General features: G+C 42.3%; 354 protein-coding genes, 1 tRNA gene and 5 pseudogenes (2 of these 360 running past the window's edge). 202 read left to right on the top strand and 158 right to left on the bottom strand.

What is annotated here, in order from left to right; all coding sequences use genetic code 11:
- The 3 genes in view from DP114_RS25535 to DP114_RS25525 are tightly spaced (at most 21 nt apart) and all read right to left on the bottom strand, a layout consistent with a single transcriptional unit that may run on beyond the window.
- Positions 1-1,947: the 5' portion of a protein kinase domain-containing protein gene (locus tag DP114_RS25535; protein ID WP_171977451.1), read on the bottom strand. Its footprint begins 504 nt before the window's first position; only the first 1,947 of its 2,451 coding nucleotides appear in the window; it begins with the start codon at positions 1,945-1,947; its stop codon lies beyond the left edge, outside the window.
- A gap of 21 nt (positions 1,948-1,968) precedes the next feature.
- A complete protein-coding gene (locus tag DP114_RS25530; RefSeq protein WP_171977450.1) occupies positions 1,969-2,985 on the bottom strand; it encodes a DUF1822 family protein in 1,017 nt (338 codons plus the stop codon).
- Positions 2,982-3,776, bottom strand: coding sequence for a hypothetical protein (locus DP114_RS25525; protein ID WP_169267000.1), 795 nt, complete (start codon positions 3,774-3,776; stop codon positions 2,982-2,984). The genes DP114_RS25530 and DP114_RS25525 overlap by 4 nt, the downstream gene beginning before the upstream one ends.
- A gap of 110 nt (positions 3,777-3,886) precedes the next feature.
- Here DP114_RS25525 and DP114_RS25520 point away from each other — a divergent pair, with 110 nt between their 5' ends.
- Complete coding sequence (locus DP114_RS25520) at positions 3,887-4,078, top strand: hypothetical protein (RefSeq protein WP_169267001.1); 192 nt, start codon at positions 3,887-3,889, stop codon at positions 4,076-4,078.
- Here the strand turns inward: DP114_RS25520 and ilvC are convergent, their stop codons facing one another.
- From ilvC to DP114_RS25505, 3 genes are all read right to left on the bottom strand, one after another.
- A complete protein-coding gene (gene ilvC, locus DP114_RS25515; protein WP_169267002.1) occupies positions 4,079-5,071 on the bottom strand; it encodes a ketol-acid reductoisomerase in 993 nt (330 codons plus the stop codon).
- 80 nt (positions 5,072-5,151) lie between these two features.
- Entirely contained in the window at positions 5,152-5,775 is a 624-nt protein-coding gene (locus DP114_RS25510) for a hypothetical protein (RefSeq protein WP_171977449.1), read from the bottom strand.
- Positions 5,776-6,158: 383 nt separating this feature from the next.
- Positions 6,159-7,025, bottom strand: coding sequence for an aldo/keto reductase (locus tag DP114_RS25505; RefSeq protein WP_171977448.1), 867 nt, complete (start codon positions 7,023-7,025; stop codon positions 6,159-6,161).
- 106 nt (positions 7,026-7,131) lie between these two features.
- On the opposite strand from DP114_RS25505, the gene DP114_RS35840 reads away from it, so the two are divergent.
- The 3 genes from DP114_RS35840 (at position 7,132) to DP114_RS25495 (ending at position 10,030) form a co-directional block, all read left to right on the top strand.
- Positions 7,132-7,254: a hypothetical protein gene (locus tag DP114_RS35840; protein WP_256379412.1), complete on the top strand. Its 123-nt coding sequence runs from the start codon at positions 7,132-7,134 to the stop codon at positions 7,252-7,254.
- Positions 7,217-8,179 (top strand): DUF4349 domain-containing protein, encoded by a 963-nt coding sequence (locus DP114_RS25500; RefSeq protein WP_171977447.1) that lies wholly within the window; start codon positions 7,217-7,219, stop codon positions 8,177-8,179. The genes DP114_RS35840 and DP114_RS25500 overlap by 38 nt, the downstream gene beginning before the upstream one ends.
- Before the next feature lie 318 nt (positions 8,180-8,497).
- The gene (locus DP114_RS25495) at positions 8,498-10,030 is read left to right on the top strand and encodes a SagB/ThcOx family dehydrogenase (protein ID WP_171977446.1); all 1,533 of its coding nucleotides are present in this window, start codon (positions 8,498-8,500) and stop codon (positions 10,028-10,030) included.
- 601 nt (positions 10,031-10,631) lie between these two features.
- On the opposite strand, the gene DP114_RS25490 is transcribed toward DP114_RS25495, so the two are convergent.
- The 3 genes from DP114_RS25490 to DP114_RS25480 all read right to left on the bottom strand — a co-directional run bounded on the left by DP114_RS25490 (position 10,632) and on the right by DP114_RS25480 (position 13,001).
- Positions 10,632-10,946, bottom strand: a complete 315-nt coding sequence (locus tag DP114_RS25490) for a 2Fe-2S iron-sulfur cluster-binding protein (RefSeq protein WP_169268790.1) — start codon at positions 10,944-10,946, stop codon at positions 10,632-10,634.
- 38 nt (positions 10,947-10,984) lie between these two features.
- Positions 10,985-12,337, bottom strand: coding sequence for a selenium-binding family protein (locus tag DP114_RS25485; protein ID WP_169268789.1), 1,353 nt, complete (start codon positions 12,335-12,337; stop codon positions 10,985-10,987).
- Positions 12,338-12,398: 61 nt separating this feature from the next.
- On the bottom strand, positions 12,399-13,001 hold the full coding sequence (locus DP114_RS25480) for an NIL domain-containing protein (RefSeq protein ID WP_169268788.1): 603 nt from the start codon (positions 12,999-13,001) through the stop codon (positions 12,399-12,401).
- Positions 13,002-13,404: 403 nt separating this feature from the next.
- Here DP114_RS25480 and DP114_RS25475 point away from each other — a divergent pair, with 403 nt between their 5' ends.
- Both DP114_RS25475 and DP114_RS25470 read left to right on the top strand, forming a co-directional pair.
- A complete protein-coding gene (locus DP114_RS25475) occupies positions 13,405-14,766 on the top strand; it encodes a flavin-containing monooxygenase (protein WP_171977445.1) in 1,362 nt (453 codons plus the stop codon).
- A 252-nt stretch (positions 14,767-15,018) separates the two neighbouring features.
- Positions 15,019-15,351: a hypothetical protein gene (locus DP114_RS25470; protein WP_169268786.1), complete on the top strand. Its 333-nt coding sequence runs from the start codon at positions 15,019-15,021 to the stop codon at positions 15,349-15,351.
- A gap of 387 nt (positions 15,352-15,738) precedes the next feature.
- On the opposite strand, the gene trxA is transcribed toward DP114_RS25470, so the two are convergent.
- Complete coding sequence (trxA, locus tag DP114_RS25465; RefSeq protein ID WP_169268785.1) at positions 15,739-16,059, bottom strand: thioredoxin; 321 nt, start codon at positions 16,057-16,059, stop codon at positions 15,739-15,741.
- Positions 16,060-16,977: 918 nt separating this feature from the next.
- Between trxA and DP114_RS25460 the strand changes: the two genes are divergently transcribed.
- Entirely contained in the window at positions 16,978-17,937 is a 960-nt protein-coding gene (locus DP114_RS25460) for an orange carotenoid-binding protein (protein ID WP_169267955.1), read from the top strand.
- A 129-nt stretch (positions 17,938-18,066) separates the two neighbouring features.
- Positions 18,067-18,393 (top strand): hypothetical protein, encoded by a 327-nt coding sequence (locus DP114_RS25455; RefSeq protein ID WP_169267956.1) that lies wholly within the window; start codon positions 18,067-18,069, stop codon positions 18,391-18,393.
- Between the two features lie 247 nt (positions 18,394-18,640).
- Here the strand turns inward: DP114_RS25455 and DP114_RS25450 are convergent, their stop codons facing one another.
- A complete protein-coding gene (locus tag DP114_RS25450; RefSeq protein WP_169267957.1) occupies positions 18,641-20,698 on the bottom strand; it encodes an ABC1 kinase family protein in 2,058 nt (685 codons plus the stop codon).
- Positions 20,699-21,012: 314 nt separating this feature from the next.
- On the opposite strand from DP114_RS25450, the gene recN reads away from it, so the two are divergent.
- On the top strand, positions 21,013-22,761 hold the full coding sequence (recN, locus tag DP114_RS25445) for a DNA repair protein RecN (protein ID WP_171977444.1): 1,749 nt from the start codon (positions 21,013-21,015) through the stop codon (positions 22,759-22,761).
- 45 nt (positions 22,762-22,806) lie between these two features.
- Positions 22,807-23,712, top strand: coding sequence for a phosphotransferase family protein (locus DP114_RS25440; RefSeq protein ID WP_171977443.1), 906 nt, complete (start codon positions 22,807-22,809; stop codon positions 23,710-23,712).
- A 178-nt stretch (positions 23,713-23,890) separates the two neighbouring features.
- On the opposite strand, the gene DP114_RS25435 is transcribed toward DP114_RS25440, so the two are convergent.
- Positions 23,891-24,814: an ATP adenylyltransferase family protein gene (locus DP114_RS25435; protein WP_171978295.1), complete on the bottom strand. Its 924-nt coding sequence runs from the start codon at positions 24,812-24,814 to the stop codon at positions 23,891-23,893.
- Positions 24,815-24,844: 30 nt separating this feature from the next.
- Positions 24,845-25,747, bottom strand: coding sequence for an alpha/beta fold hydrolase (locus DP114_RS25430; protein WP_171977442.1), 903 nt, complete (start codon positions 25,745-25,747; stop codon positions 24,845-24,847).
- Between the two features lie 369 nt (positions 25,748-26,116).
- Between DP114_RS25430 and DP114_RS25425 the strand changes: the two genes are divergently transcribed.
- Together DP114_RS25425 and DP114_RS25420 are read left to right on the top strand one after the other, a co-directional pair.
- A complete protein-coding gene (locus DP114_RS25425; protein ID WP_171977441.1) occupies positions 26,117-27,598 on the top strand; it encodes a CIA30 family protein in 1,482 nt (493 codons plus the stop codon).
- A gap of 66 nt (positions 27,599-27,664) precedes the next feature.
- Complete coding sequence (locus DP114_RS25420) at positions 27,665-28,015, top strand: hypothetical protein (protein WP_171977440.1); 351 nt, start codon at positions 27,665-27,667, stop codon at positions 28,013-28,015.
- Positions 28,016-28,280: 265 nt separating this feature from the next.
- Here DP114_RS25420 and DP114_RS25415 read toward each other — a convergent pair whose 3' ends face one another.
- Positions 28,281-29,222 (bottom strand): leucine-rich repeat domain-containing protein, encoded by a 942-nt coding sequence (locus DP114_RS25415; RefSeq protein WP_171977439.1) that lies wholly within the window; start codon positions 29,220-29,222, stop codon positions 28,281-28,283.
- A gap of 115 nt (positions 29,223-29,337) precedes the next feature.
- On the opposite strand from DP114_RS25415, the gene DP114_RS25410 reads away from it, so the two are divergent.
- The 3 genes from DP114_RS25410 (at position 29,338) to DP114_RS25400 (ending at position 32,866) form a co-directional block, all read left to right on the top strand.
- Entirely contained in the window at positions 29,338-29,586 is a 249-nt protein-coding gene (locus tag DP114_RS25410) for a peptidoglycan-binding domain-containing protein (RefSeq protein ID WP_169267964.1), read from the top strand.
- A gap of 277 nt (positions 29,587-29,863) precedes the next feature.
- Complete coding sequence (locus tag DP114_RS25405) at positions 29,864-30,112, top strand: peptidoglycan-binding domain-containing protein (RefSeq protein WP_169267965.1); 249 nt, start codon at positions 29,864-29,866, stop codon at positions 30,110-30,112.
- Between the two features lie 282 nt (positions 30,113-30,394).
- The gene (locus tag DP114_RS25400; protein ID WP_171977438.1) at positions 30,395-32,866 is read left to right on the top strand and encodes an alkaline phosphatase D family protein; all 2,472 of its coding nucleotides are present in this window, start codon (positions 30,395-30,397) and stop codon (positions 32,864-32,866) included.
- Between the two features lie 24 nt (positions 32,867-32,890).
- Here the strand turns inward: DP114_RS25400 and DP114_RS25395 are convergent, their stop codons facing one another.
- Entirely contained in the window at positions 32,891-33,481 is a 591-nt protein-coding gene (locus DP114_RS25395; RefSeq protein WP_171977437.1) for an NUDIX hydrolase, read from the bottom strand.
- A 90-nt stretch (positions 33,482-33,571) separates the two neighbouring features.
- Positions 33,572-34,036 carry a DUF2141 domain-containing protein gene (locus DP114_RS25390; RefSeq protein WP_318284226.1) on the bottom strand — a complete coding sequence of 155 codons (465 nt, stop codon included), beginning with the start codon at positions 34,034-34,036 and terminating at the stop codon, positions 33,572-33,574.
- 503 nt (positions 34,037-34,539) lie between these two features.
- Here DP114_RS25390 and DP114_RS25385 point away from each other — a divergent pair.
- Positions 34,540-35,337 (top strand): nSTAND1 domain-containing NTPase, encoded by a 798-nt coding sequence (locus tag DP114_RS25385; protein WP_171977436.1) that lies wholly within the window; start codon positions 34,540-34,542, stop codon positions 35,335-35,337.
- The gene (locus tag DP114_RS35335) at positions 35,334-36,596 is read left to right on the top strand and encodes a tetratricopeptide repeat protein (protein ID WP_246162762.1); all 1,263 of its coding nucleotides are present in this window, start codon (positions 35,334-35,336) and stop codon (positions 36,594-36,596) included. The genes DP114_RS25385 and DP114_RS35335 overlap by 4 nt, the downstream gene beginning before the upstream one ends.
- 599 nt (positions 36,597-37,195) lie before the next feature.
- Here the strand turns inward: DP114_RS35335 and DP114_RS25375 are convergent.
- The 3 genes from DP114_RS25375 to acsF (DP114_RS25365) form a co-directional block, all read right to left on the bottom strand.
- Positions 37,196-38,101: an alpha/beta fold hydrolase gene (locus tag DP114_RS25375; RefSeq protein ID WP_169268932.1), complete on the bottom strand. Its 906-nt coding sequence runs from the start codon at positions 38,099-38,101 to the stop codon at positions 37,196-37,198.
- Positions 38,102-38,322: 221 nt separating this feature from the next.
- On the bottom strand, positions 38,323-39,342 hold the full coding sequence (locus DP114_RS25370) for an SDR family oxidoreductase (protein ID WP_171977435.1): 1,020 nt from the start codon (positions 39,340-39,342) through the stop codon (positions 38,323-38,325).
- A 557-nt stretch (positions 39,343-39,899) separates the two neighbouring features.
- The gene (gene acsF, locus DP114_RS25365; protein WP_171977434.1) at positions 39,900-40,976 is read right to left on the bottom strand and encodes a magnesium-protoporphyrin IX monomethyl ester (oxidative) cyclase; all 1,077 of its coding nucleotides are present in this window, start codon (positions 40,974-40,976) and stop codon (positions 39,900-39,902) included.
- 577 nt (positions 40,977-41,553) lie between these two features.
- Here acsF (DP114_RS25365) and DP114_RS25360 point away from each other — a divergent pair.
- Positions 41,554-42,267: a biliverdin-producing heme oxygenase gene (locus DP114_RS25360; protein ID WP_171977433.1), complete on the top strand. Its 714-nt coding sequence runs from the start codon at positions 41,554-41,556 to the stop codon at positions 42,265-42,267.
- Between the two features lie 265 nt (positions 42,268-42,532).
- Positions 42,533-43,915 (top strand): oxygen-independent coproporphyrinogen III oxidase, encoded by a 1,383-nt coding sequence (gene hemN, locus DP114_RS25355; protein ID WP_171977432.1) that lies wholly within the window; start codon positions 42,533-42,535, stop codon positions 43,913-43,915.
- A 164-nt stretch (positions 43,916-44,079) separates the two neighbouring features.
- On the opposite strand, the gene ovoA is transcribed toward hemN, so the two are convergent.
- Both ovoA and egtD read right to left on the bottom strand, forming a co-directional pair.
- Positions 44,080-45,414 carry a 5-histidylcysteine sulfoxide synthase gene (gene ovoA / locus DP114_RS25350; RefSeq protein ID WP_171977431.1) on the bottom strand — a complete coding sequence of 445 codons (1,335 nt, stop codon included), beginning with the start codon at positions 45,412-45,414 and terminating at the stop codon, positions 44,080-44,082.
- Between the two features lie 71 nt (positions 45,415-45,485).
- On the bottom strand, positions 45,486-46,460 hold the full coding sequence (gene egtD / locus DP114_RS25345; protein WP_171977430.1) for an L-histidine N(alpha)-methyltransferase: 975 nt from the start codon (positions 46,458-46,460) through the stop codon (positions 45,486-45,488).
- 1,078 nt (positions 46,461-47,538) lie between these two features.
- Between egtD and DP114_RS25340 the strand changes: the two genes are divergently transcribed.
- The gene (locus tag DP114_RS25340) at positions 47,539-48,852 is read left to right on the top strand and encodes a serine hydrolase (RefSeq protein ID WP_169268110.1); all 1,314 of its coding nucleotides are present in this window, start codon (positions 47,539-47,541) and stop codon (positions 48,850-48,852) included.
- A 448-nt stretch (positions 48,853-49,300) separates the two neighbouring features.
- Positions 49,301-51,229, top strand: coding sequence for an alpha-amylase family glycosyl hydrolase (locus DP114_RS25335; RefSeq protein ID WP_169268111.1), 1,929 nt, complete (start codon positions 49,301-49,303; stop codon positions 51,227-51,229).
- Positions 51,230-51,267: 38 nt separating this feature from the next.
- Here the strand turns inward: DP114_RS25335 and DP114_RS25330 are convergent, their stop codons facing one another.
- Positions 51,268-51,945 (bottom strand): helix-turn-helix transcriptional regulator, encoded by a 678-nt coding sequence (locus DP114_RS25330; RefSeq protein WP_171977429.1) that lies wholly within the window; start codon positions 51,943-51,945, stop codon positions 51,268-51,270.
- A 102-nt stretch (positions 51,946-52,047) separates the two neighbouring features.
- On the opposite strand from DP114_RS25330, the gene DP114_RS25325 reads away from it, so the two are divergent.
- From DP114_RS25325 to gatB, 3 genes are all read left to right on the top strand, one after another.
- Positions 52,048-52,704, top strand: coding sequence for a DUF3386 domain-containing protein (locus DP114_RS25325; protein WP_169268113.1), 657 nt, complete (start codon positions 52,048-52,050; stop codon positions 52,702-52,704).
- Positions 52,705-53,067: 363 nt separating this feature from the next.
- Positions 53,068-53,568, top strand: a complete 501-nt coding sequence (locus tag DP114_RS25320) for a HugZ family pyridoxamine 5'-phosphate oxidase (protein ID WP_169268114.1) — start codon at positions 53,068-53,070, stop codon at positions 53,566-53,568.
- Positions 53,569-53,715: 147 nt separating this feature from the next.
- A complete protein-coding gene (gene gatB, locus DP114_RS25315; protein WP_171977428.1) occupies positions 53,716-55,191 on the top strand; it encodes an Asp-tRNA(Asn)/Glu-tRNA(Gln) amidotransferase subunit GatB in 1,476 nt (491 codons plus the stop codon).
- A 214-nt stretch (positions 55,192-55,405) separates the two neighbouring features.
- Here gatB and DP114_RS25310 read toward each other — a convergent pair whose 3' ends face one another.
- Positions 55,406-56,137, bottom strand: a complete 732-nt coding sequence (locus DP114_RS25310; protein ID WP_246162760.1) for a hypothetical protein — start codon at positions 56,135-56,137, stop codon at positions 55,406-55,408.
- Positions 56,138-56,317: 180 nt separating this feature from the next.
- On the opposite strand from DP114_RS25310, the gene DP114_RS25305 reads away from it, so the two are divergent.
- On the top strand, positions 56,318-57,115 hold the full coding sequence (locus DP114_RS25305) for a DUF3891 family protein (protein WP_169268117.1): 798 nt from the start codon (positions 56,318-56,320) through the stop codon (positions 57,113-57,115).
- 66 nt (positions 57,116-57,181) lie between these two features.
- Here the strand turns inward: DP114_RS25305 and DP114_RS25300 are convergent, their stop codons facing one another.
- Positions 57,182-58,237 (bottom strand): glutathione S-transferase family protein, encoded by a 1,056-nt coding sequence (locus tag DP114_RS25300; RefSeq protein WP_171977427.1) that lies wholly within the window; start codon positions 58,235-58,237, stop codon positions 57,182-57,184.
- Between the two features lie 743 nt (positions 58,238-58,980).
- On the opposite strand from DP114_RS25300, the gene DP114_RS25295 reads away from it, so the two are divergent.
- The 3 genes from DP114_RS25295 to DP114_RS25285 are packed head-to-tail and all read left to right on the top strand — an operon-like array spanning position 58,981 to position 59,838.
- Positions 58,981-59,274 carry a COG3415 family protein gene (locus DP114_RS25295; protein ID WP_246162758.1) on the top strand — a complete coding sequence of 98 codons (294 nt, stop codon included), beginning with the start codon at positions 58,981-58,983 and terminating at the stop codon, positions 59,272-59,274.
- A 5-nt stretch (positions 59,275-59,279) separates the two neighbouring features.
- Positions 59,280-59,483, top strand: coding sequence for a transposase (locus DP114_RS36410; RefSeq protein WP_169268931.1), 204 nt, complete (start codon positions 59,280-59,282; stop codon positions 59,481-59,483).
- The gene (locus DP114_RS25285; RefSeq protein WP_169268930.1) at positions 59,464-59,838 is read left to right on the top strand and encodes a transposase; all 375 of its coding nucleotides are present in this window, start codon (positions 59,464-59,466) and stop codon (positions 59,836-59,838) included. Before DP114_RS36410 ends, DP114_RS25285 begins: the two co-directional genes overlap by 20 nt.
- Here DP114_RS25285 and DP114_RS25280 read toward each other — a convergent pair.
- The 4 genes from DP114_RS25280 to DP114_RS25270 all read right to left on the bottom strand — a co-directional run bounded on the left by DP114_RS25280 (position 59,827) and on the right by DP114_RS25270 (position 63,666).
- A complete protein-coding gene (locus DP114_RS25280; protein ID WP_171977426.1) occupies positions 59,827-61,629 on the bottom strand; it encodes an nSTAND1 domain-containing NTPase in 1,803 nt (600 codons plus the stop codon). The genes DP114_RS25285 and DP114_RS25280 overlap by 12 nt on opposite strands.
- Positions 61,630-61,991: 362 nt before the next feature.
- A complete protein-coding gene (locus DP114_RS25275) occupies positions 61,992-62,810 on the bottom strand; it encodes a DUF1822 family protein (RefSeq protein ID WP_246163397.1) in 819 nt (272 codons plus the stop codon).
- Entirely contained in the window at positions 62,804-62,932 is a 129-nt protein-coding gene (locus DP114_RS35835) for a hypothetical protein (protein ID WP_256379283.1), read from the bottom strand. The genes DP114_RS25275 and DP114_RS35835 overlap by 7 nt, the downstream gene beginning before the upstream one ends.
- A gap of 164 nt (positions 62,933-63,096) precedes the next feature.
- Entirely contained in the window at positions 63,097-63,666 is a 570-nt protein-coding gene (locus DP114_RS25270) for a hypothetical protein (protein WP_246162756.1), read from the bottom strand.
- A 523-nt stretch (positions 63,667-64,189) separates the two neighbouring features.
- Here DP114_RS25270 and miaB point away from each other — a divergent pair.
- The 5 genes from miaB (at position 64,190) to DP114_RS25245 (ending at position 69,026) form a co-directional block, all read left to right on the top strand.
- Entirely contained in the window at positions 64,190-65,545 is a 1,356-nt protein-coding gene (miaB, locus tag DP114_RS25265; protein WP_171977425.1) for a tRNA (N6-isopentenyl adenosine(37)-C2)-methylthiotransferase MiaB, read from the top strand.
- Between the two features lie 83 nt (positions 65,546-65,628).
- The gene (locus tag DP114_RS25260; RefSeq protein WP_171977424.1) at positions 65,629-66,084 is read left to right on the top strand and encodes a hypothetical protein; all 456 of its coding nucleotides are present in this window, start codon (positions 65,629-65,631) and stop codon (positions 66,082-66,084) included.
- Positions 66,085-66,166: 82 nt separating this feature from the next.
- A complete protein-coding gene (locus DP114_RS25255) occupies positions 66,167-67,009 on the top strand; it encodes a gamma-glutamyl-gamma-aminobutyrate hydrolase family protein (RefSeq protein WP_171977423.1) in 843 nt (280 codons plus the stop codon).
- Between the two features lie 79 nt (positions 67,010-67,088).
- Positions 67,089-68,201 carry a D-alanine--D-alanine ligase family protein gene (locus DP114_RS25250; RefSeq protein ID WP_171977422.1) on the top strand — a complete coding sequence of 371 codons (1,113 nt, stop codon included), beginning with the start codon at positions 67,089-67,091 and terminating at the stop codon, positions 68,199-68,201.
- Positions 68,202-68,363: 162 nt separating this feature from the next.
- The gene (locus DP114_RS25245) at positions 68,364-69,026 is read left to right on the top strand and encodes a hypothetical protein (RefSeq protein ID WP_169268565.1); all 663 of its coding nucleotides are present in this window, start codon (positions 68,364-68,366) and stop codon (positions 69,024-69,026) included.
- Positions 69,027-69,055: 29 nt separating this feature from the next.
- Here DP114_RS25245 and DP114_RS25240 read toward each other — a convergent pair whose 3' ends face one another.
- On the bottom strand, positions 69,056-69,286 hold the full coding sequence (locus tag DP114_RS25240; protein ID WP_246162755.1) for an SDR family oxidoreductase: 231 nt from the start codon (positions 69,284-69,286) through the stop codon (positions 69,056-69,058).
- Between the two features lie 240 nt (positions 69,287-69,526).
- Between DP114_RS25240 and DP114_RS25235 the strand changes: the two genes are divergently transcribed.
- The gene (locus tag DP114_RS25235) at positions 69,527-70,387 is read left to right on the top strand and encodes a hypothetical protein (RefSeq protein ID WP_172195299.1); all 861 of its coding nucleotides are present in this window, start codon (positions 69,527-69,529) and stop codon (positions 70,385-70,387) included.
- Positions 70,388-72,152: 1,765 nt separating this feature from the next.
- The gene (locus DP114_RS25230) at positions 72,153-73,646 is read left to right on the top strand and encodes a UDP-N-acetylmuramoyl-L-alanyl-D-glutamate--2,6-diaminopimelate ligase (RefSeq protein ID WP_171977420.1); all 1,494 of its coding nucleotides are present in this window, start codon (positions 72,153-72,155) and stop codon (positions 73,644-73,646) included.
- A 72-nt stretch (positions 73,647-73,718) separates the two neighbouring features.
- On the opposite strand, the gene DP114_RS25225 is transcribed toward DP114_RS25230, so the two are convergent.
- Entirely contained in the window at positions 73,719-74,936 is a 1,218-nt protein-coding gene (locus DP114_RS25225) for an FG-GAP repeat domain-containing protein (RefSeq protein WP_169268188.1), read from the bottom strand.
- 618 nt (positions 74,937-75,554) lie between these two features.
- Positions 75,555-76,790, bottom strand: coding sequence for an FG-GAP repeat domain-containing protein (locus DP114_RS25220; protein WP_169268189.1), 1,236 nt, complete (start codon positions 76,788-76,790; stop codon positions 75,555-75,557).
- A gap of 1,066 nt (positions 76,791-77,856) precedes the next feature.
- On the opposite strand from DP114_RS25220, the gene DP114_RS25215 reads away from it, so the two are divergent.
- Positions 77,857-82,560: an nSTAND1 domain-containing NTPase gene (locus tag DP114_RS25215; RefSeq protein ID WP_171977419.1), complete on the top strand. Its 4,704-nt coding sequence runs from the start codon at positions 77,857-77,859 to the stop codon at positions 82,558-82,560.
- A gap of 47 nt (positions 82,561-82,607) precedes the next feature.
- On the opposite strand, the gene DP114_RS25210 is transcribed toward DP114_RS25215, so the two are convergent.
- Positions 82,608-83,354 (bottom strand): hypothetical protein, encoded by a 747-nt coding sequence (locus DP114_RS25210; protein ID WP_169268191.1) that lies wholly within the window; start codon positions 83,352-83,354, stop codon positions 82,608-82,610.
- A gap of 412 nt (positions 83,355-83,766) precedes the next feature.
- Here DP114_RS25210 and DP114_RS25205 point away from each other — a divergent pair, with 412 nt between their 5' ends.
- From DP114_RS25205 to DP114_RS25195, 3 genes are all read left to right on the top strand, one after another.
- Positions 83,767-84,312, top strand: a complete 546-nt coding sequence (locus tag DP114_RS25205; RefSeq protein ID WP_169268192.1) for a hypothetical protein — start codon at positions 83,767-83,769, stop codon at positions 84,310-84,312.
- Between the two features lie 382 nt (positions 84,313-84,694).
- Positions 84,695-86,173 carry a hypothetical protein gene (locus tag DP114_RS25200; protein ID WP_169268193.1) on the top strand — a complete coding sequence of 493 codons (1,479 nt, stop codon included), beginning with the start codon at positions 84,695-84,697 and terminating at the stop codon, positions 86,171-86,173.
- 63 nt (positions 86,174-86,236) lie between these two features.
- Positions 86,237-87,358, top strand: a complete 1,122-nt coding sequence (locus DP114_RS25195) for a DUF1822 family protein (RefSeq protein WP_171977418.1) — start codon at positions 86,237-86,239, stop codon at positions 87,356-87,358.
- A gap of 203 nt (positions 87,359-87,561) precedes the next feature.
- Here DP114_RS25195 and DP114_RS25190 read toward each other — a convergent pair whose 3' ends face one another.
- From DP114_RS25190 to DP114_RS25170, 5 genes are all read right to left on the bottom strand, one after another.
- Positions 87,562-88,446, bottom strand: a complete 885-nt coding sequence (locus DP114_RS25190; RefSeq protein WP_169263553.1) for a UTP--glucose-1-phosphate uridylyltransferase — start codon at positions 88,444-88,446, stop codon at positions 87,562-87,564.
- A gap of 57 nt (positions 88,447-88,503) precedes the next feature.
- Positions 88,504-89,511: a sucrase ferredoxin gene (locus DP114_RS25185; protein WP_171977417.1), complete on the bottom strand. Its 1,008-nt coding sequence runs from the start codon at positions 89,509-89,511 to the stop codon at positions 88,504-88,506.
- Between the two features lie 51 nt (positions 89,512-89,562).
- Positions 89,563-90,861: an MFS transporter gene (locus tag DP114_RS25180; RefSeq protein WP_171977416.1), complete on the bottom strand. Its 1,299-nt coding sequence runs from the start codon at positions 90,859-90,861 to the stop codon at positions 89,563-89,565.
- A gap of 204 nt (positions 90,862-91,065) precedes the next feature.
- On the bottom strand, positions 91,066-92,211 hold the full coding sequence (locus DP114_RS25175; RefSeq protein ID WP_318284223.1) for a PepSY-associated TM helix domain-containing protein: 1,146 nt from the start codon (positions 92,209-92,211) through the stop codon (positions 91,066-91,068).
- 89 nt (positions 92,212-92,300) lie between these two features.
- A complete protein-coding gene (locus DP114_RS25170) occupies positions 92,301-95,069 on the bottom strand; it encodes a TonB-dependent siderophore receptor (protein ID WP_246162753.1) in 2,769 nt (922 codons plus the stop codon).
- Positions 95,070-96,052: 983 nt separating this feature from the next.
- Between DP114_RS25170 and DP114_RS25165 the strand changes: the two genes are divergently transcribed.
- From DP114_RS25165 to DP114_RS25085, 17 genes and pseudogenes are all read left to right on the top strand, one after another.
- Complete coding sequence (locus tag DP114_RS25165; RefSeq protein ID WP_171977415.1) at positions 96,053-99,559, top strand: condensation domain-containing protein; 3,507 nt, start codon at positions 96,053-96,055, stop codon at positions 99,557-99,559.
- Positions 99,560-99,620: 61 nt separating this feature from the next.
- The gene (locus tag DP114_RS25160) at positions 99,621-100,508 is read left to right on the top strand and encodes a hypothetical protein (RefSeq protein ID WP_211178299.1); all 888 of its coding nucleotides are present in this window, start codon (positions 99,621-99,623) and stop codon (positions 100,506-100,508) included.
- A 106-nt stretch (positions 100,509-100,614) separates the two neighbouring features.
- A complete protein-coding gene (locus DP114_RS25155) occupies positions 100,615-101,664 on the top strand; it encodes a TauD/TfdA family dioxygenase (RefSeq protein WP_169263549.1) in 1,050 nt (349 codons plus the stop codon).
- Positions 101,665-101,685: 21 nt separating this feature from the next.
- Positions 101,686-110,520: a non-ribosomal peptide synthetase gene (locus tag DP114_RS25150; protein WP_171977414.1), complete on the top strand. Its 8,835-nt coding sequence runs from the start codon at positions 101,686-101,688 to the stop codon at positions 110,518-110,520.
- 12 nt (positions 110,521-110,532) lie between these two features.
- Entirely contained in the window at positions 110,533-111,315 is a 783-nt protein-coding gene (locus DP114_RS25145; RefSeq protein WP_171977413.1) for a class I SAM-dependent DNA methyltransferase, read from the top strand.
- Between the two features lie 46 nt (positions 111,316-111,361).
- Positions 111,362-114,598: a non-ribosomal peptide synthetase gene (locus tag DP114_RS25140; protein WP_171977412.1), complete on the top strand. Its 3,237-nt coding sequence runs from the start codon at positions 111,362-111,364 to the stop codon at positions 114,596-114,598.
- Positions 114,599-114,684: 86 nt separating this feature from the next.
- Positions 114,685-117,447, top strand: a pseudogene (locus tag DP114_RS25135) (type I polyketide synthase); the annotation flags it as partial.
- A gap of 271 nt (positions 117,448-117,718) precedes the next feature.
- Complete coding sequence (locus tag DP114_RS25130) at positions 117,719-123,106, top strand: non-ribosomal peptide synthetase (RefSeq protein WP_171977410.1); 5,388 nt, start codon at positions 117,719-117,721, stop codon at positions 123,104-123,106.
- Positions 123,103-128,946 carry a type I polyketide synthase gene (locus tag DP114_RS25125; RefSeq protein WP_171977409.1) on the top strand — a complete coding sequence of 1,948 codons (5,844 nt, stop codon included), beginning with the start codon at positions 123,103-123,105 and terminating at the stop codon, positions 128,944-128,946. Before DP114_RS25130 ends, DP114_RS25125 begins: the two co-directional genes overlap by 4 nt.
- Before the next feature lie 19 nt (positions 128,947-128,965).
- Positions 128,966-129,934 carry a cupin-like domain-containing protein gene (locus DP114_RS25120; protein ID WP_169263542.1) on the top strand — a complete coding sequence of 323 codons (969 nt, stop codon included), beginning with the start codon at positions 128,966-128,968 and terminating at the stop codon, positions 129,932-129,934.
- Between the two features lie 283 nt (positions 129,935-130,217).
- On the top strand, positions 130,218-131,768 hold the full coding sequence (locus DP114_RS25115; protein ID WP_171977408.1) for a condensation domain-containing protein: 1,551 nt from the start codon (positions 130,218-130,220) through the stop codon (positions 131,766-131,768).
- Between the two features lie 19 nt (positions 131,769-131,787).
- Positions 131,788-132,816 carry a TauD/TfdA family dioxygenase gene (locus tag DP114_RS25110; protein WP_171977407.1) on the top strand — a complete coding sequence of 343 codons (1,029 nt, stop codon included), beginning with the start codon at positions 131,788-131,790 and terminating at the stop codon, positions 132,814-132,816.
- Between the two features lie 19 nt (positions 132,817-132,835).
- On the top strand, positions 132,836-137,293 hold the full coding sequence (locus DP114_RS25105; protein ID WP_171977406.1) for a non-ribosomal peptide synthetase: 4,458 nt from the start codon (positions 132,836-132,838) through the stop codon (positions 137,291-137,293).
- Positions 137,294-137,422: 129 nt separating this feature from the next.
- Positions 137,423-138,913, top strand: a complete 1,491-nt coding sequence (locus DP114_RS25100) for an aspartate aminotransferase family protein (RefSeq protein ID WP_169263538.1) — start codon at positions 137,423-137,425, stop codon at positions 138,911-138,913.
- Positions 138,914-138,957: 44 nt separating this feature from the next.
- Positions 138,958-139,227: a hypothetical protein gene (locus DP114_RS25095; protein WP_169263537.1), complete on the top strand. Its 270-nt coding sequence runs from the start codon at positions 138,958-138,960 to the stop codon at positions 139,225-139,227.
- Between the two features lie 74 nt (positions 139,228-139,301).
- Positions 139,302-139,595 (top strand): hypothetical protein, encoded by a 294-nt coding sequence (locus DP114_RS25090; protein WP_171977405.1) that lies wholly within the window; start codon positions 139,302-139,304, stop codon positions 139,593-139,595.
- A gap of 11 nt (positions 139,596-139,606) precedes the next feature.
- Positions 139,607-139,819 carry an MbtH family protein gene (locus DP114_RS25085; protein ID WP_169263535.1) on the top strand — a complete coding sequence of 71 codons (213 nt, stop codon included), beginning with the start codon at positions 139,607-139,609 and terminating at the stop codon, positions 139,817-139,819.
- A 509-nt stretch (positions 139,820-140,328) separates the two neighbouring features.
- Here DP114_RS25085 and DP114_RS25080 read toward each other — a convergent pair.
- On the bottom strand, positions 140,329-140,598 hold the full coding sequence (locus DP114_RS25080) for a glutaredoxin family protein (protein WP_171977404.1): 270 nt from the start codon (positions 140,596-140,598) through the stop codon (positions 140,329-140,331).
- Positions 140,599-140,743: 145 nt separating this feature from the next.
- Here DP114_RS25080 and DP114_RS25075 point away from each other — a divergent pair.
- Both DP114_RS25075 and DP114_RS25070 read left to right on the top strand, forming a co-directional pair.
- A pseudogene (locus DP114_RS25075) lies at positions 140,744-140,998 on the top strand (TOBE domain-containing protein); the annotation flags it as partial.
- A gap of 105 nt (positions 140,999-141,103) precedes the next feature.
- The gene (locus DP114_RS25070; protein ID WP_246162751.1) at positions 141,104-141,901 is read left to right on the top strand and encodes a YdcF family protein; all 798 of its coding nucleotides are present in this window, start codon (positions 141,104-141,106) and stop codon (positions 141,899-141,901) included.
- 108 nt (positions 141,902-142,009) lie between these two features.
- Here DP114_RS25070 and DP114_RS25065 read toward each other — a convergent pair whose 3' ends face one another.
- Positions 142,010-142,603: a KGK domain-containing protein gene (locus tag DP114_RS25065; RefSeq protein ID WP_172195297.1), complete on the bottom strand. Its 594-nt coding sequence runs from the start codon at positions 142,601-142,603 to the stop codon at positions 142,010-142,012.
- A gap of 1,351 nt (positions 142,604-143,954) precedes the next feature.
- Here DP114_RS25065 and dnaB point away from each other — a divergent pair.
- Positions 143,955-145,310, top strand: coding sequence for a replicative DNA helicase (gene dnaB, locus DP114_RS25060; protein ID WP_169263533.1), 1,356 nt, complete (start codon positions 143,955-143,957; stop codon positions 145,308-145,310).
- Positions 145,311-145,468: 158 nt separating this feature from the next.
- Here the strand turns inward: dnaB and DP114_RS25055 are convergent, their stop codons facing one another.
- Positions 145,469-145,993 (bottom strand): FKBP-type peptidyl-prolyl cis-trans isomerase, encoded by a 525-nt coding sequence (locus DP114_RS25055; RefSeq protein ID WP_169263532.1) that lies wholly within the window; start codon positions 145,991-145,993, stop codon positions 145,469-145,471.
- An 81-nt stretch (positions 145,994-146,074) separates the two neighbouring features.
- Positions 146,075-146,401: a phasin family protein gene (locus DP114_RS25050; protein ID WP_169263531.1), complete on the bottom strand. Its 327-nt coding sequence runs from the start codon at positions 146,399-146,401 to the stop codon at positions 146,075-146,077.
- A 707-nt stretch (positions 146,402-147,108) separates the two neighbouring features.
- Between DP114_RS25050 and DP114_RS35330 the strand changes: the two genes are divergently transcribed.
- The 8 genes from DP114_RS35330 to DP114_RS25015 all read left to right on the top strand — a co-directional run bounded on the left by DP114_RS35330 (position 147,109) and on the right by DP114_RS25015 (position 152,952).
- Positions 147,109-148,581 carry an NACHT domain-containing protein gene (locus tag DP114_RS35330; RefSeq protein WP_246162749.1) on the top strand — a complete coding sequence of 491 codons (1,473 nt, stop codon included), beginning with the start codon at positions 147,109-147,111 and terminating at the stop codon, positions 148,579-148,581.
- Entirely contained in the window at positions 148,572-149,390 is an 819-nt protein-coding gene (locus tag DP114_RS35325; protein ID WP_246162747.1) for a HEAT repeat domain-containing protein, read from the top strand. The genes DP114_RS35330 and DP114_RS35325 overlap by 10 nt, the downstream gene beginning before the upstream one ends.
- Positions 149,391-149,405: 15 nt before the next feature.
- Positions 149,406-149,624, top strand: a complete 219-nt coding sequence (locus tag DP114_RS25040; protein WP_171977402.1) for a hypothetical protein — start codon at positions 149,406-149,408, stop codon at positions 149,622-149,624.
- A 157-nt stretch (positions 149,625-149,781) separates the two neighbouring features.
- On the top strand, positions 149,782-150,006 hold the full coding sequence (locus DP114_RS25035; protein ID WP_169263529.1) for a type II toxin-antitoxin system HicB family antitoxin: 225 nt from the start codon (positions 149,782-149,784) through the stop codon (positions 150,004-150,006).
- A 32-nt stretch (positions 150,007-150,038) separates the two neighbouring features.
- Positions 150,039-150,293, top strand: a complete 255-nt coding sequence (locus DP114_RS25030; protein WP_169263528.1) for a hypothetical protein — start codon at positions 150,039-150,041, stop codon at positions 150,291-150,293.
- A gap of 9 nt (positions 150,294-150,302) precedes the next feature.
- Positions 150,303-150,746: an HNH endonuclease gene (locus DP114_RS25025; RefSeq protein ID WP_171977401.1), complete on the top strand. Its 444-nt coding sequence runs from the start codon at positions 150,303-150,305 to the stop codon at positions 150,744-150,746.
- A gap of 95 nt (positions 150,747-150,841) precedes the next feature.
- Positions 150,842-151,213 (top strand): zinc ribbon domain-containing protein, encoded by a 372-nt coding sequence (locus DP114_RS25020; RefSeq protein WP_169263526.1) that lies wholly within the window; start codon positions 150,842-150,844, stop codon positions 151,211-151,213.
- Between the two features lie 563 nt (positions 151,214-151,776).
- Positions 151,777-152,952, top strand: coding sequence for a pyridoxal phosphate-dependent aminotransferase (locus DP114_RS25015; protein WP_171977400.1), 1,176 nt, complete (start codon positions 151,777-151,779; stop codon positions 152,950-152,952).
- A 305-nt stretch (positions 152,953-153,257) separates the two neighbouring features.
- Here DP114_RS25015 and nblS read toward each other — a convergent pair whose 3' ends face one another.
- Both nblS and purD read right to left on the bottom strand, forming a co-directional pair.
- On the bottom strand, positions 153,258-155,177 hold the full coding sequence (gene nblS / locus DP114_RS25010) for a two-component system sensor histidine kinase NblS (protein ID WP_169268524.1): 1,920 nt from the start codon (positions 155,175-155,177) through the stop codon (positions 153,258-153,260).
- Positions 155,178-155,438: 261 nt separating this feature from the next.
- Positions 155,439-156,728, bottom strand: coding sequence for a phosphoribosylamine--glycine ligase (purD, locus tag DP114_RS25005; protein ID WP_171977399.1), 1,290 nt, complete (start codon positions 156,726-156,728; stop codon positions 155,439-155,441).
- Between the two features lie 206 nt (positions 156,729-156,934).
- Here purD and DP114_RS25000 point away from each other — a divergent pair, with 206 nt between their 5' ends.
- Positions 156,935-157,798, top strand: a complete 864-nt coding sequence (locus DP114_RS25000; protein ID WP_169268526.1) for a hypothetical protein — start codon at positions 156,935-156,937, stop codon at positions 157,796-157,798.
- A 192-nt stretch (positions 157,799-157,990) separates the two neighbouring features.
- On the opposite strand, the gene DP114_RS24995 is transcribed toward DP114_RS25000, so the two are convergent.
- Together DP114_RS24995 and DP114_RS24990 are read right to left on the bottom strand one after the other, a co-directional pair.
- Complete coding sequence (locus DP114_RS24995) at positions 157,991-158,521, bottom strand: hypothetical protein (RefSeq protein ID WP_169268527.1); 531 nt, start codon at positions 158,519-158,521, stop codon at positions 157,991-157,993.
- A 143-nt stretch (positions 158,522-158,664) separates the two neighbouring features.
- The gene (locus DP114_RS24990; protein WP_171977398.1) at positions 158,665-162,573 is read right to left on the bottom strand and encodes a DUF2339 domain-containing protein; all 3,909 of its coding nucleotides are present in this window, start codon (positions 162,571-162,573) and stop codon (positions 158,665-158,667) included.
- 647 nt (positions 162,574-163,220) lie between these two features.
- Between DP114_RS24990 and DP114_RS36515 the strand changes: the two genes are divergently transcribed.
- Positions 163,221-163,400 (top strand): IS1/IS1595 family N-terminal zinc-binding domain-containing protein, encoded by a 180-nt coding sequence (locus DP114_RS36515; RefSeq protein ID WP_417281514.1) that lies wholly within the window; start codon positions 163,221-163,223, stop codon positions 163,398-163,400.
- A gap of 37 nt (positions 163,401-163,437) precedes the next feature.
- Here DP114_RS36515 and DP114_RS36595 read toward each other — a convergent pair whose 3' ends face one another.
- From DP114_RS36595 to DP114_RS24960, 6 genes are all read right to left on the bottom strand, one after another.
- The gene (locus DP114_RS36595) at positions 163,438-163,995 is read right to left on the bottom strand and encodes an HPP family protein (protein WP_169264600.1); all 558 of its coding nucleotides are present in this window, start codon (positions 163,993-163,995) and stop codon (positions 163,438-163,440) included.
- Between the two features lie 690 nt (positions 163,996-164,685).
- On the bottom strand, positions 164,686-165,540 hold the full coding sequence (locus DP114_RS24980) for a DsbA family protein (protein WP_169264601.1): 855 nt from the start codon (positions 165,538-165,540) through the stop codon (positions 164,686-164,688).
- A gap of 62 nt (positions 165,541-165,602) precedes the next feature.
- A complete protein-coding gene (locus DP114_RS24975) occupies positions 165,603-167,039 on the bottom strand; it encodes a deoxyribodipyrimidine photo-lyase, 8-HDF type (protein WP_171977397.1) in 1,437 nt (478 codons plus the stop codon).
- A gap of 248 nt (positions 167,040-167,287) precedes the next feature.
- Positions 167,288-167,770 carry a hypothetical protein gene (locus DP114_RS24970; protein WP_169264603.1) on the bottom strand — a complete coding sequence of 161 codons (483 nt, stop codon included), beginning with the start codon at positions 167,768-167,770 and terminating at the stop codon, positions 167,288-167,290.
- Positions 167,760-168,716 carry a hypothetical protein gene (locus DP114_RS24965; RefSeq protein ID WP_171977396.1) on the bottom strand — a complete coding sequence of 319 codons (957 nt, stop codon included), beginning with the start codon at positions 168,714-168,716 and terminating at the stop codon, positions 167,760-167,762. Before DP114_RS24965 ends, DP114_RS24970 begins: the two co-directional genes overlap by 11 nt.
- 248 nt (positions 168,717-168,964) lie before the next feature.
- Entirely contained in the window at positions 168,965-169,258 is a 294-nt protein-coding gene (locus tag DP114_RS24960; protein ID WP_169264605.1) for a hypothetical protein, read from the bottom strand.
- Between the two features lie 250 nt (positions 169,259-169,508).
- On the opposite strand from DP114_RS24960, the gene DP114_RS24955 reads away from it, so the two are divergent.
- Positions 169,509-171,434: a GTPase family protein gene (locus tag DP114_RS24955; protein WP_171977395.1), complete on the top strand. Its 1,926-nt coding sequence runs from the start codon at positions 169,509-169,511 to the stop codon at positions 171,432-171,434.
- Positions 171,435-171,497: 63 nt separating this feature from the next.
- Here the strand turns inward: DP114_RS24955 and DP114_RS24950 are convergent, their stop codons facing one another.
- Positions 171,498-172,247 carry an amino acid ABC transporter ATP-binding protein gene (locus tag DP114_RS24950; protein WP_169264607.1) on the bottom strand — a complete coding sequence of 250 codons (750 nt, stop codon included), beginning with the start codon at positions 172,245-172,247 and terminating at the stop codon, positions 171,498-171,500.
- 312 nt (positions 172,248-172,559) lie between these two features.
- Here DP114_RS24950 and DP114_RS24945 point away from each other — a divergent pair, with 312 nt between their 5' ends.
- The 4 genes from DP114_RS24945 (at position 172,560) to DP114_RS24930 (ending at position 175,970) form a co-directional block, all read left to right on the top strand.
- Positions 172,560-173,102 carry an SDR family NAD(P)-dependent oxidoreductase gene (locus DP114_RS24945; protein WP_171977394.1) on the top strand — a complete coding sequence of 181 codons (543 nt, stop codon included), beginning with the start codon at positions 172,560-172,562 and terminating at the stop codon, positions 173,100-173,102.
- 79 nt (positions 173,103-173,181) lie between these two features.
- A complete protein-coding gene (locus DP114_RS24940) occupies positions 173,182-173,826 on the top strand; it encodes a Uma2 family endonuclease (RefSeq protein WP_169264609.1) in 645 nt (214 codons plus the stop codon).
- Positions 173,827-173,877: 51 nt separating this feature from the next.
- Positions 173,878-174,660 (top strand): class I SAM-dependent methyltransferase, encoded by a 783-nt coding sequence (locus tag DP114_RS24935; protein ID WP_169264610.1) that lies wholly within the window; start codon positions 173,878-173,880, stop codon positions 174,658-174,660.
- 356 nt (positions 174,661-175,016) lie between these two features.
- The gene (locus tag DP114_RS24930) at positions 175,017-175,970 is read left to right on the top strand and encodes a hypothetical protein (RefSeq protein WP_171977393.1); all 954 of its coding nucleotides are present in this window, start codon (positions 175,017-175,019) and stop codon (positions 175,968-175,970) included.
- 308 nt (positions 175,971-176,278) lie between these two features.
- On the opposite strand, the gene DP114_RS24925 is transcribed toward DP114_RS24930, so the two are convergent.
- Both DP114_RS24925 and patD read right to left on the bottom strand, forming a co-directional pair.
- Positions 176,279-177,958, bottom strand: a complete 1,680-nt coding sequence (locus tag DP114_RS24925) for a dipeptide ABC transporter ATP-binding protein (RefSeq protein ID WP_171977392.1) — start codon at positions 177,956-177,958, stop codon at positions 176,279-176,281.
- Between the two features lie 416 nt (positions 177,959-178,374).
- On the bottom strand, positions 178,375-178,725 hold the full coding sequence (gene patD, locus DP114_RS24920; protein WP_169264613.1) for a heterocyst frequency control protein PatD: 351 nt from the start codon (positions 178,723-178,725) through the stop codon (positions 178,375-178,377).
- A gap of 287 nt (positions 178,726-179,012) precedes the next feature.
- On the opposite strand from patD, the gene DP114_RS24915 reads away from it, so the two are divergent.
- Positions 179,013-181,289 carry a RelA/SpoT family protein gene (locus tag DP114_RS24915; protein ID WP_169264614.1) on the top strand — a complete coding sequence of 759 codons (2,277 nt, stop codon included), beginning with the start codon at positions 179,013-179,015 and terminating at the stop codon, positions 181,287-181,289.
- A 113-nt stretch (positions 181,290-181,402) separates the two neighbouring features.
- Here DP114_RS24915 and serS read toward each other — a convergent pair whose 3' ends face one another.
- The 3 genes from serS to DP114_RS24900 all read right to left on the bottom strand — a co-directional run bounded on the left by serS (position 181,403) and on the right by DP114_RS24900 (position 184,137).
- Positions 181,403-182,683 (bottom strand): serine--tRNA ligase, encoded by a 1,281-nt coding sequence (gene serS / locus DP114_RS24910; RefSeq protein WP_171977391.1) that lies wholly within the window; start codon positions 182,681-182,683, stop codon positions 181,403-181,405.
- 373 nt (positions 182,684-183,056) lie between these two features.
- Positions 183,057-183,350, bottom strand: a complete 294-nt coding sequence (locus tag DP114_RS24905) for a hypothetical protein (protein WP_169264616.1) — start codon at positions 183,348-183,350, stop codon at positions 183,057-183,059.
- 205 nt (positions 183,351-183,555) lie between these two features.
- The gene (locus DP114_RS24900) at positions 183,556-184,137 is read right to left on the bottom strand and encodes a DUF3611 family protein (RefSeq protein ID WP_169264617.1); all 582 of its coding nucleotides are present in this window, start codon (positions 184,135-184,137) and stop codon (positions 183,556-183,558) included.
- Between the two features lie 558 nt (positions 184,138-184,695).
- Here DP114_RS24900 and DP114_RS24895 point away from each other — a divergent pair.
- Positions 184,696-185,043: a PadR family transcriptional regulator gene (locus DP114_RS24895; RefSeq protein WP_169264618.1), complete on the top strand. Its 348-nt coding sequence runs from the start codon at positions 184,696-184,698 to the stop codon at positions 185,041-185,043.
- Positions 185,044-185,097: 54 nt separating this feature from the next.
- The gene (locus DP114_RS24890; protein WP_169264619.1) at positions 185,098-185,631 is read left to right on the top strand and encodes a cofactor assembly of complex C subunit B; all 534 of its coding nucleotides are present in this window, start codon (positions 185,098-185,100) and stop codon (positions 185,629-185,631) included.
- A gap of 1,103 nt (positions 185,632-186,734) precedes the next feature.
- Here DP114_RS24890 and DP114_RS24885 read toward each other — a convergent pair.
- Positions 186,735-187,052, bottom strand: a complete 318-nt coding sequence (locus tag DP114_RS24885; protein WP_048872001.1) for a DUF3155 domain-containing protein — start codon at positions 187,050-187,052, stop codon at positions 186,735-186,737.
- A gap of 276 nt (positions 187,053-187,328) precedes the next feature.
- Between DP114_RS24885 and DP114_RS24880 the strand changes: the two genes are divergently transcribed.
- Positions 187,329-188,765 carry a sensor histidine kinase gene (locus DP114_RS24880; protein ID WP_171977390.1) on the top strand — a complete coding sequence of 479 codons (1,437 nt, stop codon included), beginning with the start codon at positions 187,329-187,331 and terminating at the stop codon, positions 188,763-188,765.
- A gap of 7 nt (positions 188,766-188,772) precedes the next feature.
- Here DP114_RS24880 and DP114_RS24875 read toward each other — a convergent pair whose 3' ends face one another.
- The gene (locus tag DP114_RS24875) at positions 188,773-190,080 is read right to left on the bottom strand and encodes an S-layer homology domain-containing protein (protein ID WP_171977389.1); all 1,308 of its coding nucleotides are present in this window, start codon (positions 190,078-190,080) and stop codon (positions 188,773-188,775) included.
- Between the two features lie 329 nt (positions 190,081-190,409).
- On the opposite strand from DP114_RS24875, the gene DP114_RS24870 reads away from it, so the two are divergent.
- The gene (locus DP114_RS24870) at positions 190,410-190,673 is read left to right on the top strand and encodes a hypothetical protein (RefSeq protein ID WP_169264622.1); all 264 of its coding nucleotides are present in this window, start codon (positions 190,410-190,412) and stop codon (positions 190,671-190,673) included.
- Positions 190,674-190,973: 300 nt separating this feature from the next.
- On the opposite strand, the gene DP114_RS24865 is transcribed toward DP114_RS24870, so the two are convergent.
- Positions 190,974-191,663 carry a TraB/TrbI/VirB10 family type IV secretion system protein gene (locus DP114_RS24865; protein WP_169264623.1) on the bottom strand — a complete coding sequence of 230 codons (690 nt, stop codon included), beginning with the start codon at positions 191,661-191,663 and terminating at the stop codon, positions 190,974-190,976.
- A gap of 940 nt (positions 191,664-192,603) precedes the next feature.
- Here DP114_RS24865 and DP114_RS24860 point away from each other — a divergent pair.
- Together DP114_RS24860 and DP114_RS24855 are read left to right on the top strand one after the other, a co-directional pair.
- Positions 192,604-195,642: a peptidase domain-containing ABC transporter gene (locus tag DP114_RS24860; protein ID WP_169264624.1), complete on the top strand. Its 3,039-nt coding sequence runs from the start codon at positions 192,604-192,606 to the stop codon at positions 195,640-195,642.
- Between the two features lie 135 nt (positions 195,643-195,777).
- Positions 195,778-197,328, top strand: a complete 1,551-nt coding sequence (locus DP114_RS24855; RefSeq protein WP_169264625.1) for a biotin/lipoyl-containing protein — start codon at positions 195,778-195,780, stop codon at positions 197,326-197,328.
- Between the two features lie 445 nt (positions 197,329-197,773).
- Here the strand turns inward: DP114_RS24855 and DP114_RS24850 are convergent, their stop codons facing one another.
- From DP114_RS24850 to DP114_RS24825, 6 genes are all read right to left on the bottom strand, one after another.
- Positions 197,774-198,523 (bottom strand): calcium-binding protein, encoded by a 750-nt coding sequence (locus DP114_RS24850; protein WP_169264626.1) that lies wholly within the window; start codon positions 198,521-198,523, stop codon positions 197,774-197,776.
- Positions 198,524-198,799: 276 nt separating this feature from the next.
- Entirely contained in the window at positions 198,800-199,504 is a 705-nt protein-coding gene (locus DP114_RS24845; protein WP_171977388.1) for a peptidylprolyl isomerase, read from the bottom strand.
- Positions 199,505-199,816: 312 nt separating this feature from the next.
- Entirely contained in the window at positions 199,817-200,503 is a 687-nt protein-coding gene (locus DP114_RS24840) for a calcium-binding protein (protein WP_169264628.1), read from the bottom strand.
- A gap of 210 nt (positions 200,504-200,713) precedes the next feature.
- Positions 200,714-201,421, bottom strand: coding sequence for a peptidylprolyl isomerase (locus DP114_RS24835; RefSeq protein ID WP_169264629.1), 708 nt, complete (start codon positions 201,419-201,421; stop codon positions 200,714-200,716).
- A 207-nt stretch (positions 201,422-201,628) separates the two neighbouring features.
- A complete protein-coding gene (locus DP114_RS24830) occupies positions 201,629-202,402 on the bottom strand; it encodes a pre-peptidase C-terminal domain-containing protein (RefSeq protein WP_169264630.1) in 774 nt (257 codons plus the stop codon).
- A gap of 513 nt (positions 202,403-202,915) precedes the next feature.
- Positions 202,916-203,356, bottom strand: coding sequence for a hypothetical protein (locus DP114_RS24825; RefSeq protein WP_169264631.1), 441 nt, complete (start codon positions 203,354-203,356; stop codon positions 202,916-202,918).
- A gap of 285 nt (positions 203,357-203,641) precedes the next feature.
- Here DP114_RS24825 and DP114_RS24820 point away from each other — a divergent pair, with 285 nt between their 5' ends.
- From DP114_RS24820 to DP114_RS24800, 5 genes are all read left to right on the top strand, one after another.
- Entirely contained in the window at positions 203,642-204,616 is a 975-nt protein-coding gene (locus DP114_RS24820; protein WP_246162741.1) for a hypothetical protein, read from the top strand.
- Between the two features lie 547 nt (positions 204,617-205,163).
- On the top strand, positions 205,164-205,949 hold the full coding sequence (locus DP114_RS24815) for a hypothetical protein (RefSeq protein WP_169264632.1): 786 nt from the start codon (positions 205,164-205,166) through the stop codon (positions 205,947-205,949).
- The gene (locus DP114_RS24810) at positions 205,946-208,717 is read left to right on the top strand and encodes a beta strand repeat-containing protein (protein WP_169264633.1); all 2,772 of its coding nucleotides are present in this window, start codon (positions 205,946-205,948) and stop codon (positions 208,715-208,717) included. Before DP114_RS24815 ends, DP114_RS24810 begins: the two co-directional genes overlap by 4 nt.
- Positions 208,662-211,601: a CHAT domain-containing protein gene (locus DP114_RS24805; RefSeq protein ID WP_246162739.1), complete on the top strand. Its 2,940-nt coding sequence runs from the start codon at positions 208,662-208,664 to the stop codon at positions 211,599-211,601. The genes DP114_RS24810 and DP114_RS24805 overlap by 56 nt, the downstream gene beginning before the upstream one ends.
- A 59-nt stretch (positions 211,602-211,660) precedes the next feature.
- Positions 211,661-212,386 (top strand): Uma2 family endonuclease, encoded by a 726-nt coding sequence (locus tag DP114_RS24800; RefSeq protein ID WP_169264642.1) that lies wholly within the window; start codon positions 211,661-211,663, stop codon positions 212,384-212,386.
- 84 nt (positions 212,387-212,470) lie between these two features.
- Here DP114_RS24800 and DP114_RS24795 read toward each other — a convergent pair whose 3' ends face one another.
- The 6 genes from DP114_RS24795 to DP114_RS24770 form a co-directional block, all read right to left on the bottom strand.
- Positions 212,471-213,106 (bottom strand): hypothetical protein, encoded by a 636-nt coding sequence (locus DP114_RS24795; protein ID WP_169264634.1) that lies wholly within the window; start codon positions 213,104-213,106, stop codon positions 212,471-212,473.
- A gap of 132 nt (positions 213,107-213,238) precedes the next feature.
- Entirely contained in the window at positions 213,239-213,949 is a 711-nt protein-coding gene (locus DP114_RS24790) for a DUF928 domain-containing protein (protein ID WP_169264635.1), read from the bottom strand.
- Positions 213,950-214,060: 111 nt separating this feature from the next.
- Positions 214,061-216,370: a CHASE2 domain-containing protein gene (locus DP114_RS24785; RefSeq protein ID WP_169264636.1), complete on the bottom strand. Its 2,310-nt coding sequence runs from the start codon at positions 216,368-216,370 to the stop codon at positions 214,061-214,063.
- A gap of 37 nt (positions 216,371-216,407) precedes the next feature.
- On the bottom strand, positions 216,408-217,331 hold the full coding sequence (locus tag DP114_RS24780; protein ID WP_246162737.1) for a DUF1822 family protein: 924 nt from the start codon (positions 217,329-217,331) through the stop codon (positions 216,408-216,410).
- Between the two features lie 249 nt (positions 217,332-217,580).
- Positions 217,581-218,486 (bottom strand): hypothetical protein, encoded by a 906-nt coding sequence (locus DP114_RS24775; protein ID WP_169264637.1) that lies wholly within the window; start codon positions 218,484-218,486, stop codon positions 217,581-217,583.
- Positions 218,487-219,073: 587 nt separating this feature from the next.
- Positions 219,074-220,492 carry a tyrosinase family protein gene (locus DP114_RS24770; RefSeq protein WP_171977387.1) on the bottom strand — a complete coding sequence of 473 codons (1,419 nt, stop codon included), beginning with the start codon at positions 220,490-220,492 and terminating at the stop codon, positions 219,074-219,076.
- A gap of 619 nt (positions 220,493-221,111) precedes the next feature.
- On the opposite strand from DP114_RS24770, the gene sbcC reads away from it, so the two are divergent.
- From sbcC to DP114_RS24755, 3 genes are all read left to right on the top strand, one after another.
- Positions 221,112-224,138 (top strand): exonuclease subunit SbcC, encoded by a 3,027-nt coding sequence (gene sbcC, locus DP114_RS24765; protein WP_171977386.1) that lies wholly within the window; start codon positions 221,112-221,114, stop codon positions 224,136-224,138.
- A 222-nt stretch (positions 224,139-224,360) separates the two neighbouring features.
- Positions 224,361-224,651: a type II toxin-antitoxin system Phd/YefM family antitoxin gene (locus tag DP114_RS24760; protein WP_169266347.1), complete on the top strand. Its 291-nt coding sequence runs from the start codon at positions 224,361-224,363 to the stop codon at positions 224,649-224,651.
- Positions 224,635-224,967: a type II toxin-antitoxin system RelE/ParE family toxin gene (locus DP114_RS24755; protein WP_171977385.1), complete on the top strand. Its 333-nt coding sequence runs from the start codon at positions 224,635-224,637 to the stop codon at positions 224,965-224,967. The genes DP114_RS24760 and DP114_RS24755 overlap by 17 nt, the downstream gene beginning before the upstream one ends.
- Before the next feature lie 522 nt (positions 224,968-225,489).
- Here the strand turns inward: DP114_RS24755 and DP114_RS24750 are convergent.
- Entirely contained in the window at positions 225,490-226,935 is a 1,446-nt protein-coding gene (locus DP114_RS24750) for a hypothetical protein (RefSeq protein ID WP_216669935.1), read from the bottom strand.
- A 208-nt stretch (positions 226,936-227,143) separates the two neighbouring features.
- Between DP114_RS24750 and DP114_RS24745 the strand changes: the two genes are divergently transcribed.
- Together DP114_RS24745 and DP114_RS24740 are read left to right on the top strand one after the other, a co-directional pair.
- Positions 227,144-227,467: a DUF433 domain-containing protein gene (locus tag DP114_RS24745; protein WP_169266345.1), complete on the top strand. Its 324-nt coding sequence runs from the start codon at positions 227,144-227,146 to the stop codon at positions 227,465-227,467.
- Positions 227,467-227,808, top strand: a complete 342-nt coding sequence (locus DP114_RS24740; RefSeq protein WP_169266344.1) for a DUF5615 family PIN-like protein — start codon at positions 227,467-227,469, stop codon at positions 227,806-227,808. Before DP114_RS24745 ends, DP114_RS24740 begins: the two co-directional genes overlap by 1 nt.
- 239 nt (positions 227,809-228,047) lie before the next feature.
- Here DP114_RS24740 and DP114_RS24735 read toward each other — a convergent pair whose 3' ends face one another.
- The gene (locus tag DP114_RS24735; RefSeq protein ID WP_171977384.1) at positions 228,048-229,007 is read right to left on the bottom strand and encodes an SMP-30/gluconolactonase/LRE family protein; all 960 of its coding nucleotides are present in this window, start codon (positions 229,005-229,007) and stop codon (positions 228,048-228,050) included.
- A gap of 207 nt (positions 229,008-229,214) precedes the next feature.
- Positions 229,215-230,588 carry a guanitoxin biosynthesis MATE family efflux transporter GntT gene (gene gntT / locus DP114_RS24730; RefSeq protein WP_171977383.1) on the bottom strand — a complete coding sequence of 458 codons (1,374 nt, stop codon included), beginning with the start codon at positions 230,586-230,588 and terminating at the stop codon, positions 229,215-229,217.
- Between the two features lie 397 nt (positions 230,589-230,985).
- Between gntT and DP114_RS24725 the strand changes: the two genes are divergently transcribed.
- From DP114_RS24725 to rppB, 3 genes are all read left to right on the top strand, one after another.
- Positions 230,986-231,360 carry a transposase gene (locus tag DP114_RS24725; RefSeq protein WP_172195129.1) on the top strand — a complete coding sequence of 125 codons (375 nt, stop codon included), beginning with the start codon at positions 230,986-230,988 and terminating at the stop codon, positions 231,358-231,360.
- A gap of 99 nt (positions 231,361-231,459) precedes the next feature.
- Positions 231,460-232,161, top strand: a complete 702-nt coding sequence (gene rppA / locus DP114_RS24720) for a two-component system response regulator RppA (RefSeq protein ID WP_171977382.1) — start codon at positions 231,460-231,462, stop codon at positions 232,159-232,161.
- Entirely contained in the window at positions 232,151-233,536 is a 1,386-nt protein-coding gene (gene rppB, locus DP114_RS24715) for a two-component system sensor histidine kinase RppB (protein WP_171977381.1), read from the top strand. Before rppA ends, rppB begins: the two co-directional genes overlap by 11 nt.
- A 160-nt stretch (positions 233,537-233,696) precedes the next feature.
- Here rppB and DP114_RS24710 read toward each other — a convergent pair whose 3' ends face one another.
- Complete coding sequence (locus DP114_RS24710) at positions 233,697-236,483, bottom strand: heavy metal translocating P-type ATPase (protein WP_171977380.1); 2,787 nt, start codon at positions 236,481-236,483, stop codon at positions 233,697-233,699.
- Positions 236,484-236,616: 133 nt separating this feature from the next.
- Between DP114_RS24710 and DP114_RS24705 the strand changes: the two genes are divergently transcribed.
- The 4 genes from DP114_RS24705 (at position 236,617) to DP114_RS24695 (ending at position 239,460) form a co-directional block, all read left to right on the top strand.
- Complete coding sequence (locus DP114_RS24705; protein ID WP_169266338.1) at positions 236,617-237,030, top strand: ArsR/SmtB family transcription factor; 414 nt, start codon at positions 236,617-236,619, stop codon at positions 237,028-237,030.
- Positions 237,031-237,173: 143 nt separating this feature from the next.
- Positions 237,174-237,302 carry a hypothetical protein gene (locus DP114_RS35830; protein WP_256379282.1) on the top strand — a complete coding sequence of 43 codons (129 nt, stop codon included), beginning with the start codon at positions 237,174-237,176 and terminating at the stop codon, positions 237,300-237,302.
- 14 nt (positions 237,303-237,316) lie between these two features.
- Entirely contained in the window at positions 237,317-237,937 is a 621-nt protein-coding gene (locus tag DP114_RS24700) for a Uma2 family endonuclease (RefSeq protein WP_169266355.1), read from the top strand.
- Positions 237,938-238,086: 149 nt separating this feature from the next.
- Complete coding sequence (locus tag DP114_RS24695; protein ID WP_171977379.1) at positions 238,087-239,460, top strand: MFS transporter; 1,374 nt, start codon at positions 238,087-238,089, stop codon at positions 239,458-239,460.
- A 282-nt stretch (positions 239,461-239,742) separates the two neighbouring features.
- On the opposite strand, the gene DP114_RS35825 is transcribed toward DP114_RS24695, so the two are convergent.
- Both DP114_RS35825 and DP114_RS24690 read right to left on the bottom strand, forming a co-directional pair.
- Positions 239,743-239,865 (bottom strand): hypothetical protein, encoded by a 123-nt coding sequence (locus DP114_RS35825; RefSeq protein ID WP_256379281.1) that lies wholly within the window; start codon positions 239,863-239,865, stop codon positions 239,743-239,745.
- Positions 239,849-241,423 carry an alkaline phosphatase D family protein gene (locus DP114_RS24690; RefSeq protein ID WP_171977378.1) on the bottom strand — a complete coding sequence of 525 codons (1,575 nt, stop codon included), beginning with the start codon at positions 241,421-241,423 and terminating at the stop codon, positions 239,849-239,851. Before DP114_RS24690 ends, DP114_RS35825 begins: the two co-directional genes overlap by 17 nt.
- Before the next feature lie 306 nt (positions 241,424-241,729).
- On the opposite strand from DP114_RS24690, the gene DP114_RS24685 reads away from it, so the two are divergent.
- From DP114_RS24685 to DP114_RS24675, 3 genes and pseudogenes are all read left to right on the top strand, one after another.
- Positions 241,730-241,930, top strand: coding sequence for a hypothetical protein (locus tag DP114_RS24685; RefSeq protein ID WP_169266335.1), 201 nt, complete (start codon positions 241,730-241,732; stop codon positions 241,928-241,930).
- Positions 241,931-242,373: 443 nt separating this feature from the next.
- Positions 242,374-243,615, top strand: a complete 1,242-nt coding sequence (gene argJ, locus DP114_RS24680) for a bifunctional ornithine acetyltransferase/N-acetylglutamate synthase (RefSeq protein WP_171977377.1) — start codon at positions 242,374-242,376, stop codon at positions 243,613-243,615.
- 21 nt (positions 243,616-243,636) lie between these two features.
- Positions 243,637-243,816 (top strand): annotated as a pseudogene (locus tag DP114_RS24675) (GNAT family N-acetyltransferase); the annotation flags it as partial.
- Between the two features lie 50 nt (positions 243,817-243,866).
- Here the strand turns inward: DP114_RS24675 and DP114_RS24670 are convergent.
- Complete coding sequence (locus DP114_RS24670; protein WP_171977376.1) at positions 243,867-246,182, bottom strand: cytochrome-c peroxidase; 2,316 nt, start codon at positions 246,180-246,182, stop codon at positions 243,867-243,869.
- Between the two features lie 374 nt (positions 246,183-246,556).
- Between DP114_RS24670 and DP114_RS24665 the strand changes: the two are divergent.
- A pseudogene (locus DP114_RS24665) lies at positions 246,557-247,059 on the top strand (ComF family protein); the annotation flags it as partial.
- Between the two features lie 388 nt (positions 247,060-247,447).
- Here the strand turns inward: DP114_RS24665 and DP114_RS24660 are convergent.
- Both DP114_RS24660 and rocD read right to left on the bottom strand, forming a co-directional pair.
- On the bottom strand, positions 247,448-248,488 hold the full coding sequence (locus DP114_RS24660) for a 1,9-bis(guanidino)-5-aza-nonane synthase (protein ID WP_169266332.1): 1,041 nt from the start codon (positions 248,486-248,488) through the stop codon (positions 247,448-247,450).
- Positions 248,489-249,091: 603 nt separating this feature from the next.
- Positions 249,092-250,336, bottom strand: coding sequence for an ornithine--oxo-acid transaminase (rocD, locus tag DP114_RS24655; RefSeq protein WP_282453072.1), 1,245 nt, complete (start codon positions 250,334-250,336; stop codon positions 249,092-249,094).
- A gap of 951 nt (positions 250,337-251,287) precedes the next feature.
- Here rocD and DP114_RS24645 point away from each other — a divergent pair.
- The gene (locus tag DP114_RS24645) at positions 251,288-251,764 is read left to right on the top strand and encodes a GNAT family N-acetyltransferase (RefSeq protein ID WP_169266330.1); all 477 of its coding nucleotides are present in this window, start codon (positions 251,288-251,290) and stop codon (positions 251,762-251,764) included.
- A 531-nt stretch (positions 251,765-252,295) separates the two neighbouring features.
- Here the strand turns inward: DP114_RS24645 and DP114_RS24640 are convergent.
- The 4 genes from DP114_RS24640 to DP114_RS24625 form a co-directional block, all read right to left on the bottom strand.
- On the bottom strand, positions 252,296-255,304 hold the full coding sequence (locus tag DP114_RS24640; protein ID WP_171977375.1) for a two-partner secretion domain-containing protein: 3,009 nt from the start codon (positions 255,302-255,304) through the stop codon (positions 252,296-252,298).
- A gap of 780 nt (positions 255,305-256,084) precedes the next feature.
- Positions 256,085-260,608, bottom strand: a complete 4,524-nt coding sequence (locus tag DP114_RS24635; RefSeq protein WP_172195295.1) for a two-partner secretion domain-containing protein — start codon at positions 260,606-260,608, stop codon at positions 256,085-256,087.
- Between the two features lie 516 nt (positions 260,609-261,124).
- Positions 261,125-261,742 (bottom strand): NUDIX hydrolase, encoded by a 618-nt coding sequence (locus tag DP114_RS24630; protein WP_171977373.1) that lies wholly within the window; start codon positions 261,740-261,742, stop codon positions 261,125-261,127.
- A gap of 68 nt (positions 261,743-261,810) precedes the next feature.
- Positions 261,811-263,013 (bottom strand): phosphoglycerate kinase, encoded by a 1,203-nt coding sequence (locus DP114_RS24625; protein WP_169264501.1) that lies wholly within the window; start codon positions 263,011-263,013, stop codon positions 261,811-261,813.
- A gap of 90 nt (positions 263,014-263,103) precedes the next feature.
- On the opposite strand from DP114_RS24625, the gene DP114_RS24620 reads away from it, so the two are divergent.
- Entirely contained in the window at positions 263,104-263,511 is a 408-nt protein-coding gene (locus DP114_RS24620; protein ID WP_171977372.1) for a universal stress protein, read from the top strand.
- A gap of 99 nt (positions 263,512-263,610) precedes the next feature.
- Here DP114_RS24620 and DP114_RS24615 read toward each other — a convergent pair whose 3' ends face one another.
- The 7 genes from DP114_RS24615 to hemW all read right to left on the bottom strand — a co-directional run bounded on the left by DP114_RS24615 (position 263,611) and on the right by hemW (position 269,121).
- Complete coding sequence (locus DP114_RS24615) at positions 263,611-263,757, bottom strand: hypothetical protein (RefSeq protein WP_169264455.1); 147 nt, start codon at positions 263,755-263,757, stop codon at positions 263,611-263,613.
- A gap of 41 nt (positions 263,758-263,798) precedes the next feature.
- Positions 263,799-264,254 carry a type II toxin-antitoxin system VapC family toxin gene (locus tag DP114_RS24610; protein ID WP_169264499.1) on the bottom strand — a complete coding sequence of 152 codons (456 nt, stop codon included), beginning with the start codon at positions 264,252-264,254 and terminating at the stop codon, positions 263,799-263,801.
- Complete coding sequence (locus DP114_RS24605) at positions 264,251-264,511, bottom strand: hypothetical protein (protein WP_169264498.1); 261 nt, start codon at positions 264,509-264,511, stop codon at positions 264,251-264,253. Before DP114_RS24605 ends, DP114_RS24610 begins: the two co-directional genes overlap by 4 nt.
- Positions 264,512-264,560: 49 nt before the next feature.
- Positions 264,561-265,985 carry a hypothetical protein gene (locus DP114_RS24600; RefSeq protein ID WP_216669934.1) on the bottom strand — a complete coding sequence of 475 codons (1,425 nt, stop codon included), beginning with the start codon at positions 265,983-265,985 and terminating at the stop codon, positions 264,561-264,563.
- A 1-nt stretch (position 265,986) separates the two neighbouring features.
- The gene (locus DP114_RS24595; protein ID WP_171977371.1) at positions 265,987-266,373 is read right to left on the bottom strand and encodes a hypothetical protein; all 387 of its coding nucleotides are present in this window, start codon (positions 266,371-266,373) and stop codon (positions 265,987-265,989) included.
- A gap of 135 nt (positions 266,374-266,508) precedes the next feature.
- Positions 266,509-267,888: a tetratricopeptide repeat protein gene (locus tag DP114_RS24590; protein ID WP_171977370.1), complete on the bottom strand. Its 1,380-nt coding sequence runs from the start codon at positions 267,886-267,888 to the stop codon at positions 266,509-266,511.
- A 48-nt stretch (positions 267,889-267,936) separates the two neighbouring features.
- Entirely contained in the window at positions 267,937-269,121 is a 1,185-nt protein-coding gene (gene hemW / locus DP114_RS24585; RefSeq protein ID WP_171977369.1) for a radical SAM family heme chaperone HemW, read from the bottom strand.
- Between the two features lie 251 nt (positions 269,122-269,372).
- Between hemW and DP114_RS24580 the strand changes: the two genes are divergently transcribed.
- Both DP114_RS24580 and DP114_RS24575 read left to right on the top strand, forming a co-directional pair.
- A complete protein-coding gene (locus DP114_RS24580; RefSeq protein ID WP_169265925.1) occupies positions 269,373-270,449 on the top strand; it encodes a PIN/TRAM domain-containing protein in 1,077 nt (358 codons plus the stop codon).
- 5 nt (positions 270,450-270,454) lie between these two features.
- Complete coding sequence (locus DP114_RS24575) at positions 270,455-270,640, top strand: hypothetical protein (RefSeq protein ID WP_171977368.1); 186 nt, start codon at positions 270,455-270,457, stop codon at positions 270,638-270,640.
- A gap of 95 nt (positions 270,641-270,735) precedes the next feature.
- Here DP114_RS24575 and gloA2 read toward each other — a convergent pair whose 3' ends face one another.
- Together gloA2 and DP114_RS24565 are read right to left on the bottom strand one after the other, a co-directional pair.
- Positions 270,736-271,122 carry an SMU1112c/YaeR family gloxylase I-like metalloprotein gene (gene gloA2 / locus DP114_RS24570; protein ID WP_169265955.1) on the bottom strand — a complete coding sequence of 129 codons (387 nt, stop codon included), beginning with the start codon at positions 271,120-271,122 and terminating at the stop codon, positions 270,736-270,738.
- Positions 271,123-271,251: 129 nt separating this feature from the next.
- A complete protein-coding gene (locus DP114_RS24565; protein WP_169265927.1) occupies positions 271,252-272,499 on the bottom strand; it encodes a vWA domain-containing protein in 1,248 nt (415 codons plus the stop codon).
- Between the two features lie 274 nt (positions 272,500-272,773).
- Between DP114_RS24565 and DP114_RS24560 the strand changes: the two genes are divergently transcribed.
- The 4 genes from DP114_RS24560 to DP114_RS24545 all read left to right on the top strand — a co-directional run bounded on the left by DP114_RS24560 (position 272,774) and on the right by DP114_RS24545 (position 275,373).
- On the top strand, positions 272,774-273,472 hold the full coding sequence (locus tag DP114_RS24560) for an ATP-dependent Clp protease proteolytic subunit (protein ID WP_169265928.1): 699 nt from the start codon (positions 272,774-272,776) through the stop codon (positions 273,470-273,472).
- 32 nt (positions 273,473-273,504) lie between these two features.
- Positions 273,505-274,095, top strand: coding sequence for an ATP-dependent Clp protease proteolytic subunit (locus DP114_RS24555; RefSeq protein ID WP_169265929.1), 591 nt, complete (start codon positions 273,505-273,507; stop codon positions 274,093-274,095).
- A gap of 234 nt (positions 274,096-274,329) precedes the next feature.
- Positions 274,330-274,941: a J domain-containing protein gene (locus DP114_RS24550; protein WP_171977367.1), complete on the top strand. Its 612-nt coding sequence runs from the start codon at positions 274,330-274,332 to the stop codon at positions 274,939-274,941.
- A gap of 177 nt (positions 274,942-275,118) precedes the next feature.
- Positions 275,119-275,373 carry a MoaD/ThiS family protein gene (locus DP114_RS24545; RefSeq protein ID WP_169265931.1) on the top strand — a complete coding sequence of 85 codons (255 nt, stop codon included), beginning with the start codon at positions 275,119-275,121 and terminating at the stop codon, positions 275,371-275,373.
- 6 nt (positions 275,374-275,379) lie between these two features.
- On the opposite strand, the gene DP114_RS24540 is transcribed toward DP114_RS24545, so the two are convergent.
- From DP114_RS24540 to DP114_RS24510, 7 genes are all read right to left on the bottom strand, one after another.
- A complete protein-coding gene (locus DP114_RS24540) occupies positions 275,380-275,910 on the bottom strand; it encodes a hypothetical protein (RefSeq protein WP_171977366.1) in 531 nt (176 codons plus the stop codon).
- A gap of 169 nt (positions 275,911-276,079) precedes the next feature.
- Positions 276,080-276,340, bottom strand: a complete 261-nt coding sequence (locus DP114_RS24535; RefSeq protein ID WP_172195293.1) for a hypothetical protein — start codon at positions 276,338-276,340, stop codon at positions 276,080-276,082.
- Between the two features lie 73 nt (positions 276,341-276,413).
- Positions 276,414-276,662 carry a hypothetical protein gene (locus DP114_RS24530; protein ID WP_172195291.1) on the bottom strand — a complete coding sequence of 83 codons (249 nt, stop codon included), beginning with the start codon at positions 276,660-276,662 and terminating at the stop codon, positions 276,414-276,416.
- A gap of 73 nt (positions 276,663-276,735) precedes the next feature.
- Positions 276,736-276,984 carry a hypothetical protein gene (locus DP114_RS24525; protein ID WP_172195289.1) on the bottom strand — a complete coding sequence of 83 codons (249 nt, stop codon included), beginning with the start codon at positions 276,982-276,984 and terminating at the stop codon, positions 276,736-276,738.
- Between the two features lie 62 nt (positions 276,985-277,046).
- On the bottom strand, positions 277,047-277,295 hold the full coding sequence (locus tag DP114_RS24520; RefSeq protein WP_172195287.1) for a hypothetical protein: 249 nt from the start codon (positions 277,293-277,295) through the stop codon (positions 277,047-277,049).
- 73 nt (positions 277,296-277,368) lie between these two features.
- Positions 277,369-277,605: a hypothetical protein gene (locus DP114_RS24515; RefSeq protein ID WP_172195285.1), complete on the bottom strand. Its 237-nt coding sequence runs from the start codon at positions 277,603-277,605 to the stop codon at positions 277,369-277,371.
- 355 nt (positions 277,606-277,960) lie between these two features.
- Positions 277,961-278,518 (bottom strand): helix-turn-helix domain-containing protein, encoded by a 558-nt coding sequence (locus DP114_RS24510; RefSeq protein ID WP_169265934.1) that lies wholly within the window; start codon positions 278,516-278,518, stop codon positions 277,961-277,963.
- Between the two features lie 691 nt (positions 278,519-279,209).
- On the opposite strand from DP114_RS24510, the gene thrC reads away from it, so the two are divergent.
- From thrC to DP114_RS24495, 3 genes are all read left to right on the top strand, one after another.
- Positions 279,210-280,514 (top strand): threonine synthase, encoded by a 1,305-nt coding sequence (gene thrC, locus DP114_RS24505; RefSeq protein WP_171978290.1) that lies wholly within the window; start codon positions 279,210-279,212, stop codon positions 280,512-280,514.
- Positions 280,515-280,592: 78 nt separating this feature from the next.
- Complete coding sequence (locus tag DP114_RS24500; protein ID WP_169265935.1) at positions 280,593-280,868, top strand: MoaD/ThiS family protein; 276 nt, start codon at positions 280,593-280,595, stop codon at positions 280,866-280,868.
- A 220-nt stretch (positions 280,869-281,088) separates the two neighbouring features.
- Positions 281,089-281,829, top strand: coding sequence for a DUF2996 domain-containing protein (locus DP114_RS24495; protein ID WP_169265936.1), 741 nt, complete (start codon positions 281,089-281,091; stop codon positions 281,827-281,829).
- On the opposite strand, the gene DP114_RS24490 is transcribed toward DP114_RS24495, so the two are convergent.
- Positions 281,826-282,335 carry a TM2 domain-containing protein gene (locus DP114_RS24490; RefSeq protein ID WP_169265937.1) on the bottom strand — a complete coding sequence of 170 codons (510 nt, stop codon included), beginning with the start codon at positions 282,333-282,335 and terminating at the stop codon, positions 281,826-281,828. The two genes, DP114_RS24495 and DP114_RS24490, sit on opposite strands and share 4 nt — an antisense overlap.
- Positions 282,336-282,945: 610 nt before the next feature.
- Between DP114_RS24490 and acsF (DP114_RS24485) the strand changes: the two genes are divergently transcribed.
- Positions 282,946-284,022, top strand: coding sequence for a magnesium-protoporphyrin IX monomethyl ester (oxidative) cyclase (gene acsF, locus DP114_RS24485; RefSeq protein WP_171977363.1), 1,077 nt, complete (start codon positions 282,946-282,948; stop codon positions 284,020-284,022).
- Positions 284,023-284,102: 80 nt separating this feature from the next.
- On the top strand, positions 284,103-284,792 hold the full coding sequence (locus DP114_RS24480; protein ID WP_171977362.1) for a hypothetical protein: 690 nt from the start codon (positions 284,103-284,105) through the stop codon (positions 284,790-284,792).
- On the opposite strand, the gene DP114_RS24475 is transcribed toward DP114_RS24480, so the two are convergent.
- On the bottom strand, positions 284,763-285,377 hold the full coding sequence (locus DP114_RS24475; RefSeq protein ID WP_171977361.1) for a response regulator: 615 nt from the start codon (positions 285,375-285,377) through the stop codon (positions 284,763-284,765). The two genes, DP114_RS24480 and DP114_RS24475, sit on opposite strands and share 30 nt — an antisense overlap.
- 434 nt (positions 285,378-285,811) lie before the next feature.
- Here DP114_RS24475 and DP114_RS24470 point away from each other — a divergent pair, with 434 nt between their 5' ends.
- The gene (locus DP114_RS24470) at positions 285,812-286,126 is read left to right on the top strand and encodes a BMC domain-containing protein (protein ID WP_169153698.1); all 315 of its coding nucleotides are present in this window, start codon (positions 285,812-285,814) and stop codon (positions 286,124-286,126) included.
- Between the two features lie 13 nt (positions 286,127-286,139).
- Here DP114_RS24470 and DP114_RS24465 read toward each other — a convergent pair whose 3' ends face one another.
- Positions 286,140-287,183 (bottom strand): S66 peptidase family protein, encoded by a 1,044-nt coding sequence (locus DP114_RS24465; RefSeq protein WP_171977360.1) that lies wholly within the window; start codon positions 287,181-287,183, stop codon positions 286,140-286,142.
- Between the two features lie 439 nt (positions 287,184-287,622).
- On the opposite strand from DP114_RS24465, the gene DP114_RS24460 reads away from it, so the two are divergent.
- Entirely contained in the window at positions 287,623-288,018 is a 396-nt protein-coding gene (locus DP114_RS24460) for a hypothetical protein (protein WP_169265942.1), read from the top strand.
- Positions 288,019-288,031: 13 nt separating this feature from the next.
- Positions 288,032-288,340: an antibiotic biosynthesis monooxygenase family protein gene (locus DP114_RS24455; protein WP_169265943.1), complete on the top strand. Its 309-nt coding sequence runs from the start codon at positions 288,032-288,034 to the stop codon at positions 288,338-288,340.
- Between the two features lie 7 nt (positions 288,341-288,347).
- Here the strand turns inward: DP114_RS24455 and rd are convergent, their stop codons facing one another.
- From rd to DP114_RS24430, 5 genes are all read right to left on the bottom strand, one after another.
- Complete coding sequence (rd, locus tag DP114_RS24450; RefSeq protein WP_169265944.1) at positions 288,348-288,506, bottom strand: rubredoxin; 159 nt, start codon at positions 288,504-288,506, stop codon at positions 288,348-288,350.
- A 117-nt stretch (positions 288,507-288,623) separates the two neighbouring features.
- Positions 288,624-290,408: a M61 family metallopeptidase gene (locus DP114_RS24445; protein ID WP_171977359.1), complete on the bottom strand. Its 1,785-nt coding sequence runs from the start codon at positions 290,406-290,408 to the stop codon at positions 288,624-288,626.
- 744 nt (positions 290,409-291,152) lie between these two features.
- Positions 291,153-292,328, bottom strand: a complete 1,176-nt coding sequence (locus tag DP114_RS24440; protein WP_171977358.1) for a HetZ-related protein 2 — start codon at positions 292,326-292,328, stop codon at positions 291,153-291,155.
- A 673-nt stretch (positions 292,329-293,001) separates the two neighbouring features.
- The gene (locus tag DP114_RS24435; RefSeq protein WP_169265947.1) at positions 293,002-293,733 is read right to left on the bottom strand and encodes a TIGR04283 family arsenosugar biosynthesis glycosyltransferase; all 732 of its coding nucleotides are present in this window, start codon (positions 293,731-293,733) and stop codon (positions 293,002-293,004) included.
- A gap of 136 nt (positions 293,734-293,869) precedes the next feature.
- Positions 293,870-294,208 carry a carbon dioxide-concentrating mechanism protein CcmK gene (locus tag DP114_RS24430; RefSeq protein ID WP_169265948.1) on the bottom strand — a complete coding sequence of 113 codons (339 nt, stop codon included), beginning with the start codon at positions 294,206-294,208 and terminating at the stop codon, positions 293,870-293,872.
- Between the two features lie 869 nt (positions 294,209-295,077).
- Between DP114_RS24430 and DP114_RS24425 the strand changes: the two genes are divergently transcribed.
- The 3 genes from DP114_RS24425 (at position 295,078) to DP114_RS24415 (ending at position 299,679) form a co-directional block, all read left to right on the top strand.
- Positions 295,078-296,868: an ABC transporter ATP-binding protein gene (locus DP114_RS24425; RefSeq protein WP_171977357.1), complete on the top strand. Its 1,791-nt coding sequence runs from the start codon at positions 295,078-295,080 to the stop codon at positions 296,866-296,868.
- 100 nt (positions 296,869-296,968) lie between these two features.
- Positions 296,969-298,621, top strand: a complete 1,653-nt coding sequence (locus DP114_RS24420) for a glycosyltransferase (RefSeq protein WP_171977356.1) — start codon at positions 296,969-296,971, stop codon at positions 298,619-298,621.
- On the top strand, positions 298,618-299,679 hold the full coding sequence (locus DP114_RS24415) for a polysaccharide deacetylase family protein (protein WP_171977355.1): 1,062 nt from the start codon (positions 298,618-298,620) through the stop codon (positions 299,677-299,679). Before DP114_RS24420 ends, DP114_RS24415 begins: the two co-directional genes overlap by 4 nt.
- Before the next feature lie 102 nt (positions 299,680-299,781).
- On the opposite strand, the gene DP114_RS24410 is transcribed toward DP114_RS24415, so the two are convergent.
- Positions 299,782-301,092, bottom strand: coding sequence for an aminopeptidase P N-terminal domain-containing protein (locus DP114_RS24410; protein ID WP_171978289.1), 1,311 nt, complete (start codon positions 301,090-301,092; stop codon positions 299,782-299,784).
- A 425-nt stretch (positions 301,093-301,517) separates the two neighbouring features.
- Here DP114_RS24410 and DP114_RS24405 point away from each other — a divergent pair, with 425 nt between their 5' ends.
- The 5 genes from DP114_RS24405 (at position 301,518) to DP114_RS24385 (ending at position 309,042) form a co-directional block, all read left to right on the top strand.
- Positions 301,518-302,060, top strand: coding sequence for a carboxymuconolactone decarboxylase family protein (locus tag DP114_RS24405; protein ID WP_169265952.1), 543 nt, complete (start codon positions 301,518-301,520; stop codon positions 302,058-302,060).
- Positions 302,057-303,412, top strand: coding sequence for an adenylate/guanylate cyclase domain-containing protein (locus DP114_RS24400; protein ID WP_171977354.1), 1,356 nt, complete (start codon positions 302,057-302,059; stop codon positions 303,410-303,412). The genes DP114_RS24405 and DP114_RS24400 overlap by 4 nt, the downstream gene beginning before the upstream one ends.
- Positions 303,413-303,415: 3 nt before the next feature.
- Complete coding sequence (locus DP114_RS24395; RefSeq protein WP_169265953.1) at positions 303,416-304,039, top strand: DUF4231 domain-containing protein; 624 nt, start codon at positions 303,416-303,418, stop codon at positions 304,037-304,039.
- A gap of 474 nt (positions 304,040-304,513) precedes the next feature.
- The gene (locus tag DP114_RS24390; RefSeq protein WP_171977353.1) at positions 304,514-305,974 is read left to right on the top strand and encodes a TIR domain-containing protein; all 1,461 of its coding nucleotides are present in this window, start codon (positions 304,514-304,516) and stop codon (positions 305,972-305,974) included.
- Complete coding sequence (locus tag DP114_RS24385) at positions 305,974-309,042, top strand: WD40 repeat domain-containing protein (protein WP_171977352.1); 3,069 nt, start codon at positions 305,974-305,976, stop codon at positions 309,040-309,042. The genes DP114_RS24390 and DP114_RS24385 overlap by 1 nt, the downstream gene beginning before the upstream one ends.
- Before the next feature lie 21 nt (positions 309,043-309,063).
- Here DP114_RS24385 and DP114_RS24380 read toward each other — a convergent pair whose 3' ends face one another.
- The 3 genes from DP114_RS24380 to DP114_RS24370 form a co-directional block, all read right to left on the bottom strand.
- Positions 309,064-309,492 (bottom strand): type II toxin-antitoxin system VapC family toxin, encoded by a 429-nt coding sequence (locus tag DP114_RS24380; protein ID WP_171977351.1) that lies wholly within the window; start codon positions 309,490-309,492, stop codon positions 309,064-309,066.
- Entirely contained in the window at positions 309,482-309,694 is a 213-nt protein-coding gene (locus tag DP114_RS24375; RefSeq protein ID WP_171977350.1) for a hypothetical protein, read from the bottom strand. The genes DP114_RS24380 and DP114_RS24375 overlap by 11 nt, the downstream gene beginning before the upstream one ends.
- A gap of 437 nt (positions 309,695-310,131) precedes the next feature.
- Positions 310,132-311,223 carry a M28 family peptidase gene (locus DP114_RS24370; protein WP_171977349.1) on the bottom strand — a complete coding sequence of 364 codons (1,092 nt, stop codon included), beginning with the start codon at positions 311,221-311,223 and terminating at the stop codon, positions 310,132-310,134.
- Positions 311,224-311,492: 269 nt separating this feature from the next.
- Between DP114_RS24370 and DP114_RS24365 the strand changes: the two genes are divergently transcribed.
- Positions 311,493-312,716, top strand: a complete 1,224-nt coding sequence (locus DP114_RS24365) for an urease accessory protein UreH domain-containing protein (RefSeq protein WP_171977348.1) — start codon at positions 311,493-311,495, stop codon at positions 312,714-312,716.
- Entirely contained in the window at positions 312,694-313,374 is a 681-nt protein-coding gene (locus DP114_RS24360; RefSeq protein ID WP_246162735.1) for a hypothetical protein, read from the top strand. The genes DP114_RS24365 and DP114_RS24360 overlap by 23 nt, the downstream gene beginning before the upstream one ends.
- A 110-nt stretch (positions 313,375-313,484) precedes the next feature.
- Here the strand turns inward: DP114_RS24360 and galE are convergent, their stop codons facing one another.
- A complete protein-coding gene (galE, locus tag DP114_RS24355) occupies positions 313,485-314,483 on the bottom strand; it encodes a UDP-glucose 4-epimerase GalE (RefSeq protein ID WP_171977347.1) in 999 nt (332 codons plus the stop codon).
- A gap of 307 nt (positions 314,484-314,790) precedes the next feature.
- Here galE and fraI point away from each other — a divergent pair, with 307 nt between their 5' ends.
- From fraI to DP114_RS24340, 3 genes are all read left to right on the top strand, one after another.
- Complete coding sequence (fraI, locus tag DP114_RS24350) at positions 314,791-315,480, top strand: septal nanopore formation protein FraI (protein WP_169268443.1); 690 nt, start codon at positions 314,791-314,793, stop codon at positions 315,478-315,480.
- A 372-nt stretch (positions 315,481-315,852) separates the two neighbouring features.
- The gene (locus DP114_RS24345; RefSeq protein ID WP_171977346.1) at positions 315,853-317,604 is read left to right on the top strand and encodes an ABC transporter ATP-binding protein; all 1,752 of its coding nucleotides are present in this window, start codon (positions 315,853-315,855) and stop codon (positions 317,602-317,604) included.
- A gap of 692 nt (positions 317,605-318,296) precedes the next feature.
- Positions 318,297-318,977, top strand: a complete 681-nt coding sequence (locus DP114_RS24340; RefSeq protein WP_171977345.1) for a sugar transferase — start codon at positions 318,297-318,299, stop codon at positions 318,975-318,977.
- Between the two features lie 8 nt (positions 318,978-318,985).
- Here the strand turns inward: DP114_RS24340 and surE are convergent, their stop codons facing one another.
- Positions 318,986-319,666 (bottom strand): 5'/3'-nucleotidase SurE, encoded by a 681-nt coding sequence (gene surE / locus DP114_RS24335; protein ID WP_169268446.1) that lies wholly within the window; start codon positions 319,664-319,666, stop codon positions 318,986-318,988.
- A gap of 655 nt (positions 319,667-320,321) precedes the next feature.
- Between surE and DP114_RS24330 the strand changes: the two genes are divergently transcribed.
- The 3 genes from DP114_RS24330 (at position 320,322) to DP114_RS35310 (ending at position 324,598) form a co-directional block, all read left to right on the top strand.
- Positions 320,322-321,539 carry an acyltransferase family protein gene (locus tag DP114_RS24330; RefSeq protein ID WP_171977344.1) on the top strand — a complete coding sequence of 406 codons (1,218 nt, stop codon included), beginning with the start codon at positions 320,322-320,324 and terminating at the stop codon, positions 321,537-321,539.
- Positions 321,540-322,770: 1,231 nt separating this feature from the next.
- A complete protein-coding gene (locus DP114_RS24325) occupies positions 322,771-324,441 on the top strand; it encodes a right-handed parallel beta-helix repeat-containing protein (protein ID WP_246162733.1) in 1,671 nt (556 codons plus the stop codon).
- 10 nt (positions 324,442-324,451) lie between these two features.
- Positions 324,452-324,598, top strand: a complete 147-nt coding sequence (locus DP114_RS35310; RefSeq protein WP_246162731.1) for a choice-of-anchor Q domain-containing protein — start codon at positions 324,452-324,454, stop codon at positions 324,596-324,598.
- A gap of 334 nt (positions 324,599-324,932) precedes the next feature.
- On the opposite strand, the gene DP114_RS24320 is transcribed toward DP114_RS35310, so the two are convergent.
- Together DP114_RS24320 and DP114_RS24315 are read right to left on the bottom strand one after the other, a co-directional pair.
- Positions 324,933-325,160 carry a hypothetical protein gene (locus DP114_RS24320; protein WP_169267417.1) on the bottom strand — a complete coding sequence of 76 codons (228 nt, stop codon included), beginning with the start codon at positions 325,158-325,160 and terminating at the stop codon, positions 324,933-324,935.
- 322 nt (positions 325,161-325,482) lie between these two features.
- Positions 325,483-325,974 carry an orange carotenoid protein N-terminal domain-containing protein gene (locus DP114_RS24315; RefSeq protein ID WP_169267418.1) on the bottom strand — a complete coding sequence of 164 codons (492 nt, stop codon included), beginning with the start codon at positions 325,972-325,974 and terminating at the stop codon, positions 325,483-325,485.
- A gap of 262 nt (positions 325,975-326,236) precedes the next feature.
- Here DP114_RS24315 and DP114_RS24310 point away from each other — a divergent pair, with 262 nt between their 5' ends.
- Positions 326,237-326,467: a hypothetical protein gene (locus DP114_RS24310; protein WP_169267419.1), complete on the top strand. Its 231-nt coding sequence runs from the start codon at positions 326,237-326,239 to the stop codon at positions 326,465-326,467.
- Between the two features lie 179 nt (positions 326,468-326,646).
- Here DP114_RS24310 and DP114_RS24305 read toward each other — a convergent pair whose 3' ends face one another.
- Positions 326,647-327,063: a DUF6335 family protein gene (locus DP114_RS24305; protein ID WP_171977343.1), complete on the bottom strand. Its 417-nt coding sequence runs from the start codon at positions 327,061-327,063 to the stop codon at positions 326,647-326,649.
- A gap of 759 nt (positions 327,064-327,822) precedes the next feature.
- Here DP114_RS24305 and DP114_RS24300 point away from each other — a divergent pair.
- The 12 genes from DP114_RS24300 to DP114_RS24245 all read left to right on the top strand — a co-directional run bounded on the left by DP114_RS24300 (position 327,823) and on the right by DP114_RS24245 (position 339,923).
- Entirely contained in the window at positions 327,823-328,914 is a 1,092-nt protein-coding gene (locus DP114_RS24300; protein WP_169267421.1) for a DJ-1/PfpI/YhbO family deglycase/protease, read from the top strand.
- Positions 328,915-329,255: 341 nt separating this feature from the next.
- Entirely contained in the window at positions 329,256-329,960 is a 705-nt protein-coding gene (locus DP114_RS24295; protein WP_171977342.1) for an SRPBCC family protein, read from the top strand.
- A gap of 103 nt (positions 329,961-330,063) precedes the next feature.
- Positions 330,064-330,585, top strand: coding sequence for a hypothetical protein (locus DP114_RS24290; RefSeq protein ID WP_171977341.1), 522 nt, complete (start codon positions 330,064-330,066; stop codon positions 330,583-330,585).
- 76 nt (positions 330,586-330,661) lie between these two features.
- On the top strand, positions 330,662-331,831 hold the full coding sequence (locus DP114_RS24285; protein ID WP_169267424.1) for a zinc-dependent alcohol dehydrogenase: 1,170 nt from the start codon (positions 330,662-330,664) through the stop codon (positions 331,829-331,831).
- 60 nt (positions 331,832-331,891) lie between these two features.
- On the top strand, positions 331,892-333,076 hold the full coding sequence (locus DP114_RS24280; RefSeq protein ID WP_171977340.1) for a Gfo/Idh/MocA family protein: 1,185 nt from the start codon (positions 331,892-331,894) through the stop codon (positions 333,074-333,076).
- A gap of 112 nt (positions 333,077-333,188) precedes the next feature.
- Positions 333,189-333,530, top strand: coding sequence for a cupin domain-containing protein (locus tag DP114_RS24275; protein WP_171977339.1), 342 nt, complete (start codon positions 333,189-333,191; stop codon positions 333,528-333,530).
- Positions 333,531-333,911: 381 nt separating this feature from the next.
- On the top strand, positions 333,912-335,540 hold the full coding sequence (locus tag DP114_RS24270; protein ID WP_171977338.1) for a flavin monoamine oxidase family protein: 1,629 nt from the start codon (positions 333,912-333,914) through the stop codon (positions 335,538-335,540).
- 129 nt (positions 335,541-335,669) lie between these two features.
- Positions 335,670-336,311, top strand: a complete 642-nt coding sequence (locus DP114_RS24265) for a hypothetical protein (RefSeq protein ID WP_169267428.1) — start codon at positions 335,670-335,672, stop codon at positions 336,309-336,311.
- A gap of 3 nt (positions 336,312-336,314) precedes the next feature.
- Positions 336,315-337,001: a pentapeptide repeat-containing protein gene (locus DP114_RS24260; RefSeq protein ID WP_171977337.1), complete on the top strand. Its 687-nt coding sequence runs from the start codon at positions 336,315-336,317 to the stop codon at positions 336,999-337,001.
- A 74-nt stretch (positions 337,002-337,075) separates the two neighbouring features.
- Positions 337,076-337,441 carry a LysR substrate-binding domain-containing protein gene (locus tag DP114_RS24255; protein ID WP_211178650.1) on the top strand — a complete coding sequence of 122 codons (366 nt, stop codon included), beginning with the start codon at positions 337,076-337,078 and terminating at the stop codon, positions 337,439-337,441.
- 172 nt (positions 337,442-337,613) lie between these two features.
- Complete coding sequence (locus tag DP114_RS24250) at positions 337,614-338,054, top strand: hypothetical protein (RefSeq protein ID WP_169267430.1); 441 nt, start codon at positions 337,614-337,616, stop codon at positions 338,052-338,054.
- 51 nt (positions 338,055-338,105) lie between these two features.
- Positions 338,106-339,923, top strand: a complete 1,818-nt coding sequence (locus tag DP114_RS24245; protein ID WP_172195283.1) for a tetratricopeptide repeat protein — start codon at positions 338,106-338,108, stop codon at positions 339,921-339,923.
- Positions 339,924-340,398: 475 nt separating this feature from the next.
- On the opposite strand, the gene DP114_RS24240 is transcribed toward DP114_RS24245, so the two are convergent.
- Positions 340,399-340,950, bottom strand: a complete 552-nt coding sequence (locus tag DP114_RS24240; RefSeq protein ID WP_169268147.1) for a hypothetical protein — start codon at positions 340,948-340,950, stop codon at positions 340,399-340,401.
- 158 nt (positions 340,951-341,108) lie between these two features.
- Positions 341,109-341,232: pseudogene (locus DP114_RS36405) on the bottom strand (IS982 family transposase); the annotation flags it as partial.
- A 203-nt stretch (positions 341,233-341,435) separates the two neighbouring features.
- Here DP114_RS36405 and DP114_RS24235 point away from each other — a divergent pair.
- The 12 genes from DP114_RS24235 to DP114_RS24180 all read left to right on the top strand — a co-directional run bounded on the left by DP114_RS24235 (position 341,436) and on the right by DP114_RS24180 (position 358,826).
- On the top strand, positions 341,436-342,020 hold the full coding sequence (locus tag DP114_RS24235; RefSeq protein ID WP_171977335.1) for a CIA30 family protein: 585 nt from the start codon (positions 341,436-341,438) through the stop codon (positions 342,018-342,020).
- 351 nt (positions 342,021-342,371) lie between these two features.
- The gene (locus tag DP114_RS24230; RefSeq protein WP_171977334.1) at positions 342,372-344,597 is read left to right on the top strand and encodes an FdhF/YdeP family oxidoreductase; all 2,226 of its coding nucleotides are present in this window, start codon (positions 342,372-342,374) and stop codon (positions 344,595-344,597) included.
- A 206-nt stretch (positions 344,598-344,803) separates the two neighbouring features.
- Complete coding sequence (fdhD, locus tag DP114_RS24225) at positions 344,804-345,655, top strand: formate dehydrogenase accessory sulfurtransferase FdhD (protein WP_169268150.1); 852 nt, start codon at positions 344,804-344,806, stop codon at positions 345,653-345,655.
- 22 nt (positions 345,656-345,677) lie between these two features.
- Entirely contained in the window at positions 345,678-346,049 is a 372-nt protein-coding gene (locus DP114_RS24220; RefSeq protein WP_171977333.1) for a VOC family protein, read from the top strand.
- 427 nt (positions 346,050-346,476) lie between these two features.
- Positions 346,477-347,358, top strand: coding sequence for a ribosome biogenesis GTPase YlqF (gene ylqF / locus DP114_RS24215; RefSeq protein WP_171977332.1), 882 nt, complete (start codon positions 346,477-346,479; stop codon positions 347,356-347,358).
- Positions 347,359-347,536: 178 nt separating this feature from the next.
- Positions 347,537-349,141, top strand: a complete 1,605-nt coding sequence (locus tag DP114_RS24210) for an adenylate/guanylate cyclase domain-containing protein (protein WP_171977331.1) — start codon at positions 347,537-347,539, stop codon at positions 349,139-349,141.
- Between the two features lie 371 nt (positions 349,142-349,512).
- Complete coding sequence (locus DP114_RS24205; protein ID WP_171977330.1) at positions 349,513-350,880, top strand: NAD-dependent succinate-semialdehyde dehydrogenase; 1,368 nt, start codon at positions 349,513-349,515, stop codon at positions 350,878-350,880.
- 47 nt (positions 350,881-350,927) lie between these two features.
- Positions 350,928-352,571 carry an acetolactate synthase large subunit gene (locus tag DP114_RS24200; protein WP_169268155.1) on the top strand — a complete coding sequence of 548 codons (1,644 nt, stop codon included), beginning with the start codon at positions 350,928-350,930 and terminating at the stop codon, positions 352,569-352,571.
- 222 nt (positions 352,572-352,793) lie between these two features.
- The gene (locus DP114_RS35300) at positions 352,794-354,161 is read left to right on the top strand and encodes an ATP-binding protein (protein ID WP_246162727.1); all 1,368 of its coding nucleotides are present in this window, start codon (positions 352,794-352,796) and stop codon (positions 354,159-354,161) included.
- Between the two features lie 4 nt (positions 354,162-354,165).
- A complete protein-coding gene (locus DP114_RS24190; RefSeq protein ID WP_171977329.1) occupies positions 354,166-354,777 on the top strand; it encodes a hypothetical protein in 612 nt (203 codons plus the stop codon).
- A gap of 368 nt (positions 354,778-355,145) precedes the next feature.
- A complete protein-coding gene (locus DP114_RS24185) occupies positions 355,146-356,666 on the top strand; it encodes an AAA family ATPase (RefSeq protein ID WP_216669933.1) in 1,521 nt (506 codons plus the stop codon).
- Between the two features lie 300 nt (positions 356,667-356,966).
- Complete coding sequence (locus DP114_RS24180; protein WP_171977328.1) at positions 356,967-358,826, top strand: alkaline phosphatase family protein; 1,860 nt, start codon at positions 356,967-356,969, stop codon at positions 358,824-358,826.
- 84 nt (positions 358,827-358,910) lie between these two features.
- Here DP114_RS24180 and DP114_RS24175 read toward each other — a convergent pair whose 3' ends face one another.
- The 4 genes from DP114_RS24175 to DP114_RS24160 all read right to left on the bottom strand — a co-directional run bounded on the left by DP114_RS24175 (position 358,911) and on the right by DP114_RS24160 (position 362,248).
- A complete protein-coding gene (locus tag DP114_RS24175) occupies positions 358,911-359,171 on the bottom strand; it encodes a DUF7219 family protein (RefSeq protein ID WP_171977327.1) in 261 nt (86 codons plus the stop codon).
- 376 nt (positions 359,172-359,547) lie between these two features.
- Positions 359,548-361,317: a S8 family peptidase gene (locus DP114_RS24170; protein ID WP_171977326.1), complete on the bottom strand. Its 1,770-nt coding sequence runs from the start codon at positions 361,315-361,317 to the stop codon at positions 359,548-359,550.
- A 417-nt stretch (positions 361,318-361,734) separates the two neighbouring features.
- Complete coding sequence (locus tag DP114_RS24165; protein WP_169265534.1) at positions 361,735-361,980, bottom strand: hypothetical protein; 246 nt, start codon at positions 361,978-361,980, stop codon at positions 361,735-361,737.
- Between the two features lie 55 nt (positions 361,981-362,035).
- Complete coding sequence (locus DP114_RS24160) at positions 362,036-362,248, bottom strand: chlorophyll a/b-binding protein (RefSeq protein ID WP_169265535.1); 213 nt, start codon at positions 362,246-362,248, stop codon at positions 362,036-362,038.
- Between the two features lie 414 nt (positions 362,249-362,662).
- Here DP114_RS24160 and DP114_RS24155 point away from each other — a divergent pair, with 414 nt between their 5' ends.
- A complete protein-coding gene (locus DP114_RS24155; RefSeq protein WP_171977325.1) occupies positions 362,663-364,042 on the top strand; it encodes an endo-1,4-beta-xylanase in 1,380 nt (459 codons plus the stop codon).
- On the opposite strand, the gene DP114_RS35820 is transcribed toward DP114_RS24155, so the two are convergent.
- Positions 364,039-364,170, bottom strand: a complete 132-nt coding sequence (locus DP114_RS35820) for a hypothetical protein (RefSeq protein ID WP_256379280.1) — start codon at positions 364,168-364,170, stop codon at positions 364,039-364,041. The genes DP114_RS24155 and DP114_RS35820 overlap by 4 nt on opposite strands.
- Positions 364,171-364,185: 15 nt before the next feature.
- Between DP114_RS35820 and rsmA the strand changes: the two genes are divergently transcribed.
- The 8 genes from rsmA to DP114_RS24115 all read left to right on the top strand — a co-directional run bounded on the left by rsmA (position 364,186) and on the right by DP114_RS24115 (position 372,929).
- Positions 364,186-365,034, top strand: coding sequence for a 16S rRNA (adenine(1518)-N(6)/adenine(1519)-N(6))-dimethyltransferase RsmA (gene rsmA / locus DP114_RS24150; RefSeq protein ID WP_171977324.1), 849 nt, complete (start codon positions 364,186-364,188; stop codon positions 365,032-365,034).
- Between the two features lie 186 nt (positions 365,035-365,220).
- A complete protein-coding gene (ispE, locus tag DP114_RS24145) occupies positions 365,221-366,171 on the top strand; it encodes a 4-(cytidine 5'-diphospho)-2-C-methyl-D-erythritol kinase (RefSeq protein WP_171977323.1) in 951 nt (316 codons plus the stop codon).
- Between the two features lie 41 nt (positions 366,172-366,212).
- Positions 366,213-366,533, top strand: a complete 321-nt coding sequence (locus DP114_RS24140) for a DUF3082 domain-containing protein (protein ID WP_171977322.1) — start codon at positions 366,213-366,215, stop codon at positions 366,531-366,533.
- Between the two features lie 249 nt (positions 366,534-366,782).
- Complete coding sequence (locus DP114_RS24135) at positions 366,783-368,297, top strand: cryptochrome/photolyase family protein (protein WP_171977321.1); 1,515 nt, start codon at positions 366,783-366,785, stop codon at positions 368,295-368,297.
- A gap of 262 nt (positions 368,298-368,559) precedes the next feature.
- Positions 368,560-368,790, top strand: coding sequence for a hypothetical protein (locus DP114_RS24130; protein WP_169265541.1), 231 nt, complete (start codon positions 368,560-368,562; stop codon positions 368,788-368,790).
- 11 nt (positions 368,791-368,801) lie between these two features.
- The gene (locus tag DP114_RS24125; protein WP_171977320.1) at positions 368,802-370,097 is read left to right on the top strand and encodes a serine hydrolase; all 1,296 of its coding nucleotides are present in this window, start codon (positions 368,802-368,804) and stop codon (positions 370,095-370,097) included.
- Between the two features lie 107 nt (positions 370,098-370,204).
- The gene (locus tag DP114_RS24120) at positions 370,205-371,524 is read left to right on the top strand and encodes an APC family permease (protein ID WP_171977319.1); all 1,320 of its coding nucleotides are present in this window, start codon (positions 370,205-370,207) and stop codon (positions 371,522-371,524) included.
- Positions 371,525-371,633: 109 nt separating this feature from the next.
- Positions 371,634-372,929: a hypothetical protein gene (locus DP114_RS24115; RefSeq protein ID WP_246162725.1), complete on the top strand. Its 1,296-nt coding sequence runs from the start codon at positions 371,634-371,636 to the stop codon at positions 372,927-372,929.
- A gap of 68 nt (positions 372,930-372,997) precedes the next feature.
- Here the strand turns inward: DP114_RS24115 and DP114_RS24110 are convergent, their stop codons facing one another.
- On the bottom strand, positions 372,998-374,110 hold the full coding sequence (locus DP114_RS24110; RefSeq protein ID WP_171977318.1) for a serine hydrolase domain-containing protein: 1,113 nt from the start codon (positions 374,108-374,110) through the stop codon (positions 372,998-373,000).
- 159 nt (positions 374,111-374,269) lie between these two features.
- Positions 374,270-380,395 carry a WD40 domain-containing protein gene (locus tag DP114_RS24105; RefSeq protein WP_171977317.1) on the bottom strand — a complete coding sequence of 2,042 codons (6,126 nt, stop codon included), beginning with the start codon at positions 380,393-380,395 and terminating at the stop codon, positions 374,270-374,272.
- A 141-nt stretch (positions 380,396-380,536) separates the two neighbouring features.
- Between DP114_RS24105 and DP114_RS24100 the strand changes: the two genes are divergently transcribed.
- Positions 380,537-381,271, top strand: coding sequence for a hypothetical protein (locus tag DP114_RS24100; RefSeq protein WP_172195281.1), 735 nt, complete (start codon positions 380,537-380,539; stop codon positions 381,269-381,271).
- On the opposite strand, the gene DP114_RS24095 is transcribed toward DP114_RS24100, so the two are convergent.
- The gene (locus tag DP114_RS24095) at positions 381,268-382,575 is read right to left on the bottom strand and encodes a P-loop NTPase fold protein (RefSeq protein WP_171977315.1); all 1,308 of its coding nucleotides are present in this window, start codon (positions 382,573-382,575) and stop codon (positions 381,268-381,270) included. The genes DP114_RS24100 and DP114_RS24095 overlap by 4 nt on opposite strands.
- A 163-nt stretch (positions 382,576-382,738) precedes the next feature.
- Between DP114_RS24095 and DP114_RS24090 the strand changes: the two genes are divergently transcribed.
- The 8 genes from DP114_RS24090 (at position 382,739) to DP114_RS24055 (ending at position 394,309) form a co-directional block, all read left to right on the top strand.
- Positions 382,739-384,052 (top strand): ABC transporter substrate-binding protein, encoded by a 1,314-nt coding sequence (locus tag DP114_RS24090; RefSeq protein WP_171977314.1) that lies wholly within the window; start codon positions 382,739-382,741, stop codon positions 384,050-384,052.
- Between the two features lie 255 nt (positions 384,053-384,307).
- Positions 384,308-385,210: a carbohydrate ABC transporter permease gene (locus DP114_RS24085; protein WP_171977313.1), complete on the top strand. Its 903-nt coding sequence runs from the start codon at positions 384,308-384,310 to the stop codon at positions 385,208-385,210.
- Positions 385,211-385,416: 206 nt separating this feature from the next.
- Positions 385,417-386,301, top strand: a complete 885-nt coding sequence (locus tag DP114_RS24080) for a carbohydrate ABC transporter permease (RefSeq protein WP_171977312.1) — start codon at positions 385,417-385,419, stop codon at positions 386,299-386,301.
- A gap of 39 nt (positions 386,302-386,340) precedes the next feature.
- Entirely contained in the window at positions 386,341-387,414 is a 1,074-nt protein-coding gene (locus tag DP114_RS24075; RefSeq protein ID WP_171977311.1) for an ABC transporter ATP-binding protein, read from the top strand.
- A 753-nt stretch (positions 387,415-388,167) separates the two neighbouring features.
- Complete coding sequence (locus DP114_RS24070; RefSeq protein WP_169265550.1) at positions 388,168-388,779, top strand: helix-turn-helix domain-containing protein; 612 nt, start codon at positions 388,168-388,170, stop codon at positions 388,777-388,779.
- Between the two features lie 7 nt (positions 388,780-388,786).
- A complete protein-coding gene (locus DP114_RS24065; RefSeq protein ID WP_171977310.1) occupies positions 388,787-391,519 on the top strand; it encodes a peptidase domain-containing ABC transporter in 2,733 nt (910 codons plus the stop codon).
- Between the two features lie 321 nt (positions 391,520-391,840).
- Complete coding sequence (locus tag DP114_RS24060; protein ID WP_171977309.1) at positions 391,841-393,424, top strand: putative HlyD family type I secretion protein; 1,584 nt, start codon at positions 391,841-391,843, stop codon at positions 393,422-393,424.
- A gap of 159 nt (positions 393,425-393,583) precedes the next feature.
- A complete protein-coding gene (locus DP114_RS24055) occupies positions 393,584-394,309 on the top strand; it encodes a peptidylprolyl isomerase (protein WP_169265553.1) in 726 nt (241 codons plus the stop codon).
- Positions 394,310-394,474: 165 nt separating this feature from the next.
- Here DP114_RS24055 and DP114_RS24050 read toward each other — a convergent pair whose 3' ends face one another.
- From DP114_RS24050 to DP114_RS24020, 7 genes are all read right to left on the bottom strand, one after another.
- Entirely contained in the window at positions 394,475-394,681 is a 207-nt protein-coding gene (locus tag DP114_RS24050) for a hypothetical protein (RefSeq protein WP_169265554.1), read from the bottom strand.
- A 14-nt stretch (positions 394,682-394,695) separates the two neighbouring features.
- Positions 394,696-395,481 (bottom strand): peptidylprolyl isomerase, encoded by a 786-nt coding sequence (locus DP114_RS24045; RefSeq protein WP_171977308.1) that lies wholly within the window; start codon positions 395,479-395,481, stop codon positions 394,696-394,698.
- On the bottom strand, positions 395,478-396,521 hold the full coding sequence (locus DP114_RS24040; RefSeq protein WP_171977307.1) for an aldo/keto reductase: 1,044 nt from the start codon (positions 396,519-396,521) through the stop codon (positions 395,478-395,480). Before DP114_RS24040 ends, DP114_RS24045 begins: the two co-directional genes overlap by 4 nt.
- Positions 396,518-397,621 (bottom strand): T3SS effector HopA1 family protein, encoded by a 1,104-nt coding sequence (locus DP114_RS24035; protein ID WP_171977306.1) that lies wholly within the window; start codon positions 397,619-397,621, stop codon positions 396,518-396,520. Before DP114_RS24035 ends, DP114_RS24040 begins: the two co-directional genes overlap by 4 nt.
- A 26-nt stretch (positions 397,622-397,647) precedes the next feature.
- Positions 397,648-398,856 (bottom strand): phosphotransferase, encoded by a 1,209-nt coding sequence (locus tag DP114_RS24030; protein WP_171977305.1) that lies wholly within the window; start codon positions 398,854-398,856, stop codon positions 397,648-397,650.
- Between the two features lie 499 nt (positions 398,857-399,355).
- Complete coding sequence (locus tag DP114_RS24025) at positions 399,356-399,544, bottom strand: hypothetical protein (RefSeq protein WP_169265559.1); 189 nt, start codon at positions 399,542-399,544, stop codon at positions 399,356-399,358.
- 83 nt (positions 399,545-399,627) lie between these two features.
- A complete protein-coding gene (locus DP114_RS24020) occupies positions 399,628-399,849 on the bottom strand; it encodes a class IIb bacteriocin, lactobin A/cerein 7B family (protein ID WP_169265560.1) in 222 nt (73 codons plus the stop codon).
- 563 nt (positions 399,850-400,412) lie between these two features.
- On the opposite strand from DP114_RS24020, the gene glgA reads away from it, so the two are divergent.
- Both glgA and DP114_RS24010 read left to right on the top strand, forming a co-directional pair.
- Complete coding sequence (gene glgA, locus DP114_RS24015; protein WP_171977304.1) at positions 400,413-401,891, top strand: glycogen synthase GlgA; 1,479 nt, start codon at positions 400,413-400,415, stop codon at positions 401,889-401,891.
- A gap of 246 nt (positions 401,892-402,137) precedes the next feature.
- Positions 402,138-402,701, top strand: coding sequence for a Uma2 family endonuclease (locus tag DP114_RS24010; RefSeq protein ID WP_171977303.1), 564 nt, complete (start codon positions 402,138-402,140; stop codon positions 402,699-402,701).
- A gap of 162 nt (positions 402,702-402,863) precedes the next feature.
- On the opposite strand, the gene DP114_RS24005 is transcribed toward DP114_RS24010, so the two are convergent.
- Positions 402,864-403,841, bottom strand: a complete 978-nt coding sequence (locus DP114_RS24005; protein ID WP_171977302.1) for a 2-hydroxyacid dehydrogenase — start codon at positions 403,839-403,841, stop codon at positions 402,864-402,866.
- Between the two features lie 716 nt (positions 403,842-404,557).
- On the opposite strand from DP114_RS24005, the gene DP114_RS24000 reads away from it, so the two are divergent.
- The gene (locus tag DP114_RS24000; protein ID WP_171977301.1) at positions 404,558-406,177 is read left to right on the top strand and encodes a flavin monoamine oxidase family protein; all 1,620 of its coding nucleotides are present in this window, start codon (positions 404,558-404,560) and stop codon (positions 406,175-406,177) included.
- A gap of 112 nt (positions 406,178-406,289) precedes the next feature.
- Here DP114_RS24000 and DP114_RS36115 read toward each other — a convergent pair whose 3' ends face one another.
- From DP114_RS36115 to pds, 8 genes are all read right to left on the bottom strand, one after another.
- Positions 406,290-406,400, bottom strand: a complete 111-nt coding sequence (locus DP114_RS36115) for a hypothetical protein (protein WP_318284522.1) — start codon at positions 406,398-406,400, stop codon at positions 406,290-406,292.
- 240 nt (positions 406,401-406,640) lie between these two features.
- Entirely contained in the window at positions 406,641-407,174 is a 534-nt protein-coding gene (locus tag DP114_RS23990) for an organic hydroperoxide resistance protein (RefSeq protein ID WP_246162723.1), read from the bottom strand.
- Positions 407,175-407,222: 48 nt separating this feature from the next.
- Positions 407,223-407,885, bottom strand: coding sequence for a GNAT family N-acetyltransferase (locus tag DP114_RS23985; RefSeq protein WP_171977299.1), 663 nt, complete (start codon positions 407,883-407,885; stop codon positions 407,223-407,225).
- A gap of 97 nt (positions 407,886-407,982) precedes the next feature.
- Positions 407,983-408,846, bottom strand: coding sequence for a uroporphyrinogen-III synthase (locus tag DP114_RS23980; protein ID WP_171978286.1), 864 nt, complete (start codon positions 408,844-408,846; stop codon positions 407,983-407,985).
- Positions 408,847-408,977: 131 nt separating this feature from the next.
- Positions 408,978-410,300, bottom strand: coding sequence for an ABC transporter substrate-binding protein (locus DP114_RS23975; protein WP_169267324.1), 1,323 nt, complete (start codon positions 410,298-410,300; stop codon positions 408,978-408,980).
- 286 nt (positions 410,301-410,586) lie between these two features.
- A tRNA-Ser gene (locus DP114_RS23970) sits at positions 410,587-410,678 on the bottom strand.
- Between the two features lie 233 nt (positions 410,679-410,911).
- Entirely contained in the window at positions 410,912-411,844 is a 933-nt protein-coding gene (gene crtB / locus DP114_RS23965; protein WP_169267323.1) for a 15-cis-phytoene synthase CrtB, read from the bottom strand.
- A gap of 80 nt (positions 411,845-411,924) precedes the next feature.
- Positions 411,925-413,376 carry a 15-cis-phytoene desaturase gene (gene pds / locus DP114_RS23960; RefSeq protein WP_169267322.1) on the bottom strand — a complete coding sequence of 484 codons (1,452 nt, stop codon included), beginning with the start codon at positions 413,374-413,376 and terminating at the stop codon, positions 411,925-411,927.
- 725 nt (positions 413,377-414,101) lie between these two features.
- Here pds and DP114_RS23955 point away from each other — a divergent pair.
- Entirely contained in the window at positions 414,102-414,824 is a 723-nt protein-coding gene (locus DP114_RS23955; protein ID WP_169267321.1) for a hypothetical protein, read from the top strand.
- Positions 414,825-414,869: 45 nt separating this feature from the next.
- Here the strand turns inward: DP114_RS23955 and DP114_RS23950 are convergent, their stop codons facing one another.
- Both DP114_RS23950 and DP114_RS23945 read right to left on the bottom strand, forming a co-directional pair.
- Positions 414,870-415,709 carry an alpha/beta fold hydrolase gene (locus DP114_RS23950; protein WP_169267320.1) on the bottom strand — a complete coding sequence of 280 codons (840 nt, stop codon included), beginning with the start codon at positions 415,707-415,709 and terminating at the stop codon, positions 414,870-414,872.
- 309 nt (positions 415,710-416,018) lie between these two features.
- The gene (locus tag DP114_RS23945) at positions 416,019-418,175 is read right to left on the bottom strand and encodes a polyribonucleotide nucleotidyltransferase (RefSeq protein ID WP_169267319.1); all 2,157 of its coding nucleotides are present in this window, start codon (positions 418,173-418,175) and stop codon (positions 416,019-416,021) included.
- 918 nt (positions 418,176-419,093) lie between these two features.
- Between DP114_RS23945 and DP114_RS23940 the strand changes: the two genes are divergently transcribed.
- The 3 genes from DP114_RS23940 to DP114_RS23930 all read left to right on the top strand — a co-directional run bounded on the left by DP114_RS23940 (position 419,094) and on the right by DP114_RS23930 (position 423,742).
- On the top strand, positions 419,094-422,390 hold the full coding sequence (locus DP114_RS23940) for a DEAD/DEAH box helicase (protein WP_171977298.1): 3,297 nt from the start codon (positions 419,094-419,096) through the stop codon (positions 422,388-422,390).
- Positions 422,387-423,223, top strand: a complete 837-nt coding sequence (locus DP114_RS23935; protein ID WP_169267317.1) for an SWIM zinc finger family protein — start codon at positions 422,387-422,389, stop codon at positions 423,221-423,223. Before DP114_RS23940 ends, DP114_RS23935 begins: the two co-directional genes overlap by 4 nt.
- A gap of 219 nt (positions 423,224-423,442) precedes the next feature.
- Positions 423,443-423,742, top strand: coding sequence for a CU044_2847 family protein (locus DP114_RS23930; protein WP_169267316.1), 300 nt, complete (start codon positions 423,443-423,445; stop codon positions 423,740-423,742).
- 95 nt (positions 423,743-423,837) lie between these two features.
- Here DP114_RS23930 and DP114_RS23925 read toward each other — a convergent pair whose 3' ends face one another.
- Positions 423,838-424,719, bottom strand: a complete 882-nt coding sequence (locus DP114_RS23925; protein ID WP_171977297.1) for a phosphodiester glycosidase family protein — start codon at positions 424,717-424,719, stop codon at positions 423,838-423,840.
- Positions 424,720-424,791: 72 nt separating this feature from the next.
- Here DP114_RS23925 and DP114_RS23920 point away from each other — a divergent pair, with 72 nt between their 5' ends.
- From DP114_RS23920 to DP114_RS23910, 3 genes are all read left to right on the top strand, one after another.
- Positions 424,792-424,929, top strand: a complete 138-nt coding sequence (locus DP114_RS23920) for a hypothetical protein (RefSeq protein ID WP_169267314.1) — start codon at positions 424,792-424,794, stop codon at positions 424,927-424,929.
- 262 nt (positions 424,930-425,191) lie between these two features.
- Complete coding sequence (locus DP114_RS23915) at positions 425,192-426,535, top strand: serine/threonine-protein kinase (protein ID WP_172195279.1); 1,344 nt, start codon at positions 425,192-425,194, stop codon at positions 426,533-426,535.
- 195 nt (positions 426,536-426,730) lie between these two features.
- A complete protein-coding gene (locus DP114_RS23910) occupies positions 426,731-428,512 on the top strand; it encodes a protein kinase domain-containing protein (RefSeq protein ID WP_171977295.1) in 1,782 nt (593 codons plus the stop codon).
- 105 nt (positions 428,513-428,617) lie between these two features.
- Here DP114_RS23910 and DP114_RS23905 read toward each other — a convergent pair whose 3' ends face one another.
- Complete coding sequence (locus DP114_RS23905) at positions 428,618-430,324, bottom strand: IS66 family transposase (protein WP_246162721.1); 1,707 nt, start codon at positions 430,322-430,324, stop codon at positions 428,618-428,620.
- 196 nt (positions 430,325-430,520) lie between these two features.
- Here DP114_RS23905 and DP114_RS23895 point away from each other — a divergent pair, with 196 nt between their 5' ends.
- Both DP114_RS23895 and DP114_RS34520 read left to right on the top strand, forming a co-directional pair.
- Positions 430,521-431,273, top strand: a complete 753-nt coding sequence (locus DP114_RS23895; RefSeq protein ID WP_216669932.1) for a transposase — start codon at positions 430,521-430,523, stop codon at positions 431,271-431,273.
- The gene (locus DP114_RS34520; protein ID WP_211178817.1) at positions 431,270-431,566 is read left to right on the top strand and encodes a hypothetical protein; all 297 of its coding nucleotides are present in this window, start codon (positions 431,270-431,272) and stop codon (positions 431,564-431,566) included. The genes DP114_RS23895 and DP114_RS34520 overlap by 4 nt, the downstream gene beginning before the upstream one ends.
- Before the next feature lie 291 nt (positions 431,567-431,857).
- Here DP114_RS34520 and DP114_RS23890 read toward each other — a convergent pair whose 3' ends face one another.
- A complete protein-coding gene (locus DP114_RS23890; RefSeq protein ID WP_169268568.1) occupies positions 431,858-432,532 on the bottom strand; it encodes a phytochelatin synthase family protein in 675 nt (224 codons plus the stop codon).
- A 92-nt stretch (positions 432,533-432,624) separates the two neighbouring features.
- On the opposite strand from DP114_RS23890, the gene DP114_RS36400 reads away from it, so the two are divergent.
- The 3 genes from DP114_RS36400 to prmA all read left to right on the top strand — a co-directional run bounded on the left by DP114_RS36400 (position 432,625) and on the right by prmA (position 435,698).
- Positions 432,625-432,798, top strand: coding sequence for a hypothetical protein (locus DP114_RS36400; RefSeq protein ID WP_171977294.1), 174 nt, complete (start codon positions 432,625-432,627; stop codon positions 432,796-432,798).
- Positions 432,799-433,021: 223 nt separating this feature from the next.
- Positions 433,022-434,602, top strand: coding sequence for a phosphoglycerate dehydrogenase (gene serA, locus DP114_RS23885; protein ID WP_171977293.1), 1,581 nt, complete (start codon positions 433,022-433,024; stop codon positions 434,600-434,602).
- 175 nt (positions 434,603-434,777) lie between these two features.
- On the top strand, positions 434,778-435,698 hold the full coding sequence (gene prmA, locus DP114_RS23880; RefSeq protein ID WP_171977292.1) for a 50S ribosomal protein L11 methyltransferase: 921 nt from the start codon (positions 434,778-434,780) through the stop codon (positions 435,696-435,698).
- A 262-nt stretch (positions 435,699-435,960) separates the two neighbouring features.
- Here prmA and DP114_RS23875 read toward each other — a convergent pair whose 3' ends face one another.
- Positions 435,961-436,407 carry an SgcJ/EcaC family oxidoreductase gene (locus DP114_RS23875; RefSeq protein ID WP_169268571.1) on the bottom strand — a complete coding sequence of 149 codons (447 nt, stop codon included), beginning with the start codon at positions 436,405-436,407 and terminating at the stop codon, positions 435,961-435,963.
- The gene (locus DP114_RS23870) at positions 436,404-437,891 is read right to left on the bottom strand and encodes an FAD-dependent monooxygenase (protein WP_169268572.1); all 1,488 of its coding nucleotides are present in this window, start codon (positions 437,889-437,891) and stop codon (positions 436,404-436,406) included. The genes DP114_RS23875 and DP114_RS23870 overlap by 4 nt, the downstream gene beginning before the upstream one ends.
- Before the next feature lie 105 nt (positions 437,892-437,996).
- Between DP114_RS23870 and DP114_RS23865 the strand changes: the two genes are divergently transcribed.
- The 3 genes from DP114_RS23865 (at position 437,997) to DP114_RS23850 (ending at position 441,155) form a co-directional block, all read left to right on the top strand.
- Positions 437,997-438,641 (top strand): TetR/AcrR family transcriptional regulator, encoded by a 645-nt coding sequence (locus DP114_RS23865; RefSeq protein ID WP_169268573.1) that lies wholly within the window; start codon positions 437,997-437,999, stop codon positions 438,639-438,641.
- 279 nt (positions 438,642-438,920) lie between these two features.
- Positions 438,921-440,012, top strand: coding sequence for an RNA-guided endonuclease InsQ/TnpB family protein (locus DP114_RS23855; RefSeq protein WP_169268575.1), 1,092 nt, complete (start codon positions 438,921-438,923; stop codon positions 440,010-440,012).
- Positions 440,013-440,702: 690 nt separating this feature from the next.
- Positions 440,703-441,155: an Hsp20/alpha crystallin family protein gene (locus DP114_RS23850; protein ID WP_169268865.1), complete on the top strand. Its 453-nt coding sequence runs from the start codon at positions 440,703-440,705 to the stop codon at positions 441,153-441,155.
- 182 nt (positions 441,156-441,337) lie between these two features.
- Here the strand turns inward: DP114_RS23850 and DP114_RS23845 are convergent, their stop codons facing one another.
- From DP114_RS23845 to fabI, 6 genes are all read right to left on the bottom strand, one after another.
- Complete coding sequence (locus tag DP114_RS23845) at positions 441,338-442,993, bottom strand: alpha/beta hydrolase (protein ID WP_169268866.1); 1,656 nt, start codon at positions 442,991-442,993, stop codon at positions 441,338-441,340.
- Between the two features lie 129 nt (positions 442,994-443,122).
- A complete protein-coding gene (locus DP114_RS23840; RefSeq protein ID WP_169268864.1) occupies positions 443,123-444,709 on the bottom strand; it encodes an SLBB domain-containing protein in 1,587 nt (528 codons plus the stop codon).
- A 990-nt stretch (positions 444,710-445,699) separates the two neighbouring features.
- On the bottom strand, positions 445,700-446,692 hold the full coding sequence (locus DP114_RS23835; protein ID WP_171977291.1) for an ABC transporter ATP-binding protein: 993 nt from the start codon (positions 446,690-446,692) through the stop codon (positions 445,700-445,702).
- 493 nt (positions 446,693-447,185) lie between these two features.
- A complete protein-coding gene (locus tag DP114_RS35290) occupies positions 447,186-448,376 on the bottom strand; it encodes a fasciclin domain-containing protein (RefSeq protein ID WP_246162719.1) in 1,191 nt (396 codons plus the stop codon).
- A 201-nt stretch (positions 448,377-448,577) separates the two neighbouring features.
- Positions 448,578-449,246 (bottom strand): imidazoleglycerol-phosphate dehydratase HisB, encoded by a 669-nt coding sequence (hisB, locus tag DP114_RS23825; protein WP_169268427.1) that lies wholly within the window; start codon positions 449,244-449,246, stop codon positions 448,578-448,580.
- Between the two features lie 118 nt (positions 449,247-449,364).
- Complete coding sequence (gene fabI, locus DP114_RS23820) at positions 449,365-450,141, bottom strand: enoyl-ACP reductase FabI (protein WP_169268426.1); 777 nt, start codon at positions 450,139-450,141, stop codon at positions 449,365-449,367.
- A gap of 709 nt (positions 450,142-450,850) precedes the next feature.
- On the opposite strand from fabI, the gene ntcA reads away from it, so the two are divergent.
- From ntcA to DP114_RS23800, 3 genes are all read left to right on the top strand, one after another.
- Entirely contained in the window at positions 450,851-451,522 is a 672-nt protein-coding gene (ntcA, locus tag DP114_RS23815; protein ID WP_048867514.1) for a global nitrogen regulator NtcA, read from the top strand.
- Positions 451,523-452,204: 682 nt separating this feature from the next.
- Positions 452,205-453,698: a DUF3084 domain-containing protein gene (locus tag DP114_RS23805; protein ID WP_171977290.1), complete on the top strand. Its 1,494-nt coding sequence runs from the start codon at positions 452,205-452,207 to the stop codon at positions 453,696-453,698.
- Positions 453,699-454,097: 399 nt separating this feature from the next.
- Positions 454,098-454,550, top strand: a complete 453-nt coding sequence (locus DP114_RS23800) for a RuvC family protein (protein ID WP_169268424.1) — start codon at positions 454,098-454,100, stop codon at positions 454,548-454,550.
- Positions 454,551-454,598: 48 nt separating this feature from the next.
- On the opposite strand, the gene DP114_RS23795 is transcribed toward DP114_RS23800, so the two are convergent.
- Entirely contained in the window at positions 454,599-454,862 is a 264-nt protein-coding gene (locus tag DP114_RS23795; RefSeq protein WP_169268428.1) for a DUF3146 family protein, read from the bottom strand.
- Positions 454,863-455,266: 404 nt separating this feature from the next.
- Here DP114_RS23795 and DP114_RS23790 point away from each other — a divergent pair, with 404 nt between their 5' ends.
- From DP114_RS23790 to DP114_RS23775, 4 genes are all read left to right on the top strand, one after another.
- Positions 455,267-457,099 carry an ABC transporter ATP-binding protein gene (locus DP114_RS23790; RefSeq protein ID WP_171977289.1) on the top strand — a complete coding sequence of 611 codons (1,833 nt, stop codon included), beginning with the start codon at positions 455,267-455,269 and terminating at the stop codon, positions 457,097-457,099.
- A gap of 227 nt (positions 457,100-457,326) precedes the next feature.
- Complete coding sequence (locus DP114_RS23785; protein ID WP_171977288.1) at positions 457,327-458,898, top strand: metallophosphoesterase family protein; 1,572 nt, start codon at positions 457,327-457,329, stop codon at positions 458,896-458,898.
- Between the two features lie 284 nt (positions 458,899-459,182).
- Positions 459,183-459,938, top strand: a complete 756-nt coding sequence (locus tag DP114_RS23780) for a class I SAM-dependent methyltransferase (protein WP_171977287.1) — start codon at positions 459,183-459,185, stop codon at positions 459,936-459,938.
- Positions 459,939-460,434: 496 nt separating this feature from the next.
- On the top strand, positions 460,435-461,373 hold the 5' portion of the coding sequence (locus DP114_RS23775; protein ID WP_171977286.1) for a hydroxysqualene dehydroxylase. The gene runs 573 nt beyond the window's last position; 939 of the gene's 1,512 nt are visible here — the first part of the coding sequence; it begins with the start codon at positions 460,435-460,437; the stop codon falls past the right edge of the window.

Here is a 461,373-nt window from a genome sequence, read left to right as displayed (position 1 = left end):
TGTCTCATTGCTAATTTGTTTAACTGCACCAAAGTCAATCAGAACTAACTTGCTGTCATGTTTGCGTCTGATTAAGTTTGAGGGTTTAATATCACGATGAATCACACCCCGTTTATGAACAAACTCTAGTATTTCCAGTACGTCTCGCAAAAGGAAAATCACATAGGATTCACTCATCTGTTTGCCTAAAATAATTTCTCGCCTGAGATCCTCACCCTCAATAAATTCCTGAATTAAATAAAATTCTTGGTTTTCTTCAAAGTAAGCCAATAATTGAGGAATTCGGTCATCTCTTCCCAATATTTCTAAGACCTCTGCCTCTGTATGAAATAAGCGTCTGGCAATATGGTAATGATGATCTAGTTCCCTAAAACTAAGTTGGAGTTGCTTGACAACACATAAAGTACTGAGTCGGTCTATATCTTCAGCTAGATAACTTCGACCAAATCCTCCCTGTCCTAAAAGTTTGATGATTCTGTAGCGTCCTTTCAAAATACTTCCCAAATCTACGGAAGCGATCGCAGCATGACTTTGATTGATTCCCTCAGTTGACGAAGGTATTTGCGAAGGCAGGGCGAAATTAGTTATGTCTGTAGACGGTGCTTCTAAAGCTTCACCACAGTGGATGCAAAAACGGTTGCCGATTGAATTTTCATGCCCTTGACTACAGATACGCGAAAAACCTTGGTTTGCAGCTGGCTGTTGGCTGGGAGGCGGATTGGCGATGCTTCCAGAGGAACCCGTCTTTTGGATGATTACACTTGGCATCCATGATATCTGACTTTGATTTTCAGGTTGTGACGCTTCAGTTGTTGGATTTGCCTGAGTAGGTTCTACCCCAGTGGCAATTCGACGAAATTCGTTTCCAGTTAGTGATGGTTCGGCGGGGTTTTGAAAAACTGTTGGCAACCAAGTCACACCTGGATACTTTACCTCCAGATGATGTATTCTTTCCCTAGCTCGCCTGACTGCTAGATTAACAGATCTTTCGCCAACAAACGCTTCGAGAAAACGTTGCAAAAACTTCTGTGCTACCACATCTGGCACTGGTTCCCGCATCACAATGATTTGCGGAATATGTAAATCAGCTAATTCTCTGGCGATTCCCAACCCATCACAAGAGTTGAAAATCGCTAGCTGCAAACCCTCTTCAACAGCTTCTCTCAAAGCTGGTTTTAAATCACCAATAGTAATTGTCTCATCCGGATTGAGTTCGATTAGCCCCCTTGTCCCATTTTCTTCACTTGAACTATGACCAGCGAAAAAGAATAAATTTGGGGGTCGCCTCTCAATTTCCTCGTATAAATCCTCTAATTCTGGTTCTATTAAAGGAGTAAAATCGGTATCTGTGGATAAATGTTGTTTTAGCAACTCCAAGTCTGTATTAAGTTTAATTTCAGTGATATTTCCAACTCCTTCTCGCTTGCCAAAAACTGCTAAAATTATTGGTTTTTCTCTAGAAATTATTTTTTTTTGCCTTCGCACTGGCAGACTTAAAGCCACCTCAGATCTAAGATAGTGCTGAAAAAAATCATCCCACAAATGCCAAGGCAGCCGCTGTAAATCTGAGTTTTGAGTTTTAATTATGACCCGGATTTCCTCCGATTTATCATTCAGGTTTTGGTATAAAGTTCTTGATATAGACTGCATTTGTGGGGAATTGAGCCAGTCATTCAAACTGGATTTTAGGTTTCGACTGGCTGTTTTGATTTGTGGGATGGAAGTCGTAGATCCGGCAACGTGGATGCGAGAAGATCTTAAGTTGGATACTAGACTATTGTAAGGTAGTTGCCAATTTTTATACTGTTTAAGCAACTCTGGAGCGGGAGGCAGTTTGCCATTCGCTTCTGCAAAGCCGTATTGACCTTCTGTGGCAATTTCCAGAAAAACTGGAAACCCATTTTCAAAATCACCATCTACTATATTAAGGACAACTAACTTGCTCATTGCCGCTTCTTTTAGTGAGAATTAAATAACGAAATCCTTTGTGAAACTAGCCTCACCCAACACAATTTTTAACTTGAACTGTTCTCCTGGCCGACCACCAATCTTTAATTGAATCTTGTTATCAGCATTTTTAGCTTCAATTTGCAACAGAATGTTACCATTTGTATCAAGCACAATGCTTTGCAAACCTGGTGGCAAGATGTTAGTTCTAGTAGGATGTACTTGCAGAATAATTTCTCTTTCCTGAGCAACTTTTGACACGACAGCTATAACTAAGGCTAACTCTTCATCTGTTGCTAAAGTTCCTAATGAAATCTGTTGTGCCCGCACAATTCTTTGAGAAAGTTGAGCGCTTCTTGTCGCAAAAATCAGATAAGCTTTTTCTCTTCCAAAAACTTCTTCTACTGTCTGCCAGCTTGCATCTACGAGATTTTGCAGCCATTGGCTCAAATTTACAATCGCCAGATTTTGTGTAATATCTGTTGCTTGAATTTGTAAAAAATGTGTATTATCACTAACTTGAGAAGAAGTGTTAGCAAAGCTTGATTTCAGCGCAGCTACTTTTTCCAACTCGTCTAAAAGGTTCTCTAGTGGTTGGAGTTGAGAAACTTCTATTTCTTGTGGTAACAGTCCTGCTGCATTGGCTGGAGTAAACCCCAATATATGCACTTGGTCTAGATTTTCCTCAAATAAAACTGCAACTACGCCTATGCGGTCTTCGGTTACCTCTTTTGGTAAAAAAATAATTTTGTCATCAGTTAAAACGGGGCGGCACTCTAAAGAGCCGAACTCTGGTAAAACTAAATCAGCAACATCATGAAAACGTCTGCTCACAGGATGCCAACTATTGCCTTGGCTAATATCCGTAGCTATATCCATCAGTTGCAGGAAACTATGTACAGCGTACACAGCTAGAGTATTCAGATAAACTTGTTTCCCTTTCTGGGAGGTAGCTTGTTCAACCTCAAATTGCTTCGCATATTCATAGGCAATGCTTGGCAGTGGAACGCTGATTGAAAAGGTTTGTGTATTGTTCATGGTTCTTCTTCCCTTAGATATCCAAGGTTTTTAGTAATTTCTCGTATGAGAGGTTTGCATCTTCTGTGCCAATGACTAGTCACAGTTCCAGAAGGGATGTTCAAATCCTTGGCAATTTCATGCCACTTATCTGGAGGATCTTTTAAAAAACGCCTCTTAATTAATTCTTGACAATTGCAAAAATCTATGCAATCTGGATGACAGTTTTGTAACTTTCCTTGTGGATCTTGTTCAAGATAATCTCTGAGTTTACGGTCAAGTTCGTGGCTTTTTTCGCGATTTTCTTCTTCAATGACGCGAAGTATTCCACTCAGGCGAATAGTTCCATCGATAGCGCGATCGCTGACAATTTCGTTAAAAGTTTCGCCACCTTGTTCAGTGTTGATAAGATTATCTATTGATATCTCCCGTTTTGTTTGAGGAGAAAATAATTCTATAACCTTGTATTGCAAACCTAATTTTTTGTTAATCCATAGCGTTAAACTACCTGTGAGTGTTGGTAGTACAGGGTTAAATTCGGTGCAGAGGCGATCGCGCACCTGAATTAAAATGTCATGGAGGACATCAGGATATCTTTCATGTTCATAGCCACGCCGAGGTTTGGCGAGTCCTCGTAGCTGTTGAAGTCGCTTTAGTAGAGGGATAAAGGCTTTTCGCCTTTGAAAGCTACCAGCTTTTTGTTGGCAAAACTCTGAGATTAACTGGTAAAGTTGTATGTCTTCTGGACTACCGTCTAAAATTTGACGCAGTTCTTGCAGGAGTAGACATGTAGGTTCATCCTGATTTTCCATAGATGCAGGATCAAATTAAAGAACAAAGATATATCCTCAGTATTATCTAAAAAAGCACTCACGGTACCAATACTGCTTAGTTAAGAAAAATAGAGGGTATAGGTGCAAGCGTGAAAAATAGTACAAAAAGACGTTCCCAGGCAGAACCTGGGAACAAGTCTAAAACAAGTCTAAAACAAAAAATTATCTACTTCTTATCTGCGTTCATCCGCACGGCAGGTGCTAAGAAAGCGGGAAGCCGCCTTCGGCGTCTACAAGTCGGCGCAGCCGCCCAACGCACTGCCTCGTCCATCTACGGTTAATTACTTTTTCAACCAACTAAACATAGCGCGTAAATCTTTACCCACTTCTTCAACACGATGTTCAGCCTCTTGACGACGCATTGCAGTAAATCCAGGTTTACCAGATTGGTTTTCTAAAACAAATTCCCGTGCAAATTGACCAGATTGAATTTCTTGCAGAATTTTGCGCATTTCTGCCTTGGTTTGTTCATTCACAATCCGAGGCCCGCGAGTATAATCGCCATATTCAGCGGTATTGGAAATACTGTCGCGCATTTTAGCTAAACCGCCTTCCACAACCAAGTCAACAATCAATTTGACTTCGTGGAGACATTCAAAATAAGCTAACTCTGGTTGATAACCGGCTTCCACCAAAGTTTCAAAACCAGCTTTAATTAAAGCACTTAAACCACCGCACAGAACTGCTTGTTCACCAAACAAATCGGTTTCGGTTTCCTCGCGGAAAGTTGTTTCGAGAATACCAGCGCGGGTTCCACCGATACCTTTAGCATATGCCATTGCGCGATCGCGTGCCTGACCACTCGCATCCTGAAACACCGCAAACAAACAGGGTACACCCTCCCCTTGTTCATAAGTCCGGCGTACTAAATGTCCTGGTCCTTTTGGCGCAACCATCACCACATCTACGTTCTCAGGTGGGACAACTTGACCAAAATGAATATTAAAGCCGTGGGCAAATAACAAAACATTTCCTTCTTCCAGATTGGGTTCAATGTCGTTTTTATAAACCGTTTTTTGCACTTCATCTGGCAACAAAATCATAATGAAGTCAGCAGCCTTAACAGCATCGGCAACATTTTTCACGGTTAACCCAGCAGCTTCAGCTTTCGCCGCTGACTTACTACCCGGATATAGTCCGACAATCACGTTCAAACCACTATCTTTAAGATTAAGGGCGTGGGCGTGACCTTGGGAACCATAACCAATTATGGCTATGGTTTTTTGTGCCAAAAGGTCTAAATTTCCGTCTTCGTCATAGTACATCCGGGCCATAATAGCTTCTCCAGTCAGCAAGCGTCCTGATTGATTGCAAGTTTATAATCTTACCGCAAAACTTGACCAAAACTCCTAATTCATAAGCTAGCCAGCATCCATCCTAGTGCTAATCCAAAGGCTGCGGTTCCAGTCAAAACAGCCATAGCAGCATTGAAACTCTTTAAATATTTGTTTAACCTTGTGGCGGCTTTGTTGAAAATCACTACTAAATTGCAATACAAAACTAAACGGATAATCACTTGCCAACCGATTATCATCCACAGCAAGATTATCAAAATAACTGTTAAAGCTGGAGCTACAATTCCACGGGTACTTATTACATCAATCAATAGAAAAGCGAATAATAAAATATTTATACAATACATAATTATTGTAAACTCTGAAACCTTTGGCAAATGTAAAATACATAAACTAATAGCTAAAATAGAACGTGAAAAAACTACAAAAAGTATTAATCTCCAAGTAGTCTTGGAAAGACGCCTAGAAATAATAGAAGCTAAGGGAAAAATAGCAAAATAAATGACTGTAGGCACAGAAACAACAGAAGATTGTTTTATTAACCAGCCGTCAAAAGTACTGATACTAAAAAAAGCAATTACCCAACCCCACATTTTTGATGTCGGACGAGCGAAAATTTTGTCAAAGTATTTAAGGAAATTAAGGAAATTAATGTTGCCTCTCGTTGCTTTAAAAGGGAACATAGTTTTTTAATTAGATTTTGGTTAAATTTTTCACAAGTAAAATATTCTTCCGTCTTGAGCCAAGCATGTATAGCGAACTCATGCAGTTTTTAAAAGTGTTTTTTTACGTATAATACAGCACACGAGTTAATATCAATTGAGTAATACAATAGTTTTTATTAAAGATTTTTTCTTGAGGTAAAACGTTGTCAAGCAGATTATATTAGATTTTGGGAATCATAAAACATAACAATATTTGTAAAATTGAACAAAAAAATATCAGCTTATTTTATATAGCTGATATGATACAACTTTGTATTTTAGATTCAGGTAAGATACTCAGATTTTCTCCTGAAAATATTTTGTATTGGGTTACTATGACTAAGCAAAGCAAGGAAATGTTTTTAGATTTCGCGATCTATTCTTTGCACTTCGTCATCTGATAATTTCACATCAACAGCATGTACTGTGTCTTCAATGCTGGAAGTTTTGCTTGCGCCAGGAATAGGCAATATCGCAGGCGATTTAGCACGCAACCAAGCCAGGACAATATTATAGACTGATACGCCTTTTTCTTTGGCAAGTTTGGCGATCGCCCCAATATCTTCCAAGCCATCATGGCGACGCCTACCGCCATAAGGACTCCAAGGTAGAAATGTCAAACTCTCATGCTGACAATACTCCAATACGCCATCAAATTCTGGCTGACGTTGCCAAGGGTTGTATTGATTTTGCACGGAGACAATATCAACCACATCCCGTGCCCGTTTTATTTGTTCTACAGAAAAGTTGGAAACTCCCACGAACCGAATCATTCCCGCATCCACAGCTTCTTTGGCTGGTGCGAGGGATTCCTCTATGGTATAACTTTTATCTGGTGAGTGATATTGCCACAAATCAATCGGTTTTTTACCGCCCAAAGCCTCAAAGCTGATGCGGATGGTTTCGCGTAAATGCTGTGGGTTACCGTTGGGTGTCCAATTTCCATTTGGGCGCATTAAGCCGCCTTTGGTTGCGACAACAACATGACTCACATCGCCTTTGTAGGATTCTAAAGCTTGGTGAATCAATCGCTCACTGTGGTGCTTGTCGCTTTCATCTTTGCAGTAGGAGTCGGCTGTGTCAATGAACGTGATACCCAAATCCAGGGCACGATGGATAACATCAATTGACTGTGACTCTGGGGGACGACTGCTTATTGACATTGGCATAGCCCCTAAACCAATTGCACTTACAGAGATACTTGTTTTGCCTAGCTGTTTTGTTTCCATGTTTCTCGCTTTCGTTTCTGCGTTATGAATTGGATGATAACTTCGCATTAAGAGGCTAAGAAAAACTCTGTATTTTTACCTCTGGCACGAGAGGTAGAAGAAAATTATGGTTACACAAACTGCAACAATGCAAAAAATAGGTTTTTGGTTCAGCCATACTTGGAATAAGTTCATCCATCTGTGGGTAGATTATGAGTGGCTTGAGTCAAGTAATATTTTCGATACGTAAACCAACTCTTGTTCTAAGTGTAGTGGCGGGAGGGGTTATTCTAACAAGCTGTGCTTCTGTTCCTAGTGCTGAGTCTACAAACCAAGCGTTACCTAAAGCTCAAATAAACAACCAATTGGCTGATACAGCAGCACGATCAGCACTAACTGAGGTAAGTGAAACGACATCTACAACGGCTCAAGCTGCACAACTTACCCGTTCCCCTCAACAACTCATTAAAAAGGCACTTATAACTCTGATTGTTGATTCTGTGGATAAGAGTATCGATGCTGTCTCTCAAATTATCAGTCAACAGCAAGGGGACTTAATCAAGCTAGAAGAACAACAGCCCAAAAATGAATCTGCTCGTCATACAGCAACAATACAGTTGCGAATTCCTCAAAACCTACTGGAACCGACTTTAGAGAAACTGACAAAACTAGGATCTGTCCAAAGCCGCAACATCACGGCTGTTGATGTAGGTGATCAAATTGTAGATATTCAAGCGAGATTAAGCAATTTGCGGATAACAGAAAGCAACTTACAGAAAATTATGGATCGCGCTGGTTCAGTTAGGGATGTGCTGAGTGTTGCTAAAGAACTAAGCAACGTGCGACAGTCAATAGAGCAAATTGACGCTCAGTTGAAAAACTTACAAAATCAAGTTGCTTACTCTACCATCACATTGAACATAGAAGCAGCAGTATCTGGTAACGCCCCACAGCGTACTTTTGGTTCACAAATGCAGTCAGCCTGGAATAATTCCACTCACTCTTTGGCAGAATTTACTTTTGGTTTGGTGAAGATGGGTATTTGGTTAGCTGTTTATAGTCCCTATTTGTTGATTTTGGCTGCTGCTAGCTATGGTTTGACTCGTTGGCGACGGAATAATGCACAACGTTCAGTATCAATACCAGAATCTGGTCATTCTGATAGATTGGATTAGGGGTGTCAGAGTTTGCAAAAAGAAGCACTCGCGTTCAGCACTGCCCCCAAAGCAGGCAACTGGCGTTCTGACTCAAAAATTCTTCTTTTTGACTTCTCCATACCTTCCAGAAGATTTGTAAAGAAAAAATTAAAAATTTTGAATATTAAAATTTGGAATCTTACATTTTTAATCAAAAATTAAACAACCTCTACTGCTCGTCTCCTTACTCGTTTATTCTTTAATAACCTTCTGTTTGCTCATTATTTGTACTAATTAAGACTAAATGATGATCCGATAGAATGCAAAGATATGTAGCAGAAGCATATTTAAGCTCTTATGCCAGAACTACGTCAATCAATCGCTCAGCACTACCACGAACGAACTAAGTACGACCCGCAGACTATCGCCTCAAAGAGTAAGGGCTTAAACTGGTCTAAGCAACCAGTGCCGTTCAAAGAGTACAAAATTGGCTCTACTTTTGACCTCAGGCCCTACATCCAAGAGAAAGCAGAAGCTTTTGTTGACAAGCCTGATGCACAATGGTGGCATAGGTTGTCGCGGCTGCTGTTTTGCAGCTACGGATTGACAGCAAAAATGCCTTCTATGGGAAATACGGTATATTTGAGGGCTGCACCCAGTGCGGGTGGTTTGTATCCTGCGGAGATGTATGTTGTTTCTCGTGGCACTGCGTTGTTGCCGCCGGGAGTGTACAATTACCAGTGTCGAACTCACTCTTTGATCGCTTGTTGGGAAAGTGATGCTTGGCAAAAGCTGCAAGAAGCTTGTTTATGGCATCCGACTTTGCAAAAGACGCAGTTAGGAATTATTATTACTGCAGTTTTCTATCGTTCAGCTTGGCGATATGAAGATAGAGCTTACCGAAGAATTTTTTTGGATACAGGACACTTGTTAGGTAATATCGAGTTAGCTGGCGCTATGACTCAATATCGCCCTCACCTGATTGGTGGCTTTGTAGATGAAGCGGTGAATGAATTGCTCTACATCGATTCTCAACAGGAAGGTGCGATCGCCGTGATCCCCCTAGCAGACTTGCTGGATATCAAGCAAAACATACTCACAGGACCAACAGCTTTACCCTCTGCGACAGAAACGAACTATCCTGATATTCCCGATGGTAAACTCCTGAAATATTTTCATGACTGCACGCAAATTCCACCAGGAACAACCGGTAAACTCACTTCACCTGAAGTCAAACAAGAAAAATCTTTAGAGGATAAATATAACTTCCCTTTCTGTGAAAAAATCTCTACAGTTAGCCAACCTATCCAATGGGGAGAAAAACTCGATGGATTAGAAGTGACCATTCTCAAACGGCGTTCTACCCGTGCTTACAGTGGTGATGATTTAACATTTGATGAACTAAAAGCTTTACTCGATTTTTCTTACCAACCTCAACATTATGTTGACCAAGGTTTTGATCATTCGACTGATTACTTTGACCTAAATTTAATAGAAACATTTATTGCTGTTTCTGGGGTAGAAGGTGTTGAGGCAGGGTGTTACTATTATGCGCCCAAAGCACAACAATTGCGACAAATTCGTTTTAAAAACTTCAGAAAAGAGTTACACTTCCTTTGTTTGGGACAAGAGTTAGGACGGGATGCAGCAGCAGTCGTTTTTCATACAGCTGATTTAAAATCAGCAGTCGCTCAGTATGGCGATCGCGTTTACCGTTATCTGCACATGGATGCTGGTCATTTGGGACAAAGGCTAAATCTAGCTGCTATTCGCCTTGGTTTGGGTGTTAGTGGTATTGGTGGTTTCTTTGATGACAAAGTGAATGAAGTACTTGGTATTCCTGCGGATGAAGTCGTGTTATACATGACTACGTTAGGAAGACCGAGGTAATACCAATTTAAAATCACCGATAGCGTTTGCGCAGCGTCCCTCTTAGGGACTAGCGTGCCCGTAAGCGCAAAGCGCACACTGAGTCCCAAGGGGACACGCTACGCGAACGTGAACGCGCAGCGTGTCCGTAAGGACTTAGGGCATAGATTTGAGCGGAGGTTTCCTGCGCTCAAACTTCTCTCAAAATTCAAAATTCAATCCGGAAGAAAGCCGAGACGAAACTTGGGTTTGGGAGTGTGTATCTGTCGCATTCTTTTTTCAAATTGGTATTACTCCCTTCCCGGTTCAAGATTACCTAATCTTCTTCCTTTCTTGCTATGCGCCAAGGGCGCACGCTGCGCTAACGTGTCCTATGCGCTAAGGCGCACGCTGAGTCCCAAGGGGACACGCTACGCGAACGCGAACGCGTCTATGTCCTACGGACACGCTAGCCCCTAAGGGGGCGCTGCGCAAACGCTAACGTGGTTCATTTAATCGGTATTCTTTTGGCGGGAAGGGAGTAGTATAGCAGTTGCCAGGTAGATTAGGACATGAACTAATGAGAAAATACGGATACCACCAGACCATCAAGCCTGTTAAGCGTTAAGCGTTCCCTGCTTCTCTAACGACCACCTTTAAAAGGATTGATGTAAAGTTTGTTCTGGCACTCTACACCCACTTCAAATTTGCAATCTGAGCGAGGATAGGCAACGCAAAGTAGCACATAGCCTTGATCTGACTGTGCGGGTTTGAGGACAACTGTTCTAGAGTGATCCACCTGACCTTCAATCAAACGCGCCGCACAAGTGATACAAGCACCGTACCGACAACCCACAGGTAAGCGCAAACCTGCTTCTTCCACAGCATCTAATATGTACTGATTTTCTGCAACTTGGACAACTTGGTTGTCGCGATTAACAAGTTCAACTTTATACATATTTTCTGCGGCAGGCAAGATGCCTGCCATATGCTTTTTTATATCCAAATATCAGAGGTAGAATCGCCACCAGGATATCGCATCTCATGAGCACGAGATGGACCTGCGGGTTCTTTGCCAAAGTCAACGAAGAAATTCTCGTTAATTTTGAGACCTCCGTTTTCAGTATCGCAGTCTATCTGCAACAAATATGAACCAGCCTTGGCTATGTCAGGGTAAAACTGATTGTCCCAAGTGCTAAACAGAGAATTAGTCACATAAAGCCGTTTGCCATCAAGACTCAGTTGTAGCATCTGCGGTCCACCAGTCAGTTTATGACTTTGAATTTCGGCAGTTTTGCCCAATAAGCCACCGACCCAAACTTGACCTGTGAGTTTAGGATGGGAGGGGTCAGTGATATCATATTGGCGGATATCTCCGTGCAGCCAGTTGGAGAAATAGACGTAGCGATCGTCCATCGAAATCAGGATATCGGTAATCAATGATGGTACAGGAATGGGCCAGCCTTCCACTTCTACGGATGGTACATCAATCACTTTCTCAACTTGCCAATGACCGTTAGACTTGTGCCAATGCCAAACATTACTGCTGAGTGCAGCACCAACAAACCCGTGAGTGCTATCAGGGTTATGGTGAAAGCGCACTTCTAAGGGGATGAGTCCTTCTTGATCTAAGTCAAAACTTTGGATAATTTCGTGTTTCGACCAATCCCAAAAATGCAGTTGGTGACCATAATTTCCAGCGGCTACATCGTTGAGGTCAAACCCAGGATAGTAGGTTTTGGGTGCAGCCCACTCACTACTCACCATGATATTGTGACGCGGCTGATACCAAAAGTCGTAGTTGAAACGCATACCATCGGCTTTACGTTCCCAACGTCCAGCAATGTCAAAATTTTCATCCAGCAACAAAAAGCCACCTGGACCATTCCCTTCGCTATCACCCAACATGGAAATCATCACATGACCATCAGCTAGACAATGTACGGTATGAGGGGCTGTCAAATTGGTTTTTTCCTTGATTTCCTCCGGTTCAATAACTTTGTGAAGTTTCGGGGCTTTGATATCCGCTGTATCTACAATGTGAATTCTACTGGAACGTTGACCAGGAATCACCATAAAACGCCGAGATTTACTAGCATCGCCGTGACAAGAACTACAAGCATTCCAGCCAAAATGGTGGAGTTCATCGCCAACATAAGGCATTGGCAGGCGGTGAATCACTTGGGCGTATGTGGGAGAGTTGGGATCAACGTCTAGGGTTGCAAGATAATCTGGTTCAACAATACTTGAACCTGTGTAGAGTGCAACTGTATATAGTACCTTTTCACGTTCTGCTTTTGTTGCTGCTTCAGGAGAAGCGTAGCCGGGACCACAGCAAGCATGAGCCATCGTTTTATCTCTCCAATAGGTTGTGAAAAATCATGATACGCGGTTTAAATAATGTCAAGAATTACAACCAAATTTGTAAGCCTAATTCTTTTAAATATCTTAAGCCCAACACAATCTGCTGACGCCTACCCCAAACCTCTAAATCAAACCAACCGTCATTTTCTGGGTTGGTATCTAATACTGCTCCGGAAATGTTAACAGTTAATCCATAACAATAAACAAGCCCTGCAATAACTGGGTAAGACTGATAGTTTTGAGGAATACAAACTTGAAATTTAGCACGAGTAGTTTGTCCTTCTACGACATTGGAATCAGCTTTTTTGTCATTATCGTCAATGATGTCACTGAAATTGTGATTGTTACATAAAATCTTGCTCTTTTCCTGATTTTCTTGGGCAATGCTTTTGATATCTAACTGCACAATCTCTATATTTAGTTCTTGAAGATAGGCAAGACCTGCTTCTACTGCTCTTGAAACTCCTTGAATTTCTAGGTTAAACCAACCGTCATCTTTTGCATGAGCTTCTAAAAAAGCACATGTAATATTGATGATTAAATCGTAACGAGAAATCAATCGCGAGACAATTGGTTGACGATGGTAGTGCTGAGGAATCCTGATGTGGATCTGACTTAATGTAGAATTCAAAGTTGTGGATAATGTCATCTGCCTAATCCCTCAAAGTATCAGCAATTTTACTGAAGCTGATAGAAACTCAAGTTTTTCTATAGCTTTTACAATCTAAAAATCTATAGATCGATAAAGTAACCGTATTTTATCATAACTCTATTTTGCATCTATTGAGTAAATCTGACTATCCGTAACACCTGACGCCCGCCTTAGAGGGATTTCGTCCATTTCGTCCTATCTCAATCACTCTAAGACTTTTGGGTTTTCCACTCCTCACTAAACTAAGGTTGAAACATGATTGTTGATGAGTATGGGCATACAACAGCTTCTGCGAAAATCTGTCGTTCAATTAACTGAAAATAGCTGTAAGGTCGCCTATCATTGCTGGATTGTTTAACGCGCAAACTCTCCTTGTTTTCTTAATTCATGTAAAAAATCTATGGTCGATACTACTCACAAACATCTGATTATTGGGGCTGGTTTTGTCGGATTGGGTATGGCTGAGGCACTCAAGGGTGCTGGTATTCCTTACGATCAGGTCGATGCTAGTGATGACATCGGCGGAAATTGGTATCACGGTGTTTACGAAACCGCACATATCATCTCATCGCGCAAAATTACTCAATTTACTCATTTTCCCATGCCAGATGATTATCCCGACTTCCCCAGCGCTCAAAACATGCGGGATTATCTGAATGCTTTTGCCAATCATTTTGATTTACGTCAGCATATCGAACTCAATCGTAGCGTTAATTACGTGCGACCCATTGAAAACAATCTCTGGGAAGTCACTTTCACTGATGGCAAACAACGAATTTATAAAGGGGTGTTAGTGTGCAACGGGCATCACTGGTGCAAACGTTTTCCCGAATTAAAGGGAGAATTTAACGGAGAGATTATTCATTCCAAAGATTACAAACGACTCGAAATGCTTCGTGGCAAACGAGTTCTGGTTATCGGCAGCGGGAACTCAGCTTGTGACATTGCGGCAGAAGCAGCTCGGGTAGGAGCCAAGTGTGTCTTGAGTATGCGCGAATCGGTATGGTTCATCCCTAAGACATTTGCTGGAATTCCGTTCGTCGATCTATTGCAATGGTGGATGCCAGAATGGTTTCAGCGACTGACGGCATACGGGATAATGCGTTTGACGTTCGGCAAGCACGAAGAGTATGGTCTATCCAAACCGAACCATCAAGTTTTTGATAAACACCCCACTATAAACAATGAGGTGCCTTACTACATCAAACATGGTCGTATTATTCCCAAACCTACTGTGCGTCAGCTTAATGGTTGGGAAGTCGAGTTTATCGATGGCAGTTGTGAGGAATTTGACTTAATTGTTTGTGCAACCGGTTATGATGTTGCTTATTCCTTCTTACCTCAGGAACTTCAGCGCGTCGAAGGATCAGTCGTCAAATGTTATGGTGGAGCGTTTCCCGACGACTACAAGGGACTGTATTACATCGGATGGGGACAAGTTCGGGGAGGTGTTGGATCGGTGATTGCCGCTAGCAGTCCGTTGTTCATCCGTTGTCTCAAACTCCAGGATGAAATCAATGTGCCGATTGGTCTAGTTTTCAAAGAAATGGGGCAACAGCTGCCAACAACCCATCTGTCTGATCCACAAAAGACTTTTAGGGAACTAAAGCTGACTAACTTCTTATTTAACAGGATTGTCAAAAAAGCTCATCAGGTTGATGCCCAATATCCGATCTTTCGTAACACTCCACTCCTTCCCAATACTGTTCAGTTAACGGAGAAAGGGGTTAAGTGCGATTCGTTGGTAGCCGAATCCCAGTAATGCTTCGACTCAACCTGTATTATGGTAGGGGCAAGTGATCGCCAAAGCGATCGCTATTTGTCTTTGTCTTTATCTACACAAACCTAAACTGGGAAAATCGGTTTACGGAAACTGGGTTTCCCGAGTTACGGAGAATATGGCTATCCTACGGTAAAAGCGCATACGCACGTTTTTAAAATAGCATTGAGGCGAGCAAGCATCACGGTTCCAGGATACTATGCTACGTTGGAACAGAAATTATTGGATAAACATATGGCGCGTTTAGAACTCATTTCTCTTTACTGCGAAAAAACCGAAGATACACTTGGCAGTGATGAGGTTTACTTTGTCATTAACGGTAAGCAGGTTGGAGGCGTAAATAGCATCAAGGAAGCAGAAGGTAAAGACTTGAGAGATATTTCTAATATCATCTTTGATCGCACTGCTGAAATTAAACTGTATGACAAAGACACAGGTATCTTTAACAATGATGATCTTATTGGCAGCGTCACCGCTAGCAGCGGCCAAGCCGGGCAAGGAGAAATGACTGGTAAGTTTAATCGAGGTGGCGCAGATTATACCTTGACTTGGCGAATTGTGGCGTAGTTCAATTATCTGGGGAAATCCCCCCGGCCAGCTTTGCCCCTTAGGGGCTAGCGAGTGACTGGCTATATCAAAGCTTTGAAATTTGAATCAACAAAGCGTTGTGGAAAACCGCTACAAATACTACTGCGATAACGTTTGGGAGAGGTTGTATATTTTAAAACATACAACCTCTGGCACTTGCGTGAAATAACGCAAATCACCGTATGCTTAAAAAAGCCTGAGGGCTTTCCTGCTCCAGGTGACTTCTGAAATCCAAATTTTATTTCTGTTTTGTTAAAACAGAGGAAGAGAAATTCCCGCGTTAAACCTTTGGCTTAACGCAGAGCGTATCGCACATCCTCATATCTGCGTTAATTCGGCGACTTGCGCCCGGAGTAGCCGTTTAACCTAAAGGTATTTCTCTAGCGCTTGACTGAAGGTTTCATAGGAAGCCTTGCCAACCAGACGTTCTACCTCTTCGCCATCTTTAAAAATCAGCACGGCAGGAATACTCTTGATATTATATTTTTTGGCATTTTCTTTGTTGTGATCGAGATCGACCTTCACCACCTTGGCACGACCTTCATATTTTTCTGCTAATTCGTCGATGAAAGGACTAATCAACTTACATGGGCCACACCAAGAGGCTGTGTAATCAACTACCACAAGTCCCGAAGAGGTTAAAAGATTATCAAAGTCACTATCTTGGATATAAACAGCTTTAGTCATGAAAGTTTTTGAACCTAAATTATAAGTGTGGAATGTTTAAGTATGAGAATTTAATACAATGTCAATATATCATCAATTAGAGCCTGATAAGCTAATGTGGATTGCAGCATTCACCCACAGTCGCGTGTTTTCTCAACCGAAACACCAAAGATTTTGACAGTCCTGACATCATTAATGACCTGCGCTAATGGAATTGCCGGATGATACGCCCGGTAAGACCCTGGTCTTACACGTAGAAAAACAAGCACGAGCGTACTAGAACGAGTACCCTGCTTCGCCGACAGAGTGTCCGGAGGACACGCTACGCGAACAACAAAACAAAAGCTGGCTTGTTTTTCAGGGGCGGCACGTTTCGGGTTGTTGCTTCTTACCCGTAAGCGCAAGCGCACGAATCGAGCGTATCTCTTTCAGAGACGCTGAGTCGCAAAGCGACACGCTGCGCGAACGCGAACGCGTAAGCGTGTCCCTTTGGGACTTACAAAGCAGCGTCTGTGCAGGAGATACGCGCAAGCGTGTCCCTTTGGGACTTACAAAGTAGCGTCTGGTGGAGGAGATCATCTGCCGCTGACTTTGTGTCACCAATCCCTAACCGAACTATGGCAGCACTAACCCGATCATGGCTTGCTTTGGACCCAGAGGAATCAACTGTAAATGAAAACCTCTTTACCTTAATCTGTCAAGAAACCTATCATATATTAAGGAGAAGCACTTGGTTCAAAAAAGCATTGTTCACTCTCCGCGCCGATTTCTCAAGTATTACAGCTACCAACGAAACTAAGTTTTCGATTTTAATATTAAAGATTCTTTACAAAAATTAACATTTTGTGATAATTTAATGACTGGAGAGCAAAACTGTATCTCCAGAGACATATTGTTTGATCTTTAGTCAGTTACAAACTTAGCGAGGTACCCCTCAACATGGCAATTACTATCGATTCCGCCCGTGGTATTTTTCCCGGTACATTATCGGCTGATGCAGTACCGGCTTTGACTGCACGATTCAACCAACTCAGTGCCGAAGATCAACTGGCATGGACCTGGTTCGCTTTCCTGGAGATGGGCAAAACCGTCACAGTTGCAGCTCCCGGTGCAGCCAGAATGCAGTTTGCCGAACAAATCCTGAACCAAATCAAGCAAATGACCTTTGACGAGCAAAGTCAGGTTATGTGTGATCTGGCAAACCACGCAGATACACCTATTTGCCGCACCTATGCTACTTGGTCGCCTAATATTAAGCTAGGTTTTTGGAATCAGCTCGCGGAATGGATGGAGCAAGGCACTGTCGCGCCAATTCCGGCTGGCTATAAGCTTTCAGCCAATGCTACTGCCGTATTGGAAACCCTCAAAAACCTGGATCAAGGACAACAGATCACCGTCCTGCGAAACTCGGTTGTGGACATGGGGTTTGATGCAAGTAAACTAGGCGACTATGCCAGAATTTCTGAACCCGTGGTCGTGCCTAAAGAAAAGTCTCAGCGTACTAAAGTCACCATTGAAGGTCTGGACAACCCAACAGTGTTGAACTACATGGACAACTTGAATGCAAATGATTTTGATGAACTAATTAAGCTGTTCGTGGCGGACGGTGCTTTGCAACCTCCCTTTCAAAGACCGATCATTGGCAAAGATGCAATCCTGCGGTTCTTCCGAGAAGAGTGTCAGAACCTCAAGTTGGTGCCAGAGCGCGGTGTCGCTGAACCTGCAGACGATGGCTACACTCAAGTGAAAGTTACAGGCAAGGTTCAGACCCCCTGGTTTGGCGCAGCAGTGGGCATGAATATGGCTTGGCGGTTCTTGATCAATTCTGAAGGCAAGATCTTTTTCGTAGCCATTGACTTGTTAGCCTCTCCCAAAGAGCTTATGAATCTGGCGAGATAGGAAGACTCGCGCGCAGAGTAAATCACTAACTATTGTGGGGAGCGCTCTGTTAACCAAGAGCGCTCAATTACTCTAAGCAAACAAAACAATCCTAACCAACTAACTATCGCACAAATTTCAGATTGAGTTATGCAAGTGAGTGAAGCTGAATGGACTGACACTGAAAAAAATATAGCTCGAGCTGCCTTTGATCAAGCCTACAAGCGAGAAGTTGAGGCTTTGCTTAAACAAGTTCGAGAACAAGCAAGTACACTCGTGGAGTTGAGTGATCTCTGGCGGTTACACGATTTCTTGAGTGCTAGAAGGCATGAAGTCGAGGGTAAGTACGACTACCAATATCCTGTTCTGCTCTTTGTCTTTGCTGGATTGGTCAAGGAAGGCTGGCTCCATCTGAACGAACTGGAAGGGCTGGATAAAGAAAAGCTATCCAAGATAGCTGCTTTGGCACGGATATAGTCTAGTATAGTCACTCTTCTAAAGGGTTGTGGCGACCAGGCAGACACCGCATGCGAGTAGAATTGGAACCAAAATGTACGCGCTCCAAATAATTATTGTGATAACAATAAAATTTCTACCTTCTTTAATGCCTCATTATTACTGTTTTTTCAGGCAATGATTGCATTTTTCCTGTGATAAGATAGATTATCACAGGAATAGGCGACTTTAAGGGTGACGGCCTTCTATTTTAAAGTCATGGTAATTTTCACCTAGCAGGTAAAGATAACCTTTTAGGCTGAGGCAAATGACTATCTTGAACGCTATCCACTTCTGATGATGTCAACAATTGCCGAATCAACCTTGCTACAGCTTTTTGTGCCAACTGGTTGGCGAATTGTTGACTTAAACGCTGTACTGCTGGATTGAACAATAGCTGAGTAATTTGAGGTACGAGTTGTGTTGCGTCAAAACCACGAGTTTGTTGGAGAATATTCAAAATACGTTTGATATGCTCTAAGGTTTGTTCTTGTTCGACACTCGCACCAGGAGTTTCATTGACTGCTGTGATTCCAACTCTTTCGCGCAGTAAGTAAGTAAAGTTGTGCAAAACATTTTTTCTTAAAGCATCGACTCCTCTAACAATTTCGTCCACCAGTTTGTCTCGAATAAAAGCGCCGCGTTCAGAAGACAAAAAATCTAGTGCTTGATTTGTGACTAAGTTAAAGTCATAATCTTGACTATTACGAGCATTACGTAATAAATTTTCTAAACGATTCCAGCGAAATTTACCTTCTTTAAACAGCAAATCTTGCAAGGATGCTCTTAATTCTGGCGCTGGATCGGTTAACAGACGTTTAGAAACATAAGGATAAGCTTCGCTGAGGACTTTGAAGTTAGGATCAATATAGATAGCAATTCCTTCCAAGGTTACCAATGAACGAATAATCAAAGCGTAGTATGGTGGTACACGGAAAGGATATTCATACATCAAAGCTGAGAGGTCATCAGTGATGCTTTTGATGTTTAACTCAGCAACACTGGCTCCTTGAGCATCAGCAAATACGTTGGCAAAAGCTGGAATAATTGGTGTTAAATCTGTCTCTGGGGATAAAAAATCTAACTTGACATAGTCTTTTGCCAAGCCGTCAAAATCGCGGTTGACAACATGGACGATCGCCTCAATCAAACCATAACGCTGCTGTGGCTGAATCTCGCTCATCATCCCAAAGTCGAGATAAGCCAATTGCCCGTCAAATGTCGCGAGTAAATTACCTGGGTGAGGATCCGCGTGGAAAAATCCATGTTCCAGCAGCTGACGTAGCGAACACTGTACACCAACTTCTATCAAATAACGAGCATTTATACCTAAATTGCGAAGTTCTTCTGTCTCGGTTAATTTAACGCCATTAATCCACTCCATCGTCAAAACCCGACGATTGGTGTATTCCCAGTAAATTTTTGGCACATAGACATCTTTCATCTGACCATAAAGCTGGTAAAAACGCTCAGCGTTTTCTCCTTCGTGAATGTAGTCCATCTCTTCAAAGATGCGATCGCCTAATTCATCAAGAATACCAACAAGGTCACTCCGCACCCGTTTAAATTGTTTCTTCGCCCATGCAGCGAGTTTGCGTAAAAGATACAAATCAATGGTAATACTTTCTCTCAAGTCTGGACGTTGGACTTTAACAGCGACTTGTTCACCAGATTTTAGCTTAGCTTTATAAACTTGACCTAAGGAAGCAGCAGCAATTGGTTCACTAGAGAGTTCTACGTAAATCTCCTCGGGAGGTAATCCCAACTCTTCTTCAATAAAGCGATAAGCAATTTCGTTAGGAAAAGCTGGTAACTTGTCTTGCAATCGAGTCAGTTCTTCCAAATAGACGGGAGGAACCAAATCCGGTCGAGTGGATAAAGCTTGTCCAATTTTGATGTAAGCGGGTCCCAGCTTAGTCAACAATTCTCGCAACTTAACTGCTCGCCTTAGGTCATTTTTAACAACAACTCCCCGCTTGCTATCCCACCACAACCCCGTTGCAAAGCTCACAGTTGATGTCAAAACTGTGATAATCCGCCGGAAAACTTGCAGGGGTCTTTTTTGGTAATGCGCTGAAATCTCCTGGGGATTGTAACGTATTGCTTGCGACTCAGTTTTTCTCGTAACCACCACTTGGGTTTCGTCTAAAGTTGGTAAGCTAACAACTTCGACGATCGCACTATTTTCAGGTATTCGTTCAGCATTGGACACATTACCTGGGTTAGAGGTGCTTACGCGACTGTCTTCTGTAAATTGGGAAGTAGGGGGAGTTGTCTTAGCATTCATGTCGCATTACCATAGCATTTAATTTATTTTATTAATTATTGTAACTTTTTCTGGTCTCAATCTGTAATTTCTATTAAGAAACGGTGGAGAAAGAGAAATTTAGAGACTAGAACTTCTTCGCTACAATCTATTTTTCAATTCAAGAACTATATCCTCAGCACAATTTACACTTCATGAACTAAACTAAATTTGGTACACTTCAATTGGTCGTACTCGTCCGATGGTATGAGATATTCCTAACTGCTAACCGTTGATTTATAGTTTCCCATAAATGAATTGAATCCGGCGTCTGTCCTCATGGAGAATTTGACTTAATGTTGTCTGTATTGCGAATAGAAAATTTTGCCCTGATTGACCAATTAGAACTGGAATTTGGGACAGGACTTAATGTTTTGACAGGGGAAACCGGCGCGGGAAAGTCGATTATTTTAGATGCGATAGATGCAGTATTGGGTGGTAAAGTATCCAGTCGTGTGATTCGCAGTGGTACAACTCGGGCAATGGTAGAAGCGACATTTAGCTCTAACTTAGGATTAGCCGCCTGGTTGAGCGAACAAGAAATAGATTTAATCGAAGATAATTTTATAATTATTAGCCGAGAAATTGCAGCTACCTCAAGTAATATTCGCAGTCGATCGCGCGTTAATGGAGTGTTGGTTAATCGAGCGTTGATGTCCGGACTCAGAGAACGCTTGGTGGAAATCACCGCTCAAGGGCAAACTGTACAAGTGGGACAATCTGCTCAAGTCCGCGAGTGGTTGGATATGTACGGTGGCGATTCAGAGATCCAGCAGCGACAACTTGTCGCCTTGGGTTTTAGTGAGTATCAAAAAGCGCATATAGCCCTAGAAAAACGCCGGACATCAGAACGCGATCGCCTCCAACAACTCGACTTGCTAACATATCAAGTACAGGAACTCAAAACTGCAAATCTTACTGAAGCTGATGAATTAGAAAAGCTTTTGCAAGAGCGAGAACGCCTCAATCATGTCGTCGATTTACAACAAATGAGTTACAAAGTTTACCAAGCTTTGTACCAAAATGATGCTGAAACTCCAGCAGCAGCAGACTTGCTCGGAGACAGTGAAACGACATTGAGCGACATGGTAGAATACGATACCGAACTGCAACCGCTGTTGGATATGGTCAGAGATGCTCAAGCAACCTTGGCAGAAGTGGGACGACAAATTAATACCTACGGGGAAAATTTGGAAGCCGATCCGCAGCGCTTAGAGGAAGTAGAAGAGCGTATTCAGGAATTAAAGCAAATTTGTCGTAAGTACGGTTCGACTCTGACTGAGGCGATCGCTTATTACCAACGCATCCAAGAAGAGTTGGCTGAACTTAATAATAGCGACCAATCAATCGAAAGTCTGGAACAACAAGAAAATATTTGTTGGGAAAAGTTGACTGAAGCTTGTCAGAAGTTAACTCTGCTGCGGCGTACCACTGCGGCTGTTCTAGAAGCAGAACTGATCAGGGAACTCAAACCTTTGGCAATGGAAAAGGTACAGTTTCAAGTTGAGATTGTACCAACTTCCCCAACCGCAACGGGAGCAGATAAAATAACCTTTTTGTTTAGTCCGAACCCAGGAGAACCCCTGCAACCGTTAACACAAATTGCTTCCGGCGGTGAAATGAGCCGCTTTTTATTGGCGCTCAAAACTTGTTTTTCTCAAGCTGATGAGAATGCGACACTGGTGTTTGATGAAATTGACGTTGGGGTTTCTGGACGTGTCGCACAGTCTATTGCGGAAAAATTGCATCAGTTAGGTCAAAGCTCTCAAGTATTATGTGTGACACACCAGCCCTTAGTTGCAGCAATGGCAGACCGACATTTCCGAGTCGATAAGCAAGTTATCACCCTCGAACCAGGTGACAAAACAAACAACGGACATCCCGAACAGCGTACGGTTGTGCGAGTCACAAGCCTGGATAATTTAAACAAGCGTCGAGAAGAACTAGCACAGTTAGCTGGTGGGAAATCGGCCCAGGAGGCGATCGCATTTGCTGAGTCTTTGTTGACGCAAGCAGATCACCACCGTCGCGGGGAGTGGAAGTGATACAAACGGCTTTGGATTGACCGATAAATAGAAGATGAATTACGTATGACCTACAGTAAAGATGCTCACGAATGGCTTTCCCAATCGATCAGCATCCCTCACTGCCATTTCGATGTGGTGCAGATGAAAGGTTCAACCTCTTCTTCGGTTTTCCTGATTCACTGCTCACGTGACTTCAATCCTCAACGGTTTGTTTTGCGTGTACTTGACAATCAAGAATGGCTTGCGGAGGAATCTGACCTTGCTCATCACGAGGCGGCTGCGCTGGAAGAAGCACAGAAGACGGGTCTCCAAGTCCCGAAGCTCGTAGCTTACTCCACGAATGATGTAGGTTTCGGTGCGCCAGTAGTACTCATGTCGTATCTCGAAGGAAATGTCGAGCTTTGCCCTGCAAACTTTCAGCAATGGCTGAACGATCTTGCTAAACAACTGGCTTTGCTGCACCAGCACACAGCGAATAGCTTTCCGTGGCTATTTCACAGTTGGGTAGAAAAAGCGACTCTGGCACCACCGAAGTGGACTACGATTCCCCATGTTTGGGAACGTGCCATCGAATTGTTGCTTGGTTCAGAACCTGCCGAGCAGCCAGTTTTCATCCATCGTGACTACCACCCTGCCAATGTTCTGTGGCATGGGGGCACAGTGAGTGGCATTGTGGATTGGATCAATGCCTGCCAGGGACCAGCAGGGGTTGATGTGGCACATTGTAGAACCAATCTAGCTCTGATGTTTGGTTTTGCAGCGGCAGATCAATTTTTAGATGCATACACTGCAATTTCCGTTAAGTTCGATTATCACCCTTACTGGGATATAGATTCAATACTTGATATGAGCCTGCCGCAGCCAACTTTTTATAAGCCATGGCAGGACTTTGGTCTCAGTGTTATCGCTCCTGAATTGCTTAGACAGCGAATCGACGCTTACCTAGAAAGTGTGATTAGGCGCATATAAAGAACTAGTGCTTTTGATAATTCGCTGATCATTTTTCGATAGGAACGCGATCGCAGTGCTAGAGTGATTTCTCTGACTTAAAGCGGTCTAACTACTCCAGGACTTACGTAAAATACCTCTGAAACTCTTATTCCTCTGTGTCCTCTGCGTCCTCTGCGGTTCGTTATTTTGTGACTCCCTATTTTATTGCCACAGCGACCTTCTCTAATAGGGTCATAGGTCCAATATCTTTGATAATCTGCATTTGTTGCTCGTTTCGTACGAAAACCGAACCTGCAAATCCTAATGAGTTGACACAAATGGACTCAAAAGATTCATGCGATCGCGCTACAATCAACATCCATTCCCTTGTCGCCAGAAGATTGTAAGCACCAGATTGTCTTCCACTGTTTTCTAAGCCGACAGCGTGTAGTAGGGTGCGGTACTGCGAGAGTGTGACTTCAGCCGCTTTGAATGGAGACTGTACCGAAAGAGGATCTAGCCTTGTAAAGGCGTGTACAAAAGGAAGTTGTGGTATGGTGGCAACACAGTCTTGAAACTGAGCGGATGCCAACAGAGGTTCAATCGGTATCTGTAACTCGTTGGGTATGAGTGGAAGTGGAACCAGTTGCAAATGCTTGTGTCGCTGACTAGCACCTGCAATTTTGCCACCATTGTAAAAGACTAAACCATCAAACTCAGCTAGACACGCCCACATTGCAGCAAAATCTTGCACAGTGAGTAGAGTTTCCTGTTCCTCAAAAGCACGAGTGATGATCAGCAAGTGATTGTCAACAACGTTAAATTTGTTTAAGATACATACGTGTGTCTGAGAAATATCTGCAACAAACAAATCCTCCTCGTAAGGAAGAAAAGGATTAAATTCTTGAGTGGAGGAAGTTTGTGTTTGTCGTTTTTGCTTAACAGCATCTTTGCGAGCCAGGTTAGATAAAACTCGCACTAAGAAGCGAACACCATCTTGCTCTATGAACTCAAATTCTGTTGGTATTGTCAGCAACGCCCCACATTGTAGAGCGTATTCAGTCTGTTCTTGAACACGTTTCCACAAAGTGCCTGGTTTGAGTAAAATTTCTTCATGTATAGTTTGTTTGTCTTCTGGCATGATCAGCAAAGAAAGAGTGTTAAAAATCACTTAATTTATGTTATGAAGATCTAGAAACTCTTGCAACAAACCAATCACAATCTCAGGTCTTTCCAAATGGGGTAAGACTCCTGCATCTGGAATTGTATGAAAATCACGAATTGCATTGGTATTTAACTTCCTCAAACGCTGTCCTAGCTGAACACTAGTAAATTGTGCCTTTTCACCCCACAATATCACTGTAGGAATAGTCAGTTGTTGAATGTACAAACTCAAATCAAAGTAAACGTTACCCTGTAAAAATGCCAAGGCTGCAAACTTAGCATTAGGTTGTTTTGCAGAGGCTAAGAAAGCTTGTACCATTTCTGAAGAAACTCGTTCTGGTTTGGCAAACAAAAAACTTTGTAAAAAGTTGCGTACCGCCAGTTCATTTTGAGCGCCAACAGTATAAATGAAATCATCCAAGAGTGGTATGTTGATTAGTCCAAGTGGAAGTCTGCGTCCTGCACCTTGCCCAAAATCATCAAATCCAGAGGGACACACCAAAAACAGGGCTTGAAATAAAAAAGGGTGAGCGATCGCGAGGCGAATCATCAAAGCAGCCGTTAATGAAGACGCAATCACCGTTACTGGTGGACGACAAGTATGTCTAATAAACTCTGCAATACTCGTCAAATAATCGTTAATTTGGTAATCTCGCACAGGATGTGCAGATTCACCCCAACCAATTAAGTCCGGCGCTATAACCTCGTACCTAGCTGCAAAAGCAGGGTAAACTTTAGACCATTCATAAGCACAAGCCCCGCCACCAAAGTTATGGAGAAAAACTAGGGGGGATAAATTTTCTCTCTCAGCAATCAACCAAGGTGCAGTCGTTTGGGTGTAGTAAGTCATAAACCCCACAGAGGTATGAACGACTTTTTGTCCAAAGCCAGGAGGTTGAAACTGGAGCATAGTTTGCTACCCTCGTGAATATGTGTTTCTAGTGGCAAGTTAAAGCCTGGTGGCGTATAGGTCAAGGTTGTTGGCTACAAATCAAATAATTATGGCGTATCACTTTTGTGCTTGCCATTTTTTGCCTGTATACTCCCAATGCTTTCATCATATCAATATTGATGATTAATGTCATGAGTTATTACAGCCTTCCTAAATAGGATATGAACATCCTCCTCTTCTTCTCTTTCTTTTCTTTGCGTCCTTTGCGTCCTTTGCGGTTGGTTTTTTTGTTCACGACTTATCTAGGATTGCTGTAATTTTTCACCTGTCTATAGGACTACTATATAATGATGATTATGCAATGGAACAAGCCATAAGATATGAATCGTGACTAACAACAATCGCTCTCAATGGGATTTAGGCAGATTCATCCAAACCCTGACTTATTTTGAGGTCGTCCCTTTTGTCAACTGGGTACAGGATTTGATTCAAGGTCGTCTTAATAGTAGCCAAAATATACCTGATGGAGCAAAACAAGTGGGTGTGATATTAGTAGCAGGTGCAACGGGTGGAGTTGGTCAGCGAGTGGTCAAACGACTGCTGGATGCGGGTTATAAAGTACGTGCACTCGTGCGAGATATCGACAAAGCACGGTCAGTTCTTAGTGATCATGTTGAATTAGTTGTTGCAGATATTACTAAGCCAGAAACTTTAAATTCCCTAGTTATGGCTAATATCCAAGCGGTTATATCCTGTACAGCGGTACGTGTGCAACCAGTAGAAGGAGATACTCCAGAACGTGCCAAGTATTATCAAGGCATCAAATTTTATCAACCAGAAATTGTTGGTGACACCCCTGAAAACGTAGAATATCAAGGTGTGAAAAACTTGGTAGAAGCTGCTGCCAAATATCTGCCGAAAGCGGGGGAAAAACTATTCTTTGATTTCACAAAACCATCAACAGAATTAAAAAATATTTGGGGTGCGGTGGATGATGTTGTCATGGGTGGCGTGAGTCAAAGTCAAATTCAATTGGTGGAACAAACAGCTTTGTTTGCTGGAAATGTCTCAACTGCGAACTCAGGAGGCTTTGCTTCTGTAAGAACGAAAAATTTCGCCCCTCCCTTCAATCTCTCTGGTTACGAAGGTGTAGAATTGCGCTTAAAAGGTGATGGTAAGCGCTATAAATTCCTTATGCGTACAGAAGCGCAATGGGATGGTGTTGCCTACAGTTACTCTTTTAATACAGAAGCTAATACCTGGATGAATGTTCGCATTCCTTTTGCCCAGATGATTGCGGTATTTCGTGCCAAAACTGTCAAAGATTCACCGCAAATTGATCAAAGCAAAATTTGCTCTTTTCAACTGATGTTGAGCAAGTTTGAATATGATGGTGAGTTAAATCCTCAATTTTCTCCTGGTGGTTTTGCTTTGGAAGTGGAATCGATGAAAGCTTATGGTGGGGCAAATTTACCACAGTTTGTCTTAGTTAGTTCAGCGGGTGTGACTCGTCCTGGTCGTCCTGGAATCAATTTAGATGAAGAACCGCCAGCGGTCAAATTAAATGACCAGTTAGGAGGAATTTTAACATGGAAGTTGAAGGGAGAAGATAGTTTAAGAGAAAGCGGAATTCCTTACGCGATTATTAGACCATGTGCGCTGACTGAGGAAGTCGGGGGTAAGGAGTTTATTTTAGAGCAAGGTGACAATATCAAAGGAAAAATCAGCCGCGAGGATGTGGCTAAACTTTGTGTAGAAGCCCTACAACAAACGAAAGCGTCTAACGTCACATTTGAGGTGAAACAGGGAGAAAATACTGCTAGTTATATTGATTGGCAAAGGTTATTTTCTCAACTGCTACCAAACTGAGGGTAGAGTGTGTGAGGTAGTTCATGTAAGCAACTTTGGATAAGTTTTACAAGGGGTAGCAAAGTCATGAAACGTATTGGGCTGATGGCATTAGCCCTATTTTTGCCTATTCTACTTTGGGGCACAGTCTTTTCAAACACTGCCTTATCTCAGCAAATAGAATCTCGCTTCTATAACCTAGAAGCGGATTTTAATCGTTTGGTGTCGCGGGTTAATCGCATTGAGGCGCAGTTAAATCAAAGTGGGCGATCCTCGCCTTCTGGTAGCGCAACGATTACACCATCTCCACGTTCTGGAAGAACTGTGTCGCCGCAAGAACGAGAGAAGATGTTTGATAGACTAGCAACTCTGGTGATAGAACTCAAGCAGCAAGTCAATGCACTAGAAGGCCGAGTTGCTAAATTGGAGAAACGGTAGGTTGTTGTGGCGTTGGTACTTGGAATGGAAAATCAGATTGATAGACCAAATTCTTTATGCATGATACGAAGTTGCTATAGATAGTATTATTTAGGAGAAGTCGGATTTTCCTGGTTGTGTTCAATATAACGAAATGTAACAATATTATCTTTGGCAACTTCGTATGAGTCCAAAGTTTTACTTTGTGAACTACAATCACGCTCAGAGATAGGCATGAAGCCAACTGCGTGTTTCAGCATTGGTAGGTCAATAGGATTCAAATCATTCAACATTTTGTAAGATAGGCGAAAATTACCTGCGGTTCACCGTCTTGCCAATCATACTTACCCCAGCCTTTACGAACAATTTCAGGCGACAGATTTTGAATGGGGTTATTTTTTAGGACAAGCCATGTGAGATTAGTGAGTTGTGCGATCGCAGCCGGCACAATTGTGATTTCGTTGCCACCGAGGTTAAGCCTTGTGAGATTAGTGAGTTGTGCGATCGCGTCCGGCACAACGGCGATTTGGTTATAATCGAGGTCAAGTGTCGTGAGATTAGTGAGTTGTGTGATCACATCCGGCACAACGGCGATTTGGTTATAATCGAGGTCAAGCCTTGTGAGATTAGTGAGTTGTGCGATCGCGTCCGGCACAACGGCGATTTTGTTGCCAGCGAGGGAAATCCATGCCAGATTAATGAGTTGTGCGATCGCAGCCGGCACAATTGTGATTTGGTTGCCATCGAGGCGAAGCGTTGTGAGATTAGTAAGTTGTGTGATCGCGTCCGGCACAGTGGTGATTTGGTTGGCAAAGAGTTCAAGCATCGTGAGATTAGTAAGTTGTCCGATCGCCTCTGGAATCACTCTGATTTGGTTCTCGCAGAGGTCAAGCGTCGTGAGATTAGTAAGTTGTCTGATCGCCTCTGGAATCACTCTGATCTGGTTGTCCTGGAGGTGAAGCGTCGTGAGATTGGTCAGTCGGGCGATCGCGTCCGGCACAACGGAGATATCGCAGCTATTGATGCGAAGCGTGGTGAGATTGGTGAGTTGTGTGATCGCCTCTGGAATCACTGCGATGGGGTTAAAAGAGAGGTCAAGATATTCCAACTGAGTCAACCGCCCAATCTCTGGCGGGACTTCCGTGAGTTTCTTCCCCATTAGGTCAAGCGCTTCCCAGTTTTCAGTGTAGGCGCGATCAATAAGGGCAAGGATGGAGGGGGGAGTCATAGGAATTGAGAATAGGGGATTGACGAAGTCACAAGGGTGATTCTATTTTGGCAGAGGGGAAGGAAAGAACCTTCACCTTCAAAATAACTCTACCCAATTTTAATCCAGGAGAATTATGTCTACTCAAGCTCAACCTATTCTCAAAAAAGGCAGCCAAGGTCCAGAAGTCACCCGTCTGCAAAAGTTGCTGAATCAGGCTGATCGCAAAAAAAACTTTGGAAATCCTCCTCCTCTAAAAGAGGACGGAGAATTTGGAGATAATACTGAGACTGCTGTTAAGAACTTCCAAAAATTTTATGGATTAACTATTGATGGAGTTGTTGGTTCTAAAACCTGGGCGAAATTGACCGAAGCAGCAAGTTAGTGTCTTAGCTTTACGTCGGATTTAGAAGTTATTACCCCCGTCTGTTTGTTATCCCAAGCAGACGGGGGTTTTAGCTTTGAGATGATTTTCCTAAAATTAAATGTTCTCGGGTAATGATCAGTGAGACTATCTTGGAATGGAGAGTCAGGACGAGAAACTGGATTTTTTGGTGAAAACTGCATAAGTTGACTTTGCTACCAACTATTACTTTTGCAGGGGGGAAGGAAATGACTTTCTCCTTTAAAGCTACCTGAGTGAACCTCAACAAAGGAGAATTATGTCTACTCAAGCTCATCCTCAACTGCGACAAGGTAGTACAGGTGAACCAGTAAGACATTTGCAAAACTTGCTGAATCGAGTTGATCGTAAACGAAACTCTGGAAATCCTCCGCCTCTGAATGTTGACGGATATTTTGGATATAATACACAAACGGCTGTTAAGCTGTTCCAAAAATATTATGGACTGTCTATCGATGGGATTGCTGGTCCTAAAACCTGGGAGAAATTGGAGCAAGCAGTACGTTAGTGTTGTAGCTTTGTGATATCAAGCAGACGGGGATTTTAGCTTGACAGCGCTTTCAAAACCATAAACCACATGGTTAGGCAGAGTATTGCTGTGCCTTATTCACAAAAAGCATCTAATACTTAGAAGCGTTATAATGTAGTTGAAGAAATAGAGGGACGCTGGCAGATTATTGTAGAACTATTTCGTCGCGGGGTCTTACAATTGTAGAATGTTGTTTCTCTAAAAGTGACAAATTTTGGAGAACAAATATGCTCAAAGTGTAGTGTTGATGGCAGAAAATCCATGATATGGACACCTCTAAGAGAACGGATTAACAAACTGCCACTTGTTCTCGCTGGACCAATTCTACGACGCACTGAACCCAATGCTGTAACTGTATGGGTGGCTTTGAAAGAAAGCCGTAATGTTACTCTAGAAATATTCGATACGAAGAAAAAAAGACTTTTTAGTGGTAGTCAAAAAACGATAAAATGTGGTACTTCTGTGCACATAGTTGCTGTCACAGCTAAAACTTCATCAAATCTCTTACACGGGGAAAATTATCTTTACGATTTATACTTTGGTCATGGGGAAACGCTGAATCAGCCCGGTGTCTTAACTCCAGAAGGATCAATACAAGATATTATATATCCCCCATATGACTTGCCAAGTTTTGCACTTGTGCCAAGTCGTTTAAATGATGTGCGAATTATTCACGGTTCTTGTCGCAAGCCTCACGGTGAAAGTCTTGATGCACTTGCGTCAGTGGACAAAATGATTAGGGAAGCATTAGAACAAGATTCAAAAAAACGACCGCATCAACTCTTCCTCACAGGTGACCAAATTTATGTGGATGATGTGGCTGATGCTTTACTTTTCATGTTAATAGATGCTAGCCAGACACTTTTGGGATGGACAGAAATATTACCAGATGTGCAAAATTATCAAGAGTTGAATCCAGGAAAGCGTAATAATTTAGCAACACATACTGCTGGGTTGACGGCAAGTTTTAGCAAACTTAATAGAGTTTCCAATACTGCCAAAAGTCATTTATTCACCTTGGGTGAATTTTTGGCAATGTATTTATTTGTTTGGAGTGATGTCCTGTGGACGAAACCGGAAGATTTCCCAACATTTGAAGATGTTCATCCGAATGTACAAAAATCTGAAGTAAGTCGAACTTCGTTTACAGAAGACGTTGCCGATTTACAAGATTTTCAAGTAACAATTAAAGATATTAGGCGTGCTTTAGCAAATGTTCCCACATACATGATATTTGATGACCATGAAATTACAGATGACTGGTTTTTAAATATTGCGTGGTGCGATCGCACTCTTAATAAACCTCTCGGTCGGCGCGTACTCCAAAATGGTTTACTTGCTTGTGCTATCTGCCAAGCTTGGGGAAATACACCAGAACAATTTGAACAAGGAAAGCCAGGAGAAGCACTACTCAAAGCCACCGAAGCATGGTCAGCTTCCTTTAGCACAAACCCACAGCACGAACAAGAAATTGCTTTGCGTGTTGGTTTGCCATCCTTTGCAGATATTAAAACAAGTCAGCCAAGGCGAGGCATCCATCAAGAAGGTTCTTTAAAATGGCACTATACTGTAACGACTCCAGAATATGAAGTTTTAGTTCTGGATACGCGCACATGGCGAGAATTTCCAGGGAAGGACTTTGATTTTCCCGGACTTTTAAGTGCTGAAGGTTGCGATGAACAAATCTCAAAAGTTGTTCGCCCACAAAATACACGAGTGACTTTGGTGGTAGCGCCTAGCCCAGTTATTGGCTTACCGTTTTTAGAAACCTTACAAAAGACAGCTAAAACGATTGCAGAGAAGTTGGGTGCTGCGGCTTGGGGTTTTGATCCTGAAGCTTGGGGTTTAGAAGAAACAGCATTTGAAAGGTTGTTTTCCAGACTCGCACTACGAGCATTACCTGCACACCAAAGTCGTGTCATTATCTTATCTGGTGATGTTCATTATAGTTTTGCAGCTCGCTTGCAATACTCGGCAATACGTCCTTTCCAAAGTTCAAAAAATGTCAAGACTGAACTTGTTGTTGCCCAATTTACGAGTAGTTCGCTTAAGAATGAAGTCAAGGGGTTCGGTGGAAGCCACTCATTGCATACAAAAGGTTTTGTTCCTTTTAAGATTCTAAAATATTTCCCAACAGTAGAATTTTTAGGATGGGAAAATAAAGGAGGAAATTTTCTAGAAATTGGTGGTTTTTATACTCTTGTCGATCAAACCGTTCAACATCTTCCTTGGAGAGTCAAATGTAGTCCTGCTAAAGTGAATTTAGGGCTAGAACGCGATTGGTTTAGAGTCTTACAAATCACCAAACAACCTGAATGGTGGTACCGGATTGATTTTTTATCAGCGAAAGCAGAAGAAATTAATCAACCAAAAAACTACAATTCTCAGAAATTATATTCTGTAAAAGCACCTCTACCAGGACAAGACCGCAAGCAGCCTTTGGAACAATACCTCGCAATGGCAAGAAACCATCATCATTATATAGGTAAGAAAGCAAAAGGCAAAGAAGTTGTCGGATTAAATAATATTGGTGAAATCACTTTTGAGTTTGTCGATGGTAAAGAGATAGCTGTACAAACTCTTTGGTGGCGTTTGGAAAGTCATGAAAATGGCAAGCTTTTGGAACCTTTTCCGTTAACTAGATGTGAAGTATCGCTCGCGTTTGATAATCCAGATTATCCAATGAATGAGGTATTGAAGGAAGTTATATCAAATCCGGTAGCCTCTGAGTGAGCAAAAAACCAGAAACGATGTCATTTATTTTTTTAAAAGTCCCCAATACTGGTGTGCTGCTTCAGCGTCAATCTGATGATCGGCATGCCATTTATTGATAGAGGATATATCATAATACCCAACATTCGTTGTTTCATGGGACTCTTGCAACGTTCCACCAACAACTGTGCAATAAAACTGGAGATGGTAAGTGGTGTGGGGCTGTCCAAAATCTCCAGGCATACGGCAACCAAGACGAATCAACGAACCAACTTCCACAAGCAAACCAGTTTCTTCCTGCACCTCGCGCTTCATCGACTGCTGCGGCGTTTCTCGAACTTCAGCCCAACCACACGGCAAGCACCACGTACTATCGTCAGTTCGCTGAACCAACAACAACTCACCCTGATCGTTTAATATTGCAGCTGATACTCCTATTTTCGGCGTAATGTAGCCCAATTCTGCGCGAAATCGCTTTTCTACTTCTGAACTAGGGAGGGAAGACAGTGCTGAATATTGTGCCGAGGCAAGAGTGAGAAGTCGTTCGTAGCGATCGCGATCATAAATGTCTTTTGAATAGTTTAATCCAAGTTGTGCGATCGCTCGCAGTTCTTCTAGCAATTCGATAATACTCATGGATTAATTTTTAAAAATGATTTAGGATTGCTATACGTTAATTCCCAAGTCACCTCGAGTTAACCCAAACGGTGACTTGACTCGTAGACTTCAGCTTAAAAAGTTCAGCAATTGAATTTGAATATTGGTCTGTGGACCGGCAACTAGAACCGCACAATCGCCAAATTTGGGCGGACCTGTGAGAATTTTGGGGTTTTGAGAAAAGCCAAACTCTTCAGTGGGGATACCCAATGGATTGCGATTGAGGATGCCGTCGTTGTTGGCATCATGATAGGCGGCGATCGCATAATTTCCTGCTTTTAAGTTTTCAAATTTAACTGTCAGCGCAGCGTTTTCTAGTTTGACGCAACGGGCAGCCACTGCGCGATCGCTACTGCTGGGAAATCCTCGCCCACCAGAAAACAGGCTCAGACAAACTTGCCCACGCTGGTTTTTCAAGCCGTTAATGGTGACGGTGAGACTACTGTTAGATACTGCTTTTGCACTGGATAAAGATGTCAGAAATATGACATCTGTTAAAAGTAAAAAGCTCCAGAAAAAACGTTGCATCATCATAAAATTATGTGTAAAAAATAACAATTAGTTTACGCAATGCTTTTGTTAAAGCCAGCCCAATCCACTCAACACAATCGCAGTCGCAATTGAATTCTCTACATTTCTCAATAATCGGGAGGCAGAGCCTCCCAACCCTCGTTCCTGGGCTGCAGCCTGGGAACAAGATATCGAGGCTCTGCCTCGTTGTTGATACTGGTACAAGATCTGATTAAAACACACTTATGTGGTGACGCTGCTCACAACCACCACGAGAAATTAATACTTCTCGCCCCCCATTACAACAAATGGCTCAAAGGTGTAACGCAACGTGACTCAATCATTTTAAGCTATAAGTTTTTTACTTTTATTGCGGAATTTAGAACAGAAATTGTGTGGTAACAAGTAAATAGAAAACTGTTAGACACTGCATAAGTTAATTTCGGTTTCGCCTATAAAGAAGTGTTTATCCTGTAGTATCTTTGAGCATCTTTTTTACTTTTTATATAAATTAATACTAATATTATATGGTTTCTGAGCAACTGTCCTATGGTAACAATCCCGATGTCAAAACTATTTTAATTTTGGCAGCAAATCCGACAAGTACCTCAAGCCTACGACTGGACGAAGAGGTACGGGAAATTGATGAAGGATTACGACGCGCTAACAAACGAGAGGAATTCAAGTTAGAGCAAAAATGGGCAGTTCGCTCGCGTGACTTCTACCGAGCCATGTTAGATTGTCAGCCCCAGATTGTTCACTTCAGTGGGCATGGTGCTGGGCAAGATGGTATTGTTTTAGACGATGAGACGGGACAGCCAGCATTAATCTGTGCAGATGCGCTGGGGAGTATGTTCAAGCTATTTGCCACAAAGGGAGTGGAGTGTGTACTTCTCAATGCCTGCTATAGTGAGGTGCAAGCAAAAGCGATTAGCCAACACGTCAATTATGTGATTGGCATGAACCAAGCGGTTGGGGATAAAGCAGCAATAGCATTTTCTGTGGCATTTTATGATGCTCTAGCAGCAGGACAACAGGTGGAGTTTGCTTATGAATTAGGTTGCTCGATCTTAATAAAATATTTAGAGCAGCAAACTCCAGTTCTATTTAAAAAAGAGCAAATTAGTATCATCCCCAGCCAACCAGAAATAGACATTATTCCACCTAATCCCTATCAAGGATTAGCAGCATTTGGAGAAGAAGATGCAGCATTCTTTTTTGGAAGGGAAACATTTGTCAACGGTTTGGTAGAAGCAGTTAAAAAACAGCCCTACAGCAAAACCGCACACTCACTCATCAAGCATACCAAGAGATCGGGGGTGTGAAAAAAGCGCTAGCAAATCATGCCGAGCAAGTTTACCAAAAATTGAGTGAAACAAAACAAAAAGCTGCACAGCGCATCTTTGTGCAATTGGTGCGCCCAGGGGAAGGAACTGAGGATACTCGTCGCATCGCCACCCGCAAAGAAGTAGGAGATGAGAATTGGGGATTGGTGAGTGATTTAGCAGGATACACAGCCCGTTTGGTTGTCACCGGACATGATGAGAAATCTGGGGAAGATACAGTGGAGGTTGTCCATGAAGCCCTAATCCGCGAATGGCAAACGCTGCGCGAGTGGATGAAAAAAGACCGTTTGTTTCGAGCTTGGCAAGAGCGGTTAAGGGATATCATACATCAGTGGGAAGAGACAAAACGAGATGAAGGAGTATTGTTGCGTGGTGTGCCGCTGTCAGAAGCAGAAGAAAAATTGAAGCAACGTCGCGAAGAGCTAAGTTTATCAGAGCAAGATTTTATTCAACTTAGTATTGAAGTACGCGATCGCCAGCTTCGAGAAGAGAAAGCCCGTAAGCAAAGGGGAATTGCTGGTGTCTCAGCGGCAGCATTGACGATTATCACGACATTGGGGGGGACAACTTGGTATCAGTATAAACAAGCAGAAACTAACTCTGCTATAGCTAAATACTACTCACAAGCGTTTATTGAGGCTGCGGACGGAAACAAGAAAGGAGCATTAAACTCTTTTGACCAAGCTGTGAAACTAAATCCTAACTATGCTATTAACTACTTTGCCCGAGCGTTTGTCCGTGATGACTTGGGAGACAAAAAAGGCGCAATAGACGATTTAAACCAAGCGCTGCGCCTAGATCCTAACGATGCTACTGCCTACTACAACCGAGGGACTGCCCGTAGAAACTTGGGAGACAACAAAGGCGCATTAGACGATTACAACCAAGCGCTGCGCCTCAATCCTAACTATACTAACGCCTACTACAACCGAGGGAATGCCCGTGATGACTTGGGAGACAAAAAAGGCGCATTAGACGATTACAACCAAGCGCTGCGCCTCAATCCTAACACTGCTGACGCCTACTACAACCGAGCGCTTGTCCGTAGTAACTTGGGAGACAAAAAAGGCGCATTAGAAGATTACAACCAAGCCCTGCGCCTTAATCCTAACGATCCTGACGCCTACTACGGCCGAGGGCTTGTCCGTAGTGACTTGGGAGACAAAAAAGGCGCATTAGAAGATTACAACCAAGCCCTGCGCCTAAGGGGGGAGGGCGCGAAGAAGCAAAAAAAATAATCTTATTATGGCTTATCCTAATTATGGCAACAATTTTAAACTTAGTTATTAGGGCGCGTAATTTAACTGGGTAAGCTTTTTCTTCATTACAGTCAGCAACCCAGCCCTAAAGGGACTGAGCTTGCAAGAGAAATCTAGCAAGTTGTGCTGACCAGACCACCCTGAGCGTAGTCGAAGGGTAAACGTTATTTGAGTCACGACACCTCGGAATGCGTAGCCAGTTCCCCGCTCTGTCGCTTGTGATTAAACAGTTCTAAGGTCACTGGAACAGTGTTGCAAGCCCAACAAGCTCTTATAACAGGTCGAGGCTAACTTCACTCCCGAAAGGGAAGGCTCTACGGAGCAAAACCGTTATGCGTACAGGGGAGCCAGTACTGAAGGAGGGTTTCCCTCCGTAGGTATCTGGCGTTTGGTGATTTGAGATGGTAACTGCCCCATTGAAAGTACATTGCAAAAGTACACCGAGTTAACCAACCCCAAGGCGGTAATGGAATCAATACCGGGGTGAGGTTGTACGAAAATCGTGGGCAAGCATAAGGGTAAAATCTTGAATCACTCCGACGCAAGTGTAAATGATATTACAAAAAAGGAAAAGCTGTTCAAACAGATGACTCAAGTAAAGGTAAAAATTTCCTAATTAGCCCAATCGTGACAGCAGGAAGTTCCAATTGGGGGGTTAAGCCTACATCCTCTAAGTTATAAAAGATGCGGACTGCCTGAGGGTTCATGTCTGCAAGTCGGCGACCTATTTCTGGTCCTGTAAATTCTGACTTTTGCCCCCAAATCATGGCAGTAGGAATGGTCAATTGAGTTATATATTGAGATAAATCAAAAGATAAATCACCACGTACGAAAGCAAGAGCAGCATACTCTCCATTAAACTGTTGAGCAGATTGCAAATATGCTTCGACAATTTCAGGATAAACTCGTTCTGGACGAGCAAATTGACGTTCTTCCAAAAAGCTGCGAATGCCAAAACTGCTAGAAACCCCAGTCATGTAAAGCAATCGATCTACAACTGGGATGTTGACAATTTGAGCAGATAAACTCTTGCTGTAATCTTGTCCAAATTCAGCCAAACCTGCTGGTGTGGTCAAAATTAAAGATTTGAATAAATCGGGGCGAAGAATCGCAGCGCGAATCGTGAAAGCAGCAGTGAGTGAAGAGGCGATCGCACTAATCGGACCATTGCAAGTCCTCTCTATGAACTCAATAATAGTTTGAATGTAGTCATTAACACTATAACTTCGAGCCGGATGGTCAGAGCGTCCCCACCCAATCAAATCCGGCGCGACGATTCGATAATCCGCAGCAAAAGCTGGATAAACTTTAGACCACTCGTAAGCAGAAGAACCACCACCAAACGCGTGTAGGAAAACTAATGTTTTCTCGCTTGATTGCTCAACATTTGTATCAGACCACGGTTTTCCAACAGCAGTATAGTACACCATTCTTCCTAGCGTGGTCATCACATATTTCTCACCAAACCCAGGGGGTAAAAACATAGAAAGACCTCATGTGCTGCATTATCATTTCCATCGTGAAGACAGCAGCTAGGAAACGACATCATTCTAAAGTTGAATCTATAGCAGGGAACAGGGAATAGGGAACAGGGAACAGGGAACAGGGAACGGGAACAGACTTTCAAGTCTCTTGGGGAGCGTGTTTTCTCATTAGTTTGTGTCCTAATCTACCTGGCGACTGCTGTAATTTGATCCCGTGTAAATTAAACATCACTGCCTAGACGCCACACACCGAGTAACGCAGCAATAGCCAATCCAGCAACAGCAACCGCACCCCACTTCAGTGGTGGATTCATCTCCAACCAATCCGATAAAGTTGGTATTGCCAGATGGCTATAGTCTCCTTCAACTCGGTCGTATTCTGAGATAGTGGGTGTAAAAAGATTGTTTGGTCCTTCTTCTGACTTTGGTTCGTTGGTGTGTTGTCCCGGAATGCCGATAACCGCCAATATGGAATCGACAAGTTGTGGTGAAATACGCTGCAACACATCTAGTATCCTGCCAACATCCCCAACAATAAAATCACGAGTGGGGTGTTCGGCGGTATAAAGAATGGCATCTGCAACAACACTAGGCTGGTAATATGGCGGTATCCCCGTAGGTTTCACTCCTAGCTTAGTGCGAACCTTGTTATAGTAAGGTGTGTTAATTGTCGCAGGTAGTATTGACGTGACACTGATGGGCAATTTTTCGTGTTGCAACTCAACGCGCAGCGTTTCTAAAAAACCTTCCAAACCGTGCTTAGCAGCGCAGTAGGGACTTTGCAGTGGGAGACTGCGCCTACCCTGCATCGAGGAAATATGAATTAACGCCCCGCGTCCCTCTTTTTTCAGATGGGGCAATGCTACCATTGCACCGTACACCTGTCCCATCAAGTTGACATCAACGACGCGTTGAAACTCCTCTGGGGTGATTTTCTCGAAAGGAGAAAGCACACCTGTAGCAGCAAGATGAACCCAAGTATCTAGTCTTCCGTATTGTGCGACGGTTTTGTCGGCGATCGCCTTAACTTGTTCAAACTCACTGACATCTGCAATCACATATGTTGCTTCACCACCAAAGCGTTGGATTTCTTCTACCAAAGACTGTAATCCTGATTCGCTGCGTGCAGCAACCATAACCTTTGCACCACGTTTGGCAAACTTCAACGCTGTTTCTCTTCCTATACCACTGGAAGCCCCAACGATGGCGACAACCTGCTGATTAATTGGCTTTAACTGCATGATTTTTCATTCCGTATCCTCTCCTTATGTATTAAGCTTTGTGAAGCAAAGGTTCATCTTTCGCAGGTGTGAGTAATACCAAGTTCGGTTAATTACTTACAATAAAAAAACCTCACCCCGCCCTATGCCTAACGGCACGCTACGCTATCGGGCACCCCTCTCCGAGCTCCGGAGAGGGGATGGGGGTGAGGTTCTTGGTTTTTATAAGTGTTCATCCGGACATGATATAATCGCTTACTTCCAAAGGCTGGGTATTATACGGCTATTTTATATAAGCAAGTACAAAGCGAATGGTGCAGCAAACAAGTGAATGATCTACACTCAGTCCTTTAGCTCATATCTTGCACCAGTTGTGTTATTGCAATTTTTGTAAGGGAGCCAGTGCTGCAGGAGGGTTTCCCTCCGTAGGCATCTGGCGTTGGGCACTGCCTAGAGTTCGCTCAAAACCTTATTTTTACGTTGTGGGCAGTGCCCACCCTACGGTTATTGAAAATGGTGCAAGATCTCAGTTAGGACTGAGTGTAGGCGAATAGCACATCTTTATGTTTCTACAAAGTTCAGCAAACTGCTTGGCGAGATACTTCAGCATCAATAGGCTTGATAAAGTAAAGCCGTAACAAATGCCCGATGATTGAAAGTATCAAGGGTAACTTTTGAAAGAACTTGACAATCTTTGGACTATTGCTGATGTTAATCGTTGTCAGCTTGAGATTAATATCCGAACACTCTTCCAGCCGCCGGAAAAACTCTGGATGATCTGTATTCAGTATCACAGGAAATGCCCGTGCAGCGGTTTCATTCGTCTTTTCAATCACTTGGATATTGTATTGGTATGCATTGATGCCAATAGAGTGATAAAATGACGCCCTCTCCAGCACTGTTAAAGTATGAGTCGCGAACACAGACAGCAGGAAAAACCGCACCCACAAACGCGCTTTCCAGTTGTTCCAGAGTTGGGGTTGCGATCGCAACAGCGCCTTAAAGAAATCTCCATGTCGATTCTCATCCTGACACCAACTCTCGAAATAGCCAAACAAGGGATAGAATTTCAACTCTGGATGTTTCTCTAGGTGACGGAACATAATGATGTAGCGCCAGTAGCCAATTTTCTCAGACAGGTAAACTGCGTAGATAATCCACTCTGGTGGAAAAAAGGTGTAGGTACGATTCTTTGTCAGATAGCCCAAATCCAGTGAGAGATTAAAATCCGCCATTGCTTTATTGAGAAATCCCGCATGGCGTGCTTCATCCCGCGCCATAAAATTAAAAGCTTCCGCCAAAAGAGGATTTCGCTGTTTCAGTTTGCGCGATAACTCTTTAAACAGAAGAAACCCAGAAAACTCTGAAGTGCAAGAGCGTTCTAAAAAATCAATAAAAGCACGGCGTGTTTCCCCATCAATCATATCCCAACTCTGCTGAAACTCAGAATCACGCACGAAGTGATGGCGGTTATAATCAGCCCGCAGTTCATCCACAATAGCTCTCAACTGCGCTTCATCCGCTGAAATGTCCAACTGTGCTACAGCGTCAAAGTCAGTCGTGTAAAACCGGGGCGTTAACAATGTTTCCTGCACAGGCGCTTTCACACCTGGCTTTTGCAACTCAGGCGCAGGAGTTTGAAGAGACTTAGCCATGAGAATCGTTCAATCGATTTATCTTTTTAAAGCTATATAAGCATAAATTTTTCTTGAAATCTATCAAAAGTAAAATAATTTAAAAAATGATTTATAAATCGGAAAATCTAAATAAATTTAAACGGTTTCCTAGTTACACAACGATTTGATAGTTTAATGGTTAAAGTAGTCATCAATATGGTTTGGACCAACAAGCGAGCGTGATAGTGTCTCCTTCAGTTCTGCTCTAAGCCCAAGATAGCTATCTGTCCCTACTTCTTTTGTTAACTGTGAACTACTTTTATAATCAGTGAACAGTGAACTCAGATGTTGCACCTCTACGTGAGCACACCTTGAACTCAAGTTCAAGGCTAATAGCTTAAGTCCGTTAAAACGGACTAAAAGACTAACAAGAGTCCGTTTTAACGGACTTGAACTTTGAGCCAAGAAATTTATTTCTTGGCGGACGAAAATGATGGTGCAAGATCTCAGTAAACAGTTAAAGCCTTACACTGGGAATTCTGCGAAAATCCGAAACTTCAATAAATCAAACCCTTGTTTGGGTACGTATTTTATTTGGACGAGAACAATTTTAACGATGAGTAGCAATCTAGCCCAAAAACTTCGCTGCGGAACACAGCAGGCTCATGCAGCAATTGAAAATGTGGGATTTATGAAATGTTTTGTTAAAGGAGTTGTCGATAGAGACTGCTTTGCAAAATTTTTAGGTAACTTGTATTACATCTATACCGCACTAGAAGCAGCATTAGAACGTCACAAAGACAATTCTTTAATCAATGGTGTGTACTTTAAAGAACTCAATCGCAAAGCTCATTTGGAAAAAGACTTAGAATTTTATTATGGACAAGACTGGAGAAAAAAAATAACACCTTCAAAAGCTGCTCAGACTCACATCAGCCGCATTCATGAACTCTCTGCCAAGGAACCTGCGTTATTAATAGGTCATGCCTATACTCGCTACATGGGTGACTTGTCTGGTGGTCAAATGTTGCAAAAAGTTGCTCAGTCAGTCTTGAAGCTTTCCGGATATGAAGGCACATCTTTCTACAATTTTGACCAAATTCCAGACAAGAAAGCATTTAAGGACAAGTATCGTCAAACGTTAGATGAACTGCCAATAGACGATGCAACCGCCGACAAGATTGTTGCAGAAGCAAACAACGCGTTTGGACTCAATATGCAAATGGTTCAGGAGTTAGAACAAACCCTAATCCAAGCAATTGGTCAAACCATGTTCAATACCTTAAGTAATACTAATAACACTGGTAGTACCGAACTCAGTACAGCCTAGAAATTAGACCTGATGCAAAAGTCAATGTTTTGAAAATAAAACCACAGATAGACACAGATAATTTCTCTGCGTCTATCTGTGTTTATATGGAGTGATAAATAACCCTAAACTATTTTTTTGGAAAAAACAATCAAATCTAAATTTATAGATATGACTGCCTTGATCAAGGTGCATGAATAACGGATTTTTGAACGCGTATATTAGATGATTTATCTATGAGAATCTGACGCTATTCTATACGCTCATCTTATTGGAAGCTACCTCAATGGTTTATCAAATTCCTGGTGTAAAATTTGATTTCGATATCATCAAAAAGTACGATGCTCCTGTACCCAGATACACTAGCTATCCACCAGCAACACAATTAACAGAAGCATTCACCCCAAGCGACTTTCAAGCGGCGATCGCCACCTCAAATCAAAGAAAAACTCCCCTTTCTTTGTATTTCCACATACCCTTTTGCCAAAGTGCTTGTTACTTTTGCGGTTGTAACGTAGTCATTTCAAACAACAAGAATATTGCTCAACCATACGTGGAGTATCTAGTGCGTGACATCGAAAAAACAGCCAGCTTCATTGACCGAGATAGAAAAGTCGATCAGATTCACTGGGGTGGCGGAACCCCTAATTATTTAAGCCTTGAACAAGTAGAATTTTTATGGAAAAATATCAAGAAAAACTTCAGCCTGAGCCAGACAGCAGAAATTTCTATTGAGATTAATCCCCGCTATATCGATAAAAACTACATTTTCTTTTTGAAAGAAATTGGGTTTAACCGTATTAGTTTTGGTATCCAAGATTTTAATCGTCAAGTGCAAGTTGCAGTCAATCGCGTCCAGCCGGAGGAAATGCTGTTTGATGTGATGAGCGCAATTAAAGAAGCGAAGTTTGACAGCGTGAATGTAGACCTCATCTATGGTCTACCATATCAGACCGTCCAGACATTTCAACAGACGCTGAAAAAAACAATTGAATTAAACCCAGACAGGATTGCTGTTTTTAACTTTGCTTATGTCCCTTGGCTGAAAGCAGTCCAAAAAAACATACCAGTAGAAGCACTACCGCCAGCGCAGGAAAAGTTAGAAATTTTGAAGATGACAGTTGAGGAGTTGACGAATCACCAATATCTATTTATTGGGATGGATCATTTTGCCAAATCTAATGATGAATTAGCAATTGCACAGGGCGATCGCACTCTCAAACGCAACTTCCAAGGCTACACAACTCAAGGACAAGCAGAACTCTTTGGTTTTGGTGCCACATCCATCAGTATGCTAGAAGATACCTACGCCCAAAATCACAAGCAATTAAAGGATTACTATCAGGCAATTGACACAGATATTCTACCTATTAGTAAAGGTATCAAACTTACTTGGGATGATATTCTCAGACGCGATGTGATCATGAGCATCATGTGCCATTTTCAACTGTATAAGCAAGATATTGAAGACAAGTACCATATCGTTTTTGACGATTATTTCTCTCAGGAATTAGAAGTTTTGAAGAGTTTAGAAGCAGATGGATTGGTTAGGCTATCAAGAAACCACATTAGTGTCACAGAAATCGGTAGACTACTCATACGAAACATTGCTGTCATCTTTGATATGCACACAATCAAACAAGAGAAAAAGTTCTCTCGTGCAATTTAAAGACTTATACCAATTCTCCATGATAGCTTGCCCGTAAAGTGCCATAGATGCACTTTATATGAGACCTCTTGCAGAAGTTGGAAACTCTTAACTCTTAACAAAATCTTGTAACATCTCACTTTTGCAAGAAGTCTCATGTCTAAACTTACGATATTTTTGGATTTCTAAATGCCTTGAACAATCCTAAAACCTGCGTGTTGATAGAAATTGGGACGGAACCAGTTGCGGTAATATTTCAAAGCTTCTGTGCCGTTAGTTATCCAACATCCTCCTAACATCATGTGATGTTTTGTATCGAAAAATATAGCAGAATTATCTTCATAAAGATAATGAGGTTTATATCCGGAAAGTGGGTTTAAATTATCACTCAACCATTCCCAAACATTGCCCCGCAAATCGTACAGTCCAGAGTAACTTTTTGCTGTTTCTAACATCCCGACTGGATTCGGTGAGCCAAATTTTAAATTAAGATTGTAATTATCTACATCATCTTCTAACAAAGTATTACCGTAAGTAGCTAAATGGTACTCTGCTTCACTCATTAAACGAGTCTGATTGCCTTTCCAATGACAGTAAGCCATTGCTTCATAGTGATTGACTTCCACAGGCCAATCTAAAGGTAAGTCCATTTCATCAAACATGGCTCGATATTTATAGCTACCATTTTCATGTAGCCAAAATTTGGGATGTTGAATATTGTATTGAGTTTTCCAATTCCAAGATTCTTCATCCCAATAATCTTGATTTTCGTAGCCACCTGACTTAACAAAGTAGATAAATTCGGCGTTGGTAATTAGATATTTACTGGCTAAAAAAGGTGCAACTTCAACAGTGCGATCGCCATACTCAATATCCCATCCGTAGGTTGGATCATCATAGGCTTTGCCTATTTTCACGACTCCACCAGCAACCTCTATCATTTCATTCTGAGGAGTGTAACCATTAAAAGGGGCATATTTCCAGTTTTGGGGACGTTTGACTCTCTCTACAGACAATTGGCGAATTAACACCGAAGAGGTTTCAATGTGAATACGCTGGTGTTCTATCCCCATCATTAAAGCCCAAAGAGGATGATTTGGATGGATAGGATTCGTGATGGGTGTTTTCTTAATCAGTTCTGCAATCATTTCATAGGCTTGTTCTCGATATTGCCAAACCTCTGCAACTTGGGGCCATTCAAGATGAGCGATCGCTCTTATTAACTCCTGTGGTATTTCAGGATCAACCCCAATTTCAAAGATAATTTCATAGTCAGGATTGAGGTGTTTTTTTAACAAACCAACGCGAATTAATTTATTGATGTAAAAAACAGCCGAATGTCCCAGATAAAAAATCAGAGGATTTCTCAGAGGATCGGGATTGAGATAGAATGTATCTTCTCCAACCAGACTTTTCATCAGAATATCTTCCAGTTGCCAAGCATTCTCAAAGTAATTGAGGATAACTTGGTTATTGCAATTATCAAGCTTTGGAGGATAAACAGATTTAAGAGTATTCATGCTTTCACGAAATTGCTGTGGAAGTAGGACGCTAGGGATTTTTATCCGCTTTAAGTTTTCGGAAGGAAGATTTAAGCTTGGCAAAGAATTAACCCAAACCACTGATTGGGATCAGTCCAAATTTTCAGTGTTTTAAGTCCTTGTAACTCAAGTTCTTTTTGGATAGTTACTAAATCGAACTTGCGAGAAATTTCCGTGAGAATGCTTTCTCCAACTTCAAAGAAAACATTTAAATTTAGAGTTTCTAGGGACACCCAATGACTTTCAAGGCAATGAAGATACATTTCTATCTGAGTCTGTGCTTGATTATAAATAGCTTCATGGGTAAATAAATTCAAATCGAAATTACCCTGGAAACGCCAATTCAAATGGGAGAGCATATTCAAATTAAAAGCAGCCGTTACTCCTTGACTATCGTTATAAGCCGCTTCTAAAATATCCTTGGGTTTTTGTAAATCAATGCCAAGGAGAAAATAATCACCGGTTTTTAAAGTGCGGGCAATTTGCCTCAAAAATCTGTTGCACTCTTGTGCTGTAAAATTCCCTATTGAACTTCCCAGGAAAAAAATCATCCGTGATGGCACGCTAATCGATTCTACTTTTGCTAAGGCTTGTTCGTAAGTTCCTATTAAGCCCTCAATCGACAACTGGGCATATTTTTGTTGTAGCTGTAGCACGCTACTTTTGAGGATTCCCTCACTAACATCAACCGGTATATATTTACAGGAACGTGGGATTTTTTGGTAAGCATCTAATAAAAACCTGGTTTTGGTAGAACTGCCACTGCCTAATTCTACTAGTTCACAAGCACCTGTTATCTGAGCAATTTCATCGGCATGTTGACGCAAAATCCACGCTTCTGTTCGTGTTGGATAATATTCTGGTAATTCACATATTTGTTCAAATAATTCCGAGCCGCGATCATCGTAAAAATATTTGGGAGGTAAACTTTTTGGTGTTTGAGTTAATCCTTGAATGACATCTTTACCCTCATTGTTGAGAGCTTGATAATGATCATTAAGAATTTTCAAATATGTTGTTAACATTTTGTTAATGTCTTGATTTCTGGATATAGGGTTTAACCCATTACTATTGCAGATTTAGAATGTAATAGCAATACTTTTTATAAGAATAATTTTTCTCTATTTTCCTAATAATCAATAGAGTTAACGTAGTATATCGGAAGATTTTACTAACATAATATTGATGAAATCATTCAAAGCTGAGCCAATATAGTTCAGTTAAGAAGAATTGTAGGTTGGGTAGCGATCGCAAAATCCAAACTACTTTTGTGATTGTATCCAAAAATCACTTAAATGTCTTATATCATGAGTAGTATACAAATAGAAATATGATATAGTTTTTATCTCAAAAGAATGAGATTTTCATGATTTTATGCTGAAAAAATGCTGAATATTTGCGTTTTTATCCCGATTTTTGGTAATATGTTCATCTGACCTGGCACTTTTATTGAATTTGTGAATTTACTCCTACAAATAAGGAACTTTTAACTCTTAATAACCCAATTTATTAGTTATAAAAAAGCGCCTTGCTTGGGATCATCCTATCTTTGTCAATTTGTAGTACTGAGATCTGCACTAAAATATAAAAACATTACATATTTGGTATGCGGCAATAAAAAAAGATAAAAAAAGATAAAAATTTATCTCGTACAATTTAGAGAGTCTAGGACAACTTTTCATTCACTTGTTGATATGAATACCCTCAATCAAGACTTCTATCTCAACTCTTGAGAGATTTGTCATCGGGCAGGATGGTTTTTTTGTAAGGCTTTTTCGGAAGTTATTTTTTGAAGCGAGACACAACACATCCTCCTAGCATCAAGGTTGCCCTTGTTTATTTGATTTGTTGCGGATTACAAACAACTTCTCTATAGACTGATATAGCCAAATGAATGTTCCCAAGATTTTTTTTATGTGGAAAAACCGTTGTTAATTTCGGCGATAACACAAATAAGTCAGTTTTCTGTTACTAAAGTCACTTGCGGTCAAGCAACTAATTAGAAATAATTACAGTTTAATGTACTTTTTTTCCGGATAAGGGCATAAAAATCTGGAAAAATTGTCCATAACAATCCTACTATCGCTCACAAAAATCACACGGATGAGACTTAGTTTCCTGTTAGCTAGCGTCGTCAGTATTGTACTGTTATCTTCTCCAGTCAAAGCGGCTCGCTTGCAATCTTGGTATTTCGACCCCGTTCAAAATCAACTAGATATAACTACTGATTCTGGAGTACAACCAAAAGCTTTTTTAATCAATAACCCGATGAGACTTGTTATTGATTTGCCAGGAACAACAAATCTAAACGAGAATACAATCCGTAAAAATCTTGGCTCAGCAATTCGAGAGATTCGGCTTGGACAAGTAGACTCCGAGACAACCAGATTAGTTGTTGAATTAGCGCCTGGTTACACAGTTTCCCCAGAAAAATTATTGATTCAGGGAGATTCTTCCTCACATTGGATAGTAAAATTCTCCTCAATTGAGCGTGCAGCTATCGGTGATGCACAAGCGACAGTCGTAAATACCAGCGTTGGAGAAGAACAAATTCCCCTCCAAATCGGTGCTATTTCGACCTTTGCTGGAGTTGTCCCCTTGGGAAAGGAATTGTTGCAGCTCAGTTCTCCACTGAAAACACTGATGGCTCGCTACAGCTTTCTCTCACCAGGAATGTTTTTTCTAGATTTGGACACAGGCAACTATTTGGACTTCAATGGAGAGAAGGTATTTCCAGCTGCTAGCACCATTAAGTTTCCAATTCTAGTTGCTTTATTTCAGGAGGTTGATGCAGGTAGAGTCAAGCTGAATGAAACCTTAGTCGTGCGGCGTGACTTGAAGTCTGAAGCTGAAGGTTCTGGAGTCTTGCAGTTCAAACCTGTGGGAACCAAACTGAGTGTTTTAGATACTGCTACAAAGATGATTACTATAAGTGATAATACTGCCACCAATATGATTATTGACCGTTTAGGTGGTATGGCTAAGTTAAACGAGCGGTTTCGTAGTTGGGGATTGCAAAACACTGTGATTCGTCGTCAGTTAGGCGACTTTAAGGGGACTAACACAACCAGTCCCAAAGACTTAGTCAGACTCTCGGCGTTAGTTGCAAATAACAAGCTGCTTAGTAGTACAAGCCACTCCCAGGCTTTGGGAATCATGCGTCGCGTGGAAAACAAAAGATTGCTACCAGCTGGACTTGGTAAAGGTGCAGTCATTGCTCACAAAACAGGAACTCTTGGAGTTCTCCTTGGGGATGCAGGGATCATTGAGTTACCATCCGGTAAGCGATATTTAGCAGGCATTTTGGTGAAAAGACCTTTTGGTGATACAAGAGCCAGAGACTTTATTAGTCAAGTTTCTAAGCTCGTTTATGCCTATCTAGACCAACCGAAAGTAACTAGTAGTGTGTCTCAATAGAAGTTATTGACAAAAAGTTTGTGGGTATAAGAGAAATATTGTTCTCCCTTATACCTAGCCAAACTTATAGCCTCTACGGCGTTTCTACTGACTGGACTTGCCATACTTTGAACAACAGCTTAAACAGGTTGTTCTGAGATAGTCATTTGTTACAAGTTAAAATAAGATTTGTTTGTGTATAAATTATACTATTCTTTCAATAAAGAAGGTATCAAATTAACATTGATACTGCTTTTTCAGCTTCATAATGAGTGATGAGTGCAAAGATTAGGCTGGCGTATTGCTCTTCTAAATCTTACTATAGATATATTTATAAACTAGCTAGAGATAGATATTTTTTTCCAAAAAAAGACTAGATAATACCCTTATTTGTAGTGGCACATGATCCTTAAAAGTCTATTGGTCATGGGTCTGCAAACCTTATTTATGTAGGATTTTTCATTTTCATATGGTAAATACCCCTCCATCGCTGTTTTCAGAAGAGCAATACAAGGTAGAAGATGTAGAGGCAGAAGTCTCAGCCATTATAGAAACACCGCCATCAGAGACAGAAATTGATCTAGAATTTCTTTATACCAGAGATATTGAATTTCGTCAGGAAACGATTTACTTTGTTGTTGTGGATCGTTTTCATGATGGCGATCCAGAAAACAGCGAAGGTTCTAACTCAGAACTGTATGACCCAACCAAACAAGATTGGGGCAAGTACTGGGGTGGTGACTTGCAAGGTGTTATTGATAAGTTAGACTATCTCAAGAGCATGGGAGTGACTGCAATTTGGTTAACTCCTTTGTTTGAACAAGTTGAAGACTTGTTTGTTGGCAATGCAGCGATACATGGGTATTGGACAAAAGACTTTAAGCGGATTAATCCTCGCTTTATTGCAACAGATGAAAACCCTTCTTTAAACGAAACACAGGAAACAAGAAATACAACATTTGATAAATTACTTGATGAGCTGCACAAGCGCAAGATGAAGTTGGTGCTCGATATTGTTTGCAATCACAGTTCACCCGATTTCAGTGGAAGCAAAGGAGAATTGTATGATGATGGGGTCAAAATAGCTGACTTCAACGATGATGAGCAGCACTGGTATCATCACTATGGCGAAGTGCAAGACTGGGAAGATGAATGGCAAGTACAAAACTGTGAACTTTGTGGTCTTGCAACTTTTAACGAAAACAATATTGAATATCGCAATTATATCAAGTCAGCAATTAAGCAATGGCTAGACCGGGGTGTGGATGTACTGCGGGTGGACACTGTCAAACATATGCCCATCTGGTTTTGGCAGGAATTCACTGGTGATATGTACAATCACAAGCCAGATGTGTTCATTTTTGGTGAATGGATTTACAACCATCCCAATGATGAGCGTTCTGTTGACTATGCCAATAACTCTGGGATGACGCTTTTAGACTTTGGGCTGTGCGGAGCAATTCGGGAAGCGTTAGCACAAGGTGCGGATGCTGGATTTCAAGTCGTTCAAGACATATTTGATCAGGATTATCGCTACAACGGGGCGACAGAATTAATTACCTTCATTGACAACCACGATATGCCCCGTTTTCAATCGCTAAACCCAGATCCAGCGATGCTGAAAGTGGGAATTGTTCTGATTATGACGTGTCGTGGTATTCCTTGCATTTATTACGGTACAGAACAATATCTTCACGACGACACCAATGGTGGTAATGATCCCTACAACCGCCCAATGATGGAAAATTGGGATACCGATAGTGAAATTTATCGTAATATCAGGTTACTTTCTGGCTTACGGCGACTCAATCCAGCGATGTCGATGGGTAGCCAATGGAAAAAATATCTTACACCCGATGTTTACTGCTACGTACGTCGCTATCGTGAGTCCTTGTGCTTTGTAGCACTTAATAGAGGAGGAGAAGTCACGATACCAGAAGTGGAAACAGAACTGCCTGATGGAGAACACACTTGTATAATAACTCGCAATAAGTATGAAGTGAAAGACGGTAAAATTTATGACTTGCACCTTGAAGAGCGAGGCGCTATCGTCTTAAGCCGTGTTGGAGAACGGGTGAAAGGGGAAACCATTGTGCGAGTCCAACTCAATGGTGTACAGACTCTACCAGGTGAAACCATCGTTGTTATTGGAGATTGTCCTGAATTAGGCAACTGGGATATAAGCAAAGCATACCCCTTGGAGTATATTAACACGAACACTTGGTTTGCGGAGATACCCTTTAACGAAAGTGCTGGTAAGCTCATCAGCTATAAATATGCTCTGTGGCGAGAAGGGAAATCGCCTCTGCGCGAAAATCTGATGAATCGTCGCTGGGTGATTGCAAAAGAAGGTACTGTCAAATGGCGTGATACTTGGGCTTCTGGACCAGAATCGTAACAGTTAACAGTTAACAGTTAACAGTTATCAGTTATCAGTTAACTGATAACTGATACCATATCTTGTAGCTTGGCGACCATTTCAGCACGAGCGGAAACTTCCAACTTGCGGAACATGCGTTTGAGCGCTTGCTTCACAGAATTTTGTGTGATCCAAAGTTTTTCGCCAATTTCCCCATTGGTTAATCCCCGCGCTACCAACTCGGCAATTTCTAACTCTCGGGGAGTCAGACGACTGACTAACGGGGAAACAGATGTTTTTGGTTTTGCGCGTAAAGTTGCGAGTTTTGCGGAAACATGAAGGCATAAAGCACTCATGTCCGCGAGATCATTAACGTTAAAAGCAGGAGTCCCACTCGCACGAGCAAGATTAAGCGTTCCCACAAGACGACCATCACAGACAATTGGTCCACTCATCACGTGTTCATGATCATGGCGGGAGCAAAAATGCTTCCAGTCTCCTGTTGGTAACACCAATTGCTCGTGAGCTGGAGCATGACGTTCAACAACGTAGCGTCCAACCGGATTGCTTTCCATACACACACCAGGAACATCCTGAACATCAACGTCTGTTAGGAACGGCTCATCCAACAGATGGATCCCCCAATGCTGCACGCCAAAATACTCCGCCACTGTATCTATCAGAGCTAGTCGTAATTCTTGCTCATTGCTCACAGAAGCTATTTCCTGAAATACAGTTTGGAGAGACTTTTCCATAGGTGTACCCACTTGGGGTCTATGCGAAACTTAATAATTACTTCTATGCTAATAGCAGCAAAGGTAAAAAGCTAATATAACTGGTGATATATAGGAGAAACAATGACAGTAACACAAGTTTCTGCTCAAGAACTTTTTCGTGCTGCTTACGAAAACCGTTACACTTGGGAAACAAACTTCCCTGGCTACACCGCAGATGTAACTTATAAGCAAGACGAGCAGGTGTTTACAGGTAAAGTTCGTATCAACTCAAATCTCAAAGCGGAAGTTTTTGAGATAGAAGATGACCAGGCAAAGCAAGTGATTCACAATCAAGCATGGGAGATAGCGATTCACCGCGTTCGTCGCTCCTTTGAACAAACCCACGGCGAGAATACATTTCGCTATGGTCAGACTGACGAAACTGGTGCAATTGAAATTTTTCTAGGCGGAAAGTCTGAGGGCGATCACTATAAACTCCGCAATAATGAAGTGTGTCTCGTTCACCGTCATATCCACGGTGTTGTTGTGACGATTAACACTTTCAGCAGTCATGAGACCGGAGAAGGTTACCTGTCCCACCAATATGATTCTGTTTACCACGATCCAAAAACTGGTGAACAAAAGGGCGGAAGAAGCGAGTTTACAGATGAGTACGAAAAAGTTGGTGATTACTTTATTCTAAATCGCCGAGAAATTCGTACCCAGACAGCAGCACAACCATCTATTCAGGAAATTATCTTTTCTAACATTCAGTTGTTGGAACCTGTTGCTGCTTAAGTTTTTTGATAGGGCTAATATATGCAACCTGCATATATTAGCCTGTATTTTCATAGACTTATTTTTTTACCAAGTTACTTATAAGTTTTACTTGGGTTCCATATAAATAATCTAAATCTAATAACTATTTAGTTCTTCTTGTGTTTTTAACCTCTGTTGTCCGACAGATAACTGGTGCAGACAGAATCACAAAAGCAATCAAAGCCAAATTAGTAAACATTGCTAAACCCCTGTTATTTTTTAATCCCTTCTGGGTATAAGACTACAGATGGTTCCGGCGAAGTTCCAGAAAATTCTGCTATTTAGGACACTTTTCAAACCTTCATATAGAAACTACTTTTTTATCTATAGGTTGTATCATCTATGTCCCAATTTGAAACCGCCCTCGCCGCCTATCAAAGTTTCACAGACTCTTTCCAAAGTCTGATGATCAGCACCGTGAGTACTGATAACACTCCTAATGCGAGCTATGCTCCTTTTGTGATAGATAAAAGTAAAAATATTTACATTTATGTTAGTGGTCTTTCTACTCATACTCAAAATCTTCATGCTGTCCCCAAAGCAAGCGTATTATTTATTGATGATGAGTCTCAAACTAAACAAATTTTTGCCCGTCGCCGCCTCACCTTTGACTGTACAGCTACCTTAGTAGAACGTGAGACTGAGTTGTGGAAGCAAATTGTAGATAGCTTTGAAGCGCGTTTTGGAGAAATGATTCAGATATTGCGGGATTTATCAGACTTCCGGATTTTTCAACTGACACCAAGCAAAGGTCGCTTTGTCATCGGCTTTGGTGCTGCTTATGAAGTCGATCCGAATGACCTCAGCACCTTAACTCATGTTACTGGTGAAAGCAAAGGATAGCAAAGGAATAACAGCAACCAACCCAAATATCGTTTTGTAATTTGTGGTCGGTTTTCCTGTCAATAGGCATGAGGATTTAAACATTCAAAGCAAGTCGTAATAAAGCTAAAATAGTAGCCTAAAGAAGGATTCCCAATTTGTGATTTTATGACATCTGCTGCTCCAGTAAAAACTGAGTACGAGGCGATTATTGGTCTGGAAACCCATTGTCAACTCAGCACCAAAACCAAAATTTTCTCTTCTAGCTCTACGGCATTCGGTGCTGACCCCAATACTAACATTGACCCGGTTTGCATGGGTTTGCCTGGTGTCTTGCCCGTACTGAATGAAAAAGTCCTAGAATATGCTGTTAAAGCAGGTTTAGCGCTGAATTGTCAAATCGCCAAATATAGCAAATTTGATCGCAAGCAATATTTCTATCCTGACTTACCCAAAAATTACCAAATTTCTCAGTACGACTTACCCATTGCTGAACATGGCTGGTTAGAAGTTGAATTGGTAGACGCTGACGGTAACCCTGTTCGCAAAAAGATTGGTATCACGCGCCTGCATATGGAAGAAGATGCAGGGAAATTGGTACATGCGGGGAGCGATCGCCTTTCCGGTTCCACCTACTCTCTGGTAGATTACAATCGCGCTGGCATACCTTTAGTAGAAATTGTTTCGGAACCAGACTTGCGTTCTGGACAAGAAGCCGCTGAGTACGCCCAAGAGTTGCGTCGAATCTTACTTTACCTGGGCGTCAGCGACGGGAATATGCAAGAAGGTTCTCTGCGTTGTGATGTCAACATCTCCGTGCGTCCTGTTGGACAAAAGGAATTTGGCACGAAAGTAGAAATCAAAAACATGAACTCGTTCAACGCCATCCAACGGGCGATTGAATACGAAATTGAACGGCAAACTGCAGCAGTAGAAGCTGGCGAACGTATCATACAAGAAACTCGTCTGTGGGAAGAAGGTTCTCAACGTACAATTAGTATGCGGATTAAGGAAGGTTCTAGCGATTACCGCTACTTCCCCGAACCTGATTTAGCCCCCATCGAAGTTTCAGAAGAACAATTACAAGAGTGGCGCAGTCAACTTCCTGAACTCCCAGCACAAAAACGCCATCATTATGAAAGCGAGTTGGGGCTGACTGCTTATGATGCGCGAGTGTTGACAGAAGAACGTGCAACTGCTGAGTATTTTGAAGCGGTTATTGCTGCTGGGGGAAATCCCAAAGCTGCTGCGAACTGGATTACTCAGGATGTCGCCGCTTACCTCAACAAAAATAAACTCAAGATCACCGAGATAGGTTTGACGCCAGCTAACCTGGCTGATGTGATCACTCGGATTGAGAAAGGGAAAATTAGCAATGCGATCGCCAAAGAAAAACTACCAAACTTGCTGAGTGGGACTTCTCCTGAAGAACTGTTTAAAGGCAAAGAACTCATCACTGATCCCAGCGTACTGGAATCTATCATTGATGAAGTCATGGCTGCTAATCCCAAAGAACTAGAAAAGTACCGCAACGGTAACACCAACCTCAAAGGCTTCTTTGTGGGACAAGTTCTGAAAAAAACCAACAAACTCGCAGAACCCAAACTCACAAACCAATTGGTGGAACAAAAGCTGAACGGCTAAACTCTGTATAGACGTTGGGTTTAACGTCTCCATTTTTCCAGTAAGCCCCTGCTTAACAATTCTTTACAAAAAAAATCCTAAAAAATCAGGAAAAGGGGGTGACACCCCTCACCCTAAAAAGGCTATACTATGTTTAGTAGATGCACCCTGATGATCTGGAGAGCTACCCAAGTGGTTCTCCTTTTTTATTTCTTTATAAGGTGCGAAAGGCGAACTAACCACGAACGACTAGGCGATCGCCCATAACTTCAACATCTTTCACCTCCACTGGAAGTTTCTTCAATTCATTTGCAACTTGTTGGTTGAGGCGTTTTTCGTCAAGCCCAAAACGTTGATACATATCGGAGAGAGTCAAGCTGAGACTGCCCAACTTAACGCGGGTTGTCTCATCCAAGCTGATTTGTTTATTGTGCACCTTGGGTTTTCCTTCAACCTCTATATATACGGGGCGATATTTTAAGATGGGCACAGTTGATAACAGTTTGGAAATCGCAACTTGTTCCTGGGATGGTAACTCATTTAAGGGAATTGTTCTGAAATCTATCACAGCACCAGCAGAGATTTTGCCATCTTGAATTTGAGTATTTGTCTTAACAACTGCTTGAGCAAGCCGACTTTTATCACTCGTTTGAGCAATTCCTGAAAGAATCAGCGTATTAACTTCATTCGCATCTAGTTGGACTTCACGTTTGGCATTTGCCCCTTTAAGATGGTCAGAAATTTTACTCAATACTTGCTGTTGTGATGGTTGAATCTGGGTTTCGTTTTGCTCTGTTTTGGCAGGTAGACTTGCTGTTGTCGATGGATTTGAGTACCAAGTAGGTAGCTGAGTTGCTTGTTGCCAAAAGAAGAATAAAACAGCACTACTACCAGCGATCGCACAACACAACAGTAACAAAAGTCGCTTGAACATAACCAAATTCCAAGTCGATATTTTAAGTTTCATATTTTTTTATATACATCTTTCACACCTTTAGGTCTAGGTTCAAAAAGGTGTCTAAGCAAGCGTGAGAAGTATCTAATGGAAGATTTAAATAGCCCTGGTTACATTCATTTAACATAGGTTTTTTGTTTGGTGATTAGTTCACAATAAAGATATAAAACAATGCTCCCGTGGTTTTTATTTATGCTGCATCGTTTCACTAAACAGGGACTCATTTGCATTACTCAACCAAATCATGCTTGGCTTTCAAGTCAATTGGCACAAGTTTGGGGAAATGAAGACTTTGGTGACTTTGCTCCAAAAAAAGAAGTCTGTCTCGGTGCGGAACTACATGATATTGGTTGGCTGTTTTGGGAACAAGCACCGACGCTGAACCCGAAAACTGGCTACCCTCATAAATTTATGGAACTTCCAACGCGGGAGCATATAAATATCTGGTCTGGTGCTAGACAACTCGCACTTCCTCTGAGTAGGTATGTAGGACTCCTTGTCTCACTTCACGGAACAGGTTTGTATGAACGCTTTACAAGTTGGCAAAACTCAGCAACTTCCTCTCAAATTGTGCAGCAGTTTTTAGAGGGCGAATATGCCTTCCAAGAACAAATGATTGCTTTTCTCAAAAATGACCAATATTATGCACCACACACAAAACCAGAAGTTATTCAGCGCAATAGAAAGCTGATAGCTATATGGGATGCACTATCTATCATTTTATGTCAAGAATTAACTAATGGTAATGATGCACATGTTTCTCACGTACCAACAATTGACGGTGAAACCACTATCAAACTGACTTTAAAAGAAGTTAAAGACAACCATTATCAAGTCACAGTATCTCCTTGGCCTTTTAAATACAGTCAGGTAGAAGTTGTTTACGAGGGACGACTTTTACAGGAGACTTTTAGCGATGAAAAAGCGATGCGAGAAGCTTTGATGAGTGATTGTGCGGTGACTTTGAGCACGACTTTGCAACCAGACTAGAAAGCTTTTTATCAGTTATCAGTTATCAGTTATCAAGAGTAAGTACGGATTAGTTTTGGTAACTGTTCACTGTTTACTGTTTACTTTGTCGCGATTATGTGGTTCTTGAAGAAATTTTGGATCAGGACCAGATGGGATAATACCACCTGGATTGAGTGGGAACAAATTTCCGTAGTAGTCCCGCTTGACACTTTCTAAGTCGCAGGTGTCAGCAATACCTCTGATTTGATACAAGTCACGCAGGTAAGGTCCCAGGTTCTGATAATCCTGAATTCTTTTGCGGTTACACTTAAAAAGCGCGTAGTAAACAGTATCGAAGCGGAATAACGTTGTAAACAAACGGACGTCTGCCAGTGTGACAGTCTCGCCACAAAGGTATCGACTGCCACTCAATGCTGTGTCAATTTCATCTAGAGTGGTGAACAGTTCATGATAAACTTGATCATACGCTTCTTGTGTCTGGGCAAAGCCACAACGATACACGCCGTTATTTACACTGGCGTAAGTCCTTTCGTTCCATTGGTCAATCTTATCTTTGAGTTCCTGTGGGTAAAGATCTAGTGTGGGATTGTTTGCGAACTCGTTGAATTGTGAGTTCAGCATCACAATAATTTCTGCACTTTCGTTGTTAACAATCGTCTTTGTCTGGGAGTCCCACAACACTGGAACTGTAAAGCGTCCACCGTAACCAGGTTGTGCTAATTCATAAAGTTCGGCAAGCGTGCGACAACCTTCGTATTCCTGATTAAACACCCAACCTCCTTCAATTGGGGAGGGTGACACAATTGTCAGCGATATTGCTTGTTCAAGTCCTTTGAGCGATCGCACAACAAGAGTACGATGTGCCCACGGACAACCCAGCCCTGCTATGAGATTGTAACGCCCTGTTGCTGGTTGATACACATTCCCTTGGTCTGTCCCAACAGAGTTTCTAAATTCGCTGTTTGGTCGAATGTACTCGCCTGACTTGTTACGGGGAGCGAGTTTTGACATCATCAGATGCCAAATAGTCGTCCAGACGAACTTTCCTAGCTTAATGATGAGCTTTGGTGGAAGTGACTTCTTACCCTTTTTTGTTTTGGTTTGTTTGTCTGCGACTGGTGAAAGGGTTTGTTGTGACATAAGACTAAGCCGCGCGTTGTACAGTTCATAAATTTAATGGTAGCGCTACATTTTTCATGCTTAGTTTCAAGGTTACACACAAGTCATCAAATTACCCAGAATTCTGGAAAACCTCACCCTGCCCTGTCGGGCATCCCTCACGCCAGGTGCTACAACGGGGGGAACCCCAACGCCAGATACCTACGGAGGGTTTCCCGACCTAGGCAAGTCTGGCGGTTGACGAAAGGAAACCCAACACAAAACGTTTATTGTTGGGTTGCGCTACGCTTAACCCAACCTACGCCTACGCCTGTCGGGCATCCCAAAGAGTGCGATTTCACCAGAGGGAAAGATTTTAGCGAAGCGAAAAGTGAGGGTGGGGTCATCTGTCGCAAACATTTTTTGAATCGGTATTATATCAAGTTCGTCTAATTACTTGCAATAAAAAGACCTCACCAGGTGCCCCTAATCCCCAACGCCAGACGCATCAAGTCGGGAAACCCGCCTACGGTGCTGGCTCCTCCGTGGGAATCCCGAGTTCCCCTCTCCTTAATAAGGAGAGGGGTGCCCGGAGGGCGGGGTGAGGTTCTTCGTTTTTTACAGCGGTTTTCAATTGAGTAGACTACAAATTGGGTAAACTAGAGGAGTAGTAAAAATACTCACGATAATGCCTGCTCCCTACTCAAATGATCTACGCCAACGCGTAATTGATGCTTATACAGCGAAGGAAGGGTCACAACGACCACCTTGCAGACCGCTTTAAAGTGAGCTTATCGTTTGTCCAACGGTTGATTCGTCGCTATCAAAACATCGGACAAGTGACTCCAAAACCTCATGCAGGTGGAGCGATCGCTAAAATAAAAATTGAGAACTTGCCTGCTGTAGAGCAGTTAGTAAATGAACAACCGGATGCCCTACTGTCAGAATTATGTGAGCGTTTAGCCGAACGCAGTGGCATGAGTGTGAGTATATCAACCATGCACCGTGCAGTTCAACGGTTAGAATTGACCAATAAAAAAAAACTTTGTATGCCAGTGAGCAAGACAGTCCACGAATAAAACAGATGCGTTTTAATTATCGGGATTGGGTTTTAGCTGTTGACCCCCACAATTTAATATTTATAGACGAGTCAGGTCTCAACCTGGGAATGACTCGAAACTATGGTCGCGCACCACGTGGTGAACGCTTATACGACTCTTGCCCTAAGAATCGAGGACAAAATATATCATTAATCGGGGCACGCTCGTATGGACGGACTAATTGCTAGTATGAGTATTTCTGGTAGTGTCAACACAGACGTGTTTTTGACCTACGTTCAGGAGGTTCTTGTACCCCAGTTGTGGGTGGGAGCATTCGTCATCATGGATAATTTATCGCTGCATCACGCTCCGGTAATTCAAGATGCTATTGAATCAGTTGGCGCAAAAGTAGTCTTTTTACCTCCTTATTCACCTGATTTGTCTCCCATCGAATTGTGTTGGTCAAAAATCAAGCAATGTTTGCGGTCTTTCAAAGCTCGAACCAAAGAAGCGCTTAATCAAGTATTAAACCAAATTGTTACTGAGCAAATCTCATCTGATGATGCTTGGGGCTGGTTCGCTCACTGTGGTCTATTCATCTGAAAACCGCTGTATTATTGTGTTGGTTAAACCTTGTTCTAGCTGAAAGCCTAACTGAGTTGCGGGGAGTGCGATCGCTTGTTCCAACTCCTCCCGACTCATCCGCACAAGTAGTTCCGGTTGATAATCCTGCAACGCTTTGCCAAAAGGTTCGTAATCATCAAGCGCCTTGCTAAAAAAGTCCGCTCGCAAGGTAAGCACCAGAGTAAAAAACGGTGCATTGTTCACCGCTTGCAGCAATCCATCTAAAAAGATTTTGCGTTCCGATGCATCCGCGCAAAGAGTATAAATTTCCTCAAATTGATCGCCAACAAGCAACAGTCGGCGCTGGGAGTCGGGAGATAAAGTTTGGATGCGTTCGATAGTTGTTTGCAGAGTTGACGTATCTTTTCGCAGTTGGAGTTCTAGTTTAGCTTCGAGTAAGTGGCGATCGTCATCCTCCAAGTTAAACGCCGACACCAACGCCTTGGCTAACGACTCAAAAGGATTTTTCAAAGGACGAAACGAGAGAATCAGCCAACTATTAACAGTATCCCGACGCAACTGAGGAATTAAACCAGCAAACACCAGCGATGACTTCCCGCTTCCAGAAGCACCAACCACAGCAACTAACGGCTTGTTGTAAACTGCAGATACAAGCTGCAAAGTCGCCTTCTCTCTACCAAAAAAATACTCAGCGTTCGCTTCCCCAAAAGCCGCTAATCCTTGGTAGGGACAAAAAGAAATTATGCCCAAACTTTGCCAAGTCGGTGGAGTTTCCGTCTGATTTTGAACAATAACAGGCAACCAACTTGCACAAGGATATTTTTCCTCAAGTGAGCGTAATTGTTCTCGCGCATTTCTCACAGAAATATACAGAGACTTACCACCTGTAAAGTGTTGGAGAAAAAACTTCAAAAACTCCTGCGCTACTTTATCAGGTACAGGTTCCCGCATGACAATCACTTGGGGAATATTCAGTTGTTCTAATTCATAAGCAATACCCAAACCATCACAAGAATTGAACAACGCTACTTGCAATCGTCTTTCTATAGCTATTTGCAAAGCATCCCTCAATTCAGCCATTGTCAAACTATCATGACTGTTCAGCCAAATTCGTCCTTGTGTACGCTCAGTTCGAGAATGTCCAGAAAAAAACAGAATATCCCAACCGATATTATCTTGCAGATGCTGATTTAATTTCTCTCTTAATGGTTCTTTGAGTAAGACAATTTCCGCCTCACCGCAATATGTTTCAAGCTCTTGCTTATCAGCATCAACATTAATGTCCCTGCTGTCACCCAGAATAATCAAAATTCTAATCTTTTCTCTGTAAGTCCGGTTTCCACGTTCAGCTTGTGGCGAACTTAAAGCAATTTCCGCGCCTTGATATTTAGTTAATACATCCCACAAATGCCAGGGAAGTTTACGCAATTCTTGGCAATCAGTGCAAATAATCACCCTGATTTCAGATTCTGGCTCTAATTGTTCTAGACAACTTCTGATAGGAGTAAAAGCTGATGATTGTAACCAGGCGTTAAAACTATCAAGTAATTGTTGTGATTTCAGCTTACATTCTTCATTAAGAGCTTCGATATTTACGTTTTTACTCTTTTGATTTTTAATTCTTAATTGACCATACCGACTGCGATAGGTATCGTGCCATGTATTCAACAATTGGGTAATAGTATTATTTCCAGGTAACTTACCTGTGATTATTCGATGAGGTGTTTCTCCGTCATTAGCAATTTCTAAAGTTACATGAAATTCGGAATTAATCTTACCATCAAACTTGAGGAGCACTAATTTTTTCATAAGCAATGTAAAGTAATTTTTTGTTTGTAATACTAATTGTCTGTAACTCGGAACCTCACCCTGCCCTACCGGGCATCCCTCTCCTTAGTAAGGAGAGGGAAAGATTTTAGCGCAGCTAAAAGCGAGGGTGAGGTGAAAAGCCTACGGTGTAAACACAAGTCCTCGAATGACTCAAAATTCCCGCAAAACCTCACCCTGCGCTGTCGGGCATCCCTCTCCTTGCTAAGGAGAGGGAAAGATTTTAGCGCAGCTAAAAGCGAGGGTGAGGAGAAAAGCGAGAACAGTATGAGCGTTAAGCGTAGCTCTCCGTTTGCGTAGCGCCCCTCTTAGGGGCTAGGAATCGCCCCTACGCAATAGACTTATCACACAACGAACTCTTGTCTTACTTTTGACTCTCCTAAAATGACATCAATACTAAATTTCTCCCCAAATTGGGCGCTAAACTCGACTTCAATCCAATTATCATTCTGCCGAGAAGTCGTATCTAAAACTTCCTCTCCCTTATCGTCAATCACAGCCACTTTTAATCCTTCAGATATATACACATTTGCCCCAGGTATATACTCATCTTTGGGGAGAGACACTTGTATCAAAATGTTAACTTCATCTTGATTTTTTATTGCTGACTGATTTTCCGCTGCGATCGTCACAATCAAAGCAACAGATAAGCCATTTAACTCCAAGCCCAAATCAATTTTTTTCCCGCGTGTGATACTGAAACTTCTACACCCCATCCATTCAATTTGTTGAGGATGTAAAATTTCATCAATTGTTTGCCAGCCTTCTGTAACAACTCCTTTGATCCATTGGTGAAGACTAACTGTTGCTGCTTGTTCTTTATCTGTTAAATAATCGAGTAAATCGTCTACAGATTGCAACTGGCTAAGAGGAATTTTAGCTACAGCTTGAGTTGTAAAACCTAGAATCGTCGCTGATTTTAAAGATTCGCTCAACTGCACAGCTACATAGCCAATTCTATCTGTTCTAACCTCTGGTGGAATCTCCAAATATTCTGCATTTGATAAAACAGGACGACACTCTAATTTTCCAATATTTTTGACTTTCAAATCTGCCACATCTATTAAACTCTGCATCCAAGGATTGTAATTATCCTCTTCTTCTTGATTGGTTTCAAAACCCATACAGCGAAGATAATAATCGACTGCATATACAGCTAAAATATTGAGATAGACTTGTTTAGCTCTATAGGATTAGATATCCCTTTGCGGTGCTTTTCTGCTTTACCATGTGCCTCGAAACTTAGAGGTACTCTAAAAGATATTTGTTCAGCGTTAGCGTTCATAATTAATTATCCTTAATGTTGAAGTGCAAAGAGTGAATGATTGTGAACTACTGTAAATATTTACGAAAATAATCAATAATCTTACGCTTTTTTAGACTCCGCTGGTAAAGCTCAGAAAGTCTTGGTATTGGATGAGCTAATTTTTCAGATATATACTTCCACTCTTATGCATCTAATCTCATTAATAAAATTCGTTGTAAATTGGCATTTATGTCATTTACGATGTAAGTATTCTGTAAAATCCTTTCTGGATCATCTTTGATAAACTCTCTAACTAAACGATTTTCGCTATTTTCATGGGTTTGAGATATTTCTTTTTCTTGTAGCTCTTTGCGAACTCTAGACAATTGCCCTTTCGCCGAATTATCAAAACCAACTTCCAAACTATATAATTCATCCAGACAGAAGATTGCTTGTTGTCGTCTGGCTTGTCTGAGAATCTCAAAAAACCGTGAGTTCATTATTTGATTTACCCAAGCCATAACCGGATGTTGTGGATTGTAAGTCTGGATATTTTCGCAAATTTTCATCCAGGTTTTTCCTAGTGCTTCGTCATAAATATCTTGAAAATTAGGAAAATCTTTCCATGTTGGAAGTCTTGTTATTTTTCCGGAATCCTGAATTTTTTTGATTAACCGATTCAACGCTTTCCGTCGTTCACGACTCTTAGGCGGATGTAGTTGTGCTTCCTTTACTAACTGTCGCAGTTGATAATCTAAAACATCTTCATCCATCTAAACCTCCTGCTTAACTCCAAAAGTTCGGTAATTTGTTGTAACGTATCGAAACAATATACAATGACGCGATCAGAGTAACGTCTAAATGTCCCAGATATTACTCCCTTCGGTGGTCTAAGATTATCTGCAAGAATTTACTCTTCTCTCTGTGCTCTGGTGCGCCTCTGCGGTTCAAAAATAAGTATTCTTCCGGCGATTCGGGACTACTCTCTTCCTGGTACAAGATTACCTATCTTCTTTTTGATTTTCTTGGCGTTCTTGGCGTCTTGGCGGTTCGTTAAATTAGGTATTCTTCTGGCGATTCGGCAGTAAGAAGCTTGATCTATAAAGTATAATTTTTCTAAATGGATCATAATTTCACTCCCGTACCACTTCAAACCCTTCTACGAATGAGACGGGGAGTTTTTACGCAAAATTAAGAATAATATTGTATGTAGTACAAACCTACATTATTTCTAGCGACGAAAATCTATAATCTTCATTAGTGCAATTCGCGATCTCATTCCCTTTGTAAGTTACCATGACCACTTCATCCCGTCGCTATCACATCACCACCTTCGGTTGCCAAATGAACAAAGCCGACTCAGAACGTATGGCTGGCATCCTAGAAGACATGGGCTTTGAGTGGTCAGAAGACCCGAATCAAGCAGATTTAATTCTCTACAACACCTGTACAATTAGAGATAATGCCGAGCATAAAGTATATTCTTATCTTGGTAGACAAGCAAAGCGTAAGCATGAGCAACCAGACTTAACTATCGTTGTTTCAGGTTGCGTTGCGCAGCAGGAAGGCGAAGCACTGTTACGGCGTGTGCCAGAGTTAGACTTGGTGATGGGACCGCAACACACTAACCGTCTGCAAGATTTGCTACAACAAGTTTTTGACGGTAACCAAGTTGTCGCAACTGAACCCGTTCATATTATGGAAGATATCACCAAGCCGCGACGAGATAGCACCGTAACTGCTTGGGTAAATGTGATTTACGGCTGTAACGAACGCTGCACTTACTGTGTGGTTCCCAATGTACGCGGTGTTGAGCAATCCCGTACACCCGAAGCAATTCGCGCGGAAATTGAAGAAATCGGGCGGCTTGGTTATAAAGAAGTAACCTTACTCGGTCAAAATATTGATGCTTATGGGCGAGATTTGCCGGGAGTCACGCCGGAAGGTCGCCATTTGCACACTTTGACAGATTTACTTTACTATGTCCATGATGTGCCAGGAATTGAGCGGATTCGGTTTGCCACTTCTCATCCCCGTTATTTCACCGAACGCCTGATCAAAGCTTGCGCGGAATTACCCAAGGTGTGCGAACACTTCCACATTCCCTTCCAATCTGGAGATAACGAAGTTCTAAAGCGCATGAGTCGGGGTTACACTCATGAGAAATATCGCCGGATAATCGATACAATTCGGCGGTATATGCCAGATGCGTCGATTAGTGCTGATGCAATTGTCGGTTTTCCGGGTGAGACAGAACAACAGTTTGAAAATACTCTCAAATTGGTAGATGATATTGGTTTTGACTTGTTGAATACAGCAGCGTATTCTCCACGTCCAGGAACACCAGCCGCAATTTGGGATGAGCAATTGAGTGAAGAGATTAAGAGCGATCGCCTACAACAACTCAATCATCTTGTTGGTATCAAAGCAGCCGAGCGATCGCAACGTTACATGGGACGCACTGAAGAAGTCCTAGTCGAAGATCAAAACACCAAAGACAAAACCCAAGTTATGGGGCGTATCCGTGGAAACCGTCTCACGTTTTTCACTGGTGATATCAATAAACTTAAGGGCAAGTTGGTTCAAGTAAAAATTACCGAAGTTCGTGCTTTTAGCTTAACAGGTGAGGAGATTCCGGTTTTGGTTTGCTAGCTGTCAGCGTTAGAGAACCTGTAAGTCCTAATTACGTCGAAATATTCGGAACATGCATTTTTTATTTTAGTGAACAGGTAAGTATGCAGCAACTAACTTGGAGACAGTTAAAGTTTGTAATAGGAGTTCTTTTGGCTATAGGGATTACTCCAGTCCTAGCTCAAAATACACCACAAAACCCACCTGCACGCACGTATCAACCTGGCTATTGGCAACCGATCGCACGAGTCAATCCAAAAAGCCCATTTGCAGTTGTCCTAGTCAATCAAACAAAGTCTGCTTTGAAATACAATTTTCTTGATGGGCGTGCGGATAACGACTTATCTGTGGGAGCTAATACACAACTCAAAAATATTTCCCTACCAGTAAATATTGCCGTTTACGATCCTTCCCAAGAAGCTGCAACTCAAGACGCAAGCGGTTTGAGATATGAAACTTCTGTGACAAATAATGTTCTCACAGTCACAATTATGCCTGCTCAAACTACTGGTTATCATGTGATTAACATAGCTAAAAATGGAGCTATTTACAAATATTAGAGCGAACAAATAAAAATACAGCAACTTTGCCCGGATGTGCTACGCTATCTGAATTTGAGGCGTGATAGAGTCTGCAAAAACCATGAGTCAAGAATCCAAACCCCCACAGATTGGTATCACAACCTATGGTCGTCAGCAAGCAACTGCTGTGTCCCCACTCAATGCTTACTCAAATGCTGTACAAGCCGCAGGTGGTGTGCCAGTTTTATTGCCAGCAACAGAGGTTGAACCACAAAAACTCCTTGAGCCTCTTGATGGTCTTATTCTTTCTGGTGGTGGAGATATTGATCCAGTTTTTTACAATGGCTCGTTTCATCCTAAGATTTATTCGGTGGATTCACACAGAGATGTTTTTGAACTCCAGATAGCACGCTTTGCTCTAGATAACCACATACCAGTGTTAGGCATTTGCAGAGGATTGCAAATCTTGATTGTAGTATCTGGTGGTACTCTCATTCCTCATATACCAGATAAGTACGGTACATCCGTCTTGCATAGACAAGAACCAGAACCAGGACTGTGGCAATCTACAGAGCATATAATCAAAATCAATCCAAATAGCCGTCTGGCAAAGTTGATTCAAAAAACTCAAATATCTGTAGTTTCATTTCATCACCAAGCTGCACGTAAAATCCCACCTGGTTGGCATACTGTTGCATATGCATTGAAAGATGGAGTGATTGAAGCAATAGAACATGAACATCATCCTTGGGCAATAGGTGTTCAATGGCATCCAGAACTTTCTCCAAATGATCCCAATCATCAGCGAATTTTTCAGGGTTTTGTGCGAGCAACACTTTCTCGGAAGAATCTTAAAATTAGGGGTGTAAGGGCACTGTCCTCCCCTACACCCCTACACACGCCAGATACCTACGGAGGGAAACCCTCATCAAGTACTGGCTCCCCTATACCCCTACACCCTTAGTTCCGCTCAAGAAAAATAGAGCAACTTTGCCAAGTTGTGCTACGCTATCTGAATTTGAGGCGTGACAGAGGTATTTCCGATGACAAAGCTGCGGGTGGGATTGCTTTTTGGTGGTCGTTCGGGAGAACATGAAGTTTCTATAAGTTCAGCACGGGCGATCGCCAGAGCCTTGACGACAGAGCAAAATACTGGTAAATACGAAATCTTACCTTTCTACATCCACAAAGATGGACGTTGGCTAGCAGGGGATGTGCCGCAACAAGTTTTGGAATCCGGAACACCGCTGCAATTGCCAAGTACACCTAATGATCAATTATCAGTTGCCAAAAATCAAGTTCTGGGCCGTTGGCAATCTCCTTCCCAAGTTGCAGAAGTAGACGTTTGGTTTCCCATTCTCCACGGTCCCAACGGTGAAGATGGCACAATACAAGGGTTACTCACCTTAATGCAGGTTCCCTTTGTTGGTTCTGGAGTGTTGGGTTCGGCGGTGGGAATGGATAAAATTGCCATGAAAACAGCCTTTGCCCAAGCGGGATTGCCACAGGTAAAATACAAAGCGTTAAATCGAGCGCAAATTTGGTCGAATCCTTGTGTTTTCCCCAAACTGTGTGATGAGATTGAGGCGACTTTGGGTTATCCGTGCTTTGTCAAACCTGCTAATTTAGGTTCATCGGTCGGTATTGCCAAAGTGCGAACAAGACCAGAATTAGAAGCAGCATTAGATAACGCCGCCAGCTACGACCGAAGGATAATTGTTGAAGCTGGAGTTGTCGTACGAGAATTAGAGTGTGCGGTTTTAGGAAATGATAGTCCGAAAGCTTCAGTTATTGGTGAAATTACTTACGCAAGCGATTATTACGATTACGATACTAAATACACAGAAGGAAAAGCAGGTTTACTGATTCCAGCACCTGTACCGGAAGCTGTCACTCGTCAAATTCAGGAAATGGCAATGCGCGCATTTATTGCTGTTGACGCTGCTGGATTGGCAAGGGTAGATTTTTTCTACGTCGAAGCTACAGGAGAAGTTTTCATTAACGAAATCAACACATTACCAGGCTTTACAGCAACAAGTATGTACCCTTTACTTTGGGCGCATAGCGGTGTTTCTTTCCCCCAATTAGTTGATAGATTAATCCAACTGGCTCTCGAAAGACATTCTGGTTCCTCAACAACGCAAGAGGAAAACTGATTTTCCGCCCTCTCTAAAAAAGTATTAATAAGTACAAAAAGCGTAGAAACCAATATCAGATTAAGTCACTAGTATTTTAAAGAAACTATACTGAAACTATATAATTTTCTACGGATACATCCTGGTTAACCCTTCAGTATAATCTAAAACTGGAGGGTTAAAATGAGCAAAGCAACTATGGAAAATAGCCAGAGTGTACAGCAGCAGTCATCGCAATCAAAAGCACCTGTACCCAAGTCGGGGAAGAAAGTTCCACCAACGACAGGGAATAAAAATTTCCTGATAAATCTGCTTGTACATCATACTTGGCTATTGCCAGCAGGGTTGTTATTGATTTCTATAGGTAGTACTGCTGCTGCCTTGTACAGCTTGGGTCATGTGGGGCATATGCAACCAGAGGAAGCAGAAATCGCCCAAGCTGAAATTATCAAACCAATTAAAGCACCCTCCAAAGCAATCAATCCTACACCTTTATGGATGGTGGCTGCTATTGCTCTGAGTTGTGGTAGTGGTACCTTAATAATATTCCTACTGCTCAATCGTCGGGCACAGCCTCAAGAAGCCACAAATAACATTAACCGCCATCAAAAACGCTTAGCAAAACGTCGTCCAGTATCAAAACCCCGTCCCAAGAAGAACGTACCAGCTTTTGTGCCATCAATACCAAGGACGCCTGTTATTATAATGCCTCCTCGAACAGAAACTGTAGTCACAGTTTTACCACCAGAACAAAATATCTCGCCGAGTCAGGGTAAAGAATCTCTAGCAAATATGTTGGATATGCGCAAACATACTCCATTGTCAACCATTATACGTAAAGATTAATATAGCAGGGAATAGGGAATAGGGAACTCTTAACGCTTAACAGACTTAAAAGTCTCTTCTTCAGGTTTCCCCATTCGTTCCATTGGAATCATTGTTGTCAATTGTTGACTTGCAGTTTCAGCATCACCGTTTTCCTCTGTGATACGGGCCATCATATCTGTATTGATGATGCCAGGGTTGACAGCATTAATGCGGATAAGTAGAACCACCAAATTAAACATATAGCGGTTCGCAGTTTCGTCCAATACACACCTAACCACGCCAGATGCTTCCCGATAGCCGTAAGGCGTGGCCGTTCCCACTAGGGTAGCATCTGGCGTTGGGCACTGCCTAGAGTTCGCTCAAAACCTTATTTTTACGTTGTGGACAGTGCCCACCCTACGGTTATTGAGAATAGTGCAAGATCTCAGTTAAAACTGATCCAAACTCAGATCTTGCACCTTCCCCTGAGTACGCCTTGAACTAAAGTACCCTGCACCGAAGCCCTCCGGGTTCGCCAGTTGACGCCAGACGCATCAAGTCGGGAAACCCTTTCGGCAGTCGCTCATGGGGGAAACCACGGCAGGTGCTACAACGGGGCGGCACGTTATGTTCCTCCCCTTCCCCCCAAAAGCTGCCTTGGGAACCCCCCGCAGTCGCCACAACGGTCAAAGCTCGCCGCTTGGGTTGCTTCCCCCGGCAGACTTTGGGGGAACCCCAACGCCCTTCGGGTTCGCCAGTCGCCTAGGTCGGGAGACCCTCTCCGTTTGCGTAGCGCCCCCTATGCCTGCGGCACGGCTACGCCTATCGGGGCTAGTTGCCACAACGCGCTTAACCCGCGCAAGGCACAACTCTTGGCAGCGCTGGTCTCACCAGATACCTCTGTCGGGAAACACTCATCAAGTACTGGCTCCCTCCGGGTTCACCAGTCGCCTACGGCGGGAAACCCGCCTGCAGCGCTGGATTCACCGCAAGGCACAACTCTTGGCAGGACTGGCTCCCTCCGGGAACGCCCGTCGCCTACGGCGGTAAACCCGCTCCGTTTGCGTAGCGCCCCCTATGCCTGCGGCACGGCTACGCCTATCGGGGCTAGTTGCCACAACGCGCTTAACCCGACGCCCTTCGGGTTCGCCAGTCGCCTACGGCGGGAAACCCGCCTGCAGCGCTGGATTCACCGCAAGGCACAACTCTTGGCAGCGCTGGATTCACCGCAAGGCGCTGCTCTGGGCAACGCACTGCCTCCCCAAGACCGCGCTGCCTCACCCCGGCGCTTGCTCCTTTATGCCGGGGAACCCGTCCACCGGACTGGCTCACCGCCAAGGGCGTCTACAGGGCTGCATAGTCAAAGTCCGTTAAAACGGACTGGAATGTATATTCAGTAAGCTTTAGCTTACTTGAGTTTTAAGCCAAGAAATTTATTTCTTGGCGGACCCAAAAGCTGGTGCAAGATATGAGCAAACGCTTATCCAGTAAGCTTTAGCTTACTTGATCTCTGAGCCAAGAAATTTATTTCTTGGCGGACAAGAATTATGGTGCAAGATCTGAGTTGACCAAAAATACTTTACTGGAGTTTAGATTAAATTCTATTTCTTAGACTACAACCCTTGTATAGCAAGCATTTTAGATTTCGGAATCCTAAAGCAGTCATAAATTGGGAAAGGCTGTCTGGATAAGGCTTTGGCGGTTTGAGAGCTAAAATTAGTCTAAACTCTAATACTTTAGGTGTGTAATAAAACTCTAATTTTCAGACAACACATGAAATTATAAATTACTACGGATTAAGGGGTATGACCCATCATTTCTTTATAGAATCATAAGGGGTCTAACCCATCATTTATTCATACGAAATCAGGGGTCTAACCCCACACTAATTTGTGACATAAAGAAGCAGAAAAGTAGACTTGAGAGGCTTGTGAATGGCGAGTTTTGTACTTTACTCAAGTTAAGCTATACTCATAGTGATTCAGCCACAAAAGCTATGAACTATCTGGACTGATTACCAATTTCTGTTGTGTTAGGTAGTTTGCAAAAAAAATAAAAAAATTGCCAAAGTGGCAACCAAGCTATGAGTGAATCGATTAAATTAAAGAAGGTAAACGACTTCAAGGGTTTTGTTATCAGGGTGTATCACATACCATAAAGTGTGATACATCTTTCACAAAATTTACCCAAGAAACAGAAAGTATATCCTCAAATGATCTACTAACTAATTGTTGAGAGAAATCAATATGAATAATCAAGTTTACATTTACCGCGCCAGGAATATTCAGCCCGTACAGGCATTGTCCTTGACCTGCACATTAGCCCCCTAAATCACTGGCAGTGTCTGTACATATTCCTGTCTCTTCAGCGGTAAATGGTAAGTGGGAGCTTTAATGGCGTTTGGTATGCTTGCTCCCACTCTTTTTTTTCTTTACTTAACTTGAGTAATATGAAATAAAGAATTTTTCAAAGATAAAATCTAAAATTATGTTGTTATTGATGAGCTTTCAAAAAATAAAAAAACTGCCAAAGTGGCAACCAAGCTATGAGTAAATCGATTAAATTAAAGAAGGTAAACGACTTCAAGGGTGTTGTTATCAGGGTGTATCACATACCATAAAGTGTGATACACCTTCTACCAAAAATCACCAAATAAACAGAAAGTATATCACCAAATGATTTACTGACTAGTTGTTGAGAGAAATCAATATGAATAATCAAGTTTACATTTGCCGCACCAGGAATATTTAGCTCGTACAGGCATTGTCGTTAACCTGCACATTAGCCCCCTAAATCACTGGCAATGTCTGTACATATTCCTGTCTCTTCAGCGGTAAATGGTAAGTGGGAGCATTAATGGCGTTTGGTATGCCTGCTCCCACTTCTTTTTTTTATAGCAGATAAGCCAAGTACAGTTAATCGAAAAGTTTTTTCCAATTGATCCAATAAGGGAACAGCGATTATTGGGAACAGGAAATTCTGTTCCCCTTTTGTGAGAGTCTGTTACTTCCACAACTATCAAGTGGCAAGTTTTGGGTGGGGGTTTAAATTTTTACCTAAAAACCCCTGTTGCTTATTCCCAATTCAATTAACTCAAAGTATTTGTATAAATAGAAAACATAGTGCAAAATAAGCAAAATCAGAATGTGTGACGAGGTTCACAAAATGAAACTGCGGGAGTTACTAGCGACTGTAGATGATGTTGTGCAGTTACCACAACATCCAGCAATGGATGCCGAAATCAAGAATTTAAAGACAAATTCCCATGCTTGCGTTGCGGGAGATTTGTTTATTGGGATGCCTGGAACACGAGTTGATGGTGGTGACTTTTGGCAAAGTGCGATCGCCTCTGGTGCTGTAGCTGCAATTATTTCTCCTCAAGCAGCACAGAAACATCCACCGACACCATCTGCTTGTGTTGTCACTGCTGATGACATGACAAAAACCTGTGCCCAATTAGCAGCCACCTTCCACGACTATCCTGGGCAAAAACTCAAACTTGTAGGTGTGACGGGCACAAATGGTAAAACCACAATCACCCACCTGATTGAGTATTTTCTGCATCAAGCAAATCTGCCAACAGCTTTAATGGGCACTCTCTACACTCGTTGGCATGGTTTTGTCCAAACTGCTGCTTATACAACACCGTTTGCAGTCGAACTGCAACAGCAGCTAGCGACTGCTTTTGATGCTGGGAATGAGTACGGAGTGATGGAAGTGAGTTCCCACGCTTTGGCGCAGGGTCGAATTTTGGGTTGTCAGTTCGAGGTCGGGGTGTTTAGCAATCTTACCCAAGACCATCTGGACTTTCACCTTAATATGGAAGATTATTTTGCAGCAAAAGCACTGCTGTTTAGTCCTCAATATCTTAAGGGACGCGCAATCATTAACGCTGATGACTCCTACGGCAAGCGGTTAATAGCATCCTTGAAGCCAGAGAAAGTGTGGAGTTATAGTGTCAATGATTCTACAGCTGATTTGTGGATGAGTAACCTGAGTTACGAACCAAATGGTGTCAGTGGTACATTACACACACCAAAAGGTAAGGTTGCTTTTCGTTCACCGCTTGTTGGTCAATATAACCTAGAAAATTTACTGGCAGCAGTAGGAGCCGTTTTACACTTGGGATTAGATTTACAGTTAGTCGCATCTGTGATACCTGAGTTTCCCGGAGTTCCGGGACGGATGGAAAGAGTACAAATTCTTCCGGAGCAAGATATCAGCGTTATTGTGGATTATGCCCACACACCAGATAGTTTGGAGAATTTGCTCAAAGCAACGCGAGCGTTTATTCCAGGGAAAATGATTTGCGTGTTTGGGTGTGGAGGCGATCGCGATCGCACCAAACGCCCGAAAATGGGTAAAATCGCAGCTGAATTAGCAGATGTCGCTGTGGTGACATCCGACAATCCCCGTACTGAAGACCCACAAAGGATTTTGGACGATATTTTAGAAGGAATTCCAGAAACAGTAAAGCCGATAGTGATGGGCGATCGCGCAACCGCCATTCGTACTGCCATATTGCAAGCACAACCCGGAGACGGCGTTTTACTTGCCGGAAAAGGTCACGAAGACTACCAAATTCTTGGAACAGAAAAAATCCATTTTGACGACCGAGAACACGCACGAGAAGCCTTAGAAGAAAGGATGAAAAGATAAAAAAACATGCACGCAGATGATAACTCCATCATCTACGTGTATATTGTTTATAATCTGCATCACCACAAATTTCTAGAAAACAGACCACTCAACAGGAACAGTATCTGTAGAAGATCCAGAAACTGTTGTACCATTCATTTGCCAAATATTATTCTCACCAGTGTCGTATCTACGCCAGAAGACGTCACTCTTGCCATCACCATTGTAATCGCCAATGCTGGGTTGCCAAGCTGGATCAGTTGCGGGCAGAAAAGCTGCAGTCTCAACGGATGTGCCATCCATCAACCAAGCAGTGTTTTCACCAGTTTGAGCATTATGCCACAAGATGTCACTGTTGCCGTCACCGTTGAAATCACCAATACTAGATTTCCAGGAAGAATCTTTCTTGTCCAGAGAACCTGAACTGACGAAAATACCATTCATCAGCCAAACAGCATTTTCATCCGTTTGATTATTGTGCCAGAGCAAGTCGGTTTTACCATCGCCGTTAAAATCGCCAAGGCTATAATTCCAAGACGGATCTACTTTCGATAGAGAATACTCTGATGTGTCGGTACCATTTACAAACCAAATAGCATTCTCTCCCGTTGTTTGATCACGCCAAAAGATGTCGCTTTTGCCATTACCATCGAAATCAACAATACTGTAAGACAATTGTGAATCAGTTTTGGGCAAAAAAGCTGCAGTGGTTACTGTTGTGCCATCCATTAACCAAGTAGCATTTTCACCCGTTGCCTGATTGTGCCAGAAAATATCGCTTCTACCATCGCCATTAAAATCAGCAATGCTAGCAGTCCACGATGGATCGACTTTCTCCAAATTAACCGCAGAAGCTATTTTTGTGCCATCCATCAGCCAAATGGAGTTTTCACCCGTTTGATTATTGTGCCAAAAGATGTCAGTTTTGCCATCACGGTTGAAATCGGCATAAGCAAAGTCCCAAGATGAGTCTAGCTTCGGTAAGGATCCGGCTGTCGGCTTTGAGCCATCCATAAGCCAAACAGCAGTTTCACCTGTTTGAGAATTGCGCCAGAATCTGTCCGTTTTGCCATCACCGTTAAAATCGGCAACAATTCCCGTACTACTGAACAAACGATTAGGATTGGAATTTGTTTTTGTAGTGACAGCATCTACAGGCTGTATCGAATCTTCTAGCAGTGATGGCAAAGAAGAGCGTCCAATGCCTATAACAGAATTCAAACCATCCGTGTTTATAAAACTATCGGAGATTGGGAGAGATTGGAGTGCACTAGTACTTCTAGAAGAGTCCAAGGTCTCAGATGCAAACATAATGTTTGTTTATGACTAGTGTTCATTATTTTTTTAACTGTTTTTTTTGCATGTTTCTGTTAAGACATAACATCTGTTACTTTTGCTATTTGTGATCAAACTGTATTTGCCAATAACAAATATGTTGTTAATAAGACAGATGAGCGTAGTAGTTATCAATTGCGTGCAATATAGCCTCGAATTAAATAGCTATCATCGCCTACAGTGAGCATGCCAGAAAACCAGACATATTTATACAGAAGATGCATTCTACTACTTTTATAAAAAGCTGCTATCGCAGTCCTAATATCATGTCCGGATAAACACTTATAAAAAACGAATAACCTCACCCCCATCCCCTCTGGGCGAGTTCACCAGAGGGGTGCCCGATAGCGTAGCGTGCCGTTAGGCATAGGGCGGGGTGAGGTCTTTTTATTTTTTTATTGTAAGTAATTAGGCAACTTGATATAAATCATAAGTCCTACGGGCACGCACTCGCGTGTGTCAACAACAAGATTCCCGACTTCTTATAGAAGTCAGGAATCTGAACATTTCAGTTAAATCCCAAATAATTCCTCATTGATGACTCGCAAGAACAAATCAATTACGAATCACAAATTACGAATTCTACAAAAATTCTTAGGCAGTCTGCCACGCTTTGTCAATTGTCGGCAGAGCAGATTCAGTGGGGGTAGAACCATTCATCTGCCAAACCTTGTTCTCACCTGTTTCGTAATTGCGCCAGAAGATATCAGTCTTACCGTCACCATCAACATCGCTAATACTTGGTCTCCAAGCTGGACTTTGTGTCGGTAAAGCAGTGTCACTGGTAACATTTGCACCATCCATGATCCAAGTCTTGCTCTCACCTGTCTGCTGATTATACCAAAGCAGATCTGTCTTACCATTACCATCGAAATCACCAACACTGGATGTCCAACCTGCACTTTGTGTCGGCAAGGCAGTCTGAGAAACAACGTTTGAGCCATCCATCAGCCAGGTAGAGTTCTCACCTGTTTTATCATTACGCCAGAGGATGTCGGTTTTGCCATCACCATTGAAATCTGCAAGACTAGCCTGCCAATCTGTACCAAGCGTTGGCAATGCAGTTTTAGTAACGGTGGTACCATTAGTTATCCAAAGAGTGTTTTCACCTGTTGTTTGATCACGCCATAAGGTGTCAGTTTTACCATCACCGTTGAAATCACCAATAGTGCCTGCCCAGTTTGGATTAACCGCCTCCAAAGCAGACGAAGCCAGAACCTGTGTTCCATCCATCAGCCATACAGCATTTTCACCCGTTTTTGTATTGTGCCATCCGAGGTCGGTTTTGCCGTCACCATTGAACTCACCAGTACTGAAAGTCCAGTCTGTAGGGACATTCGCCACAGCTGCCTCAGAGGTAATATTTGTGCCATCCATCAGCCAAATGGTGTTATCACCCGTTTTGATATTGCGCCAGATGATGTCAGTTTTGCCGTCACCGTTGAAATCAGCAAATTTAGAGTCCCAATCTGAACTCATTGTTTTCAACGCACCCTGAGAGGCAACATTTGTACCATCCATCAGCCAGATAGCGGTTTCACCAGTTTGAGGGTTACGCCAAAGCTTGTCCTTCTTTCCATTACCATCAAAATCAGGAAAAATTGCTGCGCTTGTAAATATGGGATTAGGATTAGGATTAGCAATCTGCGGAAGGTTTATTGCTGTATCATAAGACTCTTGATCTGCATCTAATATAGATTGTGAAGAGCCACTCAGGCTCGAAGTATTTAAACCATCTTTCTCAAAATTATTTGTGGCTTGAATATTTAACGCCGTAGATTTTGTCGCTCCTAAGCTTGAAGAGTTTAAGGTATTTTGAGATTCCAACATGGTGTTTTTCTATCACTAGTGTTGATCAATGTTGTAACGCCTTTTTTTATTTCGTTTTGTCATGATTTAACAAAAATGATGTTTTAATTTTGTTTCTTTCATACTTTGTTTAATCCGTGGTCATTATAAGTAAAGATGACATTCAAACTGTTATTTAATAACATTTTCAAGATTTTATGAAACAGTTATTAGCGCTGAATTACGATTCATGGGTTTTTTCGGTACATACATTAATACAATTCAGTTAATAAAAATTATTTGTTGGACTGGGCAGAAGCGACACTGCATTGGAGGGTTTTGTTGTCTTCCCCTTATCCCCAAAGCCCTTTTCGTGCATCGAAACTGCTGTGAAGTAGTTCTTGAGAAAAAAAGCTTATCACCACCGTATTGGTACATACCTCAGCAATAAAGCCGAAACTCAACAAACTTAGATCTTGCACCTCGACGTGAGTACCCCTTGAACTTCAGTTCAGGGCTGCATAGGCAAAGTCCGTTAAAACGGACTGAATATAGATATCTAGTGAGCTAAAGCTTAGCTGAATTCAATAAAATTTAGCAACAATTAATAGCAGCGGATAAGTAAAAAATCAGGGTTGCATACTACCTTAGTAAAAGACAAGGATGAAAAAAGTCATAGTAATTTCTACAATTTATTAATCATTTTTTCTTTTTATTTTTTTCTATAGGACTCATATTTGATTTGTGACGAAACTAGGTCACTTTCTGTTAAGCGCGATGCGCTGCGCTGCCCTGAGTTTTGTCGTTTGCGTAGCGCCCCCTCCGGGGCTAGGGTCAAAGGGTCGAAGTGTTCCCTGTTAAGAGTTCCTTACCTCTACTTTGTCAATTCACCCTAGTGGGAACGGCCACGCCTTACGGCTATCGGGTGTGCGCAGAGCGCACGCCAGAAGGCGTTGCAAGAGCGTCTGGTGGAGGAGATACGCTCTTATCCTCTGTCGGGAAACCCTTATCAAGCACTGGTCTGACCAAATAAAACCGGATTTCTGTATAATTGATTTGTAGACAAACAATAGTAATGCTTTAAGTAAACTATTTAGGCTGGTTGTCTATGGAAATATGGGTAAACTTGGAGTTTGGTGACGGAAACTTTGAGCACGGTTTTGATAACCTCAATCTTGAGGTGACGATCGCAAACCCACAGCTTAACATCACACAACTAGAAGTTTACCCTGAGCGCAGCCGAAGGGTGCAATTACCCCCAAATGCCGACATTCCAGTTTTCTATCAACGTTGGAAAGAGCAATACTACTCGTTACTGAAGCATTCTAGAGGTGGTTTTAAAAAGAACCAAGTTACTCATATTTCCAATACAGATTGTTACGATTCTGCCCAGCGTTTATGTAATCACCTTCATCAGTGGCTTTACCCGATTCAATCAGAATTAAAACAAGCATTGTCACAACATCCCCAGCCAGAAATTCGTTTGGTTATCAACACACAGAAAATTGACTCACAGATAACCAAGGATATTTTACATCGACTGCCTTGGCAGGAATGGGATTTTTTGGCTCAAAATTTATCTTGTGAAGCGGCTGTTCGTTTTCACTCTTGTGTTGCAAGTCCTACGGCATCAAAAGAATTATCTACTTCTAGTAAAATTAGAAGACCCAGGATTATTAGTATTTTTGGAGATAGTAAAAATATTGATACTAGTGCCGATAAAGAGTTACTGCAAAAATTGCAAAAACGAGCAGCAGAACTCATAGTTCTTTCCGAACCAAACCGTTCCGATTTTAACGCGCTCTGGGAAGAAGCTTGTGATATCCTATTTTTCGCAGGTCATAGCGAAACAAAAAGTGATGGTCAAACAGGAATCATAAATATTAATCCCGATGATAGTTTAAGTTTGTCAGAAATCAAAAGAACACTGAAAGCAGCAATTAAGAAAGGTTTAAAATTAGCAATTTTCAATTCCTGCGATGGTTTAGGTTTAGCAAGTCAACTAGCAGATTTAAATCTTCCCTATATTATTGTCTGGCGGGAAGAAGTGCCAGATAAATTAGCACAAAAGTTTCTCAAATATTTTTTAAATTCTTTTGCAGAAGGTCAATCTTTATTTACTGCACTTAGGGAAGCTAGAGATAAACTCAAAGAACTTGCAGACGACAAAGATATTGCAAAGCAGCTACCGGGGGTAAGCTGGTTACCAATTATCTGTCAAAATACAACTGAACCGCCACCGAGTTGGGAAGATTTGGGAGGACTTTCTGGTGAACTTCCTGAATGTCCTTATCACGGTTTATCTGCGTTTGGAGAGAAAGATGCAGACTTCTTTTTTGGTAGGGATAAATTTATTGCAGATTTAGTGGAAGCAGTAAACAGCAAACCGCTAGTTCCTGTAGTTGGTGCTTCTGGGAGTGGAAAGTCTTCTGTAGTGTTTGCAGGGTTGATTCCCCATTTAAAAACTGTTGGGAATGTGGAGATAGTCAGTTTTCGTCCTGGGAAAAATCCGTTTGATTCTTTGGCGATCGCACTAAGCAAATATTGCCAATTCCTAGCACAACGACAACCAAAAGCATCAGGAGAAGCTAATAGCAGGTTAGCAGAACTAGAATTCGAGGTCAACTTGCGACATGATGAGACAGCATTATCCAATTTCCTCGAAAATATCATTCACTCCTCAGGGTATCAGCGTTTGGTGTTAGTGGCAGACCAGTTTGAAGAACTTTACACTCTTGCTGCCCAAGAAGAACGTTACAGTTTTTTGAATGTACTACTTTTGGCTGTCAAATCTGTTCCAGCATTTACGCTGGTGTTGACGCTGCGAGCAGATTTTTTGGGAATTGTGCTTGATTATCAACCAATGGGGAAGGCTTTGCAAGAATACACTCCATTGTTACTAACTCCAATGGACAAAAAGGAATTGCGAGATGCGATTGAAAAACCTGCTTTAAAAATGAAGGTGGAATTGGAGGAGGGGTTAACAAGTAAACTTATTAATAGTGTGGGCGAACACCCCGGTCGTTTACCTCTTTTGGAATTTGCTTTAACTCAGCTTTGGTCAAAACAGAAAAATTGGTATTTGACTCACAAGGCTTATGAAGAAATTGGCGGTTTAGAAAAAGGTTTAGCAAAACACGCTGATGAAGTTTTAAAAAACCTATCTGAGGAAGAGAAACAACAAGCGCAAAGAGTTTTTATTCAGTTAGTGCGTCCAGGGGAAGGGACGGAAGACACTAGGCGTGTGGCGACTCGCAACGAAGTGGGGAATGAAAATTGGGGTTTAGTTAAACGTTTGGCTGATGAACGTTTGCTGGTGACTGGGTGGGATGAAATTGAGAAGATAGAAACAGTAGAAATTGTTCATGAAGCATTAATTCGGGAATGGGGAACTCTGCGGGAGTGGATAGAAGCTAACCGTGAGTTTCGCATTTGGCAAGAAAGACTCAAGCAAGAAATGCGTGACTGGGAAAATAGCAATAAAAATCCAGAAGCTTTATTACAAGGAACGCGGCTAGCAGTCGCACAAGATTGGTACAAACAACGGGGAGATGAACTGACACCACGAGAGCTAGATTTGATCACTGGTAGCATGATACGGTGGGATAACGAGCAAAGCCAACATAGGCGCAGACGACAGCTAACTGTTTTTGGGCTTACTGGTGGTTTGGTGGTAACCTTAATGCTAGCTGGGGCTGCATGGTGGCAATGGCAGAATTCACGTTTGAACGAAATCAAAGCTATTAGTGTATCTAGTAAAGCACTTTTGACTTCAGGTCAAGATTTTGATGCCCTCATAGAAAGTTTGAAGGCATCCAGAAAACTGAATGAAACATCTTTTTTCCCAGCATTTTATAGACACCAGGAAAAAGCTGATATCCAAAAACAGATTGATATTTTCTTACAAGAGGCACTTTATAAAGTTACAGAACACAATCGACTGGAAAAGCATACAGATGAAGTGACAGACGTTAGTTTCAGTCCCGACGGTCAAAGAATTGCCACTGCCAGTAGGGATAAAACTGTTAAACTCTGGAGTTTGGATGGGACTCAGATACAAACTCTCAAAGGACATCAAGATTGGGTACGTAGCGTCAAGTTTAGCCCTACAGGAAAGATAATTGCCTCAGCTAGTTGGGATGGAACTGTCAAACTTTGGACAACAGAAGGAAAATTAATGACCACCCTTACGGGGCATAATACAAAAGTTTATAGTGTCAGTTTTAGTCCTGACGGAAAGACAATTGCTAGCGCTGATGCCAAGGGATATATCAAACTCTGGACAATTGAAGGTAAATTAATCAAAACCTTCAAGGGACATGATCAGCCTATCTTAAACCTGAGTTTCAGTCCTGATGGTAACACTCTTGCTACTACCAGTCAGGATAAAACAGTCAAACTCTGGAGCCGGGATGGAAAACTACTGCGAACCTTCGCTGGACATAAAGATTGGGTTTGGGGTGTGAGTTTCAGCCCTGATAGTCAAAAAATTGCTACCGCTAGTAGGGATGAAACTGTGAAACTCTGGAGCATTGAAGGAAAGGAAATAAAAACCCTAGATGCTCATAAAAATTCGGTCACTAGCGTGAGCTTTAGTCCTGATGGAAAGCAGATTGTTAGCGTCGATGCTGACCAAACTATTATCATCTGGAGTGAATCTGGCGAGAAACTCCAAACCCTAATGAGCGGACATAAAGATTGGATATGGAGTGTCAGTTTCAGTCCGGACGGAAAAACAATAGCCACTGCTAGCAAAGATGGAACTGTGAAACTTTGGCAAGTAAAAGGGAAGAAACATCAAATCCATCAGGCGCATAATGATGCGATTTTTTGCGTAAGTTTTATCCCTGATAGAAAAGAATATGCCACCGCTAGTAAGGACAAGACTGTCAAATTTTGGAAGCGCTCAGGTGAATTAATTAAAACCCTTAAATTAGATGACAGTAGCCATGATACATGGTTTACTCACATCAGTTTTAGCCCTAATAAACAAAGAATTGCTACCGCTACTCAAGATGGCACTGTCATACTTTGGAATCGTCAAGGAGAGAAAATAAAAACTTTCCAAGGGCACAATAAAAAATGGATTTGGCAAGTAAGTTTTAGTCCGGATGGCAAAATGATTGCTACCGCTGGTCATGATGGAACTGTCATACTTTGGAGCTTAGATGGCAATTTGCTCCACACCATTAAGGCACATAAAAAAGATAAAGATGAAGATGGAGAAGGGGCTAATAGCGTCAGTTTTAGTCCAGATGGCAAAATGATTGCTACCGCTGGTTGGGACAAAACTGTCAAACTTTGGACAACAGAAGGTAAACTAATCACAACTCTTACACATCATCAAGATGGAGTTCATAGTGTCAGTTTCAGTCCCAACGGCAAGATGATTGCTACTGCTAGTGAGGATAAAACTGTCAAACTTTGGACGCTTGAAGGTAAATTCATCAAATTAATCACAACTCTCAAAGGACATGAAGCTGGAGTCTTCCGTGTCAAATTTAGTCCAGATGGCAAAACAATTGCTACTGGTAGTTTAGATAAGACTGTTAAACTCTGGAGTCTTGACGGTAAAGAATTGAAAACTTACAAAGGACATAGTGATTCTGTCATGAGCATTAATTTCAGCCCCGATGGCAATCACCTTATTTCAGCCGACAAAGCCGGAAAAATTATTATCTGGAATTTGGGATTGGAGTCAAATCAACTATTGGCTGATGGTTGCAGTTGGGTGCACGATTATCTGAAAAACAATCCAAAAGTGAGTAAGAGCGATAGCACTTTATGCAAGGGTATTGGAATTCAAAAGTGAACGACTAAAAGCACAAAAGAATTCCAATGACGCTGACAGTGTTTCCCCTAATCAAAAGGGACTTGGTATCCGGCAAATTCCCTTAAGTAGGCGAGAATAGAAGTGCCATTTTCATCTGTAGAACCCTGGTTACTCAGCAGCAGCTTGGCAACTCCTCCTTCCCCACGCAGATGCGCCGCTGCAAGAATTCCGGATGCTGTGACGACTACTCCTCCTCGTTGTTGTCCGATAAATTCTTTTATGGAACGTCCATTGAGTTGATTTTTGATCAAGCCCCACTTGTATTGCATAGCTTCTTGAATAGCTATTTCTTGCACATTATTCTTATTATTAAGGAAATCTTGCTTGCTATTAATCCCATTTTTACCTCTCCATGTACCGCGCCAATAATTCCTGTCTACACCATTTGCTCCACCAATATAGGGATTAGGGGTGTCGTAATAGCCAAGATCTTTCAGTAAGGCTTCTCCGAATTGATACTTGCCTATAAAACCCAACTGGTTCTCAATGTTAGTAGGTGGATTTTGTTGTCCTGTTTCTCTTATTGCAAGTGCTGTCAAAAAGTCTTTGTAATTTCCCCTAACTCCAGAGTTCTGCTTTGTTTGGACAACAGCAGAATCTTTTTTGTTGAAGACACTGTTAGCGTAGCTAGATTCGGGTGTTAAAAATGATGTTGTTAAAAGTGAACACACCACTAGTCCGATAGCAGAAAGTTTGTTGATTGTTCGTGTGAATGATTTTGTTTTCAGCAATTGAGTCATGAAACTTTGTTGCAAATCAGGTTTGATGCTCATAGGAATTTTTTTTTGATGGTGTGATTTTCTTTTAAGCAGAAGGAGGAACTCAAGCTAATTGCTTGTTTTCCTGCTTCTACTTTTAAATAGGTTTAAGTCCAATCGACTTATACACTTGTGTGACCCAAATGGAAGTTTAGTCACATTTACTTATATCTTTAGGTGGATAACAAGCGATCGCACTTTATGTGACGGTATCGGCACTCAGAAACGTTAACCAACATCTTGCACCAGTCGCCCACTCTCGCCAACGGTTATAAATGTAGCTCTTTTATTTATTGAGAATTATATCAACTATTTCAACTAAGTGTATGGGTTGATTGAACCTGAACTTATTTAAAAGTGGAAGCAGAGAAAACAATTACTTTAAGTTTCTCTTTCTGCTCAACAAAAAAGTTTTGGAGTAATCATCATGATACAACTTTTGGCAAAGATGGGGTTGGGATTAGTTGGAGGTGTAGCCGCAGGTCCTCTAGGTGGGGCTGCTGGATACGTTTTAAGCGACTTTATTTTTGATGAAGAAAAAGAATATTTAGAGTCAGAAGAGTTGGTTAAAAAATATGCCGTTAAGTTTGTTATCTTGGCAGCTGGAGGTTCTATAGCTGGATTCGCAGGCGAAGCTCTGGGTCGTTCAGTTGGGGCTAGTCTTGATGGAATTAGTGAAATGTTTATACCAGGGGATATAAGCAACCAAGTAGCAGATTTGTTACTTAGCAATGAAACAGTAGCAAATTTGTTTAATGAGCTATGCAACTTAACAGCAAATTCTTGTTTATCTGAAGAAGCAAAGGCAGGTTTGATAACGACTTACTTTGATAAATTTGAGGCTATCATCTATTATCTCATCAATGATGAGATAATGGAAGAAATGGTTGGTAGAGAGATTGTAAAACCTCTAGCTAACAAATATGCTCAAAATTGGCTTGCAGAATTAAAATCAAATCTCGGATACGCTTAAAAGTTAATATAAGTACTAATATTTAGTATCTTTACCTAAATACCCAGAGTCAAAGCATATGTTCTTTTTTCCAGGAGCGCGATCGTGCTCCTCTTTGTTGGGTGCGTTCGCCCAAAATTTATGAGCTAGCAGTTTTCACATAAATGAACTACACCACTTTTAAGGATGCAAGGCATTGCACCTCTATGACTGTGGTCTATTTACCTGAAAATGCCTGTAAATTGGTATATCTACCTTCATCGGCTTCCCATTCCCCAAAACTGCATATCTTCCCAAAATCAAACCTATATAAATATAGCGCCCAGAAGATGAATCAAAAAATAGTCTCTGGTGCTGCTTCGCAATATCGTGTTTTACCAAGCGTTAAGTAATTTAAATTACTATGGCATCACCAACTAAATATTGGCAAATGCAGATACTTCCTATAGGGAAAGATGTTCATCTAAAACACCACAGAGAAATCTCTAAAGCTAAGGAGTTTTTGAAAACACAATTCCCTCACTTAAGCAACAAACCCACACTATCGACAGAAGAAAATAAACAAGTTCAAACAGTTTTGTGGAACATTTTTCGTTTAGATGACGACATCTATCAACGTGCGATCGCCGGACTTTGTCTACGCTGCTATGTTTCACACAGAATTCTCATCACCTGCAAAACCATCCCTCACATCTACAATGTCAGTGCAGAAAATCTTTTTAAGTACACCGATTTACTTCCCTTCGTTTTAAACGATGATGGTAAAGCACTGGTGATTTTAGATAGTGAGGGTAAAACTCAATATATCTTGAATAACCATGATGGCACGACTCGACCCATAGCAAAAGGCGGAAAATTTTTTAGCGTTGACATTTTGCGCAGCTTTAATCCCAACTTAGGCTCTAACGAAAGCTTAGATAATTGGATTCACAGACTCACCCGCCAGAATGAAGAAATTAAGTCATTTTTGTGGGAGTTTGGGTTAGCGACTCCTAGTGATTGGGGACTACTATGTAAATCTGTAACCCGTTCTTTGTCTGGGCTTCTTTCAACAGAAGACTATGAAATTGTAAAAGCTTTTAAAACAGTGTACCAACGAGACAGACTAAAAAAACGCCAAAAAGGGCGCTGTTCTGAACCAACACCAAGCCAACTGCAAGAAATGCTGTATTTGTTGCAGCAAAAAAATCTTATTATTTCTCAGAATACATTAATTTATCATCTCAAACATATAGCAGAAAGCTTACGTCAAGACTGGCTTTACAAAAAAACAGGTAGTACCAAAACTGTACCTATGGAAGTGTATGATAATTCAACCAATGATTATTTTCCCAATCCAGAATTACCTTATCATACAGACCGCGAGCCGGAGGACGTAGAATTTGAAAGATTACAAGAAATCTGTAAAGACTTGTTTGAACAGGTGTTATATGAAACAATAGGAGAGGTGATTCACCAGCGGATTGAAGATTTGAAAAAAAGTAAAGGTTACAAAAATTTTGCTCAACGATTACCGGAAGGCTTGCGACTTTATTACCAAGAGAGTATATCCTTAAGTGAAATTGGTAAACATTGGGGAATCGAATGGAGTAAAGCCAGACGTATTATGCAGTTAGAAAATTTTTTGGAAATTGTCCAGTATCGAACAGAGGAGATTTTTTTGGAGAAACTTTTACAATCGCTGAATCAATCTCAGTCAACAAGAATTTCTCAGGAACCTGAATCTCTAAAAAATATTGTTGCGGAAATTAGAGATTTTGCCTGGAATCAAACATTCAAACAGGCAAAAGCAGAATTACTTAGTGGGAAAAAACAAAGTAAAAATAGCTTATTCGCTAAACAAATCTGCGTTTACCTTAGTGATTCATCCTACGCAGCATAAACAAGATATATACTAACAAATATACATTGCTTTTTCATGAGATGATCAATGGGGAGATAAAAGATGAATATATCTGAAAAATCTATACTTACAACACAAAAGAGGAGAATAATATTTTCCCCAAAAGTTGTTTTGCTAGAACCAGATTTTTTTGAGGAAGCACAAGTCATCAGCGAGAATAATTTTAACCAATTCGGCGAGATTAGCCAATGGAAATTTTATTTAAACGCATTAGCACAACTCGGCTTTGAAAATTACCTAAAAGAACGAAATCCAAATCTCAAAATTAATCAAGACAGTGGTGAGAATCTAATTGATGATGTTTGTTATCTCAATATTGGTGAATTTCGCCTTTGCTTAATTATCATAGATAATCTGATTGATGATTTTGTCACTGTATCACAAAAAATTATCACTTCACCAAAAAGGGTTGCTCACTTCTATGTCTTGCTGGAAATTTTAGAAGAGGAAGAACAATTAAATATTCATGGTTTTTTGCGTTATGACGAACTCGTTAAATATTGGCAATCAATTAATTTGGAGGTAAAATCTAATAGTTATTATCAGTTACCGCTTTCTTGGTTTGATTCTGAAATAAACAATCTCTTGTTATACTCACGTTTCTTGTCACCAACTGCTATTCCTTTACCATCAGTAGTTGAAGTCAATAATACAGAGATACGAAATATAACTCAGCCTACAAGTATTTCTACTCAAACACTAGTTAACCTAACCAATTGGTGGCTTGAAGTTTTTGAAGAGGGTTGGCAATCTACCAAAAATATTCTGAAAACGCTTGATAATAACTATGTTTGGGGTTATGCAAGAAGTCACTCAATAAATGAACATTATTCTGGGGCGAAAAAATTAGATTTTGGACTACTACTAAATGGTCAAACTTTAGCTTTAGTTGTCAATCTAAAACGGTTGGAAAATAATGAAGTTGATGTGCTTGTACAGGTTATTCATTGCTATCAAAAACATCACAATGAGGAATATCTACCGCCTGGTTTGAAGCTGAGAGTGACTCTTAATCCCAACACATCTGAGTCAGAAAGTGAGGAAGTCACTGCAAGGGAAGCTGATAAAGTCATTCAGTTAGAATTTAGTGAAGCCCTAGGCAAACAATTTAAGGTTGAAGTCAGTTTCAACAATCTTGTGGTTACTGAGGACTTTTTGTTGTAAGTTTCATCATATCAAGTTCGGATGAACAGTTATAAAAAACGAAGAACCTCACCCCGCCCTATGCCTAACGGCACGCTACGCTATCCGGCACCCCTCTGGTGAACTCGCCCAGAGGGGCTGGGGGTGAGGTCGTTTTATCGTAACTAATTAGGCGAACTTGATATCACTGGTGTTTCGCCTAAAGTAGGCGAATCGCCAAATATCTAAATTCTAAAATCAATTATTGTCTGGCGATACGCATCTGGTAATCCCGTGTCAAAGCACTTTCCTTTGACAACATATCCTGTCATTCCCTCTTGTTGACGCACTCTATCCAGACAAGACGTTAACTGAAATTCTCCTCGTTCTCGAAAATTTTGATGAATATGTTCTTCCAAAAAGTCAAATATTTTCGGTGTCAGTACATACAACCCAAAGATACAGAGAAACTCATCATCTGCCATTCCTTCTACACGCAAATGTTGACGGGCATAATCAATAGAAGGTTTTTCATAAACTTGCGTGAGTGAAAGAAGGAAGTTAAACAAGTGCCAAGTTCCTGTCACACAGCCAGCTTTATGGATAATTTCTCCTGACATGATTGTCAAGCCGACAACGCTTTGATTGACTTGTCTGTAAACATCTAGAACTTGACTGGTACAGGATTTTTCTGCATCTGATGAGTAAACATGATCACCTAACATCAACAAAAATGGCTCATCTTTCACCCACTTTTTAGCACAAAAAACAGCATGACCGTAACCTTCTTGTTCTTCCTGCGTCAAAAGTGTGATTCTGCTGCCTAATTCTTGAAGATATTTGCTGTATTCTTGATTTTGGGGTGAAAGTTTGTCGAAAAGTTCTTTTTTAGGTGGACTTTTAAAAAACTCTGCAAAAACTTCTTTGTCTGGTGGTTGCACCACAATCCCAACTTCTTCGATTCCTGCGCTCATAGCTTCTTCAACAATTGCCAGAATCACAGGTTTTGCCCTGCCATCTTTATCGATAATGGGGAAAAGTTCTTTTTTTACGACTTTAGTTGCTGGAAACAACCGAGTCCCGAAACCAGCTGCTGGAATCACGGCTTTTCTTACTTTATTTTGTTGCATAAATCGTCAGTTTTAAAGATTGCATCTGTGGAAAATTATATTCAATTTGGCGCAGAGCTACTTCACTTTGACCAAACGACTGACACGATACTGCTTCACTTCTTCTAACGGTTGCTTATCCCCTGAATCCCAAGCTGTCATGACAGAACCGTTTACCTCGACTCTAGCTTCATAAGCACCCTTAATACTTCCATCTTCTGCCGAGAAATTAATGCGTACTTGGGCCCACTCTTCATCTGGTTCATCCATTGCCATAACTTGACCAGCTTTGTGATAATTGAGCCAGTTCCAACCCTCTTGCATCCAAATCTCACGTTCCACAATTTGCTCAAACTTTGATAAACCAGCCCAACCTCGGTAAAACGGGTATAACCCTGTGACAGAACCATTTCGCCAAACCAAGAGTTCCAATATTTCTGGCTGCAAATGACCCCAGTACTGTCCATAAGGCAAGTCAATGAGGGTAGGTGCGAACTGGTGTCCTCCGAAATGGCTGCATCGCCACACACGCAGTTTTCCACTAGAAGCAGTAGCAAATTCAGAGCGTAACTTGCTATAGATGGGATAACCAAACCTGGCACAGGCAACATCAACATTGCCATCAGTACAGACCATTAACTCACGAATGTGACTGGATTGTTGCTGATACTGCTCCCAATCAGGCAGCACAGTTGGCGACTGAAGTAATGTTTCCAATAACGCCATCACGAAAGAGCCAACTTCAGAATCAGGGATGAGAAACTCATACTTTTCAAACCTTGCAAAAAGCTTTGCAGCTCGGCGGTAATATAGTAGGCGAGTGTAACCAGGACAGGAGTATTCTTTATCTGGAACGAGCAACTGACCTCGAATCTTGATCCCATGCTCAGAAATCAGTTTTTCGATGAAAGCGATCGCTCTGGCGAGCACAGGATTTTCCTGCCAACGTTTTTCAGTCCAAGGGAGTCCCATCTCCATCGCCAGACAGTGTTCGTAAGTGGGTGCCGAGCCAATCGGATCTTCGCCATTAGCTTTAGAAACAATACAGCAGAAACGGCAATTACTTAAAGAATCTTGGGTAATCATGTTCACTTCCGAATCAAAGAATTCTAAGCTCGTTTGACACGCCGCCACCAACTACTCTGCACTGGTATCATGGTCTGGCAGGATGATTTCCACATCACGCAGTGTGCGGAAGGCGTATCCACTTAAACCAACAAGTAACAAACCGAGTGAAGAGAGAACATACAACACTGCCATGCCCGCGCCTTTTCCCGTGCCAAATATCCAACCCAAGATGGGTGCCAGACTTCCCCCTGACATCATTGCTGGTTCAAAAACGTAGTCAGCTAGTGGTCCAGCTATCAAGTATGCTACTGTTGAAGCAACCCGCTCAACTAGGGAGTGGGTAGATAAAACACGCCCCTGCACGTTAGGTCTTACCTTCCTGAGCCATATAGCCTCATCGGCACTGCCAAGTATTGGAAAATTGAGAGATGAACAGAATTTCGCAGGAAACCAAATCAACGGTACTCTCCCCAGACCAAACACTGTTTGGCTTAAGCCAGCACCCACCATACCCAGCAACACTCCATGTATTCGACGCTTGAAACCACCCCAAGTGCTGACGAGCAAGGCCCCAATAATGCCGCCCAACCCTGCTGCTGAAGCTACAATACCTAATACTTTGGCATCATTACCACTACGTGCCAAAATCAGGGGAGAGGAAAGTGAATTGCCAAGATTATAGGTAAACCAAAACAGCGACATCAATGCTAGCATGGCAAGCAGACTGGGGCGTGCAGTAATATAGTCCCAGCCAAAGTAAAGCTCCTGCTTCAGGTTTGTGTGACTTTGCGTTTCTGCTTGTGCAATAGTAGGTTGTGGGATACGTACTAGTACCAGTGTGCTGACAGCAATCACAAAAGTCGTGATATCGATAATTAAAATACCAGCAAGACCAATGACTACGTAGAGAACACCTGCCAATGCTGGTGCAATTATATCAGAGCTGGAATTTGCCAGGAAGGCAATGCTGCTAGCGCGACTATACTGCTGTTTGGGCACGATCATTGATACTGATGCCAAGTATGCTAGTTCTTGAATTTGCACAAATGTGCCCTGAACTGCTACAGCCAAGTATAAATGCCATAATTGTAAATTATGACTTGAGTAAAGTAGTAAGACAGTGATGGTCAACAACCCGCTGACCGTGTCGCCAAGGATCATTAAGTATTTACGGTTCCAGCGATCCACAATCACCCCAGCTATGGGAGTAATTAAGACTTGCGGCACTTGCGTAAATAAACCAAACAATGCTAGTGCTGTAGCTTGACCTGTGAGTTCCCACACCCAGAGAGTGAAGGCAAATGCGGTCATACTACTACCAATTATGGAAACAGCCTGACCGAGCCAGATAATAATGAAAGTACGCACTTATATAGTTTTGGATTATAGATTTGCAGTGGTCATACCAATTCAAAATTCGCTCATTCAAAATTCGTCTTGAAAAGTTTTGCGCCGGGAAACCTGGATATTATCGCTTTTTGCAAAATGAAGAAAGCCGAGACGAAACTTAGGTTTGGGAGTGTGTATCTGTCGCATTCTTTTTTCAAATTGGTATCAGTTATTAATTCTTTTTCATTGTTTGTGTGATAGTTCCTTTGCACTATCGCCTCTTTTAGGTTTAGCCCAATGTCGATACCACGACATCATAAAGCCAGTAATAAATAGAACTAACGGTGCAAGTCCGACAAACACGTAGAGAATGCGAGTAGGTAAGCCACCAAATGTACCATAGTGTAGGGGAATAAAGGAGTTGAGGACGCGCGAGCCTAACGGCAATTTGAAAGCATTATCAACCCGCAAAACCTCACCTGTATACTGGTCAAGATAAACATTACTATCACCATAATCTGAACTTTCCTGCGGCAGCTTCATGCGAATTTGTAGAGCATCTTCTGGTTTTCCAGGCAAGTAAATGCTTTTGGTCACAGCACTCGGTAAGGCAGCATTAGCAATTTTTAGTTGTTCTGTTAGTCCTAAGGTCGATTTACCAGGAATTGGTTTGGATACTGGTTCGGATGGTTCTGGAGTGAATGTCACGGCGTAGATAATCGGCGAAGTGAAGCTAAAGTTCCAACAAAAGCCCGTAAAGGCAGTTAGGAATATAAACACCACAGTGATCATCCCAACCACTTTGTGAATGTCAAAGTTTGCCCTTTGGGGATGAGCATTAAGCTTAATTTTGAAGCCTGCAATTAGCTTACGCCAACCGGGCCAAAGAATTAAACCTGTGATGCTCAGCATACACATTAAAAAGGCAGCAATTCCAACAATTATAGTTCCGGTTTCACCTGCCATCAGGCTGTAGTGCAGACTAAGCATCATACCGATTAGGGTGTGATCCGATATCCGCTCACCTATTATTTTCCCTGTATAAGGATTGAGAAAAACCTCTGTCCGGTGATCGTCAGTAGTTGACAACTGCCCAAGGTAGGGAGAAGAAGGAGTATCTGGCAAATAAATACGAAAAAGATGCAGATCACTTCGCGCGGCATATTTCGCCTGTATTGTATTCACCACATCCTCTGGGGATACTACCTGCACCTGTTGGGGAGTAATATGTCCATACTGTTGGGCGATCATAAAGTGGTCAAAATCTTGCTCGAATACTAACAGGCTACCTGTCAAGCCAATGAGAATTAGCAACAGCCCAACAAAAAAACCGATATATTGGTGCAGGGAAAAAACGATATCGCGTAGTTTTTTCCGGTTCATGTTCATGCTCGCCACTCCTTAGCTGGATTTTTTTACCCCCTTTAATCTTCTCGATGCATTGAGGGAAGAATTATCCTCCCTCCCCTTTACAATAATCAAAACTGCACAGAAATTGTTCCCAGCACAGTCAAAGGCGCACCAGGAAGCAGATAGTAGCCTTGAGAATCGTAATAGCGAGTATCAAAAAGATTCTTAAAGTTCAGCGCAACCCTCCAGTTATCGCGTTTGTAGAAAATGGTGGCATCAGCCCGCACATAGGAGGGGATTTTAAACGTATTGGGGAGTTCAGCTTCGCGATCGCCTGTATAAAATAATCCTCCACCAAATCCCAATCCTTTCCAATTACCGTCTTGAATTTCATAAGTTGTCCACAGACTAGCCCCACTACCGGGAGCATTTACCAGGGAGTCGCCCACTGGTAAGTTGTTATCTTTACTCACAAAAGCATCGTTGATAAAAGCAGAAGCAATCACATTCCAGCCTGGTAGAATCTGCCCAGAAATGTCAAATTCCAAACCGCGACTTTTCACTTCTCCAGCCGCAATAGAAAAGTCAGAGTTACCTGGAGTGGGATCGGTTGTAACGACATTTTCCTTGGTGATATCATAGGCGGCAAAGGTGGCAGATAACCTGTCTTTTATCAGTTCCGCTTTGACTCCCACTTCATACTGAGTACCGCGTTCTGGTGGCAGTTGAGTTCTATCTACCGTCCGCGAGGAACTGGGGTTAAACGAGCGGGTGTAGCTGGCGTAAATAGAAATCGGCTCAATCGGTTGATAAACAATGCCGACGCGAGGTGAAAAAGCCTCATCATACAACCGATCAACTGTAGCATCATCAATCGGGTCTCTACCTAAAGAATCCAGCTGTTGCACGCGATTTTTGCGGTGAATAAAGTCATACCTGCCGCCTACCAATAGCTTCAGATTTGGCAGCAATGTAACTTGATCTTGCAGATAAATGGCGATCGTATTGCGGTCATAACGATCCCGTTCTGCTGCTTCATCAAACTCTGGTGGGCGGGAAGCGCCATACACAGGATTAAATAAATCAATACTGGGAGTCAGTGAAGCAGTACTTCGCAGATAATCATAGCCACGGATATATTTATTCCACTCCAACCCTACAAGAAGTTGATGTTGGATGGAACCAGTATTGAAATTAGTGATGAGATCATTTTGCAGAGAATAGTTTTGGTAATACTCCGGACCAGCACCAAACCTTCGCTGCACAGTACGACCATCTACAATGCTATCCGGTTGAAACGCTGATTCCTCAGAATTACTAACCGTAAGAGAAAAGCCACTGCGGAACTGAATATTTTTACTAAAGCGGTGATTGACGTTAAGAAATACAGAGTTTGTCTCTTTGGAGTAACGATCATCTGGCTCTCCTAAGAAACGATTAACAGGAGCTTTAAAAACGATTGGATCGGCAGTAAGACCACGATAAAAGGTGCGATCAACTTTGAGGAATTCATACTCTAGCGTCAATGTTGTTGCATCACCAATTTTGTAGGTGAAAGCTGGTGCGATCGCGAATGTTTCCTGATGATTAAAATCGATAAAACTACCAAAGTTTTCGTATGCAGTATTCAGGCGGTACAGTAACGTTTTGTCTGAGTTCAGCGGTCCAGAAATATCAATGGAGGGACGATAAGTGCTAAAACTTCCGGCTGTAAATTCAGCAGAGTAGTAAGGCTCACGAAGTGGTTGTTTGGTAATGTAATTCACCACACCTCCCGGCTCAAACTGTCCATATAGCACCGAAGCTGGACCCTTGAGAACTTCGATCCGCTCAATGTTAGTCGGATTCACAAGGTCACTTTGAACAGCAAAACCGTTTCTCAAGTTGTCATAGGTTGTAAATCCCCGAATATTGAAATTATCCGAACCCCCAGCATAGCCCCCTTGTTGAGTCACGCCACTAACATTGCGTGTTGCATCGCCAATCCGGGTGATTTGCTGATCTTTGATGATTGTTTGCGGAATGGCTTGAATTGACTGAGGAATATCGCGTGGATTTGTGTCGGTTCGAGTGGCAGTTGTGGTATCGGAAACACGATAACTATCTTGCTGTCCTGTCACCACTAGTTCAATCGGTTCGTCACCAGAAGCTGATGGTTGACTTGGTTGGGTTTGATTCTCTGGTTGAGTTTGTGGCCCAGTTTGTGGCCCAGTTGGTTGCGTTTGCCCTTGTTGTTGTGCAATGGAAGCAGCAGTTGACACGCTGAAGATCAGACCTTCTTTTGGACTATCAAACAACTCCACCACTGGTGGACTCGCTTCACCTATCACCGTCACTCGGATAGTATTGGCATCAAAGTTAGTCACTGTAATCTCAGTTACACCCGCAATTGGTTTTTGTGAGCGGAATGTGAAGGGTCTGTCACCTGGTGCACGCAGTTGAGCATTGGGAATGTCAACGATGAAGCTATTACTATTAACTTGAGTGCGGTTCTGTAGTTGCAACGTAGCAGCTTTGGAAGTTTGTAAAACCAGTTCCAAACCTTTGGAGGTGGGATTTGCCTTCACGAAGGTGACTTGCACGACTGGTGAAGTAGGTGTTGCTTGTGGGGTTGGCGATTGCACCAGCATTTTGGCACTTTTAGCTGGACGTTCTATCTCACTGACTCGCCGAATGTCTGTTATCGGTTTAACCAACCCGGAATTGGTTGCTAGACGTGATTGTTGATTCTTTGCATCGCCAAGAGCGGTTCCTGAAGAAGCATCGCTTTTTTCACCAGATGCTGTGCTCTTGTCAACTGCAATTGATGATATTTCCTGGCTTCTTGTAGGAGCGCTAACCAACGCTACGATGGCGCTACTCAGCAACAGACTGGGAACAAGTTGCTTAAATTTCATACTTTTTCTCTGACTCCATCACGCCACGAAATCTCAAGTTAACGATGCTAGCTTCAGAATTTATTGAAATTCATTTGCATCCACAAAGCAAGCCTCATCAAACGACAACAAATAAAAATTTACATATAATATGTAAATGTGAAGTAGACTGTTGCTACTCATTAACACTAATTTCTTAATAAAATTTCATTATCTCACGCGAAGTCAGAGATAGCGATTTAGTTTTTCCGCTTGCGCCCAAAACGTGCCGTCCCTAAAAAATCGGCCAAGCTTGTTTGTGATTCCGTCAACCAGCAGGACTACTAGAGTTGGCAAGAGCCTACTCGATTTTTTTATGTGTAAGACTGCCTCAAGTCGATATTCAGAAAATCCTCAAGCTGCATGTTCATTTCTACATAGCGAGAATTCTTTGTATAGCAGTCGCCACGTAGATTAGGACACGAATTAATGAGAAAACAGGTTCAGCAAGAGACTTTCAAGTCTGTTAAGCGTTAAGCGTTCCCTGCTATATCAAATTGAGATAACATTTACCACTCAACACTTTTGGCTGAGTTGACATGACTTGACTTACGTAACATCGAATCATCAAGTCCGATGAATGAAATCTTGATAGTACCTAAATTTATTTTAGCATCTACCAAAAGTCAGAAAAATACAGTTCAAGAAATTATTATATTTTCTTATTTTTTGATAAGTATTCTCTATTAAACAAGTATTGCTAAAGACAATACTTTTCTTCTAGAGTAAAAGGTGCTAATTAAAAATAACTTGCAACTCATCTCAGCCAAGATTTGCATGACTGACCAAGTCATTGCAATGCATATTTGTATAAGACAGTTATTGAGGTTTATCCAAAAAGAATTATTGCCATGAAAAAAAGGCATGCATGAAGGCAGCATTCTAACTTACATAGAATGAAATTTGCCATTGGGCTTGCCTAATTCAACCATTGTTTATGTGCATCTGATTGCTTGAAACGAAAAATGACTGTAATTTTCAATAGATTTCCAAAAATTTCCCATCAATGTGCGACTGTCGTTGATATTGTGCGTTATCGCAGTTCAACACAACCGCACGCACAAGCGTTCACCTTCCTTGAAGATGGAGAAACTCAGGAATCAACGTTAACTTACTATGAGTTGGATCGACGCAGTCGGGCTATAGCATCTCAACTCCAAACCCTTGGTTTAACCGGGGAACGTGCTATATTGCTGTATCCACCAGGGCTAGATTACTTGAGTGCTTTTTTTGGTTGTCTCTACGCTGGTGTGGTAGCTGTTCCAGCTTATCCACCTCGCAATCAACGCAATACACCCAGAATTCAAGCAATCATAACAGATGCACAAGCAGCAATTATCCTGACGATAACAACGATTCTCCCTACTGTACAGTCTTTACTTGCAAAAGAAACAAACCAGAGTCATTTACGTTGGCTGACTACTGACAACCTGGCACAGGGTATAGAAAATTCTTGGCAACAGCCTGAAATCAATGCAGATACCCTCGCTTTCTTGCAATACACATCTGGTTCTACAGGCACACCCAAAGGTGTCATGCTGAGTCATGGCAATCTGCTGCACAATGCCGCCGTGACTTACCAACTCATGGAACATTCTCCCAGCAGTGTATTTGTCTCCTGGCTACCTGTTTACCATGATATGGGGTTGATTGGTGGGATTTTGCAACCTTTATATGGTGGGTTTGGTTGCATCCTAATGTCTCCAGCATCTTTTTTGCAACGTCCGTATCGATGGCTACAGACAATTTCTCGCTACAAAGGCACTACGAGTGGTGGTCCTAACTTTGCTTATGAGCAGTGTATTCAAAGGATTACCCAACAACAAAAAGAAACTCTCGACTTAAGTAGTTGGAGTGTTGCATTTAACGGTGCTGAACCAATCCGGCAGGAGACTTTAGACCAATTTGCCGCAACCTTTGCAGAGTGTGGTTTTCGTGGGTCAGCATTCTACCCTTGTTATGGTATGGCAGAAGCAACACTGATGGTTTCTGGTGGGATCAAGAAAGCTTTGCCTCCTTGCAAAACAGTTGCGAAATCTTCATTAGAGAAAAACCTAGTCGTTGAAGCAAATACCAATAGTGAAGATACCCAGACGTTTGTCAGTTGCGGTCAAAGTATTCCTCAACAGGAGATTGTCATTGTCAATCCCGAAACATTAACTCGTTGTTCATCAGATCAAGTAGGAGAAATCTGGGCATCTGGTCCTAGCGTCGGTCAGGGTTATTGGAATCGTCAAGAAGAAACAGAGCAGATATTTCACGCCTACCTAAAAGACACAGGATCTGAACCATTTCTACGCACTGGTGACTTGGGCTTTTTGCACAATGGAGAACTCTTCATTACAGGTCGAGCCAAAGATTTAATCATTATCCGTGGTCGCAACCTCTACCCACAAGACATAGAGTTAACAGCAGAACGCAGCCATTCGTCATTACGTTCAAGTAGTGGTGCAGCTTTCTCGGTAGAGGTAGAGAATGAAGAACGACTAGTCGTAGTTCAAGAGTTAGAGTTTCGTGCCAAACCTAATCTTGAGGAAGTCACAGCAGCAATTCGTCAGGCGGTTGTTGAAGAGCATGAAATACAAGTTTATGGAATATTACTAATAAAACCAGGTACTATCTCCAAAACCTCCAGTGGCAAAATTCAACGGCGTGCAACTCGCGCACAGTTTCTCGCAGGCGAATTGGAGATCATAAACAGCAGTATCCTGGATGATACAGATGAGTTGGGGAGCCAAACAAGTCTCAGCCGTGAGGCAATTCTTGCAACTCCACCAGAAAAACGTCCGCCACTGCTCATACCTTATCTTCAAACACAGATTGCTCGCGTACTAAAAGTTGCAGCATCCCAACTAAACTCAGAGGTACCGCTAAGTACTTTCGGACTCGACTCATTAATGGTCTTTGAACTCAAAAATCAGATTCAAGTAGACCTTGGAGTCACAATATCTATCGAGGATTTCTTCAAAGATGCCAGTGTCGTCCTGCTAGCAACACAAATACTGACTCAACTAACAACAAAAACAGCGTTAGAACCCAAACTGGAGCCTATTTCCCGAAATCAAGAACTACCTGTGTGCCTTGCTCAAGAACGCTTGTGGTTCCTTGACCAATTAGAACCTGGAAATCCCTTCTATAATGTTCCTATTGCTGTGCATTTAACTGGGGAGCTTAACCTGACAACCCTAGAACAAAGTCTTAACGAAGTCGTGCGGCGTCATGAGGCATTGCGAACAAGCTTTTCGGCAATACAAGGACGACCGATCCAAAAGATTGCCCCCACCTTAAAAATAACCTTGCCAGTCACAGATTTACCAGGAGTAAGTGTAGACTCAGCTTTGTCCATCGCTACTGAGTTTGCTCAACAGCCTTTCGACTTGTCCCAAGCACCATTACTGCGAGCTAAACTCCTACGTTTGACACAACAGGAGCATATGCTGCTGTTAGTCATGCACCACATTATTTCGGATGGTTGGTCTATTGGTATTCTTATTCAAGAACTGGCAGAGATTTACAAATCTTTTTCTAAAGGCTTACCCTCCCCACTACCTGAACTTACGATTCAATATGCAGATTTTGCTTATTGGCAGAAACAATGGTTGCAAGGAGAAGTACTCAACAATCAGGTTACTTACTGGAAGCAGCAATTAAGGGGTAGTTTACCTATACTGCAACTTCCTACTGACCGATCGCGACCAGCTATACAAACCTTCACTGGCAAAAAGGAATTTTTTGCATTTCCTAAGGCTTTAAGCGAGGCAGTCAACAACTTGAATCGACAAGAAAGTGTCACTCAGTTTATGACACTTCTGACAGTGTTCAAGATTTTGTTATACTGCTATTCAAACCAAGAGGAAATAATAGTAGGTTCGCCCGTTGTCGGTCGCACCAGAAGAGAAACAGAAAAACTCATTGGCTTTTTTCTCAACACATTGGTATTGCGTACCAACCTATCAGGCAATCCGACTTTCCGTGAATTGTTAGGGCGGGTGCGCGAAGTTGCTTTGGGAGCTTATGCTCATCAAGATTTGCCCTTTGAGAAGTTGGTGGAGGAATTGCAGCCGGAACGAAATTTAAGCCATAACCCGCTGTTTCAGGTAATGTTTATTCTTCAGAATGCTCCCATACCAACTATAGAACTTCCAGGGTTGACTCTGCGTCCGTTGGAAGCCGACAGCGGCACTTCAAAATTTGATTTGAAGCTAAGTATTTGGGAAAGTCTAGAAGGTTTTAATGGTTCATTGGAGTATAAAACGGACTTGTTCGAGGCCACAACTATTGCTCGAATGATAAGTCATTTAGAAATACTTTTACGCCATGTTGTTGAACAGCCTGACATTAGAATGAATGAGCTAGCCAAAGTACTCGCCAAAGCTGACAGAGAACAACAGATCATAAAAGAACAAGAACTAGAACACACTTCTGTGCAAAAACTCAAGCTGACAAAGCGTAAGGCAATTTATGGAGTCTGAAAAAATCTGAAAATATTTCATGCTTTATTATTATTATTTTCTTTAAATGAGGAGTTTATCAATGAAAATCAACAATTTCCCGCTGAAAATAATAGCATTTCTCGCTCCTTACAATTTAAGTAAAACAGCAGCTATTTATTCTCATGATGAATGGCCAAGACTTCGGTTTGCCCATCGCTATCAAAGTCATTTTGCCCCCTTAAAGTGGAAAAAACTAAAAATTCTTGCAATTGGTGTAGGAGGTTATGAAAATAAAAAATTAGGAGGAGAGGCTTTAAAAACGTGGAAAACCTATTTCCCAAACAGTATGGTTTATGGTCTTGATATAATAGACAAAAGGTATTTAGAAGAAGACCGTATTAAAATCTTTCATGGTGACCAAAATGATGAAAATTTCATTCAAGAAGTTTTAGCTGAAACTGGCGAGCTAGATATTATAATTGAAGATGGTAGTTCTGCAAATGAACATCATATCAACGCGTTCTATACTTTCTTTCCAGCACTTAAAGATGGTGGCATTTATGCAGCAGAAAATATCCACCACTCATATTGGCCAAGTCTTAAAGGTGAAAAGTGGTCAAACTTAGCCAAAGACAGTTTTGAGTTACAAAACTGGATAACTGTTGGTGGTAGCCTCGATCTAAATGATCCAACAACCGTGATGAATATGTTTAAAAGACTGGTTGATGGATTAAACTATCAGGAATTTTTAAATCCAGGATACAGTCCTTCCTACTTTGATGAGAACACTATTTCCATACAATTTTATCATAATTTGGTCATCTTATATAAAGGTAAAAACGATGAAAAAAGTAATTTTATCGAAAACAATACATTGCACCCTTTTGTTTTGGAGACACTGGGTGTCAAGTCATTAGAGGAATTAGATTTAGATTTTTCAAAAGCTAATAAGTCAATAAATGAAGACACCACCATTCAAGCAAAATAGTTACAGCAATAAACTAAGAAGTTTGCCTTCTGGGATTAGTGTGATTTGTCGCAAGATAAAAATCAGAAGATAATTCTGGAAGCTGCAATATTATAAGAGAGCAAGAATGAAGATTCCAGACTATCCAAAAATTAGCCTCAACCAAATAAGGTCAAAAAGACGGCAAGGCGTTAATCTCTCGGATGCAAAATTGATCAAAGCAAGACCTTTGTCGCTTGAGAAATCCTTACCTTTGCTGTTACAACCTATAGTAGAAGGAATTAATTTAGTAACTTGGGCCGCAAGTAATCAGGAGTTAATTGCAAAAAATTTACTGAAGCATGGCGGTATCCTGTTTCGTAACTTCCAAGTCACAGATGTGGTTGAGTTTGAAAAATTTATCCAGACAGTTTCTGGAGATTTGCTGGAATATCGCGATCGCTCTTCACCCCGCAGCCTAATTCAAGGCAATATTTATACTTCAACTGACTATCCAGCCAACCAAACTATCTTTTTACATAGCGAGAATTCCTACGCTGCCACATGGCCCCTAAAAATCTTCTTTTATTGCGTGACACCAGCTATTCAGGGAGGAGAAACACCCATTGCTGATACTCGAAAATTATATAAGCGGATTGATTCCAAGATTCGCGATCGCTTCATCGAAAAAGGAGTAATGTACGTCCGTAACTTTGGCGATGGTTTTGGCTTGACTTGGCAGACAGTGTTTCAAACAACCAATTCAGCAGAAGTAGAAACCTTCTGCCATCACAATGGCATTGAGTTTGAGTGGAAAGAGGGTAATCGCTTGAGAACCCGACAGGTGCGGCAGGCTGTTGCCACACATCCACAAACAGGTGAACAAGTATGGTTTAATCACGCAGCTTTTTTTCATGTGTCAACTTTGGAACCTACCATGCGTGAAACATTGTTAGCTGAATTTCCAGAATCAGACTTGCCACACAATACATATTATGGTGATGGTTCGCCAATTGAAGCAGCCGTATTAGATGAAATTCGTGGTGTATACCAACAAGAAACGGTTATTTTCCCTTGGCAAGCTGGAGATATTTTAATGCTGGATAATATGCTTGCTTCCCACGGACGGATGCCATTTGTGGGACAACGAAAAGTCGTAGTAGGAATGGCAGAACAATTGAGTAGTAAAGATATTTAGTGCCCAGTACGGAGAATGAGAATGATAGAGGAAATGCAGGGTTTTCGACTCTCACCCCAACAAAAACATCTGTGGCATTTACAGGAAAGTGACAACTTCCCTTATTGTTCACAGTGTGCTGTTTTGATAGAAGGGAATCTTGAGATCGACACTTTGAAAATAGCTTTAGAACAAGTTGTCAATCGGCATGAAATTCTCCGTACTAATTTTCATTGCTTGCCTGGTATGACTATACCTTTGCAAGTTATTGGAAATAACGACATAATTTGGAATGAAAACCACAACTTGAGCAGTTGTACACCCCAAGAACAAGAAGAATTTTTATCCGCCTTATTTGATCAGGTTCACAAACAGACGTTCAATTTAGTAGAAGGTTCTCCATTACACCTATCTTTAGTAACTCTGTCACCATCTAAGTATGTTTTGCTCATTAGCTTACCTGCACTTTGTGCAGATGCAGCAACGCTAAAAATTTTAGTGCAAGAAATCAGCCAGTCTTATGCAGCTTGCCTTCAAGGTAAAGAACTAGACGATGAACCATTACAATACGCAGATTTGGCTGAATGGCAAAACGAATTGTTAGAAGGGGCAGATACAGAAGTAGGTAGAGACTATTGGCGGAAACAGGATTTTTCGACGCTGATAAAATTAAACCTACCTTTTGAAAAACAATCTCTAGAGCAACTAGAATTTCAGCCTCACACGCAAAGTTTTACAATTAGCCCTGCTCTGTTAGAACAAATTGACACCCTGACTCAGCAATATAATATTTCAGTGGCTGAGTTTTTCTTAGCTTCCTGGCAGATCTTACTTGCGCGTCTTACCAAACAGCAAAATTTGAGTATCGGTGTGGCTTATGAGGGACGCAAATATCAGGAACTAGAGAAGAGTCTCGGATTATTTACTAAATACTTACCGTTAATTTTAAATATAGAATTTGAATCAAGTTTTATTGATATTTTACACAAAAATCATGCATGTGCAGAGCAGCTTTATAAGTTGCAAGATTACTTTACTTGGGAATCATTAGCACAATCGTATCCCAATACCTTAGGTTTTTTCCCATTTAGTTTTGATTTTGAAGAACTGCCAGGAAATCATCTAGCCGCTGATGTATCTTTTTCGATTGATAGACTGTCTACTTGCATTGAAAGATTCAAAGTAAAGCTTTCCTGTACTCGTCAGAATAATACGCTAAATATAGCATTTCACTATGACTCAAACTTATTTGATGTAGAAGATATCAAACGCTTAGTCGGACAATTTCAGACGTTGTTAGCTAGTGCGAGCGCTTATCCAGATTTACCAATCAGTCAGCTAGAGGTTCTCAGCGACAATGAAAGACAATTACTCGACGAGGTAAACAATACTAAGCGCGATTATCCTCACAATAAGTGCATTCACCAACTGTTTGAGGAACAGGCACGAAAAACCCCCAATAAAGTTGCTGTTATCTTTGAAGACCAACAACTGACTTACCACCAACTCAATCAACGGGCTAACAAAATAGCTCACTACCTGCAAAAGCAGGGGGTTGGATCAGAGGTGTTAGTGGGGCTGTGTGTAGAACGTTCACTTGACATGATAGTTGGACTTTTAGCCATCCTCAAAGCTGGTGGGGCGTATGTGCCACTAGATCCGGCATTACCGAAAGAAGGTTTGGCATTACGATTGCAGGATGCCCGAGTGTCATTAGTCATTAGTCATTCGTCATTGGTAAATAACTTTGAGCAAATAACAGTAATCTACCTGGATAGCGACTCGGAAATTATTGCTCAGGAAAATGAAGTTAATCTCAATACCAAGGTAACAAGTGGAAATCTAGTATATGCACTGTTTACCTCTGGCTCTACAGGCAGACCCAAAGGGGTTGCAATTGAGCACCGACAACTGCTCAATTATCTATATGCCATCATCGATACGTTAAACCTGCCAGCAGGTGCCAACTTTGGACTGGTTTCTACATTCGCTGCAGACTTAGGCAACACGGTTATCTTTCCTTGTCTGTGTACGGGGGGGTGTCTGCATGTGATCTCCTACGAACGTGCTACTGACCCAGCAGCTTTAGCAGAATACTGCCACAGACATCCGATTGACTGTCTCAAAATTGTTCCCTCTCACCTTGCTTCCCTCTTAACATCTTCTTCACCTAAGTCTATCCTGCCTAGAAAACGACTTATCCTGGGTGGTGAGGCTACCAGTTGGGAACTAATCGAGCAGATTCAAAGGTATGCACAAGATTGCCAAATCTTCAATCACTACGGTCCGACAGAAGCCACTGTAGGTGTACTTACTTATCTTGTAGAACTTAATGACGACCTTTCCTGCAATCAAAAATCCAAAACAGTTCCCCTGGGTCGCTCAATTCGTAACACGCAGGTCTATGTCCTAGAAGAGAACCTGCAGCCTGCTCCCATAGGAGTAAGTGGCGAAATATACATTGGTGGGACAACTCTCGCTAGATGCTATCTGAATCAGCCGGAACAGACAGCTGTTAAATTTATTCCCAATCCATTCAGTCAAGAAGAGGGAGCGCGGTTTTACAAAACCGGCGATCGGGCACGCTATTTGCCAGACGGCACGATTGAGTTTTTAGGTCGGATCGACCACCAAGTTAAAATTCGGGGCTTCCGCGTAGAATTAGGAGAAATTGAGGCAGTACTCAGTCTCCACCCAAATGTCCGCGAGGTTGTTGTCTTAGCAAGAGATTCAGAGTCTGGTCAGAACTATCTGGCAGCTTACGTCGTACCATCTCAAGAATCGCCTATCCTTATTAATGAACTGCGTAACTATATGCAGGCGAGGTTGCCTGAGTATATGGTGCCTTCAACCTTTGTCATGCTCAAGGCGCTACCGCTTACTCCCAACGGCAAAGTAGACCGTCAAGCCCTGCCAGAACCCAACCAAGTACGTTCTGAGTTAGAAACAAGTTTTACAAATCCTCGCACGCCAGTTGAGGAGGTCCTTGCTGGAATTTGGGCTAGAGTTCTTGGTACTGAGCACGTAGGTATCCACGATAACTTTTTTGACTTGGGAGGACACTCGTTACTAGCAACGCAAGTTGTTTCCCAAATACGCGAAGCCTTTCAAGTGGAGTTGCGCTTACGTAGTTTGTTTGAAACACCCACACTGGCGGGACTAGCTGAAGTGATTGAAACCGCAGTCAGGGCTGGACAAAAACTCGAACTTCCGCCAATTGAGCACGTTTCGCGGGAGGGCGAGTTGCCTTTGTCCTTTCCCCAGCAACGGTTGTGGTTCCTCGACCAGTTGGAACCAGGTAATCCTTTCTACAACATTTCCAGAGGTGTAATACTGAAAGGTTCGCTCAACGTGACAGCACTGGAGCAGAGCTTGAACGAAATTGTACGACGTCACGAGGTATTGCGAACAAATTTCAGGGATGTAGATGGACGTCCTGTCCAGGAAATTGCTTCGGTGCTGAATATAACGCTGCCGATTATAGATTTAGGGGAATTATCAGAAGAAGAACGAGTTGCTTCGGTTCGGCAGCTGGCTCGCTCACACGCCCAACAGCCCTTTGACTTGACCGAGGGTTCATTGCTACGAACTACCTTGTTGCGGTTGAAGGAAGAGGAACATGTGTTGGTGTTTACTATACACCATATTGTCGCCGACGGCTGGTCGGCAGGCGTGATTGTTCGCGAAGTAGCAGCACTCTACGAATCATTTTGTAGCGGTAAGCCCTCATCACTACCTGAACTGACTATTCAATATGCAGACTTTGCGATTTGGCAGCGACAGTGGTTGCAAACAGAGGTACAGTCATCCCAGATGGCTTATTGGAAACAACAATTAGGCGGTCACTTGCCTGTGCTGCAACTTCCTACCGACCGATCTCGACCAGCCATTCAAACCTTTAGGGGAAGAAAACAGCCGTGGCAAATTTCCAAAACTCTAACTGAGGCACTTAAGTCCCTTTCAAAAGGGGAAGCAGTGACTCTGTTTATGACAATGCTTGCGGCGTTTAAAGTATTGTTGTATCGCTACACAAATCAAGCAGATATTCTAATAGGCTCTCCAATTGCCAACCGGAATCGCAAAGAGATAGAAGGTCTAATAGGTTTTTTTGTCAATACCCTTGTACTGCGTACCGACCTTTCGGGAAATCCAAGCTTCAAAGAATTACTGCGACGGATTCGAGAGGTTACCTTGGATGCATATGCTTACCAAGATTTGCCCTTTGAGCAGCTTGTGGAACAGCTACAACCAGAGCGCAATTTAAGCTATACGCCACTGTTTCAGGTAATGTTTGTTTTGCAAAATGCCCCAATGGAGGAATTGACGCTTCCAGACTTGAGCTTGAGTCCAATGGAAGTAGAACCCGAAACAGCCATGTTTGATGTAACCGTGTTTTTGACGGAAACTGAACAAGGACTGATGGGCGTATTCGAGTATAATAGCGACTTATTTGATGCTGCGACTATTGAGCGAATCCAGGGGAATTTTCAGACACTACTCGAAGGAATTGTCGCCAATCCCGAACAACATCTTTCTGACTTGCCAATCTTGAGTGCAACACAACAGCAGCAACTGCTGGTAGATTGGAATCAAACATCGGCTGATTACCCCTCTATTTGTATTCATCAGTTATTTGAGGCTCAGGTAGAACAAACACCAGGTGCCGTAGCAGTAGTTTTTGAAGACGCGCTACGCGCGGCTTCTCGCAGAGTAGATCAACAACTGACTTATCAGGAATTGAATGTTCGTGCCAATCAGCTAGCACACTATTTGCAAACGTTAGGTGTGGGACCAGAGGTACTGGTGGGAATTTGTGTGGAGCGATCGCTCGATATGCTCATCGGACTATTGGGCATCCTCAAAGCCGGTGGCGCTTATGTGCCGCTTGATCCAGCGTATCCACGCGATCGCTTAGCATTCATGCTAGAAGATGCCAAAGTTTCAGTCCTGCTCACTCAAAAGAAGTTGGTAGCAGCTTTACCGGAACATAAAGCAAAGGTAGTATGCCTTGATACAGACTGGCAGGAGATTGACGAACAAAGCAATTGCCATTCTATCAACCAAGCAACTACTAAAGATTTAGCGTATGTGATTTACACCTCTGGCTCAACGGGTAAGCCTAAAGGAGTGCAAATTAGTCACGGTGCTTTAGTTAACTTCTTAAGTGCCATGCGTCAGAATTTGAAGTTGACTAAAGAAGATATTTTATTATCAGTCACTACATTGTCGTTTGATATCGCAGCACTGGAATTGTATTTACCGTTGATTGTAGGTGCTCGTTTGGTATTAGTGAGTCGTGAAATCGCTGTTGACGGAACCCAACTGCTAGAAGGGTTGACTTTGTTAAATACCACAATTATGCAAGCCACACCAGCAACCTGGCGACTATTGCTATCTGCTGGGTGGCAGGACAATCGGCAATTGAAAATCCTTTGCGGTGGTGAAGCTCTCGATAGCTCCCTTGCTAATCAGTTGCTCGAACGTGGTACGCAAGTATGGAATTTATACGGTCCGACCGAAACTACGATTTGGTCATCTGTCCGAATCATAGAAAGCAATCCAGACCAAAAAGAAAGAGGTGAAGTTATATCAATTGGGCGACCAATTGCCAACACGCAATTTTATATCCTTGATTCACACCAACAACTGGTTCCTGTAGGAGTTCCTGGGGAATTGCACATTGGCGGTGTCGGACTTGCTCGTGGTTATCTTAACCAACCAGAACTCACAGCACAGAAGTTTATCCCCAACCCCTTTGAAAATTCAAAATGGAATCGTCTGTACAAGACAGGAGACTTAGCCCGATATTTGCCGAATGGAGAGATCGAATACTTAGGTCGTATCGACAATCAAGTGAAGCTACGCGGTTTCCGCATTGAACTTGGAGAGATTGAAGCACTCCTTAGCCAACACCCAATGGTGCGCGAAAGTATAGTTGTAGCTTTTGAGGATGAACTTGCTTCTAAACGTTTGGTAGCCTACGTAGTTTTGCACCTAGAGCAGACTGTAACAGTTACTGAGCTACGTCACTTTTTGGAGTCAAAGCTCCCAAGTTATATGGTGCCATCAGCCTTTGTGATACTAGAGGCGCTGCCACTGACGCCCAACGGCAAAGTAGATCGCCGTGCCTTAAGAGCACTTGACACCACCAAATTCTATCTTAAAGAAGCTTTTGTCGCACCTCGCAATCCAGTTGAGGAAGTGGTAGCTGGAATTTGGATTCAAGTTCTTGGTATTGAACAGCTAGGTATTGACGACAATTTCTTTGAGTTAGGCGGACATTCTCTATTGGCTACCCAAGTCATCTCGCGGATCTGGAAAACTTTTGAAGTACAGCTATCGCTACGTCGCTTGTTTGAGTCACCAACAGTGGCTGGACTCGCAAAAGCTATACAACAAACAATAGAGGTGAAAGTAGGACAGCAGACTCCTCCTCTATTGCCTGTCTCGCGAGACGAAAATATACCATTGTCCTTTGCCCAGGAGAGATTGTGGTTGCTGGAGCAACTGCAACCAGGTAGTGCTACATACAACATACCAGTTGCCGTACAATTTGTTGGTCTGTTGAATGTAAATGCACTAGAGGAGAGCTTATGTGAAATTGTGCAGCGTCATGAAGTCTTGCGGACTACTTTCCCTGTGCTAGATGGACAACCATTTCAGGCGATCGCCTCAACCATAACCCTGAAACTCCCAATAGTGGACTTACGGGAGTTGCCACAAGCTGAACAGAAACCTCTTGTTCAACGACTGATTGACGAAGAATCCCAACGCACCTTTGACTTAGCCCAAGGTCCCTTACTGCGATGTACTATAGTGCGTGTTAGCGATCAGGAGCATATAGTATTGTTCACTATCCACCATATTGTCTCAGATGGCTGGACAATGGGTGTGTTCATTCGTGAATTAGCAGCACTTTATCAAGCCTTCTGTGCTGGAAAACCTTCTCCACTTCCAGAATTACCCATACAGTACGCAGATTTTGCCGTCTGGCAACGACAGCAGTTACAAGGAGAAACACTGGAAGCTCAACTCGCTTACTGGAAACAGCAATTAGGAAACAACCAGACTGTACTGCAATTACCCACAACTCGTCCGCGAACAGAAGTTAAAACCAACAAAGGCGCTACTCAATCTTTCCTCATTCCCTCTAACAGGTCTCAAGAACTCCAAGCACTCTCGCGCCAAGAGGGTGTCACCTTATTTATGACCCTGCTAGCAGGTTTTCAGATATTGCTACAACGCTACACCAGTCAAGATGATATCGTTGTTGGCACTGATGTTGCTAATCGTAATCGAGCAGAAATTGAGTTATTAATTGGCTTTTTTGTCAATCTGCTTGTCTTACGCACCGATCTGAGCGGAAACCCCACCTTTGGGGAGTTGCTTAAACGAGTACGCTCTATAACATTAGGAGCTTATGCTCATCAGGATTTACCCTTTGAAAAATTAGTAGAGGCTTTGCAACCTGAGCGGAATTTAAGCAACACGCCACCACTATTTCAGGTGTTGTTTGTCCTCCAGAACGCCCCAATACCACCTTTAGAATTGCCAGGACTGACATTAAGCCAGTTGGAAGTTGAAAACAAAGTGGCAAGGTTTGATTTAGCGTTATTTTTGACGGAAACAGAGCAAGGAATCTTAGGCAAGTGGCAGTATAATGCTGACCTTTTCGATACGCTCACTATAACTCGTATGGCAGGTCACTTCCAGACACTGCTTAATAGCATTATTTCCCAACCTGATGCACGGCTAAGCAATTTAGAAATGCTTACTGAAGAAGAAAGAAAACAACAAGTTATGCAAAAAAAGGAGCGCAAAGCCTTCAAGCGCGAAAAGTTTATCAGCATTGCCCCTAAGGCTGTCAGCCTATCACAAGAAAAATGGGTCGTAACTGATTATCTCCAACCAGGACAAACATTTCCTCTAGTCATTCAGCCTGCTGCTCGCGATATTGATTTAGTGGCTTGGGCTAAAACTAACCAGGAATTTATAGAGACAGAATTGTTGAAACATGGAGCGATTCTATTTCGAGGTTTTAATGTAGATTCTGTTTCAGAATTTGAAAGTGTTGCCCAGGCAATTTGTCCAGACTTATTCGGTGAGTATGGCGACTTACCTCGTGCTGGAGAAAGCGGTAAAGTTTATGGTTCTACTCCTTACCCACCTGATAAAGCTATCCTCTTCCATAATGAAAGCTCGCACTTACATCAATGGCCCCTAAAGATTTGGTTTTTCTGCGTGCAACCAGCACAAAAAGGTGGAGATACGCCAATTGTAGACTGTCGAAAAGCTTATCAACTCCTCACTCCAAAACTACGAGAACGATTAGCCCAAAAACAATTCATGTACGTTCGTAATTATACGAATGGTCTAGATGTAAGCTGGCAAGATTTCTTTCGCACTAATGACAAGTTTGAAGTAGAAAATTATTGCCGTAAAACTAATATTGATTTTGAATGGTATGATAATAATGGTTTAATTACTCGTCAAGTTCGTCCAGCCTTAGCAGTACATCCAAAAACTGGTGATCCTGTATTTTTCAATCAAATACAGTTGCACCACATAGCATATTTGGACGCAGAAGTTCGAGAATCTCTGTTGTCTACCTTTGGAGATAAAAAGCTACCGCGTAATGTTTATTACGGAGATGGTACTCCAATAGAAGACGAAGTTATTACAGAAATTAATGAAGTTTATCAGCAGTCACAGATTAGTTTTCCTTGGCAGCAGGGAGATATTTTGATGCTAGATAACATGTTGACTGCCCACGGACGGAATTCTTATTCCGGTTACCGCAAAATTGTGGTAGCAATGGGTGAAATGATTAAGGAAGCGCAATCAGTGAGTTCAGAAAAAGAGAAAATGTCAAAATAGGAGAGAAAATGAATGTCTTCCAAACAACGCAATAGTAATCATAATGCTATAGCTTCTATTTACGACTTGAAAGATCCACCAGACCGCCATGACATGGCATTAGATTGCATAAATAAATTGATACTAAAATATATTCCAGAAGGGGCACACATTTTTGATCTCGGTTGTGGTACGGGACAAATTGCACAACGGCTGCTGAAAAAAGGGTATCAAGTTACTGGGCTTGATAGCTCTGAAGGGATGCTTGAGGTTGCTCGCAAAAATGCACCAAATGCAAATTTAATCTTGGATGACGCACGCTTTTTCAAATTGCCGCCTACCTTCCATGCAGCTATTTCAACAGATGTTGTCCTTAACTATATACTCAGTATTGAGGAACTAGAAAATGCCTTACATAAAGTTTATGAAGCATTACTTGATAATGGTATATTTGGATGTGAAATGTATATAGAAGAATTGTGTCAATCAAGTTGGAATAAAAGTGATTCTGGCGGTGGAGTCAAAGATGCTCATGTCTGGGTTGATATTTGGAGCTATGATTCAGAAAACAAAGTAGGTAGAAAAGATACTACTATATTTGAATTTGTCAATGGAATGTGGCAACGTTTAGATAAGACATTTCTCTTAAAACTCTATTCTCTGGCAGATGTCCAGACCACTCTGGAAAAAGTAGGCTTTACGGAAGTTAGTATCTATGATGTTAAACAGGATTTGGGATTAGAGCAAACATTAGGTGAAAGAGTCTGCTTTGTTGGTCGTAAAAAACTTAGTGAGTCGTCATCTAGATCAACGTAGTTTAGACGGAACTTATGCTTACTTTGTAACAATATGGCATAAATAGATGCAAAATCATACTACTGAAAGCTTTCGGCTTTCCCCCCAACAAAAGCGCCTTTGGTCATTGCAGCAATGTAGTTTAGCTTATTGTGCTGAATGTGCTCTTTTGCTTGAAGGAAATCTCAAACCAGAGGTTTTAAAAACCGCCTTACAGGAAGTCATCAATCAACATGGAATTCTGCGTACAACCTTTCGCCGCTTAAATGGCATGAAGAATGCTGTTATGGTTGTAGCAAATAACAGCATTCTGTCATGGCGTGACATCAATCTAAGTGATTCGGAACCCAAGGAACTCTCAAACAAAATCGAGACTCTTTTCCAAGAAGCACGAAGCCAACATTTCGATCTTGAGCAAGAGCCATTGTTGTATGTATCTCTATTGAAGCTATCAGAAAATAAGTATATTTTACTGATTAACCTACCTTCTCTGTGTGCCGATACCTGGACACTCAAAAATCTGGTAGCTGAAATCAGCTATTCATATTCTGCTTGCTTGCAAAGTGAGGCAGTATCACAAGAAGTTGTGCAATACCTGCAATTTTCAGAATGGCAGAATCAATTACTCGAAGACGAAGATGCAGAGGCGGCTAATAAATACTGGCAAGAGCAAAATCTTCCTTCCCAAGCTACATTAAGACTGCCTTTTGAAAGCCAACCTTCAAAACAATCACAATTCCAGCCTGAGTGTTTGCGAGTGGCGATCGCTCCCGAACTAACAGCCAAAATTGAAACTTTAGCCCAAAAGTATAATACTTCCACTGCTGTCGTCTTACTAGCTTGCTGGCAAACGCTGATTTGGCGACTGACAGGACAGCCAGACATTGTTATCGGTATGGCTTGCGATCGCAGGGATTATGAAGAACTACAAAATTTACTAGGACTTGTTGCTACCTGGTTGCCAATTAAAAGCCACTTGACACCAGACTTACGCTTTAAAGAACTTTTAGAACTAGCTGAACAAACTATAGAGGCTGGTTCCGAATGGCAGGATTATTTCGTTCCAGAACCACTAGAAAATAATAATACACTAGCTTTTCCTATTGGTTTCGAGTTTGAGCAACTACCAGAACAACTCATTGCCGGTGGTGTTTCATTTTATATTGACAAATATTACACCTGTATTGAACCTTTTAAAGTAAAACTCACTTGTACTCAACGCGATAATTTGCTGATAGCAGAATTTTATTATGATGTCAACTACTTTTCATCTGAAACTATTGAGCGTTTAGCTGGACAGTTTAAAACTTTATTAAGCAGTGCAACTGCAAATCCAGAAAATAAAATCTCTCAATTAGAGATTCTCAGCAAGAGCGATCGCCAACAATTACTAGTTGAGTTTAACCAAACGCAGATTGATTACCCACAAGACAAATGTATCCACCAGCGATTTGAAGAACAAGCACAAAAAACACCTAATAACATTGCCGTTATATTTGAAGATCAGCAACTGACCTATGCAGAGCTTAATCGCAAAGCCAACAAAATAGCTCACCACTTGCAAACGCTTGGAGTAAAACCAGAAGTTTTAGTTGGGCTTTGCGTAGAGCGATCCTCTGAAATGATTATTGGACTTTTGGGCATCCTCAAAGCTGGTGGAGCATACCTACCGCTTGATCCAGGATTACCAAAGGAGAGTCTTGCCTTTCGATTACAGGATGCCCAAGTACCACTGCTATTGACACAACAGCGATTAGTGGATGCTCTACCAACAGATGCATCGCAGATCGTCTGCTTAGACACGGACTGGGATATTATTGCTCAGCACAGTGATGAGAATCCCACAAGTGTTGTAACAACTGAGAATTTGGTCTACGTATTGTTCACCTCTGGCTCGACTGGTACACCAAAAGGGGTGGCGATTGAACATCGACAACTGCTAAATTACCTCAACGGAATCATAGATAAGTTGAATCTATCAACAATAACCAACTTCGCTACTGTTTCCACCCTTGCAGCAGATTTGGGTAATACTGTTATCTTTTCTTCTCTTTGTAGTGGAGGGTGTCTGCATGTGTTGTCTGCCGAGTGTGCTACTGACTCAGCAGCCCTAGGAAAATACTGCCGCAAACATCCCATTGACTGTCTCAAAATTGTACCCTCCCACCTTGCTACTCTGCTTGCATCTGCACCATCCGAGTCCATTTTGCCCCGCGCCAGACTGATTCTTGGTGGTGAAGCAGCAAGTTGGGAACTAATTGAGCAAATTCAAGCTTCTGCACCAAACTGTCTTATCTTCAATCACTACGGTCCCACAGAAGCCACTGTGGGGGTTACTACTTTCGCCGTTGGGGATAAACAAGCTAACCATAGTTCACAAACAGTTCCACTTGGTCGTCCACTTGCTAACACGCAGATTTATTTGCTTGATCAGCAACTGCAACCTGTGCCTATTGGTGTCCCAGGTGAATTATACATCGGCGGTGCTTGTTTAGCTCGCGGCTATCTGAATCGGTCTGAGCTAACAGCACAACGGTTCATTCCCAATCCCTTTGCACAGACGGGATTGATTGCATCTAACTCAGGATCGCGCTTATATAAAACTGGTGATAAAGCACGCTACTTAAGCGACGGCAATATTGAGTTTCTTGGACGGGTCGATCATCAAGTCAAAGTTAGAGGTTTCCGTATTGAGCTAGGAGAAATAGAGAGCATACTATGTCAACACCCGGAAGTACAACAGGCTGCAGTTACAGCTTGGGAAAAAGAGTTGAGTAACCAGTACTTGGTAGGTTATATTGTTCCTAAGCACAAACAAACACTTAGTGTTAGTGAACTGTACAGATTCCTAAGACAGAAGCTGCCGGAATACATGGTGCCCTCAACTTTCGTGATGTTGAAGGCTCTACCACTTACGCCTAATGGAAAAGTCAACCGCAACGCGCTACCAGAACCAGACGATCATCGTCCAGAATTAGAAGCAACTTATGAACCACCTCGAACTCAAGTAGAGCAAACCATCGCTAATATTTGGCAGCAGATGCTTCATGTTGAAAAGGTGGGCATTCATGATAATTTCTTCGACCTTGGTGGTCATTCATTACTTCTTGTTCAAATTCATGCCAAATTGCGAGAAGTTTTAAATACTAATATATCAATAGTTAATTTGTTTGAATATCCAACTATAAACTCCCTGGCGAAATATTTAACACAAGAACAAACTGAAACATCTTCTTTTGAAGAAAGCGATAAACGAGCGCAAAGCCGCATTGCTTCAAGGCAGTCAAGAGCACAATCTCGGTAAAATTATCTAATTTAAATACATACTTTAGGATGAATACCTAAATAACCATCAGTGCAAATCATCAAGTTATCAAGAAGGAAATTGTAATGAATAGCCTAGAAACACAAAATCAAATAGGCGATTTAGATATAGCGGTTATCGGCATGTCTGGACGGTTTCCTAAAGCCAGGAATCTTGATGCTTTTTGGCATAATTTGCGCTCAGGGGTAGAATCAATTTCGTTTTTTTCAAATCAAGAACTGGAGTCAGTAGGGGTAGATCCATCTTTACTGAGTGACCCCAATTATGTTAAAGCAAACGCTGTACTGGAAGATATAGAATTATTCGATGCCTCATTCTTTGATTACTCTCCCAGAACAGCAGAAATAATGGATCCACAGCACCGCCTCTTTTTGGAAACTGCCTGGGAGGCTCTTGAAAATGCTGGCTATGATTCTAAAACCTATGAAGGTCGGATTAGTGTTTATGGTAGTGCCAGTATTAGCAGCTATTTTTTATTCAATCTTTTCTCTAATACCGAACTGCTAAAATTAGTCGGTCTTGACCAAATTAGGCATAACAATCGTACAGATAATTTGACTACACGAGTCGCTTATAAGTTAGATCTTAAGGGATCAGCTATCACTGTTCAAACTGGATGTTCTAGCTCATTAGTTGCCGTTCACTTAGCCTGTCAAAGCTTAATAGATCGTGAATGTGATATGGCTTTGGCTGGTGGAGTTTCTGTAACAGGATTACAAAAAGCTGGCTATTTGTATCAAGAGGGGGGAATTTTGTCTCCTGACGGACACTGTCGCGCCTTTGATGCTCAAGCAAAAGGGACTGTGGGCGGTGATGGTGTGGGCATAGTCGCTTTAAAGCGATTAGCAGATGCTCTGGCGGATGGAGATAATATTCATGCTGTTATTAAAGGTTCAGCTATTAATAATGATGGTTCTTCAAAAGTTGGTTATACAGCTCCGAGTATCGATGGTCAAGCAAAGGTGATTGCGGAAGCACTTGCGATCGCCCAAGTGGAACCTGAAACAATCAGCTATGTTGAAACTCATGGTACTGGGACTGTTTTAGGAGATCCTATTGAAGTTGCAGCCCTTACCAAATCTTTTCGCGCCAAAACTAAAAAGAAGGATTTCTGCGCTCTTGGTTCAGTAAAAACCAACATCGGACACCTAGATACTGCGGCTGGTGTTGCTGGTTTAATCAAAACCATTCTCGCACTAAAACACAAACAGATACCACCCAGCTTGCACTTTCAACAGCCTAATGCCCAGATTGATTTTGCCAACAGCCCCTTTTATGTTAACAGTACGCTCTCCCAATGGAAGACAAACGGAACACCACGCCGTGCTGGGGTCAGTTCCTTTGGGATTGGCGGAACCAATGCCCATGTGATTCTTGAGGAAACCCCGACAACAGAGCAGGGGAGGCAGCGCCCTGCGGGGGTTCCCCAACGCCAGACGCCTACGGAGGGAAACCCTCCTGCAGCGCTGGCTCCCGTTGAGGCGACTGCCGTGGAGCAGGGGATGAAATATCAGCTGTTAGTTCTTTCTGCCAAGACTAGTTCCGCATTAGATACTGCCACAACTAATCTAGTTCAACATTTAAAGCAGCACCCTAATATTAACTTGGCAGATGTCGCTTACACTCTTGGGGTAGGTCGTCGAGTGTTTGACCATCGCAGGATGGTGGTTTGTCAAGATATTGACGATACAGTTAAAATTTTAGAAACAAAAGACCCGCAACGAGTTTTTACTCATTTCACCGAACCTTGTGAGCAAGAAGTTGTGTTTATGTTTCCTGGTCAGGGGTCTCAGTATGTAGAGATGGGTCGAGAACTGTACCACACTGAGCCAATTTTTCAGGAACAAGTTGATTATTGCTGTAAAATACTTATACCTATTTTAGGGCTAGACTTACGCACTATTCTGTATCCAAGCGAAGAACAGCAAACAGTAGCAGCACAGCAGCTAACACAAACCCATATTACCCAACCGGCGCTGTTTGTGATTGAGTATGCTTTAGCACAATTGTGGATAGCGTGGGGAGTGCGTCCTTCTGCAATGATTGGTCATAGCATAGGAGAATATGTAGCAGCCTGCTTGGCTGGTGTTTTTTCTCTGGAACACGCTTTGGTCATAGTAACCAAGCGTGGACAACTGATGCAACAACAGCCCCCAGGTGCAATGCTTGCTGTACCCCTACCGGAGGCGGAAGTCATACCTCTGCTTGGTGAAAAACTCTCTGTAGCAGCGATTAACGCACCAGCACGCTGTGTGGTTTCAGGACCAATACCTGTGATTGATGATTTACAAAATCGTCTGACTGAACAAGGAGTTGACTGTCGTCGTCTGCATACTTCTCATGCCTTTCATTCTCAAATGATGGATCCCATCATTGATAAATACACACATCAATTACAAAAAGTCAAGTTTAATCCTCCAAAAATTCCCTTTTTATCTAACCTAACTGGCACCTGGATAACCGCAGCCCAGGCGACAGATCCTAGTTACTGGAGTAAGCACTTGCGCTCCCCAGTTCGCTTTGCCGAGGGCATTGCTGAGTTGTTCAAACAACCAAATCGGATTCTTTTAGAAGTTGGTCCTGGACATACTTTGAGTGCCTTATCGAAGCAACAGGCGCAGGGGAGGATGATACTTTCTTCACTACGTCATCCCCATGATCAACAATCGGATGTAACGTTTTTGCTAAACAGTTTAGGTCAACTCTGGCTCAGCGGAATACAGATAGATTGGTTTAGCTTTTACGCCAATCAAAGGCGTCATCGCCTACCTTTGCCAACATATCCATTTGAACGAGAAAAATTTTGGATTGAATCCTCGAAAGTTAATGAATTGAATCAATTGTATGAAAAAAACAATCAAAATCACAAACAACGAGAAGAGAAAACACAAGATTTATTAGTTGAATCTCAGAAAAATGCTTTTAGTGATATGCCTGTCATAAAAAAAGAAAGTATGACAGAATTTCAGATAGAAAAAATTATTAATAAACAAAATCAAATCATGTTACAACAGTTAAATATATTAGAGACATATATGTTGTAATTAACAAAAAAAATGATTTTTAACTAATTCGAGTATATTATTTCATAAATTATCTATGTTTGAAACGAAAGATATTATCAGTGAATACTCTCAGCATCAAAAAATTCTATCCAAGCTCAAAGATATTTTTGTTGAATTGCTGGGAGTCAAGATCTCAAAAATAGATATTCACACTCATTTTCTTGAAATGGGTCTTGATTCTCTGCTCCTGCTACAAATAAAGCGTGCTATTCAAGAACAGCTTGATATTAACGTTCCTTTTCGCTTACTGGTGGAAGATTTCTCAACAATTCATGCTTTAGCAAATCACATAGCTCAACAGCTACCTGCGGAAGAACTCATCACCAAGACGGAACCATCACTAACTGTCAAGGTTTCCAATACACACGAGTTTGAGCAAGAAAATAAGAAACCTGCGGGAGGTACAGTTCTCGAACAAGTCATAGCACAGCAGCTTGAGCTAATGTCTAAACAGCTTGAGCTATTGCAAAAAACTAACTCCTATGGGAAAGTTCTACCTTCAGCAACAGCTATCCAAGCTACGCCTTTTCAGACAAAGGAACAACAAACGACTCAAAGTTTAACTAATCATTTTGTAAACTTAGCCTCTACATCCATAAAGACAGAGTTTCAGCAACCACCCACAAATCAGACTATTGAATCACAACAGACTCAAACAAAAGCTCAGGAACCACCCACAAATCAGACTGTTGAATCACAACAGACTCAAACAGAAGCAATGGCTCTGTTGAGTCCTCACCAACAGAAACATTTGGATGATTTAATAGCACGGTTTGTTCAACGCACTCAAGAGTCTAAAAGACTCACCCAAGTTTATCGTTCTTACCATGCTAATGGCAGAGCAGTGAGTGGATTTGTTCCCTCCTTCAAAGAGATGTTGTATCCAATCCACGGACAGCGTGGAGAGGGAGCCAGACTCTGGGATGTTGATGGTAACGAATATGTGGACATTTCAATGGGGTTTGGTGCGCTTTTATTTGGTCATTCACCATCTTTTGTTATCCAAACCATCCAAGAGCAGATTCAGCAAGGCATATTACATGGTCCACAATCACGTCTTTGCGGTCACGTAGCTGAGTTAATTTGCGAACTGACGGGTGCAGAACGAGCAGCTTTTTGTAACGATGGCACGGAAGCAGTGATGGGAGCAATACGTCTAGCACGTGCTGCAACAGGACGTTCCAAGATTGCTTTATTTACTGGTTCTTATCACGGAATTTATGATGGGGTATTGGTTAGAGGAGTAACAAGCAATGAAGGAACGCTGCGTTCTATCCCTAAGGCTGTAGGTATTCCATCATACATTGCCGATGATGTCATAGTACTCGAATATGGAAAGCCTGAATCTCTGGAGATTTTAAAAGTTCATACCCACGAGCTGGCAGCAGTTCTGGTTGAGCCGATACAAAGCAGTCGGCCAGATTTGCAACCCAAAGAGTTTCTGCTCCAACTCAGACAACTGACTCAAGCAACAGGAACTGTATTAATTTTCGACGAAGTCATTACAGGCTTTCGGATGCACCCAGGTGGTATTCAGGGATTGTGGGATATTCAAGCAGATTTGACCACCTATGGTAAAGCCGTTGCTGCTGGTATGCCGATTGGGGTTATAGCTGGTAAGGCAGCTTTGATGGATGCACTTGACGGCGGTATGTGGAACTATGGAGATAAGTCTTATCCTCAAGCAGAAACCACCGCGTTCGCTGGTACCTTTTTCAAGCATCCTTTAGTCATGGCTACTGCCTGGGCTGCACTCAATCATATCAAAAATAGCGGCTCGAAACTACAGGAGGAGTTATCTGAAAAAACAAGGAAATTAGCCGATATTCTTAATAATTACTTTGAGCAAAGGCAAGTACCTATTCAAGTAGTCAATTTTGGTTCACTCTTCCGTTTTATTGCTTCAACTCCTCTCAAGTTTGGTAATTTATTTTTCTACTATCTGTTGGAAAAAGGAGTTTATGTCTGGGAAGGACGCACTCTTTATCTATCTACAGCCCATACCGATGAAGATATTGAACATGTCATTCGAGCGGTCAAAGAAAGCGTAGTAGAAATGCAAGAAGGGGAATTTTTACCGTCCTCCCCGAGTTCAACAATTGACACAGAGTCGAGAAAAGTTCCTTTAACAGAACCACAAAAGGAACTATGGTTTCTAGCACAGATGAGTAACGAAGCCTCCCGCGCTTATAACGAATCCAGAGCTATCCACCTGCGAGGATCTTTCCATTTTTCGGCACTACGTCAGGCTGTTCAGGGAATTATCAATCGTCATGAGGCGTTACGAACTACTTTTAGCCCACAAGGAGATTATCAACTTATTCATTCCTCTGTCATTATAGATATCTCTTTCAGCGACTTTTCTACTTTAGAGAAAAGTGAACGTGAAGCTCAACTATCGCAAATTTTCAAACAAGAAGCTCAACAAACTTTCAATCTTGAACAAGGTCCATTACTCTGTTTTCACATAGTAAAACTGGAGAAACAACATCATCTTCTAGTTATTACTAATCATCACATTGTTGCTGATGGTTGGTCGATCACTATCTTGCTACGAGAACTAGCTGCAATTTATTCCGCAGAGTGTCAGGGTATCGCTTACCAACTCCCACAACCAATGCAATTGAGTGAGTATGCTCAATGGCAAGCGCGGCTGCAACAGAGTCCAGAGATGGCAACAGCTGAAGCTTATTGGCTCAATAAATTTGCGAATTCAGTCCCAGTGTTGGAGTTGCCTACTGACCGTCCTCGACCATCAGTCAATACATACACTGGTGCTCGACAAAGTCTTACACTCGGTACATCCCTGTTTAAAAATCTAAAAAGCTTGAGTGTCCAACGTAAGACTACTCTGTTTACGACGCTCCTGGCTGGATATATTGCATTGCTACACCGATTAACTGGTCAAGATGACATAGTTGTTAGTATTGCTGCGGCAGGACAGTTGTCTGTGGGGAGTGAATACCTTGTTGGTCACTGTGTTAACCTATTGCCAGTGCGTACTCAGGTCTCTGGAAATCAAACATTTACGGATTTTTCTACCTCAGTCAAGAAGGTATTGTTGGAAGCCTATGAACATCAAATTTATCCTTTTATTAAGTTAATCAAAAATTTAAATTTACCACGGGATCCAAGCCGAGCGCCGTTACTTACGACAATATTTAATATGGACAAAGCTGGATCTGAGGTAGAGTCTTTAGATCACAAAGTTGAATCGGTGAAAAATCCTACCAGTTCCGCCAAGTATGATATTGCCTTTAATATTGTTGAGACAGGCAGTGACCTTCTAGTAGAGTGTGACTATAGTACTGACCTATTTGACTCCCAAACAATTCAACGCTGGATGGAGCATTTCGGGATATTGTTGGAAGGTATAGTCACCCATCCCGAACAGCGCCTCTCGGATTTACCACTGTTAACACAAGCGCAACAGCATCAATTACTGGTAGATTGGAATAACACACAGGTTGACTATCCTCAAAACCAATGCATCCATGAGTTATTTGAAGCTCAGGTAGAGCGATCACCCAACGCCATTGCTGTAGTTTTTGAAGACCAAGAGTTGACCTACCAGCAACTGAACCAGCGAGCTAATCAGCTAGCACACCACTTGCGTTCAGCGAAGCTGTCGCATAGCGATTCGCTTGGGGTAGGACCAGAGGTACTGGTGGGAATTTGCGTGGAGCGATCGCTCGAAATGGTCATCGGGCTGTTGGGAATCCTCAAAGCAGGTGGGGCATATGTACCACTAGACCCAAGCTATCCCAAGGAACGCTTGGCTTTCATGTTAGAAAATTCTCAACCAAGCGTGTTGTTAACACAACTGTACCTACTAGAGAATCTACCAACTCACAAGGCGAAAGTAGTTTGCTTAGACGGCGACTGGGAAGCAATTGCCCATCAGAAGATAGAAAACCCCGTCTGCAACATCACCCCTGATAACTTAGCTTACGTCATCTATACCTCTGGCTCTACGGGTAGACCAAAGGGAGCAATGAATACCCACCAGGGAATCTGCAATCGCTTACTTTGGATGCAGGACGCTTATCAATTAACAGCAGCAGATAGAGTTTTGCAGAAGACACCCTTCAGTTTCGATGTGTCAGTCTGGGAATTTTTCTGGCCGTTGTTGACGGGTGCGGTTTTAGTGGTAGCCAGACCAGAAGGACATCGAGACACTAACTATTTAGTGAATTTGATTGCACAGCAGCAAATATCTACTTTACATTTTGTACCTTCCATGCTGCAAGTGTTTTTAGAAGCAGAAAATCTTGAAACTTGTAAGTGTCTCAAGCGCGTGATGGCGAGTGGTGAGGTCTTGCCAGAACAACTTCAAAAACGCTTTTTTCATCGTCTTTCTGCACAATTGCACAATCTCTATGGTCCAACTGAAGCGGCAGTAGATGTCACTTATTGGGCGTGCGTGCACCAAAGCAATACCGAAGAGAATAGTGCCACCGATCACAAGATAGTTCCTATTGGTCATCCGATTGCCAATATCCAGATTTATTTGCTTGATCAGCATCTAAATTTTGTTCCTGTGGGCGTAACGGGTGAAGTGTATATCGGTGGCGTGGGAATAGGTAGGGGCTATCTGAACAGTCCTGAACTAAGTGCAGAAAAATTTATCCCCAACGCCTTTAGCAAACAACCGGGGACACGCCTGTACAAAACAGGAGATTTAGCACGCTATCTGCCCAATGGAGAGATAGAGTATATTGGTCGTATTGACCACCAGGTTAAAATCCGTGGTTTCCGCATTGAACTTGGAGAAATTGAAGCATTCATCAGCCAACACCCAGCAGTGCGAGAAACTGTAGTTGTTGTTTACTCAGATTCAGCAGATTCGCAACGACTAGTCGCTTATGTAGTTTCTCACTCAGAGCAAACACTGGTAATTTCTGAACTGCGCCGCTTTTTAGAGTCGAAGCTGCCAAACTACATGGTGCCAGCAACTTTTATTATGCTGGAGGCGCTGCCACTAACACCTAATGGTAAGGTGGATCGTAAGGTACTGCCAGTACCTGATTTAGCAAGTCCCGAATTAAAAGCGGTTTATCAGGCACCCCAAACTGAGCTAGAACAAACAATTGCTACTATTTGGCAAAAGGCTCTTAATATTGAAAACATAGGGATTCATGATAACTTCTTTGAACTCGGCGGTCATTCATTGCTTATGGTTAAGGTTCATAGCCAATTGCGTGAAACATTCAAAGCCGACGTATCAATCCTCGAAATGTTTAGATATCCAACCATAAGCTCCCTAGCAGAGTACTTAAGTGCATTAAAAAATCAAACAACATCATCTTCATATAAAACTGATATTAAAACTGAAAATATTGAAGCAGGTAAGGCTCAACAAAGGAAACGTCTTCAAAAATTAAAGTCAATCGTCAATAAGAAAGAGGTCAACGAGTCATGAATTATCCTATAGCATCTCCTACTATAAATGGCTCAGAAATAGCAATTATTGGCATGGCAGGACGTTTTCCTGGAGCCAAAAATGTTGAAGAATTTTGGCAAAACCTGCAAAGCGGTGTAGAATCTATTTCTTTCTTCAGCGATGAAGAACTATTGTCTTCAGGAATAGAAAAAGCTGTCCTGAGTGATCCTAACTATGTCAAAGCACGGGCTGTATTAGAAGATGTAGAATTATTTGACGCTTCCTTCTTTGGCTTTAATCCTAGAGAAGCAGAAGTTAGCGATCCACAACAACGTCTCTTTTTAGAGTCTGCTTGGCAAGCTATTGAAAATGCTGGCTACAATTCTGAAACTTACGAGAAATCGATTGGTGTTTACGCTGGAACCAGCATAAACAGCTATTTTTTCAACCTTTATTCAAATCAAAATCTTATAAATTCTGTTGATAGTTTCCAACTTTTGATTGGAAGTGATAAAGATTTTTTGACAACACGCGTTTCTTACAAACTTAACCTAACTGGACCAAGTTATACAGTTCAAACTGCCTGTTCAACGTCATTAGTTGCTGTTCACTTAGCTTGCCAAAGCTTACTCAATGGTGAATGTGATATGGCTTTGGCTGGTGGTGTTTCAATCTCTGCATCAAGAAAAGCTGGCTATTTTTATAAAGATGGGGCAATTGGATCTCCTGACGGACACTGTCGCGCCTTTGATGCTAAGGCACAGGGAACTGTTAGCGGCGAAGGTGTAGGTATTGTGGTTTTGAAGAGATTAGAAGATGCTCTAGCAGATGGAGATTCGATCCATGCTGTCATCAAAGGTTCTGCTATCAATAACGATGGATCTTTCAAGGTTAGCTACACAGCACCTCGTATAGATACTCAAGCCAAGGTGATTAGAACCGCTCAAGTTGTTGCCGAGGTTGAACCCGAAACGATTACTTATATTGAGGCTCACGGGACAGGGACATCCTTAGGAGACCCGATTGAAATTGCCGCACTGACACAAGCTTTTCGCAGTAGTACTGAGAAAAAGGGCTTTTGTGCAATTGGTTCAGTCAAAACAAACATTGGGCATTTGGACGCCGCCGCTGGAGTTACTGGTTTGATTAAAACAGTCCTAGCTCTCAAGCACCAAAAAATACCTCCCAGCTTACATTTTGAACAACCCAATCCCCAGATTGATTTTGCCAACAGTCCTTTTTACGTTAATACTATACTTTCCGAATGGAAAACAAACGGCACCCCCCGACGTGCAGGTGTTAGTTCCTTTGGGATTGGTGGGACGAATGCCCATGTGATTCTCGAAGAAGCCCCAGCTATTGAAACCTCTGCGACTTCTCGTCCTTGGCAGTTGTTACTGCTTTCAGCTAAGACGAGTACCGCTTTAGAAACTGCTACAACTAATCTAACGACTCACCTCCAGCAGCATCCTGATTTAAACCTCGCCGATGTTGCTTACACTCAGAGTGTTGGTCGTCGAGCTTTCGACCATCGCCGAATGGTGGTCTCCCAAGACATTAACGATGCAGTGAAGGCGCTTTCTATTATAGATCCACAACGAGTGTTCACTCATTACCAGCAGCCTTCCAATCGTCCTGTCGTTTTTATGTTTTCCGGTCAGGGAACACAGTACGTGAATATGGGTAGGGAACTCTACCAGAGTCAGCCAATCTTTACTCAAGCAGTTGATAACTGCTGTGAACTGCTCAAACCCCATCTAGGTCTTGATCTACGCCATGTACTGTATCCCAATGAAGCACAAAAAGATAGGGCAACAGAGCAACTACAACAAACTTTTGTAGCTCAGCCAGCGTTGTTTAGCATTGAGTACGCCCTAGCTCAGTTATGGATGGCATGGGGTGTACATCCCGAGACGATGATTGGTCACAGTATAGGGGAATACGTAGCTGCCACTTTAGCTGGAGTTTTCTCACTTGAAGACGCTTTAGCGCTAGTCGCAAAGCGAGGACGATTGATGCAGCAACTCTCCACTGGGGAAATGCTCTCTGTTCAACTTCCCGAACAAGAGGTACAACCTCTGTTGGGAACGGAAATGTCTTTAGCGGCAACCAATGGACCTGCATATTGTGTGGTTTCTGGTCCAACCGGGGCGATAGAACGATTGCATCAAAAGCTACAAGAAAAAGGTATTGGCTGTCGGAAGCTGCATACTTCCCATGCCTTTCATTCTCAAATGATGGAGCCAATTCTTGAGCCATTCTCTCATTCGTTACAAAAAGTCACACTAAATCCCCCTAAAATTCCATTTGTATCTAATGTAAGTGGCACTTGGATTACCGCAGCCGAAGCAACACATCCCAAATATTGGGTCAAGCATCTACGGCAAACTGTGCGCTTTAGCTCAGGGATAGCTGAGTTGATCAAGACACATGAGCGCATCCTGCTAGAAATCGGTCCAGGACGAACTCTGAGTACTTTTGCCAAGCAGCATCATGTGGATGACCTTGTGGTACTAACCTCGATCCGCCATCCGCAGGAACAACACTCAGATGTAGCATTTTTACTCAATACTTTGGGTCGGCTCTGGCTTTTTGGTGTGAAAGTAGATTGGTCTGGTTTTTATGCCAATGAGCAACGCCATCATATCCCCTTGCCAACCTACCCATTTGAGCGCCAGCGTTACTGGATTGAACGACAAAAACAAGAACTTTTAGGGGAATTGCAGCCAAGACCAACAGCAACCCAACTCTGGAAATATCTGGTAGAAGCTGGTAAGGTACAAGCTTGTGCTAGCATCACATCAATTGACGAACAAACTTATTTGGCAAATAAGCAGTCGTTGGATAATTTATGCACTGCCTACATCAACCTTGCCTTAAGCAATAATGGTGCTTTTAGCAATTCCAACGATCAGTACTCTTTAGAAGAATTGTTTGAACGATATCATATTATTCCTCGCTATCAGCAATTGCTGTGTCGCTGGCTGGATGTGCTGGTACAGCAAGGTCACCTACAGCAAAAGGACGATTTATATACAAACCTTGTACCCTGTTCAACAGACTATCTCAATGCTCTGGTAGAAGAAGTTAAAATCAGATGGGTAGATAGACCTCATATTTTAAATCTCGTCACCGAATGTGGCGAAAATCTGCCATCAGTGCTATGTGGTGAACAAGAACCGTTGGGGTTGTACTTTTCTGCCGCAGAAAAAACAGCAGGAAGTTCAAAACCAGAATTGTTTTTGGATACTTACTTTAAAGCAATTATACGAGCAAGCATGGAACAGGTGGTGAAATTATTGCCACCGGATGTAAACCTAAGAATTTTAGAAATCGGTGGTGGACAGGGTATTGTTACGACAGAATTGCTAACAGTGTTGCCGCCAAAACAAACAAAATATACTTTTACTGACGTCGGTGGCTGGTTCTTGAACCGCGCTCAAGAGAAATTTAGCGCATATCCATTTGTAGAATATCGTTTCCTAGACATTCAGAAACCTCCAACTGAGCAAGGGTACTCTAACCACAGCGTTGATGTAGTGGTAGCAGTCAATGTATTACACGTAACCCAGAACATGGGAGAAACCCTTGAGCATGTTCGCTCTTTGTTGGCTCCTGGAGGTTTTCTGCTACTTTGGGAGATAACTGAACCTCAATTAGAATTTGACATCACCGACGGTTTGCTTATGAATCCGGTAGAGGATAAAGGACGTAGCCGAGGTAATCCATTTTTGTCAAAGGAACAATGGCAGCAAGCACTACAAGAGCATGGGTTTGTTGAAGTGGCGGTTTTGTCAAACACTGAAGCTTTCGAGCATCATGTCTTCGTAGCTCAAGCTTCAGCATCGGCAGATTTCTCGGCACCTACAGCTTTTACCACGTTGGTTGAGCCAAAAGATGCTGACCAAATACGTCAAGTTTCATTAGACAAAAAGTCTGACATTGCCAATTGGTTCTACATCCCATCCTGGAAACGCTCTATGCCGCCGCAGCCTCTGAAATCTGCGGTTGAGACAACTCAGTCGGACTGCTGGTTAGTGTTTGTCGATGAGTGCGGCTTGGGTGAAACAATGGTGAAGCGACTGGCAAATTCTGGTCAGGATGTTATTACCGTCAAAGTCGGCGAGCAATTTAGTAGCCAAAAGGAATTGTCATATACCATCAACCCTCGACAACGGGATGACTACGACGCCCTACTTCAAGAACTTCGCGCACAGGGCAAGGTTCCAAAAACAATTGTTCATTTATGGAGTGTTACGCAGGATAGTCACGCCGAATCAGCAATTGAGTCTTTGGATAAGGCTGAAGCTTTGGGGTTTTACAGTCTGCTGTTTCTCGCCCAAGCACTTGGGGAAAATAATCAGACAGATTCGGTAGAAATTGGAATTGTCTCAAACAATATGCAGGAAGTGACAGGTTCAGAGGTGCTTTGCCCAGAAAAAGCATTAGTTCTCGGACCTGTTAAGGTAATTCCCCAAGAGTACCCGAATATAACCTGTCGCAGCATTGATGTGGTTATTCCCGCAAAACAAAGTCGGCAAGAGGATCAACTTATAGAAGCGCTGCAAGGGGAACTAATAACCCAAACATCTGACCAAGTTATAGCTTACCGTGGTACTCATCGCTGGGTGCAAGACTTTCAACCTGTCCGATTGGAAGGAGGTTCTTTTGAGAAAACCCGATTAAGAGAACAGGGACTATATCTGATCACAGGTGGATTAGGAGGCGTTGGTCTAGCGCTGGCAGAATATCTGGCACAAACAGTACAGGCAAAACTAGTATTGATAGGGCGATCGCCTTTTCCTGATCGAGACGAATGGTCACAATGGTTATCCACTCATGATCAGCACGATAGCGTCAGCCTTAAGATTCAGAAGTTGCAGGCACTTGAGGCGTTGGGTGCCCAGATTATGGTAGTCAGCGCCGATGTTGCCAATCTTGAACAAATGTCTGTAGTACTTAAACAAGTCAATCACCAATTTGGTCAGATCCACGGGGTGATCCATGCAGCTGGAGTTTACGGGGGAGGTATGATTCAATTAACAACAAAAGAAGCCGCAGCCAGTGCTTTAGCTCCAAAAGTGAGAGGAACACGAGTACTAGAAACTGTTTTCAAAGATACAGAACTGGACTTCTTTGTCATGTGTTCATCACTTTCTTCATTTCAGGGTACACCGGGGATGATGGATTATACGGCTGAAAATGCCTTCCTTGACGCCTTCGCTCACTACAGCGCTTCTCAAAATGGCACTTTTACTAAATCTATAAACTGGGACAGATGGAACAGCATAGGCATGGCAGCTGCCGTTGAAGCACGGCATAAGGAGATAACAGGGGAAGATCTGACGGCAGGAATGACCTATGAAGAAGGCATTGAGGCGTTTAGACGTATTCTGCACAATAGTACAGTACCTCAGCTAATAGTATCAACACAAGATTTTCTGACTAAGATTCAGCCGAAGAAATCTGTCAAGTCTTTGGAAGAGCAATTAGCGCTTGTGAGTCGAGCGAAATCAACTCACAAGCGCCCTAATCTGGCAAATGCTTATGTTGCTCCTCGTAACGAGGTGGAACGCACTCTAGTTGATATTTGGCAACAACTTTTAGGTATTGAACTCTTAGGCATTCATGACAACTTTTTTGAGTTGGGAGGAGACTCTTTGTTTGCCACTCAGCTTGTTTCTCAGCTATGTAAAACTTTCCAGATAGAACTGCCTTATAAAAATTTCTTCGATTCACCTACTGTAGCTGAACTGGCTGAGGTTATTGTACAAAAATTGGCTCAGCAGACTGATGACGAAGCACTGGCTCAAGCCTTAGCGGACATTGAGCAACTATCGGAGGATGAGGTACTTACAATACTTGCTTTGGAAAACTAAGTAATTGAATGGATTTGACATGACTATGCTTTCTTTCTCAAACATTATTGGGTTGAGTTTTGTCACAATTACGTTGATTGTTGTTACCAGCTTAGTCGTCTATCTGCTTAAGAGGATATGGCGCAAGAACAAATATAAGTTGGTATGGACGCCAATTTCTTGTGTTGAACGTCGCAGTAATCTCTCGTATGAGGAGTTTATACGGGAGTATGCATCTGTTGGCAAACCTGTCATCATCACTGACGCAATGAAAGATTGGAAAGCTACAACAAAGTGGACTGCAGATTTTTTTAGGTCAGAGTACGGTTCAAGCAATTTCCTTGTAACAGATGTTAGGAATCAGACTCGGGTGGACATGACTGTTGCTGAGTACTTGGAACGCATAAATACTGATAAAAACGAAAAATTTTTATACTTGCGAGACTTGAATCTTTCTTCTAATCCTAAACTTTATGAGGATTACAAAGTTCCTGTTTACTTTCGCGATTGGTTACAAAGGCTACCACAAAAGCTTGTCAAAAAATATTACTTGAATTTCTATAGTATCTATGTAGGAGCTAAAGATACATCGATAGGTCTTCACTTTGATTTCTTGGGTATGCCTGGATGGGTGGCACTCATTTCTGGGCGTAAACGATTTGTCTTATTTACACCAAATTTAATACCAGACGCAAAGGATATTTTATCTTATGGCGAAGATGAAAACTTTAACGGTAATTTAGAAAATTTTCCTCTTTATGCTAATGCTAACCCAGTAGAAGTCATACTAGAACCAGGAGAAATTATCTACATACCATCAAAGTGGTGGCATCATGTGAAAAACCTTGAAAATAGTGTCTCCTTAAACGGCAACATTATAAATGAGTATTGTTCAGAAATAGTTTACCAAGATGTTAGTAAAGAGTATCCAATAAAAGGTAGAATCTTACCATTGATTTTAGAATTTCCTTGGCTGGGCAGGTTTTTATTTACTACTGGTTTGTTATAGGGCGTTTCCTAAGCAACTGAGGTACACCTAAATCTTTTTTATCAGAGTTAATACCCTTAAAAACATACCTCACCAGGTTGGTAACCGCTAGAAGAAGGGGTAATTAGTAGCTGGAGATGAGTCATTAACTATTAGTGAAGTAATCACATTTCTTGTAAAATCCTAATTTACACTTCTTAGAAAGAGTTGCATTTAGTTTATCTCACCTACTTAGATATTTCAATAAATTGCGTGAATTCATCACTTGTCTCGCAAAAGCAGTTGATAAAGGGAGGAAGTTTAAATGAGTGATCTTTCCCAAAAAATTGCTGCTCTTTCCCCAGAGAAACTTAAGCTTCTTGCACAACGGCTAAGCAAGAAACAAGGGGACATAGTCTCACAAACACAAATAAAATGCCAAAGTCGCCAAACCAACTCATTTCCCCTATCCTTTGCCCAGCAGCGCCTGTGGTTCCTCGATCATTTGCAGCCTGGTCATAGCGCCTACAACATCTTCCAGTCCATGCGCCTGACAGGATGGCTGAATGTGGCGGCGCTAGAGCAAAGCTTCAACGAAGTCATCAGGCGTCACGAAATCTTAAGAACCACATTCACTACAGTGGATGGTCAACCAATACAAGTTATTGCTCCTACCCTGACTTTCAGACTACCAGTGATAGACTTGCAAAAACTTCCCAAAGACAAGAGGGAAGCTGAAGTTCTGCGGCTAGCTCATGAGGAAGCTCAACAGTCCTTTGACTTAGCCAATGGTTCTTTACTACGAGTGACTCTATTGCGCCAGACTGAAACAGAGCATGCGTTATTGCTGACAATGCATCACATCATCTCTGACGGCTGGTCAATAGGCGTGCTTATTCGTGAAATAGCAGCCCTTTACAAAGCCTTTTCCCTTGGGAAACCCTCACTGCTTCCTGAACTATCCATCCAGTATGCAGACTTTGCCGTTTGGCAGCGACAATGGTTACAGGGAGAACAACTAGAAACTCAACTTGCTTACTGGAAGCAGCAACTGGGTGGTAAACTACCTGTACTGGAACTCCCCACTGATCGTCCCCGACCAGCAATTCAGACTTTCTCAGGAGCAAGAGAATCTCTGACCTTACCCAAAACTTTATCCGAGAAGCTTAAGGCTCTGAATCAACGCCAAGGCATTACCCTATTTATGATACTGCTTGCAGCGTTTGGGACTTTGCTTTTCTGGTACACAGGGCAAGAAGATATTGTCGTGGGTACTGATATCGCCAACCGCAACCAAGCCGAGACAAAGGAATTAATCGGGTTTTTTGCCAACCAACTAGTGTTGCGTACGGATTTATCAGGAAATCCTACCTTTCTAGAGTTATTAGAAAGAGTCCGCGAAATGACCCTGGAAGCGTATGCTCACCAAGATCTGCCCTTTGATAAGCTGGTAGATGCTCTGAATCCGAAACGGGAGTTGAACCGCTCACCCTTGTTTCAGGTCAAGCTAGTTTTGGAAAATACCCAAACTCCATCCTTGAAGCTTCCAGATCTGACTATAAGCCCCCTAAAGGTCGAAAATAAAACAGTACAGTTTGACTTGCTCCTAGAGCTAAACGAGACAGAGCAAGGACTATTTGGTATATGGGAATATAATACAGACCTATTTGATACAGTCAGCGTTGTCCAGATGTCGAGAAATTTTGAAGCGCTTCTAGGCAAGATTGCGACATATCCAGAGGCAAAATTGAGTGAGCTAAAAACAATTCTCTCTGAAGCAGACAAACAGCAGAATCTTGCTCAAGAACAAACTTATGAAAGCACTATACAGAAAAAATTAATGAACGTTAAACGTAGAGCTAATAGCAGATTATAAGCACAAGGAAATACAAATTATGACAAAAATTGAATCTCTAGGTTCTGTAAGACGTAAAGCTGTCAACATATCCCAAGAAGACTTAATAAAAACTGAGTTTCTCCAGCCAGGAACCAACTTTCCTTTGGTGATAAAGCCTAGCATAAAAGGTGTGAATCTGCAAGACTGGGCTAAGAACAATCGGGATTTTTTGAAAACCGAATTATTAAAATATGGAGCTATACTTTTTCGGGATTTCAAAGTCAAATCATTAGAGGAATTTGAGCAAATCATTGCAGCTATTTGTGGAGAAGCGATGGAGTATCGTTATCGGGCATCTCCACGAACTCAAGTAGGTGGTAGAATTTACACTTCAACTGACTACCCTGCCGAGCAAAGTATTTTTCCTCACAATGAACACGCTTATTCTCCTACTTTTCCATTGAAAATATTCTTCTTTTGTTTGACTCCAGCGCAGTCAGGAGGAGAAACTCCAATTGGTAGCTGTCGAAAAGTGTTTGAGCGTATTGATCAAAGCATACGCGATCGCTTTATCGAAAACAAAGTGATGTACATGCGTAACTTTGGCGATGGATTTGGTCTTCCTTGGCAAACTGTATTTCAAACAACAGACAAAACAAAGGTAGAGGAGTATTGCCAAAGCAACGGAATTGAGGTTGAATGGAAACAAGGTGATCGCTTAAGAACTAGACAAGTTGGACCAGCTATTATCAAGCATCCTCAAACGGGTGAAATGGTTTGGTTCAATCACGCTACTTTTTTCCATGTTTCCACATTGGAAGCGACAATACGCGATTCGTTGTTGACAAATTTAAAAGAAGAAGACTTACCGACTAACACATATTACGGGGATGGTTCTCCAATTGAGCCATCAGTGTTAGCTCATTTGAGAGAAGCTTATCAACAGGAAATGGTCACCTTTTCCTGGCAAAAAGGAGATGTATTGATGCTGGACAATATGTTATCAATACATGCTCGCAAGCCATTTGTCCCTCCAAGAAAAATTTTAGTAGGAATGGCTGAACCATATAGTCCCCAAGGCATTTAATTGACACAGAGGTATAAATATGCAAGCAGAAAGTATGGAGGGGTTTCAACTTTCACCTCAGCAAGAGCATTTATGGTTACTGCAACAACTTGATCAAAGTGAAGCTTATCGTAGTAATTGTGCAATTTTAATTGAAGGTCATGTCAATATAAATAATTTAGAATTGGCATTACAAGATATTGTCGATCGCCATGAAATACTCCGTACCTGTTTTCCTTGTCTGCCTGGCATGACTCTTCCAGTGCAGGTCATTAAAAACCGCAAGTTAAAATTAGAAACAAAGCACAATCTTTGTAGTTTGAGTCCTCAACAACAAGAAGCTAAGATTGAGGCAATCTTTCAGCAATTTAACCAATTGTCTTTTGACTATGAACAAGGTTCAATTTTACAGACATCTCTTATAAGTTTATCGCCAGAGAAACATCTGTTTTTTATTGGTTTGCCCGCTCTTTGCGGAGATCATGCAAGCCTGAATAATCTCGTAAAAGAGATTGCTATTTTTTATTCCGAACAAGCGCCAGATGAACTATCTGAAGAACCACTACAATACGCCGATTTTTCAGAATGGCAAAATCAAATACTTGAGGCAGAAGAAACGGCAGTAGGAAGAAAGTATTGGAGCAAGCAAGACTTTTCTGGTTTGAGAAAGTTCCAGCTTCCTTTTGAAAACTCTATTTCAGTAAAACCAAAATTTGAACCTAAATTAGTAATTTCAAGAATTGAACCTGAACTAATAGAAAAAATCGAAGTATTAGCCCAGAAGTATAATACATCTGCTTCTATATTTTATTTAACTTGCTGGTTGATTCTGCTTTGGCGGCTTATTGGACAATCGGAGATGATAGTTGGCAAAGCTGTTGATGGCAGGAAATATGATGAACTAAAAAAAGCATTAGGGCTGTTCGCTAAATACTTACCACTGCATTGTGATTTACAAGAGAATTTACGGTTTCGTCAAATTCTACAGGAAATTCATGAATCTGTAGAATCTATCTACAAATGGCAGGAGGGTTTTACTTGGGAACAAATATCATCGGATACCAAATCAGAGAATTTGCCTTTTTTACCTTTTGGCTTTGATTTTGAATCAGAAGAGCCAAAGTATTTTGCAGATAATATAGCATTTTCAATTTACAAGCGTTACACCTGCATTGAGCGTTTCAAAATAAAGCTCTCTTGTCGGCAAAGGGATGATTTCCTAAGTACAGAATTTCATTATGATTCCAACCTGTTTTGTGCAAAGGATATTGAAAGTTTAGCAGAGCAATTTCACAAGTTAGTAGAAAGTGCGGTAAATCATCCAGAAGCTGCGATTAGTGAATTAGAAATTTTAAGCGATCGCCACCTCCATCAACTTCTCGTCGAGTTCAATCAAACACAAGCTGACTACCCACAAGACAAGTGTATTCACTGCTTATTTGAAGAACAAGCAGAGCGCACACCAAACAATATTGCCGTTACATTTTCTGACGAAAAACTCACCTATGGTGAACTCAACATTCGTGCCAACAAAATAGCTCACTACCTACAACGACTAGGAGTTAAACCAGACGTACTGGTGGGAATTTGTGTTGAGCGAGCGCTGGAAATGATTGTTGGTATCCTTGGCATTCTCAAAGCTGGCGGAGCTTATGTACCACTCGACCCAGCTTATCCTAAAGAGCGCTTAGCGTTCGTATTAGAAGATACCCAAACACCAGTATTATTAACTCAGCAGCGATTACAGGAAAGTTTACCTGCTCACAACGCCCAAACGATTTGCTTGGACACAGATTGGGAAACAATTGCTCAAGAAAGTGAGGAAAATCCTGCACTCAAGACGTGTCCTGAAAACTTGGCTTATGTCATCTACACTTCCGGTTCTACAGGCAAACCTAAGGGAGTGCAGATTGCACATCAAAATCTAGTTCATTCAACGACTGCTCGTATTACTTATTACCAAGAAACAGTTACCAGCTTCTTATTGCTTTCTTCGTTTGCTTTTGATAGTTCTGTTGCGGGTATTTTTTGGACACTTTGCTCTGGAGGAACTCTTTGTCTTCCCCAAGAAGGTTTACAACTGGAGATACCAAAACTGGTAGAGTTAATCGTCCAAAATCATGTCTCCCATTTATTAAGCCTTCCCTCTCTGTATGCTCTCCTATTGGAGGAGACAAAATCCGAGCAGTTAACATCACTTCGTAGTGTTATTGTTGCGGGTGAGTCTTGTCCAACAGAGTTGGTGCAACGTCACTACCAATTGTTGTCAGAAACATCTCTGTTTAATGAGTATGGACCAACAGAAGGAACAGTGTGGAGTAGTGTATATCACTGCCCTTCGGGTAAGCGCAAAGCGCACGCTACGCGAACGCAGTCGCCTACGGAGGGAAACCCTCCTTCAGCGCTGTCTCACCATTCTCAACAAACTAGAAAGCAAGTCTCGATTGGTTCCCCCATTACCAATACGCAAATATATATACTTGACTCTGATTTGCGTCCTGTTCCCATTTGCGTTATTGGTGAAGTCTATATCAGTGGTGATGGCTTGGCTAGAGGCTATCTCAATCAGCCTGCTCTAACTAGCGAAAAGTTTATTCCCAATCCCTTTGGCGATGCTCACCCAGGAATGCGCCTGTACAAAACGGGAGATTCAGCTTGTTATCTGAGCGATGGAAACATTGAATTTCTTGGCAGGCTTGATCACCAGGTTAAAATCCGGGGTTACCGCATTGAATTGGGAGAGATTGAGGCGGTACTGAGTCAACATCCACAGGTGCGGGAAAGTGTGGTAATAGCGCGAGAGGACGTACGAGGGGACAAGCGCTTAGTTGGCTATATGGTACTTAAGCGAGAATCTGCTTTGACAATAACTGAACTACGCCATTTCCTTGAAGAAAAGTTGCCTGATTACATGCTACCGTCCGCTTTTGTACTCCTGAAGGAGCTACCTCTGACCCCCAATGGCAAAGTGGATCGTCAGGCATTACCTGCGCCTGAGCAGGTGCGCTCAGAGTTCACAGGAATCTTTGTCGCTCCTCGCACCCCTGTAGAAGTGATGCTGGCAGAAATCTGGGCTGAAGTTTTGAAAGTTGAGCGAGTGAGCATCTATGACAACTTTTTTGATTTAGGAGGACATTCTTTACTAATAACTCAGCTTCTTGTTAAGGTACAAAAAATTTTTCAGGTAGATGTGTCTTTACGCAGTTTGTTAGAAAGACCTACTGTGGCAGGTATAGCAGAGAATATCGAGAACATTTGCTCCTATGAAAGCAGTCCCACAGTTAACTCAAAAACTTTTGTAGATCTCAATGCTGAAGCCGTTTTAGATCCCACAATTTTTCCTGAAACTTTCAATGGATCTGTGAGTGAACCAGCTTGTATTTTATTAACTGGAGCAACAGGCTTTTTAGGAGCATTTTTACTTTCTGAACTTCTACAGCAAACTAAAGCAGATATTTATTGCTTAGTGCGTTCTCAAAATGTTGACGAATCCAAGCAAAAGCTGCAAAGCTGCCTTAAAGCTTATTCACTTTGGAATGAATCTCTAAGTTCCAGAATTATCCCAGTTGTCGGTAATTTATCTGAGCCTCTTCTCGGTCTAGAAGAGGAGCAATTTCAACTAATGGAACGTAAAATAGATGTCATCTATCATAATGGGGCTTGGGTTAATCATATTTATCCATACTCTGTTCTTAAAGCTGCCAATGTGTTAGGTACTCAAGAGGTTCTGAGATTGGCAAGTAAAATCAAAGCAAAGCCCGTACATTTCATTTCTGCTTCTAGTGTTTTCTCGTCAGTTGGTTATTCTGGGGTCAAATTAGTTCGAGAGCAGGATAGTCTTGATGATGGTCAACTGCTTTCTAATGGTTATTCTCAAAGTAAATGGGTTGCCGAAAAATTAGTAAAAACTGCGGGTGAGCGAGGGCTTCCTGTTTGTATTTATAGACCATCACGTATATCAGGACATAGCCAAACTGGTGTATTTAATACAAATGACTTCTTGTACAGATTAATAATAGGCTGTATCCAACTGGGAAGTGTGCCAGATAGGGACATTAGGGAGAACATAGTTCCTGTGGATTATGTAAGCAAAGCGATCGTCCATTTATCGAGACAGGAAAAATCCCTAGGAAAGGCTTTTCACTTAGTTAATCCCCAGCTTCTGCACTCAAGTATGCTTATCGACCAGATTTGTTCACAAGGCTATCCAATTAAGCAGATGACTTATGAAGATTGGCGAGCAGAGTTACTCAATATGACTAAAAGTTCACAGAAACATCCTTTGTATTCATTAGTACCATTTTTTGCGTCAAGTAATGCTGAAGAGAAAACATCTCCATCAGCAGTTTTACATTTTGCCTGCGAGAATACACTTAATGGACTGGCTGGTACTTCTATCGTCTGTCCACCAATAAATAATCAGTTACTAAGTACTTACTTTTCTTATCTAATTCAAAAGGGTTTTATAGATGGTCTACAGCGTAACATTCAGGTGTAATGACTCTCGAAAAATACTCATAATTCTGTCAATGCTAAGTACGACTCATCATTCATAGGGGTTGGAAATCAAAATGTCAACAAATCTGATTGTATTAGCAATTTAAACTGAAAAAGGATATAAGCTCTTATGGCGACACAAGAATCTACAGTACAAAACAAATTATCACAAATTGATTCGACACAAACCACAAAATTGTTATCCACTGAAGGTCTTAATCCATATCAACAGAAGTATTTAGAAACATTTATTAACAGCTATACCAAGCGGACAATAACATCAAAACAACTCACGCAAGCCTGTCGCCAAGTTTTGGCTGACCCAAGAGCGTCAGATGGGTTCAATCTAATGATGAAGGAGATATGCTATCCCATTGTTGGCAAGCGCTCTTTGGGTTCCAAGATATGGGACATTGATGGTAACGAATATATAGACCTCATGATGGGTTTTGGCGTAAATCTCTTTGGTCATAATCCGTCCTTTATCAAAGAAGCACTGACAGAGCAACTTGAGAAAGGAATACAGATTGGTCCGCAATCAGAGTTTGCTGGTGAAGTAGCAGAGTTAATTTCTGAACTCACTGGGATGGAGCGGGTAGCATTTAGTAATACAGGCACAGAAGCCGTTATGACGGCGATACGCTTGGCACGAGCAACAACAGATCGCAACAAAATTGTCATCTTTTCAGGCTCCTATCATGGTCATTTTGATGGAACGCTAGTTAAAGCACAAAGCGTAGACGACGAAAATTTACGTGCAGTGCCAATTGCTCCTGGAGTACCGCCAAATATCGTTAAAGATGTTTTAGTCTTAGATTACGGGAATCCTCAATCACTAGAAGCGATCAAAGCTCATGAGCAAGAATTGGCAGCTGTTCTAGTTGTACCTGTACAAAATAGCCGACCGGACTTACAGCCCAAAACATTTCTCCAACAGCTGAGGAAATTAACAAAAGAATTAGGAATCATCCTAATCTTCGATGAAATGGTTACCGGCTTCCGCATTCATCCGGGTGGTGCTCAAGCATATTTTGGCGTTGAAGCAGACATAGCGACGTATGGAAAGATTATTGGTGGGGGTTTGCCGATTGGAGTCATCGCTGGCAAAGCTGCTTATATGGATGCTATCGATGGGGGTATCTGGAGTTATGGAGATTCTTCCTACCCACAAGCAAAAACAACGTTTTTTGCAGGTACATTCTGTAAGCATCCGTTAGCTATGGCTGCTGCAAGAGCGGTTCTTAGACATCTTAAAACTCAAGGACCAGCCCTTCAAGAGCAGTTGAATCAACGCACATCACAATTCATCCAAGCTTTGAATACTTACTTTGAAGAAGATGAAGTACCCATCCGAATGGCGAATTTTGGCTCACTATTCGGTACTGCTTCTTCAAGGAATTCTGAAGAAGCGGGGAATTCTGCTATATCGCAAACTATGAATCTATTAATTTATCATTTGTTCGACAAGGGAATTCTCCTCTTTAATGGAACTGGTTACCTATGCACAGCCCATACAGATGAAGATATTGATTGCATTATTCAGGCTGTTAAGGATAGTGTAAGGGAACTGCGAGACGGAGGTTTCTTGCCTACTTCCTCTGACAAATTGGCTGAAACATAAAAGCTGTTTAAAGGAATTGATGATTAGTCTAACAATTCGCTTTGATGAAAGCGAAACTGATTTACAATTGCGGAAAAAAACCCATTCCAGAAGCGCAGTTACCAGCAAATTTTATCCTCCGCCAAGTTAAACCTCAACAAGATGCCGAAGCATGGGTAGAGATGCACAAACAGTCGTTTATCGACGCCTGGAATCACCATAACTTAACAGTCCAACATTACAAATACCTGCGGAGTCACTACACATACAGACTCATTTGGATCTGGTGGCGATCGCTCCTGATGGCATTTTTGCAGCCTGCTGCAAGTGTATAATTAACCCACAGAGTAACACTTCGCACGAATAAATCTACTAATGCTAATTAACTGGATAAAAAGAAGGTAAAACTATGGCAACAATGGGAAAATACTGCAAAGCTTACTCTCTAAAAAAATTACGTCAGTTCAATCAGTGGATTGAGCATTCAGAAAATACAAGAAAAGAAAAGCAACAAGTCGATGGTCAGGAAGTCGAAATCAATAGAGAACTAACCGATGATGACTTTCTTTATCTGCAAGAAAACTATGTCGTCACACATGGTATTTTCAAGGACGAAAATATCATTTTCGACAATGTAACAACAGAATGGCAAGAGTTTTGTAAAAATACACTTTTGTTCGAGATTCCAGTTTACCAAAATTAACGGAGATAAAAATGTATCAAGATGATAAAGACGACACAACAATTTACAAAGTTGTAGTCAATCACGAAGAACAGTATTCTATTTGGCCCGCCGACCGGGACAACGCACTTGGTTGGAAAGATGCTGGAAAAAGTGGCCCCAAACAAGAATGTCTAGATTACATCAAAGAAGTTTGGACTGACATGAGACCGCTCAGTCTCCGCAAGAAGATGGAGGAAGTTTGATAAATTAACTACTTATCTACTAGGGTCAGTTGATAAACTGTCACTCATCTAATTCCGCGTTTCATGGTATGAGTTTAATCTTTATTAATGCAAGGAGTGATACCATTTCACAATATGTTTGGCACAAGTTATATTCGCAATTTGTCTCACCAGCAGAGTGTTGCGAGTTTCAAATGTTGCACAAAAAGTGAATTGGTATACAATTATACAAAAAAGCGCTTGAGCTAAAAAAATTATCAAGCGCTTTTTAATGTAAAAATAACACCATGTTGCCGCTACATTTTTCCTAGACAAAAACGGACAACCTTAGCATTTTGAGGCGGTTGATCTGTTCTATTGTTGAAAATATCGTCAATAACCGCCTCAAAATGCTCCAAGTTCGTCGTTTTTAGTGAGGATTTTGTAGAAGGTTGTCCGTTTTTGTCCGGGTTCATCCCAACCCTTTGGGTAAGAAGAAATTGAAACGACAAAGAGCGGTTTAGGGTATAGTATATTCGCCTACACCTTAGTTATAAATACTTCTGAAGCATATTTTCCAATTGTTGTACTGTTGCCCTAGGAGAGGGACGAGGCAAAGGTAGCTCCTGTGTGCCTTCTGTACTTCTAGCGTTTGCTAAAAAAAGCACTGGCACCTGGTATTGGTAAGCTTGAAACCAATCTTCACGAGTCGTAATATCCCGGATTTCTAGCTCAAACTTGAGGTTTTGTATCTGTTCTAGTTTTTCCTGCAAACCCTCACACAAATGACAACCGGGCTTGCTATATAAGATGATTCGCATTTGCTTCAACCAAAATAGACGTGTTTAACTGCATCTGTGATATTTCCTCTGGACATAGGGGGACTTATAAGTCGAAGGTGGAAGAACCAGAAGTTCTACAACTTTCTTACGGGCAGCAACTGATACGATATTATATGGCACCTAACATTCAGAAATATTTTTGCGTCCGCAAGATGTGATTGTGGAAATGATCGCCAACGATTCTACAGTATCAGCTACTGTTAGTAGGTTGATACATTTGGGTTGGCAAGTGCAAGCACAGTTGACTTTGGATGATGGGCAAATGGTTATAGCTCATTTGACGCGGGAAGGGTTTGACGAGTTAAAGTTGGAAGCGCAACAGCGAGTGTATGTAAAGCCGAAGGATGCAAAATCGTTCCCACTCTATTATTCGATTTAGACTGTTAACTACCCTAAACGCAGGCGTTCATAATTAACAGTTCATGAAATGAAGATTTAGCTACGATGACAAGAAGTGCCTTTACAGTATGTGGAGTTCACTTCAATGGTTATCCAAGCTTTGTGTGTTCACATGTTTGGGGTGGGTACTTTGTGCAATCGCTCAGTTAGTCAGTGGCTTGTCTTGAAATCAACGCTCTCCCACTGGCTAATGACACCAATATTTATTGTATTGCCACTCTTGACTTTAGTCTTTTTACCTTGGATGATTCCACGCCTGCGCTGGAAACGTTTTTGGAGTGGTTTGGGAACTGTGTTACTCGTGGTTTACTTTTCTGCCACTTTCCCACTCACCATCGCTGTCGCAAAAAAAGGATTAGTTACTTTTATTCCCCCTGATCCTGGTACAAGTGCAGATGCAATTGTTGTACTCGGACGGGGCGTACCATTTAGAGATTCAAGGGTTGAGGTTGCAGCTGAACTTTGGAGGAATCATCGGGCACCATTCATTTTTGCCAGTGGTTTAGGAGATGGTTCGGAAATTGTCCAACAACTCAAAGCAAAAGGTATTCCTGATGCTGCATTGGGCGAAGAACACTGTTCTCAAACCACCAAGGAAAACGCACTGTTCACCGCATCTATCCTGCAACCACGCGGAATCAAGCAAATTCTGCTAGTCACAGATTCTCCTCATATGGTGCGCTCGCTATTGACTTTTAAAAGTGTAGGGTTTGAAGTCATGTCCCATACAACTCCCATACCATCGCAATTTACTGCGAGTAAAAAAGCAATGCTCATGTTTTATGAGTATATGGGATTAGTTAGCTACGGTTTGCGAGGGGACTTTCTGAAACACAACTTACCTCAACAGAAAAATCCACCCGTTGCTAAGCTCAAGAATTAGGCAAATTTTGACCTATAAAAACAGCATATCGAGGATAACAGAATATCAGTTATCCTCTTTAAGCACAACTATGGCTAAACCAGTTGTATAAAAGTCCTTTTGCATCTCCTAGAGAGACGCTAGGTATTCGTGTATACCGTATTCGTGTATACCTTTTTTACGAGCATCTATCTCAAAAGGACTTACGCGCAGCGTCTCCCTAGGCCATTTTCTCAATCCTGACTCTGTGGTTTTTTCTTGGTGAGAAATTTCCTCTAGCAATCTTTCCTCAGGATAGAAATCTAACGAAACTTTTATCTCAAAATCTTTTGAAGTCTTACTATCTGTGATTGATAGAGAATGAGATAGGCTTCCACCATCATTGACAGATGAGAATTGTTTGTTTAATGAAGAAAATTCTAAAGTAACCCTAATTTCAAGTTTCCCTTTTTGTCTACGATTTTTATTGGGAAGAAGCAGTTCACATTGTATTTCTGATCTCAGGTAAAATTCCCACTCAACTCGATTAAATATACCTGTTACATTTCTCTTTTTGAAATATTTTTTAACAAACTTGTCTTGACAAGAAAAATTTAAATCATTTCCCTTTGGCTCAAAATATTCAAGGAATTTCTTAACTATTTGAACTGCATTAAAAATTTGATCTCCTAAAAAAAGAATATCATCCTCTTGCTCCAATCGTTGAAATTGGTTACTCAACATGTTAAAAAAACCCCCTTACTAATCCCGAATTCTTGAGATTCTCTTACAATCCTTGCCACAAATTTGACTGATGTCAAATAAAATACATTTTATATACTTAAAAGGCGGTGAGACAGCCTTCCTTAACGGATTTACCACCTGTTGGTGACTAAAAGAACAGTCATAGGGCTGTAGCATGAGAAGCGCAGCTTCTCGCAAGCCAGGGTAAAGTCGCGTAAGATAGACAGACAAAGATAGACAATTAATTTACTTTATTTATCTGCGTAAATTGCGTCTTTAAAACTACATTTTTTAAAATACTACTACACTATTTAACTCAATTCAGGTCTTGTTATAGAGATATATTATAACACAAAAAGTAAAAAAAGACACTAGTTTAGTATGATGAAAATATCATGACCGTTTATATTGTAAAAGTTGTCATATATACTCAAAAATTTATTGAAAAGCTTAAGACTGAAGTAGTAATCATTTTGGATTCAATATTCACACAAAAAAATGATTGTATTTTTTTGTATAGTTTAATAACTCTTTATAAGAAATACCGTGTATTTACTAGCTAAAAATGATAGGTCTAGTTTAAACAAAAAATGACACAAGTATAAATGAAGCTAATTGCTATCTTATTATTTAAGATTTAATATTAATTTAATATATGATTCTTTGATAACTGATGAAAATATAGCGCTTCTCATTTGAATTACATAATGTGAAAGTGCATGTACTTTCACTACAGCACGTGTTACGGCACTCAACACCAGAAGCGCTATATTCACTCTCAGAGGATGTTTTAGAAGTATTGTTTTCATACCTGGACCTTCAATATTCCCCTAAATCAACAAAGGCTATGACGGGACGCCACATGCACAGATTGAGGCGTTGTTGACGCCAGTCGCACTCAACCAGGGAACCTCGAACGGCGTTTACGCTCCCAACACGGTTTGGATAAGCACAACTTAATTCACGCTCCGCTCGTTGGGAAAAAGTTAAAAAGCAAGGGTTAAAACAAGAAGGAAGCACCTTTACCCCTTAACCAAACCGTACTGCTTACGCTCCCCTTTTGAGGAGGTTTAGAGTGGATATACGACAATTTGTCTACTCCTTAAGACTTTCCAAACATCTTCTGAGCATATTTTAAATTATGTTAATTTTGCTATCTCCACACACTGCTAACATGGTGCGTTACACTACATTAACGAACCCCACGTATGGAATATTTACTTTTATATCAGTTATTCATCTCAACGGGTGGAAACGATTCAAACAGGACACATATTAAAAATGTATATTTTACTTTATAAGATGAAAAATTTAAAAATAATATCAAATCTAAAATTTCTACTTATTATTTATGTCTGAAGAACTTAACTTTCAAGGTCATGGTATGGATCGCCTCCCTCCCCAAAACATTGAGGCGGAAGAAGCAATATTGGGGGGGATTTTGCTAGATCCGGAAGCGATAAGTAGAGTGAGCGATCGCCTGATTCCAGAAGCCTTTTATCTGAACGCTCATAAAGATATCTATCACGCCGCTGTCAGGTTACACACTCAAGGTAAACCTACAGACTTGCTTGCAGTCATAAATTGGCTAAACGACCACGATATGCTAAGCCGTGTTGGCGGTAGAAATAAATTAGTTTCACTAGTAGATCGTACAGTGTCAGCCGTTAATATCGATGCCTTAGCAGATTTAATTATGGAAAAATACCTGCGGCGTCGATTAATTAAAGCTGGAAATGAAATTGTGCATCTAGGTTATCAGACAGAAACTGAGTTACCAACTGTTTTAGATCAAGCAGAACAAAAAGTCTTTGGTATCACTCAAGAACGTCCCCAAGTCGGTCTGGTTCACATTTCTAACACCCTGATTAATACTTTCCAAGATATTGAAACTCGCCATCAAGGTATCGCCCTACCGGGAATACCTTGCGGCTTTTATGATTTAGACGGTATGACTAGCGGTTTTCAACGTTCTGATTTGATTATTGTTGCTGGTCGTCCTTCAATGGGAAAAACCGCTTTCTGTCTCAATCTTGCTCATAACATTGCTGCTTCATATAAATTACCAGTTGCTATCTTCAGCTTAGAAATGTCAAAAGAACAACTGGCGCAGCGGTTGCTAGCAAGTGAGGCGGGAATTGAAACGAGTTATTTGCGGAGTGGACGCATTAGCCAAACTCAATGGGAACCTTTAAGTCGTGCGATTGGTATGCTCTCTGATATGCCAATTCATATTGATGATACGCCAAATATTACAGTTACAGAAATGCGAAGTCAAGCGCGGCGTTTGCAAACAGAATTAAATACAGAAGTAGGACTAATTATTATAGATTACTTGCAATTAATGGAAGGAGGGGGCGATAACCGCGTGCAAGAACTATCAAAAATTACCCGAAGTCTTAAAGGTTTAGCGCGTGAATTAAGTGTTCCAGTGATTGCTTTATCTCAGTTGAGTCGAGGAGTAGAATCACGTACGAACAAGCGTCCCATGTTATCTGATTTGAGAGAAAGTGGAAGTATTGAGCAAGATGCGGATTTAGTTATTATGTTGTACAGAGACGATTACTATAACAGCGATAGCCCAGATAGAGGAATTGCTGAGGTGATCATAGCTAAGCACCGTAATGGTCCAACAGGTACTGTTAAACTCTTGTTTGATCCACAATTGACGAAGTTTAAAAATTTTGCCAGACCGAATAATTATTAAATCAGGGAACAGGGAACGCTTAACAGGGAACAGGGAACGCTTAACAGTTATCAAGCAATTGATGACTGATAACTGATTATTGAAAATGAATTAGTAGTTCGTGGCAAGTTATTAATAGTTATGATAATAACTAACAACAAACTACTAACGATGAGTCATTACTGAATTTTCAGCAACTCCACATCAAAAATCAAAGTAGCGTTGGGTGGAATAACACCACCTGCACCACGAGCGCCATAACCCAAATCAGAAGGTATGATTAATTTACGACGATCGCCTACTTTCATAGTACTCAGTCCTTCGTCCCAGCCTTTGATCACTTGTCCAACACCAAGTTTAAAACTAAAGGGTTGACCGCGATCGCGTGAACTATCGAACTTGGTACCATCTTCTAAAGTCCCGGTGTAGTGAACCACAACCGTTTGTCCTTTTTTAGGAGTCGCGCCAGTCCCTTGTTTTAACTCAGTGTACTTAAGTCCAGAGGGCGTGGTGACGACATTATCATCAGACATATTTTTACTCGCAATAAGGGTATTGTTTTCTTGTACCTGGATGGGTGCTTGTGTTGTTTCAACCAACTGGCTAGCAACAGCGGTATCTTGTTTGTTACCGCTTATTTGCGCAAATACCAGAGCCAAAACACAAACCAGCATGAAACCCACGCTGAGTAAAATCGCTTTCAAAATTAATCCTCCTTACTCAGTATTCTGGGTACTTTAGGATAACCAGTAGGACAAAATTTAGTGTAAACCACAAAGCGACCCTTAACGCCAAAGCTTATTTTCTAAATCACGCATTTGACGCTCTAAACGGTCAATTCTACCACGCAGTTCGTCCATTTCCGACTGACGAGGTACCCCCAAGTCCTGTAGCATATTTCGCAGTTGTCGTTGCATAGTTCCCTCCAAATTTCCCTGCTCCGACTTCAACTGCTGTACCATGTCATCCATAACCGCCTTCGCTTGCTCAGGATCGAGCTTACCATCCTTAACAAGTTGGTCACTCGCTTCCCGCAGTTTGTCTGCTACCAAGGACGTTGTTCCAAGACCTATCGTAAATAACTGCTTCATCCAGTTGTTGTTGCTGTCCATAATTCCTTTCTATCACTTTTTTCAAATCAAACGCCCCTTTATCATAAATCTACCTTATAGACCTATGGTGCAAGGATAATTAATATAGACTACACCTCTATTCTGACAAACACACACAAAGGATCAAATGTGTGATAATCGAACAACTGAAGGTGAAAGTTCCGCCCCAACAAACACTCAAGTAAGTTTCAAGTGCGGAAATTTCCGCATCCCACGCCAGAAGAACGGATAAAAGCAGCAGAACAACAAGCACGAAGGCTGGCAGATAAATTGCGTGAGTTAGGGATAGATCCGCAGACTCTTGGTTAACTCAAATTTTGCATCTCACCGATTAGTACGCCTTGAACTCAAGTTCAAGGCTTATAGTCAAAGTCCGTTAAAACGGACTCAAAGACTACCCAGTCTGTTTTAACTGATGTCTTACGTCATTACGAGTAGACCATTAATGCTTATATGAAGTAGTGTTTAAATTTACTCAAAAATCAGTTCCACTCTTAGTCCATTTTAATGGACTTCGCCTATGAGCCTGGGACTTACAGTCCTAGGCGGACGAGAACCTGCGTCAAATAATATGTTTAGACTATTGACATTTGTTTTACTAAATGCGCCTAAGGTTGTCCTATTGCTAAAAATTACGTGACAATCAGGAAACATGACTCAATCAGGTGTATATATTCTTAATCAATAACTGAACAAACACGAGTATTATGCCTATAGACTTTTTAACCGCTTGGGGAGTTAGTACTGCTGTTGGGTTCCTCTTCCAACCAGTGATGAAACAATTTGCCCAAGATGTAGGCAAAGATTTATTAAAAGATATACTCAAAGATGTATTGAAAGCTATCCCCAGCCAGATTTTAGAGAAACTAAAAAAAGAAGAAATAGATATTGCTGCTGGGAAAGCACTTAAAGAGTTTTTGTCACTCGTGCAGCAAGAGTTACAAGATGCTGACATTCCTGATAACCAAGTTAGGGATTATAACAAACCGCTACAAAAATTCCTGAATGAGAAAAAAGTTAAAGAAATACTGGGAACTCCTTTTCATGATGAATGTCATGCTCTAAATACAATAAAGTTAAAAAAGATTTGGAACGAACAGAATTTGTTAGCTTTGCCAAGCGAATTTGATTGGACAAAGCTTGGTAAGCGTTACGTAAAAAAAGTTAAAGCAATTATTCAGGACTCATCTGAACTGAGAGCGATTCTGGATTCCCAAAATATTGAAAAAATCGCAGAAAACACAACAGAGACTGCCGGAATTATCCCCGACTTTAATTTAAAACAATATCAAGAAGCAATTCGCGAGTCCTACGCCAATCTAAAACTAGATAGTATAGATACCAGCGGTTACGCCTATAATGAATTGCGGCTATGGCGAATCTTTATTCCTCAAAACGTGCGGGAAGTTCACCAAGTTTTACCACAAGTCCACGAACTCCCCAAACAACATCTCCGACGATTGCGAGAAAAGAACGAACTCGAAGCAGAAGAAATTGCATTAGAAGAATTAGAACATCACAAGCGAGTTTATTTAGAACAGCCAGTAGGTTCAGTTAAAAAGATTGTTGAAGACAAGCACCCCCCTTTATCCCCCCTTAGCAAGGGGGGAAATGGGGGGTTAAAAATTGTAATTTTAGGTGATCCAGGTTCAGGAAAATCTACATTATTGCAATACCTGGCGTTAGATTGGGTAGAAAAAACTCTTGATAGACTTCATAAGATAGAAAATCCTCCACCGATTCCCTTGCTGATTGAGTTACGCACTTATATGCGGCGACGAGAAGATAAAGAATGTAGTAATTTTCTGGAATTTTTTCATAAATGTAGCGGTGCGATCGCCCACCTCAACCAACATAAATTGCAAGAACAACTCAAGGCTGGTAACGCCTTAGTCATGTTTGATGGTTTGGATGAAGTTTTTGATCCTGGTAGGCGAGAAGATGTTATCACAGATATTCACCGCTTCACAAATGAGTATCCCAATGTGCAGGTGATTGTGACTTCTCGCGTGATTGGATATAAAGCGCAACGGCTGCGAGATGCTGAGTTTAAGCATTTCATGCTGCAAGATTTGGAACCAAAACAAATTCAGGATTTCATCAACCGATTGAAGAACTTAAGAGTGAAGTTTTTGGCAAACACTGGCAGGATGAAACTTGGCATGAAGTTTTGCGGCTGATTGCAGGAATGATTGAGCCAAAATTTGTTGGCGAAATTTTGGAATATTTAATGGCGCAAAATGGTGAGTCAGAGAAATTTAGCAACTTGTTTTTGGCGGCTAAGTGTCTTTCTGACGTGAGGAATAGGACGGCGATCGCGGAAGTCGCTAATCAATTACGCAATTACCTGGAAAACTTACTTAGATATGGAGATGAATATCAGGCTTCAGGTAAGCAATTCGAGCTAATTCGTGAAATTCGTACTCAATCTGTTGCAGCAATAGCAATAACTTGGAAAGATGACCCCGAAACTTTAGCATGGCTCAAAACCCTCGCTCATTTTTATGGGAATTGGGATATACAACAAGCAGCGGTACAAGAGTTAGCTAGGGCGTGGAAAGATGACTCAGAAACTTTAGCATGGCTCAAAACCTGCTCTGAGTGTCCTGATCCGGCTGTGCGATTTGGGGCAGTGCAAGCATTAGCTAGGGGGTGGAAAGATGAGCCTGAAACCTTACGCATCCTTAAAATCTGTGCTCAGATTGATTACGACTGGTCTGTGCGACGGGTATCATTGCAACAGATAGCCTGGGGGTGGAAAGATGAGCCTTGGATGTTGGAATTTCTGTGCGATCGCGCCATCAATGACTCTTTTGAGCGTTGGACAACCTGGCAAACCAACCCCCGGCAAACAGCACTTGAGATAATTATCAAACAACATCCTCACCATCCCCAAACTTTACCACTGTTACGCGACAGAGCAGAGAATGATCCGGATGAGCAAGTGCGGGAGTATGTTCAGAAGAAGTTGGCAGAATTAGAGAAGTAGAAGAGCGATAAAAATATGAACAATACTACAATTCGTGAGAAAATCAACCAATATCTTGATGGATTATCTTCAGAACGCTTAGAACTGGTTGCTGATTTTCTAGGTTACCTAGCAGACAAAGAGACTGAAGACGCAACCCAAGAATTACTCGATATTCCAGGTTTTATAGAATCTTTTGAGAGGGGTAAAAAAGATATTGCTGAAGGTCGTGTAAAAAATTGGAGAATAATCTAATTATATCAAGTGAAAACAACCTCACCCCCATCCCCTCTCCTTAATAAGGAGAGGGGTGCCCGATAGCGTAGCGTGCCGTTAGGCATAGGGCGGGGTGAGGTAAAACGAGAATTATAAGTCATCATCAGAACTTGATATTCAATGTATATGAAGAAATATGAAATATACAATCATCATTCAATGGTCAGAAGAAGACCAATGTTATGTGGTTTTCTTACCTGAGTTTACTGATGTCATGCAGCCTTGCACTCACGGAGATACTTACGAAGAAGCGCTCAAGAATGCTCAAGAAGTGATAGAGATGTTAATTGAGACATCCTTAGAAATTGGTGAACCTCTGCCAGAACCTCAAACGCTAGCAAAATCCTGGAAAGTAGCATAGAAGTACAATAATAAAAACGAGAAACACGCGCTATGAATACGCCTACCCAAACAACAAAAGTTTACGACGAAATTATAGACTTCATTGCCGCTGGAACCACTCCGCAAACTGTCGTCAATTTTCAACTTTCAGATTCAGCAAAAGAGCGTTTGGAAGACTTGGTGTACGGACACAAAATGGGTGAACTAACACCAGAGGAAAAGAGAGAATTAGATCATTTCTTAACGCTAGAGCATATAATGACACTAGCAAAAGCACGGGCTTATAAGTATATTAGTGCTGAGTAAATATTCAAAATGTCTCGTCCTTACGTTAATTTAGAACTTAGGCGTTTAGTTGCAGCTCGTGCTGACTACATCTGTGAATACTGCCTGATTACAGAAGTAGATAGATCTTCTGGTTGTCAAGTTGATCATATTATTAGCGTCAAACATGGTGGAGCCACAACAGAGGATAATCTCTGCTACGCCTGTGTTTTCTGCAATCTTCAAAAAGGAACTGATTTGGGATCGATTAATTGGCGTACTGGAGAACTCGTCCGGTTTTTCAACCCACGTAGAGATTTTTGGGGAGAACACTTTCGACTAGATCAAGCTGTGATTCAACCGCTGACAGATATTGGAGAAGTGACAGTACGCATTCTAGATTTTAACAGTAATGAACGAATTCCAGAGCGGCAAGCCTTGGTAGAAGCTGGTAAGTATCCCTCAGCATCGGCTTTACGACGGATGACAAAGTAGAGAATGAATCTTGAAAACAAATCGATCAGTATTTTGTTCCCATGCATATGAGGAAATAGCTAGAATCAGAATGTTTGCTCTTTAAGGCTACGCTTGTGGACACTGCAACTTGCCCTCGCTGTCATCAACCCGTGAATTCCCAAGCTGTCACCTGTCCTCATTGTGGCACTCAGTTGAAAGCTTATGGACATCCCGGCATTCCTCTACATCGCGCCACAGGGAAGGAGTATCTCTGCGACAGCTGCACTTACCACGCTGACGATACTTGCAATTTTCCCCAGCGTCCTTTTGCCAAAGAATGCATTCTCTACGAAAATATTGAGGAGAGTAAGCAATACTTGCAGCAGCAGCGTTACGCCAACAGCTTTGGTGCAACTGTGAAAAATTGGATCAAACGCAATCAAGCTTTACTTTTGCTGCTGGCTCTGTTATTCGTCTGTTTAATTATTGCTCTGTCTACATCATAAAGCAAGGCTGTATTTCAGCTTGCCTACTTTGTCAATGCGTAAGTTTTAACAACATTCATAAGACACGTAGGGGAGCCATTACTGCAGAGAGAAGTGCCTTGCGGGGGTTCCCCCCGTTGTGGAGCCAGCCCCGTGCGGAGAGCAGCGCCTTGCGGGGGTTCCCCCAAAGTCTGCCGGGGGAAGCTTCCCCCGGCGAGCTTTGACCGTTGTGGCGACTGCGGAGGGTTCCCCCCGTTGAGGGGACTGGCGTGCAACTAGCCCCGATAGGCGTAGCCGTGCCGCAGGCATAGGGGGCGCTACGCAAACGGAGAGGGTTTCCCTCCGTAGGTATCTGGCGTTGGGCAGTGCTTAGCAAAACCCGGATGTAGTCAGCAAAATACGGTAAGCACTGCCCACCCTACAATACTTAAGATTTTTCATAAATCATTTAGGATTGCTATATGCGTAAGTTTTAACAACATTCATAAGTGCATAAGTCAAATAAAATTTCATTTATGACATATCGTTAATAGTGAACTTTACATTTTTAAAAACAACAGTTTATACCAGCGACAGGAGAATAAATGTATCCATCTGCTAAGCGATTACAAGAATTTCATCCCTCTGTTATTCGTGAAATGACAAGGCTTGCAATCAAGCATAAAGCCATCAACATGGCTCAAGGATTGCCTGATTTCCCCTCCCCTCCTGAACTGATTCGGGCTGCATCTGTGGCGATGGAAGAAGGTCATAATCAATACACAAACACCTGGGGAATTCCAGAGCTTCGCCAAGCAATTTCAAATAATCTGCAAAACTTGTACGATTTATACTATGACCCAGAGGAGCAAATTACGGTTACTTGCGGCGTCACAGAAGGTATTGTCTTGGCAATGCTCAGCTTAGTTAATCCGGGTGATGAAGTTATTGTTATAGAACCATTTCATGATAATTATCTCCCAGCCATTAATTTTGCACAAGCTAAACCAGTTTTTGTGAGATTAGAGCCGCCTTTTTTTCAACTCGATCCAGAACGTCTACGAGCTGCTTTTTCACACAAAACCAAGGCGATCATTGTTAACACACCTCATAATCCTACAGGACGTGTTTTTACAAGGGAAGAATTAAATTCTATAGCCAGTCTTTGCCGAGAGTTTAATGTTGTTGCTGTTACGGATGAAATTTACGATCGCATCACCTTCGACGAACACCAACACATTCCTCTAGCAACTCTTGATGGAATGTTTGAGCAAACTCTAACTATTAGTGGTTTGAGTAAAACCTTCTCGATCACAGGATGGCGGATTGGCTATGTCTGTGCCCCCACTAACTTAAGTGCAGCGATTCGGACGCTACATGACTTTACAACAATTTGTGCACCAGCCCCTTTCCAGTACGCTGCAGTCGCTGGATTGAAATTGCCAGAGTCGTTCTTCGAGACTCAAAAACAAGCATATACTACCCGACGCGATCGCATACTCAAAATTCTGGAAGAATATCAATTTATCGTACAACCACCCCAAGGTGCTTATTACATAATGAGTGATTTTAGTCAATACAGCGCTCATGCAGATGATTATGAATTTGCCAAATACCTGGTTGAGGAAGTCGGAATAGCCGTTGTACCAGGTTCTAGTTTTTATTCCACACCAGAACTTGGGCGAAATACAGTCCGGTGGTCCTTTGCAAAAAAAACCGAGACCTTTGATGCAGTTGAACAAAGGTTGCATCTGAAGAAACACAAAAGTGTAGGGGTGTAAGGGTGTTAGGACTTACGCAAAAACTCTTTTAAACCCTCTTAACTATGCGCTAAGGCGCACGCTACGCGTTCGGCAAAGCCGTGCCGCAGGCATACGTGCTCTTTGCGTCCTTTGCGGTTTATTTTTTCATAATTTTGCGTAAGTCCTGGGTGTAAGGGAAAAGGTGTTTCTTTCATTCATAACGGGTTGCGATCGCCGCCCCTCAGGCGCTTTCAACAAACGCAATCGATAAAATTCCCAAATTCCGGTGATTTTATCGATTGTATTTCTTTCATCTTTAATATCAAGCCTGGTACGTACCAAGCTTAATATGACTTCGGAACATGAGGCGCTTGTTCATCAAACACCGCCAAGTCAAACCAAAAAGTAGTACCAATGCCAATTTCACTCACCAAATAAATTTTCGTCTGATGCTTTTCTATAATATTCCTGACAATAGATAGCCCCAAACCTGTGCCTTCTAGGGTGTGAACTCGGTTTTCAACCCGGACAAAACGGTCAAAAATGGCTTCTTGGTCTTCTGGACCAATGCCAATTCCAGTATCAGAAATTTCCACTCGTACTTTGGGTACTTGATGATGAGAACTGGACTTTGGTTCAAGTTGGTGGGCGCGGAGGGCAACTTTTCCACCCGCTTTAGTAAACTTGAGGGCATTACCAATCAAATTAGCCAACACCTGCAACAATAAATCATAGTGACCGACAACGAGGGGCAATTGAGGCTCAACTTCCTGAATTAATTCAATGCCTTTGTCCCTAGCATTGAGTTGGTAAGTACGCAGTGTCTGCTCGATCGCCTGCGCCAAATCTACCCCCTTCAAGTGATAGTTGCGACCAGATTCTAGCTTTGACAAATCCAAAACATCGTTAACTAAGCGGGTTAGTCTATCGGTTTCATGATTGACAGTGACCAAAAACTCTTTCTTTTGTTCAGTACTCAAGTCTTCCCCATAGTCGTGCAAAGTCTCGATAAATGATTTGATGTTAAATAAAGGCGTTCGCAATTCGTGGGAGATGTTACTGATAAACTGACTTTTTGCCTCGTTAAGTTCTACCTCGCGGGTGATATCTTGTACGGTAATAGCAATACCTTTAACACTCTCTCTTTGCTGGTTAAGAACTGTTGTCATCAGAATGCGGACAGTGCGCTTGATAGGTTCAATCAGCGGTATACGGAATTCAGCACTTTCGCATTCCCCGGTTGCTATTTCATATAAGGGACGGGTAATTTGCATTCCTACCGCTGCAGGCAAGTGATGTAAAACATTTTCGCCTACGAGTTTAGCCTCTTCCCAGCCGAAAATTCTCTGTGCTGTGGGGTTCGCTAAAATCACCTGCATACTATTATCAATCAAGACGGCTCCGTCAGCAATTGTGGAAACCAGCGTTTCTAGCTTAGCTTTTTCCGCTGTCAGTTCCTCAATATTTTGTTCTTCATAGCGCTCCAAGCGCTCTGCCATTTCATTAAAATTGAGAATTAACTCCCCAAGTTCGCCCCCTAGTGGTAAATCAATTTGCTGTTTGAAATTCCCCGCAGTAATTTGTTTTACCCCCACCAGCAACTCTTTTATCGGCTTGGTGATTGTCAAAGCATTAATCACCCCTCCCAAAATCACCATCACCCAAATTGAGATAAAAACAGCAATGGTGACATCACGAGTGAAATTTGATGAGATGACTGCAGCTGAGTTAGGGTTGATCCCAACTGCCAACACACCCAAGTATTTGCCATCCGCAGTTAGTGGAACAAACACATCGGTGACTTCCCCGTCTGGCGATCGATGTTGTCGCACCATCGGCTTTTCGGCATCAGCAGCATAATCATCGGGCAGTTCTATCCGCCGTTCAATGGCAAGGGATGTTCCCACCTCCGGTTGCCAAAAGGGAATACCGAAATAAATATTCCCTGTGTCATCAGCATAAAGCATATAACGCACGCTAGAGGTGCTGCTATAAAAGCGTTGGGAAAATTCTGCCACCTCAGTGAGATTATCATTAGCAATGAGCGGAGCAACGTTAGCCGCCAGCAGCAGCCCAAGATCACGACCAAAGCGAGTGTCATTTACACGTGCATCCAGCTGAATTGTATTCACAGCCCAGAAGGTCAAACCACTCATCACCAGAGAGACTACCAAAGTAGCGGCTGCTAAAAGTTTAGTCTGGAGAGTGAACTCCAACCACCAATTGACAATTGCTTCTTTGATTATTTTTAAAACAGTTAGCATCTTAAAAAATCGTTATTATAGTGCTGACAATGAGGATCATAGGATAGTATATGATTTACCTAAGACCTATCAAGGTTTAACTTGTTAGGGAAGGGATAGTTATTTGTTCATCCCTGTTAGGAATTGAAACTAGCCCAATAAATAAAAATTAACAGTTTCTAGACAAACACGTAACAAAGAGCAAAGAAGCAGAGGAAGGAAGCGCTTGGGTTGCCCTTGGGTTGCGGGGAGAGAAAATATTTTCCTCTCACTCCCTTTGTCTTATTTAACTCGGTGACCAATGTCTCTTCGGTAATACATTCCCTCAAAGTGAATGCACTGCGTCCCAGCATACGCTTGGGTAAGCGCGTGCTCAAAATTTTCTCCAACTGCAGTAATGTTTAATACCCGACCTCCGTCTGTCACCACTTGTCTCGTTTTCTCGCTCCCGCCTGGGAATGCCTTTGTCCCAGCATGAAAGACAGTGGTTCCCAGTGCTTGTGCTTCCGGAATACCAGTAATGACTTTTCCTTTCTCATATGCTCCAGGATAACCACCAGAAGCAGCAACAACTGTGACAGCTGCACCTTGCTTCCAAGCGATGGGTGGCATTTGAGCCAAACGTTGCTCAACACAAGCTAGAATTAATTCTTCTAGGGGTGTTTCCAACAGAGGTAACACAACTTGCGTTTCTGGATCGCCAAAGCGACAGTTAAACTCCAAAACCTTAAAATCGCCATTAGGAGTTATCATTAAGCCAGCGTAAAGCACACCTCGGTAGTCAATGCCTTTTTTCCTGAGTATGGCGATCGCTTTTTCTAAAACTTGCTTTTGAACTTTTGCCATCAACTCTGGTGTCGCGATCGGCGCTGGGGCATACGCTCCCATACCACCAGTATTTTCCCCTGTATCGCCCTCACCAATCCGCTTATGATCTTGAGCAGCCAGTAACGGACGAATCGTTAACCCATCCGTTAACGCTAAAACAGAAACCTCTTGCCCTGTCAAGCACTCTTCAATAACAACAAATTTCCCTGCACTGCCAAATTCTCCGCCAAACATGGCATCAATCCCCGCATGTGCCTGTTCCACTGTTTGGGCAACGATGACACCTTTACCAGCCGCTAAACCATCGGCTTTGACAACAATTGGTGCTCCTTGACCTTTTACATAAGATTTCGCTGCGGCTGCTTCCGTAAATACCGCTGCCCGTGCTGTCGGAATTCCTGCTTCCTGCATCAAAGCTTTTGCCCAAGCCTTACTTGCCTCAATTTGCGCACCTGCTTTCGTTGGACCAAAAACCATTAGACCAACAGATTTGAGATAATCCGTAATGCCTTTTGCTAAAGGTACTTCTGGTCCGACCACAACAAGAGTTATGTTCTGGTCTTTGGCAAATTGAGCGATCGCCTCAAAGTCGTCTACTGCCAAAGAAAGGTTTTGGCAACCTTCCATACTTGCTGTACCCCCGTTTCCTGGCACACACACAACTTGCTCAATTTGCTTTGATTGTAACAGTTTCCAAGCTAAGGCGTGTTCCCGCCCTCCATTACCTATAACTAAAACTTTCACTGGTATCCTCTAAGATTTTTTGTAAGGGAGAATGCGAGCGGAGCGACTCGCCGTACAATTTTTTCACCAATTCTGATGATTGTGCAAGTCATAGTACATTGGGCGCACAAATCCTGAATCATTGATTTTGCAATTACTGGTTATTTTTGATACAATTCACTCAGACTACCTTTGGATAATAAAATTTAGTCAACAAGAGTACAAACATGTTGAAGCTAACACGACGACAGTTTGGTCAGCTGGTGATTGCAACCGCAACATTTGCTGGGCTTGGGTATCTCGGCAAAAGAACTGTTGCACAAACATCCTCGATTATCTATGGTGTACGCGTTCCTAAAGCCGGACAACTTGTCATACAGTCCTTAGACTTAGCAACTAAACAAATTCAGGAGCTAACTAGTGTTTCTATACAGTCTGGCGAACAATTGAATAGTATCAGTTATTTAGGTTCTAACAAATTTGTACTAAGCATTAGCCCGCTCAAAAGTGCCGCCAAAGGAAATAATTCCCCTCGGTTATTGACTGTCACTGTAGGTCAGTCTCCAACAAGCACGCCTATCTCTGGACTCGCAAACGACCAGAACCTCGCAAATGTCTTGGTTACTAATGATGGCTCGCTTGTCGGTCTAACGCACAGAAGTGACAAAACGTCATCCACACTAGTTAATATCGACGCTAATACAGGAGCGATTAATACTATTAATAACATCACACTGCCTGTTAGCGAGCGATTCGATAATCTAGCCCAGTCGAAGTTGGATAATGTTGCAGAGTCAAATGGAATAATTTATACGACAAATCTTACGCAACAAGGTAATACAAGTTTGGTGCAGTTGGATTTGACAAAAGGACAAGTAAGCCCAGGAGCGCAATTGACAATTGATGGTAAGGTTTGGAATAGTGGCTTTAGCACCTTAGCCAGCGCTTCAGGAGACCAAATATATGCCCTTGGTGCCCCTCGATATGTGACACCTAATAATCTCTACACCATAAATGTCAGCACTGGGGTTATGACTTTGATACAACAGTGGGATGTTGTAAAGACTACGACTAGTGCTAGTGGCGCATAGAGAGTTCTATTTATCAAGAACAGAATGAGAGGGTGAAAACCCTTGGTTTGAAACCATTTGTTTTAGATATGTACTGGGTAGGTTGGACTTAAGCCCATCAGCCACATATACAGGAGTCAGACCTATTTTTCTTGATAAAAAATACTCCACTATGATAATTAGCGGAGTAACATTAATTTTAATATTGTTAAATTACTGAACTATAACTCTTCTGGCAGTTACTAAAGAAGATAAGCCATCTTGCTTCAGTTTATCTTCTGACAAGCTGACCTTGCTGGAAGTGTTAATCGCGACAGTCTTCACTACTTGAGAGCAAAATGTTCCCACATTTGGCTCTTTTACTTTGTACACTACCTCAGCTTTATTTCCACTAATTGAGCTAATTGATACACTCTGCAAACCCCAGCAGGGATTAGGGAGACTGATGTTTCCGCTCACACTCAGTTTTGGTACAGTATATGAAACCTTTAGTTTGGAACCCAAGTTGTCATTAGCAGGAATAGTGGCAGTATATGTAACAGGTGCAGACTGTAGCGTAGGGCTTGGTGCAGGATCATCGCTCACTGGTCCATCTGTTGGCTGCGTGATCGGCTCACGATAGCGTTGAGTGGGCTGAGCATTAACCTCATCAGTACTAAATCCCACAACCAGTAGAAATGATGCAAATAACACAACCAAGAATGTAACTGCTTGTTTTAGCTGCATGAATTTCGTATACTTCATAACATATTGCAATGTCTACTTGAAAAAGATGACTTAAACTTTTCTGTTTTGTCAAGTTATTAGCGTGACTTTTTACAGCGTGTGGGAAACGAGTTCATTCATAAACCAAACCGGATTCCTGTATATTGACAAAACACCCAAAACTATTCCCATTCCTGCAATTGCTGACTGGAGTTGCGAAGTAAGGAATTAATCTGTTCGCGACGGGTTTCAAAGTTAGCAGCAATCGAGATTAGGATGATACCAACAAGCAAGCCAACTACCCATTTCAAAAATGGGTAATGCAAGCTAAAAATCACCAACTGATAGAAACTCGTGATAAAAAAGCTGCTTGTACCAACATACAGAAAAGCCCGCACTCGCAAAGCTAATCCTGCAAAAATGGCGATAAGACTCAAAAATCCGGGTATAAATGCCGTATCTTGATGAAAGATAATAGCCCATCCACAAATTAAACCACAGCCCAGTAGCCGCACCGAGTGGCGACTTGGTTTCATTGGAAATTCTCTCAGGCTAGGATCGAATTGAGCAACATACAGCAGTGATAAGCCAATCGGAATGACACGCCACAAAGCATCAGTCAGATGTAAGTCCCAAAACCAACGAAACAGCGCCCAATCAATTAGAACTACACTGACATAGGTGAAACGGAATTGTTTTGAAACCTTGGCAATAAAAGCATAAAACCCTGCTGTGATCAGCAAGCCGACTGGATAAATTTCGCCTCGACTTTCCCACAGATATATCAATGGCAAAATATATGCAGCGTTTTGCCAAGGTCTTTTAGACCAACCCCACCGTTCCCAAGGTAAAATGTAGAGAAAGTAGGCAACAACAGAAGCTATTGGCGCTCTCCAAGGAAGTAACGATTCAGCAAATAAGCGTCCTACTGCTGTATAAATCCAGAAAGTTCTGAACCCTGCGATCTCTAGCAAGCCAAGGTAAACCCACATTTGTGCCATTGTAGATTGTGGATGGTAGCGTCCTTGAAAAATGGCATAACGAATCAGAAATATACTTGTTCCCAAGCCTACAAGTTGGTTTATTGCAATGGGGGTGAAGGTGGCAGAAAGTAATAAACAGCTACTAAGAATCCAGTGAATATGAGCAACAACTTTCAGTTCTTTGCTGTTTAGGCGTAAGTAGTCTACAAGCCAAGGCGAAAGAAGGCGATATGCATACATAATGCCAGTGCCAAGAACAGACATAGCAATTAAGCCATCGCCATATGCTCCTCCTGGTGGTGCTTGCAAGAGTTGATAGAATAAAAGTTCATATGCTGAAATTGATATCCCAATCAGTCCCAGATACAGTAGGGGTTTTAATTCTCGACGCCGTCGCCCAACTCCAATAACAATGAAAGCCACAGCAACAGAAGATAAACCTGTCCAGTTGGCAAAGGTTGAAGAACGCAACGCGACACCAAAGACACCATACAACAAAGGCAGAATGTGCCAGCGGTTGGGAAGTTTTTCGAGTCGGTGTTTTGATCGCCACCACTCCCCTAAAAGTTGAGTAAGCAAACCTAAGGCGATGTTAGCAATTGCAATCTTGATAATAGAACGTTCGCCAAAACCCAAAACTTCAGCAATCAATAATTCCAGACACCACCCAATACCATAAAAACTCCAATTACTAGGTTGCTGCCAACTGCGATAAACAATTGCTCCTAGAATTATTGCAGAAGAAGTTAAGTAGAGAAAATCAGATTTCGTTAGCCCTTGATAAACAAGCGTTGAGTGAATACTCAGCAGCAACAACTCTACACAGCAGAGTGCGATCGCCCACTTGTCACTTGCTTCTGCATAAATAGCTACTAATTCGTTCTCTCTGGTGCTTAACAATTTACGAATTAGCCATAAACCAACTGTACAAACTCCTCCTACGACAAACCAGCCCTGTAAAGATAATCTTGCTAAACCAGGCACACCTTCCCATAACAGGGCAGCAATGAAACCCAGTCCAAAACCTACAGTAATTAACGCAGATACTTTGTGTCGCAAATAGCGCGTATTAACAAACATCAAAGCGCTAGCGACAGCCAAACCGATTAATCTACCTCCAGATAGTGGTAACATTAGTGACTGCGCAAGTCCCAAAGCGGCGACACTCAACCAAGCATTGAGAGTCGGACGTGCTACTGTGCTAGCTGGAGATTTAAAACCCAGAATAGCTATACCTGTGAAAGTTATAGGAGTGATTAACCAAACCAAACCCCAACTCTCACTGTTATTACCAGAACCAAACCAGACTGGTTCAGCATTCATCCATAATAGAGTGTAGCTCAGTGCCGCCAGTCCCAAACCCATGTACCATGCACTCTTGTGCCAGACTTTATTACCCAAACAACAAAACAACCACTCTGCAACCGCCACAGCCAACACAATGCTTGCCCAGACTTGTGTATTAAGATAAGGAAAAAAGCGGTCAATGATTGAGCAAAGCGTTAGCACCCCTGCAATTTGAGTCATGTACACCAGACTTATTCTGGTGGGAAGTCGTCGCTGGCTGACACTTCCTAAAGTGATTGCAGATAAAAGTAAATTCAAGGAACGTAACGTGGGATTTACCAAACTCACCGCAGTGAGTGAGATTCCAAACACCAGCGTTAATTTTTCTCCAAAATCAGCCAATTGCACCTTTTGAGCGCGATAAAGTCTATCCGTCAACGCCACCATCAAAACAAGATAGGGAAATAACACCACACTCAGCAACGCCCAAGGTGTATTCTGAGAATGAGTTAGTTGAGTAGCAGTGCTAATCGCCCATTCTTGCAACCCAAAAGGCACTAACAACCATAACAGCCAAATCGTCTCCAACCCAATAGCGAAAATCGCTCCCACATCGACGCGCGTACCACCCAACTGCAAGCGCCGACTGAAAAACCACAAACCCAAACCACTAACAGCCGTTGCTTGCCAAGGAAAAGTAGCACTTACCGACACCAGCCAACCAAGGAATAGTAGAATACCGCCAAGTAATTCCCAGGGGAGTGAGGGAGGGGGGTGAGGGACGGAGGGAGTCAAAGAGATAGAAGAAAGTTCTTTCCCTTGTACCCTTGTTTCTTTGTCTGACTGTGCTAACCGAGTCACTAGCCACCCGCAAATACCAACAGCTAAACCCAATTCTTGGATCTCTACGCGGACAACAAAAATCGCTCGTACCAACAGCACAAATAAGGCATAAACAATGACGAGTGAAGACAGACTGATACCTAATTCAGTTTTTTGATCTTCAACTTTTACAATCGTCTGCCTTTGTGGGTGACGAGTGTGATAGATAGTAGCGAGAGTTGTTCCTACTGTTGCTAAATAAACTGCAATTAAGGGAAATCCTGGGATTTGCCAACCCCAGTGTAGATACGACAGTGCCAGAATATTAACTAAAGATAATTTTCGAGCTGGCTGATAAGTAGAAAACAGCCGATTGTTGCAAAATAAAAAAGTAATTGCTGAAAGCGTAATAGAAGCTATTGCAATGACAACCCAATTCAAAGGATTTTGCCAAAGATTGAAACTGTCCATTGCCCAAAAGTTGACTGGCACCAACAACAGTGTGACAATCAGCAGCGTTCGAGTTGTTAAGCTTAAATGAGGCTGTCTACCAGCCCAAAAACTTATCCCCCAAAAACTCAGAGTATAAGCAAGCAAAACTCCATATTGTCCAGAAGGCGGAAACCTTTGCCATTGACTCGCGGCGAGAACCCCAGAGGATACCACCACTAAAAACATTCCTAAAAATAGCAGCCAGCGGACACTTAACTCTTCGCCCAGCGACTGCAACATCCGAGCAAGAACATTAGGTTTCTTAGCTGTCGGTAATGCATCATCCTGAAGTAGAGACGTTGCATGCAACGTCTCTGCTTGCGGTTCAGGTAGAGTCTGTGGTTGCAACTCCACACGACAAACCAGAAACTCTCGACAGATTTGCTTAACTTGGGTATCCGAGATCAAACCCAAGCGCAACCATATATCAAGTCCATGCAATAACTCAGGATTGTTAGATGCAAGCTTGATTTCAATTTTGAGAGAAGAATCAAAGTTTGGTGACATAAGCCCACGCACAGAGCGCGATACTTTATCATTATCCTGATAAAAAATTATTTTCCCATTATCTGTGACACTTGCTCGGCTGACTGCGGTGAATTTTTATCAGTTATCAGTTACCAGTTACCAGTTATCAGTTACCAGTTACCAGTTATCAGTTACCAGTTACCAGTTATCAGTGAGCCAGCGCTTGATGAGGGTCTCCCGACAGAGGCGACTGCGTTAGCGCAGCGGAACCGGAGGTTCTCCCCGAAGGGTTATCAGTTACAACAGAAAATACGGATCTGTTTCTTTTGTTAACTGTTTACTGTTCACCCTATGGCTAACGCCACGCCTTACGGTGAGTCCAGCGCTGCGGGAGGGTCTCCCTCCGCAGGCGACTGGCGAACCCGGAGGGCTATCGGGTATCTCCTGAGCCCTGAGTCCCAAAGGGACACGCTGCGCGAACGGGCACGGCTTGAGGCCGAACGGAGACGCTTCGCGTTCGCCCTTGGCGTGCGCTTTGCGCTTACGCCAGATGCCTCTGTCGGGAAACCCTCATCAAGCACTGGACTCACTGTTCACTGACTCCGCTGTTCACTGTTGACTGTTCACTGTTTACGATAGACAAAAACTCGTTACAGTAAATTGTAACGGGATGAAACAGGCGCGGCATCAGCAATGTTCAAAATGGACGCACTCACTATGAGAAACAACGGTTCAAATGCCAAAATTGTGGACGACAATTTGTTGAAAATCCAACCCGACAACCAGTTGACAACTCGAAACGTGAGTTAATCGATAAGCTCTTGCTCGAACGTTTATCTTTGGCAGCGATAGCTTCAATTTTGTAGTAGCGATTTTGAAGTTTTTACTTTGTTAAAGATAACACTACAGCCAATGTTTTGGATACGTTCTTTCTTCAGCTAAGTTATTGAAAATCACAGCGCACAGCACTAAAATCATCGAGCCTTCTAAGGCAGGTGTCAGCAGGAATTGCCAATTGGGTTGGGTCATCATGACTACTAATGCAACGGCTCCCGATGGGGGATGTACCGTTCCGGTAAGTTGCATGACCCCGATCGCAGTCGAAACAGCCAGTCCCATTGACAAGGGAGAAGAACCGAGAAAATGCAGAATTATCAGACTTACGAGAGCCGCTAAAAGATTGCCACCGATGACATTACGCGGTTGAGCCAATGGGCTATCAGGGACACCAAAGATCAAGACGCTTGTCGCACCAAACGGGGCCATCAGCAGCGGAGAGTTCGTTTTCACGGTAAGGTAAGAGGTTACGGTGATCGCGATAAAACTACCAAACCAGCTCCAGAAAACGTGCCGATGATGCGGGCGATCGACCGAACAGGTTAAAGGACAGGAGCGCCATCTGCCAAGTGTTTTAAACCAGTAACTTTTCCATTTCAACCGAGCTTTCTTATAGTCGAGCATAAACTACCCAATGACCTTTGCGATTTCATGAAATGAGTGCTTTGCTAAAGTTAGAATATCATGACATTTTTCAGGAAAGTCGCGAAATGGATCCAAATATACAGATTTTAAAGAGCCTTGCTGGCGATTTTAGAGGGTGTTTCAAAAACTCAAGCAATTACCCATTAACCGATAAAGATTGTGGTGAATAGAAGCACATACTACACTGTTTCAGCGCGGCAATTCCTATACCCGTACGAAGAAAGCTAATAAGTACTTTTTGTTACGGTATTTTTCCTTCATTTTTAAGTATTTTATATATATTCGGGGGGGGTAAGGTGCAACAAGCTCCCAAAATTCGCAATCAGATCAGAAAAGACCGAGTAGTACGTTTTTAATACAAAAGCGGACTTTTGATGTTGTCCGGCAGCATTAAGCAAAAATGCTTAGCGTCTACACCGTCAACGTAGTACTATGTAGTTATATGTAGTTCAAGCTCGTCAACGTAGCGTGCCGAAGGCTCAGCCCGACTGGAAGGAGGGCGTCCTCCAGCATGGGTAAAAACTGTTGAACACCTCTTACCTTAGATCTTGCACCATAATTCTTGTTCGCCAAGAAATAAATTTCTTGCCTCAGAGCTACTGTAAGCTAAAGCTTACTGGATATGCGTTTGAGTCCGTTTTAACGGACTTTGGCTATAAGCCTTGAACTTCAGTTCAAGGCGTACTCAGGTCGAGGTGCAAGATCTAAGTTACTAAGATTTTTTTTACTGTTCTTTGCTAGTATCCTCTCGATGTCAGATAGCTCAACAGCACCATCAAATGTCTCCTCATTCATGACAAAGAAAGGAGTACCCTGAATTCCCAGTCTCATCGCCGTCTCTATGTCCTTTTGAATCACAGCATCGGCTGCATTTCCACTGCGCTGTTGGTTAAACTGTTCGAGATCCAAATTCAGTTTTTTGGCGATCGCAACATACAATTTCTCCCCTAATTTACCTTGGCTTGAAAACAAAGCATCTTGGTACTGCCAAAACTTTCCTTGCTGTTGAGCCGCCCAAGCGGCTTTAGCAGCGGGCATTGCTTCAGAATGAATTGAGATTAGGGGAAAATGTTTGTACACCAACGTAACTTCATCTTGATGACGAGCCATAAACTGCTTCAACGTCTTATGAGCTTTGGCACAATAAGGACATTGAAAATCTGAGAACTCTATCAGCAGAATCTTTGGTTCAGTTGCGCCAGTAGTCGGAGATTCACCAATGATTTTGTTGGGATTTGTCTTTATCTCCTGCAAAACTGACTGCTTGGCTTGTTGTTGCTGCTTTTGTTGTTGTTGCTGGAACGCTTGCAAAGCTTCTACAACCACCTCTGGGTGATTGTGGATAATCTGCAAAACTTCGGCTTCCAATTTTGGATTAATAAGATTATTGCTGTTGACTTGACTAGTATTTGTGGCAGCTTGCACAGGGGTTGACAAACTCAACCATACTATGCATAGCGCCAATCCTGCTCGTACAGCTTGGCGCAGAAAGCGCGAATGACAGAAATTAGACCATATATTCATAAAGCAGCGCTATCTTAATCTGTGAAGAAGGCGGAATGGTACTTCATCAATATATGTCAAACTTATGTCTGACTTTTTTGCTGTTGATAACGCTCTTTAAACAGTCGTTGCTGTTTATTATGATCCACAATTGGATCTGGATAACCAACAGCATGACGTTCCAAAGGAGAAATTTTCCCAGTTACTAAATACTCTGCATCCATAGAACGCAATTCGGGAACCCATTGCCTAATGTACTCGCCCTCAAAGTCAAACTTTTGCGCTTGACTGGCAGGATTAAAAATTCGCAAAGGTTTTGGATCAATACCGCTAGAAGCACTCCATTGCCAACCCCCATTATTAGCAGATAAATCACCATCAATCAGCTTCTGCATAAAGTATTTTTCTCCCCACTGGAAATTAATCAGCAAGTCTTTGGTTAAGAAACTCGCGACAATCATCCGACAGCGGTTATGCATCCAACCCAGTTCATTTAGCTGGCGCATTGCTGCATCAACGATGGGATAGCCAGTTCTACCCTCGCACCAAGCTTGAAAATATTCTTCGTTATTTTCCCAGGGAAAGTTTTTGAAAGGATCGCGGAAAGCACCCTCTGCTAATTGCGGGAAGTTATACATTGCGTGTTGATAAAACTCCCGCCATGCTAGTTCCTGTTGCCATGTACGGATGTTGGTTGCTGTTTCGTCACTGCGACTATTTTCTAGCGCTTCTAAAGTGGCTTGCCAAACAGTGCGAATACCAATGACACCAAATTTCAAAGCAGCACTCAATTTAGATGTACCTTCAACTGCTGGAAAATTGCGCTGTTCTTGATATTCATTAACCGCACTGGCGCAAAACTCCTCTAATCGTTCTTGCGCCGCCGCCTCCCCTGGCGTTATAACTAATTCTCCATCCCAATGAAAACCTAAATCTTTGGCTGAGGGTAATTCTATAACTCCTGAAGCTTCGGCAATTTCTTTTTCGGCTTTTGTCAATCCTTCGGCATTTTCCAAAGTTTCTACAGGCTTAGCTTTTGGTTTGCTACTCCAATTCTTCCAAAAGGGAGTGTAAACGGTGTAAGGTTGCTGGGAACCAGTACGAATATCATCTGGTGAGTGTAAGATTTGATCCCAGTTTTTTTCTAGAAACTGGATACCTTTTTCTTTGAGTGCTTCGATAATCGTGCGATCGCGTTCTTGAGAATACGGTTCCACATCCCAATTCCAAAATACAGCCTTTGCCTTCAGAGCGATCGCCAGTTTTGGAATAGCTTGAGTCGGTTCAGCGTGAAGAATCAATAACTGGCTACCTGCTTGAGCATATCGCTCCTGTAGTGACTGTAAACTACCAATCATGTAAGTCACTCTTGCCGGGGCAATATCATCTCGTTCCAAAATATTTGGATCGAGGCAAAACACACCCACCACCTTTGGACTTTGCTTTCTCGCAGTAGCAAGCCCTGTATTGTCAGAAATACGTAAATCGCGACGATGCCAAAATAAAATTAAGTCAGACATTCCATCCTTTGGATAGTTCTTCTGTACTAGCTTAAAGTCAACATAAGTCAAAAGTCAAAAAATAAGGGGAATTTATAGCTCTTGCGGTAAATTACATTATTGAAGATGATGCATGATTGTTGGTTCAATCACTGTGGTCTATTTACCTGAAAATGGCTGTAAATTGATTTCCAAACAATTTAAGACTCTCAAAGGTAAATTTGAGAAGCGATCTCAAATTCACTTTTGATTCTTCTTGTATTCAGTTGTTACCGTTGCTGTTGCAACCCATTGACTGGTTGCAGTAAGCACTGCTTGCTCTGAGCTACTACACCAAAGGCTATTGAGGCGATCGCTACGCCACTAGTAAGAACAAGTACCCAACTCTGCTTAAAACCGCTAGCCTTATACTCAGTTTTGGCGATGGGAAGAACTTTAGGAACGACCTCAGGTTTAACTTCTTGAGTTACTGTTTGAATTCCAAGGTTTTCTTGAATTATGCTAACAGCGTAATTGATGGCTCCAGATAACTCATTCCAGTCCGCATTCTCCCTGCTGAATACCAAATCATCTTTCTTGAGGTTGGCATAAAAAAGACTTGGATTATCTTTACTCTGTCGAACGGTGAAAGTGTAGCAACCTGCTCCCTTTCCTACTATATTGGTTTCGCCTCCCCAGGATCGCGTTTTCGGCACAAACCCTTTAGATTCCAGCATTTCAACTATCTTATCGACATCCCCCTTAGGCAACATTGCGTCCTCCACAGGTTGCAACAAATGCTTTTAGTATTTCGTACTGATAGTTGCGACGTTCACCTTCTGACTCTAACTGTACTAAATGGGATGATGGCGTGACTTCCCAGATGGCTTCAATAATTTCATCGTCCGTCTTGCCTTCTAACCTCATTTCTTCAACTCTTTGCTCGTCCTTCGCGATCTGATCTTTGATGTTACTGTTATCCCTGCATTTTTCAATAAATTCGCTGAGTGAATTTAATTTTTCAGCTATCGCAGGCATCTGTGTAACAAAAAACTCAGGCGTGTAAGCATTGGGAGAAGATTTGGCAGCGGGGGCAGTTTCAACTGAGTTAGCAACGCGCGTAATCTTCCCAGGAACTTCGCCGGTTGTGTCGCGGTAAACGTAAGACGCTCTCGTTTTTATCTTGTCTCTAATAGCTTCAATTATCCAGTTAACGTTTAAGTTGCAATACTGTGCTATCAAGACTTTTACAGGTTGCTCTGTCCGATAGTTTTCTCCAAATAACTGCCGTGCCCTCTCCTGCTCTTTTCCCCACATAGGAAGACGGGCTACCACGGTTCCCATGTGAGCTTGCTTATTCTCCATTAACTCCCGAATTCCAACCCACCAGTGTCCAAGACTTTCATAGACGGTAGGGACACCATAGTTCCCAAGGCTGTCGCAGTAATCATAAAAATCTTCCATCTGGTCAACGGTTGCCAAGTGAATCCCATCATTAACCTTGATAGGTTCTATTCCGGCTAGTTCTATCAAATCTTTGGTAGTGCGCTTTGCTTCATCAAGTTCTGCGCTGCTATCACCGTCTGGCTGAGTCAGTAAAGCAATAACTATATCTTCTAGGACTATCTTGCTGCTTCTTTCTACTGAATAAATACGAATTCGATGCTTAGTGTTTGCGTAGGCGTTGAAGAAGGTAAATGCTGTTATATTGAAAACCATTAGAGTATCCGTCTTGTCCCAGACTAGTACTACAATCTTGGCTAGAGGGTTTACGGAAATGGTTAAGTATTTATCTCAAAAACTTTGGCAGTGACAGTTTTATAGCTGGGGGACGAGTTAAGTCGAACTCAGGTTTGAATAAGTAAAAATGCTTGGGGAATTCAAAATTCAAAATCTTGTTTTTGAATTTTGAATTTTGAATAGAAGCGTTTGCGCAGCGCCCCCTCCGGGGCTAGCGAGTGGCTCCGTTATCTATCCCAGGGTGAGGGAATTGCCGTTGTTGAAACTATTTCACCCGTCATCAGATAGATAGCAGTTTTGCCGCAAGTCGGACAAGGCACCTTAAACTCTTGTACCGCAGACTCTCCCTTGCATTCAGTTAACAAACCCTGACGACAGTGGTAGCATTCAAAGAAGACGCGGCTGATTGGCTTGTTGCAATCCAAGATTTTGATGTGCTGACACGATTGTGGTCTTGGTTCTTGTATTTTTGGCTTGTAAGGTTTTGGATAAGATGGCTTTTGTTCTTGCGAATCAATCATTTTTCCTCTATAAAAGGTATATGTGCGGGTGTAGAAACTGCTCGCGGATTAGCCACTGCTTTGAGAGATCTAACTATTACAACAACTGACATCAGCTGGAGAACTGACGACTCATAACAAGTCCAGCAAAATGCTGGTACTTTTATTTTTAGTCAGGCTGATTGCCTCTCTCATATTCTATTCAGCTGAGTGCGAGCTGTATCCGCTACCTTAGTGATAAAAGCAGTTGCATCAAAACAGGCAGGGGGCAATGATACGGTTAAAAGTATGGCAGTGGATCGTCTTAGCACTACCGCTGGTAACAATCATCAGTTTTTTGCTAATATCCGCAGGGTTGCAAATCCACGAGTGGCGCATTAATTGGATCTGGGGCGTGTTTATCCTCGTCTTCGTTGGCTGGCGTTGGCTACTGGTTCGATGGACTCAACCTGCCGTAGGGCAAATGGAAGCCGTTGTCGCACAAGTCACCAAAGAACTGAACTTTTCAGACAATACATCAGACGAGACAACAGTATTACCAGCGGGAAGTGACGCCGCGAATCGAGCAGAAGTTCTACTGCAAGACATCCTCAAAAAATCACAGGACGATCGCCCAATTTGGGAAGACTGGCTAACTTTTTGGCAGCGGTGTCAGGAACTTGTGACTGCGATCGCCCAGATCTACTATCCTGAAGTCAAGTATCCCCTGCTCAACATTTACATTCCCCAAGCTTACGCGTTGATTCGGGGAACAGTGGATGACCTCGACCAATGGATGCAAAAGTTATCACCCGTGCTCAATCAGGTGAGTGTTGGGCAAGCATACGAAGCATACGAACTATACCAGAAACTGGAGCCATCTGCTCGTAAACTTTTGCAAGCTTTGAACTGGGCACAGTGGCTATTGAATCCTGTGGCGGCGGTGGCGAAACTTGCGAGTAAGCGTTCTAGTAACCGAGCAACTGAACAACTGCTGGTGAATTTTAGCCAGTTACTACGGCAAGCTGCTTTGAGGAATTTATCAGGGCAGGCGATCGCCCTCTACAGTGGTACCAAACTCCCAATTTCAGAATCCCCCGTTTCCACACCAACTCCACCTCAGGCGAAAACCCAAACACTCCGAGACATCCTTGCCCAAGCACAACCCGCCGTTGCAGTTCAGCAAAAACCTGTTAATATCCTGTTGGTGGGGCGAACAGGTTCCGGGAAAAGCAGCCTGATTAACACCTTATTTCAGGCAGAACGAGCAGCCGTTGATGTGTTACCCAGTACTGATAAGGTCCAGAATTATCACTGGCAAAGCCAAACCAGAGAAGCGCTGACACTTTGGGATACACCAGGTTTTGAACAAGTCAACCGTGGTGATTTCCGCAAGATAGTGCTGGATTATGCCAAAAATGCCGATTTGCTACTGTTAGTTACCCCTGCTCTTGATCCTGCCCTACAAATGGATGTGGACTTCCTCACAGATATGAAGGCACAGATTACAGACTTACCGACAATTTCGATTGTGACTCAAGTAGATCGTCTGCGTCCTATACGTGAGTGGAATCCTCCTTATGATTGGGAATCGGGCGATCGCCCCAAGGAAATTTCTATTCGCGAAGCCACCCAGTATCGTGCTGAAACTCTCAGCGATTTTTGCAATCTAGTTTTACCTGTGGTGACAAGTGATGTTAAAACGAGTCGAACGGCTTGGGGAGTGGAGGCGTTATCGTTGGGATTGATGGAGGCGATCGCACCAGCCAAGCAACTGCGTCTTGCCCGTTTTTTGCGCGATCAAGAAAGCCGTAGCGTCGCAGCAGCCAAAATCATCGAACATTACACCTTCCAAATGACAACAACTCAAGGACTGGCTGCACTGCTCAAAAGTCCTGTGCTTCTATTTCTTTCCACTTTATCAACCGGAGCGCCTAGTTTGGCATATGTGCTTGGAGATAAAATTCCAGTGGAACAAACGCCCATTGTCATTGGTAAGCTACAGATGGCATATGACCTTTTTTCGCTCTTGAATCCTGGTAATTCTAACACACTCAAGTTTGACCTGGTTTCCCTCTGGCCACTGTTGCTAGAAAACTCCGCTACACCAGATCGCAACGCTTGGGCTTTTGGCCACGCTTTGGTAGAGTATTGGACGAGGAATTTGACAGTTGAACAACTGCGCGATCAGTTTGAGTACTATAAAAATCCGGTTTGATTTGGTGAATTGACAAAGTCAGGGCAGGGAACAGGGAGCTTGTCGAAGTGTTCCCTGCTATTATCACAGCATCTTTTCCAAAAACTGCTGGGCACGCTCGTTCTTAGGGTGGGAAAAGAACTCTTTAGGTGGGGCATCTTCGACCAAGTATCCCTCATTTAAAAATAAAATTCTGTCAGCAACTTCCCGCGCGAAACCCATTTCATGGGTGACAATAGCCATCGTAATCCCTGTTTGGGTAAGAGCTTTGATGACTTCCAACACCTCTTTCACCATTTCTGGATCAAGGGCGGAGGTGGGTTCATCAAACAACATTATTTCTGGCTTCATTGCTAAGGCTCGTGCGATCGCCACCCGCTGTTTTTGCCCTCCCGATAACTTAGAGGGATAAACATCCGCCTTTTCCTTTAAACCAACCTTTTCTAACAGTTTTAACCCTTCTTCTTCCGCCTTTACTCCAGGAACTTGCTTTACTTTTTTTGGCGCATACGTAACATTTTTTAGCGTCGTCATGTGAGGAAACAGATGGAAGTGTTGAAACACCATGCCGATATTCTCACGAATCTTCATGATGTTAGTTTTTGGAGCAGTAATATCAACTCCATTAATGTAAATCTTCCCAGCAGTCGGAACTTCAAGTAAGTTCATGCAACGCAAAAAAGTTGATTTACCCGAGCCAGAAGGACCAACAATAGCTACAACTTGTCCTTGTCTTATCTCAGTAGAGATTCCTTTCAAAATCTTGAGGTTTCCAAAGGATTTATGCAGTTGTTCGACTTTAACTGCAACATTGGAATTTTTGTTCAATTTCATGACTGTCAACAAAAAGGAGTGTAAGGGGGTAAGGGTGTAAAGGGGTAAGGGGAATTAATTAGTAAAGACACCAACCTACTCTTCTGTTAGAAGCACCCGAAGGGTAGCGTTATTTCTTCTACTCTAAGGTACTAGCTACTTTTGTTTTGTCACTCTGAGCAAAATCAAAGCAGGGGTAGCCTGAACTCTGTTGTATGTCATTTAACCACTATTGTTGCAAAAGTACGTAAAAATAAGGGTTTTGAATGATTTTCTGTTGAAAGTGACAAAACAGAGGTACAACAATCTTGTCAGCGTTTAAAGCTAAGACTTATGAATACCAATCTATTTAACCTCAAAGAGAAAGTTGTCATTGTCACGGGTTCAGGGAGAGGTTTAGGAAAATGTATGGCTAAAGGTTTAGCTGAATTCGGTGCAAAAGTCGTTGTAGGCGATTGCAACATAGAACAAGCCCAACAAACTGCTGAGGAAATCAATACTACTGGTACTGCTGCTGCGACTTATGTTGATATCTCTGTACGTCAAAGCTGCATTGACTTAATCAAATTCACAGTCAAAGAATTTGGACGGGTTGATGTCCTCGTACAACTCACTCGTGTCATGGCAGTAGAATGGGCATCGAAGAATATTCGTGTTAATGCAATCGCTCCTGGTTATTTTGAAAATATCATGAGTGGGGCTAATGTAGAACACACCCAACCAGAAAAACAGCAGCAGATTGTTACATTTACACCAATGGCTCGTCGTGGTAAACCAGAAGAACTGATTGGTCCGGTTGTGTTTTTAGCATCAGATGCATCGTCATACTTAACAGGCACTGTACTTTTTGTAGATGGTGGGTATACTGCTATATAGCTGTAATATATCGTGAAGCAGAAGCGAGAAGCGTGCATTTGTACTATATTTGTCTTTAGATGAGCGCAAAGCGTGAAACATGACTCAAACCTTAACCCCAAGCAAACCACCAATTGAAGGTTCTCATCTGGTTCTATATAACGTCAATTGGGAGATGTACGAGCAGCTGTTGGAAATTTTTGCCCAACGTCCAATACCCCGCATGACTTACTATCAAGGAACTCTAGAACTGATGACGCCTTTACCAGAACATGAAAGGTATGGTTGGACTTTCGGACGGCTAATCATTATTCTGTGTGAAGAACTTGGACTAGAAATTTTGGGGTTGAAATCGACAACTTGGCGTTCCAAACCAAAGGCTGCTGGTAAAGAAGCAGATGAATGTTTTTATATTCAAAATGAAGCTGTGATGCGAGGAAGAATAAAAATTGACCTCACAGTTGATCCACCGCCTGACTTGGCGCTTGAGATTGATATAACTCATTCAGCAATTGATAAGATGGCTGTTTATGCTGAACTGAAAGTGCCGGAAGTTTGGCGTTTCGCTAATGGTCAACTAACAATTCATATTTTGACAGAGGTTGGTTACATCGAATCTGAAACAAGTTTGGCTTTTGGCTCATTTCCTGTCAAAGAATTAGTGCAATTTATACAGCTAGATTCTCAAAAAGGAGAAAACGCTAGAATGAAAGAATTCAGATCATGGGTGCGTTCTCGTATCTAAGCCTTTGCAAATATATACATCCTACTCAAATTTTCATGGCAGTGTATTTTTATGGACAGCACAGCAGCTGATTTTAAAAATCAGTGGAATGCAGAACTCTACGATAGTAAGCATTCTTTTATCTCTGAACTTGTTGCGAATTTAGTAGAATTACTATCTCCAAAACCAGGAGAATGTATTCTCGACTTAGGTTGTGGAACAGGTCATTTAACTCATAAAATTGCGAGTAGTGGAGCAGAAGTGATGGGTATCGATAGCGCTCCTACAATGATAGAACAAGCTCGTAAGAACTATCCTCAGCTAGATTTTGATGTGGTAGATGCCATAAATTTACCATATACAGAAAAATTTGATAGTATTTTCTCTAATGCCGCACTTCATTGGATTAAAGAAGCAGAAGAAGTCGTTGTTGGTATAAATAAGGCATTGAAACCTGGTGGGCGATTTGTAGCTGAATTTGGTGGTAAGGGGAATGTAAACGCTATTGTTAGTGCTATTTATAACGCCTTACAAAAAGCTGGTTATTCCACTGATACAGCATTAAATCCTTGGTACTTTCCTAGCATTGGTGAATATGGAAGCTTGTTAGAAAAACATGGTTTTGAGTTAACTTATGCAACTCTTTTTGAACGTCTCACACCTTTGGAGGATGGCGAACAGGGTTTGCAAAACTGGCTCAAAATGTTTGCAAATAGCTTCTTTAATGGATTATCTACTGATGCTCATATAAATACCATTATCGATATTGAAAATCAGTTGCGTCCAAGTTTTTACAAAAACAATACCTGGAGCGCAGATTATAAACGTATTCGAGTTATTGCAGTTAAATTATGATGTAGCTTGAATAGACTTATCTGATTAAAAACGAAAGTATAAATCGATTAAAGATGACTTTTATTGTATCCCTGGAAACAAAAATTCAATCTTCCTTAAATTGAGACAAAATATCAGTGTTAAGATTTGCAACTTAAGAATGATGTAAGTTATATTAGCGTTTAATAGCCTATAAAGAACACCAGAGTTATACCATTTTAAAAAATGTTTGCGACAGATGCCCCACCCGCGAAGAAAGCGCACTCTTCGCAACTATTGGATAGGGTTAGGGAGGGGTTTTTGCTTGATTTGTTACATTCTTTTTTTAACTGGTATTATCTCTCCCTATATAGTGAATCGTCAGTTTTAGAAATCCTATGTCTGTTAATCTTGTTCAAGATAACGGTAGTAATACCAATCAAAACCATCATTCCATACAAATAGATGTTGCCTTCTTTATATTAAGGCTAAAAAATGGAATCTGGTTCTTTGGGATACCTTCTTTTCTTTTTGGGATTAGTGATAGAAGTATCACTGCCTTGGCTGATGGATATTTGTCTGTAGTAGAAATCATACAAATATTCACAGCTTCATTCTTTTTCTTGAGTTGGCTGTTTTTAAAACCAGAGCAGAGCTTTGATCTTAATGATGTAGATAGTGTTCAAAATTATTTAGAGCAATTTTATCTACGTCCGACGAGAGTCAACAATTTTGACTTAAGAAAGCGACATATCATTAGCCAGGAATATATTTTACCGTTTCCCTATGTCTGCCAAATTTACCATCTGTTAAATTTAAAACATTTGGAAACTATTCATAAATTCAGTCTGAATAACTTGAGAATCCTTAAAGTTAGCAATATCCAATCCACATCTCTTGGTGGAATTATCACATTTCAAACTCTCTTAGAGTCTCCAGTTAATCTTTTAAGAATTTGGAGACAGCCAATCGTTGAGGTGGATTTAATACTGCACACTCCATATACTGTAGAACTGAGTATTCCAGTTTACAGAAACAAAAGAATAACTGTTATGTTTTATGCCTACCCATCAACAGAGAATGCTCATCATTTCTTGATTGATATCTACAGCGATTTAGAGTGGCCAAAACCCATATTGCAGATTATATTGCATATTGCTTCTTGTTTGACATTGATTGAAGATTTGCCTTATTTACAAAAATTAGCTCAGAGAAACATAGGCAGTTTAATCAACAAACATAGGCAGTCTAATCACGAAACAATGTGGCTTTTTAATAGATTTGCTGAGCTACATGGTTCGAGTGTAGAAATGCCCAAATTGAAAAACTCAGAATACAGCTTGGACAATTAGTGGGGGATTCAAAGGCGTGATGTAATATCAAGTTCGCTTAATTGCTTATAAATAGTGAAGAACCCCACCCCGGTTTTGTCTGACGCCAAAATCTCCCCTCCCCGAACTCGCGGGGAGGGGATTAAGGGGAGCCAGCGCCGTGCGGGGGTTCCCCCCCGTTGAGGCGACTGGCGTGTGGGGTTCTTCCTAGAGCGAAAATTATAACTAATTAACCGAACCTGATAGAAACCACCAAAATTGAAATTTTGGTGTTCTTGACTGCTGAGTCATTCACACTCAGCAGTCGTTACTTATAAATCAGTAGTGGATTATGCTCGCCCTAACAGAGGAGCTGCAGCAAGCAGTGTTTTTGTGTAAGGATGTTGGGGATTGGCAAAAATCTGTTTCGTGGGACCAATTTCTACTATTTTTCCACTATTCATGACTGCAATCCGATCGCACAAAAAACGCGCTAACCACAAGTCATGAGTGATAAATAAATACGTTAACTCAAATTCTTCTTTCAACTCCAGCATCAAATCTAAAACTTGCGACTGCACGCTAGCATCTAACATACTCACTGGTTCATCACAAATGAGCAGTTTAGGACGAGTAATTAAAGCACGCGCGATCGCCACTCTTTGCTGCTGTCCACCAGATAAATCCGACGGATAACGTTCATAATAAACTCCTGGTGGTTTTAACCCTACTTTTTCCAGCATCGACAGCACCTGTTGTTTTGCGTTCGCTGCATCGGCTAGCTTGTGAATTAGCAAGGGGTCAGCTATACTTTGTCCTACGGTCATCGCTGGATTTAAGCAAGCATGGGGATCTTGAAAGACCATTTGCATTTGCCGCCTAGACGCACGAACTTGTTGGCGCGATAAATTTGTTAAATCCTGTCCCAAAAACTCGACTTTACCTGCTGTAGGACGAATAAGTTGCAATATTGTTCGTGATAGTGTGCTTTTTCCGCAACCTGATTCCCCAACTAATCCCAGAATTTCTCCTGGATAGAGTTCTAGGTTGATTCCATCCACCGCTTTAATCGTCTGATTTTGCCGTTTTAATAATCGCTCTACAAAGTTGGGTTCTAAGGTGTAATGTTGTTGTAATTCTAGGAGGCGCAAAATCGGTGATTGAGCTTGTGACGAGGAAAATCTTGTTCCCTGCTCTCTGCTCCCTGCTCCCTCCTCCCATACTTCATTCTCATCAACTGTCTGAATATGCAAAGCTGCTTTGAGGAGAGACTGTGTATATTCGTGTTGGGGATTCTGGAAGACAGTTTGGGAAGAACCCGTTTCAACCATTTTGCCGTTGTACATGACGCCAATGCGATCGCAATACTCAGCAACAAGAGCCAAATCGTGAGAAATTAACAGCAGTGCCATGTTTTCTTCCCCGCACAGCCGTGTGAGTTCCTGCAAAATTTGCGCCGAGACTGTGACATCTAAACTTGTAGTGGGTTCATCGGCGACAATTAACTTGGGGGAGAGAAGCAAGGCTAGGGCGATCGCCACCCTTTGTCGCATTCCACCGCTAAACTCGTGAGGATACTGACTCCAACGACTGGCGGGAATTTTAACCTTTTCTAAAGTCGCAATTGCTTTTTCTTTGGCTTGTTTGCTGGACAATTGCGGTGAGTGAGCTTTTAATGTCTCTAAACAGTGATTGCCAATCGTCATTAATGGATCAAGGCGCGTCATCGGATCTTGAAATATCAGCGCGACTGCTTCTCCTCGGAATTGACGCAACTGTTCTGGCGTCATCTCAAACACGGAACGCCCTTGAAATGTCACTCGTCCCTCAATTTGGCTTGAGGCTGGTAGTAACCGCATTGCTGCGCGTCCTAGAGTTGACTTACCGCAGCCTGATTCTCCAACCAATCCCATTCTTTCCCCTGGTTGCAGGATGAAAGACACATCATCTACTGCCCATTGGGTTTTTTCGTCGCTGCGATGAGGGTAAGCGACTCGCAAATTTTCAATACAAAATAAGGCTTCACTCATAATTACGCTATCAGATATCAGCTATTAGCTTTTGTTATGACATGACATATGTCAGGATTATTACCAGAGTATCTTTTAAGAACAACAATATAACTGAGAACGCACCAAGAATTCCAATCAGTATACGGAGAAATCACTTCTCACTTTTCTTTTGTGTTTTTAGATAAATATTTTATACTTATTTTTGCTTAGGTGAGTGGGAAGTTTTTTACCAGTCAAAAGTTCCAATTTCAAGGATTCTTGACTTATGACGCAATTTACAACAAGTTGTGCCAAGTAAATATGTAAAATGGACTACAAAATCTCAATAAATTTCCATGAGAAGAGTTTAAAAAAAGTTCAATATTTTTAAGTTTCAATTTTTAATTTTAATTTGTCATTTTTTCATAGGTTACGGCTCGTACTTCTGGTACTATTTATTGCAATATGGCATTACAGTATTTGATGAGAGTAGTCAGGCGATCGCCTATGGCATCAAGCCTACTTTTGGCAGTGGAAGCTTGCCGCGCTCCTTGGAAAAACATGACATCTATTTCCAACAGCCGCAGCTGCTTACTCATTTCTGTCTGATTTGACTGTAACTGACCCTCATCGTTACTGTTTGTGTCCAGATTAACTAAAGGGACAATCTGTTGCTGAAAAAATTGTTGCAAGGATTTCACACGCTGCGCTATTTCGGATGTATCTACTTTGGTAGTCATGACATCCGAATGCAATTGTTTCAGCAAAACCTTCAATGCGTGATATTTATCGCGAGTTAGAGACATCTAAGTTCTTCTTGAGATACTATTAAAGTCAAGGTAATGTCAAGAAACTTTTCAAATAGACCAAAATTTGTTAAATTTTATTACCGAATCTGTTGTCTCATATGAAAATTGGGGCTGGATTTGGCATTTTATCGATTTTATGATTTTGAGACACTCGTACTGGATAATTTGCACTCTTAGCCTTGGGGAATGTATTCGGCACACAAGGACGAAAGTGCAAGTCTCAGTAAGAGTTTGTTCATCCAATTTCTGACTTTACTATCAATCACCTAGCCACCCCTTATTCTATGAGCAGCACTGTACTTAGTTCCAAAATTGATGTTACGCTTCCAGAATGGTTACAAAGTTGCCTAAATGGGTCATATACAGTAGTAGGCACAGAAACTGAAGATGGCCGAAGGCAAAGCGACATGGCTTTAATTCGTCAAGCATTTGAATTTGCTTATCAGTTACATGAAGGTCAGTACCGTAAGTCAGGAGAACCATACATTTGTCATCCTGTAGCTGTTGCTGGAATTTTGAGAGACTTAGGCGGCAGTGCTGACATGATAGCAGCAGGCTTTCTCCATGATATAGTGGAAGATACCGATGTCACAATTGAAGAGATTGGACAGCGCTTTGGAAAAGAAGTGCAGCTCTTAGTAGAAGGTGTGACAAAGCTTTCTAAAATTAATTTTAAAAGTAAGACCGAAAGCCAAGCAGAGAACTTTCGCAGAATGTTTCTGGCTATGGCGCAAGATATCCGAGTGATTGTGGTGAAGTTAGCAGATCGTCTCCACAATATGCGGACTTTGGAATTCCTTCGTGATGAAAAACGCCGCGCAATTGCTTTGGAAACACGAGAAATTTTTGCTCCCCTGGCTAATCGCTTGGGGATCTGGCACATAAAATGGGAACTCGAAGATCTGGCTTTTAAGTACTTAGAACCAGAAGCTTACCGGCAAATTCAGGAGTATGTCGCTGAAAAACGAACGGCGCGGCAAGAGAGATTGACAAACATTGCCGAAACTTTACGGACTCGGGTAGAGGAAGCGGGGATCAAGTGTCTCGACATGAGTGGACGTCCGAAGCACCTCTACAGCATCTACCTGAAGATGCACAGGCAAAACAAAGAGTTTCACGAAATTTATGATTTAGCAGCACTACGGATCATTGTCAAGAGCAATGAGGAATGTTACCGTGCTTTAGCGATTGTTCATGATGTTTGCCGTCCAATTCCTGGTAGATTCAAGGATTACATAGGCTTACCTAAACCTAACCGCTACCAATCATTGCATACTGGGGTTATAGGTCCGTGGGGTCGTCCTCTGGAAGTGCAAATCAGGACAATAGAAATGCACCACGTCGCCGAGTATGGAATTGCAGCTCACTGGAAGTATAAAGAAACAGGAGGGTCCAACATTATCCACTGGACTCCATCAGATGAGAAGTTTACCTGGTTGCGGCAGCTGCTGGAATGGCAGAATGACCTCAAGGATGCTCAAGAATATTTGGAAAGCATCAAGGATAACTTATTTGAAGATGATGTTTATGTTTTCACACCTAAGGGAGATTTGGTTGCTTTAAATCCTGGTTCCACAACCGTAGATTTTGCCTATCGCATTCACACAGAAGTTGGGAACCACTGTGCTGGTGCAAAGGTAAATGGGCGGATGGTGCCACTTTCAACGCGACTGCAAAATGGTGATATTGTAGAGATTCTGACGCAAAAGAACGGTCATCCCAGTTTGGATTGGTTAAATTTTGTCAGAACTTCGGCGGCGAAAAATCGGATTAGGCAGTGGTACAAGCGATCACGCCGGGAAGAAAATATTGCCCGTGGACGGGAATTGTTGGAAAAAGAATTGGGGAGATCAGGTGTTGAAAACCTGATTAAGTCGCAACCCATGCAGATAGTAGCAGAGCGATGTAACTATCATTCTATGGAAGATTTACTCGCGGCTTTGGGTTATGGTGAGGTGACGCTAAATTTAGTCCTCAACCGTTGGCGAGAAATTGTCAAGGCGCAACAACCTGCGACAGATGCACCTCCAGTTCCTACGAAAGAATCAGCCTCAACAACCAAAGGTTTACGAGACACAACTCCAGGAACCTCACGCACAACTGACTCACCAATAGTTGGGGTAGAAGGATTAGTTCATTATCTAGCTAAGTGTTGTACTCCTCTTCCTGGAGAACCGATTATTGGTGTTGTCACACGAGGTAGAGGCATTTCGATTCATCGCCAGGGATGTCAGAATCTAGAGAGTGTAGAGTGCGATCGCCTCGTACCAGTCCATTGGAACTCACCAGGCGAAATCTACTCTCGTCCTACGACTTATCCTGTGAATATTCAGATTGAGGCTCTTGATCGCGTAGGAATCCTAAAAGATATTCTTTCACGCTTAAGTGACCACGGGATCAACGTACGTCATGCTCAGGTAAAAACAGCTACTAGTCAACCAGCATTGATTGACTTGGGAATTGAGATACGCGATCGACCACAACTCGAACAGATCTTTACTCAAATCAAAAAACTAAGCGATATTATCAACATTCGTCGTGTTGGTCAAATTGAAGAATAGTGAAATTAATAAATAATTCGTAATCTCTAGTGATTACGAATTACGAGTCAATCGACACTTTCGTATTTTGTTAAATCCCCCGGATTCCATCCGTGGGATATTCTGTGTTCTTCTTAAAGTACTTCGCGTCCCATGTAAGGTTGCAGCGCTTCTGGTATCCTTACCGTTCTATCCTCTTGTTGATAGTTTTCTAAAATCGCTGCCATTGTACGTCCCACAGCCAGTCCTGAACCATTGAGAGTGTGCACCAGTTGGGTTCCTTTCTTTCCACTTTCTTTGAAGCGAATTTGCCCGCGTCGCGCTTGATAGTCCAAAAAATTGGAACAACTAGAAATTTCTCGGTACTTTCCAGAAGAAGGAAGCCAAACCTCTATATCGTAAGTTTTCGCCGAGTGAAATCCTATATCCCCAGTACATAATTCTATGACTCGGTAAGGCAGTTGCAACGCCTGTAAAATTGATTCTGCATTGCCTAGCAATTTTTCGAGTTCCTCACTAGAAGTGCTGGGATGTACAAACTTCACGAGTTCAACTTTGTTGAATTGATGCAGTCGAATCAGTCCCCGCATATCCCGTCCATAACTCCCAGCCTCCCGGCGAAAACAGGGAGTATAAGCACAGTGGTAAATAGGCAAATCTTCAGAATTGAGAGTTTCACCACGATAGAGGTTGGTTACAGGAACCTCCGCCGTCGGCGTAAGCCACAAATCATCCGCCGCACATTTAAAGCTTTCTTCAGCGAACTTGGGCAATTGACCCGTAGCTGTCATAGACTCGGTATTAATCAAAAATGGGGGAATAACTTCCACATACCCTGCAGCTATCTGGCGATCAAGCATAAATTGGATTAATGCTCTCTCCAACTTGGCACCAGCACCTATAAGGGTGATAAAGCGACTTTGTGCAACTTTTACAGCTCTCTCAACATTAAGAATACCCAACTTCTCACCAATTTCCCAGTGGGGAAGAATGTTTGGGTTTTGGGGAAGATACTCATCACCCCAACGACGCACTTCTGGGTTATCTTCCTCACTCTTACCAACAGGTGTAGAGTCGCTTGGTAAGTTAGGAAGTGTGAGTAAAAGTTCTTCGATTTTGGCTGATAGCTCTTTTTCTTGAGGTTCCAGTGTGCCAATCTCAGCTTTGACAGAACTACCATTCTCACGCAACTCTTGAATTTCTGGTCCTTTGGGGTTGCAACCACCTTTTATCTTTTCCGGAATTAATTTCGCAATTTCGTTACTACGTGCTTGCAGTTGATTTCGCTTCGCTTCCAATTCGCGTTGTTGTTTATCCAACTCCAAAAGCGGCTGAATATCGTAGTCACCACCACGAGTCTTCAACCGTTCCTGAACCAATTGTGGATTGTCCCTTATTAATTTAATGTCCAGCACAGATCTATCCTAGTTTTTAGCCTAGTATTTTCTTTAGAGTTAACACTTCAAAATATAGTACTTCCGACTGGTGACAACTGCAAAAACTAAATAGCGGGAAAAAGTCAATGATCTGTAAAGATAAAGTGAACTTACCAATACCTCTCTACTTCATACTTTCTTGAAAAAACACAAGGAACAGGCAACGCCAAGGTGAGCGTCAGCGGCTCGACTGAGCGGAAGCTGAGCGGCGTCGTTCGCGTAGCGTCTCCGAAGGAGATAGCTTCGCCGAACGTCCGAACGGGAATAGGCAACAGGGGAAATGGTGCTTTTTTAAGGCTGTTGCTAGCGATTTTCAAAGCGAAGCGTCAGAGGTTGAGTTCATTCTGGTGAATCATTCATCTGTCTTAGTTACAGCAACAGCCTCTTGACTTATTTGTGAGTGCTCAACTACAACACTCTTGGTTGTCTTGTTGGTATTGTACGGACTCCCCGGCGAAAATTGCTCCTCATTTTTAGAATTTGTCGGTGCTGGTAGCCAATAGCCAAGTATGCCTGTTAAGCCACCCCAGTAAAGCGCTTGGTTGTCCTGAGGTTTATTAGCAATCAGCTTGAAAGTACACAACCCAAGCACTACAGTACTAAAGAAAACTTGTACGGCAAATGTCCATGTTTGATGATTTTTCATAAGATTTGTATAGAAAAACTTTAATTTAGTTTTTTTGTGTACTTTGATATCACTAAAAAGCAAGATGGTTATCTAAGTCACTCTGTAGTAAGATTCAACTTAAGCACTTGCACTTTCGCAAAACTCTGATAAAATTTTTGCAAAATTCTTCAAATAATTAGTAGTTGGTCATTCCAGCAATCCAAAGTGAACAACGAATGATCAACTAGGAACTACGCTCAGACTGAGGTTTGGAGATGCGGTAGAGTATCCAAATTGACGCGACAAGCCCCCCAAAATGGGCTGTAACCGTATTCGTGTTTGCTTGGACAACAAACATGTCTAAGGGTTGGATACTCCGGCTAGGGTCGATCTGGGTGATTACTCCAGCACCCAATTGCGGTAAAGTCAATGACTTTGTGACTAGAGTCCCAACAATGATTTGCGCTCCCAACAGAGTCACCAGCATTCCTACTAAATGCACCACAATTGCAAAGCGTACAACTTGAACAGTTTCAACTTTGCGCGGGCGGTTATTAGAATTTGAGGATTCTAGGCGTAGCCCAAGTCTGGTGTAACGGAAAGCTATATAGATACCTATTGCTAAGGCAACAAGCCCAGCAACGGCAAAAATAGCGCCAAACCCAGTTCCAGGGTTACTACTACTATTGGCACCTCTCTGACTAAAGACTGCGAACAGCAAAATAACCCCGGAAACAACACCTAGCACTAATTGAATCCAGAAGCTAATCCATCCTGTAAGGCGAAATACTTGGGCAATTGCCCGGAGTGTAGACAAATCTGACATACTGATCACCATTTGTGCTGAGGGCTTGATAAATTTACTATCATACTTAGTAAGTGTGATAAAAGTATTTCTAGTAAACAAATTCCGTACTTTAAACTTTTTTGAGTGTGTCCACTATTCACAATGCTTGAAAAAAAATATGATAGTTTGCTTAATCTTTAAGCAAAAACTATAGGAAAATTACTGTCTAGCAAAGTTTTGATTAAGTTTTACATAAATACCGCATTTTCCCTTTAAAATTGCTTAGACGGTATTTTATGCTTAAGCAATCCTTATGCCCTTGGCATTACTTAACACTCTTCGATTGCAGCATAGCCGTTGTAAAATCGCTCCTCAATACAATGTCAGAAGCTTGGGTAGAGATACAAAAATTTGTATCCCTATAGTTGGTGCATCGGTTCCACTTTAATAAAGTGTGAAATCTGTCTCATGTTATTTTTACCCTTTGGTGATCCGGCCTAAGCAGTGCTATGTACTCCTTTCAGTAGTGTAGTATTATATACTGTTTTTTTCTGATTGTCAGCTCGACCCTTAGGCATTTTTAATCATTGATTAACCATGAAACTTGAGGATATATATCACTTCTTTGAAAATCCTCCGCCAACTTACCTTTGTCAGGAACTCGCTGTTTGTTATATAGTGTATCTTTTGTCACAAAGCGAATCCTATGGAACGGAGTTGATTCAACGACTGGAAACTGAATATCCAACCTATCGGCTTTCAGATACTGTGCTTTACAGTGCAATTAAATTTCTCGAAGACCAGAAAGCAATTACTGGGTACTGGAAAAAGCTAGAAGGACGGGGACGTCCTAGGCGAATGTACCAAGTCTCTCCAGAATGGCAATTTAAAGCACAGGATTTAGCTCGCTTATGGCAACAGTACATCAGCGGGAGAACAAGTTAACGAATAATTCATAATGAATAAATCACCACCTGTGAAACACTCATAATTTAGTTTATGGATACTGCTACTCTAGCATCCACGTTGCTGCTCACTTTTTTATTATCGGTTGGGCTATTTTTCTTTATTCGTGCCTCTACCAAAGATCGTACAAAAACCACACAACTGGTTTGCGAGCAAGACGAAGCTACTTTAATGCCTCAATTAAAGGAGTATTTTCAAACACGGTCTTACCGAGTAGCAGCGGTCGATCCGAAACAAAACCAGGTAACTTTTGAAGGCACTGTTAGACCAAGCTGGTTTTTAGCTGTGTTTTTAACAGTTTTAGCAGCTATTGGTCTTGTGTGTCTATCACTGGTTTTGTCTCTAGTTTTTCCCAACCTCAGTACAGTTTTTCTTGGGATGGTGCTGATATCACCTTTGAGTGGTGTTTTTTATTGGCGCAAAGCCGCCAAACTTGAAAAGGTGTCGCTGAAGGTAGAAACAGCCGACGAAAGCGACCAACACTCTCCAACTCAAATAACACTAACAGCCCATCGAGATGAAATCATCGAGTTACAAAGGACATTGGGATTAAAAAGTTCGCAATAGCTGCTACGAGGACGGCTGGCTAAAAACTCTTCCCAAGTAAGGGACAGATGAAAGCCACCCCCTCAGCAACTACCCTGATGCTAGACTCTTGTCTTACGATTATTTGTATAGCGTCAGATAAACTATTGGCTTTAATACCAATTCTAGGACTTACGGATACTCTACCAATTCTTGGCGTTCTAGCCTATGGCTGACGCCACGCCTTACGGTGAGTCCAGCGCTGCGGGAGGGTCTCCAACGCCAGATACCTACGGAGGGAGACCCTCCTGCAGTACTGGCTCCTCAGCAGGTGACTGGCGAACCCGGAGGGCTATCGGCACGCCGCTGAGTCCTAAGGGGACACGCTACGGGAACGCGTCTAAGGCGTCTTTGTCTTGGCGGTGTGTGCCGCATGCGCACACTACGCGTTGCAAGAGCGTAGGCGTGCAGGAGATACGAGAAATTTAGCTGATTGAGCGATTTTTGCGTAAGTCCAAAACTCAATATAAGGCTACAGAAAACTGTAAAATCTTGCCAACAGAAGCACTCTGGCTCTAGAAAGTGGTTTAATCTTTGAAGCTATTAACATCTCAAATCTTGTAAAACAAGCTAGGGACAAGCAGTCCCAAAGTCACGCGCGTAAGGATTGGTGACTTCGACTCATGCCGCCCTTGATCGCTGCATGAGCAAGCTACGAGGTTTAGCCTAGAATCCCAAGGCTGAATCCAAATGAGCGACAGCGAAATTTGGATAGCCCAGGGAGTGTCAAAACTTTTAACAATAAGAAATGGAATAGAGAGAGGAGGTAAAACGATTCTAGATCTGTAGCTTTTCTCCACAAGTTGTTGAAAAAAGCTATATCGCTTGAAGCTGCGTGCCAAAGCTTTGATCAGAACAGGTTCGCTGTATCCTCACTCCCACGTACGTTTTCACACCTAATACTCAACTTATACAAACACAAAGTTTGATTAAAGTTGATAGTCTTAAAGACAAAATTGCTAGCTTAACACTGGCAAGTCAGCTACATTCTTAAAAAAAAATGAAACTTAAAAAAAAACTAGCAATTTCGGTTGTTAATGGTTGTCAGGAGCTAAATTCAAACTCTATGATCACCATATGTTAGTTTAACGACTAGCAACAGCCAGTGACTCCTGACCTGGAGGGGCTTCGAGTACCCTCAGGCTAGGAAATAAAAAGTGATTTTCTTCAACATATTGAGCTCCAAACAGCCCCTTTTCAGCCCAGAAATAACGGTCTGTTGTGTGTTCGTTTCGCTTTACAAGTAGCAAAGCGGGTGGCAAGATTCCCTCAGCTTGAATGAATTTTCTAGCTGCTGTCACAGGCTTATCTTCACCGCTTTCAATGCTAAATTGAGGCACATGCTCTAAAATTCGCCGCCCTTCTTGGCGACGACGACTCTTTCTCTTGCGTCTTCTTGCCAACCTTCCTTACCTCCTCTAACAAGCGATAGATTGTAGTGATAGCTACAAAATCCGTCGTAATTATAAAAGTTCTAGTTCAAAAATTCAATAGTTTTTAACCTTTTGATACAATCCGATTAATTTATTTTTTTGTATAAAAACCAAAAGCGTTGAACAATATAATTCCTTGGAACGAACTGTTAGTTGCAAGATTCAGTTAAGCTTTGTTAAATAGGAAAAGCCAACTTTTGTTTCTTTTCGTCCGTATAGTCTGTCATTTAAAACAAGGACTGAGAAATGTTAATGTCTACCAGTTCTGAGTTTGTTGCTCTATGCCGAGAGCAATTGGCACTGTTAGCTCAAGGGCTGGAAGCATCTTTGAGCGTTGTTTATTTAACGCAAGAATTCATAGAGGCTTCGACAAGTGAAGCGAAGCTGATTCCTGTGGTAGTTTATCCAGAAACAGCAGTGGAACAGCACTTAGCTAGTGCTTTGGTATTGCCCACCTCAATACCTATTTCAAATCCTAATTGGGCTTCGTATCGTTCCGCCTCTGTCACGTTGGATAAAACACTGTATTCTCGTACGGGTGATGTGTTCAACCAGAAACACAACCGCAATAACCTTCGGTTATTGAAAGCAGCAGAGGATTTTCCCGCCCGATCGCAAGAAAGTGCCACAGGAGATACAGCACCACCGCATTCAACAGAGGGAGAAGAATATTTATTCAAAGGCGACCAAATTGTTTTACCTCTTGTTCATGAAGATGTGATGATGGGTTTGCTCGTCACAGTCAGAGAAGACCGAGTATGGAATGAACAAGAAAGGAGTCAAATAGAACGAGTTGCCCAAACACTATGCCTTGCCTGTATTTTGGATCAGCGTCGAGCATGGTTGCACCAGCAATTGCAACAACAACAAATTTTTCAAGAAAAACAGCAAGATTTACTAGATAATTTATTGCATCAGCTTCGTAACCCATTAACAGCATTGCGTACCTTTGGCAAACTGTTGCTAAAGCGACTGCGACCAGGCGATGCTAACCGCGAGGTAGCAACTAGTATTGTGCGGGAAAGCGATCGCCTCAAAGAATTGTTGCAACAGTTGGATGAAGTTATTGACTTGAGTGCAGAAGATTTAGACCCATTAAGGTTACCGCAAAAAGAAGTGCTTGTGGAAGCAAACGTACAAAAAGATTTCATAGCACCGCTCTTGTTGCCCGGTGCAGGAGAGAAAGAAGTTAATTGTTCTGTAGTAAATATCTTGGAACCATTGTTAGTATCAGCCAGAGCTATTGCTCAAGAAAGAAATTTGCAACTCATATCCGAAATTCCCCGTAACTTACCTCTGGTACGCGCTAACACCAAAGCATTACGAGAAGTACTCAGCAATATCATTGACAATGCTTTAAAATATACTCCCACTTGCGGCAAAATTTTGATCCAAACCAGACAAGAAAAACTTCATTTTCAGGGAATCGCCATTAGTGACACTGGTCCTGGTATTCCACCACAAGATTTACAGCATCTTGGAGAGCGTCATTACCGAGGTGTTCAAGCTCAAACCGAAATTCCTGGCACGGGATTAGGATTATCAATTGCCAAACAGCTCATACAACAAATGCAGGGCGAAATACAAGTTTTTAGCCCTGCTTTAACTTCGCTTAGCTCATCACCTGATGCACCAGGAACGACTTTTATTATTTGGTTACCTGTTGCTAATAGTAAGTCCTGATTACTTACTATTTCAACGAAATCTGAAAGTTTTCACTAATAGTCATTTGTAGGTCAGTGTTTGGATCAATGGCGATTAACTCAACACTCTTTTTACCAAAGAACAGACCAACTAATCCACCGATAGCAGCCCCCCCCAGAACTTCTCCAGCACTAATAGCCTTATCGCCAATTACAAGCGAAACCGCCGCCGCTGCGCCTGCGCCAAGTGCACTATTCCTAAGAATTGTTTGTGTATTGGTGCCTTTTTTGATAGTTTGGGTCTTAGTAATCACTTCAGAAGTCGCATTGATTGGATACTCTTGACCATTGTTGGTTAAAACGAGTTTTTGGGCAACGAATTGAGAACCACCCTTGTTTTTGACGGGACGAAGCTCACCAACCACTTGACTACCTGCTGGAATGAGCAAGTTTCCTTTATCAGTGACAACGTTTTGCGCCACAGTCAGAGTTAAAGGAGCTGTTTCATCCTTAGTCACAAGAATCTTTTCTGCTTTTTCATACCTTATAGGAATAACAGTTCCTTCAGGAATTGTCACCGTGACTGGTTTTGATGGAGTCGGTTCGCCTACTGGTTTTGATGGAGTCGGCTCGCCTAGTGGTTTTGATAGAGTCGGTTCGGCAAAAGTCACAATGTAGGCTGAGTTGATTGTTGCGGCTTTATTGAAACTCACGAGTGCTTGGTAGAGAAAAGCTGCTACTTGTGCCCGAGTTGCAGTTGTATTGGGACTTAGGAATTTAGCATTAGGATAGTTGACAACAATTTGCTTCTCTGTAGCTGCAGCAATAGGGGTACGGGCATAGCCAGAAATGTTAGAAGCGTCGTTGTAATTTTGTAAGATGCTGTCGGTGTTACCGCTAACGTTGTAATTTAAACCGTTAGAGAGAGAAACTAAAACCTGTTCGCGGAGAATATTTTGGTTAGGCTCGAAACGATTGCCAGGATATCCAGATAAAAAACCAGTGGTGTATGCATTCGCAATCGCACTCGATGCCCAATAATTGCTTGGCACATCGTAAAATCCGACTGCCTGCCGTTCTGGTGCTTTTCGGAAAGCTTTGCCAATCATCGCAGCAAATTGAGCACGTGTGACTGCTTCCTCTGGGCGGAAACTGCCATCTGGAAAGCCAGCAATAATACCTCGCTGTGCCAGTTGTCCAATAAATTCTGCTGCCCAATAGTTAGATTGAACGTCAGTAAAACTTGTTTGGGCAAAAGATGCTGTGGGTATCACTAGAGGTGCGATAGTTCCTGTTGTTATGCCCAAAATCATGAATGCAGCACATCCAGATTGCCAACGAAAGCGACCAAACATTATATTTTTACTCCCCACACAACCTGCTATTTTCTGTTAGTAAAATGGACTACTTTTGGCTGAAATTATTCCCAAAAAAAGTGTTTCGGTTAATACTTTTGTTCAGCTAAAAGAGTCATGAAAGGATAAGGAATGAAGTGTAAATAACTTCTTTCTTCTTTCACCCTTGGAATTTTATTCAGTTCATAACCAGCCCCGTCTATGTCATTTGTAATAACAAATGACTCATGACTGCCTTAACAAATAAATACGCAACGGTAGATGCGCATTAGCTTATTTATTTTCCTAAATGTTTCGCCAAGAAAAACGATTTATCCGAAGCATCCCAAATGTGTAAATTCACAGAAAGGATGATTGCTTTGTTCTACCCTTTGGGTTCCCCCTTAGGGTATTTCCTTAGCCTGCACTTTGCACTCACGCTCTTCACCACCAGGAGGAAAATCTCTCCTGAGGCTTACACTCACTACGTTACTTATGCCCTCTGGACACCCTGCTTTGAACGTGGCGGACGAAGACTTTTGGAAAATTGGGATGCTCCTGATTTCTATGTAATCGTAAGACGTGCGATCAATAAAATAGTTGCAGAAAAATGATAAATTTTACATAAATTAGAATAAGCGATATCGCGGCTTTGCCCAATCACGCGCAATATCCTCATCTGTGACGCATTTAAATTATATACAGCTAGAAGCCAGACCATTTACTAACAGGTTGTTTTCTTCCGGATTCAACTTTAAAATTGCTGACTTACTTCGTCTTCGTTTCCAAGAAGAGGAGGGGTTGCTCTTGTGGCAGCCCCTTGGTAGTGTGAGGGCAATTGGGTAAAGCACCCTGCCCCTTTGGAGCAGTTGTATTGCAAACAGATAGAACTCACGACCTAAATTAGGATAAGCCTAGTAGTAACCACGGGGTACAAACAAACTAGAGCGCAGAGTCAGATCTAAATCTCCTCTTTGGGGTTCAATAACGATAACTTCAGTCTTTTTGCGTCTGAGTAGAACACTTGCTGCAGCACCTGCACCAGCACCAAGTATAGGTTCGAGCGGTTGAATTTTGCGGTCACCTGTTATCAGTGAAATCACACTAGCCGCACCTGCACCAATAGCAGCATCTTGGATGATTTTATCTGTTCTACCTCCTTTACTAATTTCTTCCTTTCTGGTAATAGCCCGAGAAGTTGCATTAATAGACTGTCGTTCACCATTAGGAAGTATTAACTCTTGAGCGACAAAATAAGTACCTTTTTGACCATTTCTGGTGACTGGTTGCAATTGTCCTTCAATTTCACTTCCTTCAGGAATTAACACATTTCGTGAACTGTCTACAAGGTTTCTTGCGACTTTCAGTTTTATACGTGTCGTTTCATCAGGAGTGACAACAATTTTATCTTTGTCATATGTCATTGGCACTGTAAATCCAGCAGGAATTGAAACTCTTCCTGATGGTGTTTGTGTTCTTTGACCATTAAAGATTACTTGTGCAGAAGCAGGAGCAAACATAAACATGGGTGCAATGGAGCCTGTTGTTATTGCCATTGCCATGAGTGCAGCGCTTCCTGTTTTCCAACGATGAAATTGACTCATTGTAAAGTCCTTTTGTTCTTTTTCTTAATGTATGAGTTCTTAATGTATGAGACGTGCTGTTACTGAGATTGTTTCTAGCTCTTTTTAAACCTATCAGTAGGCATATTCCGAGTGGAAAGTGACTTGTACGACGGTAAGAAGGTGCAATTGTTCCTCTTTAATTCTTATATCGTTTATCTGCTTTAATGAAAAGTAACGAAAGATATATATGACGCAAATATTATAAAATAGTTCCTGAATGCTTTCACATGCTATATGTCCGACGAACTACAGCAGAATATGTCTTGCGGACACGCTATGCGAACAGAAATCAGAAGTCGAAAGTCAGAAGTAAAAAAGGCTTATAGTCTGGCTTTTAGACCTCAGTATTGTATTTCAATTACTTGCAATGTGCTGTATGTTCAGCAATAGGCAACGGTATGCTGAATGCAATCTGTTCTTTCTATTGTATTCCTTCTTGATTAAAATGGTAAATTTTAAGAGTCATACATCTGTGGTTTCTAAAACCATAAGCAATGAGCTTATTACTTTTGTGTAAAATTGCTACAGTTCATTCACTCACAAATTGCAGATAAGTTTTATACACTGTCAGCGCACCATCTCTCAATACACCTGTTTTGTGTCAAGTTTTGTCATTTTGCATGATTTCTCGACTTTAAGTTCAGGGTAAAAGCAAGGGATAAGTCTTGCAGATTATAAAGATTTATCATCTTCTTGAGCGTAGTAGCGGATTGGATTTAGCTCAAGTAAGACACCTGTTACACACTTGGAGAAACGAAGAATCTGTCTTCTAGCTTGAGCAGAATAACTGTAAATATTTGTAATAAAAAGCGTGGTTCTGCATAAAATCTGTAGCTGAGAAGTGAGTTATAGAAGATTTGCTATCTGTTAGTAACAGAAGTGCATCGTCTTTTATCAGCTTGCTCTAACTTCAGCATTTATGACTTACACCAAAACTACTATTCACGATTTTTTGGCTGAATTATTCCCATTCGATCAATTGCCAACAGCAACCCTAACAAAATTAGGCGAAAAAGTACAGCTTTTGCGCTACAGCATGGGTCAGACAATTCTCCTGCCCGAACACATACCAGCTCAAATATCCATTCTCTACGAAGGACAAGCACGCCTATTAAGTTACGCTCCTCACACCCAGACGCCTGTGACACTACAATTACTTAAAAAAGGAGACATCCTAGGTTGGACTAGCTTGCTACGAGGGATTCCTTGTGAGACGGTCATTGCCTCTACTGAAACAATCTGTTTAACTTTAGAAGCGACAGAGTTTTTAGACCTGCTAAAACATAACCCTACTTTTGCAAAAGGCTTTGAGAATCGCTGTAGTGTGAGCGAAGTTTTTGAGCTATTGGGTGCTGAACTGGCGCAGCAAGCTGATAGCAAAGTTATACTGCTTTCCTCTGGTGCATCCGATATTAAAGAACTGACTTTCAAAGTCTTAAAGGAAGCAGTTGTTTTCACCCTTCCACAGGGCAAAACTCTTCTAAAACAACTAGACTCCAATCTAGTCTGGTTTGTCAGTGGTGGAAAGCTGAAGAATCTTCCTGTGGGAAGTCGCTTACAACTAAAGGATGGACCAACCCAATTAAACGTCTCTGATAAGAAGAGTGCGGTTCGCTTGGTGGGTATCCCAAAAGCAACTCTTTCTCCAAAAGCTTCTAGAAGCACAGAAGAATCAACACAGAGAAATTTAGAAAAAAATTTATCGCTGGAAGATATACCATTAGGACCGAAGCGTCCTCCTAAGCTGGTAGCAAAAATAGATTCTGATGATGAGCGATGCGGAAGCCGCCGCCTTCGGCGATCGCCATCGCACAAATATCCTTATATCCACGGCAGAGGTTCAGTAGAGGCAACTTTAGCTTGCTTCCAGATGCTGAGTCAATATTGGCACATTCCCTTTCGCCAAGATGTGATTCGCAAAGTCGTCAACAATCAGATTCAGCGCACTCAAAGCCTTTCGTTACAACTATGCGGTGCTGTGGCTGAATTAATGGGGTTAAATGCTCAATTAATCCATATTCCAGCATCAGCTGTGACAAGATTGCAAGCTCCAGCCATCATTCGCTGGCAGGATAGTTTCGCAATCCTTTACGAAATCAGCGAACAAAAGCTGATACTTGCAATACCGGAAAGTGGCATTGTGCAGCAAAAGCCAGCCAAGTTTATCGAAAACTGGGGTGATGAAGGTCAAGTATTGCTGCTTAAACCTACCAAATCTACTCCTAAGCAGCGGTTTAGTTTACGTTGGTTTATCCCTTCTCTTTTTAAATACCGCAAAGTTCTTTTTGAAGTCCTGCTTGCTTCATTTTTTGTCCAAATCTTTACTTTAGCGAATCCTTTAATTATCCAGGTGATTATTGATAAAGTCATTATTCAAAACAGCTTTGATACTTTGCATGTTATGGGAATTTTGCTGTTAATTCTAGCTGTTTTTGAAGGGCTTTTAACGAGTCTCCGTACTTATTTATTTGTCGATACGACTAACCGGATTGACCTGACTTTAGGATCAGAAATTATTGACCATCTGTTGCGTCTACCCTTGCGCTATTTTGAAAGACGACCTGTAGGAGAACTCGCAACAAGAGCGAATGAACTCGAAAATATTCGTTCATTCCTAACAGGAACTGCTTTAACTGTGGTGTTAGATGCGGTTTTTTCCCTCATCTACATTTTGGTGATGATGGTTTACAGTTGGCTGATGACTCTTGTGGCTTTGGCAACTGTTCCCTTGTTTGCACTGCTCACGGCGTTGGTTTCCCCGATTGTGCGACGACAACTGCGAGAGAAAGCTGTGCGTAATGCCCAAACTCAGTCCTATTTGGTGGAGGTGCTGTCAGGTATCCAAACCGTGAAAGCACAAAATATTGAGTTGCGATCGCGCTGGCAATGGCAAGAACACTACAGTCAGTATGTGACTGCTGGTTTTCAAACTGTGATCACTTCCACGACTGCCAGTGCCACTAGCCATTTTCTCAACCAAGTTTCTGGTTTATTAATCCTGTGGATGGGATCTTACTTAGTACTTCAGGGACAACTAAGCCTAGGACAACTCATCGCCTTCCGCATCATTGCCAGCTATGTCACTGCTCCTTTACTACGATTAACCCAACTGTGGCAAAACTTCCAAGAAACGGCTCTCTCTCTAGAACGCCTCGCCGATATTGTGGATACTCCCATTGAAGCTGACGAAACAGATCGCAATAACATTCCTATGCCTGCCATCAAAGGCGCTGTCACGTATGAAAATGTCTCGTTTCGCTTTAACCCCAGTGGTCCCCTTCAGCTTGTGAATATTAACCTCGATTTTACACCTGGACAGTTTGTTGGCATTGTCGGACAGAGTGGTTCTGGTAAAAGCACCTTGATGAAGCTTTTACCTCGACTTTATGACATTGAGTCCGGCAGAATTCTCATTGATGACTATGACATTGCCAAGGTAGAACTTTATTCCCTGCGCCGTCAGATAGGGATGGTGCTTCAGGACTCACTCTTGTTTGATGGTACTGTACAGGAAAATATTGCCCTGACAAATCCAGATGCCACAACAGAAGAAATTATTGAGGCTGCTAAAATTGCTGCTGCCCATGATTTTATTATGTCTTTGCCGAATGGCTATAACACCAGAGTCGGGGAGAGAGGTTCAGCTTTATCTGGAGGACAACGACAGCGAATTGCGATCGCTCGTACAGTTTTACAAAACCCCCATTTACTCGTTCTCGACGAAGCCACCAGTGCCCTAGATTACCATTCTGAACGGCAGGTATGCCTCAATTTAGCAAAAGCGTTCCAGGGGCGTACGGTCTTTTTCATTACCCATCGTTTAAGCACTGTCAAACATGCTGATGTCATTTTGCTGCTCGATAAAGGAGCAGCTGTGGAACAAGGAACTCACGCACAACTGATGGCTCAAAGAGGTCGTTATTACTGCCTTTATCAGCAGCAAGAAACACAACTTTAACAGTTATCAGTTATCAGTTTCACTGTTCACTGTTCACTGTTCACTGGTTTAAGTCCCCCACGAAATCCCAATTCAAAATTCAAAATATGCCCTCCGGGCACGCTGCACTAACAAAATTCAAACAAGAGGATAGCCATGAGTGAATACAATGGGCGCAATCTTCAACAAGCAACTATCTCTACACCGAGAGCACTTCCAAATGAAGTGAAAGTACCGATAAAATTCCCTGTTGATAGTAGCAAGTTTACTCCATCTGTTGTCTTACAACAATCACCTTTTTGGTCACGAGCTGTCGTCTGGGGATTGATGGCGGTGACAACCTCTGCTGTCATTTGGGCAAATGTCGCGAAAATAGAGGAAGCAATTCCTACCCAAGGCAAACTGGAACCACAAGAAACTGTTAAGGAAGTACAAGCTCCTGTAAATGGGGTAGTTAAAACAGTCTATGTTAAGGATGGGCAAAAAGTCAGCCGTGGCGATTTGCTTTTGAGGCTAGATTCAACAGCGGCGCAAGCTCAACTGAAATCTTTCAAAAAAATTCGGACTACATTGATCCAGGAAAATCAATTTTACCGTACCCAAATCAATGGGCAGAATGCTCCATCTGTCAACGAGCAATCAATCACTCAACTCAAACTACCTCCAGGATTAGAATCTCTCGCCAAAAGCCGAGCCGCACTTAGTGCAGAAAATCGACTTTACCGACTTCAACTGAGTGGGATATCTCAAAGCATAAACCTCACGCCGGAGGAACAAGCTCGCTTGCAATTTAGTCAAGCGGAACTAAAATCTCGGATTGCAGCTGACAAGTTAGCAATTGAACAATCAGAAAAACAACTCGGCGAAAATCAAGCTCAGCTATCTTCTGCTCAAGATATTCGATCTGTGAATCAAACTATTCTTAATAATCTTGAATCTGTTGTCAAAGAAGGGGCAATTGCTCGTGTGCAACTGCTTAAGCAACAACAGGAAGTACGTACACATCAAGCAGATGTGGAACGGCTGATGGAAGAACAAGCGCGTTTACGGTTTGCGATCGCTCAATCAAAAGAAAAGCTGCAAAATACAATTGTCGCTGCTAAAAAGGATTTGTTAACTAAAATTGCTGACAATGAAAAACAAATTGCTCAAATAGATAGCGAGTTGAATAAGGCAATTCTCGAAAATGAAAAGAAGATTGCTGAAATCGACAGTCAAATCAGTCAATCACAAGTCACTTTACAATATCAAGAAATCCGCTCTTCTGCCGATGGAATTGTTTTTGATTTACAAGCTCGTTTTCCGGGTTTTGTAGCTAATTCTACTCAACCAGTTCTCAAAATTGTGCCTAACGATGGTTTGATGGCAAAGGTCTTTATTACTAATAAAGATATCGGTTTTGTGAAAGAGGGAATGAAAGTGGATGTGAGAATTGACTCTTTTCCTTTTAGTGAATTTGGTGATATCAAAGGTGAATTAGTTTCGATTGGTTCTGATGCACTACCACCAGATGAAATCCGTAAAGTTTACACTTTTCCTGCTAAAATTCGCTTAGAGCGTCAATCTTTGATGATGAAGAATCGGGAATTACCTCTGCAATCAGGAATGTCAGTTAGTGCGAATATTAAAGTAAGGAATCGCACTGTTATTAGCATTTTTACGGATTTGTTTGCGAAGGAAGTTGATAATATGAAGTCTATAAGATGATTTTCCTAGGATTGACAACTGGGGAGCGCGTTGATCAAGAGAAACACATTTTTAACAAAAGAACTCAGGAGTCAGGAGTCAGGAGTCAGAATGGCTCCTGTACGACTGGCGGATTCGTGATGTGATCTAAATCCCCACCGTCTACACGGGAGCCAGTACTGCAGGAGGGTTTCCCTCCGTAGCTATCTGGCGTTGTCTGCAGTTGGTTGGGGTTTGAATCCCCAACGAAGGTGATTCTGACTCCTGGATTCTGAATTCTGACTTCTTCTTCAATATTTTGAAATGTGTTTGTCTTGTCATTGAGTGGGAGTAATTACACTGCTGAAACTCCCCACACAACTATTGATGTAGATTGGGAACTCCCAACCTACATCAATAAAATCATCTTAAGTTACGGCTATGATTCATACGAATTTGCAAATGCAATCGAGCAAAACAGCGCCATCTAGACAAATCTGAAATCCCTTCCAATGTACACGTCGGTTGAGTCTTGCACGATAGCAAGTAAGTTATTGTTGTAGTAAATCCCAGTATCTAGGGCGGAACCGCCAGCTAAGTTTTCTTGTCGGAGTGAGTACTGGCTAGAAGTGCCACCAGCTTCGATGTAATCGTATTGCGACTCCCAGTCTGTAATGGTGGCATAGCCATCATCTTGGTACAATACATCGCGAAATGCATTAGCAAGACTGAAAGTATCAGATCCAGCTCCACCTGTTAAAGTGTCATATTCAGGACTACTTGCAAATCCACTGGTACCCCTAATATAATCATCTCCATTTCCACCATATAAGGTGTCGTTACCTGTATCTCCATACAAAAAATCGTTTCCATCGTAGCCCACCAGAGTATCGTTATCATCTCCACCGTGGAGGCTGTCATTACCGTAACCTCCTAGCAAGTAGTCATTGCCTTTGTCGCCATAGAGGTAATCATTACTGGTGTCATATGCAGACGGGGTGCCGCCATCAAGATAATCGTCACCATCTCCGCCACGCAGCGTGTCAGTTCCATAGCCGCCATACAAGGTATCGTTACCGCCCTCTCCGTATAAGTAGTCGTTGCCGTCGCCGCCATCCACATAGTCGTTACCCCAGTCAGCGAAAACAGTATCGTTACCGTCGTAGGCGAGAATACGGTCAGAATGCCCACTGCCATATAGAGTTTCAGAACCATTAGTGCCATTGATGTCTGCCATTTTAGTTTCTCCTTATTTATTAAAGTGATGATTCTGGTTGGTATTTGAACAGAGAGTGAAGTTTTTTCCCTGCTTCTGTCTATAACTCATCTGAAAAAGCTATGGTTTTCTGCAAAATTTCAATCAAATTACAGGAATAAATTTTTGTAAAAAAAGCTGTCAATTCTGGTTGTTTACTCAAAGTAATAATTGAGAGATTACTAATGCAAAGCGCAGTGAATATTCGCGCTGCGCAATACTTTATATTTCACTCAACTCAAACATCAAATAGCTGCTTCATAACTGCTGTTGTAACCAGCCCTCAAAAAGTTCACGAAGTAATCTTCGACGCATAGAATCATTCAACTGTGCTGGAATCAATTTTTCGAGGCGTACAATCAACAGCCATTCTTCCAAGGGCATGGGAGACCAAAGTTGACCAGGTTGACTAATTGAAAGCAATTGAGCCAGTTTTGGGTGAATAGTGCCTAGTTCAACTGGACCAATAATTCCACCAGTTTGAGCTTCTGAACCTTGTGAGTATTCGTAAGCCAGTTCGGCAAACGTCTGCTCTCGTTCTTGAAGGCGAAAGTAAAGTTCTTCGGCAATACCTTTATCTTTAATCCGAATCAAAGAATAGACAACTTGGTCTAATTGCCCTTTGCGTTGTAAAAAGTAAGATTCTAGTTTGTTACCCCAAGTCGCGCGCTTAAATTTTTCAATTTTCAGCATCCGCACAATCAAGGCTTCTCCTAAGTCATTTTGGCTGTTGCAATAACGCTCTAACCAAGCTTGTTGTTGAATGTCTGAGGTTAGTTGATTTTGCTGATAAAATTGGTGGTAACCAACAGCCGTTTCTTCAGGAGTGCATTCGATACGAGCAATGGCTTGGTCAATAATACTCTCACGCAACAATTGGGGCAGCATTTGGTAGCTGGTTAGCAGTGGAATGACTTCCTCAGCTGTAATTGTTCGTTTCCCAAGTTGTAAAACTGTTGTCATATCTGCTTAGCTTCTCAATTTTGTAAGCAAGATCCGGATTTAAGCCCCCGGATTTATACGTGGGGTTCTTAATTTCTCACTGTGCGAATGCCGTACCTTATGAATTAAGCGAAGGAGGTGACTGGTTTAATTCAGCACTTATGCAACTCAGTTTAAGAGCAGTTGTACAGTAATTATTTTGCATGGTGGGTCAAAGATGTAGATTTCATAGATGTAGATTGGGAAGCCCCAATCTACATCTACAGAGTCATCCTTAGTTGCAGCTAGAACTCGTAAGATGCATACAAATTCAATCCTCCACAACAGTTCTGTCTAGACGAATCTGAAGTCCCGTGAAAAGTTCACGTCGGTCGTGTCTTGCACAACAGCAATCACATTTTCAGGCGTCTGAGCCCCATAGTAAATAAGGGTATCTGTAGCGGAACTACCTTCCCAGTTGCCCGTGCCAAGTGAGTAGGAGATACCATTGTATGATTGTGTATTAGCATTGCCAGGGACTTCTATCCAATCATATGCGCCATTGAAGTCCGTAATGGTAGCGTAGCCATATCCTTGGTAGGAGACTCCCCACCAGCCACCAAGAACGAAAACGTCAGACCCTGCTTCACCTTTTAAGGTGTCATATTCCGTGCCGGTGGTTGCATAACCATCAAGACGATCATCTCCATCTCCGCCCCACAGGATGTCGTTGCCAGCCCCGCCATATAGTTTATCGTTGTCTGCCTCTCCAAACAGAACATCGTCGCCATTATCACCGTATAGAACGTCATTACCTGTACGACCCAAGATCGTGTCATTACCGTCACCGCCATACACAGTGTCGTTGCCAGATCCGGCATCGATTATGTCGCCACCTCCTCGACCGTAGATTATGTCGTCGCCTTCTTTGCCAAAGATGGAAATGTCGGCTTGGTCAGTGCCATTTATTGATGAGTGGAAGTTACCATCTGGACCGTAGGTATCGTTGTCATTGTAGATGGTGCCGTAAATAGCAGGCATTTTAGTTTCTCCTTATTTTTTTAAGTTGGTATTTGAACAGAAGGTGAAGTTTTCTTCCCCTCCTTCTGTCTATAACTCAACTGAAAAAGCTATAGTTTTCTGCAATTTTCAAACAAAATTCTAAATATTAATTTATGTAAAAAAAATGTGAGCACGTATAGCGATCGCACTGTCATGAGTATGAGTATTTCTATTGTTTTATTTACGACATTAACTCAACTGCTGTTGTAACCAGCCCTCAAAAAGTTCACGAAGTAATCTTCGACGCATAGAATCATTCAACTGTGCTGGAATCAATTTTTCGAGGCGTACAATCAACAGCCATTCTTCCAAGGGCATGGGAGACCAAAGTTGACCAGGTTGACTAATTGAAAGCAATTGAGCCAGTTTTGGGTGAATAGTGCCTAGTTCAACTGGACCAATAATTCCACCAGTTTGAGCTTCTGAACCTTGTGAGTATTCGTAAGCCAGTTCGGCAAACGTCTGCTCTCGTTCTTGAAGGCGAAAGTAAAGTTCTTCAGCAATACCTTTATCTTTAGTCCGAATCAAAGAATAGATGACTTGATCGAGCTGGCTTTTGCGTTTTAAAAAGTAAGACTCTAGTTTGTTACCCCAAGTTGCACGCTTAAATTTTTCAATTTTCAGCATCCGCACAATCAAGGCTTCTCCTAAGTCATTTTGGCTGTTGCAATAACGCTCTAACCAAGCTTGTTGTTGAATGTCTGAGGTTAGCTGGTTTTGTTGATAAAACTGCTGGTAAGCAAAAGCAGTTTCCTCAGAGGTGCATTCGATAGATGCGATCGCTTGGTCAATAATACTCTCACGCAACAATTGGGGCAGCATTTGGTAACTACTCAGTAGTGGAATGACTTCCTCAGCCGTAATTGTTCGTTTTCCAAGTTGTAAAACTGTTGTCATATCTGCTTAGCTTCTCAATTTCGTAAGCAAGATTCTGTAAGCAAGGGGAAGACAGATAGATATGTGCTGTGCTGGCGATACATCATGCGCCAGCACCGTTTAGCATCAATTACCCTGTCGATCTGGTTTGACAGTATTGTCTGACAATGCTACCAGATGCCTTAGTTATTTGTTAGCCTTCTTACCCCTGAAGGTCTCAACCAATGTTCAAGCTGGAGGAACATAGGTGTAGTCAAAGTTAAGCGTATAGTCGGTACTGCCACTGTATTGATAGACCTGCAGGTAGTAAGAACCTCCTTGATTGATGTTGAAAATAGTGTCATTTGCAGTACCAAGATTCTGCGACTTATCAATTTCCTCACCTGCGTCAACGATGCGATTGTTATTGGAGTCTCTAATGAGTCGGATGTCAGCATCGTTGCTTAATCCAGAGAGAGTAATACTACTAATTGTATCAGAACCAACAGAACCACCAATGCGAAGGAGATGGAAGTAATAAAGATCACTAGTGTTGCTATCACCTAAAGATCCATTAAAGGTCTGATCCTGAAATATTCCAGTCCAGTCACCTGCTGTAAATTCCTTAGAGAGAAGGTTACTAGGTGTAGTTGAGTAAGAGCGAGTGGTCGATAGTCTCAGATCGTAATCGGTACTATTGTCATTAAATGAATAGACTTTAGCAATGTAGTTACCTGCTTCCGCTACGACATTAATCGCTTCATCATGAGCCTCATTATACCCAAAAGTTGAATTTTGAATCCACGTGTCTACCCCGTCATCAATCACACCATTGTTGTTAACGTCCCGATATAGTACAACATCAGCATCAGCGCTCGTCCCAGTAAGAGACAGGTTGATGTTACCGGGACTATCCAGCCTAAAACGGTAGGTGTCGTAGGGTTCACTGCTGTTGACGGAGTGATGCTCGACAGGTGTTGGTGTTTCACTAAGTGTACCAAGGTTAATATTTTGGATTGCCATTTCATTCCTTCCTGAAAATGTTTAGGTATCAATTAACTGGTTTAATTCAGCACTGACGCAACTCAATTACTGATACATCACAGCTAGTAGTGAATGAGCAGTTCAGTCAAAACCCTATTCATCTGTAGTTGTGACGTGCCTCGATTGCGTAATTTCAAAACAGCTGTTGTAGGTTAGTATTTGAACAGAGGGTTAAACCTTTTCCTCCCTTCTGTCTATAACTCAACTGAAAAAGCGATAGTTTTCTGCAAAATTCCAAATATTAATTTATGTAGAAAAGTAGTAAATTCTGGTACAGATAGTTCTTGCTCCTTATTGCTCAATTCAACGAGATCAACCCATCACTAACCAATTTAGCGAGCTGCGAGAGCAGCCAGCTTTTAAAAAGTTCATTGAGCAGTTGCTGGCGCATGGCTTGGTTGAGTTGAACTGGGATCAGTTTTTCTAGTCGCACAATAACTACCCATTCCCCTAACCGGGTGGGAGGCAAAAGTTGACCAGGTTGACTAATTTCTATTGACGAGTGCAGGACATCCCATAAACACTACCATTCCATTTTGAAAAGCCACTAGCATAGCGCTGATCCCATGTATGTATTGCTAAAAACCACTGCGTTTGATTGCTCTGAACAGATAGAGGCAGTACATGATCTTTGCGATCAGTAGGAGGATCGATTGAAGGATCGTAAGGTCTTTGTATAACAGCCCAAGAATTATCACCTATTTGCCCTATGACCGAATCATAATGCAGCCAGAACCTTACCTGTACTGGAGGTTGACCGTCGTTATTACAGATCCATGTTCCTACCCAATCTGAGGCTGTTAGTGCTTCCGCTTTTTGAGTGGTTGATAAACAAAGACTTGCTACATTTATTACACTCAGCCCTAAGAAAAGTGGTACTAGACGGGTGATTTTTTTCATCCAAGCTTTTCTGGTGGCGTAGATACTACTCATTATCGTCTTTCCTTACTTAGTGTACTTATTTTGGTCGCTACAGTTAAGTTTCCTTTCCCTCCTTCTGTCTATAACTCAACGAAAAAGCGATCATTTTCTGCAAAATCTCAAATATTAATTTCTGTAACAAAAGCAATAATTTCTGGCTGTTTAGCCAAAGTAACAATTGAGATATGACTAATGCAAAGCGCAGTGAACACTCACTCAGCGCAACACCATCGGTTCATCATATTGGAGCACCTAATCTGATGCTCCACCTGGTTGTTTAGAGAATGAAAAACAATCATGAACACTTTAGTAAAGAGTTGCACTCCCAGTAGCACTTTCATGACTATGGATGAGCGACTCAAACAACTTGTCCAACAGGCGCAACGATATGCTCCTGAGTCTGAAGAACGAGAGTTGGCGTTAACTCGGCTCGTTGATGAAATATTGCGATCGCCTAAGGGGCGGCTCCCAGAGGGAGCATCGCGCAAAGTTGATCGTCCACCTATCGCTCAACCTCTATTTAGTATTTCTAAGGAAATTTACGAACAATTACGAAAAAAACTTTTTCATAACATTGATGAGAAACTTAATAATTACAACCCAAGATTTCTTCCTGTGAGGGCATGGATAAACGATTTGCGGAATCGGACTTATCAAGAAGTCCTGAACGATGAACAACTCAAAAAACTGGCACTAGAAGCCCAACAACACCCACCACTAACTGAGTTACGGCAGTATGCTTTAGGGGAACTGGTTGAGGCAATTCGTCTATCGGGCAAGCTTGCTCACCCGCATCGACAAAGATTCTCGCCTCAGTTTTATGACCTAATTTACGAAGAAGCTGTTAACAAAACACTAGCTTATATTTGCCGAAAAATTAATACTTATGACCCTGATAGAGGTAACAGAAAGTTCATGAACTGGGTAAATTTTCGATTGGATCGCTCTATTATAGAGTCCTATCATGAACTCAGAGATCCCAGGCTCCGAGAATTACCTTCACTCTCTGATTTAGAGATGATACCACAGCAAGAAGAACCACCTTCATTATTTGAGATAATTCGTGAAAAAATAGAAGAAGATAGTGAAAATCTTTTTAAGCAAGCTCATATCAAAAATCGACCAGATGCTAATTTTAAAGCTATAGCTTTGGCGAGATTTTCTGGAAAAAGCTGGGACGAGATTTCAGCAGAATTTCAAATTTCAATATCAACTCTAAGTGTTTTTTATCAGCGTTGTTGTAATAAATTTCGCTCTCAGTTTCGAGAATAGTGCAAATGAACTATCTGTTTAATAAAACTGAGACTTCAAGAGCGAGTATTATGGCTTGGCACCTTCTTAGCATTCAACATAGCCTTTGGTTAAGTTGCTCTGCGTTTTTACACCAGGAGTACGGAAAATATGTAAAGCTTTTGTGAGAAAATATTATTGTTTTCATGAAAACAATCCAGACAACAGTGAAATTACAGCTATTCGTGTTTGGATGATATGTATTATTCCCAAATACACCAGAAAATTAAGGTCGGGAATAAGTTACGCCGACAATCCGGTTTGGCTATGAGTGCTTCCGTTGGCAATAACTCCTCTACCTACTGGACAAGCAGGGATATGTTAAGAAATATTTTCTCCTAAACAGTGTGTTGAGGGAGATTGAAGGTACAGCATTATGGGAAGCATCCCAACTTTGCCAAAATACCCCTGTCATTATGTTAGCGCAGCTCCTCGCTCTGCAAAGCGCGTAACGAAGTTGAGCGAAGCATCTTTTGGTTAACCAAATTTTCAAGATATTTGAATAACTTTTATGACGAGAGGTTTTGAAATGATGAAGACAATGAAATTATTGATGGCTACAGCCTTTGCTACAACTACCATTGTTGGAACTTGTATAGAATCAGTGGAAGCAGCAAGTTCTAGAGGTACTGGAAATGAACCTTCAGGGAGTAAGATAAACATTGCAGAGGTAAGGTATAAATTTCAAATTTATACAATAGATTTAGCAGGTAATCCTAGAAGAGATCAAGATGATAATTTAACTAACAACCTAGGTCTCTTTCCTGGTGCTATTGAGAATTTCACAGGTAGAATAGCTGATGCAAATGAAGATGTGAAGCCGGGAGGATACTTTCCAGAATTTGTAGAAGAGAAGATAACAGAACCTTCCACATTAAATTTGAAGGCGATTTTAATTCCTGATGATAGGAGAATTGAATATATTTTGAGCGGTGAAGCTCTAGATAGCAGAGGAATAACAGAATTAGCTTTAATAATACGTAGTTTAAATGACATTGACAATTATAGTGGAATATACGACTTTGAAGACATAGATGATCCTATACAGGCTGTTAATTCTCTAGAGTATATAATCAATAACCAATTATTAGGTAAAATCAATGAAATTCGTGTTAGTTCTAAAACAGTTTCATCTACAGAGCTTATAAATCAAAATATTTTAAGATCTGGTGTAATAAAAGTTGAAAAAACAAATGACAGAATAGTTCAAGTCCCTGAATCTAGTGCTACCAATAGTTTATTAGCTTTAGGCGCTTTAGGTATGGGCTTTTTCCTAAGTACAAAACGAAATAAACTCAACAGGAGTCACCCATGAAACTATTTCCTATTATTTTGTTAATCAATGGAAGTATCTTTATCAATTTGTTAGCTTCCCATTCCACTCAAGCACAAATTGTTCCAGATACAACTCTGCCTGAAAATTCTGTTGTCACAATTCAGGACAAGACCATTCAGATTGATGGAGGAACCAGGGTAGGAAATAATCTCTTCCATAGCTTTGAAAAGTTTTCTGTCCCTACTGGAGATACCGCTTTTTTTAACAATATCAAAGAAATCCGTAACATCCTCTCCCGTATCACCGGTAACTCCATTTCTGAGATAAATGGCATTATTAAAGCGAATAACGCTGCTAATCTATTTCTAATCAACCCCAATGGCATTATCTTTGGTTCTAATGCCCAATTAGATATTGGTGGCTCTTTTCTAGCCAGTACAGCAAGTAGCATTATCTTCGCTGATGGCTTTAAGTTCAACACCTCAGCTACTCAGACTAAGCCTTTATTAACTATCAGTGCTCCTATAGGTCTGGGTTTTGGAGAAATGCCAAAAAGCATTGTTAATCGTTCAATTGTCAACAGTGATGACGATTTAATCGGACTCAGAGTGGCACCCAATCAAACCCTAGCGCTTGTCGGTGGTGATGTACTAATAGAAGGGGGGTATCTGTCCACAAAAGGAGGACGAATTGAGTTAGGAAGTGTTGCAGGTAATAATGTAGTCAGCCTGACTCCCATAGACCAAGGCTGGGTATTAGGCTATGAAGGAATCCAAAACTTCCAAGACATTAACTTATCTCAGGCAGCTTTTGTCGTTAGTGACGGTGATAGTAGTGGTGATATCCAGATTCAGGGAAGGCGTGTCACACTTACGGAAGGTAGTCAGGTTGCTGTTATTGCTCGAACTGAAGGTCAAGCAGGAAATTTGACAGTAAAAGGTTCTGAATTATTAAAACTGGAAGGTAACTCAGTAGATGCGGGATTTGACTTTAGCGTTCCGACTCTTCTGTTCAATGACGTTTATGGGAAAGCTACAGGGGAACAAAGCAAACTAACACTTGAAACTGAACGATTAATTGTCAAGAATGGGGCACAAATATCAGCTGGCAATTATGGCGCAGGTAGAGGAGTGAATTTGAAGATAAGTGCTTCGGAAGTACAACTAGAGGGTGCGTTCATTGATGCAGATAAGAAGATTCCTAGTGGTCTGTTTGCTAGAGTTCAAGAGAATGCTACAGGCAATGGTGGAACACTAACAATTGAAACTAAAAAGCTAACAGTAAAAAATGGGGCGCAGGTATCAACTGAAACTCTTGGATCGGGTCATAGTGGAAATTTAGAAGTTAATGCCTCCGAGTCAATAGAACTGATAGGGACAATACCAGGAATTAATGATCCTAGTGCTTTGTTTGCTGGTGTTAAGGATAAAGCGACAGCTACAGGCAATGGCGGAAATTTAACTATTAACACTGGACAGCTAATTATCAAGGATGGGGCACAGATAGCAACTACTGCTCAGAATCAAGGTCAAGGAGGAATTTTGACTATCAAAGCCTCAGACTTTATTCTCTTAAGTGGAAATTCACCATTAGCAGAATTCAGAGGTAAGGGTAGAAGTGGCATTTTTGTTTCAGCTGAACCAGCATTGAAAGATGAATTAGGAAACTCGATCATTACTACTGCTAATGCAGGAGATTTGAAGATTACTACAGGAGAATTGACTGTCGAGAAGGGAGCCATTATCTCTGCTGATAATTTTGGCATAGGTAAAGGGGCTAATGTTACTTTGAATGTTAATCGGTTAATTATTCAGGCTGGGGGACAGATAGGAGCAGGTTCTCTTTTAGAAAAAGATGCTGTTAATAATCAAAGAGGATCAGGAGGAACTTTAACTGTAAATGCTTCCGAATCTGTAAAGGTTGTTGGTACTGGCACAATTGGTTCTAGCTCACAACAGGTTCCCAGTAGCTTGTTGACTCAAGCTGAAGGAACGGGAAATGCTGGCGACTTAAATATTTTCACTCCTAATTTCACAGTGAAAGATGGTGCTGAAATTAACCTCAGTGCTACAGGTTTAGGAGAAGCAGGTAATTTGCAAGTAGAGGCAAATTCTGTTCGCCTCAATCACGGAACTATCAATGCAGCCACTGCCAATGGTGAAGGCGGCAATATCAACCTGCAAGTCAAAAATATACTACTCATGCAGGACAATAGTTTAATATCTGCTCAAGCTAGTAATAATGCCAATGGTGGCAATATCAACATTGATGCTGGGTTTGTTATTGCATTTCCCAATCAAAATAACGATATTATTGCCAAGGCAGAAAGAGGAGACGGCGGCAATATTAAAATCACTACTCAGGCAATCTTTGGACTAGAGGAAAGAAACTCAAACCCACAGAATAGCACCAATGACATCGATGCTAGTTCAGAATTTGGCTTAGATGGTAGTGTTTTCATAAACACACCAGATATTGACCCCACTCGGGGGTTAGTCCAGTTGCCCGTAGAACCAGTCAACGTGCAAGTGGCACAGGGTTGCCAAACAACTGGAACACAAACGGCTGGAAAACAATCATCGTTGGCTTCCACTGGCAAAGGGGGATTAGCTATTAACCCTTACGAACCGCTGAGTAGCAGTAATATTTGGGAAGATGTACCAGTGTCAACACAGACGGGGACAAGTAGACAAAGGGAAAGCGTAGCAACTGTGCCGGACAAAATTGTAGAGGCGCAAGGGTGGGTGATAAATGAAAAAGGGGAAGTTTTTCTCGTGGCTGAAGATAGTCGCTGTAGTCTGCGGTGACATGCTCCCACAGCATCATCTACTTGAGGTGTACCGCCGAATACTGAGATTCATCTTTTTAACAATTTTGGGATTAATTACAACTTTATCTGTCCCACTTCTGCTAGCTCAAGGGGTTGCAGGAAATAATTATGCGATACGCGTAGCGTCAAGCCCCCGGCTTATCGCTCATATGCAAGCGATCGCCCCAACTTCCAACACCCAAACATTACTACAACAAGGTATAGAACTTTACAATACAGAACGATTTTCCGAAGCAATAGGAGTCTTTCAGCAGGCATTTGCCAACAGCCAAAAAGATAACCTCAATCAAGCGCTGGTACTGCGTTATCTTTCCTTAGCTTATCAACACTTGGGGCTGTGGGAGGAAGCAGAAAAGGCAATCTTGCAAAGTCGTCAGTTGCTGGAAAATCAGAAAAACACAACTAACACCCAGGCTTACTTAGACGTTCTGGCGAAAATTTGGAACACTCAAGGTCGTCTGCAATGGGCAAGGGGACATTGGTCTGTTGCTCTAGAAAGCTGGAAGCAAGCAGAAGCTAGCTACCAACAAGCTGGTAATCGTGCGGGTGTCGTTGGTAGCTTAATTAACGAAATAACAGCATTACAATGGTTAGGTTTAAGCCGTCAAGCACTTGCAGGATTGAGCCATCAGCCATTAGTGGACTTTCCAGACGTTGAGCAAGTGATAAAGCGGATAGAGCAAATTATACAACAGGAATCAGATCCCAACCTCAAAGCCTCCCAATGGCAGAGTCTTGGTGAAGTTCTCAGACGTATTGGCAATCTTTCAATGTCTGAGAAGTCCTTACAGAAGAGTTTGCAAGTGGCTCAAGAATTTCAACTGAATAAAGCTGCTAACTCTGCACGGTTGGAGTTGGGTAATACCAAACGCGCTTTAGCTAACAGAGCTATAGTCATTAATAACCAAGAAAACGCTAAAAATAATATTCGTGATGCTATCAATAATTATCAACAGGCTGCTGCATCTCCTAGTTTCCGACTCCAGGCTCAACTAAATCTATTTAGCCTCTGGGTGGAAACTGGGGAATGGTTGGAAGCTGCCAAACTGCAACCTCAAATTCAGCAGTCGTTAGCTAGCTTACCTGCCAGTACAACAAATGTCTACGCCAGACTCAACTTTGCCCGGAATCTGACTTGTTTTCTACCAAGTATTGACAAAAAATCAGTTTTATGGTTAAGCTGCACTAGCTTAAAGCAGCTCAGAGAACAGCCCTCAAAGCCAAGCGAAGAAATCACATCTCCTCCCTCATCGCAGGAAATCGAACAGATGATAACCACTGGGATTCATGTGAGTCGTAGTTTGAAAGATCGCAAAGCTGAATCCTATGCTTTAGGACAATTGGGTGAACTTTACGAGTTAACTGGAAAGTTTTCAAAAGCTCAAGATTTGACTCAGCAAGCTCTTTTGTTAGCGGAGGAGATTCAAGCACCTGATGTTCGCTACCGTTGGGAATGGCAGTTGGGACGTTTATGGGAAAAACAAGGGAATAGACAAAGAGCGATCGCTTTTTATAAAAATGCGTTTAACTCCCTCAAGTTCGTTCGCAATGATTTACTCACCATCGATACTGATGTACAGTTCTCTTTTCGGGAAAATGTCGAACCTATTCACCGCCAGCTAGTTGATTTGCTATTACAGACTGAGGATAACTCTCAACTAAACCCAAAACTAAACCAAGAAATTTTCAAAGATGCCATTTATGCGATCGACTCTCTCCAATTAGCTGAACTGGAAAATTTCCTCAATTGTAACCTGAGCCAAATAGTGCGGCTGAACCTGGATGATGACAAGTTAGATTTGAAAGCAAAATTGGACAAGTTAGATCCGAATACAGCATTTATTTATCCAATCATTCTAGAAGATAGATTAGAAATCATACTCTCGTTACCCAAGCAAAAGTGGATTAAATACACAACTTCTATAAGCAGGAATACGTTAGAATCTAAGCTCAATGAATTGCGGGGATATCTGACACGAAATGATTCTGGTCGCGATGAATATGAGCCTTTATCTCGTCAACTCTATGATTGGCTGATTCGACCAGCTGAGAAATACTTGAACTCAAACCAAATTAAAACCTTAGTGTTTATATTGGATGGTTCCTTACGAGATATTCCGATGGTTGCTTTGTGGGATGGTAAACAGTATCTTGTGCAGAAGTACGCTGTCGCGATCGCTCCAGCACTGCAACTGTTAAGTCCCAAGCCTTCAGAAAAAAAACAGTTCAAAGCTCTCATTGCAGGTTTGACCAAAGGTAGCACATTTTCTATTGAGGGAAGCATCTTTAATTTTCAGCCACTATCAAATGTCAAAAATGAAGTAGAGACAATAAAACAAATTTTGCCTACCTCTGAAGAAATGCTCGACGAGCAGTTTCAAACCAAGAATTTACAAAGTAAGCTTTATTCATCTTCTTACCCCATAGTTCACTTTGCAACTCATGGTCATTTCAGTTCTAATCCACAAGAGACATTTATTCTAAGTGCGCCAAATGTTCCTATCAATTTAAATAAGTTACAAGAATTACTTCAAACTAGGAAACAAAGTAGACCTGACGCGATTCAATTACTTGTCCTGAGTGCTTGTCAGACAGCCACAGGAGATAAACGCGCTGCTTTGGGGCTGGCTGGTGTAGCAGTAAAAGCAGGCGCACTCAGTACACTCGCATCACTGTGGTCAGTTAACGATAAGTCCACTGCTTTGTTTATGGGTCAATTCTACCAGCATCTTGTAAAACAACAGATGACAAAAGCCGCAGCACTCAGGCACACTCAACTTGACTTATTGCAGAATAGACAAGGTGAGTATAGACATCCATTTTATTGGTCACCTTTTGTGCTGGTGGGTGATTGGCTTTGATGTTTAAACGCAATTTCCCACCTATAATTGAAAAACCAAACGCCACCGAGATAACGGCTATGCCAACAGACCATCTCAAAATCGCGTTACCAACTACCGACGAACTACCTTGTTCAGACGATATACCTGTGGATAACGAAGACCAGAACTTTGTGCCCAACTTTTTACTATTCTTGTTGAACACAATTTGGGCTGCGCGGATGGATTGGTTCTTTGGGGTAGATATGGCAGTGTATCACACCACAGGAGTGAATCCGAGAGTACCCATAGTACCGGATGGCTTTTTAAGTTTGGGAGTAGAACGGAAAAAAGGTGGAAAATCTCGTAAGAGCTATGCTGTTTGGGAAGAAAACGAAGTCGTTCCCATCATGACATTAGAAATGGTTTCCCATAGCCCAGGAGGAGAATACGACGAGAAACTAGATATTTACGCCAAACTCGGTGTGCTGTACTATGTCATTTACAATCCTGAGTATTGGCGACGCGACCAACATCAACCATTTGAAGTTTATAAGTTGGTAGATCAAAACTATCAATTGCAAATCCGCGAACCCTATTGGATGGCAGAAGTCGGCTTAGGTATTGGAAGATACCAAGCTGTAGTTGGAGGGATTCAACAGGAGCTACTGTCTTGGTATGACGAACAAGGAAACCGCTACTTAACAGCAGAAGAAATCGCACAGACAGAACGTCAACGGGCAGAACAGGAACAACAACGAGCAGAACAATTGGCGCAGTATTTGCGATCGCTTGGTATTGACCCTGATAATCTACCAAGTGAATGAAAGTATCTGTAGGGTGGGTAATGCTCACCAAAACCCAGATCTAACTTAGATTTAGTAGACATTGCCCAACGCCAAATACCTCTATCATTCTTGCACTTGTACTCTTCTTACCCGTCCTAAGTCAACTTGTTGGACAGTGCCATCATTCATTTCTATGCGAAGTGTTCCTTTCTTTGGTACTGTCAGCACAGAAGCACTGCTTCCAGCAGGAGATGATTGAGCGCCTGATAAATTAACAGCACCACGAACTTGTACTTTGTAAGAACCTATTTCCTGTCTACTAACACTAACTATTTGCGGTTTGATTCGCATTATTACAGGTATTTGGCGTCTGAATTGCAGACGTTTAACTTTTCGCTCACTCTGTGGCGAACCAATAACACAACTACCACTAGGGCTTAGGCTTGCAATTTCTTGAGCATTAGTGTCAAATAAGTCAACATAGGCTTCTACCACTCCTCCTTCTTGGCAAAAAGCATCTACAGTAACTACAACTTCTCCCGCTCCTGCCATGAAAGTGTAGAAGTGTTCGTTTAAACTATCCTTATTTATAGGACCTGTGACTTCATTTGAGGTTAGTGGCGTTGGCTTATCTCGATCTGTCGATTGAGCTTTAACTAAATTGACAGAAGTACTAAGAACTATTAATAAACAGGATGCTGTAGTTACAAGATATTTTTGAAACTGATTTTTTTGATACTTTGGATGTGTTATTTTCACTACTTTTCGCCTCAACAAGAGTTTTAGTTTTGGTCTATTTAGCAACTTGCATCAATCACTCATCGCAGGTTCTACACTTTTATGCATTGAGTAACAAAACTTCACAGCCAATTGCCAACTAAAACATCAAGTTTATTGTTTGAGAGTGCAGCATGGAACAATTTTCTCAGGAGCGATCGCTCTCAAGTCAAGATTTTGTAACAAATTAGTCCAGCCAGTATCAGCTTGCAAATTGGTATGGCGCATCTCCAACTGCAGCGCCAAAGCATCAACCCAAAACCCTTCTTTGATATATAACTCTGCACGTTCCTGTTGTGATTTTTTCTCTAATTGACGTACAAGAGTAGGACTTGGTTCTATTCGTCGTATCCATCCGTCAACACCAGCATTATTAGTTCCGTTTTTTGTGTCACAAATAATTGTAAAAAACCAGTGATACAACTTGTTTTTCTCCAATTGTTTTGGCAAGCGCAAGCTGACAATCCCCGGAATTTCTGACAGTGTTATCTGAACTGGCTTAATGACGCCATAGCCGTTTTCGTCCTGTAACGACAATCTCGCAGCGAGGGATGAATTAGATGCATAGGGTACATAAAACAAGATTGTCGGAGATTCAGCAGTACTCAAGGCTTCGCCAGTAGCAGGTACTAAAGCGATTAAATTTTTGTTTGCAGATGTTTTTGTTGCTGAACACCTACCGCGATCGCCTCCATCTATACGATTTGGTGGTCTGCCGCTTCTGGGCGGATCGGAGTTTCTTTGAGTTTGAGCTTGGATTGGTAAAAAGCCAGTTGCAAAAGTTATCAGTATCCAAGTTAAACAAATAAATGTGCGTTGAAACATAGTATAAAGTCGCAAATTTTAATAGTTTTTCTGATTTTTTGACACAATTAGGACTGATACACACGCTATTAAAAACAGTGATCGCTTCCCAATGGTAGGCTGCGGACTTATTTACGTTGCTCGTGCATAAGTCCTGACAATATAAGCCACCGAGCCACCTGTCATTACCAAAGCTAGTGCGGATGGAATCAAAGGAACCCAAACAGCTTGGGTAAAAAAGCCAAAGCAAATGCAACCATTAGCCAAAAGTGCTACTCCAATTGAGATTCCCTGATTTCGTGGTGAACAGAATGTAAGAGTTAGAATACCTCCAACCATCGACCAGCCCCAAACCCATACTGTGTTGCTTAATGATGACCAAGGCGACAACAAAGGTCTACGATCCAAGACAACATTGAGAATTTGACTGACCATTTGAGTGTGAACAATCACTCCTGGCATTTTCCCTAAAGGTGTCAGGTGCTTGTCTTTAGTACTTGCACCGACATAACCAATTAGGACAATGCGATCCTTAATCAATTTGAGCAAATCAGAATCTTGCTCGTTCAGAACTTGTGTCAGCGAGACTTGGGAAAATCGATCAGGCGAACGGTAATCGATTAGTAATTGATAACCTAGCATATCAGTGTGGGGTAGTTGGTATCCCCCAGAATAAGGTTTCAATACATCAAAGACAATAGAATTAATGGATAGGTTTTTACCTGGGTTAAACTCATAGCGCGTAGTGGCGGGAAGGTAATGGCGTATGAGCTGAAAGCTGAAAGCGTAGGGTGTTGTGCAAGGTGATTCCGCTGATCGATCCATAACCAAAGTATAGCGACGTATAGTGTCATTTGGTGGATCGTGTATAAAACCATCACTGAAGCCCAAACGTTCTGGGGGAACTTGAGGAGGAGGGTCAATTGCAGGCGCACCGTTGGACTCACCAACTTGACATATTGCAAGAGTGCGATCGCTCTTTCGTAAACGTTCAATTAACTTATCCCAACCTTCTTTCTGAGGAGTATCTCGATAAATATCCAGACCGATGACTTTTGGTTGATATTTCTCTAGTTTCGTCAACAGCTGCTCTACCGTTCGGTCACTCAGTGGCTTGCCAAATTGTTTCACGTCGTCATCATTAACGGTAACAACAAGAATGCGCTTGTCCTGTATTCCTGGATGTGGTTGCAGTCGCATAACTGTGTCATAAGCCTTTAACTCCGAATTTTGCAGTATCCCCTGCAATCGCGCTCCTATAACTAAGCTGGTGACAACTAAACTTGCTGCCAAAATTGTTTGAGCACGACGCCACAAGGACACTCTTGGGCGAGAAAGTTGTGTCAGGGGAACTGGTGTTTTAGATGCGCGTAACTCTTCCCATGTGAAAGGTACAGCTGACCGATGTTGGCAAATCACTGGTAACCAACTAGCACAGGGAAATTCATCTTCTAAACCTTGCAGTCGTTGTCGCGCTTCTTGTACCGCCTCGTACACAGGCTTCCCACTGGCAAATGCTTGCAGAAAATACTTCAAAAATGTTTGTGCTACCTTGTCTGGTACTGGCTCCCGCATGACTATCATTTGTGGGATGTGCAGATGTAGTAACTCCCAGGCTAATCCCAAACCATCACAAGAGTTGAAAATTGCGAACTGCAACCCACCTCTCACTGCTGTTTGTAAGGCATATCTGAGTTCGTCAAGGGAAAAGCTATCACTTTGGTTGAGATAAATCCGCCCCCTTTCACCCTCAGTCTGACTATGCCCTGCGAAAAATAATATATCCCAGTGTTGCTCCCAAAGCTGATCGTTTAACTCTTGACGTTGTGGTTCCACCAAAAAGGTGGTTTGTGCACCAGGTAAATTCTCTAGTTGTTGTTTGTCTTCCTCAACTTTAATGCCTTCGCTATTGCCCAGAATCCCTAGAATTCTCACTTTATTTTCATGGATAGACTTCTGCTCCTGTGGTGCGTACTCCAGAGTAGCGAGTCCAATTTCCGCAAATTTATAGCGCTCTAACAAATCCCAATGATGCCAAGGTAACTGCCATACCTGCTGGTGTTCGGTACAAATTAGCACCCGTACAGGTTCGGATGTGCTGACTCTTTCTAGCCACTTCTCGCGAATGGAGAAAAAGGACTCTGTTTTGAGCCAACTATTGAGGCGATCGCTTAACTCTTTGGCTTGAGTGCGACACTCATCCCTAAGCTTTCTTAAAGAACCATCAATTCTGACTCGTTTAGTTTTTAGCTCACGAGTCACCTTTCCCAAGCTGCGATAAGTTGCTTGCCAACCACTATACTGTTTGACAAGTTCGGGTGCGCTTGGCAACTTCCCAGTAATTTCTGTTTCAGGACGTTCACCTTCCGCGCCAATTTCTAGCGTGACTCGAAAGCCCTGTTGGAAATCACCATCTAATTTGAGGACAATTAATTTAGTCATTGGTCATTAGTCGTTTTTTACAAAAGACAAAGCACAACTAAATGACAAAATTTTCTGTGACGCTGACATCACCAAGAGCAACTTTAACACTAAAACTGTCTCCTGGCTCCCCACTAAACTCTAATTGAATACTTTGATTGTCACTTCCTGCATGGGTATTGATGACTGCTTCTCCATTTTCATCAAGCACTATGAGTTGCAAATTCGAGGGTAGATATGTATAACCTTGTGGGGGTTGCACTTCCACGCTGATGTCTATTTCCACCTCAGATGCTTGGCTAATTGCTACAATCATAGCGACTGCTTGATTCGGCGTTCCCAATGAAATCAGCTTGCACCGCTTAACTTCCACAGCTTTTCTAAAGCTGAAGGAGAGCTGAGTTGCTTTTGGATCTAAAATGGCATCTAAGGCTTGCCAACTAACTTCAAAAATATTCTCAAACCATTTGCTTAGGTTGATTGCGGGTCTAATTTGATTCAAGTGTCTGGGCAATTCTTCGAGCGATCGCAACTGGCTCAAAGGTAACTCAAAGGATGTCACCTTTTCCACAAATCCCAGCAATGTTGCTTCTCGCAATGATTCAGAAAGCTGCACTGCAACGTAGCCAATCCGTTCTGACCAGACTTCTGCGGGAATACAGACAACTTCTGTATTAGGTAACACTGGTCTACACTCCAATTTACCACGATTTTTCACCACTAAATCGGCAACATCCATCAGCATCTGCATTCCAGGGTTGCAACTGTCGCTTGTCTCCCAGTCCGTTTCAAATCCTCGGCACTGTAGATAAAAATTCACTGCATACACTGCCAGAGTATTCAGATAAACTTGTTTGGCTTTTTGAGGATTGACTTGGTAACGTCGAAACTGTTCTGCTCGTGAATGAGCTGATAAAGCAAGCGGAACAGCGAAAGTCCAGGACTCAATTTTAGGGTTCATGGTTGATTGAGGAACGTTCATACTAATTGTCTCTAATGGATTGAACTTTCAAGAAATACAGGGAACGCTTAACAGGGAACGCTTAACTCTGAAGAAACACTCTTGAGGAAGGGAGGGAGAAAGGGAGGGAGGGAGAAAGGGAGGGAGAGAGGGAGAGAGGGAGGGAGAGAGGGAGAGAAAAGTTAATACTCAATAACTCTTTTCCCACACTCCCACACTCCCACACTCCTTTTTTCCTTTCTTCCCATCAGCCTCTCCTTCTTACCTGTTCTATATATATTGTTTGAAGTTTGGACGAAAGTTTTTGCAGCAACGTTGAAAGAAACTACTCAAAGTTGGCAGTGGAATTCCCAATTTTCTGGAAATATCTTGCCAATTATCTCCGGATAATCTTGCCAATGCTATTGTAGAAAAGTTTGCATCTGGTCTATTTTTTATATGTGCCTTTTTAAAAATATTTTCATAGTCTTTTTCTAAGTACTCGCGAAGATTTTCATACAGAAAATGCGTTGTTTCTTCTGGCTGAGCAAAGGCTTCTAAATCAAGAAAGGAAGGCAATGTAATGATATTTTTTGGGTCAAATGGCTGAGAGGTTTTTAATAGAATTTTATCTAATCTAAAATTCACCCAATTCATAAATTTTTTCTCACCTCTTTCTGGATCATAATAGTCAATTTTTTGACAGACATAGGTCAAAGTTTTATTAACTGCTTCGTCATAAAGTAGTTCATAAAACTGAGGAGAAAATCTTTCTCTATGAGGATGGCAAAGCCTACCATAAAGCCGAATTGCCTCAACTAGTTCTCCTAGAGCATACTGACGCAACTCAGTATGAGGTGGGTGACGTTGAGCGAAGAGTGCTAAATGTTTCAGTTGAACATCATCCAGGATTTCTCTAAAAGCTTGATTCCGTAGGTTATTAGTCCATATCCTCACATTTGTCTGTTTCAGATTGTACTGGTTGATTTGTTCATCAATGTTACACAACAGCTGCTGTCGGACTTGTTCGTAAATTTTTTGATAAACGCCAAATAGAGGTTGATTTCCTAGTGGACGGCAAATTTTGCGCGATCGCAGGATTTCATCAACCAACTGTGTCAAGACTAACTGTCGCCCCTCAGTGTGAGGAGCGTGCTGTTGCACCTCTGTTACTAGTTGTTCGAGTCGTTTATCCATAGTCTTGAAAGTAGCACTCTCGTTGCAACTCTTTAACTAGAGGTTGCTGCGGTTTAGAGGTTAGAAAACGTTGCTTCAACAACCCCATGCTCAGATAATCTGACTTTTCACGTCATATAGTTAAACGACAAAGGTTAAAGAGAAAAGGGCAGCCTTTACCCCTTGATCCTAAAGCCGCTTTTAAGATGAACCGTGAAAAGTAAGTTAGAGAATGGGTTCGTTAAACCTTCACTGTCTTTGCTGCGTGCGTCTTGTGTCTTACACACTTTCCTTGTCCCCAGTCCTTTATCGGGTTTGGTGAACCAAGGTACGTTGTAAGCTCGAATCATAATCCTGTGATTGTAACTCCACGTATAGCGCCAGTAATTATGTGTTTTTTTACAAAAATTAATATTTGAACTGATAAAGTTGCTTATTTTGCTTGTACAAGTCCCACATCTTTTGCCCACTAACTACATCCCCTACACCCTTACACCCCTAGTTCTTGACACTGGAACTAACTTTTGAGTAATTTACTTGTAATGGTGCAAAATATCACCTAAAAAGAAAGGTGAAGACAAAAACTGTCTTCACCTTTACTCCTCAAGTTAGAAAGTATAAACAGAAATTTTCTGGAAGCGCACTTCGGAAAGTGGCTTGTCTTGATAAGTCGTCACTAACGTAATCCGGAATTGATTAGACCATTTACCTTGTTGCTGTAGCGCCTCCACAACGTTAGTTGCTTCCAAGACAACTGTCGGTTTTGGATGCTTCTCAGCAGCGTCATGGTTGCCATGTTCGTGAGCCATGTGTTGGTGTTCAGAGTGTTCTTCAGCATGTGAGTGATTATGAGGTTCCATTGCGAACAACCCTATGGTTCCAACATAATTCTCTTGTAATGGTGCTGAGTTATCATCCGGCAGATTGAGGTATACCTCATAATTCACGCCAGGGGGCTTGTCATATTCAATACCTTCAAAGACAAGCATAACTCTCTGCTTTTCCACTGGTAAGGCAGTGAATGCTGCTCTTTGTGGGATGGGAGAAATTGAAAACTCAGCTGCATTTGCTGTTAACTGAATAACTTTTCCTTCAGGTGTAGATCCAAGGAATTGAGGCTGACTTGGGCGTGGTGCAATAAATGACACGGTAGGTGGTGGAGGAGGTGGAGTCATCGGCTTATCGTCGTAAACATAATCCAACTGTGAAGCTGTATCTAAGATATCTTTACCTGACATTTCCTGTCTTTGACCATTTTCATTAAAGAAGATAAACCTACTATTCATCCATGTTGAATTATTGACTGGATTAGAACGACCCTGACCTTGGTTCAACCACTGCTCCCATAATCGATCAATGTTGGAGTGATGTAGCCAGAAAATTGGATCACGAGCGGCTAACAAAGGATCGCTCATCCAACCTCCTCCTCCTATATCCCCATGAATGACATTGTGAGGCTGGTTTTCCATTTGTCCTGTAACATTAGGATTAGCAAACTGTATTGGTCCAGACACTACGCCTCCACCAAAGGAAGGAGCCAAAGAACCTATATCGGAGAAGAAATTTACAAAGCTTAATGCACGTCTATAGTCAACCGAGTTTGCTGGTAGTGCTTGCCCTTGATTGATTTGGTTTCTCCGCTGACTCACATACAACGTATTTGAACTATTTGCAGGAATGCGAAACGGCTCTGGTAAAACACTCTGATTTCGCTCAGAATAATTCCAGTAGGGAAGTGAAAACTTAGCATCTCCTGAAGCAGATCGCACAATTCGCTCGAAAAAGTAAATATACATCCGATGCCAAGACAAGAAGAAGAAGCTTCGGTGCTGACATTGATTCCAAAATTGATTAAAGGTAGGATTCCTCAGTGAAGTGCCGTGAATGTTTGCCTGGAATATCCATCCAGTTGTATCGTTTGGATTGACATTGGAACGGGCTTTCATCACCTCCACACCCCTACGATATGCGGCAATTTCTGAGCCACCACTCTCTAATATCCTGTAAATATTGCGACGAATCTGCATAAGTTACTTGCTAAGTCCTATTTACCAATTGCAAAATCTCTAGTTTTGCGCTATTAAATTAACACTCAAAATGAGTTTATCGTTTTACTGAAAAAGTCAACCTTTTGTAACAATTCTTGATTTTTTAAGAAACACAGGGAATAGGGAACACTTCAACAAGCTCCCAGCCACTTCGACTAGCAAGAGTGCTAGTCAGGGCGGCGCAGTGCATCGCTCTTAACAGGGTAGAAGGGAGATGGTGTTTCTTTATGATGTTGCTAGCGGTGAGTGAGGGAACGGGTAAGCGAGAAATTTCCCTCCCTCTGTTACTCTCTGTATTTCGCTCCTCTTTTTCCTTATCCTCATGTCTTCTTTTTTGCTTGAGATTATAAAACGTTTAAAGCATCAAACAAACTTATTGTTTATCACAAGGAAAGAGGAAAGAACCTGATGAAAGATTAAATTTTCCACGACGACAGTAAAAGAAGTTTGCCTAATAAGAAAAATTTGCTCACTATATTGTTAACATTCGTAAAATTGGAGTGTTAAGGACTATAAACATGATAATAACCTAGCTAAACTAGCAATAAGAGCATTTGTACTGTTACTTCTAAAAAAAAGGTGTGGTGCCTAATCCTCAATGATTCCAATCCAACTCACCCTCAAAAACTTCCTCAGTTACTGTGACACGACTTTAGATTTTCGTGGGTTACATACGGCTTGTATTTGTGGTTCCAATGGCGCTGGAAAATCTTCCCTACTCGAAGCTATTACCTGGGCAATTTGGGGTGAAAGCAGAGCTCCTTCAGAAGATGACGTTATCCATACAGGTGCAAAAGAAGTTAGAGTTGATTTCATCTTTGAAGCAAATCAGCAAACATATAAAGTCATTCGCACCCGAGTGCGGGGTGGCAGTGGTGCTCTGGAATTTCAAATACAAACACCTACTGGGTTTCGCGCACTGACTGGCAAAGGCATAAGGGCAACGCAAGATTTAATTTTAGAACATATTAAGTTAGATTACGACACTTTCATTAATTCAGCATACCTGCGTCAAGGTCGTGCTGATGAATTTATGCTTAAGCGACCAACTGAGCGTAAGGAAATATTAGCAGAATTATTAAAACTCAATCAGTATGATGAATTAGAAGAACGGGCAAAAGAACTCTCACGTCAGTTTAAAGCAAGAGCGGAAGAGTTAGAGCGCCTTTTGGATTCGTTAAAATCTCAACTGCAACAGCGTGAAGCAACTGCCCAAAAACAAGCCGAGTTAGAAGGGCAAATCAATCAACTGCAACAAGTACAAGCCTTTGAAAATATTCAATTACAAAGTTTGCAAGTTGTCCAGCACCAGCGACAAAATTGGGAGCAACAACTCAGTTTTGTCAGGCAGCAGTATCAAAATCTGACTCAAGATTGCGATCGCCTTCAACAAGAACACTCAGCAATTGACAATCAGCTATCTTCTTTAGAAGAACTCCTAACTCAAGAAGCTGAAATTAAAGCCGGGTACAATCAATACCAAATTCTGCAATCTCAAGAAGAAGCAATGGGCGCTAAATTTGAAGAGCACACTCGCGCCCAACAAGCACGACAACAAAAGCAACAACAACTCACTCAACAAATTAACGAAATTGAACGACAACTACAACACGCTGAAGCACAACTAGCGGCTTTACAGCAACAACACCAAGAACTCCAGCAAACTCTGAGCAAGTCAGATGAAGTCGAAGCTGCTTTAGCACAACTTGCGGCTGCACGCAACCGTCTTGCTCAAATGGATCAGTTGCAACTACAAGTAGCTCCTCTTTTGCAACAACGAGTCACATTACAAAGTCAACTGAATCGTGCTCATGCTGGTTTAATGGCTCGATTTGAACAACTCCAAGCAACAGAGAACCAACTCCAACGTCAGCACAGACGCCAACCGCAACTGCAACAAGCAGTGATCGAAGTGGCAATGCAGATTTCGGAACTGGAAAAGAAGCGAGTTTATCTGCAACGAGTGCAGGAAAAAGGACAGGAAAGACGTCACCTGATCGAACGTTTGCAAGCGCATCAACGGGACTTTGAAAAACTACTGGGAGAATTACAGCAAAAGCTGCAAATGCTTCAGAACCCTAATGCTATCTGTCCTTTGTGCGAACGTTCTCTAGACGAACATCACTGGAATCGTGTAGTAGACAAAACGAAAGTAGAGTACAAAGATGCAGAGGACGAGTTGTGGATAGTTCGAGAACGAATGGCTGTTTCCGACAGAGAAATTCAGGTTCTCAGACAGGAATATAAAGAAATATCGCAACAATTGTCTCCTTACGATAGCTTACGTGAACAAAGAGGGCAATTGGCAGCACAGTTGGAAGTGACAAGTGATGTTGAGCAACAGCTACAACAAATTGTCGCCGAAAAGCAGCACTTGGAGCGATCGCTCCAAATAAATGACTACGCCCACGACACACACGCCGAACTTCAGCAACTCGAACAATATTTACAACAACTCAACTATAATGAACAAGACCACGCCCTTGCTCGTAACGAAGTCGAGCGGTGGCGATGGGCAGAGATTAGATTAAGCCAAATAAAAGACGCAACTAAGCGTCAAACACAATTAGCAGCACGAAAACCAGAAATTGAAGCACAAATTGCCCAATTACAAACCAGAATTCAGCAAGAAACAACTGAATCTGAATGTGCCAGACAAATCGCCGCCCTTGAGCGCCACATGACTGAAATTGGCTACGTGTCAGAACAACATAACAATCTTCGTATAGCTGTACGCAAAACTCAAGCTTGGGAATTACGCTATCAACAGCTTGTCGGTATACAGCAGCAGTATCCCCAACTCAAAGCAAGATTGCAAGAGTTAGAAGTTTCTTTACAGGCAAGATTGACAGAACGACAAAGATATAATTTACAAATCGAAAGCATCGTCCAACAGCTAGAAGAATCAGCAAACCCATCTGCTCAAATTCAAACATTAGAGCAGCAGATAACATCACGCAGACGACAACTTGATGAACAAATTGCCCAGTTAGGACGCTTGCAGCAGCAGTCTCACCAACTGGAAACTTTGCAAATTCAGTACGATCAACAGCAGCAGCAACTCCAAGAAGCAAAGCGACAACACCGTATATATCAGGAACTATCACAAGCTTTTGGTAAAAATGGTATCCAAGCATTGATGATTGAGAACGTCTTACCTCAATTAGAAGCTGAGACAAATCAACTACTTTCGCGATTGAGTGCGAATCAGTTACACGTTCAATTTGTCACACAAAGAGCCGGAAAGAGTGCTAAGGCAAGCAAGAAAAATGCCAAGCTGATAGATACGTTGGACATTTTGATTGCAGACGCCAGAGGGACGCGGGCTTATGAAACTTACTCTGGTGGGGAAGCGTTTAGAATTAACTTTGCAATTCGTTTAGCTTTGGCGAAATTATTAGCGCAGCGGGCGGGGGCGGCGTTGCAATTGTTGATTGTGGATGAAGGATTTGGAACACAAGATGCAGAAGGATGCGATCGCTTGATTGCAGCGATTAATGCGATCGCCTCTGATTTTGCCTGCATCTTAACCGTAACTCATATGCCCCATCTCAAAGAAGCTTTTCAAGCCCGGATTGAAGTGAATAAAACACAGAGTGGTTCGCAAGTACGATTAATGATTTAATCAACAATTACTATACATCTGATACCAATTCTCCATGAATATGCACTTAATGTTTTTTAAACGAACCGCCAAGACGCCAAGAACGCCAAGAATGAAAGAGTAAGTATTAAGTGCAAGTTTACAGAGAATTGGTATTATTGAGTACCGTTTTCTATCTCAACGAAAAAGCTTTTGGGTAGGATAGCATTAAATTAAGTGCAAATTTAGTGCATAATCAACTCAATGATAAACATTAGCCGAGATATACATTCACTTTCCAGCTTTAAACGCAATACGCTGGAATTCCTAGAACAGATGAAGCAGACGGGAAAACCTGTAGTGCTGACAGTTAATGGTAAAGCCGAACTTGTCGTCCAAGATGCTGAATCTTACCAGAAGCTGCTTGATGCTTTGGAAAAATTGGAAGCTATTGCTGGAATCAAGAAGGGATTGGAAGATGTCGAAGCAGGTAGAACCACTACCTTGAGCGAATTTGAACAAGAAATGCGACAAAAGTATGGCATTTCTAGTTAGAACGACTCGAACGGCAAATGCAGAAATTGAGGCTGCTTATTTTTGGTTGAGAGAGCAAAATCCTGTTTATGCCGATAAGTGGTTTCGGGAATTGATGGATACTATTGCAACTTTACAAGAAAAGCCACGACGCTGCGCTTTAGCTCCAGAAAATGATGCACTTACCGAGGAAATCCGTCAACTGATTTACGGTAAGTCAAGAAACAAGTACCGAATTTTGTTTACAATTCGGGAAGATGTTGTGTTTGTACTTCATGTGCGTCACAGTTCGCAAGCTTTGCTGACGAGTGAAGAAATTGACGAGGAAGAAGAATAAGAAGGGAATGAGAACTGCGATCGCCTGAAGGGCACTGCCCTCCGCGCAATCGCATTCACCAAGTTGTTCTTTGTGAAGTGCGATAGATAATCACTGATATTTTAAAAAGTGTTTAATGATCCAAGGTGTAAAACAGCAAAAAAATCATTCAACCGCGTCATAAGAATCAATTAAAAATTTTAGTCTATCAATACGACTATCATTAAAATTGTTAAGCTTCTCTCGGAAAGATATCCAATAGGGCTGCAAAGAGCCACTAAGCTCTATAGACTTATTGAGCAAAGAACAAAAAATATTCGGACAGCTTTTTGAGTAATAGATCTGATTATTATCACAAAAACCTTTAAAAATATATTCCCATTGTACTACACTCAAAGAATCAGCTACTTCAACTAAAAGACTAGCATGAAATGCTGCATTCTTGTAAGAGCTAGAGTCTATAAATTTATCTACTACAGTGGCAACATTTTCTTTGAGAATGGGTTGAAGTAAGTTTTTGAAAAAATCATCACTATTGTATTTTCATTTCATTATAAGTAAATCTTCAAAATCTACCTCTTTAATACGTTGAACCAAAATATTTTCAACCATTTTATGTAAATCATCTAATTCGCCTGCTTTCGCCTTTTCATCTTGATTCCAAGGAATTTTATGGATATATCCATCTCTCACGGCAAGTAGCTCATCTAAACTCGCTTCTGTGACTTTTTCTTGCAACATTGCTTCAATCCATTCATTCAATAAATTATGTTCATATCTTGATTTTAATGATAATAATATTGTCAGAGAAGCTACTTGTAATTTTTCTACTAAATAAGGTTCAATTTTATCATTTAATAATTTTTTTTCTTCTTGTATCATTAAAAGCAATTCATCAAAAGTAGCTTCTGGTATCCTCTCCTCTAATAAAGGACTTATTATCTCATCGAGTAAGGTATCTTTACAGAATTCTTTTAAAGAAAGTAAATGTCTCAAGGAAATTTGGAGTTTTTTAACTACATCTTCTCTCAAAAAATCTATTCGTATAGATTTCAATAAAATAATTATACTTTTATGAGATAATCGTTTTTCATGATTCAAATGTATTTCAAATCTATCAAGTTTATCAAGAAACATTTTTGTCTTCAACTGACATGCTTCACTAAGACTATCCCAGACCTTAACATTTTCAAGGTAGACAATAACTTTATCCCAATTGCTATCAACGACTCTGTTGAGAATAATATCAGACAATTTATCATTCAATATTTCTCTTGTTTGTTCCGGATACATACTTGATATTGCATGAATGGCGGAAAATTGACGTTCTTTTTCGTCTTCGGGAAGATTTTCTGTTAACAAACTGACTGTTAATCCAAGAACAACATCTTTAATAAGAGTCAACCGAGCGCGAGCTAACGGACTTTTTTGAAAATACTTTATTGCCAGTTCTGAGTCTGTTGGGAAATACTCAGACTTAATATCTTGGAAAATTCTTTCACGGGCTGCACGACCTTGAACTGGTGGTCTTTCTAAAAGGTGTGTAATAGCACTTCTTAAGTGATAGCGTGCTAATTCTGCTGTCGCCTCAAATGGTTCCTCCAAAGATGTCATTGAGGGATGAGCGCATCGGCTTCTATCTTCAAATAATCTTTCAATATCTGACATCTCAACAGTCGAGATTAATTCAAAAGGCTTGAGCGCTTTTTTGGGAATATCTGACTCAAACTGCCAAAGCTCTTTGACCTTTTTTTCAGAACTCAGTTTTTCAAATTGTTCCAATAACTTTGATGCTTCTTTATCTCCTAAAAGCTCTAATTCTCTCAGTTTATGAAGAAAATCAAATACTACTGCATTCCATATTGCCACAATACAAGAACGGTATGCCCCTGCTCTATAACAAGCTACTGCTTCTTTGATAAACTTCCTTGCTTGCTTATCTCTACAACGCACTATTAATTCATCTAAATCAATGAAAGCTTCGTACATAACCTGAGAACGACTGATTTTTTACCATTTGTTCAGTATGGTAACTTAGATGTACGCTCACCTGCGGAAGTTCCTAGCGATCGCCACGGCTTTAACAATGTCTTGCTATCTCCGGGACGCGGGCTTATGAGACTTACTCTAGTGGGGAAGCATATTGGGCATGGGTTAGAATATTCAGATATAGTCTTTTTAGGTTCGTAGTAATGCTATGACGCTACAAAAGTTGGAACCAGAACTACTTGCCTTAACACCAAACGAAAAAGCACAGGCGATTCAGATATTAGCCCAAAGTTTAGGAAATGCTTGGCGTGGAATCGAGAAAACCCCAGGTGTATGTGGTGGAGATGCTTGTATTAGTGGAACCCGCATTCCTGTTTGGGTGTTAGTTAATGCTCGTAATTTAGGTATTAGCGAAGCTCAACTTTTGAAAGACTATCCAACTTTATCTGCGACAGACTTAGCCAACGCTTGGGTTTATGCCACAGTATATCCAGAGGAAATAACAACAGCCATTCGGGAGAATGAAGAATAATGGCTCGTTTGTATGCAGATGAACAGTTTCCCTATGAGGTTGTGGAGCATTTACGCGATTTGGGGCATGATGTTGTTACCGTCCAAGAAGCACGAAAGGCTAATTTAAAAATACCTGATGATGAAGTTCTCGCATTTGCAAGTAGTAACGAGCGTGTTGTTTTAACCCTAAACCGCAGAGACTTCAAACGTTTGCATCGCTATGTACCCAGTCATGCTGGTATTATTATTTGTACGGATGATGTAGATAGAAGTGGATTAGCAAAGCGAATTAATGCAGCTATTTTGGCAGGGGAACCTTTGGCTGGTAAGTTGGTTAGTGTGGTGCGTCCTGCGAGATGAACAAGATTGTGTGTAGACGATGCACTAAGATGCGATCGCCCAAAGCAAGAGACGCCAAGAGCGTATCGCAGATTTTACCTGTATCTTAACCGTAACTCATATGCCTCACCTCAAAGAAGCCTTTCAAGCCCGCATTGAAGTGAGTAAAACACAGAGTGGTTCACAAGTGCGATTGTTGATTTAACAGTTACCAGTTATCAGTTATCAGTCATCAGTTTCACTGTTGACTGTTCACTGATTTAAGGACTAGAAATACTCGAAACAGTAAATGGTAACTCAGCTGTCAATCCTGATCCACGTTTATCAAATTGAGAGTTGACAACTAGCAGCTGCTTCCTAACTTGGGCAATAGTAGTCGGGTAAGCCAACGACGGATCAGTCGTGCTAGAGACAACAGTCCCTCGGGAAAAATCCTCTTCTAGTTCAACTTTGACTATCAGCTTTTGCTGATTACGCACAACGTACAAAATTTGCTTTTTACCGCGCGAGAGCAAGATACCATCGCCGTTGGTTAGTCGTTCACCACCTAAATCAATTTCGGTGACTTGCTTGCTATCAATGTCGATACGAAACAGCTTTCCTGTATTAGACTGCACAACTATCAGGTACTTACCGTCATTGCTTGCGGCGATACCGTTGAGGTTAAATCCTGACTGGTACTCTAGACTCGTACCAGTAAAATCGAGCCAAGCCTCAAACTGAATTTCATTTGCCTCATTAATCGAAACTTTGTATAAAGTTGGATCAGATGAGTCAGTGAAATAGGCTTCTCCATTTGGGGAAATAGCAACATCATTGATGAATGTAGAAGCCTTTTGGTTCTTAAATTGACCGAGTAGTTCGCCACTGTGAGTATTGTAGACAAATATCTGACCAGTATTGCCTCCTGCTACAAACAAACGACCTTTGTCGTCCACTTTTAAGCCGATGGCTGTTGTGCGCCCATCAGCACCACCGGGTAAGAACACCTCCGCTGACTCCTGTTGGAGATTTCCTCGAAAAATTGTGCCGTCTGTGGTGCTGCTGACAAAAAAGTCTTTGGTTTTGGGTTGATAAGCAATACCTTCTGGAAAAACCCTCTCTCCAGGAAGGATATAGCGGTTGAGACTGATAACCTTAGCTTGGGTGCTAGCAAAATCGAAAGTAATCAATGAGACTACTACGACTACGAACAGTAAAATAAACTTTAATCTTGACATCAGTTTTTTTACGTATACTTTAGTTAACAATCTCAAACCAGAGAAGAAAAATCAAGGGTTCGGTTAACGTAATTGTTGCTCAGAAAAACCCGGTTTCTTAAAGAAACCGGGTTTATGTTAAGCGTGCTTATCACCAACCGTATTGGATGCGATTATTGATTTAGCAAGATTGGGCAATGCGTCTAATAATAGACAAATGCTTTGAGGTTATGTTTCCGTTGCAATCTGCTGATGATGAGTATCGTAGTTGTGAAACGTTCTTGGCAGCTGTATCACCAGTATCACCATGCTGGTTATCATATACAAACAAAGAGCTAACCACAAAATATGGTTACTATGAAAATACCAAGCAACAAAAGCTAAGGGTATAAATCCAACCCCAAGGGCAGTTAAGGAAGAGTTACGTAGAGTCGAGCCTTCTGCTAAACCAATAAAATATCCTTCTAGCATGAAAGCGATCGCAGCAAATGCTAACACAGGTAGTAACCAGAGAGTGTACTTATCAATGTCATTGGTGAGTTCAGCATGATTAGTTAATAATCCAAATATTGTTTTTGGAAAGACGATAGATACTATTGCCCAGGGAAGTGCACACAACAAACTAGTCAGCGTTGCAACTATAATAAGTGGCAATAACCTTTTGGAATCACCTTTACCTTTAAATTTACCCGTCAGACTTTGGGTAGCATGTCCGACTCCCTGAATGACGAAAACGCTTAAAGTCACAACTTGTAATAGTAAACCGTTTTCAGCCAATATTGTTGTCCCCATTAACGAACTCAAATTGGTGAACACGGCTAAAGCTGTAATAAAAGTTAAATACCTGATAAGTATATTTCCATTCAAGGCAAAGGAGGCTTTTAAGGCTTGCCAATCCAAAACCTTTTGAAGAACAGCCGGGAAATCCTGCCATTTGATATTAAAGCACGCAAACGTCAGACCGACCAACAGCGTCAAATACTGGCTAATAGCTGTTGCTAATCCAGCCCCAGCAGTTTCCCAACCCCAATTGATAATCATTACGTAGTCCAGCACAACGTTTGCTGCGTTACCAATCAGGGACATCACCAATACGAAGCTATTCATCTCCCGCCCAAAAAACCAACCAATCAAAACATAGTTTAGCAAAACTGCAGGTGCTCCCCAGATTCGAGCATTGAAATAAGCAACACCTGCATCTTTTACCTCTGAATTTGCACTCAATAGGGTAAATCCCAGTTCTCTTATGGGGTACTGGAAAATCAGAATTAGTGCGGCTATTCCCAAAGCGATTAACCCATTTCGCAGTCCCACTAGCATCATTGCGTTGAAATCCTCTCGTCCAACGGCTTGCGCTGTCATACTATTGGTTGAAGAGCGTATGAATTTCAAAACGCGGTAGAGGTAGTCAAACAAGATCGTAGCCAGGATGACTCCTGCTAAGTGACGGATTTCAGTCAAGTGTCCCAAAAATGCCACATCGACTAACCCTGCTAGAGGTACCATGATACCTGAAAGAATATTGACAGTTGCTAATCGGCAAAAGCGATTTAAAAAATCAAACTTAGCATCATGTTCACTCGTGAGGTTAACAAAAGCCATAAATTTTCCGCTAAACTTGTTTGCATTCAAGAGAAGATTATCCCTATCTTTTTAGCACCATTATCTCCACTACTGAACCCCATACAACAATTTTGGGAACATCTTAAAGCTGAGTTACAGTGGCAAAACTGTTCAACCCTCAATCAGTTATACGATCAGTCTTTATCCTTTAAGCTGTGCTGCTCGTCACAGAAAATCATAGAACAGATAACTCCTGAGTTGATTATCTGGCTAACTGGCTGGGACTTTATCATCTCTGCTATATTAAGCTCATCTTTACATAAAAAAAGTTATCCATTGACAACATACTGAACAAGCTCTTTTAGAGGCGATCATCGCGACCTCAATTTTAACAAAAGTGAGCTACTAAAACGCTTTAATTAGCTTTGTTTATGGTTTGGTCATCGGTGGGGTTGACCGCAAGTCCTACATCCAAATGATGGAACAAGAAGCCCAAGAAGCTCAAAACGCTGGACGCATCAGAGTAATTGTACAAGATAACGGATCAATACACCGATGTAAAGACGCCCAAAAGTTATGGTCAAAGTGGGAACACATGGGTTTGTACATCTTTTTTTTGCCTACATACTGTTCGCAGATGAACCCAATTGAATTGGAGTCGCAGCACCTTAAAAAAGATGAACTATGTGGGCAAATATTCAATGATGAGTTAGACCTCGCTTATGCCGTGATTGATGGTATCAAAGCTAGGGGGGAAAAAGGTAACTACAGTACACAACGTATCAGGTTTAACTCTAATCGCTCTGGTTAAGTTTTCGTTACATAGTTATAAATTTCCCCGCCCACTTACTTAGTGTGACTACGCTTAGAGTTTATTGATGAACAAACTTCAAAGGTATCTCTGCTCGTTATGAAAATTCTCCTAGTTGAAGATGAGCCAGATCTAGGCGCGTCAATAGCGCGAAAATTGAGCAAGGAAAAATATATTGTTGACTGGGTTTTAGACGGTACTGAAGCTTGGATTTGCCTGGAGAACGAATGGACACAATATACACTGGCAATTTTTGATTGGTTACTGCCAGGAATCTCGGGTTTAGAACTCTGCAAGCGATTACGGCTTCGTGGCAATCCTTTACCCGTTCTGATACTTACAGCTAAAGATAGTATGGCAGATAAGGTAGCTGGACTGGATGCAGGGGCTGATGATTATTTGGTTAAACCGTTTGGGATGGCGGAATTGCTGGCGCGGTTGCGTGCATTGCAAAGGCGATCGCCCCAGTTTCAGCCTCAACAACTTCAAGTTGGTAGTTTTATTTTAGATTATGGTAGTGGTACAGTTTGCTATCAACACCCTAATGGTGATAGTCAGGTCATTTCTTTAACCAAGAAAGAATTTCATTTGCTCGAATACTTCATGAAACATCCCAACCAAATTCTTAGCCGCGAACAAATTTTGAGCCATCTTTATACGTTGAATGCGGAACGTGTTAGTAATGTGGTGGCGGCTCAAATTCGACTGTTGCGACGTAAATTGTCAGAACATGGTTGTGATGGTTTTATCGAAACCGTTCCCAGTATGGGCTATCGTTTCAATTCCAGTGATGCAAATTAGACTGTTTCGTCAGACTCGCACCTCCCTTGCTCTGTGGTATGCAGTAGTAATGGGTCTGATTTTGACTGTATGCGGTTTCGTCGTTTATGAGGTCATTATTGACGCTTACTTGTTTTCCATCAACCAAGAACTAGAGTCTGTCTCAGGCACACTACATGATGTGATTGAACCGACTTTGAAAAAACCTGGTCGTATGGAGCCAGTTTTCCAACAGGTTCTACCAAATATTTGTCTAGTTGAGTCTAGCTGCCCTACTGAAAAAATCTTTGGTCAAAGCCAACATACACTTCCTGAACACGGTCTTTTTAGTCCTGTTTACAAAAATAAGCAATATTACATCCGTTTTGTCAATCTTTCAGGACGCTTAATTGCTGTGGCTGGTTTCCAACCTCACGAATTACCAGCGATTGTGCAAACAAAAGTGTGGCAAACACTCAAAGACCCGCAAGGCAATCGTTATAATCAAAAGACTTTGCCGTTGCATATTCAAGATAATCAGGTTTGGGGCTATATACAGGTGGGGCGTAGTCTCAAAGAGCTTGACAATCGTCTGGCTGCTTTAAAATTGGTTTTGGCGCTGGGATTGCCAATTACAGTACTCCTTGTTGGCGGTTCTAGTTGGTGGCTAGCGGGGTTGGCGATGCGACCAATTGACAGGTCATACAAACAAATGCAACAGTTTACGTCTGATGCTTCCCATGAGTTGCGTACTCCTCTAGCAGCAATTAATGCAACAGTAGAAACTATACTTGATATAGAACATCTATCTGAACAAGAAGCACGAGATACCCTGGCATCTATTCAACGTCAAAATTACCGACTCGCTGAACTGGTAAGTGACTTACTGCTACTATCTCGATTGGATCAGCAAACGCTGGCGACACAATGGGTACCTTGCTGTCTCAACGTTTTGATTCATGACCTTATAGAAGAGTTTTCCGCGTTAGCGAGTGCAGCTTCTTTGAAATTAACATCTTCTGTGTTGTCTGATCAGCCGTTGTATGTGATGGGAGATGAAGACCAACTTTTACGGCTGCTTTCTAATTTGATTGCTAATGCGATTAAATACACCACAGCAGGCGGTTATGTAAATGTCATTCTCAAATGCAACAACGGTTATGCTGTGATTGAAGTTCAAGATACGGGGATTGGCATTGCACCTGGTGAGCAAAAGCGGATTTTTAATCGCTTTTATCGGGTGAATAGCGATCGCTCGCGTACCACTGGTGGATCAGGATTAGGACTGGCGATCGCTCAAGCAATTGTTGAAGCACACAGAGGTAGCCTGCATGTGCAAAGCCAACTTGGTAAAGGTAGCACCTTCATCGTTCAATTGCCTTTAACTGTTAACCCGTTATCAAACCCAAACCCATGAAAGTCTGCTTCACAGTAGTGTTGCCATCGTTGACAGGTTAAGGTCAGAAACGATTTGTCAAGAAGTAATAGTGCTCAAAAATGAACCGAATCGGGGTGCAGGTCTTGGACAGTAACAATTACGAGTCGTGATGCCTGTGGCTGTGGTTATGTGCCATTGCCTAATCTTCAACAGTCTTGGTTCTAAATAAGCGCATTCCGTTCGCAGTCACAAGCAGGGAAGTTCCTGTGTCTGCTAAGACGGCGATCGCTAACCCAACAAAACCAAAAGTCCCCAACAACAAAAACAAGCCTTTTGTTACCAAAGAAAAGACGACATTCTGTTGAATCACTAAGACAGTACGGCGACTTAAATCCACTGCATAAGCAAGCCGTCTCAAGTCACTCCCAACCAGCACCACATCTGCTGTCTCTAGGGCAATGTCAATTCCACCAACTGCAAAGCTAATATCCGCAGCTGCTAAAGCAGGAGCATCGTTAATACCATCTCCTACCATACCTACCACCCCAGAACCACGCATTTGTTCAATTGCTTGAAGCTTGTCTGAGGGTAAAAGTTCTGCTCGATACTCTGTGATTCCTACTTCTTGGGCAATCTGCTTAGCAACAGCAGTGCGATCGCCCGTTAGCATCACCAACCGTTTTAACCCAAAGCGCTTGAGCTGTCGCACCGCCTCCGTTGCTTCTAACCGCAGTCCATCCGAAAGCGCGATCGCTCCCAATAATCCTTGAGTCGTCCCTATCAGCACCGGGGTTTGACCGAGTTGTTCAATTTCAGCCAACAGAGATTCAGCAACAGCCGACAAACCAATACCAGAGTCTGTGAATAAGCGTCGATTGCCAGCAAAGTATAAAACTTCACCAAATTTTGCCTGAATGCCTTTACCAGGTAACGCTGTGAAGTTAACAGGTGTTTCTAAGTCTATCCCTTCTAAGCGAGCATTTGCCACAATTGCCTTCGCTAGTGGATGTTCTGAGAGTTGTTCCAGTGAAGCTGCAATCTGTAATACCACATTTGTACTTACGTTCCCAAGGTCATAAACTTCCTGCACAACGGGTAAACCTTGCGTAAGGGTGCCAGTTTTATCAAAGGCAAGGCTAGTCAGACGTCCGGCTGTTTCCAGTGCATTACCTCCTTTGAATAATACCCCCTGTCGGCTTGCAGCACCAATAGCGCTGACAATTGAAACAGGAGTAGAAATGACCAAGGCACAAGGACAGGCAATTACGAGCATCACCAGCGCCCGATAGAGCCAAACGTTAAAAGATTGGGCAAATGCCAAAGGTGGAATGACAGCAATGGCGATCGCGATCAAAATTACAATCGGAGTGTAAACCTCTGCAAACCGATCCACCCACTGCTGCGTGGGAGCACGGCTTCCTTGGGCTTCTTCTACCAAATGAATAATTTTGGCAACGGTCGTATCATTAGATGTATGAGTGACTTTAACTTCTAAAAAACCTGATTGATTCAACGTCCCAGCATAAACCGTATCGCCTCTTTCTTTATCTTCTGGGATTGACTCCCCTGTAATCGGGGATTGGTCAATTGCGCTTGTACCAGAAATCACTACGCCATCCAACGCCACACGCTGTCCTGGTCGAATCGTCAAAATTTCCCCCACTTGAACACTTTCAACGGGTACTGTCACCTCCTGATTTCCCCGCTTAACCGTAGCAGTAGATGGAGTCAAATCCATCAAGGCGCTGATAGCATTGCGCGTGCGACCAAAGGTAAAAATTTGCAGCGTTGTACCTAAAGAGAACAAAAAAAGGACGAGCGTTCCTTCAAACCAGTCCCCTAAAATCACTGCCCCAATAACTGAAATCGTCATGAGCAGATTCATATCGGCGCGGCGCAAACGCAACTCAAACAAACCAGCCCGTGCAATAGGATAGCCAGCAATGACGATGCCAATGCCATAAAAACCTCGTGCTATCCAGACGGGAAGCGCTAAATATTGCGCCAGTAAGCCCAGAATTAACCCTACTCCCGCTAAAATTACGCTCTGTCCCCGACGGTTACTAATCCAGAATTTCCAGTCTGCTGGATCGCGTTTTTGAGTCGGTTTGGCGACTGGATGAGCGTGGTTATGGTCATCGCAATCGTCGTGGGTGTTATGGCGCTCACTTACCTCAAGACTCTGCTCAACCGTATATCCCAGACCTTTAATTCGGTCATAGATTGCTGCTTCACTTATTAGTTGCGGGTCGTAGGATAGTTGCAATCGTTCAGTGGCAAAGTTAACCGATACATCTGTTACCCCTGCCATTTGCTGCAAGCCGACCTCAATCGTCTTAGCACAACTGCCGCAATCCATTCCGTTTACTTTCACTTGTAGCTTTTTCGCACAAGCCACTTCAACGTGTTCGTGGTCATCATGTTCGTGGTCATGGTTGCCAGAACAGGAATGAGAGTGATGGTGCGGCTTGACCTCACGACTCTGCTCAACCGTATAACCTAAAGCTCTAACCCGGTCATAAATTGCCGTCTCACTAAGGATCTGTGAATTATAGGATACTTGCATTCTTCCCGTAGCAAAGCTGACCGATGCTGACAAAACGCCTGCTATTTGCTGCAAGCCAACTTCAACTGTTTTGGCACAGCTGCCACAATCCATCCCTCCGATTTGTGCCTGTAGCTTTTTAGCAGGTGCCACCTCAACATGGGTGTGGTCGCTGTGACAACAGTGAGTGTGATTATGCGGCTTTGCTTCATCACTCAGTTTAACCGTATAACCTAAAGCAGTTATGCGATTTCTAATTTCAGTTTCGCTCAAGAGCTTAGTGTCATAGGAAACTTTGACTTTTGCAGTTGCAAAACTTACCGAAGCTTCCGTTACGCCGCGCAATGAAAGCAAACTGGCTTCAATGGTCTTGGCACAGCTTCCACAGTCCATGCCATCAACTTGTAAAAGCTGAGTCTTGAGGGAAGGGGTTTGAGTCATGGCAGCTAAGGAGAAAGGACTAGAAAGTTAACTGCCAATATTCTAATACAACAATTGAGTAACTATTCAATTGTACAATTGTTATTATTTTAGGTACTATTGAAATTGAGAACCATTTTCTACCAAGAACACCATGAACAAGCGCAAGACAAAGCAAGACTTGGATAATCTCACTAATTCTGATGCACCAAAGTGTGACACTCATGTGGTACATCTAGAGCATGTACGCTCCTCAAAAGTGCAAATCCTGCCAACAGACAAGGCACAACAGATGGCAGAAGTTTTTGGGGTGCTGGCAGATACGAACCGTCTGCGCCTTCTTTCAGCTTTGTCTTCCCAAGAGTTGTGTGTTTGTGATTTAGCCGCATTGACGAAAATGACGGAATCAGCCGTTTGTCATCAGCTGCGATTATTAAAAGCGATGCGTTTAGTTAACTACCGCCGGGAAGGTCGAAACGTCTATTACAGCTTGGCTGACAGTCATCTTGTCAACCTGTATCGCTGTTCGGTAGAACATTTAGATTCGTCAACATCCTCAATGGTTTGACCTGCACCCTGGTTCATGTCAGGTGTTATTGGCTGGGCGGCGTCTCCAAGTAAGGTAACACGCTGGCTACTCCATGAGCTTCTGTCACTTTCCCTAGATAAAAAGCTATAACCCTTACTAGACGTACAACAGGTGCTGTTACAGTGCAAACATTCTTTACCTCGGAGGAACGTCAGCAGTTCAAAGCGATTTGCAACGACGCTGGCAAGCAATATGGCTCATGTCTTGCGTGTGCTGGCTTTGAAGTGGATGGAAGAAAAGGAGGACAATAATGGTCAGCCCTAAAATGGATACCGTAATTACACCAGAAAGAATCGAATTACCTCCTGGTGCTGTCTTGAAACTCTTGGGAAACTGGCAAGACTACCAAAGACTGCAAAGACAGTTAGGTGATCGCACTATACCTCGTATCAAATATCGACATAATGAGATTTTGTTGATGGCTCCTTTACCTGAGCATGGGAAAAAGGCAAGTTTACTTGCATTAATAGTGACAACTCTACTTGATTACTTAAACCGAATATACGACTCATTTACACCCATCACCATGAGCTTGCCAGAAATCAGTGGTATTGAACCTGACTATTGCTTTTACATTGAGAATTGGCAACAAGTTCAGGGTAAAGACCGCATCGACTGGCAGAACGACCCTCCCCCCGATTTGGCAATTGAAGTAGACGTTACTAGTTATACAGATATCAATGATTATTTGCCTTATCGAGTGCCAGAGGTTTGGCTGCTAAAGAATAACCAGTTATTAGTTTATAGATTGCAGGGTGAAAGTTACGCACTTGCAGAAAGCAGTTACTTTCCTAACGTTTCAGAAATTGTACGGCAATGTCTTCTAATTGCAAGTGAGCAGACAACAAGTGAAGCAATAAGGTGGTTAAAGAACTTTTTGCAGTGAACTACCCAACACCAAACTGAGTACAGTTATGGTGTGGGCTTCTGGTACACTTTTTATCAGCAAAAAAATATGCCCCCACCCCCCATTACCTGTTAAAGGTTTATCATATAAATATTTTAAAACTATGCCCCTATAACAATTGCAATTTGATGCTCTTTAGCAGTTTAAAAAACCCTGTATTTGCCAGACTTTACTCAGCTCAAACCATAAGTCTGTTAGGTGATGCCCTGACCTGGGTTAGTCTAGCCCTGCTTGCCTTTGAATTAGCTGGCGAAAAATCCGCCGTTGTGCTTTCCAGTGCTTTGACGCTGCGTGTTACAGCGTTTGTATTACTCTCACCCCTGGCGGGAGCGATCGCAGACCGCTTTGATCGCAAGCGCATCATGGTCACAACCCATTTAGCGCGAATGGTGATCGTTGGACTGCTTCCGTTTGTGATCGCTGTTTGGCAAATTTATGTCCTCATTTTTGCGCTTAATGTCTTCAATGCCTTCTTTACGCCAACCTATAAGGCAACAATCCCTCAAGTAACAGGGGAGAATGACTACCCACAAGCAATCGCCCTTTCCAGCGCCACCTACCAACTACTATCGGTGCTTGGTCCCGGTTTGGCAGGGGCTGTCGCGGCTTTTATCGGGGCAAGACAGGTTTTCTTCTTAGATGCTTTCAGCTTTATCGTTGCAGCTATTTTAATCTTCACCCTACCAGGTCAACTGAGAGTCAATCCAAAGGAGCAACCAATAAGAACACCAGGCAGAACATGGCAGGATATTAAAGAAGGGACAACCCGTCTATTCGACGATGCGTTGATTCGCTACGCCCTGGCGATGCAGCTGGTCGCGTCTATTGCTGGCGCACAAATTCTGGTAAACACCGTTGGTTATGTCCAAGGAACACTCAAATTAGGGAATGTCCAATACGGCTGGGTGATGGCAGCTTTTGGCATCGGGGCGACTCTTTGTGCCGTAGTGATTGGTGCCTTGGATAGACGCATCGGACGGACAACGTTTGTGCTGATGGGAGCAACCCTCATCACTGTTGCGCTATTGCCTGCTAACAATGCAAGTTTAGCCTTGCTCATGGTTCTTTGGGCAGTTGCAGGAGTAGGGCAAAATATGGTGGACTTACCTACCCAAACCTTAATTGCTGACCGTATTCCCAGGACGGTACAGGGGCGGGTTTACGGGGCACACTTCGCTTGGAGTCATTTGTGGTGGGCAATCTCTTATCCGCTGGCTGGATGGCTAGGAAGCCACTTTACGGAAAACGAATTCCTTTACGGCAGCTTGGTTGGTTTAGGGCTGTTGGGCGTAGTACACCTTACCCTCTCACCAAAAGCAGATGAAAATGAACACGTTCATGAAAGCCTTTGGCATGAACACGAACACATCCACGATGAACATCATCAGCACAATCATCACTCAGGAATACCAATAAGAGAACCTCACACCCATCCTCATCCACATAAACGCATGCGCCACTCACATCTTTATTCTATTGATATCCACCATCCCGCGAAGTAAAGCCACACCAATGATGACACCCGATCCATTTGCATCTAATTCAATTTCAGATGATCAATCGACAGAGAATTAATAAGAAAAAGTATTTACGGAGTGGGGTTGGAGATTCCCCCAACGCACTGCCTCGGGAACCTCCAAGGGCGGACTGCCTCACCGCCAACCAGGTAATTCCTCGAATCCCAACGAGTGGGTGAAGGAAGTCCTATTTTTTCCAGGATACAAGCTGCTAAAAAATCTACCGCAGAATTGAAACAAGTCTGTCAAACACTGCCAAGACCTCCGTTATCCTTGTGGGATGCTGAGTACGCTTGCACTAGTTTCGTCAAACAGACTACTGACATTGCCACCAATAAATTGTTCTTTGACTTTTGACTTTTGCCTAGCAGCACTACGCTTGTTCAGCACCAGATCGCCCGTTTGGAACGACAAACGAAGCTAGAGTGCTGATACTTGCATTCGGTTCACGAATCGTGGAAACAATCCGGTAGTCACTTTGCCAAGTATTTTGTGTCAGATGACAACGCACATAGCCCCGGTTTTTGCCGTCGAAGAATTTCGTATGAGGATTGGCGCTTAAAGCTGCTACAGTTGGGGGAATAAAAGTTTCAGGGAAATCGGAAGAAATTGAGGTACCTACGAACTCAGTGCCAACAGTGGGAGAGTTTGGATTATTGAAGTCCGTTTTTAAGTCGTGTACCCAACTCGAATGAATGTCACCAGTAATGACAACTGGATTATTCGGTTGCTGTTGTTGTAGAAATTTCAGGAAGCGATCGCGTGCAGCTACATAACCATCCCACTGATCCAAATTGAAAACTTCTTGCCCTGGACGCGCATCAAAGTTATATTGTGCCATCATAGTTTGCTGAGCAATAACATTCCAGCGAGCTTGTGATTTGCTCAAACCTCGAAATAGCCACTGTTCTTGCTTTGTGCCAGTCATAGTCGCATTTGGATCAAAAGCTTCAGAACAACGAGGTTTTAAGCCGTCATCGCAAGGTTGATCGCTGCGGTACTGACGGGTATCTAGCACGTTAAACTCAGCGATGTCCCCGAAAGTAAAACGCCGATAGAGCTGTAGATAGGGACCATGAGGCAGGGATAATCGACGTAGGGGCATATGTTCGTAGTAAGCTTGGTAAGCGTTAGCACGACGTGTGACAAACTCCTGTTGACTTTGATTTTCTTCTGGAATCAAGCTGGCGTAGTTATTTTCTACTTCATGATCGTCCCAAGTGACTATCCAGGGAAAGGCAGCATGGGCTGCTTGCAGGTTGGCGTCAGTTTTGTAAAGAGCATGACGGTTTCGGTAGTCACCAAGAGTGACGATTTCAGGACTATTATGTTGACGTGGACCTCCAGGTTGTGATCCATACTCATATATATAGTCGCCCAAGTGAACGACCAAATCTAGCTCCTCTTTCGCCAAGCCCTGGTAAGCTGTGTAGTAACCGTTTTGCCAATCCTGACAGTTGACAAAGCCAAAGCGGAACTGAGCAACACGGGTATCGCGTGCTGGTGCTGTACGGGTACGTCCGATGCTGCTGACTTCATTACCTGCCTTGAACTGATACCAATACCAACGATCAGGCTGCAACCCGCCAACTTCTACATGGACAGAGTGTGCAAATTCGGGGGTGGCGATCGCCGTACCCCGTCGCACAACATTTCTCATGTTTTCATCCAAAGCGACTTGCCACTGTACTGGCACATTCACAGACGGCATTCCACCACCATTTAACGGTTCTGGGGCTAGCCGCGTCCATAGCACCACACCATCTGGTAAAGGTTCACCAGAAGCAATCCCAAGACTGAAGGGATAACCAGAAAAACTAGGCTGTGCAACAACTTTGTGAGTCCATTGACTGGCAATGACACTTGCACTCACACCAAGAGTACCAATCAGAAAGCGCCGTCGCTTGTGTTTAGTAGCCAGATCGCGAGCAAACTGAAAACGTTCCATATGTATCCTTGTTGGAGATTGTTGAAATACAGGGAAAACTAAAAGCGGGATAAAAACGGACTCATTGCCAAGTTGATCAAGTTTTGAGACAGCACATTGTTCGTGCTTGAAGTACAAGGGTGAGGTCAAAAAGCCACACAGAAAGACCTTTTTACTTCTAACTTCCGACTTTTGTGGCAAGATTAACTTATCAACTGAGTATTAACTAGGTTTTAAGAGCTTATTAATTTTGAGATAAGTGTTCAGTTCCTAAAGCTGACACCAGAAAGGTGGAAAAATCATTCGCCCCAAACGGGCGGGCACTCTATGCCATTGCGTGATTCACATTTACTCAAGTCGAACACCGAAATTTGGATGAGGTGGGAGTATCAAGTTGCTCTGGTAATCTCTCATCCATTCTCAACAATCATCGGGTTGCCTTACCAACATTACGAAAATACAATATTTATAGAGTTCACTTTTCGCAATAAGCATCTGCTGGCAGATACTCAGTATGGTGATTTTTGAATTGTCTCAAAAAAAATTTTGAAAAAAGGGGGTGAGGGGTCTTGACCCTCAGTCCGAAAGTGCTATACTATGTTATGTAGATGCACCCTGATGATCTGGAGAGCTACCCAAGTGGCTCTCTATTTTTTTTTATCCCCTTTTTGGGTTTGGTGTCCTCTGAAGAATTTCTGAAAAAAAAATAAATGAGGGGTCTAGCCAATCACCCCCTTTATGTATTAGTATGATATACAAAGATGCACCCTGATGATCTGGAGAGCTGCCCAAGTGGCTCTCTTTTTATTTGTTTAATAATTAATTATTAGCGATAAATGGCTGCTACTTTGTCAAGAGTTTCAAAAATGAAAGTAGAACCAAAAGCTTGGTATAATCACCATTGACAAGAACTCAGAATGCAGAACGCCACAAGCAAAAATCTGGCGCTGTGATCAAACAGGGGAAAAACAATGGCAGACTGGCAAGAAATTAGTGGTGGTATCACAGCACCTAGAGGGTATCGCTCAGCAGGAATTAGAGCAGGGTTGAAATCTTCAGGATTGCCCGATTTGGCTTTGATAGTGTCAGATGTGGAGGCGATCGCCGCAGGTGTCTTCACCACCAGTCATGTCAAAGCTGCCTGTGTGGATTATTGTCGTCAAAGCTTGCAAGCAAAGCATAGCGCCCGTGCTATCCTTTGCAATGCTGGACAAGCCAATGCTGCAACTGGTCATCAAGGCTGGTTAGACGCTTTAGAATCAGCAATGGCAGTAGCGCAAGTACTCAATATTCCCTCAGAATCCGTGCTACTCGCTTCCACGGGTGTGATTGGGCAACGTATTCGTATGGATGCACTCAAAGCAGGAATTCCGAAACTCGTTGCAGAACTGAGTGAAACAGGCTCAGATGCAGCAGCTGGTGCGATAATTACCACAGACTTGGTGACAAAATCTATTGCTTTAGAGACAATGATGGGCGATCGCCCAGTACGAATTGGAGGTATCGCCAAAGGTTCCGGGATGATTCATCCCAACATGGCAACAATGCTAGCTTTTGTGACTTGTGATGCAGCTGTGTCTCCCACTCTCTGGCAACAAATGTTGAGTCGCGCGGGAGACAGAAGTTTTAATTCCATCACTGTTGATGGGGATACGAGTACTAATGATAGTTTAATTGCTCTTGCTAACGGTCAATCGCGCACCCCAGCAATAACTGAAATGGGCGCAGAAGCAGAAAAATTAGAGGCGATGTTAACAGCAGTTTGCCAGCATTTGGCGAAGGCGATCGCCCGTGACGGTGAAGGCGCAACTTGTCTTATAGAAGTGCAAGTCACAGGGGCGCAAGATGAACAAGCAGCCCGTCAAATTGCCAAAACCATTGCAGGTTCTTCTCTTGTCAAGTCTGCCATCTTTGGACGCGATCCCAACTGGGGACGTATCGCCGCAGCCGCCGGACGTGCGGGAGTTCCTTTTGAGCAAGAAAACCTGAAAATAAAGTTAGGAGATATCTTGCTGATGGAGAATGGTCAACCATTACCATTTGATAAGAAAGCTGCAAGTGAGTATTTGAAACAAGCAGCACAAGGCGCGTACCTCAAAGAAGATACCGTGTTAATTTCCGTTAGTATTGGCACTGGTTCTAGTTCAGGTAAGGCTTGGGGTTGTGACTTGAGTTATGACTACGTGAAGATTAACGCCGAGTACACGACTTGAGGTATGGAAATTGTCTTTTGGAAACGTTTGCTACAAGAATTAGAAGCAGCGAACGCATCTGGTGGTTTTCAGCAAATTTGGATTGAAACCGTCAGTGTTTTGAGCGAAGCTGTCAAGCTGTACGAAAGCAACGGGTATCAAAAAGCAACAGGTGTAGAAACAGCTCGTTGCGACAGAGTATATGTCAAATTGCTTCATTAAAAAAGCCTGGTTTCCCAGGCTTTTGAGAAGTTAGGAACTACGTCAATTCCTCAAGAGGTTGCCAAGAACTTCGGCAGAGGATTACCACCGTTTTGACCAACAGCCGGGATTTCCAACAGAGAATCCGTAGCTTGCGTGGTACCGTCTTGTGTTTTGACGTTGGGGTCGATGGTGACGGAGTTTTGGTTTCCTGGATGTCCATTAGGAATAAACAGTTGCGGGTGGTCGAAGGGCGCTTTTTGATTGCGGACTCGCTCATCAGTCAGCCCTTTCATAAAAGCAACCAGCCCCTGTTTTTCCTCAGGTGTTAGATTCAGCGGCGGGAGTCCACCAAAGTCGCCGCCTCGATTGTAAAAATCAACCACTTGCTCCAGAGTTGACTGACCACCATTGTGGAAGTAAGGAGCAGTAAGTTCTATATTGCGAAGTCCTGGTGTTTTGAAGGCTCCGTCTGCAGTCACCGCTTCATTGGGATCAAGCGGGGGATTGAGAGTAGGGGGATCTTCGCCGAGGAGCTGCTTAAATTTCCCCTGCTGAGCTAGCCGGACTTCCGACAAGGGATTGCCTTGACCATTACCATTCAAACCGTCATTACCACCCAAACCGGGGTCTTCGCTGGAAGGTCTGACGCCGATGCTAAAGAAGCCACTGTCTTCAGGACGCCCACCAGCCTGCACAGGCGCACGTCCGATTCGTCCCCTTTGAGCGACGGTAGTCACTGAAGCGGCGGTCAATTCCGATCCTGCGTGGCAGGCAATGCACGTACCCTTGTTTTGGAAAACGTTCCATCCCAGCTGCTGCTGTGCCGTCAGAGCGCCACTGTTTCCAGCTAAGAACTGGTCAAATGGTGTCTCAGCAGAAACCAATGTTGACTCGTACGCCTGAACTGCTAGCCCAAAGAAGAGCGAGAAGTTGTACTCTGCTAGCGTGAATTCGTTGGTGTTCAACTTGCCCTTTTTGTGCGAGAAGGTTCGCCTACCGGTTTGTGGGTTAATTTTGATAATCATATCTGAATCCCACCACTCCCGCTTAAAGGCGTCCTGGAGCAACGCCTCGTAAGACTTTTTCAGACCTGGTTTAGATGAATAGGCACTGGAGTTGCTTAAAGAACCTAAAACACTGTCATCATAAGCTACAATCTGCTTGGCAAGAGGCTTTAAGGCAAGGAACTTCTTACCGAGCTTCCTACCCACCCTTCTGAAACGCTTATTATTGGACCCAGGAGATAGTCGGCTTGCCTGCTCATCGCTGTTGGTAATGTTTTCCAAGACCTCCGCATCAACGGTATTGTTAACAGTCCGACCTAGGGTGTCGAACACCTTAACCGTAGTATCGTTTCCAGATAACTCAATTCTCAACGGCGTGGTGACATTGGTCAATTCAGCTGACGTCTCCAAGGAATTCTCCGGTGGTCCCACCGCCTGTGAAGCCAGTGAGGAATTATTGAGACTAACTTGCACATCTTCGAGTTGCTTTCGGTGAACTGCTTTCAAAACATAAGCATTAGAGTCTCTCAACCCCAAGGGATTTACCCCGTTGAAGGTGTTTTGAGCCAGTCCGTCCCAGAAGTTCCGAAAGTTAAACACTGCGTTGATCACTGATGGTGAATGCCGGGGCGTCACTTGACGCACGTTCGTGCCATTCACATTGAAGACTTGATCCTTCAAAGGCGTCACTTTGTCCTTGTCACTGCCAGGATTAACGTCAACAAATCTTGCCCTAAAGACCCCTTGAGAGCCAGCAACATCATTATTGTCAGAGACAACGGTCGAAGATATGTCATCTGGGTTTGCTAGCTTATGAAATGGGTAATCTACTGCCGTCAGCTGGTAGTTCGGACCTTTTCCCGGGGTGAAAGTCCTATCAATGAAACCTGGGCTGATTTGGTTTTTGGATCTGCTGTCTGCTCCAGCATTAAAGTGACAACTAGCACAAGACTGGATGCCATCGTAGCCAAGCTGCATATCCCAGAAAAGAGACTTTCCTAGGGCGATCGCAGCTTTTTCATCTTTTACGAAATCCGTCAGATTCTTTGGTTTTGGAACCTCTATCCCACCCAGGGGAGGTGGTCCATTAACCTGCGCTGATACACTATGTCCGGCTAAGATTGCAGCCATCACTAGTGCAGCAATTGTCGTGCTCTTTTTTATTTGTGTGCTTTTTAACAAATTGGATACTAAGTGGGTCAGTTTTTTTAGCATCCCCGCTGCCCAAATGGCAATCATTTGTGTTACTTCTAAAAGCGTTGATAACACACTGATAAACGGGAAAGCAAAACCATCCCTTTTCCTTGTTGCCTTTTCGGTGTCTTTCGACTTCTCTAACTCAGGCAAGCCGCTATAGCTATTTTTTCTAGCATGGCTCATTTCTTTTTCTGTTTTTCTGATTTTTTGCCAACATTTGAGTCAATTTATGCTGTAGCTCTGTTGCAACCATTATGTATGTGCTGCTTTAAACAGGGTTTCTAAAACTTAATTGAAGCCATACGAAATAAAATATGGCTTTAGTTATTGTTCCGGATCACTCAGCAATTTTACGTAAAATTTCAATAAAATCATACATTGTTTACATTTAGCCACTTTTATATAAAGTATTGGTAAAGTAGCCATCATGAACTGCGTACACCCTAGTGGGAACGGCCACGTCTTACGGTGAGACCAGCGCTCTTGGTAGGGTTTCCAATGCCAGATATCTACGGAGGGTTTCCCTCCTATGTCCTGAGCCCTTCGGGGAAGCCTAGATGAAAAACTGGACACAAAATTTTAAAGGCTTACTCAACCTTTTTCTACAATCCAACTGCCCTCTTTGTCAGCGTCCGACCTCCCAGGAGTTGTGCCAAAAATGTACCAGACAGTTGCAAAAATGTTACCTAAAAGACCCCAGATATCTGTGGAAAGACCCCCTACCAGTGTTTGCTTGGGGGCATATGGCGGTGTGCTTAAACGGGCGATTGCGCGGAGCGCAGACGCCTGCATGCGTATCGCTACAATGAAATACGAAAATCAACCCCAAATTGCCCGTCCTTTGGGTCAATTGTTCGGAGAAGCATGGCTATTACATTCACCCATGTCCGATAGAGTTGTGGTTGTTCCCATCCCACTGCACCTCAATAAGCAAAAAGAGCGTGGATATAACCAAGCTGCATTGATAGCACAAAGTTTTTGTGAAACGACTGGTTTGAAATTGAAACAAAATGGTTTAGAAAGAGTGCGAGCGACTGAAGTACAATATTCTTTATCAGCCTGTAAGTACAGCGTTTCATAATCAGCCTGTAAGTACAGCGTTTCATAAGGCACTTACAAAGAAAAAAATATCCAACCTTGTTTCCCGCCCGAAGGGCGGGAAACAGCCTAAACCCGTTAACTAGTCGTAGTCCCGTTGTTGTTCGCGTAGCGTGCCCGAAGGGCTTAGGTTGGATATTTTTTTTATTGGATCTCCCTAAATTAGGGTTGGAAATCTCAAATTTCATGTTGGGTTGCGCTGTGCTCCACCCAACCTACCATAATTAAAATTCCGACCCCTTTAAGGGGTCGGAAATCAAAATCGTGAGCGTACTGAACACTGCTCATTCCAAAAGCGAATTCCGTACCTCATTTATGGTGGGCTGTACTAAGCGAGCAAAGAATTTATCTCAAGCTTTTACCTTGGATTGAGGTTTGCTAAACAACTGAGCTAAACGATGGGGTTGGCGATCGCGCCAATTTCCCTTACCGTACGCATACCCCGCAATTAACGGTAACGCCACAGTCGCCTCTGAAAAGACCATCTGTTCGGTAGCTTTATCTACCTTGCCCCAAGAATGAGCTTCTTTGAGGGTGGAACCAGATAAAGCTCCATCCCTCTCATCAGCGACGGTGACTTGAATTGTATACTTGTGCATACTGGTTTCAAATCCCAGTAATTCTGCCGCTACCACTGTATCCTGGGCGAAGTTTTTCGGTACACCGCCACCAATCATGAATAATCCAGTGTAGTTGGAAGCGAGTTTGCACTGCGTCAACTCCCGGAAGTCGCGCACGGAGTCAATCGTGACATGAGATTCTGGGGAATTCCATTGGTGATGGACAAGTCCAAACCCAGCAGAACAGTCGCTAAAAGCCGGAACAAAAATTGGAACTTGGTGTTCATAAGCCGCTTGTACGACAGATTTACCATAGTTACCACGGCGTTGTAGATAAGCGCCCATTTCCGTAATAAATTCCCGTGAGGAATAGGGACGCTTATCTAAAGTTTCGGCGATTTCTGCGATCGTCATGTCACACACCCGCAGTTGATCCTCATCAATGTAGGTGTCATATATGCGGTCAACCCGTTCTTGTCTTAACACCTCATCATCAGCAAAAGGATCGCCCACATAATGGCGATAACCCAATGCTTCAAAAAAATCTTGGTCAACGATGTTAGCACCGGTAGAGACGATCGCATCTACCATATTGTGAGTAATTAAGTCGTGGACGACTTCCTTTAGCCCAGCGCTAAACAAAGAGCCAGCTAAACACAGAATAATCGTGCATTCTTTATCTTGCAGCATCGCGTCGTAGATTTTTGCTGCACGTCCCAAATTTCGAGCCTGAAAAGCCGTCTTACCCATTGCTTCCACCAAACCAACGACATCGAAAGCTTTAATGTCAATTGGTTCAACAGTCTGTTGCAAAAGTTCTTCACGATTCATGGTAGATTCTCCTTGCCATTGATAATAAACATTACACGGTCCGTATTGCGACTATAAGGCTAGTCTTGCCTTGCTACTAGGCGCTTCACAGTGGTCATACCAGGACATACCCGGATCAGACTGCCGTCTTTTGTTTAATCTGACATGCAAACCCCAGACACTCATGGGTTGGATGAGACAACTAATCAATTTTGTTACTTATAACTTCTCAGACACGACAATTTTTTCAGTATACTCCAGAGTAAACTAAACTAACCAAAAATTTTTTAAGAAGAACACATAGGTTAAAACCTACCAACTCACCAGTTTGCCTCCCCGTAAATAAAGCAATCTAGAGACGTAGCCCTTCGGGTATCTCCTCCGGAGACGCTACGCGAACGGCAGTTGCTTCTCCCAAGGGGAGACGCAATCATGCGAACAAGTCGGGGAACCCGACGGCACAACCTTCAAGTCGGCATAGCCGCCCAACGGTGTGCCTCCCCAACGCACTGCCTCACATGCTACGTCTCTACAGATCACCAAATCTTACCAAAAATCCTTAACTGAACCGTATTGGGGCTTGCATGCTTTTTATCATCAATCCCCGGTGAGTTCTGAGTTCTTTCATTTAGTCAAAACTCCTTCAATTTTCTCAAATGCCCAATCGATTTCATCTTGAGAAATAACAAGAGGTGGGGCAAAACGGATGACATTATCTCTTGTCTCTTTGGCTAATAATCCCTGTTTGGCTAACGCCTTACAAAAACGTCTGGCACCACCAGCTTCCGGGTGTAATTCCATCCCAATGAGTAAGCCTTTACCGCGTACTTCCTTGATATGTGAACTTTTGATAGATTGTAATTTCGTCTGAAAATATTCTCCCAAAATAGCCGCTTTTCCTGGCAAATCTTCGTCCAGAATGACATCAAGTGCGGCGTTCCCAATTGCAGCAGCTAAAGGATTTCCTCCAAAGGTACTACCATGATCTCCTGGTTGAAAGACACTCATCACTTCGTCAGTAGAAATGAAAGCAGAAATTGGATAAAAGCCACCGGATAAGGCTTTTCCTACGGTTATACCATCTGGTTTGACATTTTCATATTGATGGGCAAACATTTTGCCTGTTCTTCCCAATCCAGTTTGAATTTCATCAAAAATTAGTAATACGTTATGCGATCTGCAGATTTCTTCTGCTTGTTTTAAAAATCCATTAGGAGGAACAATAATACCTCCTTCTCCCTGAATTGGTTCTACCAAAAATGCAGCAGTGTGAGGAGTCATCGCTTTTTCTAATGCTTCAGCATCACCGAAAGGTATGACTTTAAACCCAGTTGTTAAAGGTCCAAATCCATCTTGATATTGTTCTTCTGTGGAGAAACTGATTAAACTAATAGTCCGTCCAGAAAAGTTATTAGTACAAACGATAATTTCTGCCTGATTTTCAGGTACACCTTTGACTTTGTAAGCCCATTTACGAATTGCTTTGATCGCAGTTTCAACCGCTTCAGCGCCAGAATTCATGGGTAACACTTTTGGCAAGCCAGAAATTTTAGAAAGCTTTTCGTAAAATCTTCCCAATTGGTCATTGCGAAAAGCCCTCGAAGTGAGTGTTACTTTTTGAGCTTGTTTGATCATAGCTTCCAGAATTTTGGGATGACAATGACCTTGATTGAGTGCTGAGTAAGCCGAAAGAAAATCTAGATATTTTTTACCTTCTATATCCCATACCCAGACCCCTTCTCCTTTGGTTATAACTACATCTAAAGGATGGTAATTATCAGCGCCATATTGCTGTTCTAATTCGATGTAATCCTCAGTATTCATTGTGTTGAAGTTGGGAAGTACCACAGTTTTATTCGCTGCTTGCATATTTGCTCCTAAAAAATTTATGTAGATATAGAGTTAGAAAACAGCCAAAAGGTCACGTGTTGAATGAGTTATTCAACCGCAGTAAACTGAATTTCGGAAAAATCCAGCTTCGTTCTTTATTTCGTATTTCCTAATTCCGGGTTGCTATTGACAAAGAGATTGAATGCGCAACTCTCTGGACTAACTTTGTGATGTCAAAGACAAGCGCTATTATGTGATGCTGATGGATTTTGTGTTAATATCTAAACAGCTAGTAAGTACTTATTGACCAGCCATTTGCTGTTTTTCCAGACAAGCAACTTGTGTAGGACATCTTGTGTCCTACAAGTGACGAAAAGCAGTTGTCCATTCTGTCTGAATGTGAAACTTTGCTGGCATAAGAATCAATAGTGTAAACGGTGACGTTATGAACAAGCCACAGGTGTTCTGACTGAGAGACTCTCGTCTGGACAGTTGTTGCCAAGTGCGGAGTTTGCACTCGTCTTTTTCCCTGACTTCTGGTGGCTAACCCACTAGAACTGACTTGTAAATTCAGTATATCACTGTTTGGTACGGTTCTTCTCGCTAAATTTTTACAACGGGAATCCCAGTACAAAGACTCATTTCTGAAACCATCGCTTATATATATGCGCTGTCTGTAAATTGCAAAGGCTGAAGAAAACCACTGCACACAATCTAAAAATAAGCGTTTTCGCGCACGGTTAACAGTGCCTACCTTACAAAAAATACTTTAGTAACTCAACTTAATTAAACGTATAGCCGTTGCTAGATAGGATGTTAAATGGAGATAGGGGAACAATTACAGTCACTCAACTTAATTAAACGTATAGCCGTTGCCAGTTAGATTAGAATATGAACTAATTAGAAAATACGGACATCACGAGATTTTCAACCCTGTTAAGCGTTCCCTGTTAAGCGTTAAGCGTTCCTTGCTATATGTCCTAAAGGAAAATGGTAGAAAACAAGTATTTAATTCGTTTAGCAAAACCTGATGATTTAGATGTCTTGGTTGAATTCAATCGAGCAATGGCACGTGAAACCGAGGACAAAGACCTCTCTATAGAGATTCTCACTGCTGGTGTAGAAACATTATTGAAAAATCCGATTTTGGGTTTTTATGTTGTTGCAGAAAACAAGAATAAAGTGACTGGTTCTCTGATGGTAACAACAGAGTGGAGCGACTGGCGAAATGGGATATTTTGGTGGATACAAAGTGTCTACGTTCACCCAGATTTTCGTCGTCAAGGGATTTATCGCCAACTCTATGAATTTGTCAAAGAAAAAGCTAGAAATCAACAACATGAACTAAAAATATGTGGTTTTAGACTTTATGTGGAACATCAAAATACTGTTGCGCAAAAGACCTATGAAGCTTTAGGTATGAAGGACACAGGCTATATTATATTCGAGGAACTTGAGTTGGGATGACCTACTTAATAGCTATGAATGCAACGCGCGTGTGACCTCACCCCGGTTTTGGCTGACGCCAAAACCGCCCCTCTCCTTATAAAGGAGAGGGGATTAAAAGGTTGGATAGGTAATACTGATGAATCCAACGCGCGTGTGACCTCACCCCGGCTTTGGCTCTTGCCAAAACCTCCCCTCTCCTTAACAAGGAGAGGGGTGCGGTGGAGGGCGGGTGAGGTTAAATCCATGAATGCAACGCGCGTGTGACCTTACCCCGGCTTTGGCTCTTGCCAAAACCTCCCCTCTCCTTGTTAAGGAGAGGGGTGCGGTGGAGGGCGGGTGAGGTTAAATCCATGAATGCAACGCGCGTGTGACCTCACCCCGGCTTTGGCTCTTGCCAAAACCTCCCCTCTCCTTTATAAGGAGAGGGGTGCGGTGGAGGGCGGGAGTGAGGTGAGACCAGTGCTGCAGGAGGGTCTCCCTCCGTAGGCATCTGGCGAACCCGGAGGGTTAAATCAACATCGAATCAAAACGCTTAAACGTTCTACATATCTATTTGACTGCAGCACAATTACTATTAGGTGCTGGCTGATCACGCTGTGGACCTGTCTTAGTAGGATCATAACCAACCAGCACCACCTCACCTTTTTCGTTATATATCCAACCCTGTGCTGGTATTATCTGTTTGACAGGTGGCTTTTGAGATGGCTGCTTTTGTGTTGTACTTGTTGAACTTACCGAACTCGCGACAGGCTGAATTAAATCAACACGTACATTGTTACTATTGAGGACTTTATTTGGGTCAGTTGGAAGTCCGCCACGTCCGGTGATGGTGAAACTGTTACCAAAACCTTTTATACACGGGTTTTGAGCAATCTGCTGTGCAGGATCAACCACAGTTTCTGTCAATTCAAACAACCCTTGAGTAGGGTCAATCTCAGGTGTATTGATTTGCACTGTCCCACTAAACTGCAGACCAAGGTCAGAACTGGCGGTGATATCACTCAATGGTGTTTCCTGCGGTCGATACTCAATACCGAAGATACCGCCTTTAGTATTGATGTTTATCCGACCACCAAAGCTTTCTTCTGCTTTAGCAGTGATGTCACTATTTTCTGATGGAAAAGCGACGAGATTCCCAGCATTAATGGTGATATTGCCACCAGTCGCTGTGCCTTTGGCATCAGTGGTTATCTTGCTACCACCACGCAATAGCACATAATCGCGAGCACCCAGGGTGATATTTCCTTGTCCAGCTACAGTGTCAGCGTTGATAGTTGAACCATTGTCCAAACGGATAGAGCGAGCAGCTACTTCTATGTTACCTGCTGTGCCACTTCCTGCACTGGTAGCAGAAAGCCTTGCATTATTCGTCACAAAAAGCTCTCTTGCTGTAATTTGGATATTTCTACCGTTACCTACAGATCCCAATTTGACATCGTTAAATACCCCACTGGAGCCTTGATTGCTGCTCACCCCATTAAAGGAGACTTGCCCGCGGGCATTTATGTTCACGTTGCCCGCATCACCCCGCCCGGAGGTGCTAGCAAACAGTCCACCACCATTGATTGCTGACAGCGAATTGGTCGTGATTTTAATGTCGCCCCCGTTACCCACACCTGTTGTTTCTACACTGCTGTATACACCGCTACCACCTCCGTAGACGCTATTCGCTCCATTAAAGGAAATTGTATCGCTGGCATTGATATTCACGTTGCCTGCATTCCCCTGTCCAGAGGTGCTATTAAATAATCCACCTCCTCTGGTCAGCAATAGCGATCCAGTCGTGATGTTGATATCGCCGCCCTTGCCGACACCTGTTGTGTCTACACTGCTGAATATTCCACTGGAGCCTCCATTAATACTTACTCCATCAAAGGAAACTGTATCGCGGGCATTGATATTCACGTTGCCCGCATTTCCTTGGTTTTTTGTGATGGCAGACAACTCAGCACCACCTGTTAGCGAAAGCGATCCAGTCGTGATGTCGATTTTCCCCCCATTACCTACTCCTGTATTATTCACACTGCTAAATACGCCACTCACACTTCCATTGATATTCGCCCCATCGAAAGAAACCGTATCACGGGCAATAATATTCACGTTGCCCGCATTTCCCTGTCCTTGAGTGAGCGCATTTAGTTGAGCACCTTTTGTCAGCGAAAGTGACCCGGTTGTAATCTCAATTTTGCCCCCATTACCTACACCTGTTGTGTCTACAGTGCTGAGTATTCCACTAGCATTGCCATTCTTTCCAGCTCCATCAAAGGAAACCGTATCACGGGCAATAATATTCACATCGCCTGCATTTCCCTTAGCAAATGTGATGGTATTCAGTTGAGCGCCATTAGTTACTGAGAGCGACCTGGCAGTGATGTTGATATCACCCGCGTTGCCCACACCTGTTGTATCTACAGTGCTGATTATTCCACTAGCATTGCCATTCTTTCCGGCTCCATCAAAGGAAACCGTATCACGAACATTGACATTCACGTTGCCCGCATTCCCTTGTCCTTTAGTGGAGTTCTCTAGTTGGGAGCCAGTAAGTACATTGAGCGAGTTAGCAACTACATTAATTTTGCCAGCATTACCAGTCGCTCCGGAATCTACGATATTTTTAATTACACTTGACTCTCCAAGGTTGATTGTCCCAGTTGCATCAACGTTAATATCTCCCGCCTGACTATCAACTGTCCCCAAGCCTTGGCCTATTCCAGCCTGAAGAATACTTCCTCCCAAAATATCTAAATTGCGGGCATTAACTGCAATACTACCACCACCGCCGGAGCTAACATCAACGCTCATAGCATTTGTCAGCGAGATATCTGCTCTTTGCACTCCCACAGGAAAACTCAAGCTTCCATCACTATTGAGTCCTATCGTCCCAGAAGCAGATAATCCTCCTAACTCAACTCGTCCTCCTGGTGCTCTTAGTCTAGAGTCATTTAAGCTCACATTACCACCCACCAGTGTTAAGGAGTTCCCTTGTGGGACAGTAAGATTAGTAGATTGACTGGTGATATTTTTGAAATTCTCCCGATAGCTCAACCCAACCGGAGCAGTTATTGTTAACAATGGCGGTGCTTGGGGATTCGTTGCACTAAACTCAAAATTATTTTTAAAAATCAAACTATTTGCCGTACTTCCCAAAAATGAACCACCCACATCCAACCGGGCATTTGGTCCAAAGATAATTCCATTCGGGTTGATCAAGAACAGGTTAGCATTACCCAACACACCCAAGATACCCTGAATGTTCGAGACATTACCCCCAGTCACTCTGGTGAGTATGTTTGCAATCCCACCCGGATTGGAAAAATAAGCTCCTCTACCAGCATTGATATTAAATTCCTGAAAACTGTGGAATAGGTTGTCCCCACGAATTGCGCCCCCATCAATCCTATCGCTAGGGGTGCCCTTAATGTCAACATTGGGAGCAACAACAGAATTTTCTGCACCGAGACTGTTATCAGGAGTGATTTGTGCTGTTGCAACGCTGAGGTAGCTAAGGCTTGCTAGGGTAGCTAGGGGTAAGGCGAGGAAAAAGAGTGGGTGATGCATTTGTTTTATCCTCAGCATGTTATGAGTTTGGAATATGAGTAGGACTTACGCATTGACAAAAATCTATTTCGTGCTGGAAACTGATTTCTTGCCATTCCTTGTTTAATTAGGTGCTAGCAAAATCAACTTATGCACCAGTCAGATAAAAATGGGAAATTCTTGCGAAATCTGACTATTGCAGAACCGCACGGAAGTTGGTACTCCTTGCGTTCTGCACACAAGAGTTGATTTGTAAAGTGCGTAAGTCCTAATGAAGTTGGGAAAAATACTTTGATATGTTTTGTGCTCGATTGCGTGGGCTTACGCCAAAACCTCCCCTCTCCTTGTTAAGGAGAGGCGTGCGGTGTTAGGGCGGGGTGAGGTAATACTCATGAATGCAACGCGCGTGTGACCTCACCCTGGCTTTGGCTTACGCCAAAACCGCCCCTCTCCTTATAAAGGAGAGGGGATTAAAAGGTTGGATAGGTAATACCTATGAATGCAACGCACGTGTGACCTCACCCCGGCTTTGGCTTACGCCAAAACCTCCCCTCTCCTTAACAAGGAGAGGGGTGCGGTGGAGGGCGGGGTGAGGTAATACTCATGAATGCAACGCGCGTGTGACCTCACCCCGGCTTTGGCTTACGCCAAAACCTCCCTTCTCCTTACTAAGGAGAGGGGTGCGGTGTAAGGGCGGGAGTGAGGTGAGACCAGTGCTGCAGGAGGGTCTCCCTCCGTAGGCATCTGGCGAACCCGGAGGGTCAAATTAACACCGAATCACAGCTTAAACGTTCTACGTATCTATTTCACTGCAGCACAACTACTAGTAGGTGCTGGCTGCTCCCGTTGTGGGCCAGTCTTAGTCGGATCATAACCAACCAGCACCACCTGACCTTTTTCGTTATATATCCAACCCTGTGCTGGTATTATCTGTTTGACAGGTGGCTTTTGAGATGGCTGCTTTTGTGTTGCATTTGTTGAACCTACCGTAAGAACAACAGGTTTGATTAAATCAACTCGCACATTATCACTACTGAGGATTTTATTAGGATCAGTTGGAAGTCCGCCGCGTCCGGTAATGGTAAAGCTGCTACCATAACCTTTGGTACAGGGGTTTTGGGCAACCTGCTGTGCAGGATCAACCACAGCTTCTGTCAATTCAAATAACCCACGAGTTGGGTCAATATCAGGTGTGTTGATTTGCACTACACCACTGAACTGTAGACCAAGGTCAGAACTGGCGGTGATATCACTCAATGGTGTTTCTTGCTGTCGATACTCAATACCAAAGATACCGCCTTTAGTATTGATGGTTATCCGACCACCAGAACTCTGTTGTGCTTTGGCAGTGATGTCACTATTTTCTGATGGAAAGGCGACGAGATTACCAGCATTAATGGTGATATTGCCGCCAGTTGCTAAGCCAGTGGCATTGGTGGTTATCTTGCTACCACGACGCAACAGCACATAATCGCGAGCGCGCAAATTGATATTTCCTTGCCCCCCTACTGTGTCAGCGTTGATCGTTGAGCCATTGTCCAGACGGATAGAGCGAGCATCAACTTCTATATCGCCAGCAGCACTATTATTACCAAAACTGCTAGCAGTGATTTGAGCACCATCATTGAGGGATACTCTTCGAGCGTTGATACTGATGTTGCCACCTTTGCCTACACCTTGTGGTTCCACAGTGCTGGCGATGCCAGTGTTACTGCCTGCAAGCGAAACGAAATCCGATGCTCGCACCGACACATTGCCTGCATTTCCTTGTCCATAGGTGCTGGCAATAAGTCTGCCAGTATCGCTCAAGGAGAAGGAACCACTTGTAATCGCAATATTCCCCCCATTACCTTTCGCTCCCGTGTTCACAAAGCTGAAAATACCACTGTAAAATCCATCCTTTTCGCCAGCAATCGTAACAGGTCCAGTGACATCAACAGTGACATTGCCCGCATCCCCCCTTCCGGCTGGCTGGGTGTCGGATGCTTCACTAACTAAGGTTCGCAGTTGAGCACCATCTTTGAGTGATAGTGTTGCAGCCTTGATGTCGATATTGCCACCTTTGCCCTCACCTCCTGCTTCCACAGTGCTGAAGATGCGAGTGTCACTACCTGTAAGCTCAACTGCACCCGATGCTCGCACCGACACATTGCCCGCATTGCCTTGTCCAGCAGTACTAGCAGACAGTCTGCCGCTATCGCTTAAAGAGAACGAACCAGAGGAAATAGTAATATTGCCCCCATTGCCCGTCGTCCCCGTTTGCGCAAAGCTGAAAACCCCACTGTAAAATCCATCCTTGATTCCAGCAATTGTTACTGGTCCTGTGACAGAAACACTGACATTGCCTGCATCCCCCCTTCCGGCTGGCTGGGTGTCAGATGCTTGACGAACTGCAGTTCGCAGTTGAGCACCATCTTTGAGTGATAGTGTTGCTGCCTTGATGTCGATATTGCCACCTTTGCCTACACCTCCTGCTTCCACAGTGCTGAGGATGCGAGTGTCACTACCTGCAAGCTCAACAGCACCTGATGCTCGCACCGACACATTGCCTGCATTTCCTTGTCCTAAGGTACTGCTATTCAGTATGCCACCATTAGTTAAAGAGAAAGAGCCAGAGGAAATGGCAATATTTCCCGCATTACCTATAGCCCCTGTTTCTACATAGTTGAAAATCCCACTGGAAAATCTCCCAACCCCAGTAATCATAACAGGACCTGTAACATCAACAGTGACATTGCCTGCATTCCCCCGTCCACCGGGTTGAGTGTCAGATGCTTGACCACGAACCCCAGCTGCTAGTTGAGCACCATCCTTGAGTGAGAGTGTTGCAGCATTAATGTTGATGTTGCCACCATTACCCACACCGGTTGATTCTACAGTGCTTAAGATACCCTGATTAACAAGCTCAACCGAACCGGACGCTCGCACCGACACATTGCCTGCATTCCCTTGTCCATATGTACTGGCTTCCAGTAGAGCGCCATCGCTTAAAGAGAAAGAGCCAGAGGAAATAGCAATATTACCCCCATTGCCTGTCGCTCCCGTGTTAACTCGGCTGAAAATCGCACTGGCAAATCCATCCTTTACTCCAGTAATTGTTACTGGTCCTGTGACAGAAACACTGACATTGCCTGCATCCCCCTTTCCAGCTGGCTGAGGGGAAGATGCTTCACGAACTGAGGTTAGCAGTTGAGCACCATCTTTGAGTGATAGTGTTCCTGCCTTAATGTCGATATTACCTCCTTTGCCCACACCTCCTGCTTCCACAGTGCTGAAGATGTACGCATCGACAAGCTCAACTCCACCCAACGCTCGCACGGACACATTGCCCGCATTTCCTTGTCCACTAGTGCTGGCTTGCAGTAGAGCGCCATCGCTTAAAGACAAGGAGCCAGAGGAAATTGTAATGTTCCCCCCATTGCCCACAGCCCCTGTTTCTACATCGCTGAAAATCGCACTGGCAAATCCATCCTTTACTCCAGTAATTGTTACTGGTCCTGTGACAGAAACACTGACATTGCCTGCATCCCCCTTTCCAGCTGGCTGAGGGGAAGATGCTTCACGAACTGAGGTTAGCAGTTGAGCACCATCTTTGAGTGATAGTGTTCCTGCCTTAATGTCGATATTACCTCCTTTGCCCACACCTCCTGCTTCCACAGTGCTGAAGATGTACGCATCGACAAGCTCAACTCCACCCAACGCTCGCACGGACACATTGCCCGCATTTCCTTGTCCACTAGTGCTGGCTTGCAGTAGAGCGCCATCGCTTAAAGACAAGGAGCCAGAGGAAATTGTAATGTTCCCCCCATTGCCCACAGCCCCTGTTTCTACATCGCTGAAAATCGCACTGGCAAATCCATCCTTTACTCCAGTAATTGTTACTGGTCCTGTGACAGAAACACTGACATTGCCTGCATCCCCTCTTCCAGCTGGCTGATCGCCAGATTTTTGACGAACTACGGTTAGCAGTTGAGCACCATCTTTAAGGGATACTGTTGCAGCCTTGATGTCGATATTGCCACCTTTGCCCTCACCTCCTGCTTCCACTGTGCTGAAGATGTTCGCATTTACAAGTGAAACAGAATCGTTGGCTCGGACTGACACATTACCCGCATTTCCTTCTCCATAAGTGCTGGCACTCAGTAGAGCACCATCAGTAAGTGAGAAAGAGCCAGTTGTAATGTTGATATTGCCACCATCGCCTTGTGATCCTGCTAGTACTCGACTGCGCACGACAGCGTTCGATGAAGCATTAAAGGATTTGCTATTGATAAAAATATTCCCAGCATTACCAGAAGCACCATCAATTGTCTGGTTATACACACCACTCTCTGTTTGACTCAGCCCAATACCAGAGATATTGAAATTATTTACATTAACAGTAATATCCCCTGCGTTTCCCACTCCCTCAGTTCCGGCTGTCAACCGTCCACCATTGGTTGCAGTAAAAGTATTTGCATTAACTACAATGTCTCCTCCTCCATTCCCCCGCACAGCTACTCGTGCATCATTAGCCAGGGTGATATTCGACAGCAAACTATCATTCGGGAAATTAAGTTTAAAAGTATTACCACTAACATCTAGTCCAACAGTTCCCGCCCCTGCCAATCCTCCTAACTCCACTCGTCCGCCTGGTACTGTGATTCTCCCATCATCTGAATTGATGTCACCACCAACTAGTGCTAAAGAGTTTCCAGAAGGAACAGTCAGACCAATAGGATTGCCACTATTATCAACAATTGTCGGCTGATTGGACTGATTGGTGATATTTCCCGGATTATTCCGAAATCCCAAGCCAATCGGAACATTTATCGTTAACAATGGCGGTGCTTGCGGATTCGTCGCACTAAACTCAAAATTATTCTTAAAAATCAAACTATTTGCCGTACTTCCCAAAAAAGAACCACCCACATCCAACCGGGCATTTGGTCCAAACAGAATTCCATTCGGGTTGATCAAGAACAGGTTCGCATTGCCCAACACACCCAAAATACCCTGAATGTTCGAGACATTACCGCCAGTCACTCTGGTGAGTATGTTTGCAATCCCCTGAGGATTAGAAAAATAAGCTCCTCTACCTGCATTTATATTAAATTCCTGAAAACTGTGGAACAGGTTGTCCCCACGAATTGCGCCTCCATCAATCCTGTCGCTAGGGATGCCCTTAATGTCAACATTGGGAGCAACAACAGAATTTTCTGCACCCAGACTGTTGTCGGGAGTGATTTGTGCTCTTGCGATGGTAAGGTAGCTAAGGCTTGCTAGGGTAGCTAGGGGTAAGGCGAAGAAAAAGATTGGGTGACGCACTTTTTTTTTGCTCAGCATTTTAGGAGTTTTGAATATGGGGTTGGGAAAAATACTTTAAAATAAGTAAAATTGCGGCTATTCAGTATAGATACCAGGTTTGTACGCAAAAGAATACATATTTGTAATATTTTGTGACAAAGTGTTGTTATGTGTAACAACCCTAAATTATTTGTGAAAAACAAGATTCCCGACTTCTTCAAGAAGTCGGGAATCTGACTTGCATAACATATAAATTTTTTCTTGTTTTACTTGTATCTTCTTTTGTCCGCCTTGTCTTCCTTATCTTCCCTGTCCCAATAACTGTGTAATATCTTTTAAAGCAACCCCGTATAAAAAGCGGTAGTGCACGCCTCTAACTAAGGTTGATTACACCCTTAACAGAAGAAAACAGAATAACACCCCGTGACTGAAGACGAACAATTTAAGTATGCAAAAATTTTCAGGAAATCCTCTCATCCTAAAGTAGTATTTTATACGTATTTCCAAAGATTGGATTAAAATGAGCGTGTGAGCTAGTTTGAGTTTTTCCGGTTCCTAATCAAAGTCTGTGGGCAAATCTGGATCGCGGTAATGCTGGAAAAGTCTGGTGATTTGAGCTGGGGTTACACGCCCAAGGGATAGTTCTGGAATGTTGTCTTCAGGAAAAAAACCCACTTCCTCTGTTTCAATACTCGCCGATGGGGAACCACCAACAAGTTCACACAGAAAAAAGAGCTTGTAGATGTAATGCTGATGCGGTGTATGTCCTTGTCTGTTTCTGTCATAGACAGCCAGCACTTTGATCGCGCGTGTCTGATATCCAGATTCTTCAAAAATTTCTCTAACAGCTGCTTCACTGGGCGAGTCGCCAATATCCGCCCAGCCACCAGGTAAAGTCCAACAACCGTCCAGCCTTTCTTTGACTAACAATATAGTATTGTCGCGAAACACTACTCCACGTACGTCAACTTTGGGCGTTGCGTATCCCACTTCACGAGCGAATAAATCAAGGATATAGCTGTGTTCGACATTTGAGTATGTTGACATGATTTCAGCGGCGATCGCCTGAAGCACTTTATAGCGCTCAATGTCATAAGGATTTTCGGTAAAAGTTAAACCATTTTGGGCGATCGCCTGTAATTTTTGCGTCCATTCCAGCCATTTCGGTTCCACAATTTTCTCCCTATATTTTGTAGAGACGTAGCACGCTACGTCTCTACATTGGTTTTAGATATTAGCCTTTATGCTTCATCTAACGCCACAATACCAGGTAATTCCTTACCTTCGAGCAGCTCCAAACTAGCACCGCCACCAGTCGAGATATGGCTCATTTGATCAGCTAAACCAACTTTTTCCACAGCAGCTACGGAATCACCGCCGCCGATGATGGTGGTTGCGCCGCCTTTGCTGATTTCGGCGAGTGTGTGGGCGATCGCTTCTGTTCCTGCAGCAAACTTCTCAAACTCAAACACACCCATTGGACCGTTCCAAACCACACTCTTGCAATCAGCAAGGGCTTCTTGGAACACTTTTATCGAATCAGGTCCGATATCCAACCCCATCCAACCATCAGGAATACTTTCCACGCTAACGGTTTGAGAATTGGCATCAGCAGCAAACTTATCTGCTATAACCACATCTGTGGGTAGCAAGAAAGTGACGCCCTTTTCTTTTGCCTTAGCTTCCAAAGACTTTGCCAATTCTAGCTTATCTTCTTCCACCAATGACTTACCGACACTCAAACCACGAGCTTTAAAAAAGGTGAAAATCATTCCACCGCCAATGATGAGTTTGTCGCACTTTTCCAAAAGGGCTTCAATCACGCCAATTTTGCTGGAAACTTTGGAACCGCCGATAATAGCCACCAAAGGACGCTGGGGATTTTCGATCGCGTTTTGCAGATACTGCAATTCTTTTTCAATCAAATATCCACCCACAGAAGGACTCAGGTACTTCGTCACGCCTTCGGTAGAAGCGTGAGCGCGGTGTGCGGTACCAAAAGCGTCATTAACATACAAATCGGCATTTGCTGCCAGTTTTTTGGCAAATTCTGGATCGTTTTTCTCCTCTTCTTTGTAGAAACGGACGTTTTCAAGTAGCAAAACTTGTCCATTTTGTAAAGCCCCAACTTTCGTTGCAACTTCATCGCCGATAGAGTCGTCAGTTTTGACAACTTCTTGCCCCAATAACTCAGACAGACGCTTAGCAACCGGAGTCAACCGCAGTTTGTCATCTACACCCTTGGGACGCCCAAAATGGCTCACTAAAATCACCTTAGCTCCCTTCTGCGTCAAATCCTGTATAGTAGGCAGAGCAGCACGAATGCGAGTATCATCTGTAATTTTGCCAGAATCATCAACTGGTACGTTAAAATCAACTCTCACCAGGGCGCGTTTACCAGACAAGTCTTCTGCAGATAAATTTGCTAAAGTTTTCTTGGACACGGCACAAACCTCCTGATTGCCTGTTTGTTATGTTTTGATGAGTACAACCATCCAGATTTTACCGATTCATGGGGGCACAGGTGAATCCGAATGTTTAAAACAGTTCTGTTTCCAATTGATCAAAGTCGAGAAGCACGCGAAGCAGCCGAAGTGGTTGTTAATATAGTGCAAAAGTATGGTAGTAAATTGGTGCTACTGAGTGTAGTTGAGGAACCCGCCGCAGACTCGCCCAACGGGGATGCCATGTCCTCACCAGAAAAAGTAGCCCAACTGCTAGAAACAGCCAAATCCCTGTTTGCTGGGCAAGGCATTTCAGCCGAAGCCTTGGAACGGCAAGGCAAACCTGCTTTTACCATCTGTGATGTGGCAGATGATATAGGAGCAAATTTAATTGTCATGGGTTGTCGAGGGCTAGGCTTGACTGACGAGGGATCGACTGATAGCGTTACCACCCGCGTGATTAATCTTTCTCCTTGCCCAGTCTTAGTTGTGCCGTAGGGAGTGAGGAGTAAAAATGAATTAAATTTTGCTGAGTGCGTTAGGATGACGTTCGTAACGCACTATATGGTTTTTATTGCGCAATTTTGATTGTGAAGCTCAAAACGTGTGACCACCACACACCCCAGGAGTTTTTTTAATTCCTAGGGAACCGTTGCTTAGATTTCTAGTTAATATTTGTGTTGCTTCAGCTTTATCAGTTGGATCTAATGCTAATAGTTCGTTTTCTAATTCTTTGACTTTCATAGTTAATCTCGCGTTATCAAGCGGTTTACTAAAATTTTGACTTACTCAGCAGTATTAAAGTCATCCAGTACTAACACTTGCAATTCGGTAACGCGCTTGAATGTCACATCATTAGTCAAAAATGCCTCACAACCTGCTGCTACAGCAACAGCAATTTGAAAAGCATCAGGTAATTGTAAGTTATATCTGGCTCGGATTTGAGCAGCTTCTAGTGCTATGCTTGGGTTAGTAATTGGCTGAAAGATAATATTTTCTGTTTGAAAAAATAACTCAATGTATAGTTGTTGTAATTCTGTTTGTTCTAAACGATAGGGACGCACTAAACACTCCGCTAAAGTGACTGGTGAAATCACACCTATCGGGGAACTCTCCTCAATCCGAGCGAATATTTCTCTAACAATTGGCAAATACTGCGGGTTTTCCTCGACAGCATAAATGACTGGTGCACTATCCAAAAACAGGCGCGTTACACCCTGTAAACTCTCCTCAACAGTCATTCTTGTTTCCTTGATTCCATTTCTTCAATTTCTAACTCTGGAAACTCCCCGCGTCTCATGCGTGTGATATATTCCTGAGCATCCATACCGCCTAAGTGATTGGGTGCAATTCCGATAAATTCAGTTACTTTGTGGCGTGGCTTGCGTGTAATCTCGCAATGTTGTAGTCTTTGTGTCAGGTAGGCAATGAGACGCAATTGCTCATCGGGTGTGAGTGCGTCTGCTTGTTTCATCATTTCCCGTAATTCTTTAGACATTAACTCTTTAATGTATTTGATGTATCACACTCAACTGAAAACCGCCATATCAGCGAAATAGGCGAAAGAAGCGGTAAAGTAGACGAAAAACTAGAGGGATTAAAAATGGTGCACTGAATATCATACTCCAGACGAAGGTTGGTGAACCTAGAAAGGAAAAGTCTTTATAGGATGTCACAGGTGGTTGTTTGGCGGAAATAGCAGTAGCGGTTATGCCGCTGATGGCTAGCCCGATACCTGCGAGTGCTATAGTGTTGTCTAGAGCGCGATCGCTCTTCGTTTGTTCTAAATCAATGATACCTTGGACAGTACTATTGAGATTTTCCAGTAAAGTTAATCCAGGGTTGAGATTGGCAAGATCTGCTTCTACTTGTCGCTGATATTTTTTAGCGTAAATCTCGCTATCGCTGAAGGTTTCTAAAAACTTTAAATCGCTACCTGTATATTTTTTATGCATATCAGCTAAACGAGATTTGTAATTATCTAAGTTTAATTGAATTGTCCGGTTTTGATTCTCTAGATAATTTAAAGCAATAGTATAATCAGACAAGTTAATTAAGTTAGCTGATAATGTTTCTTGTAGCTTACTAAGTTTCAGACTGTTGGTTTGCAATAGCTTTGGTAACTCACTAGCTTGCTTTATTGATGGTTGTATTTCTACATATTCTTTTTTGAGAACTGTTTTTTGATAACGGCTTTGATAGTAAGACCAAACAACTTTATGACGGTATTGCCATAAGCGTATAAATTCGTAATAGACACTTTGCACCCGCTTTCTCATGTCATCGGGTGAAATATTATCGGGAAATAACCAGATTAAGACATGATGACTTTCTTGTCTAAACTTTTCCCAAAACTCTTTACCATTGACGCCTAAGTTTTGGGGAGTGTACCACAACTCAAAAATTGTTCCTGATTCTAACTTGCCCTTGCCAATCAAATCTCGTTTCCAGTCGTAATTACTGACAATTTGTGTGTAGCACTTCTGGGCAATCTCTTCTATTTCTGCATCGTTCTTTTGACTTGTTAGTTTGCCCCAAACTAACCAAGTTTGTCCTATTGTGCCTGTTTGCCCAGAGATGTGTTGCGTAATTTCTTGTTTGAGTTTCAAGAAAGGTTCATCTTTTATGTTTTGTCGTTCATCGTTATATCTACCGTTAACATCTCGTTTTCCAGAGTCGTTAACCTGGAGGGCGTAGGTATCGCCGATTTGCAGGGGATAATAGTAACCATCTAGCGGTGATGGAAATTGCCTAGTTCTGGTGTCGAGTAACTCGATAACATCAACGTCTGTATTTTGATACTTATGGAATTGTGTATACTTTTCCTCAAAGCTTTGCTTGTCTAAATCACCATAGAATTTTTGACAGAAATTGCGGCAGTTTTGGTCAATTTTTGACTGCTCTTGCCCTAAGCCATCCTTCAAGTCATAAAGGAATAAGTCTATACTGGGATAAATAATTTCCTCTGACATTTTATCGACTCCGAGAAATTAACTGCCAAAGCCGTTGCAAAAGATTTCGTTTTGCTTTTGCAGCAGCAACAGAATCTTCAGCACTAAAAGTATCGATTGCTGAGTTCGTGAGTTCTTGATTCCGTTCGTTTGGCAGAGGGAGTGGCGGCAAACCTTTACTTCGTATACCAGCTTCTTGTTTCAAAGCTGTCAATTCTTGTTGGTAAGCTTCATCTAAAGGTGGATAACTTTCAGCTATAACATCGAGGTTGCCAATATTGTTTGGATTGGCTTTTAAATTTTCGGCGATCGCATGAAGTTGCTTTTGGATATCCGCAGGCAAAGACTCATTTAGCTTCGCTAAGGCATTCAGGAAAGCGGTAATAGAAATGATATCGTTAGGTTGCATAAGAATTCGTGATTAGTGATTAGTTATTTTCTCGTTCCTCAGATCTTGCATCATACTTTTCGTCCGCCAATAAATAAATTTCTTGGCTCAAAGTCTAAGTCCGTTAAAACGGACTGAGTAGTTTTCCAGTCCGTTTTAACGGACTTGGTTTATTAGCCCAGAACTTGAGTTCTGGGCGTACTCAGCCGCAGATGCAAGATGTTGGTGACAATACTTCAAACCTTCCTCATAGCTTGCCAATTTACCTTCATAGCCGCGCTGGTTAAGATGGGGATTGTTTCTAGCAATTGCACTCATAAAAGCCAGCAGGGGATCACAACTCACTGAACTTCCCGCAGCAAAACCTCGGTTAATCCAAGCTTCATGTTTGTCGGGTTTGAATTCAATAGCTTTGTCGTAGGATGCGATCGCTTCTTCAATTCGCCCTAAGTTACCCAGCGCCACGCCCCGGCTGTACCAAGGTGCATCATCGTCGGGTTTGAATTCAATAGCTTTGTCGTAGGATCCGATCGCATCTTCAAATCGTCCTAAGTTAACCAGCGCATTGCCCCGGTTGTACCAAGCTTCATGTTTGTCGGGTTTGAATTCAATAGCTTTGTCGTAGGATGCGATTGCATCAGAAAATCGCCCTAACTCAGAAAGCGCATTGCCCCGGTTGTTCCAAGCTTCATGATAATCGGGTTTGAATTCAACGGCTTTGTCGTAGGATGCGATCGCATCTTCAAAGTGCCCTAAGTTAAACAGCGCCACGCCCCGGTTGTTCCAAGCTGCATTGTCGTCGGGTTTGAATTCAATTGCTTTGTTGTAGGATGTGATCGCCTCTTCCATTCGCCATAAGTTACGAAGCGCCAACCCCCGGTTGTCCCAAGCTTCATGTTTGTCAGGTTTGAATTCAACGGCTTTGTCAAAGGATGCGATCGCTTCTTCAAATCGCCCTAAGTTAAAAAGCGCCCCGCCCCGGTTGTTCCAAGCTTCATGGTAGTCGAGTTTGAATTCAACGGCTTTGTCGTAGGATGCGATCGCACCTTCAAAATCCCCAGCATCAAATTGCTCATTACCTCTGTCAAACCAAGCTTCTGCTTCTCCCTCCTCTCTTGCCTCTGCGCTCTTGGCGTCTTGGCGGTTCGTTTCTCCTCCCCTCCCCAACAACCGCCTCCCAATCTCACCCGCCACCTCACCCACTTCCCCAACACTCAACTCTCTCAACCGCACCATACGCTCAGCTAACTCTGTATTCTCAGCACTTGATACCAACAATCTTTCCCCAAAGCGCCGCAACCACTCCACCAAAGCAGCCTGAGTGATATTCTTTGCATCCAAAAAACCCTTTACCCGTCCGCGACTCCAGCCCTCATTTACACCTGCCAACAGTTGAAGGAACAACGCTTCATACTCAGCATCTGTCGGCTGTCTCCGTGATTCTACCTTCCTCTGTTCCCCCGTCTGAGGAGATTGCTTACTGCCAAATAACCGCTGAAAAAACCTTTTGAGCCACTGCCAAAGTCGCCTGAGCATCTGCCGCACTTGTGTATCGCATTTATCTTGTATTCTAGCAATTTCACTTTATTCGCCCAACTCCTTAAACAACTTCGCCAACACCACATTAGAGAATAAAAATCCCTCGGGATCAGTCAACCGCAACCTTTGTTGCACAACTTCCACCCAACCTTTATCAAAGTATGGTTGCAAACACTCGTGAATCTTCTCTACCTTCTCTTCCCCAAACTGTTCTGCTAAAACTGCCAAACTCACACCTTCTGCCAAACGCAACCCCAACATTAAAGTTTCTAATAAAACTTCATCTGGTGATGTGACTTCACAATCAATCACACCGCCATCTTGCACCCACTGATAATACTCCTTCGTTTTACGCGGACGGGTGAACCGTTTCCCTTCTACATAACTTGCAGCACCCATACCAAAGCCATAATACGGGCGATTTTCCCAATAAACTCGATTATGGCGACATTGATGTCCCGGCTGTGCATAATTGGAAATTTCATAATGGTTGTAACCTGCACCAGTCAAAATTTTCTGTGCCATGCGGTACATTTTGACTGTAGTTTCATCAGTCGGTAAAGGTTGATCCCCGGCTTTGTAGTAACGACCAAAAGCAGTTCCAGGCTCAATCGTAAGGTCGTATATTGATATATGCGTGGGTGCGCTCGCAACCGCTTTTTCTAAAGACTCCTGCCACCTATCTAAAGTCTGATGCGGTAAACCCGAAATTAAGTCTATACTGAATTCGGGAATCCTCACCTGCCGAATTAAGTCTACAGCTGCGAATATATCAGAGACGGAGTGCGATCGCCCACAAGCTTGCAATAAGTCTTCTTGAAACGCTTGTACACCTAAACTTATCCGATTTACGCCTGCACTGCGGTAGCCTTGTAAGTGTACCAAATCAAAGGTACCTGGGTCTATTTCCATCGAAATCTCTGCCCCAGCAGATACACCAAACCGATTGTCAAGCGCTTCCAATATCCGTTGTAACTGTTCTGTAGACAAAAGAGAAGGAGTACCGCCACCAAAGAAAATTGTTATCAATGGTTGAGCTAGGGCAGGCGTGATGGCAATTTCTTGACATAGCACATTAACATATTGGGAGATAGTGCCAGATGTTTCACCTCGCAAACGCTCCCCCACAACGGATACAGGGAAATCACAGTAAAAACATCGCCTTCTACAAAAGGGAATATGAATGTAAGCAGAACTGGGAATGCTAGAAGTGGAAACTTTTTGAATCATCTTAATAAAGATTTAAATTGTGTTTGACACAATGACGAATTTACCCAAATTATGTCATTTATATTTTTTTATCGTTTTACAACAAAAAGATTAAAAAGATAAAGCATAAAAGTCTTTGGTTATAATGATTGCAGATGTTGTCATACTAAGCGCTTAGTATGACTGTAAATGCTTAGAAATTTCCACAACCGAGGAAACAAAAAATACTTGAGTTTTTCAATTAACTACAGTTGCAGGAAAGCCATACAACAATGTTTGATGCCATCATTATTTTCTCATTCATCCTAGCAGCGGCGGGCGTAGGTTACTACAGCACGGATCTGTTACCTGCTGCGGCACTCTCCAAAGTTTCTAACATGGAAGCTTTACGCCTGGTTGTCGCTATTTTTGCCGCCATATTTGGGGGTGCATTTGGATTAAGTTTCCAAACAGCATATCGTCGCTTGGAGGCTAAAGTCCGAGAACTACCACTTGAAGTTATTTTAACTCGTGCCATTGGATTAGTCATTGGACTGTTGATAGCAAACTTAATGCTTGCGCCTCTGTTTTTGCTACCAATTCCAGCAGATTTTAGTTTTATAAAACCGCTGGTTGCTGTTGTTGGTAGTATCATACTGTCCTACACTGGTATGAATTTAGCAGATAGCCACGGACGTGGATTATTAAGGTTGATTAATCCCAGTACTGTGGAAACAATGGTTGTGGAGGGAACTCTCAAACCTGCCAACACTAAAGTTGTAGATACCAGTTGTATTATTGATGGTCGCATTGAAACACTGCTAGAAACTGGATTTTTAGAAGGACAAATTATCGTGCCGCAGTTTGTCTTGCAAGAATTGCAACAAGTAGCAGATGCAAACAAAGATCTAAAGCGAGTACGCGGAAGACGAGGACTAGAAATTCTCAACAGAGTTCGGGCAGCATATCCTGAACGTATCCTGATCAACTCAATTGATTATGAGGATATTACCACAGTTGATGCTAAACTAGTGCGTTTTGCTCAAGAAATCAACGCTACACTGCTAACCAATGACTACAACTTATCCAAAGTTGCTAGCGTCCAAAAAGTACCTGTGTTGAATGTTAACGATTTGGTGAACGCAGTGCGTCCTACCTATCTACCTGGTGACAACATTGACCTTAAGATTCTCAAAGAAGGTAAAGAACCCAGTCAAGGCATTGGCTATTTAAATGATGGCACAATGGTTGTCGTTGAGGAAGGTAGCAATTATGTAGGAAACGAACTCCGAGTCGTTGTTACAAGTGCTTTACAGACTTCCGCAGGAAGAATGATTTTCGCTAAGCCGCAAGCTTCAGCATTAGCATGAAGGCAATGGCACGTCCAGTTCGAGTTAAACTTTGTGCTCGGTGCAGCCAAGCTGCACCGACTCTTTATCGGGTAAAGTGTGAAGAAGATGGAGATTGGATTTTTGTTTGTCCTGAATGTTGGCAACACGTGAGTCAGGATAATCCGTTTTATGTTTATGGCGGAACGTGGAAGGCAAAGAAAAAGCATTAGTAGAGCAGGGAACAGGGAACGCTTAACAGGGAACGCTTAACAGGGAACAGGGAGGGGAATTCCGTGGAATTGCGTTAAAAATCGCTCAAATTCCCTTACCGCTCATAAATCTCAAGAGGTAGATTATCTGGATCTTTAAAAAAAGTAAATTTCTTACCAGTTATTTCATCGATCCTAATATCTTCCACCTCTACCCCTTTCAATTCTAAATAACTAACCGTTTGCTCGATATCATCAACCTCAAAAGCCAGATGCCTTAAACCACATGCCTCTGGATTACTGCTTCTTTCTGGAGGATTAGGGAAAGAAAATAACTCGATTTGATGATTTTCTCCTACCTTTAAATCTAATTTATAAGAATTTCTCTGAGCACGGTATGTTTCATTAATAATAGGGAAACCTAAAATTTCTGTATAAAACTTCTTAGAGCGATCATAATCAGAACAAATAACAGCTATATGATGAATCCTTGTAATTCTCATTCTTTTGTTTTCTCTTTCTCTGCTTTCTGGTGCGTCCACCGCGAACGAGTGCGGGAGGAACATCCACACCGCAAATTCGCTCTCTGCGGTTCATTTCTCCTAAAGGCAGGCTTTTGCCTGCCCGACAAACTAAGAATCCTGCAAAATAGTCTTGGACACAATTCTAGTTTTCTTGCGATCGCTCTCCGATAACTCTTCACCAGCCTGCAAGCGAGTGGCAGAAGTTTGCAACACCGTTGCTGCACTTTTATCGCCCATTTGCAGGGCAGTTTTGGCAGCAGTTTGCAACATTGTTGCTGCACCAGCGCGATCGCCCTGTTGCAATTTTGCTTCTGCTAGTTGTGTTTGCCGATATTTGGCTAACGCCAAAATATGTTGCTGCACTTGAGGAGTCGCTGAAGGTTGGTAGCCTTGTACCACATTCGCTTCAACTGGGATGTTTTCTGAAAGTAACCCTGTTTTATTTTGGGCTGGATCATCGTAGCGGACTTGCAACCTGGCGATCGTCTGTCTACCTTGTGGCAAATGTCCCAAGTAAATATTTGCCAAAACGATCCGTTCCACATCTTTCATCAAATCTCCCAAGCGCACAGCAAGACGTCCATCCGCTTCTGGTTGGACTGGCAATTCTATTGTGTCTGGGGAAACTTGGGCAATAGGTTTTAGTTCTGCAAAGCGTACATTAGGTACCAGAGAAAATAGTAAATAAGCATTCGTCAATCCTACTGTTTGAATACGGTTGAAAAGGCGACTAAACTCATCTATTGCTTGATCGGGTTGCTGAATGTAGGACAAAGTCCCACTTGCAGCATCAGCGATTTTTTCCAGAACATCCTGGTTCCAATTATCGCCAAATCCTAAAGTATTCAAAGTTAAGTTATAGCTAGCAGCCAACTGTGCAAATTTCAGACAGCGGTTATTGTCACCGTGTTCATTTTCACCGTCAGTTAAAAGAAAAAGTTGAGAAATTGTTTCTTTTTTTCCTTTAGCCAATTCCTCAATACCTAAGCGTAAACCTTCATCAATAGCAGTTCCACCATCGGCAGAAAGGCGATTAATTTGCTGTTTAATTCGCTCTGGGTTTTCAATAATTTGATTAGGGATTAAAACATTGGCACGGTGATCAAAAACAACAATGCTGAGGCGATCGCCAGGATTCAGTCTGTCAACAAGACGAATCGCTGCTTTTTTGACAGTTTCTAAAGGTCGCCCATTCATGGAACCACTATGGTCGAGAACTAGGCATAAATTCAGTGGAACATTGCGATCCAGATCTTGTGCGATCGCAGAAATGGAAATTGCCAACTGACGTTGACTGTTGGTTTGACTGGCATCTAAGTTGCCATCATTGAGAGCAGGCTGTAAGTTAACCTTCATAACCCCCCAAGATTCCTAAACTGACCATACATATTTATAAATAACTTCAAAGTACAGTATTAGCACTTCGGAAAACTTATCCAACAAAAACTTTAAATAATTTTCCCAATAAACTAGGCGAGCAAATAAGCTAATAAAATACTTTTTGTACTTTCCTTTATACCCTAACTTCTTTGGAACCTTATACCCTAGAGAGAAATCCACACCTGCAAGCGAGCAAGCATAGCGCTAGGATGTACTACAGTTAATGGTATGAATTTAGGCAACAGTTGCTATGGAAAATTCCATCATCAAGGCTGTGCAAGCGGCTTACGGCGGCGACAGCTTCTACCGAACACCGCCGCCAGATTTACCTTCTCTAATGTTAAAAGAACGTATCATATACTTGGGCTTGCCCTTGGTTTCACCAGATGAGTATAAGCAGCAACTGGGAGTAGACGTAACAGAACTTATTATTGCTCAGCTTCTGTACCTACAGTATGAAGATCCAGATAAGCCCATTTCTATCTACATCAACTCCACGGGCACTTCTTGGTACACTGGTGATGCCATAGGATCTGAAACAGAAGCTTTTGCCATCTGTGATACCATTAAATACATCAAGCCACCAGTCAATACGATCTGTCTGGGTTTTGCTATGGGTACAGCGGCGATGATTCTCTCTTCTGGAACGAAGGGACACCGTGCTAGTTTACCGAATGCGTCGATTGTTCTGCACCAAGCGAAACGTGGTACTGGCTACGCTCAAGCGACAGACATTCAAATCCAAGCACAAGAAGTGCTAAAAAACAAGCAAATGATCCTGGATATTCTCTCACGGAATACAGGGCAGCCTACGGAGAGAATTGCCAAAGATTTAGATCGCAAATTGTACATGACACCCCAACAAGCCAAAGAATACGGCTTGATTGACCGGGTTCTAGAAAGTACCAAAGAACTTCCTCAAGCATTGGCTGCTGCTGTTCCTCGTTAAATCTTATTATTCGTTAAAAACAAGAGAATCTTATGCCGATTGGTATTCCTAGAGTCCCTTTTCGCTTTCCTGGGGAACCTTATACCCAGTGGATTAATCTTTACGAACGCCTTGCTTTGGAGCGCATCATTTTCCTGAGTGGAGAAGTGAGCGACGGTATGGCTAATGCCATCATTGCCAGATTACTCTACATGGATTCCGAAGACCCAAGCAAGGATATTAGTATCTACATCAACTCCCCTGGAGGTTCGGTGACAGCAGGTCTTGCCATTTATGACACTATGATGCACATTAAAGCAAATGTGGTCACAATTTGTGTCGGGATGGCAGCTTCTATGGGTTCGTTCCTGCTAGCAGCTGGCACCAAAGGCAAACGTTTGGCTTTGCCTAATACCCGAATTCTGATTCACCAACCTCTAGGCGGTGCTCAAGGGCAAGCCACCGATATTGAGATTGAAGCTAGGGAGATTCTGAGAATGCGGCAGCAGCTTAATGAAATGCTAGCTGCTCGCACAAGTCAACCCATAGAAAAAATTCAAAAAGACACAGACCGTGATTTTTGGATGTCTGCTCAAGAAGCAAAGGAATACGGTTTGATTGACCGTGTGATTGAAGAACGTTAGTCGTGAAGTCCGGATGAGGAGGCAGAGCGCCATGAGTCGGTTCCTCGACTCATGGCGGCTGCTGTGGGGATGACGAAGATAAGCGAGAAAAATCTTCTCCACTCCCCCCTTCTAGGCATGGCAGGGTGTCAAAAAACTGTGAAGTACGAACTTTAAATTAGAATTGAAGTCTTTATGATTTAAACTTTAGGCATTAAGCTGATAGCCGACACTCGCCATTGCTAATAACTCAAGATGGATCTTGAAGATTGCTACCGTTTATTAGGTTTAAGGTCAGGAGCCTCTTTCGCCGACATCAAAGCGTCTTATCGCCGATTGGCGCAACAGTATCATCCTGATATCAATCCAGATGACACAAAAGCAAAAGAAAAGTTTATTGCCGTGACTGAGGCATACAAGCTACTGTTGCATAAAATTCCGCAACAAGAGACAGCACAGCCTTCTAATAAATCACCAGTCGTCGAAAATCAGCCAACACGATCAACGCGTCCTCAAACAGCAACGAAGGAAAAGTTAAAAGAGAAAGCGAAGCCGCCCAGTTTTTCGGAAATAGAACAGCGGTTGAAGTGGAGGACTTATGAGCAGTTACAGCAGTTTTTGAAAGAAAAACGCTTCCCACAAGCAATATCCTTAGCGGAAGCCTTAGCACAACGTTTACCAGAAGATGCAGAAGTGCGTCAGTGGCAAGCTATTTCTTATCAAATTTGGGGGCGATCGCTGATTGCAGAAAAACAGCCTCTCAAAGCAAGAATTTACCTCAAAAAAGCCCTAAAAACAGACCCTTATAATAAGTCTTTATGGGATGAGGTACAGCGTGATTTCCAGATGTTAGAAAATATGTTTTGAGGTTCTTTAACAGTTATCAGTTATCAGTTACCAGTTATCAGTTTTACTGTTCCCTACTCACTGTTAACTGTTTACTGTTCACTGTTCACTGATTGAATGATTGTTTGTATACTAGTTTTTTGCTCAAGTTGTTAGCTAGGGAAAGATAATTACCCTAGCGATTTATATTCTATTTTTATGTCTGAAATTACCGTTACCGTTAAATTGTTTGCTGCTTACCAAGAAGCTTATGGAGTTCCTGAACTGGTACTGGAATTTCCTGAGGATACACCAGTTGCTGTAGTGCGCGATCGCCTGCTGAGTGAACATCCTGAACTAACTCAATTGCGGGATTTTACCCGCTTTGGCGTGAATTTGCAATTTGTTGAACCAGATAGCATCTTGCAAGACGGCGATGAGGTGGTGTTAATTCCACCAGTGAGTGGCGGGTAAGGAACTCTACTCCCAGCTATAATTAGCAACTTTGCCTAAAAACAAAACTGTTCCTATAATATTCGCGACAAGGGTAAAACCATCGTTGACTGAGTCCAAGGCACGTCCGATAATTTTTTTGTTATGCGGTGGAGTTTGTGGTTGAATAACTGCAAAGTCTTCCTTAGATAACAAAGTATTTACAGATTGGGGCTTCTGTGCAATTCCCTGTTCATAATTTTCTGGATTGTCTTGCTCATGTTGGGTTTGGGACAACGTAGAAAATATCTTGCCTGTTTGCTCAAGCTGATCTACAAGTTGAGTGACTAAAGCTTGACTATCTTCATCAAGGTTCGCTAGATTCGACTCATTAATGATAACTTCTGGCTTAGAATCTCCTATGAGGTTATAAAAATTTTTCTCCTCTTTTTTATCCTCAGCTTTGTGGCAGTTTGTCGGCGGTACTCCCAAGACTTCTATTTCAAAATTGATAGGCACCTTTAACATCATAGAGACATTAAGTTTGCGTTTTTGTGTGGAATCGGGGAGTGTAGACATAAGTTGTAATAAATTCTAGAGTTTGTGTATTTATAATTTTGGGATAAGAAAGTAGGTGATCAGTTTCCTGATCACCTTTTTCTAGGTAGTAAAAAAACTATCTAGAATAAACAATGCAAAACCAAGAATTAACGACTTAACGTCAAGTAATTGACTATTAAGGTTATGATTATGCTTGGGTCTGTGAAGCCGGCAGCTGCTGTTTGTTATATCCATTTTGAGGAACACAAACAGGTGGAGTTGCTGTTACTTCTGATTGAAGGTAGATATCTGGTTCGAGATAGACATTTACCTTTTCTCTCACAGGTTCAACGGCTTTGATTGCTAATGTAGGTTCGATAAAGATTGGAATGTTCAGCTTAATAGGAACAGTGAATTGGCAGGCATTAGGGTAGTATTCACTGTTAGATTCAGATTTGTATGTAGACATAAGTTGCAATCCTTATTTATTGCTCGAAGACGAATTGTGTGAGTTGATAATTGGGGTTATGACTGTTGCAAAATTATGAAGCCGGCAGCTGCTGTTTGTTATATCCATTTTGAGGAACACAAACAGGTGGAGTCGCCGTTACTTCTGATTGAAGGTAGATATCTGGTTCGAGATAGACATTTACCTTTTCTCTCACAGGTTCAACGGCTTTGATTGCTAATGTAGGTTCGATGAAGATTGGAACGTTCAGCTTAATAGGAACAGTGAATTGGCAGGCATTAGGGTAGTATTCACTGTTAGATTCAGATTTGTATGTAGACATAAGTTGTAATCCTTATTTCTTGAGCTAAAACGAATTGTGTGAGTTGATAATTGGGATTATGACTGTTGCAAAATTATGAAGCCGGCAGCTGCTGTTTGTTATATCCATTTTGAGGGATACAAACAGGTGCAGCGGCTGCTACTTCTGGTCTAAGGTAGATATCTGGTTCGAGATGAACGCGTACTTTTTCTCTCACAGGCTCAACGGGTTTGATGATCAGTGTAGGTTCGATGAAGATTGGAACGTTCAATTTGATTGGAACAGTGAATTCACAGGCGTTAGGGTAGTATTCACTGTTAGATTCAGATTTGTATGTAGACATAAGTTGTAGTCCTTATTTATTGCTCTAAAACGAATTGTTTGAGTTGATGATTGGAGTTGTGACTATTGCAAAGTCTGTGAAATAGGCAATTGCTGTTTGCTATATCCATTTTGAGGAACACAAACAGGTGCAGCGGCAGCTACTTCTGGTCTAAGGTAGATGTCTGGTTCGAGATGAACGCTTACTTTTTCTCTCACAGGCTCAACAGCTTTAATTGCCACTGTAGGTTCAATGAAGATTGGAATGTTCAATTTGATCGGAACAGTGAATTCGCAGGCGTTAGGGTAGTATTCGGGGTTGTATGTAGACATAAATTTTAATCCTTATTTCTTGAGCTAAAACGAATTGTGTGAGTTGATAATTGGGGTTATGACTGTCACAAAATTATGAATAAGGCAACTGCGGTTTGTTATATCCATTTTGAGGAATACAAACAGGTGCAGCAGCTGCTACTTCTGGTCTAAGGTAGATATCTGGTTCGAGATGAACGCGTACTTTCTCCGTCACAGGCTCAACAGCTTTAATTGCCACTGTAGGTTCGATGAAGATTGGAACATTCAGTTTAATGGGAACAGTGAATTCGCAGGCGTTAGGGTAGTATTCGGGGTTGTATGTAGACATAAATTGCTCGTTACTCCTTAAAGAATGGATTATTTTTTAATCCTTTGATTGTTTCCTTATACAAATAGTATCCTTTCAAATATCGATTGGTAATTAACTATTTTTAGGTCTCAAGACAAGTGCTAATTAATTATTTTTAGATAGTCATAATTTTGCTAGTTTCAAAAACTATCGTTTTTTAGTATGCAGAAATGCTTAATATGAAAAACTTATATAAAAAAGCAGGAGTAAGCGATCGCTTACTCCTGCTTTTTATTCACAACTTAATAAATCTACAAATAAGCGTGCTTGATAATTGAGGAAATACAGGAACGTAAGCTAAACAAGCCTCGTGCTAACAGAATATAAGACTTATTTAACTAGCAATACCTTCTAATGGTTGCAGTGCTTTGTTATGACTGACTTTACAACGCTGTGCTTCTCTCCAAGCATGGGGAGTATTTTTATGGTAATTGCGAAACTGAGAGTAAAAATGATTGATATTTTGATAGCCTACTTGTAAAGCAATCTGATTAACGGAGTCGTTAGTTGATAAAAGTAAGGTGCATGCTTGGGTTATCCGACGCTCAATAATCCAATCATTGACGGTTTTTCCAGTAATATTTCGTACCAAGTTGGTTAAGTAAGCTGAGGAATAACCAACCGCTTGAGCGACTTCTTTTAGGCTAATACTTTGATGATAATTCAATTCGATAAACTCGAAGACGTCACGCAGTCGGGGAATAGATGGAAATATAAACTGAGGAGTATTTGATCTTTGACTTGACTCAGTTGTAGACAATTTCTCTTGTACTAGCTGAATACGAACAAGATTATTTTCTGTGCCAATCACCTCAAACCCTGCTGTCTCCAAGCATTTTACTAAGAGGTTTTTAGTTTCCTGATTCTCATTTATCAGTAAAAAATTAGTCATTTTTTATCCTAGTATTTAATAGAGTTTTCACGTGATAAGATTGCATCACCTGTAACTACCTTGTATCTGAAGTTATAAAGTTAAGAAGAAATTATTAAGTGAGCAGTCTAATTTTTGTCACCAGTTATGTATCAGCAAATTACTTAAGGCTTTGCTTTAACTGTCGCAACAGGCTAGATATAAGTGTGTTATTACATACTTATACGGCGTGTTTTCTTTCAATCCTTATGGATTTGAAAAAATGCGGTGTCCTTTTCAGGAATTGAAAGTGGTATCCTTACACCCATTGGTAAGTAGCCATCTAGCTTGAGGACAACCAACTTTGTGATTGGTAGTACCAAAAAAGATTATTTCATCCCCACTTTCTATATAGATGTGAGTATCAACGACTTATGCACTTAGCTTCATCCCCATGAGCCTTTAGGCGTCCCCATACCCTACTGATTGCCTTACTGACTTTTGAATCAGGACTTGCTGAATTCTTCTTCAATAACTATCTTTGACAGCACTTACGCAAAAATAACGTAGTTGCACCCGTTGCGACGTAAGGAAGTAATCTCACAATTTCTTTGGCAACTCTTGCGTAAGTCTTAGTTCTATTAAACCCGACAAAAAAGGTCGGGTATGTTTGACGAGCAAAAACGCTCGTGGTAACATCAATCCTAAGTTGACGGACATCCAGGGAAGACTTATGACACAGGCGACAACCACCAACACCCAAGCCACCACAGCCACTTTTAAATCCTTGAAGTGTAAGGAATGTGGCGCGGAGTATGAACTCAAGGCTCTTCATGTATGTGAGTTCTGCTTTGGTCCATTGGAAGTAACCTACGACTACAGCGCCCTACGTTCCACAGTCACCCGTCAAACAATTCAAGCCGGACCAAACTCTATCTGGCGTTATCGTAAGTTTTTACCTGTGGCTAGTGAGAACCCCATTGATGTGGGAACTGGTATGACTCCGTTGGTTCGTTCCCATCGCTTGGCACGTCGCCTTGGGTTAAATAAGCTGTATATCAAGAATGATGCCGTCAACATGCCTACCCTCAGCTTCAAAGATCGGGTAGTATCAGTTGCGCTTACCCGCGCACGGGAATTAGGTTTCACGACAGTTTCTTGCGCTAGCACTGGTAACCTAGCAAATTCTACTGCTGCGATCGCGGCACACGCTGGTTTGGACTGTTGCGTGTTCATTCCTGCTGATTTAGAAGCTGGAAAAATTTTAGGTAGCCTGATCTACAGTCCAACTCTCATGGCTGTTAAGGGCAATTACGACCAAGTCAACCGCCTCTGTTCGGAAGTCGCAAATACACATGGTTGGGGTTTTGTCAATATAAACTTGCGTCCCTACTACTCCGAAGGTTCTAAAACACTGGGCTTTGAAGTAGCAGAACAACTTGGCTGGGAGCTACCTGACCACATTGTCGCACCTTTAGCATCTGGTTCTTTATACACGAAAATTTACAAGGGTTTCCAAGAATTTGTTGAAGTTGGTTTGGTGGAAGCAAAAGATGTTAGATTTAGCGGCGCACAAGCTGAGGGATGTTCACCCATCGCTCAAGCTTATAAGGAAGAACGCGACTTTATCAAGCCAGTCAAACCCAACACCATTGCCAAATCTCTTGCAATTGGTAACCCAGCAGATGGTGTCTACGCTGTAGAACTAGCCAAGAAAACTGGTGGTCATATAGAATCAGTCACGGATAGTGAAATTATCGAAGGCATTAAGCTCTTGGCAGAAACAGAAGGTATCTTTACAGAAACCGCTGGTGGAACAACTGTTGCTGTGCTGAAAAAGTTGGCAGAAGCTGGTAAGATTAACCCAGATGAAACCACCGTGGTATATATTACCGGAAACGGCTTGAAAACCCAAGAAGCGGTACAAGGTTACATTGGCGAACCTCTAACAATCGAGGCAAAACTTGATAGCTTTGAACGAGCGCTAGAGCGTTCCCAGACACTGGATCGCCTAGAATGGCAGCAAGTTTTGGTTTAATCATTAATTATGAGTCATTTGTTCAAAGTTCTAAACTGATCACAAATGACAACTCTTAACTCACGACTCTCCGAATTTATGACTGTAAAAGTTTTAGTTCCTACTGCTCTGCAAAAATTCACCAATAACCAAGCCACCTTAGAATGTAAAGGTGACACGATCGCACAACTGTTTGACTCTTTAGAAGAAAACTGTCCTGGTATCAAGTCGCGCTTATGCGATGAAGCTGGACAACCACGGCGGTTTTTGAATCTGTACGTCAATAGTGAAGATATCCGGTTTTTGGAAGGAAAAGATACACCATTGAATGATGGTGATGAAGTAAGCATTGTCCCAGCAGTGGCTGGAGGCTAGTACAATTCAAAATTCAAAATTCAAAATTTAAAAGTCAAAAGTCAAAAGAATTATTTTGAATAAATGATTTTGGAATTTGAATGGATTTGTGGCTCTGTAGGAGCATGGCTTTGGTTACCAGAAAATGCCATCGCTATTGGGAGGCGTGGCTGTGTCAAAATGAAAGTGACTTAACCACGCTTGTGAGTTCTAATAGCAAGACAAAGGATAGAGCTGAGCAATGGCAGAAGAAACAAATCATAATGAAGCTGGGGAAGTTGCTCCCAGCACTGTAGATAAGCAGGCCCCCAGTGTCGCTGAAGAACACGCTCCCAGTACAGACTCACCCGAAGCGACAGACATTCCTTCTGCAAATGCGCCTGAACCAGCATCGGCGAACTCAGAAGCGAATCCGGATGCTGGAAAAACAACGAGTGCTGCACCCAAAGGCGAAAAGCCAGCAGAACCAGCTAAAGCCGAAGCAGAAGATAAGCCACCAGCTAAAGGTGAACCCAAAGACAAACCAGCTAAAGAACCTGGAGATAAGCCAGCAGCTAAAGGTGAAGCCGGAGAAAAACCAGCCGCCAAGGCAAAAAAAGAGAAAGCACCGGCTGTTGAGGATAAGCCATTTGCAGAGTTTATCCAGCAAGATTACTTACCAGCTGTGCAAAAGGCGATCGCCAAAGAAGGAGTGCAAGATGTAGCGCTGAATTTTGCCAAGCAAAAAATTTCCATCGTTGGTTTTGACAAGTCTGAGGAATGCTGGCAAATTATCGGTACTTGGCAGAACGGCTTACGTCAATTTAACCTGTATTTTACACAAGAAGATATTCAAGGGAAAAAGGCTTTTTCCTGCAATGAAGGTAAAAAGCCCAGTACTCTTGAGTCATTCTTAATTGATGAACGCAAAGTCACTCTTGACTTACTAGTTTATGGACTCATGCAGCGCCTGAACGGTCAAAAGTGGTTGGGTAGAAATTAATTTAGTTCGTGGAAATGGTAGGTAACGGCTCCAGTTTCGGGGTCGTTGTCTATCTTTACATAACCTGACTTCAACATTTCTCTGAAAACAGCTTCGATCTCGGCAAAAGTAGCGCCTGTTTCCATAACTGCTTGAGTAACAGTGAGTTGACCGCCCCTTCTTTGTGCAGCTTTAAGCAATTCCATCGTTAGTTTTTCCTGAGGAGAGCGGTAAAGTTGAGTAGCAACAGCTGGCTGATTCAAAGGAACACCCAATGGTGATAAACCTGCTTTTGCTCTGAGTCTCATTTCCTGTTCATCTACCATATTTGGGATAATGAACAAGTCTACAAACTGTCCGATACCAAACACACCACCAGTTAACAACCACAATACACCCGTCCCGATCTTACCGTTGTATAAACGGTGTAATCCGCCTAATCCAAAAAAAAGTCCGCCACTCAAGATGTAGGAGACAAGAAGACGTTCTTGATGGTCTTTGTTATTATTACTGTTTTCTGCTTTCATCTTGTTTTTATCCCCTCTAATTTACTCTTGTTCCCTAATTACAATTTTCCTACTTTATTTTTTTCATATCAGGATGGGCTGCCAGAGTTGTTTGAGTTTTCATATCACCACAACTGAGCAAAGCAACCGCGTTACAAGCAACGAGCGCGATTGGATAGTTCTCATTCTTAAAATAACTAAACTAAATATTTACTGGTCTATAATGTTACAGTTGCTACAAAAACAATAAGGCTCCGATATATTTACAATATGACTGGTTTATGCTTACCTTACTTCACCCAGTGGATTGATTCAACTGGATGATTTGAGTTCGCATGAGCTTCTATTACAAGCTACACATCCTTAATTAAGGATTTCCCGAAAAATTGAAGTGTTGTTGCAACTCTTAACGTATGAAGTGTCTGTTGTCGCCCTACACCTTGGTACACTTAACTAAACGAATAAAATACTGTCGTTATACCGTGCCTTGTGAGTCCAGTCCTACAGGCGGTGAGGTAGCATAAAGGGACGGTTTCCCTTGTGCCGGCTCAGGCTTTCCCGTAAGGGTAAAAGTATTACTGTTGACTTTTGCAGGCACTCAAGATAATAAGACACTCGTGGCAATCAAGACATGGTAGATTCCCTCAAAAAACCAGGCTTTGAAGAAATGCGGTCCGGGATTAAAATCCCAGCCAAAGAAACCCTACTGACACCCCGATTCTACACGACCGACTTTGATGAGATGGCAAAAATGGACATCTCACCAAACGAAGATGAGTTGAAAGCCATTCTGGAAGAGTTTCGTTGTGACTACAACCGTCATCACTTTGTTCGGGATGCCGAGTTTGAACAATCCTGGGATCATATTGACGGGGAAACTCGCCGATTGTTCGTCGAATTTCTAGAGCGTTCCTGTACGGCAGAGTTTTCTGGCTTCTTGCTGTACAAAGAACTCGGTCGTCGCTTAAAGGACAAGAGTCCTGTTTTGGCGGAATGTTTCAACCTCATGTCTCGGGATGAAGCGCGTCATGCTGGCTTCTTGAACAAAGCGCTGTCGGACTTCAATCTGGCGCTGGATTTAGGGTTTTTGACCAAGAGCCGTAATTACACCTTCTTTAAGCCAAAATTCATCTTCTACGCGACTTATCTGTCGGAAAAAATTGGTTATTGGCGGTACATCACAATTTATCGCCACTTAGAAGCACATCCAGAAGACCGGGTTTATCCGATTTTCCGCTGGTTTGAGAACTGGTGTCAGGATGAAAACCGCCACGGGGATTTCTTTGATGCGATCATGAGATCCCAGCCGCAAATGTTAAATGATTGGAAGGCGCGGTTGTGGAGTCGGTTCTTCCTGCTGTCGGTGTTTGCGACGATGTACCTTAACGACGTCCAGCGCAAAGACTTCTATGAATCAATTGGTTTAGATGCACGAGAATATGACATCTACGTGATTGAAAAGACCAATGAAACTGCGGGAAGAGTGTTCCCAGTCATACTGGATGTTGAGCATCCTGAGTTTTATCAGCGCTTAGAAGTTTGTGTGAAGAATAACGAGAAGTTGACGGCGATCGCTACCTCAAAGACTCCCAAATTCGTCCAATTCTTCCAAAAGCTGCCCTATTACATCTCCAACGCTTGGCAGATTTCGCGGTTGTATTTCCTTAAACCAATTGACGCTACTAAAATCCAAGCAACTGTTCACTAAGTTGTAAGCTTTTGCTAAAACTTAAGTGGTTCTGTATTATACAGAGCCACTTTTTTTATGAATTACAGAGGCGCAAAACAATGAGAAGGCTGTTATCAGCTTTATGCTTTGGAGTGGGTGTGAATTTGTTTGTGATCACAGCTCCTGTTTTGTGTGATACACCTTCAAAAAATGCCCAGGATTTAGATATTAGTCCAGAAATTATTAAAAATAGTCCAGTTTTGCAACGTTGGCGGCGTCAAGTACCTAACGTGTTGGAAGATATCAAGAATGACCCTAGTTTTTCTACCAAGATACGAGTGGGGTCTTCTTACTTTTCTTCTGAGAAAGCATTTGGGGTGAATATTGGTGTGGAGGACCTGTTTATTGGTCGTACTAGTTTAACAGTCAGTGGTGAATATCAAGCGGTGTTCAATGGTCAACGCCAGGTTTATGGTGCGGACTTGCATTATTATCTGCGTCCTTTGGGTAGCTACATCAATATTACACCTGTGGTGGGCTATCGGCATCTGGAAATTGACAGCTACTCCACAGATGGAGTGAATCTTGGTGCAAAACTATTGTTGGTGTTGTCTCGCGGTGGTGCAGGAGATATTTCTTTAACCCAAAGTTGGGTTGGTTTGGGTACTGGAGAAGAAGTTGGTTTAACAACAATATCAGTCGGTTATGCTCTTACCTCAAGCATCCGTATATCAACGGATATCGAACAGCAAAATAGTAAACAAAATAAAGAGACTCGCTTAGGCATTGTTTTTGAGTGGCTCCCCTAAAATAGGCTTGTTTAAACCATCCATTTTATTTTTAAAGTGGTATCGATTTATAAATCCAGCAACTTTCGCTTTGTCTAACCCGTAACTCTCATTCCATTTACAGGTGCGACAATGAAACCTAATTTTGTTGAGTGATTCCCACTCGATAAAGGATAGTTGTTTATTGCTGCACACAGGACAAAGATCGTATTGAGCAATTAAAACGAGCTTAGAAACCACTGTAATTAAATCGTCAGGGTCAAATGGTTTAACTAATCTTATGGAAAATCCTGCATCCAGAGCAAGAGCGCCTGCTTCTTCAGAGGCGTGTGCTGTCAAAGCGATTGCAGGAATCTGGCTAACTGCGGCTGCAAGGTTTCTAACTTTTTGAATCAGTGAATAGCCATCCTCATCAGGCATGGCAACATCACTAATCAGAATATTTGGCTTTAACTGCGTAATTGCTTCAAGGGCTTCCCCTGCTGATGTCACCGCAGTCACTTGAACGTTGTACTCTTCAAAAATAACCTTAATCAAATCAAGATTATCGGTATCATCATCTACCACCAGCACCCGCAACCCATCTAACAACTGTGAAGTATCCATATGCGTGAACTCTAGCCTGAATGTGCTTGCTTACGTTGGGAATCGTGATTTTACTTATTATTGCTTAACAAATCATAAGTTTTTATGAAATTTAGTGAGTTTTCTTATTATTTTGTATGAGATTGAATCAATTTATCTATCGACAGAATGATGAATATGTAAAGCTCAATGAAATTTAAGATTTTCTTAAGGTTTTCGAGGTCAAGAGAATTTGAAGTTGGGAGTAAAAACTTCTAAATTCACAATTGTGAGCATTTAACTAGCGCAAGAAACCCTGTTCCCTGTTCACTGTTCCCTGTTCCCTGTTCCCTGTTCCCTGTTCCCTGTTCCCTGTTCCCTGTTCACTGTTCACTGTTCACTGTTCCCTGTTCACTGTTCACTGTGCTTTCTTGTACAATTATGATCACCAATCTTTCATTAAGGGGTGTTAAGCCATGCCAATGGCGGTTGGAGTCATAGAAACTCAGGGTTTTCCGGCTGTGCTAGCAGCAGCGGACGCAATGGTAAAAGCTGCTGCAGTTACCATTGTTTATTATGGGCTAGCGGAAAGCGCTCGCATGTTAGTTGCTGTTCGGGGACACACAGCTGAGGTAGAAAGAGCAGTTGAAGCTGGTATTGAAGCTGGTAATAACCAATCTAACGGTGGTACGGTCATTACCCACTACATTGTTCCTAATCCCCCTGAAAATGTAGAAAGTATTCTGCCAATTCATTTCACTCAAAAATCAGAACCATTCCGAATAATGTGAATGGACAGGCTGATCATTCCACCGCAGGTTCTAACATCCGAATTGTCCCAGCATCAGCATCAATTTCTACCTCTAAACCAATAGGTAATGTCATATTTTCAACACCATGTCCAATCATCGCACCATACCAAGCAGGAATGCCGAGTGGTTGAATGTGATCCCACACAACTTCTTCTAAGGTGAGAGAACCGTAGTCAGCGTCTGGCAAACAATCGGAACATTGTCCAAACACAAAACCTGCAAGTTTATTAAATAAACCCGCAATTTTCAAGTGAGTCATCATGCGATCAATGCGGTAAATATTTTCGCGAGTGTCTTCTAAAAATAGAATCGCACCATTCAAATCGGGTAAATAAGGAGAACCTACAATGGCGGATAAAACAGAAAGATTTCCGCCAATCAGCCGACCTTTTGCTTTACCAGAAGTAATAGTTTGTTTGCGATACTTCACTTGCATGAGACGATTAGAATCGTCACCATCTTTTTGATTTTGAAAAGTTACAGCTTCACCGTTAAATAAAACGCGGCGAAAATAATCTGTTTGAGTCTTTTTCCAAGAGGTTAATCCGTTAGGACCATGAAATGTCACCAGATTTGTTTGAGCATTCAATCCGAGAATTAAAGCAGTTAAGTCACTGAAACCAACTAGAATCTTGGGATTTTTGCGAATGCGCTGGTAATCAAGATAAGGTAGCATCCGGCTACATCCCCATCCACCGCGAACTGGTAAAATGGCGGCGATAGAGGAATCACCAAAAAACTGATTAATATCAGCAGCACGGTCTTTATCTTTACCTGCTAAATAACCATATCGTTCAAGTAGATGCGGTCCCAGTCGCGGGACAAGTCCCAATCCCTTGACTGCATCTATGACAATATTAAGTTCTTCACGGACAAAAACTGCACTAGCAGGAGCAACAATACCCACAATAGATCCTGGCTGCAAACGCTTGGGTTTCAATAGTGGTTTACCTGCTGCTTTTGCCAACTGAAAGGGAAAGGCAAATACTGAAGGGGTAGCAGCTAAACTTAAAAGAAAATTACGGCGGTTAATCATAAAAAGTTTTTTACACTTAGAGTAACTGCCATTAAACCACCATGTAACAGCAGGTGCAAATACAAACCTCTGTTGGTACTTGGATCTCTGTTTTGACTTATGAGTTCTGGTGCATATAAACTTAGCCAAGTCATATACGTTGAGTCAAGCTGTTTGAGACTCTCTTTGTGAGTAAATATGGTCACAATATGATGCCCATGCAGCTCCAAATAAACCAGTTATAGAACCTGATATTGCTGCCAAAACACCCCATGCAAGTGGTCCAGTCCAATTGGTAATTTCCTTTAGTATTGCGCTTCAAATGTTTATGGTAGCAGTTGTCAGATGAAAAGCTCTTTATCAATAAACGGTTTGCTCATACTATCAGGTGATGTTGCCTAAAGATTTGGAGCGATATCTTAAAGATATAAATACTTAATTAACATTTGAGACTAAAACTATGAAAAAGATTATTACGGCTAGTCTAGTCGTTTTAGCCACTGCTGGTGGATTTTTACTTAACAATCAAGCAGTTGAAGCTCACTCTCGCGGTTACTATCACTTTCGCCCATATGGATACTATCCGTATTTTGGACGTCCAATAAATTCTTGCTATCCTGCCACTCAGTGGCTTGTTGACGAAGATCCTGCGTATCATCCTCAAGCTTATGCTGATGGCTACCGTCAAGGAAAACAGAGTGCAACAAGAGGAAACAACTACAAGCCGCGTACTGCTGGTGGAGAATTTAGTCGTGGTTTTGATGACGGTTATAATGGAAAGAAATTTGCTGGTCAAAAACAAGTCGTTCCTAACGAATATAAGCCATATACTACGTCAGAATGTGGTTGGTATTAAAAAACAAGATTTTATGATTCTAGAAGTTGCAATACTCAATGTTCCCAGCGGTATGGAGAACGAGTTTGAAGCCGCTTTCGCCAAAGCATCTCCTATCATTGCTTCAATGAAAGGATACATCTCGCATGAACTCCACCGCTGCATCGAAGCTCCAAACCGCTATCTGCTTCTTGTCCGGTGGCAAACCTTAGAAGACCATACTACTGGTTTTCGTGGGTCACCTCAATATGATCAATGGAAGCAGTTACTCCACCATTTCTACGACCCATTTCCCACGGTTGAGCATTTTGAAGGGGTATTGCAGTATCACTGCAGTGAATAATTGCTTATTATTTTGGAGCAAAAGAATCTTTTCCTGCTCCACACACAGGACATACCCAGTCATCTGGTATGTCTTCAAACGCTGTCCCCGGTTCTATACCACCATCTGGATCGCCTTTTTCTGGATCATATACGTAATTGCAGACAGAACATACATAGTTTTCCATCTTTCTCTCTCTCTAAATTAAGGATCTTCTTTGCCTCAATATTATATACATTGAATTCAGTTCGTAACTCGTAATTCATTGACTAATTACGAATTACGAATTATCAATGACGAATTGTTAATAAAGAGTCGTCAAAGACCCACCTAACCATCCAGCAAAGTTTTCTTTCTGTATCGTAGAAGGATTTTTTACTGGTTTTATCTGATACCTACTAACGCGAGGATACGCCAAGGTGACAGGTAAGGTACGGAGTTCATCTTGATGGAAAATGGTGACTTGAATGATATCCATTGGTCGGTAATCTTTCAGGCGATCGCCTAACCCATTGGCTGTGATACGCAAACCATCAATAGCCAGCAACTCATCTCCCGGATCAATTCCTGCAAATTGTGCGGGTGAATCTGCGTCAACAAACTTAATCAGTTCCCGTCCATTGTCACTATTAACTTTAACTCCTAGATAAGGTTCTTCACCCTTTTCCTCCACCAGTTGCAAGCCAAATGGTTCCAGGTATTCGTTGAAAGGCAAATCTTCAGTCTTATCAATGTAGGAGTTGAAGAAATCAGTCAACTCTATACCAGCAATAAACTCAATCACCGATTGCAATTGTTCTGGAGTATAACCAATTTCATCTGTGCCAAATTGATGCCACATTTTCACCATGACATCATCTAGCGATCGCTGATTTCTAGATCGTGAACGAATCAGCAAATCTAGCAACAACGACACCATTTCCCCTTTTAAATAGTAGGAATTTTGACTATTACCGCTATTGGCATCCGGACGGTAAAGTTTAATCCATGCATCAAAACTCGATTCTGCAAGAGATTGTACCTTGCGTCCTGGAGTTGTTTCATGCCGAGCAATTTCCTTACTCAAATTATTCAAGAATGACTTTGCATCATAAATTCCTGCGCGTAAGGGAATGAGCAAATCGTAGTAACTTGTTGTCCCTTCACAAAACCACAGTGACGATGTATAGTTTTCTTGGTCGTAATCAAAGACTTCTAGTGCTTTTGGGCGAATGCGCTTGACATTCCACAAGTGAAAGAACTCGTGTGCGACTAATTGCAGGAAGCGTTCATACTTGTCGCGATCGCGGAAACCTAAGCGCTGATAAATGAGTGTGCAGGAGTTTTTATGCTCCAAACCACCATAAGCTTGAGCAAATAAATGCAGCAGAAACACATATCGCTGATATGGTAACCCACCAAACATCCGTGCTTCTACTTCAATAATTTTCTCAATATCACTAATCATCTGCTGCAATTGGAAATTGCCTTTCCCCCAAATTGCCAGTTCATGGGATTTTCCCAATACCTCAAAGTGATGTAACTGATGGACACCAATTTCAAAAGGACTATCTACAAGGGTGTCAAAATCTGTAGCACTAAAAGTGTTTGTCTTGTGTGGAACTGATGGTAATGCTGTAGTGACTCGCCACTCTCTGTGTGGGGGTAAAACAGTGACTTGTATTGGTTGTCCTTCCCAAGCCAGTATTCTAAAAAACAGTGCTGCACCATTGAAATAGCCATGGCTAGAGTCCAAGTGATTTGTTCGCACTGATAGCTCATTTGCAAATATACGGTAATGTATAACAATTTCTGATACATCACTTGTTTCCACCTGCCAGTGATTTTTACTAATCTTGTGCCAGGACAAAGGCTTGTCATTAGCAAAAGCCGCAAAATCTTGTAAGTGCTTGGCATATTCCCGGACTAAGTAAGATCCAGGAGTCCACACTGGCAATTTCAAATCTAAAGTCGGCAACGAGTAGTCTACCAGACGTAAACTCACTTCAAATAAGTGCGTTTCTGGTTTGGGCATTGCCACCTGATAGTGAATTGCTGGTGCAGTTTCCTTGGTATAAATGTTAGTGCGAGGTGCAGTTGCTTCAGTCATCTTTGTTTATGAGTAAGAATTCTGAGTTATTAACTATTAGTTAATAGTTAAGAGTTAATGGTCAATAGTCAATAGTCGTAAGTAAAAAAACTTGCTTACTACTGTTGCCTCAGCACTTGAGACTTTTGTATACTTTATCGCTTCAGTAGATGAACGACCTGAAATTGATGAAATAAACCACGATTTTGCTATTGTCTATTTTTTTCTAACATTCGTAACTGAGTTCGGAAAGTTTTTATTTCATCTTTTTTGGATTAGCTCATTATCTTAGGATTTTGACTTTAACGTCAATTCCTCAGTTGCTTCTCCAATGCTGAGTTTTACTTCGTTGCCGTTTTCCATATCAACTTACCTGATATAGACTATACCATTTTTCGTAATCATGAAAGTACCAATGATACACAGACAAGTCAATAGACTTACTTTACCAGAACTTCCGTAGAACACACAGGAGAGAACCAAAGGATTTAGAGAATTTTCAAGGGAGATACAAAGTAGCAATCAATGCTATGTAGTACTAGTTTATACTTTTATAACAGATTTACCACTATTATGTTAATATTATTATCATTTGGTCAACAAAAATTTTTTTATATAAATAAAAATAAAAGAATGACAAATAATCAGAAGATTATTTAGGAATTGGAAACAGGTAATTGTGAGTTTATAGTTCAGCAGCTAAAACCTACTAGACTATAAATTTAAAATCACTGAGCAATTACCAATTTCCTTTTCAGGATGACCTCAGTCTTGACTCCTCAAAGCTTGGGCTAACAGGTAAACTTTAGTCCATTCACCCATTGCTTGATGCATTTTGAGTTTTAGCGCTGAAGCTGTGTCTTCTATCGAATAACCTGCTTTACGCAACTCTAGGACTTGGCGCTGCATGGGGGTTAATTGTTCATGAAATTGTTGCCATTGCTTAGGTGTCAATCCCAAGTTATGTTCTTTTAAGGAAATTGACAGCCAGCTATCTACCAATTCTGGTTTTCCTTTGAGGGCGAATACACGTACAGCATGGTAGCTAATTTTCTCTCTGAGTCGATAGACTTCCTTGATCGGCTTATTTAGTTTTTTGGCAATTTCATCTTGAGGCTTACCTTGTAGATAGAGTCGCAACCAGTCAATAGCTTCTGAACCAAGATTTTCGTATAAATAATCCTCAAATTCCTGCTGAACTGTTTTACGCAGTGCTTGTTGCTCTTCTATCTCTTGAGCTTCTTGATATTCAGCTACTGCTTGAGTATCAACCAAGTTGATTCGATTATCACTGTCATCAGTAAGAATTTCTTCAGAGACAAGCCTAACTAAGTCTTGAGTTGGTACTTGGGTTAAACCACCACGTTGAGTTCTTCTCAAGAAATTCACGAAACGGTACGCCAGTAGAGGTTGGTTACGTACTGGTCGCAAACAATACTCTTCAACACTGGCAAACAGTAGAGCGTTCTTGAGTCTATCATCAGTTGTCAATTCTGAAATAGAAACCATTTGTTGTTGTATGTAACTATCGCTTTGCAGTAATTCTTGGATCACTTCTTGAAGTACATCCAGCACTGTCCGTTGGCGATCGCGACTCAAGGCAACCCAAGTTTGGATCTTATGACGTAACGTCACCAAACTCCCCAATCGAGTGATCAGGTTGCGGTAAGCACGAACTCTTGCAAATCCTAAGTAACGCTGACGCAAAATCTTGTAGCGGTACTCCATAGCTTGTTTGGCGATCTCCAGTTCCTTAGAGTTCAGTACCTCAAACCGATCTAAGTCATTTCCCACAAGCCATTTGACTATACTTTCTCTATTGGCAAAACTTTGTTCTGGACATTCGATATCCAGGCGTTTGAGCCAATATTGTGTCAGTTTTTCCGCCTCCAAAACCATAGTGAGATTGCGCTCCTCGAAACCCTGTTTTAAAGTCTGCATCACAACCCCCTTTTTCTCCGTCCCTCTTTATTTCTTTACTGCCAGCTGCACCCGATTTGATGATGTCCATGATGACATCTGATGTGTCTCCTCTGTTATTACGTTTTGACTCACTAAAGTTATGCAGGTAGTTTTAAATTTCGATGCATCCTCACAATCTTGAACTACGGCAAATCAAGCTTTCTGAGCTTTTCTGACGACTTTTTCTAAAGTTAAATTTTTGTAAACTTAGAATATGTTGTCTTGACTCAGAAAAACGATCTATCCAAAATATATAAGGTGACAAGATATTTTGATTCAGGGATCAGGAAAAACTAACATTTTGCACCCGATAATTTTGGCGAATTTGATCCACCTCTCCAGACGTTGTTTTACAATATATGTTTCAAACAGTATACTAGCTATTTTTTATACTAAAAAATAGCTAGATTGTGTATCTATAACAACTCAGCAGGATATCATTTGAATTTTACAACATAAATGAATCCAGACATTGTGAGTTTGTATTCATCTTTAAAAGGCTTACATAATTTTGAAAAAAAGAGCAGTCGTTTATCGGCAAAAAATGACGAGTCAAAATGTATACCTAATGTTAGCAAAAAGCTATGAAAAATTAAGAGGTACCCTGATGGATACCTTTAAAAACTACTGGCTTGTTCAATCGGCTAAAGTTTCAGCGAACATCCTCATAAAACTGCTTTAGGTATTGTGGCGAGACGCCTATACCCCAAAGAAAGCCAATGGCAAGATATATGCCTGTCGCTTTGAAAAAACCCCAATGTGCCACACGGCGATCGCTACTTTGGACAATGCGGTTCACCAGACGGATTTTCCCCTGTCGCACCAGCTTCAGGCATAAGTCAGCTTCTTCCATGATTGGAATATTGCTGTCAAAACCTCCACATTTCCAAAAATCAGCACGACGTGCAAATATGACTTGATCACCAAACAACAAGCGCAGTCCTTGAAAAAACAGATGTGGGCGAAAAAGTAATGGCGCGTAGTAACTTTTTACAAAGTTGTGCAGTGATACTCCCCATCGAGTGGTTCTATCACCTGTCATCAAAGAAATAAAACCTCCCCCGGCAACAGTTTTGTCTACTAGTGTTTGCTCAATGACTGCGACAAGATCGTCTGGAACTAAGGTGTCTGCATGTAAAAAACAAAGGATTTCTCCGGTTGCAACCTCCGCGCCTTGATTCATTTGTGCAGCACGTCCACGTTTTTTGGCAGCAATAACAGAAACTCCAGCCTTTTGAGCTATAGTAACGGTTTCGTCAGAACTGCCACCATCTACAATTAGTACCTCCTGAACTGGAGGTACCAATATAGTAAGATGGCGGAGAGTGCGTGCCAGACACTCCGCCTCGTTTAAGGTAGGAATAATTATTGAGACACTAGACATAGATTAGTCATGAGTCACTAGGATAGCTGATACTCTGGTTAACACCGTTTGCTTACGATGAACTTAGCTTGTTAGCTACTCATGAGTAAACATGAAACTTTTGACTGTGAACGACCGACTATCAACTAACCACCAACTACCTGCGTACAATTGGATTTTCCACTGATTGTCGGTATTGTTCGACTTCTTGTGTATAACCTATAGGCAAGACAGCTTCAACGTTTTCATGGGGACGAGGAATGATCACCCAAGATTCAAGGGTTCCGCCATGAACATGTTCTATAGCCTCAATACCAGCCTGCATCGAGGTTTTTACCTCTGATACATCCCCACGAATATTAACTGTAAAGCGAGCACTACCCACTCTTATATATCCTACAAGAGTGACTCGACCTGCTTTCACCATAGCATCCGCTGCTGCTAGCACAGCAGGAAAACCTTTTGTTTCAATTGATCCAACTGCCTGTAGTGGCATTGGTTGTCTCCTATGTCAAACGTATGTGGCGCTACTGAATCATTGTACGAATCTTCCCACAGATTTCATAGTAGGTGTCCATGATCTTTGTTTTCAACCGCTCATACATCCAGAACGAATTGAAGGCGATCAAACACGTACCAAAAACGGAGCGCGACTCCAGACTCAACCGAAAGGCAACCTGCAACGCCGGATAGTATTTGTGTCCATGAGTCTAGACCATAAGTAGCATCTGTTATTTGATAGATTTTGCCTAGTGTATATACTGAAACGAAAACTCGTTAACTCAATGAGTATAGATTTAAAAAATTTGTAGATAAAGCCTAATAGTTAAAGAATTATAAGTGAATATACTGCACCTCAAAAAGCAATTATCTTTTAAAATTAAGTATCGTATAGCACATAAAGACAATTAGGAGAGAAGTTATACAGCATTAAAAGTTACAAACTAATACGGCAAAGAACTGTCCTAAATGCTTAAAGAGCGGTGAGACAGCCAGGAGTTTATCTCAAAGGCAAACCCTTTGAAATAAGCTGCGGTGCTGTAATAACTAGGGGTGTAAGGGAATAAGGGTATAGGGGTTTAGGGGACTCCATTTCTGGGCGTCCGCTTGCGCTTACCTGTATCGCGTTCACCGTTTATGTGCCTTGGTACAGCGTAGGGTGCTGCGATCCAATTAGTAAGTCCTGCGAACAGGCACTCTTGGCGGGTAGGCTACCGCAAACTTATCGGTTTTTAGGCATGGGAATGTCAAAACTAAAGTATCTGATATCTTACAGCGTCGATTTTTGTAGCTCTTGCTCAAAGAAATAACAAATAAACATATTCATGATTTCCTATCAATATTCTTACATCAGAAGGAAATACAATGCAAGAAGTAAAGGCAATTAAGACTTTATTACCACTTCTAAGATTGTATCCTTGGGTCATTCCAGTAATTATCATTCTAGGGATATTCTCCTCTTTATTTGAGGGATTAGGAATTAGTCTGTTTATACCTTTTCTCCAGACTCTAGATACAACAAACTCACAAAGAGGCTCTAGTAATTTACTAGTTAATTTTCTTAATCAAATATTCATCAACATCCCACAAGATAAACATCTGTTCATAATACCAGTGTGTATTTTGGGGTTAGTTATACTAAAAAACTGCCTTGCGTACATCAGTACTCTTCTTGGTCATTGGCTGTACTGGCATATTGGACAGCGTTTGCTGTGCAAAATTTTTCAGCAGCTTTTAAGCGTGAGTTATAGTTTTTTGGACTCTCATGCATCAGGTAAATTGCTGAATACACTGGATATTGAAACTTGGCGAACTTGCGATGCTATTTTTCTGCTCGTTAATATCGCTATCAGTCTGTGTACAGTTTTTGTTTTTGTGATTCTGCTGATGCTGACATCTTGGCAACTAAGTTTGTTGGTTACTGTTGCCTTGGTGCTTATTTCACTAACTATACAGTATGTAACGCGCAGGGCAACAAAGCTGGGTAGAGAGTCAGTACAGGCACACAATAATCTCGCTAATCGCGTGATGGAAGGGTTTTACGGAATGAGGGAGATTCGCGCTTTTGGTCACGAATCTTACGAACTCAAACGTTTTGAACAAGCAACAATCCATTCACGTATTATCGCTCTGAACTTGGCTAAGCTTTATTCAATTACTGGACCACTGTCGGAAGTTTTAGCAGTTGCTTTATTAGTATTTATTTTGATGATCGCTCTGCAACAACAGTCTAACGTTCCTACATTATTAACATTTATTTTTATGCTTTATCGTCTCCAGCCCGTCGTGAGGCGGTTAGATACTGAGCGTGTGAATTTGATTGGTTTATTGGGTGCTGTAGAAGATGTGATGTCATTTTTAGATATAACTGAGAAACATAATATTTGCTCCGGTGATATTGAATTTCAACGTTTACAAGGAGGAATTACTTTTGAAGCTGTTAACTTTTACTACAATACTTCCGAAAAACCTGCACTTCAGGATATTTCGTTTTTTATTCCCCGAGGTAAAACTACTGCAATAGTTGGACCTTCAGGTGCAGGTAAATCTACAGTCATTGGGTTAATTTGTCGCTTTTATGAAACTGAATATGGAGAGATATCTGTTGATAATCATCCTCTACAAAAGTTAAATTTATCTTCTTGGCGCAATCGCATTGCTATTGTCAGTCAGAATATTTATATCTTTAATACAACAGTAGGAGAAAATATAGCCTATGGTCGCTTGGATGCAACAAAAAGCGAAATTATCGCCGCCGCTAAAAAAGCGAGTGCCCACGAATTTATTAGTCAGTTACCTGAAGGTTACGATACTATAGTTGGCGATCGCGGCATTCGGCTTTCAGGAGGACAAAAGCAACGCATAGCCTTAGCCCGCGCGATCATTCGCGAACCAGAGATTTTGATTCTTGATGAAGCAACTAATGCTTTAGATAGTCTTTCTGAAAATTTCATTCAGGAAGCTCTCAATTCCTTTAGTCAAAATCGTACCGTGATTGTGATTGCCCACCGTTTATCTACTATTAAGCAGGCAGAGCAAATTATTGTCCTGGAAGAAGGACGGATTGTTGAACAAGGCAATCTCCAGTATTTACTTAAACTCAATGGATTATTTGCCAAGCTTTATAATCTGCAATCTGGTAGTACTCAAGTTTAACAGTTAACAGTTATCAGTTATCAGTTACCAGTTACCAGTTACCACTGTTTACTGTTCACTGTTTCAAGCTCAAGTTTAAATATTTAGGTTATGGAAAATCATGGAAAGTCAACCTCTCGTTTCTGTTATCACTCCCTTTTTCAATACTAAAAAGTTTATCCAGGAAGCAATAGAAAGTGTGCTCACCCAATCCTATCAAAATTGGGAGTTATTATTAATAGATGATGGTTCCAGTGATGGAAGTACTGTCATTGCTCAGCATTATGCAGATTTGTATCTAGAAAAAGTGCATTATTTTGAGCATGATGATCACCAAAATCTTGGTAAAAGTACTTCTCGAAACTTGGGGATCAGCAAGGCAAAAGGCAAGTATATTGCTTTTCTGGACGCTGATGATGTCTTCTTGCCACAAAAACTAGAACAGCAGGTGGCAATTTTACAATCTCAACCTGAGACTGGTATGGTATATGGACCAACTCAACATTGGTATAGTTGGACCGGTGAACAACAAGATTACCAACGTGACAATATTAGACCACTTGGAGTTCAGCCGAATACTTTGTTTCATCCACCAAGCTTAGTAACTCAGTTTTTAAAAATTGTTGGAATCGTACCTTGCACCTGCGGATTGCTGATACGACGGGAGGTTATAGAAGCTGTCTCCGGATTCGATGACACTATTCAACATATGTTTGAGGATCAAGTGTTGCTAGCAAAAATTTGCTTGCATGCTCCTGTATATGTAGATAGTAACTGCTGGGATAGATATCGCCAACACTCAGAGTCTAGTTGTTCTAAGGCAATCCAAACAGGAAAGTATCATCCTTTGAAACCTAATCCTGCACATCAGATTTATTTGAACTGGCTACAGAAGTACATCACTACACACCGAGTGCAAGACGCTGAACTCTCGAATGCACTAGAAAAGGCTCTTTACCCCTATCACCATCCTATGTTGTACTTTCTATTGCGAGTAAAAAACAAAGTCGCGCGAATTGCACGCAAAAAATTTCCTGGTTCTGTTCACCGCTTTTTAGGAACGCAATTGCTTGGTGATAAATATATTCCTCCTACAGGGGCTATGGATTTTGGTAGCTTGCGACGGGTTACGCCCATGAGTCAAGCCTTTGGCTATGATAGAGGTCAGCCTGTTGACCGCTATTATATTGAAAACTTCCTTGCCCATTATCAAGAGGATGTTCGTGGGCGTGTTTTAGAGATTGGTGATGATAACTATACCAGACAGTTTGGTGGCTATGTCTCTAGCAAGGACTCTGTTCAACGCATCACCCAAAGCGACGTACTTCATGTGACAAAAGGCAATCCCAAGGCGACGATCGTTGGAGATCTTACTTGTGGGGACAATATTCCATCAAATAGCTTTGACTGCTTTATTCTGACGCATACAATCCAGCTTATTTACGATGTACGGGCGGCGATTAAAACAGTTCACCGCATCCTTAAGCCTGGAGGAGTCGCTTTGGTGACAGTTCCTGGCATTAGTCATATTGGTGATTATCAGTGGGCTGATTACTGGTGTTGGAGTTTTACTGCTTTATCAGTTAAGCGTATGTTTGAAGAGTTCTTCCCAGCAGAAAATCTCCAAATTGAAACTCACGGGAATGTACTCGTTGCTAATGCTTTTCTCTATGGGATCGCAAGTGAAGAATTGCGTCAGGAAGAATTAGATTATCGCGATCGCAATTACCAAGTCACAATTACTATCAGGGCAGTCAAACCAGATACTGTATGAAAATACCTGGAGTTAGTAAACTGCGGCGAATGGCTAAACGCTTGCGGGGGCGTTTAGCACCGGGGGGTCTTATTTTGATGTACCATCGTATCACAGAAGTGGAATCTGACCCCTGGTCAATTTGTGTTAGTCCTCGCCACTTTGCCCAACAGATGGAAGTCTTACACAAGTTTGGCGAAGTTGTTTCGTTACAGCAATTAAACCAGACATTGCAAGAAGGCAAAACTCCTCATTGGCAGATAGCAGTCACTTTTGATGATGGTTATACAGATAATCTCTATAACGCCAAACCGCTGTTAGAGCGTTACGATATTCCTGCCACTATGTTTTTAACCAGTGGATATATGGAACAAAAACGTGATTTGTGGTGGGATGAACTTAATAGGTTGTTGCTGGAACCTGGTTGTTTACCAGAAGTTCTTTGTTTAGAGATTAACGGTACAACTCATCGTTGGGAATTAGGTACAGCAGCCAATTACAGTGAGGAGGAATATCAGCGCGTAGACGCAAAGCGGCTTGTCGTCAGACATCGCCACTGGAGGGCGTTAGGGGAAGATAACCCCACTCCTCGCCATACTCTTTATCGCACACTTTACTGGCTGTTATCACCTTTGCTGCCAGAAGCACGACAAAAGGTTATGGATCAAATGCTGGCGTGGGGTGATTGTGTTCCAACACTGCGCCCAAATCACCGCATTTTGAATTTAGAGGAAGTGTCTACTCTGGGAAGTGAGTTAATTTCAATTGGTGCACATTCTGTAACACACCCATTTTTATCTTTCTTACCTACTGCCCGACAGAGGGAAGAGATTCAAGACAGCAAGACTCATCTTGAGGAGATTATAGGACAAAAAGTGGTGAGTTTTGCGTATCCTCACGGCAACTATTCTGAAGAAACAGCAGGTTTGGTGCGGGAAGCGGGATTTATGAGTGCTTGCACGACTTATCCTCGTACTGTCCGGAGGCAGTGCGATCGCTTTAAATTACCTCGCGTTGTCGTTGAGGACTGGGATGGTGAAGAGTTTGCCAAACAGTTGTCTGAGTGGAGAGCAAGCTAAACGGTTTATCAAAGAGAATCATTCGTCAGTCGTCAGAAGTCAAAAGTCAGAATTCTTTATTTCTTTTTTCTGAATACTGAATTCTGACGACTGAATTCTTCTTCAACTTTCCACTTCAGCGACTTCCTTAGGTACACCAGCTGTCAACACTTCATGACCTGTTGATGTTACCAAAACATCGTCCTCAATCCGAATACCAATACCAACCCAACGTGGATCTGTCTGTGGCTGGTCTTCTGCTAGCTTGGTATCTGGTACTATATAAAGTCCTGGTTCTACTGTCAGCACCTGACCTGGTTGTAAAATCTGTGGGTTATCCTCACCATGTTGATAAACACCCACATCATGAACATCTAAACCTAGCCAATGACCAGTACGATGCATATAGTAGGGCTTGTATTTTTCTTCTTCAATGAGCTTGTCAATTTCACCCTTGAGTATACCAAGTTCAACTAAGCCTTCTGTCAGGACACGTACGGCTGTATCGTGAATTTGTTTGTAGGGATTACCTGGTTGAACTTGGGCGATCGCCTGCTTTTGTGCTTCCAAAACAATCTCATAAAGCCTCTTTTGTTCTGGCGTAAATTTGCCACCCACCGGAAATGTACGCGTAATATCAGAGTTGTAATAACTATAAGCACAACCAGCATCAATCAGCAGTAACTCATTGTCCTGCATTTGTCGGTCATTTTCAATGTAGTGCAAAATACAGGAATTGACTCCAGAAGCGACTATTGAAGGGTAAGCTGGTCCGAGTGCACCACGGAGGCGAAAGATGTGTTCAATTTCCGCTTGAACTTCATACTCGTACCGCCCTGGTTGTGTAAATTTGATGGCGTGATTGTGTGCTTCAACTGCAATATCCGCAGCTTTACGCATCAAGTCCAATTCTGCTTGACTTTTCCTTAATCTCATGCTGTGCAGAATTGGACCAGTATCTTCAATCGCGATTGGTCCTGTACCGCGCTTGGGATAAGTCCGCATTAAACGTTGCCAATGATTAAGGATTGTGTCGTTGAAAGTGCGATCGCGTCCGAGATGGTAATATATGCGATCAGACTTTACCAAATACTGTGGCAATTTTTCATCGAGTTCGGCGATCGGGTAAGCAACGGATGCACCATACACTTGTTTTGCGGCTTCGACCCCACAGCGATAACCACTCCAGACTTCCCGCTCCCTATCTTTAGGTTGGACAAATAACACAAACCGATGTTCTGGGTGTGATGGTGCTAAAACTGCTACTGCTTGTGGTTCGTTAAACCCAGTTAGATAATAAAAGTCGCTGTCTTGGCGAAAAGCGTATTCTACATCATTGTGCATCACCGCTGTTGGCGCGCTACGAAAGATTGCAGTTCCATTCCCAATTTTTGACATCAATTGCTCACGGCGCTGCTGATATTCTGCCTGCATCATTCTAATGGTGTTTCTTGATTAATTATTGTTTCAAAAGTACTCAAAACTATAAGTTTCTTTAGTTAGTTTGTACTTACTCTCATCCAGACCCATTATAGACTCTTTGATAAATTATTTGTAGTTTTTATACCTCAACTATGGTAATACTTGCTTGATACATTTATAAACATAGAGTAAAAAATAATACTATTTACTGATGAGGTGGTCGCTACAGTATTGTTACTCTAGAATAAGATATGCCTTGTATTAAGTTGTACAAAACTGTTTAAGTTAAGTATGTTTTGCACGAGCAAAGATTGCGCTTTTGAACTCAAGGTTAGTATCTTGAGTTAGTGTTGCTCTTGCCCAAATCAAAAAAACTCAGTTTTGAAGCGTGCAAAGTATAGCTTAAAACAAGTTCCTCACTCAAGCGATAGATAAGAATGGCTAAATTTCCCATCATCGAATACGACCAACTCAGTGATCCCTACGTCAAAGCAATATATGAAGAAATTCAGGTTGAACTTGGATTTGGCATAGTGCCAAATTTATTCAAATCCATGACAATCAATCCTGAGATATTGGAAGCGAATTGGAAGAAATTTCGCAGTACTATCCTCAAAGGAGATGTTCCACGCACACTCAAGGAAATGCTAGGAATTGCTATTTCCCAGTTTAATAATAGTCCCTATGCACTGAATGTGCATTTGCATGGATTATCATCATTAGGGATGAGCGAAGAAGTTTTAAGAACCCTAGTTTCAGATTTTGCAGCCTGTCCGCTACCTGAACGTGAAAAAGCAGTGATCAGCTTTGGTTTGAAAGCCGCGACTGAACCGCACACGCTCACGAGTAAAGATTATCAACACCTTTATGACTTAGGTTTAGACAATTCTGAAATATTTGAGATTGTCGCCACAGCAGATTTATTTACAAGTATTAATAAATACACGGATTCAATTTCGCTAGAAATTGATACATTATGACTTCTTCTCTCCCCGTCTCTATTGGTACTCGGCTAGAACAACAGGACTATCAGCAACTGTTGTTCCTTTCCCGTCGCCTGCTTGCTGAAGCTCAAGCGCTTTCCAGTAGGATCGCAGCTGTTAATGAAATTGCGATCGCCATCAATCGTTCGCTGAAGCTGGATGAGATTTTGCGAGTTGTTAGTAAACAAGCAAAATGGTTGTTAGACTTTGAGCATTGTAGTGTTTGCCTGAGCGATACTAATGATTATTGGCGTATCGTAAAGCTGTTCGGTCCTACTGTCGAAGTCAAGTTTTCTGATACAACACAAATGGGTGTCGTTGGCATTAGTCTGAAAACAGGTCAAGCCCGACTCATTCATGAAAAACCTATAAGGGGTTTTCTTAGCCAGTACCAATCGCAGATCATCATTCCATTGGAATGTGATAATCGCGTGCTTGGTACAATCAACTTTGCCACCTCAGCAGCAAGAAGTTACACTCAAGAAGATTTACGCATTGGCTATTTACTAGCAGTGCAATTATCTGCAGCCATCCGTAATGCTGAACGCTTTGAAGAATTAAACCGGCTGTATCTTGAATTAGAAAAAGAAAAACGCAAGACAGATGAATTGCTTTTGAATATACTACCAATAGATATTGCCTGTGAACTGAAGCAGACTGGCGCTGTTAAGCCTGTCTACTATGAATCTGCTTCTGTTCTGTTTACAGACTTTAAGAATTTTACTAAGTTATCAGAACAGTTGACTCCACAAGAATTGGTCGATGAACTAGATTATTGTTTTTCTTGTTTTGATCAGTTTACTGAAGCGCATGGCTTAGAAAAATTGAAAACAATTGGTGATAGTTACATGTGTGTTGGGGGAATTCCAACTCACAATAAAACTCATGCAATTGATGCTGTGCTAGCTGCTATCAATATTCGCACTTTTATGGAATGGCGTAAAAAAGAAAAAGCGCTTTTAAATCAACCATATTGGGATATTCGTATTGGTATTCATTCAGGTCCATTATTAGCAGGTGTGATTGGACACAAGAAGTTCGCTTACGATGTCTGGGGTGACACTGTTAACACCGCTTCTAGAATGGAATCATCTGGTCTGACTGGAAGTATTAATATTTCTCTTTCAACTTTTGAGTTAATTAAAGATCTTTTTCTAGTTGAATCTAGAGGCAAAGTTAATGCCAAAAATAAAGGCGAAATTGATATGTATATTGTTAAAGGTATTAAAGATAGTTTAGCTATAGACCCGACAGGTTTATTACCAAATAAGGAATTTAATGATCTATATTTTACTATCCAACCAGATACAGATACATTAATTGAGGAGAGCCTTATTGATCAGGAGTGAGAAATGTCATCTCAGGATTTAAACCGTAAAGTCTCGAAACAAAGCTTGGAAAAACTCATCGAAACACTAGAACTGTCTGATTTACAAAAACAGTTTCTGCGTTCTCGCTGGCTAGAACAAGTCTCGTGGACGTCACAGCGGGCTAAGCAGTCTCGTAACTGGTATTACAGACTGCGACTAACAGCAATCATAGGTGGTATTATTGTTCCTATATTAGTGGGTTTAAATATTAACGACAAAAATGTTGCTTCGTCTGTTCGGTGGGGTGCGATCGCTCTCAGTGGAGTCGTTGCTATCAGTTCCGCTGTAGAAGAGTTTTTTCACTATGGGGAACGCTGGCGGCATTATCGGCATACGGCGGAGTCTCTGAAGACTCAAGGCTGGCAATTCTCTCAATTGAGTGGACTCTACAGTGATTACAACACTCATCAAGAAGCTTTTTCTAATTTTGCAACTCAGGTTGAAGATATCCTCCAGCGTGATGTTAATGTCTATGTTACCGAAGTTGTGCAAAACAAGGAAAAGCAAAAAGAAGATCCTCAGCAGGCGTTCATTAAACAAATCATTCCTCAATCACCGACAGAGAACAAGGCTTCGGAGAAGAACATTTCAGAGGAGAAAAAGTAGTAGTGTAGGGTGGGCACTGCCATATTAACCCTCATATAGTGGGCAGGATCTAACTGGCAGTGCCCACCTATGTGTGTTTCAAAAATCAAATAGGATTCCTATATATTTTATTAGCAGTACTGTTAATTTACAGCATTTTTCTGCTTTGGTGGGCATTGCCTACAAATATCTAAAGCACTCATCTGATTTGCTTTTGGGCAATGCCCACCCTACGGGTGTTAATAAATAAAAGCAGTACTGTTAATTTACAGCTATTTTCTGCTTTGGTGGGCATTGCCTACTAATATCTAAAGCACTCATCTGATTTGCTTTTGGGCAATGCCCACCCTACGGGTGTTGATAAATAAAAGCAGTACTGTTAATTTACAGCTATTTTCTGTAAAGTGGGCATTGTTTAGTGTAGAGATGTTGTATGCACTTTCATTACAGCCGTGTATTGCACGCAGCCGAGAAGCAGTATAAGTCGAAAAAGTGATGGGTTTTGAAGATGACATCTTTATCAGCTACGCCCACATTGATAACCAGCCGCTGACTGAGGGGCAGGAAGGATGGATTTCGGATTTTCATCGCGCGTTGGAAATCCGTTTGGCACAACTACGGGGAGAAAAACCTAAGATTTGGCGAGATTTAAAACTGCAAGGCAATGATTACTTTGGCGATACGATTGTAGAACGATTTCCCAAGGTGGTGTTGCTGCTTTCTGTACTCTCACCTCGGTATGTCAAGTCAAAGTGGTGTATCAAGGAATTGCAGAAATTTTGTGAGGCTGCTGCGATGACTGGTGGCGTTCGTCTTGCGGAGAAATCACGGATTTTTAAAGTCATCAAAACCCCAATTGCTCGAAATGAACATCCCCCGGAAGTGCAAGAACTTTTGGGGTATGAGTTTTATCAGTTGGATCAGTCTGGGCGTCCAATTGAATATAGTAAGATATTTGGTGTTGAAGCTGAACGCAATTATTGGACGAAAATCAACGATTTGGCTTATGACATTAAACAAATGCTAGATAGTTTTTCCAGTCATGATCACAACGGTGCTGTTGAACAAAATCCTGTTGCATCTACTGGAACCACTATTTATTTAGCAGAAACAACTTTTGATCTTATAGAAGAACGAAACAAAGTTAAGCGAGAGTTGCAGCAACGCGGTTATGTTGTTTTGCCAGAACAATCTCTCTCTCCTTACTATCCGGATTTTGAACAGGTTGTGTGTGAAAATTTGCAGCGCAGCAAACTTTCGATTCATTTGATTGGTGCCAAATATGGTATGGTGCCAGAAGGAGCAGATAAGTCAGTTGTTGTTTTACAAAATGAACTGGCAGTTAAGCACAGTCAAAAGTCTCCGGAATTTTTGCGTTTAGTTTGGATGCCAGTGGGATTACAACCACAAGAACCGCGTCAGGAAGAACTGATTCAATCTCTGCAAAGTGAACCTAACCTGCTACAGACAAGCTTGGAAGAACTCAAGACTATTATTAAAGATAAACTTAATTCTAAGCCGCAGCCACCAAAAGAGGTTATTGCGGAAGATGGACCATTACGAGTTTACTTGATTTGTGACCAGCGGGACTTGGAGGCGATCGCCCCATTAGATGACTATCTCTACAACCAAGGCTTTGAAGTCATATTACCCTTGTTTGAAGGAGATGAAGCGCAGGTGCGTCAAGATCATCAAGAGCAATTACAGATGTGTGATGCGGTGATTATCTACTGTGGTAATATTCAAGAATTGTGGCTGCGAACAAAACTGGGAGACTTACGAAAGATTTACGGTTATGGTCGCTCAAAACCCATGCTAGCCAAAGGAATTTACATGGGTGAACCGCATACGCCACAAAAGCAACGATGGTGTCGCAGTCGCGAAGCACAATTAATCACAAATGTCAATGAATTAGAATTATTCGTAGCCCAACTCATCCAGGGAGGGCAACGGTGATGCTGGAAACCCAAACTCGCCTGAATCCTTTTCCGGGATTGCGACCTTTTGAAGCGCATGAAAACTATTTGTTTTTTGGGCGAGAAGGGCAAACGGATGAGTTACTCCGCAGGCTGCGGCGTCATCGGTTTTTAGCAGTTGTCGGGACATCGGGAAGTGGAAAATCTTCGCTGGTGAGAGCGGGGTTACTTCCGGCGCTGTTGGGTGGATTCATGACACAGGCTGGCTCAAGTTGGCGGGTGGCGCTGATGCGTCCGGGAAATGACCCCATCGCGAATTTGGCACAGGCGCTGAATCATCCAGATGTTTTAGGTTTAGAGACAGAAGATGCCCCAATTCAAACAATTATTACTGAAACAGTTTTACGACGCGGTGCTTTAGGACTAATTGAAGTTGTCCAGCAGGCGAGAAAACCGAGTGATGAAAACTTGCTGGTTGTGGTTGACCAATTTGAGGAACTGTTTCGATTCAAGCAAAACTCTCCTAGGAAAGATTCTGGGGATGAAGCCGCCGCATTTGTCAAGCTGCTTTTGGAAGCAACTCGTACTAAGTTGGATTCACAAACCTCACCCCGCCCTCCGGGCACCCCTCTCCTTACTAAGGAGAGGGGCAGGGGTGAGGTGATACCTGTGAACGCAACTCGGTATCAACAGCAGGAGTTGCCAATTTATGTTGTGCTGACAATGCGCTCGGATTTTTTGGGGGATTGTGCGCAATTCCGGGATTTACCGGAAAAGATGAATGACAGTCAGTACTTGATTCCACGCTTAACGCGCGACCAACTGCGAGCAGCAATTACAGGTCCCGTCGGCGTTGGCGAAGAAGAAATCACACCACGGTTAGTAAATCGGCTGATTAATGATGTGGGCGATAACCCAGACCAGTTGCCGATTTTGCAACACGCGCTGATGCGGACTTGGAATTACCACAAACTTGGAGAACCAATTGACCTGCAGCATTATGAGGCGATCGGTGGGATGGATAAGGCGCTGTCGCAACACGCGGACGAAATTTATAACCAATTACCAGATGAACGCTGCCAAAAAATTGCCGAAAAACTGTTTAAATGTCTGACAGAGAAAGGTTCCGATAGTCGCGGGATTCGCCGCCCCACAAAACTGAGTGAAGTTTGTGCCGTTGCGGAAGCAACCGAAGCAGCAGTTATCGATATTGTAGAGCAGTTCCGCGCTCCTGGTTGTTCATTTCTCATGCCGCCTGTGCCTGTGGAATTGAATGAAAATTTTGTACTGGATATTTCCCATGAAAGTTTCATGCGGGTTTGGCAGAAGTTAAAAGACTGGGTGGAAGAAGAAGCGCAGTCGGCTCGGATTTATCGCCGTTTGGCGGAAACCTCAGCACTGTACCAGGAAAAGCAAGCCGGACTCTGGCGTGATCCAGAACTTACGATTGCTTTGAAATGGCGAGAACGCAATAAACCGAATCAAGCTTGGGCTGGGCGTTATAACCCGCAGTTTGAACAGGCAATGCAGTTTTTAGATGAGAGTGCTAGAGCTCGTGATGCTGAGGAGGCTGAGAAAGAGCGACAACAGCAAGAGGAACTGAGGCGACAACAAGAAGAAATTGAACGTCAAAAAAAAGCTCGTAGGAATATTACGTATGCTCTGGTTGTGGCGGTGGCTGGTTTTCTTGCTGCTAGTGGGCTAGGGGTTGCGGCTTTCTTTCAATACCGCCAAGCTCAACAAAATGAAATCAAAGCTTTCAGAACATCCTCAGAAGCGTTTTTTTATTCCAACCAACAGTTGGATGCTTTGCTGGAAGCTCTGAGAGCAGGAACAAAACTGCAAAAAGCAACCTGGGGAATAGCCGAAACCCAACTTCTGGCACAAGTTGTGCCCACGCTACGGCAAGCAGTCTATGGTATCAGGGAGCGCAATCGTTTAGAAAAACATAGCAATACGGTTCGGGCCGTTAGTTTCAGTCCCGACGGCAAGACGATTGTTTCTACCAGTTGGGACAACACGGTACGGTTGTGGAACCTACAAGGGCAGTTGCTCGAAACCCTCAACGGTCATAGCAGTGCGGTCATTGGCGTCAGTTTCAGTCCCGACGGCAAGACAATTGCTTCCGCCAGTTCGGACAAGACCGTACGGTTGTGGAACCTGCAAGGGCAGTTGCTCAAAACTTTCAATGGTCATAGCGCTGAGGTCATTGGCGTCAGTTTCAGTCCCGACGGCAAGACAATTGCTTCTGCAAGTTGGGACAATACGGTACGGTTGTGGAATCTGCAAGGGCAATTGCTCAAAACCTTCAATGGTCATAGCGATGGGGTCATTGGCGTCAGTTTCAGTTCCGACGGAAAGACAATTGCTTCCGCCAGTTCGGACAAGACAGTACGGTTGTGGAATTTGCAAGGGCAATTGCTCAAAACCTTAAGTGGTCATAGCGATAGAGTCTATGGCGTCAGTTTCAGTCCCGACGGCAAAACAATTGCTTCTGCCAGTTCGGACAAGACGATACGGTTGTGGAATCTGCAAGGGCAGTTGCTCAAAACTCTCAATGGTCATAGCGATGGGGTCATTGGCGTCAGTTTCAGTCCCAACGGCAAAACAATTGCTTCTGCCAGTTCAGACAAGACAGTACGATTGTGGAACCTGCAAGGCCAGTTGCCAACCCTCAATGGTCATAGCGATGCGCTTCGGGGCGTGAGTTTCAGCCCAAATGACAAGAGGATTGCTTCCGTCAGTTTGGGCAAGACCGTAAGCTTGTCGGACTTGCAAGGGCAGTTGCCAACCCTCAACGGTCATAGCGATGCGGTTTGGGGCGTGAGTTTCAGTCCCGACGGCAAAACAATTGCTTCTGCCAGTTCAGACAAGACAGTACGATTGTGGAACCTGCAAGGACAATTGCTCAAAACCCTCAATGATGATAGCGATGCGGTTTGGGGCGTGAGTTTCAGTCCCGACGGCAAAACAATTGCTTCTGCTAGTTCGGACAACACAGCGATTTCGGATTTACTGGTGCGCGGCTGCAATTGGGTGCGTGATTATTTGCAGACCAATCCGAATGTAAGTGAGAGCGATATGCATATGTGTGATGGGATTAAGTAGGTGGAAAAAAGTTCTGTACGGCTAGGGAACTAGCTCAAAGCCCATGCCCACATGAGTGAAGTGAGCATCTTCGGTAAGGATTGTTGTAATGCTACATTCTTGCATAACAACCATTGAGGTCAAATCAGTAAAAGAAATTAGGGGCTTATCGAGAAACTTAGAACGGAGTACTTGGGTTTGAGCAAAGCGTTCTTCAGTAATACGGATTAAATAAAAGTTATCAGACAAAAAGGCTGACAGCAGCGCTTTCATGGATTGGTCCGCCTTTGGTGCAGGAAGTCGTCGAAAAAAGAAAGTGAATGTTTCGTCGAGAATGTAGTCAGTTGTATAAATTTGTCCTTTTTGAGCAATGACACGCTGGTAAGCTTGTGTGGCTTCTTGGTGATAGCGTTCACTTTTGTCGTGGAGCGTAAGCCAACCCCAAGTATCAATGAAAAGCTTACTCACCATACAGTTCATCGTCTAAGTTGGCTGCTAGCGAGCCGTGAGATACTGCACCGATAAAGTTTGCCAGGGGATCGCTACTGGAAGTCGGTGGATTCTGGTTCAGAGGATTTCTGTCAGCTAGCTGTTGAACATACCGCAACACGTCTTCTAGCTGCTGCTCTGGCAGTTGTTCAATCACTTCAAAAATTGCTTGTTTGGTTGTCATAGCAATGACTAAATGTGGCTTTCTTCTATAAAGTCTACTGCTGAAATTACTGTCTTAGCTAGAATTTCTTTTCTTCCAACGTGGAATCTAGGCAAGCGCGATCGCCTGTAGGTTTATCTCAGATCTTGCACCTCCGGCTGAGTACGCCCAGAACTTAAGTTCTGGGCTAATAAACCAAGTCCGTTAAAACGGACTGAAAAACTTACTCATACCAAAGTGTAATCTAAACCGTAAAACTGAAATGCCTTAAGTACCTCAGTTTTAAGGATACTCCCAAAATCTAAATTACGTTTTAGAACGCCGATTGGTATCAGTCCGTTTTAACGGACTTGGACTTTGAGCCAAGAAATTTATTTCTTGGCGGACGAAAAGTATGGTGCAAGATCTGAGTTATCCAAACCGTATTGCTCGTCGTCGAGTCTCAAAAACTCGTCTGCTTAACTGCCATTTTCCAATAATCCCCTAGTCGCATTCACAACAACCTGCGCCGCCCCCGCAAAAAACTCGCGATCAATAGTTGCTGGAACATCGCTGGATTTGTGATAATGAGGAGTCCGTAAATTTGCCGTATCAGTAACCAAAACTGCCCCTACTCCTTGATACCAAAATGGAGCATGGTCGCTGCGTAGAGTATCAGGTGTCAGCAAGCCTTTGAGAGGTATTGGGAGTGTGAGCACAGATGGTAAAGTTGATCCCCCGGTAGTTCCCTTATTAAAGGAGATTGCAGGAAGCATCTGTGAATTTTGAAAAGCATTCAGCAGCGGTAAATGTTCTGTATCGCCTACCACTGCTAAAAAATCACCCTTATCACTGGGTGGCGTCACTGGTAAAGTTGTTGGATATTTCTGACAGCCAGAAGTGTGACAAGCAAAACCCACCATATCCATAATAATCACGCCTTGCAAGTTTTCCAGATGTTTCTTGTTTGTCACAAAAGCTTTACTTCCTAAAAGTCCTGCTTCCTCCTTATCGAAAAAAGCGAGTTGCAACGTTCTCGCTGTGGGATGCGAACCAAAAAGTCGAGCAATTTCCAGAGTCACAGCAACACCACTAGCGTTATCATCAGCCCCAGGAGAGAAATAAACAGTATCGTAATGAGCGCCTACCAAAATTGCTTTTGCATTTTTGTCAGTTCCTGGTTTTTCCGCGAAGATGTTGACACCATCAGGGAATTTTTCTAACTTGGGTTTCCAGCCCATTCTTTTGAGTTCAGCTGTGATGTAGGCGCGAGTGCGCGATCGCTCTGGTGGTGTATTTCGTGTAAAATTTAACCTGAGAATATGGGCAAACAACTTATCACTAGAAACTTGTAAGGAATCAGAAATAGGAGGATGCAAAGACGCTGAAGAATCGTCTGTCTGTGTATCTTTTTGTGTTGGTGTTTGTGTATCTTTATTTGTAGTGACAGGATTGTTAACTCTAATACTATAAACAACTGACTCCCGATCCTGTTTAAGAAACACGTTAGTAACTACTATGACAACGACTGTCACTAGTAGCACAAGCAACAGCCAAAACCGTTTTTTCATATATCTCATAAAAAAGGTTAGGGGGAGAGTACTCAAATTCAAAATTCAAAGTTCAAAATTCAAAATTGAAGACCCCTTGGATGAATCCAAAGGCTTGTATCCTTTTCTTTTTTGGTCGCTCTTGAGATAGGATAGCGCAAACACTAAGTTTGACATCGTGTCTTTTGACAGAAGAACTCACTTCATGTAAAGTTCCTCATGAAACTTTTCAATTTTCTTATTTTTTAGTCGTATTTTTTAGTTGTCATTTTTTTAATTTTTAATAACTAATGATAAATTTATTACTCATCCTAGCTCTGGGATTCCTAGGAAGTTTTGGACATTGCGTTGGCATGTGTGGTCCCTTGGCAGTTGCGTTTTCCCTGTCTCATAAGCAGGAAACTCCTCATTGGCGACAGCAATTGCAATTTCACGTTCTCCTAAATTTGGGACGGATGCTGAGCTATGTTCTTGTTGGTGCGGGGATTGGGGCGCTTGGTTCGGTATTGCTTGCCAGTGGACAAATGGCAGGTATCGGTAGCCAATTACGCCAATGGATGGCGATTCTTACTGGCATTTTGCTGATTTGGTTTGGTATTGGACAAATAAAACCAGACTTTCTGCCTCGAATTCCATTGCTGCACCCTCTTATGCAAAGTCGTTTACACAACCACCTCAGTCAGGGAATGGTTAAGCTTTCTCTCCAAACCAAATGGTGGACACCAGCGCTTTTGGGTATGACTTGGGGTTTAATGCCTTGTGGTTTTCTGTATACTGCTCAAATTAAAGCTGCAGAAACTGGCAATTTGTGGATGGGTGCAGCAACAATGCTGGCATTTGGGATCGGAACTCTGCCTACAATGTTAGGTGTGGGTGTGTCTACGTCGTTAGTTAGTAAAGACAGGCGCAGTCAATTGTTTCGCTTGGGTGGTTGGGTGACTCTCACAATTGGTGTGCTAACCCTGTTGCGGACTGGCGACACAATGGTAGATTACACCGGACATGGAGCGTTAGTTTGTTTAATTCTGGCGCTTGTTGCTCGTCCCATCAGCAACTTGTGGGCAGCACCTTTGCGTTATCGTCGTGCGTTGGGAGTCGGTGCTTTTGTGTTGTCTTTGGCTCACACTGTCCACATGATGGAACATTCACTGCAATGGAATTTTGCAGCCTTTTTGTTCTTGCTACCAGATTATCAGGTGGGCATGGCTTTGGGTGCTGTAGCACTGGCGCTGATGACTCCCCCTGCCCTGACCAGTTTTGACCGTTTGCAGAAGTCTTTAGGCAAGCGCTGGCGAGCAATTCATTTGTTAAGCGTGCCAGCTTTACTATTAAGCACGATTCATGCTGTGATAATTGGCTCCCACTATTTTGGTTCTTCTCAAGTTACCTGGGAGAATAAATTAGCGGCAGTGCTTCTGGGAATTGTCACCTTGATTGTGTTGCTGGTGCGTTGGCGCTTTTTCTGGTCAATGTTGTCTTTACAGAAATTTTATGTTCCCTCAAAAAAGTCCTAGGAAAAGATGTGATCCCTCCAATCCCCGACAGGGATTGAGCGCAGCAAAGAGGAGTCTAAAAAAACAAGTATTATTACTCTTTGTATTTGTTCTATTTTTAACTATAGGTTCCCCAGCCATTGCCCACAAGGTCAAGACTGAAGGAAATGTTGGCGCGACCTTACACGTAGAACCAAATGATAACCCCCGCGCCGGAGAGCCAGCAAAAACCTGGTTTGCTCTGACTCGCAAAGGTGGAAAAGTTATCCCTTTAGCCGAGTGTAATTGTCAATTAGCTGTTTACGCTGAACCTCACTCACCTAGTGAACCACCACTCATTGAACCGTCCTTACAAGCTGTTTCGGTAGAACGGTTTCAAGGCATACCTGGTACGGAAATAACTTTTCCGAGAGCTGGAGCGTATCAGCTACAACTGAGTGGTAAACCTAAAGATGGAAAGAGTTTCCAGCCATTTGAGCTAAAGTTTCCAGTTACCGTGGCAGTTGGTTCAGCAACAAATAATAATGTACAAGAATCACAAACTGTGCAGAATGTCAATCAAAGTGTCACCGAAGAGCGAACTCAGGGAGTGCCATTTTGGGCGATCGCCCTTTCACTTCTTTTAGCAGTTGGTGTCTTCTTCGGGGTACTACGCATGGTGAAAAAAAGGGAGGGCTGATGAGGAGGATGAGGGGGATCAGGTCTATTTTACCCATTTACCCCCTTTTTAAGGGGGTCGCCGCAGGCGTTCTGATCTTATCCCTCCTCATCCTCCTAATCTTCCGCACTCTACTTATGCCGATTCTGGTGCCACTGCCAAGCGTGAGTGATAATATCTTCAATAGAAGAGTATTGTGGATGCCAGCCTAGGATTTTTCGGGCTTTCTCGCTAGTGCCAATGAGTGCGGGTGGATCACCGGGACGGCGATCGCACTGCACGACTTTGATATCTTTTTGTGTCACTTGCTTTGCAGCTTCAATAACTTCTTTAACTGAGAAGCCGCTACCATTTCCTAAATTAAAAACTTCGCTATCGCCGCCTTTCAATAAATATTCCAATCCCAAAACGTGGGCGTCTGCTAAGTCGCTGACATGAATATAATCTCGAATGCACGTTCCATCTGGCGTGGGATAATCAGTGCCGAAAACCGAGATAGACTCGCGCTTACCCAAGGCAGTTTGCAAGACAAGGGGGATCAAATGGGTTTCTGGGTTATGGTCTTCTCCTAATAAGCCATTGGGAGCGGCACCAGCGGCGTTAAAATAGCGGAACCGCACCGACTTAAAATCATAAGCAACATCAAAATCAGAGAGAATCCGTTCTACCATCAGCTTGGTAGCACCATAAGGGTTAATTGGATTCTGGGGATGGTCTTCCGGGATTGGTATAACTTCAGGTACCCCGTATGTTGCACAAGTAGAAGAAAATACAAATTTCTTAACAGACGCTGCGAGCATGGCTTCTAACAGAGTTAGGGTGCCGAGAACGTTGTTACGGTAATACTTTGCAGGATCGGTTACGGATTCTCCTACATAGGCATAAGCCGAAAAGTGCATCACGGCGGCGATCGCTCGTGTATTGAACAAATCATCCAACAGGGGGCGATCGCCAGTATCTCCCACTACAAGTTCTACCTGTAAAACTTTTTCAACCAAATCCCGGTGTCCGTAAACGAGATTATCGAGTATTATCACGTCAAAACCTGCTTGCTTAAGAGCAAGCACTGTATGGGAGCCGATATATCCAGCACCCCCGGTCACCAAAATAGTAGGTTTTCCAGGCGACATAGTTTTTCCTTTTGACTTGATTGATTTGATTACTAAAATTAATTTAATTTACAGGAGGTAGGTTACTAATCTGGAAAATTACTGATAGTAGACGCAGTTGTAAAAAATTGCTCTAAAATCACTACGATGGTTCTCGTGGTGTGAGGGGAGCCACCCCCGTGCGGAGGTTCCCCTCCGTTGAGGGGAGTGGCGTTGTGAGGTATTTGAAGTCAGATAACAGTACGATTACAATTTGACGGTACAATAACCCCACTGCCCAAAACCTATAAAACCGACCGCAAAAAAGGATTTGAGAGTTAATCAATTTATGTTTGTACTGTTAAGTCGGGTATTACTGTGGTTACTTGTTGGCACTATCATATACAGCTTGTTCCAGAGATTTTATCCCTCAGGGACTTTTGTCGGGAGACTAATTTTAGTCATTCTGTTGCTTGTTCTACTGCTGTCGTTCATTAACCCTAATGAACCGGCTGTTGCTTCATTGTGGGGGGTAGTGTCGTTTCCACTTAAACCTCTGGGAGCATCTATCTTGCTGATGATTTTTGCAGCACAGAGGATGAAAAGCGGAGGCACACTGGACAAACCAGGAGGATACTTACTCGGCTGGGCGCTGACAATTTTGTTGTTAGCAAGTACCCCAGCTGTCGCTTACTTCCTAGTTCGCTCACCAGTCGCAATGCTGGGGCAACCATACTTAGCCAATCAGGAAATTATCCAAAATGTGCGGCTAGCTTCGTCTATGGTACCAGGAACACCAACATCTGAGACACTTGTCGCATTAGGACAAGATACTACCGTAACCAGCGATGGTATTACCTATGCCTCAAGAATGTCTGACATCAGAACAACACCATATCTGTTGCAAACTCCACAAGCTATTAGAACAAGGGGGTTGAGGTTAGAAGATTTTGTACCCAATGCGGAAACACTGCAATTAACAACGCGAGTCTGGGAAAGTTATCTGAATCAGATATACACTTTCCTACGTGCTCGTTAGGTGTAGATTGAGAACATGAGTACTCATAAGGTCAGTCTCTTGGCTGACCTTATTCTTTTGGGCTAGACAAAGTTTACGCTCATTGGCGCAAAAAAATGCAACGTTAATGACCAAAGACGCAGGGAGTAGGGGGCAGGGAGCAGGGAGCAGGGAGAAAACTGATCCACGTGAATTAGATTCTCCTTTTCTCCCTGCCCTCAAGCGTAGCGTGCTCGTCGTCGGGTGCTTCTGCTCCCCTACAAAGCGCTTGTGCACGCCACATGCGACAGATTGCACCGAAGCCCCTAGTTTGGTGTTCTTCTTACTAAAGATGAATGTGCCAGAAACTACTGGGACTTTAAAGTAAAATGAAGATGTTGCGTAATTCCTTGAATGGCAAATTCACGACGACTATCTAAGCTTCTTGCATACCTACGCCCTCATTGGCGGGACGCAACATTTGGCATTATTGCCTTGTTGATTGTGAATGGTTTGGGTGTTTATATCCCTCTGTTGATTCGCTCTGCTGTTGACCGACTCTCAGTAGAATTCAGCTTTAATCAAATCAAATATCTTGTTATACAAATTGTATTATTCGCTTCAGCCATGTGGTTCATCCGGATCGCCTCTCGGATTTGGCTGTTTGGCGTCGGGCGTCAGGTGGAATTTGACCTGAAACAACGGATTTTTGAACACTTATTAAAAATGGAACCGTCGTATTTTGCCATCAATAGCGCAGGCGATTTGATTAGTCGGGCGACAAGCGATGTGGACAATATCCGGCGGCTGTTGGGTTTTGCAGTCCTGAGTTTGGTAAATACTTTATTTGCCTACGTTTTCACCTTACCAGTGATGCTGGGTCTGAGTGTAGATCTGACATTAGCCTCACTAGCAGTCTATCCTTTCATGTTTTTCTTAGTATATTTGTTTAGTGATCGCTTACGCACACAACAGTCGGCTGTACAGGAGAGGATCTCTGACATCAGTGCACTGATTCAAGAGGATATCAGTGGCATGGCCTTAATAAAAATTTACTCTCAGGAAGAAAACGAGCGTCGTGCCTTTGCCAATCGAAATCGGGATCTGCTGGAGGCTAATCTCAAATTGGCAAAAAGTCGAAACACGCTGTTTCCACTGATTGGTGGACTAGCTACGGTGAGTTCTTTCATCATTATCTGGTTAGGCTCCACAAGGATTGCCAATGGAAGCCTGCCTCCTGGTGATTTTATCGCACTACTTTTGTACGTAGAGCGTCTTGTCTTCCCGACGGCTTTGTTAGGATTCACTATCACCGCTTACCAACGAGGTGAGGTGAGTATTGACCGCATTGAGACAATTTTGACTGTCACACCCAAAATAAAAGATACACAAGATACGATTGAGTTACCACTATACCAAGTCAAAGGAAAACTCACAGCAACAAACCTGAGTTACACTTACCCTGGTTCCACGACTTCCGCACTCTGTGACGTTAATTTCACGATAGCTCCTAGTGAGACTGTAGCAATTGTAGGCGCTATTGGTTCGGGGAAATCAACTTTGGCAAATGCTGTGCCAAGATTGTTGGATATTGAGCCGGGACAGTTGTTTTTGGATGGAGTGGACATTACCAAAATTGCCTTGGCTGATTTAAGAAGTGCTATCGCCTATGTCCCTCAAGATAGCTTTCTCTTCAGTACAACAATTAAAAATAATATTCGCTACGGCGATCCTGTGAGCGAACAAGAACAAGTCGAAAACACAGCCAAGATGGCGCAAATTCACCCAGAAATCATTAATTTTCCGCAACAATATGAAACTATAGTTGGGGAACGTGGCATTACTCTTTCTGGTGGTCAACGCCAACGTACTGCTTTGGCTAGGGCAATGCTAGTTAATGCCCCAGTGTTAATTTTAGATGATGCTCTTTCCAGTGTGGATAATCAAACTGCGACAGCCATCTTGAAAAATCTTTCTGGTGGTACGCAACGAAAAACAGTCATTTTCATCACTCATCAGCTTTCTGCCGCTGCTAGTGCTGACCGCATTTTCGTCATGGACAAGGGGAAAATTGTTCAAAAGGGTACGCACGCAGAACTTTTGGAGCAGCCTGGAATGTATAAAACTTTATGGAGTCAGCATCAGATAGAAGAATTATTGCATTAGACTTGTTGCGCTTAACGCTTAACGCTTAACAGGAAAATCGTGTTTTTTTCATATATTGCGGAAGTGATACGCCAAGAGCGCGTCTCTTGCTTTGCGCAATCGCAGCGAGTTAGGCGCTGAGATCTTGCACCTGATTGAAAAACCGGGTTTCTTGAGAATACCTACTCGTATAAACCTTAATTTTGAGTTCACAAACCTGGTTTTTTAGGTTTTGTTGAGAATTACCCAAGATGTCAGCGCCTAAGGGGCGCGATTACACGCCCGCAACGAATGAAACAAACACGATTTCCCTGTTAAGCGTTAAGCGTGTTTCTTGAAAGTAAAAGAATCTCGCCAGATGTTTCACGAAGTGAAACACCGCATATTTTATATTTTTGCAATAAGTTTCATAAAATCGACTCTTTAGGAGGATGTAGTTTATCTGAGTTTTGTAAAACTTAGTGAACGCACTTGCTGGGTAGCAAATTTTAAGACATATATATGAAATATCTACATTTTTAACGACTTTTCATCTTACATAAGATATGTTTATTTTGCTTTAACTAAAATTTATAAAAAATCATGATCCCAAGAATCTTGATGAAGATTCAGTGAATCTACGGTTAAACTTCGTTTGGTTCTGGTGAGCTAGGTTTATATTCTAATTACGCTAAATAGCCATATTTTTTTCGCTAAATATAATTGGCATCAGAATGTATCAGATATCCTGCACAAAAGCTGTTGATGGTGCAACGGTCGATACTTGGAAATCCCCGCAACTAACAGTTCACCCGTCAGTTAATTCTAAGTTAAAACGATTTTTAGATATTGTGGGGAGCTTAGTAGGACTACTAATTTTATCGATTTTGTTTGTACCAATAGCAATAGCAATTAGAATCGATAGTCCTGGTTCAATTTTCTTCACACAAGAACGTTACGGACTATACGGAGGCTCATTCCGTATCCGGAAATTCCGCTCTATGGTTTCAAATGCTGAGAAGTTAAAATCTTTGGTGCATAATGAAGCTGATGGATTAATTTTTAAAAATAAAAATGACTTCCGAGTCACAAGAATAGGTCGCTTTTTAAGAAGTACAAGTCTAGATGAACTCCCACAGTTTTGGAACGTTTTAGTAGGCGAAATGAGTTTAGTAGGGACACGTCCACCAACGAAGGATGAAGTGTCTCAGTATAATCAACGTCACTGGCAACGCCTAAATGTTAAACCAGGTTTGACAGGCGAATGGCAAGTTAACGGTCGTTCTCAGATAAAAGATTTTGAGCAAATTGTGGACTTAGATTTGCAGTATCAAAAGAAATGGTATCCAATGTACGACTTATTACTGATTGTGAAGACATTTTTCATGATCGTTGGTCGAGTGGGAGCTTTTTAAGGAAGTTATTAAACCCTCAATTTGGTTATAGCTATTTTGCCTGAAAAACACACATCAACATCACTACCAGGAGTGCGATCGCGCTTACCATATTCACCCTCGTAATAAAAATCATTGCCCTCAATCCGGTAGTTGATGGGTAATGGTTTGGTACAGGGTTGGCAAAACACAACTTCTGGATCTGGTTCTCCTGGAAGCAGATGAGGTAAATTTACGTTCCAAAAAGTTCCCGGTTCTAGGGGACGATTGAGTAAGTCAGCTAAAACAGAACTCGTCCAACGTGCTACCACATCCCAATCAACCTTCAGCTTCTTTTTAAGATAGCGAGAAATTGCAATACCAGGAATGCCATGCATAGCTGCTTCCCTGACAGCGGCGACAGTCCCGGAAATGTAGGCATCCACGCCCATATTGCCTCCAGCATTGATTCCGGATAATACAAATTGGACATTTTTGCAAATATGTGTTACGGCAATTCTGGTGCAATCAGCCGGAGTTCCTGCAATAGCATACTCGTTTTCAGAGCGACGATGGACATGAATTGGTTGAGTCGTGGTGACTTGATGTCCACAACCAGAAAGATGATCTCTGGGAGCGGCTATTATAACTTCTTTACCATTTACAGCTTTCAGGAGCGCTTGAATACCAGGAGCGTCGATCCCGTCATCGTTGGTGAGAATCAAAGTCATAGATTGTCTACTTAGGACTTGTACAAATATAAGCAACAAAACCGATTTTGAAGCAAATTTGCTTTGAAAGCAATTGCTCAACCGGCAACAGTGTGCGTTCTTCTCAAAACAAATTTCTATACATAAGGTAAGTTGCTAGTGACTGTAGAAAATATATTTTAAGTACAATATTTTATTAAGTTCTTAAATATACTTAAAATTGGGAAGATTTATACTGAAGTGTTGTTTGATAACTAGACCTCTCCAAAAATAGCTATGAAACCTTGACGGCGCTTGCACTAAAAATAGATTTTTGGAGAGGTCTACTAGCAACTTTGTTTACATACACAGAGGTAGCTGTAGATAAGTGGAAAATTAGATGTATATTATGTCAGTCGTGAAAAAACTGCAAAATTCTCCAAATTATTACTTATACTATCATTTGTAAAAAAACGTATCTTGTCTAAGTATTGAATGACTTGATATACACTCAAAAGAGATGAAATAAAGATTTAAAAAAAATCGCGATTCTTGTTTAGATCTTTATACTTAATTCTCAAAGATTTTCTTACTGTTGTAAATACGTCTTTTGTCAATCAACAGCTGAGTAGATTGACCATTAGATTGTTTAAGAAATATTAATTAAATTGAGAAATTCAGAAATTGGTTCTTGCTCATGGAAGTATTAAAATCTGGGAAATCTACCGAACAGAGATTGCGTCTTCATTTTTTAGACGGTTTACGTGGATTGGCATCTCTGTATGTGGTTCTTGTCCACATACAGAGATATATGGGAGAACAAGTACCTGTATTTTTGCAAATTATAGGCAGAAGTGTTAAATATGGAAATTTTGCTGTAGCGATTTTCATTGTGCTTTCGGGCTTTGTTTTGATGCTGCCAGTAGCCCGTTCGCAAAAGGGTTATCTTCCTGGAGGTTTCTGGGATTATATCCAACGGCGATCCCGTAGAATCTTACCTCCTTACTATGCTGCTCTCTTTTTTAGTTTGCTAACAGCAGTCATCATATTAGGATTTATTCACTTTTTTAATTTCAAGTGGCATGAATCTCCGGAATATGGAGAATTTCATGCTTTCTTTTCCCCTCTTGACGTAATTACACACTTGCTACTCATTCACAATTTCACTCTTGACACACTGGGTTCTATTAATTCACCTATGTGGACTGTTGCAACTGAGTGGCAAATATACTTTTTATTCCCACTATTATTGTTACCTATATGGCGGCGTTTCGGCTTATTTTCCGCTGTGATCAGTGCTTTTTTAATTAGCGTAGCACCATTGTATCTTTTGAATGGATTTTTGGAAGCAGCTCATCCTTGGTTTCTCGGCTTATTTGCTTTGGGTATGGCAGCAGCAGATATTATCTTTTCTGAAAAACCAAAGTTAATTGCGATCAGAAACTCGTTGCCTTGGAACGTGCTTGCGATTGTATTCATTGTTCTTGCCCTGATAGCCGGAGCGCAACAACTGGGAGTTGTTGCCATGATAACCGGATCGCAACAACTGGGATTTAATGCTTGGATTAGTGATAGTTTTTGTGGTTTGGCAACAGCTTGTCTACTAGTTTACTGTAGCAACTCAGTTATAAAAGGCAAAAATACACCTCTCGTTCTGCGGTTATTTGAGAGTCGTTGGGCAATTGCACTCTCAACATTTTCTTACAGTTTATATCTCACTCACGGAGTCGTAGTAACAGTGGTGGGTAATTTCCTTCTTAATCTTCACATGCCGCCAACTGAATTTATCACAATATTTTATCTGGTGGCTTTACCACTGTCTTTACTCATTGGTTACTTATTTTACTTAGTTTTTGAGAGACCATTTATGTCTAATTTTTTGAAAAAGCGCAAGGTAAAAGATGCAGTCAATTAATTCCACTAAAGAGTCAAAGAAGAAGCGGAGGGGAAGCGAACAGGGAGCAAGGGAGAAAGTATCTTAGTAATAATTAATCTCTCAAAAAACACAGGGGTGTAGGGGTGTAAGGGTGTAGGGGTGTAAGGGAGCCACTGCCGTGCGCGGGTTCCCCGCGTTGAGGCATGTGGCGTGAGCCAGTACTTGATGAGGGTCTCCCGACAGAGGTATCTGGTGAGACCAGCGCTGCAGAGAGAAGTGCCTTGCGCGGGTTCCCCGCGTTGTGGCAACTTCGGAGAGGGTTTCCCGACAGAGGCGACTGGCGAACCCGAAGGGCGTGAAAAAGGTGTTTTTTTCATCTTTTGCTGGCTGCGAAGCCGCAAGTCTTAGGCTCAGATCTTGCACGTACCCATCTTCATAAAGTGTAAATTGACCAGTATCAGGTGAAATACTAGGACTTACGCACCGTAACGCAATTCCGTGAAGCTCGTCGGGGGAATCCTCTCCTGACGACAAACTTCACATCCGCAGCGAGTGCAGCGATCCCGCAATCTGCCGCAATCTCAAAACTTGATTTTATTTTACAGTGTGTAAGTTCTGAATATGTAGCCGGACTTGGATGTAAACGTGTAAAAATTCGGCTACCTATGTCTTTAATCGCTGCCTAATTCATCCCGCAAAAAAAGCAAGCCCAAAATTTAGATGTTGGACTTTAGATTAATTTCTATATAAACGCCAAGCTGTTTACATACAAAGAGTTTTGGACAAATAGCTCAAATTTTCGCGGTTTGTTGGAAGCGAACCTCAAAAACCCTACATAGACTAGGATTGGTGAGAATTTATCAAATTATTAGTCTAAAGTCCAGTTAGATGCAGTTGGCAGAAAAATCACTTAAGTGCTTGACCGTTGCATAAGTCCTGATATAATGTACAAAGGAAAAAAATTCATCCCAACTTCAAGGGTGCTTAGGCCAAATCTCTCAATAAATTCACCAAACAATGGCTAAGCCCGAAATGAGTGAAGCATTTACCCAATTCTTGTTGCATAATTACCTAACTTTGAAAAAGCTTCAAAAACAGAAGCCTTATTTCTGTTGTTGAAGATTTGGGTTGAACGTGCGTTGCTCCAGTGAGCACGTAATTTTTGCGAGCTTTTAGGGCTTAAATCAATTGCTCTAAAATTCAGGGTTCTGCCTTTCTTCGGGTCATCTGCAGTTAAGACGTTAACGAAGAACTTGATGGAGGCAAAATAATGAACAATACAGATTCTCAATCTCAGGCGCTTCAAAGCAATGTCTCGGGTCAACAAATTCCCGATGTCATCCCTAATCCCAGCAATGGTCAAAATTCCACTCTTAATCTGAATGGAGAAGGTACTGGAATTTGCAAAGGTGTACAAGATACCATCGATTCTTGGACTAACAACGGCTCTGGTGGGAATGGTACTCAGATTAATGGCAATAATGCAAGCAGTACTCTGCCTGCTCTCTCTAGTTATGATCCGAGCCTCGTCAACAATGGCAACAACAATCTTTCTGGTGGTAGCAATGGAGATCCTCTGACTGGAGGACAAGACACCCTCGTCGGTGACTCTAATCCAGACCAGCTCACTCAGGACTTTAACAGTTCTAGTGGCACATCTCCATCCCCTAATTCTGCAACGACACCTGCATCCCCCTCTTCTTCAACGCCAACAGCAAATAACTCTGGTATGTACTACGTTTCACCGGATGGTAATGATAGCAATCCAGGTACAAGTGATAAACCTTGGAAAACTGTTAATTATGCGGTTGGGGAGAACTCTGTTGTCAAGGCTGGTGACACTATTCTGGTTCAACCAGGTACATACAATGAGCAAATTACCCTTGGTAAATCTGGTAACAGTGAGTCTGGTAATATCACACTTAAAGCCAATGGTAATGTCACAATAAATGACCCTGATCCTAATAATGGAGCCTTCGGAGAAGGACTTATTCAGTCAGCTGGCAAAGGCTACTGGACCATTGATGGCTTCAATATTCAGAATAGTGCCTGGGGTGGAATCGCTTTACGTGATGCCAACAATATGACTGTTCAAAACAACCATACCTACAATTCTGGCTCTTCAGGCATCATCGTCATGCCTGACCAGTACTTCCAGGGTGGAGAAGCTGAGGTTACTAGTAAAAATATCAAGGTGCTCAACAACATTGTCGAAAAAAGCAATGAGAAATGGCCAGGTGGCACAGGCGACAATTCTGTATCTGACCCAACTGGTACACAAGAGTCCCTGAGCATTTGGGGTGTCGATGGGTTTGAGGTGGCTAATAATACCGTTAAAGATGGCAAACGCGAAGGTATTGACGTCAAAACAGGTTCTCGCAATGGCTCTGTTCATGACAACAATATAAGTGGTCAAGCCTCGCTTTCTGGCACATATGGAGGCTATCAAGGTGGTCCTGCTCTTTACATAGAGGGTAATCGTTCTGCTTCATTTAACATCGATGTCTACAAGAATGTAGTCACTGGAAACGTTGCTGATGGAATTGTTGTTGCAGATGAAGTGCCTGAACAAGGGGATGTCTCTAACATCCGAGTTTACGACAATATTGTTTCTGGAAATGGAAAAGAAGGTATGAATCCTGGTAACGGCATTGCCGTGACTAGTAACGTTCGTAACGTTGAAATTTTCAACAATACCGTTGATAATAATGTCCAAGCCCTTAACATTGATGGCAGCGGTTATGTCAGTGGCGGCTATAAACCAACCGACATTGTGGTACGCAACAATAAGTTTACTAATAGTAGCTACCGGAATGGGTTGATTGAAGATGCAGGCAATGTGACTTTGGATAGTAACTCGTTCTCAAACAAGTTTGACAAGCTGTATGAAGGTGGAACTGGAATTGACAACATGAAGGAGACCAACAACATCAAGGTTTAGTCAGTAGGATTTGTCAACCCAAGTAGGCAATGACTTTCACCTCGCATCTGGATCGTCAGCAATTGGTCAGTATGATCAACATGACTTGGATAGTGTACAACGACCTCAAGGTGCTGGCACTGATATGGGTGCTTATGAGTATGGAAGTCATGCTTAAAAATACGGCTGTGTGAAAGGTTCGAGCAAAAGTTAGGGATGAGGCAACATATTGTCTGTGGGTAAGCTGGATACTAACAAAGACGGTGGTTGTGATCCACACATACACTGACACTCATCCTTAAAACATTGCTAACAAGAGGAGTGATTTTACAAAGTTGATTCAGCTTTAGTGAAATCACTCTCTTTAACCAAAGTTTTTCATAGCAAGGAGCGATGGCGCAGAGCACACCGTTTTTTGAACGGTGCGCTCCTTTTCTCTGTTAATCTGGATTCATCTGCGTATATCTGCTGTTCTAAGTAGCCCTCAAATTCAGATTTTTGTCTAAAATATATTAAAATTCTCGACCACACATAGAATCAACAACTGTAAGTGGTTTGTTTTTATTCTGTTCACGACAAAGTAAAGTTTGAGCTAGACGTTGCTGATAGTAGTATTGATGAGCAGTCCAGCCCACAGGCGTACCAGCAATTGTACCAATTATTAAACCAGTAAGTAGGCTCTGAATAAGGTGCTTTCTTTTGATAGTATTTTGTCTAACAGATATCTCTTCTTTAAACATAAAAATTCTTCCTTATATTCCTTCCAAAAACTACACAATCAATATAGCTAAAAGCTAATTTGCTTTACAATTATTCTACTTTTTAACTTACACTTATCTATATATTTAATACTTAATCACAAACTTTCATCTGAAAGTGCAATTTACCTGTGACAATACTATTTTTAATAGTATCTGAAGACAGCCGAGAAAAATGCAAATATCCAATTAGTAAACATAGATAAACACAGATGTAAATAATACAATCTATTAACTCTGTGCTCATCTATGATTTTTTGTCTGCTACTTAGCAAAAATTATGTCATCTGATATTTTCAGAATTTTAGATTTGTGCACCTGGTTTGGCTTCAGCACCCATTGGTGAAACGTAATCGCGGAAAAGAGTGATTTGCTGCTCATAATCTACTTGGATAATTTTGCTGAGCAGTTGTTGAGCTTCCTCGGAAAGCTTATAGTCTGGAGGCATAGGAATGATAATAATTTGATCCATACCTTGGGATAAGCGATACCAAAACAGTAGTTTGGTTGTATCGCTTAAGGAGCCGTACATCCGGGTATAATCAGTATCTGCTTTGTTAATCAAATCACGCTGAAATTGCAACTGTTCTTCGTGGGAGAATTCTTTAACTTGATTGAACAAACCGTCAGCAATTTCTGGAGAAACAGTACTTGCTCCAGGCGCAGCAGGTGTGATAGAACCACCCATTTCTTTGTAAACGAACCAAAATAAAGCTAGTTGTTCATCTACGTCCAACCCTTGCCAAGCTGTAACATATTCACGAATAGTTGGATCACCCGTTTGAGTAGATGTCATAAAAAACTCCGATTGCCATAAATTACCAACACTATCAAGGGTATCAAACGTCTATTGAGTATTTAACCCCACTCAAGGCAGATGTATCGAAATCAAACAGAAGAATAAGAAAACAAACAATAGAGTGGGATTTTAGAAAAATTCTACATTTTTTATGATGATTTTTCAGAAGACACCCAAAAATGAAAACATAAAACATCCATCAAAAGGCTTGTTTATTCTAGAATCCGAGTTGTTGACGGAATTTTCAGCAGGTTAAAATATGGAAGACATTTCTAAAGACAAAATAGCAATTATTATATGCTCTGTCAGTGGTATTGAAGAAGCGATCGCCCTTCTTTGCCTAGAGGGGTTTTTCCAAAACCCCTCTCCCCAAATCGGAGATTTAGGGCAAGCAAACGGAGTTTGGTTGGGGCATAGGGCGCACGCCTTGGGCGCACGCCCACAAATTTACCAAATAAGGAGCATTACTTGTTGTAAATTAACTATTTAATGATCCAATTGAGCACGTAGTCAATTCAGTTCAACGTTACAGTGGTAAAGCAATACCCTATGCTGGAGATGTTTCACAAGAATTCCACGCTCAAAACTGCGTGCAAAGAGCAATTAATGTTTAGCAAAGGAGAAAGGGAAGGAAGCCCTGACTCCCTGACTCTCTCATCCCTTTGTTATTCAGTCTCTTCTGTCTTGATAATCTTGCGATGACTTTGGATCTAATTCCCAACGGTTATCATCACGCTGATCTAAAATTTCTGTTGTGCGTAAAAAGGCTTTGTCGTCCATTTCCATTCCAACAGCAGCACCGAGTTCATCTACAATATCTTGATCAGGAGTAGGAGCGGTACCACCTACAGCTTCATCACCTTCATCTGCTGCTGTTTCCCAAGCTGCATCCACATCCCCTGCTGTTAGTTCTGGATTGGCATCAGAATTTCTTTTGATTTGGGTCTGCAGTTTATGATCGCCAATATTATACCCCGGTTCTGTCTTAACACCAGTGCCGTAAGATTCGCTAATTTCTTCTGGCAAATCATTTGTTTCAAGTTCGTTATAACTATTTTGCCTTGCTAAATCTTCTTTTTCTGCCATAATCCTAGTCCTTGCTGCATCCTCAAGATAACGCTTTATCTTCAAAGGGTAGTCTTCCTAAAGAAGTATGACTTTTGAAATAAAACAATCTCTTCCTTAAGAATGAAGAGAAGGAACTTATTGATGCATAGTCTTATATGTATCAATTCACGTTATAGCCACTTCATGGAGAGTTATGAGTTTAAAGAGGTGAAAATTAGAAATTATTTTTTCTGATAATTCTTACCTACTTACAACTCATAACTATTTTTTTTGAAATTTTGTGAAGAGTGCTAGTTCAAAAGCAACATCTGTATCTCACTTAAAAAATAAAAAATATATCCCTAAAGAACGACGAAGAAAAGTTTTTAAGATGTCATAAAATAAGTAAGTACATGAATTCATGGTCGAGTGATAAGGTAGTTAGGAACTATGACTTTAAGCTTTGAGCATATTGAACTCAAAATCATAGCTCCTGACTGTTTTCTAAAATCACAAATAAATTGAGAAATTTATTGAGTGATTCTACATGTAGAGTTGCTATTTTTTGTGTGTTTCGAGATATTGTAACATCTGCTAAATTTGAATGATTTCAAGCTAATTTCTCAGATAATTACGTCTAACTCTTCCCAGTATCACCAACGAGTGAAGTCACTGCATCAAAGAGTGCAAGTCATTAAGTCCTAAATCCTGACTGACGGATTACAACTCACAAAAAAAGTTAAGGAATGATACTTGAAGCACTGAATGTTCATTTAGTCGAGGAATTAAGGAAAATCAATGGTCAACTATACTACTGGAAAGAAAAAAGTTGCTATCCTCATCGAAAATGATGTAGAAGACGCAGAATTTCAAGTGCCTTACAATGCATTAAAGCAAGCGGGAATGGAAGTCGTTGTTCTTGGTTCTCGTATAAACGAAACTTATAAAGGGAAACAAGGCAAAGTTTCTAAGCAAGCCGATGGGACTACAACTGAAGCAATAGCTTCTGAATTTGATGCTGTAGTCATTCCCGGTGGTGTGGCTCCCGACAAAATGCGGATCAACCCCAATACAGTCAGATTTGTGCAAGAAGCAATGCAGCAAGGAAAATTGGTAGCTGCAGTTTGCCACGGGCCACAACTTCTAATTGAAGGCGACTTGCTCAAAGGAAAACAAGCCACTGGTTTCTTAGCAATTCGCAAAGACATAATTAATGCTGGTGCTAACTATGTAGATGAGCCTTTAGTAGTTGACGGAAATTTGATTACTTCACGTCAACCCGGAGATTTACCAATTTTCACCACAGCTTTATTGAGTCGTTTGGGTTATGGTGGTAAAGAAGCCGCTTTACCAGATGAGAGAGATCCAAAAGCCGAATGGTGGAAATTGGCTAATGCTTGGGGTGGTTCTACCAAGGGTGAGGTTGTTAAGGCTTTGAATACAGCTCTTTCTGGTGAACGTTATTCCCAGGAAGCGTTGGAGAAGTACTCTGAGAAAGAATCTGATCAACAAATAAAATCTCTGTTTCAGGAGATGATTAGCAATAAACAGCGCCACATCGAATTTTTGGAAGCGCGTCTAAATCAACTAGGCGAAAAACCTTCAATAGCCGCAAATATTGCGAACCAGTACGCAAAGGTCAAAACCGCTCTTACAGGAAGTGACGATATTTACCAGTTGCGTTCTGCCTTGGGCGATGTGCAAACGGGTATTGGCGATATTGGCAACTTGATACCAGCAACAACCGACCCAGTATCAACTGCAATGTTCACACAAATTCACAAAGACCTGTTGACACACGAGCAGCGACTCGTAGATCTGTATCGCACTCGGGTGGGTGCAGACGTTAAGCCTGCTAAACCGACTACAGGGGCTGCTGTGTCAATGTAAGGTATTTGTGGAACGAACCACGTGGGCGTAAAGAAGCAAAAGAATATCAGGAAAAGACTTTGCGAGGGGCAGTCGCCACCCTTTGGCAAGCCCCTGCGGGCGTCTACAAGTCGGCAGACCCCTATGGCTAACGCCACGCCTTACGGCTATCGGGGAAGACCTGAGCCCTATGGCTAACGCCACGGCTTCGCCTATCGGGCACGGCTTGAGGTCGAACGGTCTGGCTGCGCTAACGCCAGATCGATGCCTACGGAGGGAAACCCTCCTGCAACACTGGTCTCACCGCCCACTGTCCTCGCCTTGGTGGTTCGTTTTTTAAGAGTAGAGGGAGAGCGAAGAACATGGCATCAATATCGGAAAATAAATCGAGTCAAGCTCAGACAGAAGCCAGTGAAACTGAGCGTTGGGCTTCTTTAATTGGCGGTGGTGCAATGGTGTTAATGGGCTTAAGCCAACGCTCCCTCAGAGGGGTGTTGACGGCTTTGGCAGGTGGCGGACTAATTTATCAGGGTGCAACTAAACAAAGCACAATTAAGCAAGCACAGCAAGCAATCACCGGTAGCGTCACTCAAGTGATAAAAGTAGAAAGAACGGTAACGATTGATAAGCCAGCAGACGAGCTTTACCACTTTTGGCATAACTTTGAGAATCTGCCCAATTTTATGAAGCATCTCAAGTCTGTGAAGGTGTACGATAATAAGCGTTCTCACTGGATCGCAACTGCGCCTTTAGATGCAAGTGTGGAATGGGATGCAGATATTATTGAAGACCGGGAAAACGAATTTATCTCTTGGGCTTCAGTGGAAGGTGCAGATATTGACAACTCTGGTTTTGTCCGCTTCAAAAAAGCGCCTGGTAACCGTGGAACTGAGGTTAAAGTCGTTGTTGAATATAACCCCCCTGGTGGTGCTTTAGCATCTGCTTTTGCCAAACTCTTTGGTGAAGAACCAGAACAGCAAATCGGTGATGATTTGCGCCGTTTCAAGATGTTAATGGAAGCAGGCGAAGTTGCCACTACTGATGGACAAGCAACAGGCGAGAAATGAAGTTGTTAGTTAAATAATTTTGACTAACGACGAATGACTTTGAATGCATAAATTTATGCGACAAGCTTCAGGTACTGCAAATTAAAAACAACAGAGGATTTTTATGGCTCGCTTACGTAAGATTTTGACAGTTTTTCTAGTTGGATTAACATTTTTTGTGACGCAAGCTTTTGGCTATGGCGCATTACAAGCCCAAGCTAATGAAACGGTAACCAGTCCAGAAGGTGTTTATTACAAAGGAACACCTGAAGGCGCTGGCAGAATAAATCACAACGACAACAACGTAGTTGACCAAGCAAAACAGAACTTAAAAGAAACTGCTGATAATGTGCGCGAAAAAGTCAACAAAGTGGGTGATGCCGTAAAAACTCCAGAAGCTACTCATTACAACGCAACACCCGATGAGGACAATTTCAGCAAAGGCAATAAGCTATCTCAAAATAGCGGTCAAAACCCCCTAAAAGAAATTGCTGATAATGTCCGTGAAAAACTCAATCTTGATGAAGAAACTCCTCGCGCTACAAAAGAATTTTTGAGGTCAACTGAAAGAAAAGTTGAAAATACTGTTGAACCAGTAACTGGAACACGAGAAGGATACTATCAAGAGCCTGCCAGAGTGAGATAAGTAGAGTTTATGGTGTAGGGTACGGTAAGTCCCTACACCATAATGACGAATGAGTAATCATTAAGGACTAAAGAGTATGAAAGCAGTTTGCTGGCATGGTGCCAACGATGTGCGAGTCGAAACGGTACCAGACCCCAAAATCATTAACCCACGAGATGCTATTGTCAAAATTACCTCCACGGCAATTTGCGGCTCTGATTTGCATCTTTACAACGGCTACATCCCCACAATGGAAAAGGGGGATATCCTCGGTCATGAATTCATGGGGGAAGTCGTTGAAGTTGGTAGTGCAGTAAAAAATATTAAAGTGGGCGATCGCGTTGTCGTTCCCTTCACAATAGCCTGTGGTAACTGCTATTTTTGCAAACATGATTACTGGTCGCTGTGTGACAACTCTAACCCCAACGCTTGGATAGCTGAAAAGTTGATGGGTTATTCACCATCAGGTCTATTTGGTTACTCCCATATGTTGGGTGGTTACGCTGGCGGTCAAGCAGAATACGCCAGAGTTCCCTTTGCCGATGTAGGCTTGTTCAAAATACCTGATGGTTTAACGGATGAACAGGTACTATTTTTGACAGATATTTTTCCGACTGGTTACATGGCAGCGGAAAACTGCAACATCCAACCTGGTGATGTCGTTGCTATCTGGGGTTGTGGACCAGTTGGGCAGTTCGCCATCAGAAGCGCTTATTTGCTGGGTGCAGAGCGTGTGATCGCCATTGACCGTGTCCCCGAACGCCTGCAAATGGCGAAAGAATACGGCAAAGCAGAAGTTCTTAACTATGAAGAAGTGGATGTTGGCGAAGCCCTTAAAGAAATGACAGGCGGTCGTGGTCCTGATGCTGTGATGGATGCAGTAGGAATGGAAGCGCACGGCACAGACTTTATGGCGTTATACGACAAAGCAAAGCAAGCAGTGCGTCTAGAAACAGACAGACCTACAGCCTTGCGTCAAGTGCTTGTTTCTTGTCGTAAAGGCGGTCATGTATCAATTCCGGGTGTTTACGGAGGCTTTGTGGACAAAGTGCCGATGGGTGCTGTTGTGAACAAAGGTTTGACCATCAAGACGGGACAAACTCACGTCCATAAGTATTTACGTCCTTTACTTGAGCACATCCAGAATGGGGAGATTGACCCATCATTTATTATTACCCATACCTTACCTCTGGAACAAGCGCCCCACGGTTACGAAATTTTCAAGGATAAAAAAGACAACTGCATCAAAGTTGTATTGAAACCATAATGGCATTGGTCATTTGTCCTTTGCTGCAAATGACCAATGATTAACGACTAATAACTAACTATGTTTGACTCTGTAAAAAAAGAACTATCTCGGCGTGCTCTTTTATATAAGGCAGGTTTTGGGTTCATGGGACTGAGTGTTGTTGGGGCAGTCGGAAACATTATCAAACCCGCGCCTACCCTAGCCCAAGCAGCACCAGCACCATCCAATGAACCATCTTTACCTCCAGAAAAAAAGCTCGGATGGGCAATTGTTGGTTTGGGTGAGTTTGCCACCAAACAGATAATGCCTTCGTTTGCGGAGTGTAAGAAGTCGAAGTTGGTGGCGTTGGTGAGTGGCGATCGCGCCAAAGCCGAGAAGTATGCCCAGCAATACAGCGTCAATCCTAAAAATATTTACAATTACCAGAACTATGACTCTATCCGCAATAACCCAGAAGTAGATATTATTTATATCATTCTACCTAACGCGTTACATGCGGAATACAGTATTCGTGGAGTGCAAGCAGGCAAACACATTATGTGTGAAAAGCCGATGGCGATTACTGTAGCTGAATGCCAAGCAATGATTGAAGCGGCAAAAAAAGCAAACCGCAAATTGATGATTGCTTACCGCGCCCAATACGAACCATACAACCTCGCCACCATTCAACTTGCTCAAAGTGGCAAACTTGGCAAGCTCAAGTTAATCACCTCAGATCACGGACGAAACCTCAACCCCAAAGAACCTCAAGATAGGTGGCGCGCGCAAAAAAAATTAGCTGGCGGCGGTTCCCTTTACGACATCGGTATCTACAGCTTACAAGCAGCACGGTACATCACAGGCGAGGAACCCGTAGCAATTAGTGCCATGATATACAGCACCCCTAACGACCCCCGCTTTCGGGAAGTCGAGGAAAATGTCAACTTCGTGCTACGTTTTCCTAGCGGCGTTCTTGCTAACTGTAGCTCCAGCTACGGCTACTCCAATACCAAACGCATACAAGTTTTCGGGTCTGACGCCGTCTTGGAATTAGATCCAGCCACAGACTACTACAAACATCGCTTGATTCTAAAAAGCAAAAACGGTAACCAAGAGCAAAAAATTGAAGACAAGAATCAGTTCGCCCTAGAGATAGATCACTTATCCGAGTCCATCATACAAAACAAACAACCCAAAACACCGGGCGAAGAAGGCTTACAAGACGTTAAACTTATGCAGCTTATTTACGAAGCCGCCCGCACAGGCAAAAGCATCAAAGTTTAGCACTCACTCTCCTCTTCCTTTTCTTCCTTAGCGTCCTTAGCGCCCTACCCTGCGGGAAGCCGCTCCGCGTCTACGCGGTTCATTTTTCATAAACCCAATTAAGGAAACAAATATGTCTGACACAAGCGTTAAAAAAGTAGACTCCGCCCATTCTCCCAAAGGTCAACAAGGTCAAAAATATCTCGCCTCTGGTAAATCTGTATCAATGCGTCTTTGGGAAAACGAACAACCTGATGAATCCAAAGAACCCGCAACACGGGAATATGAAACTGTTGGTTATGTCATCAGTGGTCGTGCCGAGTTGCATATTGAAGGTCAAGTTGTTTCATTGGAGCCTGGAAATTCCTGGGTAGTGCCAAAAGGAGCATCCCACACTTACAAAATTCTAGAACCATTTACCGCTGTTGAAGCAACCAGTCCACCTGCTGAAGTTCACGGTCGAGACGAGAATTAATTCATACTTAGTCAATCTTGACAAAATTATCTCTTAGTTATATGTGACCAGAAGCTAAACTTCTGGTTTTTTTCTTGATTTTGTCATCATAAATAGATCTTCAGATATCCCTAGGGCTAATATTGACACTCCGATTTTGGTCGTTTCAATTGTCACTGGAAAAATTTGCACCCAATCTACTGACATGTACGCTTTGTACGTGTCAGTTTTCTTTTTCAGGTTTAGAGGAATCGCTCTAGCTAAACCAGCTGCAGAGAACACAGAAAGGAGCTAGTATTTTTGCGTTTACCAAAAGGAACAGTGTTACACTCATGAGGGCAGCTAATCAGCTAGCTGATGTGATTTGTCTTGGAATAACAATAAACAATAAAGGCAAATGCAATGACGAGATCGGCGTTGATGGCATTATTACGGCGAGCTTACAAAATCACTCAGGTGTCTCTAGAAACAGGAATTCCTACAGACGAAATAGTTGAGATTTTCCACCAAAAAACCACTCGTCGTCGCTTAATATATGGAGGTTTGGGATTAGCAAGTGCCATCAGTGCAGTGACGTGGGATGATGGAGGTGACTCGGTTGCATATGCCACAATTCCTAAAGTCTTGGTAGTAGGTGCTGGAATTGCTGGACTCGTCGCTGCTTATCGCCTTTCTCAAGCAGGGGTTCCTGTAGATATTGTTGAGGCAAGAAATCGTATTGGCGGTCGAATATATACGCTACAAAATGCTTTAGGGACTTCTATACCTGTAGACTTAGGTGGAGAATTTATTGACACAAACCATACTAGCTTACGCTCTTTAGCGCAGGAATTAGGTTTGCAAATAGCAGATTTGTCTGCTGCTGATAAGGACTTGATACAAGGAACATTGTATTTTCAGGGGCGTAAGATATCAGAAAAAGAAATCTTACAGTGGTTCACTCCATTGGTGCAGAAGATCAAGCGAGATTTAGCCGCTATCGGCAAGATACCTGTCACTTATCGTACACACAATCAGGTTGCTAGTAAGTTAGATAATACCTCTATCACTCAGTACTTAGAGGAAGCACAAGTTCACCCGCTTCTGAGTCAGAGAATACAAGTTGCTTACACTGGTTTATACGGTCGAGAAGCTAGAGAGCAGTCTAGTTTGAATATGCTGCTTTTTATTGGCACAGATCCGAAGAGCTTTCAGATTAGTGCTGAAAGTGATGAACGTTATCAGATTGTTGGTGGAAATGACCAGATCCCTCGTTTGTTAGCACGAATTTTAACCAATTCTATCGAAACAGGGACGGAATTAGAAGCGATCGCAACTCGAAGCGATGGTAGTTACCGAGTCAGTTTACGTTCTGGTAACCGCTCTTTTGAACGAACATATGAGCGAGTTTTGCTGGCGTTACCTTTTAGTACTTTGCGTCAAGTCTCGTTAAATGTAGATTTGCCAGCAGTAAAAAAGAAGGCGATCGCGCAATTAGGTTATGGTAACAATGCCAAGTTAATTACCGCTTATCAAGAACGCATCTGGCGCACACGCTATAACTCAACTGCATTTGTCTCTAGTGATCTTGACTTTCAAAGCATCTGGGAAGCTTCTCGCTATCAACCAGGTTCAAATGGTCTACTCACCAATTTTACTGGCGGTCAAAGCAGTTTACTTCTAGGACAAGGTTCCGCTGAATCTCAAGCTCAAAAACTGCTAACACAACTAGAAAAGATATTCCCAGGAATTCCTAGTGTCCGCAAGGGTGAAGCTATTCGTGCGTATTGGCCCACAGAACCTTATACAAGAGCCTCCTATGCTTGCTATCTTATAGGACAGTGGACAACAATTGCAGGATCTGAACAAGAAAATGTCGGCAATCTGTTTTTTGCTGGCGAACATTGCTCCCAAAAATTCCAAGGTTATATGGAAGGTGGTTGTAGAACAGGTGAAATGGCTGCTGTCCAAATTCTACGTTCTTTGGGTTTGAAAAAGAGCGCGGCTCAACAACAAGCGCGAATGACCAGAACTAGGGGTGTAGCGGTGTAGGGGAAAAGGATACTGAAAAACAAACTTCGTAACCCAGCAATTCTAGTACCCACCCTATGGTAGTTTAAGGTTGGTTGCACTTAACATATTGCAACAGATAACCTTTCCCCTTATGACTGGAGCACAACCTTGGGAATAGAACTACGCAGTTTCGTATTTCTCGACAGCCTGCAACCTCAACATGCAGCATATATGGGAACAGTAGCTCAAGGTTTCTTGCCATTACCAGGAGATTCATCGCTATGGATTGAAATCTCTCCTGGTATCGAAATTAATCGGATTACTGATGTAGCATTGAAAGCAGCTTCTGTCCGTCCAGGAGCACTTGTGGTCGAACGATTGTATGGTCTATTAGAAATTCATTCTAGCTCCCAAGGGGAAACGCGAGCTGCTGGTCAAGCCATTTTGGCGACACTGGGAGTCAAAAAACACGAATGTCTCAAACCGCGTGTTGTTTCTAACCAGATTATTCGTAACATTGATGCTTACCAAGCACAGCTTCTCAATCGCACGAACCGGGGACAAATGCTGCTAGCAGGGGAAACGCTGTATGTATTAGAAGTTGAGCCTGCTGCTTATGCTGCACTGGCTGCAAATGAAGCAGAGAAAGCGGCGGCGATTAATATACTAGCAGTTCAACCTGTAGGGAGCTTTGGACGGCTTTACTTGGGTGGACAAGAACGAGATATTCTTGCAGGTGCTCAAGGAGCATTAACGGCGATTGAAAATGTAACTGGTCGAGTAAATCCTTTGAGTGGGCGTCAGGAGTAGAAAATGGCAAATCTTCAGCATCTAGCTTTATTAGAAATAGGTGCGCTGGCATGGAATGAGTGGAGAAGGAAAAATCCCCAAATTGAACCAGATCTTAGAGATGCTGAACTCAATGGCGCTAACCTCTACACAGCCAACCTCATCAAAGCTAATTTAAGCGCTGCTAACTTCAGTGTTGCTAACTTAAGCGCTGCTACACTGACACAAGCTGATTTAAGTCATGCCAATCTGATTGGAGCTGATTTGACTGAGGCGAATCTCAAAGGCGCTTTCCTGTGTGAGGCTAACTTGATTGGGACTGAGTTGAAAGGCGCTAACTTGAGAGATGCCGATTTGGGTTATGCAAAGCTAATTCGTGCTAACCTCTGTTTTGCAAACTTAATCGCAGCGAACTTAATTGCGGCTGACTTAAGTAAGGCAAACCTGTACGAGGCAGAAGTGATCGGGGCTTATCTTTACAAAGCTGACTTGTACAAAGCTAATCTCAGGCAAGCTCACCTGAGTGGTGCATACTTATTACGAGCTAATTTGAGTGAAGCTGATTTGAGTAAAGCTGACTTGAGATGGACTAACCTCCAAGGAGCGAACTTAGCAGGAGCTAATCTTAGAGGAGCTAAGCTTGAGGGAGCGAAACTCAGGGGAGCCAACGTTAGTGGTGTGGATTTTCAGGACACAATAATACCTGAGTAATACATGTGTTGTCCTAGTGCGTTCGCAAGCGACCTAGTAAACCCAATCACGCCAGTTGATGGCGACAGTCGCACCTGCAGCATCGCTGTGTCAACTTTATCTATCCACAGACTAGGCGAGAATCTAACTGGAAGTTTGAACAAGATGGAAAATTGATTGACCTTTGCGTTGACAGTTATCTGCGATTCGATAATTCAGAAGTCATTTTAGAGGCGGTGATTCAAGGAGCCGGTGTGGTTCAATTTCCCAAATTTATTGCAGCCAAAGCGATCGCACGTGGAGACCTCGAACCGATTCTCCAATCCTACACGACCCAACTTGGATTACCGATCGCAGTGTTGTATCCGCAAAAACGTTATCTCTCGGCTAAAGTTCGCGTCTTTGTTGAGTTTATGACAGAATTGACGGCTGCGTTAAAGCGAGTTGATGTTGTAGATTGAAAGCTTGTCAAAAATAACCCGCTTTTTCTGTGTTTTCCATCAAAATGCCCTTATGTTGACTGGCGCATCAAGATCTGAAACTTAAACTATAAGTTTTTATTTCGATTGCGGAATTGACAACAAAAATTATGTGGTAAGAAATAAATAGGATGCCGTGCTTACGAGGTAGCATATGGAGCCATTAACTGCTGGTGCGATCGCTATTGGGACTTTGATTGCGACTAAGGCTGTGGAAAAAACGGGTGAAAAGGTAGGGGAAACTATATGGAATAAAGCTGGTCAATTTCTCGTCACCCTTGAAAAACACTCTCCCCATACAGTAGTTGGTATTGAGAAAGCACCTTCTCAACCAATCGATTATGGCAAAGCTGTACTAGAAGTAGAATCTGCGGCTAAGGCTAATCCTGAAGTGGCTCAAGCTGCACAGGAATTGGCAACAGCAGCAGAAACTAATCCACCATCAAACTTGGCTGAAATTTTGAGACAGATAAAAGCATCTGTAGAAAAATCTCAACAATCATACCCTTCAACATTTATCCAAAACATCGAAAAAGCTATTAATGCAGCTCAAAACCAAACCATTGATCAAAGAGGTAGTACTTTTAATATTTGACTGCAGTCGTCCGAATGGGAACGGACAAAGTTAAATCCCCCAAATAATGTTGTGTTACAAGGTTCTGCCAATTTTGTAGGCAGACAGCATGAACTTTGCCTACTACGAGAAAAGTTGCAGCAACCAAGCGTAGTGACAATTTCTGCTGTTTCTGGTATGGGTGGTGTTGGCAAAACCGAACTCGCAACCCAATATGTACGACAACATGAAGCGGATTACCCTGGTGGAATTTGCTGGTTAAATGCCAGAGAATCAGATTTAGCAGCAGAGATTTTGCAGTTTGCCCTGTTCAACATGAATTTGGAAGTACCGCAGGAGTTGGGGGGACGAAAACTTAATCCTGAACAACAAGTAGAGTGGTTCTGGCAGAACTGGCGACCGACCGAAGGTCTAGTGTTGATTGTACTGGATGATGTCACTTCTTGGAAAAGTTGTCGCAAGCTACTGCCAAAATCTAACCGCTTCCGAATTTTGATGACAACGCGCCTGCGACGGATAGACACCAACTTTGTGGAAATATCGCTAGATGTGCTCTCAGCAGAGGATGCTTTAATATTTTTAACAAAGGTGTTGGGCGAACAAGACCAACGAGTAAAACAAGAATCAAGAGTAGCAGAAAGTTTGTGTGCGTGGCTGGGTTATTTACCTCTGGGTTTGGAGTTAGTGGGGCGGTATTTGGTAGAAGATCCCGATTTATCTCTAGCAGAAATGTTACACCACTTGAAGGCTCAACAATTGCGAGATGAAGCAATTAACCCAGAAGAGGAGCAATTGCAAGATACAGAAATGACAGCCAAGCGTGGGGTAAAAGCAGCATTTGAATTAAGCTGGCGAGAACTCAATCAAAAAACACAATATGTCGGTGAATTATTAAGCTTATTTGCACCAGATGTCATACTTTGGGAATGGGTGGAGTTCACGAGTAAGTCTCTTAATTGGGTAGAAGCAGATGTGAAGGAGGCGAAAAAGCAACTTTACAAGCTTCATTTGATTCAACGGCTAGCAGAACGAGATAGTGGTTACAAAATTCATCCCTTAATTCGGGAGTTTTTAAAAGTCAAACAAGCAGCATCTAAACAAGCCGATGAATTGAAACGCGCTTTTGCAGAAATTTTTATCGCGATTGCTCAAAAAATCCCCGATTTGCCAATCCGTCGTGATATTGAATCAGTCAAAGATGCTATTCCACATTTAACGGAAGTGGCACAAAATCTGACTGATGCAGTCAGTGATGAAAATTTAATTTGGGCTTTTGTTGGCTTGGGTAGATTTTATTCGGGACAGGGATTGTATGCACTTGCTCAACCTTGGGGTGAGCAATGTGTATTAGTAGTAAGATGCAGTTTAGAAAAAAAACATCCCTACTATGCCATTTGCCTGAACAACTTAGGAAATATCTACTACTTCCAAAAGCGCTATCAAGATGCTGAACCATTGTATGAGGAAGCCCTAGCTATAACAGCAGAGGTGCTAGGAGAAGAACATCCCGACCTTGCCACTTACTTGAACAACTTAGGAAATCTCTACACCGCCCAAGAGCGCTATCAAGATGCTGAACAACGCTATATGCTTGCCGTAGAACTAACAAGAAAGATACAAGGAGAAGAACATCCCGACCTTGCCACTTACTTGAACAACTTAGGCAAGGTTTACTTCTTACAAAAGCGCTATCTAGATGCTGAACCATTGTATAATGACGCCGTGGAACTAACAAGAAAGATACAAGGAGAAAAACATCCCGACCTTGTCACTTACTTAAACAACTTAGCAGATCTCTACACCTCCCAAGAGCGCTATCAAGAAGCTGAACCGTTGTATAAGGAAGCCCAGGCTATAAGCCAGGACAATAGTGCTGCGACGCAATATTAGTTATGCAACTGTGACTACTGAAGATACTAAGGCTTGGGATACTTTCATGTCCCTTGTTGCTACTACCGGGACTTAAACATTTTTGAGGACAAAACAAACCTCAAACCTATACAAGGTAGGGAAAATACACTTAGGTTGAAACCATAATCAAAAGTTACAGAAGCATATGTTCTGGGCTAATCTTCACTTGATTATCATTATCAAAAAGTTTGTGAGTAGCTATGCTTACCCCCTTCACCAACCACTTTTGACCCATTCGTGAGAGGTTAAGGTCGGATACCCTTTGTCAATAAGCAATAATACTCAAATTAAGGCTAAAAAGCGGGGTTAGAACACAATTTTTGAGTAGGCGATCGCGTAATCTGGATACGCATCATTCATTCTTGACCTATAAGTCCAGTACAAGAGTTAACTTAATACCTCCGCTTTTTCCAAAATTTCAGCATAATTTCTAATTGACAAAATTAAAATTATCTTATATCTTACGGATGACCTTTGGAATTTCTTTCTCGATGACCTTTGGAATTTCTTTCTCGATGACCAGAACTGCTTTCTGGATGACCTTTGGAATTTCTTTCTCCACAGACTTGAGAATTTCATTGCCCTGTAAATTCGGTAAATTTATTTTGTAGTTGTATATCACTACTATGAGCTTGCCGCTTTTCGATTTTATGATGCGGACAGGGTGCGATTTTATCATCTTTGTGGTGATGTTACCTTTTGAATGAAAACTATGATGAACTTTTAAAACTCGTTGGGGCATAGAATTGCAGAAGTCATCCTTGTCTGAAGATCTTGGGATTTGCCCATCATCAAGACATAACTCATGCCAAGATGCTTGTATCTCCTCTGTTATCTTCTGCCGTTGGTCGTCATTTAGACCATTCTTTTCAAGGATAGTAAGAGTTTTATCAGATAATTGTGGGCTTGTTTGCGGTTGACGATCGCCAGCAAAGGTAATCTGAGGAATAGATACTGTTGTGATTAAGACAAAGGTACTTATTAATCCGCTTAATTTATTTTTCATATAGAGATTAGTTCTAAACGCTGATTTATAAGAATGGCTGGCTGAAAACCTTTGAGAGACTGCTACGTAGTTGCGTTTTCGTGCCTTAAACAAGGGATGAAAGCCGTCAGTATAGCCTAATGGTTATAGTTATATCTATAATTGACGCGATGTGCGACTTAATGTTCCCTAACAAGTTCGTCGAACTGAAGAGGGTTACAATTGTGGCGATTAAGCCAAAAAACAGACGGTATGAGCTAAAATCTTACGATTGAGACGACTGGTGAGATGCCATATATTTCTGAAGAGGTCGGATAAGAGAAGATACATCACTGTACCTTTGAGCTTCACCGAACGTCCGAAGTCCTCCGGCTTATCGCTCGCTTGGACGACATTGGGGATTTGGCAAGACGGTTTGCCGCCATGTTATGAACAAGTGGTAGCAATATTGTATAATTCTTCACATGAAAAAAAAGTTAGTTGTAGCCTCTATTCTTCTTTGTCTAATGAACTCTTCTTTGGCAAGCGCAGAAGTTAATCATTTTGAAGACCCCAGAGTGACGCTCTCAACTGTTGAGGCAGATTGGTCGATCAAGACTGATAAAACTGAAAGACCGCAAGTTGGTGCTAGTGTTGCAACATTGCTCAAAGCTGAAAACGAATTACAATTTCAGGGTACACTGGCTGCTATTGAGGGTAACGGGGGACTTGTCGGGTTTGCGTTTGTAGAAACACCTTTATCCCAAGATTTGAGCCAATACAAGTACATAGAATTCTACGCTAAATCTAAAGAAGCCAGAGTCGTTTACACGCTAACACTCAAAGACGAGCAAACTCAGCAGGACGCTGGAACTCTCACATTTGAGCAAGAGTTTGTTGTTGGGACAGACTGGACAAAAGTGAAGTTGGCTTTGAGTGAGTTTCAACCAAAAATTCGTGGGAGACTTGTAGATAGCTTTCAATTGGATCTTAAGCAGGTGCGATCGCTTTCTTTTCAAATCAATCGCAGCCAGCAGGAACCAGATTCACCCATTCCACTTGAGTTTGGTTTAGATGTGGGTTCAGAGGTATTGGTCACAAATCAAGAATAAAGTCAAAACTTGGTTGAATATTTGCTTTAGTTGCTCGTACTTCCTCAAGCTTCTGATAATCGGTCTTGACAAGACAGACATATAATAGTAAGTGCGTCAACGAGTACATACTCATACGCGCGTTGCATTCATGACTTACACCCTCTGGGTTCGCCAGTCGCCTGACGCCACATTCTTCAACGGGGGGAACCCCCGCACAGAAGTGGCTCCGGAGGGAAACCCTCCCGCAGCGCTGGTCTCACCTCACTCCCGCCCTGACGGGCACCCCTCTCCTTAGTAAGGAGAGGGGGATAAGGTGAGGTTATTGAGCCGCAACTTGGTATCAGCTAATAGTTTCTGCGCTCCTTCATTATGTTGCCTAAACCCAAAAAGCATTGGACACCCTCACATTGGGCAAGTTGGAAGCCCTTTGGTATTGGCGAGCAATATCCAAATAACTACTGGGAAGTTTTTCGTGCCATTTGGCTATCTCGTCACAAGTTGCCTTATGCGTGGAACATCCTGAATAAGGGTGTTTGTGATGGTTGCGCTTTGGGGACAACCGGGATGAAAGATTGGACAGTAGATGGAATTCATGTCTGCAATGTCCGATTGCGGCTTTTGCAGATGAACACAATGCCAGCTTTTGACCCTGCAATTTTGGCGGATGTCTCTGCGTTGCAGACAAAAAAGAGTGCTGAACTACGCGAGTTGGGACGGCTTCCTTACCCAATGATCCGCCAGAGTGGGGAAAAAGGCTTTCGCCGAGTCAACTGGGATGAGGCATTGGAAGCGATCGCCAGTCGCATTCGCGCCACAACACCAGACCGCTTAAGCTTTTATATTACCAGCAGAGGCACTGTCAACGAAACATACTACGCCACTCAAAAAGCTGTGCGGGCGATGGGAACCAACAATATTGACAACGCCGCCCGTATCTGTCATTCTCCTAGTACCGCAGGTTTAAAAGGTGCAATCGGTGCAGCTGCAACCACCTGCTCTTACAAAGACTGGATTGGCACAGATTTATTAGTTTTCATTGGTTCAAACGTCGCCAATAATCAACCTGTCACCGTTAAGTATCTGCACAATGCCAAGAAGGCAGGTACAAGAATAGTCGTGATTAATACCTACCGCGAGCCAGGGATGGAGCGATACTGGGTTCCCTCAATTCCAGAAAGTGCTTTGTTTGGTACTAAGTTTGCTGAAGATTTCTTTTTGGTAAACATGGGCGGGGACATGGCATTTTTGAATGGTACAATCAAGCATATGATTGCCAACGGCTGGGTAGACGAGTCGTTTATCAACCGCTACACTGCTGGATTTGATGAGCTTAAAGCTTTCCTTGAAACTCAATCTTGGGAAAAGTTAGAGCAGCTTTCAGGAGCGAAGCGCGATGAAATGTATGCTTTTGCCAAAATGGTTGGAGAAGCAAATAAAGCTGTCTTTGTCTGGAGCATGGGTATTACCCAGCATGAGTGTGGCGAAGACAACGTGCGAGCTATTATTAACTTGGCTCTTACCAAAGGTTTTGTTGGTCGGGAAGGTTGCGGTTTGATGCCCATTCGCGGTCACTCTGGGGTACAAGGTGGTGCAGAGATGGGATGTTACGCGACAGTCTTTCCTGGTGGTAAGCCTATTATCCCAGAAAATGCTGCTCAGTTGAGTAAGCTTTGGGGCTTTGATGTGCCAGTCACAAAAGGTTTGATTGCTCCAGAAATGATTCATGCAGCATCTGAGGGACAGTTAGACGTATTGTTCTCTGTAGGTGGGAATTTCTTGGAGGTTTTGCCAGAACCTGATTATGTAGAAGATGCCTTGAAGCGAGTACCGATGCGAGTACACATGGATATTGTTCTTTCTAGCCAAATGCTTGTGGAACCAACAGATACTGTGGTGCTGTTACCTGCAACAACTCGCTACGAAATACCAGGGGGAGTCACAGAAACTAGCACTGAACGCCGAGTCATTTTCAGCCCAGAAATTCCTGGTCCCCGTATTGGGGAGGCGCGTCCAGAGTGGGAAGTGTTTATGGAATTGGCAAGGCGGGTGCGTCCTGAGTTGGCAGACAAGTTAGCTTTTGTTGATACTGCTGGTATGCGTCAAGAAATTGCCCAAGTTGTCCTGCAATACGCTGGAATTCAACACCTCAAGGAAGCAGGCGACCAGTTTCAGTATAGTGGTTCACATTTGTGCTTTGGCTGGAATTTTCCAACTGCTGATGGTAAAGCTCATTTTGCGGTGGTGTCTCGTGGAGAGCGAGAATTACCAGAAGGTAGCTTCCTAGTAGCTACGCGTCGAGGTAAGCAGTTTAATTCTATGGTACAAGAGCGTAAGGATGCGATTACAGGGGCAGTACGCGAGGCGGTTTTTATCAATGAGGTAGATGCCAAACACTTTGGATTGAATGATGGTGATGTAGTTATTCTGACAAACGAGCTTGGTAATTTAAAAGGAAAAGTTTACACAGCACCCATTAAACCAGGAAATTTGCAGGTACATTGGCCAGAGGGGAATGTGTTGCTGGATAAAAGTAAGCGATCGCGTGAAGGAGTGCCAGATTATAATGCTGTGGTGCGTTTGGAAAAGGTTGATTAGTGAGTCAGACATGCCGGATTTTAGATTTCTTCTATGAAGAAATTCCCAGAGAAGTTCCATGCGCGGGTTAAGTGCGCCGTTGGAAACTTCGCCAGACGAGTCACCTTTTTAAATTTTGGATGTTGAACCTTTAAATCCAAAATTCAAAATCTAAAATTCGGTCAGTGAGTTTGTGGGAACTTGTGTACAGATGGAGAGATGGAAGCATGAAAACGCAAACTGGTAGTAAAAGCAAAGCTACTGTCTGGGTAGTAGAAAAAGGTCAAGTACGCCCTCGACAAGACCAACTAACCACAGAAGAACCCTTGGAAATTCGCCTAGTCTCTCCTGAAAAAACAATCGCTATTACCATGCGAACACCAGGGGCAGATTTTGAACTGGCTGCTGGTTTTCTTTACAGTGAGGGGGTTATTAGTTGTAAAGAAGATATCCAACGCATGAGTTACTGCGTGGATAAATCTGTAGATATTGAGCAACGCTACAACATTGTGAATGTTACCCTTGGAGAGGGTTTGAATCCAGATTTACAGCCTTTGGAAAGACATTTTTATACAACAAGTGCCTGTGGAGTTTGTGGTAAGGCAAGTCTAGAGGCTTTGCGTTTACGAGGTTGTCCGGTTATTCTTCCACAACCCATTGTAACTGCTGAGATGATTTATGATTTACCAGATAAGCTGCGGGCGGCTCAAGGTATATTTAAGGCTACAGGAGGTTTGCACGCTGCGGCTTTGTTTGATGCCCAAGGACAGCTGCTGAATTTGCATGAAGACGTGGGGCGTCACAATGCTTTGGATAAATTAATAGGTTCAGCATTGCTGAGTGAGCAGTTACCCTTAAGCGATCATATCGTCATGGTAAGCGGACGCTCTAGCTTTGAGATTTTGCAAAAGTCTACAGCGGCTGGTGTTCCCATTGTTTGTTCTGTTTCAGCCCCTAGTAGTTTAGCAGTGTCTGTAGCAAAAGAATTTGGGATTACTCTAATTGGATTTTTGCGAGGGGAACGGTTCAATGTCTACACTGGTTTTGAGAGAATAAACGTTTATAAAAACAAGGGATAGCAATGAACGAGTTTAAAATACGATGACTTTTCAATACACTGATGCATTCATTGCTCTGGCAACTTTTGATCTAGAAAACTTGGTTGGTTTCTATACCCAATTTCTCAGTATAGAACCAACTACCTACATCCCAAATATTTATGCTGAGTTCCGACTTCCTAGTTTAAAATTAGGTATTTTTCAACCAAAACAAACTCATTTTTCGGAATTTGAACATTCAGCTAAAAGTAAGATGAGTTTGTGTTTAGAGGTGAGTGATTTAGAAAGTGTTATTGCTCACCTGAGTGTATTGGGGTATTCACCACCCGGAGAGATTATCACTGCTTCTCACGGTAAGGAAATTTACGCTTATGACCCTGATGGTAACAGAATAATTATACATCAGTCAAAGTAAATACGCCCTTTGCTACTGTATGCCTAAAATTTTATAAGAAGGCTCTTACAAACGTTAATGTCATGAAATTCCAACGATACACTAACACAAATGCACTTCTATGATTTATCTGTGTTAATCTGTGTGCATCTGTGGTTTGTAACACTTATCAGTTATCAGTTAGCAGTCATGAATTTTATCACTTGGATAAAGACCTGTCCACCAAATCGTGGAATGCGTTGGTCGCGGGTCGGGCATCTTCCACTACACGCCTCTTAACTGCGTCGTTAGCTGTTCATTATTTTAATATTCTTATATTCAGTTTTCTTCAGTGATAGGTTACAATTTGCTAACACAACCTATAGATTTCATTTCATCAGTTTGCCAGTCAATAATCAACAGTCCTTCGTCATTTGACAAAGGACAAAGAACCAAGGAAAAAGAATAAATGTCAATAACTCAAAACTATAAATTAAACATTATTCAATGGTACCCAGGACACATCGCTAAAGCTGAAAAAAAATTAACAGAATATCTCAAGCTTGTTGATGTCGTACTGGAAGTACGCGACGCCCGTATTCCCTTGGCAACACACCATCCCCGAATTGGAGAATGGGTAACAGGTAAAACACGGGTATTAGTGCTAAACCGAGTTGATATGATTTTGCCTCAAGTCCAGCAAGTGTGGACAAAGTGGTTCAAGAGTCAGGGTGAACTACCTTATTTTACCAATGCTCAACAAGGTAAAGGGGTGGGTGCGGTGTTAAAAGCGGCACAAGCGGCTGGAGTTGCGATTAATGAACGTCGGAACAGTCGCGGGATGTTACCTCGTCCAGTCCGTGCTGTGGTAATTGGCTTTCCCAATGTTGGTAAATCAGCTTTGATCAACCGTCTGTTGAAACGGCGAGTGGTGGAAAGTGCAGCGCGTCCTGGGGTAACTCGCCAACTCCGTTGGGTGCGAATTTCTGAGGAATTAGAATTGCTGGATGCCCCTGGTGTTATTCCTCTTAAGTTGGAAAATCAAGAAGCAGCTTTGAAGTTAGCCATTTGTGACGATATCGGTGACGCATCTTACGACAATCAAATAGTCGCAGCAACTTTAGTAGATATCTGGAAAAATCTCCGAGTTAATACGGCTGATTTTATACCAGATAATCCGTTAGAATCACGTTACAAACTTGACCCGACTCCCCTAACCGGAGAAGAATATATGTTTGCTTTAGCAGAGTATCGCTATCAAGGTGATGTCGAAAAAACTGCACGTAGCTTACTAACAGATTTTCGTAAGGGTTTGCTAGGTGAAATTCCTTTAGAGTTACCACCTGGATAAGGAGTAGGGCGAGATTTTGAGTATAGTCGCGAGGAATTCATGGGTTGGGTAATCTATTTGTGGTCGTTGGAATCCTATTGAGAGTGTAATCAAGAAAAAGTAAAAGGTAACCCTGAGTATATCCTTTGCTTTCGCAATGGTGGCATTCTCTGCGTCCAGAATGGATTTTATAGAAATCATGACTAAACTGAAACTGCGCCTACAAGAGGATAATTCTGAAAAAACGGTCACAGTGCATCAAGATGTTTTTACTATCGGTCGTTTGCCACAATGTGACTTATACTTAGTCTCCGGAGGAGTTTCACGTTACCATGCCCGCATTATCAAAACTCGTTGCGATACGTGGACCGTTGAGGATTTGGGCAGCAAAAACGGTACTCAATTAAACGAACATCTGATCAGTTCTCCTCAACAGTTGCAAGACGGCGATATTATTTGGGTTGGGGATGTGTGTCTGAAAATCGTGTTGAGTTCTATTGACTCATCAATATTCAGTCAGGGAGTTGTCTCCCCAGGAATAACAATTCTTCGCGACGTTGAACAATTGCAACAGCAATGGATTCTCGCTGATAATGTCTATGGTGATATTGGCGTCAAAGACAAAACGATCGCCCGCCTGAAAGACTTAGTCAATATAGCTAAAAATCTATCTGCAGCAGCTTCAATAAAGGAAATTTTCTCTCAAGTTCAGGAAGTGGTGTTTCGTTACCTTAATAGTATTGATCGTTTGGGATTATTAATTGATGTTAGTGGATCTGGTAAACTAGAATTATTAAACGCTGCTACCAGAGATATCTCTTACCAAGAATACCTGCCAAGTGATGGCAGTTGGATTAGTCGTAGTATATGCCAAAAAGTCTTCGAGGAAAAAGTTGCTATTCAAACTGCTGATGCTCAAAATGATGAAAGGTTTGCAGGAGAAAATAGTCTTTTAGTCAAAGGTATTCGCAGCGCGATGGCGGTGCCTTTATGGGATGAAAATAAGGTTGTTGGTGTTCTCTACGCTGATGCTCATTTGTCTTCTCACCATTGGGCAGAAGAAGGTGAAGAAGAATTGAGCTTTTTTTCTGCCTTAGCAAATCTTGTCGCTTCTAGTGTACAACGTTGGCTCTTAGCCGAGAAACTCAAAAGCGAAGAGCTGATTCGCCGAAGACTCGAACGCTATCATTCACCAGCAGTTGTACAGCAATTGATCGCTGTTGGTGCATTGCCAAATGGACGTTTACCTCCACAAGAAAGTGAAATTAGTATCTTGTTTGCTGATTTGGTCGGTTTTACGGCAATTTCTGAAAGACTCTCACCAACTCACATTGCTGACTTGCTCAATAATTTATTTGAGGAGATGTTGCAAGAGGTGTTTGCTGGCGGTGGCACTTTGGATAAGTATATTGGTGATTGTATTATGGCATTTTTTGGTGCCCCGGAACCACAACCGGATCATGCCGATCGCGCTGTCACTGCTGCTATGGGTATGTTAACTCGTCTGGAACATCTTAATGCAAAAAATTTTTGGACAGAACCACTACAATTGCGAATAGCTATTAACAGTGGTAAGGCTGTAGTTGGAGATGTAGGTAGTTCCCAAAGAGTTGAGTATACAGCATTAGGAGCCACAATTAATCTGGCTGCACGGATGGAAGCAATTTGCCCACCAGGTGAATGTGTTGTCAGTGAAGATACTTACACAATACTGTCACAACCCTCCAGCTTCTTAGAAATGGGAGATTATCGCTTCAAAGGTATCAATCGATTAGTCAAGATTTATCGAACAAAAATGCACTAATCAAAGATTTTTGGCTAAAAAATCAAAAAATCCGCTGATTACAGTTATCATTATACGTTTAAGAGTTATTATGACTTAATTTTATAATCCAAACCTAAAAAAGATATTAAATTTGAAATTTATTTTTCATCACAGTGTCACCTCCTGTTACAATCAACCAGGGTCAGTGAAATGCATACTCGCTTAGCGTAGATTGTAAGCATAAATACATACGCAATATGTATAGCTTGTTTCAATTTGAATGGAAAAATTTTAATATAAGTAAAGTAAGCATTTTTTGAAAGACTACAATTTGAAATGTAGCTTCCATAAAAGGTGTCTGCAACGTATGGATGCTAACTTAAGTAAATTTTCAACGGGGAGGTCAGGGTATGGCTATCGCCACAATTAATCCTGCAACTGGAGAGTTGCTGAAAACTTTTGAGCCATTAAACGATGCAGAAATTGCTGAGAAACTAGATTTGGCACAACAGGCTTTTGAGAAGTACCAGAAAATTTCTTTTCAAGAACGTTCTGTTTGGATGCAAAAAGCTGCTGAAATTTTAGAGCAAGAAAAAGCAGATTTTGCCAAGATTATGACGCTGGAGATGGGTAAGCCTTTCAAAGCGGCGATCGCCGAAGTAGAAAAATGTGCCCACGTCTGTCGTTACTACGCTGAACACGCTGCTGAATTCCTAGCTGATGTTAGTGTAAAAACCGATGCAAGCCATAGTTTTGTAAAATACCAACCACTAGGCATTATTCTCGCAGTCATGCCGTGGAATTTTCCCTTTTGGCAAGTGTTCCGATTTGTTGCACCTGCACTGATGGCAGGGAATGTTGGATTACTCAAACACGCTTCCAACGTTCCCCAGTGTGCTTTGGCAATAGAAGAAATTATACAAAGAGCAGGTTTCCCAACAGGCGTATTTCAAACTCTATTGATAGGTGCTGCCAAAGTTGCTGACTTGATGAGTGATGATCGAGTTAAAGCAGCTACATTGACAGGAAGCGAACCAGCAGGCGCAAGTTTGGCCGCAGCCTCAGGAAAACAAATTAAAAAAACCGTCCTAGAATTAGGAGGAAGTGATCCATTCATTGTATTGGAAAGTGCAGACCTAGAAGCAGCAGTTACCACCGCAACAACAGCGCGAATGTTGAATAACGGACAATCATGTATTGCAGCAAAACGTTTTATTGTTGTTGAGACAATAGCAGACAAGTTTGAAAAGCTACTATTAGAGAAATTTCAAGCGCTGAAAATTGGCGATCCGATGGAAAGCGAAACTGACTTGGGTCCATTGGCAACTCCTGATATTATCAAAGACTTAGACCAGCAGGTACAAGTCGGTGTCAAGAATGGGGCAAAAGTTTTAACAGGCGGACATGCTTTATCAGATCGTCCTGGTAACTACTATCCACCAACAATTCTCACGGATATTTCTCCAGATAATCCAGTAGCGCAGGAAGAATTTTTTGGTCCGGTGGCGATGTTATTTCGTGTACCGGATATTGACGCAGCGATAAAAATCGCAAACGCCACACCATTTGGCTTAGGCGCGAGTGCTTGGACAACAAACTCCCAAGAACGTGATCGCCTCATCGAAGAAATTGAAGCAGGTTCGGTATTTATCAACGGTATGGTAAAGTCCGATCCCCGCTTACCCTTTGGTGGGATCAAGCGTTCTGGATATGGCAGAGAATTGAGTATCCAAGGTATACATGAGTTCGTCAATGTGAAAACTGTGTGGGTGAAATAACAAACCACATCAGGTGCAATCAACCCAGAGGAACAATAAGAGGAGATATGAACACAGCTGAATTACTCGTACAGTGTTTGGAAAATGAAGGAGTGCAATACGTTTTCGGACTCCCTGGGGAAGAAAATCTACACGTTTTAGAAGCGCTGAAACATTCTTCCATTCAGTTTATTACCACCCGTCACGAACAAGGTGCAGCATTCATGGCAGATGTCTACGGACGTCTGACAGGAAAAGCAGGAGTTTGTCTTTCGACTCTTGGTCCTGGGGCAACAAACTTGATGACTGGGGTAGCAGATGCTAACCTTGATGGTGCCCCTTTGGTAGCAATCACTGGGCAAGTCGGTACAGATAGAATGCACATCGAATCTCATCAATATTTAGATTTGGTGGCGATGTTTGCCCCGGTGACAAAGTGGAATAAACAGATTGTGCGCCCCAGTATTACACCAGAACTTGTGCGCAAAGCATTTAAGCGGGCACAAAGTGAAAAACCAGGCGCAGTTCACATTGATTTGCCAGAAAATATTGCCGCCATGCCTGCAGAAGGCTATCCCTTACGTAAGGACAATATTGAAAAAACCTTCGCTTCTTTTGCAAGTATTAGGGCAGCAGCCGCAGCAATTTCCCAAGCAGTTAACCCAATTATTTTAGTTGGTAATGGGGCGATTCGCGACCAAGCAAGCGATGCCGTCACACAATTTGCCAGTCAGATGAACATTCCTGTTGTTAACACTTTCATGGGCAAAGGTGTGATTCCCTACACTCATTCCTTAGCTTTGTGGTCAGTAGGATTGCAACAGCGAGATTTCATTACCTGTGGTTTTGATAGCACAGATTTAGTGATTGCCATTGGCTACGATTTGATTGAGTTTTCCCCTAAAAAATGGAATCCCGATGGCAGAATTCCTATTATTCATGTAGGCGTAACCCCCGCAGAAATCGATAGTAGTTATATCCCTAATGTTGAAGTCGTAGGCAATATTTCTGATTCTTTGTTTGAAATCTTAAAGTTTGCAGATCGGGACGGTAAGCCTAATCCTCATGCTATCAGCCTACGAACAAATATTCGTGCTGACTACGAAGAATATGCCAATGATGACGGGTTTCCCATTAAACCTCAAAAGTTAATTTATGACTTGCGACAAGTGATGGGACCAGAAGATATCGTCATCTCAGACGTAGGCGCACATAAAATGTGGATTGCTCGTCATTATCACTGCCATAGTCCTAATACTTGCATTATATCCAATGGCTTTGCCGCAATGGGTATTGCAATTCCTGGGGCTGTAGCCGCAAAACTCGTGCATCCCAACCGCAAAGTTATCGCTGCAACAGGCGATGGTGGTTTTATGATGAATTGCCAGGAATTAGAAACAGCTTTACGTGTTGGTACACCCTTTGTCACCCTTATTTTCAATGATGGTGGTTACGGCTTAGTTGAGTGGAAGCAAGAAAATTACTTTGGTAAAGGCAGATCATCTTTTGTGCATTTTGGCAACCCCGATTTTGTAAAATTTGCTGAAAGCATGGGTCTAAAAGGTTACCGTGTTGAATCGGTTACTGATTTCGTTCCTATCCTGAAAGAGGCTTTGGCACAGGATGTTCCAGCAGTGATAGATTGTCCTGTTGACTACCGGGAGAATGCACGTTTCTCCAGAAAAGCCGTTGAGTTGAATTGTACGGTGTAGGAAATGAGGAGTGAAAAGTTGGGAGTTTAAGAGCTTTTAACTCCTAACTCTTCATTTTTTTTACCCTAGCTTTGTGGTAGAAAAATTATTTTGGAACCACAAAGACATAAAAGATATAAAAATTTCTATCAGAAGTCTACAAATTTCCTTTAAGTCCTCTGTGCTTAGTGTAGTTTTTTAAGAAAAACCGCTATACTCTAAGCAGTTTCTCGACGACTGGTGATGGCGCGATCGCTGAGAATTGCCTTACAGCACATTGCAACAATTCAGTCAGTTCTAAAAGAGAATGGCTATCCTAGCCAACAAGCTCTAGCTCTGGAACTAGGAATATCTTCATCCACTGTCAAAAATTTTTTCAGTGGTCAATTTATTGATTGTCTGAATTTTATCAGAATTAGCCAGAAATTAAAGCTAGAATGGCGAGCGATCGCACATAGAGAACTGGAAACTCAACCTCAAGGATTGAGCGCTGAGCAATACTATCGCTTGGAGAAGAAACGAGACACGCTTCAACAAGAGTGGAATATTCGGACCGAGAAAGTCGGGCGTATACGGGAAAGCTTGGCGATTGAAACTAGTGCAGCAGATAAGTTTAAATCAGAACAGACGTTGTTATATGAGGAAGCTGAACTAGAGTGTCTTGGACATGAGCTAAATCAAATTGAAGCAGCGCTGGAAAGTCCTCCACTCAAGAAAAAAATAGTTGAGAAAAAACAACCGCCTCCACCTAAACCAAAAACTGAGGAAACCTCACCTTTCATCACTGGTTCACCCATCACCCATCCTCGCTACTTTTTTGGACGACAAAAAGAACTCAAACGCCTTTTCGACTTACTCAAACGCTATCCCCTGCAAAACGCTGCAATTATCGGTAAGCGGCGCATTGGCAAAACTTCTCTACTACACTACCTGAAAAATATCACCACCACTCCACTAGAACAGTTGCGTTCTGGTCAAAAGTACGACTGGCTACCGCATCCAGAAAATCATAAGTGGATATTCGTAGACTTCCAAGACCCGCGCATGGCAGGTAGAGAAAGGTTATTGAGCTATATCCTCGAATGCCTGAGTTTAAAAGTGCCAACACCTTGTAATTTGGATTACTTCATGGATATAGTCAGCGATAATCTACATTCGCCCACAGTCATCTTACTGGATGAAATTGGCGTTGGCTTACAACGCTGTCCAGAATTAGATGATGGGTTTTGGGAGAGTTTGCGCTCATTAGCGACTAACCACACAAGCGGAAATCTGGCGTTTGTCTTAGCTACCCATGAGTCACCCATTGAACTTGCTCGCAATACAGGGCATAGTTCGCCTTTCTTCAATATTTTCGGTTATACCGCAACTTTGGGAGCGCTGACTGAGACAGAAGCACGGGAATTGATTGCTAGTTCACCTATTATTTTCGCTAAGGAAGATGTAGAGTGGATTTTGCAACAAAGTCAATGCTTACCACTCTTGCTGCAAATACTTTGTCGAGAAAGATTATTTAATCTAGAAGATGGGGAGACTGATGATTGGTGTGAGGAGGGATTGCGACAGATAAAACCATTTGCTCATTTGTTGGAAAGAAACAGGGAGAGGTGAAAAAATGCCTTTTAGTAGCTACAAGAGCATTGGGGTAGTTGCGAAAGAATTTCAGATTAAATATGTGCGGGATAATTTTATTATTGAAACAGAATTTTTCATCAGTGATACTTTTCGTCAAGAATTAGATTTAATTTTCAACGAGGGAGTTTTTGATAATTCCGAGATTGCGATTTGCGAGAATATCATTTATCCGATTTTGAAAGAAGTTTGGAAAGCTTATCGGAGTAACTTTCTTCTCTGGAGTCATCAAACATTGATTTATGATGAAAAATTGTGTGGGGTTCCTGATTACATAGTGGCAAAGCGATCGCCCCTTGGGACAGTAGTTTTTGACAAGCCATATTTCGTATTAGTTGAGGCAAAGAAAGAAAGCGATTTTACTGAAGGCTGGGGACAGTGTTTGGCAGAAATGTTGGCAGTGCAACGGCTGAATAATGAGCCAGAACAAACTATCTTTGGAATTGTTTCTAATGGGGCAGTCTGGCAGTTCGGCAAGCTAATTTTAGATATTTTTACACAAAATAAAACTTTTTATACAATTCAGGATTTGGAGCGGCTGTTTGCAGCGGTTAATTATGTTTTTCAACAGTGTGATTTGCAATTGGATAAGTAATGATAAAAATTTCAGTTTGTTAACTAATGGAGAATTATCTATGAAAAGCGTCACAAGGCTTGGATTTTTTCGGATACTTGACACATAAGCCCTTAGCCTTCTTGATAGAAAGTTGATTTTATTGAGAATGAAAACGTAGCTTTGAGGCTTTGGTATTGGGAGAGCGATTGCCCAAGGGGCAATCGCTCTCCCAAATGTTAAGAAAAATCCGGGTAATGGATAGCTTGTAGTATAAAATATAGTGTTCTATTTTTTTTGATAAAAAACCTACAGGCACTAAATCTAGTCTATTGCGTTGACATTCTGCTTTTTGGGATGAATGGCAGCGCATACCTCTAATGTGCTTAGACAAGCACCTCATCATAGTAATGGAACGTAACCCAGTTGAGGTACAAGCTGCCATCAAATACCTGATTACCCGTAGTAAGCGGTGCATGATTCAATCTGCACGGATTGAACTGGATGCACGCAGGTTAGAACGCTGTGTTGATGTGGAAGCTATCCGTAACGTTCACCTCACACAAGTAGCTGTTGAACAACAGACTTTAGCGACCCCTTTGCTAAGCCTCTTCAGTAGTATTAGCCAAGATGTAGACGCTGCTCTCAATCAGCAGAGTACTTATAATCAACATCTTGCGCTCAGATCTGTTGGCCAGCGCTTAGATGCACAGTTACAACAGTTACAAATATTGCTCCGCAGTAGCGACAAATACACCCCCCGCTTCTACCCCATCGCCAAATATTGGCGTGAGATAGTGGATAATCATTTACAAGAACTTGCTGAAGCAGTCGAACTCGGGCAAGAAATTGACAATCCATACATTATTGGTATACCCCTAAATAACCAATTAGAAATCTTTATTGGACGTATTAGCATTGCATTACGTATTGAGCAATTACTACTAGATCGCCGTCGCCCACCCTTACTACTGTACGGTCAGCGGCGCATGGGCAAAACTTCCCTGCTCAACAACCTGGGACGCTTGCTACCTAATACCATCATTCCCATGTTTGTGGACTTGCAAGCAGCACCTTCATCAGCTAGTGACTATGCGGGTTTTCTCTACAACCTCGCTAGAGGGATGGTAAAATCAGCGAATACCCAAAGAGACTTGACCTTGCCACCCTTGACACGCGAAGCGGTAGCAACAGATCCATTCACCTGCTTTGATGAATGGCTTGATCAGGTAGAACAGGCACTAGAGCCGTATACCGCCTTGCTTGCCCTAGACGAGTTCGAGGTGCTAGACAGGGCTATATCCAAAGGACGCTTTGATGAGCAAGACGTTTTCGGAATGCTGCGTCACCTGATTCAACATCGTCCCTGGTTCAAAGTACTGCTGGCTGGCTCGCATACCATAGAAGAGTATCAGCGCTGGGCTAGCTACCTCATCAACGTCCAAGTGGTGCATATCAGCTACCTGAAAGAAGACGAAGCCCGTCAACTCATTGAGCATCCTGTCAAAGATTTTACCTTACGCTATGAACCTGATGCCGTGGAGCGAGTGCTACAACTTACCCGCTGTCACCCTTTCTTAGTACAATTGCTGTGTGGTGAAATTGTCGCCCTCAAAAACGAGCAAGACCCCTCAGTGCGACGATTAGCAACTTTAGCAGACGTGGAAGCTGCGGTTCCAGAAGCTTTGAATAGTGGCAGTTTATTTTTTGCAGATATTCAAAATAACCAAGTAGACGCTGCTGGGTTAGCTATCTTGAAATACTTGGCAGCACAAGGAGAAGGAGCAATAGTTAGTAAAAATACTATATTAAAACAACTTCCTGATATATCGGAAAACGCTTTTAAACTCTTGTTGCAACGCGAGTTGATTGAGGAAGTTGAGGACGGCTTTCGCTTCCAAGTGGAGTTGATTCGACGGTGGTTTGCTTAAATGTAGAGATGACTCTCTTTTCTTGGCGTTCTTGGCGACGCCAGTCGCCTACGGAGGGAAACCCTCCTGCAGCGCTGGCTCGTCTTGGCGGTTAATAATTTTCATAAATCAGATAAGACTGCTATGAGTTGCATTCATACAGAGAATTTTCCCTCGCCCTATCTCTTCCTCTGTGTTCTCTGCGCCTCTGCGGTTTTTTCTCCCTAAACGCAACTTGGTATCACCCGTTTGACGTACACCTAAAGATTGAAATTTAACCTTCAAGTCATACAATCTTGGTGTCCTTACATCCGGAAGTTTATGCGGTTTTTTACACACAGTCGCCGGTGGGTATTCCTAACGCTTTTTGTGATTGCAGTTATCGTAGCGTGTACAGCATCGCCTGGAAAACGTTCTGGGCAAACAACACAACAGCAAGCAACACAACATAATATGATCATATTCGTTGCTGATGGGCTGCGTCCAACTTGGATTAATGCTACCGATACCCCAAGTATGAATGAGATACGGGAACGCGGTGTGAAGTTTACCAATAGTCACTCTTTGTTTCCGACTTTTACGACTGCTAATGCTTCGGCGATCGCCACCGGTCACTATTTAGGCGATACTGGTGACTTTAGCAATACTATCCAAGTCAATGCCCCGGTCAAAAGTGCCAAAAACAGCCTTGTCCCCTTTTTAGAAAACAATGCTGTTCTCCAAGAAGTGAACAAACAATTTGGTGCTAACTACCTCAACGAACAAACTCTGCTAGAAGCTGCAAGAAAATCAGGTTTCAGCACTGCAGCAGTCGGAAAAATTGGACCAGTTTTGATTCAAGATGTGACTTTGCAAAAAGGTGAACCAACGATCATTTTTGATGACGCCACTGGGACACCCACAGGAATTTCCTTGAGTTCTGAAGTGAGTGAACAGCTTGCCAAAAACTCGTTACCAACAGCAGCACCTTCACGCGGTGACAATGGCAAACCGGGCGACAGCAAGACTCCTGGTACTAAAGTTGCCAATACAACTCAGCAGCAATATTTTGCTGATGTGACGACTAAGGTGATTCTGCCAATGTTCAAGCAACGGCAAAAACCCTTTGTATTAGTTTATTGGTCTCGTGATCCAGACGGTACACAGCATAATCACGGCGATAGCCTCAACCAGCTTGTTCCTGGTATTAATGGTCCGACAGTGCAAGCAGCGCGTCAGAATGTTGACAAAAACCTGGCTCAAATTCGCACTGCATTAAAGGATTTGGGTTTAGAAGAAAGCACAAATATATTCTTGACTGCTGACCACGGATTTTCGACTATTAGTAAGGAGAGTAAAACCAGTTATTCGGCGACGCTTTCTTATCCGGAGGTTCCAAAAGGTTTTATCCCACCTGGTTTTGTGGCGATTGATATTGCTCAGGAGTTGAAATTACCTCTGTTTGACCCAGATAATAAGAATGCAACTGTAGATCCTAGTATTGGACAGTTTTCTAAAAATAGTGTGATTGGGAAAGATCCCAAAAAACCAGATGTTATCGTTGCTGGTAATGGCGGTTCTGATTTACTTTACCTGCCAAATGCAGCAAACAAAAAAGCAACTGCCAAAAAGATTGTAGATTTGCTGCTGAAGCAGGACTATGTTAGTGGGATATTTGTGGATGATTCTTTGGGAGAAATTCCTGGGACTTTATCAATGGAGGCGATCGCTCTTCGAGGTGCAGCACGCACTCCCAAGCCATCCATCTTAGTCAACTTTCGTTCCTTCGATACAGGTTGCGGCAATCCTACAGCGTGTGGTGCGGAATTAGCCGATACAGGTTTGCAGCAAGGACAGGGAATGCACGGTAGTTTTAGTCGTGCTGATACTTTCAACACAATGGCAGCAATTGGACCTGACTTTAAACAAGACTATGAAGACTTAGCTCCTGCAAGTAATGCAGATGTGGCAGTCACCATAGCGAAAGTACTGAAATTGAAGTTGTCCACTCAAGGTAAACTAGTTGGTCGAGTGTTAAATGAAGCGCTAGTTGGTGGATCTGATAACATTCAGTATAAATCTTTTACGCTGAAATCTCTATCTGCTGCTAACGGTTTAAAAACCATCCTCAAGTATCAAACAGTAGGAAAAACTCGCTACTTTGATGTTGCTGGATTTCCAGGTCGTACCCTTGGACTATAGTTAAACGACTTTGACACAGCATGTACTGTCTATCAGCGATTTTTGACTCATATTTCGGGAATTTGTGTTGAGAATTAAATTCAATTACACACAACCCTTAGTTTCTGTGTTTGAATCAATCCCCAGTTCTGAATAGCTTTGTTGTAAACGTTCCCAGAGTTCAGTTATTTGCTGGTTGGCATCTTGTGGAGAGAGCTTTCCAAGAGTTTGTAAATTGCTAATGTAGCCAACTCGTGTTGCAAATTCTTGTAAATTAGCGTTGAACACTAAAGCCTCTGGCGTGAAGTTACCGTGGTAACTTCTTGTTTGATAAAGAAAGTCATGTTTGTCTATTTGCGGTTTCATAATCCACCTCTTGGCTAAAAAATTTTTCTTATATCTTTATGTTTCTACACAACAACGATAAAAGCAAATATTTTTAATTGTTGTTTTCATAAAGAAAAATGATTAAAGAAGAATGCAGAACTCAGAACTCAATTCTCTCGTTCCTACTCTGTAGTCTGATCTGTGTGTTCTAAAAAACATGACTTAGGTATGATGATTTACAGGACTTTATATGATGGATAACCTCTCGCAGCGCAAAAAAAACCCTGCACTGTCAATTTGTCAGGCAGGGGGTCTTCACAATCGTTGTTGCAGCATATGTTATAGCTGTCTGTTCAAACAAAGAATATTACGCAAGATTTGCTACTTCTTTACAAAACTTAACAAAAAGGTTGCTTTAACTCAGTTTTGTTTGCAGGACTTTAGATACACCCTGTGATAACAACTTCTCACGTATCTGATCCAAATTCCTTGGTTTTGGTGACTCAGTCAAAGTTTTTGGTTCCAGTTGAGTCCCAGAAGGTTGTTTACTAGATAGAGCAGCTGCAAATTGCTTGTAAAGCTCTGGGTTAACAGCAAAGTAAAAAGCTAGCTCTTGTCCTACCTCTTTCAATCGCTTTGGTAATTCTGTTTCTGTTGTTTGTAACAGTTTTGCAAGAGAAGATCGTAGCTTAGCGTTATCTCGACTTATTTCAGCAAAATTACCATCAACTTGACTGTCTGATAGTTGCTGCCCGAAGAGATGGACAAACGTATCGAGTCTGCCGTTATCTATAGATGGATGTGCTGTTAGGGCAAACGCTGGTGCAATGACTGAATTAGTGACATTATCAGGTAGTGGTGCAGCAAGTACTTTCTCTGCATTGACAATACCTTCACCAAAGAGATTGGGCTTCCATGTTGGAAATTTCTCACAACTGTCACGCAGAATCTGATTAAAAATGAAGGGAATCTTTTCCGCTCCATAACGTTGGATGAGTTGGTCGCGTCCATGATAGGATAACCACAAAGCAGCCACACCCGCCACTAGTGGTGCAGAAAATGAAGTACCAGAGCCTTGCAGAACATTATATTTGAACTCACCATTCTCCTTATCGGTTTTTGCATACCAAATTGAGTCCCCAGGGGCAGTCACATCTACTTGACTTCCCCGTGATGAACCCCACCAAATCTCACGTTTAGGATTACTACCAGCAACAGCAATAACTTCGTCATAAGCAGCAGGCCAAACTACGTAGGGAATCATAGTACCAGCGGCTGCTACAATAATGACGCCGCGTTTTTGAGCATATGTGATCGCAGTCCGCAGACGCTGGTTGAACAATCCAGTTCCTAAGCTAATTGAAAGAACATGGACACCATGAGTAGCCGCGTACTCAATCGCGTCAGCAAGATTAGTTACACTCAATAAAACGACTGAGTATGAGACTCGAAGGGGTACAACTTTGGCACCAGGTGCGACTCCCGTTACAGATTTTCCGGTTGGGTAATTGCTTTGTGCGCCTCTTTGGCTGATCATGACACTGGTTGTTGATGTGCCGTGACCTGGATTGTTTATAATTTCGCCTAGATGTGTTTCGAGTTCGTCTGTTGGGTCTTTGTCGTTTTTGAGAAAATCGTAACTTTCTTTCAGGAGTAGATTTGCCACAATTTCTGGATGTTTCGTGTAACCTGTATCAGGAAGCCCAATGACAACCCCATGTCCTGGTGGTAGATTCGGATCAGGAAAAAAGCGTGACCATGTCTCTAAAACTCGAAGCTGCTTGAGACTCCACTCTACATCACTGCTTTCGTCTACAGCTGTTTGAAAAGTTGCAACTGTCTGTTTTGACTGTTGATTCCAGTCAGAAGACGGTAGAGGAACAGCAAATAATGGCTGTGCATCCACAACGCCCGGTTGAGAACGCAGATGATATGTTTTCTCCCAAGCTTCTTTGACTGATAGTGTATTTGCTTTTTTGCTGACTTCAAACTCGGTACGATTATCTCCAATCGATTTAAGCTTCCAATTTGAACCCAGTGTTTTGGTAACAATTTCTCGAACTCTGTCTTCCAATCCCGGCAGAACCATCTGGAGAAAAAAACCTTCAAACTTAGCACCCAAGTTATTTGAGTTGCTGAGTTGCTCGCGATCTGCCAATGGATGCAAGCTTTGCTTATCGCTCATACAATTTTCCTCTGGTGAAATCAGTTTTTAGCCTTAAATCTAATTCAGTGGTTAACTACACTGCAACGATTGATGATTACGGTGTCAGTTTTCCCTGAAAAGGTTTCTCCAGAACAGCGTGAAATAAAACGCAATACCGTTATCACGATTGCAATGTAGAGACATTGCATGTGAGGCAGTGCGTTGGGGAGCCACTGCCGTGCGCGGGTTAAGCGCGTTGAGGCATGTGGCGTGAACCAGTACTGCAGGAGGGCAACGTCTCTACACACGTGGAATGGTTACCAATAATTTTTAATTGAAAAAAATGAGTAGAGCGTTTGTATTTGCGTAGATTCTACTCCAAAAAAAGAAGCCCCGGTTAAGGTAACCAGGACTTCTTTGAAGATTTTACGTTAACTACAAGCTTGAGATAGCTATTCATGCAAGGCTGTTGAAAATGGTAGCCCATAGAGTTCCCGCTACTCCAACACCAATGAATAGGTAAGTGAAAAAACGGCCTAATTCAGGGTTTGTTCCCAGTGCTTTATCTTCTTGACCTGCAGTGAAAAATAATGACCAAGCTTGATTAACAGTGATTACTTCAGATTTGTTGAAATCAGGTCTAAATACAACAGATCCAACAAGCTCGTTTTTAGGAAAGTTAAAGTCAGTTTTTGTAATCATTTGTCAACTCTTGATTTATACAAATTGGTCGTTTTCTAAAAATTCAGATTTGTTATTACAGACTTGCGATCCAATCAATCAAACCATGTCCTGTCAAAACTTCGAGCACTATGAGCGAGACAAAGCCAATCATTGCTAAACGTCCATTAAGTAGCTCTGCATACTCAGTGAAGCCAAACGTCTGTTCTTCATTCACGTACATTTTGGGTTCAATGGCGTAGCTGTTTAATCTGTTGCCTTCTTCTACAACGTAAGTGCGTCCTGTCATCGTTTTTTCCTCAATTTGTTTTTCTTGTTAATCAATGTAACAGATTGTAAAGAAACATTGCAAGTCGTTTACAGAAAAAATCATGAGTCAAAACCGTACTTAAGAGGTACGGAAAACCGTATTTAGGGGGCTGGGAGTAGGGAGCTGGGGGCTGGGAGTAGGGAGCAGGGAGCAGGGAATAAAAAGGTGCTTTACTACGTGAAGCACCTCTGTTTCTGTGGTCTGTGTCCCCTCTCCCTTCCCCAGTAGCTTTTGTCTCCCCTACACCCCTACACCCCTTTTCTTTGACCTGAATCTTCACACACAATAAATAATTTCTTATCGAACATTAATGTAATATTCCAATGCTGATTGAGCTTATAGTTCGCTTTCAAATCAAACCACTTGTATCAAAAAAAGCAACAAAGGGTGAATATGCGTGATCACAACAAGCAGCAGAAATGGAAACGAAGGCGACAAACAAGTCGCATACTGCTATCGGGTTTCGTCAGTTTTCTCATCGTATTCGGTATTCATATTACGCTGACACTAGCGCAAGAAGCGGTTCCCCCAGTTCAGCAGACAAAAGGCAATAACCTAATCGCGCAGGTTTCCTCTAATGATGCGTGGCGTCAAGCTGCTGCGAACAATATCAACACATACCGCAAAGGTGATTTGACGGTCCTAGTGACCAATGCCAACGGTACACCTGTCCCTAATGCAGACGTACACGTTGCGATGAAGCGCCACGCCTACAACTTTGGTAGTGCAGTTGATGAAAACATTGTATACTCAGGCTCAACGAACCCTGATGCTAACAAGTATCGAGACAGTATCCCACACCTATTCAATCAAGCGGTCATCGAAAATGGTCTTAAGTGGTCAAAGTGGGACAACTTGGAGTTACGTCCACGAACCATCGAAACTCTCAAGTGGCTTAGGGACAAAAACCTGACAGTACGTGGTCACAATCTTGTCTGGCCGAGTTTCCACAATTCGCCACCCAGCTTGGAAACCTTGTACAACAATACGCTGAAACAGCAAGGACAGGCAGCCGCCGATAAGGTTTTGCGCGATACTATCATTACCCACATCCGTGACGAGGTAGCGTATTTAAAGGGCCAGATAAACGACTGGGATGTTATCAATGAGCCATCTGACAATAACGCTTTTCAGAAAATTCTCGGTCAGTCGGTTCTTGTAGATTGGTTTAAAGCCGCTCATGAGGCAGATCCAAATGCCGTTCTCTACATTAACGAGAATTTCTATAACAATAGTACTCACGGTGACCAATATGAAAGTGAGATTCAGTACTTACTTAGTAACGGCGCACCTTTAGGAGGTATTGGTATAGAATCTCACTTAATGGATGGTATTATTTCGATACCACAGTTAGTAGGCATCCTTGACCGCTTAGCTAAATTCAACCTTCCAATTAAAATTACTGAATTCGATATTTTTACCTCTGATAAGCAGTCACAGGCTAACATAACACGCGATTGTCTGACGGCTGTTTTTGGCCATCCGGCGACAAATGGCTTCATAATGTGGGGTTTTTGGGATCGTGCACAATGGTTTGAAAATGGACCAATCTATGACAGGGACTGGAACCTCAAGTTGAGTGGCAAGGTTTACATGGACTTGATTTTTAAAGAGTGGTGGACTGACGTGGTTGGCAAAACTGACGCCAATGGAGAATACAAAGTCCGGGGCTTCCTTGGAGACTATGAAGTTACCGCAAAGAATAACCTTGTAAGTAAAACAGTATCCACAACACTTTCACGCAACGGTACGAAGTTGACAATAGGAACCTAGCTTCGGATAGCAGTTGGCATACGGAGTACGCGATAACCGTTGGTGCGGGCGATCGCCCGTACCGCAATTCTTAACACGAGGATGCTAAAAGCCCACACTTCCTTGACGGATAATTGTCGGTAGTTCACACAAAGGCTAGAAGCATGATAGAAAAAGAGTTTCAAAAAGTAAGACCACGCAAAGTCTTTGCACAGCATTGGCTCAAAAGTGAAAAAGCTCTTAACGAAATTATTCAAGCTTCTGAGTTACAATCTACTGACTGCGTTCTGGAAATTGGTCCTGGTACAGGGATTCTGACTCGCCGTCTATTACCTTTGGTACAATCTTTGCTTGCAGTGGAAATAGACCGGGATTTGTGCGATCGCCTAACAAAACAAGTCGGACGCCAAGAAAATTTCTTACTTGTGCAAGGAGATTTTCTAGAACTAGATTTACCTTCCTTATTATCACCTTTTGCGGCGTTTGGCAAGCAGAATAAAGTTGTAGCTAATATTCCTTACAATATTACAGGACCAATTCTAGAAAAACTTTTGGGGACAATTAGTAACCCAAACCCCCAACCTTATGACTTGATAGTACTGTTGGTACAAAAAGAAGTTGCCGAAAGGCTGGTCGCAAAACCAAGCTCAAGAGCATTTGGGGCGCTATCAGTACGAGTGCAGTATTTAGCAAAGTGCGAGTTAATTTCTACTGTCCCGGCTGGAGCATTCCAGCCACCACCCAAAGTAGACTCAGCAATCGTGCGCTTAGTTCCACGTCTTGTGGAACCACCAGCCACAGATACGCGACAATTAGAAACTTTGGTGAAGTTCGGCTTTGGATCAAAACGTAAAATGTTACGAAATAATTTGCAAGCGGTCGTCGAGCGCGATCGCCTGTCACAATTACTGGAAAAATTAGAAATAAACCCTCAAGCTCGCGCTGAAGACCTCAGCGTTAGTCAATGGGTAACTCTAGCAAATGAGTTGTTAGTACTGAGTGATGAGTCCTGAGTTTTTTTCTACTTTCTCAGCATTCAGCGGTTAAAACAGTTATCAGTTATCAGTTATCAGTTGTTCACTGTTTACTGTTCACTGTTCACTGTCCACTGTTCACTGTTTACCCTTCGGGTTCGCCAGATGCCTACGGAGGGAAACCCTCCTGCAGCACTGGACTCACTGTTCACTGATTTGTTAAATATGCGTTCTTACACCCTTATCGCCCCTGCCAAAATTAACTTACATCTGGAAATTCTTGGTGCGCGTGCTGATGGATATCATGAGTTAGTCATGATACTTCAAAGTATAGATTTATCTGACGAAATTTCTGTACAAGCGAGCGATAGACAAGCTATCCGCGTTCGTTGCGACCATCCGGAAGTACCCGCAGATAAAAGTAATATTGCATACAAAGCTGCGAATCTTATGGCGACAGAGTTTCCAGCCGCTTTTGCCAAATATGGCGGTGTTGATATCACCATCAATAAGCGCATACCTGTAGCCGCTGGGTTAGCTGGAGGTTCGACGAATGCAGCAGCGGTGCTGGTAGGAATAGATTTACTCTGGAATTTAGGGCTAACTCAGTCAGAGTTAGAGGAATTGGGAGCACAACTCGGTTCAGATGTGCCGTTTTGTGTGGGCGGTGGAACAGCGATCGCCACAGGAAGAGGTGAGCAACTATCTGCGCTTCCCAGTTTAAACAACATATATATAGTATTAGCTAAATACCGTAGTCTTGCAGTCTCTACCCCTTGGGCATACAAAAGCTATCGAGAACAATTTGGTGATTCCTATCTTAATGATATCCACAGTTTGAGCGAACGTGCAGCAGCCATACACTCTGGACCAATAGTCAAAGCGATCCTGAATAAGGACGCAACGGAAATTGCTCAAAAGCTGCATAATGATTTAGAGCGCGTGGTGTTACCAGAGTATCCGCAAGTCTTACAATTGCGGGAGACATTTGCTAGCGCTGGTGTTTTGGGGACAATGATGTCTGGTTCTGGTCCTAGTGTATTTGCTATTTGCGAGTCGCAACAGCAGGCTGAACAAGTGAAGCTTCGTGTGAGGGAGACTATTCCTGATGAAGATTTAGAATTGTTTGTGACTCGCATGACTTCACATGGAATTCAGATAGCATCGTCAGTGTAAGGATAAGATAGCCGGAAACAGGCAAAGGACGCGAAGATTTTATGAGTGACGAAAATCTAACACAACAAACAGAAGCTCAAACGCAGGTTCAATCAAGTCCCTTACGTTGTGTGATTGGGGCAATGATTTCGGGAGCACTTGGGTATGGATTATACTCTCTAATGATTGCCACAGCGACAAGTTTTGCAACCAAACCCATTCATTCAGATAACGTTATAGTACTGAAGCTTTCTTCTGCAGTGCGTACCTTAGTTGTGGGTGTTATGGCATTAGGAACTGCAGTATTTGCGATAGTGGCGATCGGGTTACTGGCTTTGGGGGTGCAGTTGTTGGTGCAGCAGATGACGAAGCAAAAGAGTTGATGTGTGAATGCGTGAATTTGAGCAAAGCGAGTATGGTAACACTGCAACTCAAACAAATCAGTTATCAGTTATCAGTTGTTCACTGTTCACTGTTTTAAAACTTGGGCAAAACTAAGAATAAATCAACATATTGAGTGGATACAGGCAAGATTAGCAAATTATTGAAAGCAAAATCTTACTCCCTTGCGGTGCTTAAAAATACCTGTTTTTTTAACCGCAGAGACGCAGAGGACACAGAGAGAGGAAAAAATGACCATCGGTGTTTGGATATTAGGCGACCAACTTTGGCTAGAACAAGCAGCACTGCAAAGTTGTCAAGATAAAGTGCCTGTGATTATGATTGAGTCGCTGCGTCATGTCCAAGAACGCCCTTACCATCGACAAAAGCTGGTGTTGATTTGGTCTGCAATGCGACATTTTGCTGAAGAATTACGAGAATTTGGTTATTCAGTCACATACAAATTAGCAGAAGATTTTGAAACACCACTCCAAGAATGGATTAAGGAAAACCAAATAACTGAGTTGCGGGTGATGACGCCAAATGATAAACCATTCACCCAAATGATTCAAAAATTGGCTTCTTTAGATTGCACAATTACTCTTATTCCTAACAATCATTTTTTATGGAGTGTCGAAAAGTTTACAACCTGGGCGAAACGTCGTAAAAGTTTAAGAATGGAAGGCTTTTATCGAGACGGACGGCGACGTTTTAAAATTTTGATGGAGGGAGATAAGCCAGTTGGGGGAGAGTGGAATTTTGATAAACAGAACCGTAAACCGCCAAAAGGTAAGTTGAATACGCCAGCAACCAAGTGGTTTGAACCAGATGAGATTACTCAGGATGTGATTGCACACGTTAAATCTCTTTGTTTTCCACTTTACGGAGAAGTAGAACCGTTTCGCTGGGGAGTCACTCGTTCTCAAGCACTCGAAATATTAGACTGGTTTATCAAAAATCGTCTACCAGAGTTTGGTCCTTACCAGGATGCAATGGTGACAGGGGAAGAGACAATGTGGCATTCTATGTTATCTCCGTACCTGAATATTGGGTTACTCCAACCTCTAGAAGTTATTCAAGCAGCAGAGAAAGCTTACCATCAAAACCAACTATCTCTCAACAGCATAGAAGGTTTCATCCGTCAAGTTATGGGTTGGCGGGAATATATGCATGGCATTTACCATTTTGTGAGTGCAGACTATCCAGAAAAAAATTACTTTGAACACACCCAACCTTTACCTGAGTTTTTCTGGACGGGTGACACGAAGATGAATTGTCTGCACCAGATACTCACTCAGTTGCTACGTACTGGTTATGCTCATCATATCCAGCGGCTGATGGTTTTGAGTAATTTTGCTCTGATTGCAGGTCTTTCGCCCCAAGCGGTAGAAAATTGGTTTCATGCCATGTTTATTGATGCTTATGACTGGGTGATGCAGACAAATGTGATTGGTATGGGGCTATTTGCTGATGGTGGAATCTTGGCATCAAAGCCTTACGCTGCATCTGGGAACTATATAAACAAGATGAGTGATTATTGTAAGGGATGTGCTTATAATCCTAAAGAACGTGTCGGCAAAAACGCTTGTCCTTTCAATTTTTTCTACTGGGATTTTCTTTTGCGTCACAGCTATCAACTTCAGTGTCAAGGACGGATGAGCTATATTTTGGAACATCTTAAGCGAATGTCTGAACAAGAGTTAAAAACTATCCGTCAGCAAGCGCGAGATTGGCATGTGCAACAATTATCTGGAGAAAAAATTTAACAGCTGCTGATTAACGAGAAATTTCCTGATGGGCAAACTAAATCTGAGGTTAAAAAACCTTTTTCTAATTGTGATAGTTCCTCAATAAATCCCTAGCTGTTCCGCCACATCTCTCAAGACTGTATAAGTCGGTAGGGTTGTGGGGGAATTTTTTTGTTAACGTGTCTGTGGTAGATTAATTTTACGTGAGTTCGACGGGTTGAAAAAGGTACAAAAAAAGCTGAGACTGTATTTAGACAAAAATACGCATAACGTCTGAGCAATGGAAACTGTAGTATCTCGGTTAGATGTGACACAGATTTTCTGTGACGTGGATGACTTCTGCTGCTTATGGGATAGGATGTCGCAACAAGCACCACAGTTGCCAGCGATCGCAGCTGAGGCTATTACGTCTAGATTATCCAGATTTTTGTGGTTTTATGAAGTGGCTTATGATTTAATATTGCTATATACAGTGGCTTTCTATACTTTTTATATTTTTCCTCTCTCATAAGTTAGAAAAATATGGGGAAATCGTGCAAAAACATTTTTCTTAACCAACTCTCAAAACTACGCTTAATTGGTAAAGTAAAGATTATTACATTGACAATTGCGTGTATTGTAGTAGCCACTTTAATAACCAAACATCAAACAGAACATTCTGCCACATCATCTTCTAGGCAAGCGTTCCATTCACTTACCACTCCTGCAAAACTTCCTGTCCAGGTTTCTGCTACATCATCTCCCAAGGAAGCGTTCCATTCACCTACGACTCCTCCAAAACTTCCTGACTGGGCTATTGCCAAGTCACTGCCCATTCCCTTTCGTCAAGCGACACAACATTCAGAAGTTGTTTACAATCTCAAAACACCTCCAAAATTTAAGCAGAGTCAGGAGTTGCAAGCAATTGTCAACGATGTTGTAAATCTTACGACTGCTAAAGATCTGCCCAAAAAGGCTTTATCTATTACCTTGATAGATGCAAAAACTGGTGAGACTGGGGCATATCAGCAAGATACACCGAGATATCCAGCCAGCGTAGTCAAGTTATTTTGGATGGTAATTTTATATGCTCAAATAGAAAGCAATCTTTGGAAAAATGAACAAGATTTTACTCCTTATCTAGCGAAGATGATTAAGGAGTCTGATAATGAGGCTGCTAGCTTCATTCTTGACGAAGTGACAGATACGCACTCTGAACCAGAACTAGAGAGTGAAAAATTGAAAATTTGGAAAAACAAACGTCAACAAGTTAACCGATTTTTCGAGAAAGCAGGTTACAACCATATTAATATTAGCCAAAAAACATTTCCGATAGACTACCTCAATCTTTCAGAACCCGAAGGCAGCGAATTGCAAATATTAGGCAATCCAATTTGGAATTGGAATAAGATCACAACCGAACAGGGAGCCAGACTATTGTACGAAATTTGTTACGCAGGTCAAGCTGTTTCTCCACAAGCTAGCAAAAAAATGTGCGCTTGGCTAAAAAGAGATTTCAATCCCAAAGTTTTGCAAAAAAAACAGCTAGAATCTGATGGATTTAACCCTGTTGAAACCTTTTTTGGTGAGTCTTTATCTAAAACTAATGCCCAATTTTATTCTAAGGCTGGCTGGGTTTCTCTTTCCCGCGCAGAGACTGCAATGATTACCACAGGAAATAGTGGAGCTACTTATATTTTGACAATTTTTGCTGAGGATTCGGCATACGCTAATGATACACAAATTTTTCCACAGATCTCTCGTCTTGTTTATAACCGTATGACTTCTCGCAATTCGAGGTCAATGCCCAAAAGCGGAGTTCCAAATGAAAAATTATAAATCAAAATAAAACATTCCAGATATTTATACACAGAATCAAATTTTCTCACTGCAAAAATCCTAAATAGTTGTATCCTAAGTCTTGAATCAAGATAAGAAACAAAAGAATGTCCTTAAATCAGCAACAAAACTCTCAGAGTATCAACCTGTCTACAGCTACCTGTATTGTAGTAGCCAATATGATTGGTACAGGCGTATTTACTAGCTTAGGTTTCCAAGTTGTAAATATCAAATCTATTTTTGCGCTTCTATTTTTGTGGTTCCTAGGAGGCATTTTCGCCTTATGTGGTGCTTTGTCTTACAGCGAACTAGGAGCAGCAATGCCACGCAACGGTGGTGAGTACTATTATTTATCTCGTATTTATCATCCTATCATCGGCTTTTTATCGGGATGGGTATCGGTGACAGTAGGCTTTGCAGCACCAATTGCAGCTGCTGCAATGGCTTTAGGACAGTATTTAAAAAGCGTGTTTCCCATCCTTCCCTCAATCCCAATAGCTTTATTAGTCGTGGTTGGAGTTTCCTTAATTCACACTCAAAATCTGCGATTTGGCAGTAAGTTTCAACTCATCTTCACTGTGCTCAAAGTCCTGTTGATAGTTGTGCTGATAATTTGTGGTTTTCTGTTGGCAGAACCACAACCATTAAGCTTTGTACCTACAGCAGCAGATGTCGAGACAATTTTCAGTTCTCCGTTTGCGATTTCTCTTGTGTATGTCATCTATTCTTATTCAGGCTGGAATGCAGCTATTTATTTAGGCAATGAGGTTCAACAACCAGAAAAAAATTTACCCCGTGCTTTAATTCTTGGAACTCTTATTGTTCTGGTGTTATACTTGCTGCTGAATTTAATGTTTTTGTATACTACACCGATAGAAAAATTAGCAGGACAAGTTGAGGTGGGTTACATAGCTGCCAATCAGTTTTTTAGCATAAATGGGGCAAAGATAATGGGGTTACTCATTTCTGTAGGACTCATTTCTTCAATAAGTTCAATGGTGTTAGCTGGACCTAGAGTTACCCAAGTTATTGGCGAAGATATCCCCTTATTTAAAGTACTTGCCAAAAAGAATGCTCAGGATATTCCTTACTATGCAATTATCCTTCAATTATTTTTGGTGACAGTTTTACTTATTACTTCTAGTTTTGAGGCAATCATTACTTATCTAGGATTCACTCTAACTTTATCTTCGTTTCTCACTGTATTAGGGGTGTTCGTTGCTAGAATCAGATATCCTGACATACCCCGACCTTATCGTACTTGGGGCTATCCTATTACACCCATTATCTTTTTAGCAATTAGTATGTGGATGTTGGTCTTTATTTTGCTTGATAAACCAGTTGAATCTTTAGCAGGATTTGCAACTTTAGCTATCGGTATAGTTGTTTATCTATTCACAACTAAAAATAAAGTGAATTTTTCTTAAGGAGTCTTGATTTGCGAAATAAATCACAAAGAATTATAGTACTACGATTTCATTTCTAAAAGTGGGTCGTACAAATGCCCAATAGTGAAGTCACAAAAAAATTACCTAGTTGCTCAAAAATAGAATAAGAGTCTTGTCGGTATTGAGTAAAAAACTACATATTTTTAAAACATCTGAACAAAAAATGAAAAAAACAAACATTATCTTCCTTTTTATCGTTTGTAGCGTTCTTTGTAGTGCAAGTTACTTTATCATGAACTGGGTTTATGGAAACCAAATCAAGAAAGACAATACAATCAGCAAGCAAGAAAATCAGCAATCAGTCTCCGTAAACTTAACTCCTCAAGCTTCGCCAAAACCAACTCCAACATTCGACCAAGCAAAATCTGAAAAATTTACGAACACAGCTAAATTCCTTGCTGGTATGAATGTAGATAGTAAAAGTCCCTTATCTCAATTCCAAAAGAATGAAAGTTGGCAAGATCATCGCCGATTTTTTGATAATACTTGGTCAAAATTAGAAAATCAACAATTAACGAAAGTTAGAAAATGGTCGCAGCAAGAACTTAAGCAAATTAATTATAAGTCTATTTTTTATCCCTTCAGCGGACCTGATTTTTTATATGCTTATTCTTTTTTTCCAAAAGGCAATAAATACGTACTAGTGGGTTTAGAACCAGTGGGTAGCCTTTTTGATTTGGCTAGTCTTTCAGAGAGTAAGCGCGATTTGAAGTTGCAGGAAGTCAGAGGTTCTCTTTATGCAATTTTGCGATTTAGCTTTTTCCTCACGAATGAAATGAAGGTAGACTTACAGAAACAAGGAGTTTTACCGATTTTGTATGTATTTCTGGCACGTACTGAAAATCGTATCCTTGATGTACAACAGATTGGATTAGACACAGATGGTAAAGTCCAGCCATTCCAAAAAGGTATGGTTTCCGGAGTCAAGATGACGTTTGTCCCAAAAGGAAAATCTCAAGCTGATACTCTGTATTATTTCTCAACTGATTTATCAGATGATGGACTGAAAAAACGACCTGAGTTTAAAAAATTTGTTGGTCAATTAGACAATAAAGTTACTTATCTCAAAGCTGCATCGTATTTGATGTACTACGAAACTTTTTCTGATATTAAAAAGTTAATTTTGACTCAAAGTAACTATGTATTGCAAGATGATTCTGGTATGCCCTTCAAAGCTTTTGACAATTCAAAATGGAACTTAAATTTGTATGGGAATTATACCAACCCCATTGGTTTGTTTGCAAACCGCTATCAAGCTGATTTGAGGAAAGTTTATATAACAAATAAGAGTATTAAGCCTCTGAGTTTTGGTGTTGGTTACAAATTTGGAGTGAATGATTCAAATTTAATGTTAGCAGAGGCAAAAAAAACTCAGAAACCGTAAAATAGCACAGATGAATACAGACAAATTTGTAGTGCTCTGCTAATCAGCGCTAGAATAAGTGTGCAATTTTAATGCGTTAGAGAGTAATTATACATCTTAAAATTGAACGCCGGATGTTGTCCACCAATTGCTTGGGAGACGATGTTTTGGCAAATTTTTAAGCCATTTTGACTGTTCGTTAAAATCACGATTCCTGTGCCTAATTCTCTGGAAGCCAGTGTAAAACATTTAAATGTAGTGAGATCGCCCCAATGCCAAAAGAAAGAAGTATCTTTCACTTTTTCCAATCCCCAACCTAAGCCCCAAGATAGAGACTGATTAAATTGAATTTGCGATCGCATCATCTCATTTAAGCTCGTTTCTGTTAGTCTAGGACTATCAGCCTCACCTGGCTTCATCAGAACGGTAAGAAATTGGGCATAGTCACTGGCAGTCGTTCGTAAACTTCCAGCTACACTTACTCGTTTCGGTTTACTTGTAGGTATGGGTTTACCCTGGCGATCATGTCCGTCACTAGCAGTTGTTTGGTAAGCTGGTTGCCAGATGAAGCTACTGCTGTTCATTCCCAAGGGTTCTAAAATCTGCTTTTGTAAATACTCGCTTAGAGGTTGTTGGATAATCTCTTCTACGACTTTCTGTAAGTAGAGATAGCCTTCTCCTGAGTAATTAAATCTTGTACCTGGAGAAAACTCAATCTTGAGAGGATCATCACCACTCCAATTTGGAAAACCTGTGGTGTGAGATAGTACCATGCGAGTAGTGATAAGTTTAATTCTCGGGTCAGAAATATAGGGTTTAGCAGTATATTCTGTTAATGGAGTATCTAAATTTAGTTTCCCCTGTTCCACCATTTTAAAAACTGTGTAAGCAAATAAAGGCTTACTCAAGGAAGCAGCGGCAAATACAGTATCGTTAGTGACAGGATTTTTCGTAGATCTATTCTTTACCCCAAAGCCGCGACTCCAAAACAGTTGTCCATCCCGAATAATTGCTAAGTCTAAACCAGGAATTAACGCAGCTTGCATCCACACAGGAACTTGGGTTTCTAGATTGGCAATAACCTTATCTGTCGCCGAAACGGAACGGTTACGCTGTAGACTAATTAAACTTAAAGTAGAAAGACCGATTAAAGCTTTAATACCGTGATTAAGTAATTGCCTGCGGAATAAAAGTTTGGACATTCTAGACTAAAAATATTGAATTGACAGCCATTTTCAAAGACATCGACCACAATAAATGCCTAGCTGTTCCCCCAGATCTCTCAAGAGTGTACAAGTCGCTTAGAGTTGTGGGGAAATTTTTTTGTTAACGCGTCTGTGGTGGATTAATTTTGGGGTTGTTTATTTGATGTCGTCGCAGAGAGTGCGATCGCTCTTATCAACCTTCGGGTTATTCTTGAGATAATTACGTGCTATGTTGCAACCTTGTTTTAGTAAATCATCTAAACCCAAACTCAAAACCAACTTGCCATCATTGCCAGCAACAATAAGAGGTTGACTGCTAGGGATGAAACTAGTATCCGAAATTGAGGAAAGCGTGGCTGTTTTGAACCAAAGACCGTTAGGGAGATAAAGCTGTGTTCGCCTGAACCCAACGCCATCGTAAGCAAGTATCTTGCCATCTAAGCTGAAATTTAGGGCATTAATCGGATTTTCAATAGATAATATGATCTGGTTCTGGAAATTTTCAACTTCTCTCCCGTTACTGCTGTTCCAAAGCTTAACAGTGCCGTCATCACTAGCTGAGGCAATGGTCTTGTTATCGGGGCTGAAACTCAGGCTTGTGACTCTCTGGGTATGCTTATCGATTGTTTGGCGCGGAGTGCCGTTACTATTCCAGATTTTCAAAGTTTTGTCATCACTACCAGAGGCGATCGTCTTGCCATTAGGGCTGAAACTGACGCTGTTAACTTTACCGCTATGCTTTTTAATGGTTTTGATTAGATTACCATTACTGTTCCAAATTTTCACAGTTTTGTCATCACTACCAGAGGCGATCGTCTTACCATCAGGACTGAAACTGACGCTGTTGATCCAGTCACTGTGTCCTTTAAGGGTTGCTTGTAAAATACCATTAAGATTCCAGAGTTTTATGGCATTATCTTTACTAGCAAAGACAACTATTTTGCCATTTGGACTAAGGGCAACTCTTTTACCATCTGCACTGAAGCCACTGAACTTACCATTTCCTCGAAGAGTTTTAAGTTCTTTGCCGTCACTGCTCCATACTCTCACTGTATAGTTATTCTTATACTGTCTACCCGACAATTTGCCGAAATCACTGACAGAAGTTATGACTTTGCCATCTTCACTAAAACTGACTAGATGATAATCTAAATTCTGGATGTTCTCTTGAGCACTCTGCTCCAGCGGTTTGATCAAATTACCGTCTTTGCTACTCCAGAGTTTCACTGTATTGTCTTTACTTGCTGAGGCAATGGTTTTACTATCAGGGCTAAAACTGACACTATAGACTGCACCACTGTGTCCGCGAAGAATTTTGCTGCGATTGCCATCACTGGTTCTCCAAAGGATTACGGTACTGTCATTACTTGCAGTGGCAATCATTTTGCCATCATGGCTGAAACTCAAGTCATTAATTTCATCGTTATGTCCTTTGAGGGTTACAAGCAAATTCCCCTTAAGACTCCAAAGTTTGACAGTATTGTCACCATTGATTGACGCAATAGTTTTTCCATCAGGACTGAAACTAACCTTTTTGATGCCATAGTTATCAATGGTTTTGAGAAAATGACCATCTTTACTCCGCCAAAGTATTATCTGGCTGTTCTCAAGTCTGTTTTCACTACTGCTTACAGAAGCAATAATGCTGCCATCACGACTGAACTCCACGCTTGTAACGTTATCTGGATGTCCAGTCAAAGTTTTGATCAGCTTGCCGTCACGATGCCAAAGTTTCACCACGTTATCATCACCAATAGAGGCAATAATCTGGTTATCGGGACTGAAAACTACTTTTTTAACATTCTTAGTATGTCCTGCCAGAGTTGCGATGAGCCTACCGTCACGATGCCAAAGTTTCACCATGTTATCATCACCAATAGAGGCAATCATTTGGCTATCACGACTGAAGCTAATGCTGTTAACGCTACCTGTGTGTCCAGGCAAGTTTTTCAGCAAGGTACCGTCACTACTCCACAGTTGCACTAAATTTTCGCTACTGCCAGTGGCAATTAGCTGATTGTCAGGACTGAAGTTAATACTAGTGATACTACTGTGATGTCCTTTTAAAATAGTTTCTTTACCATTAAGACTCCAAAGTTTGACAATATCTTCAGCACTAGCAGTAGCAAGAGTTTTGCTATCAGGGCTAAAACTGAGGATTGAACTATCTGCTGGAATCGTTTTGAGTTGTTTACTGTCATGCTGCTGGAGCGTTACTGTGTTATCGTTAGTAGTACCAGTAGCAATAATCTTGCCATCAAAGCTATACCTTACTTTGGGTATTCTGCTCCTCAAGTCACTAGTAAGGAGAGCCTTGTCAACCTTCCAAAGTTTTACAGTTTTGTCTTGACTAGCTGATGCGAGCAATTTGCCATCAGGGCTAAAAGTTATATAGGTAATACTGTCGCTATGCTGTAAAGATGTTGAAACGCAGCCGAGTTGTTCTGGTTCTGCAAGGAATACTTTGTTCTTGTAGAATTCATCTGAGGTATCATCGTAAGCTAGAAATTCACCATTAGGGCTGAAACTAGTGGTATGAAGCCTGGGCTTACAACCATAATTAGTATTTTTGATCAAAGTACTCTTAAAAGGATCGTTAATATACCAAAGCTTTACTGTCCCATCTTTATTAGCTAGAGTGATACTCTGACTATTGGGGCTGAAACGCATAGTTATGGCACCATAGTTATCAATGATGCCAATATTTGTACCACTAAGATTCCAAAGTTTTACGGTGTCGTATTGACCACCTGTAGCTAACATCTTGCTGTTAGGACTGAAACTAAGTGTTGTCACCTGGTCACTAAGCCCTTTTATAGTCGCAATCTTTGTACCATCGATACTCCAGATTTTTACGGTTTTGTCTCCACCTGCTGTGGCTAGCATCTTGCTGTCAGGGCTGAAAATGACGTTGGTAACACCGCCTTTGTGCGCTTCCCAACTACTAATCTCTTGAATCTCTTTGCCATCAAGTTTCCAGAGTTTCACTTTATTGTCTTTACTCGCTGTGGCTAACATCTTGCCGTTGGGACTGAAGCTAGTGCTTGTCACAGTACGAGTGTGCGTTTCTAAAGATTTAATCAGGCTGCCATCAATACGCCAGAGTTTGACGGTTTTATCCTTACTTGCTGTAGCTAGTACTTTACCATTAGGGCTGAAGCTAATGTGCGTAACAGCATCCTTATGCCTTTCCAAACGATTAAGTTCAGTTACTGAACTAACTGCCTGATTCAGTTGTGCCGAAATTGTGAGTTGTGTTCCAGGTATTGCTACAAATGGTAACTGTTGTAGTATTTTCCCTGCTTTTAAAGCTAATACCAGTTGATTGAGCTGTTTGTTCTGTGCTGAGGATGAACTGAGACTTGTAAGGTACAAATTTATTCCAACTGTTGTTGCTGTTATTGCAACTCCAGTAATGATCGCTAAGAATCCTATTAGGGTAAATGTTGCTCGACGCGCATCTCGCAATTGCTTTTTCAGTGCTTGATTTAGCTTCGCTTCTGTTAACTTTCGTTGCTCTCTCTCCTTTTCTAATTCTGCAATCAATCGCTCTGATTGCTGCTGACGAACAAAGGGAACCAAATAATCATGTACTAACTGATAGCGGTCAGCCGGAACTGCTGGTATTTTAAATACTAACCCCGATTTCACTAAAATTAATAAAACTAAATCGAGTGTTTCTGCTTTTACATCTAGCTCTAATTCCAAATCAGCACGAGTTTTTAAGGGACGAGTGTTGTTTTCATTTGTGAGCAAATACAACACCAGTTTTGCGATTTGCTCGTTTTCAGCACCGCAATCTTTGACGACTTCTTCTAAAAATTTACCTACAAGTTCTTCTTTAGGACCATGTTCTTGATATTGTGCCAGCGTTTTTATTTTCTCTGTTTGCAGTTGCGTCCCTACTACCTGCAACTCAATCGGGCGGATTTCGCCAAAGTCACCGGCTAAATCGTCTACTAATGCATCAATGAGTTCTGCGTCTAATAATAATTTGGTTGTTTGAGTAAAGCTTTGAATAAGTGCTTTGGCATCTTTTCGGGAAAAATTACCTAAATAATAAAGAACATCTTTATCCAGAATGTTGTTATTAATAACTTCTAAATTCGTGAGGCGATCGTTACACTCTAAGAGATAATATAAATAATCTTCTCGCAATGCCAAGATGACTCTGGCATGGGGTACATCTAAGCATTCCCGCAAAAAGTTATAAAAAGTGAGTCTTTGTTTTGGGTCTTTGTAAACGAAGAAAAATTCTTCAAATTGGTCGAAGATTAAAACTGTTAGGAGTTCATCATCTGCATTTGTTTGCAATTGGTTGAGGATGGAGTTGGCTGCATCTGTTGTTTCCTTCTCGTTGATAGGGAGAGGGTTAGATGTAAAACTTTTGGTATCGCTTACACCTAACCCCCCTAGCCCCCCTTCCCTGCTAGGGAAGGGGGGAGTTTGTCTCCCCTCCCCTTGTAGGGGAGGGGTTGGGGGAGAGGTTCGTCTTTGGGGAAGCGCCTCAGCTAAGCGATCGCCCAGTTCCCGAAGCCAATCAGGATAAACTTGCTGTAGAACAGGTACAACATCACGAGTACCAATTGCTTTCTGTTTCAACACTGGTATTAAGCCAGCTTGTAAAATCGAACTTTTGCCCACACCAGATTGTCCATAAATAATCGTCAGCTTGTGATCCGGGCGGGCTACGCGTTCGACGAGACGTTTGATATCTTGCTCTCTTCCTGTCGCAGCGATTTCTTGAGCAACTGTCTGTTGCTGTTCTACCAGAACTAAAGTGGGGTTTGTCACCTGTTGCTTTGGCTGTAATCGTCCCGCACCAATAAAAGCACGGATACCATACGTTTGCTCGTTGGATCGCAGTTCTAATTTAATATGAAATGCTTTGAGATATTCACCTTGTTGAAAGTAACAGTCGCGTAACTCGCACAAAATCTGAATGTAAAGCTCTGGTTCGTACTGTGCTTTAGTTCGTGCTTTAGCTGTTTCTAGGGTAGTTATGGCTTCTTTTTTCTCGCCAAGTGCGATTTGTGCCTTTGCTAAGGTAAATAAATACCAACCTTGGTGAGACGATTGCTCCCATTCTAAATCGGCAATTGTTTCTGATGATACAGAATTTTCTGCGGTGGATGCTGCACTATCCAAAATTGCCAAAGCTTGTTTTGCTGCTTCTTGAGCTTCTTTCCAAGCGGATTTAGCAACTGCTACCTCAGCCAAAAAACCATAAGCTCTCGCCAGTCTAAACTGATGGGGATAGGTTTGATGCAAAGTTATTCCTTTACGAGCAACGGGTTCTAATTCATCCCAGCACTGCATACGTTGCAGCACTCCTCCCAAACCATTGATAAAATTAGCTACTAAGTCTTGGCGGTTAGCTTGTTCAAATACGGTTATACATTCTTGAAAATAATCTTTAGTAGTGGCATGAGCGCGTTCGCTCTCCACATGATTTAATACAGCATAAGTACGCCACCACAAGCCCATGCAGTAAAGTAGACAAGCGCGTTGCTCTAGCAATTTGGGAAGTGGGGAGTTGGTGTTCGGCAAAAGTGTTAAACTACGCTCGTAATGTTGCCGAGACTCCTCCAAACCACGAGTATCTCGACCTAAGACAAACTCTAAACTCGCTTCAATTTCTGGATGTAACGTGACGCCGCGATTTTGCAATTCTACTCGCGCTAACTCTAACTCGGTGCGTCGTGGGGAACCAATTCCCAGGTTAAGGGCGGCGTTATCTAGAAATCTCCCTGCACCCACTTCTAAAACTTTGGCAAAAACTTCATCAGCCGTTTGCTGGATATATTGAATCAAATCTTCAGTAGGGATGGCAAATTCAACTGTTGTTGTCCAGCTTTGGAAATCAGGCGCTAAACGAATCAGCTTTTGCACCGCCTCATCTGTTACCCAAAACACTATAGGAAAGGGGAAATTTTTGCGAAACTCTTCCCTGACTTGGTTTGCACCTCTGAGCATCAAATCAATCGCTTTTACCGACTCTAAGCCAGAGACAATTAACGCTTCGGGATGCTCGTTACCCAGTTCTGCTTGAATTGTTGTGTAGAGAGTTGTAACAGACTGCTCCAAAATTATCTCACGAATTTTCACAGAACAAGATGCTTGCACTTCTTGCGTCAGTCGCCGTCGCAAACTCGCAGAATTACAGAGTGCCAAAATCAGCGAAAATTCTCCTCTAGAACTTTCAATCGCCCAAGTTAACTCTTGTAAGGAATTTTCGTTAAAAGCTGCAATCTCTTTGATTTGCCCCTGCTGATTCATCATATTGAGTTATTAGTTGTTAGTCAGTTAGTAGTTAGTTAGTAGGGTGGGCATTGCTCAGAAAAACCTATGTGATATTTGAAATCGATGAGCAATGCCCACCTTAGAGAAAACCACTGTAAGTGGGTGGACAGAATTAAACTAATGGTGGGCATTGCCAGCAAAAAGTTACGTTCTACGAGAAAATCTATTTTAGGCAATGCCCACCCTACAGAATTGTTTCATTTATTTGTGTCCATCTACTACGCCCACCTTAGAGAAAACCACTGTAAGTGGGTGGGCAGAATTAAACTAATGGTGGGCATTGCCAGCAAAAAGTTACGTTCTACGAGAAAATCTATTTTAGGCAATGCCCACCCTACAGAATTGTTTCATTTATTTGTGTCCATCTACTACGCCCACCTTAGAGAAAACCACTGTAAGTGGGTGGGCAGAATTAAACTAATGGTGGGCATTGCCAGCAAAAAGTTACGTTCTACGAGAAAATCTATTTTAGGCAATGCCCACCCTACAGAATTGTTTCATTTATTTGTGTCCATCTACTACGCCCACCTTAGAGAAAACCACTGTAAGTGGGTGGGCAGAATTAAACTAATGGTGGGCATTGCCAGCAAAAAGTTACGTTCTACGAGAAAATCTATTTTAGGCAATGCCCACCCTACAGAATTGTTTCATTTATTTGTGTCCATCTACTACGCCCACCTTAGAGAAAACCACTGTAAGTGGGTGGGCAGAATTAAACTAATGGTGGGCATTGCCAGCAAAAAGTTACGTTCTACGAGAAAATCTATTTTAGGCAATGCCCACCCTACAGAATTGTTTCATTTATTTGTGTCCATCTACTTCCATCTACTACTGTCTTTAATTTTGAATTGTTAAAGTTCTGGTGCTTCTGCCAAAATTGGGTTTATATCAAACCAAGACCCTTCCGAGTCGCAATATTCATACACAAATCGACTGTGAACTAAACTGCGATAGTCTTCGTCTCCGCGCACCTGCTTAGTTTTTTCCACTTGTCGCAGCAATTCCCATTCATCCTTTGTAATTGCTAACTTCATTTGATTGCTACGTGCTTTGACCACAGTTTCCAAAATCTTCTTTGAAAGAGGAAGCCGACGTTCTTTTTTTATCCAATCATAAAGCAACATGAGTAACTCGCGCACATGACCGCCACTAACACAACATAATCGTTCTAAAGTTTCTGGAGTGTCAAAAATATCTTTAATCAAATCTAAACGGTACCCTTCTGGTACATATGGAAAAGCCCTTGCTAGCACCATCTGTTTGAGAAGATATATTCCTTCGTGAAAAACACTACCGTCTCGTTGCAGCACAGGTACCATTGGCAGTACCTTGGGATTGACCATAAATCGCTGGCTTAATCTTTCTATATCATTTGAAAATCTCAAGGAAAGGGGCATTGTATAAACAACATGGCAGTTGAGTTGACGTAACTGTTCCCCCCGATCTACAAAGAGATATTCTGGTTGTGGTCTTCCCCACGGTTTTTGAGAATTCTCTACACGGTCAAGATTATCAACGATCACCACCAGTCCTTTTTTGCCCCGTTGCTTGAGTTTCTCAACAGCAGGTTCCAAGAGTTCCTCATTAATTGAGTCTAAAATTCCTTTGGTTCGAGGTCCGAGATATTCTCTTAACTTATTGCGGAGTTCTGGACTGCTTTTTGCTTTGGCTGTAATTTTGCCAATACCCAGCGGAATGGATGCTTCCGCAGAGACTTCCAATTCTGCTTGCAAAAGTTTGTTGATACCGTGAAGTAAACTTTTCAACCCTTTAGGTTCGTCTAGTTCCAGCGTTTCAAAGCTTTCAAGACTTTCGCTGACTCGGCGGGCGATCGCCAGCATAATATCAGCAATATCCACATCGCCCAATTCCAAGTCTTGACTAGACTCGAAATAAACGACAAAAAAATCTTTTTCCTCTAATTCTGCTTTTAGCCGCAACAGTTCTGTAGACTTACCGCAGCCGATATGTCCCGTGAATAGCTCACAAGTTGGCTCATCGGGGGAAAAAAATGTAATATTTTCTTTTAATTCTTCAATTATCCTGCCACCCCGCACTGAAGCAAAATCAATATAATATTGTCTATCGAGAGGATTGCTCACAACTAAGGTCTTGCTTGGGTTGCAAGCTAGGTAAAACTTCTGCAAGTCGAGCTTCATAAACTACTATGCAACAAGGCTGATCTTTATTATCTACCTTAGCTCAGTGATATATTCCGAAAAAATATTTAAGTAAATTTTTGGATTTGCAAATCGTAGAGTAGAATGTTTCAATTAAAACCTTTAAAAAAAATTTTCCTAGAATAGAGATATTTTGCTAAAAATGTCTAAAATCCAAAAAATAAAACAAAAGCTGAAAAAATTACGAAGCCTCAAATGGCGCACAGGAATATTATTTGCTGTTCTACTGGGCATGATCTTGCTTTCCATTCCAAAAGCCATACCGCAAGAACCAGTTGTCCTAAATCTGCTGATGACTGCTCCTGATGCTCAACCTTGGAAGCAAGGCATCGTCAAAGATTTTGAAGAAAAAAATCCAGGTATTCGTATTAATATTGTTGAAGGTCCCAATTCGACGAATTTACTAGAAGACCTTTATACTTCAGCATTTATTTTGGGAGATTCTCCTTATGATTTGGTCAACATGGATGTTATTTGGACACCCAAATTTGCTGCAGCAGGATGGTTGTTAGATTTGAGCGATCGCCTCACAAAAACAGAATTAGCAGCATTCTCACCCAAAGATGTAGAAGGCGGACGTTACGAAGGTAAACTCTACAGAATTCCTGTGCGAAGCGATGCTGGAGTCTTCTACTACCGCGAAGACTTACTCAAAGGGGCAGGTTTTAAACCACCAGAAACATTCGCAGACGTAGTGAAAATTTCTAAGTCCTTAAAAGAGCAACAAAAAGTTAATTGGGGTTACCTTTGGCAAGGTCGCCAGTATGAAGGTTCAGCTGCTATGTTTGTGGAAGTTTTGCAAGGTTTTGGTGGATTTTGGGTGAAGCCTGATACTTTAGAAGTAGGGCTAGATAAACCAGAGACAGTAAAAGCGATCGCCTTTCTCAAAGACACAATTAAAGAAGGAATTTCTCCGCCTGGAGTCACAACATATATAGAAGAAGATACCAGACGCATATTTCAAAGTGGTCAAGCAGCATTTTTACGCAGTTGGCCTTATGTTTGGCCCTTAGCAAATGCTCAAGATTCTCCTCTAAAAGGTAAAATTGGCATTAAACCAATGGTTGCTACCCCTGGAAATAGTGGAGGAGGATGTTTAGGTGGTTGGGGTTTGGGAATTGCTAAATTATCAAAACATCCTAAAGAAGCTTGGAAAGCAATTCAATTTTTTACCAGTGAAGAAGCACAGCGCCAGTTTATTTTGAAAGCGGGTTTTGTACCAAGCCGACGTTCTCTGTTTATAGATCCACAAATTGTTAGTAAATACCCCTATTATCCTGAGTTACTTAAAATAGCTGATAAAGCCATTTTGCGTCCGTCCATTGCTCAATATGCTCAAGCATCAGATATTTTGCAACGTTACCTGAGTGCAGCACTCACAAATCGCATGACTCCTGAAAGCGCAATGCAAGCTGCAGCTAGTGAAACTAGGCAACTACTAAAAGCTAAAGGCTAATTGATGAGAAACTTTGTATACCAGGTTTATAAAATGACCAATAATATCAATTTCTCCCAATTACTAACTATCCCCCTCTCCTTAATAAGGAGAGCCAGTGCGTTGCGGTGAGACCAGCGCTGCAGGAGGGTCTCCCTCCGTAGGCGACTGGCGAACCCGAAGGGGGGTTCCCAAGGACGGTGCACCTGGCGTGAGGGGTGCCCGGAGGGCGGGGTGAGGTTCTTCGTTTTTTACAAGTATTCATCTAGTAAAGAAATGACTAATCTACAAACAATCAGAAGTCGAGAACAACGAACAGCGTGGATTTTCTTGGTACCTGCGTTGCTGTTACTGTTGTTTGTCTTTGGATATCCAATAGTTCGTGCTTTTTGGTTAAGTTTCTTTACCCAAAATTTAGCAACAAATCTGCAACCCGTCTTTTCTGGTTTTAGCAATTATGTACGGATGTCGGGGGATGGTCGTTTTTGGCAGAGTTTCGGAACGACAACAGTATTTACTTTTGCAACAGTGTTGCTAGAGTTACTGTTGGGATTAGGTATAGCTTTAGTGTTGAACAGGCAGTTTTTTGGCAGGGGTGTGGTGCGTACAATTGCTATCCTACCTTGGGCTTTACCTACTGCTCTTATTGGTCTTGCTTGGGCTTGGATTTTCAATGATCAGTTTGGAGTTGTCAATGATATTTTAATGCGGCTAGGCTTGATTAAAAGTGGAATTAACTGGTTAGGAGACCCGACATTGGCAATGATAGCCGTGATAATTGGAGATGTCTGGAAAACGACTCCGTTTATCAGTATCTTATTATTAGCTGGTTTGCAGTCGATTTCACCCGACTTATACGAAGCTCATGCAATTGATGGTGCAACACGTTGGCAAAGCTTCTATCAAATTACCCTCCCTTTGTTGATACCGCAAATCCTCATCGCCACATTGTTTCGGTTTGCTCAAGCTTTTGGAGTTTATGACTTGATTGCTGTAATGACTGGGGGTGGTCCAGGTGGTGCAACGGAAGTGGTGTCGCTGTATATTTATTCTACCATCATGCGCTACTTAGATTTTGGATACGGAGCAGCTTTGGTTGTTTGTACGTTCCTGTTACTAGTTGCAGCGGTAATTATTGCTAGTTTTTTGCTCAAAAAATCTCGTGTAAATACCTTTTAAATCAGTTATAAGTTATCAAGTAACTGATGACTGTTAATAATTCTCACTCTAAGATGAAATACAGTTGAATACTTATCGTATCGTAAAAACCTCACCCCGCCTACGGCACCCCTCTCCTTAGTAAGGAGAGGGGCTGGGGTGAGGTAAAAACGTGAATGATAACCAATCAACCAGATTTAACATAACATCTCAAATTTCAAATCTCTATGACGGTTCATCAGGAAAACTTGACGAAAAATTCTAAACCAAAAACAAAAGTAAAAAAATCTTGGCAAAATATTTTGCTTTGGATAGTAGTTGCCCTAGTAGTCGTTTTCTGCTTAGCACCAGCAATGTGGCAAGTACTAACTTCATTCAAAGTGAATCAAGATATTTCAAAAGTCCCTACCATTTATTTTCCCTCTCGAATCACTCTCAATCACTACACGGAATTATTCACTCGTCGTCCGTTTTTGCGCTACATATTAAATAGTGCCTTTGTCTCAGTTGTTTCTACGGTTTTGTCTTTAGTTATGGGTGCACCTGCTGCTTACGCTTTAGCACGGTTGCGTCCTTGGGGTGGCAGAGTTATCCTTGCAGGTATTCTGATTGTGACTTTGTTTCCAGGAATTTTATTATTCTTGGGACTTTTGGAAATTATCCAAAAGTTACATCTAGGGAACAACTATTTAGCCCTGATTATTCCCTACACTGCTATCAACTTACCATTAACAATTTTAGTGTTACGTAGCTTTTTTGAGCAGTTACCAAAAGACTTAGAAGATTCTGCAAGAGTGGATGGTTATAACACTTTGCAAATGTTAATACAAATCTTAATACCTATGACACTTCCTGCATTGGTAACGACGGGAATTCTGACATTTATTTTTGCCTGGAATGAGTTTATCTTTTCTCTGACGTTTATTACCCGTGAAGAGATGAAAACAATTCCTGTTGCAGCAGCACAATTAGGTGGTGCTACAGTTTTTGAAATTCCCTATGGTCCGATTGCAGCAGCAACCGTGATAGGAACATTGCCCTTAGTTTTACTGGTTTTGTTCTTTCAGCGCAAGATTATTCAAGGTTTGACTGCTGGTGCTGTTAAGGGATAATTAACAGATAATCAACAAATAATCAAAAGATAAATCATTATGGCGAAACTGGAACTACAAAACTTAAATAAGACTTATACTTCCAAAATCATTCCAGTTAAAGATGTGAGTTTAACTGTAGATGACAATGAATTTCTGACTTTACTCGGTCCGAGTGGCTGCGGTAAGTCTACGACACTGCGAATGATTGCAGGGTTGGAGGAACCGACTCGTGGTCGGATATTTCTTGGGGATGAGGATATTACATTTAAGCAACCAGGCGATCGCAACATGGCGATGGTGTTTCAAAGCTATGCGCTTTATCCCCATATGTCCGTGTACGAAAATCTAGCTTCTGGACTAAAGCTGAAAAAAACTCCTCGCACTGAAATTGAACAGCGAGTCACGGAAGTTTCAAAACTTTTGGGATTAGAAGAATTATTACAGCGTAAACCTGGTCAATTATCCGGGGGACAAAGACAGCGAGTCGCCGTCGGTCGGGCCTTAGTGCGTCGCGCCCAAGTTTACTTGCTAGATGAACCACTCAGTAACCTAGATGCACTCCTGCGGGAACGAGTCCGCGCAGATATAAAACAAATATTTGCCGCCCAAAAAGCCCCAGTAGTCTACGTGACTCACGACCAAACAGAAGCAATGACGCTTTCAACAAAAGTCGCTGTCCTCAACGACGGACTGATTCAGCAACTCGACCCACCAGAACGCATTTATAACCAACCAGCTAATTTATTTGTAGCTGGATTTGTTGGCAGTCCGCAAATGAATTTGCTTACCCTACCTTGTAAGGGACGTTCTGCAATCTTAGGTGATGCAAACATACTTTTGCCAGATATACCAACAGTACCACCAGAAATTATCTTAGGTATTCGTCCAGAAAACGTCCGCATTGCACAACCTGATGATAGACAGGTTATCCAAGGACAAGTGTATCTGGTGGAAAACTTGGGTATGCATAACTTGGTGAGTGTGCGTGTTGCAACTGCTGAAACAGAACCGTTGACCATACGTGCATTGTTACCCCCAGAGCAAAAATGGAATAACGAAGAAATTAGATTAGCTTTACCGCCCCAGAATATCCACTGGTTTGATGTGAAATCAGGTGACGCACTCAAGTAAAAGTAAATAAAATTATGTAGTTTTGGCTTTAGTTATTTGAGGAGTTATGGACAAGCTGGGAAAAATTCCTAATCTAAAAAGATCCATGAGATCGATGAAATGGGTACTTGCGAAAATCTATACAGCAGTGCTTTCGTATTAACGCCCTCATGACTAATCCGGCCCTCTACATTTGGGTTCAGCAAGTCCAGGACTTGTTGAAAAGGAAGCGTAGTTTGTAGTAGTCGATTAATTGCTCATAGGACAACTCTAATACCGTTTCACTTTGAAGTTGATACAAATAGACAGCACCCGAGCCGGGAGAAAGAATTAAAGACCAATCATTTGTATCAGGCACAATCGTGAAATGGTATTACTGACATCTTACACCAAAAAAATTGATCTCATTTGAAAACTTGCTACGAAGCCTAAAATCATTTTGCCAGGTTCACAGCGAAATTTTTACGTTAACGACTTACTCTCAGGTGCTTTATTGCCAGTCTCTTACTGGCTTTCGCATTATAACCGAAGTTTTCTTTCTATAACTCTTGCGTTTAAAATTTCTTTATAAATCAGAATTGAATTTAACAGCAGCGCGTGTCAGTTTGACAAAAAACTTTATAAAAAAAAACTTTTTATTTTTTCTATTGACAAAGCAGAGTTGAATGAGAGAATAACTCTCGATACATTCTTCGTGTAATAAAACAAATAAGGAGACTTATTTCATGATGTTCATCAAAGTGTTTTTGCCATCATTTAGCGAAATCGATAAATATGTCACAGCAGAATAATCAACTTACTTGCAAAGGCAGCGCTTTGGTCGAATCTCAAATATTAACACCTTTTCAGCGCAAACTGCTGCAAAAAAATTTGGAAGAAGATTTGCCTAACCAATACCGCCGGCGCATTCAAATTATGCTGCTAGCAGATCAGGGAAAGTCTCAAGCTGAAATTTGTGAGAGTTTAGGGTGTTGTCCGGCTACAGTGCGACATTGGACGCATATAGCCCGTAGTGGAATGGCTCACCAATGGCAAGATTGTCCAATTGGTCGTCCGAAAGCAGTGAACGAGGCATATTCAGAACGTTTGAAAGAATTGTTTAGCCATAGTCCCCGCGATTATGGTTATTCTTTTAGACGGTGGACAACTTCCTGGCTTCAGAAACATCTGGCGAAAGAATTTGGGATTGAGGTGAGTAATCGCCATATCAAGCGACTGCTCAAACAGATGGGATTATCTACTCGACCAAAACCCAGTCATGTCTCGGAAGCCACAACTGAAAAGCCTAAAAATTCCAAAATATTAATTCACGACCTTCAATCCGAAAACATGTCGGATGATACTGGATTTCTGGCTCTTAACTTAGCAACCTTAGGTACGGACTGAGAGATTCATGGTGCAAAATCTATCTGAGCAGTGGATTAGTCTGCAACAGTTGAACAACATTTTGAAGTATTCTGTTTCGGACGAAGAAGGGAAGTGCTGCCTTCAAGAATCTAAATTGCTAAACCCAAAAGTCGGAAAGTTTTGGCAAGGAACTGAGGCTGAAGCTGGTATCTACATTGTGATGACTGGTAAGGTGAGGTTGCTAGACGAGGCTGGTGAATTAATAGCCACTCTGGAAACGGGCGCTTCCTTTGGGGAATTTACCCTATTTCCAGATGCTAAGTTTCAGCCTTATGGAGCTAGGGCGAGTGTAAATTTGCAATTATGCTTTGTTCCATCTGAGGTGTTGTCGCCCTTGATGACTAAGTATCCTCAAATCCGGCAGCATTTGTATGAGCAAGCGCGTGGGCGTAATTCCCTGTTAGTGGACTCTGATAAACTCCCAGTGACGGTTGTTGAGTCTCAAGTGGAGGCTAAAACAAGTAGTTTGTCAATGCCAGCCGCAGAGACAAAACCCCAAAAAAAGATAAGCAAGGCTTACTTTCCAAATCCCACACAACGAGTTGGACACTTGTTGCGGCACGTAACTAAACGCTATCCATTTTTTGCTCAACAGAGTGCATCAGACTGCGGTGCAGCTTGTTTGATAATGGTGTCTCGTTATTGGGGAAAAAGCTTTAGTATTAATCGCTTGCGGGACATCGCCAATGTTGACCGTAATGGGGCCTCACTACGGGGGTTATCAGTGGCAGCAGAAAGTATTGGATTTGCCACACGACCAGTCAAAGCTAGTCTTGACCAATTGGCTAAGCAAAAACTGCCTGCGATTGTTCATTGGGAAGGCAAGCACTACATCGTTATTTATGAAATCACCAAAAAACGCGTAATTGTCACAGATCCTGCGATTGGTCAACGCACCCTTAGCCACGCAGAATTTAAAGCCAACTGGACTGGCTATACACTACTGCTGCAACCCACAGCCTTTTTAAAGGATGCCAAAGAGACTACAACTCCCTTTTGGCAATTCTTTGAGTTGATGAAGCCTCATGGGTTGGTGATGCTGGAAGTGTTTATCGCTTCTGTATTTATCCAGATATTTGGACTAATTACCCCCCTATTCACTCAGTTAATTTTTGATCGAGTCGTAGTGCAGCGTTCTGAACTAACCTTGACAGCCGTAGGGTTAGGGTTGCTGATTTTTAGTCTCTTCCGCGTGGCGATGACAGGGTTGCGGCAATATCTACTTGACCACACAGCAAATAAGGTAGATTTAGCACTCATTGTTGCCTTTATTCGCCATACCTTGCGGCTACCCTTGACTTTCTTTGAGTCCCGTTATGTGGGGGATATTATCTCTCGTGTCCAGGAAAACCGTAAAATTCAACGTTTCCTTTCAGGTGAAGCGTTATCTATCCTGCTAGATTTACTAACTGTGTTTATCTATCTGGGATTGATGTTTTGGTATAGCTGGAAAATGGCGTTGTTGTCGTTGCTGGTCATACCACCTTTCGCCTTGCTGGCATTGATTGCCACACCTTTTCTACAGAAAATTTCGCGAGAAATCTTTAATGCTTTGGCGTCGGAGAGTAGTTATCTGATTGAAGTCCTAACTGGTGTACGGACAGTTAAATCTACAGCGGTGGAACAAACAGTGCGTTGGCATTGGGAGGAATTATTAGATAAAGAGATAAAAACTAACTTTTCGGGACAAGTTATCAGCAATCGCTTGCAAATTTTCAGCAACACAATTCAAGCAGTGATAACTACCGTCATGCTGTGGTTTGGTGCACACTTGGTGATTCAAAACGAGCTAACAATTGGGCAATTGGTAGCATTTAATATGCTGTTGGATAATATTATTAGTCCCTTCCAACGATTAACGGTGTTGTGGAATCAATTGCAGGAAGTGCTGATTGCAACCGAACGCATTAATGATGTGTTGGATACGGAACCTGAAGAGGATTTGCAGCACCAAGCGCGACAATCTTTACCACCAATTCAGGGTGACATTCGGTTTGAAAACGTGACATTTCGCTATCACCCAGAAAGCGATGTCAATGTTTTGGAAAATCTGAATTTTCACGTCAAACCTGGGCAAATGATAGCGCTGGTGGGACGTAGTGGTTCTGGGAAAACTACCATTTCTAAGTTGGTTTTGGGGTTATATCCCTCTACACAAGGTAAAGTGTTGATTGATGGACAGGATATTAGCAGTATTTCTCTACGTTCCTTACGTCACCAAGTTGGCGTTGTTGACCAAGATACCTTTTTGTTTGGTGGAACGATTCGAGAAAATATTAGCTTAGGGCATCCTGGGGCAACTTTGGAACACATTATTGAGGCTGCAAAGTTAGCAGGGGCTGACGAGTTTATTAAAAAAATGCCTATGGGTTACGAAACCCAGATTGGTGAAGGTGGAGGATTGTTGTCTGGTGGACAGCGACAGCGAATTGCTATAGCCCGTGCACTATTAGGCAATCCCAAATTGTTAATTTTTGATGAGGCTACCTCTCATCTGGATACAGAGTCGGAAAGCATTATTCAGAGGAATTTGAACACAATTCTTAAGGGGCGAACCACATTGGTTATTGCTCATCGTCTTTCGACTGTGCGAAATGCAGATTTGATTTTGGTACTAGATAAGGGCATGTTGATTGAGAGTGGAACTCACCAAGCATTGATGGCGAAACGAGGACATTATTTTTACCTCAATCAACAGCAGTTGAATGCAGTAGGGTAAACAGTGGAAATAGGTAAGGGTAATCATTAGAAAAAACGGCGTTGCTGAACTTGAGTATGAAATAAAGTCTTTTCATGCTTCACTTTGCGTCCCTTAGCATTTGCCGAGATTTTCTGTCCTATACCTACCGCACGCCTGCGCCGTAAGTTCTACCCCACAAACAAGCGTCTTTGCAGGAGATCGCTGCACTTCGTTGCGTATGCTGCAAAAAGCCACAGAAGCATTTACACAATGACAAATGACGCTACTAGTAACGCTGAAAAAACTATTACCAATTACCAGTTACCAATCCAAAATCTAAAATTGATATCACGGTAAATCATGCCAAATATACTGAATGGACGGGTTCCGTCCCAAATTCCTAAAGATGAACAGCGCAATGAATTCAATGAATTAAATGGACAGCTTTCTTTCCAAATCAATAAGGATGAGCAGCCTGCTAAAAATTTGCTTTCTCAAACACCAATTTTATTAACTGATGATTGGTCTGATTTAACAAAGGGTTCACTTGATAGTTTTCCTAAAGTTTGGACAAGGGGATTATTGTATTTTTTGGTGATATTTGTCTCTATCATTTTACCTTGGGCAATGCTGTTTAAGGTGGATGAAACAGGTATGGCTAGAGGACGGCTTGAGCCTAAGGGAAAAACCGTTAGGCTAGATGCTGCTGTCCCAGGAACAGTAGCGGAAATTCGTGTCAAGGAAGGTGAATTGGTTAAGAATGGACAAACTTTATTGGTACTGGAATCAGAATTAGTTCAAGCAGAATTACGCCAGGTAAAGGATAAGTTAGAGGGGCAATCAAATCGACTTTCGCAGTTGAATTTATTGAAGAATCAGTTAGTTGTAGCTTTGACCACTCAAGCTCAACAAAATCAAGCTCAAGAGTTGGAAAAGCAGGCTCAAGTTGACCAAGCACGGCAGAATCTTAATACTATAAGAAATTCCTCGGATTTAAAAAAGAAAGAAAAACTGGCTCAAGTCAATCAGGTAAAGCAAGCTCTCCAGTATGGTCAAACGGCTAATAAGTTAGTAGAGAATAATTTGGTGAGTACCCGGCGCGAGGTTGAACGTTATCGCCAGCTTTTCAAGAAAGGAGTTGTTCCAGAAATTAAGTTTGTAGAAAAGCAAGATATAGAGCAAGAAAAACAAAAGATCCATGAACAAACTAAATCAGATATTGAACAAGCTAAGTTACGTTTAGCAGAACAACAAAGTAGTTATGAACAAAATATTCGGCAAGCAGATGCGGATATTGCCCAGGCTGAGTTGCAGTTGAAAGAACGGGAAAGGGGTTATCAAACTTTGACTCATTCTAGTAAGCTTGCTATCCTAAAAACTGAAGAGCCACTAAAGAATTTGGAAACAGAAATGACAGGGCTACAGGCAGAAATTGCTCAAACAAAGAGTCAAGTTCAATCCCTAGAGTTTCAAATCGGACAACGAATTTTAAAAGCTCCAGAAAGTGGTACAGTATTTAAGTTACCGATTCAAAAAGCTGGTTCTGTAGTCCAAACAGGGACAATGATTGCGGAGATTGCACCCCTAAGTTCGCCTTTAATAATTAGGGCGCAAATGCCGACAACTGAAAGTGGTTCTTTGCGTCAAGGATTACCTGTTAAGTTGAAGTTTGATGCTTATCCTTTTCAGGATTACGGCGTAGTAGAAGGTGAATTAGTGAAAATTTCTCCGACGACTGTAGAAGTGGACACGCCTAATGGTAAAGTGGCAGCTTATGACTTAGAAATTACCCTAAAACAGCATTGTATTCCCACGCCTAATAAATGTATCGCTTTGCATCCTGGGGATACAGCGACGGCTGAAGTCATTGTGCGCCAGCGCCGGATTATTGATTTTCTACTTGATCCGTTTAAGAAGTTGCAACAGGGTGGAGTCAAATTATAAGGTGTTTGCGGTATATATTGCTTAACTTAACCACTCTCATCCCTGGAAAATCCGTGAAAACTTCCCTGAAAAAAAAATCTTTAACTCTTTTTTACAAAAATAGAGTTATCAATCAATCTTTCACGTTTCATTTTGTTTACCCTATTTAGAAGAGATATCATGTCACCAACTATCACCGTTACTAACGAAGAGATTCTTGAGCAAGTCAAGCTAACTTGTAAAATTCCCGAGATAACCGAAGCAATTATGACACGCAAATTTATTGAAAGAACTGTAGTAGAAGTGGGTATAAAAGTAGAGACTGAGGAACTTCAAAAAGCAGCAGATCAATTCCGATTAGTTTATCAACTTCAGAGTGCTGAAGAGACCTGGAAATGGTTAGATAAATATAGTCTTTCTTTGGATGATTTAGAACATATAGCTTATACCAATCTCATTTCTGGGAAGTTAGCAATACATTTGTTTGAAAATAAAGTTGAACCTTACTTTTTTGAACATTATCTTGATTATTTTGGTGTAGCGATGTATGAAGTTATCCTAGATGATGAAGACTTAGCAATAGAACTCTTCTATGCTATTCAGGAAGGTGAGATGAGTTTTTCTGATGTTGCTCACAAATACATCCAAAATACAGAATTACGCCGGAAAGGGGGATATCGGGGAGTAGTGCGCCGCAAGGATTTAAAGCCGGAAGTTTCTACTGCTGTTTTTGCTGTTAAATCTCCCCAGCTTCTCAAGCCAATTTTGACTTCTAAGGGAGTACATCTGATTTTTGTAGAGGAACTTATTCAACCGACGTTAGATGACAAGCTACGCACTAATATCTTGTCCGATTTATTTTCTGAATGGCTAAGACAAGAAGTACAAAAAGATAAAGCGATTTAAAAGTTTTAAGCAGAGAATCAAGTATTTTTCTCATTGGTTCTCTGCCTGATTTTTAACTTAAAATACACCTGCATTTTTGTTGACAACACTAAACTGATCATGCTAATTGGATAAGTTCAGATTATGCAAGAGATGATTAACTAATATGACAAAATAACTTCCAAATTAGGTAACTTCTGCTTCGTCATTAACTTCTCTTTCCAGCAATACCTTGATTTTGTTTTCATTCATTGCAATGCGTGGCTCAACTACAAGACTGCTTACACGCCATCCTTCCTGACCAAAATAATTCAACAAATCGACGAGTTGTTGATCCCGTGACTCTCTTTTGTCGAATATAACCTGTTCAATTCGGTATTCAAAACGCTTCATTGCTTTACCCTCTTTTATAGCTTTTTGTCGCGAAGCTCTAAGTTCAGTCTTTCTTGTAACCAACCCTGAAAAAGTGATTCAAAAATTTCTTCTCTAACTGATTCAGTGAGTTCACTAGGAAACCACTTTTCAATTTTAATGATGTGATAACCAAGTGTCGTTTCAATTGGTCCAATTACTTCGGCTTCCTTTGCTTTAGAAACAGTCTGTGCAATATCTGGCATCAGTTCTGAAAGAAAGCGAATACCAGCAAAGCCACCATTTTCTTTGGACTGTTTACCCTTTGAATGTAAGAGTGCCAAAGCACAGAACGAAGCATTTTCCTGTCTGATTGCGTGAGCTATTTTCAGTGCCTCTGTTAGTTCACGCACAAGAATTTGAGACAGAGCCACACGTTTAAAGTTGTTACGATTGTTTATATAATAATTATCGACGCCTGCTCCGAAAAGAAATTCTTTTAATTTCTTAGTCAGTAGCGATACTTTAATCCCACTAGACCAATCTTCTACAGTAATACGCTGAAAAGAAAGCCAGTTCAGAGTTTCAGAAGCTCCTAATAAGGTGTGTTCTAGACGAAATTCATCTCCTGCTGCTTGCAATTCCTCATCAGAAACAGTAACACCAAACTGCTCACAGATACCTAAAATGAGTGCGTCACGTTCAGTTTTAGCTGCAATTTCAGCCACTTGATAAGAACGGCGTAGATAAGCAATAATTTCTTCATCCGTTGCTGGAGAAATTTCTGGCAGTGCAAATTCCTGCAAGAGCTGCAACTCTGTTTTTTCTAAAGTTTCTTTCATGGCTTGGTGTGATTAGTTTCTCGTGAAGCTTGGTATATCAGTTGCTCAGGTGAGAGTTCTTGAATTTTCAGCTTGTGGCGATGTAAATCCCCGTAAAGGTTAAGGTAATCAATTTCAGCCGGAGTCAGTTTTCCTTGTTGGATTCCTGCGATCGCAGCATCAATCTCAAAGCGCTCAGTCAAACCTGTTAAACAAACATCAACACAATTCTGCGTTAAAGAGTAGCGGTATAAATCAGGCACAGTAGGTCGCCAACAAGCTTCTGGTAAACTCTCTGGGGCATTCCAGAGTAAACTTGTGTGAGAGCCAGTCGTCTTGAACGTGACAATGCCCGGTCGAGAAAGATTTTGAGCGTTAACCTGATTGAACACTTGGCTCTGGGCAGAGCGGTGGGCGACATTGTGTCTCACCATCACCACATCTAACAAGGGGCTGTCCAACCACTGTTGAGCAAGGTTAAGGTCATGGAAAGAAGCACCGATGTAGCGAACTGCACCCATTTTTTTGAGGCGTTCTGAGGTGCCAAACATTCTTTCGATGGTGCGCTGATAAACGCTATTGGGACCTCTCAAATCCGGAGAAAGCTGCAAGCAATCCTGTAAAGCTGGTCCATCGTTAGAACCAATCCAGCCCCAGAATAACACATCAATGTAGTCAATCCCTAGTTCTCCAAACTGATCTAATAAAGCGGCTATTGCCATTTCTGGACTCTTGATGTAAGTCACGGTTGCCAGCACCACTTTCTCGCGTACCGAGGAGCCACGCCCACACAGTTGGCGCAGCGCCCCAGACATCGAACTATAGATATAGTGGTGCAGATCACTAGAGTAGAAAAAGTAATTAATCCCTCGCTCAAAAGCGTAAAGGGTATCCTCACTAGAGATACCACCGCCTCCACCTAAGCCAAGACAGCTAACCGTTAAATCAGTCCGCCCCAGTTTACGGTAGAATGGCAAATCGGATTCCAGGAATTTATCCGCCCCATGATTAACTTCGCTTGCTGAAACTATTTTAGGCGGCGCGAGATCAGTTAGTTTCATAGGCTCAACGGCGTGTAGATGTCTTGAGAGTTGGCATTTAAATAAGGATGTTTTAAATCAATCCCAAGCAGGGAGAAGTGTTGGCGGATAGATGCCATCCGATTCTCTGGGGAGTCGTCCCCAGAGTGCCAAGCTTCCAGCAACCCACTGGCAATAATTTGACAGCGGTTCATCCCAAAACTCTCAGAAGCACTAAATTTGTTATCTGGTTCTTCTGCTAAAGCAAGTCCTGGCGCGAGCCACTTAGTGAATAAAGGCACTTCTATGCGAAAATGCGATTGATTTTCTGCATAAACACTTCTTAGCACTTGCCGGACTGCTTCATAGTTGCTTTTTGTAAAGTAGAGAACCCCTGAGTCGTAGCGCCCATAGTCAGAGGGGTTATATAGCACCTTAAAGGTGAAGGGGATTTTGATTTCGTTCAGCTGCTGGGTTAGACTTCCCATAACGGCAACTGCACCTTCCGGGCTTAAATTAAAGTAAACTCTGACGATATCAAGCTCAGTGTCTAAACCCGCATCACTGACTGCCATGTAAAATCCATTTTGAACTAGATTACGAGGCATCTGGATGGCGACGGAGTCACCTACTGTGGCTGATTGTTCTGTTGGTTGTAAATGGCGATCGCGCTCAATGTGCAGTGTTAGTCCGCCCTTGGTGACAGCAAGACTACCATCACTCTCCTGTCGCAGCACAAACCAACCTGGATCAAAGTAACCTTTGCCGCTATTGCTTTTGTGTAGTCGCTCGTAAAATTCCAGATCTATCCCCAAAAAAGTATTGTTCTCTAGATTCTGGTGAGCTGCTAAACCAACTGAATTTGCTTCTGGTACCAGGCTAGATCGTAAGGAGCCGTTGTAGTAAATGCCGTAGAGAAAACTTTGCAGTTGTAAACTTAAATACTTATTTTGAAGATTTGAAGGTAGTCGCTGAAAGCGGGCTACCACCTCAGCAGGAAGCTCTAAGGGTTTGTAAGCAGGATGGCTAATATAGAAATTGGACTGGATTTGAAGGTTGCTGACAATGTCTTGAAGAGAATCCAGCACTCCCTCTGGCGGAGAAACGGGCAGTTGATTTGAAAGAGAATTCAGTAATTGCATTAAGATTATTTTGTAAATAAAAATACTTAAATTAGAGAACGGTTAAAGCTAATGAGTTCAGATTCTGCCACTCCAAAAACCGTCGGGATTGATTGTTCAGGGCGACACAATAAAGTTTTAGCAACCTGAAGCATACAGATACCTCCATTGCCAAAGGATTTTTGGTGCTGAATCATTGCCTGAATTTGTTGAATCAAGCCAAGACCAGAAAACTGCACTACTCGCTTTATAAAATGAGGACGGCGCTCTAAAATTTCTGGAAACTCACCTAAATAAGCTTTAGTAAGGGCTGCAATAGAAGGTTGAAGCATATCAAGGGGAGTCATAGCTAGGCGCAAAGCTTCTTGAATATCGATAGACTTACTGATGACCAAGCTATTTAGCCAGATTTGCAGGTAGCTAGCGATTAGCATCCCTAAGTCAAATGCAGGATCTCCCCAACTAGAACGCTCCCAATCTATCAAGCGGACTATGCTATGACTTGATTGGTCTACTTTGGAAATGGCTTGTTCCCAATCGTTGTGCAGAAGGATATTGTTCAACTTGAGGTCATTGTGGGTTAGACAACAAGGTTCAAAAGCGGTAGAAAGTTCTGCGATCGCCTTTCCAAGGCTGTCATACCGTTGATAGAGAGCAAAGAATTTCAGTCCATCGGCAGGAACTAAACCGAAAACTTCAGGACTAATCCGTTCTAGCCCAAGACCAAAGTTAGGAGTATAGGAGATAATATCACCCTCAGAATTTTGAGACAAGAAGTCCCGGTAGTCCTGACGATCTAAAGTGACGCGATGAACTGTTGCTAGAATGGTTCCGATTGCTGATGCGATCGGCGCTTCGCCGCTGCGCTTCGCTATCGCAGTCGGGAAAAAATTCTCCTTTGCGTAGAAATCAGCTAGGTCACGATACCCATTTAGGTAGTTGAAAACAATAATCGAATGCTTGGCGTCAAAATGAAGCACCTCTGATATTGATGAGCGAATGTAGCTGAGTTCTGGGAATTGTTTTAAAAACTCATGAAGTCGCCATTCGTTCAAGAATTCACCCGCAGTTTTTCCCTCTTGATTGTGACGCTCTTGCTTAACGAGAAGTTGGCGCTCACCAGGTAAAGTCAATAACAAATTAAAATTTTTTGCCAACTTCTGCTCAACTTTGAGTAAATATTTTTCTTCATGGGAGCAGAGCTTGTGAGCAACTAAATAATCGATCACATTTTGAGAATTTATTGTAAAAGACATGATTTTATGGAATTTTATTTACTCTTAGTTACCAAATTTATCAAATAATAGAAAATTAAAAAAGCAAATATCAGATATGTAACCCATGCAAGGATAACTTCCGGTCGCTCCAACCGAAACATATTAGAGGGCCAAGACCCTATTTTTTGGACTATAAATTGCGATATACTTAAGGAAATCCAAGCAAATCCAGCAAGATACTCACCACCAATTAGGTTTGAAATCCCTAATATTAGGTAAAAAATAACTGTTAGCTCAGGAAGATTAGAATTATTTATTTCCATACTTTCTACCTATTGAGATTGAAAAAGCAAGAGTATAAAAATATTAATACAAAAAAATTATACTCTCGCTATACTCAAGTCAAAATGACAACTTAATTATCATAAATTATGGTAATTAAGTAACTTTTATCTGCTGAATTTAGATAAAAATAGATTGACCACTGCCTTCTTGATAACTGAACAGCTTTAAACAAGGAAATCAACGTTTAAAGAAATTACTTGAAGAGGCGAGAAATCGCATAAGATGCACCAGCGCTTGCGGAGAAAGCAACCACGGTTGTAATAAAGGGTGTTATCCCACCTTTAATAGCAGGAAAATCCTCTTCAGTAAACTCGTTCAAGTAGCTTTCTTCGTCCGACATTAGGTCAAATCCTGCTAGATCTCGAATACAAATCGTTGCCATGATATCACTCGTTCAGTTTGTAATATTTGTGGTTAGTTGAAAGTAAATAAGGTTACTTAGAAAAAATGAGCTACCGCTGTTTCCTATTTCTTCTTGAGAGCAGAATAAGCCCCAACAGCAGCACCGCTAACCATAGCACCAATGACATACTCCGAGGCTATTGCTACACCCCAAATTACTATAGGACTGAGCCCGCCCTTAGTAGCGCTAAGTTCTTGGTCAGCCAAATCATTCATGAAGCTTTCAGAATCCACGAACAGTTCAGAACCAGCAGGACGAATATCAGAAATATTGATGCTAGCCATTTAGAAATTGCTCCTAAGTGAAGTTGTTGAATTGCGATAAGATTTCAAACTCTTTATCTCATTTACATGTTCTGCTATTTTTTTGAGGTTATCAAGTCCTTTACTCATTCTAATAGTGACCTAATAAATTCATTTGTTATATCTGTTAGTGAGTCATAAAAAGCAATGATATCAAGAAAGCTTTCAATTTCTATTGTTTTTTCTGATTTTATTTTTGTTTGGTGACAAAAATAAAATCATTTTGTCTCCTTTTTTTGTTTTTTTTCAAAAATGTATGAAAAATAAAATTAAAATTCACCTCAAGGGTTGCTTTGAGGTGAATTTTAATCAGTATTAAGTTTAAAATCCAAGATAGCTATATTCTTTGGAATTCTCAATTTTAACTTCTCAACATACCAGCTTCTTACTTAAGAAGAACTGCCTGCGAGGCGCAGCCCGTTCTTTTTCGCTCATTTTCTAAGATTTGTACCTAATGACTGGGTAAGTGACTTGCCAATGGGTACATATTTTGTGTCATGATCGAAAGGATAATAAAAGTAAATTTTTGTTAAGCGAGGAGAGAGATGTACATCGTACAAATTGCCTCGGAGTGCGCTCCTGTTATCAAAGCTGGAGGTTTAGGCGATGTTGTTTACGGACTCAGCAGGGAACTAGAAAACCAGGGACATAGCGTCGAACTCATTTTGCCCAAGTACGATTGCATGCGTTATGACCACATTTGGGGACTCCATGACGCCTTCACGAACTTGTGGGTACCTTGGTATGGCGGTGCAATTCACTGTTCAGTTTATTGTGGCTGGGTACACGGGCGGCTGTGTTTCTTTATTGAACCCCACTCTGGGGATAATTTCTTCAATCGCGGCTGCTATTACGGATCTAACGATGACAATATGCGCTTTGCGTTCTTCAGCAAAGCCGCTTTGGAATTTCTGCTTCAAAGCAACAAACGACCTGATGTCATCCATTGTCATGACTGGCAGACGGGCTTAGTTCCTGTGATGCTGTATGAAATGTACAAATATTATGGGATGGAGTACCAACGGGTTTGCTACACCATCCACAACTTCAAGCATCAGGGATTTGCTGGAGTCGATACTCTTTGGGCAACAGGTTTAAACCAAGAGTCTTACTACTTCCAGTCTGATAAGCTCCAGGACAACTTCAATCCCTTTGCCCTGAACTTTATGAAAGGGGGCATTGTTTATTCCAATGCTGTGACAACAGTTTCACCACATCATGCATGGGAAGCTCGTTACACTGACATTGGCTATGGATTAGGTCACACCTTGCATCTACACCAAGATAGATTCACTGGTGTACTCAACGGCATTGATCATGATTTTTGGAATCCTGAAACAGACCGATACATTCCCTCTCACTACACCAAAGACAATTTTGAAGAAAAAGCCAAGAATAAAAAAGCTTTACGGGAGCGGCTGTTATTGCAGGATGTTGAGAAGCCAATCATTTCGTACATTGGTCGTTTAGATGACCAAAAAGGCGTTCATCTTGTCCATCACGCAATGTATTACGCCCTCCATAATGGAGCACAATTTGTGTTGTTGGGTTCAGCAACAGAGTCAAGCATTAATAATCATTTCCGCCATGAAAAAGACTTTTTGAATAATAATCCTGATGTTCATTTAGAACTTGGCTTTAACGAAGAATTATCCCACCTCATTTATGCTGGGGCAGATATGATTATTGTCCCCAGTAATTATGAACCTTGTGGACTCACTCAAATGATTGGCTTGAAGTACGGTACTGTACCTATAGTTCGCGGAGTCGGTGGGCTAGTTAATACCGTGTTTGATAAAGACTACGACCAAACCAAACCACCAGAAGAACGCAATGGATATGTCTTCTACCAGTCAGATTATCATGCGCTTGAATTTTCGTTGGAACGTCCTTTGAAGTTGTGGTACAACAATCCAGAAGAGTTCCGCAAACTTGCCCTTGCGGGTATGGAGTATGACTACTCTTGGAATCATCCAGGAGAAGAATACGTAAAGATTTACGACCGTATCCGACACAAATGGTAGTGGCTTAGTCTGCTACTGCGACAATCATTTGTGAAAAACAAGATTCCCGACTTCTAAAAGAAGTCGGGAATCTGTGTCTTTCAATTCTCACAAATCAAATAGGATTGCTATATATCGAGTTCGCCTAATTATTTACAATAAAAAAACCTCACCCCCGCCCCTCTCCTTATAAAGGAGAGGGGTGCCTGGAAAGCGGGGTGAGGTTCTTCGTTTTTTATAAATATTCATCCGGACATGATATTAAATATGGTTGTTTCACCTGAAATCTATCTCACCTCTGACGAATACCTCCAAATGGAGGAACACAGCGACATCAAACATGAATATATCGACGGCTACATCTACGCAATGGCTGGAGCGCTTGACTCCCACGTTACTATTGCGGGTAACTTGTTTGCTCTCCTCCGTAATCATGTGCGTGGCTCAGGTTGTCGTGTTTACATCACCGATATGAAAGTCCGTATCGAATCTCTTAATCGATATTATTATCCTGATGTGATGGTGACTTGCGATCAACGAGATCAAGAAACTCCTGGTTATAAAAGATATCCTCGTTTAATTGTCGAGGTTTTATCTGACTCTACAGAAGCCTTTGATCGAGGAGATAAATTCGCCGATTACCAAACTTTAGAAAGTCTCCAAGAGTATGTTTTAATTAACACCAAACGTCAGCGAGTCGAATGTTTCCGCCGTAATGATGAAGGGCTGTGGGTTTTGCAATCTTACACAGCAGAAAATAAATCTTTTCGACTACATAGTATTAAGTTTGAAGGAACGATCGCACAGCTTTACGAAGATGTCGTTTTCTAGCAGCAATTCCTAAAAAATATAGCAATGCTATATGATTTTTTAAATTGATTTTTTTGAACCGCAGAGAGCGAATTTGCGGTGTGGATGTTCCTCCCGCAAAGTTCGCGGTGGACGCAGAGAACGCAGAGGAAAGAGAAACAGGAGTGTCAAATCTAGATACTATTAATAAACTTCAGGATTGACACAATTAGGCAATCGCTCACCCTTTAACCCAGCAATAAGATTAGCGATCGCCATATTTGCCATTTTTTCTCGTGTTTGACGGCTGGCACTACCAATATGAGGTGTAACAATCAAGTTATCTAAGTCTAGTAAGGGACTATCGGTTGCTATTGGTTCTGGATCAGTGACATCTATAGCGGCACCTGCAATTTCACCACTCGTAAGCGCTCGGTATAATGCTTCTGGGTGTACTATTGCTCCCCGCGCTGTGTTGATGAGAATGGCAGATTGCTTCATCAATTCAAACTGGCTATTACCAAAAAGATGATAAGTCTCATCCGATAACGGTGTATGAATGGTCACAAAATCTGCTTCTTGCAGGAGATGTTCAAACGCTGTAAACTCAACACCCAAATCTTTTTCTAACTCCTGGTCACATCTGTGTTTACTAGTATAAAAAACTTTCATGTCAAACCCTTTGGCACGACGAGCGATCGCCTGACCAATACGCCCAAAACCAACAATCCCTAAAGTCGCACCTGTGATGTTCGGTCCCAATAACAAATTTGGTTCCCACGTCCGCCACTCACCCCCACGAACAAATCGATCCGCTTCTACCACTCGCCGTGCAGCCGCCATAAGTAACGCCCAAGTCAAGTCAGCAGTTGCATCTGTTAAGACACCGGGGGTATGACCAACTGGTATCTTGCGTGCGGTAGCAGCGGGAATATCAATATTGTCGTATCCAACTGCCATTTGGCTAATAACTTTAAAAGAGGTTCCGGCTGCTTCTATCAGTTGCTGATCAATCTCGTCTGTCAGCAAGCACAGCAAACCATCAATTGTTTTGACTTTTTCTAGTAAAACTTCATAGGGAGGTGGTTGGCGTTCTTCCCAGATTTCAATGGTAGCAATCTCTTGCAGTTGGTCTAATTTGGTGGGGAGGCGGCGAGTGATGAAGATTTTGGGTTTGGGCATGGTTGAGGGTTTATCAGAAATGTGAAAACTCTGAAACTCTTACAATGACTAATGACGACCCAAACGGGTTAACTTTATTTGTGACGAGCTACTTATACAGTAATTGAAACTGACTCCAGCCATGAGCTAGAAACTGATTTCATCATATGTTATTAGCTAGAGGGAATAAGTAGGTAGGCGTGAATATTTCTCGTGGAGAAGGCAGAAGTCAGAAGGCAAAAGGGAAGGGAGTTTTGGACGTTTTACTTTTCTTTACATAGTTATGTTTATTTGTGCCCACCTACTTATGTGAAAACATTCACTTTATTCTACTTGAAATTTTATTTAATCAAAGAGTTTTAACATAAAATTTACAAATTTTCTTCGTTAATTTACTTACTTAATTTATATAGTCATGATACTTTGGCTTATGGATGCCTCTAAAGGCTGATAAGTTCTCTATTTTTTACATATATAGGAAAAGAAAGTCACTTATAACTGGCTTTTGTTTCCTACTTTGAAGATAAAAATTGTTGACTTAAAAAAAGTCATCAACGGCAAACTTACCCAGACGGCGTTCTCTGATTTTTCACGATATTTGGAAAAAGTCAGATTGATAAATGCCTGTTCGCATAGTTTGCCGTAGGGATTGGCGTAATTTCAGTTTCCCAAACCCCGATGCCCACAGTAGCACTCCTCAACTTGTTCCTCAAGTCGTTAACAAATAAATAGACAGAATGGCACGTACACCACAGTTTCGGCAGTTACTTCGTATTTTGCAGCTAAGCCAGAGGAAAAACCTGAAAGCAGAAGGAAAACCTTTATCGCTGGCAAAAAAGCAGGCTCAATGGTCGCGAAGGCGCTTTATCAAATTGGCATCTCTGGCTACAGGATCGGCACTTGTCACTAGTGGATTGTCTCATCCAGAAAAGGTTTGGGGTAGAGCTAGCCATAGTGGGAATCCCAAAATAGCTATTGTAGGAGGCGGGATTGCGGGGTTGAATGCGGCATACCAGCTTAAGAAGATAGGCTTGACGGCTACCGTTTATGAAGCCAGAGAACGGTTGGGAGGGCGCATACAGACAGTCACAGGTGTCGTAGGCGAGGGTTTGGTGACTGATTTGGGTGGTCAGTTCATCAATACAAATCACACCGATATGTTGGCACTGGCAAAAGAATTCGATATAAAACTCTTCAGTGTTATCGAGGAACAACAAAAATTGCCCTTTCCAGGAACGGCGTACTACTTTGATGGTAAAGTCCAGTCGGAAGCAGAAATTGCGGACAAATTGCGTCCACTCGCTCTTGCAATTTACTATGATGCTGAGTTACTTGAGCAAAACTTTGAGCAGTACGCACCAATATTTGATTCCATGTCCGCTGCCGATTATCTAAACAAATATGCAGATAAAATTCCAGAGCCTTTTATTCGCAGACTGATCGAAAATACGATTCGCTCTGAGTATGGTGTTGAGCCAGAAGAATCGTCAGCAATTCAACTTCTTATGAACCTACCCACAGTAGACGGGAACAAAGTAGAGCTATTGGGGAATTCTGATGAAGCTTTCGTTGTTGAAGGTGGTAGCGGCAGAATTATCGATAGTCTTGCCCAAGCGCTGTCTGGTCAGATTCACACCCGTATGCCTCTAACAAGGATTCAGTCAAACGGTAGTGGTTTTCTCTTGACCTTTTCCCGCAACTATGTTGTAGATGCGGACTATGTCATTATCGCGATTCCTTTGACCGTGTTACGAGAAGTTGATATCCAGGTCAACTTGCCAAACACTTTGAGGCGTTTCATCAAAGAAGTCGATCTCGGTTTCAATCAAAAGGTCATCGCTGGATTTAACAAGAAAGCGTGGCGGCAGGAAAATGGGTTTGTTAAGGAAGTCTGGAGTGATCTGAAATTCTGCTTAGCTTGGGATGGAACCTTGCGACAACCAGACAGGGAAAATGGAGAGTTAGTCTTCTTTCTAGGTGGGGATGAAGTCAGAAGGAACGGATCTGGCAGTGGTAAGTTGCAAGGAAGGAAGTTCGTACGGCAGTTAGATGATTTCATTGTGGGGGCTAAAGATGCTGCGACGGACAAGTTTTTGCAAACACAATGGACAAGGGATCCTTTTACTAAAGGAAGTTACACTCAATTTAAGCCAGGACAGTTGACGGAGTTTGCCAAGTTTCTTTATGTTGAAGCCGACGATCCTAAAGAACGCCAAGATGTCAATGTTGGGAATTTGGTTTTTGCTGGCGAGCATTTGAGCGACGAGTTCTATGGATATATGAATGGCGCAGCTCAAACAGGTCGCCTTGCGGCTCAGGTGGTGGCGAGACAACACCAGGCACAAGTAATGCCATAGATTTCAATATTTAGCACAGGTTGTAAGTTATGCAAACATAATCGGAGTGTGGGAGCGCGATCACCACCAGAAGTCGAATAGCGATAGCGTAAGCACAAGCGCACGCCAAGGGCTAACGCGTAGCGGCTCCCTTCTTCCGTGCAGTCGCAGCAGGAATGTCAATATTGTCGTATCCAACTGCCATTTGGCTAATAACTTTAAAAGAGGTTCCGGCTGCTTCTATCAGTTACTGATCAATCTCGTCTGTCAGCAAGCACAGCAAAGCATCAATTGTTTTGACTTTTTCTAGTAAAACTTTATAGGGAGGCGGTTAGCGTTCTTCCCAGACTTCAATGGTAGCAATCTGTTGCAGTTGCTCTAATTTGGTGGGAAGGTGGCGAGTGATGAAGACTTTGGGTTTGAGCATGGTTGAGGGTTTGTTGGGTTTGCTTATGCTCAATTTAAGCCTAAAGGTAAGAATGATTCAAACCACTGTCATTCTCACATTGATATTCCCACGAATCGCTTTTGAGTAGGGACAGAGTTGATCAGCTTGGGCAACTATCTGTTCAGCCTTCTTGCGTTCTGTATCTGGAATATCAATCACCATCTGGGCAGCAAGCATATATCCACCGTCCGCAGGATCTCGACCAATTGTGACAGCACAGGTAACCTTTGCTTTAGACGCATCAACTCCTGCTTTCCTAGCAACTAACGCAAGTGCGCCATGAAAACAAGCTGCATAGCCAGCGGCAAAAAGTTGTTCTGGATTGGTTCCTTTGCCATGTCCCCCTAGTTCAGTAGGAAAGGCAAGGTCTAAGTCTAGCAATCCATCCGAACTATGAGCATGACCCGACATGCGGGCATGTCCTGCTTGACCTGGAGTGACGGTGACTGTAGCCGTATACAAAGGTTTCATCGCAGCACCTTCATATTGTTGGTCTAGTTGCTGCATTAGTTTCTCAGTTTCAGGATTCATGCTTGTTGCCTTCACACTACTATTAGCAGTATCACGCATTATCTTTGAAGGCGTAGAAAAGTTTCTTTCTATCTCGTTCTGTTCATACTAATCCAATGCTTTGTCCATCAAGATGGTTCCTGAATGTCCCTCAATTGAGCCAAAAATCGGCACATTGTCGTAAGTGTACTGTTTGTATAGAATTTCGTGATGAGCAACAAAACCACAGTTTTTAAAAACGTGCTGAGAAATTGAATTTGCTGCTTCTGCAAAAGCAATTCGATAACCAGCATTTGCTGCATTTTCAACACAAATTTTTACTAAACTATGAGCAATTTTTTCTCCTCTGTACTCTGGTGCTACTGCTAACATATGAAGATGTAAATATTCATTTTTATCAATCTGCTTACCCAGCATATACTGTGTTTGTAGTTGCTCGAAAAGCTCCATAATTGGTTGAAACTTATCCTCACCAAACTTCTCAATTTTCAAAGATGAATCTGTAACAAAGTCACCAGCAATCACTACACCAACCACCTCGTTATTTTGATGATTTTTGGCAACAATCGTTAGTCCTTGCTCCGCTACCCCTACACATAACTGGCGAACAAAATGTGCAAATTCTCTAATAGAAAACTTCTGAACTATTGCCATTGGATCTGAGTGGATAAATGACTGGGCAACCATTGTCGCCGTTGCATCGAGCGATTCCATCTCAAAAATATCGTATTGTAGGCGTTCAGTTTTACGCAAGCATTTAATTGTGTTCATCTGTTTATCTCGTATCTAATGAAGTAGAATACGTACCTTTCTCAGAACTTTTAGTAATTATACATTCTGCTGAAGTGAAGAATTTTATACCAAAAAGTTATTGCTGTGCCCAAAGGGCGTTCGCGGAGCGTGCGCTTAGCGCAATCGCCTCAGCAAACCCCGCAAATGAACTATAATCCTGAGCAACTATTGAGACATTTAAGCCCAATTTCTTTGCATTTGCTGCGGTGTAGGGTCCAAAGCAAGCGATACGCGTAGCGTCAAGCCAAGGGCTTATCGCACAATGTTCATAATCTCTTTTCGAGTCAACCATTTGCAAAAAACCTGTTACTTCCGCAGTACTGCTAAAGGCAATGACATCTATTTTGCCTTGCTGAATCAGATTTAACTCAACCTCATAAATATCTTTATCTAAACACCGCGTCCTATAAGTTGGTACACGGGTTACCTTCATGCCCAATTTTTTTAATCCTGCAACAAAGTTTGGAATCACATCGGGTTCTGGGACGCCTACAACTTCTGGAACTGGGACAAGTATATTTTTATGAGCAATATCTGGAATTTTAGCCAATTCAGCAATAACTCCTGCTGGGCTGGGTTCTTTCGGTACTAAATCGACTTTGACTCCCAAAGCTGCTAATTTTTCTGCGTCTAATCCTATAGCACAAAAACATATATTTGTCAAAACAAGGGGGTTGATCTCCAAATCTTCTAGACGTTGGAAAAAAGCATTGATACCGTTTCTACTGGTAAAAGCAATCCAATCAAATGCATCGATATGTTGCAGTGCAGCATCTAACTCTGTAAAGTTTTCTAGTGAACAAGTTTCAATGGTTGGCATCACAAACGGCATACCACCTTGGTTAATGAGTTGTTGAGATAACCTGGCGGCATAATTACGGGGTGCGGTAACGATGATTCGCTTACCGTATAAGGGCAGTTGTACGGTTGGAGTAAGCAGTTTGGTTGACCTCCTTTGATCCCACCACTAACCCATAAGGATATAGTGGGGGACTTGTTGTGGAATATTGTTAAACTTCTGGGCAGTGCGTTAGCCGAGAGTACGGCACCATACCTGTTATGTTTTAACCTTTACTTCGGGCTAACTTTATCAATCGTCTTGATTTTACCGTCGTCCCCAACTGTCCAGACATCGTAGATACCGATCACATCGCCGTTTTGGTCAACATCTACGTTACCACTAGCTCCTTGGTAATTAATTTTTTTACCTTCTTTCAATAACTTCAGTCCCTCACACACATCAGTTACTTCTGTACCAGAACCACTGGAAACTTCGCGGATTTTACTGGCTATGCCTTCACCTGTATTCTGCTTAGCAGCTTGTGCTGCTAGTGCTAGCAAGGCGGCTGCGTCCCAGCCTTGAGGAGCGAATTCACCTGGTGCGCCTCCTCTTTTAGATTGCCACAGTTTATTTAGAGCTTCTAACGCTTTACCGTTAGAACCTGGTACTGTACCAATCACTCCAGATACGATATATTTACCATCACTGGTTTTGCCGACTTGTCCTGGAAACTCATTTGACTTCATTCCATCTGTCAGCATCACCTGCACTCCTTGCAGCAAACCTTGCTGGTACGCTGCTTTTAGCAGCAAACTGCCTGTCTCTACGTAGAAAACCCCAAGGACTGCATCAGGCTTACCAGCAAAAGCAGCAGAGGCTTCAGTATCAAAGGTAGTTGCTTTTGGATCGTAGCGGACAGGGTTGTTTTTATTAACAATAGTTCCCCCCGATTTTTCAAAAGCTTGCACAAATGCTTTTTCAAAGCCGACGCCATAGTCGTTATTTATGACGACGGTAGAAACTTTTTTATAGCCTCTTTTATTAGCAAGTGCGGCTATAGCTGGCCCCTGATAGCTATCAGGTGGAACAGTACGTGCCCAAAATCCTTGATATTTACCTTGTTTTGCCTGTTCAGTAAATACGGGGCTGGTACTACCGGGAGAAATCAGCATAACTTTATTTTGAGCCGCAATTGAGACAGCAGCAGTAGAAACGCTGCTGGCAAAGGAACCAACAACACCTGCAACTCTATCTACAGTTGCCAATTTGGTCATACCAGCAGCACCAGCTTTAGGATCAGTTTGGTCATCTACCTGAACAAGAGTCACAGGTTCACCGTTCACGCCACCGCAAGCGTTGACAGTTTCCACAAGCAAGGGGACTGAGGGTATAATCTGCTGTCCAATGGAAGACAAGTCACCAGTCGCTGGTAGCAGGGAACCAATTTTCAACCCATTACCACTAGTAGCTGTTGTTGTTGAGCCTCCTCCTGGGCTGGGACTTGTGGTATTGCCTGTTGAACTGTTTGGGGGAGCTGTATCGCAAGCAGCTGCTAGGAAACCAACTGCTAGGGTTGTCAAAGCCAGAGCAAAGGCAGCGTTTATCTTTTGCATAATATTTAGTTTCACTCCTCATTTATTCAGGAGCCTAAAAGTAAGATTCAAATTAAATGATTAATTAAATTCTTTAATGGCTCCAGATGATAAATAATAACATCCCCTTTAGAGGATGTCTGAGAAGTCAAAAATGTCAAGCCCAAGGCAGCGGCAGAGCAGTGTTCATATAGCGTACACGTGCTATAGCGTTTAAAAGCATGTCTTTTTGTGACTGACGCCAACCAGCAAAAGGCATCTTGAAAGAAAAAGTGTTATCTTCTTTTTCTGTATTTTTCTCTATAAACGGAGAGGGAGGGATTCGAACCCTCGGTACAGCCTTACGAACTGTACAACGGATTAGCAATCCGTCGCTTTCGACCACTCAGCCACCTCTCCTTGGTCACGAGGATTAATCGTAACAAACTATAGGTCTAATGTCAATAGTCATTTTTCATTTTTCATTCGTGATTGTTCAGGACAAAGGACTTGCTTTGCTCAAATCCAAAGTGTGACACGAGAGTGTCAGCCTACGCTATCAAAATTCAAAAGGATTTTTGTCATTTTGAGAGAAGTTGCAGCGGAGGAAACCTCCGCTGATTTTGAATTCCTCACAAGACGTGACAACTTCTTCATAAGACTTGTGCTCGTAACCATGCAGCTGGCAAAGCACGTAACTTTTGCCATTGAGGCACGTAAGCACGTCGAGTGAAGACATTGTAATCGTTGCGTTCAATGATATTCAAAATTCGACTGTAATGCATCAAAGATGCCCATACAGGTAAGCGAGCATCGGCAGATAGGTAAGAGATTCCCTTTTCTGCTTTGGCGTAAAATTGGCGTGCCCGTGCAATTTGAAAGCGCATTAGCGATCGCCAGCGATCATCCACCACTCCTTTAAACAGGTCTTGCTCTGTGTAGTTAAAGCGCGCCAAGTCTTCTTGGGGAATATAAATCCGCCCCCGCCTTGCATCCTCCCCGACATCTCGTAGAATATTGGCGAGTTGATGGGCTATTCCCAGAGTAATCGCTTCTTCTGTGGGGATATACGGCTGTTGATGGCAATTCCACGGAGCCGTGTTTGTGGAGGTGTCAACCCCCATCACTGCTGTTGACATCAAACCGACTGTCCCAGCAACGCGGTAACAGTAAAGGTGTAACTCCTCAAAGGTTTCGTAGCGACTTCGGTATAAGTCCATACGCTGACCAGCAATCATATCCCGAAACGGCTGAATATCTATCGGGAAACGCTGAATAGTATCCACCAAAGCGACATCAATACTATCTAATGGCTGTCCAGCAAAAATCGATTCCAGTTGCTGTTCCCACAGATCCAAAGTTTCTGGTGTCGTTATAGCAGATGCGGGACCATCCACGAGTTCGTCTGTACGGCGACACCAAGCATAAATTGCCCAAATGTGTTTGCGCTTTGGCTTGTCAACCAGCAAAGTGCCGATGTAAAAAGTCGTGGAATACTTGACTATAAGCTGGCGACAGAGTTTGTAGGACTCGTCCACAGAGACCGGTATTTTCATGCGAGGGATGGAATCAGGCAGTTGCAGCATTCGTTGCAGGCTGAAGGGTTTACGTTTGCAGGCTTTTTGAATTTGCCACCGGATGTGCTTCAGCAGTCGTGTAGCGCGTCCTACCGACCCAAAGCTTTTTCAGGCGTTTGGCTTGTTTCCTCGAAACGAGGAAGGGGTTTTCCTTCAGAAAATCCCTCGGCTGTATTACGGACGATCGCCTGCGCTGTCAGCTTACCAGAAAGTACGGCACCTTCCATACTCCCCAAGTAACGTTGCATTGTGTAACTGCCTGCTAAATAAAAGTTAGCAATGGGGGTCACTTGTGAGGGACGGTAATCTTGACGACCAGGTGTTGCTGTGTACACTGAGCGTGGCGTCTTCACGACATGATATTTCAACAGCTTTGCTCGATTGTCTCCCGTAAAGTCGTCAGGAAACAATTTTTCTAGTTCAGCAATAGTTGCTTGCAAAATTTCTTCATCAGATTTTGCAATCCAATCTTTTGCTGGAGCTAAAACTAATTCCAGCATTGATCGGTCGGGATTGGCGTATTCGCGGCAGGTATTACTCATATCGGCATAAACACTGAGCAGGGGCGATCGCGAGAAGAGCAGGTGGTCAATTTTAGTAAGTTTACGGTCAAACCATAGCTGCAAGTTTATCACTGGTACACCCTCTAAACCTTCCAATTTTTGGAAAAATTCAATTTGTTTCCAGGGTGTAGGTACCAAAATCTTCATCACGTCAACCGACATTGCCGATACGTAAGCATCAGCCGTAAATACTTCATCTTCTGCCCCATTCAATCCCCGAATCACGAAATGCTTGACTGTGCCATCGTCATTCAGCACAATTTCTTTAAGCGGTGCATTCAACCGCACTTCTCCACCCCGTGCGGTGATGTGATCAACGATTGGCTGACACAGACGTTCTGTTGGGGAACCGTCTAGAAAAGCCATTTTTGAGCCATTCTTTTCTTGCAAAAACCGATTCAGAGCTGTTAAAAGAATTGTTGCCGAAATTTCATCAGGATTTATGAAGTTCAACGCCTTAGACATGGCGATAAAAACTTCTTTTTCTACTCGTGGCGGAATCTTTTGTTTTTTCATCCATTCCGACCAAGAGTATTTGTCCATCTCTTCCACGTACCGTTGTCCCAGAATCATCGCTGGTAGCAATCCGATACCAAAGCGAATTTTTTCTGGCCATGTAAGCATATCGTTATTCCGCAGAATAGCTACTATGCCATTCAAAGGCGCTGGCACGTCTGGAAAATCAAAGCGACTGTAAGTTCCTGGATTGTTGGGCTGGTTGAAGATCATGGTGTGTTCTTTCCACTGCAATCTGTCTTCAATCCCCAATTCTTTGATCAGCTGCAACATATTGGGATATGCCCCAAAGAAGATATGCAGCCCTGTTTCATACCAGTCGCCATCTTTGTCTTTCCACGCTGCTACTAACCCCCCCAACACGTCTCGGCTTTCCAAGATAATAGGAGTGTGCCCTGCATCTGTGAGATATTTCGCACAGGAAAGCCCTGCTAAACCCGCTCCCGCGATCGCTACTCGCATTGAACCTTACTGCTCTTGAATATTTTGAATTGTTTTATCGTTTTCATTATACTTTGCAATCCGTTACATTTAGCAGTTTTTCGGTGATAGCTTTTTGAGATTGGCTGCTTCCCTCGGGGAGCATCGTCGATTACTAGCGCGTCTTCAAGCACAATTTTTGTCTCAGACTCATTTATACCCCAATCCACTTGAGTTAACAATACACTTCAATATCAGAAGATTTTTCGGTTGGCAACGGCCGTCGCAACTCAAGCGCAACAGACAACCCTTTCCACAGAAGTGTCCTCCGCATTTTACATCTTATGTACTTTCTTTTACCATTTTTTACTTAGTGATACAAAAATATAAAATCCTGATACATTTTACTCTCCCTACTCAAAAACTGCTTTTTCCTGATATTTGTGGCATTGTTGTGATCAAAGTGGACAATTTTCAAGGATACACTCTGACACAATAACCTCGTGAGTCAGCACTTAGAAAAGTCATCCCGAAACCTTTAGTGGAGGTATGTAAAAGAAATTAAGGAAAGGCTAATGGACTTTTGGAGCTTATATGACTTTTAGTGCTTTATTAGTATTAATAATAACACAGTATTAAAATGTAACTCTAAAATATAATTTTTGTTAAATTTGTTGACAAACAAAAATGGCGGCTTTGTTTGTTTGGCATCAATTTTACTGTTATATAATACTGGAAAAAAACTATATTAAGAGGATATTAAAGCTGTGCGTAATGATTTACAAGGATTAGAGATTGGTCAAAAAGAACTGCAAAAATTGACTAATTTACCTGTGAACGATGAACTCATAATTCTTACTCATCCCATGAAAAGACTACTGAGTCGAGTTGTAGAAAGAGCCAAAGGTTCTGAGGCTGCTACGGTAATTTTTATTGGAATGACAATATTAGTTTCTAGTTATGTTGCTTTTGATGTTATTATCAGACTCTTTGTTAATTGGGTTACTATACCTTCCTGGCTACTATTAGTCATATCTAGTTGTTCAGTAGGAATTTTGACACAAATATTCTTTTATATTTTGTGGAAGCAAAGAAGTCGTACTGTCAGACAGAACATGACACATTCGCTAAAAATTCTCTTGAATGATGTTGAAAGACATAGTGCTGTCATTAAAGCAATAGACATCAACGATCAAATAGAAGCCGCAGGAAATTCAGGAGTGAGCTTGAATGAAAGAAAGAAAGTTATAGAAGCACTAAAAATGACAAGAAATGATTTGGTTCGGGCATTAAAAACAGAAAGAATTCTAAGAGAAAATAAAAAATTTATTGTTAGTAAATTAGAACTGTTTGCGGATAATTTACCAACATTAACAGTAATGCAAGTGAGCGAAGAGGCTAGTGAACACGGACGATGGCTGAATGAAGTATTCCAGATTGCATTGGATGTACAACAAGAAATGAAAAGTTTACAGAGTCAGGGATCTTGAAGTTGTAAACTCTTAAGAATCTCCAAACCTGAAAAACAGACAGTGTTAAAATCTATGCTCTTGCAAAAAAGCTTTCACAGTTTGGTTAAACGCCTCAGGCTGTGTTAAAAAAGGCCAATGATTACCAGGAACTTGACAAACGCGTAAATTTTTTAAATTAGTTTTGTAAGGTTGGAGTTGCCAATCTTTACGGTTAAGTCCTTTTTCTGGCTGCACAAACAAGGTGGGGATATAAATGGGGGCTGTAAAACCGGGACAGAGCATCACTTCCTCAAAAATTCTATCGCGAGCTGCGATGGTAAATTTACTACCCCAAGTCCCATCGGTTTTTTGTTCAATACTTGCTTGAAAAACTTGCTGTTGTAAGGGACTCCATCCTTGAAACTGATTTAACTGACACGCTTGCTGTTGGGCTTGATCGTAAGTCGCAAATGGTCCCATACCTTTGAGAAAGGATAAAAATTGGTACAAAACGGGAAAAGTAACCTTAAAAAAGCTGGGTATTTTCCAAATAAAAATGGGATCGACCAGAACCATACTCCGTAAACGCTGCGGATTAATCCTTGCCCATATAACAGCTAGTTTACCTGTCCAGGAGTGCGCGACAACATGAGCAGATGACCATCCCAAGCTATCCATCAGTGCTTCTAAGTCTTTGATCGCACTCTCAAAACTATAATCTTTCTCTGGTTTGTCACTCTCACCATGACCGCGCATATCTGGCGCGACTATATGGTAATCTGGGGCTAAGTCATCTCCTAGGCTCGACCAAACTAGGGCGTTGTCGGCTAAACCGTGTAATACCAGTAAAGGTTCTTGACCTTGGTTCCACTCTAAATAAGAAAGTTGGATATCAGGTTTCGATAAGGTTTGACGTATTGGCATGATCGCAGATTACCAGACTTTGACAGGTTTTTAGTTCTACAGATTTAGAAATCGATTTATTTGTTTTACTTTCTTATCAAAAAAAAGCGTTTCTACACATCCGTAGGTTTTATTTTGTCTGGCAATCAAACAATCTGAGCCTCTCACGCTTCGGTAGAAAACTGCTAGCAGCATATCAAACAAACACCATTCACCCTGTTCCCTATTCCCTATTAAGCGTTAAGCGTTAAGCGTTCCCTCAATAGACACCAAAGTGGATTTTAGATTTGCGATTAATCCTAAATCTACAATCTAAAATCCAAAATCTAGTTACCGATTGACTGCTGCAGCTTCTCGCGCTGCAGTTGCTTGCTCTGGGTGAATACCCAGGCGGGTAAGGTTAATTCTGCCTTTGTTATCAATTTCTCGCACTTTTACAATCACTTCATCACCAACTGTGACTTCGTCCTCAACTTTGCCAACACGGTAGTCAGCCAGTTGGGAAATGTGGATCATCCCTTCCTTGCTAGGAAGAAATTCCACAAAAGCACCTATTGGTATAATTCGTGTAACTTTCCCTGCGTAGACATCACCTTCATTGAGCTTTCTTGTCATGCCTTGGATGATGAGCCGTGCTTTCTTAGCCTTGGTTTCATCCACAGCAGAAACCGTCACTGTGCCATCATCTTCTATATCTATTTTAGCACCGGTCTCTTCGGTGATACCCTTAATCGTCTTGCCTCCTGGTCCAATCACCAGACCAATCATGTCTGGATCAATCCGGATAGTCAACAGACGTGGGGCATAAGGTGACATTTGAGGGCGCGGTTGATCGATTGTCTGAAGCATTTTCTCCAGAATATGCAACCGTGCTGCTTTGGCTTGCTCGATCGCTTGGGAAATTATATCCAAGGATAGACCGGATATTTTCATATCCATTTGTAGGGCGGTTATGCCTTTGTCTGTCCCGGCAACTTTAAAGTCCATATCGCCCAAAAAGTCTTCTATACCCTGAATGTCAGTCAGGACTCGGACTTCGTCGCCTTCTTTTATCAAACCCATTGCAGCACCACTAACGGGTTTGGAAATGGGTACGCCTGCATCCATCAATGCCAGTGTCGAACCGCACACTGAACCCATTGAGGTGGAACCGTTGGAAGAAAGCACTTCCGATACCACCCGAATCACGTAGGGAAATTGTTCTTTGGGCGGTAATACGGGTAGCATTGCTCTTTCTGCCAGTGCTCCGTGACCTATTTCCCGACGTCCTGGTGCACGTAAGGGTTTTGTTTCCCCAACGGAGAACGGTGGAAAATTGTAATGGTGCAGGTAACGCTTATGTTGATCTTGTTGTAAGTCATCAGCCAGTGATTGAGCATCTCCTGGTGTACCAAGAGTGCAAGCAGATAGCACCTGAGTTAATCCCCGGTTAAATAGACCGCTACCGTGGACTCGCTTGGGCAAAATGTCAACATCACAAGATACAGGACGTACTTCATCAAGCTTACGACCGTCAACGCGAACATTATCTTCGATGATTTGACGGCGCATCAGCTTTTTAGTAAGGTCTTTGAAGGTATTATCAAGAGCCTTACTATTTGCCAATGCGGCAACGCGGACAGAATCTTCTTCGCTAAGTTCTGCGATCGCAGCTTTAATCGATTCCTTGACTGCATCTAAAGCTGTATCGCGCTGTGTTTTGTCAAAATCAAATTGTGACAGAATTTCCTTAATTTCAACAACAGCGCGATCGCGTATATAGTTTTCCAGCGTTGAGTCTACCTCTGGTGGCTCTTCGTGTGGAATTTCTATACCAATTTCAGCCATCAAATCTTGCTGCGCCCTAATCAGATCCTGTACGGCTTCGTAGCCAAATTCAATTGCTTCGATAATGTCTCTTTCTGAGAGTTGATTTGCTCCTGCTTCCACCATGATCACGCCTTCTGGTGAACCAGCAACGATCAAATCTAGGTCCCCAGCTTGAATTTCTGCATAGGTCGGGTTAATGATAAAATCATCTCCTACTAACCCGACACGCACTGCCGCCATTGGTCCGTTAAATGGTATTTTTGCCATTAAGGTGGCGATCGAAGCACCTGTGACTGCTAGCACATCAGGTGGCACCAACTCATCCATCGAGAGTGTCAGCGCAACAATTTGCAAATCGTCTCGCAACCAAGACGGGAACAAAGGACGTAGTGGACGGTCAATTAAACGACTAGTGAGAGTTGTTTTTTCTGGCGGACGACCTTCTCGCCGCATTATTCCTCCGGGAATCCTACCTGCCGCATACAGTCTTTCTTCGTAATCTACTGTCAACGGAAGAAAATCAATGCCCTCTCTGGCTTGTGATCGCGTAGCCGTCACCAAAACTGTTGTGTCCCCAGATTCTATCAACACCGAGCCACCAGCCTGGGGAGCTAAATGACCAACCTTCAGTCGAATATCCCGTCCGTCAAAGGATATTGACTTCTCAAATTCTCCCATTCAATTTTTTTTCCTTCTATGCACGCTATTCTCTCTCTGTGGCAATCCTAACATTTATGCCCTCTGGCTGGCGTCACTCACACACCTAAAGATCAACAACTTTAGACTTGAGCACCCAGTATCAAGTTTGCTGACAGTGGTGGGATTAGAGTACCCATGAGCGATTGCTCTGGTCAAATCTTAATAAAGATGCGGGTAATGGATAGCTGGAGTTCGGGGAGGGTTTGGCACAGGTGTATTCTATTGCAAATGCAAGTGCGCTATAATCAGCAATCAGCCTGAATACTACTAGCTAGCTCTGTTTGCAAGGAAGTTGTTTTGAGGAATATATTTTCTCTTTAACAATAGCAAGCTTTGATCCTTTTGTGATCTTTTATTCTTCTAACTCTATGAAACTTCTACTAATACCAAGTTGTATTGTCTTGAAGAAGAACACATAGGTCAGAACGCAGAACCCAGCAATATGATTGGATGGGGATTGGGACCCCAACCAATTGAATACAACGCTCTTATCCTGCACCAGGGAAACCCTCCCGCAGTACTGGCTCCCGTATAGACGGTGGGGTTTTAAACCCAAAGACTTCCGTACCAGAACTCTACAATTTATGCGCTTGTCTTTCTTTCTTATTCTGATTCCTGAGTTCTGAGTTCTGAGTTCTTTTTGATAACGTAATTTGTATTCAGCTAGTGGAACCTAGTGTCGCTTGCTAATCTCATGTCTCAACATTACGCCAAAGAAGCTAAATTGGTATAAAGTAGTAAAAGAATGATTCTTATTTGCTAAATTAGATAAAAAATGTAAAAAAAACAATTTTATTTTATAGAATATATATTCTGAAAAAATAGTCATTTAATGATGAATAAAAAATAAGAAAGACATAAATTTTAGTAGTTTCGCGAACATTTGAGAACTGTTAAATGGCAATTCTACACGGTACTTGGTTAAGACAAAATCAGGGTTGTTTATTTGTTTGGGGAGAGACTTGGCGAACTCTTGGGACAAATTCTAGTAAGAGTCCATTGAGTGATGTATCAATACATCCTCTGGCAATGACGCCATTAGAGTTAATCGAGTGGCTGGATTCACGTAACATTTCAATTGTTAAAATACCGCACCCCAAACGTGTAGAGACGTCACAGACAAAATCTCTCAAAAATGGGAAAACGCCCAAAGCAGCCAGTACTGCCGATGTGAGTTTGCCAACACACGAACTCGTGGTTGCCCTACCAACTTATATTTTAGAAAATACTCAGGACGCAACAGTTGAAATCTTTCCAGCGCATTCAGCCACATTAGATTCACCAAACAAAACTCCCCAGTACTTACAACCGTGGCTTGTTGAAGGTTTTTGCCTCAACCCCGAAGAGGCGATAAAATTCCTGACTTCGTTACCTCTGAGTGTTCCTAATGGTGAAGATAATTTTTTGGGAGGAGATTTACACTTTTGGGTGCAGGTTGCCCGCTGGAGTTTGGATCTGATTTCGCGTGGTAAGTTTTTGCCGACAATTCAACGCCAAAGCGATAATTCTACAGTGGCGAAATGGCAAGCACTTCTAGATAGCGCCCAAGATGGAACTCGTTTAGAAAAATTTTCTCAATTGATGCCATTGGCTTGTCGCACTTATCAGCAAAATTTCCAATTCGGGGAAGATGAGGAGGCAAAATCCTCCTCATCTGTTCACATAAACTTGCCACCCGAACCCCAAGAATTACTGCTGGGATTTCTTAACAGTACAATAGATGCTCAAGTACGAGCGATGGTGGGTTCCCAACCTCTGTTAGAGACCAGAGTGATGGCGTCTTTACCAACGACGGTGCGACAGTGGTTAAATTCTCTGACGGCTGCATCTAACACAGTTAGCGCTGATCCTTTTGGAGTGCAACGATTAGAGACGGTGTTGAAAGCTTGGACTATGCCCTTGCAATACCAAATGGCGGGGAACAACCAGTTTCGTACCTGTTTCGTATTGCGTTCTCCAGAGTCAGGGGGACAGACTCATTGGACTTTAGCTTATTTCCTCCAAGCTGCTGATGATTCCAATTTTCTCATAGACGGAACAACAATTTGGAACCACCCTTTAGAAAAATTTGTTTACCAAAATCGAACAATTGAACAACCACAAGAGACATTTTTACGCGGTTTGGGATTAGCTTCACGATTGTATCCACAAATTGCAGCCAGCTTAGAAACTCCGTATCCTCAATTTTGCCACCTCAACCCAATTCAAGCTTATGAGTTTATCAAGTCTGTAGCATGGCGGTTTGAAGATAGTGGTTTGGGTGTAATTTTACCGCCTAGTTTAGAGAACCGCGAAGGATGGGCAAATCGTTTGGGTTTGAAAGTTACTGCCCAAACATCTAAGAAAAAGCAAGAACGTTTAGGTTTGGAAAGTTTGTTGAATTTCAAGTGGGAATTGGCGATTGGTGGACAGACAATTTCCAAAGCAGAATTTGATAGGTTGGTGGCGTTGAATAGCCCATTGGTAGAAATTAATGGCGAGTGGGTGGAATTGCGATCGCAAGATATCAAAACAGCACAAACCTTTTTCGCTTCTCGTAAAGAACAAATGGCGCTGTCATTGGAAGATGCTTTGCGTATCAGTACAGGAGACACTCAGACGATTGAAAAATTACCAGTTGTTAGCTTTGAGGCGTCTGGGGCATTACAGGAATTGATCTCTGCCTTGACGAATAACAAAGCAGTTGAACCCTTGCCCACACCTACCAGCTTCCAGGGAAAATTACGACCTTATCAAGAACGTGGGATGGCGTGGCTTTCCTTTTTGGAACGTTGGGGCTTGGGTGCATGTCTGGCGGACGATATGGGACTTGGCAAGACCGTGCAGTTCATCGCCTTCCTCTTACACTTAAAAGAACAAGAAACACTCGAAAAACCCACACTACTTGTTTGCCCAACTTCAGTTTTAGGAAACTGGGAAAGAGAAGTTAAAAAATTTGCTCCAACGCTAAAAGTGATGCAATATCACGGTGACAAGCGCCCTAAAGGTAAGACGTTTGTAGAAGCAGTCAATAAGCATGATATAGTCATCACTAGTTACCCGCTCATTCACCGTGATCTCAAATCATTGCAGAGCGTTTCTTGGCAAATCATCGTTTTAGATGAAGCACAAAATGTCAAAAATTCAGATGCAAAACAGTCACAGGCGGTACGACAAATAGAATCTACATTTAGGATTGCTCTTACGGGAACACCAGTAGAAAATAGATTGCAAGAACTCTGGTCGATTTTGGATTTCCTAAATCCTGGTTATTTGGGAAATAAGCAGTTTTTTCAGCGGCGTTTTGCAATACCAATTGAGAAGTATGGTGATGCGGCTTCGTTGAATCAATTGCGTTCATTAGCTCAACCTTTTATTCTACGTCGTCTGAAAACTGACCGCAGCATTATTCAAGATTTACCAGAGAAGCAGGAAATGACTGTGTTTTGTGGTCTGAGTGCCCAGCAAGCTCAACTGTATCAGAAAGCTGTGGAAGAGTCTCTAGCTGAGATTGAAGAAGCTGAGGGTTTGCAACGCAGAGGCATGATTTTAGCTTTACTCATCAAACTAAAACAAATCTGCAATCACCCATCGCATTACTTGAAGCAAGACACATTGGAACAATATCATTCTGGGAAACTCCAGCGCTTGCAGGAAATGTTGGAGATAGTTGTCGCAAGTGGCGATGCTCCAGCAGGGAGCCGCCCAAGGGGCGATCGCGCTTTAATTTTCACTCAGTTCGCAGAGTGGGGTAAGTTACTCAAACCATATCTGGAAAAACAGCTAGGACGAGAAATTCTGTTCTTATACGGTAGTACTCAGAAAAAACAACGTGAGGAAATGGTGGATCGTTTCCAACACGATCCTCAAGGACCACCAATTATGATTTTATCCCTGAAAGCTGGTGGTGTAGGATTAAATTTAACACGAGCCAATCATGTTTTCCACTTTGACAGATGGTGGAACCCAGCAGTAGAAAATCAGGCGACAGATAGAGTTTTTCGTATTGGTCAAACCCGCAATGTCCAAGTTCATAAATTTATTTCAACTGGCACTTTAGAAGAAAAAATTCATGACATGATTGAAAGTAAAAAACAACTTGCCGAACAAGTTGTTGGTGCAGGTGAAAATTGGCTGACAGAACTAGACACAGACCAACTTCGCAACTTGCTCATACTTGACCGGAGTGCAATTATAGATGAGGAAACCGAATGACAAATGATACCCTTCAAGGAAGTCGAGAATGGTGGTCCCAACGGTGGCTTGATTTGTTAGATTCCTATCGTTTTAAGAAACGTTTGGAACGTGGAAGAATTTATGCACGTCAGGGAAATGTTCTTAGCATTGAGTTTCAAGGTGCAAAGGTATTAGCTAGAGTACAAGGTAGTGAACAAGAACCATACAAAGTTTCTTTGTCCCTTGATCCTTTTACTGAGGAACAGTGGGGTTATGTGATTGAAACAATGTCTCAAAAATCAATGTTTTCTGCCAAGCTACTAGCAGGAGAAATGCCGCAAAATATGGAAGATGTTTTCACTGCTAATGGTCTTTCCCTATTTCCTTTTACCTTATCTGATGTCCATAGTAAATGCTCTTGTCCTGATAAAGCTAACCCTTGCAAACATGTCGCTGCAGTTTACTATCAGTTAGGCGATCGCTTTAGTGAAGATCCATTTGTTCTTTTTAAATTACGGGGAAGCACAAAAGAGAAAATTATCAGTGATTTACGTCACCTACGCAGCAAAACTGTTAAAACTTCACAAAACGAACCATCTGAGGTTCAAGAGTCAACACACGAGAAACGATTCTCTGTAAAAATCGAATCTTTCTGGCAATACAATGAGCCATTGGAATCTTCTTTAGTCGTTATTGTACCATCAACAGGCGAAACGATTTTAGATGTGTTGGGGTCAATTCCTTTGGCTAAGGAAGAGGAAAATTTAACAAATTTAACCGCAGCTGATGTGGTGATGAAGTATTTAGACACAGTGTACAAAGATGTTAGCCAGAAGGCTGTTTTGGCTGCAATGAATGTTGGAGGAGGTTAAGATAATGATGAAAACAGTCAAGATGGGGATTTCAACTTCAAAGTACATCCAGACTTATAGAAGTGGTGCACTTTGACTCCCAAGTGAAAACTGGTCAGGTGATTGTTACCAGCATCTGTACAGCCAAATTTGGACTTCGCTTTGGTATATTTTTTGTCTTCCTGATAATTAGTTGAACGATGGAATGCTATAAAAGCAGAGTAATCCAGTCGAAGACACATGGAACTTCAAACCAAAATAATTACAGTGGAACTAACTGATGGTACAAGTGTTAGAGTTGAAGCGACACAGATAGGCGATCGCAAAGTAAATTTTCAATCTCGACCTTTTGAAGAAGTTACCACCGCTATTGAATCGTTGACCAAAGAAATTGTCGAAGCATTACACAAGGTTAAGCCAGATAGAGCAAGTGTAAAGTTTGGTGTTGATATTGCGATTGAATCTGGTAGACTTACCGCTTTACTAGTAAAGGGTTCCAATACAGCGAATATAGAGATTACGTTAGAATGGGGTCAATAGTTCCAAGCTCAGACATGTAAAAATACTAGACTTTTTGTAACAATTGTTACTATTTAAAACTAGCAACTGAGATTAACTAAAGTAACCCAAATTATCTATTTAACCTCTGACAAAGTTTCCTGAATGATTAAAACTGACTTCACTGGTCGTTTTACCAGATTTCCCTTTGAATCAACTTTTCCATAGAAGGTTTTGCCGTCATAATAAAGCGAAGACGAACTTCCACCATCCAGATTCATCGCTTTCTCAACACCAAGAGTTTTCATAAAATGAGCCAGTTCTGGCAAGGACATCCCAGAGTTACCAGGAGTATTTGGTTTTTGAGCAACCATCACCAAAACAATGCTGCCATCACTGATAATACCAATAGCACTTCGAGCATTGGGTTTGGTACTACCAAGAGCATCTCTTTTGTTAGCGTTATCTACAAAACCTTCTTGGACTGAGGTTAGTTCTGGTAAGAGTTGGGGACCACCACCCACAGCATCAACTAATTGACAACCTCCAGCTGGAGGCTCACTGTGGAGAGTGATAGAGTAACGGATAGTTTGCTCGCACAAGTATCGCCGAAATTCTGTACGATTGAGAATCTTGTTGAGGTAAGGTTTTAGGTCAGGATTATCTACCAATCGCTGATTGTCTTTAGGATTACCCGTTAGTTTTCCTTGTTGAAAAACAATAGATGTTGTTTTTTGGTTGACTGGATCAAAAAAGCCAGCATTGATGATGGCAACTGCTTGATGCTTTTTGGCAACTTCCTCTACTGTATTTAGTTGTGATGACAATGCAGGAGTTACTATAAATTGGCTATGAGCAGGAACTCTCAAGATATGGACAATGCTGTTTGGTAAATTACGTTGCTCATAGTTCATGGTTTTGGTGATTAAGTTTGTTTGTTTTGATGTTGCAGTACGAAAAAACAAAAGCAGCACAGTCGCACTGATAAATACTCCTGCTAGTATCCACATTTTTTTCATGCATTTTCGCCTCAATTTAGCCGAATAGATTATATCCTTTGAAGTTGGGCGATAAGCCAGAGGCTTTAGCTTGTGCGTATCGCCCAAAGAACAGATGCTGCTAGAGGTATCGCATTGCTCACTGGACAAGAACCAGCTCAACAAGCAGAGTTATTGTTACAACAAGAACGACAACAGCAGAATTGGCACAACAACGCGCTGAACGTTTAGCAAAGCAATTGAGGGCAATGAGTATAAATCGGGATGAGTGAGTGTTACAAACAGATCCCCGACTTCTCACCATAAGTCGGGGATCTTGGTTTTTCAATTCTCACAACTCCTCAAGGATTGCGATTATATAAGCCCCAAATGGCGACTTGTTAGAAACTCGGTTTTTGAGAAAGACTCAAAATTTTCTACTTTTTTGCGGTTTCTACTGAGGATAGCTTGTAGCTAAGTATAATAAATTAAGTCTGCCGATAAAAGCACAGTTATGACATGCTGTCTCAATCCAGTTTGCCACAATCCGCCTAATTCCGATGGCACAATGTTTTGCCCCAACTGCGGAACAGGACTGGTGGTGCTGAGAAACCGCTACCGCCCCATAAAATCATTAGGTAGCGGGGGATTTGCCAAAACTTATCTGGCAGAGGATCTTGACAAACTGAAGGAAAAGTGCTTTCTTAAGCAATTTGCGCCACAAATACAAGAAACTGGGGCGTTTCAAAAGGCAAAGGAACTATTTGAGCAAGAAGCAACCCGTTTGCAACAGTTAGGGGATCATCCACAAATTCCCACGTTGCTAGCATATTTTGAGCAAGATAATCGTTTGTATTTGGTGCAGCAGTTTATTGATGGGCAAGATTTATCAGATGAATTAAAACAGCAGGGCCGTTTCAGTGAGCAGCAAATTCGGGAATTATTGGTTGATTTGTTAAACATACTAAAGATTGTTCATCAGCACAAAGTTATTCACCGCGATATCAAGCCAGGAAATATCATTCGTCGCAGCAGCGATCGCAAATTGGTGTTGATAGACTTTGGTGCTTCCAAGCAACTGACACAAACAGTCATGTCTGAACAAGGAACAATTATTGGCAGCCTTGGTTATGCACCATTGGAACAAATGCAGAGTGGCGAAGCGTATCCAGCAAGTGATTTATACAGCTTGGGCGTAACTTGCTTTCATTTGCTCAGTGGTATTAAGCCTAGGGAACTGTTTAATAAACAAGGTTATAGATGGGTGTCCTTTTGGCGACAGCATTTGCAGCAAAGCGTGAGTCAGCAATTCGGGCGTATTTTAGATAAGTTGCTGCAACAAGACTACCACCAGCGTTATCAGTCAGCGCAGCAAGTGTTACAAGATTTGAATCCACCGCCACTACCATCTGCTGTACCTCCGAGAGTACACTTGTTGCCTCAACCGTCATCAAGATCGCCTGCAACTTCAGCCAAGCAGAAAGGCAACTTAAAGCTGCGTGGTGCCATCCTGTTGCTGGGGTTGGTAGGAACTCAAATCTATGGGTATTTTCGATATGAAGTATTTCCGTTTAATCCGTTTCTCGTTGGTAGCCCACCAAGTAGTTTTTTTCTGAAATCTACTCTGACTGGGCATACCGAGGGGGTTTGGTCCGTCGCCATCAGCCCAGATGACAAGACTCTGGTGAGTGGGAGTTGGGACAACACTATCAGGATTTGGAATCTGCAAACACCAGAGTTGAAATCTACCCTTGAGGGGCATACCAACTCGGTTTATTCCGTCGCCATCACCCCGGATGACAAGACTTTGGTGAGTGGGAGTCACGACAACACTGTCAAGATTTGGCGAATGCCGTAGGCTGATCCCGTCCTTAAAGCTCAGGAAACGCCCGATGGGTTGCCAGGGATCACGCTCGTTGCCCGCGCTCTATGCGTCGCATCAGCATCAGGAGTATGTCACAAACACTCAAATTTATCTACTATTGTGCGGTTTCTGCCAGGAACACCTTGTAGCTAGATGATAATAAATAAGTCTGCCGATAAAAGCACAGTTATGATATGCTGCCTCAATCCAGCTTGCCACAATCCGCCTAATCCTGATGGCACAATGTTTTGCCCTAACTGCGGAACAGGACTGGTAGTGCTGAGAAATCGCTACCGCCCGATAAAATCATTAGGTAGCGGGGGATTTGGCAAAACTTATCTGGCAGAGGATGTTGACAAACTGAAGGAAAAGTGCGTTATCAAGCAATTAGCACCACAAGTACAAGGAACTGGCGCGTTTCAAAAAGCAAAGGAACTATTTGAGCAAGAAGCAATACGTTTGCAACAGTTAGGGGATCATCCACAAATTCCGACGCTTCTGGCATATTTTGAGCAAGATAATCGCCTGTATTTGGTGCAGCAGTTTATTGATGGGCAAGATTTATCAGATGAATTAAAACAGCAGGGCCGTTTCAGTGAGCAGCAAATTCGGGAATTATTGGTTGATTTGTTAAACATACTAAAGATTGTTCATCAGCACAAAGTTATTCACCGCGATATCAAGCCAGGGAATATTATTCGTCGCAGCAGTGATGGCAAATTGGTGTTGATAGATTTTGGTGCTTCCAAGCAACTGACACAAACAGTCATGTCTGGACAAGGAACAACCATTGGCACTTTTGGTTATGCACCATTGGAACAAATGCAGGGTGGCGAAGCTTACCCAGCAAGTGATTTATTCAGTTTGGGTGCAACTTGCTTTCATCTGCTCAGTGGTATTCAGCCTAGGGAACTGTTTAATAAACAAGGTTATGGGTGGGTGTCCTCTTGGCGACAGCATTTGCAGCAAAGCGTGAGTCAGCAATTCGGGCGTATCCTAGATAAGTTGCTGGAAGAAGACTACCAGCAGCGTTATCAGTCAGCAGGGGAAGTTTTACAAGATTTGAATCCACCGCCACCACCGCCTGCTGTACCTCCGACAGTACAGCCGCCTCAACCGTCACCACCTCCGCCTTCCGTACCTCTGACAGTACAGTCACCTCAACCGTTACCAGCACTGCCTGCAACTTCAGCCAAGCAGAAAGGCAAGTTCAAAAGCTCATTGCTGTTGGGTGGTGCCATCCTGTTGCTGGGGTTGGTAGGAACTGAAATCTATGGGTATTTTCGATATGAAGTATTTCCGGTTAATCCGATATTTCTCATTACCAGCCCACCAAGTAGTTTCTTTCTGAAATCTACCCTGACTGGGCATACCGACTGGGTTTGGTCCGTCGCCATCAGCCCGGATGGCAAGACTTTGGTGAGTGCGAGTATTGACAAGACTATCAAGATTTGGAATCTGCAAACCGGAGAGTTGAAATCTACCCTGACTGGGCATACCGACTCGGTTAATTCCGTCGCCATCAGCCCGGATGGCAAGACTTTGGTGAGTGGGAGTTGGGACAACACTATCAAGATTTGGAATCTGCAAACGGGTGAATTGAAATCTACCCTGACTGGGCATACCTACTGGGTTGTTTCCGTCGCCATCAGCCCGGATGGCAAGACTTTGGTGAGTGGGAGTTTCGACAGCACTATCAAGATTTGGAATCTGCAAACACCAGAGTTGCAATCTACTCTGACTGGGCATACCTACTCGGTTTATTCCGTCGCCATCAGCCCGGATGGCAAGACTTTGGTGAGTGGGAGTACCGACTCGACTATCAAGATTTGGAATCTGCAAACACCAGAGTTGCAATCTACCCTCACCGGGCATACCAACGTGGTTACTTCCGTCGCCATCAGCCCGGATGGCAAGACTTTGGTGAGTGGGAGTGCCGACAAGACTATCAAAATTTGGCGAATGCCGTAGGGATTTGAGGATTTTAGATTTGAGGTTGCTGCACTTCGTTGCCTAATTAAAAAAATATAATTATTACGTATCGGCTCAATAATTCGGGGTAGACAGTGATTCAAACTACCACGACCAACCCAAGGGATGAACAGAAGATTTCTCACGAATAATTTGAGCCAAGGATGGAATGAATTCAATTTGAGAAATGCGATAAGCCGGAGGCTTGACGCTGCGCGTATCGCGCACATACTCAAAAAAACTGATTCCTAACTTACGAGTAGTGGCAACCAGAGACATAAAAGTATCCCAAGCTTTGGTACCCTCAGTAGTCTGAGTTGCATAACTAATATTGCGTCGCTGTACCATTGTCCTTGCGGCTAACTCCGCAGGATTATTGTGCAATGGCAATTCCGGATGCTCTAAAACTAGAAGCAACTCCGATATTTTTGCAGCAGTTAATCGTTTTCGTTCATCCAACTGCTGATAACCACTATCGGTGTTGAAAAGTTCCCAAAATTCATACCGTAGTTTTTCTGCTGTTTGCTCACTAGGAGAATCTCTGTAAGCTAGTAAGTCTGCGTAGTAATCCCAGAAATCATCCAAAAAGTCATCAAGAGCTTTTTGATGACAAGTGACCACCGGACTTAACTTCTTGTAGTGTCGTCCTTCGTGTACCCAGCACAAAGCCAAATCATCAGTCAGTAACTTGAACTGAGGAGCATCATCACATACGAGAGTATGCACAACTGGCCAGTCGGTTTGCTGATGATAAAAAGCGATCGCTGCTGCTTCTAAAACACGGGTACGTTGTTGAGAGCCTAATTTGGGTACATATGTATTAAGTAGGGCATTAAACTCTGTTGAATTCAATACAGTTTCTTGGGGCAAGAGTTTTAGAGAATTCTTCCATTTAGTTGGTAGTTGGAAGATCTCCAGCAGTGAGAAGGTGAGTGGGTTAAGAATAAACTCAAGTTCTCGTCCGTTTTGCAATCCTTGAAGTACGCTCAATCGGTCTTTGTTGGGAGTTGTAAAGTAGACCGTATACAAAGGATTGCACACTACATTGGTAGTGTAGTTGACTCCACCAACGCGGGCACCTGTTTGGTCAAAATGTTGCCAGGGACTGCTAGCTAGTCCTGATTCGTAGATTTCAGTTTTCTCGCTTTCAAAATCAGAGTGGTTTTTGATCAACAGGTTAGATAAATGACCTGCTGAAATGAAAATGCCAATGTCGTCTAAAAACTCTAACAGTTTGCCTTGGGTGATGTTACCCCCATAGTACAAACTAATCACTAAAGCTTTTATTCCTGAACCGAATTCTCCTTCGTAACCACCGGGTAGTTCTGCCAAATAAGTTTTTCCCTGTGATGGCGAGTAGTATTTCTGTTTGCGGAATAATACGTTGTCGGTTGCGAACGTGATATCTTGAACGATTACTTCTTCGTAACCCTTGAATTGTGCATCTGCTGGTAGTTTTTCTTGGGGATATTCTAATATTTCTTCTCGGTCTATTTTTATCTGAGCGTTTTTACTGCCTTTAATGTGCTTTTTTGGAATTTGTCGCTCTTTTTCAGATGAATGGTTGCCTTTTAAGCCTTTGTTGTTCTTAGCTTTTATATCTGGCTTTCCCTGTTCTCCCTTCAGACGGTTGTTTTCAGAGCGCAAGTGTTGATTTTCTTGCTGTAACTCTTTAACTTCTGATTGTAATTGTTCTATTACGTTCAGCAAGATCTCTACGGTACGACGCATTGATTCGTCTGCAATCCCTTTCGGCTCAATGGTTTGCAGTAACTCCTCTCTCGACTTGTTAAACGATTGTTTTTGCGTCATGTGTCATATTTTATGACGCTGCGTGTACCTCGCTCACCTTTTTATTTTTCTGTGCTACCCCGATTTATTGAGCCGATACGAATTTTTTATAGCAAGAACAATGCTTACCTACGCCCAAAAGCTAGTATACAATCTCAAAGAGTTAATGCCGACGCAATACCAAAAAGATAATCTTGATGCAATGCTGGGATGATTTTTGGAAGCGCAAGGGCATCCCTTACCTGAACACTCTCAAACCAAATCTCCGAGTGCATTGAGTCGGTTTTTAAATATCAATCCTTGGTCAACAAGGGATATGATTCGTATTGTTCGTAACCATGTATTAGAGACGAGCTTAAAGGTTTTTTCAGCAGAAGGGAAAGGACGTAAACCATTTTTACAGGTTATCATTGACCTAACGACTCTTGAAAAACGGGGTAAATTTAAAAACTTTGAGGATTTAATAAGAGTTTATAACGGTAAACGTGGTCTGCATATAGTAGTAGTTTATTTAGTTGTCGGAAAGTGGCGCATACCTTGGAACTTCCGTGTTTGGAGAGGTAAGGGTACACCTTCACCCGCTCAACTAGGACTCAGGTTAGTTAAGCGTTTACCTAAATCTTTAACTGAACGCTTTCGGGTGAATATTTTGGTTGATACGGCTTTTGGGAGCGTGGAATTTCTTCATGGTGTACGCAAGTTGAAATATCATGCGGTTACAGGTGTGGCTATTAACCGTAAATTAGTTGATGGAAGAGTTTTAAGACATTTACACAAACAGGGACAACAAGTCCGTTTGGTTGGTTTAAAGTTTCCCGTTACCGTATCTTGGTATTACTTAAAGCGCGATAAGGGCAAGCTTGAAAAACGTTTTGTCTTGTCTACTCGTCCCATTAAAGCTTCTACTCTCAAGTGGTGGGGTAAGCGTCGTTGGCAAATTGAGGGATGGTTTAAAACCGCAAAGCAATGACCCAAAGGGTCACGCTTCGCGAACGTTTTGGTTTGCACCGTTTTGGACAGGGTTCTCTCCTTGGCATGTATCGCTGGCTGATTCTTTCTCTGACTGCCTACCTCATTGCTCATTGGACTTATCTTCATATTCAGTCTGGATCACCACCTGATTGGGGTCAGGCTGCACAAACTGCCTTAGAATCAATTTTTACCCAAATAGTCGTGTCTCTTCTTTTACTTGATATTGAACGCTTAGCTCCCCTCGCACGTAGTTGTGGTTTTGACATTCATATTTCCAGGTGCAAGATGTGAGTATAGGGGGTTGGGGGATCTCTTCTGCGTAAGTCTTACTCTTAACTAGTGAAAATCTTTTTTGTTTTATTGGCGGATTTCGTTGGGCTATCATCGCCTGCAAAAATGTAGAGATCTCCCGTTTGGAGTTCAGGAGACACGGGGGATGAGTGGTTGTTATTGACCATGAGTAAACCTCCATTGCCAAAAACAACCACTCTTATCGCCTATATTAGAAGCAGAATCGACGCAAACAAAAAGATTAATCTATAGATAAGCTGACGTCAGTGCATTGCCAACTCGCTTCAATTTTCAACTGTTTTCCGAACTGTTGTCAGAACGGAAAGCGTTCAAGGCAACTTCCGATGGATGAACTTCTTTTCCATCAATCTTTGCTTCCTCCAGCCTGCGAAGTACGATCATGCCACGAGAACGATTTGATGAGGAATCCTTATCCACGCAAGCCGCATATAAACGCTGAATTGGGCATTTCCAAAACCGGGTATACCGTTTTGGATTTGTATCTGCAATGGTGACTTCTTTAGTGTCTGGGTCATAATCTGCTAATAAGGAGAAGTGACCACCTTCTAAACTTGGATTTTCATGGGCAATCCGGGTATTGAAGTTCAGAATGTGGACATCAAGTTCATTGGTAACGGCGACTTCAACTTCACGTGTGAATGCTTCAAATGTCATACTCGGTTTATCAAAATGCTCAACCCGAATGGACACCGGTAATTTTTTTCTTTCAATGTAAGTTCGACAGGAGTCGTAGGTTTCTGCTAGCGTCATGCCATCATCTAAAACCGATGCGATCGGCAGTTGGGTGACATAGAAAATCTCATCAACACTCGTCAGATATCCCAATGCGGTAAAGGCATAGGCAATTGCAGTGACATTGCAACAGAAGATGGGTTGTTGAAACTGATGTAGTTGAATGATTTCCAAATCTCGTTTGGAAATTTGAGCCAGATTATCAAGATCCATTTTTCTGCCTCCCTAGATACATATATCGATTAACTCAGGACTTACACGGACACACGATTTATAGTAACTCGTATAGCTACACAGCAAATGTCTTGATTTTAGTCTCAAGTCCAGAATTTACTCTCACTGGGCATACCTACGAGGTTACTTCCGCCGCCATCAGCCCAAATGGTAAGACTTTGGTGAGTTTAAGTTACGACAAGACTATTAATACCAAGTCCCTCGACCGAAGAAAATTTCATAATTTATATAGGTTTTGGATATAGGTTTTGACACTGTGAATGGTTTATATTTACCCAGTAGGTGGCATTAGATATGGGAGGAAGCGCTGCATAATTGTGAACAACTAACCCTCTAGTACCATCATCAACACATGTGAGTGTCACTTACTGGCATATAAGAAGTTCTCATTTCTGCTAAATTGCAAGCGTTACAGTCTAAACTGAAAATCCGTCTTCCGGAATACCTCTAGCTTTAAAATAAGTAATCATGTCTAAGGTTCTTGTCTCCGACCCAATTGACCAGGCTGGGATTGATATTCTTTCCCAAGTTGCTACTGTAGATGTGAAAACAGGATTAAAACCAGAGGAACTGGTACAAATCATTGGTGAATACGACGCGCTAATGATTCGCTCTGGTACCCGCGTAACTCAAGAAATTATTGAAGCTGGGACGCAATTAAAAATTATCGGTCGCGCTGGTGTAGGCGTGGATAATGTGGATGTTCCCGCCGCAACCCGTAAAGGAATTGTCGTGGTTAATTCTCCTGAAGGGAACACAATTGCTGCTGCTGAACACGCGCTGGCGATGATGCTATCTTTGTCTCGCTACATCCCTGATGCCAATGCTTCAGTCAAACGCGGTGAGTGGGATCGTAAAAGCTTTATTGGTGCTGAAGTTTACAAAAAGACTATCGGTATTGTTGGCTTAGGTAAAATTGGTTCCCATGTTGCTGCTGTTGCTAGAGCAATGGGAATGAAACTATTGGCTTTCGATCCCTTTATCTCCACTGAAAGGGCAGAACAAATCGGCTGTCAATTAGTGGATTTGGAAGTTTTGATACAGCAAGCAGATTACATCACGCTGCATATTCCCAAAACTCCAGAAACCACCCACCTAATTAACACCGAAAGATTGGCAAAAATGAAACCCAACGCCCGCATTATCAACTGCGCTCGCGGTGGGATTATTGACGAAGAAGCTTTAGCAGTAGCTTTGCGGGAAGGTAAAATTGCTGGTGCTGCGCTGGATGTCTATGAGGCAGAACCATTGGGTGAATCCTCATTAAAGTCACTCGGGCAACAAGCTGTCCTCACTCCACATTTGGGCGCTTCGACAACAGAAGCACAAGTGAATGTGGCAATTGACGTTGCTGAACAAATTCGGGATGTGTTGTTGGGACTTGCTGCGCGTTCAGCGGTGAATATTCCCGGACTGAGTCCCGACGTCATGGAAGAACTCAAACCCTACATGCAGCTGGCAGAAACCTTGGGTAAGTTGGTGGGACAATTGGCTGGTGGACGAGTTGAGTTACTCAACGTCCGGCTACAAGGCGAATTGGCAACAAATAAGAGTCAACCTTTGGTTGTTGCATCCTTGAAAGGACTACTTTACCAAGCTTTGCGGGAACGGGTTAACTACGTTAATGCCAGCATTGAAGCAAAAGAGCGCGGAATTCGCGTTATTGAAACGCGGGATGCTTCCATTAAAGACTATGCTGGTTCTTTGCATCTAGAAGCGACAGGTTCTTTGGGGACTCATTCTGTCACAGGTGCTTTGTTCGGTGGTGGAGAAATTCGCCTAACCAATTTGGACGATTTCCCCATCAACGTTCCTCCTAACCAACATATGCTCTTTACCCTGCACCGTGATATGCCAGGGATTATTGGCAAACTCGGTTCTTTACTTGGCAGTTTTAATGTCAATATTGCCAGTATGCAAGTCGGTCGCAAAATCATTCGTGGTGATGCGGTGATGGTACTCAGCCTTGATGATCCCTTACCCGATGGAATTTTACCTGAGATTATCAAAGTGTCTGGAATTCGTGATGCGTATACAGTAACTTTGTAAAGGCAAAAGTAAAAAGGTAAAAGTAAAAAGAAAACCTTTTTATTATGCCTTTTTATACCAAATCGCGTTTAAAACCTCACCCCGCCCTTACGGGCACCCCTCTCCTTACTAAGGAGAGGGGCAGGGGTGAGGTGATACGTATGAAGGCAAAGGGCGTATTACTTTTTACTTTTTTATGACAAACACTTGGTGGGAATTACAAATTTTATGTGAGCCAGAGCTAGAAGATTCCATCTTTTGGCGGCTGGAAAATTTTGGCTGTCGTGGAACAGCCAGTGAAAAAAAAGCAAATGACTTTTTCGTAAAAAGTTACCTACCGCAATTCCAAGCGCAGCCTTCAGATTTGGCTGATTTATCGCTGTTGTTGCGTCAAGATGCTTTATCTATGGGATTTTCTGCTCCTGCTGTACAGTGGGAAGTGATTGATGAGGAAGATTGGGGGAGTAGCTGGAAACAATATTGGCAACCCCAGGAAATAGGCGATCGCCTCCTCATCAACCCTGCATGGCTACCACTTCCTGAAAATTCTGATCGTCTCATCCTTCGTTTAGACCCAGGTGTCGCATTTGGTACAGGTGCTCATGCGACAACTCAATTGTGCTTGGAATCCCTGGAAAAGCATATAATTCCAGCCAATAAACCTTCTGGGGATAATGAGCAAAAAAATCAGGATGTGGTGATTGCGGATATTGGTTGTGGTTCTGGTATCCTTTCAATAGTATCACTCCTACTGGGAGCCAAGAAAGCCTATGCAGTAGATGTTGATCCTTTAGCAGTCAAGTCAACTGTAGAAAACTGCGAACTCAACAATATAAATCCTGAAAGCTTGGTGGTAGCAGAGGGTAGTGTAGACGTTTTGACTAAACTGCTCGAACAACCTGTAGATGGTATTGTCTGCAATATTTTGGCTAATGTGATTATGAGTTTGGTTCCGGATTTGAGTGCGATAGCCAAACCCAGTACTTGGGGCATCTTTAGTGGGATATTATTTGAGCAATCTAAAGCCGTCGTCGATACTCTAGAGAAACACGGCTGGGTTGGTGCAACCGTGTGGCGGCGTAACGAATGGTGCTGTATTAATGTGCGGCGTTCCTAGGTTCAAGCGATATCGCGGGGCTTTTGTTTGTGTCCAATAGATTTTTTTGATTCTGTTACCAAACTTAACATTTGTTGGTACTGCATTGGAAACTGCGATTGCAAAAGGTGATATTCTTATGTGTGACCATTTATTGGCCCTGTATATTTTTGTCCCGCGCCTTCGCTTCATTGGCGCGGATTTTTTTTGAAGTAACAGTGCCAAACTGAGGATCAGGGCTTAACAGACGATACACAATATCAGAGCGATCGCGCCAACACACTCAGCGTGGCGGTATTTGGGCAACGGCAACGTTGTGAAACGCCGCGATCCACCACCGACCGTCCTCTTTGGTCAGGACCTCTTGCAGTTTTGTGTGCAGCGCTCCATCGCTGCCCAGTTTGGCACTCGGGGGCACCTGTTGCACGTTGACGAGCGTCGCATCAATGTCCGCCACAGCAACATCGGGCCGCAGAAAGTGGATCCTGCCGAGGGTGAAGGTGATGTGACTGCCCGCGAAGATGGTGCGGAAGATCTGCGCGTGTTCTTCCACAAACCCCGCTTTGCCGTAGATCTGGATGCCGACGATGTTGGTGAAAGTCCCGTCTTGGGCGTAGTGCTCGGCAAAGGTCTCGGCGTCTGCGCGATTCCACGCCTCTGCTTGGCTTTGCACAACGGCGGTGATGGCGGCGCGGTCGTCCGCACTGGGTGTGGTTGTTTGAGAGTTCATAATGCACTTCCTTTGGTGATGATGTTCTCGAAGTAGGTGGAGACGGCGTGCCAGTCGCCGGACTTTGCCGAGAGTGCGGTATACCCGTCAGGACGGACGACCCACAGCCCCTCCGGAGTGAAGGGTTCCCGGACTGAAGGCTCCAATAGACTTCCAAAGCGCAACAGCAGATCGGTAGGGATGTCCTCAGCCTTGCCAAAGATCGCGAACTGCGGTGCGCCCCCGGCTCCGACAGGTGATTCCTGCTGGCGAATGGGCGCGCGCTCTCCTGGGTGCGGAGCCAGATACTTTCCGCGTGCGTTGAGCGGACTGTGGGAATAGGCAATGGAGAGCTCGCCGGCGAGGTTTGAAGCGAACTTGCGAGCCGGAGACATCCCAAGAATGAGCGAGGCGGTGTGATTGCGGAGCGCCTGGCCCAGCTTGTTCTTGACCGTGGCCACGGAAGTGATCCGACCTGTCACTTTGAGCACGGCCTCCGCAACCGGGCTGCGCTCAGGGCTGTAGGTATTGAGCAGCTCCGCCGAGGCTCTGCCATGAACGACCAGAGCAAGCTTCCAGGCGAGATTGCAGACGTCCTGCATGCCAGTGTTCATGCCCTGGCCGCCCATGGGGCTGTGCACATGGGCCGCATCGCCGGCAAGAAACGCCCGGCCGCCACGGTAATCTGCGACTTTGCGCTCGTTGATGCGAAATGAGGAGAGCCAGACAGCATCAGTAGCGCGCGCGCCGCCAGGGAAGCGTTTGTCGAGGACCGTCTGCACGTCCGCCAGTGTTGGCTCTGGGAGACGGGCGGAGCTGCTGTGCGCTGATCCGACGTCAGCCACGATGCGGTAGCGGTTTTTCGAGATGGGAAAGGTCGCGAGCACACCGTCAGAGTGCCAGCCGATGTTGATCTCCGGTGTGCGGGGCACATCGACGAGGTGGATGTCGGCCAGCAGCCAATCAATGAGGGAGGTCTCGCCGTGGAACTCTTTGCCTAGCAGATGACGCACGGTACTATGGGCACCATCACAGCCGATCAGCCACGATGTTTCGACCATCTCTTCGGTGCCGTCGGCGTGGTGAAGTCTCGCATCGACCTTTTCACCGGTATCATTGAAGTTGAGGAGCTCGACTTGGCGATCAACTTGGACCCCCAGATCGTTCAGGAACTCCTCAAGGATGCGCTCCGTGTCACTCTGGGGAAGCATGAGCGCGAAGGGGTAAGCGGATAGAAGCCCGTCCATGGTGAGCCGCCCGATGGGGCGTTTGTCGGCCGATATCGTGACGCCTTCGACCTTGTATCCCGCGTCAACCAGGTGTTGGCTCACGCGGGAGCGCTCCAGAAGCTCAAGCGAGCGGCTCCAGAGGACGAGCGCCTTGGACTTGTCGGTGCGCTGGGGCGCTTTGTCGATGATACGCATAGGGACGCCGAAGCGCGCGAGTTCGATAGCCAGGGTGAGTCCGACGGGACCCGCTCCTACAATCAACGCAGAGGTTTTCATCGTGACTCCTTGTTGCAAAATAAAAAAGATGTTTTCATTTTGTCTCCTTATCGGAAATAAAAAGAATATTCTTTCTTTTATTATAATGACGGAGAGTCAAGCAGGATGCCGAAAATTTCTGAAGAGCAGCGTCAGGCGCGTCGCGACCAGATTTTGGCTGCGGTGTGGCGATGCTTTATTCGCAAGGGCGTTCACGGAACGTCTATGGAGGACATCATCCGTGAGTCGGGTCTCTCGGCAGGGGCGGTTTACCTCTACTTCACCGGGAAGCAGGAGCTGATCCTGGCCGCGATCTCGACCTATATGAGCCAGTTACGGGGACTTCTGCAGGCGGTGCTGATGCAGGAGGAGACACTTGCTCCGCTGCCTTTTGTGCACGAGATGGTGTCCGCGTTTACCAAACACACCAAACGGCAGGGCATCGATCTAAACTCGGTCATCCTCATGGGCTGGAGTGAGGCGCAGACGAATAGCGACGTGAAGGCGCTGGTGACAAACTTCCAGACCGGGTACCTGGACGCCCTGACCAATGTAGTCCGCCAGTGGCAGCAGCATAAGTACGTGCGCTCCGAGGCAGATGCGGAGGATATCGCAAAGGCTTTGCTCTCTTTCTTTTTGGGCTCTATCGTGCAAGAGGCTCTGCTGGGAGGAGCTGATCCGGCGACGCTCACCCGCGGTATCGAAGGCCTGCTTGGGGCGAGTGTTCCGCAGGGTCCACCCGGCAAGAAGGAACACGGGAGTTTGTCCTAAGTCGCCATAATCATAGACAAGCCTCGTTACCTACTGACAACTATCCCCAGTATCTCTAATTAATTCGTCAATAAAACCTCTTAGCCGTTCTTGCCAGTCAGGAACGGCTTTAAGTTTCTCTCTAACACCTTCGCGTACTTTTAAGCACACTGGTGACTTATCAAACGGTTCCTCATTGAAAGGAAGTGCTCCAAGCCTATGTTTTTTCTGAAAAGTCATTGAGACAATTTTTATTTATCGGTATACTAATACATATAGCATAAACATTGAGGTCGAGCAATGCTTTTATCCATCAAGACTAAGTTGAAGCTAACGGTTGAACAAAAAACCATGATGAGTAAACACGCAGGTATAGCGCGATTTACTTACAACTGGGGTTTGGCAACTTGGAAAAGCTTATATCAAGATGGATTTAAGCCTAACAAATACCTTCTTAAGAAGTTCTTTAACAACTCAGTTAAAACGCAGTTGGAATGGATTAAAGAAAAAGGAATTTGTCAAAAAATCACTCAATATGCTTTCGATCAACTAGGTGCAGCTTACGACAGATTTTTTAAAGGGCTGGGCGGCTATCCAAAGTTCAAAAAGAAAGGTCAAAACGATTCTTTCACTATAGATGCTAGCGGGAAACCTATCCCTGTTGGTGGTGTGCGTGTCAAACTGCCGACTATTGGATGGGTTAAAACTTACGAGGGATTGCCTCACACAACTACCGCCAAACTATCAATATCTCGGATAGCTGATGATTGGTACATTGCATTTGCGTATGAGGTTGAGGTCGAGCCTACGCCAAAGTTTGTAGAAATTGTAGGCGTGGATTTGGGAATAAAAGAACTAGCTACACTTAGTACTGGTGTTGTGTTCCCAAACCCTAAAGCTTACAAGAAAAATATTCAAAAGCTAAAACGATTATCTAAAGCACATTCCCGAAAAAACAAAAGCAGTAACAATCGCCACAAATCGAAGATTAAACTTGCAAAGCATCATGCTCGCGTTTCAAATATTCGCAAAGACTCACTTCATAAAGTCACCCATTACTTATGCAAAAACCACGCTGTGATAGTAATTGAGGACTTGAATGTTTCGGGCATGATGCAAAACCATAAGCTTGCTCAATCAATCGCTGATTGTGGATTCCATGAATTCAAGCGACAGATTGAATATAAATCTAAGAAGTTTGGAAGCAAGTTAGTTTTGGCGGATAAATGGTATCCATCATCAAAAACATGTAGTAGATGCGGCGGTAAAAAAGATTCCCTGTCACTGAGTGAACGTGTTTATTCATGTGAACATTGTGGGTATGTCTTGGACAGGGATTTAAACGCAGCCATTAACTTGAGCCACTGCTCGACTAGGGTTCCACAGGCTTAGACGCCGGAGGCGGCTTCCCGTAGGGTAGCATGTGGCGTATCGCGCAGGGCTTTGGCGTGAATGTTTTCTGAGGGCTAACCGCTCCCATGCTCCCTATGAAGAAAGAAATAAATGTCTAGACTTGTCTAGGATTTATCTAGCAGCATAACAAACCCACATGACACGTGCGAAATTTAAGTTATAGCCGAATGGCACTAAGAAAACTTGAAGGAGCGTGAAGCAATGATTTATACTAAATCCGCTTTTGTAACCCCCTTTTGATCCTGGCGACTGGAAGTCGCACGCCAGTTGCTACAACGGGGCGGCAGCTTTTCGGGGGAAGCTTCCCCCGAAAACGTGCGTTGGAAACCCTACCAAGAGCGCGCTTACTCACCGCCTACGCGGACTAATGGAAAAGGGGGTCATTGACCCGGATTTGGTATTATGTCGCAATGGTAAGACTCATGCTGAATCGTCTCGCCTCTTAAGATTTACTTTCTAAATGAACTCTAAGGATGAATTTTGGACGAGGTGTAAAGACTGCTTTGATTTTCTTTTTCTTCTCACTTTATAAAAGTTCGGTGATCATGATTTTTTAAGTGATAAAAACCGTATTATGACTCACTCTTTTTTTAAATAACATGATAGATAACTAAAGCAAGTTAAATGCTGAACTGATTAAACAAAATCCTATTGACTGGAGAGAAAAAGATGACATTAGTTCGTTGGAATAATTGGCAACAAATGAACTCCTTACACCGTCAAATGAACCGCTTATTCGATGATATGCTCGTACCCTCAACATTGATTGAAAGAAACCTTCCAAGAGTTCCTGCTGCTGAATTGCAAGAAACAGAAGATGCTATCCATCTCAAGCTAGAACTGCCAGGAATTGAAGCTAAAGACTTGGATGTGCAAGTCACACAAAACGCTGTTTCCATCAAAGGAGAGCGCAAGTCTGAAACTAAGACTGAAGAAAAAGGTCGTACTGTGACTGAATTCCATTATGGTAAATTCCAACGCGTGATTCCTTTGCCTGCGCACATTCAAAATACCAATGTTACAGCAGAATACAAAGACGGTATTTTGAATTTGACACTGCCTAAGTCTGAACAAGAAAAGAACAAAGTCGTCAAAGTTAACTTGGAAACACCTGCTGCTTAATTCATTGTAAGAAGTTATTAATTTTAGGAATTGTTAGGAAAAAGTAGCCTGAATGCACAGTAGGTTAACCTAACAAAAATGCCCAGTCAGATGATACTGACTGGGTTTTTTTATTGACTAACAACTGATATCCTAAAGTATTATCTAAAATCGCTAGCCATGTATTCATTGCAGAAACTGGACTATTTCTCCACAGGCTCCAGCCATCGCTTGATACTTGCTGGTAACTCAGAAGCAAGACGCAATGGTAGTTCAGGTGTAGAGAAAGATTGTGCGTAAGCTGGTGTGAGAAAAGGTTTGTAAATTTTTGCTTCTGGTGTTAGTTGCTTGATAAATGCCAAACTGACGCCTTTGGTTAATTGACGAAGAGATTTCGTTTCTTCACCTCGCCTTTCTCTAACAATAGTCGTCGCTGCACTTTGTGGGTATATTGGATCGCTAATACTCAAGTGAGTACCGCCAATAGCAGTAAGCAGATACTTCTCACCCCGCAGTTGAGTAAAAGGTTCTATTTGATGTTTGAGCGCTGGGGTTAGGGCGTCTTCTGTTCCAGTTAAGATTAAGACTGGCTTGGTGATTTGGGTTATACCTTTTTTGCCAAAAAGATTGCCAACCAGAGGGTTAAGAGCGATCGCACTCTTAACTCGCTCATCTTTTACTTTCAGTCTTCTGTCTCGTAAGGAAGTCGCCGAACACTGTAACCAATCACCAGGAGCTTCGCCGATATTTAAAGAATCTTTACAAAATTTCCGTAACTCTTCCAAGTCAAGCTCTCCTCCTACCAAAGTCAAAGCCGTATAACCTCCTAAGGAGTGACCGATGACAGTGACTTTTTCAGTATTTAACTTACCCTGAAGTTGACCAATTTGAGTATTCAATTTTGCCAATTCGTCTAGGGCAAAGCTAATATCTTTTGGTCGATCAACAAACTCAGTACCTGGTAGCAACTGTGCCAAATTCTGTTTATCTGAAGCTCTATTGACAGCATCAAAGTTACTTCCAGGATGTTCCACAGCAACAACAGTTATGCCATAAGAAGCTAAATGACGCGCTAAATAGCTCAAAAATTTCCGGTTTGCCCCGAAACCGTGGGAGAGGACAACGAGTGGGTTTTCGGGGTTTGCCTGACTCGAATTTTGACTCGAATAAATATCTACAGGAATGGTACGATTACGCTGTCGGTCATTTAAAACAATTGTCTGCTCCTGTACAACTTGATTCCCCAACCCTGCTGGATCGAATGCAGCTTTAAAGGGTATGCTACTTGCAACAGATAACTCTCGTTCTAGTAATACACCAAAAGCTTGACTCTGTAAGTTGTTTGGGTTTAGATCAACAGCTAAACCGACAGCTTTCGTGGCGTCTACGGTAACATTTTCTCCTGGGTAAGCCCGCAAAAAACTTAATGCACTAAAACCGTTTGCTTGTCGCAGTGCGAAATTCAGGGTGGCTTTGATACTTTCTGCTGTACTACCTGGTATGACTCCACCTAAGGATGATATGAACTGTCTACCTCCGGGCGATCGCACCAAGTTGTCGATAAATCTGTCTGCAACAGCGGGATTGACTTCCAAGCGCTTGGTTAGCAATTCTCGCACTTGCGAGTTTAGCACGGGTGACAGAAGTTCCAGTCCTTGTGGTAATCTCCCGGTTTTGGCAAACTTTTCTAAGTCTGCGAGCGCCACTGACTGCTGAAATGGACCTAAACGAATGGTAACTGTTTGGGCGGCTATTGTAGAAGGCATTCCTACACCCCATCCCAAAACAAGCATCAAAGGACAGAGTAATTTTTGTGCCCAAGATGCCTTACGCCAATTCTTGCCAAGCCGAAACTGCATATGAGTCATTAGTGATTAATCACTAGTCTAAGGAGCGCAAAATCTATGACTTTACGAATTGCAATGCAGTTTCTTTGGAAGTCTGGGGACACACAGCAGCAAGCGAGCGCCCCCAGTTTGTGGTTTCGTCTAAAACCCGAATAAAGATCTAAAAATACCAAGCACAGTGCCAAAAGGATTGAAGAAAGCACCGACAGTATCACCGACTTTAGCTATGCCAGAGCGGTTAACTATCACGATATCATTATTACGGAGTATGGGATTAGTTTGCTCATTAATTCCTTGTTTGATATCTACTTTGACTTCTCGTTTGGTCACAGAGCCATCTGGGTTGAGACGAACCAAATCAACAGTAGTTCTGCTTGCTCTGGCATCGTTAAATCCACCAGCTGCAAGCAATGCTTGATTTAAGGGGGTATTAGGCTGAATTTCTTTGACACCTGGAGCTTTTACTTCACCCACCACATTAACTTGAATGCGAGAAGGAGCCAAAGTCGTAGTCGCTAATTGAGTCGCTTCTGCTCGGCTGACTTCTGTTGCTGTTGGAAATACAATCGTATCTCCGTCTTGCAAAATTAGATCCTGAGTAATGTCACCACTATTGAGTAGTCGCCAAAGGTCAACTTTGATTGATTGTTCGCCGCCTGTTCTCGTGGATCGGCGTATTGAGATATTACGAACATCAGCCTGTGGCGTAATTCCCCCAGCCAATTGCAGTGCTCGCATCAAAGTCGGTTGCCCAGTTATACTTGGTGCACCTGTTGTGTTGTTTGCATTTCCCCCTTCTGCAGTACCTTCGGTGACAAGATAGGAACCTGGACGGAGAACCTCACCAATTAGTGCTACTGTACGAGGTTTGGTAGGATCTGCCGCATAGCTTGATGCAGCTGCATTTCGTGCATCAGCCAAGTTTAGAGTCGTTGCTGTTGGGACATAGATTGTATCTCCATCCCGCAAGGTCAGATCTTGCGCTATCCTGCCTGTTCGTCTAATCTCCCTCAAATTCACAACAGTGACTTGCTCTGGACCTCGTCCTATCTTACGCCTTAACTCCACTCTTGTCTCATCCGCTGACTGTGTGATCCCTTGAGCTGTCGTCAGTGCCGATAGTAAAGTTGGGAATTGCACACCAGGATCATTCCCTCCGCCTCCTTGTAAACTGAGAGTGTAAGCTCCTTGACGTGTCACCTCTCCGGCAACGAAAATATTAATGGGACGGGCTGATAAAAGATTGATTGTTATGATCGGTCGTTTGAGATAGCGAGAGTATTTCTGAGTAATTAAGTCAGCTGCTTGTTCTGTTGTCAGTCCTAAAACAGAGACATTACCAACTAAAGGTAGGTTCAGCCCTCCACCCGGAGGAATTTGGTACTCGCCTGAATATTCCGGAACTTCAAATACGCTGACTCTGACGCGATCGCCACCTCCCAACGTATAGTTTGTATTTATTTGTGTGACTCCCTGTGCTGGTTGTCTTTGTGTATATTTTGTATCTGTTTGTCTCGCTGCAGGTACGGTTTGTCTAGGAGTCTTTGTATTTATTGTTTGTGTCGCTGTAGGTACGGCTTGCTTTTGTGTATAATTCTTTATTTGTGTTGTTGATTGTTTAGTTGGATTCTGAGCTAAGCTAATAAGCGGAAAAGCGAAATTAATAGCGGTTAACAGTACTACACCCCCAAAAGGTTGGCTGATAAACTTTAACCTTGTGTTCTCCATATTTACCTAAAACTACTATTAGTAAAGTACTGTCTAAACATTTTAAGCTTGACTATTGTCTTTTCTTCAAGTTCCCTAACACTTTTCTTTTCTTAAAATCTTTGGTTTTTCCGAATCAAAATTGTTTTTTTATTTTGAATTTTTAATGAAGTTAATTAAAAGTTAGAAAGTCTATCATACCTAATCTTCAAAATATTGTGGTTTTCATAACATTTTATCTGATAAATATTTATTCGTACAGTATTGTCAACAAAATATTCTTCACTAACAAATATTACGTGTGAGAATAGTAGAATTTATAAGTTAAGAGAGCCTGTCATCAAAGCAGAAAAAGACGTACATTCAAAATCTTACTAAGAAGAGACAATGGTTTAAGGATTGGATATTTTTGTCTCGACGATTTGTTTTTTGTAGGAACCAAGAAAAATCTATGACTTAATACGAGAAGAAAATTAAAGTTAAGGAGTTTGAATCAGTAGTTGTAAGGATGAATTCGTCACCAGAACGAACTAAAAAACTTTCTTGCTTTTTTCTCTAAGCCGCTACGTTTTTTTAGTCAACTAATTTTCTTGCTAGAATTATTTATTCAGTAGTGAAAATCACATACGAGAATACTAAAATACGTATCTAATGATGTATTAGGACTCCTCCAAAGATTTTGTTCAGCTAAGTACACTTGAAAAAGTTTTCTTTCCTGTTAAGCGTTAAGCCGAACCACCAGTTATAGCAGTCGCCAGGTAGATTAGGACACGAACTAATTAGAAAACACGGTCACCAAGAGACTTTCAAGTCTGTTAAGCGTTCGGGTGTTAAGCGCTATAGTTCACCCTATGGCTAACGCCACGCCTTACGGCTATCGGGTGTGCGCAGAGCGCACGCCTTACGGCGTAAGCGCAAGCGCACGCTAAGAGCGAACGCGCAGCGTCTGGTGGAGGAGATACGCCAGATGCCTAGGTCGGGAAACCCTCATCAAGCACCGGTCTCACCAAATCAAACCGGATTGCTATAAGACTGCTTGTGTTTTTGGATCTGTTCCACAAAAAAATCTTCCAAAGAGGGGCGAGACAAATTCATACCAATGAGTTGCCCTCCCATGAGACGAAAACTGGCAAGAAAATCATAAGCATCGCCTTGGACTTTACCTTGCCAAGAACCATCAGGTTGGTATTCTAAATTGGGAACCCATTTTTTAAGAACTTCCGAATTACCTCCGTAACCTTTGACATGATACAGGTGATTTGTTCCTAAAAGTTCATCAAGGGAACCAGAGGAAGTTAATTCTCCTTGAGCAAGGATAGCAACGCGATCGCAAATTTGTTCCACTTCATTAAGAACATGACTGCTGAGAAAAATTGTCTTACCTGTGGCTTTTAGCGCTAAAATAATTTCTCGCATTTGGTAACGTTCTACAGCGTCAAGACCGGACATCGGTTCATCAAGAAACAACAGTTCTGGGTCGTTAATCAATGCTTTTGCCATACCAACACGCTGTAGCATCCCTTTAGAGTAGCGACGAAGCAGTTTTTTGCGGGCGTCAGCTTGGGATAAGCCTACCAGTTCCAGGAGTTGAGGAATGCGTTGACGTTGCACCTTTGTAGAAATTTTAAAAACCCCAGCACTGACCTGCAAAAATTCCCAGCCTGTGAGATAGTGAGAATAAGAAGGATTTTCGCTTAGGTAGCCGATGCGTTCTTTGAGAGTGCGATCGCCCAATGGTCTGCCCATAAGCAATCCTCGTCCTGAGGTTGGACGAATTATTCCCAGCAACAATTTCAACAAGGTTGTTTTACCAGCACCATTTGGTCCAAGTAACCCAAAAGTCTCTCCCTTATAAACTTTCAAAGAACAGCTTTTTAGGGATACGATTTTTTTGTTTAAAAAAAAGCCTGTGCGATAGACTTTTTGCAATTCAGAAGTTAGAACAGCTGGCGGAATACTTGTGGTATTCAGTTCAGACTCAGGGGCGTTTGCTACAGACATCATGTTGTGCTTAATACAACAGATCAAATAAGATGTAATTACAAATTATCCAGTTGACTGATAATAATAACACCTAATTGCTCAATGTGTTCTCAATAGGCAAGTAAACAATTCCAGTTTGCTTTGCAGTTGTAGCCCGACAAAGCACTATAACACCGATTCAGTATTCATAATTGTGACTAAAAAACCCGGTTTTTTCTTGTTGAGTCAACGAAACTTCGGTCTTCCCAGTAACAGAAACCGGGTTTTTGGGATTAGTGAATCGGTGTTCTAGGACTTCTGGGATCTTTCCAGCATCTCCGTTTACATACCCCCAAATAACCTCTCTTGTTTGAGCGTAGAAGTCTGGTATCAGGAAGCAATTTTGTCAGGACTTACGCAAAGAAACCCGGTTTCTACCAAAAATCGTCTGTTTCGCAACCAAATACGAACGAAGAAACCGGGTTTCTGACAGATGGTGCGTAAGTCCTATTTGTATGTGATGATACATAAAAAATTATAAGTCTGGTGGCAAAATTAAAGCATCTATGACATGAATGACGCCATTACTTGTTTCGCTCTCAGTCTGAATTAATCTCGCATCATTGACCGTTACAACACTTGCAGAATTTACTTTGACACTAATATTTTGACCTTCAGATGATTTTAAATCACCTGTTCTTAAATTTCTCCTTAATAATTTTCCATAGACAATATGATATTTCAAAATTTTGACTAACACTTCTTTGTTCTCAGGCTTTAACAAATCCTGCATAGTATTTTTCGGGAGTTTTGCAATCGCTGCATCAGTAGGTGCAAACAAGGTAAAAGAGCCTTGCATTCGCAAGGTATCTTTTAAACCAGAAGCTTCTAAAGCTTTATTTAAATAAGTAAAAGAATTATCAGGAGATGAGTTACTTTTTGAAGATGCGATTAAATAATCACTGATGTTAGTAACAGAATTTATTCTCCTTGTTTGTGGATAATATTGACGGTTAATAGGTGGTTGTGAAACTGTAGCAACTGGGGTTGATGGTCTCATAGAAGCAAATTTCAAATAAATGTTAATAGGAATCCCGAAAAAATCTATTGCTTCAGTTCTGACATCGCGTAAACCTTGCCCATTAATTCCCACCAAACGCCCTTGTTCATCTAGCAGTGGACCACCACTCATTCCTGCTTTAGTGACGTTGTTATAAACTAAGTTATAACCTTTTTTGCCATTTGATAAACGTGCAGAAATGCGTCCATCTTGAAAACGATAGTTACGTTGTGTGCTGATAGCATCTGGGTCAGCCCAACCAGCAACATAAACTATTATGCCTTCATTTAACTGATCGGAATTTCCAATTTCTGCTTTGCGGTATTGTTCTGAACTAGTGAATTGCAATACTGCCAAGTCTACTCCTGAGATAGATTGGACTTGCGTAGAGTTCAAAGAATAGCGTTTGCCGTCAGGTGTTTGAATGGTATATTTGCCTGGGAATTCTACAACATGCCTGTTGGTTAACACAGTGTAAGTGTTTCCTTGTTTATCGATAATCACTCCAGAACCTGTGTTTGCACCATCAATACGAACTGTGATTTGTTTGGCAATGTTGTTGACTTCTGATGCAGTTAATGCAACGACACTTGGAGTTTGAAATAGTACAACAGTTACTGTTCCTACAAGACCTAAAGCTGGGTTAAACCGGGATGATAAATTCATAGCTCTTTATAAAAGGCTCACCTAAGAAAATCAAAAAGCAACATCATGAATAGCCCCAACTATTCGTACTTCAGATTCATTTAACTGTTTTTGGTAACTATTTCCTTTCGTAAAAATTTATTAATGACTACGCAGTGAAAGCGAGGAGTGGATCCCCTCAGTGCAGCACGCTTACTCACTCCTGCAGCTTTCCCTGCTTTTTTACAACATCCCTTTAGAACTGGGAATGGTACCAGCACGACGCGGATCAATTTCTAGTGCCATGCGCGTTGCTCTGGCAAACGCCTTGAATGTTGCTTCAATAATGTGATGGGAATTCATACCATCTAATTGACGGATATGTAGCGTCATTTGGCTATGGTTCACCACAGCTACGAAAAATTCGCGTACTAATTGGGTGTCATAAGTTCCCACTCGCTGGGTAGGAATTTGCAAACCATAGCTGATGTGGGGACGTCCGGAAAAATCTAGCGCCACTTGAATAAGTGCTTCATCAAGAGGCGCAACAAAATGACCAAAACGGACAATTCCTTTTTTATCACCAAGGGCCTTGCTAATAGCTTGACCCAAGGTAATACCAACATCTTCGTTGCTGTGGTGATCGTCGATGTGTAAATCACCAGTAGCTCTGACTTCTAGGTCAATCAGCCCGTGGGAGGAAATTTGATGCAGCATATGATCCAAAAAGGGAATGCCAGTTGCTGCATTGCAAACTCCTGTACCATCCAAGTTGACTTTAACATACACATCCGTTTCGCTTGTCCTACGGCTAATTTCGGCAATACGAGTGCCCCCTTGGGGTTGTTCGTGCTGTGAGGGGAGAATTTGGCGTAGGATGGAGTCTGTGCTGGAGGAATCGCTTATTTGCATACAGAACCTGGCTTATGCTTAATTATGTAGTAATGGGTCAGAGCCATTTGCTAATACCTAATAACTAATGGTAAATACACAAATAGTAGTTATTGGTTAGCAAATAGCAATATTAACGTTACATACCCATGATTTCATATCCTGCATCCACATAAAGCACTTGCCCAGTGATTCCACTAGCCAGGTCACTGCACAAGAAAGTTGCCGCATTGCCCACTTCTAGCTGAGTGACAGTGCGTCGTAGAGGAGCCACCTGCTCCACATGATGAATCATATCTAAGATTCCTCCTACGGCACTAGAGGCTAGAGTACGAATTGGACCAGCAGAGATGGCATTCACTCTGATATTTTGTGGTCCCATTTCGGCAGCGAGGTATCGCACACTTGTTTCTAGCCCTGCTTTGGCAACTCCCATCACATTATAGTTGGGAATTGCCCGCACACCTCCTAGATAAGTGAGAGTGAGGATACTTCCTCCTTGAGTCATCAAAGGTTTTGCGTATCCAGCGAGTTGCACTAAGGAGTAAGTACTGATTTCTAAAGCCAAATTGAAGCCAGAACGGGAGGTTTGGCTAAAATCTCCACTCAAGTCTTCTTTATTGGCAAAGGCAAGGCAATGGATCAGGATATCTAAAGATCCCCACTTATCGCTGATCGCATTAAAGGTAGACTTAAGATCCTCGTCGTTTTGGACATTACATGGAAGAAACAAGCTGGGGTTTAGCGGTTCTACCAACTCTGCGACTTTTTTCTCCATTTTGCCTTTCTCATCTGGCAAATAGGTAACACCCAGGTTCGCTCCTGCTGCGTTCAGTTGTTGGGCAATCCCCCAAGCGATTGAGCGGTTGTTTGCAATTCCCGTTACTAAGGCATTTTTTCCGGTCAGATCTAGCATATCAATTCTTAATGTGAACACTCCTGCTTGAGCATACTAGAATCTGACACCGATTTGTCTTTGTTATGGGTACTATTTGTCAACCGGATTATGGAGTTACCTTTTGATACCACAAAATTATCGTTCCATTCTTAAATATATGCTCAAAACATAGTAGTGATAATTGATTTAGGAGTAAATAGTGGATGGTAAATAGTAAGTAGTAGAGAGTAGGTATTTGGTAGTCTATAGAATTTCTTTTCTATCTACCAGAAACTAGATACGAACTACAGTTTTACACCTTCTACAGAATGAGTGTGTCTACTTTTTTTACTTCATAAAAAAAGTCAAAAAAATTTAGAATTAACTTTGAAAAAAGACTAGATCTAAACATCAAAAATTATGTATCATGATGAACATATAAACAGAGCAATCGAATTGGAGTTATCAGACTGCTCGTTAGAATCATCTTGAGGATCTCGCCCTTGGTGATTCCCCTCGTTAAAACAAGTTGCGTTTCTTAGTGATTTGTTATGACTTTGGACACTAAACACTGGAAAAATGACAGGTGACGTTATGGGAAATTTCATAAATAGTTTAGAATTGCTATATGAGTGAGTGAGGTTAAGTATAGGAAAGTACAAAAACATTGACAATGTGTTCTTGATTTTTCAGGTGTATTCTTAGGAAATCGATTTTAAATTTTCCGGCATTGGGTAGGGGAAGGTAAATGCTCGTGACACAAGATAAAGCCCTAGCAAGTGTTTTTCGTCAGATGGCAACCGGAGCTTTTCCGCCGGTTGTAGAAACGTTTGAACGTAGTAAAACCATCTTTTTCCCCGGCGATCCCGCCGAACGAGTGTATTTTCTATTAAAAGGTGCCGTTAAGCTCTCCAGAGTTTATGAAGCAGGAGAAGAAATAACCGTAGCACTGCTGCGGGAAAATAGTGTTTTCGGCGTCTTATCCTTGCTGACAGGAAACAAGTCAGATAGGTTTTACCATGCGGTTGCTTTCACATCTGTAGAATTGCTCTCAGCACCAATTGAACAGGTGGAACAAGCGCTTAAAGAAAACCCAGAACTGTCGATGTTAATGCTGCGAGGATTGTCTTCGCGGATATTACAGACAGAGATGATGATAGAAACACTCGCTCACAGAGATATGGGTTCTAGATTGGTAAGTTTTTTGTTAATTCTCTGTCGTGATTTTGGTGTTCCTTGTGCGGATGGAATCACAATTGATCTCAAGCTCTCTCATCAAGCGATCGCTGAAGCAATTGGTTCGACTCGCGTGACTGTCACTAGATTACTAGGTGACTTGCGCGAGAAAAAAATGATTTCAATACACAAGAAAAAGATTACTGTTCATAAGCCTGTTACCTTAAGTCGCCAATTTACCTAAACAAAGTTCACTAGCTATGAACAGTCATTTCTGAGTTAGATAAAAAAGTCAGAAAAATGACTCATAAACGTCACTTACTACAACTGACATCGACAATACCGTCCTTGTTGCAATAAGCTTGGTGCGTTTGTGAGTAACCAGGCGTGTATCAACCTCTGTAAGCAACTGCCATGCATAGTTTTCTAGCTTGAAAATAGAACTCAGAACTCAGAACTCAGAAGAAAAGAAAAATTTTCATCTGTTCTAGTGAGGCAGTTCATCACGGCAAGCTTGAAAATAGATTTTCATGCTTGGTTGTGGGCGATCGCCCATGAGTGACTGACTTGTAAATGCCCATAAAGTAAGTAAAAGGTAGCGAAAGCCCCTGCATTGCTCCCGCCGATAGCTTGGTGAGCCAAAGCGCATCTGAAGAGAACCCGCGCATACTTTCGGTGCGCTTTGGGAAGTGACTTTTGGGTTGAGTATAGGGTTTGCCCGTTGTAAGTGCAGCTTTGCACACAAAGCCTTATATTGTACGTGAGTGAAATAGCAAGTGTTCGTGGGATTTGTTGAACTTTGTTTAAATCAGGAATAAAGACTAGTGAAGATTGCGTCATGTCAATGCTTGGCTTACATCAATTTCCCACAGATAATGACTGGAAGTAGTAGGCTGTATCTGGAAGGATTTCATCGGTAGGAAAAGATGACCACCGGGTACATCCTAATAGCGGCAATTTTAATTTTGGGAGGCGTCATTGCCACCGTGGGCGATCGCATTGGCACACGAGTTGGCAAGGCTCGCCTCTCCCTGTTCAACCTGCGTCCAAAAAATACGGCAGTACTGATAACTATTCTGACAGGTACTTTGGTCTCGGCATCAACCTTAGGAATTTTATTTGCTGCCGACGATGGATTGCGTACAGGAGTATTTAAACTAGAGAGTATTCAAAAAGATCTCAGGCGCAAGCGCGAACAACTCAACACAACTGCAAAACAGCTAGAAGACACTAAAGGTGAGCTAGAACAAGCTCGAAAAGAACAAAAAGCTCAACAAGAGCGCTTGCAGCAAACGAATCAGTCCTTACGTGAGGCAAACACTAAACAGCAAGAAACTCAGACTCAACTAAACCGTACCATAAGCCAACAAGCTCAAACTCAAGCTCAACTTCAGGGCACACAAAACCAACTCAGTCAAGCAGTCGCTAGCTATAAACAAGCCATAGCGGAACTTCAAAGCGTTGACAATGAGAAAAAAAAGCTGCTGGTGGAAATTGAAAAAAGAAAGGTAGAACGCCAACGACTGTATGAAGAAGCAAGAAAAGCGATTTCGCAAGCCAAAACAGCTATTGAGAAACGCGATCGCGAACTAGCCAATCGACAGCAAGCTGTTCAACAACGGGATCAAAAAATAGCCGAACTGGATCAACTCATTAAAAAGCGAAACACAGCAATAGCCGCGCGAGAGCAAGTGATTGCTCAACGGGAATCTCGCCTCAAAGAATTGGAAACACAACAAGACTATCTGGAACAGGAAGTCGCAAGGCTGGAGAAATATTACCAATCTTACCGTGACCTGCGTTTAGGAAAACTCGCACTGGTTCGCGGTCAAGTTCTTGCTACAGGCGTTTTTCGTGTGGAACAACCTGTTGTAGGGCGTCAGTTGATCGTTCAACTTTTACAGGAGGCTAATCGAAACGCTACCATCGAATTAAGTGAGCCTGGTGCTGCAAATACAGCAAATTTGCAAATCTTGCAAGTGACAAATGAGCAGGTTGATCAATTAAGCAAGCAAATTAATGATGGTCGAGAATATGTGGTAAGAATTTTTTCTGCTGGCAATTACGTCAGGGGAGAAAAGCAGATTGCATTTTTTGCTGATGCAGCACGCAATCAAGTCGTTTTTACCAAAGATCAAGTCATAGCAACAACAAGCGCAGATCCCAAAACAATGACATCTTTTCAACTGCGACAGCGGCTAGAACAGCTGATTTCTGCTTCGCAATTTCGCGCTCGTAACGCTGGTATTTTAGAAAGTATTCAAATAGATGGGACTTTCATTCGCTTTATCGCCCAGTTGAGACAGTACAACCAGCCAATTGAGATCAAAGCTGTTGCTGTAGAGGATACATATACAGCAGGACCACTGAAAGTAAAACTCATAGCTATCCAAAACGGGCAGATTATTTTTAGCACGTGAACTACTAGGGAACGCTTAACTGTTAACACCGAAGAAGGAATAAAGGTGTTAACAGTTTTTTTTTAAGCGCAGAGTGCAGGCTATGCCAACAAAAATCAAATAGGAGTTCTATATATAACTAATTGTTAAGTTTTCATAATCTATGAGCAAAAGTCCACAGTCCAAAAACTGTTGACTTTTGACCAAAAAAATGGTTAAAGATCAGTAGTCAGAAGAAATTTAGAAATCGCGCGTCAATAAGAGCGGAATTCTGGTGGGTGAGTTGCGGCTGTGTTGTGCTTGAATTCATTTATCGAGAAAAAAGAATTCTTTGCTTACTCAAATAGGAATCTTATATTTAATTTGTAGGGAATTCTCTTGTTGTGGGTTTTGCGTTCTTGTTAATTTTAAATTTTTATTATGACTGCCCGTAAATTTTTACCAACCCAACCAGCTATTTTGGGTTTCGACCCTGGTCGTGATAAATGTGGTTTAGCTGTGATGGGACTTGATAGACAACTGTACCATCATCAAGTCGTATTAGCTGCTGAGGCGATCGCCGCCATCATCTCACTACGCCAAAAGTTCCCCATTTCTTTACTCGTCATGGGTGACCAAACCACAGCAAAACGCTGGAAGCAAGAACTGCAAAATCAATTAGCAGATCCATTGAACATCGTTTTAGTGGATGAGCGTTACACTAGCTTAGAAGCGCGCGATCGCTACTGGCAGATGTTTCCTCCCAAGGGACTTGCCAAGCTTCTACCACAAGGCTTACGACAACCACCACGACCAATAGACGACATTGTAGCCATCCTGTTAATTGAAAGATACCTCAATCGTTTAACTGAATCAGTGGTTAATAATGAATAATTAAAAGTTAAAAATTTTAACACATGTTTAGTTGATAAATCTTCGTTTCTATAGTTGAGCGCGAATAGTGAAAGCATAGTCTCCTCCTGGTTCGAGCTGGTAATCTCGTTGCTCCAAGAAGCGACCGAGGGGTTCTTTGATCAAAGCACGCCCTCTAGAAGGTTTGACAGAAAGTTCTCCCCGGCGAAAATGCCATTGGAATTGCCATTCAAAGTCACCCGCTCTGACTTCGCCTTCAAGAAATCCGTCTTGCCAAGATTGACGGATAATTCTGACATGGGCTGTAGTTTCTGGTAAATCTTTAGCACTCACGATGCTGTATGTCAAGTTGAAAAATAAAGCTAACTTGTTATAGCTTTACATTTATTCACAATACCTCAAATACTCCAATTGGTGTATTTGGATATAATCTCTCGTACCACTAATTGCCTTTGAATGCAACTCATATCAAGTTGCGTTCATAAACAATAAAAAACCGCACCTGGCTCAAGCCGAGGGGCTTCGGCCGTGAGCGCGAGCGCAGAACGGTTCTCACCTTCCAGTTCGCAGCCTGATAGGGGCAATAGCTTCTCTACGAGACGCTGCTTTGTATCTCCTGCCCAGACGCTGCGCGTATGCCTTACGGCGAACGCATGATTGCGTGCGCTTACGCTTACGCGATCTGCGCTCAGCGCAGACCACTGCAATAAGGGGCGATTTTACAGTATAAAAGAAATATGAAGATTCGTAAAAAACGTAACACCCTGCGCCAATCTCTAGCAGTTTTCCGGTACAGTGGACGAGCTATTAGTTTGGTGTGGACAACTAGCCGCTCGCTGACTATTATTTTCGCGAGTTTAACTGTGCTGGCTGGTCTTTTCCCAGCAGCTATAGCTTATATCGGTAAGTTAATTGTCGATACCGTCGTTTTCAATTCTCACAACTTATCATATAACAGTGATTTTGTCAATAATAATCGTCCTTTAATGTATGTGGGATTAGAGGCGATCGCCGTCGCTTTACTAGCAGCTAGTCAGCGAGGACTCACCGTCTGCCAGTCGTTGTTGAGGATGCTGCTTGGTCAACGAGTCAATGTTCTGATTTTGGAAAAAGCCCTGACACTCGACCTCACACAGTTTGAGGATTCAGAGTTTTATGACAAATTGACCAATGCACGACGAGAAGCATCAATTCGTCCCTTGTCTTTGGTCAATCGTACCTTTGGCTTGGTGCAAAGCGCTTTGTCACTTGTGACTTATGGCATTTTGCTGGTGAAGTTTTCATTTTGGGCGGTGTTGATGCTCATCTTAGCAGCTATGCCCGCATTCTTTGCGGAAACGAAATTTGCTGGGGAAGCTTTTCGCCTATTTAGTTGGCGTGCGCCGGAAACCCGTCAGCAGCATTACCTGGAAACTCTTTTGGCTAGAGAAGACTTTGCTAAGGAGGTTAAACTCTACCAACTTGGGGATATGTTGCTGGAACGTTACCACAGCTTATTTAATAGACTCTACGGTGAAGACCGCGAATTGACACTACGGCGAGGATGGTGGGGTTATCTGCTGAGTTTGTTGAGTACTTTAGCTTTTTACATGGCTTATGCCTGGATTGTGGTGGAGACAGTTCTAAGCAGAATCTCCTTAGGAGATATGACGATGTATCTCACCGTGTTTCGCCAAGGACAGTCTACATTTTCTAGTGCCTTGACTTCTATTGGGGGGATGTATGAGGATAACTTGTACCTTTCTAATCTTTATGAGTTTCTGGAAGAGGAAGTTCCAAAGCCAAAAGGCAAAGCTACCAAAGGCTTAAAACCTAAAGATGGAATTCGCTTTGAAAACGTATCATTCACCTATCCAGGAAGTTTGCAACCAGCGCTGAAAAATATTTCTTTGCACCTGAAACCGGGAGAGAAGTTAGCCATTGTTGGTGAAAATGGTTCTGGCAAAACGACGCTGATCAAACTGCTGACTCAACTTTACACTCCTGACTCTGGACGCATCTTACTAGATGGCTTGGACTTGCAAGAATGGGATGTGGATGTGCTGCGGCGACGCATTGGGGTGATTTTTCAAAACTTTGTCCGCTACCAATTTACAGTTGGTGAGAATATTGGTGTGGGGGATGTGGACTACGTTGAAGATAAAAACCGATGGATGAGTGCGGCCCAAAAAGGGATGGCGCTTCCTTTTATTGAACATTTGCCCGACAAGTTTCAAACTCAGCTTGGGAAATGGTTCAAGGATGGACAAGAACTCTCTGGAGGGCAGTGGCAGAAAATTGCTCTAGCCCGTGCTTTTATGCGAACTCATGCAGATATTTTGGTTTTGGATGAACCGACATCAGCAATGGATCCCCAAGCAGAATTTGATATTTTCAATCACTTTCGCACTTTGACGAAAAATCAGATGGTATTCTTAATCTCTCACCGCTTCTCTACGGTGCGGATGGCTGACAAAATTGTTGTTATCGAAGCTGGGGAGGTTGTGGAACAGGGAACTCATGAGGAGTTGTTACAGGCACAGAAGCGCTATGCAACACTATTTTCGTTGCAAGCAGCAGGATATCATTAACAGTGAACAGTGAACAGTTAACAGTTAACAAAAGAAACAGAGCCGTATTTTCTGTTGTAACTGATAACTGATAACTGATAACTGACTAGTTGTAGCCGTCAGGCATGCCCTCTTAATTGCCCCGCAATTCCCGCTTATCCCCAACACTTCGTGTGTGGCGGGAGTACCCTTGCGGAGGTTTAGATGGGAGAATAACTAAATGACTAATAACTCATGAATACCAATTTATGAAATTCATATTTGATCCACCAGTTCCTGTGAAAGTCCAAAAGATGAAGGAACGGGTACGGTGGGGAGATGCGAGTGTTGTCGAACGTGGCATTGACCAAACCAGCATGGTTTTAGATGATGGTAACTCGGATAATCCAGAATTCTCTTTCATAGTTATAGGTGATAGCGGCACTACAGAACATCAAGGACATCACCCGCAACGCAAAATTGCTGAATTGATGCTTGCTCATCAAGAGGAGAGCCGTTTTGTTCTGCATACGGGTGATGTCATTTATGTGGTGGGATCTCATGAGTATTACCCGACTAACTTTATTGAACCTTACCGCGAGTTTCTTGTGGGTGGCGAAAATCCTAAACGCATCCCGTACGATCGCATGGTCTTTAACCTACCAATTCTGCCAGTTCTGGGTAATCATGATTATTACGATGTTCCGGGGATATATCGGTTTATTGCTGGAGGTACGCGATCGCTGCGTCGCCTACTTGGCTATAAAAATGTCGAGATCGGCTGGCATGGATCTTATAAAGGTGATGCTTATGCACGGGCGTTTCTTGACTATCTCAAAGGATTTGACTCTGATGAAGAGTTGGAACGTCATTTAGATGAGCATTACACTGCAAAGACTGACACGGGACACTGTTTACGTTATGAACCCGGACGTTTCACCCGCTTACCCAACCGCTACTACACTTTTCGTTACGGTGGGATCGACTTTTTCGCCCTCGACTCCAATACTTTTAATGAACCGTCACCACTTCCAGCGACAAAAGAGGGAGAAGCCGAACGCCGCGAATTGGTGCATCGTCAGCATGAGATAGAACAAGAGGAAATCCAAATTCTGGAAATATGCGAGAAGCTTAATCCAGAGATTCCTGAAGAAGCCGAACAACTTGATGCCCTCAAAGCGAAACTATACCAAATCGATGAGATCAAAATTGATATTGAAAAACAACTTGAATCTGATGAGTCGTCAGTCGTAGACTTTGAACAACTAAACTGGCTGAAGCAAAGACTGATTTTATCTTGGAATACAGAAGAAGTGCGCGGACGTATTATTTATTTTCATCATCCTCCTTACGTCACGGAAGCGACCAAATGGCATCAAGCACAAACGTTAGCAGTTCGCCGCTGTCTGCGTTGGGTGTTTGATCAAGTTGCAAATACCCTTGGTTCGATGACTCAAGGTCGTCCAATTGTCGATTTGATTTTAAATGGTCATGCACACTGTTTGGAACACCTTCGCACAACAGACACCGGACATGCTGACTCGAATATTAACTGTATCATCTCTGGTGGAAGCGGTCATTATCCCCGTCGTCAACGCAATGAAGGACCAGAATTGATGGAGACTTTTGATTATCTTCCAGGTAATCCTTACCGTAAAGTTGCTGATTCATTCCTTTTTATTGGTCGCAATGGATACGATGAGCACCTGCGACGACCATACTCTTTCGTGCGTATTGATGTTAAAGGTGGACGCCCACCGAAGCTTATTGTTAGACCATTTGTGATTGAACGGTTTATGGGAGAGTGGTGCGATCGCCATGTAGAACCATTCGTAATTTAAGTTTTTAGATTACCGAACCGTGTATACATATTTCGTTCAAAACCTCACCCTCGCTTGAATCGGCGCTAAAATCTTTCCCTCTCCTTATAAAGGAGAGGGATGCCCGATAGGGCAGGGTGAGGTTAACAAAGCTGTAGGCGATCGCTTTTCACCTCACCCTCGCTTGAATCGGCGCCAAAATCTTTCCCTCTCCTTTATAAGGAGAGGGAAGCCCGATAGGGCAGGGTGAGGTTTCTAGTAAGTTTTAAGTCATTCGATGACCTGTCTATCGTGTAAAAAGTTTGATGAAATCTCAATTAAAAGACAAATTTTTAACTTTCGCCGTAACTATCCCGTTGATCCTGTGCTGCATCCTGCTTGCTCCTATAAGCATAGCAAGTGCATCTCCATCTTCCACAATTTACCAACAACGGGTCATTCACAGTCCCGATGGTATTGGTAAATTTTACATGAATCGAGAAATAGCCAAAGTTATGGGACATACAGGAGCATCTTGGTTAGAACGACCAAGTCGAGAGGCTGAAGAACAACCAAGCAAAATCGTTAGCGCCCTTAACTTGAAACCCGACGATGTTGTGGCAGATATTGGTGCTGGAACAGGTTACATGAGCTTTCGTATTGCTCGCGTTTTAACAAAAGGAAAAGTCCTAGCTGTGGATATTCAGCCAGAAATGCTGGATATTATTAAGTTCTTGAAGAAAGAGAAAAATATCACCAATGTTCAACCTGTCTTGGCAACTCTGACTAACCCCAATCTACCAGCAGAAAGTGTTGACTTGGCTTTGATGGTGGATGCTTATCACGAGTTTGAGTACCCACGAGAAATCATCGAAGGAATTATCCGGGGGCTAAAACCCGGTGGTAGGATAGTACTGGTTGAATATCGAGGTGAAAATCCCTTTATTCTGATTAAAGCTTTGCATAAAATGACTCAAAAACAAGTACGAAAAGAAATGCAAGCTGTTGGTTTGGTTTGGCGGGAAACTAAAAACTTGTTACCCCAACAACATTTGATCATATTTGAAAAACCCTCTGTGTGAGGAGACATTGCGCGGATGGGTAGGTGTTTGAAAAGTCAGGAGCAATTTTGCGGCTCAAAGGCTTATCAGTTCTGAGTTTGAGAGTTTTTTTTGAAATCATCCGCGCAAGCTCTAGTAGACCTTAATCACTAAAAACGAGGGTGGTAAATTGCCAGTCGATTTTGGTTTGTGCGTTGTTTCGGTGGGTGTTCCACGCAAGTAATTCGGCTTGGAGTATTGCCAGATCAGGGAATGAAACTGTAACTTAATTTATGGACAAAGCTACCCATAATTACTCATTTTTGGGTAGCTTTTCTCGTGCCATACGTTCAATGACATCACTTAAGCTGCCTGCTTGCATTTCATTCTGTTTTTGCTTTAACCATTTTACGTACCTCGTACACCGTAGTTCCGACACCAGAACACAATTTTGTTTATCTCTGGTTGCCTTTATGGTTAAATAGTATGTCTACCAGATGTTTTAGATTTGATGGTGGGATAAAAATCGGAGGCTAATATGTCAAAAGTATCACAAGACAAGCGAGTGGTCGTTGTTGGTGCTGGTTGGGCGGGTTTAGGCGCAACTGTAACCCTCGCAAAACAAGGGTACCAGGTGACACTATTAGAGGCTGGTTCTTATCCCGGTGGATTGGTTGCGGGTTGGAAAACATCTGCAGGACGTTCTGTAGAAGCGGGTATTCATGGCTTCTGGTATCCTTACAGAAATATCTTTTCTTTGATGAATGAACTGGGAATTAGTCCCTTTACAAGTTGGACTCGTTCATCGCAATATTCTCCAGCAGGGTTAGAAGTTGAATCACCGATTTTTCAGGACTTACCGCAACTCCCAACTCCTCTGGGAACTTTCCTTTATACACAGTTTAAACGTTTGCCACTCGTTGATCGCCTCAGCGCTCTGCCTTTGCTTTACGCGATTATTGATTTTGATAATTCTGATCAAGCTTGGCGGCGTTATGACTTTATCACTGCCCGTGAATTGTTTAAAGATTTTGGTGTTTCTGCACGACTCTACCACGAATCTTTTGAACCAATGTTATTGGTGGGCTTGTTTGCTCCTGGAGAACAGTGTTCGGCTGCAGCAGCTATAGGAATGCTTTACTATTTTATCTTGGCACATCAACCAGATTTTGATGTGGTTTGGTGCCGGGGAACTGTAGGAGAACAAATCTTCCGCCCTTGGGTAGAACGGATTGAAAAATCTGGGGCAAAAGTATTAGCAAATCGTCGAGTCAGTGACTTAATTGTTGATGACAATAATCAAGTCACAGGAGTTGTTTGCAATGATGAAGTCTTTGATGCTGATGCAGTCGTTTTTGCTGTTGGTATCACTGGAATGAAAAAGATTTTATCAAGTAGCCCCAGTTTACAAAAACGTGATGAATTTCGCAATCTCAGCAATCTAGGAGCGATTGATGTTTTAGCAACTCGGCTATGG

Source organism: Brasilonema sennae CENA114 (genome assembly GCF_006968745.1).
GTDB lineage: Bacteria > Cyanobacteriota > Cyanobacteriia > Cyanobacteriales > Nostocaceae > Brasilonema > Brasilonema sennae.
The sequence above is the reverse complement of the archived record's forward strand: the minus strand, read 5'-3'. Positions and strand labels throughout refer to the sequence as shown.

Bases quoted from the DNA above. Each gene is read 5' to 3' on its own strand.
- DP114_RS25530 (WP_171977450.1), bottom strand. From the start codon at position 2,985: ATGAACAATACACAAACCTTTTCAATCAGCGTTCCACTGCCAAGCATT.
- DP114_RS25525 (WP_169267000.1), bottom strand. From the start codon at position 3,776: ATGGAAAATCAGGATGAACCTACATGTCTACTCCTGCAAGAACTGCGT.
- ilvC (WP_169267002.1), bottom strand. From the start codon at position 5,071: ATGGCCCGGATGTACTATGACGAAGACGGAAATTTAGACCTTTTGGCA.
- DP114_RS25510 (WP_171977449.1), bottom strand. From the start codon at position 5,775: ATGTTCCCTTTTAAAGCAACGAGAGGCAACATTAATTTCCTTAATTTC.
- DP114_RS25505 (WP_171977448.1), bottom strand. From the start codon at position 7,025: ATGGAAACAAAACAGCTAGGCAAAACAAGTATCTCTGTAAGTGCAATT.
- DP114_RS35840 (WP_256379412.1), top strand. From the start codon at position 7,132: ATGGTTACACAAACTGCAACAATGCAAAAAATAGGTTTTTGGTTCAGC.
- DP114_RS25500 (WP_171977447.1), top strand. From the start codon at position 7,217: ATGAGTGGCTTGAGTCAAGTAATATTTTCGATACGTAAACCAACTCTT.
- DP114_RS25495 (WP_171977446.1), top strand. From the start codon at position 8,498: ATGCCAGAACTACGTCAATCAATCGCTCAGCACTACCACGAACGAACT.
- DP114_RS25490 (WP_169268790.1), bottom strand. From the start codon at position 10,946: ATGTATAAAGTTGAACTTGTTAATCGCGACAACCAAGTTGTCCAAGTT.
- DP114_RS25485 (WP_169268789.1), bottom strand. From the start codon at position 12,337: ATGGCTCATGCTTGCTGTGGTCCCGGCTACGCTTCTCCTGAAGCAGCA.
- DP114_RS25480 (WP_169268788.1), bottom strand. From the start codon at position 13,001: ATGACATTATCCACAACTTTGAATTCTACATTAAGTCAGATCCACATC.
- DP114_RS25475 (WP_171977445.1), top strand. From the start codon at position 13,405: ATGGTCGATACTACTCACAAACATCTGATTATTGGGGCTGGTTTTGTC.
- DP114_RS25470 (WP_169268786.1), top strand. From the start codon at position 15,019: ATGGCGCGTTTAGAACTCATTTCTCTTTACTGCGAAAAAACCGAAGAT.
- trxA (WP_169268785.1), bottom strand. From the start codon at position 16,059: ATGACTAAAGCTGTTTATATCCAAGATAGTGACTTTGATAATCTTTTA.
- DP114_RS25460 (WP_169267955.1), top strand. From the start codon at position 16,978: ATGGCAATTACTATCGATTCCGCCCGTGGTATTTTTCCCGGTACATTA.
- DP114_RS25455 (WP_169267956.1), top strand. From the start codon at position 18,067: ATGCAAGTGAGTGAAGCTGAATGGACTGACACTGAAAAAAATATAGCT.
- DP114_RS25450 (WP_169267957.1), bottom strand. From the start codon at position 20,698: ATGAATGCTAAGACAACTCCCCCTACTTCCCAATTTACAGAAGACAGT.
- recN (WP_171977444.1), top strand. From the start codon at position 21,013: ATGTTGTCTGTATTGCGAATAGAAAATTTTGCCCTGATTGACCAATTA.
- DP114_RS25440 (WP_171977443.1), top strand. From the start codon at position 22,807: ATGACCTACAGTAAAGATGCTCACGAATGGCTTTCCCAATCGATCAGC.
- DP114_RS25435 (WP_171978295.1), bottom strand. From the start codon at position 24,814: ATGCCAGAAGACAAACAAACTATACATGAAGAAATTTTACTCAAACCA.
- DP114_RS25430 (WP_171977442.1), bottom strand. From the start codon at position 25,747: ATGCTCCAGTTTCAACCTCCTGGCTTTGGACAAAAAGTCGTTCATACC.
- DP114_RS25420 (WP_171977440.1), top strand. From the start codon at position 27,665: ATGAAACGTATTGGGCTGATGGCATTAGCCCTATTTTTGCCTATTCTA.
- DP114_RS25415 (WP_171977439.1), bottom strand. From the start codon at position 29,222: ATGACTCCCCCCTCCATCCTTGCCCTTATTGATCGCGCCTACACTGAA.
- DP114_RS25410 (WP_169267964.1), top strand. From the start codon at position 29,338: ATGTCTACTCAAGCTCAACCTATTCTCAAAAAAGGCAGCCAAGGTCCA.
- DP114_RS25405 (WP_169267965.1), top strand. From the start codon at position 29,864: ATGTCTACTCAAGCTCATCCTCAACTGCGACAAGGTAGTACAGGTGAA.
- DP114_RS25400 (WP_171977438.1), top strand. From the start codon at position 30,395: ATGATATGGACACCTCTAAGAGAACGGATTAACAAACTGCCACTTGTT.
- DP114_RS25395 (WP_171977437.1), bottom strand. From the start codon at position 33,481: ATGAGTATTATCGAATTGCTAGAAGAACTGCGAGCGATCGCACAACTT.
- DP114_RS25390 (WP_318284226.1), bottom strand. From the start codon at position 34,036: ATGATGATGCAACGTTTTTTCTGGAGCTTTTTACTTTTAACAGATGTC.
- DP114_RS25385 (WP_171977436.1), top strand. From the start codon at position 34,540: ATGGTTTCTGAGCAACTGTCCTATGGTAACAATCCCGATGTCAAAACT.
- DP114_RS25375 (WP_169268932.1), bottom strand. From the start codon at position 38,101: ATGTTTTTACCCCCTGGGTTTGGTGAGAAATATGTGATGACCACGCTA.
- DP114_RS25370 (WP_171977435.1), bottom strand. From the start codon at position 39,342: ATGCAGTTAAAGCCAATTAATCAGCAGGTTGTCGCCATCGTTGGGGCT.
- acsF (WP_171977434.1), bottom strand. From the start codon at position 40,976: ATGGCTAAGTCTCTTCAAACTCCTGCGCCTGAGTTGCAAAAGCCAGGT.
- DP114_RS25360 (WP_171977433.1), top strand. From the start codon at position 41,554: ATGAGTAGCAATCTAGCCCAAAAACTTCGCTGCGGAACACAGCAGGCT.
- hemN (WP_171977432.1), top strand. From the start codon at position 42,533: ATGGTTTATCAAATTCCTGGTGTAAAATTTGATTTCGATATCATCAAA.
- ovoA (WP_171977431.1), bottom strand. From the start codon at position 45,414: ATGAATACTCTTAAATCTGTTTATCCTCCAAAGCTTGATAATTGCAAT.
- egtD (WP_171977430.1), bottom strand. From the start codon at position 46,460: ATGTTAACAACATATTTGAAAATTCTTAATGATCATTATCAAGCTCTC.
- DP114_RS25340 (WP_169268110.1), top strand. From the start codon at position 47,539: ATGAGACTTAGTTTCCTGTTAGCTAGCGTCGTCAGTATTGTACTGTTA.
- DP114_RS25335 (WP_169268111.1), top strand. From the start codon at position 49,301: ATGGTAAATACCCCTCCATCGCTGTTTTCAGAAGAGCAATACAAGGTA.
- DP114_RS25330 (WP_171977429.1), bottom strand. From the start codon at position 51,945: ATGGAAAAGTCTCTCCAAACTGTATTTCAGGAAATAGCTTCTGTGAGC.
- DP114_RS25325 (WP_169268113.1), top strand. From the start codon at position 52,048: ATGACAGTAACACAAGTTTCTGCTCAAGAACTTTTTCGTGCTGCTTAC.
- DP114_RS25320 (WP_169268114.1), top strand. From the start codon at position 53,068: ATGTCCCAATTTGAAACCGCCCTCGCCGCCTATCAAAGTTTCACAGAC.
- gatB (WP_171977428.1), top strand. From the start codon at position 53,716: ATGACATCTGCTGCTCCAGTAAAAACTGAGTACGAGGCGATTATTGGT.
- DP114_RS25310 (WP_246162760.1), bottom strand. From the start codon at position 56,137: ATGAAACTTAAAATATCGACTTGGAATTTGGTTATGTTCAAGCGACTT.
- DP114_RS25305 (WP_169268117.1), top strand. From the start codon at position 56,318: ATGCTGCATCGTTTCACTAAACAGGGACTCATTTGCATTACTCAACCA.
- DP114_RS25300 (WP_171977427.1), bottom strand. From the start codon at position 58,237: ATGTCACAACAAACCCTTTCACCAGTCGCAGACAAACAAACCAAAACA.
- DP114_RS36410 (WP_169268931.1), top strand. From the start codon at position 59,280: ATGCGTTTTAATTATCGGGATTGGGTTTTAGCTGTTGACCCCCACAAT.
- DP114_RS25285 (WP_169268930.1), top strand. From the start codon at position 59,464: ATGGACGGACTAATTGCTAGTATGAGTATTTCTGGTAGTGTCAACACA.
- DP114_RS25280 (WP_171977426.1), bottom strand. From the start codon at position 61,629: ATGAAAAAATTAGTGCTCCTCAAGTTTGATGGTAAGATTAATTCCGAA.
- DP114_RS35835 (WP_256379283.1), bottom strand. From the start codon at position 62,932: ATGAACGCTAACGCTGAACAAATATCTTTTAGAGTACCTCTAAGTTTC.
- DP114_RS25270 (WP_246162756.1), bottom strand. From the start codon at position 63,666: ATGGATGAAGATGTTTTAGATTATCAACTGCGACAGTTAGTAAAGGAA.
- miaB (WP_171977425.1), top strand. From the start codon at position 64,190: ATGACCACTTCATCCCGTCGCTATCACATCACCACCTTCGGTTGCCAA.
- DP114_RS25260 (WP_171977424.1), top strand. From the start codon at position 65,629: ATGCAGCAACTAACTTGGAGACAGTTAAAGTTTGTAATAGGAGTTCTT.
- DP114_RS25255 (WP_171977423.1), top strand. From the start codon at position 66,167: ATGAGTCAAGAATCCAAACCCCCACAGATTGGTATCACAACCTATGGT.
- DP114_RS25250 (WP_171977422.1), top strand. From the start codon at position 67,089: ATGACAAAGCTGCGGGTGGGATTGCTTTTTGGTGGTCGTTCGGGAGAA.
- DP114_RS25245 (WP_169268565.1), top strand. From the start codon at position 68,364: ATGAGCAAAGCAACTATGGAAAATAGCCAGAGTGTACAGCAGCAGTCA.
- DP114_RS25230 (WP_171977420.1), top strand. From the start codon at position 72,153: ATGAAACTGCGGGAGTTACTAGCGACTGTAGATGATGTTGTGCAGTTA.
- DP114_RS25225 (WP_169268188.1), bottom strand. From the start codon at position 74,936: ATGTTTGCATCTGAGACCTTGGACTCTTCTAGAAGTACTAGTGCACTC.
- DP114_RS25220 (WP_169268189.1), bottom strand. From the start codon at position 76,790: ATGTTGGAATCTCAAAATACCTTAAACTCTTCAAGCTTAGGAGCGACA.
- DP114_RS25215 (WP_171977419.1), top strand. From the start codon at position 77,857: ATGGAAATATGGGTAAACTTGGAGTTTGGTGACGGAAACTTTGAGCAC.
- DP114_RS25210 (WP_169268191.1), bottom strand. From the start codon at position 83,354: ATGAGCATCAAACCTGATTTGCAACAAAGTTTCATGACTCAATTGCTG.
- DP114_RS25205 (WP_169268192.1), top strand. From the start codon at position 83,767: ATGATACAACTTTTGGCAAAGATGGGGTTGGGATTAGTTGGAGGTGTA.
- DP114_RS25200 (WP_169268193.1), top strand. From the start codon at position 84,695: ATGGCATCACCAACTAAATATTGGCAAATGCAGATACTTCCTATAGGG.
- DP114_RS25195 (WP_171977418.1), top strand. From the start codon at position 86,237: ATGAATATATCTGAAAAATCTATACTTACAACACAAAAGAGGAGAATA.
- DP114_RS25190 (WP_169263553.1), bottom strand. From the start codon at position 88,446: ATGCAACAAAATAAAGTAAGAAAAGCCGTGATTCCAGCAGCTGGTTTC.
- DP114_RS25185 (WP_171977417.1), bottom strand. From the start codon at position 89,511: ATGATTACCCAAGATTCTTTAAGTAATTGCCGTTTCTGCTGTATTGTT.
- DP114_RS25175 (WP_318284223.1), bottom strand. From the start codon at position 92,211: ATGAACATGAACCGGAAAAAACTACGCGATATCGTTTTTTCCCTGCAC.
- DP114_RS25170 (WP_246162753.1), bottom strand. From the start codon at position 95,069: ATGAAATTTAAGCAACTTGTTCCCAGTCTGTTGCTGAGTAGCGCCATC.
- DP114_RS25165 (WP_171977415.1), top strand. From the start codon at position 96,053: ATGACTGTAATTTTCAATAGATTTCCAAAAATTTCCCATCAATGTGCG.
- DP114_RS25160 (WP_211178299.1), top strand. From the start codon at position 99,621: ATGAAAATCAACAATTTCCCGCTGAAAATAATAGCATTTCTCGCTCCT.
- DP114_RS25155 (WP_169263549.1), top strand. From the start codon at position 100,615: ATGAAGATTCCAGACTATCCAAAAATTAGCCTCAACCAAATAAGGTCA.
- DP114_RS25150 (WP_171977414.1), top strand. From the start codon at position 101,686: ATGATAGAGGAAATGCAGGGTTTTCGACTCTCACCCCAACAAAAACAT.
- DP114_RS25145 (WP_171977413.1), top strand. From the start codon at position 110,533: ATGTCTTCCAAACAACGCAATAGTAATCATAATGCTATAGCTTCTATT.
- DP114_RS25140 (WP_171977412.1), top strand. From the start codon at position 111,362: ATGCAAAATCATACTACTGAAAGCTTTCGGCTTTCCCCCCAACAAAAG.
- DP114_RS25130 (WP_171977410.1), top strand. From the start codon at position 117,719: ATGTTTGAAACGAAAGATATTATCAGTGAATACTCTCAGCATCAAAAA.
- DP114_RS25125 (WP_171977409.1), top strand. From the start codon at position 123,103: ATGAATTATCCTATAGCATCTCCTACTATAAATGGCTCAGAAATAGCA.
- DP114_RS25120 (WP_169263542.1), top strand. From the start codon at position 128,966: ATGACTATGCTTTCTTTCTCAAACATTATTGGGTTGAGTTTTGTCACA.
- DP114_RS25115 (WP_171977408.1), top strand. From the start codon at position 130,218: ATGAGTGATCTTTCCCAAAAAATTGCTGCTCTTTCCCCAGAGAAACTT.
- DP114_RS25110 (WP_171977407.1), top strand. From the start codon at position 131,788: ATGACAAAAATTGAATCTCTAGGTTCTGTAAGACGTAAAGCTGTCAAC.
- DP114_RS25105 (WP_171977406.1), top strand. From the start codon at position 132,836: ATGCAAGCAGAAAGTATGGAGGGGTTTCAACTTTCACCTCAGCAAGAG.
- DP114_RS25100 (WP_169263538.1), top strand. From the start codon at position 137,423: ATGGCGACACAAGAATCTACAGTACAAAACAAATTATCACAAATTGAT.
- DP114_RS25095 (WP_169263537.1), top strand. From the start codon at position 138,958: ATGAAAGCGAAACTGATTTACAATTGCGGAAAAAAACCCATTCCAGAA.
- DP114_RS25090 (WP_171977405.1), top strand. From the start codon at position 139,302: ATGGCAACAATGGGAAAATACTGCAAAGCTTACTCTCTAAAAAAATTA.
- DP114_RS25085 (WP_169263535.1), top strand. From the start codon at position 139,607: ATGTATCAAGATGATAAAGACGACACAACAATTTACAAAGTTGTAGTC.
- DP114_RS25080 (WP_171977404.1), bottom strand. From the start codon at position 140,598: ATGCGAATCATCTTATATAGCAAGCCCGGTTGTCATTTGTGTGAGGGT.
- DP114_RS25070 (WP_246162751.1), top strand. From the start codon at position 141,104: ATGGTTATCCAAGCTTTGTGTGTTCACATGTTTGGGGTGGGTACTTTG.
- DP114_RS25065 (WP_172195297.1), bottom strand. From the start codon at position 142,603: ATGTTGAGTAACCAATTTCAACGATTGGAGCAAGAGGATGATATTCTT.
- dnaB (WP_169263533.1), top strand. From the start codon at position 143,955: ATGTCTGAAGAACTTAACTTTCAAGGTCATGGTATGGATCGCCTCCCT.
- DP114_RS25050 (WP_169263531.1), bottom strand. From the start codon at position 146,401: ATGGACAGCAACAACAACTGGATGAAGCAGTTATTTACGATAGGTCTT.
- DP114_RS35330 (WP_246162749.1), top strand. From the start codon at position 147,109: ATGCCTATAGACTTTTTAACCGCTTGGGGAGTTAGTACTGCTGTTGGG.
- DP114_RS25040 (WP_171977402.1), top strand. From the start codon at position 149,406: ATGAACAATACTACAATTCGTGAGAAAATCAACCAATATCTTGATGGA.
- DP114_RS25035 (WP_169263529.1), top strand. From the start codon at position 149,782: ATGAAATATACAATCATCATTCAATGGTCAGAAGAAGACCAATGTTAT.
- DP114_RS25030 (WP_169263528.1), top strand. From the start codon at position 150,039: ATGAATACGCCTACCCAAACAACAAAAGTTTACGACGAAATTATAGAC.
- DP114_RS25025 (WP_171977401.1), top strand. From the start codon at position 150,303: ATGTCTCGTCCTTACGTTAATTTAGAACTTAGGCGTTTAGTTGCAGCT.
- DP114_RS25015 (WP_171977400.1), top strand. From the start codon at position 151,777: ATGTATCCATCTGCTAAGCGATTACAAGAATTTCATCCCTCTGTTATT.
- nblS (WP_169268524.1), bottom strand. From the start codon at position 155,177: ATGCTAACTGTTTTAAAAATAATCAAAGAAGCAATTGTCAATTGGTGG.
- DP114_RS25000 (WP_169268526.1), top strand. From the start codon at position 156,935: ATGTTGAAGCTAACACGACGACAGTTTGGTCAGCTGGTGATTGCAACC.
- DP114_RS24995 (WP_169268527.1), bottom strand. From the start codon at position 158,521: ATGAAGTATACGAAATTCATGCAGCTAAAACAAGCAGTTACATTCTTG.
- DP114_RS24990 (WP_171977398.1), bottom strand. From the start codon at position 162,573: ATGTCACCAAACTTTGATTCTTCTCTCAAAATTGAAATCAAGCTTGCA.
- DP114_RS36595 (WP_169264600.1), bottom strand. From the start codon at position 163,995: ATGCTCGACTATAAGAAAGCTCGGTTGAAATGGAAAAGTTACTGGTTT.
- DP114_RS24980 (WP_169264601.1), bottom strand. From the start codon at position 165,540: ATGAATATATGGTCTAATTTCTGTCATTCGCGCTTTCTGCGCCAAGCT.
- DP114_RS24975 (WP_171977397.1), bottom strand. From the start codon at position 167,039: ATGTCTGACTTAATTTTATTTTGGCATCGTCGCGATTTACGTATTTCT.
- DP114_RS24970 (WP_169264603.1), bottom strand. From the start codon at position 167,770: ATGTTGCCTAAGGGGGATGTCGATAAGATAGTTGAAATGCTGGAATCT.
- DP114_RS24965 (WP_171977396.1), bottom strand. From the start codon at position 168,716: ATGGTTTTCAATATAACAGCATTTACCTTCTTCAACGCCTACGCAAAC.
- DP114_RS24960 (WP_169264605.1), bottom strand. From the start codon at position 169,258: ATGATTGATTCGCAAGAACAAAAGCCATCTTATCCAAAACCTTACAAG.
- DP114_RS24955 (WP_171977395.1), top strand. From the start codon at position 169,509: ATGATACGGTTAAAAGTATGGCAGTGGATCGTCTTAGCACTACCGCTG.
- DP114_RS24950 (WP_169264607.1), bottom strand. From the start codon at position 172,247: ATGAAATTGAACAAAAATTCCAATGTTGCAGTTAAAGTCGAACAACTG.
- DP114_RS24945 (WP_171977394.1), top strand. From the start codon at position 172,560: ATGAATACCAATCTATTTAACCTCAAAGAGAAAGTTGTCATTGTCACG.
- DP114_RS24940 (WP_169264609.1), top strand. From the start codon at position 173,182: ATGACTCAAACCTTAACCCCAAGCAAACCACCAATTGAAGGTTCTCAT.
- DP114_RS24935 (WP_169264610.1), top strand. From the start codon at position 173,878: ATGGACAGCACAGCAGCTGATTTTAAAAATCAGTGGAATGCAGAACTC.
- DP114_RS24930 (WP_171977393.1), top strand. From the start codon at position 175,017: ATGTCTGTTAATCTTGTTCAAGATAACGGTAGTAATACCAATCAAAAC.
- DP114_RS24925 (WP_171977392.1), bottom strand. From the start codon at position 177,958: ATGAGTGAAGCCTTATTTTGTATTGAAAATTTGCGAGTCGCTTACCCT.
- patD (WP_169264613.1), bottom strand. From the start codon at position 178,725: ATGTCTCTAACTCGCGATAAATATCACGCATTGAAGGTTTTGCTGAAA.
- DP114_RS24915 (WP_169264614.1), top strand. From the start codon at position 179,013: ATGAGCAGCACTGTACTTAGTTCCAAAATTGATGTTACGCTTCCAGAA.
- DP114_RS24905 (WP_169264616.1), bottom strand. From the start codon at position 183,350: ATGAAAAATCATCAAACATGGACATTTGCCGTACAAGTTTTCTTTAGT.
- DP114_RS24900 (WP_169264617.1), bottom strand. From the start codon at position 184,137: ATGTCAGATTTGTCTACACTCCGGGCAATTGCCCAAGTATTTCGCCTT.
- DP114_RS24895 (WP_169264618.1), top strand. From the start codon at position 184,696: ATGAAACTTGAGGATATATATCACTTCTTTGAAAATCCTCCGCCAACT.
- DP114_RS24890 (WP_169264619.1), top strand. From the start codon at position 185,098: ATGGATACTGCTACTCTAGCATCCACGTTGCTGCTCACTTTTTTATTA.
- DP114_RS24880 (WP_171977390.1), top strand. From the start codon at position 187,329: ATGTTAATGTCTACCAGTTCTGAGTTTGTTGCTCTATGCCGAGAGCAA.
- DP114_RS24875 (WP_171977389.1), bottom strand. From the start codon at position 190,080: ATGTTTGGTCGCTTTCGTTGGCAATCTGGATGTGCTGCATTCATGATT.
- DP114_RS24870 (WP_169264622.1), top strand. From the start codon at position 190,410: ATGTGTAAATTCACAGAAAGGATGATTGCTTTGTTCTACCCTTTGGGT.
- DP114_RS24865 (WP_169264623.1), bottom strand. From the start codon at position 191,663: ATGAGTCAATTTCATCGTTGGAAAACAGGAAGCGCTGCACTCATGGCA.
- DP114_RS24860 (WP_169264624.1), top strand. From the start codon at position 192,604: ATGACTTACACCAAAACTACTATTCACGATTTTTTGGCTGAATTATTC.
- DP114_RS24855 (WP_169264625.1), top strand. From the start codon at position 195,778: ATGAGTGAATACAATGGGCGCAATCTTCAACAAGCAACTATCTCTACA.
- DP114_RS24850 (WP_169264626.1), bottom strand. From the start codon at position 198,523: ATGGCAGACATCAATGGCACTAATGGTTCTGAAACTCTATATGGCAGT.
- DP114_RS24845 (WP_171977388.1), bottom strand. From the start codon at position 199,504: ATGACAACAGTTTTACAACTTGGGAAACGAACAATTACAGCTGAGGAA.
- DP114_RS24840 (WP_169264628.1), bottom strand. From the start codon at position 200,503: ATGCCTGCTATTTACGGCACCATCTACAATGACAACGATACCTACGGT.
- DP114_RS24835 (WP_169264629.1), bottom strand. From the start codon at position 201,421: ATGACAACAGTTTTACAACTTGGAAAACGAACAATTACGGCTGAGGAA.
- DP114_RS24830 (WP_169264630.1), bottom strand. From the start codon at position 202,402: ATGGCAATCCAAAATATTAACCTTGGTACACTTAGTGAAACACCAACA.
- DP114_RS24825 (WP_169264631.1), bottom strand. From the start codon at position 203,356: ATGAGTAGTATCTACGCCACCAGAAAAGCTTGGATGAAAAAAATCACC.
- DP114_RS24820 (WP_246162741.1), top strand. From the start codon at position 203,642: ATGAACACTTTAGTAAAGAGTTGCACTCCCAGTAGCACTTTCATGACT.
- DP114_RS24815 (WP_169264632.1), top strand. From the start codon at position 205,164: ATGATGAAGACAATGAAATTATTGATGGCTACAGCCTTTGCTACAACT.
- DP114_RS24810 (WP_169264633.1), top strand. From the start codon at position 205,946: ATGAAACTATTTCCTATTATTTTGTTAATCAATGGAAGTATCTTTATC.
- DP114_RS24805 (WP_246162739.1), top strand. From the start codon at position 208,662: ATGAAAAAGGGGAAGTTTTTCTCGTGGCTGAAGATAGTCGCTGTAGTC.
- DP114_RS24800 (WP_169264642.1), top strand. From the start codon at position 211,661: ATGCCAACAGACCATCTCAAAATCGCGTTACCAACTACCGACGAACTA.
- DP114_RS24790 (WP_169264635.1), bottom strand. From the start codon at position 213,949: ATGTTTCAACGCACATTTATTTGTTTAACTTGGATACTGATAACTTTT.
- DP114_RS24785 (WP_169264636.1), bottom strand. From the start codon at position 216,370: ATGACTAAATTAATTGTCCTCAAATTAGATGGTGATTTCCAACAGGGC.
- DP114_RS24780 (WP_246162737.1), bottom strand. From the start codon at position 217,331: ATGAACGTTCCTCAATCAACCATGAACCCTAAAATTGAGTCCTGGACT.
- DP114_RS24775 (WP_169264637.1), bottom strand. From the start codon at position 218,486: ATGGATAAACGACTCGAACAACTAGTAACAGAGGTGCAACAGCACGCT.
- DP114_RS24770 (WP_171977387.1), bottom strand. From the start codon at position 220,492: ATGCAGATTCGTCGCAATATTTACAGGATATTAGAGAGTGGTGGCTCA.
- sbcC (WP_171977386.1), top strand. From the start codon at position 221,112: ATGATTCCAATCCAACTCACCCTCAAAAACTTCCTCAGTTACTGTGAC.
- DP114_RS24760 (WP_169266347.1), top strand. From the start codon at position 224,361: ATGATAAACATTAGCCGAGATATACATTCACTTTCCAGCTTTAAACGC.
- DP114_RS24755 (WP_171977385.1), top strand. From the start codon at position 224,635: ATGGCATTTCTAGTTAGAACGACTCGAACGGCAAATGCAGAAATTGAG.
- DP114_RS24750 (WP_216669935.1), bottom strand. From the start codon at position 226,935: ATGTACGAAGCTTTCATTGATTTAGATGAATTAATAGTGCGTTGTAGA.
- DP114_RS24745 (WP_169266345.1), top strand. From the start codon at position 227,144: ATGACGCTACAAAAGTTGGAACCAGAACTACTTGCCTTAACACCAAAC.
- DP114_RS24740 (WP_169266344.1), top strand. From the start codon at position 227,467: ATGGCTCGTTTGTATGCAGATGAACAGTTTCCCTATGAGGTTGTGGAG.
- DP114_RS24735 (WP_171977384.1), bottom strand. From the start codon at position 229,007: ATGTCAAGATTAAAGTTTATTTTACTGTTCGTAGTCGTAGTAGTCTCA.
- gntT (WP_171977383.1), bottom strand. From the start codon at position 230,588: ATGGCTTTTGTTAACCTCACGAGTGAACATGATGCTAAGTTTGATTTT.
- rppA (WP_171977382.1), top strand. From the start codon at position 231,460: ATGAAAATTCTCCTAGTTGAAGATGAGCCAGATCTAGGCGCGTCAATA.
- rppB (WP_171977381.1), top strand. From the start codon at position 232,151: ATGCAAATTAGACTGTTTCGTCAGACTCGCACCTCCCTTGCTCTGTGG.
- DP114_RS24710 (WP_171977380.1), bottom strand. From the start codon at position 236,483: ATGACTCAAACCCCTTCCCTCAAGACTCAGCTTTTACAAGTTGATGGC.
- DP114_RS24705 (WP_169266338.1), top strand. From the start codon at position 236,617: ATGAACAAGCGCAAGACAAAGCAAGACTTGGATAATCTCACTAATTCT.
- DP114_RS24700 (WP_169266355.1), top strand. From the start codon at position 237,317: ATGGATACCGTAATTACACCAGAAAGAATCGAATTACCTCCTGGTGCT.
- DP114_RS24695 (WP_171977379.1), top strand. From the start codon at position 238,087: ATGCTCTTTAGCAGTTTAAAAAACCCTGTATTTGCCAGACTTTACTCA.
- DP114_RS24690 (WP_171977378.1), bottom strand. From the start codon at position 241,423: ATGGAACGTTTTCAGTTTGCTCGCGATCTGGCTACTAAACACAAGCGA.
- DP114_RS24685 (WP_169266335.1), top strand. From the start codon at position 241,730: ATGCCATTGCGTGATTCACATTTACTCAAGTCGAACACCGAAATTTGG.
- argJ (WP_171977377.1), top strand. From the start codon at position 242,374: ATGGCAGACTGGCAAGAAATTAGTGGTGGTATCACAGCACCTAGAGGG.
- DP114_RS24670 (WP_171977376.1), bottom strand. From the start codon at position 246,182: ATGAGCCATGCTAGAAAAAATAGCTATAGCGGCTTGCCTGAGTTAGAG.
- DP114_RS24660 (WP_169266332.1), bottom strand. From the start codon at position 248,488: ATGAATCGTGAAGAACTTTTGCAACAGACTGTTGAACCAATTGACATT.
- rocD (WP_282453072.1), bottom strand. From the start codon at position 250,336: ATGCAAGCAGCGAATAAAACTGTGGTACTTCCCAACTTCAACACAATG.
- DP114_RS24645 (WP_169266330.1), top strand. From the start codon at position 251,288: ATGGTAGAAAACAAGTATTTAATTCGTTTAGCAAAACCTGATGATTTA.
- DP114_RS24640 (WP_171977375.1), bottom strand. From the start codon at position 255,304: ATGCATCACCCACTCTTTTTCCTCGCCTTACCCCTAGCTACCCTAGCA.
- DP114_RS24635 (WP_172195295.1), bottom strand. From the start codon at position 260,608: ATGCTGAGCAAAAAAAAAGTGCGTCACCCAATCTTTTTCTTCGCCTTA.
- DP114_RS24620 (WP_171977372.1), top strand. From the start codon at position 263,104: ATGTTTAAAACAGTTCTGTTTCCAATTGATCAAAGTCGAGAAGCACGC.
- DP114_RS24615 (WP_169264455.1), bottom strand. From the start codon at position 263,757: ATGAAAGTCAAAGAATTAGAAAACGAACTATTAGCATTAGATCCAACT.
- DP114_RS24610 (WP_169264499.1), bottom strand. From the start codon at position 264,254: ATGACTGTTGAGGAGAGTTTACAGGGTGTAACGCGCCTGTTTTTGGAT.
- DP114_RS24605 (WP_169264498.1), bottom strand. From the start codon at position 264,511: ATGTCTAAAGAATTACGGGAAATGATGAAACAAGCAGACGCACTCACA.
- DP114_RS24600 (WP_216669934.1), bottom strand. From the start codon at position 265,985: ATGTCAGAGGAAATTATTTATCCCAGTATAGACTTATTCCTTTATGAC.
- DP114_RS24595 (WP_171977371.1), bottom strand. From the start codon at position 266,373: ATGCAACCTAACGATATCATTTCTATTACCGCTTTCCTGAATGCCTTA.
- DP114_RS24590 (WP_171977370.1), bottom strand. From the start codon at position 267,888: ATGCTCAGGCGACTTTGGCAGTGGCTCAAAAGGTTTTTTCAGCGGTTA.
- hemW (WP_171977369.1), bottom strand. From the start codon at position 269,121: ATGATTCAAAAAGTTTCCACTTCTAGCATTCCCAGTTCTGCTTACATT.
- DP114_RS24580 (WP_169265925.1), top strand. From the start codon at position 269,373: ATGTTTGATGCCATCATTATTTTCTCATTCATCCTAGCAGCGGCGGGC.
- DP114_RS24575 (WP_171977368.1), top strand. From the start codon at position 270,455: ATGGCACGTCCAGTTCGAGTTAAACTTTGTGCTCGGTGCAGCCAAGCT.
- gloA2 (WP_169265955.1), bottom strand. From the start codon at position 271,122: ATGAGAATTACAAGGATTCATCATATAGCTGTTATTTGTTCTGATTAT.
- DP114_RS24565 (WP_169265927.1), bottom strand. From the start codon at position 272,499: ATGAAGGTTAACTTACAGCCTGCTCTCAATGATGGCAACTTAGATGCC.
- DP114_RS24560 (WP_169265928.1), top strand. From the start codon at position 272,774: ATGGAAAATTCCATCATCAAGGCTGTGCAAGCGGCTTACGGCGGCGAC.
- DP114_RS24555 (WP_169265929.1), top strand. From the start codon at position 273,505: ATGCCGATTGGTATTCCTAGAGTCCCTTTTCGCTTTCCTGGGGAACCT.
- DP114_RS24550 (WP_171977367.1), top strand. From the start codon at position 274,330: ATGGATCTTGAAGATTGCTACCGTTTATTAGGTTTAAGGTCAGGAGCC.
- DP114_RS24545 (WP_169265931.1), top strand. From the start codon at position 275,119: ATGTCTGAAATTACCGTTACCGTTAAATTGTTTGCTGCTTACCAAGAA.
- DP114_RS24540 (WP_171977366.1), bottom strand. From the start codon at position 275,910: ATGTCTACACTCCCCGATTCCACACAAAAACGCAAACTTAATGTCTCT.
- DP114_RS24535 (WP_172195293.1), bottom strand. From the start codon at position 276,340: ATGTCTACATACAAATCTGAATCTAACAGTGAATACTACCCTAATGCC.
- DP114_RS24530 (WP_172195291.1), bottom strand. From the start codon at position 276,662: ATGTCTACATACAAATCTGAATCTAACAGTGAATACTACCCTAATGCC.
- DP114_RS24525 (WP_172195289.1), bottom strand. From the start codon at position 276,984: ATGTCTACATACAAATCTGAATCTAACAGTGAATACTACCCTAACGCC.
- DP114_RS24520 (WP_172195287.1), bottom strand. From the start codon at position 277,295: ATGTCTACATACAACCCCGAATACTACCCTAACGCCTGCGAATTCACT.
- DP114_RS24515 (WP_172195285.1), bottom strand. From the start codon at position 277,605: ATGTCTACATACAACCCCGAATACTACCCTAACGCCTGCGAATTCACT.
- DP114_RS24510 (WP_169265934.1), bottom strand. From the start codon at position 278,518: ATGACTAATTTTTTACTGATAAATGAGAATCAGGAAACTAAAAACCTC.
- thrC (WP_171978290.1), top strand. From the start codon at position 279,210: ATGACACAGGCGACAACCACCAACACCCAAGCCACCACAGCCACTTTT.
- DP114_RS24500 (WP_169265935.1), top strand. From the start codon at position 280,593: ATGACTGTAAAAGTTTTAGTTCCTACTGCTCTGCAAAAATTCACCAAT.
- DP114_RS24495 (WP_169265936.1), top strand. From the start codon at position 281,089: ATGGCAGAAGAAACAAATCATAATGAAGCTGGGGAAGTTGCTCCCAGC.
- DP114_RS24490 (WP_169265937.1), bottom strand. From the start codon at position 282,335: ATGAAAGCAGAAAACAGTAATAATAACAAAGACCATCAAGAACGTCTT.
- acsF (WP_171977363.1), top strand. From the start codon at position 282,946: ATGGTAGATTCCCTCAAAAAACCAGGCTTTGAAGAAATGCGGTCCGGG.
- DP114_RS24480 (WP_171977362.1), top strand. From the start codon at position 284,103: ATGAGAAGGCTGTTATCAGCTTTATGCTTTGGAGTGGGTGTGAATTTG.
- DP114_RS24475 (WP_171977361.1), bottom strand. From the start codon at position 285,377: ATGGATACTTCACAGTTGTTAGATGGGTTGCGGGTGCTGGTGGTAGAT.
- DP114_RS24470 (WP_169153698.1), top strand. From the start codon at position 285,812: ATGCCAATGGCGGTTGGAGTCATAGAAACTCAGGGTTTTCCGGCTGTG.
- DP114_RS24465 (WP_171977360.1), bottom strand. From the start codon at position 287,183: ATGATTAACCGCCGTAATTTTCTTTTAAGTTTAGCTGCTACCCCTTCA.
- DP114_RS24460 (WP_169265942.1), top strand. From the start codon at position 287,623: ATGAAAAAGATTATTACGGCTAGTCTAGTCGTTTTAGCCACTGCTGGT.
- DP114_RS24455 (WP_169265943.1), top strand. From the start codon at position 288,032: ATGATTCTAGAAGTTGCAATACTCAATGTTCCCAGCGGTATGGAGAAC.
- rd (WP_169265944.1), bottom strand. From the start codon at position 288,506: ATGGAAAACTATGTATGTTCTGTCTGCAATTACGTATATGATCCAGAA.
- DP114_RS24445 (WP_171977359.1), bottom strand. From the start codon at position 290,408: ATGACTGAAGCAACTGCACCTCGCACTAACATTTATACCAAGGAAACT.
- DP114_RS24440 (WP_171977358.1), bottom strand. From the start codon at position 292,328: ATGCAGACTTTAAAACAGGGTTTCGAGGAGCGCAATCTCACTATGGTT.
- DP114_RS24435 (WP_169265947.1), bottom strand. From the start codon at position 293,733: ATGTCTAGTGTCTCAATAATTATTCCTACCTTAAACGAGGCGGAGTGT.
- DP114_RS24430 (WP_169265948.1), bottom strand. From the start codon at position 294,208: ATGCCACTACAGGCAGTTGGATCAATTGAAACAAAAGGTTTTCCTGCT.
- DP114_RS24425 (WP_171977357.1), top strand. From the start codon at position 295,078: ATGCAAGAAGTAAAGGCAATTAAGACTTTATTACCACTTCTAAGATTG.
- DP114_RS24420 (WP_171977356.1), top strand. From the start codon at position 296,969: ATGGAAAGTCAACCTCTCGTTTCTGTTATCACTCCCTTTTTCAATACT.
- DP114_RS24415 (WP_171977355.1), top strand. From the start codon at position 298,618: ATGAAAATACCTGGAGTTAGTAAACTGCGGCGAATGGCTAAACGCTTG.
- DP114_RS24410 (WP_171978289.1), bottom strand. From the start codon at position 301,092: ATGCAGGCAGAATATCAGCAGCGCCGTGAGCAATTGATGTCAAAAATT.
- DP114_RS24405 (WP_169265952.1), top strand. From the start codon at position 301,518: ATGGCTAAATTTCCCATCATCGAATACGACCAACTCAGTGATCCCTAC.
- DP114_RS24400 (WP_171977354.1), top strand. From the start codon at position 302,057: ATGACTTCTTCTCTCCCCGTCTCTATTGGTACTCGGCTAGAACAACAG.
- DP114_RS24395 (WP_169265953.1), top strand. From the start codon at position 303,416: ATGTCATCTCAGGATTTAAACCGTAAAGTCTCGAAACAAAGCTTGGAA.
- DP114_RS24390 (WP_171977353.1), top strand. From the start codon at position 304,514: ATGGGTTTTGAAGATGACATCTTTATCAGCTACGCCCACATTGATAAC.
- DP114_RS24385 (WP_171977352.1), top strand. From the start codon at position 305,974: ATGCTGGAAACCCAAACTCGCCTGAATCCTTTTCCGGGATTGCGACCT.
- DP114_RS24380 (WP_171977351.1), bottom strand. From the start codon at position 309,492: ATGGTGAGTAAGCTTTTCATTGATACTTGGGGTTGGCTTACGCTCCAC.
- DP114_RS24375 (WP_171977350.1), bottom strand. From the start codon at position 309,694: ATGACAACCAAACAAGCAATTTTTGAAGTGATTGAACAACTGCCAGAG.
- DP114_RS24370 (WP_171977349.1), bottom strand. From the start codon at position 311,223: ATGAAAAAACGGTTTTGGCTGTTGCTTGTGCTACTAGTGACAGTCGTT.
- DP114_RS24365 (WP_171977348.1), top strand. From the start codon at position 311,493: ATGATAAATTTATTACTCATCCTAGCTCTGGGATTCCTAGGAAGTTTT.
- DP114_RS24360 (WP_246162735.1), top strand. From the start codon at position 312,694: ATGTTCCCTCAAAAAAGTCCTAGGAAAAGATGTGATCCCTCCAATCCC.
- galE (WP_171977347.1), bottom strand. From the start codon at position 314,483: ATGTCGCCTGGAAAACCTACTATTTTGGTGACCGGGGGTGCTGGATAT.
- fraI (WP_169268443.1), top strand. From the start codon at position 314,791: ATGTTTGTACTGTTAAGTCGGGTATTACTGTGGTTACTTGTTGGCACT.
- DP114_RS24345 (WP_171977346.1), top strand. From the start codon at position 315,853: ATGGCAAATTCACGACGACTATCTAAGCTTCTTGCATACCTACGCCCT.
- DP114_RS24340 (WP_171977345.1), top strand. From the start codon at position 318,297: ATGTATCAGATATCCTGCACAAAAGCTGTTGATGGTGCAACGGTCGAT.
- surE (WP_169268446.1), bottom strand. From the start codon at position 319,666: ATGACTTTGATTCTCACCAACGATGACGGGATCGACGCTCCTGGTATT.
- DP114_RS24330 (WP_171977344.1), top strand. From the start codon at position 320,322: ATGGAAGTATTAAAATCTGGGAAATCTACCGAACAGAGATTGCGTCTT.
- DP114_RS24325 (WP_246162733.1), top strand. From the start codon at position 322,771: ATGAACAATACAGATTCTCAATCTCAGGCGCTTCAAAGCAATGTCTCG.
- DP114_RS24320 (WP_169267417.1), bottom strand. From the start codon at position 325,160: ATGTTTAAAGAAGAGATATCTGTTAGACAAAATACTATCAAAAGAAAG.
- DP114_RS24315 (WP_169267418.1), bottom strand. From the start codon at position 325,974: ATGACATCTACTCAAACGGGTGATCCAACTATTCGTGAATATGTTACA.
- DP114_RS24310 (WP_169267419.1), top strand. From the start codon at position 326,237: ATGGAAGACATTTCTAAAGACAAAATAGCAATTATTATATGCTCTGTC.
- DP114_RS24305 (WP_171977343.1), bottom strand. From the start codon at position 327,063: ATGGCAGAAAAAGAAGATTTAGCAAGGCAAAATAGTTATAACGAACTT.
- DP114_RS24300 (WP_169267421.1), top strand. From the start codon at position 327,823: ATGGTCAACTATACTACTGGAAAGAAAAAAGTTGCTATCCTCATCGAA.
- DP114_RS24295 (WP_171977342.1), top strand. From the start codon at position 329,256: ATGGCATCAATATCGGAAAATAAATCGAGTCAAGCTCAGACAGAAGCC.
- DP114_RS24290 (WP_171977341.1), top strand. From the start codon at position 330,064: ATGGCTCGCTTACGTAAGATTTTGACAGTTTTTCTAGTTGGATTAACA.
- DP114_RS24285 (WP_169267424.1), top strand. From the start codon at position 330,662: ATGAAAGCAGTTTGCTGGCATGGTGCCAACGATGTGCGAGTCGAAACG.
- DP114_RS24280 (WP_171977340.1), top strand. From the start codon at position 331,892: ATGTTTGACTCTGTAAAAAAAGAACTATCTCGGCGTGCTCTTTTATAT.
- DP114_RS24275 (WP_171977339.1), top strand. From the start codon at position 333,189: ATGTCTGACACAAGCGTTAAAAAAGTAGACTCCGCCCATTCTCCCAAA.
- DP114_RS24270 (WP_171977338.1), top strand. From the start codon at position 333,912: ATGACGAGATCGGCGTTGATGGCATTATTACGGCGAGCTTACAAAATC.
- DP114_RS24260 (WP_171977337.1), top strand. From the start codon at position 336,315: ATGGCAAATCTTCAGCATCTAGCTTTATTAGAAATAGGTGCGCTGGCA.
- DP114_RS24250 (WP_169267430.1), top strand. From the start codon at position 337,614: ATGGAGCCATTAACTGCTGGTGCGATCGCTATTGGGACTTTGATTGCG.
- DP114_RS24240 (WP_169268147.1), bottom strand. From the start codon at position 340,950: ATGAAAAATAAATTAAGCGGATTAATAAGTACCTTTGTCTTAATCACA.
- DP114_RS24235 (WP_171977335.1), top strand. From the start codon at position 341,436: ATGAACTCTTCTTTGGCAAGCGCAGAAGTTAATCATTTTGAAGACCCC.
- DP114_RS24230 (WP_171977334.1), top strand. From the start codon at position 342,372: ATGTTGCCTAAACCCAAAAAGCATTGGACACCCTCACATTGGGCAAGT.
- fdhD (WP_169268150.1), top strand. From the start codon at position 344,804: ATGAAAACGCAAACTGGTAGTAAAAGCAAAGCTACTGTCTGGGTAGTA.
- DP114_RS24220 (WP_171977333.1), top strand. From the start codon at position 345,678: ATGACTTTTCAATACACTGATGCATTCATTGCTCTGGCAACTTTTGAT.
- ylqF (WP_171977332.1), top strand. From the start codon at position 346,477: ATGTCAATAACTCAAAACTATAAATTAAACATTATTCAATGGTACCCA.
- DP114_RS24210 (WP_171977331.1), top strand. From the start codon at position 347,537: ATGACTAAACTGAAACTGCGCCTACAAGAGGATAATTCTGAAAAAACG.
- DP114_RS24205 (WP_171977330.1), top strand. From the start codon at position 349,513: ATGGCTATCGCCACAATTAATCCTGCAACTGGAGAGTTGCTGAAAACT.
- DP114_RS24200 (WP_169268155.1), top strand. From the start codon at position 350,928: ATGAACACAGCTGAATTACTCGTACAGTGTTTGGAAAATGAAGGAGTG.
- DP114_RS35300 (WP_246162727.1), top strand. From the start codon at position 352,794: ATGGCGCGATCGCTGAGAATTGCCTTACAGCACATTGCAACAATTCAG.
- DP114_RS24190 (WP_171977329.1), top strand. From the start codon at position 354,166: ATGCCTTTTAGTAGCTACAAGAGCATTGGGGTAGTTGCGAAAGAATTT.
- DP114_RS24185 (WP_216669933.1), top strand. From the start codon at position 355,146: ATGGAACGTAACCCAGTTGAGGTACAAGCTGCCATCAAATACCTGATT.
- DP114_RS24180 (WP_171977328.1), top strand. From the start codon at position 356,967: ATGCGGTTTTTTACACACAGTCGCCGGTGGGTATTCCTAACGCTTTTT.
- DP114_RS24175 (WP_171977327.1), bottom strand. From the start codon at position 359,171: ATGAAACCGCAAATAGACAAACATGACTTTCTTTATCAAACAAGAAGT.
- DP114_RS24170 (WP_171977326.1), bottom strand. From the start codon at position 361,317: ATGAGCGATAAGCAAAGCTTGCATCCATTGGCAGATCGCGAGCAACTC.
- DP114_RS24165 (WP_169265534.1), bottom strand. From the start codon at position 361,980: ATGATTACAAAAACTGACTTTAACTTTCCTAAAAACGAGCTTGTTGGA.
- DP114_RS24160 (WP_169265535.1), bottom strand. From the start codon at position 362,248: ATGACAGGACGCACTTACGTTGTAGAAGAAGGCAACAGATTAAACAGC.
- DP114_RS24155 (WP_171977325.1), top strand. From the start codon at position 362,663: ATGCGTGATCACAACAAGCAGCAGAAATGGAAACGAAGGCGACAAACA.
- rsmA (WP_171977324.1), top strand. From the start codon at position 364,186: ATGATAGAAAAAGAGTTTCAAAAAGTAAGACCACGCAAAGTCTTTGCA.
- ispE (WP_171977323.1), top strand. From the start codon at position 365,221: ATGCGTTCTTACACCCTTATCGCCCCTGCCAAAATTAACTTACATCTG.
- DP114_RS24140 (WP_171977322.1), top strand. From the start codon at position 366,213: ATGAGTGACGAAAATCTAACACAACAAACAGAAGCTCAAACGCAGGTT.
- DP114_RS24135 (WP_171977321.1), top strand. From the start codon at position 366,783: ATGACCATCGGTGTTTGGATATTAGGCGACCAACTTTGGCTAGAACAA.
- DP114_RS24130 (WP_169265541.1), top strand. From the start codon at position 368,560: ATGGAAACTGTAGTATCTCGGTTAGATGTGACACAGATTTTCTGTGAC.
- DP114_RS24125 (WP_171977320.1), top strand. From the start codon at position 368,802: ATGGGGAAATCGTGCAAAAACATTTTTCTTAACCAACTCTCAAAACTA.
- DP114_RS24120 (WP_171977319.1), top strand. From the start codon at position 370,205: ATGTCCTTAAATCAGCAACAAAACTCTCAGAGTATCAACCTGTCTACA.
- DP114_RS24110 (WP_171977318.1), bottom strand. From the start codon at position 374,110: ATGTCCAAACTTTTATTCCGCAGGCAATTACTTAATCACGGTATTAAA.
- DP114_RS24105 (WP_171977317.1), bottom strand. From the start codon at position 380,395: ATGATGAATCAGCAGGGGCAAATCAAAGAGATTGCAGCTTTTAACGAA.
- DP114_RS24100 (WP_172195281.1), top strand. From the start codon at position 380,537: ATGGTGGGCATTGCCAGCAAAAAGTTACGTTCTACGAGAAAATCTATT.
- DP114_RS24095 (WP_171977315.1), bottom strand. From the start codon at position 382,575: ATGAAGCTCGACTTGCAGAAGTTTTACCTAGCTTGCAACCCAAGCAAG.
- DP114_RS24090 (WP_171977314.1), top strand. From the start codon at position 382,739: ATGTCTAAAATCCAAAAAATAAAACAAAAGCTGAAAAAATTACGAAGC.
- DP114_RS24085 (WP_171977313.1), top strand. From the start codon at position 384,308: ATGACTAATCTACAAACAATCAGAAGTCGAGAACAACGAACAGCGTGG.
- DP114_RS24080 (WP_171977312.1), top strand. From the start codon at position 385,417: ATGACGGTTCATCAGGAAAACTTGACGAAAAATTCTAAACCAAAAACA.
- DP114_RS24075 (WP_171977311.1), top strand. From the start codon at position 386,341: ATGGCGAAACTGGAACTACAAAACTTAAATAAGACTTATACTTCCAAA.
- DP114_RS24070 (WP_169265550.1), top strand. From the start codon at position 388,168: ATGTCACAGCAGAATAATCAACTTACTTGCAAAGGCAGCGCTTTGGTC.
- DP114_RS24065 (WP_171977310.1), top strand. From the start codon at position 388,787: ATGGTGCAAAATCTATCTGAGCAGTGGATTAGTCTGCAACAGTTGAAC.
- DP114_RS24060 (WP_171977309.1), top strand. From the start codon at position 391,841: ATGCCAAATATACTGAATGGACGGGTTCCGTCCCAAATTCCTAAAGAT.
- DP114_RS24055 (WP_169265553.1), top strand. From the start codon at position 393,584: ATGTCACCAACTATCACCGTTACTAACGAAGAGATTCTTGAGCAAGTC.
- DP114_RS24050 (WP_169265554.1), bottom strand. From the start codon at position 394,681: ATGAAGCGTTTTGAATACCGAATTGAACAGGTTATATTCGACAAAAGA.
- DP114_RS24045 (WP_171977308.1), bottom strand. From the start codon at position 395,481: ATGAAAGAAACTTTAGAAAAAACAGAGTTGCAGCTCTTGCAGGAATTT.
- DP114_RS24040 (WP_171977307.1), bottom strand. From the start codon at position 396,521: ATGAAACTAACTGATCTCGCGCCGCCTAAAATAGTTTCAGCAAGCGAA.
- DP114_RS24035 (WP_171977306.1), bottom strand. From the start codon at position 397,621: ATGCAATTACTGAATTCTCTTTCAAATCAACTGCCCGTTTCTCCGCCA.
- DP114_RS24030 (WP_171977305.1), bottom strand. From the start codon at position 398,856: ATGTCTTTTACAATAAATTCTCAAAATGTGATCGATTATTTAGTTGCT.
- DP114_RS24025 (WP_169265559.1), bottom strand. From the start codon at position 399,544: ATGGCAACGATTTGTATTCGAGATCTAGCAGGATTTGACCTAATGTCG.
- DP114_RS24020 (WP_169265560.1), bottom strand. From the start codon at position 399,849: ATGGCTAGCATCAATATTTCTGATATTCGTCCTGCTGGTTCTGAACTG.
- glgA (WP_171977304.1), top strand. From the start codon at position 400,413: ATGTACATCGTACAAATTGCCTCGGAGTGCGCTCCTGTTATCAAAGCT.
- DP114_RS24010 (WP_171977303.1), top strand. From the start codon at position 402,138: ATGGTTGTTTCACCTGAAATCTATCTCACCTCTGACGAATACCTCCAA.
- DP114_RS24005 (WP_171977302.1), bottom strand. From the start codon at position 403,841: ATGCCCAAACCCAAAATCTTCATCACTCGCCGCCTCCCCACCAAATTA.
- DP114_RS24000 (WP_171977301.1), top strand. From the start codon at position 404,558: ATGGCACGTACACCACAGTTTCGGCAGTTACTTCGTATTTTGCAGCTA.
- DP114_RS23990 (WP_246162723.1), bottom strand. From the start codon at position 407,174: ATGCGTGATACTGCTAATAGTAGTGTGAAGGCAACAAGCATGAATCCT.
- DP114_RS23985 (WP_171977299.1), bottom strand. From the start codon at position 407,885: ATGAACACAATTAAATGCTTGCGTAAAACTGAACGCCTACAATACGAT.
- DP114_RS23975 (WP_169267324.1), bottom strand. From the start codon at position 410,300: ATGCAAAAGATAAACGCTGCCTTTGCTCTGGCTTTGACAACCCTAGCA.
- crtB (WP_169267323.1), bottom strand. From the start codon at position 411,844: ATGCTGCAACTGCCTGATTCCATCCCTCGCATGAAAATACCGGTCTCT.
- pds (WP_169267322.1), bottom strand. From the start codon at position 413,376: ATGCGAGTAGCGATCGCGGGAGCGGGTTTAGCAGGGCTTTCCTGTGCG.
- DP114_RS23950 (WP_169267320.1), bottom strand. From the start codon at position 415,709: ATGCCAATACGTCAAACCTTATCGAAACCTGATATCCAACTTTCTTAT.
- DP114_RS23945 (WP_169267319.1), bottom strand. From the start codon at position 418,175: ATGGGAGAATTTGAGAAGTCAATATCCTTTGACGGACGGGATATTCGA.
- DP114_RS23940 (WP_171977298.1), top strand. From the start codon at position 419,094: ATGGCAATTCTACACGGTACTTGGTTAAGACAAAATCAGGGTTGTTTA.
- DP114_RS23935 (WP_169267317.1), top strand. From the start codon at position 422,387: ATGACAAATGATACCCTTCAAGGAAGTCGAGAATGGTGGTCCCAACGG.
- DP114_RS23930 (WP_169267316.1), top strand. From the start codon at position 423,443: ATGGAACTTCAAACCAAAATAATTACAGTGGAACTAACTGATGGTACA.
- DP114_RS23925 (WP_171977297.1), bottom strand. From the start codon at position 424,719: ATGAAAAAAATGTGGATACTAGCAGGAGTATTTATCAGTGCGACTGTG.
- DP114_RS23915 (WP_172195279.1), top strand. From the start codon at position 425,192: ATGACATGCTGTCTCAATCCAGTTTGCCACAATCCGCCTAATTCCGAT.
- DP114_RS23910 (WP_171977295.1), top strand. From the start codon at position 426,731: ATGATATGCTGCCTCAATCCAGCTTGCCACAATCCGCCTAATCCTGAT.
- DP114_RS23905 (WP_246162721.1), bottom strand. From the start codon at position 430,324: ATGACGCAAAAACAATCGTTTAACAAGTCGAGAGAGGAGTTACTGCAA.
- DP114_RS34520 (WP_211178817.1), top strand. From the start codon at position 431,270: ATGACCCAAAGGGTCACGCTTCGCGAACGTTTTGGTTTGCACCGTTTT.
- DP114_RS23890 (WP_169268568.1), bottom strand. From the start codon at position 432,532: ATGGATCTTGATAATCTGGCTCAAATTTCCAAACGAGATTTGGAAATC.
- serA (WP_171977293.1), top strand. From the start codon at position 433,022: ATGTCTAAGGTTCTTGTCTCCGACCCAATTGACCAGGCTGGGATTGAT.
- prmA (WP_171977292.1), top strand. From the start codon at position 434,778: ATGACAAACACTTGGTGGGAATTACAAATTTTATGTGAGCCAGAGCTA.
- DP114_RS23875 (WP_169268571.1), bottom strand. From the start codon at position 436,407: ATGAACTCTCAAACAACCACACCCAGTGCGGACGACCGCGCCGCCATC.
- DP114_RS23870 (WP_169268572.1), bottom strand. From the start codon at position 437,891: ATGAAAACCTCTGCGTTGATTGTAGGAGCGGGTCCCGTCGGACTCACC.
- DP114_RS23865 (WP_169268573.1), top strand. From the start codon at position 437,997: ATGCCGAAAATTTCTGAAGAGCAGCGTCAGGCGCGTCGCGACCAGATT.
- DP114_RS23855 (WP_169268575.1), top strand. From the start codon at position 438,921: ATGCTTTTATCCATCAAGACTAAGTTGAAGCTAACGGTTGAACAAAAA.
- DP114_RS23850 (WP_169268865.1), top strand. From the start codon at position 440,703: ATGACATTAGTTCGTTGGAATAATTGGCAACAAATGAACTCCTTACAC.
- DP114_RS23845 (WP_169268866.1), bottom strand. From the start codon at position 442,993: ATGCAGTTTCGGCTTGGCAAGAATTGGCGTAAGGCATCTTGGGCACAA.
- DP114_RS23840 (WP_169268864.1), bottom strand. From the start codon at position 444,709: ATGGAGAACACAAGGTTAAAGTTTATCAGCCAACCTTTTGGGGGTGTA.
- DP114_RS23835 (WP_171977291.1), bottom strand. From the start codon at position 446,692: ATGATGTCTGTAGCAAACGCCCCTGAGTCTGAACTGAATACCACAAGT.
- DP114_RS35290 (WP_246162719.1), bottom strand. From the start codon at position 448,376: ATGAATTTATCATCCCGGTTTAACCCAGCTTTAGGTCTTGTAGGAACA.
- hisB (WP_169268427.1), bottom strand. From the start codon at position 449,246: ATGCAAATAAGCGATTCCTCCAGCACAGACTCCATCCTACGCCAAATT.
- fabI (WP_169268426.1), bottom strand. From the start codon at position 450,141: ATGCTAGATCTGACCGGAAAAAATGCCTTAGTAACGGGAATTGCAAAC.
- ntcA (WP_048867514.1), top strand. From the start codon at position 450,851: ATGCTCGTGACACAAGATAAAGCCCTAGCAAGTGTTTTTCGTCAGATG.
- DP114_RS23805 (WP_171977290.1), top strand. From the start codon at position 452,205: ATGACCACCGGGTACATCCTAATAGCGGCAATTTTAATTTTGGGAGGC.
- DP114_RS23800 (WP_169268424.1), top strand. From the start codon at position 454,098: ATGACTGCCCGTAAATTTTTACCAACCCAACCAGCTATTTTGGGTTTC.
- DP114_RS23790 (WP_171977289.1), top strand. From the start codon at position 455,267: ATGAAGATTCGTAAAAAACGTAACACCCTGCGCCAATCTCTAGCAGTT.
- DP114_RS23785 (WP_171977288.1), top strand. From the start codon at position 457,327: ATGAAATTCATATTTGATCCACCAGTTCCTGTGAAAGTCCAAAAGATG.
- DP114_RS23780 (WP_171977287.1), top strand. From the start codon at position 459,183: ATGAAATCTCAATTAAAAGACAAATTTTTAACTTTCGCCGTAACTATC.